Origin of the sequence: Mycolicibacterium neworleansense (assembly GCF_001245615.1) — a bacterium.
Classification (GTDB): Bacteria; Actinomycetota; Actinomycetes; order Mycobacteriales; family Mycobacteriaceae; genus Mycobacterium; species Mycobacterium neworleansense.
Map to the genome: position 1 here is coordinate 798,358 of NZ_CWKH01000001.1, position 457,274 is coordinate 1,255,631.

General features: G+C 67.0%; 441 protein-coding genes, 2 tRNA genes, 3 rRNA genes, 7 pseudogenes and 2 riboswitches (2 of these 455 only partly in view). Of the genes and pseudogenes, 249 read left to right on the forward strand and 204 right to left on the reverse strand.

All coding sequences use genetic code 11. From position 1 onward, the window contains the following. A protein-coding gene (locus tag BN2156_RS03745; RefSeq protein WP_090510352.1) for an adenylate/guanylate cyclase domain-containing protein crosses the window boundary here: on the forward strand, window positions 1-151 show its end. 1,394 nt of this gene lie to the left of the window's left edge; only the last 151 of its 1,545 coding nucleotides appear in the window; its start codon lies off the left edge, out of view; the stop codon is at window positions 149-151. 6 nt (window positions 152-157) lie between these two features. Here BN2156_RS03745 and BN2156_RS03750 read toward each other — a convergent pair whose 3' ends face one another. Genes BN2156_RS03750 through cobG form a run of 6 tightly spaced genes read right to left on the reverse strand, consistent with a single transcriptional unit; the run spans window position 158 to window position 7,148 of the window. Continuing rightward, window positions 158-1,213, reverse strand: coding sequence for a phosphotransferase family protein (locus tag BN2156_RS03750; protein ID WP_090515439.1), 1,056 nt, complete (start codon window positions 1,211-1,213; stop codon window positions 158-160). Window positions 1,214-1,227: 14 nt separating this feature from the next. Next, on the reverse strand, window positions 1,228-1,860 hold the full coding sequence (locus BN2156_RS03755) for a TetR/AcrR family transcriptional regulator (protein ID WP_090510355.1): 633 nt from the start codon (window positions 1,858-1,860) through the stop codon (window positions 1,228-1,230). A gap of 55 nt (window positions 1,861-1,915) precedes the next feature. Then, window positions 1,916-3,817 (reverse strand): hypothetical protein, encoded by a 1,902-nt coding sequence (locus BN2156_RS03760; protein ID WP_090510358.1) that lies wholly within the window; start codon window positions 3,815-3,817, stop codon window positions 1,916-1,918. A gap of 53 nt (window positions 3,818-3,870) precedes the next feature. Then, a complete protein-coding gene (locus tag BN2156_RS03765; RefSeq protein ID WP_090510362.1) occupies window positions 3,871-5,397 on the reverse strand; it encodes a precorrin-2 C(20)-methyltransferase in 1,527 nt (508 codons plus the stop codon). Next, a complete protein-coding gene (locus BN2156_RS03770; RefSeq protein WP_090515441.1) occupies window positions 5,394-6,020 on the reverse strand; it encodes a precorrin-8X methylmutase in 627 nt (208 codons plus the stop codon). The genes BN2156_RS03765 and BN2156_RS03770 overlap by 4 nt, the downstream gene beginning before the upstream one ends. 9 nt (window positions 6,021-6,029) lie before the next feature. Then, the gene (gene cobG / locus BN2156_RS03775; protein ID WP_090515443.1) at window positions 6,030-7,148 is read right to left on the reverse strand and encodes a precorrin-3B synthase; all 1,119 of its coding nucleotides are present in this window, start codon (window positions 7,146-7,148) and stop codon (window positions 6,030-6,032) included. A gap of 354 nt (window positions 7,149-7,502) precedes the next feature. Between cobG and cobN the strand changes: the two genes are divergently transcribed. Genes cobN through BN2156_RS03810 form a run of 7 tightly spaced genes read left to right on the forward strand, consistent with a single transcriptional unit; the run spans window position 7,503 to window position 16,728 of the window. Next, complete coding sequence (cobN, locus tag BN2156_RS03780; RefSeq protein WP_235625202.1) at window positions 7,503-11,090, forward strand: cobaltochelatase subunit CobN; 3,588 nt, start codon at window positions 7,503-7,505, stop codon at window positions 11,088-11,090. 20 nt (window positions 11,091-11,110) lie between these two features. After that, window positions 11,111-11,494 (forward strand): PPOX class F420-dependent oxidoreductase, encoded by a 384-nt coding sequence (locus tag BN2156_RS03785; RefSeq protein ID WP_090510367.1) that lies wholly within the window; start codon window positions 11,111-11,113, stop codon window positions 11,492-11,494. A gap of 5 nt (window positions 11,495-11,499) precedes the next feature. Next, a complete protein-coding gene (locus BN2156_RS03790; protein WP_090510370.1) occupies window positions 11,500-11,928 on the forward strand; it encodes a PPOX class F420-dependent oxidoreductase in 429 nt (142 codons plus the stop codon). Between the two features lie 6 nt (window positions 11,929-11,934). Then, the gene (locus tag BN2156_RS03795; RefSeq protein WP_090510373.1) at window positions 11,935-12,429 is read left to right on the forward strand and encodes an FxsA family protein; all 495 of its coding nucleotides are present in this window, start codon (window positions 11,935-11,937) and stop codon (window positions 12,427-12,429) included. A 17-nt stretch (window positions 12,430-12,446) separates the two neighbouring features. Further along, window positions 12,447-14,042, forward strand: coding sequence for an amidohydrolase (locus BN2156_RS03800; RefSeq protein ID WP_090510375.1), 1,596 nt, complete (start codon window positions 12,447-12,449; stop codon window positions 14,040-14,042). After that, window positions 14,032-15,912, forward strand: coding sequence for an apolipoprotein N-acyltransferase (gene lnt / locus BN2156_RS03805; RefSeq protein WP_090510378.1), 1,881 nt, complete (start codon window positions 14,032-14,034; stop codon window positions 15,910-15,912). Before BN2156_RS03800 ends, lnt begins: the two co-directional genes overlap by 11 nt. A 9-nt stretch (window positions 15,913-15,921) precedes the next feature. Beyond that, window positions 15,922-16,728: a polyprenol monophosphomannose synthase gene (locus BN2156_RS03810; RefSeq protein WP_090510380.1), complete on the forward strand. Its 807-nt coding sequence runs from the start codon at window positions 15,922-15,924 to the stop codon at window positions 16,726-16,728. Between the two features lie 60 nt (window positions 16,729-16,788). Here the strand turns inward: BN2156_RS03810 and rbpA are convergent, their stop codons facing one another. After that, window positions 16,789-17,127: an RNA polymerase-binding protein RbpA gene (gene rbpA / locus BN2156_RS03815; protein WP_003880369.1), complete on the reverse strand. Its 339-nt coding sequence runs from the start codon at window positions 17,125-17,127 to the stop codon at window positions 16,789-16,791. 124 nt (window positions 17,128-17,251) lie between these two features. Here rbpA and BN2156_RS03820 point away from each other — a divergent pair, with 124 nt between their 5' ends. After that, window positions 17,252-17,590, forward strand: a complete 339-nt coding sequence (locus BN2156_RS03820; protein WP_090510382.1) for a hypothetical protein — start codon at window positions 17,252-17,254, stop codon at window positions 17,588-17,590. Here BN2156_RS03820 and BN2156_RS03825 read toward each other — a convergent pair. Beyond that, window positions 17,587-18,303: a hypothetical protein gene (locus BN2156_RS03825; protein ID WP_090510383.1), complete on the reverse strand. Its 717-nt coding sequence runs from the start codon at window positions 18,301-18,303 to the stop codon at window positions 17,587-17,589. The genes BN2156_RS03820 and BN2156_RS03825 overlap by 4 nt on opposite strands. Before the next feature lie 76 nt (window positions 18,304-18,379). Between BN2156_RS03825 and BN2156_RS03830 the strand changes: the two genes are divergently transcribed. The 3 genes from BN2156_RS03830 (at window position 18,380) to BN2156_RS03840 (ending at window position 23,934) form a co-directional block, all read left to right on the forward strand. Beyond that, entirely contained in the window at window positions 18,380-19,891 is a 1,512-nt protein-coding gene (locus BN2156_RS03830) for a carboxylesterase/lipase family protein (protein WP_090510386.1), read from the forward strand. A gap of 65 nt (window positions 19,892-19,956) precedes the next feature. Continuing rightward, complete coding sequence (locus BN2156_RS03835) at window positions 19,957-21,894, forward strand: primary-amine oxidase (RefSeq protein ID WP_090510387.1); 1,938 nt, start codon at window positions 19,957-19,959, stop codon at window positions 21,892-21,894. Between the two features lie 45 nt (window positions 21,895-21,939). Continuing rightward, window positions 21,940-23,934 (forward strand): DUF7064 domain-containing protein, encoded by a 1,995-nt coding sequence (locus BN2156_RS03840; protein WP_090510390.1) that lies wholly within the window; start codon window positions 21,940-21,942, stop codon window positions 23,932-23,934. 85 nt (window positions 23,935-24,019) lie between these two features. Here the strand turns inward: BN2156_RS03840 and BN2156_RS03845 are convergent, their stop codons facing one another. From BN2156_RS03845 to BN2156_RS03855, 3 genes are all read right to left on the reverse strand, one after another. Beyond that, on the reverse strand, window positions 24,020-24,247 hold the full coding sequence (locus BN2156_RS03845) for a DUF167 domain-containing protein (protein ID WP_075919992.1): 228 nt from the start codon (window positions 24,245-24,247) through the stop codon (window positions 24,020-24,022). Window positions 24,248-24,335: 88 nt separating this feature from the next. Next, window positions 24,336-25,538: a lipid-transfer protein gene (locus tag BN2156_RS03850; protein WP_090510392.1), complete on the reverse strand. Its 1,203-nt coding sequence runs from the start codon at window positions 25,536-25,538 to the stop codon at window positions 24,336-24,338. Next, window positions 25,538-25,975 (reverse strand): Zn-ribbon domain-containing OB-fold protein, encoded by a 438-nt coding sequence (locus BN2156_RS03855; RefSeq protein WP_090510395.1) that lies wholly within the window; start codon window positions 25,973-25,975, stop codon window positions 25,538-25,540. The genes BN2156_RS03850 and BN2156_RS03855 overlap by 1 nt, the downstream gene beginning before the upstream one ends. 109 nt (window positions 25,976-26,084) lie before the next feature. Between BN2156_RS03855 and BN2156_RS03860 the strand changes: the two genes are divergently transcribed. Beyond that, on the forward strand, window positions 26,085-26,654 hold the full coding sequence (locus BN2156_RS03860) for a TetR/AcrR family transcriptional regulator (RefSeq protein WP_090510397.1): 570 nt from the start codon (window positions 26,085-26,087) through the stop codon (window positions 26,652-26,654). After that, a complete protein-coding gene (locus BN2156_RS03865; protein ID WP_090510400.1) occupies window positions 26,651-28,129 on the forward strand; it encodes an FAD-dependent monooxygenase in 1,479 nt (492 codons plus the stop codon). Before BN2156_RS03860 ends, BN2156_RS03865 begins: the two co-directional genes overlap by 4 nt. On the opposite strand, the gene BN2156_RS03870 is transcribed toward BN2156_RS03865, so the two are convergent. Then, window positions 28,038-28,739, reverse strand: coding sequence for an alpha/beta fold hydrolase (locus tag BN2156_RS03870; RefSeq protein ID WP_090510402.1), 702 nt, complete (start codon window positions 28,737-28,739; stop codon window positions 28,038-28,040). The two genes, BN2156_RS03865 and BN2156_RS03870, sit on opposite strands and share 92 nt — an antisense overlap. Further along, window positions 28,736-29,866, reverse strand: coding sequence for an FAD-dependent monooxygenase (locus tag BN2156_RS03875; RefSeq protein WP_090510405.1), 1,131 nt, complete (start codon window positions 29,864-29,866; stop codon window positions 28,736-28,738). The genes BN2156_RS03870 and BN2156_RS03875 overlap by 4 nt, the downstream gene beginning before the upstream one ends. Before the next feature lie 70 nt (window positions 29,867-29,936). On the opposite strand from BN2156_RS03875, the gene BN2156_RS03880 reads away from it, so the two are divergent. Beyond that, entirely contained in the window at window positions 29,937-30,830 is an 894-nt protein-coding gene (locus BN2156_RS03880) for a LysR family transcriptional regulator (protein ID WP_090510408.1), read from the forward strand. Window positions 30,831-30,832: 2 nt separating this feature from the next. Here BN2156_RS03880 and BN2156_RS03885 read toward each other — a convergent pair whose 3' ends face one another. The 4 genes from BN2156_RS03885 to BN2156_RS31415 all read right to left on the reverse strand — a co-directional run bounded on the left by BN2156_RS03885 (window position 30,833) and on the right by BN2156_RS31415 (window position 33,554). Next, a complete protein-coding gene (locus BN2156_RS03885) occupies window positions 30,833-31,666 on the reverse strand; it encodes a PDZ domain-containing protein (protein ID WP_131725124.1) in 834 nt (277 codons plus the stop codon). Continuing rightward, complete coding sequence (locus tag BN2156_RS30510) at window positions 31,653-32,546, reverse strand: DUF1269 domain-containing protein (RefSeq protein ID WP_131725125.1); 894 nt, start codon at window positions 32,544-32,546, stop codon at window positions 31,653-31,655. Before BN2156_RS30510 ends, BN2156_RS03885 begins: the two co-directional genes overlap by 14 nt. A gap of 178 nt (window positions 32,547-32,724) precedes the next feature. Beyond that, complete coding sequence (locus tag BN2156_RS30645; RefSeq protein ID WP_159402815.1) at window positions 32,725-33,009, reverse strand: hypothetical protein; 285 nt, start codon at window positions 33,007-33,009, stop codon at window positions 32,725-32,727. Continuing rightward, window positions 33,006-33,554, reverse strand: coding sequence for an SAV_915 family protein (locus BN2156_RS31415; protein ID WP_308208090.1), 549 nt, complete (start codon window positions 33,552-33,554; stop codon window positions 33,006-33,008). Before BN2156_RS31415 ends, BN2156_RS30645 begins: the two co-directional genes overlap by 4 nt. A 459-nt stretch (window positions 33,555-34,013) precedes the next feature. Between BN2156_RS31415 and polA the strand changes: the two genes are divergently transcribed. Beyond that, window positions 34,014-36,752, forward strand: coding sequence for a DNA polymerase I (polA, locus tag BN2156_RS03900; protein WP_090510417.1), 2,739 nt, complete (start codon window positions 34,014-34,016; stop codon window positions 36,750-36,752). A 22-nt stretch (window positions 36,753-36,774) separates the two neighbouring features. Here the strand turns inward: polA and BN2156_RS03905 are convergent, their stop codons facing one another. Together BN2156_RS03905 and BN2156_RS03910 are read right to left on the reverse strand one after the other, a co-directional pair. Then, on the reverse strand, window positions 36,775-37,410 hold the full coding sequence (locus BN2156_RS03905) for a LysE family translocator (RefSeq protein ID WP_090510420.1): 636 nt from the start codon (window positions 37,408-37,410) through the stop codon (window positions 36,775-36,777). A 66-nt stretch (window positions 37,411-37,476) separates the two neighbouring features. Beyond that, window positions 37,477-38,667, reverse strand: coding sequence for a PrsW family intramembrane metalloprotease (locus tag BN2156_RS03910; RefSeq protein WP_090510425.1), 1,191 nt, complete (start codon window positions 38,665-38,667; stop codon window positions 37,477-37,479). 236 nt (window positions 38,668-38,903) lie between these two features. On the opposite strand from BN2156_RS03910, the gene rpsA reads away from it, so the two are divergent. The 3 genes from rpsA (at window position 38,904) to BN2156_RS03925 (ending at window position 42,423) form a co-directional block, all read left to right on the forward strand. Continuing rightward, window positions 38,904-40,343 (forward strand): 30S ribosomal protein S1, encoded by a 1,440-nt coding sequence (gene rpsA, locus BN2156_RS03915; RefSeq protein WP_070187137.1) that lies wholly within the window; start codon window positions 38,904-38,906, stop codon window positions 40,341-40,343. A gap of 75 nt (window positions 40,344-40,418) precedes the next feature. Further along, a complete protein-coding gene (gene coaE, locus BN2156_RS03920; RefSeq protein ID WP_090510428.1) occupies window positions 40,419-41,582 on the forward strand; it encodes a dephospho-CoA kinase in 1,164 nt (387 codons plus the stop codon). Between the two features lie 106 nt (window positions 41,583-41,688). Beyond that, complete coding sequence (locus BN2156_RS03925) at window positions 41,689-42,423, forward strand: FadR/GntR family transcriptional regulator (protein ID WP_090515445.1); 735 nt, start codon at window positions 41,689-41,691, stop codon at window positions 42,421-42,423. Window positions 42,424-42,426: 3 nt separating this feature from the next. Here the strand turns inward: BN2156_RS03925 and BN2156_RS03930 are convergent, their stop codons facing one another. Then, window positions 42,427-43,002: a hypothetical protein gene (locus BN2156_RS03930; RefSeq protein ID WP_090510430.1), complete on the reverse strand. Its 576-nt coding sequence runs from the start codon at window positions 43,000-43,002 to the stop codon at window positions 42,427-42,429. A gap of 11 nt (window positions 43,003-43,013) precedes the next feature. Further along, window positions 43,014-43,520 (reverse strand): ribonuclease FAU-1 family protein, encoded by a 507-nt coding sequence (locus BN2156_RS03935; protein WP_210436629.1) that lies wholly within the window; start codon window positions 43,518-43,520, stop codon window positions 43,014-43,016. A gap of 67 nt (window positions 43,521-43,587) precedes the next feature. On the opposite strand from BN2156_RS03935, the gene uvrB reads away from it, so the two are divergent. The 4 genes from uvrB (at window position 43,588) to BN2156_RS03955 (ending at window position 48,203) form a co-directional block, all read left to right on the forward strand. After that, a complete protein-coding gene (uvrB, locus tag BN2156_RS03940) occupies window positions 43,588-45,747 on the forward strand; it encodes an excinuclease ABC subunit UvrB (protein WP_090510435.1) in 2,160 nt (719 codons plus the stop codon). A 46-nt stretch (window positions 45,748-45,793) separates the two neighbouring features. After that, the gene (locus BN2156_RS03945; protein ID WP_090510437.1) at window positions 45,794-47,212 is read left to right on the forward strand and encodes an MFS transporter; all 1,419 of its coding nucleotides are present in this window, start codon (window positions 45,794-45,796) and stop codon (window positions 47,210-47,212) included. 88 nt (window positions 47,213-47,300) lie between these two features. Beyond that, complete coding sequence (locus BN2156_RS03950) at window positions 47,301-48,071, forward strand: DUF899 domain-containing protein (RefSeq protein ID WP_090510440.1); 771 nt, start codon at window positions 47,301-47,303, stop codon at window positions 48,069-48,071. Window positions 48,072-48,132: 61 nt separating this feature from the next. Further along, window positions 48,133-48,203: transfer RNA gene (locus BN2156_RS03955), tRNA-Cys, on the forward strand. Between the two features lie 78 nt (window positions 48,204-48,281). Here BN2156_RS03955 and BN2156_RS03960 read toward each other — a convergent pair. Further along, window positions 48,282-50,870 carry an ATP-binding protein gene (locus BN2156_RS03960; RefSeq protein ID WP_235625330.1) on the reverse strand — a complete coding sequence of 863 codons (2,589 nt, stop codon included), beginning with the start codon at window positions 50,868-50,870 and terminating at the stop codon, window positions 48,282-48,284. A 224-nt stretch (window positions 50,871-51,094) separates the two neighbouring features. On the opposite strand from BN2156_RS03960, the gene BN2156_RS03965 reads away from it, so the two are divergent. Beyond that, a complete protein-coding gene (locus BN2156_RS03965; protein WP_235625203.1) occupies window positions 51,095-51,454 on the forward strand; it encodes a hypothetical protein in 360 nt (119 codons plus the stop codon). Window positions 51,455-51,544: 90 nt separating this feature from the next. After that, a complete protein-coding gene (locus BN2156_RS03970; protein ID WP_090510444.1) occupies window positions 51,545-52,390 on the forward strand; it encodes an acyl-CoA thioesterase in 846 nt (281 codons plus the stop codon). Between the two features lies 1 nt (window position 52,391). On the opposite strand, the gene BN2156_RS03975 is transcribed toward BN2156_RS03970, so the two are convergent. Further along, window positions 52,392-53,930, reverse strand: a complete 1,539-nt coding sequence (locus BN2156_RS03975) for a glycosyltransferase family 39 protein (protein WP_090510447.1) — start codon at window positions 53,928-53,930, stop codon at window positions 52,392-52,394. A 370-nt stretch (window positions 53,931-54,300) separates the two neighbouring features. Between BN2156_RS03975 and BN2156_RS03980 the strand changes: the two genes are divergently transcribed. Further along, complete coding sequence (locus BN2156_RS03980; protein ID WP_003884746.1) at window positions 54,301-54,744, forward strand: universal stress protein; 444 nt, start codon at window positions 54,301-54,303, stop codon at window positions 54,742-54,744. 7 nt (window positions 54,745-54,751) lie between these two features. Here BN2156_RS03980 and BN2156_RS03985 read toward each other — a convergent pair whose 3' ends face one another. Next, window positions 54,752-55,435 carry an MBL fold metallo-hydrolase gene (locus tag BN2156_RS03985; RefSeq protein WP_090510449.1) on the reverse strand — a complete coding sequence of 228 codons (684 nt, stop codon included), beginning with the start codon at window positions 55,433-55,435 and terminating at the stop codon, window positions 54,752-54,754. A gap of 73 nt (window positions 55,436-55,508) precedes the next feature. Here BN2156_RS03985 and uvrA point away from each other — a divergent pair, with 73 nt between their 5' ends. Further along, entirely contained in the window at window positions 55,509-58,403 is a 2,895-nt protein-coding gene (gene uvrA / locus BN2156_RS03990) for an excinuclease ABC subunit UvrA (RefSeq protein ID WP_090510452.1), read from the forward strand. Here uvrA and BN2156_RS03995 read toward each other — a convergent pair. Further along, a complete protein-coding gene (locus BN2156_RS03995; protein ID WP_090510455.1) occupies window positions 58,393-59,562 on the reverse strand; it encodes a winged helix DNA-binding domain-containing protein in 1,170 nt (389 codons plus the stop codon). The two genes, uvrA and BN2156_RS03995, sit on opposite strands and share 11 nt — an antisense overlap. A 3-nt stretch (window positions 59,563-59,565) precedes the next feature. Beyond that, window positions 59,566-59,931 carry a hypothetical protein gene (locus BN2156_RS30785; RefSeq protein WP_162490728.1) on the reverse strand — a complete coding sequence of 122 codons (366 nt, stop codon included), beginning with the start codon at window positions 59,929-59,931 and terminating at the stop codon, window positions 59,566-59,568. A gap of 92 nt (window positions 59,932-60,023) precedes the next feature. Here BN2156_RS30785 and BN2156_RS04005 point away from each other — a divergent pair, with 92 nt between their 5' ends. The 3 genes from BN2156_RS04005 (at window position 60,024) to BN2156_RS04015 (ending at window position 63,528) form a co-directional block, all read left to right on the forward strand. Next, window positions 60,024-60,518, forward strand: coding sequence for a lipoprotein LpqH (locus BN2156_RS04005; RefSeq protein WP_162490814.1), 495 nt, complete (start codon window positions 60,024-60,026; stop codon window positions 60,516-60,518). A gap of 71 nt (window positions 60,519-60,589) precedes the next feature. Beyond that, a complete protein-coding gene (locus BN2156_RS04010) occupies window positions 60,590-62,335 on the forward strand; it encodes a hypothetical protein (protein ID WP_090510460.1) in 1,746 nt (581 codons plus the stop codon). Beyond that, entirely contained in the window at window positions 62,317-63,528 is a 1,212-nt protein-coding gene (locus tag BN2156_RS04015; protein ID WP_090510462.1) for a CHAT domain-containing protein, read from the forward strand. The genes BN2156_RS04010 and BN2156_RS04015 overlap by 19 nt, the downstream gene beginning before the upstream one ends. A 1-nt stretch (window position 63,529) precedes the next feature. On the opposite strand, the gene BN2156_RS04020 is transcribed toward BN2156_RS04015, so the two are convergent. Then, complete coding sequence (locus tag BN2156_RS04020) at window positions 63,530-63,973, reverse strand: hypothetical protein (RefSeq protein WP_090510465.1); 444 nt, start codon at window positions 63,971-63,973, stop codon at window positions 63,530-63,532. 61 nt (window positions 63,974-64,034) lie between these two features. Here BN2156_RS04020 and BN2156_RS04025 point away from each other — a divergent pair, with 61 nt between their 5' ends. Then, window positions 64,035-65,375 carry a hypothetical protein gene (locus tag BN2156_RS04025; protein ID WP_407661609.1) on the forward strand — a complete coding sequence of 447 codons (1,341 nt, stop codon included), beginning with the start codon at window positions 64,035-64,037 and terminating at the stop codon, window positions 65,373-65,375. Next, complete coding sequence (locus BN2156_RS04030) at window positions 65,372-66,460, forward strand: hypothetical protein (RefSeq protein WP_090510467.1); 1,089 nt, start codon at window positions 65,372-65,374, stop codon at window positions 66,458-66,460. Before BN2156_RS04025 ends, BN2156_RS04030 begins: the two co-directional genes overlap by 4 nt. A 3-nt stretch (window positions 66,461-66,463) precedes the next feature. Here BN2156_RS04030 and BN2156_RS04035 read toward each other — a convergent pair whose 3' ends face one another. The 3 genes from BN2156_RS04035 to BN2156_RS04045 all read right to left on the reverse strand — a co-directional run bounded on the left by BN2156_RS04035 (window position 66,464) and on the right by BN2156_RS04045 (window position 71,627). After that, window positions 66,464-67,798, reverse strand: a complete 1,335-nt coding sequence (locus tag BN2156_RS04035; protein ID WP_235625331.1) for an alpha/beta hydrolase — start codon at window positions 67,796-67,798, stop codon at window positions 66,464-66,466. Between the two features lie 74 nt (window positions 67,799-67,872). Further along, on the reverse strand, window positions 67,873-71,199 hold the full coding sequence (gene lysX / locus BN2156_RS04040; RefSeq protein ID WP_090510472.1) for a bifunctional lysylphosphatidylglycerol synthetase/lysine--tRNA ligase LysX: 3,327 nt from the start codon (window positions 71,197-71,199) through the stop codon (window positions 67,873-67,875). Between the two features lie 68 nt (window positions 71,200-71,267). Beyond that, the gene (locus tag BN2156_RS04045; protein ID WP_090510475.1) at window positions 71,268-71,627 is read right to left on the reverse strand and encodes a DUF1844 domain-containing protein; all 360 of its coding nucleotides are present in this window, start codon (window positions 71,625-71,627) and stop codon (window positions 71,268-71,270) included. 227 nt (window positions 71,628-71,854) lie between these two features. On the opposite strand from BN2156_RS04045, the gene infC reads away from it, so the two are divergent. The 5 genes from infC (at window position 71,855) to BN2156_RS04070 (ending at window position 74,487) form a co-directional block, all read left to right on the forward strand. Then, on the forward strand, window positions 71,855-72,490 hold the full coding sequence (gene infC, locus BN2156_RS04050; RefSeq protein ID WP_090510478.1) for a translation initiation factor IF-3: 636 nt from the start codon (window positions 71,855-71,857) through the stop codon (window positions 72,488-72,490). A gap of 23 nt (window positions 72,491-72,513) precedes the next feature. Beyond that, window positions 72,514-72,708, forward strand: a complete 195-nt coding sequence (gene rpmI, locus BN2156_RS04055; RefSeq protein ID WP_036449598.1) for a 50S ribosomal protein L35 — start codon at window positions 72,514-72,516, stop codon at window positions 72,706-72,708. A 40-nt stretch (window positions 72,709-72,748) separates the two neighbouring features. Next, the gene (rplT, locus tag BN2156_RS04060) at window positions 72,749-73,147 is read left to right on the forward strand and encodes a 50S ribosomal protein L20 (protein WP_090510481.1); all 399 of its coding nucleotides are present in this window, start codon (window positions 72,749-72,751) and stop codon (window positions 73,145-73,147) included. 23 nt (window positions 73,148-73,170) lie between these two features. Continuing rightward, entirely contained in the window at window positions 73,171-73,914 is a 744-nt protein-coding gene (locus BN2156_RS04065) for a TrmH family RNA methyltransferase (RefSeq protein WP_090510483.1), read from the forward strand. Between the two features lie 123 nt (window positions 73,915-74,037). After that, complete coding sequence (locus tag BN2156_RS04070) at window positions 74,038-74,487, forward strand: hemerythrin domain-containing protein (protein ID WP_090510486.1); 450 nt, start codon at window positions 74,038-74,040, stop codon at window positions 74,485-74,487. Here BN2156_RS04070 and BN2156_RS04075 read toward each other — a convergent pair. Beyond that, entirely contained in the window at window positions 74,484-75,722 is a 1,239-nt protein-coding gene (locus tag BN2156_RS04075; protein ID WP_090510489.1) for an acyl-CoA dehydrogenase family protein, read from the reverse strand. The two genes, BN2156_RS04070 and BN2156_RS04075, sit on opposite strands and share 4 nt — an antisense overlap. 28 nt (window positions 75,723-75,750) lie before the next feature. Beyond that, the gene (locus tag BN2156_RS04080) at window positions 75,751-76,770 is read right to left on the reverse strand and encodes an oxygenase MpaB family protein (RefSeq protein ID WP_090510493.1); all 1,020 of its coding nucleotides are present in this window, start codon (window positions 76,768-76,770) and stop codon (window positions 75,751-75,753) included. Between the two features lie 227 nt (window positions 76,771-76,997). Here BN2156_RS04080 and BN2156_RS04085 point away from each other — a divergent pair, with 227 nt between their 5' ends. From BN2156_RS04085 to BN2156_RS04145, 13 genes are all read left to right on the forward strand, one after another. Then, window positions 76,998-77,885 carry an adenylate/guanylate cyclase domain-containing protein gene (locus tag BN2156_RS04085; protein WP_090510497.1) on the forward strand — a complete coding sequence of 296 codons (888 nt, stop codon included), beginning with the start codon at window positions 76,998-77,000 and terminating at the stop codon, window positions 77,883-77,885. 26 nt (window positions 77,886-77,911) lie between these two features. Further along, a complete protein-coding gene (locus BN2156_RS04090; RefSeq protein ID WP_090510499.1) occupies window positions 77,912-78,769 on the forward strand; it encodes a rhomboid-like protein in 858 nt (285 codons plus the stop codon). A 91-nt stretch (window positions 78,770-78,860) separates the two neighbouring features. Beyond that, on the forward strand, window positions 78,861-79,904 hold the full coding sequence (gene pheS, locus BN2156_RS04095) for a phenylalanine--tRNA ligase subunit alpha (RefSeq protein WP_090515453.1): 1,044 nt from the start codon (window positions 78,861-78,863) through the stop codon (window positions 79,902-79,904). Next, window positions 79,904-82,396, forward strand: coding sequence for a phenylalanine--tRNA ligase subunit beta (gene pheT / locus BN2156_RS04100; RefSeq protein ID WP_090510501.1), 2,493 nt, complete (start codon window positions 79,904-79,906; stop codon window positions 82,394-82,396). Before pheS ends, pheT begins: the two co-directional genes overlap by 1 nt. Window positions 82,397-82,521: 125 nt before the next feature. Continuing rightward, complete coding sequence (argC, locus tag BN2156_RS04105; protein WP_090510504.1) at window positions 82,522-83,556, forward strand: N-acetyl-gamma-glutamyl-phosphate reductase; 1,035 nt, start codon at window positions 82,522-82,524, stop codon at window positions 83,554-83,556. Further along, complete coding sequence (argJ, locus tag BN2156_RS04110) at window positions 83,553-84,779, forward strand: bifunctional glutamate N-acetyltransferase/amino-acid acetyltransferase ArgJ (RefSeq protein ID WP_090510506.1); 1,227 nt, start codon at window positions 83,553-83,555, stop codon at window positions 84,777-84,779. Before argC ends, argJ begins: the two co-directional genes overlap by 4 nt. Next, complete coding sequence (argB, locus tag BN2156_RS04115) at window positions 84,776-85,654, forward strand: acetylglutamate kinase (protein ID WP_090510509.1); 879 nt, start codon at window positions 84,776-84,778, stop codon at window positions 85,652-85,654. The genes argJ and argB overlap by 4 nt, the downstream gene beginning before the upstream one ends. Further along, window positions 85,651-86,826 carry an acetylornithine transaminase gene (locus BN2156_RS04120; protein ID WP_090510511.1) on the forward strand — a complete coding sequence of 392 codons (1,176 nt, stop codon included), beginning with the start codon at window positions 85,651-85,653 and terminating at the stop codon, window positions 86,824-86,826. The genes argB and BN2156_RS04120 overlap by 4 nt, the downstream gene beginning before the upstream one ends. Next, window positions 86,823-87,749, forward strand: coding sequence for an ornithine carbamoyltransferase (argF, locus tag BN2156_RS04125; RefSeq protein WP_090510514.1), 927 nt, complete (start codon window positions 86,823-86,825; stop codon window positions 87,747-87,749). Before BN2156_RS04120 ends, argF begins: the two co-directional genes overlap by 4 nt. Window positions 87,750-87,777: 28 nt before the next feature. Then, on the forward strand, window positions 87,778-88,254 hold the full coding sequence (locus BN2156_RS04130; protein ID WP_090510517.1) for an arginine repressor: 477 nt from the start codon (window positions 87,778-87,780) through the stop codon (window positions 88,252-88,254). Window positions 88,255-88,277: 23 nt separating this feature from the next. Then, entirely contained in the window at window positions 88,278-89,477 is a 1,200-nt protein-coding gene (locus BN2156_RS04135) for an argininosuccinate synthase (protein ID WP_064900311.1), read from the forward strand. Between the two features lie 31 nt (window positions 89,478-89,508). Then, a complete protein-coding gene (gene argH, locus BN2156_RS04140) occupies window positions 89,509-90,936 on the forward strand; it encodes an argininosuccinate lyase (RefSeq protein ID WP_090510520.1) in 1,428 nt (475 codons plus the stop codon). A gap of 33 nt (window positions 90,937-90,969) precedes the next feature. Beyond that, window positions 90,970-91,842 carry an alpha/beta hydrolase gene (locus tag BN2156_RS04145; RefSeq protein WP_090510522.1) on the forward strand — a complete coding sequence of 291 codons (873 nt, stop codon included), beginning with the start codon at window positions 90,970-90,972 and terminating at the stop codon, window positions 91,840-91,842. Between the two features lie 2 nt (window positions 91,843-91,844). Here the strand turns inward: BN2156_RS04145 and BN2156_RS04150 are convergent, their stop codons facing one another. Next, entirely contained in the window at window positions 91,845-93,638 is a 1,794-nt protein-coding gene (locus BN2156_RS04150; protein WP_090510525.1) for an ABC-F family ATP-binding cassette domain-containing protein, read from the reverse strand. Between the two features lie 151 nt (window positions 93,639-93,789). Between BN2156_RS04150 and BN2156_RS04155 the strand changes: the two genes are divergently transcribed. Genes BN2156_RS04155 through BN2156_RS04165 form a run of 3 tightly spaced genes read left to right on the forward strand, consistent with a single transcriptional unit; the run spans window position 93,790 to window position 97,283 of the window. Beyond that, a complete protein-coding gene (locus tag BN2156_RS04155; RefSeq protein ID WP_235625333.1) occupies window positions 93,790-96,690 on the forward strand; it encodes an acyl-CoA synthetase in 2,901 nt (966 codons plus the stop codon). Further along, window positions 96,687-97,055, forward strand: coding sequence for a hypothetical protein (locus BN2156_RS04160; protein ID WP_328287093.1), 369 nt, complete (start codon window positions 96,687-96,689; stop codon window positions 97,053-97,055). The genes BN2156_RS04155 and BN2156_RS04160 overlap by 4 nt, the downstream gene beginning before the upstream one ends. A 9-nt stretch (window positions 97,056-97,064) precedes the next feature. Continuing rightward, window positions 97,065-97,283 carry a Trm112 family protein gene (locus tag BN2156_RS04165; RefSeq protein WP_044524090.1) on the forward strand — a complete coding sequence of 73 codons (219 nt, stop codon included), beginning with the start codon at window positions 97,065-97,067 and terminating at the stop codon, window positions 97,281-97,283. Here the strand turns inward: BN2156_RS04165 and BN2156_RS04170 are convergent. From BN2156_RS04170 to BN2156_RS04180, 3 genes are read right to left on the reverse strand one after another with little or no spacing between them, the layout of a single operon-like run. Next, window positions 97,266-97,892, reverse strand: a complete 627-nt coding sequence (locus tag BN2156_RS04170; protein ID WP_407661617.1) for a TetR/AcrR family transcriptional regulator — start codon at window positions 97,890-97,892, stop codon at window positions 97,266-97,268. The two genes, BN2156_RS04165 and BN2156_RS04170, sit on opposite strands and share 18 nt — an antisense overlap. Window positions 97,893-97,898: 6 nt before the next feature. Further along, entirely contained in the window at window positions 97,899-98,726 is an 828-nt protein-coding gene (locus tag BN2156_RS04175; RefSeq protein ID WP_162490729.1) for an ABC transporter permease, read from the reverse strand. Further along, the gene (locus tag BN2156_RS04180) at window positions 98,651-99,436 is read right to left on the reverse strand and encodes an ABC transporter ATP-binding protein (protein WP_090510528.1); all 786 of its coding nucleotides are present in this window, start codon (window positions 99,434-99,436) and stop codon (window positions 98,651-98,653) included. Before BN2156_RS04180 ends, BN2156_RS04175 begins: the two co-directional genes overlap by 76 nt. 68 nt (window positions 99,437-99,504) lie before the next feature. Between BN2156_RS04180 and BN2156_RS04185 the strand changes: the two genes are divergently transcribed. From BN2156_RS04185 to recN, 11 genes are all read left to right on the forward strand, one after another. After that, on the forward strand, window positions 99,505-100,116 hold the full coding sequence (locus tag BN2156_RS04185; RefSeq protein WP_090510530.1) for a DNA-3-methyladenine glycosylase: 612 nt from the start codon (window positions 99,505-99,507) through the stop codon (window positions 100,114-100,116). A 27-nt stretch (window positions 100,117-100,143) separates the two neighbouring features. After that, the gene (tyrS, locus tag BN2156_RS04190) at window positions 100,144-101,430 is read left to right on the forward strand and encodes a tyrosine--tRNA ligase (RefSeq protein ID WP_276020878.1); all 1,287 of its coding nucleotides are present in this window, start codon (window positions 100,144-100,146) and stop codon (window positions 101,428-101,430) included. A 417-nt stretch (window positions 101,431-101,847) separates the two neighbouring features. Continuing rightward, a 16S ribosomal RNA gene (locus tag BN2156_RS04195) occupies window positions 101,848-103,365 on the forward strand. A 364-nt stretch (window positions 103,366-103,729) separates the two neighbouring features. After that, window positions 103,730-106,850, forward strand: a 23S ribosomal RNA gene (locus BN2156_RS04200). Between the two features lie 152 nt (window positions 106,851-107,002). Then, a 5S ribosomal RNA gene (gene rrf / locus BN2156_RS04205) occupies window positions 107,003-107,116 on the forward strand. Together the 16S, 23S and 5S rRNA genes form the textbook arrangement of a ribosomal RNA operon. Window positions 107,117-107,295: 179 nt before the next feature. Next, window positions 107,296-108,147 carry a tetratricopeptide repeat protein gene (locus BN2156_RS04210; protein ID WP_162490730.1) on the forward strand — a complete coding sequence of 284 codons (852 nt, stop codon included), beginning with the start codon at window positions 107,296-107,298 and terminating at the stop codon, window positions 108,145-108,147. 1 nt (window position 108,148) lies between these two features. Next, window positions 108,149-109,165 (forward strand): HAD-IIA family hydrolase, encoded by a 1,017-nt coding sequence (locus tag BN2156_RS04215; protein ID WP_090510538.1) that lies wholly within the window; start codon window positions 108,149-108,151, stop codon window positions 109,163-109,165. Between the two features lie 13 nt (window positions 109,166-109,178). After that, a complete protein-coding gene (locus BN2156_RS04220; RefSeq protein WP_090510541.1) occupies window positions 109,179-109,385 on the forward strand; it encodes a hypothetical protein in 207 nt (68 codons plus the stop codon). 6 nt (window positions 109,386-109,391) lie between these two features. Then, window positions 109,392-110,201 carry a TlyA family RNA methyltransferase gene (locus tag BN2156_RS04225; RefSeq protein WP_090510544.1) on the forward strand — a complete coding sequence of 270 codons (810 nt, stop codon included), beginning with the start codon at window positions 109,392-109,394 and terminating at the stop codon, window positions 110,199-110,201. Then, window positions 110,198-111,121, forward strand: a complete 924-nt coding sequence (locus BN2156_RS04230) for an NAD kinase (RefSeq protein WP_090510546.1) — start codon at window positions 110,198-110,200, stop codon at window positions 111,119-111,121. Before BN2156_RS04225 ends, BN2156_RS04230 begins: the two co-directional genes overlap by 4 nt. Window positions 111,122-111,127: 6 nt before the next feature. Next, entirely contained in the window at window positions 111,128-112,891 is a 1,764-nt protein-coding gene (gene recN / locus BN2156_RS04235) for a DNA repair protein RecN (RefSeq protein WP_090510548.1), read from the forward strand. Here recN and BN2156_RS04240 read toward each other — a convergent pair. Together BN2156_RS04240 and BN2156_RS04245 are read right to left on the reverse strand one after the other, a co-directional pair. After that, a complete protein-coding gene (locus BN2156_RS04240; protein ID WP_090515458.1) occupies window positions 112,888-113,790 on the reverse strand; it encodes a pyridoxamine 5'-phosphate oxidase family protein in 903 nt (300 codons plus the stop codon). The genes recN and BN2156_RS04240 overlap by 4 nt on opposite strands. A gap of 20 nt (window positions 113,791-113,810) precedes the next feature. Continuing rightward, window positions 113,811-114,272, reverse strand: a complete 462-nt coding sequence (locus tag BN2156_RS04245) for a VOC family protein (RefSeq protein ID WP_090510551.1) — start codon at window positions 114,270-114,272, stop codon at window positions 113,811-113,813. 143 nt (window positions 114,273-114,415) lie between these two features. Between BN2156_RS04245 and BN2156_RS04250 the strand changes: the two genes are divergently transcribed. The 6 genes from BN2156_RS04250 (at window position 114,416) to xerD (ending at window position 120,645) form a co-directional block, all read left to right on the forward strand. Further along, a complete protein-coding gene (locus BN2156_RS04250) occupies window positions 114,416-114,937 on the forward strand; it encodes a CGNR zinc finger domain-containing protein (RefSeq protein WP_090510553.1) in 522 nt (173 codons plus the stop codon). A 100-nt stretch (window positions 114,938-115,037) separates the two neighbouring features. Beyond that, window positions 115,038-116,222 (forward strand): putative cytokinetic ring protein SteA, encoded by a 1,185-nt coding sequence (steA, locus tag BN2156_RS04255; RefSeq protein ID WP_090510556.1) that lies wholly within the window; start codon window positions 115,038-115,040, stop codon window positions 116,220-116,222. A 15-nt stretch (window positions 116,223-116,237) separates the two neighbouring features. Further along, the gene (locus BN2156_RS04260; protein WP_090510558.1) at window positions 116,238-117,179 is read left to right on the forward strand and encodes a copper transporter; all 942 of its coding nucleotides are present in this window, start codon (window positions 116,238-116,240) and stop codon (window positions 117,177-117,179) included. A gap of 133 nt (window positions 117,180-117,312) precedes the next feature. Further along, entirely contained in the window at window positions 117,313-119,079 is a 1,767-nt protein-coding gene (locus BN2156_RS04265) for a CTP synthase (protein ID WP_090515460.1), read from the forward strand. Continuing rightward, complete coding sequence (locus BN2156_RS04270) at window positions 119,072-119,692, forward strand: NUDIX domain-containing protein (RefSeq protein WP_090510560.1); 621 nt, start codon at window positions 119,072-119,074, stop codon at window positions 119,690-119,692. Before BN2156_RS04265 ends, BN2156_RS04270 begins: the two co-directional genes overlap by 8 nt. Further along, entirely contained in the window at window positions 119,689-120,645 is a 957-nt protein-coding gene (xerD, locus tag BN2156_RS04275) for a site-specific tyrosine recombinase XerD (RefSeq protein ID WP_090510563.1), read from the forward strand. The genes BN2156_RS04270 and xerD overlap by 4 nt, the downstream gene beginning before the upstream one ends. Here xerD and BN2156_RS04280 read toward each other — a convergent pair. Further along, window positions 120,642-121,394 carry an O-methyltransferase gene (locus BN2156_RS04280; RefSeq protein WP_090510565.1) on the reverse strand — a complete coding sequence of 251 codons (753 nt, stop codon included), beginning with the start codon at window positions 121,392-121,394 and terminating at the stop codon, window positions 120,642-120,644. The two genes, xerD and BN2156_RS04280, sit on opposite strands and share 4 nt — an antisense overlap. A 118-nt stretch (window positions 121,395-121,512) precedes the next feature. Here BN2156_RS04280 and BN2156_RS04285 point away from each other — a divergent pair, with 118 nt between their 5' ends. The 8 genes from BN2156_RS04285 to BN2156_RS04325 all read left to right on the forward strand — a co-directional run bounded on the left by BN2156_RS04285 (window position 121,513) and on the right by BN2156_RS04325 (window position 128,864). Continuing rightward, window positions 121,513-122,397, forward strand: a complete 885-nt coding sequence (locus tag BN2156_RS04285; protein ID WP_090510567.1) for a ParA family protein — start codon at window positions 121,513-121,515, stop codon at window positions 122,395-122,397. Next, window positions 122,394-123,263, forward strand: a complete 870-nt coding sequence (locus BN2156_RS04290) for a segregation/condensation protein A (protein ID WP_090510570.1) — start codon at window positions 122,394-122,396, stop codon at window positions 123,261-123,263. The genes BN2156_RS04285 and BN2156_RS04290 overlap by 4 nt, the downstream gene beginning before the upstream one ends. Window positions 123,264-123,271: 8 nt before the next feature. Further along, window positions 123,272-124,009 carry an SMC-Scp complex subunit ScpB gene (gene scpB / locus BN2156_RS04295; RefSeq protein WP_090510573.1) on the forward strand — a complete coding sequence of 246 codons (738 nt, stop codon included), beginning with the start codon at window positions 123,272-123,274 and terminating at the stop codon, window positions 124,007-124,009. A gap of 1 nt (window position 124,010) precedes the next feature. Then, window positions 124,011-124,751 carry a pseudouridine synthase gene (locus tag BN2156_RS04300; protein ID WP_090510579.1) on the forward strand — a complete coding sequence of 247 codons (741 nt, stop codon included), beginning with the start codon at window positions 124,011-124,013 and terminating at the stop codon, window positions 124,749-124,751. Next, complete coding sequence (gene cmk, locus BN2156_RS04305; RefSeq protein ID WP_090510581.1) at window positions 124,748-125,434, forward strand: (d)CMP kinase; 687 nt, start codon at window positions 124,748-124,750, stop codon at window positions 125,432-125,434. The genes BN2156_RS04300 and cmk overlap by 4 nt, the downstream gene beginning before the upstream one ends. Next, entirely contained in the window at window positions 125,431-126,849 is a 1,419-nt protein-coding gene (gene der, locus BN2156_RS04310; RefSeq protein WP_090510585.1) for a ribosome biogenesis GTPase Der, read from the forward strand. Before cmk ends, der begins: the two co-directional genes overlap by 4 nt. 85 nt (window positions 126,850-126,934) lie before the next feature. Then, window positions 126,935-127,702, forward strand: coding sequence for a sulfite exporter TauE/SafE family protein (locus BN2156_RS04315; protein ID WP_276020623.1), 768 nt, complete (start codon window positions 126,935-126,937; stop codon window positions 127,700-127,702). A gap of 244 nt (window positions 127,703-127,946) precedes the next feature. Continuing rightward, window positions 127,947-128,864: a sulfite exporter TauE/SafE family protein gene (locus tag BN2156_RS04325; protein ID WP_090510596.1), complete on the forward strand. Its 918-nt coding sequence runs from the start codon at window positions 127,947-127,949 to the stop codon at window positions 128,862-128,864. On the opposite strand, the gene BN2156_RS04330 is transcribed toward BN2156_RS04325, so the two are convergent. After that, entirely contained in the window at window positions 128,861-129,622 is a 762-nt protein-coding gene (locus BN2156_RS04330; protein ID WP_090510599.1) for a FadR/GntR family transcriptional regulator, read from the reverse strand. The two genes, BN2156_RS04325 and BN2156_RS04330, sit on opposite strands and share 4 nt — an antisense overlap. 99 nt (window positions 129,623-129,721) lie before the next feature. Between BN2156_RS04330 and BN2156_RS04335 the strand changes: the two genes are divergently transcribed. The 3 genes from BN2156_RS04335 to BN2156_RS04345 all read left to right on the forward strand — a co-directional run bounded on the left by BN2156_RS04335 (window position 129,722) and on the right by BN2156_RS04345 (window position 132,165). Continuing rightward, complete coding sequence (locus tag BN2156_RS04335; protein WP_090510601.1) at window positions 129,722-130,612, forward strand: carbon-nitrogen hydrolase family protein; 891 nt, start codon at window positions 129,722-129,724, stop codon at window positions 130,610-130,612. Window positions 130,613-130,623: 11 nt separating this feature from the next. Continuing rightward, window positions 130,624-131,997 (forward strand): APC family permease, encoded by a 1,374-nt coding sequence (locus BN2156_RS04340; RefSeq protein WP_090510604.1) that lies wholly within the window; start codon window positions 130,624-130,626, stop codon window positions 131,995-131,997. 94 nt (window positions 131,998-132,091) lie between these two features. After that, window positions 132,092-132,165 (forward strand) — tRNA-Pro (locus BN2156_RS04345). A gap of 217 nt (window positions 132,166-132,382) precedes the next feature. Here BN2156_RS04345 and BN2156_RS04350 read toward each other — a convergent pair. Continuing rightward, a complete protein-coding gene (locus BN2156_RS04350) occupies window positions 132,383-133,039 on the reverse strand; it encodes a hypothetical protein (RefSeq protein ID WP_090510608.1) in 657 nt (218 codons plus the stop codon). A 123-nt stretch (window positions 133,040-133,162) separates the two neighbouring features. Between BN2156_RS04350 and BN2156_RS04355 the strand changes: the two genes are divergently transcribed. From BN2156_RS04355 to BN2156_RS04375, 5 genes are all read left to right on the forward strand, one after another. Beyond that, window positions 133,163-133,747: a TetR/AcrR family transcriptional regulator gene (locus BN2156_RS04355; protein WP_407661623.1), complete on the forward strand. Its 585-nt coding sequence runs from the start codon at window positions 133,163-133,165 to the stop codon at window positions 133,745-133,747. After that, on the forward strand, window positions 133,744-134,568 hold the full coding sequence (locus tag BN2156_RS04360; RefSeq protein WP_090510614.1) for an alpha/beta fold hydrolase: 825 nt from the start codon (window positions 133,744-133,746) through the stop codon (window positions 134,566-134,568). The genes BN2156_RS04355 and BN2156_RS04360 overlap by 4 nt, the downstream gene beginning before the upstream one ends. A 123-nt stretch (window positions 134,569-134,691) precedes the next feature. Beyond that, complete coding sequence (locus BN2156_RS04365; RefSeq protein ID WP_090510617.1) at window positions 134,692-135,390, forward strand: hypothetical protein; 699 nt, start codon at window positions 134,692-134,694, stop codon at window positions 135,388-135,390. Next, complete coding sequence (locus BN2156_RS04370; RefSeq protein ID WP_090510620.1) at window positions 135,387-135,881, forward strand: MarR family winged helix-turn-helix transcriptional regulator; 495 nt, start codon at window positions 135,387-135,389, stop codon at window positions 135,879-135,881. The genes BN2156_RS04365 and BN2156_RS04370 overlap by 4 nt, the downstream gene beginning before the upstream one ends. Beyond that, window positions 135,878-136,591, forward strand: a complete 714-nt coding sequence (locus tag BN2156_RS04375; RefSeq protein ID WP_159402816.1) for an NAD(P)-dependent oxidoreductase — start codon at window positions 135,878-135,880, stop codon at window positions 136,589-136,591. Before BN2156_RS04370 ends, BN2156_RS04375 begins: the two co-directional genes overlap by 4 nt. Before the next feature lie 38 nt (window positions 136,592-136,629). Here BN2156_RS04375 and BN2156_RS04380 read toward each other — a convergent pair whose 3' ends face one another. Both BN2156_RS04380 and BN2156_RS04385 read right to left on the reverse strand, forming a co-directional pair. Next, window positions 136,630-136,983, reverse strand: a complete 354-nt coding sequence (locus BN2156_RS04380) for a hypothetical protein (RefSeq protein ID WP_090510627.1) — start codon at window positions 136,981-136,983, stop codon at window positions 136,630-136,632. After that, window positions 136,980-137,678, reverse strand: coding sequence for a hypothetical protein (locus tag BN2156_RS04385; protein WP_235625204.1), 699 nt, complete (start codon window positions 137,676-137,678; stop codon window positions 136,980-136,982). Before BN2156_RS04385 ends, BN2156_RS04380 begins: the two co-directional genes overlap by 4 nt. Before the next feature lie 121 nt (window positions 137,679-137,799). Here BN2156_RS04385 and BN2156_RS31355 point away from each other — a divergent pair, with 121 nt between their 5' ends. Further along, the gene (locus BN2156_RS31355; protein ID WP_264035168.1) at window positions 137,800-137,928 is read left to right on the forward strand and encodes a hypothetical protein; all 129 of its coding nucleotides are present in this window, start codon (window positions 137,800-137,802) and stop codon (window positions 137,926-137,928) included. A 1-nt stretch (window position 137,929) separates the two neighbouring features. On the opposite strand, the gene BN2156_RS04390 is transcribed toward BN2156_RS31355, so the two are convergent. Beyond that, window positions 137,930-138,511 carry a VldE C-terminal domain-containing protein gene (locus tag BN2156_RS04390; protein WP_090510632.1) on the reverse strand — a complete coding sequence of 194 codons (582 nt, stop codon included), beginning with the start codon at window positions 138,509-138,511 and terminating at the stop codon, window positions 137,930-137,932. A 501-nt stretch (window positions 138,512-139,012) separates the two neighbouring features. On the opposite strand from BN2156_RS04390, the gene BN2156_RS04395 reads away from it, so the two are divergent. From BN2156_RS04395 to BN2156_RS04410, 4 genes are all read left to right on the forward strand, one after another. After that, window positions 139,013-140,320 carry a GlnX family signal transduction membrane protein gene (locus tag BN2156_RS04395; protein WP_090510635.1) on the forward strand — a complete coding sequence of 436 codons (1,308 nt, stop codon included), beginning with the start codon at window positions 139,013-139,015 and terminating at the stop codon, window positions 140,318-140,320. Next, complete coding sequence (locus BN2156_RS04400) at window positions 140,320-141,261, forward strand: glutamate ABC transporter substrate-binding protein (protein WP_090510638.1); 942 nt, start codon at window positions 140,320-140,322, stop codon at window positions 141,259-141,261. Before BN2156_RS04395 ends, BN2156_RS04400 begins: the two co-directional genes overlap by 1 nt. A 2-nt stretch (window positions 141,262-141,263) precedes the next feature. Beyond that, on the forward strand, window positions 141,264-143,234 hold the full coding sequence (locus BN2156_RS04405; protein WP_090510641.1) for a serine/threonine-protein kinase: 1,971 nt from the start codon (window positions 141,264-141,266) through the stop codon (window positions 143,232-143,234). 112 nt (window positions 143,235-143,346) lie between these two features. Continuing rightward, window positions 143,347-144,711: a flavin monoamine oxidase family protein gene (locus BN2156_RS04410; RefSeq protein ID WP_090510644.1), complete on the forward strand. Its 1,365-nt coding sequence runs from the start codon at window positions 143,347-143,349 to the stop codon at window positions 144,709-144,711. Window positions 144,712-144,716: 5 nt separating this feature from the next. On the opposite strand, the gene BN2156_RS30850 is transcribed toward BN2156_RS04410, so the two are convergent. The 4 genes from BN2156_RS30850 to BN2156_RS04430 all read right to left on the reverse strand — a co-directional run bounded on the left by BN2156_RS30850 (window position 144,717) and on the right by BN2156_RS04430 (window position 146,817). Beyond that, on the reverse strand, window positions 144,717-144,887 hold the full coding sequence (locus BN2156_RS30850; protein WP_090510647.1) for a hypothetical protein: 171 nt from the start codon (window positions 144,885-144,887) through the stop codon (window positions 144,717-144,719). A 79-nt stretch (window positions 144,888-144,966) separates the two neighbouring features. Further along, window positions 144,967-145,605: a TetR/AcrR family transcriptional regulator gene (locus tag BN2156_RS04420; RefSeq protein ID WP_090510650.1), complete on the reverse strand. Its 639-nt coding sequence runs from the start codon at window positions 145,603-145,605 to the stop codon at window positions 144,967-144,969. A 54-nt stretch (window positions 145,606-145,659) separates the two neighbouring features. Further along, window positions 145,660-146,064, reverse strand: coding sequence for a hypothetical protein (locus BN2156_RS30650; protein ID WP_090510653.1), 405 nt, complete (start codon window positions 146,062-146,064; stop codon window positions 145,660-145,662). Between the two features lie 102 nt (window positions 146,065-146,166). Then, on the reverse strand, window positions 146,167-146,817 hold the full coding sequence (locus tag BN2156_RS04430; RefSeq protein WP_210436631.1) for a VldE C-terminal domain-containing protein: 651 nt from the start codon (window positions 146,815-146,817) through the stop codon (window positions 146,167-146,169). A gap of 546 nt (window positions 146,818-147,363) precedes the next feature. On the opposite strand from BN2156_RS04430, the gene BN2156_RS04435 reads away from it, so the two are divergent. The 13 genes from BN2156_RS04435 (at window position 147,364) to BN2156_RS04495 (ending at window position 160,896) form a co-directional block, all read left to right on the forward strand. Continuing rightward, window positions 147,364-148,050: an MlaE family ABC transporter permease gene (locus tag BN2156_RS04435; protein ID WP_234815691.1), complete on the forward strand. Its 687-nt coding sequence runs from the start codon at window positions 147,364-147,366 to the stop codon at window positions 148,048-148,050. Then, window positions 148,047-148,889 (forward strand): ABC transporter permease, encoded by an 843-nt coding sequence (locus BN2156_RS04440; protein WP_090510661.1) that lies wholly within the window; start codon window positions 148,047-148,049, stop codon window positions 148,887-148,889. The genes BN2156_RS04435 and BN2156_RS04440 overlap by 4 nt, the downstream gene beginning before the upstream one ends. 5 nt (window positions 148,890-148,894) lie before the next feature. Further along, window positions 148,895-150,190, forward strand: coding sequence for an MCE family protein (locus BN2156_RS04445; RefSeq protein ID WP_090510664.1), 1,296 nt, complete (start codon window positions 148,895-148,897; stop codon window positions 150,188-150,190). Then, entirely contained in the window at window positions 150,187-151,215 is a 1,029-nt protein-coding gene (locus BN2156_RS04450; protein WP_090510666.1) for an MCE family protein, read from the forward strand. Before BN2156_RS04445 ends, BN2156_RS04450 begins: the two co-directional genes overlap by 4 nt. Next, window positions 151,212-152,537, forward strand: coding sequence for an MCE family protein (locus BN2156_RS04455; protein WP_210436571.1), 1,326 nt, complete (start codon window positions 151,212-151,214; stop codon window positions 152,535-152,537). The genes BN2156_RS04450 and BN2156_RS04455 overlap by 4 nt, the downstream gene beginning before the upstream one ends. Further along, window positions 152,534-153,814, forward strand: a complete 1,281-nt coding sequence (locus tag BN2156_RS04460) for an MCE family protein (protein WP_090510668.1) — start codon at window positions 152,534-152,536, stop codon at window positions 153,812-153,814. The genes BN2156_RS04455 and BN2156_RS04460 overlap by 4 nt, the downstream gene beginning before the upstream one ends. Beyond that, on the forward strand, window positions 153,811-154,932 hold the full coding sequence (locus BN2156_RS04465; protein WP_090510670.1) for an MCE family protein: 1,122 nt from the start codon (window positions 153,811-153,813) through the stop codon (window positions 154,930-154,932). Before BN2156_RS04460 ends, BN2156_RS04465 begins: the two co-directional genes overlap by 4 nt. Window position 154,933: 1 nt before the next feature. Continuing rightward, window positions 154,934-156,391 carry an MCE family protein gene (locus tag BN2156_RS04470; protein WP_090510671.1) on the forward strand — a complete coding sequence of 486 codons (1,458 nt, stop codon included), beginning with the start codon at window positions 154,934-154,936 and terminating at the stop codon, window positions 156,389-156,391. Next, complete coding sequence (locus tag BN2156_RS04475; RefSeq protein WP_131725126.1) at window positions 156,358-156,894, forward strand: Rv1363c family protein; 537 nt, start codon at window positions 156,358-156,360, stop codon at window positions 156,892-156,894. The genes BN2156_RS04470 and BN2156_RS04475 overlap by 34 nt, the downstream gene beginning before the upstream one ends. Then, window positions 156,891-157,502: a hypothetical protein gene (locus BN2156_RS04480; RefSeq protein WP_235625205.1), complete on the forward strand. Its 612-nt coding sequence runs from the start codon at window positions 156,891-156,893 to the stop codon at window positions 157,500-157,502. Before BN2156_RS04475 ends, BN2156_RS04480 begins: the two co-directional genes overlap by 4 nt. Further along, complete coding sequence (locus BN2156_RS04485) at window positions 157,472-157,957, forward strand: CAP domain-containing protein (RefSeq protein WP_090510677.1); 486 nt, start codon at window positions 157,472-157,474, stop codon at window positions 157,955-157,957. Before BN2156_RS04480 ends, BN2156_RS04485 begins: the two co-directional genes overlap by 31 nt. Before the next feature lie 166 nt (window positions 157,958-158,123). Continuing rightward, entirely contained in the window at window positions 158,124-159,425 is a 1,302-nt protein-coding gene (locus BN2156_RS04490; protein ID WP_090510680.1) for an acyltransferase family protein, read from the forward strand. Between the two features lie 85 nt (window positions 159,426-159,510). Continuing rightward, the gene (locus BN2156_RS04495) at window positions 159,511-160,896 is read left to right on the forward strand and encodes an HNH endonuclease signature motif containing protein (protein WP_090510683.1); all 1,386 of its coding nucleotides are present in this window, start codon (window positions 159,511-159,513) and stop codon (window positions 160,894-160,896) included. Between the two features lie 24 nt (window positions 160,897-160,920). On the opposite strand, the gene BN2156_RS04500 is transcribed toward BN2156_RS04495, so the two are convergent. After that, complete coding sequence (locus tag BN2156_RS04500; protein ID WP_090510686.1) at window positions 160,921-161,874, reverse strand: LysR family transcriptional regulator; 954 nt, start codon at window positions 161,872-161,874, stop codon at window positions 160,921-160,923. Window positions 161,875-161,995: 121 nt separating this feature from the next. On the opposite strand from BN2156_RS04500, the gene BN2156_RS04505 reads away from it, so the two are divergent. The 4 genes from BN2156_RS04505 to BN2156_RS04520 are packed head-to-tail and all read left to right on the forward strand — an operon-like array spanning window position 161,996 to window position 165,850. After that, complete coding sequence (locus tag BN2156_RS04505; RefSeq protein ID WP_090510688.1) at window positions 161,996-162,871, forward strand: SDR family NAD(P)-dependent oxidoreductase; 876 nt, start codon at window positions 161,996-161,998, stop codon at window positions 162,869-162,871. 1 nt (window position 162,872) lies between these two features. Next, window positions 162,873-164,030 (forward strand): sulfotransferase family protein, encoded by a 1,158-nt coding sequence (locus tag BN2156_RS04510; RefSeq protein WP_090510691.1) that lies wholly within the window; start codon window positions 162,873-162,875, stop codon window positions 164,028-164,030. Next, on the forward strand, window positions 164,020-165,093 hold the full coding sequence (locus BN2156_RS04515; protein ID WP_090510694.1) for a DUF7064 domain-containing protein: 1,074 nt from the start codon (window positions 164,020-164,022) through the stop codon (window positions 165,091-165,093). Before BN2156_RS04510 ends, BN2156_RS04515 begins: the two co-directional genes overlap by 11 nt. Next, a complete protein-coding gene (locus tag BN2156_RS04520) occupies window positions 165,080-165,850 on the forward strand; it encodes an SDR family NAD(P)-dependent oxidoreductase (protein ID WP_090510696.1) in 771 nt (256 codons plus the stop codon). The genes BN2156_RS04515 and BN2156_RS04520 overlap by 14 nt, the downstream gene beginning before the upstream one ends. Before the next feature lie 25 nt (window positions 165,851-165,875). Here BN2156_RS04520 and aceA read toward each other — a convergent pair whose 3' ends face one another. Next, complete coding sequence (aceA, locus tag BN2156_RS04525) at window positions 165,876-168,158, reverse strand: isocitrate lyase ICL2 (protein WP_090510700.1); 2,283 nt, start codon at window positions 168,156-168,158, stop codon at window positions 165,876-165,878. A 118-nt stretch (window positions 168,159-168,276) separates the two neighbouring features. Between aceA and BN2156_RS04530 the strand changes: the two genes are divergently transcribed. After that, window positions 168,277-168,672 carry a DUF4267 domain-containing protein gene (locus BN2156_RS04530; RefSeq protein WP_090510704.1) on the forward strand — a complete coding sequence of 132 codons (396 nt, stop codon included), beginning with the start codon at window positions 168,277-168,279 and terminating at the stop codon, window positions 168,670-168,672. Here the strand turns inward: BN2156_RS04530 and BN2156_RS04535 are convergent. Further along, window positions 168,669-169,979: a spinster family MFS transporter gene (locus BN2156_RS04535; RefSeq protein WP_090510706.1), complete on the reverse strand. Its 1,311-nt coding sequence runs from the start codon at window positions 169,977-169,979 to the stop codon at window positions 168,669-168,671. The genes BN2156_RS04530 and BN2156_RS04535 overlap by 4 nt on opposite strands. Continuing rightward, window positions 169,972-170,826 carry an SDR family oxidoreductase gene (locus BN2156_RS04540; RefSeq protein ID WP_210436633.1) on the reverse strand — a complete coding sequence of 285 codons (855 nt, stop codon included), beginning with the start codon at window positions 170,824-170,826 and terminating at the stop codon, window positions 169,972-169,974. The genes BN2156_RS04535 and BN2156_RS04540 overlap by 8 nt, the downstream gene beginning before the upstream one ends. A 60-nt stretch (window positions 170,827-170,886) precedes the next feature. Between BN2156_RS04540 and BN2156_RS04545 the strand changes: the two genes are divergently transcribed. The 3 genes from BN2156_RS04545 (at window position 170,887) to BN2156_RS04555 (ending at window position 173,371) form a co-directional block, all read left to right on the forward strand. Beyond that, window positions 170,887-171,687, forward strand: coding sequence for an SDR family NAD(P)-dependent oxidoreductase (locus BN2156_RS04545; protein WP_090515467.1), 801 nt, complete (start codon window positions 170,887-170,889; stop codon window positions 171,685-171,687). Then, window positions 171,684-172,184: a nuclear transport factor 2 family protein gene (locus tag BN2156_RS04550; protein WP_090510711.1), complete on the forward strand. Its 501-nt coding sequence runs from the start codon at window positions 171,684-171,686 to the stop codon at window positions 172,182-172,184. The genes BN2156_RS04545 and BN2156_RS04550 overlap by 4 nt, the downstream gene beginning before the upstream one ends. A 122-nt stretch (window positions 172,185-172,306) precedes the next feature. Beyond that, window positions 172,307-173,371 (forward strand): DUF7159 family protein, encoded by a 1,065-nt coding sequence (locus BN2156_RS04555; protein WP_090510713.1) that lies wholly within the window; start codon window positions 172,307-172,309, stop codon window positions 173,369-173,371. A gap of 11 nt (window positions 173,372-173,382) precedes the next feature. Here the strand turns inward: BN2156_RS04555 and BN2156_RS04560 are convergent, their stop codons facing one another. From BN2156_RS04560 to BN2156_RS04570, 3 genes are read right to left on the reverse strand one after another with little or no spacing between them, the layout of a single operon-like run. Beyond that, on the reverse strand, window positions 173,383-174,387 hold the full coding sequence (locus tag BN2156_RS04560) for a hypothetical protein (RefSeq protein ID WP_090510716.1): 1,005 nt from the start codon (window positions 174,385-174,387) through the stop codon (window positions 173,383-173,385). After that, the gene (locus tag BN2156_RS04565) at window positions 174,387-175,715 is read right to left on the reverse strand and encodes a Dyp-type peroxidase (protein WP_090510719.1); all 1,329 of its coding nucleotides are present in this window, start codon (window positions 175,713-175,715) and stop codon (window positions 174,387-174,389) included. The genes BN2156_RS04560 and BN2156_RS04565 overlap by 1 nt, the downstream gene beginning before the upstream one ends. Window positions 175,716-175,721: 6 nt before the next feature. Next, on the reverse strand, window positions 175,722-176,243 hold the full coding sequence (locus BN2156_RS04570) for a hypothetical protein (protein WP_090510722.1): 522 nt from the start codon (window positions 176,241-176,243) through the stop codon (window positions 175,722-175,724). 254 nt (window positions 176,244-176,497) lie between these two features. Here BN2156_RS04570 and BN2156_RS04575 point away from each other — a divergent pair, with 254 nt between their 5' ends. Then, entirely contained in the window at window positions 176,498-177,529 is a 1,032-nt protein-coding gene (locus tag BN2156_RS04575; RefSeq protein WP_090510724.1) for an esterase family protein, read from the forward strand. On the opposite strand, the gene BN2156_RS04580 is transcribed toward BN2156_RS04575, so the two are convergent. Both BN2156_RS04580 and BN2156_RS04585 read right to left on the reverse strand, forming a co-directional pair. Further along, window positions 177,437-178,957, reverse strand: a complete 1,521-nt coding sequence (locus BN2156_RS04580; RefSeq protein ID WP_090510727.1) for an AMP-binding protein — start codon at window positions 178,955-178,957, stop codon at window positions 177,437-177,439. The two genes, BN2156_RS04575 and BN2156_RS04580, sit on opposite strands and share 93 nt — an antisense overlap. Continuing rightward, a complete protein-coding gene (locus BN2156_RS04585) occupies window positions 178,954-179,547 on the reverse strand; it encodes a TetR/AcrR family transcriptional regulator (RefSeq protein WP_090510730.1) in 594 nt (197 codons plus the stop codon). The genes BN2156_RS04580 and BN2156_RS04585 overlap by 4 nt, the downstream gene beginning before the upstream one ends. Before the next feature lie 86 nt (window positions 179,548-179,633). On the opposite strand from BN2156_RS04585, the gene BN2156_RS04590 reads away from it, so the two are divergent. From BN2156_RS04590 to BN2156_RS04600, 3 genes are read left to right on the forward strand one after another with little or no spacing between them, the layout of a single operon-like run. Continuing rightward, the gene (locus BN2156_RS04590) at window positions 179,634-180,470 is read left to right on the forward strand and encodes a mycofactocin-coupled SDR family oxidoreductase (protein WP_090510733.1); all 837 of its coding nucleotides are present in this window, start codon (window positions 179,634-179,636) and stop codon (window positions 180,468-180,470) included. After that, window positions 180,467-181,651: a cytochrome P450 gene (locus BN2156_RS04595; RefSeq protein ID WP_090510735.1), complete on the forward strand. Its 1,185-nt coding sequence runs from the start codon at window positions 180,467-180,469 to the stop codon at window positions 181,649-181,651. The genes BN2156_RS04590 and BN2156_RS04595 overlap by 4 nt, the downstream gene beginning before the upstream one ends. A 5-nt stretch (window positions 181,652-181,656) precedes the next feature. Next, window positions 181,657-182,115, forward strand: a complete 459-nt coding sequence (locus BN2156_RS04600) for an SRPBCC family protein (protein ID WP_090510738.1) — start codon at window positions 181,657-181,659, stop codon at window positions 182,113-182,115. Between the two features lie 19 nt (window positions 182,116-182,134). On the opposite strand, the gene BN2156_RS04605 is transcribed toward BN2156_RS04600, so the two are convergent. The 3 genes from BN2156_RS04605 to BN2156_RS04615 form a co-directional block, all read right to left on the reverse strand. Continuing rightward, window positions 182,135-183,808 (reverse strand): acyl-CoA synthetase, encoded by a 1,674-nt coding sequence (locus tag BN2156_RS04605; RefSeq protein ID WP_090515469.1) that lies wholly within the window; start codon window positions 183,806-183,808, stop codon window positions 182,135-182,137. An 84-nt stretch (window positions 183,809-183,892) separates the two neighbouring features. Further along, complete coding sequence (locus BN2156_RS04610; RefSeq protein WP_090510740.1) at window positions 183,893-184,330, reverse strand: hypothetical protein; 438 nt, start codon at window positions 184,328-184,330, stop codon at window positions 183,893-183,895. Window positions 184,331-184,438: 108 nt separating this feature from the next. Further along, window positions 184,439-184,825, reverse strand: a complete 387-nt coding sequence (locus tag BN2156_RS04615; RefSeq protein WP_090515471.1) for an Rv0313 family protein — start codon at window positions 184,823-184,825, stop codon at window positions 184,439-184,441. A gap of 90 nt (window positions 184,826-184,915) precedes the next feature. Here BN2156_RS04615 and BN2156_RS04620 point away from each other — a divergent pair, with 90 nt between their 5' ends. The 3 genes from BN2156_RS04620 to BN2156_RS04630 are packed head-to-tail and all read left to right on the forward strand — an operon-like array spanning window position 184,916 to window position 186,789. Beyond that, window positions 184,916-185,713, forward strand: a complete 798-nt coding sequence (locus BN2156_RS04620; protein WP_090510742.1) for a ketosteroid isomerase family protein — start codon at window positions 184,916-184,918, stop codon at window positions 185,711-185,713. A gap of 60 nt (window positions 185,714-185,773) precedes the next feature. Further along, window positions 185,774-186,337, forward strand: a complete 564-nt coding sequence (locus tag BN2156_RS04625; protein ID WP_090510745.1) for a hypothetical protein — start codon at window positions 185,774-185,776, stop codon at window positions 186,335-186,337. Between the two features lie 50 nt (window positions 186,338-186,387). Then, entirely contained in the window at window positions 186,388-186,789 is a 402-nt protein-coding gene (locus BN2156_RS04630) for a DUF732 domain-containing protein (RefSeq protein WP_090515473.1), read from the forward strand. On the opposite strand, the gene BN2156_RS04635 is transcribed toward BN2156_RS04630, so the two are convergent. Both BN2156_RS04635 and BN2156_RS04640 read right to left on the reverse strand, forming a co-directional pair. Further along, complete coding sequence (locus BN2156_RS04635) at window positions 186,786-187,556, reverse strand: SGNH/GDSL hydrolase family protein (protein WP_090510747.1); 771 nt, start codon at window positions 187,554-187,556, stop codon at window positions 186,786-186,788. The two genes, BN2156_RS04630 and BN2156_RS04635, sit on opposite strands and share 4 nt — an antisense overlap. Before the next feature lie 102 nt (window positions 187,557-187,658). Beyond that, window positions 187,659-187,958 (reverse strand): hypothetical protein, encoded by a 300-nt coding sequence (locus tag BN2156_RS04640; protein WP_090510749.1) that lies wholly within the window; start codon window positions 187,956-187,958, stop codon window positions 187,659-187,661. A 301-nt stretch (window positions 187,959-188,259) separates the two neighbouring features. Here BN2156_RS04640 and BN2156_RS04645 point away from each other — a divergent pair, with 301 nt between their 5' ends. Continuing rightward, window positions 188,260-188,757, forward strand: coding sequence for an NUDIX hydrolase (locus BN2156_RS04645; protein ID WP_090515475.1), 498 nt, complete (start codon window positions 188,260-188,262; stop codon window positions 188,755-188,757). Window positions 188,758-188,761: 4 nt separating this feature from the next. Here BN2156_RS04645 and BN2156_RS04650 read toward each other — a convergent pair whose 3' ends face one another. The 5 genes from BN2156_RS04650 to lysA form a co-directional block, all read right to left on the reverse strand. Further along, window positions 188,762-189,880: a PDR/VanB family oxidoreductase gene (locus tag BN2156_RS04650; RefSeq protein WP_162839207.1), complete on the reverse strand. Its 1,119-nt coding sequence runs from the start codon at window positions 189,878-189,880 to the stop codon at window positions 188,762-188,764. 11 nt (window positions 189,881-189,891) lie between these two features. Next, window positions 189,892-190,791, reverse strand: a complete 900-nt coding sequence (locus BN2156_RS04655; protein ID WP_090510751.1) for a metal-dependent hydrolase — start codon at window positions 190,789-190,791, stop codon at window positions 189,892-189,894. Between the two features lie 99 nt (window positions 190,792-190,890). Then, window positions 190,891-191,301: a hypothetical protein gene (locus BN2156_RS04660; RefSeq protein WP_090510754.1), complete on the reverse strand. Its 411-nt coding sequence runs from the start codon at window positions 191,299-191,301 to the stop codon at window positions 190,891-190,893. A gap of 79 nt (window positions 191,302-191,380) precedes the next feature. After that, window positions 191,381-193,522: a 4-alpha-glucanotransferase gene (gene malQ / locus BN2156_RS04665; protein ID WP_090510756.1), complete on the reverse strand. Its 2,142-nt coding sequence runs from the start codon at window positions 193,520-193,522 to the stop codon at window positions 191,381-191,383. A 33-nt stretch (window positions 193,523-193,555) separates the two neighbouring features. Next, entirely contained in the window at window positions 193,556-194,833 is a 1,278-nt protein-coding gene (lysA, locus tag BN2156_RS04670; RefSeq protein ID WP_090510758.1) for a diaminopimelate decarboxylase, read from the reverse strand. Window positions 194,834-194,911: 78 nt separating this feature from the next. Here lysA and BN2156_RS04675 point away from each other — a divergent pair, with 78 nt between their 5' ends. The 3 genes and pseudogenes from BN2156_RS04675 to BN2156_RS04685 all read left to right on the forward strand — a co-directional run. Continuing rightward, the gene (locus BN2156_RS04675; RefSeq protein ID WP_090510760.1) at window positions 194,912-195,523 is read left to right on the forward strand and encodes a TetR/AcrR family transcriptional regulator; all 612 of its coding nucleotides are present in this window, start codon (window positions 194,912-194,914) and stop codon (window positions 195,521-195,523) included. Next, window positions 195,520-196,428, forward strand: coding sequence for an SDR family NAD(P)-dependent oxidoreductase (locus BN2156_RS04680; RefSeq protein ID WP_090510764.1), 909 nt, complete (start codon window positions 195,520-195,522; stop codon window positions 196,426-196,428). Before BN2156_RS04675 ends, BN2156_RS04680 begins: the two co-directional genes overlap by 4 nt. A 29-nt stretch (window positions 196,429-196,457) precedes the next feature. Next, window positions 196,458-197,132: pseudogene (locus BN2156_RS04685) on the forward strand (MFS transporter); the annotation flags it as partial. A gap of 21 nt (window positions 197,133-197,153) precedes the next feature. On the opposite strand, the gene BN2156_RS04690 reads toward BN2156_RS04685, so the two are convergent. Continuing rightward, the gene (locus tag BN2156_RS04690) at window positions 197,154-197,483 is read right to left on the reverse strand and encodes a DMT family transporter (protein ID WP_162490818.1); all 330 of its coding nucleotides are present in this window, start codon (window positions 197,481-197,483) and stop codon (window positions 197,154-197,156) included. Continuing rightward, entirely contained in the window at window positions 197,483-197,818 is a 336-nt protein-coding gene (locus tag BN2156_RS04695) for a DMT family transporter (RefSeq protein ID WP_090510768.1), read from the reverse strand. Before BN2156_RS04695 ends, BN2156_RS04690 begins: the two co-directional genes overlap by 1 nt. A 77-nt stretch (window positions 197,819-197,895) precedes the next feature. Between BN2156_RS04695 and BN2156_RS04700 the strand changes: the two genes are divergently transcribed. From BN2156_RS04700 to BN2156_RS04725, 6 genes and pseudogenes are all read left to right on the forward strand, one after another. After that, window positions 197,896-199,476, forward strand: coding sequence for a carboxylesterase/lipase family protein (locus tag BN2156_RS04700; protein ID WP_090510771.1), 1,581 nt, complete (start codon window positions 197,896-197,898; stop codon window positions 199,474-199,476). 14 nt (window positions 199,477-199,490) lie between these two features. After that, the gene (locus BN2156_RS04705) at window positions 199,491-200,402 is read left to right on the forward strand and encodes a sterol desaturase family protein (protein ID WP_090510774.1); all 912 of its coding nucleotides are present in this window, start codon (window positions 199,491-199,493) and stop codon (window positions 200,400-200,402) included. A 223-nt stretch (window positions 200,403-200,625) separates the two neighbouring features. Further along, window positions 200,626-201,205 (forward strand): annotated as a pseudogene (locus tag BN2156_RS04710) (LysM peptidoglycan-binding domain-containing protein). A 178-nt stretch (window positions 201,206-201,383) separates the two neighbouring features. Continuing rightward, the gene (locus BN2156_RS04715; RefSeq protein WP_090510776.1) at window positions 201,384-202,058 is read left to right on the forward strand and encodes an Rv1815 family serine proteinase; all 675 of its coding nucleotides are present in this window, start codon (window positions 201,384-201,386) and stop codon (window positions 202,056-202,058) included. A 104-nt stretch (window positions 202,059-202,162) separates the two neighbouring features. Beyond that, window positions 202,163-202,657 (forward strand): VOC family protein, encoded by a 495-nt coding sequence (locus tag BN2156_RS04720; protein WP_090515479.1) that lies wholly within the window; start codon window positions 202,163-202,165, stop codon window positions 202,655-202,657. Beyond that, entirely contained in the window at window positions 202,654-204,141 is a 1,488-nt protein-coding gene (locus BN2156_RS04725; protein WP_090510779.1) for an FAD-binding protein, read from the forward strand. Before BN2156_RS04720 ends, BN2156_RS04725 begins: the two co-directional genes overlap by 4 nt. Here BN2156_RS04725 and BN2156_RS04730 read toward each other — a convergent pair. Beyond that, window positions 204,138-206,042, reverse strand: a complete 1,905-nt coding sequence (locus BN2156_RS04730) for an ABC transporter ATP-binding protein/permease (RefSeq protein ID WP_090510781.1) — start codon at window positions 206,040-206,042, stop codon at window positions 204,138-204,140. The two genes, BN2156_RS04725 and BN2156_RS04730, sit on opposite strands and share 4 nt — an antisense overlap. 32 nt (window positions 206,043-206,074) lie before the next feature. Beyond that, window positions 206,075-208,000 (reverse strand): ABC transporter ATP-binding protein/permease, encoded by a 1,926-nt coding sequence (locus tag BN2156_RS04735; RefSeq protein ID WP_090510783.1) that lies wholly within the window; start codon window positions 207,998-208,000, stop codon window positions 206,075-206,077. A 120-nt stretch (window positions 208,001-208,120) separates the two neighbouring features. Here BN2156_RS04735 and secA2 point away from each other — a divergent pair, with 120 nt between their 5' ends. The 11 genes and pseudogenes from secA2 (at window position 208,121) to gcvP (ending at window position 219,747) form a co-directional block, all read left to right on the forward strand. Continuing rightward, window positions 208,121-210,478, forward strand: a complete 2,358-nt coding sequence (gene secA2, locus BN2156_RS04740; RefSeq protein WP_090510785.1) for an accessory Sec system translocase SecA2 — start codon at window positions 208,121-208,123, stop codon at window positions 210,476-210,478. Between the two features lie 9 nt (window positions 210,479-210,487). After that, complete coding sequence (locus tag BN2156_RS04745) at window positions 210,488-211,108, forward strand: CDP-alcohol phosphatidyltransferase family protein (RefSeq protein WP_090510788.1); 621 nt, start codon at window positions 210,488-210,490, stop codon at window positions 211,106-211,108. After that, window positions 211,105-211,934: pseudogene (locus BN2156_RS04750) on the forward strand (DUF881 domain-containing protein). The gene BN2156_RS04745 and the pseudogene BN2156_RS04750 overlap by 4 nt, the downstream one beginning before the upstream one ends. Window positions 211,935-211,962: 28 nt before the next feature. Next, the gene (locus BN2156_RS04755) at window positions 211,963-212,295 is read left to right on the forward strand and encodes a small basic family protein (protein ID WP_003882035.1); all 333 of its coding nucleotides are present in this window, start codon (window positions 211,963-211,965) and stop codon (window positions 212,293-212,295) included. A 166-nt stretch (window positions 212,296-212,461) separates the two neighbouring features. Further along, window positions 212,462-213,214, forward strand: coding sequence for a DUF881 domain-containing protein (locus tag BN2156_RS04760; protein ID WP_090515481.1), 753 nt, complete (start codon window positions 212,462-212,464; stop codon window positions 213,212-213,214). A 34-nt stretch (window positions 213,215-213,248) separates the two neighbouring features. After that, on the forward strand, window positions 213,249-213,644 hold the full coding sequence (gene gcvH / locus BN2156_RS04765; protein ID WP_090510791.1) for a glycine cleavage system protein GcvH: 396 nt from the start codon (window positions 213,249-213,251) through the stop codon (window positions 213,642-213,644). 188 nt (window positions 213,645-213,832) lie between these two features. After that, window positions 213,833-214,312, forward strand: coding sequence for a glycogen accumulation regulator GarA (gene garA / locus BN2156_RS04770; protein WP_090510794.1), 480 nt, complete (start codon window positions 213,833-213,835; stop codon window positions 214,310-214,312). Window positions 214,313-214,315: 3 nt separating this feature from the next. Then, complete coding sequence (gene ftsR / locus BN2156_RS04775) at window positions 214,316-215,074, forward strand: transcriptional regulator FtsR (protein ID WP_090510797.1); 759 nt, start codon at window positions 214,316-214,318, stop codon at window positions 215,072-215,074. Window positions 215,075-215,197: 123 nt separating this feature from the next. Beyond that, a complete protein-coding gene (locus tag BN2156_RS04780; RefSeq protein WP_003882030.1) occupies window positions 215,198-215,692 on the forward strand; it encodes a bifunctional nuclease family protein in 495 nt (164 codons plus the stop codon). A 246-nt stretch (window positions 215,693-215,938) separates the two neighbouring features. Continuing rightward, a complete protein-coding gene (locus BN2156_RS04785; protein ID WP_090510802.1) occupies window positions 215,939-216,559 on the forward strand; it encodes a MerR family transcriptional regulator in 621 nt (206 codons plus the stop codon). Between the two features lie 104 nt (window positions 216,560-216,663). Next, a riboswitch (glycine riboswitch) is annotated at window positions 216,664-216,762 on the forward strand. 153 nt (window positions 216,763-216,915) lie between these two features. Continuing rightward, entirely contained in the window at window positions 216,916-219,747 is a 2,832-nt protein-coding gene (gcvP, locus tag BN2156_RS04790; RefSeq protein WP_090510805.1) for an aminomethyl-transferring glycine dehydrogenase, read from the forward strand. Between the two features lie 45 nt (window positions 219,748-219,792). Here the strand turns inward: gcvP and BN2156_RS04795 are convergent. The 5 genes and pseudogenes from BN2156_RS04795 to BN2156_RS04815 all read right to left on the reverse strand — a co-directional run bounded on the left by BN2156_RS04795 (window position 219,793) and on the right by BN2156_RS04815 (window position 228,700). After that, window positions 219,793-222,049, reverse strand: a pseudogene (locus BN2156_RS04795) (substrate-binding domain-containing protein). A gap of 55 nt (window positions 222,050-222,104) precedes the next feature. Next, window positions 222,105-224,303, reverse strand: coding sequence for a malate synthase G (locus tag BN2156_RS04800; protein WP_090510806.1), 2,199 nt, complete (start codon window positions 224,301-224,303; stop codon window positions 222,105-222,107). Between the two features lie 78 nt (window positions 224,304-224,381). Continuing rightward, window positions 224,382-225,308, reverse strand: a complete 927-nt coding sequence (locus BN2156_RS04805; protein WP_110811017.1) for a 3-methyladenine DNA glycosylase — start codon at window positions 225,306-225,308, stop codon at window positions 224,382-224,384. A gap of 63 nt (window positions 225,309-225,371) precedes the next feature. Beyond that, the gene (locus tag BN2156_RS04810) at window positions 225,372-226,445 is read right to left on the reverse strand and encodes a zinc-binding dehydrogenase (protein WP_090510809.1); all 1,074 of its coding nucleotides are present in this window, start codon (window positions 226,443-226,445) and stop codon (window positions 225,372-225,374) included. Continuing rightward, window positions 226,442-228,700, reverse strand: a complete 2,259-nt coding sequence (locus tag BN2156_RS04815) for a molybdopterin-dependent oxidoreductase (RefSeq protein WP_264035180.1) — start codon at window positions 228,698-228,700, stop codon at window positions 226,442-226,444. The genes BN2156_RS04810 and BN2156_RS04815 overlap by 4 nt, the downstream gene beginning before the upstream one ends. Before the next feature lie 156 nt (window positions 228,701-228,856). Here BN2156_RS04815 and BN2156_RS04820 point away from each other — a divergent pair, with 156 nt between their 5' ends. After that, window positions 228,857-229,465, forward strand: coding sequence for a TetR/AcrR family transcriptional regulator (locus BN2156_RS04820; RefSeq protein WP_090510813.1), 609 nt, complete (start codon window positions 228,857-228,859; stop codon window positions 229,463-229,465). A gap of 9 nt (window positions 229,466-229,474) precedes the next feature. On the opposite strand, the gene BN2156_RS04825 is transcribed toward BN2156_RS04820, so the two are convergent. The 6 genes from BN2156_RS04825 to BN2156_RS04850 all read right to left on the reverse strand — a co-directional run bounded on the left by BN2156_RS04825 (window position 229,475) and on the right by BN2156_RS04850 (window position 236,496). After that, window positions 229,475-230,527, reverse strand: coding sequence for a hemolysin family protein (locus BN2156_RS04825; protein ID WP_090510816.1), 1,053 nt, complete (start codon window positions 230,525-230,527; stop codon window positions 229,475-229,477). Continuing rightward, entirely contained in the window at window positions 230,520-231,887 is a 1,368-nt protein-coding gene (locus BN2156_RS04830) for a hemolysin family protein (protein WP_090510819.1), read from the reverse strand. The genes BN2156_RS04825 and BN2156_RS04830 overlap by 8 nt, the downstream gene beginning before the upstream one ends. Window positions 231,888-232,125: 238 nt before the next feature. Next, window positions 232,126-233,562 (reverse strand): GuaB1 family IMP dehydrogenase-related protein, encoded by a 1,437-nt coding sequence (locus BN2156_RS04835; RefSeq protein ID WP_090510821.1) that lies wholly within the window; start codon window positions 233,560-233,562, stop codon window positions 232,126-232,128. A 25-nt stretch (window positions 233,563-233,587) separates the two neighbouring features. After that, on the reverse strand, window positions 233,588-235,042 hold the full coding sequence (gene gndA, locus BN2156_RS04840) for an NADP-dependent phosphogluconate dehydrogenase (RefSeq protein WP_090510823.1): 1,455 nt from the start codon (window positions 235,040-235,042) through the stop codon (window positions 233,588-233,590). A gap of 51 nt (window positions 235,043-235,093) precedes the next feature. Next, window positions 235,094-236,065, reverse strand: coding sequence for a M56 family metallopeptidase (locus tag BN2156_RS04845; RefSeq protein ID WP_090510825.1), 972 nt, complete (start codon window positions 236,063-236,065; stop codon window positions 235,094-235,096). 14 nt (window positions 236,066-236,079) lie between these two features. Continuing rightward, window positions 236,080-236,496, reverse strand: a complete 417-nt coding sequence (locus BN2156_RS04850; RefSeq protein WP_090510829.1) for a BlaI/MecI/CopY family transcriptional regulator — start codon at window positions 236,494-236,496, stop codon at window positions 236,080-236,082. A gap of 224 nt (window positions 236,497-236,720) precedes the next feature. Between BN2156_RS04850 and BN2156_RS04855 the strand changes: the two genes are divergently transcribed. The 8 genes and pseudogenes from BN2156_RS04855 (at window position 236,721) to BN2156_RS04890 (ending at window position 242,320) form a co-directional block, all read left to right on the forward strand. Continuing rightward, window positions 236,721-237,491, forward strand: a complete 771-nt coding sequence (locus tag BN2156_RS04855; protein ID WP_090510831.1) for an iron reductase — start codon at window positions 236,721-236,723, stop codon at window positions 237,489-237,491. 156 nt (window positions 237,492-237,647) lie between these two features. Continuing rightward, entirely contained in the window at window positions 237,648-238,049 is a 402-nt protein-coding gene (locus BN2156_RS04860; protein ID WP_162490732.1) for a PaaI family thioesterase, read from the forward strand. Between the two features lie 56 nt (window positions 238,050-238,105). Further along, the gene (locus BN2156_RS04865) at window positions 238,106-238,408 is read left to right on the forward strand and encodes an urease subunit gamma (protein WP_090510837.1); all 303 of its coding nucleotides are present in this window, start codon (window positions 238,106-238,108) and stop codon (window positions 238,406-238,408) included. A gap of 7 nt (window positions 238,409-238,415) precedes the next feature. Beyond that, complete coding sequence (locus BN2156_RS04870) at window positions 238,416-238,730, forward strand: urease subunit beta (protein WP_090510840.1); 315 nt, start codon at window positions 238,416-238,418, stop codon at window positions 238,728-238,730. Then, on the forward strand, window positions 238,727-240,448 hold the full coding sequence (locus tag BN2156_RS04875) for an urease subunit alpha (protein ID WP_090510841.1): 1,722 nt from the start codon (window positions 238,727-238,729) through the stop codon (window positions 240,446-240,448). The genes BN2156_RS04870 and BN2156_RS04875 overlap by 4 nt, the downstream gene beginning before the upstream one ends. After that, window positions 240,449-240,957 (forward strand): annotated as a pseudogene (locus BN2156_RS04880) (urease accessory protein UreF). Between the two features lie 29 nt (window positions 240,958-240,986). Then, entirely contained in the window at window positions 240,987-241,673 is a 687-nt protein-coding gene (ureG, locus tag BN2156_RS04885) for an urease accessory protein UreG (protein WP_090510843.1), read from the forward strand. Continuing rightward, complete coding sequence (locus BN2156_RS04890; RefSeq protein WP_090510846.1) at window positions 241,673-242,320, forward strand: urease accessory protein UreD; 648 nt, start codon at window positions 241,673-241,675, stop codon at window positions 242,318-242,320. Before ureG ends, BN2156_RS04890 begins: the two co-directional genes overlap by 1 nt. On the opposite strand, the gene BN2156_RS04895 is transcribed toward BN2156_RS04890, so the two are convergent. The 3 genes from BN2156_RS04895 to BN2156_RS04905 all read right to left on the reverse strand — a co-directional run bounded on the left by BN2156_RS04895 (window position 242,317) and on the right by BN2156_RS04905 (window position 245,408). Next, the gene (locus BN2156_RS04895; RefSeq protein ID WP_090510849.1) at window positions 242,317-243,690 is read right to left on the reverse strand and encodes a type II NADH:quinone oxidoreductase Ndh; all 1,374 of its coding nucleotides are present in this window, start codon (window positions 243,688-243,690) and stop codon (window positions 242,317-242,319) included. The two genes, BN2156_RS04890 and BN2156_RS04895, sit on opposite strands and share 4 nt — an antisense overlap. 98 nt (window positions 243,691-243,788) lie before the next feature. Further along, on the reverse strand, window positions 243,789-244,715 hold the full coding sequence (locus tag BN2156_RS04900; RefSeq protein ID WP_090510851.1) for an LLM class F420-dependent oxidoreductase: 927 nt from the start codon (window positions 244,713-244,715) through the stop codon (window positions 243,789-243,791). 18 nt (window positions 244,716-244,733) lie between these two features. Further along, the gene (locus BN2156_RS04905) at window positions 244,734-245,408 is read right to left on the reverse strand and encodes an SDR family oxidoreductase (RefSeq protein ID WP_090510853.1); all 675 of its coding nucleotides are present in this window, start codon (window positions 245,406-245,408) and stop codon (window positions 244,734-244,736) included. A 178-nt stretch (window positions 245,409-245,586) separates the two neighbouring features. Here BN2156_RS04905 and BN2156_RS04910 point away from each other — a divergent pair, with 178 nt between their 5' ends. The 5 genes and pseudogenes from BN2156_RS04910 to BN2156_RS04930 all read left to right on the forward strand — a co-directional run bounded on the left by BN2156_RS04910 (window position 245,587) and on the right by BN2156_RS04930 (window position 249,989). Continuing rightward, window positions 245,587-246,381: an ABC transporter permease gene (locus BN2156_RS04910; RefSeq protein WP_090510856.1), complete on the forward strand. Its 795-nt coding sequence runs from the start codon at window positions 245,587-245,589 to the stop codon at window positions 246,379-246,381. Continuing rightward, window positions 246,378-247,484 carry a sulfate/molybdate ABC transporter ATP-binding protein gene (locus tag BN2156_RS04915; protein WP_090510858.1) on the forward strand — a complete coding sequence of 369 codons (1,107 nt, stop codon included), beginning with the start codon at window positions 246,378-246,380 and terminating at the stop codon, window positions 247,482-247,484. The genes BN2156_RS04910 and BN2156_RS04915 overlap by 4 nt, the downstream gene beginning before the upstream one ends. A 221-nt stretch (window positions 247,485-247,705) precedes the next feature. After that, a pseudogene (locus tag BN2156_RS04920) lies at window positions 247,706-248,531 on the forward strand (APA family fibronectin-binding glycoprotein). A 117-nt stretch (window positions 248,532-248,648) separates the two neighbouring features. Next, window positions 248,649-248,951, forward strand: coding sequence for a GlsB/YeaQ/YmgE family stress response membrane protein (locus BN2156_RS04925; protein WP_090510861.1), 303 nt, complete (start codon window positions 248,649-248,651; stop codon window positions 248,949-248,951). A 36-nt stretch (window positions 248,952-248,987) separates the two neighbouring features. Continuing rightward, entirely contained in the window at window positions 248,988-249,989 is a 1,002-nt protein-coding gene (locus BN2156_RS04930; RefSeq protein ID WP_090515485.1) for a zinc-binding alcohol dehydrogenase family protein, read from the forward strand. A 1-nt stretch (window position 249,990) separates the two neighbouring features. Here the strand turns inward: BN2156_RS04930 and BN2156_RS04935 are convergent, their stop codons facing one another. Then, on the reverse strand, window positions 249,991-250,464 hold the full coding sequence (locus BN2156_RS04935) for a hypothetical protein (protein WP_090510867.1): 474 nt from the start codon (window positions 250,462-250,464) through the stop codon (window positions 249,991-249,993). Between the two features lie 118 nt (window positions 250,465-250,582). On the opposite strand from BN2156_RS04935, the gene BN2156_RS04940 reads away from it, so the two are divergent. Then, on the forward strand, window positions 250,583-251,161 hold the full coding sequence (locus BN2156_RS04940) for a CGNR zinc finger domain-containing protein (protein ID WP_090510870.1): 579 nt from the start codon (window positions 250,583-250,585) through the stop codon (window positions 251,159-251,161). Here BN2156_RS04940 and BN2156_RS04945 read toward each other — a convergent pair. Continuing rightward, window positions 251,158-251,922 (reverse strand): CPBP family intramembrane glutamic endopeptidase, encoded by a 765-nt coding sequence (locus BN2156_RS04945; protein WP_090510871.1) that lies wholly within the window; start codon window positions 251,920-251,922, stop codon window positions 251,158-251,160. The two genes, BN2156_RS04940 and BN2156_RS04945, sit on opposite strands and share 4 nt — an antisense overlap. A gap of 38 nt (window positions 251,923-251,960) precedes the next feature. After that, window positions 251,961-254,330, reverse strand: coding sequence for a phosphoketolase family protein (locus tag BN2156_RS04950; protein WP_090515487.1), 2,370 nt, complete (start codon window positions 254,328-254,330; stop codon window positions 251,961-251,963). Between the two features lie 118 nt (window positions 254,331-254,448). On the opposite strand from BN2156_RS04950, the gene BN2156_RS04955 reads away from it, so the two are divergent. Next, the gene (locus tag BN2156_RS04955) at window positions 254,449-255,936 is read left to right on the forward strand and encodes an acetyl-CoA acetyltransferase (protein ID WP_090510873.1); all 1,488 of its coding nucleotides are present in this window, start codon (window positions 254,449-254,451) and stop codon (window positions 255,934-255,936) included. Here BN2156_RS04955 and BN2156_RS04960 read toward each other — a convergent pair. The 5 genes from BN2156_RS04960 to BN2156_RS04980 all read right to left on the reverse strand — a co-directional run bounded on the left by BN2156_RS04960 (window position 255,933) and on the right by BN2156_RS04980 (window position 262,396). Further along, window positions 255,933-259,061: a helicase HerA domain-containing protein gene (locus tag BN2156_RS04960; protein WP_090510875.1), complete on the reverse strand. Its 3,129-nt coding sequence runs from the start codon at window positions 259,059-259,061 to the stop codon at window positions 255,933-255,935. The genes BN2156_RS04955 and BN2156_RS04960 overlap by 4 nt on opposite strands. Continuing rightward, window positions 259,061-259,699, reverse strand: a complete 639-nt coding sequence (locus tag BN2156_RS04965; RefSeq protein WP_090510878.1) for a hypothetical protein — start codon at window positions 259,697-259,699, stop codon at window positions 259,061-259,063. The genes BN2156_RS04960 and BN2156_RS04965 overlap by 1 nt, the downstream gene beginning before the upstream one ends. Window positions 259,700-259,850: 151 nt before the next feature. Then, a complete protein-coding gene (locus BN2156_RS04970; RefSeq protein ID WP_090510881.1) occupies window positions 259,851-261,068 on the reverse strand; it encodes an NAD(P)/FAD-dependent oxidoreductase in 1,218 nt (405 codons plus the stop codon). An 11-nt stretch (window positions 261,069-261,079) separates the two neighbouring features. After that, on the reverse strand, window positions 261,080-261,814 hold the full coding sequence (locus tag BN2156_RS04975; RefSeq protein ID WP_090510884.1) for a DUF72 domain-containing protein: 735 nt from the start codon (window positions 261,812-261,814) through the stop codon (window positions 261,080-261,082). A gap of 9 nt (window positions 261,815-261,823) precedes the next feature. Further along, entirely contained in the window at window positions 261,824-262,396 is a 573-nt protein-coding gene (locus BN2156_RS04980; protein ID WP_090510886.1) for a hypothetical protein, read from the reverse strand. Between the two features lie 55 nt (window positions 262,397-262,451). Between BN2156_RS04980 and BN2156_RS04985 the strand changes: the two genes are divergently transcribed. After that, window positions 262,452-263,150, forward strand: a complete 699-nt coding sequence (locus BN2156_RS04985; RefSeq protein ID WP_090510888.1) for a DUF998 domain-containing protein — start codon at window positions 262,452-262,454, stop codon at window positions 263,148-263,150. On the opposite strand, the gene BN2156_RS04990 is transcribed toward BN2156_RS04985, so the two are convergent. From BN2156_RS04990 to BN2156_RS05025, 8 genes are all read right to left on the reverse strand, one after another. After that, the gene (locus tag BN2156_RS04990; RefSeq protein ID WP_090510891.1) at window positions 263,118-263,369 is read right to left on the reverse strand and encodes a hypothetical protein; all 252 of its coding nucleotides are present in this window, start codon (window positions 263,367-263,369) and stop codon (window positions 263,118-263,120) included. The two genes, BN2156_RS04985 and BN2156_RS04990, sit on opposite strands and share 33 nt — an antisense overlap. Then, window positions 263,369-264,241 (reverse strand): oxygenase MpaB family protein, encoded by an 873-nt coding sequence (locus BN2156_RS04995; RefSeq protein WP_090510893.1) that lies wholly within the window; start codon window positions 264,239-264,241, stop codon window positions 263,369-263,371. Before BN2156_RS04995 ends, BN2156_RS04990 begins: the two co-directional genes overlap by 1 nt. A 12-nt stretch (window positions 264,242-264,253) precedes the next feature. After that, the gene (locus BN2156_RS05000) at window positions 264,254-264,478 is read right to left on the reverse strand and encodes a hypothetical protein (RefSeq protein WP_090510896.1); all 225 of its coding nucleotides are present in this window, start codon (window positions 264,476-264,478) and stop codon (window positions 264,254-264,256) included. Window positions 264,479-264,547: 69 nt separating this feature from the next. Then, window positions 264,548-264,880 (reverse strand): TfoX/Sxy family protein, encoded by a 333-nt coding sequence (locus tag BN2156_RS05005; RefSeq protein ID WP_090510899.1) that lies wholly within the window; start codon window positions 264,878-264,880, stop codon window positions 264,548-264,550. Between the two features lies 1 nt (window position 264,881). After that, complete coding sequence (locus BN2156_RS05010) at window positions 264,882-265,271, reverse strand: nitroreductase/quinone reductase family protein (protein ID WP_090510902.1); 390 nt, start codon at window positions 265,269-265,271, stop codon at window positions 264,882-264,884. Window positions 265,272-265,290: 19 nt separating this feature from the next. Next, window positions 265,291-266,757: a D-serine/D-alanine/glycine transporter gene (gene cycA / locus BN2156_RS05015; RefSeq protein WP_235625207.1), complete on the reverse strand. Its 1,467-nt coding sequence runs from the start codon at window positions 266,755-266,757 to the stop codon at window positions 265,291-265,293. A gap of 162 nt (window positions 266,758-266,919) precedes the next feature. Then, a riboswitch (glycine riboswitch) is annotated at window positions 266,920-267,018 on the reverse strand. Window positions 267,019-267,173: 155 nt separating this feature from the next. Next, a complete protein-coding gene (gene lon, locus BN2156_RS05020; RefSeq protein ID WP_090510904.1) occupies window positions 267,174-269,501 on the reverse strand; it encodes an endopeptidase La in 2,328 nt (775 codons plus the stop codon). 96 nt (window positions 269,502-269,597) lie between these two features. Continuing rightward, window positions 269,598-270,866, reverse strand: coding sequence for an HNH endonuclease (locus BN2156_RS05025; RefSeq protein ID WP_090510907.1), 1,269 nt, complete (start codon window positions 270,864-270,866; stop codon window positions 269,598-269,600). 69 nt (window positions 270,867-270,935) lie between these two features. Between BN2156_RS05025 and BN2156_RS05030 the strand changes: the two genes are divergently transcribed. Then, on the forward strand, window positions 270,936-271,862 hold the full coding sequence (locus tag BN2156_RS05030; RefSeq protein WP_090515491.1) for an NADP-dependent oxidoreductase: 927 nt from the start codon (window positions 270,936-270,938) through the stop codon (window positions 271,860-271,862). Window positions 271,863-271,893: 31 nt separating this feature from the next. Then, a complete protein-coding gene (locus BN2156_RS05035; protein ID WP_090510909.1) occupies window positions 271,894-272,094 on the forward strand; it encodes a hypothetical protein in 201 nt (66 codons plus the stop codon). On the opposite strand, the gene BN2156_RS05040 is transcribed toward BN2156_RS05035, so the two are convergent. The 4 genes from BN2156_RS05040 to BN2156_RS05055 form a co-directional block, all read right to left on the reverse strand. Continuing rightward, a complete protein-coding gene (locus BN2156_RS05040; protein ID WP_235625208.1) occupies window positions 272,081-273,634 on the reverse strand; it encodes a molybdopterin-dependent oxidoreductase in 1,554 nt (517 codons plus the stop codon). The two genes, BN2156_RS05035 and BN2156_RS05040, sit on opposite strands and share 14 nt — an antisense overlap. Before the next feature lie 78 nt (window positions 273,635-273,712). Then, complete coding sequence (locus BN2156_RS05045; RefSeq protein ID WP_090510914.1) at window positions 273,713-274,708, reverse strand: esterase family protein; 996 nt, start codon at window positions 274,706-274,708, stop codon at window positions 273,713-273,715. Between the two features lie 161 nt (window positions 274,709-274,869). After that, window positions 274,870-276,270 carry a mechanosensitive ion channel family protein gene (locus BN2156_RS05050; protein ID WP_090510917.1) on the reverse strand — a complete coding sequence of 467 codons (1,401 nt, stop codon included), beginning with the start codon at window positions 276,268-276,270 and terminating at the stop codon, window positions 274,870-274,872. Then, window positions 276,267-278,420 (reverse strand): adenylate/guanylate cyclase domain-containing protein, encoded by a 2,154-nt coding sequence (locus BN2156_RS05055; RefSeq protein ID WP_210436572.1) that lies wholly within the window; start codon window positions 278,418-278,420, stop codon window positions 276,267-276,269. The genes BN2156_RS05050 and BN2156_RS05055 overlap by 4 nt, the downstream gene beginning before the upstream one ends. A gap of 61 nt (window positions 278,421-278,481) precedes the next feature. Between BN2156_RS05055 and BN2156_RS05060 the strand changes: the two genes are divergently transcribed. Then, window positions 278,482-278,919 (forward strand): DUF1810 domain-containing protein, encoded by a 438-nt coding sequence (locus tag BN2156_RS05060; RefSeq protein WP_090510922.1) that lies wholly within the window; start codon window positions 278,482-278,484, stop codon window positions 278,917-278,919. Here BN2156_RS05060 and BN2156_RS05065 read toward each other — a convergent pair. From BN2156_RS05065 to BN2156_RS05075, 3 genes are read right to left on the reverse strand one after another with little or no spacing between them, the layout of a single operon-like run. Then, window positions 278,903-280,210: an alpha-amylase family protein gene (locus BN2156_RS05065; protein WP_090510925.1), complete on the reverse strand. Its 1,308-nt coding sequence runs from the start codon at window positions 280,208-280,210 to the stop codon at window positions 278,903-278,905. The genes BN2156_RS05060 and BN2156_RS05065 overlap by 17 nt on opposite strands. Beyond that, window positions 280,203-280,682, reverse strand: a complete 480-nt coding sequence (locus BN2156_RS05070; protein ID WP_090510928.1) for a nucleoside deaminase — start codon at window positions 280,680-280,682, stop codon at window positions 280,203-280,205. Before BN2156_RS05070 ends, BN2156_RS05065 begins: the two co-directional genes overlap by 8 nt. A gap of 36 nt (window positions 280,683-280,718) precedes the next feature. Next, on the reverse strand, window positions 280,719-282,470 hold the full coding sequence (locus BN2156_RS05075; protein WP_090510930.1) for a tetratricopeptide repeat protein: 1,752 nt from the start codon (window positions 282,468-282,470) through the stop codon (window positions 280,719-280,721). 14 nt (window positions 282,471-282,484) lie between these two features. On the opposite strand from BN2156_RS05075, the gene BN2156_RS05080 reads away from it, so the two are divergent. Beyond that, window positions 282,485-283,114, forward strand: coding sequence for a PaaI family thioesterase (locus BN2156_RS05080; RefSeq protein ID WP_090510933.1), 630 nt, complete (start codon window positions 282,485-282,487; stop codon window positions 283,112-283,114). Between the two features lies 1 nt (window position 283,115). Here the strand turns inward: BN2156_RS05080 and BN2156_RS05085 are convergent, their stop codons facing one another. Next, complete coding sequence (locus tag BN2156_RS05085) at window positions 283,116-285,143, reverse strand: FUSC family protein (RefSeq protein WP_090510934.1); 2,028 nt, start codon at window positions 285,141-285,143, stop codon at window positions 283,116-283,118. A gap of 84 nt (window positions 285,144-285,227) precedes the next feature. Here BN2156_RS05085 and BN2156_RS05090 point away from each other — a divergent pair, with 84 nt between their 5' ends. After that, window positions 285,228-285,941, forward strand: a complete 714-nt coding sequence (locus BN2156_RS05090; protein ID WP_090515493.1) for an EthD domain-containing protein — start codon at window positions 285,228-285,230, stop codon at window positions 285,939-285,941. Between the two features lie 56 nt (window positions 285,942-285,997). After that, window positions 285,998-286,753 (forward strand): enoyl-CoA hydratase/isomerase family protein, encoded by a 756-nt coding sequence (locus tag BN2156_RS05095; RefSeq protein ID WP_090510936.1) that lies wholly within the window; start codon window positions 285,998-286,000, stop codon window positions 286,751-286,753. Here the strand turns inward: BN2156_RS05095 and BN2156_RS05100 are convergent. Further along, window positions 286,750-286,965 carry a (2Fe-2S)-binding protein gene (locus tag BN2156_RS05100; protein ID WP_003881965.1) on the reverse strand — a complete coding sequence of 72 codons (216 nt, stop codon included), beginning with the start codon at window positions 286,963-286,965 and terminating at the stop codon, window positions 286,750-286,752. The two genes, BN2156_RS05095 and BN2156_RS05100, sit on opposite strands and share 4 nt — an antisense overlap. Next, window positions 286,965-287,600 carry a fatty-acid--CoA ligase gene (locus BN2156_RS05105; protein ID WP_090510938.1) on the reverse strand — a complete coding sequence of 212 codons (636 nt, stop codon included), beginning with the start codon at window positions 287,598-287,600 and terminating at the stop codon, window positions 286,965-286,967. The genes BN2156_RS05100 and BN2156_RS05105 overlap by 1 nt, the downstream gene beginning before the upstream one ends. A 241-nt stretch (window positions 287,601-287,841) precedes the next feature. Here BN2156_RS05105 and bfr point away from each other — a divergent pair, with 241 nt between their 5' ends. The 5 genes from bfr to BN2156_RS05130 all read left to right on the forward strand — a co-directional run bounded on the left by bfr (window position 287,842) and on the right by BN2156_RS05130 (window position 292,857). Beyond that, on the forward strand, window positions 287,842-288,321 hold the full coding sequence (gene bfr / locus BN2156_RS05110) for a bacterioferritin (protein WP_090515495.1): 480 nt from the start codon (window positions 287,842-287,844) through the stop codon (window positions 288,319-288,321). Between the two features lie 138 nt (window positions 288,322-288,459). Next, the gene (locus tag BN2156_RS05115) at window positions 288,460-290,517 is read left to right on the forward strand and encodes an MDR family MFS transporter (protein ID WP_090510941.1); all 2,058 of its coding nucleotides are present in this window, start codon (window positions 288,460-288,462) and stop codon (window positions 290,515-290,517) included. Between the two features lie 41 nt (window positions 290,518-290,558). Then, complete coding sequence (locus BN2156_RS05120) at window positions 290,559-291,041, forward strand: carboxymuconolactone decarboxylase family protein (RefSeq protein ID WP_090510943.1); 483 nt, start codon at window positions 290,559-290,561, stop codon at window positions 291,039-291,041. Window positions 291,042-291,070: 29 nt separating this feature from the next. Further along, entirely contained in the window at window positions 291,071-292,441 is a 1,371-nt protein-coding gene (locus tag BN2156_RS05125; RefSeq protein WP_090510945.1) for a type I glutamate--ammonia ligase, read from the forward strand. A gap of 50 nt (window positions 292,442-292,491) precedes the next feature. After that, window positions 292,492-292,857: a VOC family protein gene (locus BN2156_RS05130; RefSeq protein ID WP_090515497.1), complete on the forward strand. Its 366-nt coding sequence runs from the start codon at window positions 292,492-292,494 to the stop codon at window positions 292,855-292,857. 12 nt (window positions 292,858-292,869) lie between these two features. Here BN2156_RS05130 and BN2156_RS05135 read toward each other — a convergent pair whose 3' ends face one another. The 3 genes from BN2156_RS05135 to BN2156_RS05145 all read right to left on the reverse strand — a co-directional run bounded on the left by BN2156_RS05135 (window position 292,870) and on the right by BN2156_RS05145 (window position 296,134). After that, window positions 292,870-293,286, reverse strand: a complete 417-nt coding sequence (locus tag BN2156_RS05135) for a nuclear transport factor 2 family protein (RefSeq protein ID WP_090515499.1) — start codon at window positions 293,284-293,286, stop codon at window positions 292,870-292,872. Between the two features lie 31 nt (window positions 293,287-293,317). Beyond that, complete coding sequence (locus BN2156_RS05140) at window positions 293,318-295,108, reverse strand: N-acyl-D-amino-acid deacylase family protein (protein ID WP_090510948.1); 1,791 nt, start codon at window positions 295,106-295,108, stop codon at window positions 293,318-293,320. 99 nt (window positions 295,109-295,207) lie between these two features. Continuing rightward, window positions 295,208-296,134, reverse strand: a complete 927-nt coding sequence (locus BN2156_RS05145) for an SDR family oxidoreductase (RefSeq protein WP_090510950.1) — start codon at window positions 296,132-296,134, stop codon at window positions 295,208-295,210. Window positions 296,135-296,201: 67 nt separating this feature from the next. Here BN2156_RS05145 and BN2156_RS05150 point away from each other — a divergent pair, with 67 nt between their 5' ends. The 6 genes from BN2156_RS05150 (at window position 296,202) to BN2156_RS05175 (ending at window position 302,870) form a co-directional block, all read left to right on the forward strand. Continuing rightward, window positions 296,202-297,104 (forward strand): dienelactone hydrolase family protein, encoded by a 903-nt coding sequence (locus BN2156_RS05150; RefSeq protein WP_090510953.1) that lies wholly within the window; start codon window positions 296,202-296,204, stop codon window positions 297,102-297,104. Between the two features lie 89 nt (window positions 297,105-297,193). Continuing rightward, complete coding sequence (locus BN2156_RS05155) at window positions 297,194-298,300, forward strand: glycosyltransferase (RefSeq protein WP_090510956.1); 1,107 nt, start codon at window positions 297,194-297,196, stop codon at window positions 298,298-298,300. A gap of 107 nt (window positions 298,301-298,407) precedes the next feature. After that, on the forward strand, window positions 298,408-299,835 hold the full coding sequence (locus tag BN2156_RS05160) for an APC family permease (RefSeq protein WP_090510958.1): 1,428 nt from the start codon (window positions 298,408-298,410) through the stop codon (window positions 299,833-299,835). A gap of 2 nt (window positions 299,836-299,837) precedes the next feature. Next, window positions 299,838-301,175 carry a glutamine synthetase family protein gene (locus tag BN2156_RS05165; protein WP_407661719.1) on the forward strand — a complete coding sequence of 446 codons (1,338 nt, stop codon included), beginning with the start codon at window positions 299,838-299,840 and terminating at the stop codon, window positions 301,173-301,175. Beyond that, on the forward strand, window positions 301,172-302,398 hold the full coding sequence (locus tag BN2156_RS05170) for an acyl-CoA dehydrogenase family protein (protein WP_090510960.1): 1,227 nt from the start codon (window positions 301,172-301,174) through the stop codon (window positions 302,396-302,398). Before BN2156_RS05165 ends, BN2156_RS05170 begins: the two co-directional genes overlap by 4 nt. 85 nt (window positions 302,399-302,483) lie before the next feature. Beyond that, a complete protein-coding gene (locus BN2156_RS05175) occupies window positions 302,484-302,870 on the forward strand; it encodes a cupredoxin domain-containing protein (protein ID WP_235625209.1) in 387 nt (128 codons plus the stop codon). Here BN2156_RS05175 and BN2156_RS05180 read toward each other — a convergent pair. Next, window positions 302,863-304,155 carry a cytochrome P450 gene (locus tag BN2156_RS05180; RefSeq protein WP_090510962.1) on the reverse strand — a complete coding sequence of 431 codons (1,293 nt, stop codon included), beginning with the start codon at window positions 304,153-304,155 and terminating at the stop codon, window positions 302,863-302,865. The genes BN2156_RS05175 and BN2156_RS05180 overlap by 8 nt on opposite strands. A gap of 178 nt (window positions 304,156-304,333) precedes the next feature. Here BN2156_RS05180 and BN2156_RS05185 point away from each other — a divergent pair, with 178 nt between their 5' ends. Further along, window positions 304,334-304,801 (forward strand): hypothetical protein, encoded by a 468-nt coding sequence (locus BN2156_RS05185; protein ID WP_090510964.1) that lies wholly within the window; start codon window positions 304,334-304,336, stop codon window positions 304,799-304,801. Window positions 304,802-304,854: 53 nt separating this feature from the next. On the opposite strand, the gene BN2156_RS05190 is transcribed toward BN2156_RS05185, so the two are convergent. After that, window positions 304,855-305,271: a DUF6188 family protein gene (locus BN2156_RS05190; protein WP_090510966.1), complete on the reverse strand. Its 417-nt coding sequence runs from the start codon at window positions 305,269-305,271 to the stop codon at window positions 304,855-304,857. 86 nt (window positions 305,272-305,357) lie between these two features. Here BN2156_RS05190 and BN2156_RS05195 point away from each other — a divergent pair, with 86 nt between their 5' ends. From BN2156_RS05195 to BN2156_RS05205, 3 genes are all read left to right on the forward strand, one after another. Next, a complete protein-coding gene (locus BN2156_RS05195) occupies window positions 305,358-306,239 on the forward strand; it encodes a TIGR03854 family LLM class F420-dependent oxidoreductase (RefSeq protein ID WP_090510967.1) in 882 nt (293 codons plus the stop codon). 93 nt (window positions 306,240-306,332) lie between these two features. After that, entirely contained in the window at window positions 306,333-306,812 is a 480-nt protein-coding gene (locus BN2156_RS05200) for a protein disulfide oxidoreductase (protein WP_090510971.1), read from the forward strand. Window positions 306,813-306,821: 9 nt separating this feature from the next. After that, window positions 306,822-307,712, forward strand: a complete 891-nt coding sequence (locus BN2156_RS05205; RefSeq protein WP_090510973.1) for a cytochrome c biogenesis CcdA family protein — start codon at window positions 306,822-306,824, stop codon at window positions 307,710-307,712. Here the strand turns inward: BN2156_RS05205 and BN2156_RS05210 are convergent. The 3 genes from BN2156_RS05210 to BN2156_RS05220 form a co-directional block, all read right to left on the reverse strand. After that, on the reverse strand, window positions 307,654-307,986 hold the full coding sequence (locus tag BN2156_RS05210; RefSeq protein WP_090510975.1) for a hypothetical protein: 333 nt from the start codon (window positions 307,984-307,986) through the stop codon (window positions 307,654-307,656). The two genes, BN2156_RS05205 and BN2156_RS05210, sit on opposite strands and share 59 nt — an antisense overlap. 17 nt (window positions 307,987-308,003) lie before the next feature. Next, window positions 308,004-308,231, reverse strand: a complete 228-nt coding sequence (locus BN2156_RS05215; RefSeq protein ID WP_090510978.1) for an Rv3202a family protein — start codon at window positions 308,229-308,231, stop codon at window positions 308,004-308,006. Window positions 308,232-308,359: 128 nt separating this feature from the next. Continuing rightward, window positions 308,360-308,782, reverse strand: coding sequence for an acyl-CoA thioesterase (locus tag BN2156_RS05220; protein WP_090510981.1), 423 nt, complete (start codon window positions 308,780-308,782; stop codon window positions 308,360-308,362). 99 nt (window positions 308,783-308,881) lie between these two features. Here BN2156_RS05220 and BN2156_RS05225 point away from each other — a divergent pair, with 99 nt between their 5' ends. Next, window positions 308,882-309,835: a threonine ammonia-lyase gene (locus tag BN2156_RS05225; RefSeq protein ID WP_090510983.1), complete on the forward strand. Its 954-nt coding sequence runs from the start codon at window positions 308,882-308,884 to the stop codon at window positions 309,833-309,835. On the opposite strand, the gene BN2156_RS05230 is transcribed toward BN2156_RS05225, so the two are convergent. After that, window positions 309,829-311,286 (reverse strand): peptide MFS transporter, encoded by a 1,458-nt coding sequence (locus BN2156_RS05230; RefSeq protein ID WP_090510986.1) that lies wholly within the window; start codon window positions 311,284-311,286, stop codon window positions 309,829-309,831. The two genes, BN2156_RS05225 and BN2156_RS05230, sit on opposite strands and share 7 nt — an antisense overlap. A gap of 212 nt (window positions 311,287-311,498) precedes the next feature. On the opposite strand from BN2156_RS05230, the gene BN2156_RS05235 reads away from it, so the two are divergent. Next, window positions 311,499-312,920: a DUF7159 family protein gene (locus BN2156_RS05235; RefSeq protein WP_235625210.1), complete on the forward strand. Its 1,422-nt coding sequence runs from the start codon at window positions 311,499-311,501 to the stop codon at window positions 312,918-312,920. 175 nt (window positions 312,921-313,095) lie between these two features. After that, window positions 313,096-313,875 carry a L,D-transpeptidase gene (locus BN2156_RS05240; protein ID WP_090510991.1) on the forward strand — a complete coding sequence of 260 codons (780 nt, stop codon included), beginning with the start codon at window positions 313,096-313,098 and terminating at the stop codon, window positions 313,873-313,875. Here BN2156_RS05240 and BN2156_RS05245 read toward each other — a convergent pair. From BN2156_RS05245 to BN2156_RS05255, 3 genes are read right to left on the reverse strand one after another with little or no spacing between them, the layout of a single operon-like run. Continuing rightward, entirely contained in the window at window positions 313,856-314,512 is a 657-nt protein-coding gene (locus BN2156_RS05245) for a sterol desaturase family protein (protein WP_090510995.1), read from the reverse strand. The two genes, BN2156_RS05240 and BN2156_RS05245, sit on opposite strands and share 20 nt — an antisense overlap. Next, a complete protein-coding gene (locus tag BN2156_RS05250) occupies window positions 314,509-315,231 on the reverse strand; it encodes a FadR/GntR family transcriptional regulator (RefSeq protein WP_090510998.1) in 723 nt (240 codons plus the stop codon). Before BN2156_RS05250 ends, BN2156_RS05245 begins: the two co-directional genes overlap by 4 nt. Window positions 315,232-315,282: 51 nt before the next feature. Further along, on the reverse strand, window positions 315,283-316,017 hold the full coding sequence (locus BN2156_RS05255; RefSeq protein ID WP_090515506.1) for a helix-turn-helix domain-containing protein: 735 nt from the start codon (window positions 316,015-316,017) through the stop codon (window positions 315,283-315,285). Between the two features lie 146 nt (window positions 316,018-316,163). On the opposite strand from BN2156_RS05255, the gene BN2156_RS05260 reads away from it, so the two are divergent. After that, window positions 316,164-316,520 carry a hypothetical protein gene (locus BN2156_RS05260; RefSeq protein ID WP_090511000.1) on the forward strand — a complete coding sequence of 119 codons (357 nt, stop codon included), beginning with the start codon at window positions 316,164-316,166 and terminating at the stop codon, window positions 316,518-316,520. On the opposite strand, the gene BN2156_RS05265 is transcribed toward BN2156_RS05260, so the two are convergent. The 6 genes from BN2156_RS05265 to BN2156_RS05290 all read right to left on the reverse strand — a co-directional run bounded on the left by BN2156_RS05265 (window position 316,441) and on the right by BN2156_RS05290 (window position 323,120). Next, complete coding sequence (locus BN2156_RS05265) at window positions 316,441-317,721, reverse strand: cytochrome P450 (protein WP_090511003.1); 1,281 nt, start codon at window positions 317,719-317,721, stop codon at window positions 316,441-316,443. The genes BN2156_RS05260 and BN2156_RS05265 overlap by 80 nt on opposite strands. 374 nt (window positions 317,722-318,095) lie before the next feature. Continuing rightward, window positions 318,096-320,345, reverse strand: coding sequence for a molybdopterin-dependent oxidoreductase (locus BN2156_RS05270; protein WP_090511005.1), 2,250 nt, complete (start codon window positions 320,343-320,345; stop codon window positions 318,096-318,098). Window positions 320,346-320,383: 38 nt separating this feature from the next. Further along, window positions 320,384-320,950, reverse strand: a complete 567-nt coding sequence (locus tag BN2156_RS05275) for a TetR/AcrR family transcriptional regulator (protein ID WP_090511007.1) — start codon at window positions 320,948-320,950, stop codon at window positions 320,384-320,386. A gap of 165 nt (window positions 320,951-321,115) precedes the next feature. Beyond that, on the reverse strand, window positions 321,116-321,508 hold the full coding sequence (locus BN2156_RS05280; protein ID WP_308207910.1) for a hypothetical protein: 393 nt from the start codon (window positions 321,506-321,508) through the stop codon (window positions 321,116-321,118). After that, window positions 321,505-322,635, reverse strand: coding sequence for a nitronate monooxygenase (locus BN2156_RS05285; RefSeq protein WP_090511009.1), 1,131 nt, complete (start codon window positions 322,633-322,635; stop codon window positions 321,505-321,507). Before BN2156_RS05285 ends, BN2156_RS05280 begins: the two co-directional genes overlap by 4 nt. A gap of 119 nt (window positions 322,636-322,754) precedes the next feature. Then, window positions 322,755-323,120 carry a VOC family protein gene (locus BN2156_RS05290; protein WP_090511011.1) on the reverse strand — a complete coding sequence of 122 codons (366 nt, stop codon included), beginning with the start codon at window positions 323,118-323,120 and terminating at the stop codon, window positions 322,755-322,757. A gap of 56 nt (window positions 323,121-323,176) precedes the next feature. On the opposite strand from BN2156_RS05290, the gene BN2156_RS05295 reads away from it, so the two are divergent. Further along, entirely contained in the window at window positions 323,177-323,941 is a 765-nt protein-coding gene (locus tag BN2156_RS05295) for an HAD family hydrolase (RefSeq protein ID WP_162490734.1), read from the forward strand. On the opposite strand, the gene BN2156_RS05300 is transcribed toward BN2156_RS05295, so the two are convergent. Continuing rightward, window positions 323,938-325,014 (reverse strand): NAD(P)H-dependent amine dehydrogenase family protein, encoded by a 1,077-nt coding sequence (locus BN2156_RS05300; protein WP_090511013.1) that lies wholly within the window; start codon window positions 325,012-325,014, stop codon window positions 323,938-323,940. The genes BN2156_RS05295 and BN2156_RS05300 overlap by 4 nt on opposite strands. Window positions 325,015-325,132: 118 nt before the next feature. Between BN2156_RS05300 and BN2156_RS05305 the strand changes: the two genes are divergently transcribed. The 5 genes from BN2156_RS05305 (at window position 325,133) to BN2156_RS05325 (ending at window position 331,610) form a co-directional block, all read left to right on the forward strand. Beyond that, on the forward strand, window positions 325,133-325,870 hold the full coding sequence (locus BN2156_RS05305; RefSeq protein ID WP_090511015.1) for a glucose 1-dehydrogenase: 738 nt from the start codon (window positions 325,133-325,135) through the stop codon (window positions 325,868-325,870). A 173-nt stretch (window positions 325,871-326,043) separates the two neighbouring features. Next, window positions 326,044-328,770 (forward strand): glycoside hydrolase family 2 protein, encoded by a 2,727-nt coding sequence (locus BN2156_RS05310; RefSeq protein ID WP_090515510.1) that lies wholly within the window; start codon window positions 326,044-326,046, stop codon window positions 328,768-328,770. A 9-nt stretch (window positions 328,771-328,779) separates the two neighbouring features. Then, on the forward strand, window positions 328,780-329,004 hold the full coding sequence (locus BN2156_RS05315; protein WP_090511017.1) for a hypothetical protein: 225 nt from the start codon (window positions 328,780-328,782) through the stop codon (window positions 329,002-329,004). 75 nt (window positions 329,005-329,079) lie between these two features. Next, a complete protein-coding gene (locus BN2156_RS05320) occupies window positions 329,080-330,306 on the forward strand; it encodes an enhanced intracellular survival protein Eis (protein WP_264035062.1) in 1,227 nt (408 codons plus the stop codon). A 35-nt stretch (window positions 330,307-330,341) separates the two neighbouring features. Continuing rightward, window positions 330,342-331,610 (forward strand): competence/damage-inducible protein A, encoded by a 1,269-nt coding sequence (locus BN2156_RS05325; RefSeq protein WP_210436573.1) that lies wholly within the window; start codon window positions 330,342-330,344, stop codon window positions 331,608-331,610. 10 nt (window positions 331,611-331,620) lie between these two features. On the opposite strand, the gene BN2156_RS05330 is transcribed toward BN2156_RS05325, so the two are convergent. The 7 genes from BN2156_RS05330 to BN2156_RS05360 all read right to left on the reverse strand — a co-directional run bounded on the left by BN2156_RS05330 (window position 331,621) and on the right by BN2156_RS05360 (window position 338,098). Then, a complete protein-coding gene (locus BN2156_RS05330) occupies window positions 331,621-333,003 on the reverse strand; it encodes an FAD-dependent oxidoreductase (protein WP_090511026.1) in 1,383 nt (460 codons plus the stop codon). 90 nt (window positions 333,004-333,093) lie between these two features. Next, window positions 333,094-333,741 carry an MBL fold metallo-hydrolase gene (locus BN2156_RS05335; RefSeq protein ID WP_090511030.1) on the reverse strand — a complete coding sequence of 216 codons (648 nt, stop codon included), beginning with the start codon at window positions 333,739-333,741 and terminating at the stop codon, window positions 333,094-333,096. 50 nt (window positions 333,742-333,791) lie between these two features. Beyond that, the gene (locus BN2156_RS05340) at window positions 333,792-334,706 is read right to left on the reverse strand and encodes an alpha/beta fold hydrolase (protein ID WP_090511033.1); all 915 of its coding nucleotides are present in this window, start codon (window positions 334,704-334,706) and stop codon (window positions 333,792-333,794) included. A gap of 31 nt (window positions 334,707-334,737) precedes the next feature. Next, window positions 334,738-335,631 (reverse strand): fructose bisphosphate aldolase, encoded by an 894-nt coding sequence (locus BN2156_RS05345; protein ID WP_090515512.1) that lies wholly within the window; start codon window positions 335,629-335,631, stop codon window positions 334,738-334,740. Between the two features lie 97 nt (window positions 335,632-335,728). Continuing rightward, window positions 335,729-337,204 carry an amidase gene (locus tag BN2156_RS05350; protein ID WP_090511036.1) on the reverse strand — a complete coding sequence of 492 codons (1,476 nt, stop codon included), beginning with the start codon at window positions 337,202-337,204 and terminating at the stop codon, window positions 335,729-335,731. Window positions 337,205-337,210: 6 nt separating this feature from the next. Next, a complete protein-coding gene (locus tag BN2156_RS05355; protein WP_090511039.1) occupies window positions 337,211-337,426 on the reverse strand; it encodes a hypothetical protein in 216 nt (71 codons plus the stop codon). 42 nt (window positions 337,427-337,468) lie between these two features. After that, window positions 337,469-338,098 carry a hypothetical protein gene (locus BN2156_RS05360; RefSeq protein ID WP_235625211.1) on the reverse strand — a complete coding sequence of 210 codons (630 nt, stop codon included), beginning with the start codon at window positions 338,096-338,098 and terminating at the stop codon, window positions 337,469-337,471. Window positions 338,099-338,487: 389 nt separating this feature from the next. Between BN2156_RS05360 and BN2156_RS05365 the strand changes: the two genes are divergently transcribed. Genes BN2156_RS05365 through BN2156_RS05385 form a run of 5 tightly spaced genes read left to right on the forward strand, consistent with a single transcriptional unit; the run spans window position 338,488 to window position 343,052 of the window. Next, the gene (locus BN2156_RS05365; RefSeq protein WP_090511044.1) at window positions 338,488-339,432 is read left to right on the forward strand and encodes a TauD/TfdA dioxygenase family protein; all 945 of its coding nucleotides are present in this window, start codon (window positions 338,488-338,490) and stop codon (window positions 339,430-339,432) included. Between the two features lies 1 nt (window position 339,433). Then, on the forward strand, window positions 339,434-340,297 hold the full coding sequence (locus BN2156_RS05370; RefSeq protein ID WP_090511047.1) for an ABC transporter permease: 864 nt from the start codon (window positions 339,434-339,436) through the stop codon (window positions 340,295-340,297). Continuing rightward, window positions 340,284-341,027: an ABC transporter ATP-binding protein gene (locus BN2156_RS05375; protein ID WP_090511050.1), complete on the forward strand. Its 744-nt coding sequence runs from the start codon at window positions 340,284-340,286 to the stop codon at window positions 341,025-341,027. Before BN2156_RS05370 ends, BN2156_RS05375 begins: the two co-directional genes overlap by 14 nt. Before the next feature lie 4 nt (window positions 341,028-341,031). Further along, window positions 341,032-342,102 carry a PhnD/SsuA/transferrin family substrate-binding protein gene (locus BN2156_RS05380; protein WP_090511053.1) on the forward strand — a complete coding sequence of 357 codons (1,071 nt, stop codon included), beginning with the start codon at window positions 341,032-341,034 and terminating at the stop codon, window positions 342,100-342,102. Window positions 342,103-342,134: 32 nt separating this feature from the next. Further along, the gene (locus BN2156_RS05385; RefSeq protein ID WP_090511056.1) at window positions 342,135-343,052 is read left to right on the forward strand and encodes a TauD/TfdA dioxygenase family protein; all 918 of its coding nucleotides are present in this window, start codon (window positions 342,135-342,137) and stop codon (window positions 343,050-343,052) included. Between the two features lie 12 nt (window positions 343,053-343,064). Here BN2156_RS05385 and yaaA read toward each other — a convergent pair whose 3' ends face one another. Together yaaA and BN2156_RS05395 are read right to left on the reverse strand one after the other, a co-directional pair. Next, on the reverse strand, window positions 343,065-343,811 hold the full coding sequence (yaaA, locus tag BN2156_RS05390; protein WP_090511057.1) for a peroxide stress protein YaaA: 747 nt from the start codon (window positions 343,809-343,811) through the stop codon (window positions 343,065-343,067). A gap of 53 nt (window positions 343,812-343,864) precedes the next feature. Next, entirely contained in the window at window positions 343,865-344,509 is a 645-nt protein-coding gene (locus tag BN2156_RS05395) for a peptidoglycan endopeptidase (RefSeq protein ID WP_407661631.1), read from the reverse strand. 286 nt (window positions 344,510-344,795) lie between these two features. Here BN2156_RS05395 and BN2156_RS30515 point away from each other — a divergent pair, with 286 nt between their 5' ends. Both BN2156_RS30515 and BN2156_RS05400 read left to right on the forward strand, forming a co-directional pair. Beyond that, complete coding sequence (locus BN2156_RS30515) at window positions 344,796-344,999, forward strand: hypothetical protein (RefSeq protein ID WP_131725127.1); 204 nt, start codon at window positions 344,796-344,798, stop codon at window positions 344,997-344,999. Between the two features lie 80 nt (window positions 345,000-345,079). Further along, the gene (locus tag BN2156_RS05400) at window positions 345,080-345,847 is read left to right on the forward strand and encodes an ArsR/SmtB family transcription factor (RefSeq protein WP_090515514.1); all 768 of its coding nucleotides are present in this window, start codon (window positions 345,080-345,082) and stop codon (window positions 345,845-345,847) included. Here the strand turns inward: BN2156_RS05400 and BN2156_RS05405 are convergent. From BN2156_RS05405 to BN2156_RS05425, 5 genes are all read right to left on the reverse strand, one after another. Further along, window positions 345,844-348,741, reverse strand: coding sequence for an MMPL/RND family transporter (locus tag BN2156_RS05405; RefSeq protein WP_090511062.1), 2,898 nt, complete (start codon window positions 348,739-348,741; stop codon window positions 345,844-345,846). The genes BN2156_RS05400 and BN2156_RS05405 overlap by 4 nt on opposite strands. Further along, window positions 348,738-349,211 (reverse strand): MmpS family transport accessory protein, encoded by a 474-nt coding sequence (locus BN2156_RS05410; RefSeq protein WP_090511067.1) that lies wholly within the window; start codon window positions 349,209-349,211, stop codon window positions 348,738-348,740. Before BN2156_RS05410 ends, BN2156_RS05405 begins: the two co-directional genes overlap by 4 nt. A gap of 415 nt (window positions 349,212-349,626) precedes the next feature. Then, the gene (locus tag BN2156_RS05415; protein WP_090511069.1) at window positions 349,627-350,091 is read right to left on the reverse strand and encodes a DUF5078 domain-containing protein; all 465 of its coding nucleotides are present in this window, start codon (window positions 350,089-350,091) and stop codon (window positions 349,627-349,629) included. Between the two features lie 40 nt (window positions 350,092-350,131). Continuing rightward, window positions 350,132-350,464, reverse strand: coding sequence for a DUF732 domain-containing protein (locus BN2156_RS05420; protein ID WP_090511071.1), 333 nt, complete (start codon window positions 350,462-350,464; stop codon window positions 350,132-350,134). A 47-nt stretch (window positions 350,465-350,511) separates the two neighbouring features. Then, a complete protein-coding gene (locus tag BN2156_RS05425) occupies window positions 350,512-351,672 on the reverse strand; it encodes an alkaline phosphatase family protein (RefSeq protein ID WP_090515516.1) in 1,161 nt (386 codons plus the stop codon). 100 nt (window positions 351,673-351,772) lie between these two features. Here BN2156_RS05425 and BN2156_RS05430 point away from each other — a divergent pair, with 100 nt between their 5' ends. Further along, a complete protein-coding gene (locus BN2156_RS05430; RefSeq protein ID WP_090511074.1) occupies window positions 351,773-352,300 on the forward strand; it encodes an Rv1352/Rv1906c domain-containing protein in 528 nt (175 codons plus the stop codon). Window positions 352,301-352,317: 17 nt separating this feature from the next. Here BN2156_RS05430 and BN2156_RS05435 read toward each other — a convergent pair whose 3' ends face one another. Then, window positions 352,318-352,566, reverse strand: coding sequence for a hypothetical protein (locus BN2156_RS05435; protein WP_090515518.1), 249 nt, complete (start codon window positions 352,564-352,566; stop codon window positions 352,318-352,320). Between the two features lie 408 nt (window positions 352,567-352,974). On the opposite strand from BN2156_RS05435, the gene BN2156_RS05440 reads away from it, so the two are divergent. Both BN2156_RS05440 and BN2156_RS05445 read left to right on the forward strand, forming a co-directional pair. After that, the gene (locus tag BN2156_RS05440; RefSeq protein ID WP_090511076.1) at window positions 352,975-354,189 is read left to right on the forward strand and encodes an acyltransferase family protein; all 1,215 of its coding nucleotides are present in this window, start codon (window positions 352,975-352,977) and stop codon (window positions 354,187-354,189) included. Window positions 354,190-354,344: 155 nt separating this feature from the next. After that, on the forward strand, window positions 354,345-355,034 hold the full coding sequence (locus BN2156_RS05445) for an Rv0518 family GDSL lipase (RefSeq protein WP_090511079.1): 690 nt from the start codon (window positions 354,345-354,347) through the stop codon (window positions 355,032-355,034). Between the two features lie 8 nt (window positions 355,035-355,042). On the opposite strand, the gene BN2156_RS05450 is transcribed toward BN2156_RS05445, so the two are convergent. Continuing rightward, window positions 355,043-356,014, reverse strand: coding sequence for a GlxA family transcriptional regulator (locus tag BN2156_RS05450; protein ID WP_090511082.1), 972 nt, complete (start codon window positions 356,012-356,014; stop codon window positions 355,043-355,045). A gap of 142 nt (window positions 356,015-356,156) precedes the next feature. Here BN2156_RS05450 and BN2156_RS05455 point away from each other — a divergent pair, with 142 nt between their 5' ends. Next, the gene (locus tag BN2156_RS05455; protein WP_090511084.1) at window positions 356,157-356,810 is read left to right on the forward strand and encodes an HD domain-containing protein; all 654 of its coding nucleotides are present in this window, start codon (window positions 356,157-356,159) and stop codon (window positions 356,808-356,810) included. 25 nt (window positions 356,811-356,835) lie between these two features. Here the strand turns inward: BN2156_RS05455 and BN2156_RS05460 are convergent, their stop codons facing one another. Beyond that, entirely contained in the window at window positions 356,836-357,498 is a 663-nt protein-coding gene (locus BN2156_RS05460; protein ID WP_090511088.1) for an MOSC domain-containing protein, read from the reverse strand. 18 nt (window positions 357,499-357,516) lie between these two features. After that, complete coding sequence (locus BN2156_RS05465; protein WP_090511091.1) at window positions 357,517-357,768, reverse strand: hypothetical protein; 252 nt, start codon at window positions 357,766-357,768, stop codon at window positions 357,517-357,519. A gap of 129 nt (window positions 357,769-357,897) precedes the next feature. Between BN2156_RS05465 and BN2156_RS05470 the strand changes: the two genes are divergently transcribed. Together BN2156_RS05470 and BN2156_RS05475 are read left to right on the forward strand one after the other, a co-directional pair. Next, window positions 357,898-358,866, forward strand: coding sequence for an o-succinylbenzoate synthase (locus tag BN2156_RS05470; protein WP_090515520.1), 969 nt, complete (start codon window positions 357,898-357,900; stop codon window positions 358,864-358,866). Between the two features lie 160 nt (window positions 358,867-359,026). Further along, complete coding sequence (locus BN2156_RS05475; RefSeq protein ID WP_090511094.1) at window positions 359,027-359,350, forward strand: hypothetical protein; 324 nt, start codon at window positions 359,027-359,029, stop codon at window positions 359,348-359,350. A 6-nt stretch (window positions 359,351-359,356) separates the two neighbouring features. On the opposite strand, the gene BN2156_RS05480 is transcribed toward BN2156_RS05475, so the two are convergent. Then, window positions 359,357-360,250, reverse strand: a complete 894-nt coding sequence (locus tag BN2156_RS05480; RefSeq protein WP_090511096.1) for an aminoglycoside phosphotransferase family protein — start codon at window positions 360,248-360,250, stop codon at window positions 359,357-359,359. A 62-nt stretch (window positions 360,251-360,312) separates the two neighbouring features. Here BN2156_RS05480 and tpx point away from each other — a divergent pair, with 62 nt between their 5' ends. Next, a complete protein-coding gene (tpx, locus tag BN2156_RS05485) occupies window positions 360,313-360,807 on the forward strand; it encodes a thiol peroxidase (protein WP_090511098.1) in 495 nt (164 codons plus the stop codon). A 51-nt stretch (window positions 360,808-360,858) separates the two neighbouring features. Here tpx and tenA read toward each other — a convergent pair whose 3' ends face one another. Next, window positions 360,859-361,542, reverse strand: a complete 684-nt coding sequence (tenA, locus tag BN2156_RS05490; RefSeq protein ID WP_090515522.1) for a thiaminase II — start codon at window positions 361,540-361,542, stop codon at window positions 360,859-360,861. 346 nt (window positions 361,543-361,888) lie between these two features. On the opposite strand from tenA, the gene ripD reads away from it, so the two are divergent. The 3 genes from ripD (at window position 361,889) to BN2156_RS05505 (ending at window position 364,480) form a co-directional block, all read left to right on the forward strand. Then, complete coding sequence (gene ripD, locus BN2156_RS05495) at window positions 361,889-362,509, forward strand: NlpC/P60 family peptidoglycan-binding protein RipD (RefSeq protein ID WP_090511102.1); 621 nt, start codon at window positions 361,889-361,891, stop codon at window positions 362,507-362,509. Between the two features lie 77 nt (window positions 362,510-362,586). Then, on the forward strand, window positions 362,587-363,657 hold the full coding sequence (locus tag BN2156_RS05500; protein ID WP_090511105.1) for a M48 family metallopeptidase: 1,071 nt from the start codon (window positions 362,587-362,589) through the stop codon (window positions 363,655-363,657). A 40-nt stretch (window positions 363,658-363,697) separates the two neighbouring features. Then, window positions 363,698-364,480: a hypothetical protein gene (locus BN2156_RS05505; RefSeq protein WP_090511107.1), complete on the forward strand. Its 783-nt coding sequence runs from the start codon at window positions 363,698-363,700 to the stop codon at window positions 364,478-364,480. 4 nt (window positions 364,481-364,484) lie between these two features. On the opposite strand, the gene BN2156_RS05510 is transcribed toward BN2156_RS05505, so the two are convergent. From BN2156_RS05510 to BN2156_RS05525, 4 genes are read right to left on the reverse strand one after another with little or no spacing between them, the layout of a single operon-like run. Beyond that, window positions 364,485-365,174 carry a CPBP family intramembrane glutamic endopeptidase gene (locus BN2156_RS05510; RefSeq protein ID WP_090511110.1) on the reverse strand — a complete coding sequence of 230 codons (690 nt, stop codon included), beginning with the start codon at window positions 365,172-365,174 and terminating at the stop codon, window positions 364,485-364,487. Beyond that, window positions 365,171-365,800: a uracil phosphoribosyltransferase gene (upp, locus tag BN2156_RS05515; protein WP_090511113.1), complete on the reverse strand. Its 630-nt coding sequence runs from the start codon at window positions 365,798-365,800 to the stop codon at window positions 365,171-365,173. The genes BN2156_RS05510 and upp overlap by 4 nt, the downstream gene beginning before the upstream one ends. 8 nt (window positions 365,801-365,808) lie before the next feature. Next, a complete protein-coding gene (locus BN2156_RS05520) occupies window positions 365,809-367,026 on the reverse strand; it encodes a URC4/urg3 family protein (RefSeq protein WP_090511116.1) in 1,218 nt (405 codons plus the stop codon). Then, complete coding sequence (locus BN2156_RS05525) at window positions 367,023-368,297, reverse strand: GTP cyclohydrolase II (protein ID WP_090511119.1); 1,275 nt, start codon at window positions 368,295-368,297, stop codon at window positions 367,023-367,025. Before BN2156_RS05525 ends, BN2156_RS05520 begins: the two co-directional genes overlap by 4 nt. A 98-nt stretch (window positions 368,298-368,395) precedes the next feature. Between BN2156_RS05525 and BN2156_RS05530 the strand changes: the two genes are divergently transcribed. Both BN2156_RS05530 and BN2156_RS05535 read left to right on the forward strand, forming a co-directional pair. Beyond that, a complete protein-coding gene (locus BN2156_RS05530; protein WP_162490736.1) occupies window positions 368,396-368,770 on the forward strand; it encodes an NYN domain-containing protein in 375 nt (124 codons plus the stop codon). 34 nt (window positions 368,771-368,804) lie between these two features. Further along, window positions 368,805-370,019 carry a cytochrome P450 gene (locus BN2156_RS05535; RefSeq protein ID WP_090515526.1) on the forward strand — a complete coding sequence of 405 codons (1,215 nt, stop codon included), beginning with the start codon at window positions 368,805-368,807 and terminating at the stop codon, window positions 370,017-370,019. On the opposite strand, the gene BN2156_RS05540 is transcribed toward BN2156_RS05535, so the two are convergent. Both BN2156_RS05540 and BN2156_RS05545 read right to left on the reverse strand, forming a co-directional pair. After that, complete coding sequence (locus BN2156_RS05540) at window positions 370,020-371,597, reverse strand: class I adenylate-forming enzyme family protein (RefSeq protein WP_090511122.1); 1,578 nt, start codon at window positions 371,595-371,597, stop codon at window positions 370,020-370,022. A gap of 44 nt (window positions 371,598-371,641) precedes the next feature. Then, window positions 371,642-372,412, reverse strand: a complete 771-nt coding sequence (locus BN2156_RS05545) for a DUF899 domain-containing protein (RefSeq protein ID WP_090511125.1) — start codon at window positions 372,410-372,412, stop codon at window positions 371,642-371,644. Between the two features lie 104 nt (window positions 372,413-372,516). Between BN2156_RS05545 and BN2156_RS05550 the strand changes: the two genes are divergently transcribed. The 9 genes from BN2156_RS05550 (at window position 372,517) to BN2156_RS05590 (ending at window position 380,967) form a co-directional block, all read left to right on the forward strand. Continuing rightward, complete coding sequence (locus tag BN2156_RS05550; protein ID WP_090511128.1) at window positions 372,517-372,849, forward strand: ArsR/SmtB family transcription factor; 333 nt, start codon at window positions 372,517-372,519, stop codon at window positions 372,847-372,849. After that, window positions 372,846-373,289: an SRPBCC family protein gene (locus tag BN2156_RS05555; protein ID WP_090511130.1), complete on the forward strand. Its 444-nt coding sequence runs from the start codon at window positions 372,846-372,848 to the stop codon at window positions 373,287-373,289. The genes BN2156_RS05550 and BN2156_RS05555 overlap by 4 nt, the downstream gene beginning before the upstream one ends. Window positions 373,290-373,298: 9 nt before the next feature. Then, window positions 373,299-375,161 carry a fatty acyl-AMP ligase gene (locus tag BN2156_RS05560; RefSeq protein ID WP_090511133.1) on the forward strand — a complete coding sequence of 621 codons (1,863 nt, stop codon included), beginning with the start codon at window positions 373,299-373,301 and terminating at the stop codon, window positions 375,159-375,161. Between the two features lie 26 nt (window positions 375,162-375,187). Further along, the gene (gene cynS, locus BN2156_RS05565; RefSeq protein ID WP_090511139.1) at window positions 375,188-375,643 is read left to right on the forward strand and encodes a cyanase; all 456 of its coding nucleotides are present in this window, start codon (window positions 375,188-375,190) and stop codon (window positions 375,641-375,643) included. Window positions 375,644-375,665: 22 nt separating this feature from the next. Continuing rightward, window positions 375,666-376,322 carry a maleylpyruvate isomerase N-terminal domain-containing protein gene (locus tag BN2156_RS05570; protein WP_090511141.1) on the forward strand — a complete coding sequence of 219 codons (657 nt, stop codon included), beginning with the start codon at window positions 375,666-375,668 and terminating at the stop codon, window positions 376,320-376,322. A gap of 72 nt (window positions 376,323-376,394) precedes the next feature. Continuing rightward, complete coding sequence (locus tag BN2156_RS05575; protein ID WP_090511144.1) at window positions 376,395-377,408, forward strand: alcohol dehydrogenase catalytic domain-containing protein; 1,014 nt, start codon at window positions 376,395-376,397, stop codon at window positions 377,406-377,408. Window positions 377,409-377,640: 232 nt separating this feature from the next. Next, complete coding sequence (locus BN2156_RS05580) at window positions 377,641-378,510, forward strand: CE1 family esterase (protein ID WP_235625340.1); 870 nt, start codon at window positions 377,641-377,643, stop codon at window positions 378,508-378,510. A 175-nt stretch (window positions 378,511-378,685) separates the two neighbouring features. Next, complete coding sequence (locus BN2156_RS05585) at window positions 378,686-379,345, forward strand: class I SAM-dependent methyltransferase family protein (RefSeq protein WP_090511147.1); 660 nt, start codon at window positions 378,686-378,688, stop codon at window positions 379,343-379,345. A gap of 65 nt (window positions 379,346-379,410) precedes the next feature. After that, complete coding sequence (locus tag BN2156_RS05590; RefSeq protein WP_162490738.1) at window positions 379,411-380,967, forward strand: threonine/serine exporter family protein; 1,557 nt, start codon at window positions 379,411-379,413, stop codon at window positions 380,965-380,967. A gap of 9 nt (window positions 380,968-380,976) precedes the next feature. Here the strand turns inward: BN2156_RS05590 and BN2156_RS05595 are convergent, their stop codons facing one another. After that, window positions 380,977-381,825: an SMP-30/gluconolactonase/LRE family protein gene (locus tag BN2156_RS05595; RefSeq protein WP_090511150.1), complete on the reverse strand. Its 849-nt coding sequence runs from the start codon at window positions 381,823-381,825 to the stop codon at window positions 380,977-380,979. Window positions 381,826-381,852: 27 nt separating this feature from the next. Further along, window positions 381,853-382,089, reverse strand: coding sequence for a hypothetical protein (locus BN2156_RS05600; protein ID WP_090511152.1), 237 nt, complete (start codon window positions 382,087-382,089; stop codon window positions 381,853-381,855). A 237-nt stretch (window positions 382,090-382,326) separates the two neighbouring features. On the opposite strand from BN2156_RS05600, the gene BN2156_RS05605 reads away from it, so the two are divergent. Genes BN2156_RS05605 through BN2156_RS05615 form a run of 3 tightly spaced genes read left to right on the forward strand, consistent with a single transcriptional unit; the run spans window position 382,327 to window position 385,279 of the window. Next, window positions 382,327-382,734 (forward strand): YciI family protein, encoded by a 408-nt coding sequence (locus tag BN2156_RS05605; protein WP_090511155.1) that lies wholly within the window; start codon window positions 382,327-382,329, stop codon window positions 382,732-382,734. Continuing rightward, complete coding sequence (locus BN2156_RS05610; RefSeq protein ID WP_162490739.1) at window positions 382,735-383,901, forward strand: RNA polymerase sigma factor; 1,167 nt, start codon at window positions 382,735-382,737, stop codon at window positions 383,899-383,901. Window positions 383,902-383,926: 25 nt separating this feature from the next. After that, a complete protein-coding gene (locus BN2156_RS05615; RefSeq protein ID WP_090511157.1) occupies window positions 383,927-385,279 on the forward strand; it encodes an NAD(P)/FAD-dependent oxidoreductase in 1,353 nt (450 codons plus the stop codon). A 19-nt stretch (window positions 385,280-385,298) separates the two neighbouring features. On the opposite strand, the gene BN2156_RS05620 is transcribed toward BN2156_RS05615, so the two are convergent. After that, the gene (locus BN2156_RS05620; protein ID WP_090511160.1) at window positions 385,299-386,537 is read right to left on the reverse strand and encodes an NAD(P)/FAD-dependent oxidoreductase; all 1,239 of its coding nucleotides are present in this window, start codon (window positions 386,535-386,537) and stop codon (window positions 385,299-385,301) included. A 141-nt stretch (window positions 386,538-386,678) separates the two neighbouring features. On the opposite strand from BN2156_RS05620, the gene BN2156_RS05625 reads away from it, so the two are divergent. Further along, window positions 386,679-387,242 carry a hypothetical protein gene (locus BN2156_RS05625; protein WP_090511163.1) on the forward strand — a complete coding sequence of 188 codons (564 nt, stop codon included), beginning with the start codon at window positions 386,679-386,681 and terminating at the stop codon, window positions 387,240-387,242. Here BN2156_RS05625 and BN2156_RS05630 read toward each other — a convergent pair. Together BN2156_RS05630 and BN2156_RS31100 are read right to left on the reverse strand one after the other, a co-directional pair. Continuing rightward, window positions 387,232-388,593, reverse strand: coding sequence for a TIGR01777 family oxidoreductase (locus tag BN2156_RS05630; RefSeq protein WP_090511166.1), 1,362 nt, complete (start codon window positions 388,591-388,593; stop codon window positions 387,232-387,234). The genes BN2156_RS05625 and BN2156_RS05630 overlap by 11 nt on opposite strands. Window positions 388,594-388,602: 9 nt before the next feature. Beyond that, a complete protein-coding gene (locus BN2156_RS31100; RefSeq protein ID WP_235625212.1) occupies window positions 388,603-389,046 on the reverse strand; it encodes a hypothetical protein in 444 nt (147 codons plus the stop codon). A gap of 126 nt (window positions 389,047-389,172) precedes the next feature. Here BN2156_RS31100 and BN2156_RS05640 point away from each other — a divergent pair, with 126 nt between their 5' ends. Beyond that, complete coding sequence (locus BN2156_RS05640; protein ID WP_090511169.1) at window positions 389,173-389,646, forward strand: putative immunity protein; 474 nt, start codon at window positions 389,173-389,175, stop codon at window positions 389,644-389,646. Window positions 389,647-389,751: 105 nt separating this feature from the next. Continuing rightward, a complete protein-coding gene (locus BN2156_RS05645) occupies window positions 389,752-390,546 on the forward strand; it encodes a thioesterase family protein (protein ID WP_210436634.1) in 795 nt (264 codons plus the stop codon). Here the strand turns inward: BN2156_RS05645 and BN2156_RS05650 are convergent. Further along, window positions 390,543-391,148 (reverse strand): class I SAM-dependent methyltransferase, encoded by a 606-nt coding sequence (locus BN2156_RS05650; protein WP_090511175.1) that lies wholly within the window; start codon window positions 391,146-391,148, stop codon window positions 390,543-390,545. The genes BN2156_RS05645 and BN2156_RS05650 overlap by 4 nt on opposite strands. Window positions 391,149-391,195: 47 nt before the next feature. Continuing rightward, the gene (locus BN2156_RS05655) at window positions 391,196-391,774 is read right to left on the reverse strand and encodes an FKBP-type peptidyl-prolyl cis-trans isomerase (RefSeq protein WP_235625341.1); all 579 of its coding nucleotides are present in this window, start codon (window positions 391,772-391,774) and stop codon (window positions 391,196-391,198) included. Here BN2156_RS05655 and BN2156_RS31105 point away from each other — a divergent pair. The 3 genes from BN2156_RS31105 to katG all read left to right on the forward strand — a co-directional run bounded on the left by BN2156_RS31105 (window position 391,689) and on the right by katG (window position 394,735). Continuing rightward, window positions 391,689-391,937: a hypothetical protein gene (locus BN2156_RS31105; protein ID WP_235625366.1), complete on the forward strand. Its 249-nt coding sequence runs from the start codon at window positions 391,689-391,691 to the stop codon at window positions 391,935-391,937. The two genes, BN2156_RS05655 and BN2156_RS31105, sit on opposite strands and share 86 nt — an antisense overlap. Window positions 391,938-392,007: 70 nt before the next feature. After that, window positions 392,008-392,439 (forward strand): Fur family transcriptional regulator, encoded by a 432-nt coding sequence (locus BN2156_RS05660; protein WP_090511177.1) that lies wholly within the window; start codon window positions 392,008-392,010, stop codon window positions 392,437-392,439. A 37-nt stretch (window positions 392,440-392,476) separates the two neighbouring features. After that, window positions 392,477-394,735 (forward strand): catalase/peroxidase HPI, encoded by a 2,259-nt coding sequence (katG, locus tag BN2156_RS05665; RefSeq protein WP_090511179.1) that lies wholly within the window; start codon window positions 392,477-392,479, stop codon window positions 394,733-394,735. Window positions 394,736-394,750: 15 nt separating this feature from the next. Here the strand turns inward: katG and BN2156_RS05670 are convergent, their stop codons facing one another. The 3 genes from BN2156_RS05670 to BN2156_RS05680 all read right to left on the reverse strand — a co-directional run bounded on the left by BN2156_RS05670 (window position 394,751) and on the right by BN2156_RS05680 (window position 396,841). Beyond that, window positions 394,751-395,329: an ATPase gene (locus tag BN2156_RS05670; RefSeq protein ID WP_090511181.1), complete on the reverse strand. Its 579-nt coding sequence runs from the start codon at window positions 395,327-395,329 to the stop codon at window positions 394,751-394,753. Between the two features lie 37 nt (window positions 395,330-395,366). Then, on the reverse strand, window positions 395,367-395,756 hold the full coding sequence (locus BN2156_RS05675; RefSeq protein ID WP_090511183.1) for a TA system antitoxin ParD family protein: 390 nt from the start codon (window positions 395,754-395,756) through the stop codon (window positions 395,367-395,369). Window positions 395,757-395,824: 68 nt separating this feature from the next. Further along, window positions 395,825-396,841: a TIGR03617 family F420-dependent LLM class oxidoreductase gene (locus tag BN2156_RS05680; RefSeq protein ID WP_090515535.1), complete on the reverse strand. Its 1,017-nt coding sequence runs from the start codon at window positions 396,839-396,841 to the stop codon at window positions 395,825-395,827. A 139-nt stretch (window positions 396,842-396,980) separates the two neighbouring features. On the opposite strand from BN2156_RS05680, the gene BN2156_RS05685 reads away from it, so the two are divergent. From BN2156_RS05685 to BN2156_RS05705, 5 genes are all read left to right on the forward strand, one after another. Continuing rightward, the gene (locus BN2156_RS05685; RefSeq protein ID WP_090511186.1) at window positions 396,981-398,336 is read left to right on the forward strand and encodes an alpha/beta hydrolase-fold protein; all 1,356 of its coding nucleotides are present in this window, start codon (window positions 396,981-396,983) and stop codon (window positions 398,334-398,336) included. A gap of 375 nt (window positions 398,337-398,711) precedes the next feature. After that, a complete protein-coding gene (locus tag BN2156_RS05690; protein WP_090511188.1) occupies window positions 398,712-399,122 on the forward strand; it encodes a transglycosylase family protein in 411 nt (136 codons plus the stop codon). Between the two features lie 19 nt (window positions 399,123-399,141). Then, on the forward strand, window positions 399,142-399,690 hold the full coding sequence (locus BN2156_RS05695) for a GNAT family N-acetyltransferase (protein WP_090511189.1): 549 nt from the start codon (window positions 399,142-399,144) through the stop codon (window positions 399,688-399,690). Window positions 399,691-400,100: 410 nt separating this feature from the next. Continuing rightward, complete coding sequence (locus BN2156_RS05700; protein ID WP_235625342.1) at window positions 400,101-401,315, forward strand: S1C family serine protease; 1,215 nt, start codon at window positions 400,101-400,103, stop codon at window positions 401,313-401,315. Between the two features lie 56 nt (window positions 401,316-401,371). Beyond that, window positions 401,372-401,767: a tautomerase family protein gene (locus tag BN2156_RS05705; RefSeq protein ID WP_090515537.1), complete on the forward strand. Its 396-nt coding sequence runs from the start codon at window positions 401,372-401,374 to the stop codon at window positions 401,765-401,767. On the opposite strand, the gene BN2156_RS05710 is transcribed toward BN2156_RS05705, so the two are convergent. The 5 genes from BN2156_RS05710 to BN2156_RS05730 all read right to left on the reverse strand — a co-directional run bounded on the left by BN2156_RS05710 (window position 401,757) and on the right by BN2156_RS05730 (window position 405,090). Continuing rightward, entirely contained in the window at window positions 401,757-402,377 is a 621-nt protein-coding gene (locus BN2156_RS05710; RefSeq protein ID WP_090515538.1) for a methyltransferase family protein, read from the reverse strand. The genes BN2156_RS05705 and BN2156_RS05710 overlap by 11 nt on opposite strands. Before the next feature lie 21 nt (window positions 402,378-402,398). Next, window positions 402,399-403,091: a cation efflux transmembrane domain-containing protein gene (locus tag BN2156_RS05715; RefSeq protein WP_090515539.1), complete on the reverse strand. Its 693-nt coding sequence runs from the start codon at window positions 403,089-403,091 to the stop codon at window positions 402,399-402,401. Then, window positions 403,091-403,420 (reverse strand): ArsR/SmtB family transcription factor, encoded by a 330-nt coding sequence (locus tag BN2156_RS05720; RefSeq protein ID WP_090511192.1) that lies wholly within the window; start codon window positions 403,418-403,420, stop codon window positions 403,091-403,093. Before BN2156_RS05720 ends, BN2156_RS05715 begins: the two co-directional genes overlap by 1 nt. A gap of 177 nt (window positions 403,421-403,597) precedes the next feature. Continuing rightward, window positions 403,598-403,930, reverse strand: coding sequence for a hypothetical protein (locus BN2156_RS05725; RefSeq protein WP_131725128.1), 333 nt, complete (start codon window positions 403,928-403,930; stop codon window positions 403,598-403,600). A 245-nt stretch (window positions 403,931-404,175) separates the two neighbouring features. Further along, on the reverse strand, window positions 404,176-405,090 hold the full coding sequence (locus tag BN2156_RS05730; protein WP_090511200.1) for an MBL fold metallo-hydrolase: 915 nt from the start codon (window positions 405,088-405,090) through the stop codon (window positions 404,176-404,178). A gap of 229 nt (window positions 405,091-405,319) precedes the next feature. On the opposite strand from BN2156_RS05730, the gene BN2156_RS05735 reads away from it, so the two are divergent. Then, window positions 405,320-405,754, forward strand: coding sequence for a VOC family protein (locus tag BN2156_RS05735; RefSeq protein ID WP_090511203.1), 435 nt, complete (start codon window positions 405,320-405,322; stop codon window positions 405,752-405,754). Window positions 405,755-405,765: 11 nt separating this feature from the next. Here BN2156_RS05735 and BN2156_RS05740 read toward each other — a convergent pair whose 3' ends face one another. Further along, window positions 405,766-406,197, reverse strand: coding sequence for a nuclear transport factor 2 family protein (locus BN2156_RS05740; RefSeq protein ID WP_090511206.1), 432 nt, complete (start codon window positions 406,195-406,197; stop codon window positions 405,766-405,768). Window positions 406,198-406,230: 33 nt separating this feature from the next. Next, entirely contained in the window at window positions 406,231-406,737 is a 507-nt protein-coding gene (locus BN2156_RS05745; RefSeq protein ID WP_090511208.1) for a DinB family protein, read from the reverse strand. 359 nt (window positions 406,738-407,096) lie between these two features. Here BN2156_RS05745 and BN2156_RS05750 point away from each other — a divergent pair, with 359 nt between their 5' ends. Then, window positions 407,097-407,876, forward strand: a complete 780-nt coding sequence (locus BN2156_RS05750) for a dienelactone hydrolase family protein (RefSeq protein WP_090511211.1) — start codon at window positions 407,097-407,099, stop codon at window positions 407,874-407,876. Here the strand turns inward: BN2156_RS05750 and BN2156_RS05755 are convergent. The 13 genes from BN2156_RS05755 to BN2156_RS05815 form a co-directional block, all read right to left on the reverse strand. Next, window positions 407,851-408,327, reverse strand: coding sequence for an SRPBCC domain-containing protein (locus tag BN2156_RS05755; protein WP_090511214.1), 477 nt, complete (start codon window positions 408,325-408,327; stop codon window positions 407,851-407,853). The two genes, BN2156_RS05750 and BN2156_RS05755, sit on opposite strands and share 26 nt — an antisense overlap. Then, window positions 408,317-408,664: an ArsR/SmtB family transcription factor gene (locus tag BN2156_RS05760; RefSeq protein WP_090511216.1), complete on the reverse strand. Its 348-nt coding sequence runs from the start codon at window positions 408,662-408,664 to the stop codon at window positions 408,317-408,319. Before BN2156_RS05760 ends, BN2156_RS05755 begins: the two co-directional genes overlap by 11 nt. Window positions 408,665-408,745: 81 nt before the next feature. Beyond that, on the reverse strand, window positions 408,746-409,609 hold the full coding sequence (locus BN2156_RS05765) for a hypothetical protein (protein WP_090511219.1): 864 nt from the start codon (window positions 409,607-409,609) through the stop codon (window positions 408,746-408,748). A 79-nt stretch (window positions 409,610-409,688) separates the two neighbouring features. Continuing rightward, complete coding sequence (locus BN2156_RS05770; RefSeq protein ID WP_090511221.1) at window positions 409,689-410,141, reverse strand: DUF1942 domain-containing protein; 453 nt, start codon at window positions 410,139-410,141, stop codon at window positions 409,689-409,691. Window positions 410,142-410,221: 80 nt separating this feature from the next. Next, window positions 410,222-411,223 (reverse strand): FAD binding domain-containing protein, encoded by a 1,002-nt coding sequence (locus BN2156_RS05775; RefSeq protein ID WP_090511224.1) that lies wholly within the window; start codon window positions 411,221-411,223, stop codon window positions 410,222-410,224. Then, the gene (locus BN2156_RS05780; protein ID WP_090511226.1) at window positions 411,220-411,801 is read right to left on the reverse strand and encodes a (2Fe-2S)-binding protein; all 582 of its coding nucleotides are present in this window, start codon (window positions 411,799-411,801) and stop codon (window positions 411,220-411,222) included. Before BN2156_RS05780 ends, BN2156_RS05775 begins: the two co-directional genes overlap by 4 nt. Next, on the reverse strand, window positions 411,798-414,029 hold the full coding sequence (locus tag BN2156_RS05785) for a xanthine dehydrogenase family protein molybdopterin-binding subunit (protein WP_235625213.1): 2,232 nt from the start codon (window positions 414,027-414,029) through the stop codon (window positions 411,798-411,800). Before BN2156_RS05785 ends, BN2156_RS05780 begins: the two co-directional genes overlap by 4 nt. A 50-nt stretch (window positions 414,030-414,079) precedes the next feature. Further along, the gene (locus tag BN2156_RS05790; RefSeq protein ID WP_090511232.1) at window positions 414,080-415,168 is read right to left on the reverse strand and encodes an NADH:flavin oxidoreductase/NADH oxidase; all 1,089 of its coding nucleotides are present in this window, start codon (window positions 415,166-415,168) and stop codon (window positions 414,080-414,082) included. Continuing rightward, entirely contained in the window at window positions 415,168-416,145 is a 978-nt protein-coding gene (locus BN2156_RS05795) for an amidohydrolase family protein (protein ID WP_090511234.1), read from the reverse strand. The genes BN2156_RS05790 and BN2156_RS05795 overlap by 1 nt, the downstream gene beginning before the upstream one ends. Beyond that, window positions 416,142-416,579 (reverse strand): cupin domain-containing protein, encoded by a 438-nt coding sequence (locus tag BN2156_RS05800; protein ID WP_090515541.1) that lies wholly within the window; start codon window positions 416,577-416,579, stop codon window positions 416,142-416,144. The genes BN2156_RS05795 and BN2156_RS05800 overlap by 4 nt, the downstream gene beginning before the upstream one ends. Window positions 416,580-416,607: 28 nt before the next feature. Then, on the reverse strand, window positions 416,608-417,798 hold the full coding sequence (locus BN2156_RS05805) for an FAD binding domain-containing protein (RefSeq protein ID WP_090511236.1): 1,191 nt from the start codon (window positions 417,796-417,798) through the stop codon (window positions 416,608-416,610). Continuing rightward, window positions 417,795-419,150, reverse strand: a complete 1,356-nt coding sequence (locus tag BN2156_RS05810) for an MFS transporter (protein WP_090511238.1) — start codon at window positions 419,148-419,150, stop codon at window positions 417,795-417,797. The genes BN2156_RS05805 and BN2156_RS05810 overlap by 4 nt, the downstream gene beginning before the upstream one ends. 31 nt (window positions 419,151-419,181) lie before the next feature. Next, a complete protein-coding gene (locus BN2156_RS05815; protein WP_090511241.1) occupies window positions 419,182-420,681 on the reverse strand; it encodes an aldehyde dehydrogenase family protein in 1,500 nt (499 codons plus the stop codon). Between the two features lie 107 nt (window positions 420,682-420,788). Between BN2156_RS05815 and BN2156_RS05820 the strand changes: the two genes are divergently transcribed. Both BN2156_RS05820 and BN2156_RS05825 read left to right on the forward strand, forming a co-directional pair. Then, a complete protein-coding gene (locus tag BN2156_RS05820) occupies window positions 420,789-422,582 on the forward strand; it encodes a helix-turn-helix domain-containing protein (protein ID WP_235625214.1) in 1,794 nt (597 codons plus the stop codon). Between the two features lie 697 nt (window positions 422,583-423,279). Next, entirely contained in the window at window positions 423,280-423,750 is a 471-nt protein-coding gene (locus BN2156_RS05825; RefSeq protein WP_235625215.1) for a hypothetical protein, read from the forward strand. 33 nt (window positions 423,751-423,783) lie between these two features. Here the strand turns inward: BN2156_RS05825 and BN2156_RS05830 are convergent, their stop codons facing one another. Then, entirely contained in the window at window positions 423,784-424,434 is a 651-nt protein-coding gene (locus tag BN2156_RS05830) for a maleylpyruvate isomerase family mycothiol-dependent enzyme (protein WP_159402817.1), read from the reverse strand. A gap of 141 nt (window positions 424,435-424,575) precedes the next feature. Between BN2156_RS05830 and BN2156_RS05835 the strand changes: the two genes are divergently transcribed. The 4 genes from BN2156_RS05835 (at window position 424,576) to BN2156_RS05850 (ending at window position 427,981) form a co-directional block, all read left to right on the forward strand. Continuing rightward, window positions 424,576-425,004: a cellulose-binding domain-containing protein gene (locus BN2156_RS05835; protein ID WP_090511249.1), complete on the forward strand. Its 429-nt coding sequence runs from the start codon at window positions 424,576-424,578 to the stop codon at window positions 425,002-425,004. A gap of 174 nt (window positions 425,005-425,178) precedes the next feature. Further along, complete coding sequence (locus BN2156_RS05840) at window positions 425,179-425,784, forward strand: LGFP repeat-containing protein (protein WP_090511251.1); 606 nt, start codon at window positions 425,179-425,181, stop codon at window positions 425,782-425,784. Window positions 425,785-426,191: 407 nt separating this feature from the next. Next, window positions 426,192-427,343, forward strand: a complete 1,152-nt coding sequence (locus tag BN2156_RS05845; protein WP_090515543.1) for an MCE family protein — start codon at window positions 426,192-426,194, stop codon at window positions 427,341-427,343. Window positions 427,344-427,465: 122 nt separating this feature from the next. Next, the gene (locus BN2156_RS05850; RefSeq protein WP_090515546.1) at window positions 427,466-427,981 is read left to right on the forward strand and encodes a nuclear transport factor 2 family protein; all 516 of its coding nucleotides are present in this window, start codon (window positions 427,466-427,468) and stop codon (window positions 427,979-427,981) included. Between the two features lie 23 nt (window positions 427,982-428,004). Here the strand turns inward: BN2156_RS05850 and BN2156_RS05855 are convergent, their stop codons facing one another. The 3 genes from BN2156_RS05855 to BN2156_RS05865 all read right to left on the reverse strand — a co-directional run bounded on the left by BN2156_RS05855 (window position 428,005) and on the right by BN2156_RS05865 (window position 430,896). Beyond that, entirely contained in the window at window positions 428,005-429,690 is a 1,686-nt protein-coding gene (locus BN2156_RS05855) for a GMC family oxidoreductase (protein ID WP_090511254.1), read from the reverse strand. 145 nt (window positions 429,691-429,835) lie between these two features. Then, a complete protein-coding gene (locus BN2156_RS30855) occupies window positions 429,836-429,994 on the reverse strand; it encodes a hypothetical protein (protein WP_090511257.1) in 159 nt (52 codons plus the stop codon). Between the two features lie 47 nt (window positions 429,995-430,041). After that, entirely contained in the window at window positions 430,042-430,896 is an 855-nt protein-coding gene (locus tag BN2156_RS05865) for an alpha/beta hydrolase (protein ID WP_090511259.1), read from the reverse strand. Window positions 430,897-430,991: 95 nt separating this feature from the next. Between BN2156_RS05865 and BN2156_RS05870 the strand changes: the two genes are divergently transcribed. Continuing rightward, window positions 430,992-431,564: a TetR/AcrR family transcriptional regulator gene (locus BN2156_RS05870; protein ID WP_090511265.1), complete on the forward strand. Its 573-nt coding sequence runs from the start codon at window positions 430,992-430,994 to the stop codon at window positions 431,562-431,564. Between the two features lie 138 nt (window positions 431,565-431,702). Here BN2156_RS05870 and BN2156_RS05875 read toward each other — a convergent pair whose 3' ends face one another. The 3 genes from BN2156_RS05875 to BN2156_RS05885 form a co-directional block, all read right to left on the reverse strand. After that, window positions 431,703-432,512, reverse strand: a complete 810-nt coding sequence (locus tag BN2156_RS05875) for an LLM class F420-dependent oxidoreductase (RefSeq protein WP_090511268.1) — start codon at window positions 432,510-432,512, stop codon at window positions 431,703-431,705. A 163-nt stretch (window positions 432,513-432,675) separates the two neighbouring features. Further along, window positions 432,676-433,833, reverse strand: coding sequence for a serine hydrolase domain-containing protein (locus BN2156_RS05880; protein WP_090511270.1), 1,158 nt, complete (start codon window positions 433,831-433,833; stop codon window positions 432,676-432,678). A 59-nt stretch (window positions 433,834-433,892) separates the two neighbouring features. After that, window positions 433,893-434,654: an IclR family transcriptional regulator gene (locus BN2156_RS05885; RefSeq protein WP_090511273.1), complete on the reverse strand. Its 762-nt coding sequence runs from the start codon at window positions 434,652-434,654 to the stop codon at window positions 433,893-433,895. Window positions 434,655-434,829: 175 nt separating this feature from the next. On the opposite strand from BN2156_RS05885, the gene BN2156_RS05890 reads away from it, so the two are divergent. Both BN2156_RS05890 and BN2156_RS05895 read left to right on the forward strand, forming a co-directional pair. Then, window positions 434,830-436,107 (forward strand): DUF6986 family protein, encoded by a 1,278-nt coding sequence (locus BN2156_RS05890; protein ID WP_090511274.1) that lies wholly within the window; start codon window positions 434,830-434,832, stop codon window positions 436,105-436,107. Continuing rightward, window positions 436,104-436,919 carry a bifunctional allantoicase/(S)-ureidoglycine aminohydrolase gene (locus tag BN2156_RS05895; RefSeq protein ID WP_090511277.1) on the forward strand — a complete coding sequence of 272 codons (816 nt, stop codon included), beginning with the start codon at window positions 436,104-436,106 and terminating at the stop codon, window positions 436,917-436,919. Before BN2156_RS05890 ends, BN2156_RS05895 begins: the two co-directional genes overlap by 4 nt. Window positions 436,920-436,973: 54 nt before the next feature. On the opposite strand, the gene BN2156_RS05900 is transcribed toward BN2156_RS05895, so the two are convergent. Both BN2156_RS05900 and BN2156_RS05905 read right to left on the reverse strand, forming a co-directional pair. Further along, window positions 436,974-437,696, reverse strand: coding sequence for an aspartate/glutamate racemase family protein (locus tag BN2156_RS05900; RefSeq protein WP_090511280.1), 723 nt, complete (start codon window positions 437,694-437,696; stop codon window positions 436,974-436,976). A gap of 11 nt (window positions 437,697-437,707) precedes the next feature. Then, complete coding sequence (locus BN2156_RS05905; RefSeq protein WP_090511282.1) at window positions 437,708-439,213, reverse strand: NCS1 family nucleobase:cation symporter-1; 1,506 nt, start codon at window positions 439,211-439,213, stop codon at window positions 437,708-437,710. A gap of 224 nt (window positions 439,214-439,437) precedes the next feature. Here BN2156_RS05905 and allB point away from each other — a divergent pair, with 224 nt between their 5' ends. Further along, on the forward strand, window positions 439,438-440,805 hold the full coding sequence (gene allB / locus BN2156_RS05910; RefSeq protein WP_090515547.1) for an allantoinase AllB: 1,368 nt from the start codon (window positions 439,438-439,440) through the stop codon (window positions 440,803-440,805). A 202-nt stretch (window positions 440,806-441,007) separates the two neighbouring features. Continuing rightward, entirely contained in the window at window positions 441,008-441,811 is an 804-nt protein-coding gene (locus BN2156_RS05915) for a ParA family protein (RefSeq protein ID WP_090511285.1), read from the forward strand. Between the two features lie 172 nt (window positions 441,812-441,983). Here BN2156_RS05915 and BN2156_RS30355 read toward each other — a convergent pair. From BN2156_RS30355 to BN2156_RS05945, 4 genes and pseudogenes are all read right to left on the reverse strand, one after another. Next, a pseudogene (locus BN2156_RS30355) lies at window positions 441,984-442,091 on the reverse strand (decaprenyl-phosphate phosphoribosyltransferase); the annotation flags it as partial. Between the two features lie 450 nt (window positions 442,092-442,541). Continuing rightward, window positions 442,542-443,156: an SMI1/KNR4 family protein gene (locus BN2156_RS05930; RefSeq protein ID WP_131725129.1), complete on the reverse strand. Its 615-nt coding sequence runs from the start codon at window positions 443,154-443,156 to the stop codon at window positions 442,542-442,544. A gap of 31 nt (window positions 443,157-443,187) precedes the next feature. Next, on the reverse strand, window positions 443,188-443,739 hold the full coding sequence (locus BN2156_RS05935) for a YaeQ family protein (RefSeq protein ID WP_090511293.1): 552 nt from the start codon (window positions 443,737-443,739) through the stop codon (window positions 443,188-443,190). Between the two features lie 1,052 nt (window positions 443,740-444,791). Further along, on the reverse strand, window positions 444,792-445,715 hold the full coding sequence (locus BN2156_RS05945; RefSeq protein ID WP_090511295.1) for a protein kinase family protein: 924 nt from the start codon (window positions 445,713-445,715) through the stop codon (window positions 444,792-444,794). 482 nt (window positions 445,716-446,197) lie between these two features. Between BN2156_RS05945 and BN2156_RS05950 the strand changes: the two genes are divergently transcribed. The 3 genes from BN2156_RS05950 to BN2156_RS05960 all read left to right on the forward strand — a co-directional run bounded on the left by BN2156_RS05950 (window position 446,198) and on the right by BN2156_RS05960 (window position 449,313). Beyond that, a complete protein-coding gene (locus BN2156_RS05950; RefSeq protein WP_235625216.1) occupies window positions 446,198-446,569 on the forward strand; it encodes a VOC family protein in 372 nt (123 codons plus the stop codon). A gap of 100 nt (window positions 446,570-446,669) precedes the next feature. Continuing rightward, window positions 446,670-447,416: an alpha/beta fold hydrolase gene (locus BN2156_RS05955; RefSeq protein WP_090515550.1), complete on the forward strand. Its 747-nt coding sequence runs from the start codon at window positions 446,670-446,672 to the stop codon at window positions 447,414-447,416. Window positions 447,417-447,489: 73 nt separating this feature from the next. Continuing rightward, the gene (locus BN2156_RS05960; RefSeq protein WP_090511301.1) at window positions 447,490-449,313 is read left to right on the forward strand and encodes a serine/threonine-protein kinase; all 1,824 of its coding nucleotides are present in this window, start codon (window positions 447,490-447,492) and stop codon (window positions 449,311-449,313) included. A 301-nt stretch (window positions 449,314-449,614) separates the two neighbouring features. On the opposite strand, the gene BN2156_RS05965 is transcribed toward BN2156_RS05960, so the two are convergent. Beyond that, complete coding sequence (locus tag BN2156_RS05965; RefSeq protein WP_090511303.1) at window positions 449,615-450,025, reverse strand: FHA domain-containing protein; 411 nt, start codon at window positions 450,023-450,025, stop codon at window positions 449,615-449,617. Window positions 450,026-450,339: 314 nt separating this feature from the next. Between BN2156_RS05965 and ppk2 the strand changes: the two genes are divergently transcribed. Further along, on the forward strand, window positions 450,340-451,200 hold the full coding sequence (gene ppk2 / locus BN2156_RS05970) for a polyphosphate kinase 2 (protein ID WP_090511305.1): 861 nt from the start codon (window positions 450,340-450,342) through the stop codon (window positions 451,198-451,200). Window positions 451,201-451,308: 108 nt separating this feature from the next. On the opposite strand, the gene BN2156_RS30520 is transcribed toward ppk2, so the two are convergent. Further along, window positions 451,309-452,031, reverse strand: coding sequence for a GAF and ANTAR domain-containing protein (locus tag BN2156_RS30520; protein ID WP_131725130.1), 723 nt, complete (start codon window positions 452,029-452,031; stop codon window positions 451,309-451,311). A 288-nt stretch (window positions 452,032-452,319) separates the two neighbouring features. Between BN2156_RS30520 and BN2156_RS05980 the strand changes: the two genes are divergently transcribed. Continuing rightward, window positions 452,320-452,733 carry a CBS domain-containing protein gene (locus tag BN2156_RS05980; RefSeq protein ID WP_090511310.1) on the forward strand — a complete coding sequence of 138 codons (414 nt, stop codon included), beginning with the start codon at window positions 452,320-452,322 and terminating at the stop codon, window positions 452,731-452,733. A 71-nt stretch (window positions 452,734-452,804) separates the two neighbouring features. On the opposite strand, the gene BN2156_RS05985 is transcribed toward BN2156_RS05980, so the two are convergent. After that, a complete protein-coding gene (locus BN2156_RS05985) occupies window positions 452,805-453,608 on the reverse strand; it encodes a DUF5642 family protein (protein ID WP_131725131.1) in 804 nt (267 codons plus the stop codon). Between the two features lie 281 nt (window positions 453,609-453,889). Between BN2156_RS05985 and BN2156_RS05990 the strand changes: the two genes are divergently transcribed. Next, window positions 453,890-454,897, forward strand: coding sequence for an acyl-ACP desaturase (locus BN2156_RS05990; RefSeq protein ID WP_090511313.1), 1,008 nt, complete (start codon window positions 453,890-453,892; stop codon window positions 454,895-454,897). A gap of 123 nt (window positions 454,898-455,020) precedes the next feature. Here BN2156_RS05990 and BN2156_RS05995 read toward each other — a convergent pair whose 3' ends face one another. Together BN2156_RS05995 and BN2156_RS06000 are read right to left on the reverse strand one after the other, a co-directional pair. Next, window positions 455,021-456,691: an FAD-binding dehydrogenase gene (locus BN2156_RS05995; RefSeq protein ID WP_090511316.1), complete on the reverse strand. Its 1,671-nt coding sequence runs from the start codon at window positions 456,689-456,691 to the stop codon at window positions 455,021-455,023. Window positions 456,692-456,763: 72 nt separating this feature from the next. Continuing rightward, window positions 456,764-457,274, reverse strand: the 3' portion of a protein-coding gene (locus BN2156_RS06000; RefSeq protein ID WP_131725132.1) for an Rv1733c family protein. 83 nt of this gene lie beyond the right edge of the window; only the last 511 of its 594 coding nucleotides appear in the window; the start codon falls outside the window, past its right edge; it ends in the stop codon at window positions 456,764-456,766.

Below are 457,274 nucleotides of genomic sequence, written 5' to 3' on the forward strand. Positions count from 1 at the left end.
GACCGAGGCCGTACTCGCTTCTGTGCCGACTCCTGGGCCCAGGCCGACGATGCGCCGATCGGATCACGCCATGGCGATGATGGCAAAACGGATGCCCAGCCTCATGCGCGGGATGGCTCGGGTCACCCCGAGTGCCCGCTTCAGCAGGTGACCCCGGTCAGGTGTTGATCAGCTCGAGCGTGCCGAGCTCCCGGATCGCCTGGCAACCGCGCTGAGCCATCACCACCATCATGTCGTCACCGCGCTCGGTGGAACTGGCGAAGGCTGTTCCGAGCACCGTGATCAGTGGTGCCTGCAGCATGCCCAAACGATAGTCCTGCCAACAGGTTTCACGGTCGTATCCGGTGACGCCGTGGGACAGCACCCGTTCGTGGTACGCCTCGACGAGGTCGGCTTCGGCCGCCGCCCGCACGGCCGGGTCCAGGCTGGTCGCGGTGAAGTACGACAGGTCGCGGGACGGCAGGCCGGAACCGAGTGTCTGCCAGTCCACCACGGTGATCCGGGTGCGGTCGGGGTCGAACAGCATGTTGTCCAGGCGGTAGTCGCCGTGAAGGATGGCGAATCGTTCCGGTTCGGCCAGCAGCCACGGGGTGACCATCGACATGGCCGTGCGCATGGTGTCGTGATCTTCGGCGCTGAGCCGGTCGCCGAGTTTGTCCAGGGTGATGTCGGCCGCCATCTTGGCGACATCGCCGAATCCCTTGGCGGAGTCGGGTTCCGGCTTGGGCATCGCGATACCGGGGAAGTTCGCCCACCGCGGGTCCGCCCACGTCGGCCCGTGCAGATCCGCGAGCGCCAGGACGGCAAGGGTGGCCTCGGCCGGTGTGCAGCCGGCGATCTGATCGCCTTGTTCGGCCGGTGCCATGTCAGCCAGGAGTAGGACGAAATCAGCTCCCTCGCCGGCGATTTCGCAGTGGTGACAGCGGGGGACGGGGATCTGCACGTGGTCGGCCACGTTGGTGTAGAAGGCGTGTTCCGAGCGGTAGCCGATCGTGACGCGGTCACGCACCGTCTCGTCCTGCGACGGCAACTTGACCGCGAACGTGGCAGGCAGGCCGGCGTCGTCACGGTAGGTGACCGACACCCGGTAGGTGGCACCCGTCTGACCCGTACCGATCGGCGCGGTCTGCACCGAAGCCACCTCGGCGCCGAGCACCTGCGACAACCATGCGGCGGTCACCTCGGCGGGCGTGCCGGGAATCGACTTGGGGATCGGCCCCGCCGTGGTCACTGCACTGCTCCGAAAATCGAGCCCATCCACATCGCCTCCGCACCTTCCAGCAGTTGTTGTCGAGACAATGGCCCACCGACGATGAACCGTTCCAGCAGTCGGTCGTTGAATTCCATGAGCAGGGTCGCCAGCACCACGGGATCGACACCGCCGGGGGCGCGTCCTGCGGTCCGCTCGGCGGTGATGACCGCTGCGACGGTGGGGACGAAGGACTCGCGGGCGGCGTCCCACAGATCCCGGACTGCCCCGCTGGACCCGCGGGCCTCCAACATCGCCTGCACCAGGTATCGGTGATCCTCGGCGGTCCGCAGGACGGCCTCGATGGTGTCGTGGACGCGGTCACGCGGCGGTCGGGTGGTGTCGGCCAGGATGTGGTTGGCGGCGAACAACGCCTCGTACATGGGCTCGACCAGGGCCGCGACTGCCGTGGCCTTGTTCTCGAAATAGAAATAGAAGGCCGAGCGGCCGACTCCGGCCTGCCGGGCGACCTCGGCGATGTTGAGCGCGTCGAACCCGGTCTGCCTCAGATGGTCGTCGAGGGCGACAAGGATCGCGGTCCGCCGCTGGTCACTGCGTTGCGGTTGGCGCCGGTCGACCGGCGACCGTACACCTGCGCCCTGCTGTGCCACGCGTCTCCCATCCACATGATGTGACGCCGGACACTAATAGCGATTTTGACAAACGTCAATGTTCGTCGACAGAAGTCAGATCGTCGGCGATCAGCCGTCTCAGTTCCTCGGAGGCGGCCCGGCGGACCGTGTCGGCCTCCTCACGCAGACCACGGATCTGCGCCTCGATCGCGTTGACCCGATCTTGCAGTTGCGCGAGCTGCTCGACCTGGCGACGACGGAGTTCACCCTCCGGACCGTCGGAGCCGAGCACCTTGAGCTGTTCGGCGATCTGGCTCTGCGCGGCGTAGTCCTCGGCGCGGCCGGCGTCCAGGCGCTCACGTTCGGTGTCGAGGCGGTCGGCCTGCTCCCACCGCCGGAGTACACCGGAGAGTTCGTCGATGGTGGATGCGTCCAGCGACCGTCCGGCCAGCCATTGCTCCAGCTGGCGCGGGGACAGGTCGTGGTAGGCGATCTCGGAGTAGATCGGCCAGGTTTCCAAGACCGTGGCTTCGACGGTCTGGTGCCCAGGCACCGAAACCCGGACCCGGTGCCAGGTCCCGTCGTCCTCGGTATCGGCCACGCCGTCCAACGGGACAATCCGGTGGTCTGGAAGCCGGATCAATTCGAAGATGACGTCGACAGCCTCGTCATGGTCGTTCTGGGCCCGAAGCCGGTAGCGCTTCTCGACCCGCTGCTCCTCGACCACTGCGTCGTGGGCCAGACGTACCCGGGCGGTCACCCTGCCGGCCTTGCTCGTGGAACGACAGCGCACCGCAAGATCTTTCGCGAACGCCAGCCGCACCGTCGCGTCGCGCGCGGTGAACGGCATCATCGCCTCACCGGCGTAGCTGTCCTGCTCGTGTCCGTCGCGTTCATAGATGACGACGGGCCCTTCCTCCAGCACCACGCCGGTGTTGTTGGTGAAGGCCAGCACCACGTCGGGGGCCGGTGCACCGTCCCGCCAGACCAGCTCGCGGCGGACCCCGTCGACACGGGACACCGCCAACGGCACCATCGCGGCACCGCCACGCTTCAGTGACACCGGAGCCGTCAACCGGTACTCGAAATACTCGCCGCTGTCAGCGGTTTCGACCTCGGCCACGGCCTCCTCGTAGGCGCCGAAGGCGCCGTCGGCATCCGGCATCGCGGCCGGCGCCGCCATTGCGCTCGCGACGCCCCGGGTCTTCCGGCCGATGGCGACACGTTCCTGTTCCTCGACGACGGCACGGCGCACCTTCCTACCGTGGTACAGATCGATGTCGAACGAGATCGGTTGCCCGGTGGTCAAAGTCAACGCAACGTCGGTGAGATCCTCGTCGATCGGGTTGTGCACGATGCCCATGGCGGCCACGACCAGCGCATCACCGTCACGTACCAATCGATACGAGACCCGCCACATGGGTGCCGGAACGATGTAGGAGAGCCGAGCCTGCTCGGCCCGCCCCCGAATCTGTACGGTCACCTGGCAATCCTGGCCCGCGGTCGCGGCACGCGAACGGTCGATCAGATAGGCCAGGTCGGCACGGGACGGATCTTCGATCAAATCGACCCGCTCGGCGTCGGCCAGATCGACCAGGCTCACGGCACCGGCTTCGGTGCGCAGCACCAGCAGGCGGCGGTGCTCTGCGGAGTCGTCGAGACCGATAACCTCGCCGCGGTGACGACTGTCGCCGCAGCGGATCTCCACCGCGCGGCCACGCAGTGCCTCGATGAGTCCGAGCAGTGCTCCGCCCGGCTCCAGCAGCAGGTTGCGGTCGGCCAGTTCGGTGCGTGGATCGGTCGGGCTGTCGAATGCGACGGTGCCCATCGACGCCTGCCCGCCGGTGATCTCGACCGACAGCGACTTCAGCACGTCCTTCATGTCGTCCCGGCGAAACGTCAGCTCGAAATCGCCGTCGACGGGTCCGGAGCGGCTGACGTAGGCCACACCGTGCTTGTACATGACGAGACGATCCACCGCCGGGCGTGAGCTCATCCCGCGACCCTAGTCCGCACCGCGAAATTCGGTGGGGGAGGCGGGCGGACGGATCAGCTCGGGTAATGCCGCGGGGTGAACACCCGGTCCTCGGTGGTGTCGCCGGCGGCCGAACCGGTGTACCACTGCGTCTGCGACGAGCCGATGATCAGCATGGTGCGCATGTCCACCTGGGCCGGATCCAGATCGGCCAGCCGCACCACGGTCACCCGCTCACCCGGACCGGGCTGCGCACCGGAGACGGCCCGGGCGACGACCACCGGTGTGCTCGGATCCCGGTACTCCAGCAGCAGTTCGCGCATGGCGCCCACCTGCCAGGTGCGGGTCTTGGAGGCCGGGTTGTAGATCGCCAGCGCCAGATCGGCCTTGGCCGCGGCCCGCAGACGTTCGACGATCACGTCCCACGGCTTGAGCCGGTCGGACAGCGAGATCACCGCGTAGTCGTGGCCGAGCGGGGCGCCCACCCGGCTGGCGACCGCCTGCGCCGCCGTCATCGCCGGAATCACCCGGACCTCGACGCCGGGCCACTGCTTGGCCTCTTCGAGCACCGCGGTGGCCATCGCGAACACGCCGGGATCGCCGGAGGACACCACGGCGACGGTCCGGCCTTCCTGGGCCAGCTTGCAGGCCAGTTGCGCGCGGGCCGGCTCGTCGGTGTTGTCGCTGGGGTGGTGATGCTGCCCGGCGCGGGCCCCGACGCGATCGAGATAGGGGCCGTAACCGATCAGGTCGGTGGCGGCGGCGAGCTCGCGGCGGCTCTGCGGCGTCATCCAGTCCGAGTCGCCGGGTCCGAGGCCGACGACCACCACGCTGCCTTGCGGTGCGGTGGAGCGGGATCGGCCGGGAACCATGGCCAGTGAGAAGTACGGCACCTTGATATCCGCGCTGCCTTCGCTGCCCACCTCGCGGGCCGGCGAGACCCGTTGCCGGTCGGTGCTGGCCCGCTCGACGTAGTAGGCCTCGTCCAGCCGCCCGGACGACTCCAGGGCGTCCCGTACCCGGGTGTAGGAGCGGCCCAGCTTGAGCACGACCGCCGCATCGGTGTCGGCCAGGCGGCGCTCCAGTTCCGCGGTGGGCAGCGTGCCGGGCAGGATCGTCAGGACGTCATCACCCTGCACCAGCGGGGTTCCGGTGGCGGCCGAGGCCGCGCTCACCGAGGTGACGCCGGGAACGATGACGGCCTCGAACCGCTCGGTGAGCCGGGTGTGCATGTGCATGTAGGAGCTGTAGAACAGTGGATCGCCCTCGGCCAGCAGGGCCACGTCGCGGCCGGCCTCCAGGTGCGCGGCGATGCGCTCGGCCGCGGCGGCGTAGAAATCCTCCATCGCGCCGACATAGCCGCCGGGATGGTCGGTGGTTTCCGTGGTGACGGGATAGACCAGGTGTTCTTCGAGCTGACCGTCACGCAGGTAGGGCTGGGCGATGCCCCTGGCGATGCTGTGACCGTGCTTGGCGCTGTGGTAGGCCACCACGTCTGCCGCGCCGATAAGGCGGGCCGCCTTGACCGTCACGAGCTCGGGATCGCCCGGGCCCAGCCCGACGCCATACAGCGTTCCGCGTTTCGTCGTATCGGTGCTCACTCGTGCTCACTCGCAATCGCATTGACGGCGGCCGCAGCCATCGCGCTGCCGCCACGCCGGCCGGTCACCACCAGGTAGGACATTCCCCTCGGACGTTCGATCAGTTCATCCTTGGACTGCGCCGAGCCGACGAACCCCACCGGTCCGCCCAGCACCGCGGCGGGTACCGGCGCGCCCTCGTCGAGCAGTTCCAGCAGCCGGAACAGTGCCGTCGGCGCGTTGCCGATCGCGACCACCGCTCCGCCGAGGCGGTCGGCCCACAGATCGACCGCGGCCGCCGAGCGGGTGAATCCCAACTTCGCCGCCAACTCCGGGGCACGCGCATCGGCCACCAGGGAGACCACCTCGTTGTCGGCGGGCAGCCGCGAGCGCGTGATCCCGGCGGCGACCATCGACGAGTCGCACAGCACCGGCGCTCCTTCGGCCAGGGCAGCGTGCGCCCTGGTCACGACATCGTCGCTGTACGACACGTGATCGGCGACGTCGACCTGGCCGCAGGTGTGGATCAGCCGGACGACTACCCGCGACACATCGTCGGGGAAGCGCGACAGGTTCGCCTCGGCGCGGATCGTCGCGAACGACTGCCGGTAGATCTCGGCGGCGTCACGGATGTAGTCGAGCACCCGCATACCCTACGGGGGCGCGATACGCAGCCGGTATCCGTCCTCGGTGGCGATCAGGACCTCGCCGGTGGCCGGGCTGCCGCAGGCCCGCTCACAGCCCACGAAATGCCGGTGCGTCTGTGTGGGCGCGTCGACCGATTCGGCGGCGTCAGCCCGCACATCGGCGGCGGACTTGGCGCATCCGGGGCTCCCGGTGCACGCGCTGACCCGCAGCCACGGCGAATTCTCGTCGAACACCAGCCCCAGCGGCGCCAGCACCCGAAGTGACGCGTCCGCGACCCCTTCGCCGACATCGCACACCAGCACCGAACGCCACGGGGTGATCACCAGCGGGGCCTCGATCGCCGCGAGGAAATGGGCGACCCGGGCCTGCAGAACCCCCAGCGGCACCGCGGCGCCCAGCGCCACGCGCGAGTCGCGCTGCTCGATCCAGCCGACCGGCGGTGTCACCGTCGGCGGCCACGTGGCCCCGGCCGGAGCGCTGGGGGTGAAGCCGTCCAGCAGCGCCGCATGGTCGTCGAGTTCGGTTACCCGCCAAGCCTTTCCGCGGGTGGCGACGAATCTTCTGGCCATCTCGATCAATGTGGTCACGGCGTCGCCGGTGTCCAGTCGCACCCCGGTGTCGCGTCCGGCGAGCAGTAGCGCACAGCTGCCGTCGTCGCGGGCGTGCACCCCGGCATCGGCGTCGATCCCGGACACGTCGCCGCGGCCGTCGTCCAGGCTGAACCAGAACCTGCCCGGCAATCCGGCCAGCGCGGGGTCGGCCTGGATGGCGCGGTCGAGGTCCCGCACCATCGGGCGGACATCGATGATGCCGCCGGAGCGCCCGGACAATGGTGAGGCCACGATGTTGCGGGCCCGCTCGTGCGTCGCCGAGGGCAGCAGGCCGGCATCGGCCAGGGCGGTGGCGGCTGCGCCGGTATCGGTCACCGCGCGGATCTGGATGTTGCCGCGCGAGGTCAGTTCCATTGCGGGAGAACCGAACTGCTCGGCAGTCTCGGCCAGTGCGGTCAGTTGGGCCGCGGTGATCATCCCGCCGGGTAGCCGAATTCGCACCAGGGCACCGTCGGCGGCCTGGTGCACCGTCAGTGCACCGGGGCAGGCGTCCTGGTCGCGGGTCCTGGTCATGGTGCCCGCCATCTTACTTTCGGCAACATCTGTGACATCGGTCACAGGTTCGGAAACCTGTTCGGTCGCTTACAGATCGGCGATTTTTGCCCCTTCGGGACGTACCGTTTATGAGGGTTCCCGGGACCACCGGTACCGGGAAGTTGAAACGCAATACCCAAGGCTCTGACGAAAGGAGCGAACCATGCTTGCATTTGGTGCATTCACCGCATTCGTCCTGGTGCTTGTCATGGCGGCGGGCTCGCCGTATCGGCAGTCGTGGCACGACCGCTTCGGCGAGACCCAGCCCTGATCGTTGCCGGCCGTGCCGCACCGCCTGCCCTGACCGGGTAGCCGGTGCGGTACGAATGGGGGGTGTTAGCTCCCACTGTCCTGCTGCTGTCGACCTCGGACACCGATCTGATCACGGCCCGCGCGAGCGGGGCCCGGTATCGCTGGGCCAACCCGTCGCGGCTGGTCAGCGGTGAGCTCGAAGAACTTCTCGACGGCGCCGACATCGCGGTGATCCGCATTCTCGGCGGGTACCGGGCCTGGCAGGACGGCATCGACACCGTCGTGGCCAGCGGCCTGCCGACGGTCGTGGTCAGCGGCGAGCAGTCGCCCGACGCCGAACTGATGGGACATTCCACCGCCCCGCAGGGCGCGGCCCTGCAGACTCACATCTACCTAGCGCAGGGCGGTGTCGAGAATGTGGCAAATCTTCATTCCTTTTTGTCCGACACCCTGTTGATGACCGGGTTCGGCTTCTCGGCCCCGGTCACCACACCGAGCTGGGGTGTCCTGGAGCGTCCCGCCGCCGATGTCACCGAGGGCCCGACCGTTGCGGTGCTCTACTACCGCGCCCAGCAGCTGGCCGGGAACACAGCCTACGTCGAGGCGCTCTGTGACGCCGTCGAAGCGGCCGGCGGCCGCGCGTTGCCGGTGTTCTGCGCGTCCCTGCGCACCGCCGAACCGGAACTGCTCGAGTTGCTCGGCACCGCCGATGCGCTGATCACCACCGTGCTCGCGGCCGGCGGTGCCACTCCGGCGGCGGTCGGCGCCGGGGGCAACGATGATTCATGGAACGTCGCTCACCTTGCCGCACTGGACATCCCGATCCTTCAAGGCCTGTGCCTGACGAGTTCGAAGTCGGACTGGGCCGATAACGACGACGGGATGTCGCCGCTCGACGTCGCCACCCAGGTCGCGGTTCCCGAGTTCGACGGCCGCATCATCACCGTGCCGTTCTCGTTCAAGGAGATCGACGCCGAAGGGCTGATCTCCTATGTGGCCGATCCCGAGCGGTGCGCGCGGGTGGCCGGCCTGGCGGTGCGCCACGCCCGCTTGCGCGCCATCCCGGCCGCGGAAAAGCGGGTGGCCCTGGTGTTTTCGGCCTATCCCACGAAACACGCCCGGATCGGCAATGCCGTCGGCCTGGATACCCCGGCCAGCGCGGTCGCGCTGCTGCGCACGATGCGCGATGCCGGCTACGACATCGGTGACATCCCGGGCATCGACTCCGGCGATGGGGATGCCCTGATCCACTCCCTGATCGAACGCGGCGGACAGGACCCCGACTGGCTGACCGACGAGGCGCTGGCCGCCAATCCGATCCGGGTGCCGGCCAAGGACTACCGGACCTGGTTCGCGACGCTGCCCGCCGAGCTGGCCGATGCCGTGGTCGAGCACTGGGGCCCGCCACCGGGTGAGTTGTTCGTCGACCGCAGCCGCGACCCCGACGGCGAGATCGTCATCGCGGCCATCCAGGCCGGCAACGTGGTGCTGATCGTTCAGCCGCCCCGTGGCTTCGGCGAGAACCCCGTCGCCATCTATCACGACCCCGATCTGCCGCCCAGCCACCACTACCTGGCCGCCTACCGTTGGCTGGACTCGTCGTTCCCGGGATCTTTCCGGGCCGATGCCGTGGTGCACCTGGGCAAGCACGGCAACCTGGAATGGCTGCCCGGCAAGACCCTCGGCATGAGCGCGGCCTGCGGCACCGACGCCGCGCTCGGCGATCTGCCGCTGATCTACCCGTTCCTGGTCAACGACCCGGGGGAGGGCACCCAGGCCAAACGCCGGGCCCATGCCACCCTGATCGACCACCTCATCCCGCCGATGGCACGCGCCGAAACCTACGGCGACATCGCCAAACTAGAGCAGCTGCTCGACGAGCACGCCACCGTCTCGGCGCTGGACCCCGGCAAGCTGCCGGCCATCCGTCAGCAGATCTGGACGCTGATGCGCGCGGCCAAGATGGACCATGATCTGGGTCTGGAAGACCGCCCCGACGAAGAGTCCTTCGACGACATGTTGCTGCACGTCGACGGCTGGCTCTGCGAGATCAAGGATGTGCAGATCCGTGACGGTCTGCATGTGCTGGGGCAGAAGCCCACCGGCGAAGGCGAACTTGACCTGGTGCTGGCGATCCTTCGGGCCCGGCAGCTGTTCGGCGGCGAGCAGACCGTGCCCGGGCTGCGGCAGGCCCTGGGGCTGGTGGAAGACGGCACCGACGACCGCGTGGCCGTCGACGCCGCCGAGGCCGGTGCCCGCGAGTTGGTGGCCGCCCTGCAGGAATCCGGTTGGGACGCAGACGCTGTCGGCAGCATCACCGACAACCCCGAAGTCGCCCGCATCCTTAAGTTCGCCGCCACCGAGGTGGTGCCCCGGCTGGCGGGCACTGCCGGCGAGATCGAACAGGTGCTGCGCGCCCTGTCCGGCGGCTTCATCGTCTCGGGCCCGTCCGGATCGCCGCTGCGCGGTCTGGTCAACGTGCTGCCCACCGGGCGGAATTTCTACTCGGTGGACCCCAAGGCGGTACCGTCCCGGCTGGCCTGGGAAACCGGTGTGGCGATGGCCGATTCGCTGTTGGACCGTTACCGCACCGACTACGGCTGCTGGCCCCGGTCGGTCGGTCTGTCGGTGTGGGGCACGTCGGCCATGCGCACCGCCGGTGACGACATCGCCGAAGTTCTCGCCCTGCTGGGCGTGCGGCCGGTGTGGGATGACGCCTCGCGCCGGGTGGTGAACCTGGAGCCGATCGACCTGGCCGAACTCGGCCGGCCGCGCATCGACGTCACGGTGCGCATCTCCGGGTTCTTCCGCGACGCCTTCCCGCACGTGGTCACCATGCTCGACGACGCGGTGGCGCTGGTGGCCGGTCTCGACGAGTCGGCCGAGGACAACTACGTGCGCGCGCACTCCCAGGCCGACCTGGCCGAACACGGCGATCAACGACGCGCCACCACAAGGATCTTCGGCTCCAAGCCGGGAACCTACGGGGCCGGGCTGCTGCAGCTGATCGACAGCCGCAACTGGCGTGACGACGCCGACCTGGCCGAGGTGTACACCGCCTGGGGTGGTTTCGCCTACGGTCGCGGACTCGACGGAGCACCTGCCGCCGATGACATGAACCGGGCGTACCGGCGAATCGCGGTGGCCGCCAAGAACACCGACACCCGCGAACACGACATCGCGGACTCCGACGACTATTTCCAGTACCACGGCGGCATGGTCGCCACCGTGCGGGCGCTGACCGGGCAGGCCCCGGCGGCCTACATCGGCGACAACACCCGGCCCGACGCGGTCCGCACCCGCACGCTGTCGGAGGAGACCAACCGGGTCTTCCGGGCCCGGGTGGTCAACCCGCGCTGGATCACCGCGATGCGCAGGCACGGCTACAAGGGCGCATTCGAGATGGCAGCCACGGTCGATTACCTGTTCGGCTACGACGCTACCGCCCATGTGATGGCCGACTGGATGTACGAACGGCTCTCGGCTGAATACGTGCTCGACGACGAGAACCGCAAGTTCATGTCCGAATCCAACCCGTGGGCGCTGCACGGCATGGCCGAGCGGCTGCTGGAAGCGGCCGGCCGTGGAATGTGGGCCCAGCCCGAGCCGGCCACGCTGGACGGGCTGCGTCAGGTGCTGCTGGAAACCGAGGGCGAGCTGGAAGGGTGACGAGCCAGTAGATTCACGTCATGGCTCTCACCTTCGCCGATGTCGCCAAGGCCAACTACGTTCTGCTGACCACGTTCACCAAGGACGGCAGGCCCAAGCCGACCGCGATCTGGGCCGCGCCGTCGGCGGACGGGCTCGTCGTGATCACCCAGGAATCCTCCTGGAAGGTCAAACGGATCCGCAACACCCCGCGCGTCACCGTGGCGGTGTGCGATGTGCGCGGCAATCCCAAGAGCGAGGCGGTCGAGGCGCTCGCCGAGGTCCTGCCCAAATCCGCCAACGGCGCCACCTACGACGCGATCGGCAAGCGCTACGGGTTGCTGGGGAAGACGTTCAACCTCTTCTCCAAGTGGCGCGGTGGAATGCAGAACAATGTTTCCCTGCTTCTCAAACCGGTGAATTGAGTGGCATGACGCCCACCTTCGAGGATGTTTACCGCGAGAAGTACCTGCTGCTGACCACGTTCACCAAGGACGGCAAACCCAAGCCCACCGCGGTGTGGGGCGTACCCGACGGTGACCGGCTGCTCATCATCACCGATGACGGCTCGTGGAAGACCAAGCGCATCAACAACACTCCCCGCGTCACCATCCAGAAGTGCGGTGTGCTCGGAGCGCCCAAGGGTGACCCGGTGGAGGCGGTGGCCCGCAATCTGCCGAAGACCGAGACCCGGCGGGTGTTCGAGGCAATCGTCAAGCGGTATTGGAACCACGCCTGGTACTTCGTGCCGCAGGCGCTGTTACGCGGCGGCATCGACAAGGTGCACAGTGCGATCGAGGTGCGCGCCGTCGGCGCTTCGGCGAACGGTGAGGAACCGAAGCGCCCCGTCGATCGTTGAGCAGGCATGGCAAAGCGGCTGTTTCTGATCTATCTCCTCGTAGAGATGGCGGTGATGGTCGCCCTGGTGGCGACCATCGGGTTCGGCTACACCGTGCTGCTGCTTCTGGCCTCGTTCGTGATCGGGCTGGTGCTGGCCGGTTCACAGCTCAACCGGCAGGTCCGCCGGCTGCGGACCGGCCTGAACGGCGGCGTGTCCGATCCCGGTAATGCGATGTCGGACAGCCTGCTGGTGGCGCTGGGCACCGTGTTGGTGGTGATGCCTGGATTGGCCAGCTCGGTTCTGGGTGCGTTGTTGTTGCTGCCGCCCACGCGCGCGGCCGCGCGGCCGGTGCTCACGGGGCTGGTCGCCCGCCGGGTGCCGCTCATCGTCGCGGCGCCCGCCGGTTTCGGCGCGGCGACCGGTACCGCCGGTTATCGACACGGCAGAGGCGACTACATTGACGGCGAAGTAATCGACGTCAATGATGTCGATCCGTACCGCCTGCCTCCCAAGGCCTAACAGCCACCCGAAACAGCTTGACCACACTTCTGATCAACGGGCGCATCCACAGCCCCAGCTACCCCGACGCGACCGCATTCGCCGTGCGCGACGGGATAGTGGCGTGGCTGGGAACCGACGACGTCGGCCGGTCCCAATTTCCCGGTGCCGAGATCGTCGACCTGGACGGCGGCTTCGTCGCGCCCGCATTCGTCGACAGCCACGTGCATCTGACCGCCACCGGTCTCAATCTGGACGGCCTCGACCTACGTGGAGCCACCTCGCTGCGGCACTGCCTGCGCCTGGTGGACGAGTACGCGCGCCGGCATCCGGACGGTCTGGTGTGGGGACATGGCTGGGACGAGTCGGGATGGCCGGAACGCACCGGCCCGACCACCGAGGATCTCGACGCGGTGCTGGGGGAGCGGCCGGCCTATCTGGCCCGGGTCGACGTGCATTCGGCCGCGGCGACCACCGCACTGCGCCGGTTGGTGCCCGCCCTGGGCGAGGCCGCGGGGTTCGACCCGCAGCGTCCGCTGAGCGCCGAGGCGCATCACCTGGTGCGTGCGGCCGCGCGTGAGCAACTGACTCCTCAGCAGCGGCATGCCGCCCGCGTCGCGGCACTCGATCACGCCGCCGCGATGGGCATCGCGGCGGTCCACGAGTGCGCGGGCCCGCAGATCGGCGGATTGCTCGACTGGCAGGAGCTGCGCGACCTGGAGCACGGCGTGGAGGTCGTCGGTTACTGGGGCGAGCCGGCCCGTGACGCCGAGCACGCCCGCCACCTGATCGCCGAGACCGGGGCACGGGGCCTGGCCGGAGACCTTTTCGTCGATGGGGCCCTCGGCTCGCGCACCGCCTGGCTGCACGAGCCGTATCACGACGCCGCCGGCACCCGCGGCAACTGCTACCTCGACGTCGAGGTCATCACCCGGCATGTGCAGGCCTGCACCGAGGCCGGCATCCCAGCCGGGTTCCATGTCATCGGCGATGCCGCCGTCGCCGCGGTGACCGAGGGATTCGCCGCCGTGGTGCAGCGGCTGGGCGGCCCCGCGGTGGCTCGCTGCGGTCATCGCCTGGAACACCTGGAGATGGTCAACGCCGGCCAGGCCGCCAAGTTGGGGGCTTGGGGCGTGATGGCCAGCATGCAACCCAACTTCGATGCCCTGTGGGGCGGCGAAGACGGGATGTACGCCCAGCGTCTCGGGCTTGATCGAGTTCACCAGCTCAACCCGTTTGCGCTGTTAGCATCCGAAGGCGTGCCCCTCGCCTTCGGCTCCGACAGCCCGGTCACCAGCATGAATCCCTGGCAAACCGTGCGTGCCGCGGTCTCGCACCGGAGTGCAGGCAGCGCTGTTTCGGCTCGGGCGGCGTTCGCTGCGGCCACCCGTGGAGGTTGGCGGGCCGGCGGTGCGCGCGACGGCCTCACCGGAACACTCGCCCCCGGGGCCCCGGCCAGTTACGCGGTGTGGGAGGCAGACGAGCTGGAGGTCAGTGCGCCGGCCAACGCTGTGCAGCGATGGTCCACCGATCCGCGCTCACGGGTGCCCGCACTGCCGCGGCTGGCCGCCGATGCCGCGCTGCCGCGGTGCCGTCAGACCGTTCACCGGGGTGTCGCCATCCATGGGCAGTGACCGTCCTCGAGACCGTTTTGGCCGCCTGCGGCCGACGCCGAACGAGACCACCGAAGTGATTCCGGCCATCGTGGAAGACGAGCTCGCCGAGCTCGATGAACTCGATGACGAGGCCTTCGGGGAGTTGGACGAGGATGTCACCGGCGATCCGGTGGCCGACATCGATCCCGACGACGACGAACCAGAGGATCACGGATACCGCCTGACCGCGGCGGGTACCCCGGACCGCTGGTCGGTGGTGACCGTCCGGGCATCACGATTCGGACGGGCCGCGGCGGTGCGGTGGGCGCAGCTGAGCGCTGCGATCGGCGGCGGGCTCGCGTTGTGCCTGAGCTACCCGCCGACCGGTTGGTGGTGGGCGGCCTTCGTGGGGATGGCGTTGATCGGCTGGGTCCTGACCCTGCCGTCGACCACCCGGGCCGGCGGCTTCGGCTACGGATTCCTCTTCGGCCTGGCCTTCTACATTCCGCTGCTGCCGTGGATCAGTGGTCTGGTCGGGGCGGTGCCCTGGCTGGCGCTGGCCGCCATGGAGGCGTTGTTCTGCGGGCTCTTCGGTCTGTCGGCGGTCGTGGTCAGGCGATTGCCCGGCTGGCCGCTGTGGTTCGCCACCCTGTGGATCACCCAGGAATGGCTCAAATCGACCGTGCCGTTCGGTGGGTTCCCTTGGGGAGTAATCGGATTCGGCCAGACCAATGGGCCGCTGCTGCCGATTGCGCGGTTGGGCGGCGCACCACTGTTGTCGTTCGCGGTGGTCCTGGTGGGCTTCTGTGCGACGCTGCTGGTGCTGGAGATCGTGCAGTGGTGGCGGCATGGACACAAGCCGGGCTTCCCGGCGCCCGCGGTGATGCTGCCCGGGGTGTGCATCACGGTGGTGCTGCTGGCCACCGCGGTGCTGTGGCCGCAGGTCCGTCATTCCGGGACCGGCGCGGGCGACGAACAGACCGTCACCGTTGCCGCCGTGCAGGGCAACGTGCCCCGGCTCGGCCTTGAGTTCAATGCCCAGCGCCGTGCGGTGCTCGACAACCACGTGAAAGAGACGCAGCGGCTGGCCGGCGACGTCCGAGCCGGCCGGGCCCCACAACCCATGTTCGTGGTCTGGCCCGAAAACGCCTCCGACATCGATCCGCTGGCCAATGCCGACGCCGCCGCGCAGATCACCGCGGCGGCCGACGCGATCGGCGCACCGATCCTGGTGGGAACCGTCACCAAGGCCGACGGCTATACCGCGGACAACCCGGTGGCAACCAACACCGTGATCGTGTGGGATCCCGAACACGGGCCCGGCGAGCGCCATGACAAGAAGATCGTGCAGCCGTTCGGTGAGTACCTGCCGTGGCGTGGGTTCTTCAAGCACCTGTCGTCGTATGCCGACCGGGCGGGCTACTTCGTGCCGGGTGAGGGCAATGGTGTCGTGCACGCGGCCGGTGTGCCGATCGGGGTGACCACATGCTGGGAAGTGATCTTCGACCGGGCCGCACGGGAATCGGTACTCAGTGGGGCCCAGGTGCTGACCGTGCCGACCAACAACGCGACGTTCGACGAGAACATGAGTGCGCAGCAGTTGGCGTTCGGCAAACTGCGGGCCGTCGAGCACGACCGGTATCTCGTGGTCGCCGGGACCACCGGCATCAGTGCGGTGATCGCACCGGACGGTCGTGAGCTGGCCCGCACCGAGTTCTTCCAGCCTGCCTACCTGGACAGCCAGATCAGGTTGAAATCAGATGTGACACCCGCCACCGAATGGGGACCGGCCCTGCAGGTGGTGCTGGTCACGCTTGGTATTGGGGCACTGGTTGCCGCGATACTGCACAATGGAGGGTTCGTGCCAAGAATGTTGAGGCGTCGCACCGGCGAAGGCCCGCGACGATGAAGGAGCCACATGACAGTCCCTGGTGACGGAGCGCAGCGGCAGGGGGAATCCAGCCCTCGCCAGGACGGTGAACGCCCGAGTCAGCGCACCCTGGTGATCATTCCCACCTATAACGAGCGGGAGAACCTGCCGCTGATCGTGGGGCGCGTGCATCACTCCAGCCCCGAGGTGCACATCCTGGTCGTCGACGACGGCAGCCCTGACGGCACCGGCCAGCTGGCCGATGAGCTGGCCCTGGCCGATCCGGATCGGGTGCACGTGATGCACCGGACCAGCAAAGCCGGCCTCGGCGCGGCCTATCTGGCCGGCTTCGCGTGGGGGCTGGGCCGCGGATACTCGGTTCTGGTCGAGATGGACGCCGATGGCAGCCACGCCCCGGAGGAATTGAACCGGTTGCTCGACGCGGTCGACGCCGGGGCGGACCTGGCGATCGGCTCGCGGTATGTCCCCGGCGGAACGGTACGCAACTGGCCGGTGCGCCGTCTGGTGCTGTCCAAGACCGCCAACACCTACTCGCGGTTGCTGCTCGGTGTCGGCATCCACGACATCACCGCCGGGTACCGCGCCTACCGACGCGAGGTGCTGGAGAAGATCGACCTGTCCGCGGTGGATTCCAAGGGCTACTGCTTCCAGATCGACCTGACCTGGCGGGCGATCAACAACGGGTTCAAGGTCGTCGAGGTGCCCATCACGTTCACCGAACGTGAGCTCGGGGTCTCCAAGATGAGTGGCTCCAACATCCGCGAGGCCATGTTCAAGGTCGCGGAGTGGGGGATCCGTGGACGCCTGGACCGCGCCCGCGGCGTGGTGCGCTAGCCAGACACAAAAAAACCGCGATATGCCCATGACGGGCGTATCGCGGTTTTTTTATACGGCTCAGCTGCCGCGACGCTTGGTCTTGATCAGGTCGAGGCGCTCCTTGAGCAGCTCCTCGAGCTCCTCGACCGAGCGACGCTCCAGCAGCATGTCCCAGTGGGTACGCGGCGGCTTGACCTTCTTGGGCTCCGGCACATCGCCCTCGATCAGGGTGCCCTCGAGCCCGTTACGGCACAGCCAGGTGCCGGGGATCTCGGCGTCGTCGGCGAACGGGACGTCGAACTCTTCACCGTTTTCGGTGCGGTAGCGCGCGACCTGACGCGGCGCCAGGTCATGGTTGCGGTCGGTCTCGTAGCTCACGGCTCCGAGGCGACTGCCTCTCAGGACGCGATCAGCCATCGTCAACACTCCTTATTTGGCGTTTTTGTCCGGATGTATCAACGCTGAACGGCGTTGCCAAGTTCCCGACTCGACCATCGATGATACGCGGGTCGCGGCGTCGGGCAGTCTACAGTCGTGAGCCATGGCGCACCACCGCAGACAGGACCGTCCCCAGCCGTGCCGGTGGTGCGGACGCGAGGTCGCCGATGCACAGATGGGTCGCCGTCGCCAGTACTGCCGTCAGTCCTGCCGGCAGCGTGCCTACGAACAGCGCGCGATGGTCAAGGGCACCTCGCTGGCCCCGGATTCGGTGGTGCTCAGCGCCGACGAGGCGGCTCAGCTGTCCGACCGCGTGTACCAGGTCCGGTGTGCGGCCGAGGATGTGGCCACCGCGGTCGACGAGGGGGCCGACGCCGACGAACTGCGGCAGTTGTGTGACGCGCTGATGGAAGCCGCGAAAGCGGCGGACGGCTGGCGCTAGTCCGGCGGGCAGCTGAGCTGGCGTCCGACGCCCACCGGCGGAGGGACCGGCTTCAGACAGCCCAGCGGTTCGACGCCCGAGGAGCTCAGCAGCACGGCGGACTGGTGCGCGTAGTTGACGCACACCAGGCTGGATTTGTCGGCCCGGCACCGGTAGTCACCGAACGCCAGTGATTTGCCATCGGGCAGCTCGGCACCGTCGCCATAGCCGAACCGGCCCGGATCCCCGTGCAGCGAGCCGATATCCACTGTCTCGCCGGCGAAGTCCACCCAGCCGGGAATCCACTGCCCTTCGACGTCGGCTGGTTTCGACGGCAGATCGTCGGCTTTGATCAGGCACGCCAGTCGGCCCTCGACGGCCTTGTCGGTCGCGCAGCGGGCGTTGCCCGAAGGCACGACGAACGCGACGTCATCGCCGAGGTTCGTGGATTGGCCTTCGCGCGTAGCGGTGTGGAAACCGGATGGATCGGCGGGGGTACCTGCCTCGACCCACTTGATCACGCGGTTCATCGGGGTCCCTGGAGCCGGTGCCGTGGTGGGCAGCGGCGAGGTCGTCGTCGGGGTGGACGTGGGGGTCTTGGTGTGCGGGGCGCCGGCCGGCATCGACATCCGGGGCTGGGAGCTCGGCTGCGACTCGTGCCCTCCTCCCGGCGAGCAGGCGGCCACGAAACCGGCCAAAAGCACAGCAGCCCCAACAGTCACAACGGTGCGCATACCCGCAAGGCTAGCGGTCGCGTGTCGAGCCCACCGCCTCTCCGCCCCCACTCATGTAATTCGATACGGTCGGGTGATGCACGAGCGGACTGTCCGGGCAAAGATCGGCACCGGCATCGTCGAAGGGTTCACGCGCGACGGCGTACATCGTTGGCGTTCCATCCCTTACGCCAAGCCGCCGGTCGGGAGGCTGCGTCTACGCGCCCCCGAGCCGGCCGAGCCGTGGCCCGGTGTGCGCTACTGCCACGGGTTCGGTTATTGCGCGCCGCAGCAAAACCGCTACACCCTCGTCGGTGTCGGTAAGCACCAGCCGATGAGCGAGGACTGCCTGACGCTCAACGTGGTGGCACCGGAGAAACCGAACACCGACGGTCCGCTGCCGGTGATGTTCTTCGTGCACGGCGGCGGCTACATCCTAGGAAGCTCGGCAACGCCCATCTACGACGGTGCCGCGCTCGCCCGCCGCGGTTGCGTGTTCGTCTCGGTCAACTACCGGCTCGGCATGCTCGGGTGTGTCGAGCTGTCGTCGCTGTCGACGCCGGAACATCCGATCGATGACAACCTGTTCCTGCGCGACCTGGTGTTGGCGCTGCGTTGGGTGCGCGACAACATCGCGGTGTTCGGCGGGGACCCGGACAACGTGACGATCTTCGGCGAGAGCGCCGGTGCGCACGCGGTCGCGACGCTGCTCGCGGTGCCCGATGCCGAGGGCCTGTTCGCCCGGGTGATCTCGGAGAGCCCGGCCAGCGGAATGGTCAGCTCGGCTGACGCCGCCGCGCATATCGCGGACCAGATCGCCGAATTGGTCAGTCCCGGTGGGGGATCGGCGGCCGCGGCGCTGATGTCGGCTCGCCCGGCCGAGCTGGGCCGCGCCCTGGAGGCGATGATCATGCGCGGCCAGACCGATATGCCGGGCGCGTTTCCGGTCGGGCCGACGTTCGGTACCGACTATCTGCCCGTCGACCCCGTCACGGCAATGGCCGAGGGCAGTGCACAGCGGGTTCCGTTGATCGTCGGCAACAACGCCGACGAGGGACGGCTGTTCACCCGGTTCCTCCAGTTGCTGCCGACCAACGAGGCGATGATCGAGAAGCTGTTCGCCCGTACGGATCCGGAGGAGCGCCGCCGGATCGTCGCGGCATATCCGGACTATCCGAGCAGCGCGGCCTGCGTGCGCCTCGGCGGTGACTTCGCCTTCGCCTCGGCCACCTGGCAGATCGCCGAGGCACACAGCAGGCATGCACCCACGTACGTGTACCGCTATGACTACGCACCGCGCACCCTGCACTGGGCGGGGCTGGGTGCGACGCATGCGATGGAGCTGCTGGCCGTGTTCGACACGTACCACACGACATACGGTGCGCTGCTGACCGCGGTCGGTGACCGCACGTCGGCCCGGCGGGTCAGCCGTGATGTGCAGCGGCGCTGGCGTGAGTTCACCCGCACCGGTGACCCGGGGCCCGGCTGGCCGGCCTACGACAGCCGCGAACGGGCGGTGTTCGTCTTCGATCGCCGGCCGCGCGTCGAGTACGACCCCCGGTCGGTGCGCCGTAAGGCGTGGGAGGGATTCACGCTCGCCGAGCGCTGAGGTCGTCGTTCTGACTCTGGGCGATTTGCTGCAGGGAAATACCGGGATGTGGTTGCGTATTCGGTGTGGACTATCCCCTGGATCCGCTGTCGGCCGACGAGTTTCGCGCGGTAGCAGCGATATTGCGGCGTGAGCACGGGGTCGGGGAGGGCTGGCGGGTTGCCTCGGTGGAACTCCTCGAGCCGACCAAGACCGAATTGGCCGCCTTCGACGGCGGGGGTGCGACCCCGGCCCGCCGGGCCGCCGTCATCTGTCTGGACCGGTCGGCCAACGCCACCTACAAGGGGGTGGTGTCGCTGACCGGCGACCGCGTCGAGGACTTCGACCACATTCCGGGCGTGCAGGCCAATTTCACCGTCGATGAGTTCGTCGAATGCGACGAGGTGCTGCGCCGGCATCCCGACGTGATCGCCGCACTGGCCAAACGCGGCATCACCGACCTGGACAACGTGTTCATGGACACCTGGACCTACGGTGACGCGGTCGCGCCGCCCGAATACCGCGACCGTCGGATCGGCTGGTCGGACACCTGGTATAAGCAGGCGGCGGGAGCCAATCCCTACGCTCACCCGGTCAGCGGCCTGCACTGCGTCATCGACATCAACAGCATGGAGGTGCTGCGCGTCGAGGATGACGGCAGTTCCGAAATGCCGGATGTGATGGGCGAATACGTACCGCACCACATCCCCGAACGTATCCGGGCGGCTTCGCGGCGCGAGCCGCTCAAGCCGCTGGACATCACCCAGCCCGAGGGGCCGTCGTTCACGCTGGACGGCAACCTGCTGCAGTGGCAGAACTGGTCGTTGCGCATCGGTTTCAACCACCGCGAGGGGATGACACTGCACACCGTGCGGTACCGCGACGGTGAGGTGAATCGTTCAGTGGCCCACCGTTTGTCGTTCGCCGAGATGGTGGTGCCCTATCGGGATTCCTCGGTCGATCACTACCGGCGTACCGCGTTCGACATCGGTGAGTGGGGCCTGGGATTCATGACCACCTCGCTGGAGCTCGGCTGCGACTGCCTCGGTGAAATCCGTTATCTGGATGCGGTTCTGCACAACAGTGCGGGGGAGCCGTACACCATCACCAACGCGATCTGCATCCACGAGGAGGACAACGCCGTCCTGTGGAAGCATGTCGACCACGACGCCGGAGCCGAGGTGCGCCGGATGCGCAGGCTCACACTGTCATTCCACGTCACCGTCGCCAACTACGAATACCTCGTGTACTGGCGGCTCTACCAGGACGGCAACATCGAGTGTGAGGTCCGCGCCACCGGGATCATGGTCACCACCCCGTTCCCGGCCGGGGACACACCGAAGAACGGCACGCTCGTCGACGAGCGCACCTATGCGCCTTTCCATCAGCACTTCCTGATCGCCCGGCTGGACCTGGACATCGACGGCACCGACAACACGGTCTACATGACCGAGTCGTATGCCGAGCCGATCGGCCCCGACAATCCGTACGGGTTGTCACTGGTGGTGCGCAATCAGGCGCTGCGCACCGAACAGGAGGGCAAGCAGGACGTCAGCTTCGCCACCCAGCGGGCCTGGAAGGTGGTCAACACCAACGTCGTCAACGGTCTGGGTACCCACCCGTCCTACAAGCTGGTTCCCACCGGGGCCATCCCGGCGATGTTCGACGCGGCCTCCCCGGTGCTGCAACGCGCCAACGTCATCGGTCACACGCTGTGGGTGACCCCGAACCGGCCAGATGAACGCTGGCCGGCGGGGGAGTTCGTCAACCAGTCCGTGACCGACACCGGGCTGGGCGAGTGGACCAAGGCCGACCGCTCGATCGACAACACCGACGTGGTGCTCTGGTACGTCTTCGGCATCCACCACATCACCCGTCCCGAGGACTGGCCGGTGATGCCCGTGGACGTGGTGTCGTTCTGGCTCAAGCCTTTCGGGTTCTTCGACCGCAACCCGTCCCTGGACGTGGCGGCCACCCCGCCGGACGCCTGCACCCACGGTCACGCCAAGGCCGCACATCATTAGTTGACACCTGTCATGTGTGACGGGGAACACTGCTAGGTTGCCTGTGTGCACCCGACTCAGACCGCCGTACTCGACCGTCCAGAAGACCTGACCTGTGAATGGCTGACCTCCGCCCTTGGCGCCGGTCAGGTCAGCGGATTCAGTTTCGAGCGGATCGGAACCGGTCAGATGAGCGAGTGCTACCGCGTCTCGCTGAGCTATGCCGGCGAGAGCGACGGACCGGCGTCGGTGGTGCTCAAGGTGGCCGCCACCGATCCCAGCAGCCGCCAGACCGGGCTGGCTCTGGGCCTCTACGAGCGTGAGGTGCGGTTCTACGCCGACATCGCGCCCGCCCTGGCGCCGGGTCCGGTGGCGCCCTGCTACCACGCTGCGATCGATACGCAGACCGGCGCCTTCGACCTGTTGCTCGGCGATGCCGTGCCCGCTGTGGTCGGTGACGAGATCCGCGGTGCCACAGCCGAACAGGCCACCGTGGCGCTCACCGAGCTGGGCCGCATCCACGGATCGAAGGCCGGCGCCGAGGCCCTGGACCGGGCCGAATGGCTCAACCGCGAGGCGCCGGTCAATCAGGCCCTCATCGGCGGTCTGTACGCGGCGTTCGTCGACCGCTACGCGGGCCTGATCACCCCGGAGCAACGCCAGGTCTGTGAGCGCCTCGTCGAAAGCTTCGACGCCTACCTCGCCGACGAGGGCGCGCCTCAGCGGCCACACGGGCTCGTACACGGGGACTACCGGCTCGACAACATGCTGTTCGGCGCCGACGGGGCGGACCGGGCGCTGACCGTGGTCGACTGGCAGACCGTCACCAGGGGGCCGGCGTTCACCGACGTCGCGTACTTCATCGGCTGCGCCTTGCCCGTCGAGCAGCGCCGCGCCCACTACGACGAGTTACTGACGGCATATCACCAGGCCCTCGGACCGGACTCGGCGCTGACGCTCGGCCAGGTGCGCGAGGGGGTGCGGCGGCAGAGCTTCTTCGGCGTCATGATGGCGATCATCTCCTCGATGCTGGTGGAACGTACCGAACGCGGCGATGCGATGTTCATGACGATGCTCGACCGGCACTGCAGCCATGTCCTGGACACCAACGCGCTGGATGTGCTTGCGCCGGCGGCGATCCCGGAGCCGCTGGTGCCCGCCGCCGAGGACGATCTTGCCCACACGCCGACCGACGAAGAATTGTGGAACGAGAGCTGGTACTTCGACTTCGTCGACGCCGAGGCGGGCTTCGGCGGCTGGGTCCGGCTGGGCCTGATCCCCAATCAGGACACCGCGTGGGTCAACGTGCTGTTCTGCGGTCCGGGGATGCCGACCGTGGCGCTCAACGACTTTCACGCCCCGCTGGCCGAACCGTCGTCGGTCAAGGGGGAGGGCGTGGAGCTGAACCTGCACCCGGCCGAGCCGCTCGAGGTCTATCGCCTGACTGCCACGGGCACCGGCGAGGCATTCGACGACCCGTCGGCGTTGCTGCGCGGCGAGTCGGGGCAGCCCGTCTCGGTGACGCTTGACCTGACATGGCGCACCGCGGGAGTGCCGTACCAGTACCGGATCACCCCACGCTATGAAATTCCGTGCACGGTGTCGGGAACGGTGATCATCGGCGATCAGACCCACACGGTCGAAGCCGTCGTGGGCCAGCGCGACCATTCGTGGGGGGTGCGCGACTGGTGGTCGATGAACTGGGTGTGGAGCGCGATCCACCTCGACGACGGCACCCATCTGCACGGCGTCGACATCCGGATCCCGCAGATGCCGCCGATAGGTATCGGCTATTCGCAGCGCGCGGGTGAGCCGCTCGTCGAATTGCAGTCGGTGACTGCGCAATACGCGCTCGGCGATGATGAGCTGCCGGTGTCCACGACGCTGACGCTGCAGCCCGGCGACATCGAAGTGGAGGTCGACATCCAGGCCTACGCCCCGGTGCTGCTGGTGGCAGCCGACGAGCGGGTCAGCCAGTTCCCCCGAGCCTGGGCGAAGGTGCGCACGGCCGACGGGCGCAGCGGCATCGGCTGGCTGGAGTGGAACCGCAACCTCGGCTGACGCTGCCCCATTTACACCGCGAGCGTGCGTGTCTGTCGGCCGACACGCCGCCTTTGAGCAGCACTCTGTGCACGCTCGCCGGCGCTCAGGTGATGCGAAAACGCTTGAGCCGCGCAGTCGCTCCGGAGATCAACTCCACGCGGCTGCGCGGCACACCCAGATGCTGGGCCAGCAGCTTGGTGACGGCGTCATTGGCCTTGCCGTCGACGGCGCGCTCCTGCACATAGATGGTGAGCTCACCGTCGTCGGCGACCTCGACCAGCGGGCCTTTGCGGCTGCCGGGTTTGACGCGGACTGCGACGGTTTCGCTCACACCGCCATCGTGACGCGAACGTGCGCAAAATGCTGCCGCGCGGCGGCGTGTCGCGGAGCAGACACGCACGCTCGCGCGGCAACGGGGATCAGCGGGCGACGATCACCGAGGAACCGTGGCCGAAGAGGCCCTGGTTCGCGGTCACGCCGACCTTGGCGCCCTCGACCTGCCGGCCGGTGGCCTGACCCTTGAGCTGCCAGGTGAGCTCGCACACCTGCGCGATGGCCTGGGCCGGGATGGCCTCGCCGAAGCAGGCCAGACCGCCCGACGGGTTCACCGGGACGCGGCCGCCGATCGTCGTCGCGCCGGAGCGCAGCAACTGCTCGCCTTCGCCCTTGGCGCACAGACCCAGGTGCTCGTACCAGTCCAGCTCCAGCGCGGTGGACAGGTCGTACACCTCGGCCAGGCTGACGTCCTCGGGGCCGATCCCGGCCTCGGCGTAGGCCGCGTCGAGGATCTGATCTTTGAACACGCGTTCCGGTGCGGCCACCACGGCAGTGGAATCCGTTGCGATATCCGGCAATTCGGGCAGGTGTTGCGGGTAGCGCGGGGTCACGGTCGAGATGGCGCGCACCGACGGCACACCCTCCACCGAGCCCAAGTGCTTCTCCGCGAACGACTTGCTCGCCACGATCAGCGCGGCCGCGCCGTCGGAGGTGGCGCAGATGTCGAGCTGACGCAGCGGATCGGAAACCACCGGGCTGGCCAGCACATCCTCGATCGCGGATTCCTTGCGGTAGCGCGCATTCGGGTTCTGCAGGCCATGGCGGGAGTTCTTCACCTTCACCTGGGCGAAGTCCTCCGCGGTGGCCCCGTAGAGGTCCATCCGGCGGCGGGCCAGCAGGGCGAAGTACACCGGGTTCATCGCGCCGAGCAGGTGGAAGCGCTGCCAGTCCGGGTCGTTCTTGCGTTCTCCGCCGACGGGGGCGAACGCACCCTTGGGCGTCGTGTCGGCGCCGATCACCAGCGCGACATCGCAGAATCCGGCCAGGATCTGGGCGCGGGCGCTCTGCAGCGCCTGCGAGCCCGACGCGCAGGCCGCATAGCTCGACGACACCGGCACGCCGTTCCAGCCCAGCTTCTGGGCGAACGTCGACCCGGCGATGAAGCCCGGGTAGCCGTTGCGGATCGTGTCGGCTCCGGCGATGAACTGGATCTGCTGCGCGTCCAGGCCGGCTTCGGCCAGGGCGGCGCGGGCGGCGACGACGCCGTACTCGGTGAAGTCACGTCCCCATTTGCCCCACGGGTGCATACCCGCGCCGAGGATGTACAGCGGTTCGGGTGCGCTCATCAGGCGATCCTCCAGGCGTGGGTGGTGCGCTCGACGCCCTCGTCGTCGGTGTAGAGCGTCATGGTGGTCAGCTCCATCTCCATACCGACCTTGAGATCAGCGGCCAGCGTGCCCTCGACGACCTTGCCGAGCACGATGAGGCCTTCGTCGGCCAACTCGACCGCGGCGATCGCGAACGGCTCGAACGGATCGGTCTTGGGATACGGTGCGGGCGGAAGGTACCGGTTCTCCGTGTAGCTCCACACCTTTCCGCGGCGGGACAGCGGGACCAGATCAAGGGTGTCGCTGTCACAGGCCGGGTTGGGGCAGTTGTTCTCGCGCGGCGGGAACACGTAGGTGGCGCACTGGGTGCACTTGCCGCCGATCAGATGGGTGGCACCGGCGTCGTCGGTGGCGAACCATCCGTCGATCGCGGGTTGCGAAGATGCTGCTGGCACGCGGCCAGCCTAAACGATCAAGACCCCAGAACTGAAACGTGTTGCAGTTTTGTCCCGCGCATCAGGAAATTCCGTTGAAGAGTACGAAACAGTTTCGTACTCTTCGAGCATGGTTCGAGGTATGGAGCGTGAGCAGGCCGTGCTGGCCGCGACGGCCGAGCTGCTCGTGGAACGGGGATACCAGGCACTGACGATCGATGCGGTGGCCGCACGGGCCGGTGCCAGCAAGGCGACCATCTACCGCCGGTGGCCGAACAAGGCCCAGTTGGTTCGGGCCACGCTGGACGCCACCGATGCGGCCCGGAATGCGCAACTGCCCGATACCGGACAATTGCGCAGCGACCTGTTCGCCGTGATGGACGCCGTTGCCCAGGAGGTCGCCGACCCGCTGACGCGGGTGACCGCCGAACTCGCGACGCTCATGCGCCATGACACTCAGCTGGCTGAGGCCATCCGCGAACATCTCGCCAAGGAGGAGCTCTCGCCGTTTCACCATGCGTTGCAACGGGCGATCACCCGCGGGGACATCGCCGGGGACACCGACGTCGAACTCATCCATGACGTGGCCGAGGCGATGATCCTGCGGCAGGTGCACCTCGACTTACCGGTCGACGCGGCGTTCAGCGCACGGCTGATCGATGACATTCTGCTGATCCTGCTCGGGGCCGGTGGCCGATGACCATCGTGATCGCCGGCGCCGGCCCGACCGGACTCACCCTGGCCATCGAACTGGCCCGGCGCGGCGTGCCGTGCCGAGTGTTGGACCAGGCGACGACGCTGTTTCCCGGCTCACGCGGTAAGGGCTTGCAGCCACGCACGCTGGAGGTTTTCGACGACCTCGGCGTGATCGGCGCCGTGCTGGCTGCGGGTGAGCCGTTTCCGCCGATGCGGCTGTACCGCGGTACGGAGGTGGTGTGGGAGAAACCGGTCTACGAGCTGTTGGGGCTGCCCGAGCTGGAACCGTCCTCGGCGGTGCCGTACCCCTACACCTGGCTGATCCCGCAGTGGCGCACCGACCAGATCTTGGCGGCGCGATTTGCCGAACTCGGCGGCACCATCGAGTTCGGCACCCAGGTAACGGATTTCACGCAGGACGACGACGGCGTCACGGTAGAGACCGATCGCGGTGCGATTCGTGCCGACTACCTGGTCGGCGCCGATGGTGGCCGCAGCACGGTACGAAAGGCGTCCGGAGTCGCGTTCCTCGGCGGTGCGCTCACCGAGGAACGCATCATCGTGGGTGACGTACGGGCTGCCGGGCTCGACGGCCGCTTCTGCCACCTGCTGACCCGTGACGGAGACCAGTCGAGGCGGTTCTCGCTGTGGAATCTTCCCGGCAGTGAGCACTACCAGCTGGTGGTCACCATGGCCCCGGGCGAGGACCCGCCTGCGCTGACCCTCGACGGTATGCAGGCGGTGCTGGGCCAGCGGTCGGGCCGCCGGGACATCACGCTGTCGGACCTGCGATGGATCTCGCTCTACCGGGTTAATCTACTTATGGCGCAACACTTCCGGATGGGGAGAGTGCTCCTGGCGGGCGACGCGGCCCACGTGCATTCGCCGGCCGGGGGACAGGGCGTCAACACCGGGGTGCAGGATGCCTACAACCTCGGCTGGAAACTGGCCGCCGTTTGGGCCGGCGGGCCCGACGCCCTGCTGGACAGCTATGAGGCCGAACGCCTGCCTGTGGCTGCCGATGTGCTCCACCTCAGCGGCGCGTTGCACAGCCAGGGCTTCGCCGCGACCGGGCCCGCGCCTTCGTCGATCCACCAACTGGACATCAGCTACCGGGGAGGTCCGCTCGCCGCACCGGGTGGCAACCCGGCTGGGGAGTTGCAGGCCGGTGACCGGGCTCCCGACGCCCTGCTGCCCGACGGCCGCAGGCTGTTCGACGTGTTACGCGGACCACACTGGACCGTGCTGCAGTTCGGTCAGGGATCAGTCGATTTCGGGGTTCCGCTGGTGCGCATGGCGCCAAATGCCGACTACGACGTGCCCGCAGGCTGTTATGTGCTGGTCCGTCCTGACGGATACATCGGTGCGATCGACACACAGCCCGGGGTCATTCGTGATCAAGTTCGTCGAGGACGGGAGCCGATCCGCGGGCCGCGTCAAGCAGAATCCGGACCAGATCATTGTGGTTGTCGCGCATGAGGTTGTGCGCACCGTCGAGCGAATAGGTCCTCCAGGCGGGATCCATCCGCAGCCGCTCGTAGGTGGGGGCAAACGGCGACTCCGTCGGCCAGCGCTGCGCGTAGACGAAGGTCCGACGGATATCCGACGGCTCGGTGCCGAGCCGGATCGGTTGCAGCAGTGTCGCCAGCGGATGTGCGGTCGCGCGCTCGTCGAAGAACGGCAGCGGGGGCACGCCGTAGCCCGTCGTATCGACGTCGATGTACCACCGGCGTTGCTCGTCATTGGTCAGGGTCCAGCAGGATTCGCCGTCGCGCGGCACGAACGCGTCGAGGTAGACCAGTGAATCAACCTGCTCCGGAATCCGATCCGCGACAGCGGTGATGACCATGCCGCCGTAGCTGTGCCCAGCCAGAACCGCACCGGCCACCTGTTGGGCTTGCATCTCGGCGATCACATCGGCGATGTGGGTGTCCAGGTTGACTCCACCATTGGCCAGGTGGGCACGCTCGGCCACCCCGGTCAGTGTGGGCGTCAGCACCCGGTGCCCTTCGGTGCGCAAGGCCGCGGCGAGTTCGTCGAAGCACCACCCGCCGTGGCAGGCGCCCGGTACCAGAACGAACGTTGTCATCGGGAACTCCTGTCTGCGAAAGTGTTTCGCCGGTAGTCGGCGGTGACGCGCGCCAGCTCATCGGGACTTCCGGCGTGCATCTCACGATTGGCGTGCACCACTGCCGTCGTCTCGGGGATCCTGCGGGCCTCGTATCCGGCGACTCCGCGGCCGGCGGCCAGCTCGTCGGCGAGGGCGCGGGCGTCGAGGATGGCCTGCGAGCCGCCGTTGGCGCCGACGGGATACATCGGGTGTGCGGCGTCGCCCACCAACGTGACGCGTCGAGTACCCCAGTGCGGCAAAGGTTCCCGGTCGACCATGGGATACTCGAATACGGCTTCGGACCGGTGCACCAGTTCGGCCGGATCCAGCCAGTCCAGGCGCCAGCCCGACATATGGGCGGCCACGCACGCGGGATCGACGTGAGTGTTCCAGTTCGCGTCGCCGGGGAGTGGGCCGGGAGCGGCTTCGTCGACCTGCAAAACCCAGTTCACCAGATCACCGCCGATCGGATAGGTGACCAACTCGACGCCGTCGGCACCTTTGACGATGGCCATCGTGCGGCCGTCGAGAAACGGCCGTATCCGGCTCGCGCCCCGGAACATCCGAACCCCCGACCAGGCCAGCCCATCAGGGCCTGGATGCAGTCGGCGGCGTACCTTCGAGTGCACCCCGTCGGCGCCGACGAGAACTTCGGCGGTGAATTCCCCGGCGCGACTGGTCACCCGGACGTGGTGGTCGGTTTCCTCGAATGCGGTGACGGCGGCGCCGGTGCGAACGGCGTCGGCGCCCAAGCGGGTTCGAACCGCGTCGAGCAGCAGCATCTGCAACCGGCCGCGGTGTACCGAGCACTGCGGGTAGCCGTAGCCGCCCTCGACTCCGCGGGGCTCTCGGAACAGCAGCGTGCCGTCGGAACGGTAGAAATCGATGACTGCCGGGGTGGCCGAGATGTCCAGCAGGGCCTCGCCGACGCCGAGGTCGGTCAGTTCACGTACTGCGTGCGGCAGCAGGTTGATCCCCACGCCCAGCGCCCGCAGCTCGTGGGCGCTTTCCAGCACCGTAACCTGAAAACCCTTGGCGTGCAGGGTGAGTGCAGTGGTGAGGCCGCCGATGCCGGCCCCGGCGATGACGATCTGTTGGGTGGGCATGACTCCAGCCTCGTCAGTGCCCAATGATAAGTCCAATACATAGTCAGTCCAGAAACTATTGTGATTGCTTATGGAACTGCGTCAGTTCGAATACTTCGTCGCGGTGGCCGAGGAGGCCAACTTCACCCGCGCAGCCGAGCGAGTGCATGTTGCGCAACCGGCGGTCAGCGCGCAGATCCGCCACCTGGAGCGCGAACTCGGCCAGCAACTGTTCGATCGCAGCCGGCGTGCAGTCCGGTTGACCGCCGCCGGTGAAGCCGTGTTGCCGCACGCCCGGGCCGCCTTGGCTGCGGTGGCCGCTGCCCGCACCGCCGTCGAGGAGCTCGGGGAGTTGGTTCGCGGCGCAGTGGTGGTGGGCACCGTGACGGCCCACGACTTCGACATGGCGGGGCTGCTCGCGCAGTTCCACGCGGCCCACCCGCTCGTCGACATCACATTGACCACCGACGAGTCCGACGCACTGCTGGACGGTCTGCACTCAGGGCGGCTCGATGCGGCCATCGTGTCGGTGGGCGCCGCACTTCCCGCCGGGTTGGATGCCGAGGTGGTGACCGATCAGCGCATCGTCGCGGCGGTGGCCGGTGACCATCCGTGGCGCCGACGCCGCACCGTGGCGCTGCGCGATCTCGTCGACCATCCGGTGATTGCGCTACCGGCCGGGGCCGGGATCCGTCACCAGTTCGATCACGCGTGTCGTGCGGCCGGGGTGGCGGCGCGGGTCGCGTTCGAGGCGAGCACCCCGCACGCGCTGGCCGAACTCGCCGAGCGTGGGCTGGGAGTCGCGGTGTTGCCGGAATCGGTGGCCTTCACCCGGACCGCGCTGCACCCGCTTCCCATCACGCCGGAGCTGCGCGGCCGGTTGGTGTTCGCGTGGCGGACGCAGGGACCGATGAGCCCGGCTGCCAGGGTCCTGGTCGAGATGGCTCGTCGTCGTCTGCGCGTCGGTGGGCCCGCCGCCTCTTAGCGTTAGCGTGTGGGTTGTAGGGATCGAGCGCGGGCGAGAGCCACTTCTGTACCGAGTTCCGCACGTACCTCGGGGTTTTCGGCGTAGGTCCGCACGTAGCTGTACAGCAGGTAGGGGTCGACATCGAACTGTCGGCAGTCGAATTCGATCATCGGTACCGGTGGCAGGCGGTCGATGCGCCAGAGCCGCGTGGTGCACCGGCGGTTCCAATCCGCATTGGCATACCCGACTGCGAGGATGACCGGATAACCGTTGGTCGCCGCTTTGACGGCTGCGATGTCCGACCAGTTCAGTCGCGACTCGAAGCTCCATCCGCGTTGGGCAATGCCCTGGCTCGACAGTATGACGCCACCACGGCGGATACGCCCGCAGATCGCTGACGCGATGAACGACGCGAACACAATGCCGAGGGCGCTGGTTACCACCGCAAAGCCCGGAAACCCCTCATCCTGGTGGATGAGTATGTCGACCGAAGCCATGACACAAAAGACCATGCAGCACCCCATCAAGGCGACGAGGATCGTGAATTGGCTGGTCGAGTAGCGGATTTCAGTCCCCGGGGTGTTGTCTCGCTCGATCGCCGTCCGGACCGACGACGACAGTCCCCCTCGACGGTGTCGCACAACGAGGCCGTATGCGACACCGAGAACCAGCAACAGTGCGAACAATAGAAAGTACTTGAGCGCTATGAAATTGCCCGCCGCTGCGGCCACGATTCCGAAAAGGGCGGAGATGACGGCGAATGCGAGGAGTCCCGCGACCGAGAGGTAGTACCGCAAACCGTTATGTGTGTCCGTCCACCCATCGGGAGTGTCTCGATACTCAGAAGATCGCATCCCACGCACCTTTGACAAGTCCTCCAACTGCTCGCCCGGTATCGGCCACCGCTGAGGCGCCATCGCTGATGGCGGTGCCGAGGCTACCGATGCCGTTCTGGTAGAGAGAATCGACGGCACCGGAGGTGAATATCCCTACGCCTGCTCCGACCAACGCACCCACCGCAGTTCCCACGACTGGTACAGGGATCGCCGTACCGATGAGCGCGCCGGCGGCGACCGAAGCGCCGAAACCAGCGGCTCCGGATACGATGGCTTGGTCGACGTCTTTGCCGTTGGCGATGTCGTACACGACACCAGCCACTGCAAGACCCCCGCCGACTTTGAGGCCGATCCGACCAGCATTCGCCTTGGTGCTCTGTGCTCCCTTCGCTACATCGTCGGCTTGGTTAGCGAGGCTGCGAGCGTGATCAATGTCCCGATAGATCATGGCGGCCGGCGTGCCAGCGGGTGCTGATTTTGCTAATGCCAGAGTTCTTGCCGACTCATCGGCCAAGAACTTGGAATGTTTTGCCATTGTTGAGACGTTCAGGTCGACAAGTGTGGCGGCCCCGCCATTAATCAAATCAGCTACCACAAAGAACCATTTAGTCCTGAGGTCTGCCCAGGCATTCTTGAGGGTGTCTGCACCGAGCTTCTCAATGGTTCGAGCGGCCTCCGCGGCGTGGAATGCCGCATTGTACGCGTCAACTGTTGCGTCCTCAACGGAATCTTGAATGATGAAACCGTCTACGGATAACCCGGCATTCATTGCGACGTCGCGAATTGTTTGCATCTCAGTTTGGGCGCGTTCGAGTTCTGCCGCAAATTCATCGATTGTCTGAGCGCCGCTGGCGACGGCAGTTTTCAGTCCGTCAACCTTCGTTGCGCCACTTGCCATTCGTGCAGTGAAAGCGTCCCCGGCTTCACCGTGCCAGTCGGCAGTTGCCGTCGTCCGGGCAGCATGAATCTCGTCCGTTGTGTGCGAGACCTTGCTCTCCAGAGTCGACCGGAGCCAGTCAGCTGCCGAGCGGACGGAACTGGGATCCCCCTCAATCTCTGTGTCAATTGGCACTCATTCACCCCGTCTGCATGGCTTCATTTAGCGCCTCGGCGCCTGCTTCGTCCTGTCCGCGATAACTCGCGCTCGCTGAAGCGACCCCATTCGCTACTGCTTTGACAGCTATGACGAGTTGGCCAGCGTTGTCGGTTAGCTGTGCCAGAATCCCCAGAATCGCTGGTGTTCCCAATCCGCCGTCAACGGACGCTGGCGCCGAGGCGCTCGCGCTGTCGAGGTCGGAACTGGCGCTCGACAAAGACTGAGATATCTTGTCGAGCGATTCGTGATTGATATAAAGCGTCACTTTTGCCCCCGGCGTTGTTCGATGGGAATCTCAATATCGAGCATCAGCAATTGAAAAGGATGCAATTTCTGCAATTGGGAGAGGATGGCCGTCGGTACTACAATCCAGGCCTGATCCTCGCCACAGCATTCGTGAAGTCGGTCAAGTGCCGAATATGCAAGGAGTGCAGTCCTTCCGTCCCGCGTCTCACGCATGTCGATCCGCGCATCGTTTGGATCATCGACTGACTCTGCGCACGGTAGGTATACGACCGGCGGAAAGTCCCGTGGAATCGGTTTGGAGTCCGATCGCTTCTCGCAGGCACCGTCCGCGCCCTCGACATGGTGGTGAACCGGCGGCGTTTCCACTCGATCTCGCGTGGGGTGTGGGAAGGAATTCCTTGCTTGCTGGACCGGGACCGCCTGCGTGGATGTAACGCCAACCGGGGGGTCCCAGCGATTGTGGGTGGGGTTCGCCAGCTGTGAATCGACCGGAACGTGACCTGTAGGTCGTCCTCGCTCATTCGCAGATGCCGCGCCACGATTCGTTGGTTCCGAATCGTCCATCAGCTTGAATCCCCCTCGCGTAGGCGCCCGTCGCCGCTCGTGCCGGTGTCTAGCAAACCGACAGTCCGCGGTTTTCCTGTGCCAGGCTAGCAACGAGTCGATGCCCAGTCGTGCGGCAATTTTCGGCCCACGGTGCGAGCTCCCACCTCTCGCGGCACGTGTGGGGATGGTAGTTGTGGATCCCGAGCCGGCAACTGTGTCGGCCTCTCGTCCTGCCGGAACTGCGCATGCGCTGTGGAAGCGCAGCTGGATACAAAATCACCCTTCTTGCCGCTGGCAGGAGCCATGTGCGGGAGACACGCGATGACCTGTTTCGCTGGGCCGCGTGCAGTTGCGGCTGAGGTTTTCCTTGGCGATCGTGTGCGAGGTAATGATTGCCGCGGGCATCTCCGTTTGCGGTAGCCCGAATCTGAGCCTGCATAGGTGTCGTTGTCGGGACCGCTGCATAGAGTGAGGGCCGTGAGCCCCGCGAAGACCGAGACGAAGAACGCACCGAACCCGACCGCCGACGACAAGCCCACACTGATGCTGCTCGACGGCAATTCGCTGGCTTTCCGGGCGTTCTACGCGTTGCCGGCCGAGAATTTCAAGACCCAGGGCGGGCTGACCACCAACGCGGTCTACGGGTTCACCTCGATGCTGATCAACCTGCTGCGTGACGAGCAGCCCAGCCACGTGGCGGCCGCGTTCGACGTGTCACGGCAGACCTTCCGCAAGGACAAGTACCCCGAATACAAGGAAGGCCGGTCGGCGACACCCGACGAGTTCCGCGGCCAGATCGACATCACCAAAGAGGTACTCGGCGCACTGGGCATCACCGCACTGGCCGAGCCCGGCTTCGAGGCCGACGACATCATCGCCACGCTGGCCACCCAGGCCGAGCAGGAGGGCTACCGGGTGCTGGTGGTCACCGGTGACCGGGACTCGCTGCAGTTGGTCAGCGATGACGTCACCGTGCTCTACCCGCGCAAGGGCGTGAGTGAGCTGACGCGGTTCACCCCGGAGGCGGTGGTGGAGAAGTACGGGCTGACGCCGGCTCAATATCCGGATTTCGCGGCTCTGCGCGGGGACCCGAGCGACAACCTGCCCGGCATTCCCGGGGTCGGTGAGAAGACGGCGACCAAGTGGATCGTCGAATACGGCTCGCTGCAGGCGCTCGTCGACAACGTCGAGAAGGTCAAAGGCAAGGTCGGCGATTCGCTGCGGGCCAACTTGTCCAGCGTGGTGCTCAACCGTGAGCTCACCGATCTGGTCCGCGATGTGCCGCTGGCCCAGACGCCGGACACGCTGCGGATGCAACCCTGGAACCGCGATCAGATCCACCGGCTTTTCGACGATCTGGAATTCCGGGTCCTGCGCGATCGGCTGTTCGAGACGCTGGTGGCCTCCGAGCCCGAGGTCGAGCACGGGTTCGACGTGCGCGGCCGGGCGCTGGAGCCCGGTGAGCTGGCGGCATGGCTTGCCGAGCACAGCCTGGGCAACCGATTCGGGCTGGCCGTGGTCGGCACACATCTCGCGTTCGACGCCGACGCCACCGCGCTGGCCATCGTGGCGGCCGATGGCGACGGGCGCTACATCGACACCGCCACCCTGACCCCCGAGGACGAGGAGGCACTGGCGCGCTGGCTGGGCGACCCGGGTCCGCCCAAGGCGCTGCACGAGGCCAAGCTGGCCATGCACGACCTGGCCGGGCGCGGCTGGACACTGCGCGGCGTCACCTCTGACACCGCGCTGGCCGCCTATCTGGTGCGGCCGGGGCAGCGCAGCTTCGCCCTCGATGATCTGGCGGTGCGTTACCTGCGCCGCGAGTTGCGCGCCGAAAGTCCAGAGCAACAACAGCTTTCACTACTGGATGACTCCGACGGGGTGGACGAGCAGGCGGTGCAGACGCTCATCCTGCGGGCATGTGCGGTGTTGGATCTCGCCGACGCGCTCGACGAGGAACTCGCCCGCATCGACTCGTCGTCCCTGCTGGGCCGGATGGAGCTGCCGGTGCAGCGGGCGTTGGCCGAGATGGAGTCGACGGGCATCGCCGTCGACCTGGACAAGCTGCAGGAGCTGCAGAGCGAATTCGCCGACCAGATCCGCGACGCGGCCGAGGCCGCCTATGCGGTGATCGGCAAGCAGATCAACCTCGGGTCGCCCAAGCAGTTGCAGGCAGTGCTGTTCGACGAGCTCGAGATGCCGAAGACCAAGCGCACCAAGACCGGCTACACCACCGACGCCGACGCGTTGCAGTCATTGTTCGACAAGACCGGGCATCCGTTCCTGCAGCACCTGCTGGCACACCGCGATGCCACCCGGCTCAAGGTGACCGTCGACGGCCTGCTCAACGCGGTGGCTTCCGACGGACGGATCCACACCACGTTCAACCAGACGATCGCGGCGACCGGCCGGCTGTCTTCCACCGAACCGAACCTGCAGAACATCCCGATCCGCACCGAGGCGGGCCGGCGCATCCGCGACGCGTTCGTGGTCGGTAAGGGTCCCGACGGGCCGTACTCCGAGTTGATGACCGCCGACTACAGCCAGATCGAGATGCGGATCATGGCTCACCTGTCCCGGGACGAAGGCCTGATCGAGGCCTTTAATACCGGTGAGGACCTGCACTCCTTCGTGGCGTCACGGGCGTTCTCGGTGCCGATCGACGAGGTGACCCCGGAACTGCGCCGCCGGGTGAAGGCGATGTCCTACGGCCTGGCCTACGGGCTGAGCGCCTATGGGCTGGCCAGCCAGCTCAAGATCTCCACCGAGGAGGCCAAGGTGCAGATGGAGCAGTACTTCGACCGGTTCGGCGGGGTCCGCGACTATCTGCGCGATGTGGTCGACCAGGCGCGCAAGGACGGGTTCACCTCAACGGTGCTGGGCCGCCGCCGCTACCTGCCCGAGCTGGACAGCAGCAACCGCAATGTGCGGGAGGCGGCTGAGCGGGCTGCCCTCAACGCGCCGATCCAGGGCAGCGCCGCCGACATCATCAAGGTGGCGATGATCAATGTCGACGCCGCGATGAAGGAAGCCGGGCTCAAGTCACGGATGCTGCTGCAGGTCCACGACGAGTTGCTGTTCGAGGTGGCCGAGGGTGAGCGGGAGACCTTGGAGGCCCTGGTCCGCGAATACATGGGCAACGCGTACCCATTGGATGTGCCGTTGGAGGTGTCGGTCGGATACGGGCCCAGCTGGGACGCCGCCGCGCACTAGCGGCGCCGGTTGGGGCCGCGTGCTAGCGCGCGTCGGCCCCAAGGCCCAGGCCCAGCGCCACCAGTACGGCCGCCATCACTCGTTCGATTCGGCGGCGAATATGGGTGCGGTTGAGGATGTTTCGCGCACGGTCAGCGGCGAGCACGATGCCCACGCACCATGAGGTGTCGACAACCAGCTGGATCAAGGCGAGCACCAGCAACGTCGGCAGCACCGGCCCGGTCGCCGGCAGGAATTGTGGAAGCACCACGATGCCGAAGGCCGCCGCCTTCGGGTTGGCGGCGATGGACAGCAGTGCCGCACGGAAAGCCGCGGCCGGGGTCCGCCCCCGCGGCGGCAGGGCTACCTCCATGTCGGCCGGGTGACTCGCGCTTCGCCATGCGCTGATGCCGAGCCAGATCAGGATCGCGGCGCCGACGACATGCATGGTGAGGGACAACCACCGGTTGGCGGTCAGCAATATCGACAGCCCGCCACCGCCGGCCAGGGTCCAGCCGCAGATGCCGATCTCGTTGCCGACAACCGCCGCGAGCCCCGCCGACCGGCCGTCCCGCACCGAGCGGTGCAGGAACAGTGCCGTCGCCGGTCCGGGCAGTGCGGCCAGGATCACCGATGCGACCAGGAAGGCCGGCAGCACGTCGACAATATGGGCGAACATCCGCCAAGTATCGCTGACCAGCGCAAATCGATATTGTCGAGTGCCCGCTCGACGGCGTCGCCGCCGTCAGTAGCGGACGGGCGCTTGGTAGTTGGCCAGCCAGTGCAGGATCGGTGCGGCCGAGCGGGCCGCCGTCACCGCGTACACCTCTTCTTGCTGCAGCGCGTACACCTGTGCATCGCCGAACCCGCGGTCGATGCGGTCACGGACGAACGCCAACTCGACGACTGCGGCGGCGAACGCCGCGACAGCCTTGCCGGCCGGGCGCCCGCCGGCCATCGTCGCCTGCTTGACGGCGCCGTGCCGGGTTTTGAGTGACCCGAGCCAGGTGGCCTCGTTGGGAGTGATCAGCCCGGCGGCGACCATGCCGGGCAGCTTTTCGGCCACCACACGCTGTTCCCGGCGGCGGCTGGTGACGGCGACCACGATCATGATGACGAAGATCGGCACCATCCAGACCAGGTACACGATGAAGTACGTCCCGGCGCCCACCAGCGACGAACCGTTCCACAACCCGTGCATGAACACCGCGCCCAGGTAGCCGGCCAGGATGCACAGGACTTTGGCGCCGGTACTGCGTCGGTGCAGCGCGAAGTAGACGCCGATCGCGGTCATCGTGGTGAACAGGGAGTGCGCGAACGGAGCCATGATGAGGCGCATCGCGGCGGTGAGCAGTGATCCGGCGAGGGAATCGGCGCTGGCGATGTACATGATGTCTTCGAGCCAGGCGAAACCGAGGCCGACCAGGCCGGCGTACACCAGGCAGTCGGTCAGCGAGTTGAGCTCGTTGCGGCGCCGCCCGGTCATCATGATCAGCAGGAACAGGCCCTTGGCGGCTTCCTCGATGAGCGGTGCCCGGATCGCCACCGAGGCGAAGCTGTGCGCTGATTCCGCCGAGTCGACACCGGGTGCCAGCAGTGCGTCGGTGAACAGGCTCAGCACCAGGGACAGCACGATCGCGACGGCGGCGCCCCATCCGAAGGCCAGCAGCAGTAGTCGGGGCGGTTCCGGTTCCCAGCGGTCCAGCCACAGGTAGGCGAACACCGCCCCGGTCATCACGATGCTGGACAGGGTGAATCCGATGATCGCGCCGGCCGGGTTGAGCGCGGTGAACAGCAGCACCAGCGCGCCGATGACGACGCCGCAGGCGATGATCGCGGCGAGCGGGGCGCCGACCTTGCGGACCGGTCTGGGCAGGGGAGCGGTGACCGGAAACCACTGCCGATGGGCCGGACCGGGGGTCGGGTAGTACGCCACCGCAGAAGCGTAGCGGCGGGTCGGCAGGTTTCCGGGCACAAATTCCGCTGACGGCCCGGTGCTCCACTGGCGGCCCCGCCCGGGGAGGCGGTTTGTCCTGCGTGTGCCTGGTCGAGTACCCTCGTTACGTATCTGTGTGCACAGATTGTCGGCTCACAGATAAGTACGAACGCAATACAGCAATACCAGCAATATCACTGTCCCTACGAGTAAACCTGTCCGGAGCAACCCACCACATGCCCTCTCCCTCCGTCACCTCGCCGCAAGTAGCCGTCAACGACATCGGCTCGGCTGAGGACTTTCTCGCCGCCATCGACAAAACCATCAAATACTTCAACGATGGCGACATCGTCGAGGGAACCATCGTCAAGGTTGACCGTGACGAGGTCCTGCTCGACATCGGTTACAAGACCGAAGGTGTCATTCCTTCCCGCGAACTCTCCATCAAGCACGATGTCGACCCCAACGAGGTCGTTTCCGTGGGCGATGAGGTCGAGGCCCTCGTTCTCACCAAGGAGGACAAGGAAGGCCGTCTGATCCTGTCCAAGAAGCGCGCTCAGTACGAGCGTGCCTGGGGCACCATCGAAGAGCTCAAGGAGAAGGACGAGGCCGTCAAGGGCACCGTCATCGAGGTCGTCAAGGGCGGCCTGATCCTCGACATCGGCCTGCGCGGCTTCCTGCCCGCATCGCTGGTCGAGATGCGTCGTGTCCGCGATCTGCAGCCGTACATCGGCAAGGAGATCGAGGCCAAGATCATCGAGCTGGACAAGAACCGCAACAACGTGGTGCTGAGCCGCCGCGCCTGGCTGGAGCAGACCCAGTCCGAGGTGCGCAGCGAGTTCCTCAACCAGCTGCAGAAGGGCGCCATCCGCAAGGGTGTCGTCTCCTCGATCGTCAACTTCGGCGCCTTCGTCGATCTCGGCGGCGTCGACGGCCTGGTGCACGTCTCCGAGCTGTCCTGGAAGCACATCGATCACCCGTCCGAGGTGGTTCAGGTGGGCGACGAGGTCACCGTCGAGGTGCTCGACGTCGACATGGATCGCGAGCGGGTTTCGCTGTCGCTGAAGGCGACTCAGGAAGACCCGTGGCGTCACTTCGCCCGCACCCACGCGATCGGTCAGATCGTGCCGGGCAAGGTCACCAAGCTGGTGCCGTTCGGTGCGTTCGTCCGCGTCGAGGAGGGCATCGAGGGCCTGGTGCACATCTCGGAGCTGTCCGAGCGCCACGTCGAGGTCCCGGACCAGGTGGTCACCGTCGGCGACGACGCGATGGTCAAGGTCATCGACATCGACCTGGAGCGTCGGCGGATCTCGCTGAGCCTCAAGCAGGCCAACGAGGACTACACCGAGGAGTTCGACCCGTCGAAGTACGGCATGGCCGACAGCTACGACGAGCAGGGCAACTACATCTTCCCCGAGGGCTTCGACGCCGAGACCAACGAATGGCTCGAAGGCTTCGACAAGCAGCGGGAGGAGTGGGAGGCTCGCTACGCCGAGGCCGAGCGTCGCCACAAGATGCACACCACGCAGATGGAGAAGTTCGCCGCTGCGGAGGCCGAGGAGGCCGCGCGTCCGGTGTCCAACGGTTCCTCGCGGTCGGAGGAGTCCACCGGTGGCACGCTGGCCAGCGATGCACAGTTGGCCGCTCTGCGTGAGAAGCTCGCAGGCAACGCCTAACCAGTACGACAACGAACGCCCCGGCCCTTTGGGTCGGGGCGTTCGTCGTTCCCTGGGCCTGACACACTGTTGGGCGTGCTTCGCATCGGGTTAACCGGCGGTATCGGCGCCGGGAAGTCAACAGTGTCGGCCACATTCAGCGATCTCGGCGGAATCATCGTCGACGGTGACGTCATCGCACGTGAGGTGGTCGAGCCCGGAACCGAGGGCCTGGCCAAGTTGGTCGAGGCGTTCGGGGACGGGATCCTGCTGCCCGAGGGAGCGTTGAACCGTCCGGCGCTGGCGGCCGTCGCCTTCAGCGACGACGAGAAGCGCGCCACCCTGAACGGCATCGTGCATCCGCTGGTGGCGCACCGCCGTTCAGAGCTCATCGCGGCGGCGCACGAAGACGCCGTGATCGTCGAGGACATTCCCCTGCTGGTGGAATCCCAGATGGCGCCCATGTTCCCGTTGGTCATCGTGGTCAACGCCGACCCGGAACTGCGCGTCAAGCGGCTCATCGAGTACCGCGGATTCACCGAGTCGGACGCCCGCGCCCGTATCGCCGCGCAGGCGACCGAGGAGCAGCGCCGCGCGGTGGCCGATGTCTGGCTGGACAACTCGGGCAGCCCCGGCGCCGTCGTCGAGCAGGCTCGCGCGCTGTGGCACGAGCGGATCCTGCCGTTCGCGCACAATCTGACAATCCGGCGGCCGGCCCGGCGTGACCCTGTCGTGGTGCCCTATGACCCCACCTGGCCGGATCAGGCCCGCCGGATCGTGGCCCGGCTCAACACGGCCTGCGGGCACCGCGCGGTGCGTATCGACCACATCGGGTCGACGGCCGTGCCGGGGATGGACGCCAAGGACGTCATCGATGTGCAGGTGACCGTCAAGTCGCTGGATGTTGCCGACGAACTCGCCGAGGCACTGTTGACGGCGGGTTACCCGGTGGTGCCCGACATCACCGGCGATACGCCCCACGACGACGATCTGGCGTTGTGGCACAAGCGTTTCCACGCCTCGGCAGATCCGGGTCGCCCGACCAATGTGCACATCAGGGTGGACGGCTGGCCCAACCAGCGCTTTGCCCTGATGTTCGTCGACTGGTTGCGGGCCAATCCGGGCGTGCAGGCGGATTATCTGGCGGCCAAGCAAGCCGCACTGGCCACACCCGACTACGCCGTGGCCAAAGAGCCGTGGTTCCTCGACGCCTACCAGCGTGCCCGAAAATGGGCGGACGCTACGGACTGGCGGCCCTAGGTCGCTGGGCCGCAGCCGGTTTCGCGACGATCTACCCAACCGTCAAATGTTCGGGCCGCTGGAACTGACCGTGCGGTAGCGTTTGGTGCGTCCGAAGGGGGTGGGCATGTCCACAGCGAAGCCGACGTTGGTTCCGGTTCGCCAGATTGCCGCCCATGAGCTGGTGGTCGACCAGATGCGCCGGGCCCTGGAGCTGGGTCAGTTCCGGCCCGGGGACCGGCTGCCCACCGAGCGCGAACTCTCCGACATGCTCGACGTATCCCGCACCACGGTGCGCGCCGCCGTCTCGGTCCTGGAGGGGGAGGGCCTGATCACGGTGCGACGCGGCCGTGGCGGTGGGTTCACCGTCCAGGCGCCGCAGTACGACCCGGCCGAGATGCGCCGGGAGTTGCGCCGCAACAAGCGTGAGGTCCGCGATGCGTTCGACTACCGCGTCATCGTCGAGACCGGCGCCACCCGGCTGGCTGCCGAGCGCCGTCGCGCCACCGATGTGACCGAGCTTCGCAAGCTGCTCAAGGGCATGGAATCCGCGCTGCAGGTCGGGATGGACGAGCCGTCGGCCCGGCACACCACGGAGTTCCAGACCCTGGACTCGGCGTTTCATCTCGGCATCGCCCAGGCTGCTCAGAATGACCGCCTGCTGGAGGCGGTCGCCGACGCTCGTCGCAGGATGTGGCTGCCGGTCGGTGCGATCTTCGGTCGTCTGGAGCCCAACGCGAACGACTATCACGAGTCGATCCTGGAAGCGATCGAGAGCCGCGATCCGGACCTGGCGGCCGCGCAGATGGAAGCCCACATCAACGACACCAGGCGCACGGTCGAGTCCTGGCTGAAGCGCTGACGGCTACGCGGCCGGCGGCTCAGGTTCCGCGGGCGGCGCGACGGCGGGCTCGGCGGACGGCGGTAGGGCCGGATCGGTGCCGACCGGGGCGGTGTCGACGACGTTGCCCGGCACCGGGGTGCTCAGCGGGGCGCCGCAGGGCAGGCTGCCGTAGGTCGGATCGTCCTTGGGCCGGGTCAGCCGAGGGCCGACGAAGGTGTCGGCCTGGGCGATGATCTGGTCGTCCACCAGGATCTCGCAGTGCAGGTTGGCCGAGTACGGCCAATCGATGCGCACCGCCATGCCTGCGGTTTCCGGGTTGGACACCACGCCGGTGGCCTCGAAGACCCGGCCCGGCAGCATCGACGGGTCGGCGGTGTTGATGTTCTGGTCGTCGATCTTGTAGGCGATGGTCGCGTTGCGCGACACCCCGTCGATCCTGGCGCGGTAGGTGACGTTGTGGAGCTGCTGGTCGGGCAGTGGCTCGACCTGAGGCGGCGCCTCGGGGTCGGCGTGCGCCGGAATGGGAATCAACAGTGCGCCGGTGAGCAGTCCTGCCAGCGCGGGGAGGCCTCCCCAGGCGTACTTAGCTGAACTCATGAATCCCGACCTTACGCGCCTCTCCACGTCAGGGCCATTCCGTTGCCGGACAGCCACCGGTCGAGCTCATAGCCGCAGCTCGCCAGGCCCTCGATCGCGGTGGCCGCGGTTTGCACCGCCTGCTCACCGACCTCCGGGCTGAGCAGACCGTGCCGCACCGCGGTGAGCAACTCGTCGACATCGCACAGTTCGACGCCGCGCCCGGAGCGGAGCACCAGATCCAGGTAGTGGTCCTCGGAATGCCATGCGGTCGGCCCGGCGGCGTAGTGGCCGACGTCGAGGTAGAAGTCCTGGTCACGCTCGTGGCCGGGGTTGAAATGGAACACGCTGGCCCGCAGCCCGAGCTGAGGCAGCAGCCAGGATTCCAGGTAGTGGAACTGGGCTCGGCCGGGCGTCGGCCGGGCCATGTAGAGGCCCCAGGGTTCGACGGTGTAGACGTCGACCGCCCGCACGATGCCTTTGGGGTCGGTGTTCGTGCGGGCGACCAGGTCGAATGTCTCGTGCTTGGGCGGGTGGATGCGGCCAGCCTACGCGGGGAGCGAACGCGGGCGGAAGTTGTCGGTGCACAGTTCTACGCTGGTGAGCATGGCCTTCGCGACCGAACACCCCGTGCTCGCGCATTCGGAGTACCGGGCTGTCGATGAGATCGTCCGGACCGGTGCCCGGTTCGAGGTGGTCAGTGAGTACGACCCGGCCGGTGACCAGCCGGCCGCCATCGACGAGCTCGAGCGCCGGATCAAGGCCGGCGAGCGTGATGTCGTGCTGCTCGGCGCCACCGGTACCGGCAAGTCGGCCACCACGGCGTGGCTGATCGAGCGGCTGCAGCGGCCCACCCTGGTGATGGCGCCGAACAAGACGCTGGCTGCCCAGCTGGCCAACGAGTTGCGGGAGATGTTGCCGCACAACGCTGTTGAGTACTTCGTCTCGTACTACGACTACTACCAGCCCGAGGCATACATCGCCCAGACCGACACCTACATCGAGAAGGACAGCTCGATCAACGACGACGTCGAGCGGTTGCGGCACTCGGCCACCTCGAGCCTGCTGTCGCGGCGCGACGTGGTCGTGGTGGCCTCGGTGTCGTGCATCTACGGTCTGGGCACGCCGCAGTCCTACCTCGACCGGTCGGTGGAGCTCGCGGTCGGCCAGGAGGTGCCGCGCGACGGGCTGCTGCGGCTGTTGGTGGATGTGCAGTACAACCGCAACGACATGGCGTTCACCCGGGGCACGTTCCGGGTGCGCGGCGACACCGTGGAGATCATCCCGTCCTACGAGGAGCTCGCGGTGCGGATCGAGTTCTTCGGCGACGAGATCGAGGCGCTGTACTACCTGCACCCGCTCACCGGCGACATCGTCCGCCAGGTGGACTCGCTGCGGATCTTCCCGGCGACCCACTATGTGGCCGGGCCGGAGCGGATGGCGCATGCGATCTCGACCATCGAGGCCGAGCTCGAGGCGCGGCTGGCCGAGCTGGAGGGGCAGGGCAAGCTGCTGGAGGCCCAGCGGCTGCGGATGCGCACCAACTACGACGTCGAGATGATGAAGCAGGTCGGCTTCTGCTCGGGCATCGAGAATTACTCGCGCCACATCGATGGCCGTCCCGCCGGATCTGCGCCGGCTACGCTGCTGGACTATTTCCCGGAGGACTTCCTGCTCGTCATCGACGAATCCCACGTCACGGTGCCCCAGATCGGCGGCATGTACGAGGGGGACATGTCGCGCAAGCGCAATCTGGTCGACTTCGGTTTCCGGCTGCCTTCCGCCGTCGACAACCGGCCGCTGACCTGGGAGGAGTTCGCCGACCGGATCGGGCAGACGGTGTACCTCTCGGCCACCCCGGGTGCGTACGAGATCAGCCAGGCCGGTGGCGAGTTCGTCGAACAGGTGATCCGCCCGACCGGTCTGGTCGACCCGAAGGTGGTGGTGAAGCCGACCAAGGGCCAGATCGACGATCTGATCGGCGAGATCCGCACCCGCACCGAGCGCGACGAGCGGGTCCTGGTCACCACGCTGACCAAGAAGATGGCCGAGGACCTCACCGACTATCTGCTGGAGCTTGGCATCAAGGTCCGGTACCTGCATTCGGAGGTCGACACCCTGCGCCGCGTCGAGCTGCTGCGGCAGCTGCGCCTGGGCGAGTACGACGTCCTGGTCGGCATCAACCTGCTGCGTGAGGGTCTGGATCTGCCCGAGGTGTCGCTGGTGGCGATCCTCGACGCCGACAAGGAGGGCTTCCTGCGGTCCACCCGCAGCCTGATCCAGACCATCGGCCGTGCAGCCCGCAACGTATCCGGTGAAGTGCACATGTACGCCGACAAGATCACCGACTCGATGCGTGAGGCCATCGACGAGACCGAGCGCCGCCGGGCCAAGCAGATCGCCTACAACGAGGCCAACGGCATCGATCCGCAGCCGCTGCGCAAGAAGATCGCCGACATTCTGGACCAGGTGTACCGCGAGGCCGACGATACCGAATCGGTCGAGGTCGGAGGTTCGGGACGCAACGCTTCGCGAGGCCGGCGCGCCCAGGGTGAACCCGGCCGGTCGGTCAGTGCCGGCATCGTCGAGGGCCGCGACACCACGAACATGCCGCGGGCCGAATTGGCCGATCTGATCAAGGATCTGACCGAGCAGATGATGACCGCCGCACGCGATCTGCAGTTCGAGCTGGCGGCGCGGATCCGTGACGAGATCGCGGATCTGAAGAAGGAGCTGCGGGGGATGGACGCGGCCGGCCTGAAGTGACGCGGGTGTTGACCTCAACAGCGGTTCAGCTCCTAGCGTCATCGGTGTGACCGATACCGTGACGCCCGATACCGGGACCTGGCGGCAGTTGCTGGGCGGCCGGCATCTGGGCGCGTCCACCGTGTTGGCCGGTGGCGTGCTGCTGTATGCCACCAACGAATTCCTGACGATCAGCCTGTTGCCCAGCGCGGTGGCCGATATCGGCGGTCAGCGGTTCTACGCCTGGGTCACGACGCTGTACCTGGTGGCCTCGGTGATCGCCGCCACCACGGTCCACTCGATGCTGATGCGGCTGGGGCCGCGGCGGGCATATCTGTTGGGGCTCACGGTGTTCGGTGCCGGAAGCCTGGGCTGCGCGCTGGCCCCGAGCATGGAGGTACTGCTCGCCGGGCGCACCGTGCAGGGCTTCGCCGGTGGGCTGCTGGCCGGCCTCGGCTACGCCGTGATCAACACTGCGCTGCCGAATACGTTGTGGACCAAGGCCTCTGCACTGGTGTCGGCGATGTGGGGTGTCGGCACGGTGATCGGCCCGGCCTCTGGTGGGCTGTTCGCGCAGTTCGGGCACTGGCGCTGGGCCTTCGGCGTGCTGGTTGTCCTGACGGTCGCGATGGGTGCGTTGGTGCCGGTTGCGCTGCCGAGCCGTACCGGTGCGACCTCGGCGCCGACGCCCGGCATTCCGGTGTGGTCGCTGGCGTTGCTCGGTGCGGCGGCCATGGCGGTGAGCGTGGCGGGCATTCCGCACGATTGGCGGGCCACCCCCGCACTGCTCGGCGTGGGTGCGGCACTGGTGGCCGGGTTCCTGGCCGTGGACCGCCGCGCCGGTGCATCGGTCTTGCCGCCCAGCACATTCAAGCCCGGCCCGCTCAAGTGGATCTACCTGAGCCTCGGCGCGTTGATGGCCGCCACCATGGTCGACATGTATGTGCCGTTGTTCGGTCAACGGCTGGCACACCTGACACCGGTGGCGGCCGGGTTCTTCGCAGCGGTGTTGTCCGTCGGGTGGACCGTGGGGGAGATCGTCAGCGCATCGCTGCAGAACCGCCGGGTGATCGTGCGCACGGTGGCGTTCGCGCCGATCGTGATGGCGGCCGGTCTGGCCGCCGGCGCGGTGTTGATCCGAGACGGAATGGCGCCGTGGCTGGTGGTGATGTGGGGTGCGGCGCTCGCGGTCACCGGTGCCGGCATCGGTATCGCCTGGCCGCATCTGTCCGCATGGGCGATGGGCAGCGTTGACGATCCGGTCGAGGGGCCGGCCGCGGCGGCCGCGATCAACACCGTCCAGCTCATCTGCGGTGCGTTCGGCGCGGGCTTGGCCGGTGTCGTCGTCAACCTCAGCGAAACCGCGGACGCGGCTGCTGCCCGATGGCTCTTCGCCGCATTCGCGGTGCTCGCCCTGCTCGGGGCCTTTGCCTCGTTCCGTTCTGCACCGCGAGCGTGCGTGTCTGCCGCCCAACACGCCGCATAACGTCGACATTCTGCGCACCCTCGCGCGCGATGAATTTCGCCCGCGGCCCAGGTCTCTCTCGTATAGGACCGATACGAGGAGTGATTCGATGCCGCTGACACTCAACGCCTACCCAGACGTCGTCACCCGAGACGATTGGCTCGAGGCACGCAAGAAGCTACTGGCCGCCGAGCGTGAGGTGACGCACCTGCGCGACGCGGTCAACGCCCAACGGCGCCGGCTGCCGATGGTGAAGGTGGACAAGGACTACACCTTCGAGGGGCCTGACGGCGAGGCGCGACTGGTCGATCTGTTCGAGGGCCGCAGCCAGCTCTACGTCCACCACTTCATGTGGATCGACGCGATGGATGCCGGCTGCCCAAGTTGCACCGCCGCGGCCGACCTGACCTTCACCGACGAAGACCGAAAGCTTTTGCATGCCAAGGACGTCACGTTCGCGTGCGTGTCCCGGGCACCCTACGCCAGCATCGCCGCCTACCGGGATGCGCACGGTTGGACGTTCCCGTGGTACTCGTCGCGCGACGGTGACTTCACCTATGACTATCACGTGACACTCGACCCGGCCCGAGCCCCGATCGAGTACAACTACATGTCCGTCGACGAACTCCACGACGCGGGTTTCACCGACGACGACCTGCGGGGGGACTGGCCGGGGGCCAGCGTCTTTCTGCGTCGTGGTGACGACGTCTTCCACACCTATTCGACCTTCGCGCGCGGGCTCGATCACACGGCGGTGGGATACCCGTTCCTCGACCTCACCCCGTACGGGCGGCAGGAACCGTGGGAGGACTCGCCGGCCGGGTGGCCTCAGGGCGGGGCAGTGGTGGGCCGGCCGGTGGGAGATGCCGACGACAGTTAGCGATCATTGAGATCGAAACTATGGGCCCGCGTCGAAATGCCTGGCACAGTAGCCAATCGATGCGGGTGTGTCTGAGTGGCTAGGAACCGGCCTGCAAAGCCGTTTACACGGGTTCGAATCCCGTCACTCGCTCGATGGGAAGGCGCAGAGGGCGGCATTCTGACTTCGGTCCGAGTGCCGCTCTGCGCCCTAGGGGCGCATACGTGTTCGTCAGTCGATAATCCCGAGTTCGTGCGCCCGGTGCAGCGCATCGCGTCGCTTGGTCACTTGAAGTTTGGACAGGATCGCGGACACGTGGTGATCGACCGTCCTGACCGACAGGTGCAGCCGTTCGGCAAGTTCGGCATTGGTCGAGCCGCCGTCCATGTGGCGAAGCACCTCGATCTGGCGCGGGGTGAGGCCGGCCGGATTGGTCATGGTCGATGTGCGCCGGCGCGCCGGAACCTTCAGTCCCCGTGCACGCAAGTCACGACGGACCTTGGCCGCCGCCGCGTCGGCGCCCAACTCGTCGAGCGTGTCCAGGCCGCGCCGGGCGAGGCGGGCGTCACCGGAGTCGGTAAGCGCCAGGGCGACTTCGTAAGGCATTGACAGGCGGTCGAATTCGTCGGCAGCGGACTCGAACGCGCCGTCGATGACGAGCCGATACGGTTCGGCGACTTGCGGCAAAATCTCGCGGAGACCTAGGCGATGCAGCCACACTGCGAGCTCGCCGCGCGCCATGGTGAGGCCCTGAACTTGGCTGTCGTCCAGCAGCGTTCGGCATTCGGCCAGCCGGTCGTCGGCTACTCCGGTCAACCACGCCTGTTCGGCGATCGCTGACGCCGCGAACAGGCGCAGATGCTCTCCGAACCGGCACAGCAGTCGCCACGCCTCGTCGATGCCGTCGTCCCTCGTGCCGTCGCGCCGAAGGGAGACGAGGGCTCGCACGAGAATCGGAGTCATGCGGGCCAGCGGCGCGCTCGGGCTGCCGAGGACGGTCTCGGCATGGACCGCCGCAGTGTCCCAATCCCCGAGCAGCAGCTCAAGTTTGGTGCGCATGCCGAGCAACCATGTTTTTCCCAGAGGCACGTCGCGTTCGTCGCTCAGCGGAATGATGACATCGAGTAGCTCGGCCGCCTCGGAGAGCCGACGCTGTTCGATGTCCAGGTACACGAGGCTGGTGCAGCCGTTCGAGTAGATGTCGTCTTCAAGCAGTGCGGCAGCTGATCTGATGCTCGACAGCATCTTGTCGCGCGCGGCGTCCTCCCCGGCCAGCGCTCCCCGGTAGCCGTCGATGAGCGCAATGCGGGTGACGAGTGACGGATCGTCGACCTGCGCGGCGAAGGCCTTCGCCTGGCACAACAGCTCCGCCGCGCGTATGAGTTTGCTTGCCAGCACGGCGAAGTAGGCCAGTGTGGTGACGGCGTGCCCGAGTAGCGCGAATTCCGTGTCGCCACCCGACTCGTGACAGTCCTCCAACACGGCAACTGCCTGCGTTGCATGGTGTTCCGCGCGCGAGTGGTTCGCGTTGTTCGACTCATAAAGGGCCAACGCGTGGTGATTGGCGCTGACGGCCGCGGCGCCGATCAACTGCTCACGCAGAAGGAGTGCACGCTGCCGAGCCGCGATTGCGTCGTCCAACCGATCCGTGAGGAAGTACTCGTCCGCCAACAGCTCAAGCAGCTCGGCCTCTTCGTCAACCGGCACCGGGCCGCCCCGGTCGAGTGCGATCCGATAGAACTGCGCCGCCTGCTTGTGGGCGCCGGACCGTGCTGCCGCGTGGCCCGCCTCGGATGCGGCACGTCGGGTGCGAGCGTGGTCGCCGGCCCCGAGCGCATGATGGGTCAACACGGTGGAGTCGAGGACCTGCGATGGCGACGCTTCGTACGCGTGGATCATGCGGCGGTGCAATTCCACGTCGAGGCCCGGCGGGATCACACTGGTGATGGCCAGGCGACACAGGTCATGGCGGAAGGCGATACCGCGGGAGCTTCGCCGGATGAGATTGGCCTCGTCGAGGCTGCGCAGCGTCAACGCCGCGACGCCAAGGTCGGCGAGCAGCACATCCGGAATCGCCCCAGACGCGCACGCCAGGAGATGCAGCAGATCCCACGCATCCGTGTCCAGACCAGCCGTGCGGGATAGCACTACGTCGCGCACAGTCGTCGGCAGATCGTCTCCGGTGTGGTCGAGCATCTCGGTGACAAAGAACGCATTGCCGCCAGTCGTACGATGCAGCCAGATGGGGTCGACGCCGCGGTCGCCTACCAACGCGGCCACCGCATCAAGGCTCAACGGCGGCAATGACACTGAGATGGCGTCGCCGGAGCGAGCCACGTCGCCGAGTAGCAGGCGCAGCGGATGTGCGGCTCCGACCTCTTCGTCGCGAATGACTCCGACAATTAGGGAACGGGTGCGCCCAATTCGCCTCAGCATATAGCGCAACAAGTCAACCGTGCCTTGATCGGCCCAGTGCATGTCGTCGATGACGAGAATCGACGGGGTTACTCGGAGCTCCTCGAATACCGCGGCGAAGATCTCGTAGGCCCGATCGCTGTCACGGAGCAACCGCTGGGTGGCCGGCCCGTACTGGCATGCAAGGTCGTGGATCGGCCCCAAGGGACGCGGCGTCGACAACGGGTCACACGCGCCCCACAGCACGCGCTCACCGTCAGGCCAGCGGTCAACAAACGCCTCGACGAAAGATGTTTTTCCACAGCCGGATTCACCGCTGACGATGACGACACCGCCACGCCCGGCGCGCGCCGTGGCGGCACGTGCGGTGAGCTCTGCGAACTCGCGGTCGCGCTCGGTGAGCATCACGCTACGAATGCTACCGCCACGCTGACCAGCGGAAATACCCATGCGGTTCGATGGCCTCGGCTCCAAGATGGGCAATTTCTACCGATGTCTACCTGCCGTCGGTCAATCAGCCTTGAAACAGCCCGCGAGCACCTGTTACGGGCTAGCCACGCGCCGGGTTCGGCGCGCAACTCCGTATGGGTGGCGACACGGGTCGGGCCGGCAGAGAGCGAACCAACGAGATGAACGATCACAACTATCGACGCGGCGATTTCGGCGGCCGCAACGGCGAACTGGCCGGTCGGCCGGGGCACCGGCGACAATCGACACGGCATCGTCTACTCGCTGTTGCACTGACGGCCACCGTCCTCTTCGGTGCCGTCCCCGGTGTCGGCGTCATCGGCTTCGCGGGAGAAGCGTCCGCCAAGCCGATGCAACGCGATCACGCAAAATACTGCGCCAAGTTGAAGAGCGATGTCGAATACACCCGGAAGGCGTTTATCGCTGCCTATGACAAATACGGGCCACAGGACAGACTGACCATGCAAGCCGCCAGCAACTATGACCGTGCCGAGAGTCGGTTGGCCGGCGCCGGCTGTTAGGAACCACCGACCGGATAGGTCGAACGCGAGCCGTACAACGCACCCCGGGAAGATTCATGTTGAGCCGCCCCGAATAATGCTGCCGTGCCCATGCTGCCCCTTGCCGACGTCCTGTCCACGCTCGATCTGACGGAGTCGGGGGAGGGCACCTTCGTCGCCGAACAGCGGGACAACCCCACCCATCACATCGTCGGTGGACATCTCACTGCCCAGGCGCTGATCGCGGCCGCTCGCACCGTGCCTGGCCGGCTGCCGCACAGCCTGCACGTGTACCTGCTGCGGGCCGGCGATGCCCGGTATCCGGTGCAGATGGAGGTGAGCAACCTGCGCGACGGCGGCTCGCTGTCCACGCGCCAGGTCACCGCCCGCCAGGGTGGAGAGATATTGCTGGAGGCGATGATCTCGTTCAGCATCCCGATGGATGCGGCGGACTACCATCGACGCGCGCCCGAGGTGCCGGACCCCGAAATTCTTCCCCGGGTCGAGGACCAGTTGCAGGCGTTCGCCGACGAGGCCGACGGGTTCTGGGTGCGCCCACAGTGGATCGAGCGACGTTACATCGACCCGCCGCCACGGCTGGCCATCGAGATGGCAGAGCCGCCGGAGCGTACCCGGATGTGGTGGCGTCCTGCCGAACCCGTGACCGACGATCCGATCATCAACAGTGCTCTGCTGACCTACTTCGCTGGTACCGCACTGCTCGACACCACGGTGACCATGCGGCGTGCCACCCACGTGACCACGTTCTCGGCGTTGATCGACATGGCGATCTGGTTCCACCGCCCCGCGGATCTGACGGATTGGGTTTTGGCCGACCAGCTTTCACCGAGCGGCATCAACGGGCGCGGGCTGGCCAGCGCGACCCTGTACAACCGCGCGGGGCAACTCGTGTGCACGACGACGCAGGAGATGTACTTCGGCCGCCGCCGCGGCTGACTCACCGGGTGGATTTGACCACCTGTGCGAAGTTGAACTGCCAGCGTTCGACGATGTGGAAACCCATTCTTTCGGGAACCTGATAGGCCGGGGCGCGGTCCAGTCGCGGTCCGGGCGCCAGGCCTGCCCCGCTCTGTCGGGCCGGCACCGAGGGGTCACGTTCGGACACGGTCCACAACACCGTGCACCGGCGCACCTCGTCGGCGACACCCCATATCCCGAGGTGCGCGTCCCACAACCGATTTCGCTGCCAGGCGGGCTTGCCCCGCCCCGGGTCGACAAGGTGGGCGTAGGCGCCGGGACGGGCGGCGGTGATAGGGCGGATCGGGCCGGGCTTCCAGGAGGTGGTGTTGTCGAAGATGACGCAGTCGCCGGGGGACGAGTGCGCTGAGATGACGTCGGCGACCTGGCTGAAGTCCATGCCCTCCTTGGCGTATGGGCCGCGCTGCACGGTGATGTAGTTCGGTGTAGCGGCCAGGGCGAACACCGCCAGTGCCGCGGTGATCCATTCGCGGCTGCGGGCCAGTGCCACCACACCCACGGCGAGCAGCAGCGCCATCGCCGGCGTCGTGAAACAGAGGTAGCGCGGGTAGTAAAGCGGTTGGCCAACAGCCGAATACACCAGCAGCACGGCGGTCGGGGCAACCACCCACACCGCGGCCACCACGACCAACTGCCGCGTCCCCTCATCGTTGGGTCGCAACCGTTTGACCAGCAGGGGTGCGCTCAGCACCACGGCGGCCAGGAGCGCGAAGGCCACACTGTGGTCGAAGTACTGCTCCACGAGGACTTCCGTGACCGTGTGCAAGCCCAGCGACGAGATCCAGCCGACCTGGAAACTCTGCGAACGGCACCACAGGATGAAGGGAACGACGATCAGTACCGCAACCGCGGTAACCGCGGCCCATCTGGTACGGGTGCGACGACGGTCACCGAGCATCGCGAGGGCCACGGCGTGCGGAATGACCATCAACACCACGTAGATGTTCAGCACGGTGGAAAACACCAGCAGCGCACCGTAGGACAGCCACAGCGCGGTGCGGTCGCGCCGGATCGCGGCGATGAGCAGCACCGTCAGCCACACCGCGGCCAGCGTCGACCACGAATAGGACCGGGCCTCGATGCCTGCCCAGGTGACCCGCGGCAGCATCGCGAAAAGAACTCCCGCACAGACCGATACCGTCCGGCCGCTGAACTGCCGGCCGAGAACCACCACACCGCCGGCGGCGCCACCGATGGCCAGACAGCTCGAGAACCTCGACCAGAACTCCGTTGCCGGGAACACGGCAAACCATCCGTGCATGCCGAGGTAATACAGGCCGTGCACAGCGTCGATGTGGCCGATCAGGTCCCAGAGCTGGGAAACCGATCGGGTGGCCGCCGAAATGGTGGCGGCCTCGTCGAACCACAGCGAAGGCCGGGCGGCGCCCAAGGCGGACAGCACAATGGCAAATGCCGCCACCGCCAGGGCGTCGAATCGGGCGTCGCGATCAACGCGCCGGCCCGCGCCCTCGGCGCGCTCATTCAGCGATAGATCCACGTCAGCGACCGTGTCACCCCCTCAACCGATGGCAAAGATTAACCTGTGACCACCCGACTCGCTTTCTCCGACAGTGCTATTGCCCACAATCGCCGACCGGTAACAGCTAACGGCGATGTGGATGAGCTGGATCACTACGCGCGGTGAATGGTCCTGACGGCAACCCGGATTCGGTCGACGTCGACTACGTCACGGTCAGCACCGATTTTTCGGTTGCGAGGGTTAACATCAGTGCCGATTCGCCGATCGGGACGCCGATAATCGGGTCCAGTTGTCGGCTGTCCGTATGGGTGTCGTGATTCGCACCCCTGGTCAGCGGCAACAGGTTACTGTCTCGGGTGGCGTTGCAACTGACAGTGGGAGGGTATTGATGAGCGCGTATCGAACCGTGGTGGTCGGCACGGACGGATCTGATTCGTCGTTGCGTGCAGTCGACCGCGCCGGTCAGATTGCCGCCGGCTCGAATGCCAAGCTGATCGTGGCAACCGCGTACTTCCCCCAGAGCGAAGACCAGCGTGCCGCCGACGTGCTCAAGGACGAGGGCTACAAGATGGCCGGCAATGCGCCGATCTACGCCATCCTCCGCGAGGCGACCGATCGAGCCAAGGCCGCCGGTGCCACTGACATCGAGGAGCGGCCGGTCGTCGGCGCCCCGGTCGATGCACTCGTCGAGCTGGCCGAAGACGTCAAGGCGGATCTGCTGGTGGTCGGCAACGTGGGCCTGAGCACGATCGCGGGCCGGCTGCTGGGCTCGGTGCCCGCGAACGTGGCACGCCGGTCCAAGACCGACGTGCTCATCGTTCACACCAGCTGACGGGCGACTACCAACCGCGCTCGCGCCACTCTCCGAGATGGGGACGTTCGGCGCCGAGCGTGGTGTCGTCTCCATGGCCGGGGTAGACGACGGTGCGGTCGTCAAAGACGTCGAACACCTTGGCACTCACATCACCCAGTAGCCGTTCGAAGTCGCCGGGCTGCCAGGTTTTGCCGACACCGCCGGGAAACAGGCAGTCACCGGTGAACAGGTGGGTCACGCCGTCGCCGCCCTTGAGGGCCAGCGCGACGGATCCCTCGGTGTGGCCCTGTAGGTGGATCACGTCGAACGTGAGGTCGCCGATCGTGATGGTGTCGCCGTCGGCCAGGATCCGGTCGGGCTTCACCGGCAGCGGCTCAGCGTCCAGGGAATGTGCGGCAGTCGGTGCGCCGGTGACCTCTGCCACAGACTCCAGTGCCTGCCAGTGGTCGAAGTGCTGGTGGCTGGTGACGATCAGGGACAGCTTGGGCGTCTGCTGTTTGATCACGTCGAGGAGCACCTCGGCGTCGTTCGCCGCGTCGATGAGCAGGGTTTCACCGGTGGAATTGCAGGTCACGAGGTAGGCGTTGTTGTCCATGGGACCTACCGACACCTTGATGATCGAGGCATTCGGCAGGGTGCGCCGGGCGGCGGTCCCCGGTTCCTGGTGACCGGTGTACGTGTCGTCCACCGCGATGTGAGGGCTGGTCATAGCGCCACGGTATCGGGCTTGTCGGTGGCCGCACATAGCATGGGCGTGAAGTCTGTCGTAGGAAAGGAAACGCGTGGCTGACCGCCTGATCGTGAAGGGTGCGCGTGAGCACAATCTGCGGGGAGTCGACCTCGATCTGCCGCGTGATGCGCTGATCGTGTTCACCGGCCTGTCCGGGTCCGGCAAATCCTCGCTGGCCTTCGACACCATCTTCGCCGAGGGCCAGCGCCGCTATGTCGAGTCGCTGTCGGCGTACGCCCGCCAGTTCCTCGGACAGATGGACAAACCCGATGTCGACTTCATCGAGGGCCTGTCCCCGGCGGTGTCGATCGACCAGAAGTCGACCAACCGCAACCCCCGGTCGACCGTGGGCACCATCACCGAGGTCTACGACTACCTGCGTCTGCTGTACGCCCGCGCGGGCACCCCGCACTGCCCGGTGTGTGGTGAGCGCATCGCTCGGCAGACCCCTCAGCAGATCGTGGACCAGGTCCTGGCCATGGACGAGGGCCTGCGGTTCCAGGTGCTGGCGCCGGTGGTCCGCACCCGCAAGGGCGAGTTCGTCGACCTGTTCGAGAAGCTCAACACCCAGGGCTACAGCCGTGTGCGGGTGGACGGCGTGGTGCACTCGCTGACCGATCCGCCCAAGCTCAAGAAGCAGGAAAAGCACGACATCGAGGTGGTCGTCGACCGGTTGACGGTGAAGGCCAGCTCCAAGCAACGGCTCACGGACTCGGTGGAGACCGCGCTGAACCTGGCCGACGGCATCGTCGTGCTCGAGTTCGTCGATCGTGAGGACGACCATCCGCACCGCGAACAACGCTTCTCCGAGAAGCTGGCCTGCCCCAACGGCCACCCGCTGGCCGTGGATGATCTTGAACCCCGGTCGTTCTCGTTCAACTCGCCCTACGGCGCCTGCCCGGAATGCACGGGTCTGGGCATCCGCAAGGAGGTCGACCCCGAACTGGTCGTGCCCGACCCGGAGCTGACGCTGGCCGGCGGCGCGATCGCGCCGTGGGCCGTGGGACAGAGCGCCGAGTACTTCACCCGGATGCTGTCCGGCCTGGGCGACGCGTTGGGCTTCGACGTCGACACCCCATGGAAGAAGCTGCCGGCCAAGGCGCGCAAGGCGATCCTGGAGGGCTGCGACGAGCAGGTCCACGTTCGCTACAAGAACCGCTACGGCCGCACCCGGTCCTACTACGCCGATTTCGAGGGCGTGATGGCGTTCCTGCAACGCCGCATGGAGCAGACCGACTCGGAGCAGATGAAGGAACGCTACGAGGGCTTCATGCGCGACATCCCGTGCCCGGAGTGCAACGGCACGCGCCTGAAGCCCGAGATTCTCGCGGTCACGATGGCCGCGGGAGAGTTCGGCGCGAAGTCCATCGCCCAGGTGTCCGAGCTGTCCATCGCCGACTGCGCCGACTTCTTGAACGCGCTGACGCTGGGCCATCGCGAGCAGGCCATCGCCGGTCAGGTACTCAAGGAGATCCAGTCGCGGCTCGGGTTCCTGCTCGACGTCGGGCTGGACTACCTGTCGTTGTCGCGGGCCGCGGCGACACTGTCCGGTGGTGAGGCACAACGCATCCGGCTGGCCACCCAGATCGGCTCGGGGCTGGTCGGCGTGCTCTACGTGCTCGACGAGCCGTCCATCGGTCTGCATCAGCGTGACAATCGCCGGTTGATCGACACCCTGGTGCGCCTCCGCGACCTGGGCAACACGCTGATCGTCGTCGAACACGACCTGGACACCATCGCGCACGCCGACTGGGTGGTCGACATCGGCCCGGCAGCCGGTGAGCACGGCGGCCGGATCGTGCACAGCGGCACCTACCAGGATCTACTGGTCAACCCTGAATCCATCACGGGTGCTTACCTTTCCGGGAAGGAGAGCATCGAGGTTCCGGCCATCCGGCGGCCCACCGACAAGCGTCGGCAGGTCACCGTCGTCGGCGCGCGGGAGAACAACCTCAAGGAGATCGACGTCGCGTTCCCGCTCGGCGTGCTCACCTCCGTCACCGGCGTGTCCGGCTCGGGTAAGTCGACGCTGGTCAACGACATCCTGGCCTCGGTGATGGCCAACAAGCTCAACGGTGCCCGTCAGGTGCCCGGCAGGCACACCCGCGTCAACGGTCTCGATCAGCTGGACAAGCTGGTCCGCGTCGACCAGTCGCCGATCGGCCGCACCCCGCGGTCCAACCCGGCCACCTACACCGGGGTGTTCGACAAGATCCGGTCACTGTTCGCCGCCACCACCGAGGCCAAGGTCCGCGGTTACCAGCCCGGCCGGTTCTCGTTCAACGTCAAGGGCGGTCGCTGTGAGGCCTGCTCGGGTGACGGCACCATCAAGATCGAGATGAACTTCCTGCCCGACGTGTATGTGCCGTGCGAGGTGTGCCAGGGGGCCCGGTACAACCGGGAAACCCTTGAGGTGCACTACAAGGGCAAGACCATCGCCGAGGTGCTGGACCTGTCGATCGAGGAGGCCGCCGAGTTCTTCGAGCCGATCAGCTCGATCCACCGCTACCTCAAGACCCTGGTCGACGTCGGTCTGGGTTATGTGCGGTTGGGACAGCCGGCGCCGACGTTGTCCGGTGGTGAGGCGCAACGCGTCAAGCTGGCCGCCGAACTGCAGAAGCGCTCCACCGGGCGTACGGTCTACATCCTCGACGAGCCGACCACCGGCCTGCATTTCGAGGACATCCGCAAACTGCTCAAGGTGATCAACGGTCTTGTCGACAAGGGCAATACGGTGATCGTGATCGAGCACAACCTCGACGTCATCAAGACCTCGGACTGGATCGTGGACATGGGCCCCGAGGGCGGTGCCGGCGGCGGGACGGTCGTCGCGCAGGGAACCCCGGAGGACGTCGCGGCCAACCCGGCCAGCTACACCGGCCAGTTCCTCGCCGAGCTGATCGACGTGCCTGTGCCGAAACCCAAGCGGCGCAAGGTCAGCGCTTAGACAAGGGGGACGGGAAGCGGGGCTTGGTGCGTACCCCGGCCAGCCATTCGGTCAACGCGTCGGCGCGCTGCCGCAACGCCCGGGTTCCGTCGCGGCCGACCTCTTCCAGCAGGTGCAGCTGGATGTCGCCGTCGGCGTCCTGACCCCAGCCGCCCACGATCCGGCCGTTCCACCATGCGGTGGGACCGGCGTTGCCATTGGTGTCGAACACGTGGGGCCGATGCTCTCCGAGATACCAGTCACGGTCGAACCAGCCCATCGTGGTGACGTCCAGACCGGGCAGCAGCGCCGCCCAGGGTTCCGGGTCCGGCTCCACGTCGAGGTCGTCGGGAAGGACATACCCGACGGCACCGGGGGTATCCGCCAATTCCACCTCGACCGCTCCGATGTCGCGCAGCGCGTGACGAGCCCAGGTCAGGGTGTTGCCGAACCACCATTTGATGTCGGCGACGGTGGCCGGGCCGAACGTCTGCAGCCAGGCTCGCACCAGCTCGGCGCGGGCCTGGTCGTGCTCGGCCGGTGGCACCGAAGCCCCGAGCCAGTCGGATGTGACCGTCCACCGCGGCCGCGACGTGGTCCAGGTGCCGTCGTTGGGGCCGCGCACAATTTCACCGCGTACCCCGAGCACCGTCAAAACCCTTGGGGAAAGCGGAGTTTCACCGCCCCAGCGCTTACCTGGAGCCGGGTCGTAGCTGCCGGCGAGTTCGGGCAGTGCAGTGCGCAATTGCGCCGCCGGGGTCGGTCCATGCTCGCGCAGATGGGCCAGCACCGCCTGGCATGCAGCGTCCAGCCACCGGGCGCCGTCAGCGGCCACACCGCACTTCTCCACGTCACCGACGAGCTTGCGTTGCTCGTTGCCGGCCACCCGATCACTGGCCCCGGCTTGCACCAGCGGCAGGTCTGTGGCGCGCACGATCCACAGCGTGCGGCGCATCGCCAGGTGTTTGAGCACTGTGCGCCGCTCATACAACTCGGTGTCGAGATCGTCGACGGTGAAGCCGGGCAGGCGCGCCCACAGGGACAGGTACGGAGTCGAGGGGTCAGTCGCGTGTAGGCCGACGAAGGCGCCCGTGGCATCGCTGATCGAGGAAGCCTGCCGACTCAGGAAGTGACGCCGCGCCAGCCGGGCCCGGCGCTCGGCGAGGGTGAACGTCCGCACGGATCAGGCGTCGTCCTGCTTGTGCATGGACTCACGGATCTGCCGCAGGCGCTCGGCTGCTGCCTCCTGGCGCTTCTCGTACTGCTCCTCGATGGAGCGGCCCTCAGGGGTTTCCGCGGCCAGTTCAGACGCCCCGATCGCCGTGCCGTAGCGGGTCTCGATCTTCTCCCGCACCGCATCGAACGTCGGAACCCCGGCGGCGGTGTACCCGGTGTCGGGCACCTCGACCGGCGCACCCACCGGCCCTGGGGCCGGAGCTGCGGGAACGACCTCGCCCTCCACCACAGTGGCGTCCTGGGCTTCTTCTGGCTTGTCCGGCTGCTCTGGATCCTTCGTCACGAAACCCACGTTACCTGCGAGAACCGACATTTCTTGGGATCGGTAGCACGTGGCTCCGCCTTGACTGATGACACGACGGAGCCATCGGGGCAACGCGGAACGAAGGGGAAGACGCAATGACCATCAATCGAGTTATCGCAGGCGCCATGGGACTGCTCGCGACCGGTGCGGTGCTGGTGGGCTGCTCGAACGACAAGCCGGCCGACAAGCCCGCGGACAAGCCGGCCGCATCGGCGGCCGCGGCCAAGGTCAGCTCCGGGAGCAACGCCCAGGTCAAGGTCGACGGATCGGACTTGGCCGGCCTCGACCTGAACTCGGTCACCTGTGTGAAGCAGGGCGGCAAGGTCAACATCGGCAGCGCCGCGATCGGCGGCCAGCAGGGCCTGGGCGTGGTGATGACCGACGAGGCCACCCCGAAGGTCGAATCGCTGGGTCTGGTCTACGACGGCAGCGCGCTGGCCGTGAGTGAGGCCATGGGCGTCAAGGTCGGCTCTGCCGAGGTCAAGGTCGACGGCGACACCTACACCATCACCGGTGAGGCATCGGGCGCCGACATGAAGAACCCGATGGCCGGGATGATCAACAAGCCGTTCACCATCACGGTGTCCTGCAGCTGATCTCCCGACACGGCGGGTGCGCCCGGCACACCATGTGCCGGGCACACCCGCCACTTTTATATGGTGCAACGGTGACCATCGCCGGCGACCTGGAACGCGCCCGTCACCTGGCGCTGGCTGCCGACGAGCTCGCGGCCCGCGACCTGCTGGTCGCGCTGCTGCCGCAGATCGAGCTGGCCGACCGCGACGACTACGCGCTTGAAGTGTTCGCCCAACTCGGTGAGATCTACCTGGTGCGCACCGCGTATGAGGGTGTGGTGGAAAGTAATTCCCGCATCCGCGACTGTCTGGCGATCTACAGTGCCATCCGCTCGGGGCAGCGCCCCGACCTAGCCGCGCAGACCACCATGTCCGACCACGACATCGACCACATGGTCTGCCGGTACGCCCGCCGAGCCGAGTTCCTCGATGCCGGCCTGGCCGCGGCACGCGGCGACCACGACCGCGCCGCGACGCATCTGCAGGCGCTGATCGAGGTCGGCGGAGAATTCGACGACCTGCGGGCCGAGCATCGGAACCTGATCTGCCACACCAGAATTCTGATCGCGACCGGCCTGTGCGACGACGACCTGTATGCCGCATCGGCGCCAGTGTGGGCCGAGGTGCTCGACGCCCTGCAGGATGCGCAGCCCGGTGCTGACGACGCCGAGACCGATCACCTCTTCGTCACCGGCGCGCTGGGCTACGGCCGGTTCTGTATCGAGTCGGGCCGTCTGGACGAGGCCGAGCCCTGGCTGCGCCGGGCCGGTGCCCGCGCTCAGGCCCGGGACTGGAAACTCGCCACCGCGCGTGCCCAGCTCGAGCGCGGAGCGTCGGCGTGGTCGGCCGGCCGTTATGCCGAGACGCAAGAGCTGATCACCGCGGCCTACCCGGTGATCGCCGAACACGCTCGCGCTCATGACGTCTCTCGCAGCTGGCTGTATTTCGGACTGATCCGGGTGGGACTCGGTCGCTTGAAAGAAGCCGATGAATGCTGGGAACACGCCGAGCGCCATTGGCGCGAGCTGGGCAAACCCCTCCACATTCACCGGATCCTCTTGCAGCGCAGCTGGATCGCCATCTTCCGCGGTGCCTTCGACGAAGCTGTACAACTGGTGGAGCAGGCCCGCGAGTTCCTGGACGCTTCGCCGCGACACAGCTGGCTGCAATACGCCCGGCTCGATGCGCACCTGGGCAACATCTGGCGCGCCGATGCGCTCCGGGAGATGGGCTTCGACGGCCTGGGTGAACCCGGGCAGGACTGGAACCAGGTGGAGGCCCGGCACAAGGCCGGACTCGGTGTCGTCGACTGCGCCCCGGGCACACCGGAATACCGCCGGGCCATGGTCAAACTGGACCGGGCCGCCGACCTGAAAGTCCCGGCCGCCCTGGCTGTCGACTCGGTGCGCTACACGATCACCGACGCCGGCGCCAGGGCCAGGTGGGCCAACGGCGTCTCGGCTCCCCTGATGGCGGGTGCGTTCGCGGTCGCCTGGGAATCGGACAACACCGAGTTGACCTGTGAGCTGATCGAATACCACAGTGCACGAGGGACTTTCACCACCGACGAGACGACCGAACCGGGTCCGGCCGCTGACTGGACCGACATCGCCACGGCCGTCGTCCCCGTCGAAGCTGAACTCGCACCACAACTGGCGGTAGCGGCGGCCGCAGCCCCGGTCGGCGGCGAAGGTGCGCTGACCAGGCTCGGACCGCTGCCCGCGCTGCGGATGGATCCGAGCTCTGGTCCGATCATGAGCCATTACCGCGAGTTGGCACTGCAGCGCTACGGCCGCGATGTCACCGCCGCCGGTGCCGAATGGACGACCTGGCCGTGACCGAGACCCTGGTGATGCGGTTCGCCGACGTCGGCATCGCGACCTACGTCAGTCTCCGTGTGGTGGGGGCGCCGGAACGTTCGGTCACCTGGGTGATCGAGGAGCCGCACATGCAGGCGGTGGACGTCGCGCTCAACCCGTCGTTGCCGGATCCGATCGGTTCGGAGACACCCGCGGAAGCGGTGGAACGGGCCGTGACCACGGGAGCCTTCGCCACCGCGGAGACCGAACTGGAACTGGCCCGGCTGCTGGGCTCGCACCTGATCGGGATCGGTGGCTGGCAGCTGTTGGCCGACTGCGTCGCCGAGACGCGGCCGGTGCTCTTCGTGACGCCGAGCCCCCGATTGGGTCGGGTGCCGTGGGGCCAGCTGGCGATGCCGGGACCCGACGGTTTCCGGTTGATGGAGTTGGTGGACGTGCTGATGTCCGTGCCGCCCAACATTGTTCACGCACCACGCAGCCCCGTCCGCTGGCAAGACCGCCTGGGCCGCCCGCCGGTGCTGGTGCTGGATCCGCGGATTCCCGGGCAGCGGCCCGATTCGCCGCTGGGCTCGGTGCTGGGCCGGCCCGCACCGCAGGCGCCGCTGTCGGCACATTTCGGTGATCTGGTCGCCGCCCACGCCGTGCTACCCAAGGTTGCCGACGCCGTCGAGCTGTTCCGTCGTACCGATACCGACCGGCACTGGTTGGCGGACGTGTGCGCGCAGGACCCGAGCCGGCTGCTCTACGTCGGGCACGCCAGCGCGGCTGACGGTACCGCCGGGCACGCCGATCGCGCAGCGCTGCATCTGGCCGAGGGCCGGCCGCTGACCGCGGGGGAGATGATCGCGACGCGGTTGCCGGTTCCGCCCCGAGTGGCATTGCTGGCCTGCGCATCCGGCGGCGACTACCGGTTCGACGAGGCCGCCGGGCTGGTCGCCGCCATGATCCTGGGCGGGGCCCAGTTGGTCACCGCGACGCTGTGGTCGCTGCCGACGACAGCGGGCTTCCGGCAGTTCGGCACTGTTCCCGAGGCGGATCCCATGGCCGACACCATCGTCGGAGTCGATCTGGCTCACCGCGAGGACGACGCGGGGCTGGCGGTGAACCGCTGGCAGCGGGCCGTGATGCGCCGGTGGCGAGACGGTGACCGGACGGCCAGCCCACTGCACTGGGCCGCGCTGGCCACCTTCACCGTCGACGGCGTCCGCTGAATCAGGCCGGGCCCACGCAGACCGCGACGATGCTCTCGTCGCCGGGCCGGTAGTAGGTGTCGATCACGTTCCCCGGGGACAACTTGCCCAGTGCCGTCGCCGGAACCATCGCGCGCTGGCGCACCGGGAACTGCCCGCCGCCGTGCCGGCTCACCATCAGATCGAGTTCGACCTCGCGATAGTCCTCACGCATCGCCCCGGTGGCGCGCATGCCGGTGACGATCCCGCGCGATCGGGTGCCGGTCCGGATCAGCGCGACCTGTGCACCGGTCAGCAATCCCTTGCGAACCAGCATGTGGTCGAATTCGGCCACCAGCTCGCCCAGGGTGACCAGACGCTCGTCGGCCTCGTCGTTCGGCCGGGCGCACCCCGGCCGGCGGGTGGCGGACAGCGCGGCGCCGGCGCAGAACAGGCACAGGACGGTGAGGAGCACGGCGTCGGTCATGTCCTCAGCGTCCGGCCGGGGGAGCGCTACCGAACCCAACTTCGGCTCTATCCTGGTGCCGGTGAGCATCGGGTCCGACACGGCCGGGGCGGAGGCCGGCGCCAATTCAGGCGTGAATTCGGCCCAGCCGCGCCGCGCTGCGATCGACCGGGCCTGGCGCGCGCTCGGCCCCGGGGTCGAGGTCTTCAGCGGTGACGACGGAGGGCCGCTGCGCCGGACGGTGAAACGCATCATTGACCCTCTGGTGCTCAGGCTGCGCAGCAATACGCACTATTCGGCACCGGTGCTGGCTCCGGACGTGGCCGCCGCACTGCACGAGCAGATCGTGCACAGCGGCCCCCATCTGCGGGCCGCCGCAGCCTGGTTCGCCGAGCTCAAACAGCAGCGCCGGCGGTTGCGCATCACCACCGGCAATGCCCAGGAGCTCTATTTCCCGGTGTGTTTCGAACTCGCGGTGACGCGGGGTGCCCCTGCGGCCGACCGCGCGCAGGTGGCCGCAGACGTATTGGCCGACCTGCACGAAGGCCGTGACCGCACCGCGATCGAGGCGCTCAACGAGTACGTGGCCGATCCGCAGATCATCGACCGATTACGCCACCAACTCGAGCGCAGCTGGAGCGACGTCGTCGGGTCCGACGCCATCACCGGCCCGTTCTTCGCCGGGCTGATCACCGTGCTCGGCCCGGCCGACAGCCACCGCGCGGAAGCGGCCCGGCAGCGGGTGTGGGCGGCGCTGGTGGCCGATGCGACCCCGCACAACCTCGGTGCCGGGGTGCGCCACACCGACGCCGCACTGCCATGGTCGATCGCCGAGATCGGGCTGAGTTCGGTTGTGCCGCAACTGCCACCATCGATCAACGGTCAGGCCGACGGGGACCGTCCGCTGGACCGCAGTGTGGTGGACCGGGTACGGGCGACGTTGCGCCGGGCACTGGACCGCGATGAGCTGCCGGACATCCCGCTGCTGTGCGCCGAGGAAGTGGACCGCGCCTGTGCGCCATGGGGGCTGCTCGCCGAGGACAAGCAGGCCGCCCTGCTCACCGGCATCGAGGTGGCCACCGATCTGCACCCGCTCGACGCCGCGGTGCGGGGACGCTATCAACTGTCGGCCCGCATTCAGGCCCGGCTGGCCAAGGAGGCGTACGTGCTGCACGCCCGCCGCTATCTGGCCGCGGGCACGGCGGTGCACCCGCGCCAGCAACAGGTGATCGAGGATCTCGGCGCGTTCGCCCGCCCGTATCTGAGCCGGCTGTGGGCGCGACTGCACGGACGCGACGTGTGGCAGGAGCCCTGCACGGATGTCGACGAACTACGGTCCTTGCTGGAAGGGGTGGCCAGATCGGTCAGCCTCGACCACCGGCAACGCATCAAGTCAATGCTGGAAGTGCAGGTGTCACAGTGAGATTGACAGCTGACGGCGGCCTGTGGAGTACCGGCCGGGCGACCGGCGGCGCGCCGGTGACCGCGGTGCTCGAGGTCAGCGGCGCCGTGCTGTCGTGGGTGGTGGATGGGGGAGCCGACGAACCACCTTCCATCACCTTCACCGACCCCGAGCGCGCGGATTGGTTGTGGCGGGTGCTCGGCGAGGCCGGCCACGTTGCCGCCCTGGGAGCGCTGGCCGGTCGGCAGCCGGGGCAGCCGATCGAGCTGCCCGGGGTGCAGCTCCTGCCCGGCTCTACGGATGCATTGCGGCGGTTGGCGATCGGGCATTGGCTGCGTCGCTGGTGGCCCGCCAGTGACCGGGACGGCATCGGTGCGCTGGAGCGACCGGTGCTCGACGCGGAACTCGCCCTGCTGACGGCGGCCGCCGAGGACTTCTTCACCGACGACACCCTCGATTCCGACGCGGCAGCCTTGCTGGCGCCCCACCCGGAAACGTTGAACTCTCTTGCCGGTCAAGGTGATCCGAGGGTCACGGAATTGGTGGCGAAATGCCGGGAGCTGGCCGGTGACCTCGGGCTGGACTGGCCTGACCGCACCACCACGGTGCCCCGGCGGGACGACTACGCCCTGGCGGCCGGGCGCGGCGACGGATCGGGCGAGCCGGGGTTGATCGTGCGCGGGGCGGGGACCGTGGTCTGGTCGGCGGTGCCGCCCGGGGTGTTCGACGCGGCCGAGGACACCATCGAGTGGTCGGTGACGGGCACCGGTGAGGAGGCCGACGCGGTGGTGCAGGTGGCGCTCGCGGGCCCTGGTTCAGCGGGTATCGGCGTCGAACTGCGCGGCGCCGGCTGCGAAGGCTCCGGTGTCCTCGACGCCGCGGGCCGCGCCGTGCTGCCGTTGCGGGATCCGGAAGGGCAGCGGCTCAGCGAAACCCGGGCCTGGAACCTGGACTGGTCGCACACGACCGTGAGCGTCGGCGCCGAGGGGATCACCGAGTCCGCACCGGAGCGGGCCCGGGTGCGCGCCTTCGCGCGGGCCCGGTTGGCCGCACCCCCAGCCGACGCGTTCCTCGCCGAGATCCGCGCGGCCGAATCCGACTACTGACCGCTACTTGGCGGCGGTCTGGATGTAGGCCGGCGAGTTCGACGACTGCGGCAACCCGATGGCGGGCACCTGTGGGGTACCGATCGCACCGGCCAGCCAGGGCAGGGCCGAGGAGAACGCGTGGCTGGCGAACGGCCAGTCGTGGGTGCCCTGCTGGGTCACCACCGCACACGCGATGCCGTGTTGCGAGCCGAGCGCGCACAGCGCGTTGGCGGCCTTGGCCTGATCGTTGGCGCGGCCCGGAGGCTTGCCTGCCGTCGACGTGTCATTGACGTCGAACCACCCGGCGGTCTGCTCGTACTGGCCGTGCCGGGTGATCGCCGTGCTCGGGTCGAAGGCATCCCAGGCCGCGGCGTTCCCGCCGAACAGCCGGTCGATGGTCTGCGCCTTGGTGCCCGAGTTGGGGCCGATGTCACCGGCGATGTCCACGAACGCACTGAACAGTTCGGGGTGCATGACCGCCAGGTCCACCGCGCAGGTACCGCCCATGGACCAGCCGACGATGCCCCAACCCGCTGCGGCAGGTTTCACGCCGTAGTGGTTGTTCATATACGGCACAACGTCTTTGGTGAGGTGGTCGGCGGAGTTCCCGCGCTTGCCGTTGACGCATTCGGTGTCGTTGTTGAACGTGCCGCCCGGGTCCACGAACACCAGCACCGGCGCGTATCCGTGGTGGGCCGCGGCGAAGTCGTCCATCGTCTTGATCACGTTGCCCGCCCGCATCCAGTCGGCCGGGGTGTTGAACTCGCCACCGATCATCATCACCGTCGGCAACTGTGGCGGGGGATTGGCGGCGAACCACGCCGGCGGCAGATACACATATTCACCGCGATGCCGGAAACCCGAAGCGGTGTTGGGGATCTCGACCGGAACCACGCTGCCCTTGGCCGGGATGGTGCCCTGGCGTTGCATCGCCGTCACCGTCACCTGATCGGTCTGATCAGGCAGCGGGCCTGCGGTCAACTGGTTCCACGCGGTCTGCACCCAGGGGAAGTAGCCCACCCACAGGTTCAGCGCGAGCGCCGTGCACAACAGGGTCAGCGGCACCGCCATGACCGCGGTGCCGCGCCGCCACCGCCGGCTGCCGCGCCACCCGGCGGCCAGGACCACGACCGCCACACCGGTCAGCGCGATCCACACCCACAGCGACCGGGGTGCGGGGTTGCCGGCCAGCCCCTCGGACTCGATGTACCAGTTGGTGCCGGCGACCAGGATGCCGCCCACCGCGGCCGCCAGCGGTAGCCAGGTGAACGCCCAGCGGCGGGTACGCCAGCCGATTGCGGCGATCAGCACCACGGCGGTGATGACTTGGACACTGGTCGGAACCCAGCCGTGCATCAAGGACAGGTGGTGAGTGAACGTCACACCGATATCGTTGCCGCCGAATCTTGGGATCGGCTGTGAGGCACCTGCTAACGAGGTTTGGCCAGCGGAAAGGGCAGTGTCTCTCGGATGCTGCGTCCGGTGATCAGCATGACGACCCGATCCACGCCCATCCCGAGACCGCCCGTCGGCGGCATCGCGTACTCCATGGCCTGCAGGAAGTCCTCGTCGAGCTCCATGGCCTCGGGGTCACCGCCCGCGGCCAGCAAAGACTGTTCCTGGAGCCGGCGGCGCTGTTCGACAGGGTCGGTCAGTTCGCTGTAGGCGGTCCCGAGTTCCACGCCCCAGGCCACCAGGTCCCAGCGCTCGGCCACCCCGGGGATGCTGCGGTGCGGCCGGGTCAACGGCGAGACCGAGGTCGGGAAATCCTTGTAGAACGTGGGCTCTTCGGTGCGGTCCTCGACCAGGTGCTCGTACATTTCCAGCACCACGGCCCCGGCGTCCCAGTGCGTCAGGTAGGGGATGTTCGCCGCATCGCACAGCCGGCGCAGCGTGGCCAGATCCGTTTCGACGGTGACGTGCTCACCGAGGGCCTCCGACACCGCGTCGTGCACGGTCTTGACCGCCCACTCACCCGATATGTCCACGGGTTCGAGGACCCCGTCGGCGCGCGGCCGCTGGAAGACCTGGGCTCCGTTGGCCGCCTGGGCGGCGTTTTGGATCAACTCGCGGCAGCCGTCGATCCACACGTTGTAGTCGGCATGGGCCTGGTAGGCCTCCAGCAGCGTGAACTCCGGGTTGTGGCTGAAGTCCACGCCCTCGTTGCGAAACGCTCGGCCCAGTTCGAAGACGCGCTCGACCCCGCCCACGCACAACCGCTTGAGGTAGAGCTCGGGCGCGATCCGCAGATACAGGTCCAGGTCGTAGGCATTGATGTGGGTCAGGAACGGCCGGGCGTTGGCACCGCCGTGGATCTGCTGCAGGATCGGGGTTTCCACCTCGAGGAAACCCTTGGCGTACAACGTTTCCCGGATGGCGTGCAGGGCGCCGCTGCGGGCCCGGATCAACTCGCGCGCCTCGGTGTTGACCGCCAGGTCCACATAGCGGGCCCGCACCCGGGCCTCCTGGTCGGTCAAGCCCTTCCACTTGTCGGGCAGCGGGCGCAGGCATTTGCCGATCAGCCGCCAGCTGTCCACCAGCAGCGAGTGGGTGCCGTTGCGGCTGCGCCCCATCGAGCCAGTCACCTCGATCAGATCGCCGAGGTCGATGGTGGCGGTGAATTCCGCGGTGCCGGCCTGGGTCAGCCGGGCATTGTCGAGCAACAGCTGAACCTCGCCCGACCAATCGCGCAGTTGGGCGAACAGCACGCCGCCGTAATCCCGGACCCGCAGGATCCGTCCGGCCACGCTCACCGCGGCACCGTCGGCGGATTCCAGTGCGGCCGCGACGGTATGGCTGGGGGCCTGGCCCACCGGATAGGCGTCCACCCCGTTGGCCTGCAACTGGCGCAGTTTGTCCATCCGCACCCGCACCTGCTCGGGCAGCCGCTGCGGGTCCTCGTCGGCCAGCTCGGCTTGCAGCCCGTTGAGGTCCGGCGCGCTGCCGTCGTGGTGCAGCCGGCCCGAGTCCACCAGGTCGGCCGGGGCCGCGACGTGTTCGCCGGTGTGCTGCTTGTTGCGTCGGGAGAACGGCAGCACCAGGAAACCCTCGGCGATCACCGAGGCGACCCCGACGCGCGGGATCATCCGGGCATCCTCGTAGCAGGCGTACCGCGGAACCCACTGCGGTTGGTATTTCATGTTCGAGCGGTACAGCGTCTCCAGCTGCCACCAGCGGGAAAAGAACACCAGCAGCGCCCGCCAGAGCCGGGCCACCGGGCCCGCGCCCAGCTGCGCACCCTGCTGGAACGCCGATCGGAACATCGCGAAGTTCAGTGAAATCCGGCTGACCCCAATGCCTTCGGACTGCATGCACAGTTCGCTGACCATCAGCTCGATGGTGCCGTTGGGGGATTGCGGGGAGCGTCGCATGACGTCGAGCGAGACGCCGTTGGTGCCCCACGGCACCAGCGACAGCAACGCCACCACCTCAGGCTCTGAGGCGTCTTTACGCTGCTGGATCGCCTCGACGAGCAGGCAGTCACCGTCGGCCGGATCGCCGAGCCGGCCCAGCGCCATCGAGAAGCCGCGTTCGGTTTCGGTGTCCCGCCAGGCGTCGGCACGCTGGATCACCTCGGCCATCTCGGCCGGCTCCAGCTCGCGGTGGCGCCGGATACGCACCGACGTCCCAGCGCGCCGGGCCCGGGTGACGGCCTGACGCACCGCCCGCATGTCGGGTCCGGACAGCCGGAAGTTCTCCGGATGCAGGATGGCCTCGTCGCCGAGTTGCAGCGCGTTGAGCCCGGCCGCCCGGAACGCCTCGGCCGCCGCCGAACTGGCGCCCATCACGCCCGGGGCCCAGCCGTAGGTCTGGCACAACTGCAACCAGGCCGCGATCGCCTGCGGCCAGGCCTTGGGATCGCCGACCGGATCACCACCGGCCAGACACACGCCCACCTCCACGCGGTAGGCGATCGCGGCCCGGCCGTTGGGTGCGAACACCACGGACTTGTCGCGACGGGTGGCGAAATATCCCAGTGAGTCGTTCTTGCCATAGACCTCCAACAGACCCCGGATCGCCGACTCGTCCTCACCGGTCAGCGCGTTGGAGGCGCGTTGCGACTGGAACAACACGATCGCGGCCGCCATCAGGGCCAGTGCGCCGAACAAGCCGAAGATCGCGTTGAGGAACGGATGCGAATAGCCCTCGAACACCTCGGTCGGAACGGTGGCGAATCCGCTGACCCGGTTGACCGCGTACAGCAGCCGCCACTCCGGGTCCAGGGTGCCGGGGAACAACTCCAGCAGCGCCCACGCGGCCAGGATGCCGATCGCCATGCCGGCGACCAGCACGACGGCCGATTTGAGCAGGGCGCCGCGGCGCACCTTGGCCCAGAACTGGTTGCGTGCCAGCACCAGACAGACGATGGCGGTCACATGGAAGACCAGGCCGATTACCTCACCCACGTCCTCGGCGAGCGGGTCGCCGCCCGTGACGAGATCGCCGAGGTTCCAGCCGACGGCGCCCACCATGTAGAGCACCAGGATCCACCAGGCGATCCGCTTCCGCGCGGCAAGCGCCGCGGCCAGCAGCGCCAGCACAAACGCCCACGCGAAACTCGTGTCGGGGAAGTTGAAGATGTAGTCGTTGACGAATTCTCGCGGGACCTGGATCAACCAGCGCACCGTTTGAGACACGCTGGCGATCAGCGACAGGGTGGCGATGACCCCGACGGTCCAGCCGGCTGCAGCGGGAACCCAGGAGAACCTCGACGCGGGCTGGACCCCGGCGCGGTGGCCGCGGCTGATAACGGTCATACGCCCGGAGAATAGGCGCTCAACCCGTCAATTGGGTTGAGCGCGCGCACAGACTTCGCCGCGGCCGGCTACCAGACCGGGCCGGTGTACTTCTCGCCTGGGCCTTTGCCCGGTTCGTCGGGATGCGCACTGGCTTCGCGGAACGCCAGTTGCAGGCTCTTGAGCCCGTCGCGCACCGGACCCGCGTGCGGTCCCAGGTACTCGGCCGATGCGGTCACGAGACCGGCGAGTGCGGTGATGATCCGGCGAGCCTCGTCAAGATCGCGGTGCGGGCTGTCCTCGGGATCCTCGGCAGAAAGTCCGATCTTCTCGGCCGCGGCGCTCATCAACATCAGCGCCGCCCGGGTGATCACCTCCACGGCGGGGATGTCGGCCAGCTCCCGCACCTGCGGCGTCGCGCTGTCGGGCGTTTCGGTCGGATCGGTCATGCCTGCTAGACTGTCATGCGCGACCGTCCCGGCTCACGTCAGGGACAGCAAGTGGAGTCCCACTCCCACCGTTGACCACAAGGTACAACGGTCCGGTCGCCGGTGTCCTCGGACGCCGGTTCTGTGCTCCAGAACTGGACGTACAGGCGGCGCAAGCCGTGATCGGTCGGCATTGGGCCCTGCTTTGAGCAGGGCTTTTCTGTTCTTCGGGGCAGAAGTGCAGATGGGTGGGTCTCCTCGGCAGACCCAACATAGGAGGCCCCATCAGCACTGAGACCCGCGTCAACGAGCGCATTCGTGTACCAGAAGTCCGCCTGATCGGACCAGGTGGCGAGCAGGTAGGCATTGTGCGCATCGAAGACGCCCTCCGCGTCGCCGCGGATGCCGATCTCGACCTTGTCGAAGTTGCGCCAGGCGCCAAGCCGCCGGTTTGCAAAATCATGGACTACGGCAAGTTCAAGTACGAGACGGCACTCAAGGAGCGCGAGTCTCGCAAGAACCAGCAGCAGACCGTCGTCAAGGAACAGAAGCTGCGTCCCAAGATCGACGATCACGACTACGAGACGAAGAAGGGCCATGTGGTCCGCTTCCTCGAAGCCGGGTCCAAGGTCAAGGTGACCATCATGTTCCGCGGACGCGAGCAGTCCCGGCCCGAACTCGGGTACCGGTTGTTGCAGCGGTTGGGCGCAGATGTGGCCGAGTACGGCTTCGTCGAGACCTCAGCCAAGCAGGACGGCCGCAACATGACGATGGTGCTGGCACCGCACCGCGGCGCGAAGACTCGCGCCAAGGCAGCGGAGCAGGCCGAGCGCCCGGGCGGGCAGCAGGCCGCACCAGAAGAACCAGACGTCACGCAGAACTAGCTTCAACACAGAACTGAGGATTCATGCCCAAGGCGAAGACCCACAGCGGAGCATCCAAGCGCTTCCGCAAGACCGGGACCGGCAAGATCGTGCGTCAGAAGGCCGGCCGCCGCCACCTGCTGGAGCACAAGGCCACCAAGCGCACCCGCCGGCTTGACGGCCGCACCGTGGTCGCAGCCAACGACACCAAGCGTGTCAACAAGTTGCTCAACGGCTAGACCTGCCGCTCCCCGTACCGAACGAGAATAGGAACATCCCATGGCACGCGTGAAGCGCGCACTCAACGCCCAGAAGAAGCGGCGGACCGTACTCAAGGCCTCGAAGGGTTACCGGGGCCAGCGGTCCCGCCTGTACCGCAAGGCCAAGGAACAGCAGCTGCATTCGCTGACCTACGCCTACCGCGACCGTCGCGCCCGCAAGGGTGAGTTCCGCAAGCTGTGGATCTCGCGTATCAACGCCGCGGCCCGCGCCAACGACATCACCTACAACCGCCTGATCCAGGGCCTCAAGGCCGCTGGTGTCGAGGTGGACCGCAAGAACCTGGCCGAGATCGCCGTGAGCGACGCCGCCGCGTTCACCGCGCTGGTCGAGGTCGCCAAGGCCGCTCTGCCCAGCGATGTGAATGCGCCGTCAACGTCCTCTGACGAGGCCGCCTGACGCTCACCGAGCGTTCTGCCCGGGTGGCCGCTGCGGTCAAACTGCAGCGCCACATCGGGCGCCGCCGCGCCGCACGCTTCCTTGCCGAGGGTCCCAACCTCGTCGAGGCCGCGTTGCGGCGCGGACTCGTTTCCGAGGTGTTCGTGACCGAGGCCGCGCTCGACCGCTTCGGTGAGCTGCTCGCCGACGCGCCGGTGCAACTGGTCACCGAACGCGCGGCAAAAGCGTTGTCGGACACCGTCACCCCGGTAGGCCTCGTCGCGGTGTGCCGGCTGCCGGAGGTCTCCCTCGATGAGGTGCTGGCCGGCGCACCCCGGTTGATCGCGGTGCCCGTGCAGATCTCGGAGCCGGGCAACGCCGGCACGCTGATCCGGACCGCCGACGCGATGGGTGCCGACGCGGTGGTGCTCGCCGGCCACAGCGTGGACCCGTACAACAGCAAGTGCCTGCGGTCCTCGGCCGGCAGCATCTTCTCGCTGCCGGTGATCAGCGAGCCCGACGCGGCCGCCGTCGTGGCACGGCTGCAGGCGGCCGGGCTGCAGGTGCTGGCGACCACTATCGACGGCGAGGTCAGCCTCGACCATGTAGACCTCGCCGGACCCACGGCCTGGCTGTTCGGGCCCGAAGCCCACGGCCTGCCAACCGAATTGGCCGCGGCGGCCGATCACCGCGTGCACATTCCGATGCCCGGCCGATCCGAAAGCCTCAACGTCGCCTCGGCGGCGTCGATCTGTCTGTATCAGAGCGCCCGCGCGCACCGTCTCTAGCGCGAGCAGACAAAAAGCCCCAAGACTTCGGCGTGTCGGGTACATCTGCGTCTGCTCGCGCCGGCAAGCGGCGATCATGGGCGTCGGAGGTGGGCCATGTGCCAATACTGCGGATGCCGGGACATGCCGCTGATACGGGACTACATCGCAGAGCATGAGCGGGCGGTCGATCACGGCCGCGAAGCGGTGCGCGCCCTGGACCGAGGTGAGCTGGACGTCGCCCGGCAGCGGCTGGCGGCGATGTTCGAGGAGCTGCGTTCCCATTGGCAGGGTGAGGAGAACGGGCTGTTCGCGGTGATGCATCGTGAGGAGCTGTACGCCGAGCACATCGACCCGTTGGTGGCAGAGCACCGGGAGCTGGCGGCGTTCCTCGAAGTCGTCGACCTGTCCGATCCGGAGGATCAGAAACGGGTGCGCGCGGAGGTCGAGGAACTGTACGTCCACATCGCCAAGGAAGAGGACGGACTGTTCCCGGCCTCGCTCACCGCGCTCGACGGCGTCGACTGGGATGCCGCGATGGCCGGGTGGCGCGAGGCGCACCCGGGTCGCGAAATGATCCAGGGCCGGGGCTAGCTGAGCAAACCCCGTGCCACGTGGGTGATCTGCACCTCGTTGCTGCCGGCGTAGATCATCAACGACTTGGCATCGCGGGCCAACTGCTCCACCCGGTACTCGGTCATGTAGCCGTTGCCGCCGAACAGCTGGACTGCCTCCATCGCGACGTCGGTGGCGGCCTGCGAGCAGTACCACTTGATCGCCGAGGCCTCGGCCAGCGAGATCGGCACGCCCTTCTCTGCGGATTCGATGACGCGGAACAGCATGTTGCGCACGTTCATCCGGGCCACTTCCATGTTGGCCAGCTTGAGCTGGATCAGCTGGAACTGGCTGATCTCCTGGCCCCACAGGGTGCGGGTCTTGGCGTAGTCGACGCTCAACCGCAGGCATTCCTCGATGACGCCCAGGGCCATCGCTGCCACCCCGATGCGTTCGGCCGAGAAGTTCGACCGGGCGCTGGCGCGGCCCTCGTCGGCGCCGTCGTCGGATCCCTCGGTCTCGCCGAGCAGCCGGTCGCGGCCCAGCCGGACGTTGTTGAAGAACAGCTCGCCGGTGCGCGATGAGTGAATGCCCATCTTGCGGAACGGCTTCGACTGCACGAAGCCCTCCATGCCGCGGTCGAGGACGAAGGTCAGAACCTTCCGGTTGCGCTTGTCCGCACCATCACCTTCGTCGAGCTTGGCGTAGACGACCACCACATCGGCGTCGGGGCCGTTGGTGATGAAGGTCTTCTGGCCGTTGAGGATGTAATCGTCGCCGTCACGAGTGACGTAGGACTTCATGCCGCCGAACGCGTCGGAGCCCGAATCGGGTTCGGTGATCGCCCAGGCGCCGATCTTCTCGTAGGTCACCAGCCCGGGCAGCCACCGTTCCTGCTGGGCCAGGGTGCCTCGGCTCTGAATCGTCGACACGGTCAGGCCCAGGCTGACGCCGAGGCCGGTGACCAGGCCCATCGACACCCGGCACAGTTCGCTGATCAGGACGAAGCCCATACCCGGCGAGCCGCTGCCGCCGAACATGCCGCCGCGTGCACCCGAGGGCTTGGTGTCGCCGCTGCGCAGCTTCTCCAGCCGCTTGTCCAGCGACTCCTTGGCAAGGGCGTCGATGCCGAACGTGGCGAACAGCTTTCGCACGATCGGGTACGGCTCCATGTCGCCGCTCTCGAGCTCGTCGAGGTGCGGGCGAATCTCCTTGTCCACGAACTCACGAACCGCGTCACGCACGGCGATGTCGACATCAGACCAATCAAGCATTCCGACAGCTTAGACAGGTGTCAAAAAGTCAGGCCGCGGGGCGGCGGGCGGGGCGCAGCGCCGGCAGCGAGAACGTGGTGTGGACCAGCGCTCCGGCCCGGTCCAGCAGGGTCTTGCGCCGCGGCAGGTAATGCATCGGCAGGCCTCTGCGGTCGCGGGGCGGGTCCATGAAGCTCGGCGCTTCCACCAACGGTCCGTCGGCCGGTAGCTTCCCGGCCGCGCGGCGGTACGCCGACATGGCACGCGGGTGCAGCCTGATCTCGTCGGGGACGGCGACGAACGCCAACTCGACCATCTTGCCGAAGATCCGCAGCAACACTTCGTCACCGGGGGTCCAGCGCATTCCGGCCTTCTCGCGCACCGCCGGGTCGAAAACGCCCGCCGCGATCCAGCGCTGTGCTCCGACAAGAGGTTTGAACAGCTGGTCCCACACCGGCGTGGGCATCAGCACGAACCACGGCTTCGGGATCCGGATGGTGAAGATGTCGAGGGTGGCCCGGTTGATCTCCAGCTCGTCGCGGCACTTGGCGTCCCAGTACTCCTGAAACTCCTCCCAGGTGCTGGGAACCGGCCGCATGCTCATGCCGTACATGCGGTACCACTGCACGTGCTCGTCGAACAGCTGGCGCTTCTCGGCCTCGGTGAGCCCGCCGCAGAAATACTCCGCGGTCTTGATGATGAGCATGAAGAACGTGGCGTGCGCCCAGTAGAACGTCTCCGGGTTCAGCGCGTGGTAGCGCCGCCCCTGGCCGTCGACGCCCTTGATCGTGGTGTGGAACCCCTTGATCTGCGCGCCGGTATCCGCCGCGCGGTCGCCGTCGTAAACCACGCCCATGATCGGGTACACCGACCGGGCCACCCGCTGAAGGGGTTCGCGCAGCAGGATCGAATGTTCCTCGACGCCGGCGCCGAGTTCGGGATACATGTTCTGGATCGCGCCGATCCACACGCCCAATATCCCGGTGCGCAGATCGCCGAAGTATTTCCAGGTGAGCGAATCCGGGCCGAGTGGATCGTGCTTGCTGCCGGTGGCGACTCGTGTGGTCATCGCGTCCTCGTTGACTCGTCATGACATGGATCACAGCTGACCCAACGATAGTAGTGACAACGCATGTTGTCTACGACGCCACGGCGCGGCGTCGCGCACTGTTATTGGGTGGCTACCGTCGCGCCACAGCGTCGTGACCAGCCTGGTTTGCCGACGTCGGGAGAGTGTGGGCAAACCCGCACGTGGCGTGATTGCCGCCCGGTCCGCACGCCACTTAGTCTTGCGCTGTGGATGGCGAGCCGTTCGATGACCCGTCCGGACGAGTCGGGGATGTCGAGCAGGCGCCGCAGCAGCGCCAGGTGAGGGCACCCGGGCTGCCGGGTCCGCTGGGATGGCTGCAACGCACCAACCGCAGCCCGGCCGTCATCGATCTGGTCCGGCGGGTCCGCCGGGCGTTGCCGGGGGATCCGGATTTCGGTGACCGCCTGTCGGCGTCGGGTGAGGGCGGTCCCCGCGCCGCCGCGCGGGTGGCCGACCGTTTGCTGGACCGGGACGTAGCCTCACGCGAGGTGAGCCTCGGTGCGCTCCAGGTGTGGCAGGCGCTGACCGAACGCGTCTCGGGAACCCCGGCCAATCCTGAGGTGACGCTGGTGTTCACCGACCTGGTCGGTTTCTCGTCATGGTCGTTGCGTTCCGGTGATGACGCCACATTGCGTTTGCTGCGCCGGGTGGCGCAGGTGATCGAGCCCCCGGTGCTGGAGGCCGGCGGTCACATCGTCAAACGCATGGGTGACGGCATGATGGCGGTGTTCTCCGATCCGGGCACCGCCCTGTCGGCGATGCGCGTGGCGCTCGACGGGGTGAAGAGCATCGACATGGACGGCTACGCGCCGCGCATGCGCGTCGGGATCCACACCGGGCGCCCGCAGCGCATCGGCTCGGACTGGTTGGGTGTCGACGTCAACATCACCGCCCGGGTGATGGAGCGGGCCGCCAACGGTGGGCTCGTGGTGTCGGGCACCACGCTGGAGGGCATCTCCGAAGATCAGCTGGCCGAACTCGGGGTAACTGTCAAACGTCAACGGCGGCAGATGTTCTCGAACAAGCCCGAAGGTGTGCCCGACGATCTGGTGATGTACCGGGTGAAAACTCCCAGGCAGCTGCCAGCCACCTGAGAGGCGGCGGGCGGATAGTCGATCTGGTGCTCGGGCGCGCGTCGGCGATCCTGACCCAGCTGACCAGAATTCCGGTCACGCTGGCGTACGCGGCGATCCTGGCCGTGGTCACCACTGTGCTGCTGGCGATCGACCCTGGCACCCACGACAAGATCCTCGGACACGTCAGCACCAACCTGCACAATCTGCGGCACGGGCATTTCGGCACGCTGCTCAGCAGCGCCTTCGTCACCGACGCCGGCCCGGTCTACGCCTGGCTGCCGGGACTCGTGTGTCTGCTGGCGCTGGCCGAATTGCTCTGGCGCAGCAAGCGTCTCGTGCTCGCCTTTGCCGTCGGTCATGTGGGCGCCACCCTGCTGGTGGCAGCCGGCCTCACGGTCGCGGTGAGGGCGGGCTGGGCCCCGGCGTCGGTCAGCCGCGACGTCGACGTCGGGATGAGCTACGGGGCTGCGGCGGTCCTGGGGGCGCTCACTGCGGCGATCGCCGTGCGCTGGCGCCCGGCGTGGGTGGGCTTCTGGCTGGCGGTGGGCGTGGCGGTGGTCGCACAAGGGCCCGACTTCACCGGCATCGGCCACGTTGTCGCGCTGATACTCGGCATGGTGCTGTCCGCCTGGCTGGGCCGACCGCAGGGCTGGACCGCCGTCAGGTACCTGTTGTTGAGCGTGGCAGCCTTCTTCGGCCTGGCCTTGCTGGCCGGAGATCCGGCGCTGTTCCCCTTCGCCGCCGGCGCGGGCGTCCTCGGCGCGACGGTGGCCGGCGCACTCACCCCACACCGTGGCGGGATCCACGATCGGACGGACCCGGTCGCCGAGTCCGCCACCCGCTCCGACCTCCGGGATCCCGGTGGATCCCCGAGCAGCTCGGCGGACATGAGCCACTCATAGGTCTCGGCACGGTGCAGGATCGGCATGCCGGAGGAGTAGCCGGGGGCAAAGGGATTCGAGGCGCGACGTGCCGATCGCCTATGATCGCCGGGTGGCTGAGCAGCCCAGTGATCTCTCAGAAGAAGCCCTGACCAAAGCCGTCAGCGCGGCCCGGCATGCCTTTGAGCTGGCCGGTGACCTCGATGCGTTGGCGCGCGCCAAGACCGAGCACCTCGGTGATCGTGCCCCGATCGCCCTGGCCCGCCAGGCGTTGGCGACGCTCCCGAAGGCCGACCGCGCCGACGCCGGCAAACGGGTCAACGTGGCCCGCGGCGAGGCCCAGTGTGCCTACGACGAGCGGCTGGCCGCACTGCGCGCCGAGCGCGACGCCGAGGTGCTGGTCGCCGAACGTATCGATGTGACGCTGCCCTCGACGCGGCAGCCCGTCGGTGCCCGGCACCCGATCACAATCCTGGCCGAGAACGTCGCCGACACCTTCGTCGCGATGGGCTGGGAACTGGCCGAGGGGCCCGAGGTCGAGACCGAGCAGTTCAACTTCGACGCGTTGAACTTCCCGCCGGACCATCCGGCGCGCAGCGAGCAGGACACCTTCCAGATCGCCCCGGACGGGTCACGGCAGGTGCTGCGCACCCACACCTCGCCGGTGCAGGTCCGGGCACTGCTGGAGCGCGAGCTTCCGGTGTACATCGTCTCGATCGGTCGGACCTTCCGCACCGATGAATTGGATTCCACCCACACGCCGGTGTTCCACCAGGTGGAGGGGCTGGCGGTGGACAAGGGCCTGACCATGGCGCACCTGCGCGGCACGCTGGACGCGTTCGCGCGGGCCCAGTTCGGGCCGGAGGGGCGCACCCGGTTCCGCCCGCACTTCTTCCCGTTCACCGAGCCGTCGGCCGAGGTCGACATCTGGTTCCCCGGTAAGAAGGGCGGCCCCGGCTGGGTCGAATGGGGCGGCTGCGGCATGGTCAACCCGAATGTGTTGCGCGCCTGCGGAATCGACCCCGACGTGTACTCCGGATTTGCCTTCGGCATGGGATTGGAGCGAACCCTGCAGTTCCGCAACGGAATTCCTGACATGCGCGACATGGTCGAGGGTGACGTCCGGTTCTCGCTGCCGTTCGGGGTCGGTGCCTGATGCGGATTCCGTTCAGCTGGCTGCGTGAGGCCGTCCGTGCCGGTGCCCCTGATTGGGATGTGTCGGTCGAGGAACTCGAGCAGACGTTCATCCGGATCGGCCACGAGGTCGAGGAGATCATCCCGATCGGCCCGGTGACCGGTCCGTTGACCATCGGCCGGGTCGCCGAGATCGAGGAACTCACCGAGTTCAAGAAGCCGATCCGGGCCTGCAAGGTCGACGTCGGCGTCCAGAATGTGGACGGTGCGCCCCGCGACATCGTCTGTGGTGCAACGAATTTCGCGGTCGGTGACCTGGTTGTGGTGGCACTGCCCGGCACCGTGCTGCCCGGTGACTTCACCATCGCCACCCGCAAGACCTACGGGCGGGTCTCGGACGGCATGATCTGCTCGGCCTCGGAGATGAACCTGGGTGTCGAGGGTGCGGGCATCCTGGTCCTGCCGCCCGGCACCGCCGAACCGGGTACCCCGGCCGCCGAGGTTCTGGGCCTCGACGATGTGGTGTTCCACCTGGCGATCACGCCTGACCGCGGCTACTGCCTGTCGGTGCGCGGCCTGGCCCGCGAGATCGCGTGTGCCCACGATCTGGACTTCGTCGATCTGGCCGACGTGGCGCCGCTGCCCGCCGAGGGCGAGGCCTGGCCGCTGACCGTGGAGCCCGGAACCGGGGTGCAGCGCTTCGGTCTACGCCCGGTCACCGGCATCGATCCGGCGGCAGTGTCGCCGTGGTGGCTGCAGCGCCGGCTGATTCTCAGCGGCATCCGCGCCATCTCGCCTGCCGTCGACGTGACCAACTACGTCATGCTCGAGATCGGCCACCCGATGCACGCTCACGACAGCAGCCTGATCACCGGTGGTTTCGCCGTGCGGTTCGCCCGCGACGGTGAGAAGGTCGTGACGCTCGACGATGTCGAGCGCACCCTGAACTCGGCCGACGTACTGATCGTGGACGACGTCGCAACCGCCGCGATCGGCGGTGTGATGGGCGCGGGCACCACCGAGGTGCGCGATTCCACGACCGATGTGCTGCTGGAGGCCGCGGTGTGGGATCCGGCCGCGGTGTCGCGCACCCAGCGTCGGCTGCACCTGGCCAGTGAGGCCGGCCGCCGCTACGAACGCTCGGTGGATCCGGCCATTTCGGTTGCGGCCCTGGACCGTTGCGCGACCCTGCTGGCCGAGATCGCCGGCGGAACCGTCGAACCGAAGCTCACCGACTGGCGCGCCGACGGGCGCACCGACTGGTCCCAGCCGGCCGTCGAGATCCCCGCGGACCTGCCCGACCGCACCGCAGGCGTCGAATACCCCGCAGGTACGACGGCTCGTCGTCTCGCCCAGATCGGCGCTGACGTCACCGGCACCGATTTGCTCACCGTCATCCCGCCCAGCTGGCGGCCCGACATGCGTCAGCGCGCCGACCTCGTGGAGGAGGTGCTGCGGCTGGAGGGCCTGGAGTCCATCCCGTCGGTGCTGCCGACAGCGCCGGCCGGCCGCGGCCTGACCGCGGTGCAGAAGCGGCGCCGGGCGATCGGGAAGTCGCTGGCGCTGGCCGGATTCGTCGAGGTGCTGCCCACGCCGTTCCTGCCGGCCGGGGTGTTCGACGCCTGGGGCCTGGCCGCCGAGGATCCGCGCCGCAACGCCACCAAGGTGCTCAACCCGCTGGAGGCCGACCGGCCGCAGCTGGCCACCACGTTGCTGCCCGGTCTGTTGGAAGCCTTGGGCCGCAACGTATCCCGTGGTGCGGCCGATGTCGCGCTGTTCGCGATCCAGCAGGTGGTGCATCCCACGGCCGAGACCCGGTCCGTCGAGCGAATCCCGAACGACCGTAGGCCCACCGACGAGGAGATCGCCGGCCTCGATGCCTCGCTGCCGCGCCAGCCGCAGCACGTCGCGGCGGTGCTGACCGGGCTGCGTGAGCCCGCCGGTCCGTGGGGGCCGGGACGTCCGGTGGAGGCCGCCGACGCGTTCGAGGCGGTACGGGTGATCGGCCGGGCGTCCGGGGTGGAATTCACCCTGCGCGCCGCCCAGGAGCTGCCGTGGCATCCGGGCCGCTGCGCCGAGGTGCTCGTCGGCGACACCGTCGTCGGGTACGCCGGCCAGCTTCATCCGGCGGTCATCGAGCGGACCGGTCTGCCCAAGGGCTCCTGTGCGGTCGAACTCGACCTTGATTCCGTGCCGATCGTCGAGGTGCTGCCCGCGCCGTCGGTGTCACCGTTCCCGGCGGTGTTCCAGGACATCAGCGTGGTGGTCGGTGACGAGGTGGCCGCGGCCGCCGTTGTCGACGCTGTCCGTGACGGAGCCGGCGAGCTGCTGGAGGACGTCCGCTTGTTCGACGTCTACACCGGCCCGCAGATCGGGGAGGGGCGTAAGTCCCTGACCCTGGCGCTGCGGTTCCGGGCTGCCGATCGCACCCTGACCGAGGACGAGGCCAGCGCCGCCCGCGACGCTGCCGTCGCTGTCGCCGGCGAGCGCGTCGGCGCTGTGCTGCGCGGCTAGGTTCCCGCCGCGAACGTGACGCTGTTGTACGTATTTTTGCCGGTTGACGTGCACCAGTGACACAGTCGGCACCGGGCGTATTAATGAATTTGCATCTGCATGCATAAGAATGCAGAATTGCCCGCATGACTTCGATAGCGGTGGCCGGCGCCAGCGGCTACGCCGGCGGAGAGATCCTGCGATTGCTGCTCGGGCATCCGGCCTACGCTGACGGCCGGTTGACCATCGGGGCGTTGACCGCGGCCTCCAGTGCCGGGACCACGATCGCCGAGCATCACCCGCACCTGCTGCCGTTGGCCTCACGGGTGCTGGAGCCCACCGATGCCGAGGTGCTGGCCGGGCATGACGTGGTGTTCCTCGGGCTTCCGCACGGTCATTCCGCCGCGCTGGCCGAACAGCTCGGACCGGACACGCTGATCATCGATTGCGGGGCCGACTTCCGGCTGACCGACGCCGCGGACTGGGAGAAGTTCTACGGCTCGGCGCACGCGGGCAGCTGGCCCTACGGCCTGCCCGAGCTGCCCGGCGCCCGGGACCGGCTCAAGGACACCAAGCGCATCGCGGTGCCGGGCTGCTATCCGACCGCCGCACTGCTGGCGCTGCTGCCCGCGGTGGCCGCCGATCTCGTCGAACCCGCCGTCACCGTCGTCGCCGTCAGCGGCACCTCCGGCGCGGGCAAGTCCGCGAAGGTGGACCTGCTGGGCTCGGAGGTGATCGGCTCGGCGCGTGCCTACAACATCGCAGGCAAGCACCGGCACACCCCGGAGATTGCCCAGGGGCTGCGGTCGGTGACCGACAAGGACGTCACCGTCTCGTTCACCCCGGTGCTGATCCCCACCTCCCGGGGCATCCTGGCCACCTGCACCGCCCGCACCGGGGCGTCGGCGGCCGAGGTCCGGGCCGCGTACGAAAAGGCTTATGACGCAGAGCCGTTCATCCACCTGTTGCCCGAGGGGCAGCTGCCCAAGACCGGTTCGGTGATCGGCAGCAACGCCGCGCAGATCCAGGTCGGCGTCGATGAGCAGGCGAAGACACTGGTGGCCATCGCCGCCATCGACAACCTCACCAAGGGCACCGGCGGCGCCGCGGTGCAGTCGATGAACCTGGCGCTGGGCTGGCCCGAAACCGAAGGACTGTCGATCGTGGGAGTGGCACCGTGACTGAAGCGGCACAGACGGCCAAGCTGGTACGCACCCAGGGCGTCACCGCCCCGGCCGGTTTCCGCGCCGCCGGAATCGCCGCCGGTATCAAGGCATCCGGTGCGCCGGACCTGGCCCTGGTGTTCAACGAGGGCCCGGACTACGCCGCGGCGGGTGTCTTCACCCGCAACAAGATCAAGGCCGCACCCGTGAAGTGGTCGCAGCAGGTGCTGACCACCGGCCGCTTGCGCGCGGTGGTGCTGAACTCGGGCGGCGCCAACGCCTGCACCGGGCCGCTGGGCTTCCAGGACACCCACGCCACCGCCGAGGCCGTCGCCTCCGCGCTGAGCGACTGGGGCACCGAGACCGGCGCCATCGAGGTCGCGGTGTGCTCGACGGGGCTGATCGGTGATCGGTTGCCGATGGACAAGGTGCTGGCCGGTGTCACCGAGATCGTGCACGAGGTCGCCGGCGGTCTGACCGGTGGCGACGACGCGGCGCGGGCCATCATGACCACCGACACGGTGCCGAAACAGGTTGCGCTGCATCACTCGGTGGACTCGGGGGAGAACTGGACCGTCGGCGGGATGGCCAAGGGGGCCGGGATGCTGGCGCCGTCACTGGCCACCATGCTCGTGGTGCTGACCACCGATGCGGTCGCGGACGCCGCGGCGCTGGACACCGCGCTCAAGCGGGCCGCGGCGCTGACCTTCGACCGGCTCGACGTCGACGGCAGCTGCTCGACCAACGACACCGTGCTACTGCTGGCCTCCGGCGCCAGCGAGATCGCACCGAGCCAGGATGACCTCAACGACGCCGTGCTGCGGGTCTGCGACGACCTGTGCGCCCAGTTGCAGGCCGATGCCGAAGGCGTCACCAAGCGCGTCACCGTCACCGTCACCGGTGCTGACAGCGAGGACGACGCACTCGTCGCGGCCCGCGTCATCGCCCGCGACAGCCTGGTCAAGACCGCACTGTTCGGCTCCGACCCGAACTGGGGCCGGGTGCTGGCCGCGGTCGGCATCGCGCCGGTGAGGCTCGATGCGGATCGGATCAGCGTGTCGTTCAACGGTTCTCCGGTGTGCGTCGACGGCGCCGGCGCGCCGGGTGCCCGCGAGGTCGACCTGTCCGGTGAGGACATCGCCGTGGTGGTGAACCTGGCCGTGGGAGGCAGCAGTGCTTCCATCAGAACCACCGACCTGTCCCACGCCTACGTCGAAGAGAACTCGGCGTACAGCTCATGAGCGAAACGATCGAGCGCGGCGTCAAGGCCAAGGTGCTCGCCTCGGCATTGCCGTGGCTCAAGCAACTGCACGGCCAGATCGTCGTCGTCAAGTACGGCGGCAACGCGATGACCGACGACACCCTCAAGGCCGCCTTCGCCGCCGACATGGTGTTCCTGCGCAACTGCGGCATCAAACCCGTCGTGGTGCACGGAGGCGGCCCGCAGATCAGTGCCATGCTCAAAAGACTGGGCATCGCAGGCGATTTCAAGGGCGGCTTCCGGGTGACCACCCCGGAGGTCCTCGATGTGGCGCGGATGGTGTTGTTCGGCCAGGTTGGCCGCGAGCTGGTCAACCTGATCAACGCCCACGGGCCGTACGCGGTGGGCCTCACCGGTGAGGACGCGCACCTGTTCACCGCGGTGCGGCGCAGCGTCACCGTCGACGGTGTGGCCACCGACATCGGGCTGGTCGGAGACGTCGAGTATGTCAACGCCGAATCGCTGCTCGATCTCATTGACGCCGGCCGGATCCCGGTGGTCTCGACCATCGGGCCGGACGTCGACGGCGTGGTGCACAACATCAACGCCGACACCGCGGCCGCGGCCCTGGCCGAGGCGCTGGGGGCCGAGAAGCTGATCATGCTCACCGATGTGGAGGGCCTGTACACCGACTGGCCCGACCGCTCCTCACTGGTCAGCGAGATCGACACCGCGGCCCTCACCCAACTGCTGCCCAGGCTCGAATCGGGCATGGTGCCCAAGATCGAGGCCTGTCTGCGGGCGGTGGAAGGCGGCGTGCCGAGTGCCCATGTGATCGACGGCCGTGTCGAACACTGCGTGCTCGTCGAGCTTTTCACCGATGAAGGAACCGGAACCAAGGTGGTGAACGCGTGACGCTGCAGGACCGCTGGGAAGCGGTGATGATGAACAACTACGGCACCCCGCCGCTGGCGCTGGCCAGCGGTGACGGCGTCGTGGTCACCGACACCGACGGCAAGTCCTACCTGGACCTGCTCGGCGGTATCGCCGTCAACCTGCTCGGCCACCGCCACCCGGCCGTCATCGACGCCGTCACCAGCCAGTTGAACACCCTGGGCCACACCTCCAACCTGTACGCCACCGAGCCGGGCATCACATTGGCCGAGGCGCTGGTCGGGCACCTGGGAACCCAGGCGCGGGTGTTCTTCTGCAACTCGGGCACCGAGGCCAACGAGGTGGCCTTCAAGATCACCCGGCTCACCGGCAAGACGAATATCGTTGCCGCCCAAGGCGCATTCCACGGCCGCACGATGGGATCGCTGGCGCTGACCGGTCAGCCCGCCAAGCAGGCACCCTTCGAACCGTTGCCGGGCAACGTCACCCATGTGCCGTACGGCGACGTCGAAGCCCTTGCCGCCGCGGTCGATTCGGATACCGCCGCGGTGTTCCTGGAACCGATCATGGGGGAGGGCGGCGTCGTCGTCCCACCCGCCGGCTACCTGGCCGCCGCCCGCGACATCACCACGAAGAACGGCGCCCTCCTGGTTCTCGACGAGGTGCAGACCGGCGTCGGGCGCACCGGTGCGTTCTACGCCCACCAGCACGACGGCATCACCCCGGACGTGGTCACGCTGGCCAAGGGTCTGGGCGGCGGGTTGCCGATCGGAGCCTGCCTGGCCGTCGGCGCCGCGGGTGACCTGCTCACCCCCGGGCTGCACGGCAGCACTTTCGGCGGTAATCCGGTGTGCACCGCGGCCGCGCTGGGCGTGCTCAAGGCGCTGGCCGACGGGGACCTGATCGAACGTGCCGGGGTGCTCGGCAAGACCCTCAGCCACGGCATCGAGGAGCTGGGCCATCCGCTCGTCGACCATGTGCGCGGCAAGGGCCTGCTGCAGGGCGTGGTGCTGACCGCGCCCAGCGCCAAGGCCGTGGAGGCCGCGGCCCGCGACGCCGGCTTCCTGGTCAATGCGGCCGCCGCCGACGTGATCCGGCTGGCGCCGCCGCTGATCATCACCGAAGGCCAGATCGAGACGTTCCTGTCCGCTCTGCCCACCGTTCTCGATACCGCTGTGGAGGCTTCTCGATGACCATCCGGCATTTCCTGCGCGACGACGACTTGTCACCCGACGAGCAGGCCGAGGTGCTCGCCCTGGCCGCCGAGCTCAAGCAAGCACCGTTCTCCCGGCGCCCCCTCGAGGGGCCGCGCGGTGTCGCGGTGATCTTCGAGAAGAACTCGACCCGCACCCGGTTCTCGTTCGAGATGGGCATCGCCCAGCTCGGCGGGCATGCCGTCGTGGTCGACGGCCGCAGCACCCAGCTGGGCCGCGAGGAGACCCTCGAGGACACCGGGGCGGTGCTGTCCCGCTACGTCGACGCGATCGTGTGGCGGACCTTCGCCCAGGAGCGGCTGACCGCCATGGCGTCCGGGTCGAGCGTGCCGATCGTCAACGCGCTGTCCGACGAGTTCCACCCGTGCCAGGTGCTGGCCGATCTGCAGACGCTGGCCGAGCGCCGGGGCGACCTCAACGGGCTGCGGATGACGTATCTCGGCGACGGAGCCAACAACATGGCGCACTCGCTGATGCTGGGCGGGGTCACCGCTGGCGTCCACGTCACCATCGCCGCTCCCGCCGGTTTCGAGCCGGACCCGCACTTCGTCGACGCGGCCAAGCGTCGCGCCGCCGAGACCGGCGCGACGGTGACGCTCACCGACGATGCCCGGGCCGGGGCCGACGGAGCCGACGTGCTCGTCACCGACACCTGGACCTCGATGGGGCAGGAGAACGACGGACTCGACCGGGTGCGGCCGTTCCGTCCGTTCCAGGTCAATGCCGACCTGCTCAAGCTGGCTGACCCGGATGCCGTTGTGCTGCACTGCCTTCCGGCGCACCGGGGTCATGAGATCACCGACGAGGTGATCGACGGGCCACAGAGCGCGGTGTTCGACGAGGCAGAGAACCGGCTGCACGCGCAGAAGGCACTGCTGGTCTGGTTGCTGGAGAATCGATGAGCCGCTTGCGCGAAGAGCGAGGACCCAGGTGAGCGCGCCCACACGTGCCGGCCGTCAGGCCCGCATCATCGCCCTGCTGTCGTCGCGGCAGGTGAGCAGCCAGACCGAACTGGCGGCGCTGCTGGGCCAGGAGGGCATCGAGGTCACCCAGGCCACGCTGTCGCGTGACTTGGAGGAACTCGGCGCGGTGAAACTGCGCGGCGCCGACGGCGGCGTCGGCGTCTATGTGGTGCCCGAGGACGGCAGCCCGGTACGGGGTGTGTCCGGTGGCACCGAGCGGTTGACCCGCTTGTTGGGGGAGTTGCTGGTATCGACGGATGCCAGCGCTAACCTTGCCGTGCTGCGCACCCCTCCCGGGGCGGCGCATTACCTGGCCAGCGCGATCGATCGTGCCGCCCTGCCGTATGTGGTCGGCACCATCGCCGGTGACGACACCATCCTGATGGTGGCGCGCGACCCGATGACCGGGGCCGAACTTGCCCACACCATCGAGAACTTGAAGTAGAGCTCAAAACAAGGAGATTGCTCATGTCCGAACGCGTCATCCTGGCGTACTCCGGAGGTCTGGACACCTCCGTCGCGATCAGCTGGATCGGCAAGGAGACCGGCAAAGAGGTCGTCGCCGTCGCCATCGATCTCGGTCAGGGCGGCGAGGACATGGACGTCGTGCGCCAGCGCGCCCTGGACTGCGGTGCGGTCGAGGCGGTCGTGGTCGATGCCCGTGACGAATTCGCCGACGAATACTGCCTGCCGACCATCAAGGCCAACGCGCTCTACATGGACCGCTACCCGCTGGTGTCGGCCATCAGCCGCCCGCTGATCGTCAAGCACCTGGTGGATGCGGCGCGCAGCCATGGCGGCACCGTCGTCGCGCACGGCTGCACCGGCAAGGGCAACGACCAGGTGCGCTTCGAGGTCGGGTTCGCCTCACTGGCACCGGAACTGGACGTCATCGCGCCGGTTCGCGACTACGCCTGGACCCGTGAGAAGGCCATCGCGTTCGCCGAAGAGAACGCGATCCCGATCAACGTCACCAAGCGCTCGCCGTTCTCGATCGACCAGAACGTGTGGGGCCGCGCCGTGGAGACCGGGTTCCTCGAGGATCTGTGGAACGCGCCGACCAAGGACGTCTACGACTACACCCAGGACCCGACGGTCAACTTCAACGCTCCCGACGAGCTGATCATCAGCTTCGACAAGGGCCGCCCGATCGCGATCGACGGTCGTCCGCTGAGCGTGCTTGAGATCATCCAGGAGCTCAACACCCGGGCCGGCGCCCAGGGCGTGGGCCGTCTCGACGTGGTCGAGGACCGGCTGGTCGGCATCAAGAGCCGCGAGATCTACGAGGCACCGGGCGCGATGGTGCTGATCACCGCGCACACCGAGCTCGAGCACGTGACGCTGGAACGTGAGCTGGGCCGGTACAAGCGCGGCGTCGACCAGAAGTGGGGCGAGCTCACCTACGACGGCCTCTGGTTCAGCCCGCTGAAGCGGTCGCTGGAGGCGTTCGTCGAGCACACGCAGCAGCATGTCTCCGGCGACATCCGGCTGGTGCTGCACGCCGGCGCCATCATCGTCAACGGCCGGCGGTCGGGTGAGTCGCTGTACGACTTCAACCTCGCCACCTACGACGAGGGCGACAGCTTCGACCAGAGCGCGGCCAAGGGCTTCGTGCAGCTGCACGGCCTGAGCTCCAAGATCTCGGCCAAGCGCGACCTGGGTCTGTAAGCAGCAAGCACCGCCGAGCAGTGAGGGTGACATGAGCACCAACGACGGAACCACCAACGAGGGCTCGCTGTGGGGCGGCCGGTTCGCCGACGGCCCCTCGGCTGCCCTTGCCGCCCTGAGCAAGTCGACCCACTTCGACTGGGTGCTGGCGCCGTACGACGTCACCGCCTCCAAGGCCCACGCCCGGGTGTTGCACCGGGCCGGGCTGCTCACCGATGAACAGCGCGACGGTCTGCTCGCCGGTCTGGACAGCCTGGGTTCCGATGTCGCCGACGGCAGTTTCGAGCCGCTCGTCACCGACGAGGACGTGCACGGTGCGCTGGAGCGCGGCCTGATCGACCGGGTCGGGCCGGATCTGGGCGGCCGGTTGCGCGCCGGACGGTCCCGCAACGACCAGGTGGCCACGCTGTTCCGGATGTGGTTGCGCGACGCCGTGCGCCGCGTGGCCGACGGTGTGCTCGAGGTGGTCAACGCGCTGGCGGTGCAGGCCGCGGCGCATCCGACGGCGATCATGCCGGGCAAGACCCATCTGCAGGCCGCCCAGCCGATCCTGCTCGCGCACCATCTGCTGGCGCACGCGCATCCGCTGTTGCGCAACGTCGACCGGATCGCCGATTTCGACGATCGCACCGCGGTCTCGCCGTACGGCTCGGGCGCGCTGGCCGGCTCCTCGCTCGGCCTGGATCCCGACGCGATTGCCGAGGATCTCGGATTCGCCTCGGCGGCGGACAATTCCGTCGACGCCACCGCGGCGCGGGATTTCGCCGCCGAGGCGGCGTTCATCTTCGCCCAGATCGGGGTGGACCTGTCCCGGCTCGCCGAGGACATCATCCTCTGGAGCACAACCGAATTCGGGTACGTCACGCTGCACGACTCCTGGTCGACCGGCAGCTCGATCATGCCGCAGAAGAAGAACCCCGACATCGCCGAGCTGGCCCGCGGCAAATCCGGGCGGCTGATCGGCAACCTCACCGGCCTGCTGGCCACTCTCAAGGCGCAGCCGCTGGCCTACAACCGGGACCTGCAGGAGGACAAGGAGCCGGTCTTCGACTCGGTGGCGCAGCTGGAGCTGCTGCTGCCGGCGATGGCCGGTCTGGTCGGCACGCTGACCTTCGACGAGGCCCGGATGGCCGAGTTGGCGCCGGCCGGCTACACGCTGGCCACCGACATCGCCGAATGGTTGGTCCGCCAAGGGGTTCCGTTCCGCATCGCCCATGAGGCGGCCGGTGCCGCGGTGCAGACCGCCGAGGGGCGCGGAGTCGGGCTCGACGAGCTCACCGACGCCGAGTTTGCCTCGATCGATCCCGCCCTCACGCCGCAGGTGCGCGAGGTGCTGACCGTGGAGGGCTCGGTCAATGCGCGCAGCGCACGCGGCGGCACCGCACCGGTCCAGGTCGCCAAGCAGCTCGGGACGGTGCGAAACGCCATGGAAGAGCTGCGGATCCGGTTGAGCCGGTAGCCCTCCGAAGCGGCCCTGCGTACCGTCGTAGGCGTGGCCGAACAAGTCGTCTTCGATGTGGGTGGTGACCGCTGCATCGGTTATCTGCGGAGGTCGGGCCGGCACCCTGCTCCGTGCGTCGTGTTGTGCACGGGCTTCGGTGGCACCCAGGACACCCCGGCTGTGCTGGCCGCCGCGGAGGCCTTCGCCGCCGCCGGGTTACACACGCTCACCTTCGATTACCGCAGCTTCGGCGAGAGCGGTGGCCGGCCCCGGCAGGTCGTCAGCATCCAGGGGCAGCTGGCCGACATCACGGCCGCGGTGGCCTGCGCCCGCGGCCTCGACGGCGTCGATCCGGCCCGGATCGTGTTGTGGGGCACCTCGCTCGGCGGTGGCCATGTGGTGACCGCGGCCGCGCGCGACCCCGAGATCGCCGCAGTGATCGCCCAGATCCCGTTCAACGGTTTTCCCCGCCGCGTCGAGGGGCGTTCGACGCGGTCGACGCTGCGCCTGCTCGCGGTCATGGCCGAGGACTGGTGGCGCGGCGCGCTGCACCGGACGCCGCGCTACATCGCGGCCGTGGGCGCCCCGGGCGAGTTGGCGGTGATGACGGGTGCGGGTGCGCAGCGAGCGGTGACCGGCATGGCCAGCCCCACGTGGCGCAATGAGGTGGCTCCCCGCGCTCTCATCGAGATGATGCGCTACCGCCCAATCGATTTCGCGCGTCAGGTGACATGTCCGGTGCTGGTCTGCATGGGCACCGAGGACGCCGAGACCACGCCGGACAAGGTCGGCGCGCTGGCCGCCGCCGCACCGCGGGGGGAGTTGCTCGAATACCCCGTGAGCCACTTCGACTTCTACGCCGACGAGGTCCGTACCCGGGTCATCGCAGACCAACTGGCCTTCCTGAACCGTGTCCTCGGATGACGCTATTCCAGGAGCTCGGACAGCTCCATCCAACGTGTCTCCAACCCGGCCACCTGTGACTCCAGCTCACGCAGCTCACCGGTGAGCTTTCCCAGCCCGACATGGTCGGACTGGTCGTGGGCGGCGAGCTCGTCGTGCTTGGCCGAGATGCGGCCGGCCAGCTTGGCCAGCGACCGGTCGATCGAGGAGATCTCCTTCTCGACGGCGCGTAGCTCGGCTCCCGACCTCGCCTGTACCGATGCGGTTTCGGCGCGCGCGGCCGGGGCGGCCGAACCGGCCGAGGCGGCACGCTGCTCGGTCAACCGCAGATACTCGTCGACCCCGCCCGGCAGATGCCGCAGCCGGCCGTCCAGGATGGCGTACTGCTGATCGGTGACGCGCTCGAGCAGATACCGGTCGTGTGACACCACGATCAGCGTGCCCGGCCAGGAATCGAGCAGATCCTCGGTGGCGGTGAGCATGTCGGTGTCCACGTCGTTGGTGGGCTCGTCGAGCACCAGCACGTTCGGCTCCGACAGGACCACCAGCATGAGCTGCAGCCGGCGGCGTTGCCCGCCCGACAGCTCGCCGACGCGAGTCGACAGCTGGTCGCGCGCGAAGCCCAACCGCTCCAGCAGCTGCGCCGGGGTGAGGTCTTTCCCGTCGATCTGATAGCTGGTCTGCAGCCGGCCGATCACCTCGCGGACCATGTCTCCGGCCACCGCGTCGAGTTCGCTGGACTGCTGATCGAGGATCGAAAGTCGCACGGTCTTACCGTGTTTGACCCGGCCCGACGTCGGGGTCACGGTCCCGGCGATCAGGCCCAGCAGGGTGGACTTGCCGGCGCCGTTGGCCCCGACGATGCCGGTGCGCTCGCCCGGCCCGATGCGCCACTCGATGTCGCGCAACACTTCCCGCTCAGCACCCGGAAAGCGCACCGACACGTCGAGCAGGTCGATGACATCCTTGCCGAGCCGCGCGGTGGCCAGCCGGGACAACTCGACGTTGTTGCGCAGCGGCGGCACATCGGCGATCAGGGCGTTGGCCGCGTCGATGCGGAACTTGGGCTTGGACGTGCGGGCCGGTGCGCCGCGGCGCAGCCAGGCCAGCTCCTTGCGCATCAGGTTCTGCCGCTTGGCCTCGATCGAGGCGGCCTGGCGGTCACGTTCCACCCGCTGCAGGACATAGGCCGCGTAGCCGCCCTCGAACGGCTCAACGATCCGGTCGTGCACCTCCCAGGTGGTGGTGGCGACCTCGTCGAGGAACCAACGGTCGTGGGTGATCAAGAGCAACCCGCCGGCGCCCCGGGCCCACCGTTGCTTGATATGGGCGGCAAGCCACGTGATGCCCTGGATGTCGAGGTGGTTGGTGGGCTCGTCGAGTGCGATGACATCCCAGTCGTCGATCAGCAGCGCCGCCAATTGCACCCGGCGGCGCTGGCCGCCGGACAGCGTCGACACCGGTGCGTCGAACGCGATGTCGGAGACCAGACCCTCGATCACGTCCCGGATCCGGGCGTCGCCGGCCCACTCGTGCTCGGGGCGGTCGCCGACCAGTGACCAGCCCACCGTGTGGTCGGGATCGAGCGTGTCGGTCTGGTCCAGGGATCCCACCCGTAGCCCGCTGCGCCGCGTCACCCGACCACCGTGCGGGGTGATACGGCCGGTGAGCATGCCCAGCAGGGTTGATTTTCCGTCGCCGTTGCGCCCGACGATGCCGATGCGGTCGCCTTCGCTGACGCCGACGGTGACCGAGTCGAACACCACCCCGGTGGGGTACTCCAGATGCAGGGTTTCGCCCCCGAGCAGGTGAGCCATCGCCGCCGACCCTATCGTTCGGCGGCTCCGGCAACCGCACCGCATGGGGCCGCCGTCGGCGTCAGGGTGATCAAGTCGGTGATCGGTTGCTGTTGTGCCATGATGACCTCGTCAATCGGGGGTCGGGGTCAGTTGTCATGTGGGGAGCAAGCTGGTGGATTTCTCGGCAGTGACCAAACCGGTCGAGCGGTTGCTGGCGACCGCGCAGAACGGTTTGGAGGTGCTGCGCTACGGAGGCCTGGAGACCGGTTCGGTCCCATCGCCCTTCCAGATCATCCAGAGCGTGCCGATGTACCGGTTGCGGCGGTACTTCCCGCCCGACGTCCGCCCCGGGGTTCAGAATCCGCGTCCGCCGGTGCTGATGGTGCACCCGATGATGATGTCGGCCGACATGTGGGACGTGACGCGTGACGACGGAGCGGTCGGCATCCTCCATGCCGCGGGTATCGACCCGTGGGTGATCGACTTCGGCTCCCCGGACAAGGTCGAGGGCGGCATGCAGCGCAACCTCGCCGACCATGTGGTGGCGTTGTCCGAGGCGATCGACATCGTCAAGGAGGTCACCGGGCTCGACGTGCACCTGGCGGGTTACTCACAGGGCGGGATGTTCGCCTACCAGGCCGCGGCCTACCGCAGGTCCAAGGATCTGGCGAGCATCATCGCGTTCGGCTCACCGGTGGACACCCTGGCCGCGTTGCCGATGAACCTGCCGGCGGGGGTCGCCGCGGGCGCGGCAGATTTCATGGCCGACCATGTGTTCAGCCGCATCGATATCCCGGGTTGGTTGGCGCGTACCGGTTTTCAGATGCTCGACCCGATCAAGACTGCTCAGTCGCGCCTGGAGTTCTTGCGCCAGCTGCACGACCGCGAGGCCCTGCTGCCACGTGAACAGCAGCGCCGGTTCCTGTCGTCGGAAGGCTGGATCGCCTGGTCGGGGCCGGCGATCTCCGAACTGCTCAAGCAGTTCATCGCGCACAACCGGATGATCACCGGCGGCTTCTCCGTCCACGGCGACCTGGTCACGCTCTCCGACATCGATTGCCCGATCCTCGCGGTGGTCGGCGAGGTCGACGACATCGGTCAGCCGGCCGCCGTGCGGGGCATCAAGCGGGCCGCACCCGATGCCGATGTCTACGAATATCTCATCCGGGCAGGACATTTCGGCCTGGTGGTGGGTTCCAAGGCCTCCACCCAGACCTGGCCGACAGTCGCCCAGTGGGTGAAATGGCTTGGCGGAGAGCAGATGCCGGAAGGCGTCGTCCCCATGGAATCTCAGCCCGCCGATCACCCCGAGGGTGGGGTGTCGTTCTCCACCCGCATCACCCACGGCGCCACCGCCGCCACCGAGATGGCGTTCGGGGTGGCCCGCTCGGCCGCCGACGCGTTGGTGACGGCGAACAAGAACGCGCGGACCCTGGTGATCGAGACGGCCCGCACATTGCCGCGCCTGGCCCGGCTGGGCCAGGTCAACGACCACACCCGAATCTCGCTCGGGCGCATCATGAGCGAGCAGGCGCGCAGCGCGCCCAACGGCGAGGCGCTGCTGTTCGACGGCCGGGTACACACCTACGAGGCGGTGGACCGCCGGATCAACAATGTGGTGCGCGGCCTGATCGACGTCGGCGTGCGCCAGGGCGCCCGGGTGGGTGTGTTGATGGACACGCGGCCCAGCGCGCTCGTCGCGATCGCCGCGCTGTCCCGGTTGGGCGCCGTGGCAGTGCTGCTGCCCGAGGCGGATCTGGCCGAGGCTGCCCGTCTCGGCGGGGTCACCGAGATCATCGCCGACCCGAGCCATCTCGCCGTGGCGCGTGAGCTGGACTCGCGGGTCCTGGTGCTGGGCGGCGGCGAGAGCCGTGATCTGCATCTGGAGCAATACGACGACGTCGATTCGATCGTCGACATGGAGAAGATCGACCCCGATGTCGTAGAACTTCCCGGCTGGTACCGGCCCAACCCGGGTCTTGCCCGCGACCTGGCCTTCGTCGCCTTCAGCGAGGTCGGCGGTGAGCTGGTGGCCCGTCAGATCACCAACTTCCGCTGGGCACTGTCGGCGTTCGGCACCGCGTCGGCGGCCAATCTCGGTCGCGGCGACACGGTCTACTGCCTGACCCCGCTGCACCATCAGTCGGGGTTGCTGGTCAGCCTGGGCGGTGCGGTGGTCGGCGGCTCACGCATCGCGCTGTCTCGCGGGCTGCAGCCCGACCGCTTCCTGCAGGAGATCCGGCAGTACGGCGTCACGGTCGTGTCCTACACCTGGGCCATGCTGCGCGAGGTCATCGACGATCCGTCGTTCTCGCTCACCGGAAGCCATCCGGTGCGGCTGTTCATCGGCTCGGGTATGCCGGCCGGGTTGTGGAAGCGCGTGGTCGACGTGTTCGAGCCGGCCCAGGTCGTCGAGTTCTTCGCGACCACCGACGGCCAGGCTGTGCTGGCCAACGTCTCCGGCGCCAAGATCGGCAGCAAGGGACGTCCGCTGCCCGGCAGCGGCACGGTCGAATTGGCCGCTTACGACGCCGACGACGATTTGATCCTGGAGGACGAGCAGGGCTTCGTCCGCAAGGCCGAGGCCAACGAGGTCGGGGTGCTGCTGGCACATCCGCGCGGCCCGGTCGATCCGACCGCGGTGGTCAAGCGGGGCGTCTTCGCACCTGCCGACACCTGGGTGTCCACCGAATTCCTGTTCCGCCGTGACGAGGACGGCGACTACTGGCTGGTGGACAACCGTGGTGCGGTGATCCGAACCGAGCGGGGGCCGGTGTTCGCGACGAGCGTCAACGACGCGGTCGGTCGCCTGGATGCGGTCGACATGTCGGTGACCTACGGCGTCGAGGCCTCGGGCCGGCAGCTGGCGGTGACGGCTCTGGCGCTGCGTCCGGGGGGCAGTGTCCCGACCGCCGATCTCACCCATGCGCTGGAGGATCTGGCTGCGGGCTGCCCACCCGATGTGGTGCACGTGGTGGCCGATATGGAGCTCGGCGCGTCATATCGCCCGCACAGCCGACGCCGGCGGCTGATGCCCCCGCGGCCGATGCGCCGGCGGCCCCGCAGATGACCGCCGACGAAGCGCTGGCCATCATCGCCAGGGACTATGACACCGGCGAGGGCGGTGGCCAGGTCTCGACGTTGATCCACGACATCCTGAAGCTGCGTCAGCAGGGCTACAAGCCCTCCAACGCCAACCGGCAAGCCATCACCGAGGCCCTCGACAAGCGGCCCAATCAGGTTCCGCTGATCAACGCGCTCAAGAGCACCCTGTCTTATCAGCGCAAATTGCAGGCCCAGGCCAACGCGCAGGTTACGCAGCCGGGTGTGATCAACCCCGGGGGCGGCCAGTTCCCGGGAGGCATCGCGCCCTTCCCTGGCGGGGCGGGCACGCAGCCCGGCCCTAGTGGCGGCATCCAGATCCCGCTGGGCTAACTTCACCTGGTGGTCGACGACAAGCTTCTGAGCATCCTGGTCTGCCCGCAGGACCGCGGGCCGCTGCTGCTGGCCGGAACGGACTGGCTCTACAACCCGCGGTTGCGCCGGGCCTACCGGATCGAGGACGGCATCCCGGTGCTACTCGTCGACGAGGCCGTGGCCATCGAGGACGACGCCGAGCATCGCCGCTTGCTGGACCTGGCCGGATCAGGAGAGTCCGGGTAGGTCACCCGTGAGGTACCGCTGCAGAGTGGGTGCGATGGTCTCGACGATCTGTTCCGCCGGCAGCGTGGCGAAGGGTTCGAGTTCCAGGATGTAGCGCGCCATCGCGACCCCGACCAGTTGTGAGGCGACGAACTGGATGCGGATTCGAGAACTGCCGGGTGGGTTGTCCACCCGCGGTCCGATTTCGCCGATGATGATTTCCTGGAGGAACGACCGCACCAGCGATACGTCGTTGCCGGCCAGAATCGACCGCAGGGTCGCGACGAACCCCTTTCCGATCTCGGAATCCCACAGCGGCAACAAGATTGACGGCAGGGTGTGCCCGATCTGCTCGACCGGCACCTCTTTCAGCTTGCCGATCACCGTCATCGGGTCGATGGGAATGTGGATAGCGGCGGCGAACAGCTGGGTTTTGGTGCCGAAGTAGTGATGCACCAGGGCGGCGTCCACGCCGGCACCGGCCGCGATGGCGCGGATCGACGTTTTGTCGATTCCATTGCGCGCGAACAGCTCCCGTGCACTGGCCAAGATCCGCTCGCGTCTGTCCGAGGGGCCGGCGGGGCGGCCCGGGCGTTTGCGTTCGTGTTCGGAATCGATGTCGGTGCTCACGGCTTCCTAAGGAGTTCGGCGGCGCAAGGTGGCGGCAGCCAGGCACAGTGCCACGATGGCAAACCCCACGACGACCGCGATGTCACGCGCCGCGACGGCGGTCAGCTCGGGATGGGCGCCGACCTGCTGCAGGGCTTCGAGCGCATAGCTGGCGGGGAGCACATTACTGATCCACTGCAGCCACTCCGGCAGCGCGGCGCGCGGCACGATGATGCCGCACAACAGCAGCTGCGGCACGATCACCACCGGCATGAACTGGACCGCCTGGAACTCGGTCCGGGCGAACGCGCTGCACAGCAGGCCGAGGCCGACGCCGAGAACGGCGTTGATGATCGCGATCAGGAACACCAGTACGGGGCTGCCCGCGGTGTCGAAGCCCAGGAACCAGAACGCGACGATGCAGGCCAGCGTCGCTTGGGCCGCCGCAGCGATGGAGAAGGCCGTGCCGTAGGCGGCCAGCAGGTCGAAACGTCGCAGGGGCGTGGTGAGGATCCGCTCGAGCGTCCCCGAGACCCGCTCGCGCTGCATGGTGATCGAGGTGATCAGGAACATCACCACGAGGGGGAAGACTCCGAGCATGATCAGGCACGCTGTGTTGAACGGGCTGGGGTGACCTGGCGAGTGCGGCGCGTTCTGGAACATGAAGTACATCAGCGTGATGATCAGGCTGGGCACCACCAGGATCATGGCGACGCTGCGATGGTCGGCGGCCAGTTGTCGCAGGATCCGCCCGGTCGTGGCCAGGTATGCGGCGGGGCTCAGTCGGCTCGGTTGGTCGCGCCCGAGGCGCTGCGTCGGATGACGGTGAGAAACGCTTCCTCCAGGGACGTGCATGCCGTGTCCTTCCGTAGCAGGTCTGGGGTTGTGTGGGCGAGCAGTCGGCCTTCGCGCATCAGCAGCAGGTCGCCGCAGTGGTCGGCCTCGTCCATGACGTGGCTGGAAACCAGCAGCGTCGTACCTCGCGCCGCGAGCCGCCGGAACTGCTCCCACAGGTCGACCCGCAGGACGGGGTCGAGGCCGACTGTCGGTTCGTCGAGCACCAGCAGTTCGGGCTCGGACACCAGTGCACAGGCCAGCGAGACTCGGGTGCGCTGACCACCGGAGAGGTTGCCGCAGTACGCGGTTCGGTGGTCGTCGAGGCCCACCGAACGGATGGCATTGGCGGCCGAGTCCGCCGATGTGCCGTACAGCGCGGCGAAATACCGCACGTTGTCGATCACTCGCAGGTCGTCGTAGATCGTCGGGTCCTGGGTGACGTAGCCGACCCGGTGACGCAGCGGGGCCGACCCGGCAGGGTGTCCGAGCACCGTGACGGTGCCGGCCGCGACGATCTGGGTGCCGACGATGCTGCGCATCAGGGTCGACTTTCCGCAGCCCGATGGACCGAGCAGGCCGGTGATGGCGCCGCCGGCGATCCGCACGCTGAGATCGCGGATCGCCGCCCGGCCACCCCGGTTGACCTGCAGTCCAGCGATGTCGATGGCCGGTGGAGCCGCCCCGGTCGGGATTCCCGCAGAGAATTCATCAATCGATGAAGTCATCATGTGATGAATACTGCGCTCCGGTGCGGCCGGTGTCAACGGTGGTAGTTGAGAAGTGCAGAATCGCTCGGGTGGGCGCTGAGCTACTGGCCGGAGATCCGTTGCTTGCGGCCCGCCGTCTGTTGGGAGCCGAGCTGACCGGACGCGGCGTGAGTGCCGTCGTCGTCGAGGTCGAGGCGTACGGCGGCCCCGCTGACGGACCCTGGCCCGACGCCGCCTCGCATTCGTTCCGGGGTGCGGGCGGGCGCAATCTGGTGATGTTCGGCCCGCCCGGGCACCTGTACACCTACCGCAGTCACGGCATTCACGTATGCGCGAATGTGGTCTGCGGATTCGACGGTGTTGCGGGCGCGGTACTGCTGCGAGCGGCTTCGGTGTCTGCCGGCGCTGACCTCGCCGCCCGGCGCCGCGGACCGGCGATTTTGCCTTCCGCGCTCGCGCGGGGGCCGGGCAACCTCTGTTCGGCCTTGGGAATCACCATGGAAGACAACGGAATTGACATGTTCGACGGCGACAGTCCGGTGCGGCTGGCGCTGCGTGACGAGGTTCCGTCGGTGGAGGGGCCCCGGGTCGGCGTGAGCAAGGCCGCCGACCGCAGGTGGCGGTTCTGGCTGGCCGGCAGTGCAGAGGTGTCGGCGTATCGGCGCAGCCCGCGCGCCCCGGCGCCCGGTGCCAGTGACTGATGTCGACGATGCGGCATGATCGTCGTCATGAGCATGGGAATCCTCGATGAGCTGGACTGGCGTGGGCTGATCGCGCAGTCAACCGACCGCGACGCGCTGGCGAATGACCTGGCCAAGGGACCCATGACCGTGTATTCCGGCTTCGACCCGACCGCGCCGAGCCTGCACGCGGGACACCTGGTGCCGCTGCTCACTCTGCGGCGGTTCCAACGCGCCGGGCACCGGCCGATCGTGCTCGCCGGCGGGGCAACCGGGATGATCGGCGATCCCCGCGATACGGGGGAGCGCACGCTGAACACGGCCGACACCGTCGCCGACTGGGCCGGGCGCATCCGCGGCCAGCTGGAACGGTTCGTCGAGTTCGACGACACCCCGACCGGCGCAATCGTCGAGAACAACCTGAACTGGACCGGGCAGCTGTCGGCCATCGAGTTCCTGCGTGACCTGGGAAAATACTTCTCGGTCAACGTGATGCTGGACCGGGAGACGGTGCGGCGCCGGCTGGAGGGCGACGGCATCTCCTACACCGAATTCAGCTACATGCTGCTGCAGGCCAACGACTTCGTCGAGCTGCATCAGCGGCACGGCTGCGCGTTGCAGATCGGCGGTTCCGACCAGTGGGGCAACATCGTGGCGGGCGCCCGCCTGGTGCGCCAGAAGCTGGGCGCCACCGTGCACGCCATGACAACTCCGCTGGTCACCGACTCCGAGGGCAAGAAGTTCGGCAAGTCGACCGGCGGTGGCAACCTGTGGCTGGATCCCGAGATGACCAGCCCGTACGCCTGGTACCAGTACTTCGTGAACACCGCCGATGCCGACGTGGTCGGTTACCTGCGCTGGTTCACCTTCCTGTCGTCGGACGAGATCGCCGAACTCGAGGACTCCACCCAAAACCGGGCACATGAACGGGCCGCACAGAAACGGCTGGCCAGGGAACTGACCACGTTGGTGCACGGCGAAGCCGCGACGACGGCGGTCGAGCTGGCCAGTCAGGCACTGTTCGGCCGGGCCGAGCTGACCGACCTCGACGAATCGACCCTCGGCGCCGCACTGCGCGAGGCCAGCAATGGGCAGGTCGCCGAGCTGAAGCCGGGCGGCCCGGATTCGGTCATCGATTTGTTGGTCGGCACGGGATTGGCGGCCAGCAAGGGAGCCGCACGCCGCAACGTCGCCGAGGGCGGGGTGTACGTGAACAACATTCGGATTGAAAGTGACGAGTGGGTACCACAGCATTCCGATTTTCTGCATGAGCGGTGGCTCGTGTTGCGACGTGGCAAGCGGCACATTGCCGGGGTCGAGCGCGTGGGCGCCTAGGCCTGCCGACGTCCCGGCTCTGACCTGGGGAAACGTCAGACTGACCAGGCGATTTGACTCGCTGTTAGCGCTCACGTAACTTATTCCAGGTCAGAGCGACACGGACAAGCGCCGGAGAGCGAAGACGAAATCCGAGAGAGACACCCATTACGGTGGGTCTTCTCACTGCCCGCAGTAAAGTTCAGCGGCTTTTAGCCGCGGGATTTCTGCGCGACAAACTCGGGCGTGTTGTTTGAGAACTCAATAGTGTGTTTGGTGGTTTTTGTTTGTTGTTTTTGCCACTCATCTTGGGGGACTCCCCGTCTTCCGATCTTGGTGGGTGGTTTTGTTTTTTTGATGCCAGTTTGTTTGGTGTCTTTTGTTTAGGTCAGATTGTTCTGAACTTGAAATTCTGCCCTGTCTTTGATGGGGAGTTTTTGTTTGGAGAGTTTGATCCTGGCTCAGGACGAACGCTGGCGGCGTGCTTAACACATGCAAGTCGAACGGAAAGGCCCTTCGGGGTACTCGAGTGGCGAACGGGTGAGTAACACGTGGGTGATCTGCCCTGCACTTTGGGATAAGCCTGGGAAACTGGGTCTAATACCGAATAGGACCGCGCTCTTCATGGGGTGTGGTGGAAAGCTTTTGCGGTGTGGGATGGGCCCGCGGCCTATCAGCTTGTTGGTGGGGTAATGGCCTACCAAGGCGACGACGGGTAGCCGGCCTGAGAGGGTGACCGGCCACACTGGGACTGAGATACGGCCCAGACTCCTACGGGAGGCAGCAGTGGGGAATATTGCACAATGGGCGCAAGCCTGATGCAGCGACGCCGCGTGAGGGATGACGGCCTTCGGGTTGTAAACCTCTTTCAATAGGGACGAAGCGCAAGTGACGGTACCTATAGAAGAAGGACCGGCCAACTACGTGCCAGCAGCCGCGGTAATACGTAGGGTCCGAGCGTTGTCCGGAATTACTGGGCGTAAAGAGCTCGTAGGTGGTTTGTCGCGTTGTTCGTGAAAACTCACAGCTTAACTGTGGGCGTGCGGGCGATACGGGCAGACTAGAGTACTGCAGGGGAGACTGGAATTCCTGGTGTAGCGGTGGAATGCGCAGATATCAGGAGGAACACCGGTGGCGAAGGCGGGTCTCTGGGCAGTAACTGACGCTGAGGAGCGAAAGCGTGGGGAGCGAACAGGATTAGATACCCTGGTAGTCCACGCCGTAAACGGTGGGTACTAGGTGTGGGTTTCCTTCCTTGGGATCCGTGCCGTAGCTAACGCATTAAGTACCCCGCCTGGGGAGTACGGCCGCAAGGCTAAAACTCAAAGGAATTGACGGGGGCCCGCACAAGCGGCGGAGCATGTGGATTAATTCGATGCAACGCGAAGAACCTTACCTGGGTTTGACATGCACAGGACGCCAGTAGAGATATTGGTTCCCTTGTGGCCTGTGTGCAGGTGGTGCATGGCTGTCGTCAGCTCGTGTCGTGAGATGTTGGGTTAAGTCCCGCAACGAGCGCAACCCTTGTCTCATGTTGCCAGCACGTAATGGTGGGGACTCGTGAGAGACTGCCGGGGTCAACTCGGAGGAAGGTGGGGATGACGTCAAGTCATCATGCCCCTTATGTCCAGGGCTTCACACATGCTACAATGGCCGGTACAAAGGGCTGCGATGCCGTGAGGTGGAGCGAATCCTTTCAAAGCCGGTCTCAGTTCGGATCGGGGTCTGCAACTCGACCCCGTGAAGTCGGAGTCGCTAGTAATCGCAGATCAGCAACGCTGCGGTGAATACGTTCCCGGGCCTTGTACACACCGCCCGTCACGTCATGAAAGTCGGTAACACCCGAAGCCGGTGGCCTAACCCTTGTGGAGGGAGCCGTCGAAGGTGGGATCGGCGATTGGGACGAAGTCGTAACAAGGTAGCCGTACCGGAAGGTGCGGCTGGATCACCTCCTTTCTAAGGAGCACCACGAGACCTGGGCCGGCCCCGTAAATCGCGGGATCAGCTGAGCTTTCAGGCGATTCGTTGGATGGCCTCACACCTGTAGTGGGTGGGGGTCTGGTGCAACAACAAACTTGTGGAACTGCCAGACACACTATTGGGCTTTGAGACAACAGGCCCGTGCCCCTGTTGGGGGTGGCATCCGGTTGCGGGTGTCGGCGTGTTGTTGCCTCACTTTGGTGGTGGGGTGTGGTGTTTGATTTGTGGATAGTGGTTGCGAGCATCTAGCACGCATATGTTGGGTCTCACTCCTTGTGGGTGGGGCCTGGTTTGTGTGTTGATGTGCAATTTCTTTTGAAACTCATTTTTGGTTTTTGTGTTGTAAGTGTTTAAGGGCGCATGGTGGATGCCTTGGCACTGGGAGCCGATGAAGGACGTTGGAGGCTGCGATATGCCTCGGGGAGCTGCCAACCGAGCGTTGATCCGAGGATGTCCGAATGGGGAAACCCGGCACGAGTGATGTCGTGTCACCCTGCACTGAATACATAGGTGTAGGGAGGGAACGCGGGGAAGTGAAACATCTCAGTACCCGTAGGAAGAGAAAACAAAATGTGATTCCGTGAGTAGTGGCGAGCGAAAGCGGAGGATGGCTAAACCGTATGCATGTGATACCGGGTAGGGGTTGTGTGTGCGGGGTTGTGGGACCTGTTTTTCCAGCTCTACCTGGCTGGAGGGTAGTGAGAAAATGTCGTGGTTAGCGGAAGTGGTTTGGGATGACCTGCCGTAGACGGTGAGAGCCCGGTACGTGAAAACCTGACATCTACCTTGAACGGTGTTCCCGAGTAGCAGCGGGCCCGTGAAATCTGCTGTGAATCTGCCGGGACCACCCGGTAAGCCTGAATACTTCCCAGTGACCGATAGCGGATTAGTACCGTGAGGGAATGGTGAAAAGTACCCCGGGAGGGGAGTGAAATAGTACCTGAAACCGTGCGCTTACAATCCGTCAGAGCCCTCGACTTGTCGTGGGGTGATGGCGTGCCTTTTGAAGAATGAGCCTGCGAGTCAGGGACATGTCGCGAGGTTAACCCGTGTGGGGTAGCCGCAGCGAAAGCGAGTCTGAATAGGGCGTATCCACACAACAGTGTGTGGTGTAGTGGTGTGTTCTGGACCCGAAGCGGAGTGATCTACCCATGGCCAGGGTGAAGCGCGGGTAAGACCGCGTGGAGGCCCGAACCCACTTAGGTTGAAGACTGAGGGGATGAGCTGTGGGTAGGGGTGAAAGGCCAATCAAACTCCGTGATAGCTGGTTCTCCCCGAAATGCATTTAGGTGCAGCGTCACATGTTTCTTGTTGGAGGTAGAGCTACTGGATGGCCGATGGGCCCCACAGGGTTACTGACGTCAGCCAAACTCCGAATGCCGACAAGTCCAAGAGTGTGGCAGTGAGACGGCGGGGGATAAGCTCCGTGCGTCGAGAGGGAAACAGCCCAGATCGCCGGCTAAGGCCCCTAAGCGTGTGCTAAGTGGAAAAGGATGTGCAGTCGCGAAGACAACCAGGAGGTTGGCTTAGAAGCAGCCACCCTTGAAAGAGTGCGTAATAGCTCACTGGTCAAGTGATTGTGCGCCGATAATGTAGCGGGGCTCAAGCACACCGCCGAAGCCGCGGCAACGTATTTATACGTTGGGTAGGGGAGCGTCCTGCATCCGGTGAAGCAGCAGAGTGATCTAGCTGTGGAGGGTGTGGGAGTGAGAATGCAGGCATGAGTAGCGAATAGGCAAGTGAGAACCTTGCCCGCCGAAAGACCAAGGGTTCCTGGGCCAGGCCAGTCCTCCCAGGGTGAGTCGGGACCTAAGGCGAGGCCGACAGGCGTAGTCGATGGACAACGGGTTGATATTCCCGTACCCGTGTATGTGCGTCCCTGATGAATCCATTGTGCTAACCATCCAAAACCGTCGTGACCGATCCCTTCGGGGTGAGGCGTTGACGGGGCTGCGTGGGACCCCGGTGGGTAGTAGTCAAGCGATGGGGTGACGCAGGAAGGTAGCCGTACCAGTCAGTGGTTGTACTGGGGTAAGCCTGTAGGGAGAAACGTAGGCAAATCCGCGTTTCACATATCCTGAGAGGTGATGCATAGCCGTTTGAGGCGAATTCGGTGATCCTATGCTGCCAAGAAAAGCCTCTAGCGAGGACATACACGGCCCGTACCCCAAACCAACACAGGTGGTCAGGTAGAGAATACTAAGGCGTACGAGTGACTTGGAGGAACTCGGCAAAATGCCCCCGTAACTTCGGGAGAAGGGGGACCCCCATATCGTCAAGGCTCTTGCGGCCGGCAGCGGGAGGGGGTGGCACAAACCAGTGAGAAGCGACTGTTTACTAAAAACACAGGTCCGTGCGAAGTCGCAAGACGATGTATACGGACTGACGCCTGCCCGGTGCTGGAAGGTTAAGAGGACCTGTTAACCCTTCGGGGTGAAGCAGAGAATTTAAGCCCCAGTAAACGGCGGTGGTAACTATAACCATCCTAAGGTAGCGAAATTCCTTGTCGGGTAAGTTCCGACCTGCACGAATGGCGTAACGACTTCTCAACTGTCTCAACCATAGACTCGGCGAAATTGCACTACGAGTAAAGATGCTCGTTACGCGCGGCAGGACGAAAAGACCCCGGGACCTTCACTACAACTTGGTATTGGTGCTCGATACGGTTTGTGTAGGATAGGTGGGAGACTGTGAAGCTCACACGCCAGTGTGGGTGGAGTCATTGTTGAAATACCACTCTGATCGTATTGGGCCTCTAACCTCGGACCGTATATCCGGTTCAGGGACAGTGCCTGGTGGGTAGTTTAACTGGGGCGGTTGCCTCCCAAAATGTAACGGAGGCGCCCAAAGGTTCCCTCAACCTGGACGGCAATCAGGTGTTGAGTGTAAGTGCACAAGGGAGCTTGACTGCGAGACGTACATGTCGAGCAGGGACGAAAGTCGGGACTAGTGATCCGGCACCTCTGAGTGGAAGGGGTGTCGCTCAACGGATAAAAGGTACCCCGGGGATAACAGGCTGATCTTCCCCAAGAGTCCATATCGACGGGATGGTTTGGCACCTCGATGTCGGCTCGTCGCATCCTGGGGCTGGAGCAGGTCCCAAGGGTTGGGCTGTTCGCCCATTAAAGCGGCACGCGAGCTGGGTTTAGAACGTCGTGAGACAGTTCGGTCTCTATCCGCCGCGCGCGTCAGAAGCTTGAGGAAATCTGTCCCTAGTACGAGAGGACCGGGACGGACGAACCTCTGGTATACCAGTTGTTCCACCAGGAGCACCGCTGGATAGCCACGTTCGGACAGGATAACCGCTGAAAGCATCTAAGCGGGAAACCCCCTCCAAGACCAGGCTTCTCACCCTTTTAGAGGGATAAGGCCCCCCGCAGACCACGGGATTGATAGACCAGACCTGGAAGCCTAGCAATAGGTGCAGGGAACTGGCACTAACCGGCCGAAAACTTACAACAACCAACAAACACCAAAGTTTGATGAGTTTCAGTAAGACACACATCTGACCTCGCAACCACACCACAAACACCCACACCTCGTGTGACCGGAGTGCACACCGCACCCCACCACCAAAACACAAGGTTCACACCCAGAAACGGGTGAATAAAGTTACGGCGGTCCATAGCGGCAGGGAAACGCCCGGTCCCATCCCGAACCCGGAAGCTAAGCCTGCCAGCGCCGATGATACTACCCTCCCGGGTGGAAAAGTAGGACACCGCCGAACACAAATTAAGAATCGCCCCCCACGTTTATCGTGGGGGGCGATTCGCTTTTGATTTCCATTTCATTCGTCGAATTCAATTGACATTCGAGCGATTACCCGCTGCGTTGGCGCTCACATAATTATGTCGGCCGTGGCCGCTGCCAGTATCCTTTGCGGGAAGGGCGGGTAGAAAGGCACACGTGGTCGAGGACAGACAAGGCGGCGCGGAGCGTCGTCCGCGGCGTGCATCGAACGATCGCACATCGAACAATTCGGGTCACCACCGTTCCCGCGACCAGCGGGGACGCGATCAACGTTCTGGTGCGCCCCGCCACTCCGGGCCCGGACGGGCCCGTCAGGCTCAGCCCACCGAGGACGCGGAGCCAAGGAACGACGGCCCGAAGTTGCCGGCCGATGTCGAAGCCAAGGAGCTGGCTCCCGACGTGCGCCGGGAGCTGGTCACCCTGGACAAGGCCACTGCCGATTTCGTGGCCCGCCATCTCGTCATGGCCGGCAAGTTGCTCGACGAGGACCCCGACGCTGCGCTCGCCCATGCCCGGGCCGCCCGAAACCGGGCCGGCCGCATAGCGGTGGTGCGTGAGGCCGTCGGCATCGCGGCCTATCACAGCGGCGACTGGGCGCAAGCTCTTGCCGAGTTGCGCGCTGCCCGGCGGATGGGCAGCAAGTCAGCGTTGCTGGCGATGATCGCCGATTGCGAACGCGGTGTGGGACGGCCCGAACGGGCCCTGGAGTTGGCCCGTAGCGACGAGGCTGCCGCGCTCACCGGTGAGGACGCCGACGAGCTGCGCATCGTCACAGCCGGTGCACGTTCGGATCTCGGGCAGTTCGAGCAGGCGTTGGCCATCCTGTCGACGCCTCAGCTGGACCCCACCACGGTGGGGTCGACCGCTGCCCGGCTGTTCTACGTCTACGCGGATACCCTGCTGGCACTCGGCCGCAATGACGAGGCGCTCCAGTGGTTCGTTCATGCCGAGCAGGCCGACATCGAGGGCATCACCGACGCGGAAGACCGGATCACGGAGCTTTCCTGACGTGACCACGCTTGCGCGGCAACATGATTGCCTGCTGCTCGATCTCGATGGCACGGTGTTTCGGGGCCACGAGCCGACCGTGGGAGCTCTCGAGAGCCTGGCCGGCCTCGATGCGCGGGTGCTCTATGTCACCAACAACGCGTCACGCGCGCCCGAGCAGGTCGCCGAGCATCTGCGTGAACTCGGATTCAGTGCAGCACCCGATGATGTGGTGACCAGTGCCCAGAGCGCGGCGCACCTGCTGGCCGCCCATTTGTCGCCGGGCTCAGCGGTTCTCGTCGTCGGAACGGATGCGCTTGCCGGTGAGGTGAGCAATGTCGGGCTACGTCCGGTTCGGACGTTCGGCGAGGGCCCGGTCGCCGTGGTGCAGGGGCATTCACCGGATACCGCCTGGCCGAACTTGGCCGAGGCCGCGCTTGCCATCCGTTCTGGAGCGTTGTGGGTGGCCGCCAACGTGGATCTGACGTTGCCATCGGAGCGCGGCCTGCTGCCGGGCAACGGCTCGATGGTGGCGGCGTTGCGGGTGGCGACCGGACAGGACCCGCTCGTGGCCGGCAAGCCGCAGCCGACCCTGATGAACGATGCGTTGAGCCGTGGCACCTACACGGCCCCGCTCGTGGTGGGCGATCGGCTCGACACCGACATCGCCGGCGCCGTCGCCGCCGGGCTGCCGAGCCTGATGGTCCTCACCGGCGTCAGCACGGCGATCGAGGCAGTGCGCGCGATGCCCGCCGAGCGCCCCGGATACCTCGCCGCGGACCTGCGGGGACTGCACGCCGACGCCGACACGCTGCGCATCGGACCCGATGGGGCCTGGCAGGTGGACGTCGACACGAACGCGGTCACGGTGCGTGCCTCCGGGCAGGAGCCCAAAGACGACCTCTCCGTGGTGCGCGCCACCGCGCACGCGGTGTGGGCCGCGGACCTCGACCACACCGGTTTCACGGTGCTGGCCGGTGACGACACAGCGCGCCGGGCGCTGCAACATTGGTCGTTGCTGTCGGTTCCCATCGACTAGCGTGAGTGTCGTTATGACTACCGATCCCGACCATTTGCGTGCGCAGGTCGCAGAAGTACTGGCAGGCGTGCCGGATCCGGCGGTGGACCCGTCCGCGCTCGAAGGTGTGGACATCGATGTGGTGGCTGCTCGGCTTGAGCAGGCCCACGACCTGCTCGTACAGGCTCTCGAATCCGTCGACAGGGGGCAACCCGGCGGACCGCAGGCGACCGGAAGGTGAGCGCCGGTGGCGCGGCGCGCCCGCGTTGATGCCGAGCTGGTGCGGCGGGGCCTGGCCCGGTCACGCCAGCAGGCGGCTGAACTGATCGAGGCAGGCAGGGTCCGGATCGACGGCATGCCGGCGGCCAAACCGGCCACCGCGGTGGCGCCGGACACCAACATCACGGTGATCGCCTCGGAGGAACGCACCTGGGTTTCCCGGGGTGCGCACAAGCTGATCGGTGCCCTCGACGCGTTCGACGTCACCGTCGAGGGACGGCGCTGCCTCGATGCCGGGGCGTCGACCGGGGGATTCACCGAAGTCCTACTCGACCGCGGCGCGGCCGAGGTGGTGGCCGCCGACGTCGGGTATGGCCAGCTGGCCTGGCCGCTGCGGTCAGACGAGCGGGTCCACGTGCTGGAACGCACGAATGTGCGGGAGTTGACCCCCGAGGCGATCGGCGGACCGGTGCAGTTGATCGTGGCCGACCTGTCGTTCATCTCGCTGGCCACCGTTCTTCCCGCGCTGACGGCCTGCGCGGCGGCCGACGCCGATATCGTTCCGATGGTGAAACCGCAGTTCGAGGTCGGAAAGGACCGGGTGGGCGCGGGCGGCGTGGTGTCGGATCCCGAGTTGCGCATCGACGCGGTGTGCACGGTCGCCCGTAAGGCAGCCGCACTGCAGTGGCATGCTGTCGATGTGACGGCAAGCCCGCTTCCAGGCCCCTCGGGCAATGTCGAATACTTCCTGCACCTGCGTGCCCAGAGCGAGCGTCGGCTGGACGGCGAGTTGCTCGACCAGGCAGTGCGGCGGGCAGTCGAGGAGGGCCCGCAATGACGTCTGAACGCACGATCCTGCTGGTGGTACACACCGGCCGGGACGAGGCGACCGAAGTCGCCCGCCGGGTGGAAAAGGTGCTCGGCGACAACGGCATTGGTTTGAAGGTGCTGTCAGCGGAGGCCGTGGACCGCGGCCCGCTGCATCTGGCACCCGACGACATGCGCGCCCTCGGGGTGGACATCGAGGTGGTCGACGCCGACGAACGCGCCGCCGAGGGGTGCGAACTCGTGCTGGTGCTCGGCGGGGACGGGACGTTCCTGCGGGCCGCCGAGCTCGCCCGCAATGTCGAGATCCCCGTGGTGGGCGTCAATCTGGGCCGGATCGGATTTCTGGCCGAGGCGGAGGCCGAGGCGATCGACCATGTCCTCGAGCGCGTGATCGAGCGCGATTACCGCATCGAGGAACGGATGACCCTCGACATCGTCGTGCGCGTCGGGACCGATGTGGTGAACCGGGGTTGGGCGCTCAACGAGGCCAGCCTGGAGAAGGGGCCGCGGCTCGGGGTGCTCGGTGTGGTCCTGGAGGTCGACGGCCGACCGGTCTCGTCCTTCGGCTGCGACGGGGTGCTCGTGTCGACGCCGACAGGGTCCACCGCCTACGCGTTCTCGGCCGGCGGCCCGGTGCTGTGGCCGGACCTGGAGGCGATTCTGGTGGTGCCCAACAATGCTCACGCGCTGTTCGCCCGGCCGATGGTGACCAGCCCGCTGGCCAGTATCGCCATCGAGATCGAAGCGAGCGGCAATGATGCCCTGGTGTTCTGCGACGGTCGCCGCGAGATGGTGGTGCCGGCCGGTGGCCGGCTCGAGGTGACCCGCTGCGGCACACCGCTGAAATGGGTGCGGCTGGATTCGGCACCGTTCACCGATCGGTTGGTCCGCAAGTTCCGGTTGCCGGTCACCGGATGGCGGGGACAGTAGATACCTGTGCTGTCAGAGATTCGTATCGAGTCATTGGGCGCGATCAGTTCGGCCACCGCGGAGTTCGACCGCGGGCTGACGGTGCTGACCGGTGAAACCGGTACCGGCAAGACGATGGTGGTGACCAGCCTGCACCTGCTCGGCGGGGCGCGGGCGGACGCGACCAGGGTGCGTTCGGGCTCGGATCGCGCCGTGGTGGAAGGCCGTTTCAGCACAATCGAACTCGGTGAGGACGTATCGGGGCGGGTCGAGGAGATCCTGGATTCCTCCGGCGCCGAGCGCGATGACGACGGCAGCGTGATCGCGGCCCGTTCGGTCAGCCGGGCCGGGCCTTCGCGGGCCTTTCTCGGCGGGCGCAGTGTGCCGGCCAAATCATTGAGCAGCTTCACCGCCCAGGTGCTGACCCTGCACGGCCAGAACGATCAGTTGCGGCTGATGCGGCCCGATGAGCAGCGTGCGGCATTGGACCGGTTCGCCGAGGTGGACAAGCCGTTGACCCGTTACCGGCGCATCCGCGATGAATGGCTGGCTGCACGTCGTGATCTGACCGACCGGCGTCACCGGGCCCGGGAACTGGCCCAGGAAGCCGACCGGCTCAGCTTCGGAATCCAGGAGATCGACGCGGTCGCACCGCAACCCGGTGAGGACGAGGCGATCATCGCCGACATCCGCCGGCTGTCGGAACTCGATGCGCTGCGCGAAGCCGCGCAGACCGCCCGCTTCGCCTTGGCCGGCGAGCTCGACGAGCCGACCCCAGAGTCCACCTCGGCGTCGGACGGTGTGGGCCGGGCGCAGGCGGCGCTGGAGTCCACCGACGACTCGGCGCTGCAGGCACTGGCCGTCCGCCTGGCCGAGGCGATGGCGGTGATCGGTGACGTATCGGGCGAGCTGGGTGACTACCTGTCCGAATTGCCTAGCGATGCCAGCACTTTGGAGTCCAAGCTGGCACGGCAGGCCGAACTGCGCACGCTCACCCGCAAGTACGCCGCCGATGTCGACGGCGTGCTGGAGTGGGCGCGGGATGCCGCCGAGCGGTTGGCGCAGCTCGATGTGTCCGAGGAGAGCCTGGCCGCCCTCGACCGCAAGGTCGCCGAGCTCGAGGCTCAGTTGGTCGTGGCGGCAGGGGAGCTCACCAAGGCCCGGTCCAAGGCCGCCAAAGGGTTGGCCAAGGCGGTGACCGCGGAATTGGCCGGACTGGCCATGGCCAACGCGGTGTTCACCATCGGCGTCGCCTCGATGCCGGCGCGGGCCGACGATTCCGCGCCGGTGACCATGCCCGACGGTGAGGTTCTGCACGCCGGCCACGACGGTGTCGACGCGGTCGAGTTCGGGTTCACCGCACATCGTGGCGCGGACGTGCTGCCGCTGGCCAAGAGTGCCTCCGGCGGTGAGCTGTCCCGCGTCATGTTGGCCCTCGAGGTGGTTCTTTCGGCGTCGACGGCGGGTACGACGATGGTGTTCGACGAGGTCGATGCCGGGGTCGGCGGCCGGGCCGCGGTGCAGATCGGCCGCAGGCTGGCCCGGCTGGCGCGCACCCACCAGGTGATCGTGGTGACGCACCTGCCTCAGGTGGCGGCGTTCGCCGATGCCCACCTGGTGGTCGACAGCGGCAATGGCCGCGCCAAGTCCAGCGGTGTACGCCGCATCGAGGACGAGGACCGCGTCGCCGAATTGGCCCGGATGCTGGCCGGTTTGGGGGAGTCCGACAGCGGCCGGGCCCATGCCCGGGAGCTGTTGGACGCGGCTCAGCAGGAGCGCAGCGCGCCCTAGCCGCGTCCGGTGCTCAGCCCCGGATTGGCCGGTGACAGCTCGCCGGAGCTCCATCGCAGTGGACTGACATGGGTCAGCTCGACCGCCTCGTCGATGGTGAAGTCGACGGCGCACTGCGTGCCGGCACTGGAATCGGCTTCCGCCCAGTTGATTGCGGCGGTTCCGGTGAGCTGGAGCGTCGAGCCGGAAGACCAGTCGATCACCAACAGCCCGCACCGCGGGTTGGCCTCGATGTTGCCCAGCGTCATGAACATTGAATTCCCGCGGTAGTCCGGCCAGCGCAGCAACCGGGGTGAGAGTGCCTGCAGGAAGCCGGGATTGCCGCCCCGGTGGGACGCGTCGGCATTGCCGACGGCATCCGCCGAACCGATGAAGAAGGCGTCCGCGGTCGCGATGAGGTCGAGTTGTCGATCGGTGAGTGAATCGCCGCGGCTCAGCTCGGGCTGTTCGCTCGCCGACCGCACGCCGACGATGTCCCTGCGCGAGATGTACTTGGGACAGTTCGAATACACCTGGTCGGTGTGGATCCGCAGGCCGGTGCCGGACGGCTCGGCGGTGCCGTTGACCCGCATCCGGCGGCGGGTCTGCGGCTCGATGGCGATCATTCCGACCTGCTGTCCGCTCCGCAGTATGTCGCGTAGCGGATCGCCCGGTGCCGGCCGCGCATCGATCACGATCGTGCGAGGCTCGTCGGCGTGGACGAAGCCGGGCGGACCAGTGATCAAGCTGGTCCACACCCGGCCTTCGTCGTCGGCCGCGGTGAGCACGATCATCGGCTGTTCGGCGAGAAACGCGGCGGCGGCTTCGGGAATCTCGGTGCGGATCATCCGGCCGACGCGGGTGGCGATCGCCTCCTGGCCCATCCGCCGCTGCACCGTCAGCTCACCCGAGTGATACATGTTCACCTACTCTGCTCTGCTCAGAAGAATCCGCAGGTCGGCGCGGAGCCGTGGGGTGCGGGAGCGGTCTGTGCGCCGTTCGGGGCGTACACCTCGAGCCGGGTTCCGTCCGGGTCGGTGAAGAAAATGCCCCCGGACGCGGCTCCCTCACCGTGGGCGACTACGCCGTCGTGCGCGAACTCCGTGCCAAGGGCCTTCAGTGCCGCCTCGACGGTCCGCACCTCGTCGATGCTGGCCGCCTCGAACGAAAGGTGATGCAGGCCTGGTGTTTCCGCGGAGAACCGGCCGTTGCTCTGCTGCCAGAGGGTCAGCCGCAGTGTCCCGCCCGTGCCGAGGAAGGCATAGCGGTGCTCGCCTTCGCCGTTGACGGCCAGGGGTTCGAACCCCAGGGCGCTGCGGTAGAAGGCGACCGAGCGCTCCAGGTCGGTGACGTTGATGCCGACGTGTCCGGTGGCGAGCTGGGGCGTGGTGGTTCCGGGCATGCAGTCCTCCTGAATGACTAACCAATGTAATTACGTATGTAGGTTAGAACGGGAGCCGGAAGTCCGTCAACCATCTAATTCTATTTCGATGGTTAGGGCGACGGGTGACCCCTGGCGACGGCCACGCGTGGTTACCCTCAGGTATGCGTGATCCGCGCCCGCATGTCGGCGAACCTCTTGCGCTGGATCTGTTGAACACCCGGTGGATGTCGGCAGATGGGCCGCAGGACCTTCTCGCGGACGTCGAGGGGCTGCAGTGCTGGTTGCTGGCCAACGGGTTGATCGACCGCTGCGAGGCCGACGAGAAATCGCGGACCGCGCTCATCTCGGCCCGGGAGGCGATCCTGCAGGCCCTGCAGTCAGACTCCGTCGGCGCTCTGAACGAGGTGCTCGACCGGGGCCGTATCCGCCTCACGCTCACGCCGACTGGTCCCGCCGAGGCGGCCGAGGTGGCCAAGCCGGAATGGCTCGCCGGCTGGCTGGCCGCGGGGGATTTGCTGCGGCTGCTGGGGGAGGCGCCCGATCGGATCAAGCAGTGCGCGCATCCGCACTGCATCCTCTGGTTCCACGACACCTCGAAGAACGGGGCCCGGCGCTGGCATTCGATGGCCACCTGTGGCAACCGGGCCAAGGCGGCGCGGCACTACGCGGCGAAGCGGGAATGAGACCGAACCGCTGTTACAGATGTGACTAAAGCCAACTTGTGGGGCTGGTGTTACGGCGCGCCTCCGCCGCCGGACCGACGACTCCCGACAGAATCGGCCCATGAAGATGTCCACGCTGCTCACCCGCAATGCCAGCTCGCGTCCGGGAGTGACCGGCACTGCTCGAGTGGACCGCGATATCGACCGGCTGCTGCGGCGCGTCGGCCCCGGCGACATCGTCGTCCTCGATGCCCAGGACCTGGATCGGATCACAGCTGACGCGCTGGTCGAGGCGAATATTGCCGGTGTCGTCAACGCTTCGCCGTCGATCTCCGGCCGCTATCCGAACCTGGGACCCGAGGTGCTCGTCGCCAACGGCGTCGTGCTGATCGACGAGGCCGGGCCGGAGGTGTTCAAGAAGATCAAGGACGGGGCGCGGATCCGTCTGAACAACGGCGGCGTCTACTCCGGTGACCGGCGCATCGCGGTCGGCACCGAGCGCAACGACCAAGAGATCCACGAGTTGATGCACGACGCCAAGAGCGGTCTGGTGGCGCACCTCGAGGCTTTCGCAGGCAACACCATCGAGTTCATCCGCAGCGAGAGCCCGCTGCTCATCGACGGCATCGGCATCCCGAACATCGACGTGGACCTGCATCGCAGGCACGTGGTGATCGTGGCCGAGGAGCCCGATGCTGCCGCGGACCTCAAGGCGCTCAAACCGTTCATCAAGGAGTACCAGCCGGTGCTGGTCGGTGTCGGGGCCGGTGCGGACGTGCTGCGCAAGGCCGGGTACCGGCCGGCGCTGATCGTCGGGGACCCGGACAAGATGAGTGTCGAGGTGTTGCGGTCCGGTGCCCAGGTGGTGCTGCCCGCCGACGCCGACGGGCATGCCGCCGGCCTGGAGCGCATCCAAGATCTCGGTGTCGGCGCGATGACCTTCCCGGCCGCCGGATCGGCCGCCGACCTGGCGCTGCTGCTGTGCGACCACCACGGTGCGTCGCTGATCGTCACGGCCGGTCACACCGCCTCGATCGAGGAGTTCTTCGACCGCACGCGCCAGCGCAGCAACCCGTCCACGTTCCTGACCCGGTTGAAGGTCGGGGAGAAGCTCGTCGACGCCAAGGCGGTGGCGACCCTGTACCGCAGCCGGGTGTCCGGTGGCGCGATCGCGCTGCTGGTGCTGGCCATGCTGGTGGCGGTGGTTGTCGCGCTGTGGGTGTCACGGGCCGACGGCGCGGTCCTGGACTGGGTCGTCGACTGCTGGAACCGCTTCACGCTGTGGGTCCAGAACCTCGTCAGCTGAATGGAGCGGTGAGCTGTGATCACGTTGCGTGCGCACGCGATTTCCCTGGCGGCGGTGTTCCTGGCGCTGGCCATCGGGGTGGCGCTGGGCTCGGGGCTGCTGTCCAACACCGTCTTGTCGGGCCTTCGTGACGACAAGTTGGAACTGCAGCACCAGATCGACACCCTGACCGACGGCAAGAACGCGCTGAACGAAAAGCTCAATGCGGCGGGTGAATTCGATGCCCAGATGGCACCGCGCATGGTGCGCGACGCCTTGAAGGACAAGTCGGTGGTGGTGTTCCGCACGCCCGACGCGGTCGACGGCGACGTCGACGCCGTGTCTCGGTTCATCCGCGACGCGGGCGGCACGGTGACCGGGAAGATCACGCTCACGCAGGAGTTCGTTGAAGCGAATTCGGCAGACAAGCTGCTGTCGGTGGTCAACTCGCCGATCGTGCCGGCCGGCAAGCAGCTGAGCACCGCGGCGGTTGACCAGGGGTCCCAGGCGGGCGACCTGCTGGGCATCACGCTGCTGATCGACAAGAACCCGGCCGCCGCCCCCGTTGACGACACCCAGCGCCAGACCGTGCTCACCGCGCTGCGCGACACCGGCTTCCTGACGTATGACGATCCGCACATCGGGGCGGCCAACACGGCGCTGATCATCACCGGCGGAGGGCTCGGCGAGGACGGCGGCAACCGCGGCGCAACCATGGCCCGGTTCGCCGCGGGGCTGGCGCCGCACGGCACCGGGACTGTGCTCGCCGGCCGCTCGGGGTCGGCCTCTGGAACCGGTCCGGTGGCGGTGACCAGGTCGGATGCTGGTTTGACCGCTGTCGTCAGCACGGTCGACGACGCCGATTCCAGCGCCGGGCAGATCACCGCCGTTCTGGCGCTGAGCGACCTCGTCAGTGGCGGCAAGCCCGGCAAGTACGGCACCGGGCAGGGTGCGACGTCGGTGACCATCCCGCAATAGCCGGGTATTTGCCGCCGATGCGGGCGGCGCGCCAGCGACGGCTTGTCGGTGTCGGTGTTAAGGTGAACTTCCGTGGGTCGGCAGGCCACAGCTAGTTTTCACGATTCCCTGCCCGTCGTCACGGAGGATGCTTTTGCCCGCCTTACGCAAGCACCCGCACACCGCCACCAAACACCTCTTCGTCACCGGTGGTGTGGTGTCTTCACTGGGTAAGGGGCTGACCGCCTCAAGCCTCGGTCAGCTGCTCACCGCGCGGGGGCTGCAGGTGACGATGCAGAAACTCGATCCCTACCTGAACGTCGATCCGGGCACCATGAACCCGTTCCAGCACGGCGAGGTGTTCGTCACCGAGGACGGCGCGGAGACGGACCTCGACGTCGGCCACTACGAGCGGTTCCTGGACCGCGACCTGTCGCAGTCGGCCAACGTGACCACCGGCCAGGTCTACTCCTCGGTGATCGCCAAGGAACGCCGCGGCGAGTACCTGGGCGACACCGTGCAGGTGATTCCCCACATCACCGACGAGATCAAGAGCCGGATCCTGGCGATGGCCGAGCCCGATGCGGCCGGCCACCGGCCCGATGTCGTGATCACCGAGATCGGCGGCACGGTCGGCGATATCGAGTCGCTGCCGTTCCTGGAGGCGGCCCGCCAGGTGCGCCACGAGGTCGGCCGGGAGAACTGCTTCTTCCTGCACGTGTCGCTGGTGCCGTATCTGGCTCCCTCCGGTGAACTCAAGACCAAGCCGACCCAGCACTCGGTGGCTGCGCTGCGCAGCATCGGTATCACTCCCGATGCGCTGATCCTGCGGTGTGACCGTGACGTTCCCGAACCGCTCAAGAACAAGATCGCGCTGATGTGCGACGTCGACGTCGACGGCGTGATCTCCACCCCCGACGCGCCGTCCATCTACGACATCCCCAAGGTGCTGCACCGCGAGGAACTCGATGCGTACGTGGTGCGCCGGCTGAACCTGCCGTTCCGCGACGTGGATTGGTCGGAGTGGGACGACCTGCTGCGCCGGGTACACGAGCCGCAGGAAACCGTCCGGATCGCGTTGGTGGGCAAGTACATCGACCTGTCCGACGCCTACCTGTCGGTGGCCGAGGCGCTGCGCGCCGGCGGCTTCAAACACCGGGCCAAGGTGGAGATCCGCTGGGTGGCCTCCGATGACTGCGAGACCGACGCCGGCGCGGCGGCCGCACTGTCCGATGTCGACGGGGTCCTCATCCCCGGCGGGTTCGGCATCCGCGGTATCGAGGGCAAGCTGGGGGCCATCGGCTTCGCCCGCAAGCGCAGCCTGCCGGTGCTCGGGTTGTGTCTGGGCCTGCAGTGCATCGTGATCGAAGCGGCTCGCTCCGTCGGCATCACCGGTGCCAACTCGGCCGAGTTCGACCCGAAGACACCGGATCCGGTGATCTCCACGATGGCCGACCAGCAGGACGCGGTGGCCGGCGAGGCCGATCTGGGCGGCACCATGCGGCTGGGCGCGTACCCCGCCGTGCTGGAAGCGGGATCGATTGTGGCGCAGGCCTACCAGGCCACCGAGGTGTCCGAACGGCACCGGCATCGCTACGAGGTCAACAACGCCTACCGCGATCGGATCGCCAAGAGCGGACTGAAGTTCAGCGGCACCTCGCCCGACGGACACCTGGTGGAGTTCGTCGAGTACGACTCGAAGATCCATCCGTTCCTCGTCGGAACCCAGGCTCACCCCGAGCTCAAGAGCCGGCCGACTCGGCCGCATCCACTGTTCGCCGCGTTCATCGGGGCGGCACTGGACTACAAGGCCGAGGAGCGGTTGCCCGGCATGGACCTTCCCGAACATTTCGACGAGGAGGCCGAGAACGGCGACAGCCCGGCGGAGGAAAGCCTGGAGAAGTCCGACGTCCGTGGCTGAACACGACTTCGAGACCCTGGCCAGCGAAACCGTCTACGTCGGAAAAATTTTCGCGTTGCGCGCTGACGAGGTCAGCATGCCCGGCGGTGGGTCGGCCCGGCGCGAGGTCGTAGAGCACTACGGTGCGGTGGCCGTGGTGGCACTCGACGACGACGGCAACCTGGTACTGGTGTACCAGTACCGTCATCCGCTGGGCCGTCGGCTGTGGGAACTGCCGGCCGGCCTGCTCGACCTCGGCGGGGAACGTCCGGAGGTGACCGCGGCCCGCGAACTCGCCGAGGAAGTGGGTCTGGCCGCCGCGCACTGGCACGTGCTGGTGGACCTCGACTCGACGCCCGGGTTCTCCGACGAGAGCGTGCGAATCTTCCTGGCCACCGGGCTGACCGAGGTCGATCGTCCCGAGGCCGAGCACGAGGAAGCCGACATGGTGGTCGAGCGGATACCGCTCAAGGAAGCCGTTCGGCAGGTGTTCACCGGCGAGATCGTGAACGGGATTGCGGTGGCAGGCATTCTGGCGGCCCACGCGATGACCGATGCGGGCGTGCTACGGCCGGTCGAGGCCGAGTGGATCGACCAGCCGACAGCGTTCAGGCGGAGAAAAGGTCTGTCATGACGACGCCGGCCCCTCTCCGATCGGCCCTCGACGACCAGTTCCAGGGCTACCTCGATCACCTGACGATCGAGCGGGGCGTGGCGGCCAACACCTTGAGCTCGTACCGGCGCGACCTACGCCGTTACGCCGAACACCTGACGCAGCGCGGAATCGACGATCTGGCCAAGGTGGCCGAGTCCGATGTCAGCGACTTCCTGATCGCCCTGCGCCGGGGTGATCCCGACTCGGGAGTAGTTGCACTGTCTGCAGTTTCGGCGGCAAGGGCGGTGGTCGCGGTCCGTGGCCTGCACCGGTTCGCCACTGCCGAGGGCATCACCGCCGTCAACGTCGCCCGCGGGGTGAAACCACCCACGCCCAGCCGGCGGCTGCCCAAGAGCCTCACCCTCGACGAGGTGCTCGCGTTGCTCGAGGCCGCCGGCGGGGACAGCGAGGCCGACGGCCCACTGACACTGCGGAACCGGGCGCTGCTGGAACTGCTGTACTCCACCGGTGCCCGAATCTCGGAGGCCGTGGGACTCGACGTCGACGACATCGATACCCATGCGCGCTCAGTGCTGCTGCGCGGCAAGGGTGGCAAGCAGCGGCTCGTGCCCATCGGCCGTCCCGCCGTCAGCGCCCTCGACGCCTACCTGGTGCGGGGACGTCCGGACCTGGCCCGGCGCGGACGTGGGACCCCGGGGATCTTCCTCAACGCCCGTGGCGGGCGGCTGTCCCGGCAGAGCGCCTGGCAGGTGCTGCAGGACGCGGCCTCGCGGGCCGGGATCACCTCGGCGGTGTCGCCGCACACGCTGCGGCACTCGTTCGCGACCCACCTGCTCGACGGCGGGGCCGACGTACGCGTCGTACAGGAACTGCTGGGCCACGCCTCGGTGACCACCACGCAGATCTACACCATGGTCACCGTGCACACGCTGCGCGAGGTCTGGGCCGGCGCGCACCCGCGGGCGCGTTAGCCGCCCAGGTACTCCGACTCCAACACCAGATCGGGCAGCAGGGTCTGGTACTCGGCATGCGTCTTGTGATGCCTGGTATCCCAGAGCTCGCCCTGGTGCTCGTTCATGTAGGCCAGGTACTTCGGCGCCCCCGGCAGCTTCACGTTGTCGGCGACCACGATCGAGCCGCGGCGCAGCCAGCCTCGGTCCAGCAGACTCTGCAGGTCGGTCAGGTAGGCGTTCTTGTCGTGGTCGAGGAAGACGAAATCCAGCACACCGGTGTCGAAGCCGGCGGCCGCGAGCGCGTCGAGCGTGCGTCCGCCGTCGCCGATGGTCCCGACCACGCAGGTGATCCGGTCGGCCACCCCGGCATGGACCCAGATGCGTCGTGCGATATCGGCGTTGGTGGGGGAGAACTCGACCGAGAACACCCGGGCGGCCGGTGCGGCGCGCGCGATGCGCATCGCCCCGTAACCGCAATAGGTGCCCAGTTCCAGGGCCAGCCGCGGGTTGGCGCGCACCACCGCGGCGTCGAGCAGCGCACCCTTCTCGTCGCCGACGTTGATCAGGAACGACTTCTCGTAGGCGAACTTGTCGATGGTGGCGATGGCATCGTCGAGGTCGCCCGCGCGGGCGTTGGCCGCCACGTAATCGGCGGCCGCGGCCTCCCGGCCATCGCCCCACTGCCCGGTTCGGGCGAAGTGTCTGGCGCCGATTCCCATCCGGATGAACGACCACCGCAACAGCGGCAACCGCTGTTTGAGACTCATGACGCACACCATATGCGCCTGATTGCCCGCGGGTCTGCCCGTCCAGGCTGCACAGCGACGTTAAACTTGCCGGGATGTGCGCCATGACTGCGGGATGCCTGACCAGCGGTGGTCGGGCATGAACGACGACGGCGCACACGACGGACTCTTCGAGCACAGCTCACCCGAGCTCGGTCTGACCGGGCGGCCGCCGCGAGACATTCCCGAACCGCAGCCCCGTTCGACACATGGCCCGGCCAAGGTCATCGCGATGTGCAACCAGAAGGGCGGGGTCGGCAAGACCACCTCGACCATCAACCTTGGCGCGAGTTTGGCCGAGTACGGCCGCCGGGTCCTGCTGGTCGACCTGGATCCGCAGGGCGCGCTGTCGGCGGGCCTCGGGGTGCCGCATTACGAACTCGAACACACCGTGCACAACCTGCTGGTCGAGCCGCGGGTGTCGATCGACGACGTGGTGATCAAGACCCGGGTCAGCGGCATGGATCTGGTGCCCAGCAACATCGACCTGTCGGCCGCCGAGATCCAGCTGGTCAACGAGGTCGGCCGCGAGCAGTCCCTGGCCCGGGCCCTCTACCCGGTGCTCGACCGCTACGACTACGTGTTGATCGACTGCCAGCCGTCACTGGGCCTGCTCACGGTCAACGGACTGGCGTGCGCCGACGGTGTGATCATCCCCACCGAGTGCGAATACTTCTCGCTTCGCGGACTCGCGTTGCTGACCGACACCGTGGACAAGGTGCATGACCGGCTCAACCCGAAGCTGTCGATCAGCGGCATCCTGGTGACCCGCTACGACCCGCGCACGGTCAACGCGCGCGAGGTGATGGCCCGCGTGGTGGAGCGGTTCGGTGACCTGGTGTTCGACACCGTGATCACGCGGACGGTGCGGTTCCCCGAGACCAGCGTGGCGGGCGAGCCGATCACCACCTGGGCACCCAAGTCCGGTGGCGCCGTGGCCTACCGATCGCTGGCACGCGAAGTCATCGACCGGTTCGGCGCGTGAACGATGTCCTGAACACCCCGACCACCGATGGTGCCGAAGCGGAGACCGCGGTCGGGGATGAGCCGACTGCCGGTGATCAGCAGAACCGCTTCCAGGTCCGCCTCACCAACTTCGAGGGGCCATTTGACCTGCTGTTGCACCTGATCTTCGCGCACCGCCTCGACGTCACCGAAGTGGCATTGCACCAGGTCACCGATGATTTCATCGCCTACACCAAGGAGATCGGCGCCCGGCTCGAGCTGGACGAGACCACCACGTTCCTGGTGATCGCGGCGACCCTGCTGGACCTGAAGGCAGCCCGGCTGCTGCCCGCGGGTGAGGTGCACGACGAGGAGGACCTCGCCCTGCTCGAGGTCCGCGACCTGTTGTTCGCGCGGCTCCTGCAGTACCGCGCGTTCAAGCACGTCGCGTTGATGTTCGCCGAACTGGAGGCCGCGGCGCTGCGCAGCTACCCGCGTGCGGTGTCGCTGGAGGACCGTTTCTCCGACCTGCTGCCCGAGGTGATGCTGGGCGTCGACGCCCCCAAGTTCGCCGAGATCGCGGCCGCCGCATTCACCCCGCGGCCGGTGCCGACGGTCGGAATCGACCACATCCACGCACCCAAGGTGTCGGTGCCCGAACAGGCCCACCGGATCATCGCCCTGCTCGAAGAGCGCGGGATCGGCGAATGGGCCACATTCTCCGAATTGGTGGCCGAGTGCACGGACGGTCTGCAGATCGTGGGGCGCTTCCTGGCGCTGCTCGAACTGTTCCGGGCCAGGGCGGTAGCATTCGAGCAGCCAGAACCGCTTGGAGTGCTCCAGGTTTCATGGACCGGCGATCGGCCGACCAGCGAACATCTGGCAACCGCTGATGCGGAAGAATAGCGAGAACAATGACTGACGAGATCTCCGGTTCCGGAGAGCGGTCCGATGATGCCCCGGGTGATGTGAGCCCGGTCGGAGATGACCTGGGCATCGATGTGGCGACGGTTCCCGAGCTCGAAGACGGTGAACTGGGCGCGGTGCTCGAAGCGTTGCTGCTGGTAGTGGACACGCCGGTGACCGTCGATGCACTGGCCTCGGCGACCGAACAGCCCGCCTACCGGGTGATGGCCAAGCTGCGCCTGATGGCCGAGGACTTCGCGGCTCGGGACAGTGGCATCGACCTGCGTGAGGCCGCGGGCGGCTGGCGGATGTACACCCGGGCGCGCTACGCCCCGTACGTGGAGCGGCTGCTGCTCGACGGCGCCAGGTCCAAACTGACCCGGGCCGCATTGGAGACCTTGGCCGTGGTGGCCTACCGGCAACCGGTGACCCGGGCCCGGGTGAGTGCGGTGCGCGGCGTCAACGTGGACGCGGTGATGCGCACGCTCGTGGCGCGCGGACTGATCACGGAGGCGGGTGCCGATTCCGACACCGGCGCGGCGACGTTCGCCACCACCGAGTTGTTCCTGGAACGGCTGGGCCTGACCTCGCTGTCCGATCTGCCCGACATCGCGCCGCTGCTGCCCGATGTCGACGTGATCGACGACCTGAGCGAATCACTCGGTGACGAGCCGCGTTTCGCCAAACTCAACGGTGGCTCAACCGGCGGCGATCAGCCGATGGCCTTCGACGTGGACAAGGACTGACATGGCTGAAGAAGGCGTACGGCTACAGAAAGTGTTGTCCCAAGCGGGAATTGCGTCCCGTCGGGTGGCAGAACGGATGATCACCGACGGCCGCGTCGAGGTGGACGGCCGGCTGGTGACCGAGCTCGGTGCCCGAGTCGACCCGTCGGTCGCCGACATCCGGGTGGACGGTTCGCGGGTCATTCTCGACGACACCCTGGTGTACCTGGCGATCAACAAGCCGCGTGGCATGCTGTCCACGATGTCCGACGAGCGCGGCCGCCCGTGCGTGGGAGATCTGGTCGAGCATCGGGTTCGGGGCAACAAGAAGCTGTTCCACGTCGGCCGGCTCGACGCCGACACCGAGGGGCTGTTGCTGCTCACCAACGACGGGGAGCTCGCCCACCGGCTGATGCACCCGTCGTACGAGATTCCCAAAACCTATGTGGCGACGGTGATCGGCACGGTACCGCGCGGACTCGGCAAGAAGCTGCGCGCCGGTGTCGAACTGGACGACGGCCCGGCGCATGTCGACGATTTCGCGGTGGTGGACACGGTGCCGGGCAAGACGCTGGTGAAGGTCACGCTGCACGAGGGCCGCAACCGCATCGTGCGGCGGATGCTGGCCGCAGTGGATTTCCCGGTGCAGGAACTGGTCCGCACCGACATCGGTTCGGTGGCGCTCGGCGACCAGCGGCCGGGCAGTATCAGGGCGCTCAGCCGCAAGGAAGTCGGCGAGCTTTATCAGGCGGTGGGAATGTGAGCGGATCTCTGGTGGTGTCGGTCGACGGACCGGCGGGGACCGGAAAGTCTTCGGTTTCAAGAGGTTTGGCGCAGGCCCTGGGGGCCAACTACCTGGACACCGGTGCCATGTACCGCCTCGTCACGCTGGCGGTGTTGCGGGCCGGGGTCGACCTGGACGATCCCGAGGCCATCGACGCGGTGGCGTCGGAGGCGGTGATCGGCGTCGGCTCTGATCCGGGCGAGGACCGTGCCTACCTGGGCGGCGAAGACGTCTCCGCCGAGATCCGTGGCGACGAGGTGACCCGCGCGGTGTCCGCCGTGTCCGCGGTCCCGGGCGTGCGCGCCCGGTTGGTCGAATTGCAGCGCGAATTGGCGTCCTCGGGTGGGCGTGTGGTGGTCGAGGGTCGTGACATCGGCACCGTGGTGCTGCCCAAGGCCGACGTCAAGATCTTCCTGACCGCGTCCGCGGAGGAGCGGGCCCGGCGCCGCAACGCCCAGAACATCGCGAGCGGGCTGCCCGACGACTACGCGACGGTGCTGGCGGACGTGCAGCGTCGTGACCACCTGGACTCCACCCGGGCCGTGTCGCCGCTGCGGGCGGCCGACGATGCGCTGGTCGTCGACACCAGCGACATGGACCAAACACAGGTTGTGGCACACCTTCTCGACCTGGTGACCCAGCATGCGGGGGTGCGGCGATGAGCGACTCTGACGGGGACGGCACCTGGTCGGACGAAAGCGACTGGGAACTCAGCGACGAGGTCGCCGAGGTTCTGGAGGAGGCCGCCGCGCCGCCGCCGGTGGTGGCTGTCGTCGGCCGGCCCAACGTCGGGAAATCCACTCTGGTGAACCGGATCCTGGGTCGCCGCGAAGCCGTCGTCCAGGACATCCCCGGGGTCACCCGTGATCGGGTTTCCTATGACGCGAACTGGCTCGGTCGTCGGTTCATGGTGCAGGACACCGGGGGATGGGAACCCGACGCCAAAGGCCTGCAGCAGCTGGTGGCCGATCAGGCCCTCGTGGCGATGCGCACCGCCGATGCGATCATCCTCGTCGTCGACGCCGTCGTCGGTGCCACCTCGGCAGATGAGGCCGCGGCCCGGATGCTGCGCAAGTCGGGCAAACCGGTGTTCCTGGCGGCCAACAAGGTTGACACGCAACGTGGTGAGTCCGATGCGGCGGCATTGTGGTCGCTGGGTATCGGTGAGCCGCACTCGATCAGTGCCATGCACGGCCGCGGCGTCGCCGATCTGCTCGACACCGTGATGGAGAAGCTGCCCGAGGTCTCGGAGGTGGCCGGCGCCGGCGGTGGCGGTCCGCGTCGCGTGGCGCTGGTGGGCAAGCCGAACGTCGGCAAGAGCTCACTGCTGAACCGGCTGGCCGGCGACGAGCGCTCGGTGGTGCACGACGTCGCGGGCACCACGGTCGATCCCGTCGACTCGCTGATCGAATTGGGCGGTAAGACTTGGCGTTTCGTCGACACAGCGGGTCTACGCCGCAAGGTCGGCCAGGCCAGCGGGCACGAGTTCTACGCCTCGGTACGCACCCACGGCGCGATCGACGCGGCCGAGGTGGCGATCATGCTGATCGACGCCTCGCAGCCGCTGACCGAGCAGGACCTGCGGGTGCTGTCGATGGTGATCGAGGCCGGGCGGGCACTGGTCATCGCGTTCAACAAATGGGACCTGGTCGACGAGGACCGGCGCTACCTGCTGGACAAAGAGATCGACCGGGAACTGGTGCAGGTCCAGTGGGCGCCGCGGGTCAACATCTCGGCCATGACCGGCCGGGCGGTGCAGAAGCTGGTGCCGGCCCTGGAAACGTCACTGGCGTCCTGGGACAAGCGGATCTCGACCGGCCAGCTCAACAACTTCCTCAAAGAGGTGGTGGCCGCGACGCCGCCGCCGGTGCGGGGCGGCAAGCAACCCAAGATCCTGTTCGCCACCCAGGCCGCCACCCGGCCGCCGACCTTCGTGCTGTTCACCTCCGGGTTCCTGGAGGCCGGCTACCGCCGGTTCCTGGAGCGCCGCCTGCGTGAGCAGTTCGGGTTCGACGGCAGCCCGGTGCGCATCAATGTCCGGGTCCGCGAGAAGAGGGGCGCGCCCAAGCGGCGCTAGCGATTTGTGGAGTTTCAGCCGGGGTGAGTGCGGCGGAAACTCCACAAACCGGGCCGATAGGCTGGCCCGGGTGTCCGTCACCCACATGATCCTGATCGCTCTGGCCGGTGTCGGTGCGGGAGCGATCAACGCCATCGTCGGATCCGGCACGCTGATCACCTTCCCGACGTTGGTGGCGCTGGGGATTCCGCCTGTCACGTCGACGATGTCCAACGCCGTCGGTCTGGTTGCCGGCGGGGTGTCGGGCACCTGGGGATACCGGCGAGAACTGCGCGGCCAGTGGAAGCGGCTGCGGTGGCAGATCCCCGGATCGGTGATCGGTGCCGGGCTGGGCTCGTGGCTGCTGCTGCACCTGCCGGAGAAGGTCTTCGTCACGGTGGTGCCGGTCTTGTTGATCCTGGCGCTGATCCTGGTGGTCGTCGGCCCGCGGATACAAACCTGGGCGCGGCAGCGCGCCGAGGCCTCCGGCCAGTCGGCCGACCACGTGAGCAGGCAACGCATGGCAGTGCTGGTGATCGGCACGTTCGCCGTCGGTGTCTACGGCGGCTACTTCACCGCCGCGCAGGGCATCCTGCTGATCGCCGTGATGGGAGCGCTGCTGCCCGAGTCGATGCAGCGCATGAACGCCGCCAAGAACCTGCTGTCGCTGTTGGTCAACATCGTGGCGGCCCTGGCCTACACGATCGTGGCTTTCGACCGGATCAGCTGGGAAGCGGCAGGCCTGATCGCGGTGGGTTCCCTGATCGGCGGATTCCTCGGTGCCCACTACGGCCGGCGCCTCTCGCCCAACGCGCTGCGGGCCGTGATCGTGGTGGTGGGGCTGATCGGGCTGTACCGGTTGCTCACTGTGTGAGCCCTTCGGCGGGATTACACGTGGGATCTTGTAGGCTTGCTCAGTCTGTCTAACGACAAGGGAGAGGGGGCGACCGGTGGCCGAACGTGCATACCGCACCGCACCGTCGACCCTTGCTGCTCTCGAGCCGTTCTGGCCGTCGCGCCGGTTGATGGCTTTCGATGAATGGTGTCGCGCGCGCATCTGATCCGCGCCCGTCAGTCATCAGGTCGCCAGTCGGCCACAATCGAAAGCAGCCGAACCCATGCGTTCGCTTCTGATCTTCACGCTCGTCGGCCTCGGGGCCCAGTTGGTCGACGGTGCCCTCGGGATGGCCTTCGGTGTGACCGCCTCGACCCTGCTGGTGCTCAGCGGGGTCGCGTCGGCACAGGCCAGCGCCGCGGTACATCTGGCTGAGGTGGGAACAACGCTGGCCTCGGCGGTGTCGCACTGGCGTTTCAAGAACATCGATTGGCCGATGGTGGCCAAGCTCGGACTTCCCGGTGCGGCAGGTGCGTTCACCGGCGCCACGGTGCTGTCGTCGCTGTCGACCGAATCCGCCGCGCCGCTCATGGCCGCGATCCTGCTGGGCATCGGGCTCTACGTGCTGTTGCGGTTCTCGCTGGGCACCCCGCTGAGCCTCGGGGAGCACGGTACGAGCCACAGCGTGAAGTTCCTGGCCCCGCTGGGCGTGTTCGGCGGTTTCATCGACGCATCCGGTGGCGGCGGCTGGGGTCCGGTGACCACCAGCACCCTGCTGTCGCAGGGCAAGACGGCGCCACGGACCGTGATCGGTTCGGTGAGCGCCTCGGAGTTCCTGGTCGCGGTGTCGGCGTCGATCGGCTTCCTGGTCGGGCTGCGCCAGGAGTTTTTGGAGAACTGGCCCGTGGTGCTCGGCCTCATGGTCGGCGGGGTGATCGCCGCGCCCGTTGCCGCCTGGCTGGTCAGCCGGGTCAACCCGGCACTGCTCGGTACCGCCGTCGGCGGGGTCATCCTGCTGACCAACAGTCAGAAACTGGTGCACTACTTCGGAGTGCACTGGCCGTGGTCGACCGGCATCTACACTCTGATCGTGGCGGGCTGGGCAGGCCTGGTGGTTCGCGCTTGGCAGACGTCGCGGGCGCCGCGCGATGTCGACGATTCGGTCGTCACCGCCGTCGAAGAGCCTGCGGCACGCGGCTAGTCCGACCCGTTCCCGGGCTGCGGCAGCCCGACGTACATGGTCTGGTGCAACGACAGGACGTGATTGCGGGCGATCTCGGCGGCCGCCCGGCTGTCGCGCCGGCGGAGCGCCTCCACCAGCTGAGCGTGCTCGCGGTTGGACTGGTGCAGGTAGTCGATCGGGTACGGAATGAAGTACCGGTACAGCCCGTGCAGCACATCGCAGTAGGTGTGCACCGCCCAGTCGAGACCGCTTGCCGCGGCGACTGATTCGTGGAAGCGCTGATCGGCGCTGCGGAATCCGGCCCAGTCGGTGGTCGCGGCGGCTTCGGCGACGATGGCCGTGAGTGCGTCGAGTTCCTCATCGGTGGCGGCGTGCGCAGCGGCGGCACTGAGAGCATCCTCGGCCAGCGCGCGCAGGTCGATCAGGCGGCGCACCTCTGCGGCATCGGCGCGAAACGCGGCCGACGCATGGTCGGTTCCGGGCGTGACCCGGACACCACTGCGCGCGACGAATGTCCCGCCGGCCCGGCCACGGCGGCGGACCAGCAGGCCCTCGTCGGCCATGGACTGCAGCGCCCTGCGGACGGTGGCGACGCTGACGTCGAGAGCTTCGGCGATGTCCGGTTCGGCGGGCAGTCGTTCCCCGCCCTTCATGAGCCCCAGCTCGATGGCCAGTTCGAGGCGGGCCCGCACCGTGTCCGCCGCGCTGAGCCGGGTGATGCCCGCGACGGCGGGCGCGCTCAGCGCCGGATGCGCGTCACCGACCTGCAACGTCATGGGCCTCAGGGTACGTGAGCTATTGCCCTATTTGTTCATGCTGAACTAATATCTCGATCTAAATTCGCTCATTCTGGGTTATTAAGTTGCGGAGGTCCTGTGTCCGGATCGATCACGGTAGCCGCGGTCCAGGCGGCACCGCTGGACGTGGCCGGCCTGCCGGTATTCGGTCGAGAAGACACCGTCACGCAGTTCGCGGCCGACGTGCTTCGGGTGCGGTCGACGGTGGCCGGCCCGGCGCTGATCGTCTATCCCGAGATTCACCTGTTCGGTACCGACGACGCCGACATGCTGGCTGCCGCGGCCGAACCACTGGACGGACCATTGATCGCGGCCCTGGGTGAGGTGGCCCGCGCCGCCGACGCCTGGCTGATTCCCGGCTCGGTGTGCGAGCGGGGGGAGAACGGCGAATTGTTCAACACCGCACCGGTTCTCGCTCCCGATGGCCGGCTCGTCGCGTCCTACCGCAAGATCTTCCCCTGGCGGCCGTTCGAGAAGTACACGCCGGGCGACCGTTTCGTCACCGTCGACATTCCCGACGTCGGCCGGCTCGGGTTGTCCATCTGCTATGACGCCTGGTTCCCTGAGGTGAGCCGCCATCTCGCCTGGATGGGTGCCGAGGTGATCGTGAACGTCGTCAAGACCACCACCGAGGACCGCGGTCAGGAACTGGTGCTTGCCCGCGCCAATTCGATTGTGAACCAGGTGTTCACGGTGAGTGTCAACTGCGCGGGACCGGTCGGCAAGGGCCGCAGCATCATCGTCGACCCCGAAGGCGCTGTGCTCCAAGAGGACTCGGATGATGCCCCGGGCGTGCTCTGCCAGCGCATCGACTTCGGTGCGGTTGCCGCGGTACGCGAGCGGGGAACCGCCGGTACCAACCGGATGTGGGCTCAGTTCGGGCCGTCGGACCGCCCGATCGCGCTGCCGCTGTACGACGGCAGCATCGATCCGCAGCGCTGGTCACCGTCGAACCGTCACGCCAACTGAAAGGCACCGCCATGACACCACCATCCGCAGGGCAACCGACTTTGGTGCGCGCCCTCGGTTTGCGTTCGTTGGTGCTCTTCGGTCTGGCCTACATGACGCCGCTGATCGTGCTCGGTATCTTCGGCGTCGTCGCGTCCACCACCGCCGGGGCATCGGCGTCGGCCTACCTGATCGCCATGGCGGCCATGCTGTTTACCGCGTCCAGTTACGGTCGGATGGCGGCCGCATACCCGGTGTCGGGATCGGCCTACACCTACGTGCGCCGCACCATCGACCCTCGCGTCGGATTCCTCACCGGCTGGGCGGTATTGCTGGACTACCTGTTCTTGCCGATGGTCATCTGGCTGATCGGCGCGGCGTACCTGGACGCCCAGTTCCCGGGAGTTCCCGGCTGGCTGTGGGTGCTGGCGTTCATCCTGATCACCACCGTGCTCAACGTCATCGGTATCAAGGTCGCAGACAAGGCCAACTACCTGCTGATGGCATTCCAGCTACTGGTCATCGGGTTGTTCGTGGCGCTGTCGGTCGCCTCCGTCGTCCGCAGTAGCGGTGCCGGCGGGCTGATCAGCGCGAGCCCGTTCACCGGGATCGGCGCGAGCATCGGGGGAGTGACGGCCGGCGCGGCCATCGCGGCGTACTCCTTCCTGGGGTTCGACGCCGTCACCACCTTCACCGAGGAAGCCGTCGAGCCGCGCAAGAACATGCCGCGCGCCATCATGCTGATCGCGTTGATCGGCGGTTCCATCTTCCTGGTCATCGCATACACCACCCAATTGGTGCATCCCGGTGGGGAATTCGCCGACTCGTCGTCGGCTGCCCTTGAGATCGCCAAGCAGATCGGCGGCAACCTGTTCTCGGCGGTGTTCCTCGCGGGCTTGATCCTTGCCCAGTTCGCGTCCGGCATCGCCGCACAGGCCTCCGCGTCGCGGCTGCTGTTCGCGATGGGGCGCGACGGCACCCTGCCCCGCTCGGTGTTCGGCACCCTGAGCGCCAAATTCCGCACCCCGGCAGCCAACCTGGTGATGGTCGGCGTCGTGGGTCTGCTGGCGATGTTCCTCGACGTGGCGACCTCCACCTCATTCATCAACTTCGGGGCGTTCGTCGCGTTCACCCTCGTGAACGTGTCGGTCATCGTCTACTACTTCCGCCACCGCGGGGCCGGCGAGGCGCGAAACCCGGTGCTCTATGTCGTGGCGCCGGCGATCGGTGCGGTCATCACGTCGTATCTGCTGCTGCAGCTCGATACCCGGGCGATCGTCCTCGGACTGTGCTGGCTGGGCCTCGGCATCCTCGTCCTGGCCGTGACGAGTCGCGGTTTCAAGAAGCTGCCGCCGGAGATCGCCGTCGACGCGCCCGAGGCCTCCGTCGCCGAAACCGCGGTGTAGCGAGCGCCGACCTGTGACCGGTGGGGCGGATTAGAACAACGGCGGGAGGCTACGGTAAGCTTTCGACTCGCTGCCGGTGCAAGCCGGAAGCAAGCGGGCTGTGGCGCAGCTTGGTAGCGCACTTGACTGGGGGTCAAGTGGTCGCAGGTTCAAATCCTGTCAGCCCGACGCAAAAAGCAAAGGTCAGGACGGCGTAAGCCGGCCTGACCTTTTGTGTTGCCCGCGACGGCGAGGATGCCGGTTCCGTACTGGCCACGCCCGCCGATGCACTCCGAGGTCGGCCGCGATGAGCCGGTAACCCAGGTTCGGTTCGGTGCGGGTGGTGAGGTCTCGATCCGGGTGCGGCTGTAGGTCCGCCCGGTCTGGTCGTATCGAGGGGTGGCGCTCACCTGGTCACCATCACCACGCAGTGGCCGGCTATCCAGATCATCCAGCCCAGCCAGCCGATCAACCCGAGCAGGGCGGTGCGGCTTGCGCCGCGGGCGTTGAACGGGCTGGCCGAGGCGGCGATGAAAAGGGCTGCGGCGCTGAGGTAGCCCACAATGGCCAGCCATTCCGGGGCGATCGACGCCGATGCCGCGGTGAACCCGATCAGCGCGGTCGCGAGGAACAGCTGGTTGAAGCCGAACAGCACGTTACTGAACGCCCACAGCCCGGCCACGGCTGAAGGCTCAAGGCGTGCTGCAGCGGCCAGGCCGAATCGCAGCGCCTCGACGATGGCGAAGCTCGCGTTCTGCAGCATGACACCGGCGAAGCCGACCAGCGCCCACATCCGGCTGTCGACAGCGGCGTCCCAGGCTATCGACGTCATACCCGCGGCGAACACCGTGATACCGAGCCAGCCGGTCGGCACCACCACTGACGGCCAAGGCAGGCGATCACCGGCTGAGTCGAAGTCGGTGATGACGGCCGCCAGGGGCTTACCCGCCACGGGCAGCGGCAGTCTGGCGCGCACATAGATGACATTGACGACCACCGCCACGGCGACGAAAACCAAGCCACCGACTGCGGCCCATGTCGTGAAGATCTGGCTACCTCCCACGATCGCCTCCCTGAACTCGAAAGAATTGGCACACAGAGCACGGACTCTCAGATGGCAGGACGGAACCACTGGAGCCAGCCCGGCCAAAACAGAGTAATCCTCGGTTATGTTAGAGTGATGCTCGTGCCGCCGTCTCGGATCGACGCTCGTAGCAGACTTGTCAGCACCGCCCGGCGTCGTTTCGCGGTCGACGGTCCATTGATTCCCACACTCGATGAGGTTCGACGGGAAGCCGACGTCAGCGTCGGGGCGCTCTACCACCACTTCTCCGACAAGCAGTCGCTGCTTGCCGCCGTCTACGCCGAGCTCATGGGTGAGTACCAGCAGGGCTTCATCGACACGCTCTCACGCCACGACACGGCGCGCGAGGGGATCTGTGCTGCCGTGGCCTATCACCTGCGCTGGATCGCCGAACACCGGGCCGAGGCGAGGCTGCTGCTGGGCGATCGCATCGACAGCCCGCAGCTGCAGGATCTGAATCGGCGATTCTTCGACGCGGTGCAGACGTGGTGGAAGCCGCACAGCACCTACGGAGTCCTGCGCCCTATGAATATCGGTGTGACCGCGTCGCTTTGGCTCGGCCCGGCGCAGGAATACAGCCGCTACTGGATTACCGGATCGCAGACCCGGGTATCGCCTGCGATCGTCAAAACGTTCTCCGAGGCTGCCTGGGCCACCCTGCGAATCGACGATGGAGATAGAGCATGAGGACGGTTGACGTGGCGGCCGGACCGATCGCGTACGACGATACCGGCGGCGACGGGCCGATACTCGTGTTCGGCCACGGATTGCTCATGGACGGCCGTCAATGGCGCAAGGTGATCCCATTGCTGTCCGAATACCGTTGCATCACACCAACCCTGCCCTTGGGTGCCCACACCTCACCGATGAAGGCCGATGCTGATCTCACCGAGACCGGCGTAGCCCACATCCTCGCGGACTTCATCGACGCGCTCGACCTCAAGGATGTGACGCTGGTCTTGAATGATTGGGGCGGCGGGCAATTCATGATCTCCGAAGGCCGAGACGCGCGCATCGCAAAGCTGGTGCTGGCGTCCGTCACGGCGTTCGACAATTACCCTCCCAAGCCCGCCCGGCCGGCATCGCTGCTGTGCCGGCTGCCCGGCGGCGGGTGGATCCTCAGCAGGATGCTCAACACCGCGTTCTTCCGGCACAGCACGCGGGCCTACGGCGCACTGAGCAAGGCGCGGATACCCGATGCACTCTTCGATGACTGGTTTCGACCCGCTCGCGAAAACCCCTCCGTACGACGCGACTTGGTCAAGTTCGCGATCGGTGCACCGCCGCCTAACCGCCTGCTCGAGATGTCGTCCCGCATGAGCTCTTTCGACCGGCCGGTGCTGGTGATCTGGGCCAGGGATGACCAGATGATGCCCCTGGAACATGCCGACCGTCTCGTCGATCTCTACCCGCGGGCGTCGAAGCAGATCGTCGAAGATTCCTGGACGCTCATCCCCGAAGATCAACCCCACGTCATCGCCGAGGCGCTGCGCGCCTTCGTGGGTTGATCTTTCGTTCCCAAAGCCGCGAACGGGCTCCCGGCGCGCATTGCAGCGGTCTGACACCCGCTGTATCGTACGAGTTACGTAATATTCGAGTTGCGTAGTAAATCGCGATCAAGGGAGCGCACGGTGCGTGACGGTTATCCATCCCCACCATTCGGTCCCGTCATCGACGGGGTATTCATCTACGCGGGCTGGCGCATCGACCCGGTGCGGGTAGGTCCGTTCCTGCGGGTGAGCACCGCGCGCGCCGATGCCGTGGATCGACTGCGCGAGGTGGCCCACGACCTGGCTGTGCGCCCAGAAGTCATGGGCATGAATCTCTTTGAAACCACCGCCATCGTGCCCGTTCCTGGAGCGCCGGCATATGACATCGTCATGTTGATCCGTGTGCGCGACGTGCCGGCGTCCACAGCGCTGCTTCACGATGCCGCTTTCACCGGTACCCACCCTTCGATGACGTTCACCGCCCGCAACGGCGCGCGGTTCGGTATCACCGACAACGGGACATCCGGGTCGAACATCCTGCTGAACCACTTCAGCGGTGCCGTCGAGGAGAGTTGTGCCGTCAACACCTGGCGAACATTGTCGGCCTGGTTTGCCGCCAAAACTGGCATCGACAACTCGACGCTCCTGGTTCCCGACCTCTCCGCACCGTATGTGTTGGTGAACTACGCCCGCATCCCGGGCACCGTTCCGGCGTTCATGGCCCGGCAGTTGCTGCGGCCCAGCTTCTACCGATATGTCCGCCCACTGCTGGCCCGACACCACCTCACCTCACTGCCCATCTTCGTGCGGGCGATCGATCTGCATGGACAGCCACGATGAACCAACGCCGCGATCCTGCCGACGCCGCCCGGTTGCGAACCGCGGTGCAGGACTTGCGTATCGCGCTCGCGTTGAGCACACGCAAAGTGGCCGCGATCGCCGGCTTGAAAGAGTCCGATCTGGAGGTCCTCGACGTTCTGACGCGTGGGGGACCGCAGTCGCCGACGGCGTTGGCGCGCAGGCTCTCGATGCAACCAGCCACCATGACCGGGGTGCTGCGTCGGCTGGAAGACGCCGGCTGGGTCATCCGCCGCCACCACGACCACGACCGCCGCAGCGTGGAGATCGAATCGGTCGGACACGCCCGACTCGCCGACATCTATCGCGACGGCAGCGGTCGCATGGACGCGCTACAAGCCGGCATGACCCCCGCACAGATCGCCACTGTGCTCGAATATCTCACCGCCGCCTGCGAAGCGGTCACCGAAGCCACAGCAGCACTGGATGTTTGGCGACCCGCGGGATCCGCTGCGGAAGGGGGAGCATCGTGAAAGTCACCCTGCTCGGCGCCGGCGGCCCCACTGGCCGCCTGCTTCTGGACAAGCTGCTCTCCGACGGACACGACGTCACCGCCTTGGTGCGGCGGCCTCCCGGCTTCCCCGCATCAGCGCCGCGGCTACGCGTGCTCCACGGAGACGCCACCACTCCGGCCGACGTCTGCGCAGCTGTCGCCGATGCCGACGCCGTGGTATCCGTCCTGGGCACCGGATTCAGCAGGCAACCCATCCACCTGTATTCCGCATCAGCGCAGGCCATTTGCTCGGCTCTGGCCCAGGCCGGAATCCGGCGGCTGATCGTCACCAGCTCAGCAGCCCTCAGTGATTGGACCGACCCGGGCTGGAACTGGGGCGAACGAGTCGTCGGTCGGCGCATCCTCGGATATCTGGGTCGCACCTTGTATGCCGACATGGCCGGCATGGAAGCGATCGTGAGCGCCAGCAGCCTGGACTGGACAATCATGCGTCCGCTTGGGCTGGCCACCATGGACGCACCGACCACCTACCGCATCGCCGAGGATCACATCCCGGGCCGCCAGACCGCTCGCCGTGACCTGGCCGCCGCCATCGCCGACCAGTTGAGCCGAACTGACTACCACGGCAAGACCGTGGCCGTGGCGACCGCCGACAAGCATCAATCCCTGGCCCGCACCCTGTGGCGCGAAGGCATCAAGCCCAACCTGGCCTGCACCAGCCAACGCTGACAATGGCGTTCGACCACAGATCGCCGAGCCGGCCCGACCTATCCCGACGCCGCCCGACGAGCCCCGGATTCTGCCGGCACCAGTTCGAGGTTGTCGCCGACATCTATCGTGACCACGGCCGTCGCCTGGAACAGGCCGTAGAAGTCGTCGGTCCTGGCGAAGGTGTGCGCGCGGGAGAACAGCGGTTGCACATCGAACACCCGCACCCGAAGCTTCTCGCGCGTGAGTCTGCCTAATTCCCGGCCGGATTCGGGATCGGTGATCACCTGATCCGAGTCGGAGTGCACGGCGAAAACCATGCCGGGCACGACACCTGCCTCAGCGCCACGATTGATGACCAGTGTGTAGTCATCCTCGATGAGCGCGACCTGGCCGGTGAGGCGGTCGGTCATGACGCCGCCAGAGAATTGCTGTCTCTCAACGATTTCGGCGCCGAGCCGGCCCGGATTCGCGGCCGCATGTCATGGCCATCCGCGGCCAGCAGTGCGTCGATGTGGCTCGTCGTGTCCTGCTCGGTTCCGAGGGTGAGTTCGACGGCGGTCTTGGCCTGGAAGAGAGCGATCATCGCGTGCTGCTGACGTTCGGCACCGAATGCGTTGAGGGCGAGGGTGAGCTTCTTGTCGACATATTCGACCGAACGCTGAAGCTCCGGCGTCGAGGGTCCGGCCGCCGGGCCTGCCGCGCGCACGGGCTCAACACCGAGTCCGCTGTACCAACGGTGTCCGAGCGCACCTAGGACGAAAGAGCACACCGGGACCACGACGACGATGCAGGCCAGGCCGATTGAGTTCCGCAGTGCGAGCGCGCCGACGATGCCGAGCAGCACCGTCACGCCCGCCACGGTCCCCAGGCGCACGGTCGGCGGTACCGCCCCGATCGCGTGAGACAACTGCCTCAAGCCGCTGGCACCAGATCGAGCGACGTCGGTGACGAATCCGATGGCGGCCGTGCCGGCCTTGAGCGCGACCCGTCCGATCTCGTCGGCCTTCTTGCGCGTCACCTCGGGCTTGGGCATCGACCACACGCGCTGTTGAGACTGCTCAGCTTGCGGACCGGACGTCTCGGGCGCCGGCGCACCGTTTGTCACATTCGCATCATCAACCACATCTGCATCATCGCTCTGGTTGGGCTCGATGCAGACCCGGCGCGCCGATGTCTCAGCAATTCCACGGCCCGGGGTTTGCCACACGGGCGTCAGGGGGCGGCCCGTGTCGAGGCTGAGGGCTGCCCGCGGCGCCGCCCAACCGGCCAACGAAAAGCGTGGCGAGAAGGTGGCTGTCTTCGACGAGGGGCTGGCTCGGGTGAGCCGGCGCCTGGAAGAGGTTGATACCGCCTGAATTACGTCAGGTACGTTTCGTGCCCGGTCGGGAATCCGCCGCCGTTGGTGGCGATGTGCACGTGGTCGTAATGGTTGGCGGTGTCCCCACCGCGGTCCGACATCCTTCGCGGAGGCTTGCCGTGGGAGTAGATCTGCTGCCTGAAGATCACATGGTTCACGCCGAACCGATCGGCGTTGTCGAGGACGTAGGCGACGATCCGCTCGCCGAGGGCTTTCCCGCCCGGGCTGCCGTAGTTGGGGATCATCACGTCGATCGCCTGCCCGTTGGGGTGCCACTTCATCGAATCGGCCCGGACCCCGCCGATGTTGAGGATCTCGGGGAACCGCGCGCTGACCGCGCGCGCGGCCAGGATGGTCTCGACCTGGAGGCCCTTCTCCGATGCCCGGCCTGCGGGCAGGGGGAACCGCATGTTCCGGCGTACGGCGCGCTCAGCCGGTACCGGAGGCATGCCGGCCGGTGCGGCCGCCGGCAGGACCGCCGGCGCTGTCACAACCTCGGCATGTGCGTCGCTGTTGGTAGCCGGCGCGGCGTCTGCGCCGACCACGATGAGTGCGGCGGCAGGCGCGAGCACCGCAGCCATGGCTGCAGACCGGCGGCGCCGGTCAGTTGTCAACTGGTGTCTACCCACGAGGACCGGACCTTACCGACGGCTCGAGCGATCTCCGGCATCGCGAAGTTCTCTGGTTGCGCTGGTGGCAACCAGATGGACACCTGGCGTCAACCTTGGTTTGACGCGGTAGAGTGACCTGGCCACCGCGCGTGTGACCACTGGCCTTGCAAGTGAACCAGCAGGTCAACGACGATATGCAGGGGTGCCTACGGCCTGGATTCGAGGCCCCCCGGGGGCGTGCGCCGGTGTGACTCATCCGACGCGTTCGTTGTGATCTGGGACCGTCACGGCAAAATCTATGCCGTTTACCACAAAATGCATACTTCGCGCCGCTGATGGTCACTCCGGCGAGTCGGCGCGGTTGTGCGCCAACCACCCGCGGAACGCCTTCGCAAGGGCTACCGTGCGAACTATCCGCACGAGGTGATGTGCGGTATCGCTGGGCCCCAGCCTGCGGCGAGGAGATGTCGAGTGCACAGCGGTGAGTTGGAGCGTCGGCAGACGCGCACTCTCGACGAGGCCATGCTCGTCGATCTCGATGAACCGGACCGCCCCGTCGTCGACTTCCTGCGAGCCACACCCGGCCGGATCGCGGTGATGGCCGTCGTTCTGATCATGGCGGTACTGGCCGTGGGTGTGGCGGCGTCGGCGACTGTGTCCGACCGGCAGCAGCGGCTGGAGACCCTGCGGTCGCACACGGAACCGCTGGCAGATGCCGCGCAACGGATCTACAGCGCGCTGTCCGCGGCCAATACGACCGCGGCCAGCGCGTTCCTCGCCGGCGGTGCCGAGCCGCGGACTCTGCGCGATCGCTACGACGCCGCCATCGGGCAGGCCTCGGCCGGGCTGGTCACCGCGTCGAACGGGGTGGCGTCCAACGATATTCACTCACTGACGCTACTCACCGATCTGTCCAATCAGCTCGCGGTCTACACCGGGATGATGGCGACGGCCCGTACGAGCAACCGGGACGGCCGCCCGATCGGGGTCGCCTACCTCAGCGGATCGTCCACGCTGCTGCAGCAATCCGTGCTGCCGGACGCCGAGCAGCTGTACCGGAACCAGGCCGACGCCGTGACGGCGTCTGAACGTTCGGTGAGTCCGTCTCGCGTGGTGATCGGGGGAGCCGTGCTCTCGCTGGGATTGTTGGTGCTCGCACAGGTCTACCTCGCCCGGCGCAGTCATCGCCGGCTCAACCCGGGACTGGTACCGGCCTCGTTGTTGATGGCGGTGCTGGCCGTCTGGCTGACCGTCGCCGGGGTGGTGTCGACGCATGCCGCCAACGGGGCCCGCATCGAGGGCGGCGAGCCGATGGGTGTGGCGGTGGCTGCGCGGATCCTCGTCCAGCAGGCCCGCGCCGACGAGATCCTCGGCTTGCTCAATCGGGGGTCCGACACCGCATCCGAGGTCAGGTTCCAGGAGCGGACCGCACAGGTCGGCTCGCTTCTCGACGCGCACCCGGTTGACGGAGCCCGGGATGCACTGCGCGGCTGGATGCTTGCCCACGACGGGATCCAGGACAAGCTGGGCACCGGTGACTATACCGGCGCGGTGGCGATCGCGAGAGACGATGGGGCACAGCGCTCGACGGCCCAATTCGCCCGGTTGGAGCGGGCTTTGGGGGAGGACATCGCACGCCTGCGTGACCGGCAGCGCGCCGGGATCACGCGCGCGTACGTGGCATTGAGCGCGCTACCCGCCGGTGCGGCGGCTCTCAGCGTGCTGGCGGCGCTCGCGGTCGCGGCCGGCGTCGCGCCCAGGCTGAACGAGTACCACTGATGCGCGCCGTGGCCGCAGGTCTCGTCCTCGCCGCGGTCCTGGTGGCGGGATGCTCCACGGCACAACCGCTTGTCGACGTGCCGGCGTCGCTCACCACGCTGCCGCTGCCCAGCGGGGCGGCCGTGGTGTCGAACGTTCCCGGCACTGCCGTCGAGAGTTGTGATGCCACAGCGAGTTTGCGTCCCTCGGCCGAACCGGGTCCGACAGTGCAGAAGATTCGCAAGCGCGGCAGGCTGGTGGCGGGGATCGACCAGAGCACCAACCTGTTCAGTTTTCGTGATCCGGTGTCGGGCGAATTGCAGGGCTTCGACGTCGATATCGCGCGCGAGGTGGCGCGTGAGGTGCTCGGCAACCCGGACGCCGTCGAGTTTCGCCTGCTGACATCACCCGAGCGCATCAGTGCTCTACAGGACGGGACGGTCGACATCGTCATCAAGGCGATGACGATCACCTGCGCCCGCGCCGAGCAGATCGCGTTTTCCACCGTGTATTTCGATGCGAGCCAGCGGTTGCTGGTGCCCAGGGATTCGCCGATCCAGGGACCGGGCGACCTGGCCGGGAAACGGGTGTGCTCGCAGGTGGACACCACCTCGTTGGCCACGGTTTCCCGGGTGGCGCCGAAAGCCACCCTGCTCGCCGTGCGGAATTGGGACGATTGTCTGGTGGCACTGCAGCAGGGACAGGCCGAGGCGGTGAGTACCGACAATTCGATACTCGCCGGGATGGCCGTCCAGGACCCCAGCCTGCACCTGGTGGGCCCCAGCCTGGAGGCCGAACCGTACGGCATCGGCGTCAACAAGTCTCAGGACGATCTGGTCCGGGCCGTCAACGCGGCCCTCGAACGGATCCGCCGCGACGGGACGTGGTCATCGCTGTACCTGAAGTGGCTCACCGTCCTCGGGCCGCCGCCGAGTCCGCCGCAAGCGAAGTACCGGGACTGATCATGGCCCGCGACGAGGGAACACGGGCCGTCCTGGTCACCGAGTCCGCCCCGGTCAAGGTCGAGGGCACCCGCCCGCGGCTGCGGACCGGACACCGGCGGATCGGCGACGGCCTGGTCGAGATCCCGATCCGGGAGGACATCGAGCCGGCCAGTGCGATCCTCACCAATCCCGTTGTCGCCGAGTCGAAACGGGAATGCGGCGGCTGCGGGCGACCGGTGGGGCGGGGGACCGCCGGCGAGCCCGGACCCAGCGAAGGTGTGTGTCCGCACTGCGGCACGTTGTTCTCGTTCTCACCGCAGCTGGAGACCGGCGAGCTGGTGGCGGGCCAGTACGAAGTCCAGGGCTGCATCGCCCACGGCGGTGTCGGCTGGATCTATCTGGCGATCGATCGCAACGTCAGCGACCGGTGGGTGGTGCTCAAAGGGCTGCTGCAGCCCGGAGCGCAGCAGGCGCAGGCGATCGTCGTCGCCGAACGCCAGTTCCTGGCAATGGTCAACCATCCCGGCATCGTCAAGATCTATAACTTCGTCGAACACCCGGGGTTCGACGGACGCCCGGTCGGCTACATCGTGATGGAGTACATCGGCGGAACCACGTTGGAAGCGATCCTGGCGACGCAGCAGGGGATGATGCCCGTCGAACAGGCACTCGGCTATCTACTCGACGTCATGCCCGCCCTGTCCTATCTACACTCGCTCGGACTGGTCTACAACGACCTCAAGCCGGACAACATCATGCTCACCGAGGACAACATCGAGCTGATCGACATGGGAGCGGTGTCCGGCATCGGTGACTTCGGATATATCTACGGCACCAAGGGGTTTCAGGCGCCCGAGATCGTGCGGACCGGGCCGACGGTGGCCAGCGACGTCTACACGGTGGGCCGTACCTTGGCCAAGCTCACCGTCGACCTGGCCGGTGACCGCCATGCCGAATCGCTTCCCGCCCGCGATGAGGTACCGCTTTTCGAACGGTATGAGTCATTTTATCGACTCCTGGTCCGGGCCACGAACCCCCGCCCAGCGCAACGGTTCTCGTCAATCGATGAGTTGGCCGGCCAGTGCCGCGGGGTGCTGCACGAGATCCTGGCCGAGCAGACCGGTGCGCCGAGTCCCTGGACGTCGACGCTGTTCGGTACGACACGTTCCACCTGTGGTGCCGATCTGGCGCTGCAGCGCACCGATCTGCTCGTCGACGGGCGACGGCGCACCGTCCGCCTGGACCCACGCGACGTCGCTCGCGCCCTGCCGAAACCGGTAACGGCAGAGGAGTCGGACGACGACTGGCGCGAAGACTGGGACGAGGGGATGACGGCTCTGGAGGGCGGTGATCCCGGGTCCGCGCTGATCTGTTTCGAGCGGGTTGTCGGTCTGCTCCCCGGAGAAGCAGCCCCCAAGCTTGCCGCCGCCGCCTCGGCCGAACTCCAACTCGACGCAGGCGGGGCTCCGGACGCGGAACGCTTGCGGGCATCGGCCGAACGGTACTACCGAACGTTGTGGCGCACCGACCCGTCGATGGTGAACGCGGCGTTCGGTCTGGCGCGGTTACTGGCCGGCCGTGGCGACCGGGCGGGTGCGATCGCGGTACTCGACCAGGTCCCGGTGACCTCGCGGCATTACGGCGAAGCGCATCTGACGTCAGTGGTGATGATGCTCGACGGGAGGGCGTGCGCCGAGATCACCGAAGCGGACCTGCGCGACGCGGCGCGACGGGTCGGACGCTTGGCGGAGACCGAGCCGAGAGGCCTCCAGATACGCGCCTTGGTGCTCGGCACAGCGCTGGACTGGCTGCGGGCGGGAGGTGAGGCCTCGAGCGATGATCCGATTTTCGGCTATCCATTCGATCAGTGGGGTCTTCGCCGGGGCATCGAAGAGGCGCTTCGGGAACTGGCCCGGCGCTCGCCGCGGCGGCGGCATCGCTACACCCTGGTCGACGTCGCCAATGCGATTCGGCCGCCCAGCTGGCTCTGAAGGCAGCCAGGGGCGGGCTGACTGACTCGTCATTATTTGCTGAAGCGGATCGTTGGGGGCCGGATCGGCGTAGCTTTAGCGCATGTGACCCGTCGAAACGGGGAGGGCGACCATGACAGATGTCGACTGCTGTGTGGTAGGTGCGGGGTTTGCCGGCCTGACCGCGGCATTGAGGCTCAAGCAGGCGGGCCACTCCGTGGCCCTGCTCGAGGCGCGCGATCGGGTGGGGGGTCGCACCTTCACCGAGGTGCTGGATGACGGTACCTGGATCGATCGGGGCGGGGCCTGGGTAGGACCGGGACAGGACCGCATCAAGGCCCTGATGGCCGAATTCGGCGTCGCCGAATACAAGCAGTACGTCGACGGCGACGCCATGATGATCGTCGACGGTAAACAGCACCGCTACTCCGGGACGATTCCCTGGGCGATGAGTCCGTGGGCCATCGCCAATCTCGGCGCCGGCCTGCTCGAGGTGGAACTCATGTGCAGGTCGATCCCCTTCGAGGCGCCGTGGGAGGCCAAGAAGGCAATCGAATGGGATCGGATCACCTTGGGGGAGTGGATCAATCGTCACATGCGCTCCAAGCAGGCACGCGAGATGCTGGACATGGCGCTCGCCGGCATCTACACCTCGGCGGCCTCGGAGGTGTCCTTGCTGTGGGCGCTGCACCAGATGGGGTCCGGCGGTGGGCCGGTCTTCGTCATCTCCAACAAGGACGGGGCGCAGGATGCCAGGGTGAAAGGCGGAATGGGCGCGATCTATCGGCCGATGGCCGCCGAACTCGGTGACGCACTGCATCTCTCACAGCCGGTACATCTCGTCGAGCACGACGACTGCGGCGTGACCGTCCACGTCAAGGGTATGACCGTGCGGGCGCGCCAGGCGATCGTCGCCGTCCCGTTGGCCGTGGCGAGCCAGATCGCCTATGAGCCGCAGCTCCCTGTGGACCGGATGTTCCTGCACCAGCGCATGCCCAGCGGTGCCGTCTTCAAGATCTCGATCGTCTACGACACCGCCTTCTGGCGCGCCGATGGGCTGTGCGGGCAGTCTGCCGCGCCCGGTAGCCCTGCCACGCTGACCATCGACGCCTGCACCGACACCGGAACTCCCGGCATCATGTGCGTCATCACCGAAGGGCCGGCGGCCCGACGGCTCGGACAACTCGACGCGCCCGAGCGCAAGGCCGTTGTGCTCGATGAGCTGATCGACCGGTTCGGCCCGAAATCGGCATCGCCGATCGGTTACCACGAGCAGAACTGGACGGTGGAGCGGTATTCGGGTGGCGGGATGATCAGCCATGCGCCGCCTGGGGTGCTGACCGAGTTCGGGCACGCGTTGCGGACGCCGTGTGGCCGGATCCACTGGGCTGGCACGGAGAGTTCGGCCATCATGTGCGGCTGGATCGACGGCGCGGTCCGGTCCGGTGAACGCGCCGCCGCGGAGGTGATGGCGGCCGAGAGTGTGGTGGCGGCCTGACGCGCTCAGCCGTCTGAGCTACGCGCCTCGGCCCCGGTCTGCCCGCTGTCGAAATCGTCGTCGGCTGAGGTGCGTCCCACGTAGCTGCCGTCGGAATCGCGGCCGGCGCGCGATGCGGCCACATGGGTGTCCCGCTCGACGTCCGCCTCGCCCTTGTCCGAATCCGGATGGCTCATGAGGGAGCCTCTCTGTTGGGGGATATGTGATCACCCTCAGGGTTGCCGCCACCGTTCGGGCTAAACACCGTAGGCGGCGCTAGTCGCTCGACCGGGTTACCCCGCGCACCACGGCGACGCAGAGGCCGGCGCATTCGGCCGCGAGTTCCTCTGTGGTTTCGGTCGGATCGGCCAGCCAGGATTCGATGATCTGGTTCACCCCGCCGACCATGAACTGTGCGCCGCGGCGCAACTCGGCAGGACTCGGCGGCGAGGACGGCAGAACATCCGGCGCGTGCCGAACGATCAGGCCGGTGATCATCTCCAGGATGTGGGTCCGGTGCTCTGTCAGCCCGGCCACGCTGCTCACATCGCCGGTGGCGATGCGATGGATGTGTGGATCGGCCGCGATGATGTCCAGGAATGCGGTGAGCGCCGACCGTAGTTTGTCGGTCAGCGTGCCGGGATCCCCGACACCGGCGTTCACGAGGGCAGTGAGCAACTGGTCCCGCACATCGTCGGAAATGGCGAACAGCAAGGCATCTCGGCTCGGGAACTGCTCGTAGAAGTAGCGCGACGTCAGTCCGGCAGAAGTGCAGACGGCGCGCACGGTCACCTCGGTGATGCCGGACTCGCCCCAGATCTGGCGTCCGGCGGCGAGCAGCTTGCTCCGTCGTTCGGTACGGCGATCGGCCGCACTGATGCCGCCGTATCCGCGCACCACCTCTACGCGCTTCATTGACAGCACCCTACCGGGCGTCAATATTCTGACTACGGACGTAGTCGGGCCCCGCTAGATGCGGACGAATACACCCGCCGGTGCGTCCCACACACCCCAGGCACCGAGATCGGGATTCCAGAACATCGGCAGACCAGCCGCCCAATCGGGCAGTGGTGGCGCCGGCGGCGTACCCATCGGTGGTGTCACCGGCACCAGGACCCACGGCGGCGGCGCCGCGAACGAGATGCGGTCCTGCGGCATGATGCCGCCGTGACCCGGAGGAGGTAGATAGTTCTGCCCCGGCGGCAGCGGGTTGCCCGGCACACCGGCGTTCACGCCAGGGCCGGGGATGGGCGGCATCGGTGGCGGAAACGGCCCGGGCGGATCGGCTTGTGCCAGGCCCGCACCGGCCCCTGCGCCGGCGAGTAGCAATGCGGCCGCTGTGGCGGCTTTGGCCGCGGCATTCTTGAGGGTCATTGGCGGACTCCTTGCCTTGTGCGCGTTCGCGGTCCTCACGACCCCCCGTGCTGCGGGGCATACCCGCTCGCCCCGCCCCGAAACGCGCCCGCCGGCCGCGGCCTACTTCGACATCGAGCCCAGGAAATACGATTCGTGGCCCGTGGGGTAGCCGCCGCCGTCGGTGGCTATGTGTACATGGTCGAAGTGGTTGAGGGTCTCGTTGCCGTAGTCGGCGGTCCAGCTCGGGGCGCCGATCCCCGGATAGAACCCCTGACGCCAGATCACATGGAGCACGCCCCAGCGCTTGGCGTTGGCCAGGGCGAAACCGGCGATCTGGTTACCGAGCTCGATGCCCTTCTCGGAGTGATAGTTGGGGATCATCACGTCGATCGCCAAGCCGTTGGGATGCCACTTCAGTGCATCCTGCCGGTACCCGCCGATGGTGGTGATCTCGGGGAACATGACGGCGATGGCACGGGCCACCCAGATGGTCTTGACCTGTAGCCCACCCTCGGGCGCCGGGCCCTTGGGCAGGGAGAACTGGAAGTCACGGGCCACGACGGGCGCGCTGGCGGCCACCAACTCGGCTTGTGCGGGTGCCGGTGCCGGCTGGTGCTGACTGGTGGGCGGCGTGGCCGCGGGGGCTTGCGCGCAGCAGTCCGATTCCGTGTTCTGCACGTAGACCATGCCTGCGGCCACGGCAACCGAGACGCCGAGTGCCAGCAACCGGCCCCTGCCGTCGGCGAACAGTCTTTTCCCCACGGCAGCAATTTACTGCGCGCGGGCGGCCGGCGGGACAGGAACCGTCGTTGGCCAGTAGCCGGCCCGCACGCGACGCGGGCAGGTCTCGGGGAATCTGCCGCATTCGCGGAGCGGCGCGAGCGGAACTCATTAGTCCCGTCGTCGGGGTCTAGGCGCCCGGATTCAGACCATCCGCCTGGCCACGACGTTTCGCAATGGGGCTCGGATCGTCCTGATTCGATCGAGCTGAGCCGAACCCGTGCAAACGTCGCAGCCAGCGAATATGGGTAATTGACGGCGGCGTTTCCCGCTGGCATGCGTTGACAGCTAATCCGCCCACTCCTAACCTCCCGCGCAGGTTCGGCGACGATGGGAATGAATGTGGGATCCGCACAACAGTGCTCGCGCAGCGCGACAACGACGCCGTTGTCGTCGTCCTGCGTCGACGTCCCACGGCGATCGGGGTAGGGCCGTGCCTGTCTTCCTCGGCGGTCGGTCGTGACGGGGATCGCCTGGGCCAAACCGGCTTTCGCGGTAGGCGATTTCGTCGTCCTGGCCGGTGAGACCTTCGCCGCGATGGTTCGTCCGCCGTTCGCGTGGCGTGAGCTGCTTGATCAGATCTGGTTCGTGGCTCGGGTCTCGATCGTGCCCACTGTGGTGCTGTCCATCCCGTACACGGTGCTGATCGTGTTCACGCTCAACATCGTTCTGCTCGAGGTCGGCGCCGGTGACCTGTCCGGTGCCGGGGCCGCCCTGGCTTCGGTGACCCAGGTCGGTCCGGTGGTGACGGCCATCGTCGTCTCCGGCGCGGCCGCCACCGCGATGTGCGCCGACCTGGGCGCGCGGACCATCCGCGAGGAGATCGACGCGATGAAGGTGATCGGGGTCAACCCGGTCCAGGCGCTGGTGGTACCGCGGGTGATCGCGGCGACTTTCGTTGCGCTGATGCTGTATTCGGTGGTCGCAGTGGTCGGGCTCACCGGCAGCTACGTGTTCGTGGTGTATGTCCAGCATGTGACACCGGGGGCCTTCGTCGCCGGGCTGACCCTGCTGACCGGCCTGCCGCAGGTCGTGGTGTCTTTGGTCAAGGCGCTGCTGTTCGGACTTTCGGCCGGCCTGATCGCCTGCTACAAGGGCCTGTCGGTGGGCGGTGGCCCGACCGCTGTCGGCAACGCGGTCAACGAGACCGTGGTGTTCGCGTTCATGGCGCTGTTCTTCATCAACATCCTGGCCACGGCCTTCGGCGTCAAGGTGGCGCCGTGACAACCACTTCCGAGGACCGCGGACCAGCGATCCTGAACCGGACCGTCGACGGGTCCCGCCGCGTGGGCGAGCAGACCGCCTTCTACGGCCAGGCGCTGTTGTCCACCGGTGAAGCGTTGCGACGCTATCCGGGCGAAGTCCTGCGGCTGATCGCGACGATGGGCATGGGCACTGGAGCGCTCGCGGTGATCGGCGGCACTGTCGTGATCGTCGGGTTCCTGACCCTGACCACCGGTGCGCTGATCGCCGTCCAGGGCTACAACACGCTGTCCAACGTCGGAATCGAGGCTCTCACCGGTTTTTTGGGGGCCTTTCTCAACGTCCGGTTCATCGCCCCGGCGACCGCGGGGGTGGCGCTGGCGGCCACCATCGGCGCCGGTGCCACCGCGCAATTGGGCGCCATGCGGATCAACGAGGAGATCGACGCACTGGAGGTAATGGGTATCCGGGCGATCACCTACCTGGCGTCCACGCGCATCGTGGCGGGCGTGATGGCGGTGGTGCCGATCTACACCGTCGCGGTGCTGATGTCTTTTCTGGCCACCAGATTCGGCACCACGATCATCTACGGCCAATCACGTGGCGTCTACGACCATTACTTCACCACATTCCTGCATCCAACCGACCTGCTGTGGTCGTTCACCGAGGCGCTCGCGATGGCGGCGGCGGTGATGGCGATCCATACCTACTACGGCTACACCGCCACCGGTGGACCCGCCGGGGTCGGAGAAGCCGTCGGCCGTGCGGTCCGCACCTCGATCACCGCCGGCGTGTTCATCTTGTTGACCATCACACTGTCCGTGTACGGGCAGTCCGGAAACTTCCACCTGTCGGGGTAGCGGCGATGACCAACTCACCCCGGCGAGAAAAGATCGACCCCATCTGGTGGGCCCCGGTGCTGGTCCTGGTGGTCGTGGCCGTGACCGCGCTGACCGCCCTGTTGTTCACCGGCACATTGCGGCGCAGCGTCCCACTCACCCTGGTCTCCGATCGGGCCGGTCTGGTGATGGAGGACGGCGCCAAGGTCAAGCTGCGGGGTGTCCAGATCGGTGAAGTGTCCTCCATCGCCGCCGAATCCGGGGCCGCAGGGGATACAGGAGCGAGGCTCCGGCTCAAGATCGATCCCGACGATTTCGCCTACCTTCCCGGCGACGTCGAGGCGGAGATCAAATCCAGCACCGCCTTCGGCGCGAAATACGTCGACCTCATCGTCCCGGAGACCGGTGCGAGTCGTGAGCCGCTGCGACCCGGCGCGGTGCTGCACTCGCGCAACGTCACCGTCGAGGTCAACACCGTATTCGAGAACCTGCAATCCATCGTCACCGCGATCGACCCGGCGAAACTCAACTCAGTTCTCGCCGCCGTCGGCGAATCCCTGCGCGGCAAGGGGGAAGTCATCGGCCAGGCCATCACCGGCGCCAACCAGGTGCTGCTCGCGGTGAATCCCCGAATGGACACCATCCGCAAGGACTGGCAACTGTTCGGTCAGACGTCCCAGGCATATTCCGCCGCTGCACAAGACATCCTGTCGATCCTGGACTCGTTCTCGACGACTTCGAACACGATCGGCAACCAAGCCCAGGCGCTCGACGAGTTGCTGCTGTCGGCGGTCGGCTTCTCCCATTCGGGCATCGACACCCTCGGCGCGAACCAACCGAACCTGGTGCGGGCGCTGAACCTGCTCGACCCGACCACCGCCCTGTTCATGAAGTACTCGCCGACCTACACGTGCCTGTTCCAGGGGGCGGTCTGGTTTCTCGAGCATGGTGGTCGGGATGCATTGGGCGGCAACGGGAAATCAGTGATCATGGACGCGGCCTTGCTGGCCGGCGACGATCCCTACCGATATCCGGACAACCTGCCGGTCGTCAACGCCAAGGGCGGCCCCGGCGGCAGGCCGAGCTGCGGGTCGCTGCCGGACGTCAGCAAGAACTTCCCGGTCAAGTATCTGGTGACCGACACGGGATTCGGTACCGGACTGGATGTCCGGCCGAACCCGGGCATCGGATTCCCCGGCTGGGCCAACTACTTCCCGGTCACCCGTGCGATCCCCGAACCGCCGAGCATCCGCTATCCGGGCGGCCCGGCGCCGGGTCCGTTGCCGCCGGCCCCGCCCGCACCATCGGAAGGACAGCCATGAGAGGCGCAACGGTCCGCGTAGCCACTCGGGTGGTGTTGTTCACCGCGCTGAGCCTGGTCTTCACCTTCATCCTGGTGACGGTTTTCGGCCAGTTCCGGTTCGACTCGCGGGTCTCCTACAGCGCCGTGTTCACCAATGTCTCGGGGCTCAAGGGCGGCAATTTCGTCCGTATCGCCGGCGTCGAGGTCGGCAAGGTCACGAATCTCACCCTGCACAAGGACGGGACCGTCACCGTGGACTTCGCGATCGACAAGACACTGACGCTGACCGAGGGCACCCGAGCCGCGGTCCGTTACGAAAATCTGATCGGCGATCGTTACCTTTCGCTGGACGAAGGGCCCGGATCGGTACGCAAACTTCAGCCGGGACAGGAGATCCCGCCGGAGCGCACGGCCCCCGCACTGGATGTGGACGCGCTGATCGGCGGATTCCGGCCGTTGTTCCGCGCACTCGATCCAGACCAGGTCAATGCGCTGTCCGGGGAGTTGCTCAAGGTGTTCCAGGGACAGGGCGGCACCATCTCTTCGGTACTTACCCAGACCTCGGCGTTGACGACCACACTGGCCGGCCGCGATCAGCTGATCGGCCAGGTGATCACCAATCTCAACACCGTGCTCGCCACATTCGCCAAGCGCGACGAACAGTTCGCCGAAGGGCTGGACAAACTGTCCGAACTGGTCGCCGGACTGGCCGAGCGCAAATCCGACATCGCCACCGGGACGGCCTACATCAACGCCGCGGCCGGCTCGGTGGCCGACCTGCTGACGACCGCCCGGGAGCCGATCAAAGAGGCCGTGACCCAGACAGATCGGTTCGCCGGACAGATCATGGCAGACCGAGACTATGTCGACGACCTGGTCAAGACCCTGCCCGATGCCTATCAGGTGCTGGCCCGAAACGGGCTCTACGGAGACTATTTCGGCTTCTACCTGTGCGACGCGATTCTCAAGCTAAACGGCAAAGGTGGCCAGCCCGTGTATGTCAAACTCGCCGGCCAGGATTCGGGACGGTGCACGCCGAAATGACTTCACTCACGCTCAAGCGATTCAGCTTCAAGCGCCCCACGATCAAGCCCCTGGCAGAGCGCAGTCGGCCGGCTGTCGGCGCGGTGGCCATCCTCCTGCTCGGTGCCGCGGTGGCCGCGGCCTTCTCCTACGACAAGATTCCGTTCATCAAGGGCACGTCCGATTACTCCGCGTATTTCGCCGAGGCCGGTGGGATCAAAACCGGAAGCGATGTACGGGTTTCGGGGTTGAGCGTGGGCCGGGTGTCGGAGATCAGACTCCAGGGGGCCCGGGTACTGGTGGGCTTCACCGTCCGCGATGGTGTCGAGCTGGGCGAGCGCACCGAAGCGGCGATCAAGACCGAAACCGTGCTCGGCACCAAGGTGCTCGAGCTGACGCCCCGCGGCGACGGCAACCTGACCGGACCCATACCCATCGAACGGACCACCTCGCCGTATGACCTGCCCTCGGCGCTGGGCGATCTCACCACCACCATCAGCGGGCTCGACACCACGCAATTGTCCTCGGCACTCGCCACGTTGGCACAGACGTTCCGCGACACCCCGCCGGATCTGAAACTCGCGCTGGAAGGCGTGGCCCGGTTCTCGGACACCCTCACCGCCCGGGACACCCAGTTGCGCAACCTGCTGGCCAACGCCAACAAGGTCACCGGAGTGCTCGCCAAGCGCAGTGACCAGATCGCCAACCTGGTGGTGACCACCAACGCACTCTTGGCCGAGCTGCTGTCCCAGCGCGACTCGGTCGACGCATTGATGAACAACCTGACCGCGGTGTCACACCAGATCTCCGGCCTGGTCGCCGACAACCGCACGCAACTCAAGCCCGCGGTCGACAAGCTCAACGGGGTGCTGGAGATCCTGGACCACCGCAAGGGTGAACTGCAGCGCACGCTGTACCTGCTGCGCCGCTACGCCATGTCGTTCGGCGAGGTACTCGGAGCCGGACCCTTCTTCAAGGCCTCGCTGGTCAACCTGTTGCCCGGGCAGTTCGCCCAGCCCTTCGTCGATTCCGCGTTCTCCGACCTGGGCCTGGATCCCAATGTGCTGTTGCCCTCGCAACTGGTCGACCCCGGTACCGGACAGCCGGGCACCCCGCCGTTGCCGACGCCGTTCCCACGTACCGGACAGGGTGGCGAACCACACCTGTACCTGCCTGACGCGATCACCGGCAACCCCGGCGACCCGCGTTACCCCTACCGTGAGCCACTGCCCGCCCCACCGCCCGGCGGTCCACCACCCGGGCCGCCCGCACTGGCACCCGCGCCAGGCGAGCTGCCACCGCCGAGTTTAGGACCGCCGGTGCCGGCCGAGGGCGGGCGGTGACCGTGTCGACACGCGTACTACGGATCGGTATCGCCTCGGCGCTGAGCGTGATCTTGGTCGTCGCGCTCACGGTGGTGGCCACGCCGTGGTGGGATCGGGTCAGCGACAACACCTTCACCGCCTACTTCGACAACACCAACGGCCTCTACACCGGGGACGAGGTACGCATCCTCGGCGTGGCGGTGGGAACTGTGGAGAGCATCGAACCGCAGCCCGACTCGGCCAAGGTGACTTTCACCGTCGACAAGCAATACCCGGTGCCTGCCGACGTCCAGGCGGCGATTCTGTCACCGTCACTGGTCAGCGCCCGCGCACTCCAGCTTGTGCCTGCGTACGAGAGCGGGCCGCAACTGGCCGACGGGGCGGAAATCCCGCGGGACCGTACCGCGGTGCCCGTCGAATGGGACGACCTGCGACAGCAGTTGGAGAAACTCAGCGACTCCCTGCAGCCCACCACTCCCGGCGGCCCCAGTGCGGTGGGCGAGTTCGTCAACACCGCTGCGGACAATCTGCGTGGCCAGGGCGATACCGCTCGCGACACGGTGATCAAACTGTCCCAGGCGGTTTCGGCGCTCGGCGATCACAGCACCGACATCTTCAGTACCGTGCGCAATCTGCAGCTGCTGATGTCGGCGTTGTCCTCCAGCAGTGATCTGCTGGCCTCGTTCAACACCAACCTGGCCGACGTCAGCACCGTGCTGAGCAATACCCCCGATGAGGTGGCCGCTGCCACCCAAGGTTTGGATACCGCGGTCAACGACCTGCGCGGGTTCGTCGCCGAGAACCGCGAAGGGCTCGGCGTGACGTTCGACCACCTCAACGAGATCACCACCGCGCTCAACGACAGCCGGGCCGACGTCAAGCAGGTCCTGCACATTGCGCCGACGGTCTTCCAGAACTTCATGAACATCTACCAACCCGCGCAGAGTGCGGTGACCGGGATCCTGGCGCCGGTCAACTTCGCCAACACCGTCCAGTTCATCTGCAGCGCAATACAAGCGGCCTCCCGCAAGGACTTCGAGCAATCAGCGAAGTTGTGCGTGCAGTACCTCGCGCCGATCATCAAGAACCGCCAGTACAACTTTCCGCCGCTCGGGATCAACCCGTTCGTCGGGGCGTCGGCGCGGCCCAACGAGATCACCTACAGCGAAGACCGGCTGAATCCACACCTGCCGCCACCGGCGGCGGCACCTGCGCCGGTACCATCGCCGGCGCCGATCCAGACCGATCCCGCACTGGGACTGTCCGGGATGATGCTCCCGGGAGGGACCCCTTGAGGCGGCTGGTGGTGGCGACCCTCGTCACCGTGTGCCTCTGGGCGATTCCCGGATGCCAGTGGCGTGGGCTGAATTCACTGAGCCTGCCTGGCACCGAAGGCAACGGCGACGGCTCCTACACCATCGCGGCGCAGCTGCCCGATGTGGTGGTGATCCAGCAGAACACCCGCGTGCGCGTCGGCGATGTCAACGTCGGCAATGTCACCAAGATCGAAGTCCAGGACTGGCACGCGCTGGTGACCATGCGCATCGACGGCGGCGTGCATCTGCCGGCGAACAGCACCGCCAAGCTCGGACAGACCAGCTTGCTGGGCTCGATGCACATCGAGCTCGCACCGCCGCTGGGCGAAGCGCCACGCGGCGAACTCGCCGACGGTTCGGTGATCCCGCTATCGGCCGCCGCCACATATCCGACCACCGAGCAGACGTTGGCATCAGTGTCGGTGTTGCTCAACGGCGGCGGGCTGGCCCAGCTCCAGGAGATCAACCAGACCTTCGCCAAGGCGCTCGCCGGCCGGGAGGACGAGATGCGCAGCCTTCTCGGTCAATTGGACACCTTCATCGCCGGGCTCAATGCCCAGACCGATGACATCATCACCGCCACCGAGCGACTCGACGCGCTCGCCGGCCAAGTGGCGGCCCGAGACGACACCGTCGACACCGCGCTCACCACCGTCCCACGAGCACTGGCGGTGCTGTCCGAGCAGCGCACCAAGATCGCCGACGCCGTCGACGCACTCGGAAAGTTCAGTGCCATCGCCACATCGACTGTCGCCCAGACCAAGGAGTCGCTCGTCAACAACCTGCGCAACATCGCGCCGACACTGCGGGAACTCGCCGACGCCGGGCCCGCACTGACTCGCGGTCTCGACTTCCTGTCGACATACCCGTGGGTGAAGAGCACGCTGGCCAACTGGTTCCGCGGGGACTTCGCAAATATCAGCCTGGTGGTCGATCTGACCCTGAGCCGGATCGACAGCAGTCTGTTCACCGGGACCAGGTGGGAAGGCAACCTCACCGAGCTCGAGATGCAGTGGGGCCGCACGATCGGCCAGATGCCCAGCCCCTACACGGCCGGCAACCCGTTGATCGCTCCTTACCGGTGGGGGGCGTACTGACATGATCCGGCTATCCCGTTCGGTTTGGATTCAGCTTGCGATCCTCTCCACGATCACCATCGTCGCGGTCGGCGTCATGGCATTCGGCTTCGTCAAGGTCCCGGCACTGTTCGGCTTCGGCCGGTACACCGTCACGGCCCAGCTTCCCGCCGCCGGCGGGCTGTACCCGACATCGGTGGTCACCTACCGCGGCACCGAGATCGGCAGAGTCAAGTCGATCCGGGTCACCCACACCGGAGTCGATGCCGTGCTGACCCTGGACTCGGATTTCCCGGTGCCGTCACCGGTTTCGGCCGCTGTCCACAGCCGGTCGGCTGTCGGGGAGCAGTTCCTCGAACTGACCCCGGACGCAGGTGCGGCGGCCACATTGCGCGACGGCGACGTGATCGGCGTCGACAAAGTCCGTATCCCGGCGGATATCGGCAATCTGCTCGATGCGACCAACAAAGCCCTGCAGGCCATTCCGCCCGACAACCTGCGGACGGTGGTCGACGAGTCCGCCAAAGCCGTCGGTGGACTGGGTCCCGAACTGTCCCGCATCGTCGATGGATCGACTGCTCTGGCCATCGAAGGGGCGAAGAGCGTCGACCAACTGGGTCAGTTGATCGATCAGTCCCCGGCAGTGCTCGATTCCCAAGTGCAGACCTCAGATTCGATCGCGACGTGGGCGCAGCGGATGGCCGCGATCACGGGCCAGTTCAAGGAGCAGGACAACGCTTTCGCGGATCTGCTGGTGAAAGGAGCGCCGGCGCTGGGGGAGGGCAAGGCGTTGTTCGACCGGGTGGCTCCCACGCTGCCGGTGCTGCTGGCCAACATGGTGAGCCTGGGTGACATCGCGGTGACCTACCGCAACGACCTGGAGCAGTTGCTGGTCCTGTATCCGCAGGGGACGGCCGTCATGTCGGCGATCACGCTGGCCAACGCCGACACCAAACAGGCCTATCGGGGCATCTACCTCGACTTCAATCTGAACCTCAACCTGCCGCCGCCGTGCAACACAGGATTTCTTCCGGTCCGCCAACAGCGTTCGCCGTCCGACGAGGATTACCCCGAGCGGCCCGCAGGCGAACTGTACTGCCGCGTCCCTCAAGACTCGGATCTCAATGTCCGTGGGGTGCGGAACATCCCGTGCGAGTCCAAGCCCTGGAAGCGGGCACCGACCGTCGAGCTGTGCGAGAGCGACGAGGAGTACGTTCCGCTCAACGACGGCCTGAATTGGAAGGGCGATCCCAACGCGACCCTGTCCGGCCAGGGAGTGCCGCAGTACGCACCGGGCACCGACCCGCGACTGCCGGCGCCGCAGGGCCCCGGCACCGCACCACCGGTGGCCTTCGTCCCCTACGACCCGGCGACCGGCAGTTATCTGGCGCCAGACGGCCGGACGTACACCGATTCCGACCTCGCCGACAGCACGAAAGGCAAGACATGGCAGAGCATGTTGACACCACCGAACCGATAGCGGGGCCGGTGACCGATGCCGGCCCCGGATACCGCGTTCCGATCACGGTCGGGCTGGTCGTGGTGGCAGCCCTGGCGGCCGTCACCGGTTGGCTGGGTTACCGCGATCGGCAGTCCCACACCGCCGAGGAGCAGCGCAGCCTGTACGTGCAGGTGGCCCGCCAGGCGGCGGTGAACCTGACCTCGATCAGCCACGACGAAGCCGATGCGGACATCCAGCGGATTCTGGATTCGGCGACCGGAACGTTCCGCGACGATTTCGAGAAGCGGTCAGGCCCGTTCGTGGAGATCGTCAAACGGACCCAGTCGGCATCGCACGGGACGGTCGCCGAGGCGGGCCTGGAATCCGAGGCGGACGGCGAGGCGCGGGTACTGGTCGCTGTCTCGGTCAAGACCACCACCAGTATTTCCCCCCAACAGGATCCGCGTCGATGGCGGATGCGGATCAGCGTCGAGCAGGTCGGCGAGGGCGTCAAGGTGTCCAACGTGGAGTTCGTGCCATGACCACAGGTACCGCAGCGCAGCTCTCCGATCCGACCGTCGACGAGCCGGCGCCCGACGACGTGGTCGTCGACGATCACATTGACGACGCGGAACCCACGGAGCGGGACGAACCCGCCCGCCGGGCGGTGTCCTGGAGGCGCCTCTTGGCCGTTGGTGTGCTGCCGGCCGCGGCATTGATCCTGGCGATCGGCGCGGGTTTCCTGAAATGGCAGGACAGCGCCGTCCGGTCGGCGCAGGCGGCCGGCGTGGAGGCGGTCCGTGCCGCGAGCGACAACACCGTGGCGATCCTGTCCTACCAGCCTGACACCGTGGACACCGCGTTGCCGTCGGCGGCGGCCCGGCTCACCGGCGAGTTCCGGGATCAGTACACGCAATTGATCGACGACGTCGTCATCCCCGGGGCCAAACAGCAGGTGATCTCGGCGGTGGCATCGGTGCCGGCTGCCGCTGTGGTGTCGGCGTCTGCCGGGCATGCGGTGGTCCTGGTGTTGGTGGACCAGACCACCACTATCGGCACCGACCCGCCGACCAAGTCCACCTCCAGTGTGCGTGTCACCCTCGACAAGATCGAAAACCGATGGCTCATTTCGCAGTTCGAACCGGTCTAGTCATCGTCACGGCACTCACCGCGGCGGCCTGGTATCCGACGGCCGCCCACGCCGACAACCAGCGACTGAACAACAGCGTGATCGCGAACGTGTACACGATCCAGCGCCAGGCGGGTTGCACCGGTGACGTGAAGCCCGACCCGAGACTGAGGTTGGCGGCCGAATGGCACACCAACGACCTGCTCGGCAATCGCGAGCTCGCCGACCACATCGGCTCTGACGGGTCCACGCCGCAGTCGCGTGCCGAGGCCGCCGGATTCCGTGGCCGGGTGGCCGAAACCGTGGCGGTCAATCCGGCACTCGCGATCAACGGAGTCGAGATCCTCAACCAGTGGTACTACGACCCGGTCGATTTCGCGATCCTGTCCGACTGCGCCAACAGCGCCATCGGCGTGTGGTCGGCGAACTCGTTCGACCGCAGCGTGGTGGTGGCGGTTGTCGGGCGCCCCAGCTGACCGAGGGCTCTTAAACTGGTCTGGCCGAGGCCCAGGTCGCGGCGGTGTTGGAGCGCTCGCCGATGCGATCTCGCTGCTCGGTCTGCCGTGGCGTTGTGGCTACGAACCCGAAAACAAGGTAGGACTACGCATCCCTGGCCGGCCCATCGCCCGGCAGACTGAAACCATGCCAAGTCCCGATGTGGTGCCGTCGCAGGACGCCGTCACGCACGACTCGAAACCCGACCGCGACCGTGCGGTGGACGTCGCACGCCTGGGTGCTCTGCTGGTGGTGATTTTCGGACACTGCGCGCTGCTGCTGGCCACCATCGATTCCGGGGGCGTGCGGGTCGGCAACATTCTGGGCGCGCTGCCCGAGCTGGCCCCGATCACCTGGGTACTGCAGGTGATGCCACTGTTCTTCATGGCAGGCGGGGCCGCGGGGGCCTACAGCTGGCACGTCGGCCGGTCGTGGGGTGGCTGGTTGTTCGCCCGCGCCCAACGGCTGTTCCGGCCGGTGTTTTGGTACCTGGCGGTGTGGTCGGTGGCCCTGATCGCGGTGCGTGCGACCATGGGCGCCGCGTCTGCGTCAGCACTCGGGCGTGAATGCGTGGCGCTGTTGTGGTTTTTGGGCGTCTACCTGGTGACACTGGCCTTCGTCCCGGCGCTGATGCGGCTGCGCAGCGGCCCGGTGCTGGCATGGGTGGTCGTGGGCCTGATCGTGGCGTCCGGGGTGGTGGATGCCATTCGTTTCGCGGTGGGCACGCCGGAGGCGGGGACTGCCAACCTGATCATCGTGTGGCTGATCCCGGTGGTGATCGGGGTGGCCTACGCGCGCCACCTGCTCTGCGCGCGCCGAGCGCTGGGCATCGCGGTGATCGCCTTCACCGCGCAGGTGATCCTGGCGTTCACCGGCGTCTACGACCTGTCCCTCGTGGTCACCGGAACCGAGCGGGTATCGAACGTCTCACCGCCGACGCTGCTGCTGGCCCTGCACTGCACCTGGATGCCGTGCCTGTTCATCGCCGCAGCGAACCCGATCCGGCGCTGGGCCTCCCGTCCGCGGGTCTGGTACGTGGTCGCGACGGGCAACGGGGGAGCGATGACGCTGTACCTGTGGCACATTCCGGTGATCGCGGTCGCCGCATTCAGCCTGCACGCGCTCGGCCTCGACGCGTTCGATCCGCACGCCCCCGGGTTCTGGGCCCATTTGGCCCTGCGTGCAGCGGTTTTCGCCGTCCTCATGGCGGTCGCCTTCCGGCTGCTGTCCCCACTGGAGCACCGACCGCTGCCATGGTGGGACGACCGGGTCGAGATCAGCGGCCTCCGTTCGGAACTCACCGGCGTGCTGTTGTGCGTGGCCGGCGCCGCGCTGACCCTGATGGCCAAGAACGGCCTCGACGGGGTGCTGGGCTGGTCGGCGCTCGGCGGGTTCCTGATCGCGACGGCGGCGGCGCGGGCGGGTGCAGGCTCGGCTGTCAAGGTCTAGTTCCCTTGTGGGACAAGATCTGTGGATAAATCGTGCGCTGTGGATAACTTACTCGGCCGTCGGTTGACGGCGGTAGAATTCGAACATGCTTGCGAACACCGTTTCCGATCGGGAGGCGGTGCTGGCTGTCTACGACGAGTACGACGCGGTGTGCGCGCAGATGGCCGCTCTCGAATACCGAGGGCTGAGCCTGCCTGAACTGCTGGAGCTGCAGTCCCGCCGCGAACGCCAAGTCCGGCGAGCGCCCGCGGTGGACCATGCCCTGTTGGCCGAAATCCAAACCCGTGCCACCCCGGTCGAGATCGGGGCGAAAAGTTGGGCCGATGTGCTGGCCATCCGGCTGCGCATCAGTACCAAGGAAGCCAAACGCCGGATCGACGAAGCCGCCGTCCTGGGCCCGCGCACCACTGTCACCGGGGAGTCGCTGGCGCCGGCATTGCCGGCTACCTCTGGCGCCCAGGCTGCCGGTGAGGTCAACGCCGAGCACGTGGCGGTGATCAGGAAGTTTTTCGCCAAGCCGCCTGTGCCGCTCGACGCGGCTACCCACGCCCAGATCGAGGCGGATCTGGCCCGCATCGCCGGTGGCAACAGCCCGGAAATCCTGAAACAGTGCGCCGGCCGGATCGCGTTCCTGCTCAACCAGGACGGTGACGAACCCGTCGACGACGAAAGCCCTTGCCAAGGTGAGATCTTCATCGGTCCTCAAAAGGCCGACGGCACCACTGAAATCCGCGGCCGGCTCACCCCCGAAGCCCGCGCCACCATCCTCCCGATCCTGTCGCGCTACGGTGCTCCCGGCATGTGCAATCCCGCCGACGAACACCCCTGCACCACCGGCACTCCCAGCGCCGAGGCGATCACATCCGATACCCGCACCACCGCTGAACGCAACCACGACGCGCTGGTCGCGATGGGCCGCAGCGTGCTGTCTTCAGGGGAGCTGGGTGAGCACAACGGATTACCGGTGTCCATCGTGGTATCCACCACGCTGCGAGAACTGGAATCCAGGACCGGCACCGGACTGACCACCAGCGGCACCGAATTGCCGATCGGCGACGTCATCCGGATGGCCGCCCACGCCCACCACTACCTCGTGGTCTACGAGAATCACCGGCAGGTCCCGCTGTATCTGGGTCGCGCCAAGCGCGTCGCCACCCCCGGGCAGCGGATCGTGCTGCACAACCGCGACCGCGGTTGCACCCGGCCCGGCTGCACATGCTCGACCGACCGGTGCCAAACGCACCACGCCAAGGCTGATTTCCGCGACGGCGGGCTCACCGACATCACCGACCTCGCCCTGGCCTGCCCCAAGAGCAACCGCCTCGTCCATGACAAAGGCTGGCGCACTCGCATCCGCGAGGACGGGCGCGTCGAATGGATCCCACCACCGTTGTTGGACACCGGCCAAGACCGCACCAACCACTACTGGCACCCCGAAGACCTGTTCCAGCCACCCGGCGACGACCCCTAGTCGCGGGTTCGGGGGTTCAACCCATCACCCGTGCATCGGATTCCACGGCCGGGTGGCGATCAACTCTGCGTTCCAGGTGCCGGTTCTGACCAGCGCGGCCACTTCCTCACGGATGGTGTCGCCGATCTTCACACTGAGTTCGCGGGGCAGGTCGAGTTGCTCGGTGGCGGCCACACCGAGACGCTGGCTGAGGGCGGAACCCGCGATGGCCGCGAATCGTAAACGCCCATCATCGATTTCACGACGACAGGCGGACAGGGGGAGGACGCCATAGGCGATTCCCGCCTCGATGATGCTCTTCATTGCGGCGACGGAATCGGTGGTCGCCCGGTGGCTGAACGTGACCTTGGTGCGCAACGCGGCGTTCTGCAGCGACATGCCGATGCCCGACGAGGATCGCGGCACCACCAGCGGTAATCCGACGACATCAGTGAACCCGACAGCGCGAGCGGGGTCGAGTTCCGTCTCGGGTCCACCGATCAGAAACAGCTGTTCGGTCAACAACTCTCGGTAGAAGACCCGTTCATCGGGCACCGGGTTGATGAGTGCCACATCGACCGCGCCTTTGAGCATGGCCTCCACGAGGTGGTCGGTGCTGCCGACGGTCACCGAAAATGTCGCCTCTGGGAAGACCGTGGACAGGCTGGCCACCAGTGGCGCGGCCAGCACGTCGACCGTCGTATCCGGCAATCCCAGTCGCAGCGTGCGGTCGAGCCGGGCCAACGGCGTGCCGGCGTATTGGACGGCCAGTTCCAGTTGCCGCAGAGGTCCGGCCGTCGAGGCCCGCAATCGCTCGCCGGCCTCGGTGAGCTCGACACCGCGACGGGTACGGGTGAACAGCGTGACGCCGAGATCCTCTTCGAGCAGTTGGAGCTGGCGGCTCAACGCCGGTTGGGCGATACCCAGTAGACCGGCCGCGCGCGTGATGGAGCGCTCCTCGGCGATGCGCAGAAAGTACTTGAGCCGGTGGGTGTCCATCACTTCGAGATATACCAGCCATCGAATATCGGCATGACTGGATCCCGAAATCGGTATTACCTCACCTCCGAGCCCCGGCCATAGCGTTTTCCACCGAAGCCATGGTGAGAGGAGACACCCCATGACGGTCCACGATGACGCCGAGGCCATCGCGGCCTTGAATCTCGACAGCCTGCCGCGCCACATCATCGACAAACGTGTCACCGAGTTGATGGATCTGTCGGGCCAGAAAGCCTTCGTCACCGGAGCCGGCGGCGACGGCCTTGGTCAGGCGATCGCCAACCGATTGGCCGGTCTGGGAGCCGATGTCGCGTTGATCGGGCGCACATTCGAGAAGGTCGAGCGCCGTGCCGCCGAGATCGAACAGCGGTGGGGCGTCAAAGCCCACCCGGTGAAGGCCGACATGTCGGACTGGGACCAGGTGCATGATGCGGTACAGATGGCACACGAACAGTTGGGCGGTCTGGACATCATGGTCAACAACCCCGTCATGGTGGTGGGAGGGCCGTTCGAGAAACACACCAAGGCCGACATCGACCACACCGTGCTGGGCAGCCTGACCATGATGATGTACGGCGCTCATGCCGCGCTGGAATTCCTGCTGCCGCAAGGGTCGGGGAAGATCATCAACATCGGGTCGGTCGGCGGTCGCATCCAGCAGCGCGGCCTGGTGGTGTACAACGCGTGCAAGTCGGGTGTCGTGGGCTTCACCCGGAATCTCGCCCACGAAGTCGCCCCGCGCGGAGTGAACGTGCTCGGCGTCGCGCCGGGCATCATGATCAAACCGGAGATGATGGAGTATCTGCTCGACCCGAAGACGCCGGCCCATCTCGCGGGCCGGGGCGCGATCCTGGAGGCGATCACCACTCAGGTGCAGCTCGGCCGGGCTTCGCTGCCGGAGGAAGCGGCCAACATGGTCGCGTTCCTGGCTTCGGAGGCAGCAGATTACCTGTGCGGGCAGACAATCGATGTCGCCGGCGGGCAATGGATGAACTGAGATGCCGACCGTCACGGACATCAAAACCCTCGCCGTCGAGCAGACCGGCCTGACGGACTTCGGCGACGACTCGTTCGAAGAGGGGCTGGCCATCCTGCTGTCCGCTCTGGATACCGAGGCGCGACTCAACCAGCGAGGTCAGGCATTCCTCTACCCGCGCATCATCGGATATCTGGCCCAGCGATTGCAGGTCGAGGACTGGTACCGGCGTCACCCGGAGATCGATGAGTTCCCGATCGTGGCACCCGTTATCGGCCTGGGCCTGCCGCGCACCGGCTCCACGGCGCTGTCGATGCTGCTGGCCCAAGACCCGGATGTGCGGTACCTGCGGCGATGGGAATCGTCGCAGCCGTGCCCACCGCCGTCGACCGTCGTGGGCGTGGATCCGCGGGTCCCTCCTGACAAAGGGGAGATGGTGGGCACCCGATACCACGTGCCCGCGGACGCGCATGGTCCCATGGAATGCCATGAGCTGATGGCTCTGGACTTCAAGTCGCACCTGTTCCAGTCCTTCGCCCAGGTGCCGGCCTACTCCACCTGGCTGGTGGAAAAGGCCGACCTGACAATGACTTTGGCATACCAGCGGCGGGTGATGAAGCTGCTGCAATGGGGTGAGCCCACCCGGCCGTGGCGGTTGAAGTGCCCGTCACACGTGCTGTGGCTCGACGCGGTCAGCCAGGTGTTTCCCGACGCGAGATTTGTCATGACTCATCGGGATCCGACTGATGTCATCCTGTCGGTGGCAGACCTGTATGCCGACATCATCGGTACGTTCACCGACCATGTCGACCGGCCATACATCGGCAGGCTCAACGTCGAACACTGGTCGCTGGGCATGGACCGGGCACTGCGGTTCCGGGAGGATGCCGCTGAGGACCGCTTCTACGACATCGATTTCCGGGCCATGCAGGCCGATCCGATCGGCGAGGTCACCGGTCTCTACAGCTGGCTCGGTCAGCCCGTGACAGACGAGTTCGCCGCCCGGATGGGCAGTTGGTGGACCTACGCCGCCGCCGAACGCGAAGCCAGTTCGCACGCCGACCCGGAGGCATTCGACATCGACCTGGACCAGGTTCGTCCCCGATTCGCCCGCTACACCGATCGCGCCGACCGCTGGACCACCCGGCCGGCCAGAACAGGAGTCCCACATGGCGATTGACCTCACCGGCGGCATCGACCCGTCCCGCGAATACGTGTTCGCCCAGCGCCCCGACAATCCGGAGATGCGGGACTCGGTGAGCTTTTGGACCGTGGATGACCGAGGCCGGATCGGGTTGCCCCGCATCGGCATCGAAGCGGTCGCCGCGAATTGGGACAACCACGAGATGCAGATCAACCTCGCGTTCCCCGACGGTCGGGTGTACCGCCTGCGCGACGGCGCGCCGTCCCTGCCGCCCGAGGGGCCCGAGGGCAGGCCGACAGTTCTGGGTGCGGGCGGGCTGACCTTCCGCTGCGTCGAGCCATTCCAGACCTGGACGATGACGTACGAAGGTAAGGCCGTCGAGACGTCGTCGGCCGATCTGGTCGCAGGCACGTCCGACGGCCCCCTGGTCGACGTCGCATTCCACGTCGAGGCGAACATGGCCGTCCCACCGTGGATCCAGGGGGCACTGCAGAAAGATGCTCGCGACCGTATCGACAACTCCGTGGAAGGCGACCTGATGGGTGGCCCCCGATACGAACAACTGTTCCGCGCGCGCGGGTCGGCGACGATCAACGGGGACAGCCAGGACTTCACCGGCAGCGGCCTGCGGATCCGCAGGCAAGGGGTGCGCAAACTGGGCAGCTTCTGGGGCCATGCCTGGCAATCGGCGATCTTCCCCAGCGGCAAGGCATTCGGCTACATCGCCTACCCGCCGCGCGACGATGGCCAGCCCACCTTCAACGAGGGTTACCTCTTCACCGGGGACGGCGACCTGATCCCGGCCCGGGCGGTGCAGGCGCCGTGGCTGACCAAACTGCAAGCACTGGGTGAGGACGTATCCGTCGTGCTGGAAACCGCCGACGGCACGGTGCACATCGAGGGGGAGACGTTGTACTCGACCCACGACATCCACCACAACGACAACACCTTCTCAGTGCGGGAGATGAAGAAGGAGAACCCGGACTTCCCGGCCCTCCAGCAGGCCGGTGTGCGCTACCGCTGGGACGGCGAGGAGACCTACGGCATGCTCGAGCGCTCGAATCCGATCGACAAGATCGACATCGATGCTCGGGCTTGAGGGCAAGACGTTCATCATCGCCGGGGGAGCGACGGGTATCGGAGCCGGCACCGCCAAACGACTGGCCGCCGAGGGCGCATCGGTGGTCGTGGGTGACGTCAACATGCCGGGTGCCAAAGCCACCGTCGAGACCATCACCACTTCCGGTGGTGCCGCCATCGCAGTCGAGTTCGACTTGGCCGATGACGATTCCGTTCGGCACCTCGTCGACACCGCGATCACGGAATTCGGTGCGGTCCACGGACTGGACAACGTCGGGGCCGACCTGTCGGACAACACGCTGGGACGTGACACCACGATCCTGGACACCCCGTTCGAGGTGTGGCACCGCACCCTCGACGTCAATCTGCTCGGCTTCGTCCGCACCATCCGTGCGGTGCTGCCGCACCTGCTGGACCACGGTGGCGGCAGTATCGTCAACACGTCGTCGGGCGGGTCACTCGGGACCGACCCGATGCACGTCGCCTACAACACCTCCAAGGCCGCGGTCAATCAGCTCACCCGGCACGTGGCGAACAACTACGGTGCCAAAGGCATTCGAAGCAATGCCGTGATGCCCGGGCTGGTCATGGGGGAGACCCAGGAACGGCAGAACGACCAGCAGATCCAGCAGATGTTCCTGATGGCGGCCAAGGTCACCCGCCTCGGTAGGCCCGCGGACCTGGCAGCAGTCACCGCGTTCCTGCTGTCCGACGACGCCGAATGGATCAACGGACAGACCTGGTACATCGGCGGCGCGTCACACATGCGTCAGTGACGCGGCACGAAAATCCGCGAGAGCCTCAGTCCTCCTTGCGGATCAACCGTCCCAGCGCCTCACGATCGGGTGCCAGCAGCTCGTCGATACGAGCCTGGTTCACGTCGGCGACGATGATCTCGCCGACCTCCTGATACACGTCGCTGAAGAGGCCGTGCGCCTTCATCTTCTCGGTCTGGTAGACGTTGTCCTCCGTCGGTGTCACGTAGTAGACGATCTCCGGCTTGAAGCGGTGGATCAGCCACACGTGGATCAGGTCCATCAAGCGCTTCTTGCGCAGTTTCTCGGCGAAGGTGTTCTGGTCGCGCACCGTCAGGATGTTGCGGCCGTGCCGGTCCTTGATCGGGTCGACGACGACATTGGCCAGCGGGTCTTCACCATCACCGTAGATCCCGAGGTCCAGCACGTCGGACCCGGCGCGACGTGGCCGTAGCTGCACGCGCAGCTTCTCGCCGATCTTGTAGTGGTCACCCCATATCGCCAGCCACTCTTCGAGCAGCTTCTTGGGCACCTCGGTCTGCACCAGATGCTGGTGCTGGGTGGAGCCGGCCCCCATGGCCTTGGTGGTGGCGGTACGGCCCGAGGAGGCGGCCAGGGCGGCGTCGCTGCGCGGCCCGCCGACCAGTGTTTGCGGTGTGCGGTAAGGAGATTCGACCAGCCGCATCTTGCGTTGCAGCCGGGCCAGGGCGAGCATGCCCTCCTGCTGCAGGGAGGTCGCGAACTCCTCGCACGCCACGCCGTCGACCTGGTGGCCGCCATAGGTGATGAAGTTGAAGACGAACCCCATCTTGCCGAGCTCGGCAGGGAAGGCCCGCATCTCGTCATCGCTCATGCCGGTGGTGTCCCAGTTGAACGACGGTGACAGGTTGTAGGCCAGCATCTGGTCGGGGAACTCGGCGTGGATCGCGTCGGCGAACTGTTTGGCATCGGCCAGATCCGCGGTCTTGGTCTCCATCCACAGGATGTCGGCGAACGGCGCGGCCGCCAGTGACTTCGCGATCGCGTACGGGATGCCGCCACGGACCTGGTAGTAACCCTCGGGAGTCTTGACGCGCTCGCAGTCCCAGGCCACATCGGCGCCCAGTTCGTGTGCCTTCTGCTGAGCGGTGTACAGCGATGCCCGCGCGGCGAAGGTGCGCCAGTCGGCGGCACTCATCGCCGCCGGCTCACCTTCGCGTTCCCGGAACTCCAGCAGTTCGGCGACCGCCTCGCCATAGGTGTTCAGGCCCGCATCGCTCTGCCACGCCTCGACGAACGCCGACTCCACCTTGTCGAACAGACCATCCACCGAATCTCCTGCGGTGTGGCCCTCGACGGCCTCGGCGATGGTGTCCGTGATGCCCTTGCGTTCCAGCCAGGCCTCGGCGGTCGCATACTCACCGGCGGGCAGCGCGTAGAGCAGATGTCCGTTGAGCTCGGTGAGACCGAGGTCGTAGAACCGGCGCACCATCGCCAGGAAACACGACTTGTACGTCGGGACCGACAGGTTCGTCGCGCCCAGCAGGAACGGCTGATCGCGTTCGTCGGCGCGGCTGTCGATCAGGTTCGCGGCCTCGGCGTCGGTGCGCGCGACGATGATCCCGGGCACCCGCATGACGTCCAACTGGAACCGGGCGGTGTTGAGCCGCTTGATCTGCTCATCCGAGGGCACCAGCACCTTGCCGCCCTGATGGCCGCACTTCTTGGTGCCGGGCCGCTGATCCTCGATGTGATAGCCCGGCACCCCGGACTCGACGAACCGGCGGATCAGGTTGCGCACATGCGGATCACCACCGTGACCGGTGTCGGCGTCGGCGATGATGAACGGCCGGTAGTCGACGGGTGGTTGCGCGCCGCGTTGCTCGGGAGTCATCCGCAGCCGCAGGTACTGCTGGTTGCGGTCGGCGGTCAGCAGCGCGCGCACCAGCCCGGCGGCTTCGTCGGGCACCTGGCTCAGCGGGTAACTGGCGAGGTCGGGCCCGGGGTCCTCACTGATCGACCCCTTGGCCGAGGTGGCCCACCCACCCAGATAGATCCCCCCGATGCCCATCCGTTTCATCACCACGGCCTGGCCCGGTGAATACGGTCCGAAGGTGGTGATGCTCTTCTTCTGGGCGAACAGCTCGCGAAGGTACGGATAGAACGCGGTGGCGGCCTCGCGGGCCACCGGATAGTCGGATGGAATCGTGCCGCGTTGCTCGGCGACCTGGCGGGCCGAGTACAGCCGGATGATGCCCTCGAACCGGGGGCTGTCGATGTAGGCCTGGGTGGCTGCGACATCGCTCTCGAAAGACGAGTCGGTCTGTGCGTTGGCTTCGATGGTGGCCATGTGTGCGCTCCTGAACTCGGGTACCCCAATCATTGCTGGCAAGTCGCGACACCGGAGCCGGTTGGGAGATTTCTCAGGACTGCCATCTGCGGCCGGCGCAGGATCTAGGCTGCACCGCATGTCGATCGACCGGGCCGCGCTGGCCGCCGGTGCCATCCGATTCGCGTCGGGCGTCTCGTTTCTCGTCGACCCGCAGCGGGCCGACCGGTTATGGGGCGGACGGGAAACCCCTGACGCCACCGCGCAGCTGATGTGGCGGTCGATGGGCTATCGCGATGCCCTGATCGGCGGGCTGTTGCTCGCGGCGGGATTGCGCGGCAGGGACACCCGCGGGTGGTTCCTGGCCTCCGGCGGCGCCGACGCCGCCGACCTGCTCGGCGGCCTCGCGGTTCACGACCAGCTGCCCCGCTCTCAGCAGGTCATCGGCCTCGGCGGCGCGGTGGTCGGTATCGCGGTGGGGTTATGGGGCGCGACCCGCCGCCGGGAGCGCGCGGCGGGCCGGCCCGCGGGCTAGTCCGAATCCCCAACCTGCTCGACGATGTCGCCTCGGTACCAGCGGGTGGCCATGAGATAGCAGCCCATCGCCAGCAGTTGCAGCACCGGCACCAAGATCAGGAGGGCCCGGCCCAGCGCGTGCGCGCCGAGATCCGGGGTCAGGGCGTCACTGATCAGGCCGGTGACGAACGGTCCGACCGCGCCGAGGGTGGCATTGAAGAACAAGAAGATCGCCGATGCCGTGGCGCGCTGCTCGGGCAGCACCAGGCGGTGGATGGCCGCGATCGACGGCGCCATGTACGCGGTACCGATGACGTAGCTGAGCGCCAGGAACCACACGCACGCCAGGCGACTCTCAACGGTGAACGCCAAGACCGACGCCGGCAACAGCAGGGCCGTGGTCAGCACCACGATCCACAGCAGCCAGCGCGGGTCGCGCACGGCCAGCCGGTCGGCCAGCCGGCCCACGATCAGCAGTCCGAGAACCCCGGAGAGCGCGGTGGCCAGGCCGTATTCCAGTCCGACCTCGCCGAGCGACATCGAGCGGGTCCGCATCAGGAAGGCCGGGGAGAAGGTGGTCAGCGAGTAGCCGGCCGCCGCGATGAACGCCGTACCGCCGACCAGTGACAGGAAGCTGCGTTTGCGCAGCAGATCCCACCATCGGACCGTCGCGACCCGCTCTGAACGGGGCACCACCGGTAGCGCCTGACGTGACCCGACGACCAGCAGGACCAGCGGGGCGAACGCCACGCTGATCCCGCCCATCACCACGAATGCGGTTCGCCAGCCGAGATTTTCGGCCAACAAGCCGCCGCCGATGAGGCTGGCACCACTGGCCAGCGGGATCGCCAGGGTGATGACCGCCAGCGGTGCGGCGCGGCGGTGCTGGGCGAAATTGCGGGCCACGTACGCGTGTGCGGCCGGTGTGCTGCCGGCTTCACCCACCGCAACACCCACCCTGGTGAGCGCGAGCTGAAATCCGGACTGGACGGCGCCACCGAGCATGGTCATGCTGCCCCACAGCGTCAGGCAGGCGGAGATCACCGCGCCGTACGTTCCGCGGTCGGCGATCCGGGCCACCGCGATGCCGAGCACTGCGTACACGATGAGGAAGCCGAACCCGTTGATCACCCCGATCGCGGTATCGGACAGCGCGAGATCGTGTTTGATGGGCTCGGCCAGCACCGCCGGCAAGAACCGGTCGACGTAGTTGAGGGTTCCGACCAGGGTCAGCAGCGCGACCGCGGCCCACGCCCGCCGCGGCCCGTGCACGTCGACCGGCCCGGGCGACACGGTGGCCAGCGGCGCCGGTCCGACCTCACCCATGTCGTACGCCGCGCTTGAACTGCCACAGGTATCGCGGCAGACGCCGCAACGGCACTGCCTTGGGCCAATCCCGCGGCCGGAAGAAGGCATCCGTCCCGCCGTCGACGAACACCACACTGCCGCAGAGGAAATCAGCTGAATCCGACAGCATGAAGCAGATCCAGTCGGCGAGCTGACCGGCGTCGCCGAAGCCGCCGATCGGCACCGGGAACGACCGCACGGCGCGACCCTCGCGGGGATCGGCCAGTTGGGCCTTTAGCAACGGGGTCAGGATCGCACCGGGAGCCAGCGCGTTGAGCCGGATACCGGCACCGGCCCACGCCGCCGAGACCGCATTGATCCGTACCCAGCGGCTCACCGCGATCTTGGACGCCGCATACATGAGGGCCGACCCGTTGCGGCCCAGCAGGCGTAGCGAACGCACCGCCCTGTCGGTGTCACGCGCCAGCAGCGCCCGAATCGTCCGGCGGGGGACGACGGGCACCGTCGTCGTCGAATTACTGGAAATCACCACCACTTTGGCGCGATCCGCGGCGGCCAGGGCGGGACGCCAGGCATCGAGGAGCTCCACCACACCGAGGAAGTTGACCTCGGCGATCAGCCGGTTCCGCTCAGCGCCCGGTCCGGGGCCCAGGCCGGCGGCCAGCACCGCCCCGTCGAGCACCCCGTCGCATGCCGCCAACACCGCGTCGGCCGCGGCGCGGCGCCCCAGCGGGGTGGACAGATCGGCAACGACCTCGGCTTCTTTGAGGTCCACACCGATCACGGTGTGTCCGAGGTTTCGCAGCCGCTGGGCAGCCTGCAGTCCCATCCCGGATGCGGACCCGGTAACCGCGTATGTGCTGATGATCGCCTCCTTACCGCCCGATCGCGGGGCGGTATGGCGGCCAAAGATAGCATCCGGGGAATGACCGACCTTGCCAAATACGGCCCATGGGCCGTGATCGCCGGCGGCTCCGAGGGGGTCGGCGCCGAATTCGCCCGCATGCTCGCCGAAGACGGGTTCAACCTGGTCCTGCTGGCGCGCAAGGCCGGTCCGCTGGAAGCCACCGCGCAGCGCTGCCGGGATGCGGGCGTGCAGGTGCGCACGGTGGCGGTGGACCTGGTGGACCGTGGGTCGGCCGCGCACATCGCCGAAGCGACCGCCGACCTGGAGGTCGGGCTGCTGATCTACAACGCCGGCGCCAATACCTGCAGTGAACGGTTCCTGGACGCGCCGTTGGCCGATTTCCAGAAGGTCGTCGACCTCAACGTCACCAGGATGATGGAGCTCGTACAGCACTTCGGCAGGCCGATGGCCGCACGGGGCCGGGGCGGCATCCTGCTGGTGGGATCGCTGGCCGGATATGCCGGATCGATGCGGCACACCGTCTACGGCGGGGTGAAGGCCTATGGCCGGCTGTTCGCCGAGAGCCTGTGGCTGGAGCTGCGCGAGTACAACGTCGACGTGCTGGAGTTGGTGCTCGGGGTGACCCGCACACCGGCGATGGAACGGGCCGGCCTGAACTTCGAGGCGCCGGGCATGCGGATCAACGACCCGGCCGAAGTCGCCCGGGAAGGGTTGGACCACCTCGGCGCCGGGCCGGTCCACGTGGCCGGCGGCAACGCCCGACGCGCCGAGTTGAACAGTGCACCGGACCGCGCACAGGTGGTGCTCAGGTCCGACGCCGCCATCCGCAACCTGATCAATCAACGGGCGCCGCAATGACATCCGAGTTGGCGGCCCTCGAGGCACGGCTGCGCCGGCTCGAGGACGAACGCGACATCGCCCGGTTGATCGCGTCCTACGGCCCCCGCGTGGACACCGCCGACGCCGACGGCACGGCCGCGTTGTGGGCGACCGACGGTCGCTACGAGGTCGAGGGCTGGACGATGGCCAGCCGCGCAGATGTCCACGCGATGGTCAGCTCGACGTCCCACCGTGCCCTGGTGGATTCGGGCTGCAGTCACTTTCTCGGCCCCGCGGTGGTGACGGTGGACGGCGACACCGCCGTGGCGGTGTGCGAATCGCTGGTGCTGGTCCGCCGCGACACCGCGGACGGCTCCGGTGAATACGTGGTGTGGCGGGCGACGGCCAATCATTTCGAACTGGTCCGCGCACAAGGGCATTGGCAGATCAGCCGGCGGTCCAGCCGCCTGCTCAACGGCGATCCGGCAGCGCACCGGCTGCTGCTCGCCGGTGTGGCCGGACAGCCTGCACCCTGACGAAGGTGAATTCTCGGTGCCCAAGCGGTTACCGATCCCTCCTACGAGATGCCGATGCCCACCGGGCGACTTACGCTCTTGGCGGTCGGGGTCGATCGCACGAGGGGAATCGAGGACGCAGGGTGAAGACAGTGCTCGGGCTGTCGGTGACTTCGCACGGCATCGCCTGGGCCCTCGTCGGCGGTGGTGACCGTCCGGCGGATGTCACCCCGCTCGACGACGACGCCTTCGATGTCGACGCCGCCGACCAGTTGACCGCCCGGGCCGCCGCCGCTGCCCGGAGTGCGCGGGCCATCGCGACCTCCAGCGGCCAGGACGTGGCCGCGATCGGTGTGACCTGGCACGGGCCCGACCCTGACGACTTCGGCGACCGGCTGGCCGAACTCCTCGATCTCCTGGCCGAAGCGGGGTTCGACGATGTCCGCGTGGTGGCCGAGGAGGCTGCCGCCGACGACCTCCACGAGGCGGACGCGCAGGTGCGCGACGCCCAGGATGCCGCACGAGCCGTCGCGACCAACGCGGTGGCCGCCAGATCCAGACCGGTCCGCCACCGCCCGCCCGCCCCGTGCAAGCACCGAGCGGTACGCGTCGTGGCCGCCGCGGCGGCCACGGTTGCGGCCGGGATGCTCACGGTCAGCTCACAGTTCACCGAACCCGCACCGATCCCAGCCGGCGACGAGGCGGACGTCACCGCGGCGGCGGCGCCGGCGCCACGGCTGGTCACCGTCGCCGCCCCGCGTCTGTCGGAGCGCGCGGTGACGATGTTGCCCACCGAGGAGCCCACCCCGGTGCAGTTCGTCGAGGCTGCACCGATAGTTGCCGAGGAGCCGGCGGAACCAGTCGTGGCCGCACATGTGACGCCCGTTGAACCGGTTGCCCCCGTGCAACGCACCCAGCCGGTTGCCGTGGTGCAAACCGTTGTGCCCCAAGCAGTTCCGGTGGTTCAGATGGCAGTTCCGGCGCAGCTGCCGGGCGGCGTCCCCGCGGCAACCCTGCCCGCTGCCCAGCCACACCTGCCCGCCGCCGAGGCCCACATCGCGACCGATCCGTCACCGGGCCCCGCGCTCGCACCGTCCGGCCCCGCGCCCGCCGCCGCCCCCGTGCCTGCATCGGTGCCGGTGTCAGCGCCGGTGCCGGCAACCCCGGCTGATCCCATCAGCGGGTGGCTGCTCGCCGCAATGCCGTAGGGCGGGCCGAGCTACGGCATCGTCGCCAGGTTGTTCCAGAAGTGCCGGAGGCTGTCGGTGCCGCCGAACAGCGTCGTGAAATTGGTGGAATCGACCAGGACGATGTCGCCGGCCCGGTCTGCCTGCGGAGGCATCCAGATCAGCGCGTTGAACGCGGCGTTACCCGCCTCGGTGAACGGGTGCGGCCGGGTGGGATCGACCAACTGGCGTCCGAGCACCCGCAGCGCATCGCTTTCTGGCGCGGTCAGTTGGTAGTGCGGCAGGTGCGGGTGGAAATTGAAGGTGGTGACACCGGCGAGCAGTCCGGGGGAGTCCAGATCGCGCAGCGCGGTCAACGGCGCGATCTCGGTGGTGCCCTCCACGACCGCCGGACGCAGTCCCCAGATGTTGTGCACGGGGACGTCGAGTGCGGCCATCAGCGACCGGGTGTACTGCCCGAAGCGCTGTTGGCGGGGCACCAGCGGATCGCCGTGATGCAGGTACTCGACCTGACGGCGGGCGAAGTCGTCGGTGTCGCCGACATCGTGATGCGGTGCCAGCAGCAGACACGTCCCCTCACGCTGTAGCCAACGGCGGATCGCCTCGATCTCGGCGGGGTCGGCCTCCTGCTCGGACAAGATGTGGTCGAGGCCGAACACCATCAGGGTGTCGCAGTCGTCGAGCACTCGTTCGTCGATCGGAAGCCGATAGCCGGCCTGATCGATCCGCTGGAACACCGCCACCGGGTGCCCCGTGGCCTCTCCGGCCAATTCCTGGAAGGCCAGCGTCGAACGGTGGAACAGCTCCAGCGTTCCGGCGATGCCCTGCAGGAAGGAGGCGGCGTCGTATTCCGGGGTCTCGTACGCCGGCCACAGCACGTTGCGGACCTCGGTCATGGTGGAGAACCGATTCTCCATCGCGGCCGGGCTGCGTTGCGCCTCCCAGGGGTAGCTCCACGTCCAGTAGATGCTGACCCGGCGGCGCCCATTGCGGGGACGCGGTATGTGGGCCTGGTTGTAGGTGCGGGCGCCGGTCATCAGATTCCCTCCTTGCCGCCACTGGCCAGGTAACGTAGCGCCGACATGCCCGGCAGGAAGAAGTAGGCTCCGCCGCGCAGCGTGGTGAACGCCGGAATTCCCTTGTGCACCTTGCGTATCGGGCGTTTGGGGACGGTGAAGTCCAGGGTTCCGTCCTGGGTTCCGCAGATGGGGTCGTGCTCGTTGCCCAGTTCATGGAACGTCTTGTCGTTGATCCAGACATTCTGCGCGAACTCGAATTGGCGTACCAGGTCGGCGCAGATGATGAACGCCGCGATGCCGCGATCCACGCCGTCATCGGGGGCACCTTCGGGCAGCGCCGGGCCGTAGGTGGCGCCGCGCCGGATCATCCGGCGTCGGTTCATGTAGTGCGCGGTATCGCGTGGGTTGAGCCGGCGCGCATGCGACCCCAGCGGGCACGCGTATCCGAAAGGGTCCATCTCCTTGTAGTTGAAATCGTTGTTGCGCATGGGATCTGCGCCGAGTTCGGGATCGTCGTGGTCGGGCGCCAGCACCAGGGGAGCGCCGCTGCGCCAGCGGCCCATGAACTTCGCGGCCAGCAGTTCCTCGGCCTCCGGCGAATCCGACCGCTCGCGGAGGTACTCACGGAACAGCGCGACGTGTTCGGAGAGCCGGCGGTACGCCATGTAGCTGCCGTTGCGTGAAAGGACCTCGGGTTGTGGCAAATTGGCGACCGGACCGTCCTCATCGGGGTAACCGAGGATGAACTCACCGGGCTCCAGCGGATCGCCCGAACCCGGTGTCGGCTCCTCCCCGGACCCCTTCATCACCGGCTGGGACAACCGGTCGCGGAACCCGAAGTGGTCGTGGGCGTAGTTGAACGGTGGGGTCGCGTTGAGGTCCAGATAGGACAGGCTGCGCACGCCGTCGGTACGGTCCAGCAACTTGTCGTGTTCCTCGATGGAGCGCCGGCACTGTTCGTCGGTGCGCGAGAAGAGGATCGCGATCGCATGCAGATCCTCACCGGCGAGGCCACCCAACCAGTGCTCGGGGGCGGCCGCACCGGTGTCGCCCAGGATCGAGGCACGGTGGGCCATCCCTTCCCGGAATGCCGCGGGGAAGGTCGCCAACGACTTCTCGTCGACGCCGAGCGCCCGCAACCCGGTCCAGGTGAACGCCAGCGTGACCCACCGGTCGGATTCCTCCATGGCGGCCATCGCGTCCGAGGCCGAGGACACCTTGTCCAGCAGCTCGGTCAGCCAGGCCCGGCCACCTTCAGGGGTGTCGAACGTCAGGAACTCATAGCGACCGGTGATCGCCGGCGTGCGAGTCAGCAGGATGTGCTGAATCTCGTCGAACTCGAGCACGGCTGCCTACTGCATCTGATCGAGCATGGTCGAGAAGGCCGCCTTCAGTCGCAGGGCCTTCTTGATCTCGTCGGCCGTGACGTACGGGTACTCACCGTATTCCAGGAAGCTCGGCACCTGATGCGCCCGGACGAACTCGATGAACGCGGCCGGGTTCTCCTTCCAATCCTCGGGGAATCCCTCCAGGTTGGTGAACACCGTGGTGATACCGGTGCTGCTGAACAATTGCACCGCGTCCTCGGTGTACTTGTCGAAGTCGGTGTCGAAGATGCCCTGGTACTGGAAATGCAGCCCCGAACCGACATCGAATAGCTGCCAACGCAAATAGTGCAGCCGCAGCGGCGCAAGCACTTCCGGACTGGCGGCGACGGCTTCCTCGATTTGTTTTCCATAGGCCCGGACCGCCTCCTCGCGCCCCTCCTTCACCTTGGCGATGATGGAAAAGCCGTGGCAGGCAGGAGTTCTGGGGTACGTGGGCCCGTACCGGCCCTGTTGGAGCTCGAAGTAGCCTTCCGGCGGGATGGCCATGGCGGCCGGCTTGGTCCAGTCAGGATCTTTTGCAGTCAATTTGGAACCCCCTATGCGCTCTCAGGTAACGCGGAACGCTAGCACTGCATGGGTTACGGCAACGGCAATTATGTTGACGGGTCATCAAATTTGCCGGGCCATTTGGCGGAAAACGCGGAAAACATGCATACCGGGCGTATCGTCCGCTGTGTCGGGGCCGTTCGAGGGGTAGGCCACGGCCGTCCCAGTGACGATGCGCCGGGGATGAGGCAGTGATGACGATCGTGGCGAGCCCGAGACGACTCCTCGCCATAGCGGCGGTTGCGCTGTCGCCGGCCCTCATCGGTGCGGTCGGGCCTCCGGCGGCCCAGGCTTATTCCGCCGTGCCGATCGAGATCCTCACCGTGCCGTCGGCCGCGATGGCGCGCGACGTGCGGGTCGAGTTTCTCGGCGGCGGAGCGGGTTCGCATGCGCTCTATCTGCTCGACAGCATGGAGGCCGGTGATGATCGCAACGGCTGGGACATCAACACCGCGGCGTTCGACTGGTATGCCGGAAGCGGAGTCTCGGTGGTCATGCCGGTCGGTGGCAAGTCCAGTTTCTACAGCGACTGGTACGCGCCCGCGGTCGGGAACGGCGGCACCTGGACCTACCACTGGGAGACGTTCCTGACCCAGGAACTGCCTGCCTGGCTGGCCGCCGATCGCCAAGTCGCGCAAAGCGGTAACGCCGTGGTGGGGCTGTCGATGGGCGGATCGTCGGCCCTCGTGCTGGCCGCCTATCACCCGCAGCAGTTCGTCTACGCCGGTGCGCTCTCGGGCTTCCTGAATCTGTCGGCCGCGCAGTGGCCGGGCCTGGTCCGGGTCGCCATGAACTGGAACGGCGGGTTCGATCCCGACGCGATGTGGGGCCCGCCTTCAGACCCGGCGTGGGCCCGCAACGACCCGACGGTCAACGTGGGCCGGCTCGTCGCCAACGGCACCCGGCTGTGGATCTACTGCGGCAACGGCACCGCGCGCGATCCGTCCCTGGCCAGTCCGGATGCGCCCATCGGCGGCCTGGGCTTCCTGGAAGGTTTCGCGATCGACTCCAACCGGGCGTTCGCGGACGCCTACCGCGCGGCCGGCGGCACCAACGCGGTGTTCAACTTTCCGGACGGTATCCACAGCTGGGGGTACTGGGGCGAGGAACTACGCCGGATGAAACCCGACCTGTTACACGTCCTCGGCGCTGCTCCGGTCGACGGCAGCGCGAGCGAAGGCACGAACGCGGTCCTTGGCAACCTTCCCGTTGCCGGTCAGCGGTAGCGCCTCGGTGAACAGGACCACCCGCGGGCGCTTGAAACCCGCGATCTGGCCACGGACGTGGTCGATGAGCTCGTCAGCGGACGGCCGGTGCGCCGGTGCCGGGACGATGACCGCGCAGACCGCCTCACCCCAGTAGTCGTCGGGCACGGCGACCACGGCGACCTGATCCACCCCGGGGTGGCCGGACAACACATCCTCCACCTCCCGGGAGGACACGTTCTCGCCGCCGGTGACGATGATGTCCTTGAGCCGGTCGACCACGAACAGCCTGCCGTCGGCATCCGTGCGGCCCATGTCGCCGGTGTGCAGCCAACCGTCCCCGGTGCCGGCGCCGCCGGGCTGGTACCCGGGTGTCACCTGCGCGCCGCGCACCACGATCTCACCCACCTGACCGGGCGGCAGCAACTCGCCGGCCGGGCCGGCGATCCCGATCTCGACCTGCCGGTGCGGAAAGCCGGCGCTCGTGAGCAGATCGGGCCGGCCCGCGGCCCCGGCCCGATGGTCGTCGGGGCCGAGAAACGTGACGTTCCCACCAGTTTCGGTCATCCCGTAGCCCTGGTGGAAGTCGACGCCGAGCACCTCGATCGCGCGGCGCAGCAGTTCCAGCGGCATCGCGGCCGAACCGTAGGCGATCGCGGTCAGACTGGGCAGGCCGGTCCCGGTGCGGTCCAGGTGGCCGAGCAGTGCGTGCAGCATCGTCGGCGCCAGCGAACACGAGGTGACTGTGTGCGTGCGGACGAGCTGTGCGAAACCGTCGGGGCGGAACTGCCTGCACAGCACGACGGTGGCCGCCACCGCGTGTTGGACCAGCATGTTGTACCCCGCGATGTGGCACATCGGGAACGGCAGCAGGTACACCCCGCCGGGCTGCACACAGCGGCCCTCTACCGATCCTCGCACCGCGGTCAGGATCGAACGATGGCTGTGCACAACGGCTTTCGGAACGCCGGTGGATCCGCTGGTGAACAGCAACCAGGCCGGAGCGTCAGGATTGCCGACATCGGGACACGGGAGATCAGCGGCGGGCGCGGCGGCCCACCGCTCGTCTTCAAATGCGATCGCCTGCTCGATGGGTGCACCGGTGCCGGCCAGGGCCGACAGATACCGCTCGTCGCCGAGCAACAGGGCGGGTGCGGCGGTGGCCAGCTGTGCGGCCTGTTCGGCCGGGCTGAGGCGCTGGTTGATCAGCGTCAGCACCCGTCCACTGCGCGGCACACCGTAGTACAGCTGTGCGTACGCGGCGCCGTTGTCGGCGACCACCGCCACCCGGTCGCCCGGCGCGGTCCGGGCCGCCACCCACCCCGCGACACCACGGATCTGGCGGTCGAACTCGGCGAAGGTCGCGGCGGTGCCGTCGTCGGTCACCACGGCCCGGCGCTGTGGGTCCGCCGCGGCGGCCGCCGAAACGAGCTCGTGCAGCAGGCTCATGCCGGAGCTCCCGGCGGCAGTTCGAACCGGTCCAGGTAGCGCCGCACGAAATCCTGGGCCTGCTGATGGCCCCGGCTGATCCCCAGACCCTGCTCCAGCACCAGGATGCGGGCCAGGCTCGCCACGATCATCGACATCACCACCGGCGGGAACTCGTCGGTGTCGACGCCGTGGGCCCGCAGGGCCGACGTCATCGCCGCCTCCTCGAGATCGCGGAACCGGTCGGCATACCCGGCGATCTCGCTGCGGATGGCCTTGCGGTGATTGGCAAGGGCCATGAACTCCATCCACAAGGCCGCGCCCTGGGCGCTGTTGAGCTCCCACAGCGCGTGCAGCGGGGCATCCTCGGCGAAGGCTTCCCGCTGGGTGCTCAGGTTCGTTTCGGCGCCGGCCTGCAGCACCGCCACGAACAGGTCGTCCATGCTGGGGAAGTAATAGTGCACGAGTGCGGGTTTGACCCCGGCCTGTGCGGCCACCCGCCGCGACGTCGCCGCGGCGTATCCCTCCTCGAGCATGACCTGCGCAGTGGCCCGGATCAGTGCTCGCCGGGTGGTCGAATCGCGTCCGGTAGGGGCTTTTTGCGTACTCATAGCACCCTTGACCACGCGTGGCAGCGACTGCTAGACATTGCCTGAGTGTAATTATTGGGCGATCGCCCAAAGTCGGAAGGTGGGCGATGACGGGACGGGTCGAGGGCAAGGTCGCACTGATCACCGGGGCGGCACGCGGACAGGGACGCAGCCATGCGGTACGGCTGGCCACCGAGGGCGCCGACATCATCGCCGTGGACATCTGTGCGACGTTCGACCGGTCACCGGCATCGGGTGCGACGGCCGAGGACCTCGCCGAAACCGCGAACCTGGTCAAGAACCTCGGGCGACGCATCGTCACCGCCGAGGTCGACGTGCGCGATTTCGGCGCGCTCAAGGCCGCGGTCGACAGCGGTGTCGAGCAGCTGGGCCGGCTCGACATCATCGCCGCCAATGCGGGCATCGGCACCACCGGGGTGAAGCTGGACCGGATGGACGAGGACCTCTGGCAGGAGATGATCGACGTCAACCTCAGTGGGGTGTGGAAGACAGTGAAAGCCGGTGCGCCCCATGTGATCGCGGGCGGGCGCGGCGGCTCGATCATCCTGACCAGCTCGGTCGCCGGGTCGAAGGCCTACCCGTTCACCGGGCACTACGTCGCGGCCAAACACGGCGTCGTGGGCCTGATGCGCAGCTTCGCCGTCGAGCTGGGCCAGCATTCGATCCGGGTGAACTCGGTGCATCCCACCCACGTGAACAGCCCGATGCTGATGAACGAGACGACCTATCGCATGTTCCGTCCGGATCTGGAGAATCCCGGACCGGACGATCTCGCGCCGATCTGTCAGACGTTCCACATGCTGCCGATCCCGTGGGTCACCCCCGAGGACATCAGCAATGCCGTCCTGTTCCTGGCGTCCGACGAAGCGCGCTACATCACCGGGGTCACCCTGCCCGTCGACGCCGGCAGCTGCCTGAAATGACCGTCTATTACGACCCGTACGACGTCGGCATCGTCGCCGACCCGTATCCGGTCTATGCCCGGCTACGCGACGAAGCCCCGCTCTACTACAACGAGCGCTACGACTTCTGGGCGCTGTCCCGTCACGCAGACGTCGAAAAGTCGTTGTCTGACTGGGAAACCTTCTCCAACAGCCGAAGCGACATCCTCGAACTGGTCAAGTCCGACTTCGACATGCCGCCGGGCGTGATGATGTTCGAGGACCCGCCCATGCACACCCTGCTGCGCGGGTTGATGTCGCGGGTGTTCACGCCGCGACGGATGGCCGAGATCGAGGATCAGATCCGGCAGTTCTGCGTGCGCTGCCTGGATCCGCTGGTCGGGTCGGGCGGGTTCGACATCATCGCCGAACTGGCAGCGATGATGCCGATGCGGGTGATCGGAATGCTGCTCGGCATACCGGAATCCGAGCAGATCGGAGTGCGCGACGCCAATGATGCGAACCTGCGCACCAAGCCGGGAGCGCCGATGAAGGTGTTGCAGGCCGACCGCATCGCCGACGGCCGGATCTACGCCGACTACGTCGAATGGCGGGCCAACAATCCCTCGGACGACCTGATGACGGCCTTGCTCAACGTCGAGTTCAACGACGAGTTCGGTGTCACGCGCAAGCTCAATCGCAAAGAGGTGCTGCACTACACCCAGGTGGTGGCCGGCGCGGGCAACGAGACCACCGGCCGGCTCATCGGCTGGCTGGCGAAAGTGCTGGCCGAGCACCCGGACCAGCGTCGGGAGGTCGAGCAGGATCGGTCGCTGCTGACCCGCGCGGTCGACGAGACGCTGCGGTTCGAACCCACCGGTCCGCACGTGGCACGCTGGGTGGCACGGGATTTCGAGTACGACGGGACGACGGTACCGGCAGGCAGCGCGATGCTGCTGTTGTTCGGTGCGGCCAACCGCGATCCGCGGCGCTACCGCGACCCCGACAGCTTCGACATCCACCGCGACAATGTCAGCCACCTGACCTTCGGCAAGGGGCTGCACTACTGCCTGGGCGCCAACCTGGCCCGTCTGGAGGGCCGGGTCGCGCTCGACGAACTGCTCAACCGGTTCCCCGAATGGGAGATCGACTACGACAGTGCACAACTGGCGCCGACCTCGACCGTTCGCGGCTGGGAGAAACTGCGCCTTGTGGTGAACTGAGCACCGTGGACATCTGGATCGGGCAGGCCCGAAGAAGCGTCAGCGGTGAGGTGCCCGCGCCGCCGGAGCAGGTGCGGGCGTTCTACGTCGACCTGGACAACATCTCGCAGGTGCACCCGCTCGTGCAATGGGTGCGCAGTACCTCGCGGGTGACCCTGGCCGACGGATACCGGCAGGACTATCAGGTGGCCGACCGAATCCCGTTGGGGCCGTTCTCCCTTCCGATCACCTACCGGGCCACGCTGACCGTCCCCACCGCGGGAACGGTGACGGCCCAGGCTCGCCAGTTCCCGCAGGTGCGGCTCGACAGCCGGGTGGACTTCACGGCCGGCGGAACCGGAACCCTGATCACCGAGGACCTGACCATCGCCGCACCCAGGCCGTTGTTGGCGATCACCGTGGAGCAGGCGGTTGCCGCCCACACCACGATGCTCGCCGCGATCGGGAAGCTGTTCGCGGCGTGAGCCGTTGGCGAGCCGTGGATTACGCGCTGCTGACCGCTTCGGCGTGCTCGGTGGCCACCGACTTGGCCCAGCGGTAATCGGCCTTGCCGGCGGGGGAGCGCACGATCTGGGGGGACCGGACGAACGCCTTCGGGATCTTGTAGCGCGCGATCGAGCGTTCACACACCGCCGCGAGTTCCTCGTCGGTGGCCGACGCGCCTTCGGCGAACTGCACGACCGCCACGACCTCGTTGCCCCAACGCTCCGACGGACGGCCGACCACCACCACGTCGTAGACCGAGGGGTGCGCGGCGATGGCCCGCTCGACCTCCTCGACGAAGATCTTCTCCCCGCCGGAGTTGATGGTGACCGAATCCCGGCCCAGCAGCTGAATCCGCCCGTCCTCCAAGACGTTTGCCCGGTCGCCCGGGACGGCCCAGCGGACTCCGTCGATGGTGGGGAAGGTGCGCGCGGTCTTGGCCTCGTCGCCCAGATAGCCCAGCGGGATCAGGTCTCGCCGAGCCAGCCAGCCGCCGCCCTCGCCCGGCGCGAGCACGCGCGACATATCCTCGGCCACCACAGCGGTGTCGGACTGAGGACTGAAGGTGGCGGCCTCGGAATCGGTGCCCGCGGTGGAGGCGGTGCTCATCTGAGTGCCCGACTCCGAGGAACCCACGGCATCGAGCAGCATCAGATGCGGCAGCGCGGCCAGGATGCGCTCGCGCACGGTCGGGGACAGCGGCGCGCCACCATTGGTGATCGTGAACAGGCCGGACAGGTCGTAGTCGCCCTTCTCGATCTCGTCGATCAGCGGCCGGGCGATCGCATCGCCGACCACCGGGATGCTCAGCACCCGCTCGCGCGCGGCCAGTGTCAGGACGTTGTCGGGGCGCATCCGCACCACATCGTCGGGGATGACGAGCTTGCCGCCCATGGTGATCGCGTTGTAGGCGGCCCACTGCGCGGCGCCGTGCATGAACGGCGGGATCATCAGCAGTGACAGTCCACCGCCGGCGGTGCGGGCCCGCTCGGCGAGTTCCTCGTACGAGGCGATGAAGGTGTCGCTGCCGAACGGCCGGCCACCCATCGAGGACAAGAAGATGTCGTGCTGGCGCCACAGCACACCCTTGGGCATGCCGGTGGTGCCTCCGGTGTAGAGGACGTACAGGTCGTCGCCCGACGGGGTGGGCATCCCGGCCTGTGGCGCAGGGGTTTTCAGGATCGTCTCGTAGTCGACAGCGCCCGGCAGGAGGTCATTACCAGACTCGTCGGCGACCTGGATGAGCACCTGCAGGTTCGGCAGCTGGTCGCGGATCGCGGCCACCCGGGGCGCGAACTCCGCGTTGTAGATCACCGCGCGGGCATTCGAGTCCTTCAGCAGGTAGAGGAGTTCCTCTTCGACATAGCGGTAGCTGACGTTGAAGGGCGCCACCCGTGCGCGGTAGCTGCCGATCATCGACTCGAGGTACTCGTTGCCGTTGCGCAGATAGATGCCGAGGTGATCCTGCCCAGACTCGTGCCCGGCCAGGCCGTCGCGCTCGGTATGTGTGCCCAGGCCGGCGGACACCAGATAGTGCGCGAAACCGTCGACGCGCGCGTCGAACTCGGCGTAGCTCAATCGGCGGTCCCGCCACACCAGGAAGGTCTGATCGGGCACGGCTTCGGCCACCGTGGAGAACACTGTGGACAGATCGAACTTCACGTCGGCGCTCATGGCACTCCTGATGTGCGCGGATTCGGGCTCCACGACCATACATGGATCACTTGGCTGTATGGCCGCGGGGATGTGACCCGCGCCTCAGGCCGGGAAGAACCCGTCGCCGGTCAGCACACCGGGCTGCCAGCCCTGCGCCCCGAGGCACAACATCGGGCGGCCATCGGGGGATTGCGCGGCGGCCTGCGGGCCCGGGCACGGCGACCCGATCTCCTGCACACCGTGCAGCGGATAGGCGTAGGTCCAGAACCCGGTGTAGACCGGAGGCCACTGGTTGGGAATCCACCGGCACTGCATCGCCGTGCCGCCCGGGCCACGGCCGAACACATTGCGCTCCCAGCTGTAGCACGGCGCGCCGTTGGATGCCTCGTAGCTCATCCCGGGAACATCGGTGGAGTAGCGGCCCGGATTGTCCGGATACATGTTGCTGTTGTCGTCGGCGAGGGCGCTCGGCGCCACCGAGATCGCAGTTGCGAGTGCCGCCGCAGCGACAGCCGTCGTGGCGAAGAGTTCGCGAATCATGTCCCACCCTCAGCAATGCCGGCCGTCAGTCGCGCCGGGCAGTTCGTTGACTTTGGGTCAGAAGCCTAGCCGGTCGCCACGCCGAGCAGTCGGCATTTGGTGCCGTAGTTACTCGCCGGTATCGGTGTCGAGCACACTGACCGCGATCCCGTAGGGCAGGAACCGCACCCGGCGCACCGGATCGGTGTTGCTCGCGTTGGCCCGCAGGGCCTCGAGCTCATTCGGATAGACCTGCTCGATGTGGGCACCGCCGGCCTCGTCGACGGTGTAGATGGCCCATACGCCGTCGCCCTTCTCGCCGGTGGTCTCCGGTTCGGTCCGGGGCCGGGAGAACCGGGTCATCTCATCCAGCAGCCCGGCCCAGCCGACGCCCTGGCCGGGATTGCCCAGGAACTTGCCCAGGCCGTCGAGCGCATCACGCAATCCTTCGCCGGCCTCACGGGCGACGCGGTCGAAGTCCTCGGGATCGAACCCGAACGGTCCACTGCCACTCATTGCGCACTCCTCGGTGGTGGTGGGGTATCCCCACGTCTCAAACACCAGTGTGCGCGCACGCAGCGCCGGGCGGGATGGTAAACGATCCATATGGTCTTCACACGGGACGAGCTGTTAGCCACCGCCGAACTGTCGCCGCAGGCAGCCGGTGCACACGACCGGCAGGCATGGGTGGGTCTGTTCGCTGCGGGCGGACAGGTCGAGGACCCGGTGGGCTCGCGGCCACATCGCGGAACCGCCGAGATCGAGCGCTTCTACGACACCTTCATCGGCCCCCGCGACATCACCTTCCACCGCGACGTCGACATCGTCGCCGGCTCCACGGTGGTCCGTGACCTCGAGCTCGAGGTGGAGATGAGCCGGTCGGTCACCATGCGGATCCCGGCGTACCTGCGCTACGCCGTCGTCGCCGACCCGGCCGGGCCGCGTATCGCCGAACTGCAGGCGTACTGGGAGCTGCCGACCATGATCGGGCAGTTCGCCGGAGCCGGTGTCGGCGCGGTGCCCGTCGGGCTGCGTCTGGCCGGGGCCCTGCTGCGCAACCAGGGCCCGTCGGGCGCCCTCGGTTTCGCCAAAGGCATGAGCGGCGCGGGCCGGGAGGGCAGACGTCTGGTCACCGGCCTGCTCGACGATCTGTGCGCGGGCGACGAGGTGGCGGTGCAACGGAGGCTGGGCGGCGCCGTCGTCCGCTCCGGTGACGACGCACCGCTGACCACGTCCGGGTTACTGGAACGCACCTCGGGCGCATCCTGGCGCAAGCTGATCGTGTCCGGATCGAGCGTCGTCGCCGGGCTGGACCGCGACGGCCGCCGGGCCGTGCTGATCGCCGACCTGAGCACCGGGCCGCGGGCGGTCACCCGGTTGCGTCACTTCACCGACGCGACGTGACCGGGCAAACCGGCCCGGCTTCACCATCCCGGCACTGCGGCGTGAGACCGTAGAAGGATCATGGCTGATCACGCTTACATCACCTACGAGGAATTCGGCCGCCGGTTCTTCGAGGTGGCCGTATCCGAGGACCGGGTCGGCGACGCCATCGGGGCGATCGCCGGCGACGAGTTCGAGATGGGTCCGATTGCCCAGGGCCCCGGCAAGATCGCCAAGGTCACCGCGCGGGTCAAGATCCAAAAGCCCCGGGTCAGCCGCATCGTGGGCGAGACCATCACGTTCTCCATCCGGATCCCGCTGGAGATCGACATGGTGATCGATCTGCGCATCGACCGGCCCAAGTTCATGGTGTTCGGCGAGATCGCCTTGCGGGCCTCGGCATTGGCGGCCGAGCCGCTGTTGCTGATCCTCGACGTCAAGAAGCCGCGTCCGTCCGACATCTCGATCCACGTCACCTCCAAGTCATTGCGCGCCGAGGTGCTGCGCATCCTGGCCGGAGTGGACGCGGAGATCAAACGGTTCATCGCCGCACATGTGGCCGGCGAGATCGACAGCCCGGCATCGGAGCAGGCGAAGGTGATCGACGTCGCCAAGGAGCTCGACTCGGCCTGGGGCGGTGTCTGACACCACCTCCGATGCATGAGCGCGCCACACCGGCCCGTACGATTCCGGCCATGCAGCGCAACATGATCCGGTTCAGTCGAGTGCTCGTCGCCACCGGGGCTTCCGTGGTGACCGGGCTGGCGGCGTTGGTGATCGCCGCGCCGGCCCAGGCTGATCCGATCGACCAGACCTTCGTCGACGCACTGAGTCAGGCGGGGGTGGGCGCTGCCGATCCCGCCCAGGCTGTGGCACTCGGACAGTCGGTGTGCCCCATGCTGGCGGAGCCGGGCCAGACCGCGGCCGATGTGGCCGCCAAGGTCGCCGACACCGGCGGTATGTCGCTGGGGCCGGCGACGATGTTCACCGGGGTCGCTATCTCCACGTTCTGCCCCGCGATGGTGGCCAAAGCCGGCGAGGGCAACCTGACCGGCGGCCCGGCCGACCTGGCGTGGTCGATCCTCGGACTCAGCTAGGCGCTCAGGTGCATCAGGGCGGGCCGCCGGGGCGAACGGCCGGTTCCACCGGACTGGCCGCGAAGGTGACGCCACAGCCAAGGCATGAGCATGTTCTGCGTCCACAGCATCTGTGAGTAGGCCCGGGACCGGAACGACTGCGTCTCGTCCGGTCCGCTGGCCAGGGCCCAATCATGGTTGCTGCCAGGCAATCCGAGCGCCTCGGCGGCTGCGGCGGCGAACAGGCCGTGTCCCTTCGCCGAGCCGTGTACCCGATCGGGACTCCAGGTTTCCGGTTCGCGCATCGAGGGGGCCGAATACAAATCCACGAGCCGGAACCCGTACCGGTCGGCGGCCTCGTTGATCGCGTCGTTGATCTGGACCACCCGCTTCCCGAGCAGCCGGCCCACCGGCAGGATCTGGGTGATATCCGGGAAGGTGGTGGTGACGACGGTGGCACCGGAATCCGCGAGGTCTCGGTAGACGCGCTCGAGATCACCCAGCGCGCGGGTGAACGAGCGGCCCGGCCGGGTCACGTCGTTCATCCCGATGCACACCGTGACCAGATCGGGCTGCATGGACAATGCGGTGGGCAGCTGAGCATGGAGTACATCGCCGATGCGGTGGCCGCGAATGGCGAGATTGGCATAGCCCAACCCCGGATAGAGCCCGTCGAGGCGCACCGCGAGCCGGTCGGCGAATCCCATCAGGCCCACGGTGTCGTCGCCGTCCCAGAGTCCTTCGGTCTGGCTGTCGCCGAGGGCGACATATCGGGTGAAGCGTCGCACCCTGGGGACTCTAGCGCGCACCGGATCGGGCACTGCCCCCGGACACGTCGAAGGGGCGCCCGAAAAGGGCGCCCCTCCTTGATGTTTCACGAAGTTTTGGGCTTACTTCACATCCACGTAAACCGTCTTGTTGACGACGTTGGTCTGAAAGTTGTCACCCGGGTTACCGGAATCTGTCCGGGTGTAGGTCTGCCCCGGACGTACAGCCACCACCGACGCCTTGTCCAGCGGGGTGGAGCCGATGTGGTTGACCACGACCTTGTAACCCTGAGCCTGCAGCTCGCTGATGGTCTGCTGCGCATTGCCCGGGCCGGTGGGTGCGGCCTGGGCCGGTGCGGCCAAACCGATCACGGCGGCCGCTGCAGCGCCTACCAGTGCCGTAGCAAATCCGAGTCTCATCATCTTTGGTGCCTTCTTTCCTGTTCTGTTGTGTCGCACACGGTGCGCCCGGGGTCGACGTTCGTCGGGGCGCCGTAGCTAGTTCGTTTAAGTGTTACCTAACGATTAACCGGCAGTTCACAATTAAAATTCCGGCTGCGCGAAACTATGGGAGAGTGCTGCGTCACAGTTGGGAACCGGGAAGGAACAGAGGGTCCTCGGTAGGTTTCCGCGAGCCTTGGGGTGACTGGACTTACGTAGGGTCAGCAAAGTGGGCTACATCACCTATGCGGCCCTGACGGCGTGGCCGCGTAGCCTGCAAGCCGTGGCAAAGCTGAGTGCCGGGGTGCTGCTGTACCGATTCGCCGGGACCGACGTGGAGGTATTGCTCGCCCATCCCGGCGGGCCGTTCTGGGCCCGCAAGGACGTCGGGGCGTGGTCGGTGCCCAAGGGGGAGTACGTCGAAGGGGAGGACCCTTGGCTTGCGGCGCAACGCGAGTTCACCGAAGAACTCGGCTCCCCGCCACCTGTGGGCCCGCGCATCGACCTCGACCCGGTACGCCAGGCGGGAGGCAAGGTGGTCACCGCGTTCGCGGTACAGGCCGACTTCGACCCCGTGGCAGCCGTCAGCAACACGTTCACCCTCGAATTGCCCAAGGGTTCGGGGCGATTCGTCGAATTCCCCGAAATCGACCGTGTCGCTTGGGTTTCGGTGGCGGTGGCGCGCACCAAGCTGCTGAGCGGGCAACGTCCGCTGCTGGATCAGCTGATGGCCGCACCCGAGCTGGCCGGATACGGAGAAGGCTGCGCGGACACCGGGTGAGGGCTCAGAGATCCAGCGTCAACCGCTGCCCGGCCTCGGCCCGCGACACGCAGGTGAGTAGATAGCCCGCGTCGCGCTCGGGATCGGTCAACAGCGTATCCCGGTGCTGCACAGCTCCTTCGGCTCCGGGCACGGTCCGTATCCGGCAGGTGCCGCAGAAACCCTGCTGGCATGAGTACGGCGCGCTGACCCCGGCCCGGCCCAATGCGGCCAGCAGGGTCTCGTCGGCCCCGACGGTGATCTCGGCGCCGGTGGAGGCGATCGTCACCGAGAACTCCGCGCCGTCGACAACCGGTGGCGCCGCGAACCTTTCGAAATGCAGCTCGACGTCGTCCCGGCCGGTCAGCGCGGTCCGGATTCCGGTCAACATCGGGGCCGGCCCGCAGGCATACACCGTGGTGCCGTCGGGGCAGGCACCGAGAAGATCGCCGGCACTGGGCAAGCCGTCGACATCATCGGTGCGGATCTCGATGCGATCGCCGAACGGGGCGAGCTCGTCGAGGAACGGCAGGCTGTCGCGACTGCGTCCGGCGTACACCATCGACCAGTCGACACCCAACCGGGCGGCCAACCCGAGCATCGGCAGGATCGGGGTGATCCCGATGCCGCCGGCGATGAACCGGAACCGCTGGGTCGGCGACCCGTAACCGGGCACGGTGAGGGCGAAGGCGTTGCGCGGGCCATGGGTGCTGACCTGGCTACCGACCTGCAGGCTGTCGTGCACCTCTACCGAACCGCCGCCGCCATCGGGGATACGCCGCACCGCGATTCGATAACGGTCGGTGACCGCCGGATCGCCGCACAGCGAGTACTGCCGGACCCGTCCGCTGGCCAGGTGAAGGTCGATGTGGGCACCCGGATACCACTGCGGCAGCGTGCCGCCGTCCGCGGCGGCCAGGGTCAGTGCGATGACGTCCTGATCGTGCGCCACCACCTGCCGGTCGGTCACGGTCAACACGATCGTGCGGTCCAGCTCGGGTGGTGGAGTGGACCGCCGCACGAGGCGACCCACGGTCCAGATGGAGGCGATGGCCGCGCCGGCGGCGCCGAGCATGGGATCGTGCCGGAAACGGCCCGACATGCTCGGTGGCAGCCGACGGTAGCGCGACAACAGGCTCGGCATACCGGGGCCCGTCACAGGTGAGCGGCCCGCGCCGCGGGCGAGCTGGCCAGATAGGCGACGGCCTGGGCCGTCGACCCCATCTCCTCCGGTGAGAAGCCCGGCCGGCAGTAGGCCAGCGTGTTGGAGCCGAACATCCGGGAGAACTTCGGCAGCAGCCCGAGCTTGGAGTCACGGATCCGCATCCGGTTCATCCGCCACCAGCCGATGTCGAGGGTCGGGTCGCTCTTGACCATCGCCCAGCACCCGCGCTGGAAGAACAGGTAGACCGCTGTCGCGGCGATCGACATCGCCCGGACCCGGCTGAAATAGCTGTCCTGGAAGTACACCGCCACGTCGTGGGCGACACTGCGGTGCTCGACCTCCTCGGCGCCGTGCCAGCGGAACAGGTCGGTCATCGTCGGGTCGGCGTCATGGTCCTCCCACGTGCAGTTCAGCACGAAGTCGCCGAGCACCGCGGTGTAGTGCTCGATGGCCGCGATGAGCCACAGCCGGTCGCACAGATTGGCCAGCCGGCGGCGCGGGTCGGGGGAGTCCGACGGCGCCAGCGTCTTGGTGAACACGTGCTCGACGAGGGACAGGACCGGCTGATAGTCGACGCCGTGGTTCGTCAGGAACTCGTCGAGCACCTGATCGTGTGTCTCGGCGTGGGTGGCTTCCTGGCCGATGAAGCCGCGCATGTCATCGGCGAGCTTGGGATCGCGCACATACGGCAGGGCTTCGTTGAACGTCGCGACGAACCAGTGCTCGGCAACGGGCAGCACCACGTTGAACAGGTTCACCATCGACGAAGCCACGGGGTGGCCGGGGATCCAGTGCAACGGGATGTCGTCGAGATCGAAATGCACTTTGCGGGCCTGGATTTGTACCGGGCCCGGGTCGATCTCATTGTCGAACCGCAACGGACGCAGCATCGAGAGCCTCCCTGGGATGAGTGGACTCTCAGCAGTGTACGGATTTAGGTGGGAACGGTGGTACCGGGTTACCCCATTCGGGTCCGGAACCGACTCCGATCAGGCCGGCGGCGGGGTACCCGCGCCAGGCGCGCCGGCGATCGGGACCACCGGGGTCGGCGTCACCGTCGTCACGCCGTTGCTACCGACCCGCGGGCCGCCCGGAACGGCCGCATCGGCGCCCTGCTCGGCCGCGGCCTCGCTGCAATCCAGCATCAGGATCATCTTGCCGCTGGAGTTGACCTTCTGGGAGTCGACCAGGCACTCGGCCTGCGGAAGGGCGCTGCCGAAGGACCCGCCGAACGTGGCCTTGATGCCCTGGCTCTTGAGGATCGCCAGCGCCTTCATATAGGGCTCTCCGACGACGTTGACCGAGGCCGCGCTCGGCTGTGAGGTGGCGGTGCCGGCGGCCAACACGGCGATCGAACCGGCGGCAAGCAGACCGCCGCCGAGCGCAACAAGCTTCTTCACGTGAACTCCGTCAGTCGGGTGCGGTTGCGAACATATCGCAGCAGTGACGAATGTGAAACCGGAGCAGAGGCCCGGCGCGTTACATTCCGGCACGACCGACGTGGGTGGTGATCGCCGCCATCACATCGCACAACGCCGCCGCCCGGGGGTCGACGAACACCTCTTCGAGCAGCAGCCGCCGACCGTCGGGTCCGGCCAGCGGAATCCGCCAGTTGGGGTACTCGTCGGTGGTTCCCGGCTGATTCTGGGTGCGCACCTCGCCGACCGCATCGGCCAGGGACAGCGCCAGCAGTCTCGACGGCGTGCGGCCCAAGTACCGGTACAGCGCCGATACGACCTGATCGGTGTCCGGATCGGACCCCAGCAGGCCGACCCGGCGCAACTCCTCCAACCAGGCCGCCTGCGCGGCACGGTCGGAGGCCAACTCCTGCTCTGCGGGCCGGGTCAGCAGCCCGAGTTGCTCCCGTAACCGGACATGCTCACCGGCCAGGTATCCGGATGTCGGCGGCAGGTCGTGCGTCGTCACCGAGGACAGGCAGTACTCCCGCCACCGTTCGGCCGGCAGCGGGCCGCCTGCCTCGTCGGACTCGAACCACAGGATCGAGGTGCCGAACAGCCCCCGTTCGTGCAGATAGTCACGCACCCACGGTTCGACCGTGCCCAGATCCTCGCCGACCACCAGCGCGCCGGCGCGGTGCGCCTCCAGCGCGATGATCCCGATCATCGCCTCGTGGTCGTAGCGCACATAGGTGCCCTCGGTCGGTGCGGCGCCCTTCGGGATCCACCACAGCCGGAACATCCCGATGATGTGGTCGATACGCACCCCGCCGGCATGCCGCAGCGCCATGTTGACCACTGCCCGGAACGGCTCGTACGCCTGCTCGGCGAGACGATCCGGCCGCCACGGCGGCTGTGACCAGTCCTGCCCGAGCTGGTTGAACTCGTCCGGCGGCGCACCGGCTGAGACCCCGAGCGCCAGCACGTCCTGCAGCGACCAGGCGTCGGCGCCGTCGGGATCGACCCCGACCGCCAGGTCGCTCATGACGCCGAGCGCCATCCCGGCCTGAACGGCCGTGGCCTGCGCCGCGGTGAGCTGGTCGTCGAGCACCCACTGCAGCCAGCGATGGAAGTCGACGGCGTGCGCGTTTGCCGTGGCGAACGCGGCAACCTCCGGAGCATCCGGATGCCGCAGCGCGTGGGGCCAGTCGTGCCAGTCGGCGCCGTATTGCTCGGCCAGCGCACACCAGATCGCGAAATCCTCCAGGCTGCGCCCCTGCCGGGCGCGGTAGGCGGCGTAGGCCACCTCGCGTCCCGTCGAGCGCTCGACCCGGTACACCTCTTCCAGCGCGGCGCGTTTGGCCAGCCAGGCCGCATCGCGGTCGATGGTCGCGTGGCGGTCGGCGCGCTTGTTGAGCGCCAGGCGTGACCCACGGAGCCGGCCGCGGTGACGGACCGCGGCGAACTCCGGGATCGCCTCGACCCGAAGGTAGAGCGGATTGCCGAAGCGCCGGGAGGTGGGCAGATACGGCGAGGGTTCCATCGGGGCGGTGGGGGCAGCCGCATGCAGCGGGTTGACCAGGACAAAGCCCGCGCCATGCGCGGCCGCCGACCACACGGCGAGATCGGTCAGGTCGGTGAGATCGCCTGTGCCCCAAGAATTTTGCGAACGGATGCTGTAGAGCTGGACGGCCAGGCCCCAGGCTCGCCGCCGGCCCAGCCGCGACGGCGGTTCCAGGGTGGCCGGCGAGATCACCACCGGGGTCTCGGTATGAGACCCGTCGACCCGCAGCCGCAGCCGGTGATAGCCCAGCGGGAGGTCGGCGGGCAGCTCGAACGTGGCCTCACCGATCAGGCGGTCCCCGAGGTCGTACGGGGGCCGGTTGTTCTCGAGCTGCCGCAGGCCGCTGCGTTCGGTGCCGTCCTCGAGCAGCAGCGTGAGCTCCACCGGATCGCCGTGCGTGACGTGCACCCAGAAACTCGACGCCACCGTCGCGCGGCCCAGCACGATGGGCGGCAGGCTGCGCTGCCAGTACTGCCGGTCGTGGGCGGTCAGGGAATCGATGCGATCGGCTTCTGTACCGGCCGCAACGCCGAGGGCTTCCAGCACGGCCACCAGCGTCGATTCCGCGACGCTGGTGCGCCGGCCGGTCCAGTCGTCGAACTCAGGGGCCACGCCGTAGCGGCGGGCCAGCTCCAGCAGGGCCGATGACGGAGAGGTCATGCGGTCAATCTTGGTGCCACGGACGCGATCGTGTCAGTCGACATCGCGGGCCAGCAGGTCCTGCCAAGTGTCACGGCGCACCACCAGCCGGGCAGTTCCGTTGTGCGCGAATACAACCGGAACCCGTCGGGCACCGTTGTACTGATTGGACATGGTGTAGCAGTACGCCCCGGTGACCGGGACCGCGAGCAGATCGCCGACCTTCGGCTCCCGCAGGGCCACGGCGTCGACCAGCTGATCGCCGGACTCACAGTGCCTCCCGACGACGCTGACCGTCTCGCCGCCGCCCACCCGGTCGGCGATGGTGGCCTCGAAGCGCTGCCCAGTCAGTGACACCTCGAGGTTGTCACCCATCCCGCCATCCACCGCCACGTGGGTGATCACCCCGCGCTTGACGGTGGTCACGCGGTACAGCGTGCAGGCGTTGGTCGCCACCATGCTGCGACCGGGCTCGACGATGATCCGGCTCTCCGATGGCAGCAGCGCGCGGGCCTGGGCCACCATCGCCTCGGCGTAGTCGTCCAGGCCGGGCGGATGCTCGTCGTAGGTGTAGCGCGCCCCGAGCCCGCCACCGAGGTCGTAGACCTCGAACGTGCCGAGCGCCGCGATCGGTGCCACCGCCGCGGCCAACTGTTCGACATTGAGCAACTGCGATCCGACGTGGGTGTGCACCCCGTCCAGGCGCAGCCGCGGGCTGGCTTCGATGCGGGCGATCGCGGCCCGTGCGTCCTCGGGCATCAGGCCGAACTTTGCGCCCGCATGGCCGGTGGCCTGCGAGGCATGGGTGGCGGCCGCGACGCCCGGGATCACCCGGACCAGACACGGTTGGCGGCGCCCGGCGGGCACGATGCGCTCGAGCCGGTCGATGTCGTCGAAATTGTCGACGACCACCAGGCCCACGCCATGCCCGACGGCCAGCGTGAGCTCCTCGTCGGTCTTGGCGTTGCCATGCAGCACCAGCCGGCCCGGGTCAGCGCCGGCCTTGATCGCCGACAGGATTTCGCCTCCGCCAGCGACATCGAGGTGTAGTCCCTCCTGCGCCATGACGCGTTGAACGGCGGTGCACGGGAAGGCCTTCGAGGCGAATGCCACATCGCTGCGCGGCCAGCGGCCACGGAACGCGGAGAGGTAGTCGCGGGCCCGCTGCCGCAGCGCGCCCTCGTCCACCACGATCGCCGGTGTGCCGAACTCCTCGGCGATGGCGTCCAGCCGGCAACCGCCGACGATCAAGGTGCCATCGGCGTCCTGCTGCGTTCCGGGCGGGAAGAGCCGGACCAGATCCTCGGTGGCGGTGTCGCGGTGGATCGTCACCGGTTCAGCGTGCCACTGGCGAGAGGAGTACGAGCCTGGTTACTCTGTCTGTAACGATCCTTACAGACGGGATTTCGCATGACGACCCCAGCCACGAAACGACAACAACAGGGCGCGGACTCGCGGGAGCAGATCCTCGATGCCACCGAGCGGCTGATGGCCACCCGCGGCTACGCCGCGACGTCGATCAGCGAGATCCGCAACGCCTGTGGACTGCCGGCCAGCTCCATCTACTGGCATTTCGGATCCAAGGACGGTGTCCTGGCCGCGGTGATGGCGCGCGGGGCCGAACGCTTCTTCGCGGCGATACCGAGCGACGGCAGTATCGACGAACAACTGGGCGTCCTGGCCGAACTGCAGGCACAACACCCCGAGTTCCTGCGGATCCTCTACCTGCTGTCCCTGGAGCGCAGCGACGATCCGACGGTCACACAGGTGGTGCGCCAGGTGCGCGACACCGCGCTCACCCGGTTCTCCGGTGCCGTCCGGCAGCTGCTGCCCACCGGCCTCCCTCCACGCCGCGCCGATCGGATGGTCGCCGAACTCACCGCATTCGCCGTCGCGCAATCCGACGGCGTGTTCTTCGCCAACCACCTCGAGCCCGACGACACCGACGTGGCGCGCATGTACCGAAGGCTGTGGCAAGCCGTCACCGCCCTGGTCCCGATACTCCTGGAGGAGGAGCAGTGACCGACAAGACCGCGATCATCACGGGCGCCAACACCGGGCTGGGATTCGAAACCGCACGGGCACTCCTGGCGTCCGATCCCGCGTGGCATGTGGTGCTGGCCGTACGCGATGCCGCACGTGGAGACGACGCCGTGGCGCGCCTCGGCCACCCCGGACGCGTCACGGTCAGTGCCCTGGACCTGGCGTCGCTGGCCTCGGTGCGCGACTTCGCCGACCGGCTGCCGACGCTGGATGTACCGCCGGTGAAAGCCGTGGTGTGCAACGCCGGGTTGCAGTTGGTCGCCGGTTCTCAGACGACGGCCGACGGCTACGAAATGACGTTCGGCGTCAACCATCTCGGGCATTTCGCCCTGGTGCGGCAGCTGCGCGAACACCTGACCACGCCGGCGCGCATCGTCGTGGTCAGCAGCGGCACCCACGATCCCGACAAGTTCACCGGGATGCCTGCGCCGCGCTACACCTCGGCCGAGGCACTGCTGCGCCCCCCGCCGGGCGGTCTGACCGGCGAGGAGGGCCGTCGTCGCTACACGACTTCCAAGCTGTGCAACGTGCTGTTCTGCCATGAACTGGACCGGCGGCTGGAACAGGGTGCTCGCGGGGTCACCGTCAATGCGTTCGACCCGGGCCTGATGCCCGGTTCGGGGCTCGCCCGGGACTACTCACGCGCTCAACGATTGGCGTGGCGCCTGCTGATGCCGGCCCTGCGGCTGTTGCCGAACGTGAACAGCACGCAGCGCTCGGGAGCCCATCTCGCCAAGCTGGTCACCGATCCGGCCCTCGACGGCGTCACCGGGGCGTACTTCGAAGGGCGCCGCCAGATCCGGTCCTCCCACGATTCGTACGACATGGCCAAGGCTGCCGACCTGTGGCAGGTCAGCGAACGGCTGGTGTCGGCGGTCCGTTAGTCCGCCAGGCGCGCAGTAGTGTCGGCTCAGTGGTATCCGGACCGGCCTCACCCGCGCGCGACACCGTCGCGTTGCGCCGGGCCCGCATCGCGGTCGGGGCGCTGTTCCTGACCAACGGCGCGATCTTCGCCAATCTGCTGCCGCGCTATCCCGAGATCAAAACCGACCTGCACCTGAGCAATGCGATGTACGGAGCTGCCGTGGCCTCGTTCTCCGGCGGGGCGCTGGTTGCGGGATTGACCGCGGCCACATTGATCCGACGGTTCCGCAGCGCGCGCGTCGCGGTGATCGGGACGGTCGCCCTGGCCTCGTTCGTCATCGTGGCCGGTGTCGCGGGCACACCCTTGTTGCTCGCCGCGGCCCTGTTTCTGGCCGGGTCCTGCGACGCGGTGGTCGACGTCGCACAGAACGCACACGGGCTGCGGCTGCAGCGCGCACTCGGCCGCTCGATCATCAACTCGTTGCACGCGGTGTGGGCCGCGGGCGCGATCCTCGGCGGACTCACCGGTGCCGCCGCGATCGCGCTGGGCATCCCGCGCGGACTCCACCTCTCGGTGGTCGGAGTGGCATTGAGTGTGGTGGCGCTGGGCGCCTACCGCTACCTACTGCCCGGCCCTGACCATGACGACCACCCGGCAGCACGCGCAGCGGCGGGGACCCGGGCCGGACCGCGGGTGGTGGCCCTCGTGCTGGCCGGGGTGCTGCCGCGGCGGCCGGTCCCCGATTCAGTGCGCCGGTGTGACGCCGGCGAGCTCGATCGTGAACACACCTGACACGATCAACGCGATGCCGAGCAGCATCACCGGGGTCAGCGGCTCCTTGAACAGAAACCTCGCGATCACGGCGACCAGGGCGACGCCGCACGCGGTCCAGATGCCGTAGGCGATTCCGACCGGCACCCCCAACGACAGGGCCAGCCACAGCAGGTAGAACGACATCACATAACCCGCGACCACCGGTACCACCCACACCTTGCGGCGGAAACCGTCCGATGCCCGCAGGGCGAGCGTGGCGAGCACCTCGACCAGGATCGCCCCGGCCAGCGCCAGCCACATCATGATTCGGCCCTACGCGGGTGGGACCCGAGCTCGACCAGCAGCACACCCGCGATGATCAAACCGATGCCGGCCACGATCGGCCAGGTGAACGGGTCACCGAACAACACCGCGGCCAGCACCGCCGTCGCCGCCGTACCCAGCGCACCCCAGATGCCGTAGGCCACGCCGACCGGCATCCCTGCGCGCAGCACCAGGGTCAACAACGCGAAAGCGGCCAGGTAGCCGGACACCACCAGCACGAGCCAGCCCGCATGGTCCTGGGACGCGCGAAGCGACAGTGTCGCGGTGACTTCGGTGGCGACGGCCGCAATCAACAACGCCCACGTCCGCACCCGACAAACCTATCCGAGCGCCGTGCGGCGGGTGAGTACCGTGGGGGAGTTCGCCCCGCATCCCCCGAGGAGCCCGCATGACCGACCCGACACCCGCCCCGGCCAGGGGCGGGCCGGTCGTCGACACCGCGTACGGCCCGGTCCGTGGAACCGACGACGGGGCCGTCAAACAGTGGCTGGGAATCCGCTACGCCGCCGCGCCGGTCGGGGAATTGCGGTGGAGGTCACCGCAACCGCCTGTGCACCGGCAGGAGATCGCCGACGCGACCGGAGCCGGACCGGTGTGCCCGCAGATCACCGATCCCCGGCTACCGCTCGATCTCGGCGGCCGCCAAGGAGAGGACAGCCTGGTCCTCAACGTCTGGGCGCCGAGTGGAACCGAAGCGGGCGACGCCAAACCGGTCATGGTGTGGGTGCACGGCGGCGCCTATGTCCTGGGCTCGGGAAGCCAGCCGCTCTACGACGGGGCAGTCCTGGCCGCCGACGGTGATGTCCTGGTGGTCACCATCAACTACCGGCTCGGCCCGTTCGGCTTCCTGGACCTGTCCGAGTTCAACGGGCGCCCCGGCGCGAAGGGACTGCGATTCGACACCAACCTGGGGCTGCGCGACGTGCTGGCGGCATTGCACTGGGTACGCGACAACATCGCCGGATTCGGCGGCGACCCGCAGCGGGTGACCCTGTTCGGCGAGTCGGCCGGCGGCGGGATCGTCACCACCCTGCTGGCCAGCCCGGCCGCCGAGGGGTTGTTCAGCGCGGCGATCGCGCAGAGCTCCCCGGCGACATCGGTCTACGACGCCGAACGGTCCCGGGGCGTGGCCGCCCAGTTCCTCGAGCGCCTGGGCGTCGAACGCGACGACATCGGGCGCCTCTCCGCTGCGCCGGTGCCCAGCATCCTGGCGGCGGCCAAGGGGGTGTTCGACGCGGTTCCGAGCCAGAGCCCGGGCCTGCTGGCCTTTGCGCCGATCGTCGACGGCGATGTGGTCCCGGACTATCCGGTGGCCGCAGCGCGGGACGGGCGCACCCATCCGGTGCCGCTGATCATCGGGACCAACGAACACGAGGCCACGGTGTTTCGCTGGATGAAGTCACCGCTGATGCCGATCACCCCTGGCGCGCTGCGGTCCATGTTCGCCGCGATCGTGGCCGAGCAGCCTGGTCTGCAACTGCCGACCGAGGCCCAGATCACCTCGGCCTACGCGGGTCTGCGGCCCAAGGCGATCGGGTTGGGCATGGCGCGCGACATCGGATTCCGCATGCCGACACTGTGGTTCGCCGAGGGGCACAGCGCCGTCGCCCCGGTGCACCTGTACCGCTTCGACTTCACCACCCCGATGCTGCGGCTGCTGCGGCTCGGCGCCGCCCACGCCACTGAGCTGCCGTACGTATGGGGCAATCTCGTTGCGGGGCCGAAAGATCCGACCTTCAAGCTCGGTGGGCTCAAGCACGGGCGCGCGGTGTCGGAGCGGGTGCGCCGCCGGTGGGCCAACTTCGCCACCACCGGTCAACCCTCGGGTGCGCTCGGAGAGCCGGTGTGGCGGCCGTACCGTCGCGAAGACCGGGCCACCCTGGTGATCGACAAACAGGACAAGACCGTCGCCGACCTGGACCGCGATCTGCACGCGGCCTGGGGAAGCCAGATCCTCAACTTCCGCTGACCCGGAGAAGTGACATGGACATGATCAGGTCCGTTCTGGACTTCCTGCCGCCGCCTATGCGGGACCCGGTGTTCTTCGCGATCCCGTTCTTCCTGGTGCTGTTGACCGTTGAATGGGTTGCTGCCAGGCGCCTGGAGCACGTCGAATCCCAACGGGCGCCCGCGGGCGCATTCAACACGCGCGATGCCTGGGCGAGTATCTCGATGGGGTTGGTGTCGATCCTCACCACCGCAGGCTGGAAGCTTCTGGCGCTGTTCGGTTACGCCGCCATCTACGCGTACCTGGCGCCGTGGCATCTGCCCGGAAATCGCTGGTACACCTGGGTGATCGCGATCGTCGGGGTGGATCTGCTGTTCTACGCCTACCACCGGGTGGCGCACCGGGTGCGGTTGATCTGGGCGACGCATCAGGCCCATCACTCCAGCGAGTACTACAACTTCGCCACCGCGCTGCGGCAGAAATGGAACAACAGCGGCGAGATCCTGGCCTGGATTCCGTTGCCGCTGCTCGGCGTCCCGCCATGGCTGGTGTTCGCCAGCTTCTCGCTGAACCTGGTCTATCAATTCTGGGTGCACACCGAACGTGTTGGAAAACTTTGGCGGCCAATCGAATTCATCTTCAACACACCGTCGCATCACCGTGTGCACCACGGGCGCGACCAGCTGTACCTCGACCGCAACTACGGCGGCATCCTGATCATCTGGGACCGGCTGTTCGGCACGTTCCAGCCCGAGGTGTTCCGGCCGCACTACGGGCTGACCAAGCCGGTGAACACGTTCAACATCTGGAAGTTGCAGACCCACGAATATGTGGCGATCGCTCGCGACGTGCGACGGGCCGCCCGGCTGCGTGACCGGCTTGGCTACATCTTCGGCCCGCCGGGTTGGCAACCCGCGGCGGTTCCCGAATCGCAACCGGTCGGCTAGCCGCTTTTGCCCGAGGGGCGACAATTATTGGCCGCCATGGGAATTGACGCGCCTCACTATTCGAACCGGGCCGATTTGCGACACGCCGAATCCCGGTGTTTCCCAGTGTTTGCGTGACGTTTGAATTCGGGCCGAGCCGAATAGCACCAAAGCAAACGCCGAATCAGTAAGGTCGTCTGAACCGGGTGCACAACCCGGATCATGGTTCAGAAAGGGGCAATGCGTGGGAGACACACTGACCGAAGGACAGAAGCTGGAGAAGGGCGGGTCGCTCACCTCCAACAACGGCGCGTACACGCTGACGTTGCAGGATGACGGCAACCTCGTGTTGGAGGCACGCGGCCAAGCGGTCTGGTCGACTTCCACCAACGGCCAGGACGTCGTGCGGGCGGAGGTGCAGACCGACGGCAACTTCGTCCTGTACACGTCCGAGAAGCCGGTGTGGCACACCGACACCAAGGGCAAGAAGGACGTCAAGCTCGTTCTCCAGGACGACCGCAACCTGGTGCTCTACGCCGCGGACGGGCCCGCGTGGTCCTCCAAGACCGAGACCTCCGAGCCGCCGCCACCGGCACCCGAGGCTGCCGCGCCCGAGCCCGAGGTGGCGCCGGCCGCTGTGGAAGAGCCCGCCCCCCCCGCCGGCACCTGAGCCGCGGACCTACACCGTGGTCTCCGGTGACACCCTGTGGGCGATCGCCGAGCGGTTCTACGGCGACGGCAACAAGTACCAGCAGATCGCCGATGCCAGCGGCATCGCCAATCCTGACCTGATTCACCCTGGCCAGGTCTTGACGATTCCCTGACCTGATCAGATGTACGGCCCGGACCGCCATGGTCCGGGCCGTCGTCGTTTTCTGGCATCGATCTGGGTACTCCCGGTAACGAAGTAGCCGTGTGATCGATATTGATGTCAGTAGAGTGACGTTTAACACGTCCGTGTAACGAGGGAGGCCGGCCGTGCAGAGGTGGCTTGGTGGGGTGATGCGGACGCTGGCCGGGGTTCCCGTGGTCGGGCTGTTGGTGTGTCAGGCACCGGTGGCCGCCGCGGCGGGTTCGCTGGTGTATCCCGGCATGGAGATCCGGCAGGGCACCAACCTGTGCACGCTGGGCTTCGTGGACACGGTGAGCCGGGTGGCGTTCACCGCCGGGCATTGTCGCGGTGCCGGGCCGGTCGGCGACCGGGACGGCAATTTCATCGGGCACCTGGGGTCTTTCCGGGACAACACTCCCGACGGTGCCACCGTCGACACCAACCACATGATCTCCGATTGGGAGACCATCCAATTGGCCGGCGACGTCGTGGTGAACAACATCCTGCCGGGCGGGCGGATGCTGGTGGACGACCCCGCGGTGTTGCCGACACCGGGCGCGCCCGTCTGCCACTTCGGTGTGGTCACCGGCGAGAGCTGCGGCACGATCGAGGCGGTCAACAACGGCTGGTTCACCATGGCCAACGGTGTGGTCAGCCAGAAGGGCGATTCCGGTGGCCCGGTCTACGTGATCACGCCCGACGGACGCGCTGCCATCGTCGGAATGTTCAACAGCACATGGGGTAACTTTCCGGCCGCCGTATCCTGGCAGAACACCAGTGGGCAGGCCCGCGGTGCTGCCGGCCCGTTCGCCGGCGAGGTGTCCAATCTGGTAGGGCAGCCCTGACCGATCTGAACCGGACGCCCGAGGACAGGTACCACGGCATCGGTGAATCGCAGAACTAGAACACGTTCTAGCTTTCCCGTCTGGCGGGCGATATTCTCATGGCGATGTTTGATCAGACACCTGTCCAGATCGCCTGGGTGACCACCGACCTGGACGCCACCGAACAGGCGCTCACCAGCCTGTTGGGGGCCCGCAAGTGGGTGCGGATGCCCGCGGTCCACTTCAGCCCCGAGACCTGCAGCTATCGCGGCCGGCCCGCCGATTTCGTGGCCGACATTTCGCTGAGCTACGCGGGTGACACCCAACTCGAGCTCATCGCACCCGTGAGCGGCGAGAGCGTCTACACCGAGTTCCTGGACCGGCACGGGGCGGGCCTGCACCACATCTGCATCGAGGCGGCCGACCGAGAGGCGTTCGACGCGAAACTGCGCGACGCCGAAAGCGAGGGGACACCGGCCGTCTGTCATGGCGAGATGCCGGGAGGCATGAAATTCGCCTACCTGTCGGCCGCCGCGGCCGGGGTGCCGTATCTGGAGATCGCTTACATTCCGCCCGAGATCCGGGCGTTCTTCGAGTATGTGAAACAGGAGCAGCAGTGAAGGAAATCCCCGAGGTCGTCGAGGCTGCGGACGTCGAATCCTGGTCCGACGAATTCGACGTCGTGGTGATCGGGTTCGGCATCGCCGGCGGCTGCGCAGCGGTCAGCGCCGCGGCACAGGGCGCCCGCGTCCTGGTGTTGGAGAAGGCCGCGGCGGCCGGCGGCACCACCGCGATGGCCGGCGGGCACTTCTACCTCGGCGGCGGCACCGCCGTGCAGGAGGCGACCGGACACCCCGATACGCCCGACGAGATGTACAAGTACCTCGTCGCCGTCTCCCGCGAACCCGACCTGGACAAGATCCGGGCCTACTGCGACGGCAGCGTCGAGCACTTCAATTGGCTTGAGGCACTGGGCTTCGAGTTCGAGCGCAGCTTCTACCCGGGCAAGGTCGTGGTGCCGCCCGGCACCGAGGGGCTGTCCTACACGGGCAACGAGAAAGTGTGGCCGTTCACCGAGAAGGCCAAGCCGGCTCCGCGCGGGCACTCGGTGCCGGTGCCGGGGGAGCTCGGCGGCGCCGCGATGGTGATCGATCTCCTGCTGAAACGCGCTGAGACGCTGGGCGTCACGATCCGCTACGAGGTCGGGGCCACCAACCTGATCGTCGAGGGCGGTGACGACGCCCGCACGGTGGTCGGGGTGAAGTGGAAGCACTTCGGCGAAACCGGTTGTATCAAGGCGAAATCCGTCATCATCACCGCCGGTGGCTTCGCGATGAACCCTGAGATGGTCGCCGAATACACCCCGGCGCTGGGGAAGAAGCGCCGGACCAAGCACCACGGCGAAGTCGAGCCATACATCCTGGGCAACCCCAACGACGACGGCCTCGGCATCCGGATGGGGGTGGCAGCCGGCGGCGTGGCCAACGGCATGGATCAGCTGTTCATCACCGCCGCGGCCTACCCCCCGGAGATCCTGTTGACCGGGGTCATCGTCAACAACCAGGGGCAACGCTTCGTCACCGAGGACTCCTACCACTCACGCACCTCGGCGTTCGTGCTGCAGCAGCCGGATCAGCAGGCATACCTCATCGTGGACGAGGCGCACATGGAGATGCCCGCCATGCCGCTGATCCAGTTCATCGACGGCTACGAGACCATCGCCGAAGCCGAAGAGGCACTGGGCATTCCGGCCGGAAACCTGGCGGCCACCCTCGACCGCTACAACAAGAACGCGGCCAACGGCGAGGATCCCGACTTCCACAAGCAACCCGAGTACATCGCCGCGCAGGACACGGGTCCCTATGCGGCCTTCGACCTGTCGCTCGGCGTCGCCATGTACTCGGGCTTCACCATGGGCGGGCTGACCGTGTCGATAGACGGCGAGGTACTGCGGGCGGACGGCAGCGTCATCACCGGCCTCTATGCAGCGGGTGCCTGTGCGTCCAACATCGCCCAGGACGGCCAGGGATATGCCAGCGGCGTGCAGCTCGGCGAAGGGTCCTTCTTCGGGCGCCGTGCCGGAACCCACGCGGCGGCGCGCTAGCCGACGGGCGTGAGCTCCCAACGACCGTCGCCGAGCAGTTCCAGGCGACGGTCGTGGAGCCGGTTGACGCTGTCGCGGTGGCTGATGCTGACCACGATGCAGTCAGGCAGCTGCGTGCGCAGCGTCGTGTACAACGCGTGCTGCTGACCGGCGTCGAGTGCCGAGGTGGCCTCGTCGAGGAACACCGCCGACGGTTTGGCCAGCAGCACCCGGGCGAACGCGATCCGCTGTTGCTCGCCGGGGGACAACACCTTTCCCCAATCGGCTTCCTCGTCCAGCCGGGAGGCCAGATTCCCCAGTGCGACAGCATCGAGCGTGGACCGGATCTCGTCGTCGCCGTAGGCGCCCGACGGTGATGGGTAGCAGACCACCGTCCGCAGATCGCCCAGTGGGGCGTAGGGCAGCTGGGACAGGAACATCACCCCGCCCTGCTCGGGATAACGCACCGTGCCCGATCCGTACGGCCAGAGCCGCGCCAGGCTGCGCAGCAGCGTCGTCTTCCCGGTACCGGACGGCCCGGTGATGACCAACGAATCCCCGGGCGCCAGCTGCATGTCCAGGTCGTGCAGAAGAAGCATGCCCTCGGGAGAGCGCACTTCGACGTCCTCGAGTTCGACGCCGCCGTTGGTGCTCACCCCGGTGTCCAATCGCGGTAGCGCCCTTGCCTGTTCGTTCGCCGTGACAAGACCGTCGAGGCGGATGACGGCGGCCCGGTACCCGGCGAACGCGTCGTACACCGAGCGGAAGAAACTCAACGAGCTCTGCACCCGACTGAACGCGCTCGCCGACTGCAGGACGTCGCCGTACGTCAGCTGGCCCGCGAACAACCGCGGCGCCTGGATGACCAGCGGAAGCGGCTCGATGATCTGATTGATGGACCGGTTCCAACCGAGGAACGCCACGCCGCGCAGGACGAGCCTGCGGTAGTTCGCGATCACCTTGGCGAATCGATCTGCCAGCGTGGCGCGTTCGGTGCGTTCGCCGTGATAGAAGCCGACCGCTTCGGCGCCGTCCCGGACCCGCACGAGTGCGTACCGGAATGCGGCGTTGGTGAGCGAGTTCCGGAATGTCAGGCGGATGATCGGCCGGCCGATCCAGATCGCCACGATCGTCGTGATCAACACCCACAGCAGCGCGATCCAGAACAACGCCTTCGGCACCGTGATTCCCAGAAACGTCAAGGGACCGGCCAGATTCCACAGGATCGGCGTGAACGCGACGACCGAGACGATCGAATACACCGATCCGAACAGCAGTGTCTGTGCGGTGGCCACGGTCGGCGTATTGGTCTCCGGGCCGGTGCCGGTGGTGAACACGTCGATGTCCTGCTGGATGCGCTGATCCGGGTTGTCGATCGGGATACCGCCGAACCCGCCGATGAACCGGCCGCGATAGTAGGCCCGTTGATCGAGCCAGTCACCGGTCAGCCGGTTGGTGAGCCACACCCGCCAGCGAACGATGAAGTACTGCATCAGATACAGGTCGAGCAAGGTGCGGGTGATGTCGGCCGCCATCAACATCGCGAAGATCAGGATCGACTGCCAGAAACCCTCGATCCCGGAGCGGCGCACCGCTTCATTGCCCGACCCCGCGCCGGAGAACGCCACCTGCAGCGCCGTGGTCTGGTCGTTGAGGTAGTAGCTGAACAACACGTCCATGCGCACCGAGAGCATCACGGAGAACAGCAGCACACCGAGCAGTGCCCACACCGGAATACTCTGGCGCCCAATGAAATAACCACTGGTGACGCGCCAGAACTGACGACCCCACGTGGTGAGACGGGCCAGCACGGCCCCCACCGCCACCAGCGCCACCGCGCCGATCGCCCACGCCTTGAGGACCCAGAAGATCGACGCCAGGATCTCGTTGCCCCAGTCCAGTGACTGGGTGAACATCTCCATACCCCCGGAAGTTACCGGGAATCACCGCCTGATCAGCGTTGCTTGACGAGGTCGGCCGCGTCGTCCTCGACCTCGCCGAGCGACCAGCGTCCCTCGCCGTGCAGCTGCAGATGCTTCTCGTGGTGCTGGCCCACGGTGCTGCGGTGGGTGACGCTGACCAAGATGGTCTCCGGCAGCTCGGCCCGCACCAGCGCGTACATCGAGTACTCCAGACCCTCGTCGAGCGCGGAGGTGGACTCGTCGAAGAACACCGCGCGCGGCCGGGTCAGCAGGATTCGCGCGAACGCGATCCGCTGTTGCTCACCGGGGGAGAGCACCTTGGCCCAGTCGGCCACCTCGGACAGCCGCTGCGAGCACTGCGGCAGGGACACCTTCTGCAGTGCCGCGTGCAGTTCCTCGTCCGGGATGCTGCCCGGCTCGGCGGGGTAGGAGACCACGGCGCGCAGATCGCCGAGCGGCACGTACGGCATCTGCGACAGGAACATCGTCTCGTTGGCGTCCACCGGATAACGGAAGGTCCCGGTGGCGTACGGCCACAGCTGCGCCAGGCTGCGTAGCAGCGTGGTCTTTCCGGCGCCGGACCTGCCGGTCACGATCAGGGTGTCGCCACAGTCCAGTCGCAGGTCCAGGTTGTTCACCAGCGGCTCGCCGGCCGGGGTACGCACCTCGACCGCCTCGAGCTCGACCAGGCAGTCCTTGCTCGGCTCGACCGTCAGCTCGGGCAGGTCGCGGGCCTGCTCGTTGGCCACCACCAAGCCGTGCAGACGCAGGATCGACGCCCGCCACCCGGCGAAGGCGTCGTAGGAGTTACGGAAGAAGGACAGGGAGTTCTGGATGCTCGTGAACGCCGACGACGTCTGCGTCACCGCGCCGAGCTTGATCTCACCGGCGAACAACCGCGGCGCCTGCAGCAGCCAGGGGAGCGGGACGATGATCTGGCTGATCGACAGGTTCCAGCCGTAGAACTTGACCGAGCGGTTGATGAAGCGGCGGTAGTTGGACACCACCGGTTCGAAACGCTGCCGCAGCTGCAGCCGCTCGGCGATCTCGCCGCGGTAGAACGCCACCGCCTCGGCGGCGTCACGCAACCGCACCAGGGCATAACGGAACGCGGCGTTGTACTTCTCGTTGTCGAACGTGAGCCGGATCAACGGATGACCGATCCAGAACGCCACGATGCTGGCGATCAGCACGTAGAGGATCCCGATCCAGAACATGGCCCGGGGCATCGTGATTCCGAACAGCGTGAGGTTGCCGGACAGGTTCCACAGGATCACGGTGAACGAAACGACCGACGCCACCGCATCGATCGCGCCGAACAACAGCGTGCTCTTGCTGAGATTGTTCGGATTGTTCGGCAACGGCCCCACACCGGCGGTGAAGATGTCGATGTCGGACTGGATACGTTGATCGGGGTTGTCGATCGTGTCGTCGATGAACCGGGTGCGGTAGTAGGCCTTGCCGTCGAGCCAGTCCCCGGTGAGCCGATCGGTCAGCCAGGCGCGCCAGGCCAGCATGAACCGCTGCATGATGAACAGGTCGAGCATGACCCGGACCACATGCAGCACGGCCAGGAAACAGAAGATGGCCAGCGCCGTCCAGAAGCCGGTGACGCCGGACTGCTTGACCTGCTCATTGCCGGCGGCCAAACCCTGACTGGCCACCTGGACACCGGTCATCATGTCGCTGCCCTGATAGCTGAAGAGCACGTCGAGCCGCACACCGACGATGACCGACAGCAGGATCGTGCCCAGCCACAGCCAGACCTTGCCGCAGCCCGGGCCCACGAAATAGGCGCCGGTGATACGCCAGAACTGTCGTCCCCACTGGGTCACCAGACCGACCACCGTGAGTACGGCCAGCGTGCCGACCGCGGCGATACCCCAGGCGATACCGATCCACCTGAGCGAGGCGATCAGCTCATCGCCCCAGTCGAGTGTCGGGCTGAACATGTCCATGCGGGCAAAGTACCCCCAACAACCGGTGCCAGCCTCGTGGGACGTCTCCAGGCGTGGCCCCGCCGATCCCGTCCGGGGTCACACTCAAAGGCATCCGCCGCGTCCGCGTACCGTGAACATGTGCCGAAGACGTCCAACGCCAAACCGGGCCGTGTGAGCAGCAAGTTCTGGAAGCTATTGGGGGCCAGCACCGAGCGGAACGAGGCCCGGTCGCTCTCAGAGGTCAAGGGTGCGGCCGGATTCGAGGACAAGGCTGCCAAACTCGATGACGAGCAGCTCACCAAAGCCGCCAAGCTGCTCGAACTGAAGGATTTGGCCGCGTCCGCGGACATGCCTCAGTTCCTGGCGCTGGCCCGGGAAGCCGCCGACCGGACGACCGGTCTGCGGCCCTTTGATGTGCAGCTGCTCGCCGCCCTGCGCATGCTCGCCGGCGATGTCGTCGAGATGGCCACCGGCGAGGGCAAGACCCTGGCCGGGGCGATCGCGGCGGCGGGCTACGCGATCGGCGGCCGGCACGTCCACGTCATCACGATCAACGACTACCTGGCCCGTCGTGACGCCGAGTGGATGACCCCGCTGCTGGAGGCGATGGGGCTCTCGGTCGGCTGGATCACCGCCGACTCCACCGCCGAACAGCGTCGCACGGCCTACGAGTGCGATGTCACCTACGCCTCGGTCAACGAGATCGGGTTCGACGTCTTGCGTGACCAGCTGGTCACCGATGTCGCCGACCTGGTCTCACCGAACCCCGACGTGGCACTCATCGACGAGGCCGACTCGGTGCTCGTGGACGAGGCGCTGGTCCCGCTGGTCCTGGCCGGCACCAGCCATCGCGAACAGCCGCGCGTCGAGATCATCCGGATGGTCGGCGACCTCATCAGCGGACCCGGTTCCGACGAGAATTTCGCGACCGACGACGACAACCGCAACGTGCACCTCACCGAGGCCGGAGCCCGCAAGCTGGAATCGCGCCTTGGCAACATCGACCTGTACTCCGAGGAGCACGTCGCCACCACCCTCACCGAGGTCAACGTGGCGCTGCACGCGCATGTGCTGCTGCAGCGCGACGTGCACTACATCGTGCGTGACGGTGCGGTCCACCTGATCAACGCGTCGCGCGGGCGCATCGCCTCGCTGCAGCGATGGCCGGACGGCCTGCAGGCCGCGGTGGAGGCCAAAGAGGGCATCGAGACCACCGAGACCGGCGAGGTGCTCGACACGATCACGGTCCAGGCGCTGGTCAACCGGTATCCGACGGTGTGTGGCATGACCGGCACCGCGCTGGCCGCCGGCGAGCAGCTGCGCCAGTTCTACAAGCTCGGGGTGTCGCCGATCCCGCCGAACAAGCCGAACATCCGCGAGGACGAGACGGACCGGGTGTACCTCACCGAGGCGGCCAAGAACCACGCCATCGTCGAGCACATCGCCGACGTGCACGCGACCGGCCAGCCGGTGCTGGTCGGCACCCACGACGTCGCCGAGTCCGAAGACCTGCACCGCAGGCTGGTCAAGGCCGGGGTTCCCGCCGTCGTGCTCAACGCCAAGAACGACGCCGAAGAAGCGGCCGTGATCGCCGAGGCGGGCAAGCTGGGCTCGGTGACGGTGTCCACCCAGATGGCCGGCCGTGGCACCGACATCCGGCTGGGCGGATCCGAGGTCGGCGACGACTCGCCGGAGAAGGAGAAGGTGGCCGAGCTCGGCGGGCTGCATGTCGTGGGCACCGGACGGCACCACACCGAACGACTGGACAACCAGCTGCGCGGGCGCGCCGGGCGTCAGGGCGACCCCGGCTCGACGGTGTTCTTCTCCAGCTGGGAGGACGAGGTGGTGGCGTCGCACCTCGACGACACCAAACTGCCCACCGAAACCGACGACGACGGCCGGATCATCGCGCCCAAGGCGGCGGGTCTGCTCGACCACGCCCAGCGCGTCGCCGAGGGCAGGCTGCTCGACGTGCACGCCAACACCTGGCGCTACAACCAGCTGATCGCCCAGCAGCGCGCCATCATCGTGGACCGCCGCGAGACACTGCTGCGTACCGATACCGCCCGCCAGGAGCTTCAGGCCCGGTCCCCGGAGCGCTACGCCAAACTGGCCGAGGAGCTGGGTGAGGACGGCGAGGAGAAGCTGGAGAAGATCTGCCGGCTGATCATGCTGTACCACCTGGACCGGGGCTGGTGTGACCACCTGGCCTTCCTCGCCGACATCCGGGAGAGCATCCACCTGCGGGCCCTGGGCCGCCAGAACCCGCTCGACGAGTTCCACCGGATGGCCGTGGACGCGTTCGCCTCGCTGGCTGCCGATGCCATCGAGGCCGCCCAGCAGACCTTCGACACGGCGGACTCGATCGAGGACGAGCCGGGAATCGACCTGTCCAAGCTCGCGCGGCCGACGTCGACGTGGACGTACATGGTTCACGACAACCCGCTCAACGACGACACCATGTCGGCGCTGAGCCTGCCGGGTGTGTTCCGCTAAGTTTTAGGCATGGACCACGCGCCTGCTCCCGAGGGCAGGAGCGCACCGGCGCCGACTGCCCGCGATCGGGTGCTGACCGTGCCCAACGCGCTCAGTGTGTTGCGCCTGGTGTTGGTGCCGGTGTTCCTGTGGCTGCTGTTCGGGCTGCACGCCAACGGCTGGGCCGTCGCGGTGCTGATGTTCAGCGGCTTCTCCGACTGGGCCGACGGCAAGATCGCGCGCCTGGTGGACAATCAGTCGTCGCGGCTCGGCGAACTGCTCGATCCACTCGTGGACCGCATCTACATGGTCACCGTGCCGGTCGCCCTGGCGTTGTACGGCGTGGTGCCGTGGTGGCTGGTGCTGACCCTGCTCGGCCGCGATGCGCTGCTCGCCGCCACGCTGCCGCTGCTGCGCAGCCGGGGATTGACCGCGCTACCGGTGACGTATCTGGGTAAGGCCGCCACCTTCGCGCTGATGTCGGGCTTCCCGTGGGTACTGCTCGGCCAGTGGGACGCGACGTGGAGCCGGGTGGCGCTGGCCTGCGGATGGGCCTTCCTGCTGTGGGGCGTGGCGCTGTACCTGTGGTCAGCGGTGCTGTACCTGATCCAGGTGACGATGGTGGTGCGACAACTCCCGCCGCGGTCATGAGCACCCTGGGCGGCTACGAGTCGGGGGCCGGCCTCAACGACCACGAGGCCCACGCACCCAAGCGCATTCCGCTGCCCTCGCTCCTGAGGTCGTTGTTGTCAGAGCATCTCGACCCCGGATATGCCGCGGCCGCCGCGGCACGCGAGGCCGGTGACCGGCCGCGCCCGGTCAGGCCCAGACGGCCGCCCCGGCCGCCCGGGAAGCCCAGCACACCCTGTCCGGGCGGGTGCGTGCGGCTCAGATCGGCGCGGACAAGGCCAGTTCCGAGCGCGACGCGCTGGTGGACCAGGTGGACGCCGAGCGGCGGAGCCGGCTCGGTATGGACGAGAACGGTCAGCAGCTGCTGGGCAGTCTGGATACGGCCAACATCGAGGCCGCGGCGGTTCCGATGATCGGTCCCGGGCTCACCGTCACGGTCACCGATCCCGGCCTGTCCAAAGATCTGAGCGATGTGTCCAAACAGCGGGTGGCCGGGGGTCAGCAGATCATCCTCGACCGGGATCTGCAGCTGGTGGTGAATTCGCTGTGGGCCAGTGGGGCAGAGGCGGTTTCGGTGGGTGGCGTGCGGGTCGGCTCCGGTGTCACCATCCGTCAGGCCGGCGGCGGAATTCTGGTGGACAACCAGCCGATCACGAGTCCGTATGTCATTGTGGCGATCGGACCGCCGAAGGGGATGGCCGACACGTTCGATCGCACTCCGGGTCTGCAGCGGCTGCGGCTGTTGGAGACGTCGTACGGGGTCGGGGTGAATGTGAGCGCGGGCGACGGTCTGACCGTGCCCGCGGTGTCGGTACGAGATGTCAACTTCGCCAAACAGATTGGATAGGCCTGACGTGCACAGGATTGACCGTTAGATGATCGGGATCGTCGCACTGGTCGTCGGGATCGTACTCGGGTTGGTGTTCCACCCGAGCGTCCCCGAGTTCGTCGAGCCCTACCTTCCGATCGCCGTGGTGGCGGCACTCGATGCGGTCTTCGGCGGGTTGCGGGCCTATCTGGAGCGGATATTCGACGCCAAGGTGTTCGTGGTGTCGTTCGTGTTCAACGTGTTGGTGGCCGCCTTGATCGTCTACGTCGGCGATCAGCTGGGCGTCGGTACCCAGTTGTCGACGGCGATCATCGTGGTCCTCGGTATCCGCATCTTCGGTAACGCCGCCGCGTTGCGGCGCAGGTTGTTCGGCGCCTGACATGAGCGAACCCGAGTCCAAATCCCAGGCCGAGCCGGACGAACCCGCCGGTGCTGCCGAGCCGGACCAGTCCGAGGCCCCACCGGCAGCCGAGCCCGAGACTCGGCCCGAGGCCGAACCCGAACACCAGCCCGACCACCACGGCGAGCACCACGGCCGCCACGAGATGCCGGCGGATGTCTCGCCGCGCCGGTTCCGGAATCTGCGGATCGTCCAGCGCAGCCGATCGCAGCTCGTGTTCGGCGGTCTGGGGGTGCTGTTGTGCATTCTGCTGGGTATGGCGATCGTCACGCAGGTTCGCCAGAACGAGTCAGGAGATTCGCTGGAGACCGCGCGGCCGGCAGACCTGCTGGTGCTCCTGGATTCCCTGCAGCAACGTGAAGGCTCGCTCAATACCGAGGTGGCCGACCTGCAGCGGACCCTGCAGCAGCTGCAGGCCTCGGGCAGCAGCGATCAGGCCGCGATCGAGAATGCCCAGTCGCGGCTGGAAGCGCTGTCCATCCAGATCGGGACCGTGGCCGCGACGGGTCCCGGAGTGACGCTCACCATAGAAGACAACGCGCCCGGGGTGCCCGCCGAGACGATGCTCGATGTGATCAACGAGTTGCGGGCGGCCGGGGCCGAGGCCATTGAGATTCGCGGCGGCGATCAGGCGTCCGCGGTACGGGTGGGCCTCGACACCTGGATCATCGGTGCACCAGGCGCACTCACGGTCGACGACGTGACCCTGCGGCCGCCGTATTCGGTTCTGGCGATTGGGGATCCGCCGACACTGGCCGCCGCGATGAACATTCCCGGCGGGGCAATGGACAGTGTCAAGCGCGTCGGCGGCACGATGGTGGTACAACAAGCCGAGCGTGTCGACGTCACCGCCTTGCGGCAACCGAAACCACGCCAATACGCTCAGCCCGTCAAGTGAGCAGCAACCAACACCTCCAGACCAAAGGAGCGCCGTGAGCGAGATCCCAGCCGACCTCTACTACACCTCGGAACACGAGTGGGTATTGCGTACCGGTGACGACACGGTGCGCGTCGGCATCACCGATTACGCGCAGTCCGCGCTGGGCGACGTGGTGTTCGTCCAACTGCCCGACGTCGGGGCCCAGCTGGCCGCAGGCGATGCGTTCGGCGAGGTCGAGTCGACCAAGTCGGTGTCGGACCTGTACGCCCCGGTCGCAGCGAAAGTCGTTGCGGTCAACGGTGATCTGGACGGCAGCCCGCAGCTGGTCAATTCCGACCCCTACGGCGAAGGCTGGCTGGTCGATCTGCGCCTCGAGGAGGGCACCCTGGAGGACGCCCTGGGCGGTTTGCTCGACGCGGACGGCTACCGCGCCGCCGTAACCGAGTAACGAGTTGTTAGGGTTTCGAGGGCCGGTCGCCGAGACCGGTTGGGCCGTGCCCGGCGCGCAGATATCTCCCCATCGGATCCGGCGGTGGTGGACCCAATGATGCCTGATGCGCGGTACGGTCGACGTGAGACCGACGATGGGCTGGGGCCACGCCGGGCAACGCCACAGCAGCCAGTGAGGAGCAGCGGGTGACGGACAAGGACAGCAATTTGGGGGCCGACCAGTCGGAAGACGTGACGGTGGAGACCACATCGGTTTTCCGCGCGGATTTCTTGAACGAACTGGATGCGCCCGCAACGGCCGGTACCGAAGGCGCCGTTTCCGGTGTCGAGGGCCTGCCCGCGGGTTCGGCATTGCTCGTCGTCAAGCGCGGACCGAACGCCGGATCGCGTTTCCTGCTCGATCAGCCGACCACGTCGGCGGGGCGTCACCCGGACAGCGATATCTTCCTCGATGACGTCACGGTGAGCCGCCGGCACGCCGAGTTCCGGTTGGAGAGCGGCGAGTTCCAGGTTGTCGACGTCGGCAGCCTCAACGGCACGTACGTGAACCGCGAGCCGGTCGATTCGGCCGTACTCGCCAACGGTGACGAGGTGCAGATCGGGAAGTTCCGCCTGGTGTTCCTCACCGGACCTCGGTCTGACGACGACAGCGGCTCCGCCAGCTAGCCGATGACTGCCCCCGACACACCTGCGCTGGCCGGGATGTCGATCGGCGCAGTGCTCGACCTGCTGCGGGGCGACTTTCCGGATGTCAGCATCTCCAAGATCCGGTTCCTCGAGGCAGAGGGGCTGATCACGCCGCAGCGCACCGCGTCGGGGTACCGGCGGTTCACTGCCTACGACTGTGCGCGGCTGCGGTTCATCCTGACCGCGCAGCGTGACCAGTACCTGCCGTTGAAAGTGATCAAGGCTCAGCTGGACGCCCAACCCGACGGAGAGTTGCCACAGGCAGGATCCGCGTACGGGGTGCCGCGTTTGGTGCCGGTATCCGAGCGTGGTGACCACGGAGGCGACGTGGCGGACGGTGCCGCTGGTATTTCGGGGGTGGCACCGACCCAGGTCCGGCTGTCCCGCGAAGACCTGCTGTCCCGGTCGGGGATCGACGAGGAGATGCTGGGAGCTCTGCTCCGCAACGGCATCATCACCGCCGGGCCCGCCGGGTTTTTCGACGAACATTCCGTGGTGATCGCCCAGTGTGCGCGCGCCCTGGGTGACTACGGTGTCGAGCCCCGGCATCTGCGGGCGTTCCGCTCCGCGGCGGACCGGCAATCCGACCTGATCGCCCAGATCGCGGGCCCAGTCGGCAAGGCGGGCAAGGCCGGAGCCCGCGACCGTGCTGATGACCTGGCCCGTGAAGTGGCGGCCTTGGCGATCACGTTGCACACGTCACTGATCAAGTCCGCCGTACGCGACGTTCTGGATCGCTGAGGACTAGACTCGTTTTGACGGCCAGTTCGTCTAAGTCGGGACCCCTGGCGATCAGGTATTGGCGGACTGCGCGACGGACGAAGATTCGACGAAACGGCACGGCGGTGCGGAGGGCAGGCACAGATGGCTGAGGTTCGCGTGGTCGGCATTCGGGTGGAACAGCCGCAGAACCAGCCCGTGTTGCTTTTGCGGGAGTCCAACGGTGACCGCTACCTGCCGATCTGGATCGGGCAGTCGGAGGCGGCTGCGATCGCACTGGAACAGCAGGGCGTCGAACCGGCCCGGCCTCTCACCCATGACCTCATCCGAGATGTCATTGCCGCCCTTGGGCATTCCCTCAAAGAGGTGCGGATCGTCGACCTGCAGGAAGGCACCTTCTACGCCGACCTGATCTTCGACCGCGACATCAAGGTGTCGGCCAGGCCTTCGGATTCGGTGGCGATCGCGCTGCGCGTCGGCGTGCCGATCTACGTGGAGGAGGCGGTGCTGGCCGAGGCCGGCCTGCTGATTCCAGACGAGAACGACGAAGAGGCGGCCGGCACCGTCCGTGAGGACGAGGTGGAGAAGTTCAAGGAGTTCCTGGACAGCGTCTCCCCGGACGACTTCAAGGCCACATGATCGTCGCCCGCGCCCTGCAGATCACGGATGCGTCTCAAGTAGGCATACCGGGGTCAACACGCGGCGCGGGAGTCAATCGGGCGCGAATTCGGGCGCCATACTTTCTCTGCAGCGGGCAATCAGGGCCCGGTGGGAAGCGTATGCTCGACACATTCGAGCTCACAGCAAACCGCCGCGGCAGAAATTGCTGCGGTGCAGGACATAGCAGTACGGTGCGGGCGAGTTCGATCGGCGAGAGGATTCACAGTGGGTGACACGCCACGGCAGGAAGAGTTGGATCTGACCACCGGGAGCGGCGCGGAGCCGCCTGTCAGGCCCGTTGGCGAACCCGTGCAGGGCGGGCTGTTCCCCGACGATTCCGTGCCGGACGAACTGGTCGGCTACCGCGGTCCCAGTGCCTGCCAGATCGCCGGCATCACCTACCGGCAGCTCGATTACTGGGCCCGTACGTCACTGGTGGTTCCCTCCATCCGCGGCGCGGCCGGTTCGGGTAGCCAGCGCCTCTACTCGTTCAAGGACGTGCTGGTCCTCAAGATCGTCAAGCGCCTGCTGGACACCGGTATCTCGCTGCACAACATCCGGGTCGCCGTCGACCACCTGCGCCAGCGCGGGGTACAGGATCTGGCCAACATCACCCTGTTCTCCGACGGCACCACGGTCTACGAGTGCACCTCGGCCGAAGAGGTCGTCGACCTGCTGCAGGGCGGTCAGGGCGTGTTCGGCATCGCGGTATCCGGCGCGATGCGCGAGCTGACCGGCACCATCGCCGACTTCCCGGGCGAGCGCGCCGACGGCGGCGAGTCGATCGCATCACCCGAGGACGAGCTCGCCTCCCGTCGCAAAAGCCGCGACCGCAAGATCGGCTGAATCGCTCTCACCAACAGACACCTAGGTACCCCACATCAGGCGATGTGGGGTATCTGCGCGTCTGTTCGCGAACCGGTTGAAGCCCGGTAAGATGACGGACGCATCGCCCTCGTGCGGGAGAGTTTCGTGACAGCCAGCCACGGACGCCGAAGGAGCAATACCTCTCCGTCAACCTCTCAGGCACCCAGGACCGCGCCAGGCCCCGATGCCTCTGGAAAGTGGTGCCCGATGGGCACCCGCCCATGGGGAAAAGCCCTGTACCGGGGCTGAATCTCTCAGGCGCCCGGACCGGGTCGACGACAGAGGGAGAGGGACGCCTACGACGTCTGAGCACGTCTGCGCCTCAGGAGAGTGTCGTGTCCGACCAGCATCAATCGCGTTTCGCCGATCGTCACATCGGCCCGGACGCCACCGCCGTGAGCACCATGCTCGAGGTGATCGGCGTGACCTCCCTCGACGAGCTCGCCGCCAAGGCGCTGCCGGCAGGCATTCTCGACGCGCTGTCCTGCGACGGGGTCGCCCCCGGCCTTGAGGGCCTGCCCGCGCCGGCCACCGAGGAGGAGTCCCTGGCCGAGCTGCGGGCGTTGGCCGACTCCAATACGACCGCGGTCTCGATGATCGGTCAGGGCTACTTCGACACGTTCACCCCCGCCGTCTTGCGGCGCAACATCCTTGAGAACCCGGCCTGGTACACCGCGTACACGCCTTATCAGCCAGAGATCAGCCAGGGCCGCCTGGAGGTCCTGCTGAACTTCCAGACCATGGTGTCGGACCTGACCGGCCTCGAAGTGGCCAACGCCTCGATGCTCGACGAGGGCACCGCCGCGGCCGAGGCGATGACGTTGATGCACCGCGCCACCAAGTCCAAGTCCGATCGGCTGCTGGTCGACACCGACGTGTACGCGCAGACGGCGGCCGTGCTGGCCACCCGTGCAGAGCCGCTCGGTATCGAGATCGTCACGGCGGATCTGAGTCAGGGACTTCCTGGCGGCGAATTCTTCGGCGTCATCGTGCAGCTGCCCGGAGCCAGTGGGCGGGTCGTGGATTGGACGGGCCTGATCACCGAGTCCCACGAGCATGGTGCGCTCGTCGCCGTCGGCGCCGACCTGCTGGCACTGACCGTGATCACCCCGCCGGGCGAGATCGGGGCCGACGTGGCCTTCGGAACCAGCCAACGGTTCGGTGTGCCAATGGGATTCGGAGGTCCGCACGCCGGTTACCTGGCCGTGCACGCCAAGCACGCCCGGCAACTGCCGGGCCGGCTGGTGGGTGTCTCCGTCGATGCCGACGGGGCGCCGGCCTACCGCCTGGCGCTGCAGACCCGCGAGCAGCACATCCGTCGCGACAAGGCGACCAGCAACATTTGCACCGCGCAGGTGCTGCTGGCGGTGATGGCCGCGATGTACGCCAGTTACCACGGCTCCGCAGGACTGACCGCCATCGCGCGACGCGTGCACGGCCATGCCTCGGCGATCGCGGGCGCGCTCCGCGACGCGCTGGTGCACGACAAGTACTTCGACACCGTGCTGGCCCGGGTTCCCGGGCGTGCCGACGCGGTGGTCGCCGCGGCCAAGGCCAAGGGGATCAACCTGTGGCGGGTCGACGCCGACCACGTGTCGGTGTCATGTGACGAGGCGACCACGGATGAGCATGTGGCCGCGGTCCTGGAGGCGTTCGGGGTCGCCGCCGGCGCGCCGGCGACGGCGGGCATCGAGACGCGAACCTCTGAGTTCCTCACGCACCCCGCGTTCAACGCCTACCGCACCGAGACCGAGATGATGCGTTACCTCCGGTCGCTGGCCGACAAAGACATCGCCTTGGACCGCAGCATGATTCCGCTGGGCTCCTGCACGATGAAGCTCAACGCGGCCGCCGAGATGGAGCCGATCACCTGGCCGGAGTTCGGCCGTCAGCACCCCTTCGCGCCGGCATCGGACAACCCCGGACTGCGCAAACTGATCGCCGATCTGCAGGACTGGCTCACCGGGATCACCGGCTACGACCAGATCTCCTTGCAGCCCAACGCCGGTTCACAAGGTGAATACGCCGGATTGCTGGCCATCAAGGCCTATCACGTGTCCCGCGGTGACACCGAGCGCGACCTGTGCCTGATCCCGTCGAGCGCGCACGGCACCAACGCGGCATCGGCGGCGCTGGCCGGCATGCGTGTTGTGGTGGTGGCCTGCCGTGAGAACGGTGACGTCGACCTCGACGACCTGCGCGCGAAGATCGCCGAACACGCGGATCGGGTTGCGGCGCTGATGATCACCTACCCGTCGACGCACGGGGTGTACGAGCACGACGTCGCCGATATCTGCGCGGCGGTGCACGACGTGGGCGGCCAGGTCTACGTGGACGGTGCGAACCTCAATGCACTGGTCGGATTGGCCCGGCCGGGCCGCTTCGGCGGCGATGTCAGCCATCTGAACCTGCACAAGACGTTCTGCATCCCGCACGGCGGCGGTGGCCCCGGCGTCGGGCCGGTCGCGGTGCGGTCGCACCTGGCTCCGTTCCTGCCCGGTCATCCGCTGGCCGACGAACTGCCCGATGAGCACACCGTCTCGGCGGCACCGTACGGATCGGCTTCGATCCTGCCGATCACGTGGGCCTACATCCGGATGATGGGTGCCGAGGGCCTGCGCGAGGCGACGCTGACCGCGATCGCCTCGGCCAACTATGTGGCCCGCCGGCTCGACGAGTACTACCCGGTGCTCTACACCGGCGAGAACGGCATGGTCGCCCACGAGTGCATCCTGGATCTGCGGGGGATCACCAAGGCCACCGGCGTCACCGTCGACGACGTGGCAAAGCGCTTGGCGGACTACGGGTTCCACGCACCGACCATGAGCTTCCCGGTGGCCGGCACATTGATGGTCGAGCCGACCGAGAGCGAGAGCCTGGCCGAGGTCGACGCGTTCTGCGACGCGATGATCGCGATTCGCGCCGAGATCGACAAAGTCGGAGCCGGTGTCTGGACTGTCGAGGACAACCCCTTGCGCCACGCGCCCCACACCGCCGAGTGCCTGTTGGTGGCCGACTGGGATCACCCGTACACCCGCGAACAGGCTGCCTACCCGTTGGGCAAGGGGTTCCGTCCCAAGGTCTGGCCGCCGGTGCGTCGCATCGACGGCGCGTACGGCGACCGGAACCTGGTGTGTTCCTGCCCGCCGGTCGAGGCCTTCGCCTGAGCCGACACCCGCGGCCGGTGTGTGCCGGCCGCGGGAGGCCGCGGATCAGCCCAGCAGGGTATTGACGGCGGTGGTCAGCTCGGGTGAGGCCGAGCTGGAGACATGCTGGTAGGTGCCGCTGCTCGCCTGTGCGACGGCCTCCCACGTGGCCCGGTCCGAGCCACTGCCGAAGTCGATCACGTTGACCGCGACCGGCTTGGCGGGGTCGTACGCGCCGCGGATGAACTCCTGCAGCCCCGGCCCGTCCAGGCTCTGATCGGTGTGCGGTCCGGTGGTGATCACCAGGATCGAATTGGTCTGGCCCTCGCGGTATTTGGACAGTGCCTCGTTGTAGATCATCCGCAGCGTGGTGAACGACACCGCCCCGCCACCGGAGGCGGACTGTTCGTCGAGCGTCGAGGTCAGCGCATCCGAGCGGCGTTGACCGCTCACCGGTTCGGCCAGCGGCCCCGTGGAGACCTCCGAGCGGCCCTCGGTGCCGTCGAAGGTCCACAGGCCCACCGAGGCGGTGTCGGGTAGTGCCTTGAGCCGGCCGTTGATCGCGGCCACGACGTTGGCCAACCGGGATTTACCGCCCTCTTCGGTCGGCATCGACTGGTCGAGCATGATGGTGACCGCAGGGCTCCCCGTCGGCGCGGCCGTGGCGTTCGCCACGGTCACCCGCATGGTGTTGTCGCCGATCGACAATGGCGCGGCCAGCTGGCTGAAAGAGGTGACATCGCTGCTCGGCGGTGTCGTCCCCTCGGCACGGAAGCCGGCTTTCGCGAGCTCGGCGAGTTGTTCGGGCTTGCGCAGATACCGGGCGAATTCGCTGGCGGCGGTGACCTGTTCCTTCTCCAGCCAGTCCCCGGAGAGCAGCACCGTCGGGTAGTCGGCGGTGGCGGTCGGGCCGGGCGGCAGCCAGCCGGCCAACGAGGACTTGGCGTCATCGAGCGAGGTGCCCCGCTGGAAGATCTGTTGCTCGGTCGTGGCCACGGCGTGCACCGGCGCGGTCGCCGGATCGGAGGCATTGAGCAGCGCGTCCATGGCGGTTCCCAGCTCGGCATCGTCGAGTTTGGGCTGCCCGCGGAGCAGGCTGTTGACACCGCTCATGCCCGAGGTGGCAGGCGCGCCAGAGGGGGCAGCTGCCGCCGCGACCGCCTCGGCGGCCAGGGAGGCGGCGTCGCCGTTGCTGTGGGTCGGCAGAGCGAGTTTGAGGGTGCCCCAACCGGGCAGCTTGAGCGCGTTCATCGCGGCCGGGCTGCTCTGCAGCTGCGGCAGGGTGGCCCAGGTCTGTTGCGCCAACGCGTCTTTGAGCTGCGGACGGACCGCGAGCAGAACCGGCGAGGTGACCAGTGAGCGGCTGTCGCTGACGGTCTTGGCGCCCGCGGTCGCCTCCAGCCGGGCCTCGGCGATGCTGCTGGCCGGAATCCACAGTGCCGGCCGGTCGCCGAGCTCGCTCGGCCAGGCGTTGGCGAAGCCGCCGACCACACGGTCGGAGTCGGCGGACTGCACACGTACCTTGACGCAGCGGTCACCGACCGGGCTGACCGACTCGTTATAGGTGTTGGCCAGTCCCTCGATGTGTGAGGAGATCGTGGGGTCGGCGATCACCGCGACGCCGAGTTCGCCGTCGACGCAGCGCGCGGCCGCCGCGTCGCTGCAGGGCGTCGCCGAAGAACTTCCACAGGATCATCGCGCCGACCACGCCGACCACGGTGACCAGCGCGACTATCACCCCGACGCTGACGCCGCGGCGGCCGGACTCGACAGCGCGATGGCTGCCGGTCCACTCACCGCCGTCCCAGTCGCCGCGCTGGCGACTGGTCGGGGTGGTCGGGGGTGGCGGCTCGGAGACCGCCCCGAACTGCGCGGTCGGCTGATCGTCGGCGTAATCGTCGTCGGCCGCATACTCGTCGGAGTACTCCGTGTCGTACTCGTCGGAATACTTACCGCGGTAGCCGTCGACGTATTCGTCCTCGTAACCGTCGTCCTCGGCGAAGTCCGCTTCGTCGTAGTCGGCATACGGCTCGGGGTAGTCCGATTCGTACTCGTCGTCACCGTCGGCGTACTGGGGTGCGCGGTAATCGGGCTGGGCCCGGTACCCGCGGTCGTCCCGGTAATCGGGCTCCTGGCGGTAGGCAGGCGCGTCCCGGTAACCGTGGTCGGGCGGAGGCCCGGGCTGATCGAAATCGTCTCCGGCGCGCCGTGACTGGTCGCCGCGGGGGCGCTCGTATTCGTCGGAGTACCCGGAGTCGCCGACGTGCCCGTGGTCGGGCTCGTCGGGAGCATCCTCAGGGTCGGGAATGCTGTGCCTGCCCATTCCTAACCCCTGTACGTCTCGCGCCGACTAGTCATCCGGACCCGCCGAAGTCTAATCACTTCCCGGCGGTGCTCGCTTTGAACTCGCGGCGGCGCCGGTGCAGGATCGGCTCGGTGTAACCGTTGGGCTGCGCCGCGCCAGACAGGATCAGCTCCTGTGCCGCACCGAACGCGATGCTGGCATCCGGGTTGGGTGCCATCGCCAGGTACTCGGGATCACCGGCGTTCTGCTCGTCGACCACAGCGGCCATCCGGCGCAGGCTGGCCTTGACATCTTCTTCGGTGATGATGCCGTGACGCAGCCAGTTGGCCAGCAGCTGGCTGGAGATCCGCAGGGTGGCACGGTCTTCCATCAGCGCGACGTCGTGGATGTCGGGCACCTTCGAGCAGCCGACACCGGCGTCGATCCAGCGCACCACGTAGCCCAGGATCGACTGGCAGTTGTTGTCGACCTCTTCGTGGATCTCCTCGGGCGACCAGCTCAACGATGAGTCCGCGAGCGGGATCGTCAGCAGCTCCTCGATCGTGCCGCGCTTCTTGCCGGCGAGCTCCTTCTGCACGGCCTCGACGTCCACCTGGTGGTAGTGCATCGCGTGCAGGGTGGCCGCGGTCGGCGAAGGGACCCACGCGGTGGTGGCGCCGGCCTTCGGCTGACCGATCTTCTGCTCGACCATGTCGGCCATCAGATCGGTCATGGCCCACATGCCCTTGCCGATCTGGGCCTTGCCGGCCAGGCCCGTGGCCAGGCCGACGTCGACGTTGTTGTCCTCGTAGGCCTTGATCCACGGCTGCGACTTCATGGCGCCCTTACGGATCATCGGGCCGGCTTCCATCGAGGTGTGGATCTCGTCGCCGGTGCGGTCCAGGAAGCCGGTGTTGATGAACACCACGCGGTCGGCCGCGGCCTTGATGCAGGCCTTCAGGTTGACCGTGGTACGACGCTCCTCGTCCATGATGCCGACCTTGAGCGTGCCGCCCGGCAGGCCGAGCACGTCTTCGACGCGGCCGAACAGCTCGCAGGTGAAGGCGACCTCGTCGGGGCCGTGCATCTTGGGCTTGACGATGTAGACCGAACCGGTGCGGCTGTTGGTCAGCTCGCCGTTGTCGGCGGAGGACTTCAGGCCGTGCATGGCGATCAGACCGGTGAACAGCGCATCCTGGATGCCCTCGGGGATCTCGTTGCCGTCGGAGTCGACGATGGCGTCGTTGGTCATCAGGTGACCGACGTTGCGCACGAACAGCAGGCTGCGCCCGGGCAGGGTCAGTTCGCCCTCGCCGTCCGGGGTGGTGAAGGTGCGGTCGGCATTGAGGACACGCGTGAAGGTCTTGCCGCCCTTGCTGACCTCTTCGGCCAGGTCACCCTTGTTCAGGCCGAGCCAGTTGCGGTAGCCCAGGACCTTGTCGTCGGCGTCGACGGCGGCCACCGAGTCCTCGAAGTCCATGATCGTGGTGATCGCGGATTCCAGCACGACATCCTTGATGCCCGCGGCGTCGGTCGAACCGACGGGGGAATCGGGGTCGATCAGGATCTCGATGTGCAGGCCGTGGTTGCGCAGCAGCACCGACCACTGTGGCTGGCCCAGCTCGCCGGTGTAGCCGACGAACTGTTCGGGGGCGGCCAGGCCGGAGGACAGACCGTCGCCGTACTCGACGAGCAACTGGCCCTCGTCGATCTTCAGACCGGTGGCCTCGGCCCACGAGCCGGCGGCCAGTGGCACGGCCTGGTTCAGGAAGTTGCGGGCGTAGGCGATCACCTTGTCGCCACGGAGCTTGTTGTAGCCGCTGCCCTTCTCGGCGCCGTCTTCTTCGCTGATGACGTCGGTGCCGTACAGCGCGTCGTACAGCGAGCCCCACCGGGCGTTGGCGGCGTTCAGCGCGAAGCGGGCGTTGAGGATCGGGACCACGAGCTGCGGGCCGGAGGTCGAGGTGATCTCGTCGTCGACGCCGGAGGTGGTGATGGTGAAGTCGGCGGGCTCGGGCAGCAGGTAGCCGATGTCGGTGAGGAACTGCTTGTAGGCCTCGGGGTCGACGGGCTCCAGCACGTGGGCGCGGTGCCACTTGTCGATCTGCGCCTGCAGATCGTCGCGACGGGCCAGCAGGTCCTGGTTCTTCGGGGTGAGGTCGGCGACGACCTTGTCCACGCCGGACCAGAAGCTGTCCGGGTCGACGCCGGTGCCCGGCAGTGCCTCATTCGTGATGAAGTCGTGCAGCACCTGCGCGACACGCAGGTTTCCGACAGTCACGCGATTGGTCATGCGCGTTTCCTCCCTCGGCTCCAGGCACCGTGCGATGCCTGCCGTTTATCCAGCTTACCCATTGGTAACGTCGGCCTTTCAGCCGTCCAGCCTGGTGAGCAACAGCTCACACCGGTTTGCCAGCCTGGCCCGCAACGGAGCCGCCCGCTCGGCGATGCGCTGTTGAGCCCTGACGTATTCGGCACGCCCGGCCGGTGTTTCGATGGCGATCGGCTCGAAACCATACTGCTTCAGGTCGTATGGGCTGGCACACATGTCCAGTGCCCGCGCGTCGGCCGCCAGATCGAGCGCATCCATCACCAACTCCGACGGCACCAGGGGGCCGAGCTTGTAGGCCCACTTGTAGGTGTCCATGGCGGCGTGGATGCAGCCCGGCTGCTCGGTGTCGACCTGTTGCTCGCGGCTCAGTTGCCGGTCGTTGCGGGGGACGGCAGCGTCGGTGAAGAAGCGGAACGCGTCGAAGTGACTGCACCGCAAGGGCATTGACTCGACGACGGCGTCGGTTCCGGCGGTGCCGAGGCGCAGCGGAACTTGATTGTGCCGTAGCTCGGGTGCCCGGTACACCATGGCCCACTCATGCAGGCCGAAGCAGTTCATCCGGGGTGCCCGCGCCGCGGTGGCGCGCATCAACCGGGCGACGAACCGGACCGTGTCGGTGCGGGCGCGCAGGTAATCGTGCCGCACGGTGACACCGTCCGGATGCGGGCCGTACCCGGTCCGCCTCAGGTACTCCCCGGCGCCCTCTCCGGCGAGTACCACCCCGAATCCCGGATGCCATCGCCGCAGCTGACGGGGACGCAGGCTGTAATAGGTGAACAGGAAATCCCACACCGGATGCGGTTGGCCGGCGTGTTGGCGGCGCAGGTGCGGTGTGAGGAACTCGTCGGCGCGTCGCCGGTGTGATTCTGCTCGTTGCGCCCAGTCCGGGGCCGCCAAAACCTCGTCGGCTTCGGCGACGCCCGGCAGGGTCAGTCCAGCCGCGCCAGATCCAGCGCGTCCTTCCATGTCTCCTCCACTAGGTGGCCCGCCGCCGCCGTGCGGCTCGAGCCTACCTGCGGAGTTGCGGCCTCAGTCGTGCGCGCCGGTGCTGACCACCAGTCGGCCCGTGGTCTGCCGGGCCTGCATCCGCTCCAGTTGTGCCGGCAGGTCCGACCACGCCACCTCGGCGCCGATGACGGTGTTGATCGCGCCGGTGCGCAGCATTTCGAGCAGCTTGACGTGGGCGTCGAGACCCTCGGAACGGGCGGGCCAGTTGAACCCGAGGGTGCGGCGGACGGCGACCGGGTCGGTCACGTAGACCAGGCAGACCCCACACACGTCGAAGTTGCCGTAGGCGATGGGACGAGGCGACAGGTAGTCGCCGTCCTCCAGGGCGATGTCCTCGGCGAATCCGGCCATCAGGTGACGCCCGTTCAGGCCCATGCACTTGAACGTGTCGGTGGTGACGCTGCCGCCGACCGCGTCGAAGGCCACGTCGACGCCGCGGCCGTAGGTCAGATCCATGACCTGCTCGACCCAGTCGCCGTTGCGATAATTGATGGCGTGGTCGGCGCCCAGCTGACGACAGAACTCGGCCTTCTCGTCACTTCCCGCGGTGGCGATCACGCGGGCGCCGAGCGCCTTGCCGAGCACGAGCGCGCCCGACCCGGTGCCACCGGCCGCCGCGTGCACCAGCAGCGTCTCGCCGGGCTTGAGCCGGCCGCGCTCGTGTAGCGCGAACCAGCCCAGGTGGAAGGGGTAGTGCAGGGCGGCACCGTCGGCGTCGCTGATCCAGGCCGGCAGTTCGAGGGCGGTCGCGGCATCGACGATGGCGTAGGAGGCGTACCCGCCGAAGGCCATCGACGGGATCCCGACGATGCGCCGGCCCACCAGGTGCTCGGCGCCGAGCCCGGCGCTCTCGACGACACCGACGGCCTCCATGCCGGGGATGAACGGCGGCTGCAGGGGCATGGTGGTGTAGCGGCCCTGGATCACGTCGATGTCGTTGAAGTTCAGGCAGAACGCCCGCACCGCGACCCGCACCTCGCCGGGTCCGGGTGCACGCACCTCGACGGTCTGGCGTTCGAGGACCTTCGCCGGGTCGCCGAGGGCTGTGGCCACCCAGGCTTCAGCTGAAATCGGTTTGGCTGCAGTATCGTTCACTGTTTCTCCATTTCATGGTTGCGGTGCAGGGCGGTCGCTGCACTGACGGTCACGGGGATGCCGTTGAGCGCACCGTTGCCCGACGGCTCATCGACGAATGCCGGCGGCGACAAGATGTTGGTGTTGACGCCGGGGGAGGCGTTGGCCACGCGCAGGCGGGTTCCGGCCTTGGCGTGTCCCCACCCGTGCGGCATCGACACCACGCCCGGTTTGATGTCGTCGGTGATCTCGACGGGAACGTCGATGCTGCCGCTTTCCGAGGTGACGGTCACGACGTCGCCGCTACGGAGTCCGCGGCGGTCGGCATCGGCGGAATGGATCTGCAACGTGCAGCGGCTCTTGCCCTTCATCAGCGGCGGCATGTTGTGCAGCCACGAATTGTTCGACCGCAGATGTCGGCGGCTGACCAGCACGAGGTCGTCGGGGGCCCGGGTGATCCGTGCCGCCAACCGTGGCAGGTCGTCGATCAGGTACTCGGGGGCGAGGCGGATCTTGGCATCGGCCGTCCGCAGCACCTCGGCGATCCGGGGCACCATGGGGCCGAAGTTGATGCCGTCGGGCTGCGCCTTGAGCGCCTCCAGGGTCACCCCGCCGGGGTTCTCGCCGTACCGGTCGCCGAACGGTCCGGTCCGCAGGGTCAGGTCGAGCATCCGTTCCGGCCCGCCCGTGTCGTACTGCTCGCGCAGCGCGGCGCCGTCGAGGCCGCGGGTGAAGGCCATGTAGTCGAAGAAGCCGTCGTCGATCGCCGCCACGTCGACGTCCTCGGCCGGGGTTCCGGTGCACAGCCCGGTCAGGCGGATCAGGATCTCCCATTCCTCGGGCCGGTCGGGATCCTCGGGATAGAACACCGGTGCCGAGTAGTTCGCGAAGCTGTTGATCGCGAAGCCCAGCAGCAGGTCGTCGTGATGGGGCTGCTCCAGCGGAGACAGGCCCGGCAGGATCACGTCGGCGTGCCGCGTGGTCTCGTTGAGGAAGATGTCCACCGCGATCATCGCTTCGAGACCGGGCAGCACCTCGTCGAGCTTGTGCCCGCCTGGGGTGGACAGCACCGGATTGCCCGCCACCGTGATCAGGGCCTTGATCTGGCCCTCTCCGGGTGTGGCGATCTCCTCGGCGAGACAGGACACCGGCGCTTGGCCCAGGACTTCCTTTGCCCCGCGGACCCTGGTGTGCCATCGCCCGAAACCGGCCGCGCCGTCCTCCAGCCCGGGCAGCGTCTCGGTGGTCAGCGTCCAGACCGCCGGACGCGGGAACATCGCGCCGCCGGGCGTGTCGAAGTGTCCGGTCAGGATGTTCACCACGTCGACCAGCCAGCTGGCGAGGCTGCCGAATTCCTGATTGCACAACCCGATTCGGCCGTAGACGACGGCGCGGGGCGCCGCCGCGAGCTCGCGGGCCAGTTCCCGGATGCGGCTCGCGTCGATACCGCACGTGTCCGCGACGCGTTCGGGGGACCAGTCGCCGGCGAGCGCACGGAGCCGGTCCAGGCCGTCGAGGTGGGGTGCGAGGTGGCCGGTACGGACCAGATCCTCGTCGAACAGGACATGCGTCACCGCCAGCAGCAGCGCCGCGTCGGTGCCCGGGGTGATCGGCAGCCATTCGTCGGCCCGGGCTGCGGTCGCGGTGCGGACCGGATCGATCACGATGACCTTGCCCCGCTTGCGGATGTCGTCGATCAGTCCGACGACGTTGGGTGCCGACATCATGGACCCCTGCGAGGCGGCGGGGTTGGCGCCCATGATGACGAACATGTCGGTGCGCTCGAGATCGGGGATGGGGAAGCTCCACCAGCTGCCGTACATCAGGTGTGACGACAGGTTTTTCGGCCACTGGTCGATGGTCCCGGGCGAATAGGTGGACGGGATGCCGGACATGCCCATCAGCACCCCGGCATAGCGGCTCAGGGAAAATGTGTGTCCCAGCGGGTTGCCCGTGTAGGCCGACACCGCGCCGATGCCGTACTTCTCGATGACGGGGGCGAGCAGTTCGGTGCAGCGGCGGAACGCCTCGTCCCAGCTCACCTCGCGCCAGGTTCCGCCGGTCTTGATCATCGGGCGCCGGATCCGGTCGGGGTCGTCGTGGAGCGCTGCCAGCGAGGCGCCCTTCGGGCAGATGTGACCGCGGCTCCACGCATCGTCGGGATTGCCCTTGATGCGGGTGACCCGGCCGTTCTCGACGTGAACTTCCAAGCCGCACATGGCTTCACACAGCGGACAGCCGTGCAGATGGCGGCCGTCTCGGCCCCGCGCCGCCAGCGGCAGCTGTGATCCCAATGCCTTCGCACCTCCCCGAGAGATTTGTTGTTACACGATGTAACAACAAATGCGGCATCATGGCAACAGTGAGTTCCGCCCCGGGCGGCGCCCGTGTGCCAGACTCGGCTGACCCGCCCGGCGACGTGAGGAGACAACGTGGCGACGCGTTCGGCGGGCACCCGCCACCGACGGCAGGGCTCACGTCCCGACCCGTCCATCGACCAGGCCGTGCTGAGCACGACCCGACGGCTGCTGGTCGAGCGCGGGTATGCGGCGACGTCCATCGATCTGATCGCCAGCACCGCAGGGGTCAGTCGGCCGACCATCTACCGCAGGTGGAAGTCCAAGGCGCTCCTCGTGCACGAGGCGGTGTTCCCGGATCTGGACCCGGCCGCGCCGAGCGACGACATCGCCACCGAGATCACCCGGCTGTGCCGCGGGGCGTTTTTGATGTTCTGCGATCCCGCTGTGCGGGAATCGATTCCGGGCCTGCTGACCGACCTGCGGGCAGACTCCGACATCCGCAGGCTCATGACCGAGCGGCTCGACGCCGCCGCCCGCACCCAGCTCGCGTCACTCGTGGCAGACGCCGCCACACATGGACGGGCCCGCCGGCAGGTCAACGTCGACACCATCATGGATGCGATCGGCGGCGCGGCCCTGTACGCGGTGTGCGTGCGCGGGATCGGCGATACCGAGCAGGACATCGAACGCGCCGCCGCCGACCTGGCCGAGCTGATCCTGCGCGGACTGCTCGATCAATAGCCTTGCGGCTCAGATGCGGTGCGTGCCGTCGCGCACCGTTCCGACGAGGTCTTCGACCAGATCCTCCAGCGCGACCATCGCGATCACGACGTCGTCGGCCCCGGTCACCAGGGCGAGGTGACTGTTGCTGCGCCGCATCCTCGACAACGCATCGGGCAGCGGCGTCGACGCCGGGATCCGCGGCAGCGGGCGCACCATCGTCACGTCCAGCACCGCATCGGGATCGTTGATGTGCGGCAGCACATCTTTGATGTGCAGATACCCGATGAACTCTCCGAACAGGTCCGCCACCGGAAAGCGCGAGTAGCCGGTGTCGGTGAGGGCGCGCTCCACGTCGCCCACGGTCGGCCCGGAACCCGGTGCGGCGACCCGGATGGCGTGAATCTCGTCCAACGGCATCGCCACATCGCTGACCGTGCGGCTGCGGGTCTGAAGGGCCCGGGTCAACCGGCCGTGCTCCTCGGTGTCGAGCAGACCCTCCGAGACCGATTCGGCGATCATCTCCGACAACTCGACGGTCGACACGGCCGATTCCAGCTCGTCCTTGGGCTCGACCCGGAACGCCCGCAGGGTCGCGTTGGCGCACCAGTTGTAGAACGCGATGAACGGGCGCGCCGCCCGGATGTAGACCAGGTACGGCGGGACCAGCAGCATCGCGGCGGTCTCGGGGCCCGCGATGGCGATGTTCTTCGGCACCATTTCGCCGAGCAGGACGTGCAGGATCACCACGATGGCCAGCGCGACGAAGAACGAGACCGTGTGCAGCACGGTGTCGGACACCCCGATCAACGCGAACGGCTTCTCCAGCAGGTGCGCCACGGCGGGCTCGCCGACCCGGCCCAGCAGGATCGAACAGATCGTGATGCCCAGCTGAGAGCCGGCCAGCATCAACGACAGGTGCTCGCCGGCCCGGATGACCGTGACGGCGCTGCGCTTACCCTGTTCGGCCAGCGCCTGCAGCCGGTCCCGGCGGGCCGAGATCAACGCGAATTCCGCGGCCACGAAGAACGCGTTCGCTGCCAGCAGCAACACGGTCAACAGCACACCGAGAATGTCACCCATGGCTGTTCTCCCGGTGTCCGAGGCTGGTCAGCTCGAGCAGGTCGATCCGGCGGCCGTCCATCCTCACCACGGTGGCCAGCCATCGCGTGGGTTTGTCCGGATCCCCGTCGGGATCGAAAGCGGTCAGTTCCACGGACTCGCCGTTCTCCGGTATGTGCCCGAGCTCCTGTAGCACCAGCCCGCCGATGGTTTCGTATTCGCCCTCGGATGCCCGGAATCCGGTGCCGGCCGCCACTTCGTCGATGCGCAGCAGCCCCGACACCTGCCAGCCCTCGCCGGCGGGCACGACATCAGGGGTGGCGTCGTCGTGCTCGTCGCGCACGTCGCCGACGATCTCCTCGATCAGGTCCTCGACCGTCACCATGCCCGCGGTGCCGCCGTACTCGTCCACCACGAGCGCGGTCTGCAATCCATTGGCCCGGATCTGGGTCATCACGGCGTCGCCGTCGAGGGTCGAGGGCACGGTCGCCACCGGCAGCGCCAACGCCGCCAGCCGGGTCCGGTCTCGGTCCTCGCGGGGGATCGTGAACACCTGCTTGATGTGGACGACGCCGATGGTCTCGTCGAGGTCGCCCTCGACGATGGGGAATCGGGAGTAGCCGGTGCGGATCGCCGCGGCCATCAGGTCGGCGACCGAATCTCCGGCGTCGAGGACCTCGATCTTCGACCGCGGGGTCATCAGCTCCTCGGCGGAGCGCTCACCGAACTGCAGCGAGCGGTGCACCAACAACGCGGTCGACGGGTCGAGTGACCCGCTGCGGGCGGAGTTGCGCACCAGCGACGCCAGTTCCTGGGCCGAGCGTGCCGACCGCAGCTCCTCGGCCGGCTCGATGCCCAGCCGGCGCAGGATCCAGTTGGCGGTGCCGTTGGTCAGCCGGATCACCGGGGTGAACAGCATCGAGAACAGCAATTGGAGCGGTGCGGCCGCGCGCGCGGTCGGGACCGGGCGGGCCACCGCCAGGTTCTTGGGGACCAGCTCACCGAACACCATCGACAGTGATGTGGCGATGAGCACCGCCAGGAACAACGACAGGCCCCCGGCGAACCTGGCCGGGATGCCGAGGGCGTCCAATCCCGGGCGGATCAGTTCCCCGACGACGGGTTCGGCCAGGTAACCGGTGGCCAGGGTGGTGATCGAGATACCTACCTGGGCCCCGGAGAGCTGAAAGGACAGTGTGCGGTGCGCCCGGCGGACCATGTGGTCGCGCCGGTCGCCGGTGCGGGCGTTGGCCTCGACGGTGCTGCGTTCCAGCGCGGTCAGCGAGAACTCGGCGGCCACGAACACCGCGGTGCCGAGGGTGAGCAGGACGATCGCCAGGATCGACAGCAATGAGAAGACCACGTCCGTCGAGCCGCCCATCAGATCCTCACCAGGGGTACGCCGGGCCCGGGGCCCGGCCGACTAGGAGAGGGGTCGTCAGCTTCGGCGCTCAGAAGTGACTGGTGTTCCACCCGGAAGGCCGGTTCAGAACCGGAGGCCTCGGTGGGTGCCTGCGGCACGTGAACCCTTTCGTTCGAACTGACCGAGTGGACGAAAGGGCGGTGTCCCACCGCCCGCTCGGTATACAGGAACCCCAATAGTATCGCGACTCGGCGAATTACCAGCCCGTCGGCAGCGGGTGACCTTCGGCGAACCCGGCTGCCGACTGAACACCGAGCACCACGTTGTCGTGCAGCTCGGCGAGGTTGGTGGCGCCCACGTACGTGCAGGTGCTGCGCACGCCAGAGGTGATGTGGTCGAGCAGGTCCTCGACCCCGCCGCGGCCCGGGTCCAGGTTCATCCGCGAAGACGAGATGCCCTCCTCGAACAGGGCCTTGCGGGCCCGGTCGAACTGGCTGTCCCCGGCGGTACGGGCCGCCACCGCACGCTTGGAGGCCATGCCGTAGCTCTCCTTGTACGGCCGTTCCTCGCGGTCATGCATGAGGTCGCCCGGAGACTCGTAGGTTCCGGCGAACCAGGAGCCGATCATCACGTTGGACGCCCCTGCGGCCAGCGCCAGCGCCACGTCGCGCGGGTGCCGCACGCCGCCGTCGGCCCACACGTGGCCACCGAGTTCCTTTGCGGCCGCGGCACATTCGACGACCGCGGAGAACTGCGGCCGGCCCACGCCGGTCATCATCCGGGTGGTGCACATCGCGCCGGGGCCCACGCCGACCTTGACGATCGAGGCGCCGGCCTCGATGAGGTCGCGGGTGCCCTCGGCCGAGACGACGTTGCCCGCCGCAAGCGGCAGACCGAGATTCAGGGATGCCACCGACTTGATGGCGTCGAGCATCTTGACCTGATGACCGTGGGCGGTGTCGATCACCAGCAGGTCGACTCCGGCCTCGGCCAGCGCGCGCGCCTTCGCTCCGACATCGCCGTTGATGCCGACGGCGGCGGCGATGCGCAGGCGTCCGGCCGCGTCGACGGCCGGGGTGTAGATGCCGGCCCGCACCGTGGCGGTGCGGGTCAGCACACCGGCCAGCGAGCCGTCCGCCTCGGTCAGCACCGCGATATCGATCGGCGCATGTTCGAGGAGGTCGAAGACCTTTCGCGGGTCGGTGCCCACCGGCGCGGTGACGAAATCCGTCATCGCGACGTCACGGATCCGGGCGAACCGGTCCACGCCGACGCAATTGGACTCGGTGACCAGCCCGATGGGGCGTCCCTCGAACACCACCACCGCGGCGCCGTGCGCACGCTTGTGCAGCAGCGCTGCGGCGTCGGACACCGAGTCGTCGGGGCTCAGTGTCACCGGCGTGTCCACGACCAGGTCGCGGCTCTTGACGAACTGCACGGTGTCGGCGACCACGGTGCTCGGGAGATCCTGCGGCAGCACCACGATGCCGCCGCGCCGGGCGATGGTCTCGGCCATACGCCGTCCCGCCACCGCGGTCATGTTCGCCACCACCACGGGGATTGTGGTGCCGGATCCATCGGCGGTGGACAGGTCGACGTCGAACCGCGACGCCACATCGGACCGGCCCGGGATGATGAAGACGTCGTTGTAGGTCAGGTCGTACGGCGGGATGTGTCCGTTCAGGAATTTCACTGCAACCTCACCCAACCGAGCCTACTCAGGCAGGCACCTCGCTGCGGTCGCCGCTCCAGAGCGTGTGGAATTTCTGGCCGGGCTCGGCGTCGGTGCGGCCGTAGGTGTGGGCACCGAAGAAGTCACGCAACCCCTGGGTCAGTGCCGCGGGCAGCCGGTCGGTGCGCAGCGCGTCGTAGTAGGACAGCGACGACGAGAAACCGGGGATCGGGATGCCCAACTCGGTGGCGGTGACCACCACGCGGCGCCAGCTGTCGATCGCCGATTCCACCGCGCTGCGGAAGTACGGGGCGGCGAGCAGTGTGGCCAGCTCCGGTTCCGCGTCGAAGGCCTCCTTGATCCGGTTGAGGAACTTGGCCCGGATGATGCAGCCGCCGCGCCAGATGGTGGCCATGTCGCCGGGGGTGATGTTCCAGTCGTACTCGATGCTGCCTGCCTGGATCTGGTTGAACCCCTGCGCGTAGGCGACGATCTTGGAGGCGTACAGCGCCTGGCGCACGTCCTCGATGAATTGCGCTGCGTCGGAAGGAGTTTCGCCGAGGTGACCGGAGGTCAGGCCGGTGGTGGCCCGGCGCTGGGCGACCGAACCCGACAGTGCGCGCGCGAACACGGCTTCGGCGATGCCGGTGACCGGAACCCCGAGATCCAGAGCGGACTTCACGGTCCAGCGCCCGGTGCCTTTCTGCTCGGCCTCGTCCACGATCACGTCGACCAGCGGCTTGCCGGTCTTGGCGTCGACCTGGCGCAGCACCTCGGCGGTGATCTCGACCAGGTAGCTGTCCAGGTCGCCCTTGTTCCACTCGGCGAACACGTCGGCGATCTCGGGTGCGGACTTGCCCAGCCCGTCGCGTAGCAACTGGTAGGCCTCGCCGATCAGCTGCATGTCGGAGTACTCGATGCCGTTGTGCACCATCTTGACGAAGTGTCCGGCGCCGTCGGGGCCGATGTGGGTGCAGCACGGTACCCCGTCAACGTGGGCGGAGATCTCTTCCAGCAGCGGACCCAGGGACTTGTAGGACTCGGCGGGGCCACCGGGCATGATCGACGGGCCGTTGAGCGCCCCTTCCTCGCCGCCGGAGATGCCCGCGCCGACGAAGTGCAGGCCGCGCTCGCGGATCGCCTTCTCGCGGCGGATGGTGTCGGTGTAGAGAGCGTTGCCGCCGTCGATGATGATGTCGCCGGGTTCCATGGCGTCGGCCAGCTCGTTGATCACCGCATCGGTCGGGTCGCCGGCCTTGACCATGATGATCACCCGGCGTGGTTTCTCCAGGGCGTCAAGGAATTCCGCGATCGTCTCGCTGCGCACGAACTTGCCCTCGGAGCCGTGCTCGGCCAGCAGCGCATCGGTTTTGGCGATCGACCGGTTGTGCAGCGCGACGGTGTAGCCGTGGTGGGCGAAGTTACGAGCGAGGTTGGAACCCATCACCGCCAGGCCGGTGACTCCGATCTGTGCCGTGCCGGTAGTGCTCGTCTTGCTCATGCAGCAGCCTTTCGTTGTTTTGTTGTAGCAGAACGCCTGTCGTGCAGAGCTTTATCCGAGTCCGGAGAACAGGCGGTGAAGCTCGGTGAGCCAGGGGACGGCCACGGCGACGGTGGGTACCACCAGAACAGCGGCCGCGGCCAGGTAGGCGGTGACCGCCATGGCCACGCTGTTGGGTTTGCCGCCGAGGCGCCGTACCCGGATCACGGTGGTCGGTCCGCCGGCGGCCAGCGCACCCGACGGGGTGCGGCCGCTGGCGCAGGCCACCAGTGCCCGGGCCAGGGGAGTGGGACCGGCGGTCCGTACCGCGGCGTCGTCGGCCAGCAGCTCGATCAACAACCGGACCGCGTCCAGGGCGTTGGCGCTGCGGACGAACCGCGGGAAGGCCGCATGGACGGCGGTGAACATCTCCAGCACCAGATCGTGGCGGGCGCGAAGATGGGCCCGTTCATGGGTGAGGATCGCGGCGACCTCGTCGTCGGACAACGTGGTCAGCGTTCCCTCGCTGACCACGACGCGACTGCGGACGCCGGGTAGGCAGTAGGCGAGCGGCTGTTCGACGTCGAGGATGCGCAGGCCGTCGCCGGCGAGCGGCCGGTGCGCCGTACAGAGGTGGGCCGGCACGGCGTCGCGCGACTTGCTGAGCAGATCCACCATCATGCGGTGATGTGCGCGGCGACGCCGGGTGGCCACCGCCACCTGGATCACGGCCACGCAGAGCCGGCCGCCGATGAACAGGGTCAGGCTGAACACCACCACGTACAGCAGCCACAACGGCCAACCGAGGGCGTTGATCTCGCTCGTGATGGTGGCCGTGGGCCGGCCATCGGGTCCGGGGACGAACAGCCGGCTGGCGATTGCGATACCGGCGGAGAAGGCTGAGAGCACGGCGGCCAGCGCCACCGACTGCCAGAGCACGATCGCCGCGCGAGGTGCGCGTAACGGCCACGCCGCACGGGCCAACACCGCCGGCACTGGTCCTACCAGGGCCAGCGCGACGAGAGTGAAGGCCAGCGCGGACACGCCGTAAGTCTCTCTCAGGCGGTGCCCGAATTGCCAGCCGGTGGGCCCAGCTGGTGCTTGCTCTCCAGTTCGGCGAGCGCCCGGCGCAGTGCCCGGGCTTCGTCGACGCCGACTCGCTCGACGAAATGGACGAGCGCGGCCTGGCGGCTACCCGAGTCCGCGGCCTGGTCGAGGGCGTCGACCATCAGGCCGGCGACCAGCTCGTCGCGGCCGTTCGTGGGCGCATAGCGGTGCGCGCGGTCATCGCGGTGCTGTACGACCAGGTTCTTCTTCGCCAGTCGTTGCAGCACGGTCATGATCGTGGTGTAGGCCAAGTCGCGGCGGGCGGCCAGCGCCTCATGGACTTGGCGCACTGTTTGGGGTTCGGGTGCCGACCACAAGTGGTCCATCACCTCGCGCTCAAGCTCCCCGAGACGCGTCATTTTGGCCATGTTCCGTTCACTCTCCTGAGCAGTAAAGCCAGCGTACTACGGGTTTACTACCGCGCGTCGTATGCGTTTGGCGACGGCGCTCCGACTGCCTTCCGTAGCGGTTTAGGTCAAGGTCAGCGCCATATATGGGGTCCGTTGTGAATCGAGTCACAGGGGGTAGCTCTCATCCTTCACGTGACTATAGTAAGGCTAACCTAAGTCAAACTGGAGCCTTCGGAGGTGACATGACGGTCTTGATCGAAGATCCGCTGATCGCGGGTATGGCCATCGAGCGGACGCTGCCCTTGCACGAGTCGAGCCGGCGTTTACGTGAGCTGTATCCGGAGTGTCCGCGGGTCTACGGCGTGGCCGTCGTGGGAGATCTGTCGCGCCGCCGGTGGTGGCCGCTGGCCGAGGCGCTGTCCGCCGATCGGCTGCAGGGCATGTTCGACGCCGCGATGGCCGAGACCGGCAACCGGGCCGCGGTCGCCCAGCAGTTGGCCGCGACGTTCATCCACGTGGTGATCGGCCGCGTCGTGCCGCTGCTGGCGCTGGAAGGGCGTGCCTGGGATACCGGCCTGGAGAACCTGTGGGTCCACGTCGATTCCGAGGGCGCGATCGACTGGGTCGGCGTCGTCGATCCCACCCTGCGCGGTCTGCCCGAGGATCCCTATTACTCGGACCGCGGCGCCTGCGTTGCCAATGCCTCCCATGACGGAATCGTCGCGCTGCCCAGCGAGGCGGCATTGACCACGTGGGTGGCGCATCGCAGTCACCGCGCGTTGGAGCCGCTCTTCGCCCGGTTGGTGGAGGTCAGTGACGGCGCCATGTCGCTGGCCGCCATGTGGCACATGGTGGGCGCGGCGGTGGTCGGCGCGGCCACCCAGGTCCCGCTGCTCGCCGGTTCCAGTGAAGTGGTGAGCATGCGGCGCGGCCAGGCGGTGCTCGATGCCCTGGTCGGGTTCGGTCTGCCGGTCCGCGGCTGCGGACGCGCGGGGAAGGTCTTGTTAAATTAGGGCAGCCTTGCCTACTATGTAGATACGAGGCTAACGGACCGAGCCGGAGTCCTGAGGGCTGCAGAGACCCCCGGTCCACTCGAGGGCGGGTCCCGCGTATTACACGCGGGACCCGCCCGCATCTTTATGGCGAGACGGCGTGTAGACACGAGGACTGTGACCACTGATTCCACCGAACGTCTGGGCCAGGGATTCGACTCCGAACTGGGCCTGACCTACCTCGAGCTCACCCCCGACGGCGGCCGCGCGCAGCTGACGATCCACGACAAGCTCCTGCAGCCGTGGGGCATCGTGCACGGCGGCGTGTACTGCTCGATCGTGGAAAGCCTGGCCAGCGTGTCCGGCCACATCTGGCTGTCGGAGAACGGCGGCGGCACCGTGGTCGGGGTCAACAACAACACAGACTTCCTGCGCGCTATCGGGAAAGGGACGGTTACTGCGATCTCTCAGCCGATTCACCGGGGCCGCCGCCAGCAGCTGTGGCTGATCACCATCACCGACGAGAACGACAAGCTCGTCGCGCGCGGTCAGGTGCGGCTGCAGAACATCCCCGAATAGCGCCCCGGCGAAGCGAGCGCTGCCGAACCCCGCTCGCCGTGGCAGGATCGCGCACTATGCGTTTGACCCCGCATGAGCAGGATCGACTGCTCATCTCGTATGCCGCAGAGCTGGCGCGGCGCAGGCAGGCCCGCGGTCTGCTGCTCAACCATCCCGAGGCCGTCGCGGTGATCACCGATCATCTGTTGGAAGGCGCTCGTGACGGCCGGACCGTCGCCGAGTTGATGGTGAGCGGACGCGACGTGCTGACCCGCGAGCAGGTCATGGAGGGAGTGCCCGAGATGCTGCACGACGTGCAGGTGGAGGCCACTTTTCCCGACGGCACCAAGCTGGTGACCGTCCACAACCCGATCTCGTGAGGTCGGCATGATCCCCGGGGAGATCGTCTTCGGTGAGGGCGACGTCGCGCTCAATGCCGGTGCGCCACGCCTGATCCTCGATGTCGTCAACACCGGTGACCGGCCGGTGCAGGTCGGCAGTCACGTCCACCTGCCGCAGGCCAACTCCGCGTTGGACTTCGACCGGGCCGCCGCCCGCGGGCACCGCCTCGACATCCCGGCCGGGACCGCCGTTCGCTTCGAACCCGGTGTGGCCCAGCGTGTCTCACTGGTACCTCTCGGCGGCACCCGGGAAGTTCACGGCATCAGTCTCGACCCGCCCGGCCGATTGGGAACCGCATGACCGAATTGACCAGGGCCCGCTACGCGGCGCTGTTCGGCCCCACCACCGGTGACCGGATCCGATTGGCCGACACCGACCTGTTCATCGAGATCACCGAGGACCGCAGCGGCGGCCCGGGGCTGGCCGGTGACGAGGCGGTGTTCGGCGGCGGCAAGGTGTTGCGCGAGTCGATGGGGCAGTCCAGGGCCACCCGCGCCGAGGGCGCCCCTGACACCGTCATCACCGGCGCGGTGATCATCGATCACTGGGGAATCATCAAGGCCGACATCGGGATCCGCGACGGCCGCATCGTGGCCATCGGCAAGGCGGGTAATCCCGACATCATGACCGGCGTGCACCCGGACCTGGTGGTCGGTCCGTCGACCGAGATCATCGCCGGCAACGGTCGGATCCTGACCGCCGGTGCGATCGACTGCCACGTGCACCTGATCTGTCCGCAGATCATGGAGGAGGCGCTCGGCGGCGGCATCACCACGATCGTGGCCGGGGGCACCGGCCCGGCAGAGGGAAGCAAGGCCACCACGGTCACGCCCGGTGCCTGGCATCTGGCCAGGATGCTGGAATCGCTGGATTCCTGGCCACTCAACATCGCGCTGCTCGGCAAGGGAAACACCGTCAGTTCCGAGGCGATGTGGGAGCAGTTGCGCGGCGGCGCAGCGGGATTCAAACTGCACGAGGACTGGGGCACCACGCCCGCGGCGATCGATGCCTGTCTCACGGTCGCCGAAGCCGCCGGCGTGCAGGTCAACATCCACACCGACACGCTCAATGAGGCCGGTTTCGTCGAGGACACCCTGGCCGCCATCAAGGGCCGCGGTATCCACGCCTATCACACCGAAGGGGCCGGCGGCGGGCACGCACCCGACATCATCACCGTCGCCTCGCATCCGAATGTGCTTCCCAGCTCGACCAATCCGACCCGTCCCCACACGGTGAACACCCTCGACGAGCATCTCGACATGCTCATGGTGTGCCATCACCTGAATCCGAGCGTGCCCGAGGATCTGGCGTTCGCCGAGAGCCGGATCCGCCCGTCGACGATCGCGGCCGAGGACTTGCTGCACGACATCGGCGCCATCTCGATGATCGGCAGCGACTCGCAGGCCATGGGCCGGGTCGGTGAGGTGGTGCTGCGGACCTGGCAGACGGCGCACGTGATGAAGCGCAGGCGCGGCGCCCTGGACGGCGACGGCGCGGCCGACAACCACCGCGTCCGAAGGTATGTCGCGAAATACACCATCTGCCCGGCCATCGCGCACGGCCTCGACGACGAGGTCGGTTCGGTCGAGGTCGGCAAGCTCGCGGACCTCGTGCTGTGGGAACCCGCGTTCTTCGGAGTGCGGCCCCACGCGGTGCTCAAGGGCGGCATGATCACCTGGGCCGCGATGGGCGATGCCAACGCCTCCATTCCCACCCCGCAGCCGGTACTGCCACGGCCGATGTTCGGCGCGGCCCCGGCTGCCGCAGCCGCCACGTCGGTGCATTTCGTCGCGCCGCAGGCGATCGAGGACGGCCTTGCCGATCGCCTCGACGTTCGCCGAAAGTTGACCGCGGTCAAGAACGTTCGCCAGGTCGGCAAGGCGCAGATGCCGCTCAACGATGCACTGCCCCGCATCGAGGTCGAGCCGGACACCTTCACCGTGCGGATCGACGGGCAGGTGTGGCAGGAACAGCCCGCGGTCGAACTGCCCATGGCCCAGCGATATTTCCTGTTCTAGATGAGCAGCCTGGCAACACTGCTGATCCTGGCCGACTCGCGGTTGCCGACCGGCGGTCACGTGCACTCCGGCGGCGTCGAGGAGGCGGTCACCAGCGGCCTGCTCACCGACGTCGCCACATTGCGCGCGTATCTGGTCCGCCGGGTCCGGACCAGCGCAGTGGTGGCGGCCTCGCTAGCGGTGGCGGTACACACCGGGGCCCTGGGGCCCGGGGCTGCCGACGCCGAAACCGACGCCCGCACACCGGCTCCGGCGCGGCCGCCGCGCTGGATCCCGGCCAGACCGCGTTGTCGGTGGTGTACACCACCATGACGGGTTCGGCCACGGCCGCGCAGCGGTTGCTCGCACTGGACCCGGCCGATGTCGCGGCGCTGACTTTCGAGCTGTCGGATTTGTGCGATGCGGTGGCGGCCGAGGCGGTTACCGGGCTGGCCGATCTGTCCGACCCCTTGCTCGACGTGCTGGCACAGCGGCATACCCAGCGCGACCGGCCGTTGTTCGTATCGTAAATCTCTGTACAGCTCTCGAAAGGCCCACCATGCCACCGCATTTGCTCGACGGCGAGCCCCACACCCACATCGACCGGCCCAAGCGGGTACGCCGGCCGGACGAGCCGCTGCGCATCGGCGTCGGCGGCCCCGTCGGATCCGGAAAGACCGCACTGGTGGCCGCGTTGTGCCGGCAGCTGCGCGACGACCTGTCACTGGCGGTGCTGACCAACGACATCTACACCACCGAGGACGCCGACTTCCTGCGCCGGCACGCGGTGCTTCCGGACGAGCGGATCGCGGCGGTGCAGACCGGGGGATGCCCGCACACCGCGATCCGTGACGACATCACCGCCAACCTCGATGCGATCGACGATCTGATCGAGGCCAATCCGGGACTCGACCTGATCCTCGTGGAATCCGGTGGCGACAACCTCACCGCGACGTTCTCGTCGGGCCTGGTGGATGTGCAGATCTTCGTCGTGGACGTGGCCGGGGGAGACAAGGTGCCCCGCAAGGGCGGGCCGGGCGTGACGTACTCGGATCTGTTGGTGGTCAACAAGACCGATCTGGCTCCGTTGGTGGGAGCCGATCTGGAGGTGATGCGCCGCGACGCGGCCAAGGTGCGCGCGGATCGCCCGACGGCGCTGATCTCTCTGACCGAGGATCCGGCGGCCGGTCCGGTGCTGGCCTGGGTGCGTGAGCAGTTGAAGGTCGCGCAGGCCCCGTCGGCGTGATGCATTCCGAAGTCGTCATCGTGGCCTCGCCGGGGCGGTTGCCGCGGATCGAGGCGCGTGGCGGGCTGGCCGGGCGCTGCACCGAACCCGATACAGTGCATCTCATCTCGACGGCCGCCACCCCGCTCGGTGGCGACACCCTGACGGTGCGACTGGTGGTGGAAGCCGGTGCACGGCTGCGGATTCGGACTGCGGCGGCGACGATGGTGCTCCCCGGGGCCCGGACACCGCAGTCGTCGGCGCGATGGGAGCTCGAGGTGGCCGGCCAGGTAGATCTCGACCCGCAGCCGACCGTGGTCGCCGGCGGTTCGGTGCATCATGCCGTGACTTGCCTGGGAATCGCCGACACCGCACAGGTGCGCATCCGGGAACGGGTACAGATCGGCAGATCCGGTGAGCGGGAGGGTTTCTGGTCCTCGGCGCTGCGCGCCGACGTCGGTTCGACGCCACTGTTGCGTCATCGCATCGAACTCGGCTGCGGGGCCGTGGGCGACGACGTGCTGGCCACCCCGCGAGCGTGCATCAGTGAACTACGTTATCCCGCAACTTCGTTCGATGCGCCCGGAACTGTCCTGGAACTGGCTCGAGGTGGCAGCCTGGCCACCTGGCAAGGGGACCGGCTGCCACCCGAGGCCGCAGAAGGCTAGGACGCCGCTTTCTCGGTTTCCTGCACCGATGCCGCGATCTCTTCGAGTTCTTCGATCCTGGTGCGGGCGTAGGCCTGCTGCTCGGTGATGGTGAGCTGCCCGCGCTTGGTGCTCAGGAACGTCACGCCCCACGACAGCACCGTCACCAGCCGGCTCTTGAACCCGACGATGTACACCAGGTGCAGTACCAGCCAGCACACCCAGGCGAAGAACCCGGAGAACTCGACCGGACCGACCTTGGCGACCGCGGAGAACCGCGACACCGTCGCCATCGAGCCCTTGTCGAAATACTCGAACGGGGCCCGGATCTTCGGGCTGGTGCCGGCGACCTCACGCTTGATCAGCTTGGCCGCGTAGCGGCCGCCCTGGATCGCGCCCTGGGCGACGCCGGGCACCCCGTCGACGGCGGCCATGTCGCCGACCACGAAGACGTTGGGATGACCGGGGATCGTCAGGTCGGGATCCACCTTGACCCGGCCGGCGCGGTCCAGTTCGACCCCGGACTGCTCGGCGAGATCTTTGCCCAGCGGGCTGGCGGAGACGCCGGCCGACCACACCTTGCACGCCGATTCGATGCGCCGCAGCGTGCCGTCGGAATCCTTGACGGTCAGGCCGTTGCGGTCGACGTCGGTCACCATGGCGCCGAGCTGAACCTCGACCCCCATCTTCTCCAGCCGCGCCTGGGCCCGTTTGCCCAGCTTTTCGCCCATCGGCGGCAACACGGCCGGTGCGGCGTCGAGCAGGATCACCCGAGCCTCGGTGGGATCGATGTGGCGGAAGCTGCCGCGCAGGGTCTGATCGGCCAATTCGGCGATCTGCCCGGCCATTTCGACACCGGTCGGGCCGGCGCCCACCACGGTGAAGGTCAGCAGCTTGGCGCGGCGCACCGGATCGCTGGAACGCTCGGCCTGTTCGAACGCACCGAGGATGCGGCCTCGGAGCTCGAGTGCATCGTCGATCGACTTCATACCGGGTGCGAACTCGGCGAAATGGTCGTTGCCGAAGTAGGACTGCCCGGCGCCGGCGGCGATGATGAGGCTGTCGTACGGAGTGGAGTAGGTGTGCCCGAGCAGCACCGAATCCACCGTCTGCTTCTCCAGATCGATGTGGGTGACATCACCCAACAGCACCTGGGCGTTCTTCTGCTTGCGCAGGATCACTCGGGTGGCCGGGGCGATCTCGCCCTCGGAGATGATGCCGGTGGCCACCTGGTACAGCAGCGGCTGGAACAGGTGGTGCGTGGTGCGGGCGATCAGCTTGACGTCGACGTCGGCACGTTTGAGGGTCTTGGCGGCGGTCAGGCCGCCGAAACCCGATCCGATGATGACTACCTTATGCCGATCCGATGCCGTAGCTCCGGGATGGCTCATTGCTGCTCCTCGCGAACGTGTTTGCCACTCGTAATAACCGTTAGGTTAGTCGGCGCCATTCCAGCCTGTGCGGTGAGATGGCCAACCGAACCGAATGTTTACCCGGATATCAGTGGTTTCAATGCCTCGGCAGCGGCCGTGATGCCGCCGGGCACGTAGCCGCCGAGGGTCACCGGGCTGAGGATCACCCCGTTCACCCCGGCATCGAAGAGCTTGGTCTTGAGCTGTTCGGCGATCTGCTCTGCACTGCCGAACACGGCACGGTTCTGGAAGTCGGGCGGGATCGCGTCAGCGGTGAACTGCTCGCCGATCAGAGCGATCACCAGCATGCTGGTCTCCAGAGTGGCCGGATCCCGGTCGATCCGCTCGCACTCCTGCCGGATCACGTCGAGCTTGCGGGGCAGTTCGTCGAAGTTCGCGATGATGTTGAGGTGGTCGAAGTACCGGGCCGCCAGCGGGATGGTCTTCTTCTCGCCGCTGCCGCCGATCATCAGCGGAATGTGGTCCCGGAAGCGGGGATTGGCCATTGCTTCGACCGTGCGGTAGTACTTGCCGCTGAACGTCGGCCGCTCGCCGGCGAGCATCGGCAGGATGATCTGCAGCGCCTCGCCGAGCTTGTTGAAGCGGTCGGTGAAGGTGCCGAACTCGTAGCCGAGCTGGTCGTGTTCGAGCTCGAACCAGCCGGTGCCGATGCCCAGGATGGCGCGGCCCTGACTGATCACGTCGAGCGTGGTGATGGCCTTGGCCAGCAGCGTCGGGTTCCGGTAGGTGTTGCCGGTGACCAGGGTGCCCAGCTGTACCCGTTCGGTCGCGGTCGCCAACGCGCCCAGCGCGGTGTAGGCCTCCAGCATCGGCTGGTCGGGAGTGCCGAGACCAGGCAGCTGATAGAAGTGGTCCATCACGAAGACGGAGTCGAAACCGGCGGTCTCGGCTTCCTGAGCTTGGGCGATGACGGTCGGGAAGAGTTCGGAAACGCCGGTGCCGTAGGAGAAGTTGGGGATCTGGAGTCCGAGTCGGATTGTCACTTCTCCGACCTTAGCGCGCTATCCCAGGGTGGCGAGCGTACCGCGGCTGACGTGCATCGTCTGCCCGGTGATGTGGCGAGCCGCCGGCGTACTCAAAAACAGTGCGAGACGGGCAAATTCGTCGGCAACCGACGGCGGCGTGCTGCCCAGCCCGTCGTAGCCGGGCTCGGCCGACAGGCCGGGGGCGATGGCGTTGACGGTGATTCCGCGGGTACCGAAGTACGCGGCCTGGCCGGCGGTCCAATCGGCCAGGGCGGCCTTGACGGCGGCCTCGGCACTGCCCTCACGCGGGCTCGCGGGCACGACGTTGACGATGGAACCGCCCGAGCGCAGGTGGTCCCCGACGATCTGCACGGTCAGCACCGCGGAGATCACGGTGGCGTCGAGCGCGTTGCGCCACGCGGTGGCCAGGTCGTTCAGCGTGAAGGTGCGGGGGTCCTTGGACTCGAACAGCGGCGCCGGGACGTTGACCAGCGTGTCGAGGTGGTGGGGGAACAGCGAGCGGGCGCTTTCGAGGCTGGCGGGATCGGTGTTGTCGAACACGATCGACGCGACGTCGAGCTGCTTGGCGGTCAGCTCCAGGTCTTCGCGACGGGCGCCGGCGATGACCACGTTGTGGCCCGCGTCGAGGAAACCTGCCGCGATCGTGCGGCCCAGTTCGGTGTCGCCGCCGGTGACCAGCACCTCCGCCATGATGTACCTCCATGTACCCGGGGATCGCCGCGCCGGACGGGGGCGACCAACGGCCAATGTTACTGGACAGTAGCTAGGACACGAAACTCGGCGCGCCAAATGTCGGCTCGCATATGGTTGCGGTGATGATCCGACCCAGCGCTCTCACCTGCGTCGACGTGGTCGGCGAGGCCGCATCGTGACGAATCCGCCACGGCTTCCGCGGTGGATATTTTTTCCCGCCGCAGTGGGCGCCATATTCGTCGTACTGCCCCTGGTGGCGATGGTGGCAAAGGTGGACTGGCCGCGGTTCGGGTCGCTGATCACCAGTCCGTCGTCGACCGCGGCGTTGAAGCTCAGCCTGGAAACCTCGCTGGCCAGCACGGTGCTGTGCGTGCTGTTCGGGGTTCCGCTGGCGCTGGTGCTGGCTCGCACCGACGGGCCCGTCACCAGGACCGTTCGGCCGTTGATCCTGCTGCCGCTGGTGCTTCCACCGGTGGTCGGCGGCATCGCGCTGCTGTATGCCTTCGGACGGCTCGGCCTGGTAGGCCGTCATCTGGAGGGCGCCGGGATTCAGATCGCCTTCACCACGATGGCGGTGGTGCTGGCGCAGACCTTCGTGTCATTGCCGTTCCTGGTCATCTCGCTGGAAGGGGCCGCCCGCACCGCGGGCGCCGATTTCGAGATCGTGGCGGCGACGCTGGGTGCCTCGCCGGCGACCGTGTGGTGGCGGGTGACCTTGCCGTTGTTGGGCCCAGGCCTGATGTCCGGAGCGGTGCTGGCCTTCGCGCGCTCCCTTGGCGAGTTCGGTGCCACGCTGACGTTCGCGGGGTCGCGCCAGGGCGTCACGCGCACCCTTCCGCTGGAGATCTACCTGCAGCGTGAGAGCGACGCCGACGCCGCGGTGGCGCTGTCGGTGCTGCTGGTCGTGGTGGCTGCCGTGGTGGTCGTCGGGCTCGGTAGCCGCCGGTTGCGGGCGGGTGGTTGGACATGACCCTGCAAGTGCGTGCCGTGGTCGAGAAGCGCGGCCTGGACCTGGAATTCGATGTACCGGCCGGGGAGGTGCTGGCGATACTGGGCCCCAACGGCGCCGGTAAATCGACCACGCTGCATTCGATCGCCGGGCTGGTCGGACTGGATGCCGGGCACGTCCGGGTGGGGGATCGGGTGCTGACCGATGCGGCTGCCGGGGTGCAGGTGCCGACCCATGCCCGCCGGGTGGGCCTGTTGTTGCAGGAGTCTCTGCTGTTTCCGCACCTGAGCGTGCTGGCCAACGTCGTGTTCGGGGTGCGCAGTGGGCGTCGGCTGGGTGGCCGGGCCGCGGACGAGAGTGCTCACCGGTGGCTGGCCGAGGTCGACGCCACCGATCTGGCCGAACGGCGGCCCCGGCGGCTGTCGGGCGGACAGGCTCAGCGGGTGGCGCTGGCGCGGGCGCTGGCCGCCGACCCCGAGGTGCTGTTGCTCGACGAGCCGCTGGCCGGTTTGGACGTCGCCGTGGCGGCGTCGATGCGCAAGGTGCTGCGGCGGGTACTGGGCAGCGGTGGCAGGCCGGCGGTGCTGATCACCCATGACCTGCTGGACGTGCTCACGCTGGCCGATCGCGTGATCGTGGTGGACGACGGGCGAATCGTCGAAAGTGGTTCTGCCGCGGAGGTATTGGCGACGCCGAAGAGTCACTTCGGGGCCCGGTTCGCCGGGGTGAACCTGATCGGCGGCACGCTGGCCGCCGATGGCATCCTGACCACGTCATGGGGCGCGCACTGGCACGGCACGCCTGCGGCCGAGGTCCTGCCCGGCGCGCCGGTGGTGGCGGTGTTCTCACCCGCGTCGGTCTCGGTGTATCGGGAGGAGCCGCACGGCAGCCCGCGCAACACCGTCGCGGTGATCGTCGGCGAGCTCGACAGTCGAGGGCCCGGCATCCGGGTGCGGGCCGATGAACAGCCTGACGGCGCCCCCGGTCTGGCCGCGGACATCACCGCGGAGTCGGCCGCCGAGCTGCGGCTGGCCCCGGGGGACACGGTGTACTTCTCGGTGAAGGCGCAGGAGGTTGCCGTGCACCCCGCAGGTATCGGGAGTTGCTCACCCGGCCCGGCGTAACGAAGGCGCGCAGCGGCCCGAATCACGTGTTGAGGGTCCTGTCGCCGCGGGTGACGGGGGTGGGTTGCCAGGCCCGGCGTGGCGCCCGACACACCCGTGTGTCAGCAACTTTGCGTACTGCTTTTCAGCTGGCGATATCTCATCTGTCGCAACCGCACTTTTTGGCACTCTAAGAGCAACTCACACTTGCGTCACGGCCGTAACACGGTAGTTTCTTCCCCATGGACGAGTCGGATGCGATGTCACATCGGCGCAGAGGTCTGTCGAAGAAGCTGACGCTGGTCGCGGTCACCGGCGCGACCGCCGCGGCCGTTGCGCTGCCGGCGGTGGCGTATGCGGATCCCGTGCCGGCGCCCGGCCCCGGCTCCTGCCGCTCCCGCACCCGAGCCCGGCCGGGTGGACAACGCCGCGGGCGGATTCAGCTACGTCGTGCCCGGCGGCTGGAAGGTGTCCGACGCCACCCAGTTGTCTTACGGGCAGGCGTTGTTGACCAAGATTCCGCCGGAAGGCACGCCGGAACCGCCGAACGACACCAGCGTGCTGCTCGGACGCTTGGACCTGAAGCTGTTCGCCGGCGCCGAGGCCGACAACGCCAAGGCGGCTGTCCGCCTGGCCTCCGACATGGGCGAGTTCTTCATGCCGTTCCCCGGGACCCGGGTGAATCAGGAGACCGTGCCGCTCGACGCCAACGGCCTGACCGGCGTCGCGTCGTTCTACGAGGTGAAGTTCACCGACGCCAACAAGCCCAACGGACAGATCTGGGCCGGTGTGGTCGGTGCGCCGCCGCCGCCGGGAACGCCGCGTGGGCAGCGCGCACCGGAACGCTGGTTCGTGGTGTGGCTCGGATCGGCCAACCATCCGGTGGACAAGGCCGCCGCCGCGACCCTGGCCAACTCCATCCGTCCGTGGACTCCGCCGGCACCCCCGGCAGGGGACCCCAATGCGGCGCCGCCGCCGGTTGATCCGAACGCCCCGCCCGCCCGTCCGGGTGTCGGGGTTCCGGTGCCGGTCACCAACGCACCGCCGGAGATGCAGCCCCCGGCCTGACACGCTGAGCGCTGATCGTTCCCAATTGACCAACCGAATTGTTACGTTCGGGAGGTACACCTGGGTGTGGCTCAGCGAGCCCGCTGGGCAAAGCCAGTGACAGGCAGGAGACCTGCAATGGACGTATTGGCGGCTACCGAAATCCTGGCTCGTTCCTCCACGCTGACCAGTGTCGGCTGGATCGGCTACATCATCATCGGTGCGATCGCCGGGTGGATTGCGGGCAAGATCGTCAAGGGTGGTGGCGAGGGCATCCTGATGAACATCGTGATCGGCATCATCGGCGCGCTCATCGGTGGATTCCTTCTCAGCTTCTTCGTCGACACCGCTTCCGGCGGCTGGTGGTTCACCCTCTTCACCGCGATTCTCGGATCGGTGATCCTGCTCTGGATCGTCGGCCTGGTCCGCAGGGGCAGCTGACCGGCGCGGGACATGGTCACCGGGACCGCAGGGGCCATGACGGCCTGGCAGGTCGTCACCCCTGGCCCGGTGAGTTCCCATCCGCTGCAACGGGTCAGCGTGCCCATGCCCCAGCCGGGTCCCGACGAGTTGCTCGTAGCGGTCCTGGCGTGCGGCGTGTGTCGCACTGACCTGCATGTGACAGAAGGCGATCTGGACGTACACCGCCCCCGTGTCATTCCCGGGCACGAGGTGGTGGGCGAGGTGGTCGCGGTCGGTGCCGACGCCGCCGGCGGGTATGCGCCCGGTGACCGCGTCGGGGTGGCCTGGCTGCGGCACACCTGCGGTCGGTGCGCCTATTGTCTGCGCGGGCGCGAGAATCTCTGCCCGTCGTCGCGCTACACGGGCTGGGACGCCGACGGCGGCTACGCCCAATTCACCACTGTTCCGGCCGCATTCGCGCTCCGGCTGCCTTCCGGCTACTCCGACGTCGAGCTCGCGCCGCTGCTGTGTGCGGGGATCATCGGCTATCGGGCACTGTTGCGTACCGACCTACCGCCGGGTGGACGGCTCGGACTCTACGGTTTCGGCGGCAGCGCACACCTGACGGCGCAGGTGGCGTTGGCGCAGGGAGCCCGCGTGCATGTGATGACCCGCGGCGAACGCGCCCGCGAACTGGCACTGGCGCTGGGCGCCTCGTCGGTGCAGGGCAGCGCGGACATGCCGCCCGAGCCGCTGGATGCCGCGATCCTGTTTGCCCCGGTGGGGGATCTGGTGTTGCCCGCGCTGGAGGCACTGGACTCCGGCGGTGTGCTGGCGATCGCGGGCATCCACCTCAGCGACATCCCGGTCTTGAACTATCAGCGGCACCTGTTCCAGGAGCGGGAGGTCCGGTCGGTGACCGCCAACACCCGTGCCGACGCCCGCGATTTCCTGGCGTTCGCCGATGAACATCGACTGGCGGTCAGCACGCCCGTATACGGCCTCGACCGCGCCGATGAGGCGCTGGCCGATCTGAGCGCGGGCCGCATCGCGGGTGCGGCCGTGCTGCAGGTTTAGCTCACAGCGCGGCCAGCGCGGCGCCCAACCTGCCGGCGAGGTCGCCGTGCCCGAAGGCGTACAGCGGGCCGAGCCCGTCATTGATCACCCGGGTCAGCCGGGCCATGCCGCGGGCGTCCACCGGCAGTGGTGCATGCAGCCGCAGGGTGAGCGCGTCGATCATCGCCTCTGCAGCGGCAATATTCTTCCGGTGCAACGGGATTCGTGATGACCACAGGATGGTGTCGGTAGTGGCTTCGTGCGCGCAGCGGCGCAGTACGCGGGCGATCGCTGCGCGTTCCGAGTCCGACGTCAACCGGGCGGCGCGGGCGGCGAGCGCACTGCCCGGGGGAATCGGGGCGCCCACGGCGAGCATGGCGTCAAGCCGGCCCGATCGCATCCGTGCGGTCAGGCGGGCTCGGATCGACGGGCGGCAGGGGACAGGTGCACGGCGGACTGTGGTGGCTGGTATCGCAGAAATTCGGTTGTCGTTCATGGCGAGACCTCGTAGTTTTCGGTGTGCCCAGTCCGGAGTTCGTGACTACCTATGACCGTACGCCGGTCACGAATGACTAGTCAATCCGATTTAGTGGTCACGGCGGTACGCTGGAGCGATGACTACGACGTGGGCCGGCGACTCCGAGACCAAACCCGCGCCCGACCCCCTGGCCCGGATTCAGGCCCTGGTCAACACGATCGAGTTGCCGGCCGGAGCCGACCGCCTCGCCGATCCCGCCGACGCGGCGCCCTGGTTGGCGGCCCACGGCCTGCTCGCAGCGGGGGCGACTCCGACCGCAGCCGAGTTGGACCTGGTGCGCCGAGTACGCGAGGCGTTGCGCGCGCTGCTGATTCACAACACCGGCGGCCCGCCGCCGCGCGCCGATCACCTCGCCGTACTGCAGGGGCTCGCCGATGCGTCCACCGCACGGGTCGGTCTGGATGACGATGGGCAGGTGTGGTTGTCGGCCGCCGGGCAGGGCGTGCGTGAGCGCCTGCTGGAGCTGCTGCTGGTAATGCGCGACGCGCAGCTCGACGGCACGTGGGGACGCCTCAAGGCATGCGCGAACGACGAGTGCGCGTGGGCGTTCTACGACCGGTCGCGCAACCATGGCGGGACCTGGTGCGTGATGTCCGAGTGCGGAAACAAGTTGAAGAACCGCGAGTTCCGGGCTCGAAGACGCGCCGGCGGCTAGGTCGACAGGTGCCAGACCAGGGCGGCTGCCAGCGCGCCGACCCCGTTGAGCGACCAGTGCAGGGCGATCGGCGCGATCAGGCTGCCGCTGCGTCGCCGCAGCCAGGTGAACACGAAGCCGGCCGCCCCGGTGGCGACCACGGCCAGCACCACCCCGGCGATCATGCCGAAGATGCCGCCGCCGAACAGTCGGGTGAAGCCGACATTCTCGCTCGTCAGCCCGAGTGAACTGGCGATGTGCCAGAGACCGAACAGCAGTGAACCGCCCGCGGCGACACCGCGAAAACCCCAGGCCCGGTTCAGCGCTCCGTGCAGCACACCACGAAACGCCAGCTCCTCGGGGATCACGGTCTGCAGCGGGATGATCACCATCGAGGCGAGCAGCGCCCCCGAGATGGTCGCGTAGTTGTCGTTCATGAACATCGGCCGGGTCCACGGCAGCGCCGCCCCGATCGCGATCACCGACACCACGAGTGCGACGGCGCCCAGCGCGTAGCCGACGCCGGAGCGCCAGTGTTCGCGGCCCAGCCCCAGTTCGGTCCAACCCAGGCCGCGGGCGCGCACCAGGACCAGCAGGCCGACCGCGGCGGCCGGGACCGTGGCGATGCTGGCCCACGGGGTGGTGAAATGCGCGATCAGGTTGGTCAGCGTGAGGATGACGACGACGATGCCGATGTCGGCGTAGATCCGGAAGTGGTGCAATGCCGAGAGCTGGGCCACCAGTGGATGTGGATGCGCGGCCACGGCGCTCTGATCAGACATAACTCGCTAATCGTACCGGCGCGGCGCAATTACCCAGGTCACAGATCTTCCCAGGTCCAGTTGGTGATGGCTGGATCGTCCTCGCCGTGTTCGCGGGTGTAGCTGCGGGCGGCGAGCCGGGCATCGACCATCTCCTGCCGCAGCCCGGCGGCGCTGACCGCCAGCCCTTCGACCCGGTCGATCACGTCCATGACCAGGTGGAACCGGTCGAGGTCGTTGAGCATCACCATGTCGAATGGTGTGGTCGTCGTGCCGCGCTCTTTGAACCCGCGTACGTGCAGCTGGTCATGGTTGGCGTGCCGGTAGGCCAGCCGGTGGATCAGCCACGGGTAGCCGTGATAGGCGAAGATGACCGGTTTGTCCGTGGTGAAGGTCGAATCGAACTCGCTCTCGGACAGCCCGTGCGGGTGTTCGGACTCGGGCTGCAGCCGCATGATGTCGACGACGTTGACCACCCGGACTTTCACGTCGGGTAGCCGGCGGCGCAGGATGTCGGCCGCCGCCAGCGTCTCCAGCGTCGGGATGTCGCCTGCGCAGGCAAGCACGACGTCCGGCTCGCCGGTGGTGTTGCTCGCCCACTCCCAGATCCCCAACCCGCGGGTGCAGTGCGCGATGGCCTCGTCCATCGTCAGGTAGGTCAAGGCCGGTTGCTTACCCGCCACGATGACGTTGACGTACTGGCGGCTGCGCAGGCAGTGGTCGGCCACCGACAGCAGGGTGTTGGCATCCGGCGGCAGGTACACGCGCACCACCTCGGGGCGCTTGTTGGCGACGTGGTCGATGAAGCCAGGATCCTGATGTGACGCGCCGTTGTGGTCCTGCCGCCACACGTGCGACGTCAGCAGATAGTTCAGGGAAGCGATCGGCCGGCGCCACGTCAGGTGCGAGCTGCTGAACAGCCATTTGGCGTGCTGGTTCATCATGGAGTCGACGATGTGGACGAACGCCTCGTAGCAGCTGAACAACCCGTGCCGTCCGGTCAGCAGATAGCCCTCCAGCCAGCCCTGGCACAGGTGCTCGGAGAGCACTTCCATCACCCGGCCGTCGGGTCCCAGGTTCTCGTCGACGGGCAGGATCTCGGCCTGCCACGCCTTGTCGGTCTTCTCGAACACTGCGGACAGGCGGTTCGAGGCGGTCTCGTCTGGCCCCATCAACCGGAAGCGGTCGGGATTGTCGGCGATGACATCCCGCAGGTACGTGCCGAGCACCCTGGTCGCTTCGGCGGTTCCCGTGGCGGGGCGCTCGACGGTGACCGCGTAGTCGGTGAAGTCCGGCAGGTCGAGGTCACGCAGCAGTAATCCGCCGTTGGCATGGGGATTGGCGCTCATCCGCCGGGGCCCTGAGGGTGCCAGCGCGCGCAGGTCGGGCCGCAGCGCCCCGGTGGCGTCGAACAGTTCCTCGGGCCGGTAGCTGCGCAGCCATGCCTCGAGCTGGGCCATGTGCGACGGGTTGGTCCGGGTCTCCGACAGCGGCACCTGATGCGAGCGCCAGGTGCCTTCCACAGGCTTTCCGTCGACCTCGTGCGGGCCGGTCCAGCCTTTCGGGGTGCGCAGGATGATCATCGGCCACAGCGGACGGCCCGGTTCACCGTCGAGGCGGGCCGCCCGCTGGATCGCCGCGATCTGGTCGAACGCCTCGTCCATGGCCGCGGCCAGTTGCTGGTGCACGTTGGCCGGATCGTCACCTGCCACGGTGATGGGGCGGTACCCGTAGCCGTACAGCAGCGATTCGAGCTCTTCTTGCGGAATACGGGACAGGACCGTGGGATTGGCGATCTTGTAGCCGTTGAGGTGCAGGATCGGCAGCACCGCACCGTCGACCACCGGGTTGAGGAACTTGTTGGAGTGCCAGCTGGCGGCCAGCGGACCGGTTTCGGCCTCTCCGTCGCCGACCACACAGGCCACCACGAGGTCCGGATTGTCGAACGCCGCGCCGTAGGCGTGCACCAGGGCGTAACCGAGCTCACCACCTTCATGGATGGAGCCGGGGGTCTCGGCGGCCACGTGGCTGGGAATGCCGCCGGGAAACGAGAACTGGCGGAACAGTTTCCGCAGGCCGTCGGTGTCCTGCCCGATACCGGTGTAGACCTCGCTGTAGGTGCCTTCCAGGTAGGCGTTGGCCACCAGGCCCGGACCGCCGTGGCCCGGGCCGGTGACGTAGATGATGTTCGCGTCTCGCTCGCGGATGATCCGGTTCAGGTGGGCGTACAGCAGATTCAATCCCGGGGTGGTGCCCCAGTGGCCCAGCAGTCGCGGTTTGACGTGCTCGGCGGCCAGGGGCTCGGCGAGCAATGGGTTGTCCAGGAGATAGATCTGGCCGACCGACAGGTAGTTCGCCGCCCGCCAGTAGGCGTTGAGCTGCTCGAGCTCCGTGTCGGTCAGGGCCGGGGATACGGTCGCGTCGGTCATGTTCTCCATAGTGGCCGGTGTCGGTGAATGGCGCCCGCGATCCGGGTACCCGAATCGATACCGGTCTACCAACGCCACGCGAAGTGTTGCGCCTACCGCGTCGGCTAGGTTCGTGGGCATGACCGCCCCGAGAACTCTCGACCCGCGAACTCCGGTACTGGTCGGCTACGGCCAGGTCAACCAGCGGGAGGAGAGGCCCGACGTCGAACCGGTCGATCTCATGGTCGCCGCGGCGCGGGCCGCCGCGGATCCGCGGGTGCTGGAGGCCGTCGACTCGGTACGGATCGTCAATCTGCTGTCCTGGCATTACCGGGACCCGGGTTTGCTTTTGGCGCAACGTATCCGGGCGGCCGAGGCCACGACGCGTTACACCGGGGTGGGCGGCAACGTGCCCCAGACGCTCGTCAACGAGGCCTGCCTCGATCTGCAGGGCGGCCGAGCCGAGGTGGTGCTCATCGCCGGCGCCGAGACGTGGCGCACCCGCAGCCGGCTGCGCGCGGCCGGGAACAAACCGGACTGGACCCGGCAGGACGACTCCGTGCCGGAGGCCCCGGGTGCCCATGACGGTGTTCCGATGGCCGGTGAGGCCGAGATCCGGATCAAACTGGACCGCCCGGCCTACGTGTATCCGATGTTCGAACAGGCATTGCGGATCGCCGCCGGCGAGGCCAGCGAGGACCACCGCAAGCGGATCGGCGAATTGTGGTCGCGGTTCAGCGAGGTGGCGGTCGGCAACCCGCACGCCTGGAGCCGGGAGGCCGTTGCGGCCGATCAGATCTGGCAGCCCGGCCCCGACAACCGGATGATCAGTTGGCCCTACACGAAGTTGATGAACTCCAACAACATGGTGGATCAGGGCGCGGTGCTGATCCTGACCACCGTCGAGAAGGCAACGTATCTGCAGATTCCCTCTGACCGTTGGGTTTTCCCGTATGCCGGGACGGATTCGCACGATACCTACGCGATCGGTGAGCGGGCCGAGTTCTACCGTTCGCCGGCGATCCGGATCGCCGGGCGCCGGGTCCTGGAACTGGCGGGTGTGGGCGCGGACGAGGTCGACTTCGTCGACGTGTACTCCTGCTTCCCGTCGGCGGTGCAGGTGGCGGCGGCCGAGATCGGTCTGCCGCCGGCCGATCCGTCACGACCGTTGACGGTGACCGGCGGGCTGACGTTCGCGGGTGGGCCGTGGAACAATTACGTGTCCCACTCGATCGCCACCATGGCCGAGCAACTCGTGGCCCATCCCGGGACCCGCGGGCTGATCACCGCCAATGGCGGATACCTCACCAAGCACAGTTTCGGGGTGTACGGCACCGAGCCGCCGCCCCATGAATTCCGTTGGCAGGATGTGCAACCCGAGGTCGATGCTGAGCCGACGCGGGCGCTGCAGGTGGATTTCACGGGCACCGGCACCGTGGAGTCGTGGACCACGCCGGTCGGTCGCGACGGCACCGCCGAGCGGGCCTTCCTGGCTGTGCGCACCCCCCAGGACGGCCGGACGCTGGCCCGGATCGTGGATGAGTCACAGGCCGCGGCGACCATGTCCGAAGACATCGCCGGGGCGAAGGTGCAGGTGCACGCCGACGGCAGCGCGTCCCTGCTCTAGCGCGCCGCCAACTCCCGCTGTGCCAGTGCGAGAACCTCGTCGGTCGTGGGTGGGCTGGGCGGATGGTGTGACAGGCACCAAGGCGTCTGGATCTTGTGAAAGGCGTTGCCCTCCAAGGCCAGGTAGAACTGCCCTGAACGCAGCTTGCTGATGTCGGGTACGTGGCCGCCCTTCACCCGGGCCATCTCGCGGGCCACCGCGATCTGGGCGGGAGAGTTGAGCAGGCCGTAGAACTGCGTGGTGGCATTGCCCGGGATGTGGTTGTGCAGTCCGCGCGGGGATTGCGTGGCGAAAACCAGTCCCAGCCCGTACTTCCGGGCCTGCGAGGACAGCGCCAGCGTGCTGTGCGTGCACGCAGTCGTGTGGCTGGACGGGGCGAAGTTCTGCGCCTCGTCCATCACGAGCAGCCCGCCCAGTGGCCGGTCGCCGGCCGGGTTGCGCTTGATCCAGGCGAACAGCGCCATCTGGAGCTGGTTGACGAACCCTTCGCGCTGCTGATCGCTGGTCAGACCGACCATGCTGATCACCGACACCCGGGCCCGGTAGCCCGGTGACGGTGTCAGCAGCATCCCGGGATCGGCGGCGGTACCGCTGCCGCCGAACAGTGGATCGTTGACGGTTGCGGCGCGCAGGTTCTGGGCCAGTTCGGCGGCCAGTTTCTGTGCCCCGCCCAGTGCGCTGACCTCGTTGGGCAGGTTGCTGAGCAGGTCGATGAAGCCGCCGAGGGTGGCTTGGGAGGTGGCGCCGTAGAACCGCAGCGCCTCGCGCAGCACCGCGCGGGACCGCTCGGCCTTGGCGGTGTTTCCGGCGATCAGGGCGCGCGGTTCCAGTGCGGCGACGGCGGATTCGACCGCGTCGGCGAACTCGTCGTCGTCATCGATGACACTGGCGAAGTCGGGGAGCGGCTGGAAGGACAGCGGCCGGCCGGTCGACCGGCGCGGGGTCCACACCACGACCTCGGTGTTGTCGGAGTACTCCTCGGCGCGGTCATTGTCGGCGAGGTGCCATCCCGGGGGATTCTCGGGCCAGCGGGCACCGAGCCGGGACAGGTCGTTGTTGGGGTCCAGCACGATCGACGACACGCCCCGCAGTGCGCACTCCTCGATCAGCCGCCGGATGAGCACGGTTTTTCCGGACCCCGAGCCGGCGAAGATCGCGGTGTGCTTGCGCAGCGCGGCCAGGTCGACCGATACGGGGCGCCCGCCGGGGTTGTCCAGGCCGAGGGTTATCGCGGTGGGCGAGTGCTCGATCGCCGGCTCGGGCTTCTGGACACGTATCGGTCCGGTCGCGAGCTCGGCGTCCACATCGATCTGGGCCGGGGGCGGGGGATCGCCGGCGATGTCGCCGAGTGCGGCACGCAGCCAGCCGATCCCGTGGGCGGGGCGGCGCCGGCGCAGCCACTCGGGCAGGTCGGGGTGGTTGTCGTCGATGAGATCGCGCAACGCCGTCATCGTGCGCACGTCGTCCTCGCTCATCGGCAGCACCCGGCCGCCGGCCGCCTCGAACTCGGCGATCATCAGGGCGGTTTTGGCGCCCTTCGGCCACGCGGTGTTGCGCAGCAGGAACAGCCGGCGCCGGTCCGGGTTGAAACCCGTTGCTTCCCAGGCTTTCCGGATCCTGTTCTGCACGGCGACGGCATTGCCGGACGAGATGGCGCGGAAGGCCCAGTGCCGCTCGTCGTCGGTGGCGGCATCGAGGGTCTGGCGAAGCCGCCCGTGCAGCACCACCCGTTGACCGGGCAGCGGATCGGGGCGAAACGCCTGCCCGGCCTCGCCGAGCTCGGTGATCCACGCGTCCAGCGCTGCCGACAGCAGCCCGGGCATCGTGGTGTCCTCGCCGTCGGGGTCGAGCGCGGCGACCGTCACCGCGCGGCGCCGGTATTCGCCGAAGCGGCGGTCCAGTTCGCCGGTGTCTCCCGGGGCGGCGCCTCCGGTGGCGGTGTCGTGCGTATCGGCGACCTCGCCGGTGAGCTGGGAGAGCTCCTCGATCGTGTCGCGTTCCAGGCAGCGTCGCACGTGGGTGTCGGCGCGTTTGAGCAGCTGGCGCGGCGTGTACTGGGTCGCCTCGTCGAACGCCGAGGGCAGGATCGGCCAGCTCGGGTACGGCGCGGTGAATCCGATGGATGCGTAGCTCGCGGTGAACCGTCGTTCCAGGATCGCGCGGCCGATCTCCGGCGTCGGCAGGCCCTGCAGCAGCGCGGTGGTGCGGAAGCGGTCCTGGACGGTGGCCGTGGCCCGGTCCTGGATCGCCTCCCAGGCCGCGGGCAGGCAGGCCACCACGCCCACGGTGCGGCGCATGGTCTGCCGGATCGACATCAGCCCGTGCGCGATGTGCTCGAGGTCGCGGTTGCCGGGGTCGGTGCCCGCCGTGTCGGTGCGCTCGGTGGATTGGGCCAGCAGTGTGTCGATCTGGTCGAGGGCCAGGATCGATGGCCCGGCCAGCGCGATCAGCCTGGAGATGTCGCGCACCGACTCCTGTGGTGTCAGTACCGGCGCGGGCAGGCCCCACGCCTCGCGTTCGCCGCTGCCGGTCAGAAATGCCTCGCCGATGTCCTGCAGTTCGAGGTCACCGGCACCGAGCAGCACGAGGGCGCGCAGGGTGTGGTGCGCGCGCTTGACGGTGTGACGGTGGACCTTGTGCAGCGCGTTGACGAAGTCGTTGAGGATCTCGGGTGTCAGGTCGTCGTCGCCGATCACGGCCCGGCGACTGGCCCGGGAGATGTGAGCCACCGAGGACAGTTCCCACAGCAGGTCTTTGAGCTGGGTTTCGCGCTCGGTGCCAGGCCGGCCCAGGCTCTCCAGGATGCCGGCGCGGGCGGATTGCCAGAAGCTGGCCGCATCGAGCAGTTCGACGAGGAAGAAAAAACCGCCGCCGGTCTGGACCTGCTCGCGCACCTGGCCGAGCAGGTGGGTCTTGCCGGATCCGGCCGGGCCGCGCACCACCACGCCCAGTGGGCTGGAATCGGTTTCCCGTTCGGCATCGCCGAAGGCGGCCATCACGTCGGCCATCGGCCGGTCGTGCAGCCCCCGCACGTGCAGCGCGCCCTGTGAGTGCCACAGGTCGTCGGCGGTCGGCGCCCAGGTCAGGCGAAGCGCGCTGAGCGCTTCGCGATGCTGTAACTCCATCAGGACTCGATCGCGATCAGATGTTTGTCCTGATTGCCTATCTCCACCGCGGCTTCGCGGTCGGCGTGGGTGAGCACCTTCTGGTTCTCCTCGGGGATCAGGCTGACGCCGGGTTGCTGGTAGAGGCTGATCAGCGCGGCGTCGACGGTGGGTCGGGGCAGCCCGGGTACGGCTTGGCGCAGCCGCAGCAGACTCACCCAGCCGCCGGGCCGGGTTGTCAGCCCGGCATAGGCGGTACGCAATTGGGCTTCGGGAGCCGCCTCGGCGGCCGGCGCCGGGGCGGCCTGGTCGGCAGGCAGGAACACGTCGGCGGGAACAAGGTCGGCATGATCGAAGTAGCGGTGCAGCGCGCGCAGCACCGTGTAGAGGGCCTTGCCCTGTCCCGTGGACCGGGCCGGCGCGTCGGCACCGAACAGGGACCGGCACAGCGCCCAGCCCGCGTCGGTGAGTTCATGGACGAGGGGCCGGGTACCGCTGGACTCGATCAGGCCCAGCCGGTTGAGCCGGTCGCGCTTCGGCTTGTCGAGCTTGGGCCCGAGCCGCTCCAGTTCGGCGTTGGGCACCGGGCGGGACTCGGCCATCAGGACCAGCAGGACCGCCTGCTCGGTGCCGGTCAGCTCGTCGGGCGCGACATTCACCGGATGCTCACCTTCCTGCCGTCGTGGGTATGGCACGCGGGCGGGTTGGTACCGGCACGTGTCTCATGCACGTTAGCGTGTGCCCCTGACCGCGCGAGAATGTTGTTGCGCCGCACGGTTTTCGCCACCAGGGCGGATGTAGGGCCCGCAGCTACCCGGTCGGCAGCGGCCGCGCCGGGTCGGCGATGCCGTCCGGATCGACCGGGGCGGCCGATCGGATAAGCGCTTTGACGTCGTCAAGGACATCCCACACGTTGACGTTCATGCCCGCCAGAACCCGGTTGGAGGCATCGAGCCAGAACGCGACGAACTCGCGCCCAGCAACGTCACCGCGGAACACCACCCGCTGATATTCGGGCGCATGTCCGACGTATTCCATGCCGAGGTCGTACTGATCGGTGAAGAAATAGGGCAGTTCGTCGTATTCGGCGCTCTTGCCCAGCATCCCCAGAGCCGCCACCGCGGGCTGTTTGAGCGCGTTGGCCCAGTGTTCGGTGCGGATCCGCACCCCCAAGGAGGGGTGCTGGGCGGCGGCGATGTCGCCGACGGCGAAGATGTCGGGGTCGCTCGTGCGCAGCGAGGCGTCGACGAGCACGCCGCCGTCTCCGATGGCCAGCCCGGCCTGTTCGGCCAGCGCGATGTTCGGTGCCGCGCTCAGCACGGCGTCGGCAGCGACGGCCGAGCCGTCGCCGAGGCGCAGTCCGGTGGCGGTGCCGTTCTCGGCGGTGACCTCTTGCACCGACTGGTCCAGCCGCAGATCGACGCCATGCTCACGGTGCAGTTGCGCGAATACCTCACCGACTTCGGCGCCCAGTGCGGCCAGCAGCGGTAGGCGTGCGGCCTCGACGACCGTCACGTTCACGTCACGGCCGCGCGCACCGGCGGCGACCTCCATCCCGATCCATCCGGCGCCCACGATGGCCAGGGTGGAGCCGGGCGTCAGCGCCGCGCTCAGCGCCGCGGCGTCGTCGATCGTGCGCAGATAATGCACCCCCGCGGCGTCGGAGCCGGGGATCGGCGGACGGCGCGCGGCGGATCCGGTGGCCAGCAGTAGCTTGTCGTAACCGACGGTGGTGCCGTCGGGCAGGGCGAGCGTGTGTTCGGCGGCGTTGACTGCGGTGACTTCGGTTCCCAGCCGCAGGTCGACGTTGTGGTCGCGGTACCAGGGCGACGGATCGACGGTGAAGTCGTCGAGCTTCTTCTTGCCGGCCAGGTACTCCTTGGACAGCGGCGGACGCTCGTAGGGGAGCTGGTCTTCGGCGGCGAAAAGCACGACATGACCGTCAAAGTCGTTGTCCCGCAGAGCTTCAGCGGCTTTGGCTCCGGCCAGGCCGCCGCCGACGATCGCGAATGTGGACGACGTAGTCATGCCAACTCAGCCTACTCGTCCAATACCAGCTGCTTCAGTTTTCGGCCGTTGCGTACCGCATGACCACCGAGATCGTTGTTGAAGTAGACGATGACGCGGTGGCCGTCGCGGTCCCAGTTCCGGATCTGTCGTGCCCACTCGCCAAGCTCGTCGTCGGTGTAGGAGCCGCTGTACATCCGGTGGCGGTCGTCGCCCGGGCCGTGCATGCGGACATACACCAGATCGCTGGTGGCCACCGGGTCACAGGTCAGTCCCGGCCCGCTCATCACGACATACGCGGCGTTGTGGCGCCGCAGCACCTCATACACCGCTTGCTCGTGCCAGGACGGGTGGCGCAGCTCCATCGCCACCCGGATCTGGCGGGGGAGTTGGGACAGGAAGCCGGCGAGCAGGTCGTCGTCGCGCTCGAGGGCCGGATGCAGCTGGACCAGGAGCGCCTCGTTGTGCGCGCCGAGCAGTTTCCAGTACTCCTCGAACCGCGGTGTCCAGCTCTCCGGTGAGCGCAGCCGACGGTAGTGGGTCAGACCCCGGTGTGCCTTGACCGACATGGTGAAACCGTCGGGCATCTGGTCGCGCCACCCGGTGAACGTGGTGTCAGCGGGCCACCGGTAGAAGCTGCCGTTGAGTTCGACGGTGTCGAATTCGCCGACGTAGTGGGACAGCCTCTGTCTGGCCGGGGTGCCACGAGGGTAGAGCACGCCGGTCCAGTGGTCGTACGACCAGCCCGAGGTGCCGATCCTGATCATGTTCCATCGCTAGGGGACGTCTGTGTAGTGCAGGGTGTAGCCCTCGGCCGAGAAGGTGAAACCTCGGCCTGTCAGCTCCCGCACACACGACACCCCGGACTGCTCCTGCACGTTGCAGCGGAATCCGGCTACTGCCAGCACCTTCCCGAACGGCAGCGCGACGGCGGCCGGGTTCGCGAATTCGGGCTGGGCCAGGTTGGCGAAGTGCGCGTCGGTGTCGCGGTCGAGCACAAGGGCATTCGGTGCCGCGGTCCCGCCGGTCGCGTCGGGCACCTCCTCGGGGGCTCCCGTCACAGCCATCGCCGAGGCGCCGCCTGCCGGTTGGCAGCCGGCGCGATCACGGGGCAGGATCGCGCACTGCCAGCGTCCACTCGGGGTGCTGAAGTAGTAGCCCTTCCGGCCGTTGACCTCCAGCAGGTAGTCGGCGGCGTTGACCAGGTGCGCGGTGCCGAACACCGGTGGCGGCGCAGTGGTGCTCGTGGGCGGCGGCGATGCGGCGTCGTCGGTGTTGACGACGGTTCCCGACGCGCATCCGGCAAGTGCCGCAGCTGCGGCGGCGACGACGACGAGGCAAGCCTTCACGAGGCAAGACCCTAGCCAATCGTCGTGGTCGCCCGGACGGTAGCGTCGGGTTTCCGTGACACCCGACGCACGCCCAGCTGCTACCCGGCTCACCAACGCATTGCTGGCCGCCGGGGTGTTGGGCGGCCTGTTGATCACCACGGTTTCTATCGCGCTGGCCCTCACCCGTCCCGGATTCGACCCGGCCCGGCATGCCAACTCCCTTCTGGTTCTGGGTGATTGGGGCTGGGTTCAGACGACGAACTTCATCGTCTGCGGGCTGTTGCTGATCGCCTTAGGGGCCGGGGTGTGGCGCGCGGCCTCAGGCGTGTGGTCCGGGCGGGTCGCCGGGGTCTGTGTGGTGCTCTACGGGCTCCTGGCCGGTGTGGTGGTGGGACTCAACCCGACCGATCCCGGATTCGGCTTCCCGCCGGGTGCGCCCCAGGGTTATCCGGGGGTCGACGGGCTCAGTGCCTCGGCGAGGATCCACGGCGCCGCCGGCGGGCTCGGTTTCCTCGCCGCGACCTGCGGATGTTTCGCGCTGGCAAGATATTTCACCCGCTGCGACGATCGGGTCTGGGCGGTGTTGTCGGTGGCGGTCGGCGTCGCCGTGGCGTCGGTTGGCGCGTATATGGGTCTCAACGCCGGTGCGCAGACCGAGGCGTTCAACTATGTGCCGACGTGGATCAGTGGTGGGGTGCTGTGGCTGTTCATCGCTGCCGTGGCCGCACGGCTGTGGCGCTCACATCGCCACGCACACGTCGGCGCCCAGTAGCAGCACGGGCCACAGCAGCATCACCTGACCGAAAGCCACCAGGTTGGCACCCGCCGGGAACTTGGTCAGCAGACTGGTCTCGATGAGCTGCACCTGCTCGGGATGGAAGAACGTCCAGACCAGGCCGATCACCAGGTACGGCAGGGACAGCCACATCAGGGTCTCGATCATCTGCTCGACGCTGAGCTTGTAGCTCAAGGTCCGGCGGATCCGGTCCATCAGATCAGCGCCTTGTCGGCCGCCACGCGCCGGCGCACGTCGGCCAGCAGCAGGTAGCTGCCACCCTGGCGGACGAACACGGGCAGGAAACGGTTGCCGAAAGCCACGGCCAGGAACAGCCATTCGAACAACCGCTGCCGGCCGCGGCCCCAGCCGAAACCGACGGCGTCACGGAACACCGGGGCCAGGAATCCAGCGGTCAGGAATTTCAGCAGCGGCCGAAACGGTATGCGTAGCAACGGGTTGATCATCCGCAGGTCGACCAGATCGTGCAGATACCGTCTGACGACGTCGTCCATCTGGACTTGCCGGCACGCGGCGTCCCAGTATGTGTCGAAGTCGGCTCGCGTCGCCGGCCACTGCTCGGGGTCGACCTGCAGTGTGGTGCCCAGGGTGGCCGCGGACTGGTAGAACTGCTCGGCCTGGGTTTCGGTCATCTCGCCACGCAGCAGTTGGTAGACGTCCTCGAGTCCGACGAACAGGCAGGCCGCCACCCACAGTTGCAGGTCACGGTCGAAGGCGTTGTACTGCACGGGACTTCCCGGCCCGGACCGGACCTGCCGGTGAGCGGTGTCGACGGCATCGCGGAACGCCGCCCGGTCCTCGGGTTTTCCGAGGATGGCCACGGCCAGGTAGCTGAGGGTGGTGCGGGCCCGCTTCCACGGGTGCTTGAGCAGGTTGCCGGAATCCACGGTGCTCTCGACGACTCCGTAGCCGACGCCCGGCGAGGACAGCTGCATGATCACGTTGGCCGCGCCGGCGGCGAAGCCCCACAGGTCCATCGCATCGGCGATGGTGACGTCCTCGTCGGACCAGCGGGCGGTGCGTCGGGTGATCGTGATCCGGTTGGGGGTGGTGCCGCCCAGAGACATTCGCCGGCCTCCTCAGCTCATGCACACGTTGGTGAACAGCAGGACCGGCCAGGACACGATGGATCCCAGGAAGGAGACCACGGCGTCGGCACCGTGCATTCCGGCCAGGTGACCGGTGTGGGTGAGTGACCAGATCAGGCCGATGAGCAGGTAGGGCACCGCCAGGATGATCGCGGTGCCGATCCACTCGGCGATGGTCATCTGGAAGCCGAGAATCTTGCGTACTGCGGTCAACATGTGAGCGGGCCCCCGTCATTGTCAGGCGGGCTCTATGTTAACGGTCATTCTATCCGGCCGTCCCGAAAACTACTTGGGTGGCAGCCCCTTGGCGAAATCGATACCGCGGAGGACCCAGGTCTGGAGTTGCCGCTTGGTCTTGATGCCGGGGCCGGCGATCCGCAGCCAGCCGCGCATCTCCCGGCCGCCCATCACCATCGGCTCGACATGGTCGCGCCCCATCAGCCTCTCGCCGTCGTCGCGGGAGACTCGCACCATCAGGCCGCCCTCCCGGGTCGCCGCGATGGCCATGTTTCCGTTGATCAGGAAGGCCAGCCCGCCGAACATGCGTTTCTCGTCGAGTCCGGCCTCGGTTGCCGTCAACTCGCGGATGCGGTCGGCGAGGTGCGGGTCGAAGGCCATGTCAGTCGAGGTCGACGCGGAGGGTGAGCAGGTCGCTGCCCACGGCACGGACCACCGCGCTGTTGAGTGTGGGCAGCTCCTTGAGCCGTGCGACCGGGTCGTCGTCGGGCAGCAGGTGCGCGGTGCCGGTCCGCCACTGACCGTTGATCCGCACCCGCACAGCAGGATTGGCCTTGATGTTGAGCACGTAGTGGGATCGGTCGCCGTGCTCGGAGACCATCCAGAACTGATCGCCGACCACCCGGCCGCCGACGGCGGTGTGCCGTGGTTGGCCGGACTTGCGGCCGACGGTCTCCAGCATGGTGACGGGCAGCTGGCGCCCGACCGGGTTGACGATGCGGCGTTGGGCGCCATGGACGATGCGTCGCTTCAGATCACGAAGATCCACCATGGCGCCACACTACCGAGCGTCAGTCGGAATCCGTCGACTCGAGTTCGGCGCGGAACGAGGCTTCCCGGGCCAGATGCTGCGGGCGACGGCGCAGCACCAGCCAGGCGATTCCCAGTACCAGGAACCAGACCGGAGTCACCAGCTCGGCCTGCAGGGTGTCTTCCTTCAACGCGAACGCCACGATCAGGAAGGCGAAGAAGGCCAGCACGACGTAACACATCACCACGCCGCCGGGCATCTTGAACTTCGACGCCTCGTGCAGTTCCGGCCTGCGCTTCCGGTACACGAGGTAGCTGATCAGGATGATCGTCCAGACGAAGATGAAGCACAGCGACGAAATCGTGGTGACCAGGGTGAAGGCCGCGACGATCGAGTCGCCCGCGGCCACCATGACCACACCCGACAGCAGGAACACGCCGGACAGGAACAACGCGTTGGCGGGCACGCGCCGTGACGTGAGCCGGCTGAACAGGCTCGGGGCGTCACCTTCGGTCGCCAGCCCGTAGACCATCCGGGACGTCGAATAGATTCCGGAGTTGGCCGACGACGTCGCCGAGGTCAGCACCACGAAGTTGACCACCGACGCGGCGATTCCCAGGCCGGCGAGGCTGAACATCGCCACGAACGGGCTGAGCTTGGGGTCGATCTCGCGCCACGGCGTGACCGCGATGATGATGGTGAGGGCGGCGACGTAGAAGAGCATGACGCGCACGGGGATCGAGTTGATCGCCTTGGGCAGGTTGCGCTCGGGGTCCTTGGCTTCGGCCGCGGTCGTGCCCACCAGTTCGATGCCCACGAACGCGAAGGTGGCGATCTGGAAGCCCGCCACGAATCCCATTGGGCCGGTGGGGAAGAACCCGCCGTCGTTCCACAGGTTGGCGAAGGAGGCCTGGGCGCCGCTGGGCGCTTCGAAGCTGGTGAAGATCATGACGAGGCCGATCACGATCAGCGTCACGATCGCGATGATCTTGATGAGGGCGAACCAGAACTCGGTCTCACCGAAGGCCCGCACGGTGGGCAGATTGAGCCCGATCAGCACCACGACCGTGGCGAGCGCCGGGATCCACAGCGGAAGGTCGGGCCACCAGAAGGCCACATAGCCGGCGATCACCACCACGTCGGCGACGCCCGTGACGATCCAGCAGAACCAGTACGTCCAGCCGGTGAAGAACCCCGCCCACGGCCCGAGCAGGTCGGCGGCGAAATCGGCGAAAGACTTGTAATGCAGGTTGGACAGCAGCAGCTCGCCCATCGCCCGCATCACGAAAAAGAGCATGAAGCCGATGATCATGTAGACGAACAGCACTGACGGGCCGGCCAGCGAGATGGTCTTGCCGGAGCCCATGAACAGGCCGGTTCCGATCGCACCGCCGATCGCGATCAGCTGGATGTGCCGGTTGGACAGCTGGCGGGAGAGGTGCTGCGGCTGATCGGACGTTGCGGGCGATTCCGCTGATTCAGCGGACAGATCACTGGATTGGGACATAACAGCCTCAAGGATCTCAGGCGCCATGGGGAGCGCGGACGGCGGGCGCCTCCCCGCTCTGTCGCTTTCAACCTGAGAGTTTTCACGAACCGCCGTGCTCGGCGCTTCACCTGCCCCTTCGGTGAGCCGGTCCTGGTGTGGCCGACTGCTTTCCAGAGGTGCCTAGTCGCGGCGATACCGGGGCCTGAGAGATTCCTGGGGAGGATTTGCTCCTGCGGCGCCCGCCGGCTGGATGGGGCGGGACTCTCCCGCCGCGACTCAACGGCGTCTTAAGTTGTGAGCCACTCCGAACCCCGGAATGTGCCGCGCGTCACGTTAGCAGCCGAGTGCGGATTGCGCACCCCCATAGTCGGCCCCGCATGCCGAGCGGCCGTGCCTGTACGTGTGAGTGAGTACAGACACGGCCGCTCGCGATGTCAGGCGGCAGCGGTGGCCGCCGTGGCGACCGGCTCCAGCGCCTGCGCGATGATGTCGGCCACGTCGGTCATCGGCTTGACCTCCAAAGCCTCCAGCACCTCGGCCGGGACCTCATCCAGGTCGGGCTCGTTACGCGCCGGGATGAACACGGTCTTGAGCCCGGCCCGCTGTGCGGCCAGCAACTTCTGCTTGACGCCGCCGATAGGCAGCACCCGACCGTTCAGCGTGACCTCACCGGTCATGCCGACATCGCCGCGCACCTGTCGTCCGGTGGCCATCGACACCAGTGCCGTCACCATCGTGACGCCGGCCGAAGGACCGTCCTTGGGCACTGCGCCCGCGGGCACGTGGACGTGGATCTGGCGGTCCAGTGCCGTGGGGTCGACGCCCAGCTGTTCGGCGTGGGCCCGCACGTAGGACAGCGCGATCTGCGCCGACTCCTTCATGACGTCGCCCAGCTGACCGGTCAGCTTCAACCCGGACTCGCCGTCGTTCGAGTTGGCCTCGATGTACAGCACGTCGCCGCCCAGGCCTGTGACGGCCAGGCCGGTCGCCACACCCGGCACCGCGGTGCGCTCGGTGGATTCCGGGGTGAACCGCGGACGGCCGAGGTACTCAACCAGATTCGGCTCGTCAATCGTGATGGGAGACTCTGTCGAGTCCAGCTTCGTCGTCACCTTGCGCAACGCCTTGGCCAGCAACCGTTCGAACTGCCGGACGCCCGGCTCGCGGGTGTAGTCCGCGGCGATCTTGCGCAACGCCGCATCGGTCACCGCCACCTCGGACTCGGTCAGTGCCGCCCGCTCGGCCTGCCGGGGCAGCAGGTAGTCCCGCGCGATCGCGACCTTGTCGTCCTCGGTGTACCCGTCGAGCTGGATCAGCTCCATCCGGTCCAGCAGCGCCGACGGGATGTTCTCGATGACGTTGGCCGTCGCCAGGAACACCACATCGGACAGGTCCAGGTCCAGCTCCAGGTAGTGGTCGCGGAACGTGTGGTTCTGCGCCGGGTCCAGCACCTCCAGCAGCGCGGCCGACGGGTCGCCACGGTAGTCCGAGCCCACCTTGTCGATCTCGTCAAGCAGCACAACGGGATTCATCGAACCTGCCTCGCCTATGGCCCGCACGACTCGGCCCGGCAGTGCGCCGACGTAGGTACGCCGGTGGCCACGGATCTCGGCTTCGTCGCGCACGCCGCCCAGGGCGACCCGCACGAACTTGCGGCCCAGCGCACGTGCGACGGACTCACCCAGCGAGGTCTTGCCGACCCCGGGCGGCCCGGCCAGCACCATCACCGCACCCGACCCGCGGCCGCCGACGACCGCCATGCCGCGCTGGGCGCGACGGGCCCGGACGGCCAGGTATTCGACGATGCGGTCCTTGACGTCGTCCAGCCCGTGGTGGTCGGCATCCAGAATGTCGCGAGCGCCCTTGAGGTCGGTCGAGTCCTCGGTCCGCACGTTCCACGGCAGGTCCAGCACGGTGTCCAGCCAGGTCCGGATCCAGCCGCCCTCAGGGCTCTGGTCGCTGGAGCGTTCCAGCTTGCCGACCTCGCGCAGCGCCGCCTCCCGGACCTTTTCGGGCAGATCGGCCGCTTCGACCCGGGCCCGGTAGTCGTCGGAGCCCTCGGGTTCGCCTTCGCCGAGTTCCTTACGGATGGCGGCCAACTGCTGGCGCAGCAGGAATTCCTTCTGCTGCTTGTCCATGCCGGCCCGGACATCCTCGGCGATCTTGTCGTTGACCTCGACCTCGGCCAGGTGCTCGCCCGTCCAGTCGATCAGCACGCGCAGCCGTTCGGCCGCGTCCTCGGTCTCCAGGAGCTGACGCTTCTGCACGTCGGTCAGATACGAGGCGTACCCGGCGGTGTCGGCCAGGGCGGACGGGTCGGTGATCTTGTTGACCACGTCGACGATCTGCCAGGCCTCACGCCGCTGCAGCATGGCCAGCAGCAGCTTCTTGTATTCGGCCGCCAAGGCCTTGGTCTCGTCGGTCGTGGAATCTGTGGTCTCGGCGGCTTCTTGCACCTCGACCCATAGGGCCGCACCCGGTCCGGTGGTTCCGGAGCCGATGTGTGCGCGGCGTTCACCGCGGACGACGGCGGCTTCGGCACCGCCGGGCATGCGTCCGACCTGCACGATCGATGCGATCACCCCGTGGGTGGGGTAGCGATCGTCCAGGCGGGGCGCGATCAGCAGCTTGCCGGAATCGCTGGCCTGAGCGGCATCGACGGCCGTGCGGGCAGCGTCGTCGAGTTCGACGGGCACCACCATTCCCGGCAGGACGATCGGCTCACTCAAGAACAGAATGGGCACTGCAATTGGTTCAGGCATCAAACCTCCAAAGTTCAGTCTGATGCGCTCAACCTTGGCCGGCCCGTGTTTGTTCCCCGGCGCTGTGGCGTCTGAGTTCGCCGTGAGTGAACGGGGCTAGGCGGCGGCCCTGTTCGTCACGATATGGATTTCCCGGGTCAGTACCCGCAGGCCTCCCGGCAGTGGCGGCGCGGTGGAGCGGTACACCGCGCCGGTGGGCGTGATGTGTTCGGTGGTGTGGCGACCCGACCTGTCGGTGCGGGTGCGGACTTTCCACCCGGGGTGTTCTTTGACGTAGTTGCAGTGCTCGCACAATCCCTCGCCATTGGCCGCGGAGGTCGGTCCCTTCCGGTGATGGGACCGCACGTGGTCGATGTGCCGGATCGGGGCGTTGCAGTAGGGGGTGCGGCAGGTTTGGTCGCGGGTGGCGATGAACCGGGCGAGGCCTTTGGGGAAGCGCCGGGAGCGCGATTCCATCGCGACGAGTGCTCCGGTGTCGGGAGTGGCGTAGAGGCGTCGCAGGGTGGCCCAGGAGTTCTTATCGGCCAGTGCGTCGCCGATCATGCGTCGGGCTGCGGCGGCCGGGATGGGGCCGAGGCCCTCGAGGTGGGCGGGTTGGGTGCTGCCGCCGAGCAGGGTGTCGTCGGAAAGGACGAGGTTGACCGCGACGGGGACCGGTGTGGTGATATCGCCACCGGAGACGCGGGCGGTCAAGGTGTCGGCCATGGTCTGACCGCGGCTGCGGCCGTCGGTGCAGCGATCGGCGGCTTCGGTGAGCGCGTAGCGCACGGACGCGGCATCGGTCGCGGGCAGCAGGGCGGTGACGATGGCCATGTTGTCGGCGGCCGGCCGGAACGTCACGTTGCGATCCGCGGGAGCTCTGGTGACCCGCTCGATCACGGCCACTGGATCGATTTGGTAGGCAATGGTTTTGGCGCCACTGGTGAGGCGGGTATCGCCGAGGCCGATCAGCTCGGTCAGGTCCGCACAGAGCTGTTCATCGAGGCCCCGCCGGTCGGCGGGGGACAGGCAGGCCGCCTCACGCGCGATCAGCCGGGCGCGGGATTCGGTGAGCACCCCCGATTCCAGCGCGGCCAGGGTGTAGGGCAGGTCGTGCACGAGGATGCGGGCGTGGGCAAGGTAGCGGTTGCCCTGGACGGGCGAGTCCATGCGGGCCAGTCCGATCTCCGAACCGAGTCCGCGGCCACGGCGCGCGGCGGGTACCCCGGCGGCGGCTTCTTTGGCGCGGCGGGCGCGGTCGAGGGCTGCGGTGGCGCGGGCTTGTCCGGCTGCGGCCGCCGACTTGAGGCGTTCGAGTTCGGCGATGCGATCCCGTAGGGCCGCCTCACCGGCGTCGGGATCAACGCTCGCGAACAATTCGAACATATGTGCGATACTACACGGTGGATGTGACACATGCGGAATGTTTCTGCCGACGGGATCGTCGTACGGGACATGAGCAAGGCAGTGCAATTCGATGAATACGGCGCGATCGACGTCCTGCAGGTGCGCGATGTGCCGCGGCCCGTCCCGGCCTCGGGCGAGGTACTGGTCGAAGTCAGGGCCGCGGCGATCAATCCGGGTGAGGCGATGATCCGTCGTGGCGCGCTGCACGACCGGTTCCCGGCCACCTTTCCCTCGGGGCAGGGAAGCGACCTCGCGGGTGTGGTGGCCGAGATCGGACCCGGTGTGAGCGGGTTCGAGGTCGGTGACGAGGTGCTCGGATACACCGATGCACGCGCCAGCCACGCCGAATACGTGACGGTGCCGGCCACCCAGCTGGCTGCCAAGCCGCCCACCCTGTCATGGGAGGTGGCGGGATCGCTGTATGTCGCCGGTACCACCGCCTATGCGGCCGTCCGCGCCGTCAAGCTGGAACCGGGCGACACCGTCGCCATCGCCGGAGCCGCGGGTGGTGTCGGCACGATCGCGGTGCAGCTGGCCAAGCGGGCCGGCGCCACGGTGCTCGGTATCGCCGGGCCGGCGAACGACGAATGGCTGACCGGGCACGGCGTGCCGCCGGTGAACTACGGTGACGACCTGGCGGCCCGGCTGCGCGTCGCGTCCGCGTCGGGCCGCATCGACGCGTTCCTCGACTTCTTCGGCGGTGGCTACGTGAAGCTGGCCGTCGAGGAGTTGGGTGTCGCACCCGAACGGGTCGACACCATCATCGATTTCGCTGCCATCGAGGAATTCGGTGTGCAGGGCGCCGGCAACGCCGAGGGGGCCGATATCGCGATCATCGGCGAGTTGGCGGATCTGGCCGCCGCCGGTGAACTGGAGGTGCCGATCGCGAAAGTGTTCGCCCTCGATGATGTCCAGGCGGCCTATGCCGAGTTGGAAAAGCGCCACACCAGAGGGAAATTGGTGCTTCGCCCCTGACCTCGCCGTCGGTGCCACGTAGCATCCAACTATGAACAGGGGATTCGTCGTAACCTTCGCGGTCGGTGTGATCGTGGCGCTGTTCGGTCTGATCTGGGCGCTGCAGGGATTCGGTGTGCTGCAGGGCAGCCCGATGAGCAACACCACCACCTGGTCGATCATCGGCCCGATCACCGCGGTGATCGGCGTGGCGGTCGCGGCCGTGAGTTGGCGCAAACTCAAGTCACGGTGAAATTCACCGAATGCCACCCGGTGGCACCGTCGGGAACCGTCGGCGTCTCGTCCGACGTCTGGACGGCCCCGGTGTTGTCGGTCGCCCGCACCGTGATGGTGTGCCCGCCCGGGCTGCTCGCCTGCCAGGGAAAGCTCCACAACCGCCAGGTCTGGTCGGAGTAGGCATCACCGAGCTGGGCGGGTTGCCATGGGCCGTCGTCGATTCGGACCTCGACACCGCGCACGCCGCGATTCTGTGCCCAGGCGACGCCACCGAACGTCGTTGCCCCCGCCGGCACCTTCTGGCCGCGCTTCGGCACGTCGATGCGTGACTCGGTCTTGATCGGCCCGCGTGGCGCCCAACCCTGTCTGGTCCAATACGCCTGTGCCCGGTCGAAGCGGGTCAGTTCGAGGTCGGTGACCCACTTGGTGGCCGACACGTAGCCGTAGAGTCCGGCCATCACCAGCCTGGCCGGATAGCCGTGTTCGACGGGTAGCGGTTGCCCGTTGAGGCCGATGGCCAACATCGCGTCGCGCCCGTCACCGAGCGCCTCCATCGGGGTCCCGACGGTGAATCCGTCGACAGACTTCGACAACAGCATGTCGGCATCGGGGGACACCCCAGCCGCCCGCAGTAGGTCATGCAGTCGATACCCGGTCCACATTCCCGTCGATATGTATTCGCCACCAACGGGATTGGACACGCAGGTGAGCGTCACCGCCTTTTCGACCACTTCGAATCGATCCAGGTCGGCGAAGCTGTAGGTGATCTCGCGGTCCACCATGCCGTGAATGCGAAGGCGCCATTCGTCGCGGCTCAACTGGGGGACACTCAGGGCGATGTCGACCCGGTAGAAGTCCGCGGCATCGGTGATGAAACTGGGCAGCGCAACGCCTTTGGGCTGCACGCCGGCCGGTATCGGCGGGGCGGGCACGCGCGGCGGGGGGATCACCGAGGTGTCGCGCTCTGCCGCTACGGAACTGGTCACCCGGTGGGCCACGACGCCGAGAAGCCCGCTGGCCACCCCGAGACCGAGCAGACCGGCGGTGGTCAGCCACATCCTTCTGGTGGCGTCGATTTCGTCGCGCCCCTCGGCCTGCCCGGTGTCGGGGCCCCTCCACAGCCGCAGCGCGAGCAGGCGCAGCACCGCAACGCCGCACGCGGTGCCGGCCACCGTGGGGACCACATCGAGCAGTGTCGCGCCCGGCCGGGTGAGCACGGCGGCGCAGCCGAGCAGGCCCGCGGCGACGAAGATCGCGCTGCCGACCGGACGGCGCCGGGTTTCGTAGGTAGCGGCGATGGCGGCCATGGCGGCGATCGCCACCAGGACGACCACCGCGAGGAAGAGCTTGTCCAGGTTGCCCAGGGCTTGAATGACAAACTCTTTGACCGCACCCGGGGTGTGGTCGACGATCGCGGAGCCGATCGCGTCGCGGGGATCGGCGTGCGGCGGGAACGGGATGCCCACGATCGCGGCCACGCCGAGCGAGACCGCGGCGGCAGCAACTCCGCCGAGCATCCGGGCATTCGGCGAGGACCCCGCCGACGACTGAGCCATCGTCACCAACCTACTACCGGTACAGAGCAGGGAGCCTGCCGTCGGGGGTGACGGCAGGCTCCCTGATTGAGTGGATCTCTAGGTGGCGGACTGTGCGCCGAGCACCCGCTGGATGTCGGGTTTCATCTGCTGCAGCTGCTGTCCCCAGTAGCCCCAGGCGTGGGTGCCGTTGGCCGGGAAGTTGAACACGCCGTTGGTGCCACCGGCGGCGATGTAGTTGTCCCGGAAGGTGACGTTGGTGCGCAGCGTCAGTCCTTCGAGGAACTGGGCCGCCATCAGGTTTCCACCGTTGGTTCCGGCATCCAGGTCCGACGGGGTTCCGGTGCCGCAGTAGATCCAGATGCGGGTGTTGTTGGCGACCAGCTGGTTGATGTTGACCATCGGGTCATTGCGCTTCCACGCCGGGTCGGTCGACGGACCCCACATGCTCTCGGCGTTGTATCCGCCGGCGTCGTTCATCGCCAGCCCGATCAGCATCGGCCACCAGCCCTCGGACGGGTTCAGGAAGCCCGAAAGCGTTCCGGCGTAGATGAACTGCTGGGGGTGATGGATCGCGTAGGTCAGCGCCGCGCTGCCCGCCATCGAGATGCCGACGACGGCGTTGCCGGTCTGCGACACGCCCCGGTTGGCGGCCAGCCAGGTCGGCAGCTCGCTGGTCAGGAAGGTCTCCCACTTGTAGGTGTAGTCCTGCCCGTTGCCCTTCGACGGCTGGTACCAGTCGGTGTAGAAGCTGGACTGGCCGCCGACCGGCATGACCACCGACAGGCCCGACCCGTTGTACCACTCGAATGCCGGGGTGTTGATGTCCCAGCCGTTGAAGTCGTCCTGCGCCCGCAGCCCGTCGAGCAGATAGACCGCGTGCGGTCCGCCGCCCTGGAACTGGACGCGGATGTTGCGGTTCATCGACGGGGAGAACACGTCCAGGTATTCGACCGGCAGCCCCGGACGGGAGAATGCGCCAGCGGTCGCCGAACCTCCTGCGAGACCGATCAGCGCGGGCAGGGTGGCGGCTGCCATTGCCCCCGCCGCCAGTCGGCGCGTCCACGCTCCGCGAATCTTGTTGAGGAACTTCATAACGGCAACCAACCGTCCTTTCTGCACGTATCCCAAGCAGTTTGCCGCTTGCCTCGGTAGTGAAACACGCGTCCCATCAGTCACACGCGTAACAACACCGCACATGCAGATCGCGGTTTACTAACGGTTGGAACTCGGCGCCGAGACCCTCGGCGTGGACCTCAGCGTCCGACCGCGGTGAGCGCCTGCTTGACGTTGGCCCGGCGCTCCTCGATCGCCCGGCCGATGTCCTGCAGCAGCACCGGCTTGCGCGCCACCAGGTCCTCGATGCACTCGCGGTCGAATTGCGCGACGGTGACCTCGGTCAACGCGTAGGCCGTGGTGATGATCGGTTCGCGAGTCAGTGTCGTCTGGCCGAGGACATCGCCCCGCTCCAAGGTGAGCACTGGGACGACCAGATCGTCTGCGCCCGGGGCGGCCAGTTGCACCGTGCCGGCGACGATGAACGTCATCTTCTTGGGAACTTGACCGACGACCTGGAGCACCTCGTCGGTGCCGTACCGGGTGAGGCGAGCGTGCGGCAGCAACTCCCGCTGGTCCTCCGGGCTCAGGCGCAGCGTTGGTGCGATCAGCCGAAGCGTCTGCTCGACGCGTTCGGTGGTCGCGAACTCGTCCTCGGCCTCGTCCAGATGCAGGCCCGCACGCCGCGAGGCGTACCACGTCCAGCGCAGGAACGTGGAGCGGGCGGCGAAATCGTCGGCGGGCGAATGCAGCGGGATCATGGTCTTGTACTGCAACGAGCCGGCCGCCACGGTGGAAACCTTGCCGTCGCTTCGTAATTGGGGCAGTCGGCGGGCGACGTCGTTGAGTACGCGGCTGACTTCGTCGGGGGCATCGTCGACGGCGAACACGGTGATCACCGAGATGGTGTGCGCGCCCTGCGGGCGGCTCAAGTTGGTGAACGATCCTCCGGCCAGCACGGAGTTCGGGATCACCTGCAGGCCGCTGCCGGTGTCGATGTGCGTCGCGCGCCAGTTCACCTCCACCACGCGCCCGCGCGCCGACGGCGCATCGACCCAGTCGCCGAGCTGGAACGGCTGCTCGAACAGCACCAGCAGACCGGAGATGATCTGGCCGACCGAATTCTGCAGGGCAAGGCCCAGCACGATCGAGGACACGCCCAGGGCGGTGAACAGCCCGCCGATGTTGGCACCCCAGATGTAGGCGAAGATCAAACCGATGCCGATCGCGATGAGCGCGAACCGGGCGACATCGAGGAAGATCGACGGAATTCGTTTGCGCCAGCTGCCTTCCGGGGCGCTCTGGAACAGGGTGGCGTTGAGTCCGGACAGCAACAGCACCAGCACGACGAAACCGAACACCGTCGACACGATCCGCACCGGCGTGGTTTCCCCGGAGATCTGCATCGCCTGGATCAGCAGGATCAGCAGCGCGCCCAGCGGCAGGATGTAGGTGCGGACCAGGTGCACCGGCCCGGCCAGGAAACTGCCCCGGCGGCGCAGTGCGCTGTGCAGTTCGGTGAGCAGGACCAGACAGAGCGGAAATCCGACCGCGACACCGATCGCCCAGAAGAACCAGGGTGCGTCGAGCACGCCGGTCATCGTCGGTCCTGCAGTTTCCAGATCGGCTCGTCGGCGCCGTCGACCAGCACCGTGCCCGCCGGTTCGAGATCGCGGGTATCGCCCATCACATCGAACACCCGCTCGGTGACGTACACCCCCGGTTGCGGCGAGCCCCGCTGCACCCGGTAGGCGAGGTTGACCGCCGAGCCCCACATGTCGTAGGCCAGGTTGGAACGCCCGACCAGGCCGCTGCTCACCGCGCCGGTGTCGATGCCCGCACGCAGCTTCAGTGCGGTGCCCGCCTCGGTATTGAACCGCTCGATGATGCGCTGCATCTCCAGCGCGAAGTCGACGGTACGGCGGACATTGTCGAGGCGAGGAACGCTCAGCCCGGAGCTGGCCCAGTAGCCGTTGCGCAGCGTGCGGACCCGTTCAACGCCCAGATCGTCTGCGGCGGCGTCGAATTGGTGAACCAACCGGTTGACGATCGCCAGCGCTTCCTCCGACGGCATGCCGGATGTCAGCTCGTCCAGCCCGACCGTGTCGGCGAACAGGACCGTCACGTTGTGGTGGTCCTGCGCGATCGTCTCTTCGCCGTCCCGGTAGCGCTGCACCACCGATTCCGGCATGAGCGTGCGCAGCAGGCGGTCGTTCTCCCGGCGTTGCTCGGCGAGCAGATCTTCCTTGATCGCCAGGTTGCGGCTCATGTCGTTGAAGGCTGTTGTCAGATCACCGAACTCGTCCCTCGACTGCACGGGCAGCGAGATGTCGTAATCACCCGCGCCGATCTGCTGGGCGCCGGCTTCGAGCCGGCGCAGCGGACGGACGAACAACCGGGCCAACATCATCGCGGCCAGACACACGATGAACGTGATGACGACGGTCGACAACACCAGCGTGCGGGTGAACGTCGCGACCGGGGCGAACGCCTCGGCCGTGTCGATCTTGGCGATGATCGACCAGTTCAGCCCGTGCAGATTGACCGGGGCGTAGGCCTGCAGCGTCTCGTTACCGAGATAGTCGTCCTCGATCACGGTGCCGGTCTGACCGCGCAGGGCTGACCGGGTGGCGGTCGTCTCCACCGGCTGCACCAGCGTGGTTCCGTGTTGACGGAGCGATTTCGCCGCCACCGCCGGCGGGGTTCCGGCATCGACGACGTCCCGTTCGAACCTCTGCGGGTTCTCCAGGAACAACCGCGAATCCGACCGCATCAGACCGTCGGGGCCGACCACGAACGTCTCGCCGGTCGAACCCATCCCGGCGGTTTCCCATTGTTTGTCGGCAGTCATGAGCCGGTTGATCTTGGAGATCGGGAACTGCAGGGCCAGCACGCCCTCGACCCGGCCGGGCGGACCGACGGGTGCCAGCATCCAGGCGGTGGGCTCGTCGGCGGGCTGGTAGTCACCGAAGTCCGTGACCCCGACGTAGTCGACGGCGTTCGACGCCAGCGTCTTCTCGTACGCGTCCGACAGCAGGCTCTGCCGGTAGGGGCCGGTGACGATGTTGGTGCCGAGGTCGATGCCCTTGTATGCGGTGTAGACGACATTGCCTGCGGTGTCGAGCAGGAGCGCGTCCTCGAACTGGAAGCGTTCGACGATCTCCCGGAAGAAGTCGTTGAACCGGGCGTTGGCGGCCGACCACGCACTGCCGTCACGGGCATCGTCGACCTGGATCGCTTTCTCCGGGTCGGCGACCGGTGCCGTGTAGTACGCCTGCAGGTACTTCTGCGCATTGGAGGTGGGCAGCAGCCGTGACACGTCCACGGTGTCGCCCGTCTGCTTCTGTTCGTTCGGTTTGAACTGGTCGTCGTAGTAGTCGACTATCGACTGCCACTGCTGCGGGTTGATCGTCGAGTTGTTGAGCTGACCGAACGCGCCGGAGAACGCCTCGACGGCCTCGATGGTCGTCGTCCCCCGGGTATAGACGATCAGGGAATCCTCGAGGTCGGCGAATTTCGACTCCAGCTGCCGCGTTTGCGACTCCCGGACCTCGGTCAGCCGGTCGAACACCGACTGGCGCAGGGACGACCGGCCGGACTGGTAGCCGATGGCGCCGACGACGGCAGCCGACAGAATGCTGGTCACCAGCAGCATCACCAGCAGCTTTGACTGAATGCTGATTCGCGAGAGGACGCGCCGACGCGCGCTTCTGGCCGGAGCGACGCGCTCGACGTCGACAGTTGTACTCATTGAATCCCGAAGATTAGCTTGTCGCGATGTCTTGCGTGAGGTTGCGCGACAAACTTGAGGTATGAACGATCCGTTCGACCTGCGAAGGTTCGTCGACGCCCAGGCCGGGGTGTACGCCGAGGTGTGCAACGAGTTGCGCGACGGCCGCAAGCGCAGCCACTGGATCTGGTTCATCTTTCCGCAGCTGCGCGGGTTGGGTCACAGTACGACCGCCGATCACTTCGGCATCGCGTCGCGCCGGGAGGCGCGCGCCTACCTGGCCCACCCCACGCTGCGGCAGCGGCTGCGGGAATGCGCGCGGTTGGTGGCCCAGATCGAGGGACGGACGGCCGAGCAGATCTTCGGATGGCCCGACTGCCTCAAGGTGCGCTCGTCGATGACACTGTTCGCCGCCGTCGCCGATCCTGCCGAGCAAGCCGAATTCCAAGCCGTGCTGGACAAGCTCTACGACGGGCAGCCCGATCCGCGGACCCTGGAAATGCTCAGTGCGGCAGGATGATCAACCATCCGTGCGGAGGAACCACCGTTCGGCTGATGTTGTCTTGGGGCGGTGCGCCCGATCCGGCGACCACCTGTCCCGAGGGCACCCCGAGATCGGCCAACGACACCGGCAGCGGGGCGTCGTCGATGTTGAGCGCGACGATCAGCGACTCGGCACCGGCGCCGGTCCGGTAGACGTACTGCGTGTTGGTCAGCAGCAGCGGTGAGGTCCTCGCGGTGTGCAGCCACGGATGCCGGCGGCGCAGCCCGATCAGATATTGATGCAGTCGCAGGGCATCGGAATCTTCTGGCGCAGTGTTGAATTCCGGCCGCACCGCGTCGTCGCCGCCGCGGCGTTCCTCTTTGACCCCGAGGTAGGCCGACTCGTCGCCGGCATAGATGCTCGGGGTGCCACCGGTGGTCAGCAGCAGAACCAGCGCGTGCTCGAGGTGGGCGAGATTGCGCAGCTGGCTCGCGATGCGGGTGACATCGTGGTTGCCCACGAAGGTCAGCGGTACGAATGTCTCGAGAAAGTCGTTGTGCCGCTTGAGCGCCCAGTCCAGCTCGTGGAAGTTGCCGTCGTTGAGGCTGCTCCAGATCGCCTTCCACAGCTCGTACTGGGTCACCGAGTCGAAGGTGGCGGCGCGGACCGTCGCGGTGTAGTCGCCGTGGATCACCTCGCCGACGAACCAGGCGTCGGGGAACTCCTGACGTATCGACGGCAGCACCTGTGCCCAGAACCGGTCGGGCACGGCGTAGGCGGCGTCGAGGCGCCACCCGTCGGCGCCACGGCTCAACCAGTGCCGCAGCACCGTGGCGGTGTAATCCACGACGGCTGGCTCGTCGTGGTTGAGCGCGATGAGCTCACCGTGCCCTTCGAACGTGTCGAATTGAGATGCGTTGCCGCGCCGCCGAAACCACTTCGAGGCGGGGTGGTCAGGCCCGCCGTCGAGCGCCTGCCGGTACTCGGAGAAGTCGGTGCCCACATGGTTGAACACGCCGTCGAGCAGGATGCGTAGCCCGCGTCGGCGGGCCTCGGTGACCAGGTGGTCGAAGTCGTCGTCGTCACCGAGGCGCGGGTCGATGCGGAAGTGGTCGGTGGTGTCGTAGCCGTGGGTGCGTGACGCGAAGATCGGGCCGAGGGCGATGCCGGAGGCCCCGAGTTGCACAGCGTGATCGAGCCAGCCGACGACCCGGCGCAGCCGGTGTTCGTCGGTGGTCGGTGGCCGGTCGGCGGGAAAGGCGCCGACGAAACCCAGTGGATAGATCTGCCACCAGATGGCATGTGCCACCCAGCCGGGCTCAGACACGAAACTTCGCCGCGTACAGGTCTTTCATGGTCTCGGCCAGCTCCTGCGCCGGTCCGTCCACGTCGACGCCGGGGGCCACCGTGGTAATCGGCAGGGGAGCCACCGGCGGGGCCGGCACGCCCCACTCAGACAACCAGCCACTGAGCTGCGCCGAGGAGGTGGCGTAGACGATCCGGCCCAGACCCACCCAGGCGTGCGCGGCAGAGCACATCGGACAGTGCTCGCCGGAGGTGTACACCGTGGCGCGGGCCCGGTCCTGCGGGCTCAGGTGCTCGACGGCCCAACGGGCGATGGCGAATTCGGGATGCTGGGTGGCGTCCCCGTCCTTGACCCTGTTGCGGTCGCTGAACACCGTCGTACCGGCCTGGTCGACGAGTATCGATCCGAACGGTTCGTCGCCGCCGTCAAGAGCTTCGCGGGCCAACTCGACACATTTGCGCAGCTGATCGAGGTCGTCTTCGGTGATGGCCACGGAGGCGAGTTTACGCCCGTGCCGGCCTCGGCAGGTTCAGTCGCCGCTGCAACAGGGATGTGCCGCCACGTCGAGGCGGCAGGCGCAGGAGGCCTGGACCGCGACGTCGGCGCGGGCCAGCGCCAACTCGAGTTGCTGCCCGATGATGACCGCTTCGGCGTCGCGGCCCAATCGGCGAAGGCACTCGTGGTAGCCGTGCAGGCTCCACACGTTGTTCGGATGGTGGCTCGACCGGCTCAGCGTGGGGTCCAGGCCCAGATCGGCGGCATACACCCGGGCGGCCTCCTCGACATGACCCTGTTCGAGCAGCAGTGCGCCGTAGGCATGCCGGGTCGGCTGCATCCACCCCCAGGGTTCGTCGTAGGGCAGCGCGTCATCGAGTTCGATGGCCCGGCGCAGATGAGCGAATGCCGTGTCGTAATCGCCTTCCCGGTAGGCGATCTCACCGTTCAGCATCTGTTCGGCGATGGCCAGGATGTCCAGGCTGGTGTTGTTGAACAGGTAGCGCGTCTCGGGGATGCGCCGGTAGGCGGCCAGGAACTTCTCCTGCTCGGCGCGGGCGTGCGCCACCTGCCCCGTGGCGGCGTATGCGACACCTCGGCCGTAGTGGATCGTCGCGGTGGTGGTGCAGTACAGCTCGGGATCGGCGGGCAGCTCCTCGGCGATCAGGTCGTCCCAGCGGCCGAACCGCACCAGCACGTGCACCCGCAGCGGAACGAACGCCTCCAGCCAGTCGGCCATCGGCGGTGAGGGGACCGAGAGCACCTCGGGGGTCAGTTGGGCGGCCAGCTCCTCGGCGGCGGCCAGCGCGATCTGCGAACTGCCCTCGAACATCGCCGAATACACGACGAAATGCAGGTCATGCGCCCGGTAGAGCGAATAGAAGTTGAGTGCGCCCTCGCGCTCGACGAACTTCCGGTCAGCATGTACCGCAGCTAGATTGGCCGTCACCGAGTTGCGGTAATCGCCGCACAGGACGTCGATGTGGCTGGCCATGTGCTGCAGGTGCCCGGCGTCTGGGACCAGTCCGCGCAACAGATCGGCAGCGGGCAGTGCCGCCTGCGGCGTCGTCGACATCTCCATCGCGTGGATGTACAGGTGCAGGACCCCGGGGTGCTGCCGGCCGGCAACGGTGGCCAGGGCCGCGTCGAGGATCCGTTTCGCTTCGACCACACGCGATCCCGGCGCGGGCTCCCCGGTGCGGCCGTCCCACAACGCCCACGCGGTCACGTTGAGCAGGGCATCGGCGGCCAGGGTCTGCACGTCGATGTCGTCGGGGTAGGCCGCCGCCAGCGCCGTCATCGCGTCGGCGTAGGCGGCGTGCCCGGCGGTCAGGGATTCGGCGTCCTCGGGGTCGGCGGTCGGAAAACGCTTGCGCAGAGCGGATATCAGGTCGCGTTCCACTGTCGAGGCACGGCCTGCGGTGGCACGTTCGAGCTCGGTCCGGGCCCGGGCCAGCGACGTGCTCAGATCGGCCGGGTCGAATGCGTCCCACGCCTTGTTGTAATTCGGGCCGACGGCGTAGGCGACACCCCAGCGGGCCAGCGCGAAATCGGGGTCGAGCTCCAGCGCACGCTCGAAGCACCGGACCGCCTCCTCGTGGTTGAACGCATATGACCAGACCATGCCGCGGTCGAACCAGGTCTGCGCCGGCGGTGAGGGGGTGTCCGTCGGCCGGTGGTAGCTCCCGAGCTGGTAATAGGGTTCGGCCTGAGCGGGATCGGTCACGGTGCTGACGTTAGTGGCTGAACCGCACTCGGGGTAGCTCGACAGCGGTGCACACAACATGTTCTAGTGCTGGCATGGCGGGTTACACCTATGTCGAGGGTCTCAGCTCTGCAGATGTGCAGCGTCTGCGGGAGGTGTGGTCGCCGCTGGCCGACTCGGTGCGGGAGCTGATCGAAGCGAGCATTCGTTCGGAGGTCGACGCGGACGAGGTCGCCGCGGTGCGGGCCCAGATCGACGACGCGACAGCGCGGTTGCGGGCCAAGCAGATCGACGGCCCGTTCGGGGTGCGCTTCACCTCTGACGGGGACCGGATGCCGTGGGGCAACCCGGCGATCGGTATCCGCAATCCGATCGCGCCGCCGCTGGTGATGGTGAAGGACGCGGACGGCGGCGTCCACACCGACTTTCACCTGGGCGCCCCGTACGAGGGGCCGCCCGGCCACGTGCACGGCGGCATGGTCGCCATGGTGCTGGATCACGTGTTGGGGGAGGTGGCTGCCAGCGACTCGGATCGCCCGCGGTTCACCGGCACCCTGACCATTCGCTACCTGCGGGCGACGCCGCTGGGTGACCTGCATGCCGAGGGGCGTATCACCCGCACCGACGGAATCAAAGCGTTTGCCTCTGGCCACGTTTCAGATGCCGATGGAATCACCGCCGAGGCCGAAGGGGTCTTCATCCTGCCGAAATGGGCGCGCGCCTGAGCTAGCGCGAGTCGCCTGCCGGCTCCACCCGATCGATCGCGATCTCTTCCAGGCTGCGGGTGATCGTGGTCAGTTCGCCGATCAGGATGCGGGCCGCACCGTTGTCGGCGGACAGAGTCGAGGCGACGTTGTGCACGCGGCGCAGCGCGGTCGACAGCTCGGCGGTGTCGAGACTCCACGGAACGGCCGGACTTGGCGGCGCCCCACGCAGCGCCTCCACGTAATCGTCCACCGCGGCGATGAACTCGCCGTGCAGGGCCGAGGACGGATGGGTCGGCAGGCTGTTCTCCAGCGTGGTGCAGGCACTGGTCACCGAGTTCAGCGCGGTGCGGTAGGACCGTAGCCACCGCCGCAGGACAGGGGGGTCCAGGCTGGTGGCGCCCCAGGCGGCCTCGAACGCGGCCCGCGCGCGGAACGCCCGCTGCCAGGCCGCCGACAGGATCTCGGCCGGGTGGTCGACCTCGTGCACGAATGCCTTGATCACCAGCGCGGCGTAGTCGATCTCGGTCATCAGCAGCTCCCCGGCGCGCTGGCGCAGCCGGATCATCGCGTGGTCGGGCAGCGCCACGTGGGCCATCACGGCCAGGGCGCCGCCGATCATCACGGCGAACAGCCGGTCGGCGTTGCCGGACCAGGGCTCCGACGCGCTCACCCCGACGGCGAACATGACGATCGTGCCCACCGCCGCGCCGATCGCGAGGTACCCGAATTGCGCGACGCCGTAGGCCAGTCCGACGAACACCAGCGCGCACACCGCGGAGCCGATCGGTCCGGGCTGCCAGACCAGCGTGATGATCGAGCCGACGACGATGCCCGCCCCCAGGCCGGCCATGCGCCCGGCGCAACGGGTGTAGGTGTGTGCCGTTTCCGGCCGGAGCACCACCACGACGGCCAGCGGCATCCAGTAGCCGTGCTCAAGTCCGCTGTAGCGGGCGGCCGCGACGGCCAGTGCTGTCGTCACCGAGAGCCGGATCGCGTGGCGCAGGATCGGCGAGGTCCAGGTCAGGTGGGAGCGGACCACGGCCGGTGCCGAGGACAGCGAGCCGATCAGGTCGGGCCGGTGCAGCTGACCGAACCGCAGGACCGCGGCCTCGCGCAGTTGTTCGCAGAATCGTTGTGCCAGCGCCGCTTCGGGCCCGGTCACGGCGGCCGCGGCAGTGTGGACGCGCACCAGGGCATGTTCGGCGTCCCGGCGCGCGGTGTGCCCGTGATCGGCGATGGCGTCGAGCAGTACCGCCGCGGCGGTCAGCAATTGCGGCAGCCCGTCGGCAGCCCCGTCCGCGGCGGATTCGTCGGCGGACTTCTCGCGGTCGGCGGTGGCATGCAGTGAGGCCAGGGTGCCGGCGAGGCGTTCGGGCAGCCGGTATCCACCGTGGTAGGCCCGCGGCCGCTGGCTCACCTGGCTGTCGGCGAACACTTCACGCAGCCAGGTCAGCGGTGCGTCGTCGACATCGGCAGCGCTGTTGGCCGCGACGTTGCGGGAATCGGTGGCCAGGGAGCGGTAGGCCCGGGTGAGTCCGTCACGCTGGGCACGCCAGCGCCGCGGTGGCCAGACCGCGATGAGCACCGCCTGCACCACACCGGCGATGACGACCAGGGTCGGGGCCAGCAGGGTCTGGCCGAGGGTCGGTGCGACCGGTGGTGCCAGCACCAGCAGGGCACTGGCAGCCGAGGCGACCAGGCCGGCGTTGGCCCCCAGCGACCACTGCATGCCCGCGGCGAAGCACCACAACGCCACCGCGGCGATGAATACCGGGCTGTGCCCGCCGGCGAGAGTTCCGAGCAGCACGGCGATGGCCAGTTCGACGGAGCCGGTGACCACCAGGGGGACCCGTCCGCCGGGGCTGCGCTGCAGCGCGATCGCGCCGGCGATGACGCCGCCGCCCAGTGTCCACATCGCGGTCGCGCCGGAGCCGAACGCCAGGGCGATGGCCGTCACCGCCAGGACGCCGATCAGGCTGCGGGTCACCGCGCCGGCGTCGGGGGTGCTCAGCCGAAGCGCGTCGGCTGCCTGTCCGCCCGTGTGCACCCCACCATTCTCACTCGGAGCGGGCCGCATGTGTGCCAACCGTCCCGCGTGGCGCGGATCGGTGCGCCGGTAGGTTCTTCGACCGTGGAGAAAGTCATCGTTCTACTGCGCGCCCCGCAATCGGACCAGCAGTGGTGTGAGCGGCTGCGCACCCGCATCGCCGACGAGTTGCTGGCGCTCGGGCTGCCGGGCCTGACGGTCAATGTCCGTGACGATGAGGTGCGCGAGTCGTTGATGACGTTGACGACGCTGGACCCGCCGGTGGTCGCCGTCGTCAGCCTGTGGGTGCAGCAATATTACGGCGAACAGGTTAGGCAGGCGTTGGAAGTGCTTGCCGCCGAATGTGATTCGCTTGCCGCATATCTAGTGACCGAATCGGTTCCGTTGCCCGGGCCGCAGGCCGGGCCGGGGGAGCGGACCGACGGCCTGGCCAACATCGCGCTGCTGCGTCGGCCCGCCGATCTCGACGAGGCCACCTGGCTGCACCGCTGGCACCTCGACCACACCTCGGTGGCGATCGAAACCCAGGACACGTTCGGCTACACCCAGAACACCGTCGTCCGTGCCCTGACCGAGGGTGCGCCGCAGATCGACGGGATCGTGGAGGAGTTGTTCCGCCAGGCGGCGGTGTCGGATCTGCATGCGTTCTTCGGTGCGGCCGATGATGACGATCTGGCCGATCGCATGCGCCGAATGGTCGCCAGTACCGACGCGTTCGGCGCCAGCAGCAACATCGACACCGTGCCGACCAGTCGCTACGTCTACTCGAGTCCGTTCGGTGCACCCGGGCGGGGATAGTGGAACGTGTTCTAGTTAGGCTGCAGCGGTCACGGCGCGCACGCGAGGAGTGAGAGATGACCCTGCTGATCGAGGACAACAACCGGGTTCGCACGCTGACCCTCAACCGTCCGGACGCGCTGAACGCGTTCAACGAGGCGTTGTACGACGCGACGACCGTCGCCCTGCGTGCGGCCGCCGAGGATCCCGACGTCGCAGTGGTGCTGTTGACCGGGGCCGGCCGGGGATTCAGCGCGGGCAACGACCTCGTCGAGATGCAGGAGCGCATCACCAACCCGGAATCCACCCCGGGTGAGCACGGGTTCTACGGGATGCTCGAAGTGCTCGCGGATTTCCCGAAGCCGTTGATCTGTGCGGTCAACGGGGTCGGCGTGGGCATCGGTGCGACCATCCTCGGCTTCGCAGACCTGGCGTTCATGTCGTCCTCGGCGCGCTTGAAGTGTCCGTTCACCAGCCTGGGCGTGGCGCCCGAGGCGGCCTCGTCCTACCTGATGCCCCGGCTGCTGGGTAGGCAGAATGCCGCCTGGCTGCTGATGTCCTCGGAGTGGGTGGACGCGACCGAGGCCCAACAGATGGGTCTGGTGTGGAAGGTCTGCGAGCCCGATGATCTGCTGGCCGAGGCTCGCCGGCATGCCGAAATCCTGGCGGCCAAGCCGATTTCGAGCCTCGTCGCCGTCAAGCAGGCCATGGTGGCCCCGATCCGCGATGCGATCTCGGCGGCCGTGGAGCGGGAGAAGGCGCTGTTCGTCGAACTGGTGGGTGCGGCGGCCAATGTCGACGCGCTGGCCCAGTTCGCCGACCGCAAGCGCTAGCGGGTGGCCCGGGACGGGCAACCGTTGAACTGGGTTGGGCAGCCCTCAGCTGCCTGGTGGGCGGCGATGATGGCGCGGATCGTGCGCCGGCAACGTCCACAATCGGCACCCGCCCCGCAGGCCTCGGCCACCTCTTTGGAGGTGGTGGCGCCGGACTCGACGATCTCGTTGACGACCTGACTGGTCGCCCCGGTACACAGGCAGACGAACATCAGTCGTCCTGCTCGTCGACGTTCATGATGTGGGCCAACTTGCCGACGAACAGGCTGGGGTACGCGCCGAATCCGGCCGTGGCCATCCACTCGGCGGCCGCGTCGGGGTGGTCGATCCACTGCCGGGCGCTGACCTCGTCGGAGACCTCCTGCAGGATCATCACTTCCTGGCCGTCGTCGAGCGCCTGATAGACCCAGATCTTGCGGATGCCGCTCTGCTCGAAGCGGTCGAGACCGTCGTGCACCTTGCGCATCAGGGTCGGCACGTCGTCGACGGTGGCCACGGCGCCCACGACCACCCCGGCCACATGCCCCTCCGGGGACGGCTCGGTCAGATCGATCTTCTCCACCACTTCGCCACCGAATATCGGTGGAATATCTTCGACGCCGGAAATATCGAACCATTCGAAAATCGCCGGCGACCGCAGCACGTCGCGGATGGACCGGGCGTGCCGGATACCGATCGTCACCAATACGCGGCCGGGTTCCCAAATTGATTTATACAGCACCACATGATGGGCGCCGATCGACAATAGGCCGGACCGGTGTTTCTTCATCCATTTCCACATTTGATCGACATCGTCGACGCGGAAATCGCAAGAAAGGATGAGCGAGTGCAAATCGTACTCACTCATTTGTTACCGGCCTTTCTTTCGCGGTGCGGCAAGAGATTAGCGCAGTCTAACCTTAGTTAGGACAGCCAGTCCACTCTTCGTGGCCACGCCTCGGTCCGGTTGGGTCGGCCGGTCCGACAAGTCCCAAGAACACGCCGAATTGGCTGAGAACCATTGCGCCGCGGCGTGCTTTCTGGACTAGATTGGATGTGCACGGCAAACGGCAACACTTGACCAGCCCTCAAGGTGCTTAGGAGTGACGATGCAAGGCGATCCCGATGTGCTGAAATTGCTCAACGAGCAATTGACCAGCGAACTCACCGCAATTAACCAATATTTCCTGCACTCGAAAATGCAGGACAATTGGGGATTCACCGAATTGGCGGAACACACCCGCGCCGAGTCTTTCGAGGAGATGCGGCACGCGGAGACCATCACCGACCGAATCCTGCTCTTGGACGGTCTGCCCAACTATCAGCGGCTTTTCTCGCTGCGCGTCGGCCAGACGCTGCGTGAACAGTTCGAGGCCGACCTGGCGATCGAGTACGAGGTGGTGGCCCGGCTCAAGCCCGGCATCATCATGTGCCGGGAAAAGCAGGACGCGACTTCCGCGGGGATCCTGGAGACCATCCTGGCCGACGAGGAAGGCCACATCGACTACCTGGAGACCCAGCTCGAGCTCATGGAGAAGCTCGGCGACGCGCTCTACGCCGCGCAGTGCGTCTCTCGGCCGCCGCAATAAGCACCTGCCGTTTCGGTTCGAACCGCCCTGGGTAGCCGGTGATCGCCGGTCGCCCGGGGCGGTTTCGTTTGCGCTGTAACTTTCATAGCTTGTCTAACGATACTCATGGTTGAACTGGCAGGCAGGTGAAAGGAAGTCATGTCGAGCCCATCAACCACCGTCGAGCAGCCGTCGGGCGGGGCGCTGTTGAGCGTGCGCAGGCGCAACCTGGTGTTCGTCGCAGTCCTGCTCGGCATGCTGCTCGCATCGCTCAACCAGACCATCGTCGCCACCGCCCTTCCGACTGTCGTGGCCGACCTCGGTGGTGCCGGGCATCAGGCATGGGTGGTCACCAGTTACCTGCTCGCCTCGACCGTCGTCACCGCCGTCGTCGGCAAGGTCGGCGACATCTTCGGCCGCAAAGCCGTGTACCAGGCAGCGGTCCTGTGTTTTCTCGCCGGATCGGTGCTCAGCGGCTTGTCCGGGTCCATGGCCATGCTGGTGGCCGCGCGCGCACTTCAGGGGATCGGCGGCGGCGCGATCATGGTCACCTCGTCCGCACTGATCGCCGAGGTGATCCCGCTGCGCGACCGCGGGCGCTATCAGGGGGCGCTCGGCGCGGTATTCGGTGTCACGACCGTGGCCGGCCCGCTGCTCGGTGGTTTCGTCACCGACCACCTCGGTTGGCGGTGGGCGTTCTGGCTCAGCATTCCGGTGGGCGTCGTCGTTCTTCTGGTCTCGGCCGCCACGATTCCGGCGCTGACTTCTCGTGCGGCCCGCCCGGTGATCGACTACGCGGGCATCTTCTGGGTCGGGATCGGCGCGTCCGGTCTCACGCTGGCCACCAGCCTCGGCGGCGAGTTGGCCTGGACCTCGCCGACCATCGTCGGACTGGTGATCGCGTCGGTCCTGGCGCTGGCGATGTTCGTCCGGGCCGAAACCCGGGCGGCCGAACCGATTCTGCCGATGCGCCTGTTCCGGAATCCGGTCTTCACCATGTGCTGTGTGCTGTCGCTGGTGGTCGGGTTCGCCATGCTCGGCGCGCTGACCTTCATGCCCACCTTCATGCAGTTCGTCGACGGTGTGTCGCCGTCCGAATCCGGATTGCGCACGATGCCGATGGTGATCGGTCTGCTGATCACCTCGACCGTGAGCGGCAGTCTGGTGGGTCGCACCGGTCGCTACAAGATCTATCCGGTCGCCGGTACGGCGATCATGCTCGTCGGCTTCTTGCTGCTGTCGCGGATGAATGCCGCCACCCCGATCCCGCTTCAGTCGCTCTATCTGCTGATCCTGGGCGCCGGCATCGGAATGTGCATGCAGGTGCTCGTGCTCATCGTGCAGAACACCTCGGATTTCACCGATCTCGGTGTGGCGACGTCCGGCGTGACGTTCTTCCGGACCATCGGCAGTTCGTTCGGCGCCGCCATTTTCGGTTCGCTGTTCGCCGGCTTCCTGTCGGACCGGCTGCCGGGTGCGCTCGCAGCCAGCGGTGCCCCGCCGGTGGCCGGGGACTCACCCAAGGCGTTGCACGAGCTCACGCCCGAGGTCGCCGCACCGATCGTCAACGCCTACGCCGATGCGCTGGATCTGGTGTTCCTGTGTGCCGCACCGGTGGCACTGGCCGGCTTGATCGTGGCGTTGTTCCTCAAGGAGGTCCCGCTGGTCGAGGCTGAGGCGACGCTGGCGGCCGACCTCGGCGAAGGCTTCGGCATGCCGAGCGCGGAATCCTCGGATCAGGTTCTGGAGACGGTGGTCAGCCGGCTGATGCGCAGCTCACCGGAGATCCGGCTGCGCAGCGTTGCCGGGAAACCGGGATGCGAGCTGGATGTGGCGGGGCTGTGGGCGCTGCTCAAGATCTACCGGCACGGCCAGATCTTCGGCTCGGCACGGCTGACCGAGATCGCCGACCGGCTCGTCGTGCCGTTCGAAGTGCTCGAGCCGACGTTCAACCGGTTGGTGCAGGACGGCTACGTGTTGCGTACCGGGGACAGTCTGTGGCTGACCCAGAAGGGGGCACGGCAGGTCGACGGCGTGTCCGCGGCGCTGGTGGAGAGGATCGTCGACAAGCTCGGTGAATCGCCGTCCTTCGAGGGCCGCCCGGACCGTGCCCAGGTCGAGGCCGCGCTCGAGCGCATCGCCCACCGGGTGGTGGTGCAACGTGACTGGGGTGACGACGATGCGTCGCAGCTCAGCGCCGCGGGAACGAAAAACTAGAACTTGTTCCAGAATCGTCTCGCGTTGCGTACGATTCGGCCATGAGCCGTATCGGAGAGTTTCCCGACGACGACGTGGCCGGCTGGATCCTCAGGTCCCCTGACATCGGCACCGCCATGGCCAACTACACCAACGCGGTGTACACGAAAGGGCGGCTGCCGCTTCGGGTGCGCGAGCTGGCTCGCATGGTGATCGCGCTCGACAACGAATGCGCGGTGTGCCAGAACACCCGCGACTCCGACGGCGCCGCGGCGGGGGTGGACGAGGATCTCTACGATCACGCCGCCGAGTGGCAGACCTGGCCGGGCTACAGCGCGCAGGAGCGAATCGCCGCCGAGTTCGCCCACCGTTTCGCCACCGGTCACACCGAGCTGCGGGACGACGAGGACTTCTGGGAGCGGGCCGGCGAGCACTTCGATGCCGAGTTGCTCACCGACCTGGCGCTGTCGTGCGCGATGTGGCTGGGGATGGGCCGGATGCTGCGGACGCTCGACATCGGCCAAACCTGCAAGATCACGCTGTAGCGCAGGGCGCCTCGGCGCACAATGAGGTTGTGACAGCTGGATCATCAGGACCGGCGAAACCGCTGGCCGCGGCGGCCATCGCCCAACTGGAATCCGATGGGGTCGCGACGCTGATCGGTACGGTGGTCGGTCCGGCCGGGTTGACGCACGCGAAAACCGTTCCGCTGCGCCGGATGGGGATCTTCGCCGATCCCGGTTTGGGCGCCAGCCCGGTGTTCCACGCGTTCACCATCGACCGGACCGGCATCGCGATGAGTGAGTCCATCGGCGTCGTCGGTGATCAGCGGATCCGTATCGATCTCGGGGCGCTGCGGATACTGGGAGACGGATTCGCCTGGGCCCCAGCAGCTTTCTACAACCAGGACGGGTCCGCGGATCCGTACTGCAGCCGGGGCGTGCTGCAGCGGGTCCAGGACCGGCTCGACGGTGCCGACCTGACCGCACTCGTCGGCCACGAGGTGGAGTTCGTTCTCGTCGGGCCCGACGGGAGCCGGCTGCCTTCGCTGATGTGGGCGCAGTACGGGTTGGCCGGGGTGCTCGAGTTCGAGGGGTTCGTCCGCGATGTCACTGACGCGGCCAACGGATCGGGGGTGGCGATCGAGCAGTTCCACCCCGAATACGGCTCCAACCAGTTCGAGATCTCGCTGGCCCCGTTGCCCCCGGTGGCCGCCGCCGACCAACTGGTGCTCATGCGGATCATCGTGGCCCGGGTGGCCCGGCGACACGGATTGCGGGTGAGCCTGTCTCCGTTGCCGTTTGCCTCCGGGGTCGGTTCGGGTGCCCACCAGCACTTCTCACTGAACCTGGCCGGGGCGCCGACGTTCTCCGGCGGGTCGGGGGCACAGGGAATGACGAAAGAGGGCGAATCGGCTCTGGCCGGTCTGCTCGCGGGGTTGCCTGCCGCCCAGGGCGTACTGTGCGGATCGGTGCTGTCCGGGTTGCGCATGCGACCTGGCTACTGGTCGGGCGCCTACAACTGCTGGGGCACCGAAAACCGGGAAGCCGCCGTACGTTTCCTGATCGGCGGCCCCAGCAACCCGTACGGCGCCAACGTCGAGGTCAAGGTCATCGACCCGTCGGCCAACCCGTACCTGGCCACCGCGACCATTCTCGGACTGGCCGAGTACGGGATCAGTGCGGGGCTGACGCTGGGGCCGGAGGTGCGGGTCGACCCGGACTCGTTGAGCGACGCCCAACGCGCCGAGGACGGGATCGTACTCCTGCCGAACCGGCAGGCCGACAACCTTGCCGCACTGCGCTCCTCGGCGCTGATCCGCGGAATCCTCGGCGATGCGGCGGTGGATGCGGTGCTCGCCGTCCGAGACTATGAGCAGGAGCATTTCGCCGGGCTCGATGCCGAGCAGCTCACCGAGCGGTTCCGGATGGCCTGGAGTTTGTGAGTCCGGTCCGGGCCGGTTTGTCCGTCGTGGCGTTCGGCAATACCGGTGAGATGATCGGAACACTTCGCTCCATCGTCCTGGACTGCCGGGACCCCGCTGCGCTGGCCGCCTTCTACGCCGAGCTCCTCGGCGGAGACGTCACCACCGAGGACGACACCTGGGTGGTCGTGACAGATCCGGCTGGTCGACGGGTGGCGTGCCAGTACTCGCCGGAACACGAGCCCCCGGACTTCCCTGATCCGCAGGGGTCCCAGCAGATCCACCTAGATGTCGAGGTCGACGATCCGGACGCGGCCCAGCGTCGCGTTCTCGCGCTGGGCGCCACGCGCGTGCCCGGTGCCGTCGAGGACAAGGACTTCCGGGTGTTCCGGGATCCGGCCGGCCACCCGTTCTGCCTGGTGTGGGGAATCGACTGAGCGGCTACGCCGTCAGACCAGCCCGGTGGCGTCGAAAACCCACGACATGTCGGCGGTGGCGAAGTTCTCCAACCAGTCCGGTGGGGCGTGGTTGGCCAGGGCGCCCATGTCCCAGTAGTCCTTCCACAGGGTGACCTTGCCGTTCTCGACCCGGTGCACGGTGACGAACTTCAGGACCGCGGATTCGCCGCTGGCCCAATGCCATTCCTCGTGATGTTCGTACATGGCATCGCGGCCGTTGTCCACCAGCAGGCCGGGGAAGTTCTGATAGGAAGCCAGCGGTTCGAGACCGATCTTGAGGCGCTTGACGATGTCCTCGGGTCCCTTGGCGGCCGCGGCCGGGCCCACCGGCATGTCCAGGTAGATGCAGTCGTCCGACAGGAACGTCTTGAGCAGTTCCCAGTCGCGTTCCGACAGCGCCTTCCACATGCCGTGGACGGTTTCTTCGATCGAGACGTCTTCAACGGACACTGGTCAACTCACCATCCTGGGCGGAGATCGAAGGGGTCTGATGTGCGGCCCGCAGGAACTGGCCGGTGCGCTGCTTGCCCACCAGGTCGGTCAGCCGGCCGTCGGCGAACACCGTGCGGCCACCGACGAGCACCGCGGTGACGGTGTCGTCGTTGCGGTTCACCATCCGGGAGAGTCCGCCGTACTGGTCCACGGTCTCCTCGGCGTAGGAGTCGAGGGAGTCGTCGAGACGCTCCGGGTCGATGACCACGACGTCGGCACGGTCGCCGATACGCAGGTGGCCGGCGTCGATCCGGTACCAGTCGGCGAGTTCACCGGTGAGGCGGTGCACGGCCTGCTCGACCGACATGAACGGCGTGCCGGCCCGTTCGGCGTCGCGGACGTGGCGCAGCAGCCGCAGCCCCATGTTGTAGAAGGCCATGTTTCGCAGGTGTGCGCCGGCGTCGGAGAACCCGAGCTGGATACCGGGGTCGCGGGCCAGCTTCTTGAGTACCTCGGGCCGGTGGTTGGAGATGGTGGTGCGCCACCGCAGTGCGGTGCCGTGCTCGAGCACCAGGTCCAAGAAGGCGTCGACCGGGTGTAGCTCACCCCGGTCCTGGCCGACCTCGCCGAACGATTTGCCCACCACGGATGCGTCAGGGCAGGCGACGATCTCGGCGTCGAAGAAGTCCCGGTGCCAGACCCGCACCCCGAACTTGCTGTCGTAGTCCTTGCGGAACTTGCGCCGGTATTCCTCGTCGCGCAGCAGCTCGTTGCGCTCGACCTCCTCGCGCAGGTGCAGAGCTGCTGCGCCGGAACCGAATTCCTCGAACACCACCAGGTCGATACCGTCGGCGTACACCTCGAAGGGCACCGGCAGATGCTGCCACCGGAAGTTCCCGCCGAGCTTGTTCACCAGCCGGGCCACGGGCCCCATGATCATGATCGAGTACGGGTTGGCCTTGATGTCGGCGGCAGAGAGCAGGCTGGTCTTCAGGTTGTTGCGGAACAGCCCGAGTGATTGCGCCAGCTGGGAGACCAGGTTGAGCGGATTCTGGATGTCGGGTCCGGACTGCAGCACTCGGCCGGAGCGGCGCAGCAGCGATTTGAGCCGGCGCAGCTCGTGCGGTTTGGCGTAGGTGGACGGCAGGGTGCGCGACCGGCAGGTGTCCCCGTCGATCTTGTCGAAAAGCAGCTGTTGCGAAGACATTCCGACGAAACCGGCATCCAGGGCCTCCTTGAGCATCTGCTCCATACGGGCCTGCTCGGCAGGGGTCGGCCGCTCGTCGTTGCGGGTGGCGCGGTCGAGCCCCATCACGGCGGTCCGCATGTCGGAATGCCCGATGAAGGCCGCCAGATTGGGGCCAAGGGGCAGCGACTCGAGTGCCGTCACGTATCCGTTGCAGTCGGTCCAGGTCTTGTTGTCGTCCACCGCGCCGATGACGTACTCGCGGGGGATCGCCTCGACCCGGCCGAACAGGTCACCGGCATCGACGCCGCCGACGTGCACGGTGGACAGCGAGCACGAGCCGAGCATCGCGGTGGTGACTCCGTGGCGCAGTGACTCCGACAGTGACGGGCCGCCCAGCACCTCGACGTCGTAGTGCGTGTGGATGTCCAGCATTCCGGGCAGCACCCACTTGCCTGCGGCGTCGATGACCTGGGGGCAACCCGCCTCGTCGAGAGGGTCGGGGGAGATGGAGACCACGTGCCCGTGGCGAATGCCGATGTTGCGCACTGCCGACGGGGCGCCGGTGCCGTCGAACCAGCGGCCGTTGCGGATGATCGTGTCGAAGCTCACTCAGCCATAGAACAGGCCGGTAACGGCAGTGTCAATGAAAATGGTGAACAGATTTGAAAAAATGTCTACTGGGTGGGCGGCGGACGCATTCACCTGGGGTTATAGCGGTGCCCACGCGTCTGGCACACGCCCGTCGAGGTCGGTGAACCCGTAGTGGCGGGCCAGCGCGGCCGAGCTCACGGACTGCTGATTCCATTGGGCCCGATCGGGGTCGGCGGCCAGCGCGGCGACGCCGCGACCGACGAACCGGGGCGACTCGGACTCGGCGAAACCGGGCGGTGCCGCCGGGTAGCCGTCCGTGCGGGCCAGATCCAGCGCACGCCGCCAGTCGGCTTCGCTGACGCCGTAGTTGTCGAGCATCATCTCCGAGCGCAACCATCCCGGGGTGACCGCAACGGCGGAGGCGCCGAACGGGGCGAGTTCGTGGCCGTGGCTGAAGGCCAGGCGATTCACCGCGGACTTGACCAGGTCGTAAAAGACCGACAGCCGGGGGTTCTCGGCATTGAATTCGTTTGTCCCATCGGTGATCTCGACCAGCAACCCACCGGGCCGATCGGCTAGCAGCGGCAACAGACAGTGCGAGGTGATCAGATGCGTGTCGAGTCCCAGCCGGAGCATCCGTAACCCGTCATCGAGGTCGTGCTGCCACATCGGCCGGCCCCAGCTGTCGGGCGGCCCCTTGAGAACCTCTGCTCCCCAGATGTCGTTGACCAGGATGTCGATGTGGCCGTAACCGGCCTTGAGCCGCCCGGCCAGTTTGCGGACCTGCGCGACATCGAGGTGGTCGACCTGCATCGCGATGCCGGATCCGCCGAGCCGCGTTACCAATTCGGCTGTTTCTTCGATGGTTTCGGGCCGGTTGTAGTCGGAATCGCGGTTTCCGCATCTGCTGCTGCGGCCGGTGCACACGACCGTGGCACCGCGCTCCCCGAGGCCGGCGGCGATGCCACGCCCCGCACCGCGCGTGGCACCGGCGACCACGGCGATGCGCCCCCGCAGCGCGTAAGGGTCCGGTGTCCAGCCCATCCGATGAGTATCCCGCCGCGGGCAGTTCTATAGCTGCGGTTCGCAATTTCGGCGCATACTTTCGGAGGTGACTCCACTGCAGCGTTACATCGCCGAGGAAATCGCGACCGATCATCTCGACGGGCTGTTGACGCGCCGTGAGGCGCTGCGACGACTGGGATTGCTCGGCATCGGTGCCACCGCGGCGGCCGCGTTGATCGCCGCATGCGGTGAGGCTCAGCAGTCGGGACCCGCCGCATCACCCAGTGCGGCAGCGGAAACGGCCCCGCCGCCGGGGGCCGATGGCGCGCTGCCCACCACTGCGGTCAGTTGGCCGGGCCCCGGCGGCGAGCTGCGGGGCGCCTGGTCCGCCGCGCCGGAGCCCAGGGGCGCGGTTCTGGTGATCCACGAGAACAAGGGCCTGACCGACCACATCAGGTCGGTGGCCGGCCGGTTCGCCGGCATCGGATATTCAGCCCTGGCGATAGACCTGCTGTCCGCGCAAGGCGGCACCCCCGCGTTCGCCGACCAAGCGGCCGCCACCGCCGCGTTGAGCAAGATCGAACCGTCACAATTCGTCGCCGACCTGCGCTCGGGAATCGAGGAACTGCAGCGGCGTGTTCCTGGCCGCAAGGTCGCCGCCGTCGGTTTCTGCATGGGCGGTGGGTTGGTCTGGCGGCTCCTGGCAGCAGGCACTCCCGAGCTGGCCGCCGCGGTGCCGTTCTACGGGCCGGCTCCCGACGCTCCGGACTTCGGTGGCTCCCGCAACGTCGCGGTGCTGGCCTTCTACGGAGCCTTGGACCAGCGGGTGAACGCGAGCGAACCGGTGGCGCGGGCGGCGCTGGAGCGGGCCGGCATGGTGCACGAATTGATCACCGAACCCGATGCCAACCATGCGTTCTTCAACGACACCGGCGATCGGTACCACGCCGCGGCAGCCGCCGACGCCTGGCGGCGCATCCAGGACTGGTTCGCGACACATCTGGCCTGAGCCCGCGGCCGGGCTTGTTCAGCGGCTGTTCAGATGTCGGTTGCGGCCCCGTTGTTGACCGCACACGCAGCCCGGTTCTGATCGTGGGCATGCGGGTGGTCCAGGTCGCCAACTTCTACGGCCCGCGATCGGGTGGTCTGCGCACCGCGGTCGACCGGCTGGGCGCCGAGTATTGCGCCCTGGGTCATGAGGTGTACCTGATCGTCCCGGGTCCACATCCCGAGCAGCATGAGCTCGCCAGTGGTGTCGTGCGAATCTCCCTGCCCGCCAAGCTGATCCCGTTCACCGGAGGTTACCGCGCGGTGCTGCCGGGCCCGGTGACGGCGTTGTTGCAGCAGTTGGAGCCGGACGCCATCGAAGTGTCAGACCGGTTGACCCTGAGGTCGCTGGGTCCGTGGGGCCGCAAACACGGGGTGGCCACCGTGATGATCTCCCACGAACGCCTGGACCGGCTCGTCGGCCAGGTATTGCCGCGGTCGGCCGCGGTCATGGTGGCGGACTTCGCCAATCGCCGCACCGCGGCCAACTACGACGCCGTGGTGTGCACAACGGGGTTCGCCCGGGAGGAATTCGACCGCATCGGCGCGGCCAACGTCGCAACCGTGCCGCTCGGGGTGGACCTCGAGCAGTTCCATCCGCGCCGCCGGTGTGCCGAGATGCGCAGCCGCTGGGCCGCACCGCAGCAGACCCTCCTGGTGCACTGCGGCAGGCTCTCGGTGGAGAAGCACGCGCACCGGAGCATCGATACCGTTGCGGCCCTGCGCGATTCAGGCGTGGACGCCCGGTTGGTGGTGGTCGGGGAGGGCCCGTTGCGGGCCCGGCTGGAACGGCAGGCCAGTGGACTTCCGGTGTCGTTCACCGGGTACATCGGCTGCCGCGACACCGTCGCCACCATCCTGGCGTCGGCAGATGTCGCGCTGGCGCCGGGCCCGCACGAGACCTTCGGGCTGGCCGCGCTCGAAGCGCTGGCCTGTGGAACTCCGGCGGTCGTGTCCCGCACCTCGGCGCTGGCCGAGATCCTCACCTGTGACAGCGGGGCGACCGCCGACAACGATGCGCATGCGATCGCCCGCGCGGTGACCGCGGTGATCGGACGGCCCGAGCCCCAACGGCGCAGCAGCGCCCGGCAACGCGCCGAGGAGTTCACCTGGCCACGATCCGCGGCCGGGATGCTCGATGTCCTGGGAGCCCGGTAGCCACCGAGTTTTGCGCACGATGACGCCAGATCTGGTGCGCGGGCATGCGCCGGCCCTATGTTCCGCGGGTCATATTTACGCGCCCGCTGCCTGAAGGACGGTCGAGCATGTCCGAAACCACCACAGCCCCAGAATCGTTGGGCCTCCAGCCGCCTCCGGCCGGCCGGCAGCTGCGCGGCAACCTCGGGGTGGCCTCGATCGTTTTCATGGTGATGGCCGCGGCCGCGCCGCTCGGCGTGATCGGCGGTGTGGTGCCCTTGGGCATCGCGTCGGGCAACGGCACCGGCTTTCCCGCCACGTTCATCGCCGCCACCTTGGTGCTGTTGCTGTTCGCGGTCGGGTTCACCGCGATGACGCCCTATGTCGACGAGGCGGGCGCCTTCTTCTCCTATGTGCGCCAGTCGCTCGGATTGCCCACCGGCATCGGCATCGCGTTCGTGGCGCTGGTGAGCTATGTGGCGCTGGAGGCGGGCGTATACGGACTGCTGGGCCCGGCCGGCGCGAGTGTCGTCGAGCTGGCCGGCGGGCCGGCGCTGCCGTGGTGGGTGTTCGCCGCGGTCGCCTTCGCCGTCACCACCTACCTCGGATACCGCAACATCGAGCTGTCCAGCCGCGTGCTGGGGGTACTGCTGACAGCGGAGATCGCCATCGTGCTGGTGCTCGATCTGGTGATCGTGGTCAACGGCGGTGAGCACGGACTGTCCTCGGGCATCGTGAGTCCGAGCGCCATCTTCTCCGGCTCACTGGGCATCGGACTTCTGTTCGCGATCATCAGCTACGTCGGATTCGAGGCGACCGCGATCTTCCGCGACGAGGCCCGCACCCCCGAGCGGACGATTCCCCGGGCCACCTACCTGGCCCTGATCCTGATCGGAGTGTTCTACGCGGTCACCAGCTGGGCGTTGATCTCGGGCTGGGGCGATGAGCAGGCCCTCGCGCGCGCCACCGATTCTGGCTCCACCTTCCTCGGGGACACCGCTCACCGGTACATCGGTGCCGTGGGCGCCGACCTCATCACGGTGCTCTATTTCACCAGTCTCTTCGCCTGCATCCTGGCCTTCCACAATGTGGCGTCGCGCTATGTGTTCGCGCTGTCGCAGCGCGACGTGCTGCCGGAGCGGCTGAGCCGGCCGCACGATCGCCACGGCTCGCCGCATCAGGCCTCGTTGTGGATCTCCGGTGTCGTGGCCGTCAGCGTGCTGTCGGCGGTGGTGTTCGGGTTGGACCCGGCCGCGCAGTTCTACACCTGGTTCGCCGGCGCGACGACAGTCGGTGTGGTGCTGCTGATGATCGCCACCAGCGTGGCGGTGCTGGTCTTCTTCGCTCGGGACCGGCACGGGCATTCCCTGTGGCGGGTGCGCATCGCCCCGGCGCTGGGCCTGGCCGGTCTGCTGGGCGCACTGGTGCTGATCCTGACCAACCTCAACGGCCTGGTCGGTGGTTCCAGTGTGCTGGCCTGGGTGATCATCGGTGTGCTCGTGACCGCGTTCGCGGCCGGTGTGGTGGTCGGTCGCCGGGTCGGTGCTTCCTCGTGACGGTGAACGGCGCGGTGAGCGTGACGGCGCGCACCGCCGAGGATGCCCTGGTGCACGGCATCGAGGACGGCTCGATCACCGAGATCGAGGTCGCCTGGAGTGACCCCTTCGGCCATGCACAAGGTAAGCGGATTCCGGCCGCCGGCTTCCTGAACCGGGCCCGCGGCAGCGGATTCGCTTTCTGCGAAGCATCTTTGGGATGGAACACCGACGCCACAGTGGTCGACGGATTGCGCCTGACCAATTGGGACGGCGGCTATCCGGACGTGTACGCGGTGCCGGATCTGGCCACCTTCCGGGCCCTGCCGTGGCGCCCGGACACCGGGCACGTGGTCTCTGACATCGTGACCCATGATCGCGGCCCGTCGCAGCTGGACCCTCGCGCGGTACTCCGGCGCGTGCTCGCCGCGCTGGCCGAACTCGGCTACACCGCCAAGGTCGGTGTCGAGCTGGAGTTCTACCTGCTCGATCTGGACGGTTCGGCATTCCAACCCGACATCCACGCCTACTCACTGGAGAACGCCAACGCCCTCGATCCGCTACTCACCGACCTGCAGCAGACTCTTGCGGCGTTCACCCGGCTGGAGGGAATCGAGACCGAGTACGGCCCAGGACAGGTCGAGGCGAACCTGATCTACGCCGATGCCCTGGACGCCGCCGACGATGCCGCCCGGCTCAAGTACGCGGCCAAAGAGGTGGCGCGTCGGCACGGCAAGATCGCCAGCTTCATGCCCAAGCCGTTCACCGAGCACTCGGGAAGCTCAGCGCACCTGCACATCTCGCTGTGGCGCGACGGTGAACCGGCGTTCGCGCCGCAGGACGGTGCGGAGAACGAGCTGGCGCTGTGGTCGATCGCCGGACTGCTCGAGCACCTGCCGTCGATCTCGCTGTTCGGCGCGCACTCGGTCAACGCTTACCGGCGGTTCGTGCCGGATTCGTTCGCCCCGGCCACGGTGACCTGGAGCCGGGACAACCGCAGCGCGGCGGTGCGGTCCCTGGTGGACGCCGACCCGGCCGCAACCCGAATCGAATTACGCAGCGGTGCATCTGATTCCAACCCATACTGGTTGGTCGCGTCGGCCCTGGCCGCCGTGATCGCCGGCATCCGCGCCCAGCGCACGCCCCCGGCCGCCGAGGGTGGCAACCTCTACTCCAAGGGGACCGCCCTTCCGGAGTCCCTCGGCGTGGCGGTCGCGCTGGCCACCCAGGACGACACCGTGGCCGACATACTCGGGCACGACTCGGTGCAGGATTTCGCTGCCATCGCCCACAGTGAATGGCTGGAATACCGCCGCCACGTGAGCGACTGGGAACGTCGACGTTACCTGGCCGGCTCATGACCGCGACAGTGAACGGATCCGGCACCAAACACGAACAGCCGCTGGGCGGTTCGGTGGCCGACCGGCTGGGCCGCCTGCCGGAGATCGTCGACGAACTGCGCCGGGGCGATGTGGCCGCCGAACGGGATCGGGTCCTGCAGCATGACGCCGTACACCGTCTTCGGGCCGCCGGGGTGCTCGCCTTGCGGGTCCCGGTCCGTTACGGCGGCCCAGGAGGCAGTGTCCGTGACGTGCTCGGTGCCGTGATCGACGTCGCGCGCGCCAGTTCCAATGTCGCGCAGGCGCTGCGGGCTCACTTCGGATATGCCGAACGCCTGCTGAGCAACCGTGGCTCCGAGCAGGAGCGGTCGCGCTGGTTCGCCCGGATCAACGACGGGCTGGTGTTCGGCAACGCGATCACCGACGGGGCCGGCCGGTCACCGTCGAGTGCGGGCACCACCTTGCTGGCCGGCGACGACGGCGTGCTGCGGCTCAACGGATACAAGTTCTATTCGACCGGTTCCTTGTTCGCCGACGTCATCGCGGTGTCGGCGGTAGACGCCGAGGGGCGCGATCTCCAGGCGATCGTTCCGACCGACCGCACCGGAGTCGAACTGTTCGACGACTGGGATGGATTCGGCCAGCGGCTGACCGCCAGCGGGGGCACGAGATTCACCGATGTGGTGGTGCGGCCCGACGAGGTGACCACGGTGTCCGACGGAAATCATCTGGGTCACAGCACCACGTTCCTACAGCTGTACCTGGCCGCGGTGGCGGCCGGCATCGCCTACGGCGTTCTGGACGACGCCGTGCACTATGTGCGCACCCGAGCCCGTCCCGCGGCACACTCCCTGTCCGACACCGCGGCGGCCGACCCGTTCGTCCTGCAGGCGGTGGGCGACATCGCAGCCGACGCGGACGCGGCGGGCACACTGGTGCTCACCGCGGCCGACGCGATCGACGCAGTCGTGGACGGCGGACGCCAGCAGGACGGGCAGGCGCTCGCCGAGCTGGCGATCGCGGTCGCCCGCGCGCAATTGGTGGCTGAACGGCTGACGCTGTCGGCCGCCCAGCGGTTGTTCGACACCGGCGGCGCCTCGGCCACGGCCCGGACTCTCAACCTGGATCGGCACTGGCGCAATGCCCGCACCGTGGCGAGCCACAATCCGCTGGCGTACAAGTCATATGCCGCGGGAAACTTCGCGGTCAACGGGGCCTGGCCGCCTGCCAACGGTTACTTCTGAGGGTCCGGATCGGCAGAATCAGGCACATCGTGGCGCGGTGGGGCCGATAATTGGCTGCGGTCACGACGAACCTCAGGGGGCTCACGTGTTTCGATTCGCAGCGGTGATCGCATCGATGTTCCTGCTTGCCGGAGCGAGTGTGGCTTGCGGGCAAGCCAATTCGCCGGGCGAACACGCCCAGCACTCCGAGACCGTCACGGCCAGCCCCGCCACGCCGGTACCGAGCGGGCCGGTGATCGCGATCGAGGGCATGGGATTCGGCTCCCTCGGCCCGGTCGCGCCGGGCACCGAGATCACGATCGTCAACAACGACGAGGTCGAGCATTCGGTGACATCGAGGACCAAGGGCCTGTTCGACGTCCACGTCGACGGCAAGGGCCGTGCGACCCTGAAGGCGCCGCAGGAGCCGGGGGAGTACGCGTTCTATTGCCTCTATCACCCAGCGATGCTGGGCACGCTGACAGTCAAGTAGTCGCTGAGCGGGTGGACCAGGCCACCGGCATGCGCTTGATGCCGTGAATGAACTGTGACTGCAGCCGGTCGGGCTCCTCGGTCACGAAGATGTCGGGCAGTTGACGTTGCAGTTCCTCGAACGCCACCGTGATCTCGCGACGCGCCAGGTTTGCTCCGAGGCAGAAATGAGCACCGCCACCGCCGAATCCGAGGTGTGGGTTGGGATGACGGGTGACGTCGAACATCCACGGATCGGCAAACTTCGACTCGTCGCGGTTCGCCGATCCGTACCACAGCGTCACCTTGGCCCCGGCCGGCAGCTCGGTTCCGCCGAGCACCGTGTCCCGGGTGACCGTGCGCCGCATATAGCTCACCGGCGATGCCCAGCGCACGATCTCCTCCACTGCGGTGGGCGCCAGCTCCGCGTACCGTGACCACCACATCTGGCGCTGCTCGGGAAACCGGGTGAGGGCCAGCACGCCGTGGCTGATGGCGTTGCGGGTGGTCTCGTTTCCCGCGACCACCAACAGGATGAAGAACGACGCGACCTCCGCCGAGGTCAGCCTTTCGCCGTCGACCTCGGCCTGCACCAGGCTCGTCGTGAGGTCCTCGGTGGGCACTGCGCGGCGCTCGTCGGCCAGCGCTGTGGCATACGCGCCGATGTCCATCGCCACCCGCAGGAACTCGTCGAAGTCGGTGGTCAGATCCGGATCGCCGAACCCCAGGATCACGTTGGTCCAGTGGAAGATCTGCTGATGGTCGGGCTCGGGGATGCCCATCATGTCGCAGATGATCTGCAACGGTAACGGGCCGGCGAGCTCGGTGACGAGCTCGGCGGTTCCGTCGGGATTTCTGGCCACCATATCGGCGACCAGCCGCCGTGCCCGATCCCGGACGGAGTCCTCGATCAAGGCCACCACCCGAGGCGTGAACGCGCTGCGCACGATGTTGCGCAGGCGGGTGTGACGGGGATCGTCCATCACGATCATCGAGCCGAAATACTCGGCCAATTCCGCGGTTTGGTCGCCGATGGTGATGCCGGAGGCCGAACTGAAGATCTCCGGGTGGCGGCTGGCGTGGAAGACGTCGTCGTACCTGGTCACTGCCCAGTGACCGGGGCTCTCCGGGAATCCCTCGAGGACGCAGGCCGGGTGGTAGGAGATCGGGTCGTCGCGGCGCAGTGCGGCGAACGCGCCGTCCCGAATGTCGTCGTCTTCGCGCCAGAACTGCCAGGATCCGAGATCGATCTCGGAGAGTGGTACCTCGGGAGGAGGTGCGCCATTGACCCGCGGTGCGATACCCACCCCGCCAGGGTAGGGTCCGGAGCCGCCGGGACGACGGGTAACGCTCGGATCCGTCGCGGCGATACCCCTCAGGGGTGCACGTTTCGCCGCTCGCTCCACGGTGAGTTGCATAGGCGTTGCGGCGCCGGGCCATTGGGGGATGGCCGGCGCCGGGGTCACGACTGTAGGAGGTGCAGGTATGAAACTGACCAAGTTCGTCGCGGCTGCGTTGGCAGCCGGTGCGTTGGGACTGGGCGCTGCGGGGTTGGGGACTCCGGTGGCGTCGGCCTCGCCCGCTGTGCCGGCTCCGCTCAAGCCGGGGCACGGTAACGACGACTGCTTCCCGTTCTGCAACGGGGGGCCGCCCGGCCACGACCGCGATTTCGACAGCCGCGGTCCCGGGCGCGATTTCGACAATCGCGGTCACTGGGATGACAAGGGCCCCTGGTGGGCGAACAACCGGCACGACTGGTGGGACGACCGCAATGGCCCGCCGCCGTGGGGCTGGGGCCCGCCGCCTCCGTACCAATGGCGGGGAGGCCCGCTTCCGCCGACCATCAACTACTGGGGCTACAACCTGAACCCGGTGTGGGACAACGGGTTCCGGCAGTGGGGCGTGTGGCTGTTCGGCGTCTGGATCCCGATCCTCGGAGTTGGTGTGGGCTGAGCCGGTAGGTACCAACGGCCGCGCCGCATGCCGGTCAGCCGCTCGCGCGGGCCCTATTCGCCGTCCTGATCGGACTCTTCCTGATCGTGGCGGACGACTCGGACCCGACCATGCGGTAGGCATGCGGCGTAGCCGTGGTACTTCCCGTACAGCTCCCACGAGGTCTGGCTCTCGTCGGGCCGGACATCGATCCGGTGACCGTCGGAAAAGCACAGGTGGAGGCTGCCGTCGTCCTCCCAATCGGCATGTGTGCAGCGCTGGCCGGCGAAATCGAACAGCGGGCGGACTTCGTTGCGCAGTCCGCGCGGGTCGAGCGATATCACTTCGGAATCGTCGGTACCGATCGCCGGAAGAGTCAGTTCCAGCGGAACCGAGATGACCAGTTCGTTGTAGTCGTCGAGGTTGAGCACCAGGCCATCACGAAACATGATCCGCTGGACCAAGCACCCTTGAATCCATTGTTCGCTCATTGTTTTACTCTGAACCGCCGGACGACCGGGCACAAGGGGCGCCGTCCCGTTGTTACGCCAGGCATGGATGGCATGGGACACCGCTCGTGAAGGTCCGATTCGGGGTGGGGCTCGGCGCCGAGACGTCCCCCGATGAACTGGGCGGCATCATCGATCACCTGGAGAATTCCGGGATCGATTCGCTGTGGTTCTCCGAACTGGTCTACACACCGGCAGTGGATCCGTTCGTCGGCATGGCCTATGCGCTGGCTCGTACCAGGCGGCTCAAGGTCGGAACCTCTGTCGCGATCCTGCCCGGACGCCATCCTGTGCTGGTGGCCAAACAATTGGCGTCGCTGGCGTCTCTGGCACCCAAGCGGGTGCTGCCGGTGTTCGGTCTCCATTCGGCCCTGCCCGCCGAGCGAGACGTCTTCGTCGTTCCCGACGGACGTCGGGCCGCTGTCTTCGACGAATCGCTGCACCTGCTGCGCTCGGCCCTCGGCGGCGCCGACGTGTCGTTCGAGGGTGAGTACTTCAGTGTCCGCTCCGCGCAGGTACAGCCGCTGCCGGCCAACCCGATCGACATCTGGCTGGGCGGGTCGGCCCCGGCGGCGCTGACCCGCATCGGCAAATACGGCGACGGGTGGCTGGGCAGTTTCCTCACTCCCGACGAGGCGGCTGCGGCCCGCCGGCGCATCGAAGCCGAAGCGTTTGCCGCAGGCCGGATCATCGAGCCCGACCACTACGGCATCAGCCTGGCCGTCGGAGACGGCGCGGTTCCCGCCGAGGTGCTCGCCGCGGTCCGCCGCCGCAGACCCGACGTCGACCCGGAGCAGTTGGTCGCCGCCGACTGGCCCGAACTGCACCGCCAGATCGACGGCTATCTGGCCGCGGGCCTGACCAAGTTCGTGATCAGGGCGGCCGGTCGGACCGACCGCGGTGCCTTTCTCGACCGGTTCACCGCTGAACTGCTGCCCCGGCAGACCTGAAGCTGCCGCTTTTGAACTCCGACGTGTCATCCGCCGTGATAGGGGGTATGCGCAGGCCACGCTTGTGCCGCGCCTGGAGCGAAGGAGACCGTCATGAGGATGAGAGGCCTGTTTTGTGCGCTCGCGATCGTATTCGCACTGGTCGCGGCGCCGACGGCGGCCGCCGACGATCGGCTGCAGTTCACCGGCACCACACTGTCCGGCGCCCCGTTCAACGGGGCGGGTCTGGCGGGTCGGCCTGCCGTGCTCTGGTTCTGGACGCCGTGGTGCCCGTTCTGCAATGCCGAGGCACCTTCGGTGAGCCAGGTCGCCGCGGCCAATCCACAGGTCAGCTTCGTCGGCGTGGCGGCACACTCCGATGTCGGGGCCATGCAGGGGTTCGTCGACAAGTACAACCTCAATTTCCCCAACCTCAATGACGCCGACGGGTCGATCTGGGCCCGGTACAACGTGCCCTGGCAACCGGCCTATGTCTTCTACCGGGCCGACGGGTCGTCCACGTTCGTCAACAACCCGACGTCGGCGATGTCACAGCAGGAGCTGGCCGATCGGGTTGCGGCCCTGAAGAGCTAGTCACCCGGCGTGCCAGACAACCTGGTGGGGTTGGCGTTCGGCGCCGGGCTCGTCGCGGCACTCAACCCCTGCGGTTTCGCGTTGCTGCCCGGGTACCTTGCGCTGGTGGTGCGGGGTGCCTCGCCGCGCGGCCCGCTGAGCGCGGTGGGGCGGGCGCTGCTGGCCACCGCGGTGATGACCGCCGGGTTCGTCGCGGTGTTCGGAACCTTCGGGTTGCTGACCGTCGCCGCGGCGAGCACCGTCCAGCGCTATTTGCCTTATGTCACGCTGATCATCGGCGGTGTTCTGATCGTTCTCGGCGTCTGGCTACTGGCAGGGCGCCGGCTCGCGTTGTTGCTCCCCGGCGCCGTGACCGGCCGCACCGGCTGGGCGCCGACCGCGCGGCTGGGGTCGATGGCCGGCTACGGCGTGGGGTACGCGATCGCGTCACTGTCGTGCACGGTGGGACCGTTCCTGGCCGTCACCGGGGCGACGCTGGGATCGAACACGACGCTGCACCGGCTGGCCGTTTTCGCCGCATACACCGCGGGTTTCGCGCTCATCGTCGGCGTGCTGGCGGTCGCCACGGCCCTGGCGGGCTCGGTGGTGGTCGACCGATTGCGCCGCGTCGTGCCCTACATCAGCCGCATCAGCGGAGCCCTGCTGATCGCTGTCGGCGCCTATGTCGCCTACTATGGCTGGTACGAGATTCAATTGTTCAGCGCCGCAGGCGATCCCAGTGACCCCGTGATCGCGGCTGCCGGGCGCGTGCAGGGTGCGGTTGCCGGATGGGTGCACCGGCACGGGGCCTGGCCCTGGGTGCTCGCCCTGCTGGTACTGGTGGCGCTCGGTGTGTGGCGGGTCAGATTCGCCGCGAGAACTCGCCACGCACATCGGGCCACGGTGGACGACGCACCATAGCGGCCGTGGCCAATGTCGCAGCCACCAAACCGATGAGTTCACCCATCAGCGCGATCCGGGTGTTGTCCACGGCCGGAACCCACGTGGGTTTGCCGTCCTTGATGACGAAAATCCCCAGCGGTCTGGAAGTGGACCGCCCGCTGTCAGCCCGGTGCCGGACCTTGCTGACGGGTATCACCGTCGCCCCGTCGGGCGTCACGTACGGGTCACCGAACACCCGTGAGGTCGTCGCGATGTCAGCGGTGACGCTGTCGAGCGCATCGGGCAGGCGCATGCCGGTCGTCCTTTCTTTCAGCGATCGAAATCCGATTCGTCGTCCAGCGGCACCACGATTGCCTGATCGATCAGATCGGCTTCGGTGGCTTCGACGTCGGTCGAGATCCGCACCCGCCGCAGGACCGACATCGCGTCGTCCTCGTCATCGACACCGACGGGTATCAGTTGTTCGACCACATCGGCCTCGGGCGCATCGTCACCGAGTCCGGCATCATCGAATCCGCCACGGCTGGCGTGCGTCATATTGCCCCCTCAGTCGACCGGCGTCACCGTCCATACCGATTGTGCTACGCGAGAACTGGGGTTTCAACGCGAAATTGCCAGCTGTTCGGCGCGCCAGCGGGCGCATCGGCACGGCGAGCTGGGGAGGTTCATTGACCGGCAACGGTATTGAGCGCATCGCGGACAGCGTCGGGAACGGGGCGCTTGGCCCAGTCGCTGGTCGACACCACGACGTAGACGTTGCTCCCGCACACCCTTGGCTGCTCGTCGCCGGCGCTGTCGGTGCCCAGGACGGTGAAACCCAGCGTGAAGCTGGTGGTACCGATGCGCTCGCACCCCACCGCGATCCGCACCTTCTCCCGCCAGCGAACCGGTGCCCGAAAATCGATCTCGGTATGTACCACCTGCATATCGAGTTCACCGGCGATCAGATCCGGATAGCTCACCCCGAGGTGGTCGAACAGCCCGGTGCAGGCCTCGTCGAACCAGGTGAGGTAGTGCCCGTTGAACACCACGCCCTGCTGGTCGATTTCGGCGTAACGCGGAACGATTCCGAAGCTGTACTGGGTCACGTGAACACTCCAAGGCCGGCGGGTCTGCGGCTCCACGCTAGTAGGCGACACGGCGCCCCGGGCTTTCACCGGTCCCGTCCGCAGGAGAGACTGGGAGTCGTGAAGCTGGTGACCATCGACGACATCGAGGCCGCCGCCCGGCGGATCGAGTCAGACATCGTGCGGACCCCGCTGCTGGCGGCCGGGTGGGGAGAGCCTGATCGCCCGTTGTGGCTCAAGCCCGAGAACCTGCAACCCATCGGAGCCTTCAAGATCCGCGGTGCTTTCAATGCGCTGGGCCGGCTCGGTCCCGAGGTCCGGGCCAGGGGAGTGGTGGCCTATTCCAGTGGCAATCACGCTCAGGCGGTGGCGTATGCGGCCGCCGCCTTCGGCGTGCCGGCCCACATCGTCATGCCCGAGGAAACTCCGAAGGTGAAGGTTCAGGCCACCCGCGGCCACGGAGCCCAGGTGGTGCTGTGTGGAGCCGGGCAGCGCGAATCGGTCGCCGCTGAGCTGGTCGAGAGCACCGGTGGTGTGCTCATACCACCCTTCGACCACCCCGACGTGATTGCCGGCCAAGGCACCATCGGAGTGGAGATCGCAACGGATCTGCCCGATGTGGCCTCCGTGTTCATCCCGATCAGCGGTGGTGGGCTGGCCTCGGGAGTGGGCACCGCGATCCGTGCGTTGTGCCCGCAGGCCAGGATCTTCGGCGTCGAGCCAGAACTCGCCGCGGACACCGCCGAGGGGCTGGCGGCCGGCCACCGCGTGGACTGGTCTGTGGCGCAACGCAACCGGACCATCGCCGACGGGTTGCGTTCCACTCCGTCAGCGTTGACGTTCGCCCACCTGCAGCGGGTGATCGACGATGTCATCACGGTAACCGAAGACCAGATCCGTTCGGCGGTAGCCGAACTCGCCCACCGTGCACACCTGGTCGCCGAACCCAGCGGCGCGGTGGCGTTGGCGGGCTACCGCAAGGCGGCGACACCGCCCGGGCCGGCCGTGGTGATCGTCTCAGGCGGCAACATCGAGCCGCCGGTGCTGGCCGAGATCCTGTCCGAACGTCAGTGAACCCCTTCCATCAGCCGGCTGATCCGCGGTGACATCAGCAGGACGACGACACCGACGAGGATCGCCACCGCGCCGAGTATCCCGAAGTATGCGAACTCGTGCGCCGCATCGTAGCGTTGCGCGAGCACTCCCGACATCGCCGTGCCGAGGCCGACCGAGAAGAAGAAGAGCGCCATCATCTGGGCTCGGAATACCTCTGGCGCAAGCTTTGTCGTCACCGAGAGGCCGATCGGCGACAGCAGGAGCTCGGACACCGCGAACACCACCATGATGCCGGCCACCAGTAGTGCGGGCACCACCCTGCCGGTGGTCGGTGCCATCGGCAGGAACAGCAGGAATGCCACGCCCATGCCGATCACCCCGTAGGCGAATTTGCGCGGAGTGGTCGGGGCGCGGTTGCCCAGCCGGGTCCACATGAGCGCGAACAACGGTGAGAGCAGGATGATCCATACGGGTTCGATCGACCCGATCCAGTTCGACGGTGCCCTCCAGCCGAACACCGACCAGTTGACCCGCTCGTCGGAATAGACCGCCAGCACCGTGAAGGTCTGCTGGAACAGTGACCAGAACACCGCGTTGGCGATGAACAGCGGGATGAATGCGCGCACCCGGATACGTTCGATGTCGGACACTTTGGCGCTGGTCAGCATCACCGCGAAGTACAGCACCGACGCCACGACGATCACGCCGGTGGTGAACTGCGACAGGTTGGCCAGGTTGACCAGGTGCGTCATGAACAGTGCGGCCACGGCCACCACCAGTGCGACGACGATGCCGAAGACCTTGCCGATTGCTCGGCGCGGCAACGGGTTTGCCACGACGCGTCCGTGGTTCCCGAGATTGCGCCGGAACAGCACGTACTGCGTCAGCCCCAGCGCCATGCCGACGGCCGCGGTGCCGAACCCGTAGTGGAAGCCGACGTGGCTCTGCAGCAATCCGGTCGCCAGCGGTCCGATGAAGGCACCCAGGTTGATTCCCAGGTAGAACAGGGTGAAGCCACCGTCGGCGCGCGGGTCGTCCTGGGCGTAGAGCGTGCCCAGCAGGGACGACGCGTTGGCCTTGAGCGCACCGGATCCCAGGGCGATCAGGACGAGGCCGAACCCGACGCCGGCCAGCCCCGGAACGGCGGCCAGTGCGATGTGGCCGGCCATCACGCCCCCCCCGCCGTAGAACACCGTGCGTTCCATGCCCAGCAGCCGATCGGCGACCCAGCCGCCCAGGACGGTGGACAGGTACACGAGTCCGCCGTAGGCGCCGACGATGCCGGTTGCGGTGCTCTTCGGTAACCCCAGGCCTCCGTCGGCGGCCGTGTAGTACAGGTAGTAGCCCAGGATGGTGAGCATCCCGTAGAACGAGAAGCGCTCCCACAACTCCACCCCGAACAGGTTGGCCAGCCCGATGGGATGGCCGAAGAACGCGCGGTGGCGTGGAGAATCTCGCACTTGCTGCATGGGCCGTAACCTTGCCACGCAAACAGCCCGCGGGCCGGATTTCGCCTTCGGCGATGGCAAACCGATACGTCGTTGTGTACTGGGTGTTCTGCGGCACAGCACATTTCGTACCCCTTGGGTGCCGGCGCATCGGCGGTGCAGGGGAGAGAAGCGATACTGCCACCCGGTAATGTCACCGTGAAACGTAAGGACGACGGCCACACTTTTCGGGGGTGCATGTGGACGCGGTGCTCGGTGTTTCGTTGACACCGTCCACCGTCGGTCTGGTCCTGGTCGAGGGCAGCGAGGCCGACGGGGCGACCGTCGACCATGACGCCTTCGACATCCGCGGCCTGGCGCCCGCGCGAACCGATGACATCTGCGCCGACGTGGTCAAGGCGGTTGGTCGTGCCGAAAGGGTTGCGGCAGAACGTGGTCTGCGGCTGACGACGATCGGTGTCACCTGGAGTTCGGGGGCGGCTGCCGAGGCCGCGGTGTTGCTGAAGAAATTCGAAGAAGCCGGATTCGGCCAGGTGGTGCCACTGCGGTTGCCCCAAGCGACCGACGCATTGGCGCGACGGGTCGCCGGCATCGTCGGTTTCGACACCACGGCGGTATGCGTCCTGGAACCCGATGTCGTGCAGGCGATGACGGTGGGCGGAAGCGATCCGGTGCAGACCTCGGTGAGCCGGGGCATCGAGACGGTGGCCGGCCTGACCGCCTGGTTGTCCGACATCTTCGAGGCGGCTGATCCGCGGCCGGATGCGCTGGTGGTCGTGGGATCCGCCGTTGACCTGGACTCCGTGCTGCCGAAATTGGAGCAGGCACTGCAGGTGCCGGTTTTCACACCTGCTGAACCCGGACTGCCGTTGGCCAGAGGCGCCGCGCTGGCCTCGGCGCGACGGGGCCGCCGCGCAGCCGAGGACGGCGTGGCCCCGACTGGTTGGCGCTGGCCCGCTACACAATTGACGCCGTTGGCGATATTGGTCGGCGGAGTCCTGGCTTTCGGCGTCTCGCTGGCGCTGGCCATCGGGCAGCAGTTGCTGCCCGGTTCAGAGCCGACTCCACACCGGAGCACGCGTCCGGTGGTGAGTACGTCGGGTGACTCGGCCTCGGTGCAACAGACCTCCGCGGTCCCGCTACCGTCTGCCCCGGCGGCCGAAGTCCCGCCCGTTCTCGAACCCGTGGTTCAGGACGCCGGACCGGGACACACCGGCGATCAGGGTGTTCCAGCCGCACCCGAGCCCGTACCGGTGCCGGGCGAGCAACTCGTGCCTCCTGGCCCTGAGCAGTTGGGTGTCCCACCGGAACTGTCAGCGCCGGTGCCCGAGCAGATTCCCGGTGCACCACCGCCCGAGGCGGGACTACAGCCGCCGGGAGAGCCTGCGGTGTCTGCGGCGCCGTCTCCGACAGCGGAAACGCCGCCGCCTCCGGCCCCCGAGGTTGCGCCCCCACCGCCTGCACCGCCTCCACCGAGTGCGGCGCAAGAGGCGGCACCGATACAGCAGACGGCCGCGCAGGCTCCAGCACCCGAGGCGGTGCCGCCCGCACCGGAGCCGGTCGCACCCGCACCCGTACCCGAGCCGGTGCCGCCCGCACCGGAGGTGGTCGCGCCCGCGCCCGAATCGCAGGCACCGATTCCCCCCACTCCCTGAGCTCTGTGACGTTGCTGAGGCGGGCGTAGGGCACCGATGCTTGCGGTGAAACGTTCTGACATGCCGTGTCGATGTGTTCACCATGGGCAACTGTTCGCGCTACCGCCGCCACCGTTCTTCCGCCGTCACGCTGCGCCTAAAAGGTGCAGTCCCGGTGAGCACCTACACTGGTGGAATGCTGAGCGCCCCATCGACGTCCTCCGGAACCATTCGAGCGTCGATACTGAAAGTGTTTGCGGCGATTGGTGTGGCCACCTTGGCCGCTGCGAGCACGGTCAACGTCGCATCGGCCGCAGTGAGCACGCCGGAGCCGGCAGCGACGATCGAGCCTGCCGCGGGTTCGGTGGTCGGTGTCGCGATGCCGCTGACGGTGACTTTCGACAGCCCGGTGACCGATCGGGGCGCGGCGCAGCGCAGTCTGCGGATCAGCTCACCGGACACCCCGACGGGCAAGTTCACCTGGCTCAGTGACGATGTGATGCAGTGGAAGCCGGACCAGTTGTGGCCCGCTCATTCAAAGATCTCGGTCACCGCGGGCGGTGCGAAGACCAGCTTTGAGACCGGGGCCGAGGTGCTCGGGGTCGCCGACATCAGTGCCCACACCTTCACCGTCAGCATCGATGGTGTGGTCGCTCGCACGATGCCCGCGTCGATGGGCAAGCCCAAGTTCCCGACTCCGATCGGTACCTTCAGCGCACTGGGCAAAGAGCCTGTCGTGGTGATGGATTCACGCACGATCGGAATTCCGCTGAGCGACCCCGAGGGCTACAAGCTGACCGTCTACGACGCGGTCCGCGTGACCTGGGGAGGGGTCTATGTGCACGGAGCGCCCTGGTCGGTGGGATCGCAGGGATACTCCAACGTCAGCCACGGCTGCATCAATTTGAGCCCCGACAATGCCGATTGGTACTTCAACACGGTGAGCGTGGGCGATCCTATTGTGGTGCAGGCATAGCCGCGTGCAGGTTCTTCGACGTCGGTGAGGTCGGTACCGTCGCCGGGTCGGGGTAGGTGCCCAGGGCCCGGTCGGCGGTTCCGGCGGTGGTGACCGTGAACCAGTAGTGCTCGTTCTTGTAGTGGTGCTGCCGGTGGTTGCGCCAAACTGCCCGGTAAATACGGGTTTTCGGCTTGTAGTCGCTGTGGATCAGGTAGTGGCACCACTCGTAGGACAGACCCAGCACGGTCAGCACCGACAGGAACGTCAGCCCCAGGCCCAGTCGGGGGAACGCCAGCAGACCGACGGCCGTTGCGACGGGCAGGATCCACAGCAGCGCCCGCCACGGTATGAAGATCAGCGGGATGTCACGCGGGTCGATGTGGTGCAGGCGGTGGTCGCGTGCCAGCAGTGAATCCAGGGTGATGGGCCCCAACCGCCTTGGCTTCCAGTGCAGTACGAACACATGAACCAGCCATTCGAAGAACGGGAACGCCGCGAGCATCACCGCGGGCACCAGCGCGTCGGTGAGTTGCCAGTCCCCGACGGCGCCCCGGGCCACGACGCTGACGATCAGTGCGGTGCCGATCATCCAGGGGGAGGGGTGCCTGAGGAATTCTCGTGCGGCGTCGCCCAATGTGAATGCGTTGCGCGTCATCGGGTTTCCTCCAGGGCATCCAGGGCGCCCATCAGCGCGACTGTGGCGGGCTCCAGCAGGTCTCGGGCGGCGTGGCGGGCAGCTGCCGGGTCACCAGCTCCGATGGCCGCGACGATCCGCCGATAGGCGTCGGGACGGCCGACCTCGGCGGCCATCATGGTCGCCAGCGCCGGGAGTGCGGGCTCATAGGTCTGCCGAAGGGTGTTGTACATCAAGCGGAATGCGATGGAATCGGCGCCGTCGACGATCAGGTCCCAGAACGCGAGTGCCTGGCGTTGCTGCTCCACCGGATCCGGTTCGGCGGCCAGCGCGTCCACGGTGTGGCCGAGTTGTGTGATCAGTTCCGCCGGGGCGCGCTCGGCGGCGAGTTCGGCAACCTTGGGGCCGTTGTGCAGTCGGGTTTCCAGGATACTGCGGACCACGCTCACGTCGAGTTCCCCTGCGCGCAAAAGCAATCGGGGGAGAAGGTCCAGGCCGGCGTGCTTGCGGAAGTCCCGGACGGTGGTCGAGTCACCTTGCCGGACCTCGACCAGGCCGGCCTCGGTGAGCCGCTTGATCGCCTCACGCACGGCCGGGCGGGACACCCCGAGTACCTCGGCCAGGCGGCGTTCGCTGGGCAGCGGTTCGCCGGGCTGCATCTGGCCGCTGAGCACTTCGGAGACGATCTGCTCGAAGACGTCCTCGGGTACGGATCGGCGATTCACCGGTTGTAGGGCCATACCCCCATGGTGCCCATCTGGCGGTCAGAGGTCAAGTGGTAAGACCAGTGTTCAGTGCAAGGCTGCTGCGGTCGGTGCGTCCGCGGGCAGAAACGCCTCGATGCTCAGTTCGGCTGCGGTCAGGTCGAGCGCGGTGCCGAAGGTGGTGACGGTGCTCAGGAAGGTCAGCAAGGTGCCGTCGGGTGCGGTCATCTCCAGTGGCACGACCACGCCGCCGAGATCGCGGACCGGTTCCATGCCTCCCGGGTAGGCCTCGACCTCGGTGAGAAGATCGGTCAGTTCGGCCGAGCCGCTCACGGTGACCTCGCGGCGCAGCCGGCTGATCAGGTGGTGGCGCCATTCCGCCAGGTTCCGGATGCGCGGCGCCATGCCCTCGGGATGCAGGGTGATCCGCAGTGCATTGGGCTGCGTCAGCAGGTGGGGCGCAACGCCGTCCAGCATGACGGCGGTTCCGGCATTGGCCTGCAGCAGGTTCCAGGTGCGATCGACGACCACGCAGGGAAATGGATTGTAGGCGTCCAGCACTCGGGTCACGCCGTCGCGTACGGCCGTCATCTCCGGATCTTCCAGCGTTCGTTCGGCGTAGACCGGCGCCAGTCCGGCCGCCAGCAGCAGTTGGTTCTGGTCGCGCAGCGGCACCTCCAGCGCCTCGGCGAGGCGCAGCACCATGGCGCGGCTGGGCACCGACCGCCCGGTCTCGATGAAGCTGAGGTGGCGTGCCGAAACGTCGGCCTCGATGGCCAGATCGAGTTGGCTGATGCGACGGCGTAACCGCCAGTCGCGCATCAGTGAGCCGATCGGTGTCTGGGTCGTCGCACTCGTCACCACCCGAGTCTCACCCAGCTGGGGCGAGATAACCACTACTTCAGGGGTAATTGCGACCGTTACCCCTGCCGGGCCACCGTGGAGGGGACCCCGTTAAGGAGGCAGAAATGAAAGAGCCGTTTCAGTCGTCCCCGTCGATTCCACGTTGGCTGCATTTCGTGATGGCCGCCGACCGTGCCGGGTCGGCGGCCTACGTCGGGTTCGGTTTCTTCTTCGCTCCGGTGCTCGCGTGGGCATCGCCGTGGCCGGTGGTGACAGCGGTGCTGTGGATCGTGATCGCGGTCGCCGGACTGTGGCTCGGGCTGCTGGGCATTGCGATGGCAACCGGTCTGGCGATCGTGCTGCGGTCCAATAGCGAGATCCCGGAAGACTATTGGCGGTCCATCATCGATTATCCGAAACCCGATGCGGCACGGAAGACTTCCCCTCAGCGCCGGTGCGGTAATCAACCTGCCAGTGTTTGATGCCGTTGAGCCAGCCCGACCTGAGCCGTTCCGGTGCCGATATCGGCGTCAGGTCGGGCATCCCGTCGGCGATCGCGTTGAAGATGAGGTCGATGGTCATCCTGGCCAGGTTGGCCCCGATGCAGTAATGCGCGCCCGTTCCGCCGAACCCCACGTGCGGGTTGGGATCACGCAGGATGTTGAAGGTGTACGGGTCGTCGAAGACTTCCTCGTCGAAGTTCGCCGAGCGGTAGAACATCACCACCCGTTGCCCCTTCTTGATCGGTACGCCGGCCAATTCGGTGTCCTGCAACGCGGTGCGTTGAAATGACGTCACCGGGGTGGCCCACCGGACGATCTCGTCGGCGGCGGTGCCCGGGCGCTCCCGCTTGAACAACTCCCACTGGTCGGGGTGATCGGCGAACGCCATCATTCCCTGGGTGATCGAATTCCGGGTGGTCTCATTGCCTGCCACGGCGAGCAGGATCACGAAGAATCCGAACTCGTCGTCGGAGAGCTTGTGCCCCTCCACGTCGGCCTCCAGCAGTTTGGACACCAGATCGTCGCCGGGATTCTTCGTCCGCTGGGCCGCCATCTGCATCCCGTACATGATCAGTTCGACCGAGGCGCTGATGGCATCGTTCGAGGCGAACTCCGGGTCCTGGTCGCCGACCATCTGGTTGGACCAGTCGAACAGCTTCTTGCGGTCCTCCTGCGGCACGCCCATCAGACCCGCGATCGCCTGGAGCGGCAGTTCGCACGACACCTGCTCGACGAAGTCGCCCGATCCTTCGGCTGCCGCCGTCTCGACGATCTTGCGGGCCCGCTCGGCCAGGTCTGCGCGCAGGCGTTCGACCGCACGTGGGGTGAAAGCGCGCGAGATGATCTTGCGCAGATGGGTGTGGTGAGGGGCGTCCATGTTGAGCATCACGAACTTGCCCTGGTCGATCTGCTGTTGGACGGTGCCCTCCCGATAGCGGGGCAGGGCGGTCTTCTCCTGGCTGGAGAACACGTCGCTGCGCAGTGACACCTCTTTGACGTCCTTGTGCTTGGTGACGACCCAGAATCCGCCGTCGTCGAAGCCGCCTTGGCCGACCGGCTGTTCGTTCCACCAGATCGGGGCCAGCTTGCGCATCTCCGCGAGTTCCTCGACCGGCAGGCGTTCGGCGTAGATGTCAGGATCTGTGAAATCGAAACCAGGGGGAAGGTTCAGAGTCGGCATGGCGTGGCGCTCCTCGCGACGACGTTGTGTAGTGGCGTAAGCCCATTGCTACACCACAGGTGGGGCCCCATGGAGCGGGTTTCGGAAACTCCTACATCGTTGGTATTGGAACGTGTTCCGATACGTGCGCTGTAACGGTTGGACGAGCACAACGATGCGCTCAGCGTTACCATCTGTCCCTGAAGCAACAGCAGGAGGCCACCGAGTATGCGAGTCGATATCCGAAGGTTCGGGACCGTGTTGGCGGGTTGTGTATCGGGACCCGTCATTGCGTTGACTGTGGCCGGCGCCGCAGCCGCGGATCCCGGCACTCCGGGTGTGCCGCCCGCGCCCGCCCCGGCGGCGCCGCTGCCCTGACGGGCCGGGCCAGCTGATCAGGCCGGCAGGCTGTCGACCGGAATGCGGTCGACCCGGGCCGGCACATGCTTGTGCCATGGGGTGCCCGCGTACTCGTCGCGCCATTGTGATGACGTGAGCTCATTGGGTGCGACGCCGGGGACGACGGCCTGTCCGTCGCTGTCGGTGTAGTCGAGGCCGAACCCGTTGGGCAGCGAGATGTGCCCGGGCAGCATCGCGTCGCTGATCTCCACGGTGGCCTCCGCGCTGCCCGACGCCGTGGTGATCCTGGCCCGGTCGCCGTCACCCAGCCCGATCGCCTCGGCGTCGTGGGCGCTGATCCGCAAGGCGCCGTTGGCGTCTCGCTTGCGCCAGCCGGGGTCCCGGATGATGTCATTGGCGGTGTAGGCGCGCCGCTCCCCGGCCGAGAGCACCATCGGGAACTCAGCCGTGGTCAGCGCCGACGGCTTGGCCGGCAGCGCCCGCACAGCCTCGAGCATCTCGGGCATGTCCAACGCGATCTTGTGGTCGGCGTGGCCGATCAGGGCGAAGTCGTCCGCATACTCGTGCACCGTGAACGTCAGCCCGGACCGGCCGGCCAGGACCGCCTCGAACAAGGCGTTGCCGTCGTCGTGCCCGGCGCGGCGCATCGCCTCGGGATAGGTCATCGCAGTCTTCTGGGCCAGGCCCCACAGTGCGGCCGCCCCCGCCAGGCCGTCCGGCAAGACCGGCCCGAGCGTCTCGTAGAGCACGTAGGGCAACACCCGGCCCAACGCCGGGTTGGCGCCCACCGCGGCCAGGAACGCCGCGGCATAGGCATCCAGTCCTTCGCGGGCCGCGCGTCGCAGCGGCTGCAGCTCGGCATCGTCGACCGCACCGATGGCACGCACCAGGCGAGCCCAGATCTCCGGCTCGGGCAGGGTTCCGGGCAGCGGATCGAACAACGGGTGGCGCAGGTGAAAGTTGTTGTGCGGGAATTCCAGGTTGAAGAACGTCGCCTCGGGCTTCTCGAACTGGTTGGCCGCGGGCAGCACATAGTGCGCCAAGCGTGCGGTCTCGGTCATCGCGACGTCGATCACCACCAGGAGCTCCAGCGATTCGAGTGCGGTACGCACCGCCGACGAATCGGCCACCGAGTGGGCCGGGTTGCTGCTCTCGACGATCATCGCCCGGAACCGGTCGGGATGGTCGGTGAGGATTTCCTGCGGCACGACGTTCGACGGCACGAGACCCGCGATCACCGGAGCGCCCGTCACGGGGCTGCGGCCCACCCCGCCCGAGCCGAACAGCGGTGCGAACGACGAATGAAGGTGCTGCCCACCGCGTTTGGCGAAGTTCCCGGTGAGGATCCACAGCATCTTGTTCAGATACGAACACAGTGTGCTGTTGGGGGCCTGCTGGATGCCGAGGTCTTCGAACACCGCCACGCTGCCGGCCGCGGCGATGCGGCGCACGGCCTGGCGCAGCAGGGTTTCGTCGACGCCGCACCGCTCGGCGTAGTCGCTGATCGGCACCTGCCGAAGCACTTCCCGGACCGGCTCCACACCGTTGACGTGGGCGGCCAGAAATCCCTCGTCGCAGAGGTTTTCCTGCACGAGCACCGCGGCCATCGCCGCCAGGCACCAGGCATCGGTGCCCGGCCGGACGCGCAGATGGAAGTCGGCGAGCTTGGCGGTGTCGGTGACCACGGGGTCGATGACGACCATCGCGCGGTCCGGATCCTTGGCGATTTCGTTGAGGACCACCCGGGCCCGGGGGAAACTCTGCGACATCCACGGGTTCTTGCCCACGAACACCGAGACCTCGGCGTACTCGAACTCGCCGCGGGTGTGGCCGCCGTAGAGGTGCGCGTCGACCCACGCCTCACCGGTCTTCTCCTGCGCCAGGGCATTTGACCGGTACCGCGACCCGATCGCCTTGAGGAACGCACCGCTGTAGGCACCGCCCAGATGGTTGCCCTGGCCACCGCCGCCGTAGTAGAAGATCTTGTCTCCGCCGTGACTGTCCCTGATGGCCATGAATCCCGCCGCGATCTCGGAAATGGCAGTATCCCAGTCGATCTCCTCGTAGCTGCCGTCGGCGCGACGCCGCAGCGGCGAGGTCAGGCGGTTCGCGTTGCTCTGATAGTGGTCGAGCCGCAGTGCCTTGTTGCACGTGTAGCCCTGCGATGCCGGGTGATCCTTGTCGCCGCGGATCTTGGTGATCGACCGGCCCTCGGTCTGGACCACGATGCCGCAGTTGCACTCGCACAGGATGCAGGCGGTGGGCTGCCACTGGTCGACCGTCATGGCGGAATCCTTTCGGTGGGCTTCCGGGCCCGGAAGGGTCAGGAGGTTTCGGACGTCAGTTGCGCACGCAGCTGACGGTGGATCAGGTCGAGCGGTTTGACGTCGCGGGTCGCCCGGGCCACCACCACCGCGCCTTCGATCGCGGTCATGATCAGCATCGCCAGTTCCTCGGCGCGCTCGGCGGGAATCCCGTCGTCCTGCAACCGTCGGGTGATCTGCCCGGTCCAGCGGGTGAAGGCCGCCCCGGCGCGGTCGAGCGCCCCGGTTTCGGTCGCACCGGATTCTCCCGCTTCGACGGCAACCGCAACGATCGGGCAGCCGGCCCGGAAGCCGGTGGCGGACAGTTGTTTACGAAAACCGGCCACCATGGCGTCGAGCAAGGTCATGGCACTGTCGGCCTTGTCGATCCGGGCGGCCACCTGGTCACTCGCATAGTCGATGGCTTCGCAGAGCAGCTGGGTGCGTCCGCCGGGGAAATAGTGATACGCCGAACCGCGGGGTGCGCCGCTGTGGGCCAGTACGTCGGCGATCGCGGTCGGGTGCGCGCCGCGCTCCCGGATCAGCAGCGCGGCGGAGGCCACCATGCGCTCGCGGGGACTGGTCACGATCGAACCCTTCGTCGGTTATGTATGTAACCATACATAACCGTTGGGCATGGGTCTATCCCGGTGGGCGACGCTGGGTTGTCGGGGTTTCAGCGCTTGAGCGACGGCCCCGTCAGGCGCTCACCAGCCACAGGGTGAGGAACGCGGACATGCTTGTCAGGCACATCAGGTGGTCGCGGCACACGGAACGGGCCAACCGGGTCTGGTCGGCCGGGCTGTCCCGGCGCGAGCCCAGGGCCACCGCGTTGGGCAGGGTGCGCAGCAGGGCAGCAGCACCGGGCCGGCGGCGAGCACCGCGAACACGGCCGTGAGCCATGCCGGGTCGGAGCCCTCGACTGCGTGAAAGGTCAATGCCGCCAACAGGATCACCATGACGGCGGCGATCAGCAGGCTCATCGGGCGCGACGTGGTGGTCGCGCGGCGGTAGTAGCCCGCGATGGACGCCAGCGCGGGTTCCGGTATCTCGGCCGACCTGCGGTGCGGTAGGACCTGGACGTCGAAGATCAGGTCCATCCAGAGGACGGCGATCAGGAACCCGCTGCCGGCGGCCTCAATCACACGCCGGCGGCCTCATTGAGTGAGTTCAGCGTGCCGGTCGCCTCCAGATATTCCTGGACCCAGCGTTCGATCACCGCGGAGGTCTTCTCGACCTTCTTGAACTGACCGACAACCTGACCCACCGGGTTGAACGCGACGTCGACGCTCTCGTTGGGGTACTTGTGCGTCGCCGCGACGGCCATGCCCGACACCATGTACTGCAACGGCATGCCGAGCGGCTTCGGGTTGTCCGGGTTCTCCCAGGCTTCGGTCCAGTCGTTACGCAGCATGCGGGCCGGCTTGCCGGTGAACGAGCGACTGCGCACGGTGTCCTTGCTGGTGGCCCTGGCATACGCGGCGTGCTGCTGCTCGGTGTGCTCGCTCTCCTCGACCATCACCCACTGCGATCCGGTCCAGGCGCCCTGGGCGCCGAGCGCCAGTGCCGCGGCGATCTGCTGGCCGCTGCCGATACCGCCGGCCGCCAGCACCGGAACCGGGGCCACCTCCTTGACCACCTGGGGCCACAGCACGATCGAACCGATCTCGCCGCTGTGGCCGCCGGCTTCGCCGCCCTGGGCGATGATGATGTCCACGCCGGCATCGGCGTGCTTGCGGGCCTGCGAGGGGGATCCGCACAGCGCCGCGACCTTGCGCCCTTCGGCGTGGATGCGGTCGATCATGTCTTTCGGCGGGGTGCCCAGTGCGTTGGCGATGAGCGTCATCTTGGGGTGCTTCAGCGCGATCTCGACCTGAGGCGTGGCGGTGGCCTCGGTCCAGCCCAGCAGTTGCAGAGCGTCGTCGTCGCTGTGGTCGACCGGCACTCCGTGGTCGGCGAGGATCTTCTTGGCGAAGTCCAGGTGCTCCTGAGGCACCAGGGACTGCAGCATGCCCTTGAGTTCGTCGGCGGACATGTTGGTGTCCATGCCCTCGTACTTGTTCGGGATCACGATGTCGACGCCGTAGGGGTGGTCACCGATGTGCTCGTCGATCCAGTTGAGCTCGATCTCGAGCTGCTCGGGGGTGAACCCGACGGCGCCGAGCACGCCGAAACCGCCGGCCTTGCTGACGGCGACCACGACGTCGCGGCAGTGGGTGAACGCGAAGATCGGGACGTCGATCCCGAGCTCGTCGCACAGTGCGGTATGCATCTTGAGCTCCTTAGTGGCGGTGCGCTTTGGGAGTCCTCGGTCGGTGCGACCCGGACAGAAGTGAAACGTGTTCTAGTTTAGTACCACGCCCGGTCGGTTTGGGACGCGACCCGGCAGATTCATCCGAGTTCGGCGACGAAGGAAACTTCATTTCCATCGGGATCGGTGACGTCGATGACGGCGACCATGTCGGCGATCACCTGTGGTTTTCCGGTCGGCACCCCATCCTCGTGCAAGCGGGCGACGGTGCTGTCCAGATCATCGACGCCGAAGCGCACTGCCGAGCGCCCGGCCCGGGCCGGGTCGGTGACGACCTGTAACCATGCGGTCGCGGTCAACTGCCATTCGGCCACCCCGATAACAGGTTCCAGATCAGGTTCGCGGCCGAGTAGGCGGCTGTACCAGGCCTTCGCCACCGCGAATCCGGAGGTGGCGATGACGGCCGCGACGTCCTTGATCGCGGTCGGATCCGCGGTATCGGGCATCTCTCATTTGTAGCCTCGACTGGCCGACCGTGGTGGCGTCTTGATGTACTGGCCTCATGGGCCGCACGTTGTCGCCACCCGAGTCACTCGAGGAAATCGGGTCCGGTCCGGGCGGCGCGCGGGTGGGCGCCTTCTTCGACCTCGACGGCACCCTGGTCGACGGTTTCACCGCGACGGCGCACGCCGGGCATCGCATCCGCCGGCGGCAGGCCGCGGCCGGGGAGATTCTCGGAATCGTCGAAGCCTCGGTGCGTTACCGGATCGGCCGGATGCCGTTCGAGCGGCTCCTGGTGCGGGCGGCCGGCTACCTACGCGGCGAATCGCTGCGCGAACTCGATGAGCTGGGGGAGTACCTCTTCGCGAACCGGATCGCGCAGCGGGTCTATCCGCACATGCGCGAGGTGGTGCGCCGGCACCAGGATCGCGGCCATACCGTCGTGTTGAGCTCGTCGGCACTGACCATTCACGCCGAGCCGGTCGCGCGGCACCTGGAGATCGACCACGTGCTGTGCAACCACTTCCTGACCGACAGCCAGGGCCGGCTCACCGGCGGAATCGTCGAACCGATCATCTGGGGACCCCGCAAAGCCAGTGCAGTGCAAGACTTTTGCCGGACCGAGCGGGTCGACCTGGCACACAGCTATTTCTACGCCGACGGTGACGAGGACGGGGCGCTGATGCGGTTGGTGGGCCATCCGCGGCCGGTGAACCCGCGACCAGGTCTGGCCTCGGCCGCGACCGACCACGGTTGGCCGGTGCTCACCGTGCCCCGACCGGGTGGCCGGCGCCGAGTCGACCGCCGGCTGCGGCCCGGCGCCTAGCTCAGCTTGTAGAGGCCCTTGCCGGTGACCAGCGGTAGGTCCAGGGTGGTGCGGATGCCAGGCGCGGCCGCCACCACATCGGGAATGGCGTTGACGATGCGCCCGGCCGCCGCCACGATCGCGGCGTGGTTGTGGTCGCCCTTGCGGCTGGTGGGGCAGATGTCGACGGCGTACGACGGCTCGCCGACGATCTCGACCCGGTAGGAGCCGCCCGGCTGGGCCGGCTGGGCCCAGTCGGGCCGCAGATCCCCGCGCAGCCGCGTGACGTGCTCGATGACGATCACCGGCTCACCGTCGACCATGCCGCGGATCTCGAATCGCAACGCGGCCACGGTGCCCTCGGCGACATGCCCGGCGGCGATGTCGAACGCCTCCGGCGCGGGCTCCTTCTCGCAGACCTCGGTGATGTCGTCGATCTCGATACCCAGGCCGGCCGCCAACTGCCGGATCGAGGTGCCCCACGCGATGCTCAGCACACCCGGCTGGAACAGGATCGGCGTCTCGTCCAGCGGCTTGCCGAAACCCATCACGTCGAACATCACCGTGGCGCCGTCATAGGTCGCATAGTCGGCGATCTCCATGCAGCGGACCTGCTCGATGCTCTGGCAGGTGCCGGCCAGGGCGAACGGGATCAGGTCATTGGCGAACCCGGGGTCGACCCCGGTGATGAACAGGCTTGCGCCGCCCGCCGCGGCGGCCTCCTCGATTCCGTCGATGTACTTGCGCGGCATCAGTTTCCACGGGAACTGCAGGATCACCGGCGCCGATCCGACGACGTTGATCCCGGCCGCCAGCAACCGCACCACGTCGGCGATGGCTTCGGGTCCGCGGGTGTCGCCCATCGCGCAATAGACGGCACAGTCCGGCTTGGCCGCGATCACCGCATCCAGGTCGGCGACGGCGGTGATCCCGGTCGAGATGTCCAGTCCGGCAAGCTCTCCGGCGTCCTTGCCCACCTTGGATTCCGCGGAGACGCACAAGGTGGTGAGTTCGTAGGCCGGGTTGGTCAGCAATCCGGTCAGGGCCAGCCGGCCGACATTTCCGGTACCGATGTGGGCGACACGGATGGCCATTGACATCTCCTCATCGAGTTGTAACGCGTCAGTTGTACTGCACGCCGAAGTATGCCTATTCAGCTGATGAATTGGAACAGGTTCTAATTTGGCGCCGCGGACGGTAGCCTCAGCCGTCATGGGACGGGTAGACGGAAAAGTGGCACTCATCAGTGGCGGTGCCCGGGGCATGGGCGCCGAGCACGCCCGGGCACTGGTCGCCGAGGGCGGCAAGGTCGTGATCGGGGACATCCTTGACGACGAGGGCAAGGCACTGGCGGCCGAACTGGGCGACTCGGTGCGCTATGTGCACCTCGATGTCACGCAGGAAGACCAGTGGGCCGCCGCGGTGGACACCGCCACCACCGAGTTCGGCCTGCTCAACGTCCTGGTGAACAACGCCGGGATCGTCGCGCTGGGCCAGATCGGCAAGTTCGATATGGCCCAGTGGCAGAAGGTGATCGACGTCAACCTGACCGGCACCTTCCTCGGCATGCAGGCATGCGTCAAGGCGATGAAAGCCGCGGGCGGCGGGTCGATCATCAACGTCTCCTCGATCGAGGGACTGCGCGGTGCGGCCATGGTGCATCCGTATGTCGCCTCCAAGTGGGCGGTGCGCGGCCTGACCAAGTCCGCGGCCCTGGAGCTGGGCTCCAAGCAGATCCGGGTCAACTCGATCCACCCCGGGTTCATCCGCACCCCGATGACCGAGCATTTCCCCGAGGACATGCTGACGATTCCGCTGGGCCGGCCCGGGCAGCCCGACGAGGTGTCCAGCTTCGTGGTGTTCCTGGCCAGCGATGAATCCCGCTACGCCACCGGTGCCGAGTTCGTCATGGACGGTGGTCTGGTCAACGACGTCCCGCACAAGCTCTGATTGCGCACCGCCCGCACGCGGCGGTACGGGCCACGGCAGAATGACCCGGCAGGGCATCGACTCACGGACACGGTGCCGCACCGGTCTTTGAGGAGCTGCCCATTTCCGCCCGGGATCACCGCGCCGGCCTGAGCCTCGCGGGTTTCGTCGTCGTCACACTGCTGGTGTTGTCGCTGTGTGCCGCCGACTTCCCGCCGTTCGCCAAGCCGGAGCCGCCGTCCGGGCGGATGGAACTGGCACAGGGCTGGAAGCTGGCCTCGGCGCGCACGGTGACGGCCGACGGCGCCACCTTGTCGACGCCCGGCGAGGTGAACGCCGACTGGCATGACGTCAAGAACATGCCGTCCACCGTGCTGGGGGCGCTACAGGAGGACGGCACCTATCCCGACCTGTATGTCGGGGACAACCTCGCCGGTGTGCCCGACGACCTGTTCCGGCAGGACTGGTGGTACCGCACGACGTTCACCGCGCCACGGGGCAGCTCCAGCTACCGGCTCGATTTCCCCGGTATCAACTACCGCGCCGAGGTGTGGCTCAACGGCACGATGATTGCCGGCAACTCCCTGCTGGTGGGCATGCACACGATCCACGAGATCGACGCCACCCGGTGGATCAACCCCGGGGGCGCCAATACCCTGGCGGTCAAGGTGACCCCTGAGCAGGCGCTGCAGGACATCGACGGTGTGGAGCTGGCCGACAGCTGGTGGGACTGGCTGAACTGGAACCGGATCGGCTACCAGGGGCCGGACAAGAACCCGTTGCGCGGCAATTCCTATGTGGCCGACCGCAATGCGGGCATCTTCAAACCGGTCTATCTCAGCTTCTCGGGTCAAGTGGTGCTAAGCGACCCGCTCGTCACCTCCGAGCTGCCCCTGCCCGCGACCGACGCCGCCCGGCTCACCGTCTATTCCGACATCCGCAACACCGCCGATGTGCCGATGCGCGGGGTGGTGCGGGCCCGCATAAGCCGGCCCGGCAAGCCGGAGATCTCGGTGGATCAACCGGTCAGCCTGGCGCCGGGGGAGAGTCGCGAAATCCGTTTCGAACCGGACACTTTCGCGGCATTGCAGGTGAGCAACCCAGACCTGTGGTGGCCCTACACCATGGGCAGGCCCGATCTGTACGACCTGCGGCTGGAGTTCCTCCGGTACGGCCGGGCCACCGACACACTGGATTCCCGCTTCGGCATCCGCACGGTGCAACAGCACCGTGACAACGACGAACAGTTCCCCGACCTCGGTCGCGGCGGCAGCTTCTATCTGACGGTCAACGGCCGCGATTTCCTCGTCCGAGGTGCGGCGTACACGCCTGACCTGTTGTTCCAGTACGACCCTCAACGTGAGGACGCCATCCTCGGATACGTTCGCGACCTGGGGCTCAACATGCTGCGCCTGGAGGGAAAGTTCCCGGGCGACAACATCATCGAGCGGGCCGATGAACTGGGCATCCCGCTGATGTACGGCTGGATGTGCTGTAACCAGTGGGAGAAGTGGTGGCAGTGGGACGACGAGGATCGGCGGGTGGCCGACGAGAGCATGCGCTCGCAGATCCTTTCGCTGCGCGGGCACGCGTCGGCGTTCCTGTGGGCCAACGGCAGTGACGGCAAGCCCCCGGCGCCGGTGCTGGAGGGCTATCACGGAATCCTGCGTGACCTGCACTGGCCCAACACGGTCGTCGACACCGTGTCGTCGCTGGCCCGCGACGCCAACGGCGAACCCGTCTGGGACGGCATCCACATGGCCGGCCCGTACACCTGGCGCCCGCCGAGCTACTGGTTCAGCGGCAGGTACCAGGCGACCCGCGGCTCCAACGCCGAACAGGGCGACAACGAACATGTCCCGCCGTTCGCCAGCCTGCGGAAGTTCATCCCGCCGGACAAACTGTGGCCCATCAACGAAGCCTGGTATTTCCATGCCGGGGCCAACCCCAGCAACGCCGCCCTGGAGAGCATCCGCACCGCGGTGATGCAACGCTACGGAACATCGCGCGGTGCAGAGGAATTCGCCCGCAAAGCGCAGTTGGCCCACTACGAGTCGACGCGGGCACAGTTCGAGGCGTTCGCCGCCGGCGGCTGGGACAACCACAAGATGACCATCTACTGGATGCTCAACAATCACTGGCCGTCGTTCTTCGGGCATCTCTTCGACTACTACCTGCGGCCCGGCGGCGCCTACTACGGAGCCAAGAAAGGCCTGCGACCGCTGTCGGTGGTGTTCGACTCGTATGCCACCGGCGATCACGACACCGCCAATGTGAGCGTGGTCAACCAGTCGCCGCAGGAGCGGACGGGTCTGCGGGTGCGGGTCCGCACCTACGACCTGACCGGCCGGATGCGCGATGACCGGAGCGCGGATGTACCGGCGGTGCCCTCGAACGGTGTGGTGCCCGGGCTGACGCTGCCCCGGCCGGCCGCCGACTCACCCGTGGTGTTTGTCCGCTGCGAATTGCTCGACGAGAGTGGCGCCGTCGTCGCCGACAACACCTACTGGCAGTCCCAACAACTCGACGATGTCGGACCGCCGGTCAACGACCAGGCGTTCGACCTCGTGCAGAGCACCTGGGCCGATATGACCCCGCTCAACACGATGGCGCCGGCGCCGCTGCAGGTGACCGCCCACCGGACCGAGTCGGCCGGCGGCGGAGCCAGCGTGCTGATCCGGCTGCACAACCCCGGCCGCCAGATCGCCTTCTTCGAACGGGCCGAGATCACCACGACCCGCGACGGTGACGAGATCCTGCCGATCGAGTACTCCGACAACTACGTCACGGTCTACCCGGGGGAGACCGTCGAGGTCACCGGCACGGTGACGGGATCGGAGCCCGCGGCCAACTGGGTCCGGGTGGGCGGCTACAACAGCGCACCGACGGTGGTGCCGATCGACCAGCGGGCACGGCGATAGGATCGGCTGATGACCACAACCGATGAGCGCCATGAGGTCGGCCAACTGGCCGAAAGCGGCGGATGGCTGCACCGTGACCTCGACCGGGTGGACGTCTACCAGCGCGGTGCGAACCGGATCAGGGTGGTGTGGCAGGGACCGACCACGCTCAGCGGCGCGACGCTGTACCAGGACGACATCATGACCACCTACACCCGCGAGTTGGCGACGCTGAACACGTGGCTCAAGCGCTGAGTCGCTAGTCCGCGAACCGCGCGCACCGAAAATTCGGTCGCGTTTGCCGGTGCCGTTGTGGCACCGTCGGATTCCGTGATCGACACATCGGCTTCCCCGGCTACAACCCTCACCCTTCACAGCATCACCGATGCCGACTGGGCAGGCATGGCGCTGCTCGGCAACACCGCGTTCGGTGAGATCAACCACCCCGATTCGATGGCGGCGTGGCAGGAGATGGTGCCGCCCGGCGGGGGCGTGGTGATGCGCGCCGGTGGCAGCGACGGGGACATCGTCGGGCAGTCGATCTACCTCGACCTCAGCCTTACCGTGCCGGGTGGGGCCGTGCTGCCCGCCGCGGGTATCAGCTACGTGGCCGTGGCGCCCACTCACCGGCGTCGGGGGATCCTGCGTTCGATGTACACCGAGCTGCACCAGCGGATCGCCGATGCGCAGTACCCGATCGCCGCTCTGACCGCGAGTGAAGGCGGGATCTACGGCCGGTTCGGGTACGGCCCGGCCACCACGGTGCACCTGATGACGATCGACCGCAGGTTTGCCCAGTTCCAAACCTCCGTCCCCGACCCGGGCGGGGTACGACTGGTCAATCCCGCCGACCATCGTGACACCTTCGCCGAGATCTACGAGCGCTGGCGGCTGCGGACCCCGGGCGGCCTGGCCTGCCCGACAGCCCTGTGGGACGACGTCCTGGCCGACCGGGAGAACGCCCGCGACGGCGGTTCGGAGTTGTTCGCGTTCCTGCATCCCGACGGCTATGCGCTATACCGCGTGCACGGCGAGGAATCCAGGTCGCTGCGGGTACGCGAGGTCACCGCGGTGACCACCGACGCCTACATCGCGCTGTGGCGCGCACTGCTGGGGATGGACCTGATGGAGAAGGTGAGTACCTGGACGCATCCCGGCGACGTCCTGCCCTACCTGCTGACCAACCCGCGACTGGCCCGGGTGACCTCCAGCAGCGACGACCTGTGGGTGCGGATCATGAACATCCCGGCCGCGCTCGAGGCCCGCGAGTATCAGGCCGACCTCGACACCGTGCTGGACGTCACCGACGATTTCCGTGGTGACGGCGGACGATTTGCCCTGCAGATCCGCGGCGGGCGGGCGCGGTGTACCCCGACCGATGCGCCGGCCGACGTCGAACTCGACCTCGACGTCCTCGGCAGCCTGTATCTGGGCAGCCACCGCCCCGAAGCCTTCGTGGCGGCAAACCGGTTGCGCGGCAAGGATTCACAGGTGGTGCGGCGCCTCGGTGTGGCCTTCGCGAGCGACGTTCCGGCCGAACTGGGGTACAGCTTCTAGGCCGGCGTGAGGGGCCGCTGCGTAGTGTGCATCTGGTGAGCGCACGTGCAGGCATCGTCGTAACCGGAACCGAAGTACTCACCGGAAGGGTTCAGGACCGCAACGGTCCGTGGCTGGCCGACCAGCTTCTGGAGCTCGGGGTGGAACTGGCCCACATCACCATCTGCGGTGACCGTCCTCGCGACATCGACGCGCAGTTGCGGTTCCTGGCCGCCGAGGGGGTGGACCTCATCGTGACGAGCGGGGGGCTCGGGCCGACCGCCGACGATCTCACCGTGGCGACGGTCGCCGGGTTCTGCGGTCGTGAACTCGTCCTCGATGAGTCCATGGAGGAGCGGATCGCGGCCATCCTGCGCAAGTTGATCGGCGACCGTCCCGGCGTGGATTTCGACGCGGTGCGCGCGGCCAACCGCAAGCAGGCGATGGTGCCCGTCGGTGCGGAGGTCCTCGCACCGGTCGGCACCGCCCCCGGTGTGGTCGTGCCGGGCAGCCCGACGGTCGTGGTATTGCCCGGTCCGCCGCGGGAACTGCAGCCGATGTGGCACGCCGCGGTCGCGACCGAGGCTGTGCAACAGGCTATTTCGGGCCGGACGCAGTACCGGCAGGAAACGCTGCGGATGTTCGGCCTGGCCGAATCCGGGCTGGCCGAGACCTTGCGCGATGCCGAGGGCACGATCGCGGGTTTCGAGGCACTGGAGATCACCACCTGCCTGCGCCGTGGCGAACTCGAGATGGTCACCCGCTACGAGCCCGCCGCCGCCGGGGCCTACCAGGAGCTGGTGGCCCTGTTGCGTGATCGGCACGGTCCCGCGTTGTACTCCGAGGACGGCACAACCGTGGACGAGCAGGTGGCTGGGCTGCTGGCCGGGCACCGGATCGCCACCGCGGAATCCTGCACCGCCGGGCTGCTGGCGGCCCGGCTGGCCGACATCCCCGGCTGCTCGGCCTACTTCGCCGGCGGCGTGGTCAGTTATTCGAACGAGGCGAAAGCCGAACTGCTGAACGTGGATCCGGTCCTGATCACCGAGTACGGCGCGGTATCGGAGCCGGTGGTGGAATCGATGGTCACCGGTGCGTTGTACCACTTCGGTGCCGACACCGCGGTGGCGATCAGCGGTATCGCGGGCCCGGACGGCGGCAGCCCGGACAAGCCCGTCGGCACCGTGTGCTTCTCGGTCCGGTCCGGATCGACGGCCATCACCCGCACCCTCCGTCTTCCCGGCAACCGATCCGATATCCGGGAGCGGGCCACCACGGTGGCGATGCATCTGCTGCGCCGGGCACTCAACGGAATCAGCGAGTAGCCGCGCGACCTCAGGTTCGCGCCACGGCGGGTTCGGCGGGTGCCTGCTGTCGCGTGCGCCGTCGCCGGGTGGAGCCGGTCGCCACCCGCCGCACGATGGACGGGTGGAACAGCCGGCTTGGCGGATCGACCAGGTTCATCACCCGGAAGAACGCCTCGGTGACCACCGGGTCGTCCTCGGCGGCGGTGAGGACCCGCTCGGTGTACCAGTTGGTCAGCCGCACCGAGGCGGGGCGGGGGCCGGGTATCTGCGGTAGGGCCAGATCGGCGCCGCAAGCCATCTGCCATGCGGTGTTGACGCACCCGGCGGCGGCGCGCAGGAATCTGCGGCCCAGGTCCTCGCCGCCGCGGGCCAGGCAGTCGCGCAACGCGAGCGCCTCGAGCGCGGCGACCGACATTCCTTGCCCGTACACCGGATTGAAACTGCAGATCGCGTCGCCGAAGACCAGCAGACCCTCGGGGAAGCGGGGCATGCGTTCATACCGCCTGCGCACGCTGGCCGGGTAGCGGAAGGTGGCCACCGACCCTACTGGCTGGGCGTTGCGCAGGGCCGCGATGGTCTCGGTGGGGAACAGGTCCGCGACGAAGTCGATCATCCCGGCCAGATCGGCCGGCGGTTCCTGCCCGGTCATCCCGGCCGTGGTCAGCAGCCAGGTGTTGTCCTCGTAGGCGAACAAGGAACCGCCACAGGGTCTTTCCGGGACGGTGCCGACAAGGGTCAGCCGGTCGCGCGGTGCGTCGTCGCCGAAACGCAACAGTTGGCTGGAGTAGGCCACCTGGACGGCGATCCGGTCCTCGGGCGGACGACCGAATCCGGCGCTCTCCAGGAAGGCCGGTGTCCGTCCGGCCCGTCCCATCGCGTCGACGATCAGATCGGCGGCGATCGCCTGCCCGACCTCACCGCCTCGGGCGGCGACCAGGACGCTGGTCACCCGCCGGGCGTCGTCCATCAGCAACTCGACCGCGTCGTGACCGTCGAGGATGCGGATGTTGTCGATGGCGCGCACCCGGTCGCGGACATGAGCTTCCAGGAACGGTCTGCTCGCCAGATACGACGCGATGGGTCGGGCGGGTTCACGGTTGAGATTGAGCGTGTGCCCGCCCAGCGTCATGGAGATGAGGGACAGATTCGCCGCGTCGAGCACCGTGGCACCGTCGGCGGCCAGTTCCTCGGGCAGCCCGGGAAACAGTTGGGCCAGCGCCTGCAGCCCGCCGCTGAGCAGTCCGTGCGCGTGCCGGCCCTGTGGGACGCCGCGGCGCTGGACCGGTCCGTCGGGTAGCACGTCGCGCTCCACGAGCGTGACGGTGTCGAAGAATTCGGCCAGGACCCGGCCGGCCAGCAGGCCGCCCATGCTCGCGCCCAGTACCACTGCGTGTTTACCGATCGTTGCCATTGCCGACCTCCGGACCGCTGGCACATCGCCAGTTGTTCGAAGTATCGGAGCAGGCCGCAGCCGGGCCTAGAGTAGTGCGCTACTCGAACGTCACCGGGCCACCGGTATCGACCGCAGAGCCTGCTCGATGCAGGCGGGCCAGTCGCCCGCGTCCACGATCGTGACCGCCCGGGCCCCGAAGGCACTCGAGATGACGACATCGGGTTGCAGGCTCGCCAGCAGGTGCAGGCTGGTGGCCATGGCCGCGGCGTCGCCGATGCCGGGGATCACGAACGTCGACCATCGACCGTCGGCGGCGACGAACATGGTGTCCCCGGTGAACAGATAGCGACCCTCGGCCCCCTCGACCAGATACGAGGTGCTTCCCGGCGAATGACCAGGGGTCGGGATCACCTCGACGCCGCGGTCATCGACATGGCGGGTGGACAGCGGCACGTCGATGGAGTGGTGCCGCCCGATCGTCTCGCGCTCGGCGGCGGGTGCGTGCAACCGGGAGCCGAACCGTTCTGCGACGCGGGCCAGCATCGGGCCGGCCTCGTCCTGATGTGACAGATAGTGGTCGTCGACTCCGCCGAGTGCATCCAGCGCGGCGAAGTCGGCGTCACTGGCCGGGCAATAGAACAGCGCGTTGTGCCCGCCCGGCGTCCACAGATAGGCGTGGGTGGTCAAACCCGGAAACGGTGCGTCAGTACGCGTCTCCCACAGGTCGGCCCGGATCCGGTTCAGTGAGGTTGTCATGACCCCAGCCTCGACCCTGAACAATGGTTGAGGTCAATGGCCGGCTGAGATCAGTCGCTCTTCCCTTTGTCCCAGGTCGAGAGCATGGTGCCCATGATCTCCTCGGCACAGCCCAGCCCACCGAGGTGGCTTTCGTAGGGCAGCTCGGTCATCACCGCATCGGGCAGCCGCGAGACCACATGCTGACCGTGCGCGAACGGCACGATGTGGTCATGGTCGCCGTGCCACCAGTGCACCGGAACCTTGACCTCGTCGAGGCGGAAGCCCCAGTCACGCTCGAACACGACGATGTCGTAGAACGGGGCGGCCAGCTGCTTGCGGCTGCCGTTGAGCAGATCGTCGAGGAACATGGCCTTGAACTCGGGCCGGCCCAGCATGCGCCGGTCGCCCTCGGGGGAGATGCGCGCATAGATCTCCAAGGCGGGGGAGGCGACCGGACGGATCAGCCGGATCAGTCCGGATGCGGCCAACCGGATCGGCGCCCCGGCCACCTCGAGAATCGGCGCGACGGCCGCACCCAGCTGCATCAGCGGACTGCTGATCGCGTCGGGCCCGATCATCGGCGCCACCCCGCCGAGCACCCCGGCCGCCATCACCCGGTCGGGCATGGCGGCCGCGGTGGCCAGCGTGTAGGGGCCGCCGCCGGACAACCCGATGACGGCCATCTTCTCGATACCCAGCGTGTCGGCGATGGTGCGCAGATCCTCACCGAAATCCAGCACCCGGTCGTACTGGTGCGGTGTGGAGGAACCGATGCCGGGACGGTCCACCCCGATCAACCGGATGTGGTTGTGCTCGGCGTACATCCGGGCCTCGGTCGGGATCTGCCTGCGGGCGCCCGGGGTGCCGTGCAGCCAGAACACCGCACGGCCCTGCGGGTCACCGAACTCGGCGAACCCGAGTTGCCGGCCGTCGCCGACGGCGACATTGCCCTCCAGTTTGGGGCGATCGATCGGGATGACCATCTGCGTGTGCCTCGCCTAGCCGGGTTCGCGGTCAGCCCGCGACGGAGGCGTCGTAGATCGACTGGATGGACTTGTCCAACGTCGCGTTGAACTCCTCGTCGCTCTGCTGGGCCGACAGACCCTCGGTGAGCGCGCGGCTGAAGCTGGCGATCACGCCGGTGTTCCCGGCCAGCAGCTTGTTGGCCTCGTCGCGCGAGTAGCCGCCCGACAGCGCCACGACCCGCATCACCTTGGGGTGCTCGACCAGCGACTGGTAGTGGTTGGCATGGGTCGGCAGGGTCAGCTTGAGCATGACCTTCTGGTCGGCCGGCAGCGCGTCGAGGTTCTTGGTGATCTCGTCGCGGAGCAGGTCCTCGGCCTCGGCCTTGTCGGAGATCGAGATGGTGACCTCGGGCTCGATGATCGGAACCAGGCCGTGCGAGAGCACCTGCTTGGCCACCTCGAACTGCTGAGCGACCACCGCGGCGATGCCGTCGGGATTGGCCGCGCCGATCACCGAACGCTCCTTGGTGCCGAAGATGCCGTTCTTCGCCGCGCGGGCCAGCAGGTCGTCCAGACCGGGCATCGGCTTCATCACCTGCACGCCGTCGGAGACCTCGGCCAGGCCCTTGTCGATCTTGAGCAGCGGCACCACGCCCTTGTCCTCCCAGAGGTAGGTCGCGGTGGGCTTGCCGTCGATGGAGCGGTCCATGGTCTGCTCGAACAGGATCGCGGCCAGCACCCGGTCGCCGTTGAACACCGGGGAGGTGATGATGCGCGAGCGCATCTGGTGGATCAGGTCGAACATCTCCTCTTCGGAGGAGTAGGCGCTCTCCTCGACACCGTAGAGGCGCAGTGCCTTGGGGGTGGAACCACCGCTCTGGTCGAGCGCGGCGATGAAGCCGTTGCCCGTGGTCATCTTGTCGGCCTGCTGCTGGTTCACCATGGCGTTGTCCACTCCTTTGAAGACGGCGTCCTGCTGTTGTTCTGCTGTTGTGGCGCACACCACAGGTGGCGCACAGTTCGACTCAGAGGATAGGCGGCTACGTCACGGCGGTAGCGCCCACCCATCGGGGTGGTGTGCGGGCGGCCCACGGGGCGGCCTGTTCGAGCTGACCGGCCAGGCTGAGCAGGACAGTCTCGTCGCGGGCCATCAACTGCACGCCGATGGGAAGACCGTCGGAGCTCTGGCCGAGGGGCAGGGAAATCGCCGCCCAGCCGGTCACGTTCGCCAAGGCGGTCCAGCCGGTGGTGGCGAACTCGACGTCGAAGAATGCCCGGGTGGTGCCGCGGGGCTGGTTCAGCAGTCCGTACGGCGGAGGGCCGGTCAGCAGGGTCGGCACCAGCAGCGCGTCGTGGCCGTTCATTCCCGCGGCGAAACGGCGGGTCTGGGCATGGATGGCCGAGATCGCGTCGGCGTACGCCAGACCCGTGGTGGTGAAGCCCTCGCGGATCATCACCCAGGAGCTCGGTTCGAACTCGTCCTCCCGCGGTGCCCGCCCCAGGTGTTCGCGGGCCAGCTCATGCAGCGCCGCGTTGCTCACGGTGTGCAGCACCGCGACGGCGTCGGCGACCGCATCGGGATCGATCGTGGGCGCTCCGGGAGCGACGTGATGCCCGAGGCTTTCCAGTAACCGGCCGGTTGCCTCCACCGCCGACACCACCTCAGGGTGGATCCGGTCGGTGGGAAACGGCGACGTGGTGGCGATCAGGATGCGCTGTGCCGCCGGAGTCTGGGTGGCGGCATCGAGAAACGGAAGGGTCGGCGGCGCCGCACTGTAGGGGTCCCCGGGAGCGCTGCCGGTGATGACATCGAGAAGCGCCGCGCAGTCGCGCACAGTGCGGGTGAGTGCGTGGTTGTTCACCAGGCCTTCGAGTCCGTGGCCGCCGTCGGGGGCGAAGGAGGACCGTGCGCGTCGTGGTTTGAGGCCGACGACGCCACAGCATGAGGCCGGCACCCGGATCGAGCCGGTTCCGTCCCCACCCGAGGCCGCGGGCACCACTCCGGCGGCCACGGCGGCCGCCGACCCCCCGCTGGACCCACCCGGGGTGACGTTCGAGGACCACGGGTTCACGGTGGGGCCGGACAACAGCGGCTCGGTGGTGCAGTGGTTGCCCCATTCCGGGGTGTTGGTCTTGCCGAACACGACCAGCCCGGCATCGAGGTAGCGGTCCACGGTCCAGGCGGATTCGGTTGCCACATGGCCGCGTAATGCGCGTGAGCCCATGGCTTCCGGGGCACCTGCCAGCGCGGCGCCGAGATCCTTGAGCAGGAACGGCACTCCGGCCAGCGGCCCGCGCTGCCCTGTGCGCAGCTCGCCGGACGCGTCGAGTGCTTCGGCCTGCGTGCGGGCTCGATCGAAGAGATCGGTGATCACGGCGTTGAGACCGCGGGTGGCCTCGACCCGGATGATCGCGGCGTCGAGCAGCTCGACGGCGGTCAGCTCACCGGCGGCGGCCAGGGCCGCCTGGCCGATCGCATCGGTGGCGGCAAGTTCGAATGCGGACGACGAATCCATCTACCCTCACTCCTCGCTGCTGTTGTCGGCCGGCGCGCTGATGCGGGTCAACTCGAGAGCGATGAGAACCTCGAGCGCGGTCAGCGTCAGCCCGATGAAGTACATCCACCTGAGTGTCGGATCCGGTTGCGCGGCAAAGTAAATGACCAGGAATATCGGCCCGACGATGCCGACGACGAACACCATGCCCTGGATGCGGACGTACCGCCAGAATGTGGACATGATCTCCCGCCGCGTGGCCGATGAGCGGCCAGCTTAGCGCGGTTAACGCGGTGCGAGGACGACCGGCGTGGACAGGATCTCCCGGTATTCGACCATCGGTTCGCGCTTGAGCACCGCGCTGCCCGAGGTGACGAGCAACTCCGTCGGGGAGACCGCGTAGTTCACCTGGTAGTTGCGGGCGACGAACCGGCGGCCCACTGTGGCGTCGGCCGATGCCGCCAGTGCGGCCTGATCGGAGAGCCGGACACCGTGATACTCCAGCCGGCCGGTGCGGTCCAGGCAGATCACGACTAGTGAGCCGGCGGTCCGGCCGATGGCCCTGGCCGTCTGGATGTCACGGCACCGCGCCTGGGAATCCACGAAGCCGGATCCGTCGGAGGCGAACGCCGCGACGGCCGGAGCGGCGGCACGCTCGGTGACGCTGGGTTGCGGCAACCGGTTCGGTTTCACGTCATAGGTCCTGGCGCCGACGGCGTACACCGAATCCCTGGACGAGAACTTGGAGGCAAGCGTGGTGAGGATGACGAATGCGGTGAGCATGGAGCTGACCACGGCCGCGGCCGCCACCCCGATGCCGACGGGCAGCCATCGTCGTTGCGGCGCCTTACGGTGCCGTCCACGGCGAGCCGGCTGATACGGCGGTTGCGGTGTGGAAACTAGGCAGGTGACCAAGCTTGCTCCCGGTGAACGGCGGTGTGATTGGCGTGGCAGGCGGCGACGGCGCTGACGCGAGCTCATATTGTGCACGACGGGACAGGGCGCTGTGGGCGACACCCGGGAATTCGCCGAAACCCGCTTTGAATCCCGGGCGGTCACATCGTTGCGATGAAATTAGCTCGGCAACAGTGAGATTCGCACTCATGTCGCGGCGGTGGGTCAGTATTGCGCAGGCAGAAGCGATTTGGGTCAGCTGCGGTGACCGCGGCCGGCAACCTCACTTCGGTATCGCGAGCGCCGAGAGCCATTCACGTCACGCCGATTCAAACCGGTAAGCGTCCGGGTGAATCTCGTTAGCGTCGAATCGCCGATATAACCAGCCGCTTTCGAGGGGAAGTGTGGCGATGTCCACCACCGAACTGTCTTCTGCCGAACTCACGATCAGTCCGTTGTCGGGATTCACCGGAGCCCTGATCGAGGGAGTCGATCTGTCTGCGCCGCTGTCAGCCGAACAGCTCGCGGCGATCCGCGCGGCACTACACCGGTGGAAGGTGGTGTTCTTCCGCGCACAGGATCTTGACCACGCCTCACAGATCGCGTTCGGCGCCCAGTTCGGTGAGGTGACGCCCGGCCATCCTTATGAGGGCGATTCCGCCCCAGCCGGATTCCCGCAGATTCACACGGTGTCGCCGGCCGCGTACGACCACCGGTACGGCACCAGGTACCGCAAGAGGCAAAGCCCGAACGGTCCCGGTTGGCATGCCGATGTCACCCCGCTGATCAATCCACCGTCGCATTCGATCCTGCGCGCCGAGCATGTGCCCGAGTACGGCGGCGACACGCAGTTCACCAATGTCGCTGCCGTATACGCGGGTCTGTCACCGGCGGTGCAGGCGTTGATCGGCGAACTGCGTGCCGAGCACCGCTTCGGTGCCACGACGTTGGCCGAACGCAGCGCCGAGAAAATCGGAGATCTGGTGCGCAGCAACCCTCTGGCGACCATTCATCCGGTGGTCCGGGTGCATCCGGAAACCGGGGAGAGGGTGCTGTATGTGAACCCGTCTTTCACCCGCGAGATCGTCAACCTGTCGCCACGGGAGAGCAGGCACCTGCTGGATCTGCTGTTCGAGGAGATCGCGCGGCCCGAGTACTCGGTGCGGTTCAAGTGGGAGCCGGGCAGTGTGGCGTTCTGGGACAACCGGGCCGCACTGCACCTGGCCCCGCGGGATTTCGAGCATGTCGAAGGCGATCGGGTACTGCACCGCATCACCCTGGTGGGCGACATTCCGGTGGGCCCCGATGGTGTTGCATCGGAGTCGATTTCGGGCGACTACTTCGGGGCCGCCTGAGATGGCCATCCTGTTGTCGCGGCCGCCCGGAGTCACCGGCACCGATACCGCGATCGGGCTCGTCGACCCCCGTGCGGCAGTGCGGCGGGTGCAGCGCAAACCGGTGGTGCCGCGCCCTGTGCAACGCCTGCTCGGCCCGGTCCTGCTGGTCGGGCTGTGGCAACTACTGTCCACTGTCGGCATCTTCGACGAGCGCACGGTGCCGCCACCGACCCGGGTGCTCAGCGCCGCGTGGACGCTGATCGCCGACGGAACCTTCCAGGAGCATCTGACCGCCAGCCTGTTGCGCGTCGGATACGGCCTCGTTTTCGGCATCGTGCTGGGACTCGGGCTGGCACTCATCTCGGGGCTGTCCCGCATCGGGGAGAACTTCGTCGACGCCAACATGGAGGTGCTGCGCGCGGTTCCGAACTTCGCACTGGTGCCGCTGCTGATCGTCTGGTTCGGCATCAGCGAGGTGCCGAAGATCTTGTTGATCACGCTGGCCGTGGCCGTCGCGATCTACATCAACACCTTCAGCGCGATCCGCAGTGTCGATGCCGCACTGGTGGAAGCGGCGCGATCCTTCGGCGCCGGCCGGGCCGAGATGATCTACCGCGTCATCATTCCCGGATCGCTGCCCGGGTTTCTGGTCGGCCTGCGCCTGGCACTGACGGCGTCCTGGTTGTCCCTGATCTTCGCCGAGACGATCAACGCCAAGAAGGGCCTCGGCCGGATGATGACCGACGCCCGCGAGTACTTCCAGATCGACATCGTCTTCGTGCTGATCGCGGTGTATGCGATCCTCGGGCTGATCTCGATCCTGGTGGTCCGGTTCCTCGAGGGGCGCCTGCTGACCTGGAGGCGGGCCTATGACGGGGACTGACACGCTGGCAAGCACCGTCGGCACGTCGTCGGTGGTGATCGCCCGCGACATCCGGAAGCGGTTCGGGGACAACGTCATCATCGACGGCCTCGATCTGGAGATCAGAGCCGGCGAGTTCGTCGCACTGTTGGGCCGCAGTGGTTCGGGCAAGAGCACGTTCCTGCGGGCGCTGGGTGCACTCGACAGTGACGTCGACGGTTATCTCCGCGTACCCGAACGGCGCGCGATCGTGTTCCAGGATTCGCGATTGCTGCCGTGGCAGCGTGTGCTCGCCAACGTCACGATCGGATTGCCCGCCACGGGCGTAGTGCAACAGCGCGCGCTCGCAGCGCTGGGCGAGGTGAACCTGGCGGACAAGGCCAAGGCGTGGCCGCGCACGTTGTCCGGCGGAGAGGCGCAACGCGTCGCCCTGGCCCGGGCCCTGGTCCGCGAACCGCAACTGCTGTTGCTCGACGAACCCTTCGGCGCCCTCGATGCACTCACCAGGATCAAGATGCACGGGCTGCTGATGGACCTGTATCGCCGGCACACTCCGGCGGTCTTGTTGGTGACCCACGACGTCGACGAGGCGATCCTGCTCGCCGACCGGGTGATCGTCCTGACCGACGGCGTCATCTCCCTCGATGTCGACGTCACCGTGCCGAAACCCAGGGCCCGGGACACCCACGAATTCGCCGCGCTGCGAAAGCGATTGCTGTCCGAACTCGGTGTATCCGAAGACAAGGAATAGACATATGCCATTTGGTGGTCGAGCGTTGCGGGGTTCCGCGGCACTGTTGCTCATCCCTCTGTTGCTGAGCGCATGTGGGCTGTCCGACGACGAGGCCGGCGGCGCCATCGACACCGTCGAGATCGCGGCCAAGACCGAGGTTCCGGCCGGGACGAAACTCGTCATCGCCGAGCAGAACGGTACGCAGTCGCTGCCCTGGAACCTGGCCAACGCCGGCCAGGGCACACCCTACGAGGTCGATTTCGCCGATTTCAGTGGCGGTGCGGCGGTCATCGAGGCGCTGCGCTCAGGTGCGGCCGACGTCGGATCGATCGGCGAGGCGCCGGTGCCCATCGCGGTGGACAGTGGCGTCACCGACCTGGTGACCATCGGGCTGCAGGCAAACCCGGGTACCAGCGGCGGCTACTACCTGGTGGCGCGCCCCGACAGCGGGGTGAAGACGATCGGGGATCTTCGTGGCAAGCGAGTGGCCTACCCGCCGGGGTCGGGCCGTCACATGGTGACCGCGGGGCTGCTCAAGCGTCATGGCCTGGATCTGAGGACGGATGTGCAGCCCGTGGAACTGGCTGGGGCAGAGGTGGTTCCGACGTTTGCCGCCGGTGCGGTCGATGCTGCCATCGTGCTGGGCAATCAGTACTACCAGTTGGGAGAGCCGCCGATCCTCGGCGACGGCAAGGGCATCAACACCGGTATTCAGACGCTGATCGTGCGCCGCGACGTGCTCGACGACCCGGCCAAGGCTGCGGCGATCGGCGACTACGTCGGGCGGGCCGTGGCGGCCAACAACTGGAAGGACACCCACGCCGACCAGTGGATCGACGAGTACTACGTCAAGGTGCAGGGCATCACGTTCGATCAGGGCAAGAAGCTGTACGACGAGGACGGGATCGCCTCGTACTACCCGATCGACGCGGATTCCACGGCGCTGTTCCAGACCGTCGCCGACGGCCTGCACGAGACCGGGACCATCAAGGGCCGTGTCGACGTCACACCGTATGTAGACGGCCGCTACAACGACATCGTCACCGCACAGAACGAACTCGACAGCGTCACACCGAAATCGCTGAAGTCGTGAGAAGTCCAGTCGCAGAACAGAGGGGAACACAGATGACTCAATTGGCGTCGGCGCTGAGCATCCGGCCGCAGTCCGGATGGATCGGTGCCGAGATCGGCGGAATCGACCTCACCGCACCACTGCTCGACGAGCAGGTGGCCGAGATCCGTGCCGCGCTGCTCAAGTGGAAGGTGGTGTTCTTCCGCGATCAGTTCATCGGTCACGACGATCACCTGCGGCTGGCCCGTGCGTTCGGCTCGCCGACCCCGGCGCACCCACTGTTCGATTCGATTCCGGACCCGGACTACCCGACGATCTATCCGATCTTCGCCGACCGGTTCAAATCCCGGTACGGCAGCAGCCGCGGATACGACAAGGCGAACTGGCATGCCGACGTGACCGCGGCGGTGAATCCTCCTGCCGCCTCGCTACTTCGGGCCGAGGTGATCCCTCCCTACGGTGGCGACACCCAGTGGGCGAATACCGTTGCGGCGTACGCCGGATTGTCGGCACCGCTGCAGCGACTCGCGGACGGGCTGCGGGCGGTGCACCGATTCTCACCGCCCGAGGGCACGACGGCGACCGCGGACTATGAGCGCCGGGTGAACCGGCGTCCACTGCTGACCGAGCATCCCGTGGTGCGGGTGCATCCGGAGACGGGGGAGCGGGCGGTCTACGTCAATCCGGGGTTCACCAGCCATATCGTCGACGTGTCACCGCACGAGAGTCGCCGCCTGCTTGGCCTGTTCTACGACGAGCTGGTGCGGCCCGAGTACACCGTGCGGTTCAAGTGGGAGCCGGGCAGCATCGCGTTCTGGGACAACCGCGCGACCGTCCATTTCGCCCCGTCGGATCTCACCGGATCCCACGACCGCCGGTTGTATCGCGTGACGCTGGTGGGTGATGTGCCGAAGGGGCCGGACGGGCGGCTTTCGGTGGCATTGGAAGGCGAGCCGTTCGAGGCGGCCTGAGGCGGCGATCCGTCAGGCCGGCACCACGACGGTCAACTCAGCGCCGTCACGCTCCACCTGCATACCGGCTCGACGGGCGACCGCTGCCACGGCGGCGGCATCGTCCGGTTCGCTTCGGGAGCTGACGAGCGCACGGGCCAGGTGGCCCTTGTGGGCCTTGTTGAAGTGGCTGACCACGGTGCGGTGACCGTCGGTGTGTTCGGCCAGGACCTGCACCCTGACGGCACCGGGGATACGGCCCAACCCGGCATACGAACCGGAGCGTAGGTCCACGATCAGTTCGCCGGCGGCGATGTCGGCCAACACCGGCTCCAACAACGGACGCCAGCGTCTGGCCAGGCCGGGCTGTCCGGGCAGCTTCGATGAGGCCGAGAGCCGGTAGGCCGGTACGGGATCGTCGGCCCGAAGCAGGCCGAACAACGCCGATCCGACGGCCAGTCTGGCGCGGGCCCGTGTCGCAGCCGCGCCGCGAAGGGATCCGACGTCGAGGGCGTCGTACAGCACGCCGGTGTAGCGCTCGATGGCGGGCATGGTGGGCGCCTGCCGCAGTGCGGCGTTGCGCTCGATCTCGACATCCTGGCCGGCGGAGATACCCAGGGCCTTCCGGCACGCCGGCGGGTCGGCAGCAAGGTCGACGAGTTCGTCGATCAGCGCCCGGCGAAGCGGGGTGAGTTGCGGCGAGCTCAGAATATCCAAACGCACCGGCGGGCCGTCCCCGCCGGTGCGTTTGGTCTCCGACGGTGGCAAGAGCACGATCACATCCAGACGTTATCCGAACGATCGTGGCCCGCTGACCACCGACAGGTGTGATGTCAGATGGCGACCGGAGCCGGTTCCTCGGGTGCCGGGGGCGCCGGAGGGGGCGGAACGTCGAGCATGATCGGTGCCGGGGCGTCCATCGGGGCGACGGGCGGGACGGCATCGGCCGGGGGCGGCGGTGCGAAGGGGTCCATCGGGGCCGGAGCGGCCATGGGGTCGGCCGGGGGCGGCGGTGCGAAGGGATCGATCGGGGCCGGAGCGGCCATCGGGTCGATCGGGGCCGGGGGCGGCGGGGGTGCGCCGAAGGGCAGGGGCGCGTCCACAGGCGCATCCTGCGGCGCTGCTACCTCCATGGGCAGGTACATGTGGTGGGTGAACTGGCGCTGGTAGGCGCCGCCGCCACCGACCCGCACGCCGTGGCCGCCCTCACCCGAGGACACCGGCGTGCCGTCCGGGAGGGTCACGGCGGTGTGGCCGCTGTTCCAGCCGATCACCAGGGCGCCGGGCTGACTGCCGTACTTGAACCCACGGGCCAGAAGTGCCCGCTCCTGGTTGCCCGTGTTGAAGCGGTCCCCGTAGACCGGTCGACCGGTGGCCATGTTGCTGACCCAGGAAGCCAGGCCGGAGCAGTCAGTACCGGCCGGGGAATCTCCACCGGAGATGTACGGCGTGCCCGAAACCTGCTGGACAAGCGCCATAAGCGTCGCGATAGCAAACATGCGGCGGGACGCTAGCAGAGCCGATTTTGGGCGGGCAAAATATGTGACTCCGTTCACAAGGGGTCCTCGATATGGACTGTTTCACCCCTTTCGGATCGACTGCGCTTGTCTGTGCGGGCAATTCGGTTGCCAGTGGCGCTCGTTTGCTCGCGCATCGACGGACGTATCTGGCAATCACCAATAGTGCTGTGGCACTGGACTTGTGCTGCGAAATGAGGCGCCGCATTTTCACTTGCGTGATGCAACGGAATGCTGAATTACATTGATGTCAAGGATATTTCGGGCAGCGGTCGTCGATGTATCGGCTGCGGTGGGGCCATGGGCCTCGGTGGTGGGCCGCCCGGGGGCGTCCCGGACGGTCCGGGTGGGCGAGGCGGTCATTCCGCAACTTCGGCGCCCGTTCGATGGTGGCTGGCGGGGCCTGATCCGCCGCGTCGATTCACGGCGCCGGGGCCCGGTGCCCGCGTAAGCCCGCCTTGACATGCAGCCCAATGGCTGCATGATTGGGATTTGGCAGCCGAACGGTTGCGCGTAAGGGGAGTGGAGCGGGTGGACGAAGTCTTCAAAGCGCTGTCGGACCCGAATCGGCGGCTACTGCTCGACAGCCTCAACGACCGCGACGGGCAGTCTCTGCGGGAACTCTGCAGCGGCCTGTCGATGGCCCGACAATCGGTCAGCAAGCATCTGGCAGTCCTGGAGGCGGCCAACCTCGTCACCACCGTCCGCCAGGGACGGGAGAAGCTGCACTACCTCAACGCCGAGCCCATCAATGCCATCGCGGAGCGCTGGATCGATCATTACGACTCCACCAGGGGTCAGACCCTCACCGACCTCAAGACGGTGTTGGAGAGCCCCACCGCGGAGTTCGTGTACACCACCTATATCCGCACCACTCCGGAACGGCTGTGGCAGGCGATCACCAATCCGGCGTTTTCCCACGGCTACCTGGGTCACGCGATCGAATCCGAGTGGCAGAAGGGGTCGACCTACGTCTGGGTCGAGGACGTCGTTCGCATCGAGGACCCCGAGCAGGTGATCGTCGAGTCCGATCCCTACCAGCGGCTGGCTTTCACGTTCCACACGTTCACGCCCGAACTGCGGCAGGTCGCCCCGCAGCTGAGCGAGGACACCATCGCCGGGGCCGCGGCCGAACGCCGGTCACGAGTGTCGTTCGACATCGAATCCGTCGGGGACCACGTGAAGCTCACTGTGATCCACGACGGATTCGACCCGGGCAGCGCCGTGCGGGACATGATCTCGCAGAGCTGGCCGCTCAAGCTGTCCAGCCTCAAGTCCGGGCTGGAACAGGCCGATTAGACCAGGGAGTCCTGCGGGTCGCGCTGGACCGGAGTGGGCCACGGTGCCGGCAGCGGACGCTGACGCACCCGCTGGGGCCACCAGAACCACTTGCCCATCAAGGCCGCGATGGACGGGGTCATGAAGGACCGGATGACCAGGGTGTCGAACAGCAGACCCAGGCCGATCGTGGTGCCCACCTGGCCGATCACCGCCAGCTCGCTGACCGCCATCGACATCATGGTGAAGGCGAACACCAGGCCCGCGGAGGTGACCACCGAGCCGGTGCCGCCCATGGCGCGGATGATGCCGGTGTTCAAGCCCGCATGTATCTCCTCTTTGAACCGGGAGACCAGTAGCAGGTTGTAGTCCGCACCCACGGCCAGCAGCACGATGACCGCCATCGCGATCACCATCCAGTGCAGTTCCAGGCCGATCAGGTGCTGCCAGATCAGCACCGACAGACCGAAGGACGCGCCGAGGGACAGCACCACGGTGCCCACGATCACCGCCGCGGCCACCACGCTGCGCGTGAGGATCAGCATGATGATGAAAATCAGGCACAGTGCCGCGATGCCGGCGATCAGCAGGTCGTAGTTGGCGCCTTCCTGCATGTCCTTGAAGGTGGAGGCGGTGCCGCCGAGATAGATCTTGGAGCCCTCCAGCGGGGTGCCCTTGATCGCCTCCTTGGCGGCATTCTGAATCGCCGCGATATGCGAGATTCCCTCAGGGCTCATCGGGTCGCCCTCGTGGCTGATGATGAACCGCACCGCGTGCCCGTCGGGGGACAGGAACATCTTCATGCCGCGCTTGAAGTCCGGATTCTCGAAGGTCTCCGGTGGCAGATAGAACGAGTCGTCGTTCTTGGAAGCGTCGAACGCCTGGCCCATGGCCGTCTGGTTCTCCATCATCGCTTCCATCTGATCCTGAAGGCCGCCCATCGTGGCCTGCATGGTCAGCATCATGTTCTTCATGTTCTTCATCGTCGCGATCATCGGCGGCATGATCGTGAGCATCTGCGGCATCAGCTGATCGAGACGATCCATGTCCGGCATCATCTTCTGGATGTCGTCGGTCATGGTGTCGATGCCGTCAAGGGTGTCGAAGATCGACCGGATCGACCAGCACAGCGGGATGTTGAAGCACTTCGGTTCCCAGTACAGGTAATTGCGGATCGGACGGAAGAAATCGTCGAAATCGGCGATGTGGTCCCGCATTTCGGCCACGTCGTCGACCATGGTGTGCATCTTGGACACCATGCTGTGAGTGGTGTCGGACATCTCCTTCACCAGCACCAGCATCTGCTGCATGGTGTCGACGGTCGTCTGCATCTCGTCGGCCATCTTCAACATGTCCTTCATGCGGTCTTGCATGTATTTCATGTTCATCATCTGGGTCGTGCCCTGCATGCTGATCTGGAACGGGATCGAGGTGTGCTCGATCGGCGTTCCCTGCGGGCGCGTGATGGCCTGGACCCGAGAAATACCGGGCACCTGGAAGATTCGCTTGGCGATGCGGTCGACGACGAGGAAGTCCGCTGAGTTGCGCAGATCGTGATCGCTCTCGATCAAGAGCAGCTCGGGGTTCATGCGGGCCTGGGAGAAGTGCCGGTCGGATGCGGCGTATCCGGTGTTGGCCGGCAGATCGGCGGGCAGGTACTTGCGGTCGTTGTAGTTGGTCCGGTACCCCGGCAGCGTCAGCAGACCGATGAGTGACAAGGCGATGGTGGCGATCAGGATCGGACCGGGCCAGCGCACCACGGCCGCACCAACCTTGCGCCACCCGCGGGTGCGCATGGCCCGCCGGGGTTCCAGCGTCTTGCCGAACTTGCTGGCCACCGTGATGATCGCCGAGCCGAGGGTCAGGGCGGCGACGACCACCGTGACCATGCCGATGGCCAGCGGGATACCCAGTGACTGGAAGTAGGGCAGGTTGGTGAAGTGCAGGCACAGCGTGGCGCCGGCGATGGTCAGACCCGAGCCCATCACCACGTGCGCCGTTCCGTGGAACATCGTGTAGTAGGCCTGTTCCCGGTCTTCGCCGACACTTCGGGCCTCTTGATATCGGCCGATCAGGAAGATCGCGTAGTCGGTGGCCGCCGCGATGGCCAGCGTCACCAACAGGTTCGTGGCGAAGGTCGAGAGCCCGATGACGTCGTAGTAGCCCAGGAATGCGATCAGGCCGCGGGCCGCGGACAGGGACAGCACCACCATGACCAGGGTGAGCACCACCGTGATGATGGAGCGGTAGACCAACAGCAGCATGATGATGATCACGGTGAAGGTGAGCGCCTCGATGATCTTCACGCTTCGGTCACCGGCGATGTGCTGGTCGGCGGCCAGTGCGGCGGGTCCGGTCACGTAGGCCTTGACCCCTGGAGGGGCCTGCACACTCTCGACGATCTCCTGGACCGCTTCGACGGATTCGTTGGCCAGCGCCTCGCCCTGGTTACCGGCGGTGTAGACCTGCACGTAGGCGGCATGCCCGTCGGCGCTCTGGGCGCCCGAGGCAGTGAGCGGATCGCCCCAGAAATCCTGGACATGCTCGACGTGCTTCTTGTCGGCCTCGAGCTTGTCGACGATCTCGTCGTAGTAATCGTGCGCCTTGATGTCGAGCGGCTCGTCGCCCTCGAGCACGACCATCACCGAGCTGTTGGACTTGAACTCCTGGAACACCTCGCCGACACGCTTCATCGCGATCATCGACGGAGCCTGGTCGGGGCTCATCGACACCGAGCGCATCTTGCCCACCTCTTCGAGCTGGGGCACAACGGTATTCAGGATGCCGATGAGGACGATCCAGCCGATGATGATCGGCACTGCCAAACGACGGATCCACTTGGCGATCCCGCCGTGCTGGGCATGCTTCGGCCCGGTGACCGGGAAAGCGTCGGTCTGGGCGTCGTGAGCGCTCATGCAGATTTCACCAAGCAGAAGGTCTGGGCGTTCACGCCGTTGGAGGTTCTCTCGTCCTTGAGTTCGTCATCGACGGTGATGCGGCAGCTGATCGTGCTGCCGTTGCCCTGGGCCACGATGTTGGGGAACACCGACGGGGCGGTGGATTCCAGCCGCAGCGTCCACGGCAGGGTCACCCCGTCGATGCGCTGGGGCTGGGCGTCCAGATCGAGGTAGTTCACGTCGGCGGTGGCGCCGGGCTCGCCGTAGATCTCGTAGACCACGACCTTGGGGTCGAACGGTTTGGTGTCATCGACTTTGGCGCTGGCGATACCGGTTCCGTCGCCGGCGCCGAAGAACGTGCGGACCCGCATCACCGTGAATCCGCCGACCAACACCACCGCGATGATGATCAACGGAATCCAGAACTTCTTGGCCAGGCCTGAAATCGAGAACTGCTTCCGGCGAGAGGTTTTCGTCGCGTTGGTCATCGTGAAAGGGCACCGGTCCGTCGGTAGTGGGCGATATGGGCGATGGGGAGGCGAGGCGGGGTCAACATACCGGCGGCGCGGCAGTCGATGGGGTAGTACCTGTGCACCATGGTCACCTCGATCCCGCCTCGCTGTCTAGCCGAATGGCTAACTAAAGTTAGCGAGATATTAGCCTATTTAAATGAGTGGCAAAACGGTGACACAGCTGTGATGCCGCGCCCGCGGGGCTGTCTGGTGATCGATGGCGGCCCAGCCGCGGCACCTGGAGCGCCGTCGCAGGTCAGGGCACTTTTACGGCACCGTCAGGGCGGCGTGTGCCGGGGCGCGGGGCACCGATTGTGATGGAGCTAACGAAATCGGGCTGGGCCCGGCTGCCGTGTCGGCGGCCAGACCCAGCCCTGGGCGAAATCTTGAACTAACGCCAGTTCCACACGGACATGTCGTTGGGCGGGTAGTTCATGCAGATGTCGGTGGTGTTGGCCGCGACGCCCTTGTTGTTGAAGAACAGCTTGGCCCAGTTCGGCCAGCGCCAGGACATGTTCTCGAAGAACGCGTTGGTGGCCATGTTCTCGGAGTACTGGCGGCGGCCCGCGTAGTCCATCGAGAAGAACCAGTGGATCCGGTCTTGCGCGCCCTGCTGATCGGCGACCGGCTTGTTGTTGTAGTCGATCATGTAGCGCTCGTAGTACACCGGCTCGACGTCGCGGGCGGCGGCCATGATCTGCTCGGCCGTGCACGGCGTCCGCAGGATCCGGTTGGGGATCGGATAGTCGTCGGTGGCGTCGGCGGAGGCGATGCCGGCCCCGGCCAGGCTGCCGGCCACTGCGCATGCAGCCACGCCGGTTCGGATCAGGTTCGTGACACTCTTGCGGTTCAACATCTCGCTCCAAAAGTCTCCAGATCGGCGTCCGGGAATCAGACTACGACTGCGTAGCGGCCTGTTCGTAGATAAAGCGCTGATCCGGGCAGTAGTAATTGATGGCGGTACCCAGGAACTGCCACGACTGTGCGTCGGTGCTGTCCTTGGCCAATTGCTTCTTCACGAAACCGACCGAGTCCTGGGCATTGTGGTCGACGCCGTTGTGCAATCGCTTGCACATGATCTTGCCGATCCAGGCGTTGTAGTCCTTCTGCCCATAGATCCCGAAGGTGTGGAGCTCGTTCGCGAAATCGGTGTCCGGATCGGCATATGCGGGAGCGGCGAAAGCGATAGCCGCCGCGGCGCCGATTACTGCCAGCCCTGCAAGCTTCATGCGGTGAATCTTAGCCCATCTAAGCCTGTTCCGGGTGTGGCGTTTGCTCATTCGATTGCAGAAAGCAGCGGGACATACTGCTCTGCGCTCGTCAGTGAACCGTGGTGACCGATCAATGCCGACTCCATGGGCTCGACCGATCGCCGCAGCAATGCGGCCGAGTCGCGTGCCGCCGCCACGACATCTCCGATGCGAGATCGCACATCGTCACGGACCCGGGGACCGAACCAGCCGGCCGCGATCGCCTCGTCCTGCGACATCACCCACGCGGAATCGCCGAGCGTGGCACGCCATGCCGCAAGAACGTCATCGGCGGCTCCCTCGGCGGTGTAGACGTGACGGGCACGCGCTTCGCCACCGACGGCGACCACCCCGTCGCGCAGGGGTTCGCATTCGTCGATGTCGATCGCCGCGGCCCGGTCCACCGCCACCATGCCGTGGTCGGCCACCACGGTGAGCAGGCACTCGGACGGCAGGGCCGCCCACACCGACTCCACCAGGCGGTCGACCTGGCGCAACTGCATGCGCCACGCCGCCGACCCGGGGCCGTGCAGGTGGCCGACCAGATCGAGGTCGGCGTGGTAGCCGTAGCAGAAGCCGTTGCCGGCGACGGCCGCAATGACCTCGGCGGCGAGGTCGCCGAGAGCGTGCACCCCGACGTAGCGCGCGCCGCGCAGGATGGCCCGGGTGAGGCCCGAATGGGCGTGCTCGGCGCCCGAGACCACCGAGACCTCGAACCCCGCCGCCCCGGCGCGCTCGAACGTGGTGGGCGACGGCTGGACCACCTCGGGGATCACCCGGTCGCGCAGGTCGGGGCCCCACGGATGGGGACGCCACCGCAGCGCGTTGATGACGTCGAATTCCGGACCGGCTTCGGGGACTCGAAAGGAGTAGCCGACGAATCCGTGCTCACCCGAACGGCAGCCCGTGCCGATCGCCGCCAAACCGGCAGCCGTGGTGGACGGAAAACCGACGTGCAGCGTCCGGTTGGCCGACTGGTCGGCCAGGGCCGTCAGAACGGGCGCGTCGGCGGCGTGGGTGGCGAGCAGTTCGGCGCCGAGTCCGTCGATCAGCAGAACGCACGCGCCGCGGACCGGGCCGGGCCAGGAGATCCGGGCGTCGAATCCGGGGGCACCCATCGCGGCGAGTACCGATGGGACGACATCGGCGAGGTGCGGTGCATCGGGATCGGGACGCGGGGGCTCCACATCGCGAGCGTGCCACAGATCACGTCGGCGGGTTTCGGCAACGCAGAGCTCGCCGCAAGTGTGCTCGACCACTCTGCCGTACCCGGTACGCTGGGTTTTCATGAAGCCGATGAAAGCCGTGATCTTCGCCGCCGCTCTGGCGGTGTCCGCAGGTGGGGCGTTCAGTGGCATCGCCAGCGCCGATCCGGAGACGCCGGCACCCATCCCGGCCCCGGGCCCTCCGCCGGGGCCCGTTGCGGCGGCCCCCGCCGCGCCCGCTGCCGCGGCAGCGACGATCGACCACGACGGACTCTTTATGGTCGGCACCGACATCCAACCGGGCAATTACGCCTCGGCCGGACCGGTCGAAGGCGGCACCTGCTACTGGAAGCGGATGGCCGATCTGCACGGCGGCGACATCATCGACAATGCGTTCACCAAGAAGCCTCAGGTCATCACGATCGAGGCCACCGACAAGGCATTCAAGACCAGCGGGTGCCAGCCGTGGCAGTTGACCGACGCCGTACCCGATACGCCGGCCAGCGGTCCCATCCCGGCCCTGGTCGGCCAGGCCAAGCTGCGGGCATGGATGGACTCGCTGAACAACAACGCCCGCAATTACGACGGTTCCTCGGTGCCGATGCCCTGATGCGCCGGGCTGAGTGATCAGCCGGGAATCAGGGGAGGACGGCAGGCATTGCCGACCGGGTCCCACCACCAACCGTTGTCGCACATCGGCGGTGGCGGCACCACCGGCGGACGGCAGGTGTTGGCCACCGGGTCCCACCAGGCGCCGTTCTCACATGCCAACGGCACGACCGGGGGCCGGCACACGCTCGCCACCGGGTCCCACCACTCACCGGCCGCGCAGTCGGCCCAGCTGACGGCCGGCGCGGCGACAGTGACCACCGCCATCAGACCGAGCGGGGCCAGCGCCGAGCCGATGACCGCGGCGCAGCGGCCGAGGATGCTGGTCATCTCAAACCTCCCCGAGAGATCACACCTCGACCCTAACCGGCCACAAGGGCAACGGCCAGCAATCGGACACGCCGCGCCCGTGCTGACCACCCGTGCGCCCGGAGCCGGCATCGGCTCCGCAATTCCTTTGCTGCACAAGGCCACCCGATGCCGTCCAGGCCGGCCGACGAACGTCGCGCAGGAGGTGCGCACCGCGCGCTGAACGTGTCGCGCCACCGTACGCTGCTAGTCTGCGAGGGCTGCCGGTTGCGCGAATCGCGGGCCGATCCGCCCGGCCAGCCGCGGCTATGACATGACAAAACAGCGAAGTGACGAATCAGCTGAGTGGATACGGAAAAGGGTGTCGTGCGCGGCGCAGAGATCAAGGCCCTGACGGGACTGCGCATCGTTGCAGCGGTGTGGGTGGTGCTGTTCCACTTCCGTCCCCTGCTCTACCAGGTGGCACCCGATTTCACCGAGGCGCTGGCCCCCGTGCTCGACCGGGGTGCCCAGGGCGTGGACCTCTTCTTCATCCTCAGCGGATTCGTCCTGACCTGGAACTACATCGACCGGATGGGACCGACCTGGTCCACCCGGGCCACGTTGCACTTCTTGTGGCTGCGTTTGTCGCGGGTATGGCCGGTGTACCTCGTCACGCTGCACCTGGCCGCGCTGTGGCTGATATTCACGCTCAACGTCGGGCACATCCCGCCCGAAGACACCAGCGGCTACAACGCCGTCAGCTATGTGCGCCAGTTGTTCCTGGTTCAGCTGTGGTTTGAGCCCTACTTCGACGGTTCCAGCTGGGACGGTCCCGCCTGGTCGATCAGTGCCGAATGGTTGGCCTACCTGCTATTCGGGGCGCTGATCATGGTCGTCTTCCGGATCGCGCGGGCCACCCGGGCGCGGAGCCTGGTGCTGCTGGCCATCGCCGCCGCCGTGCCACCTGTGGTGCTCCTGATGGCCACCGGCCACTTCTACACACCGTGGAGCTGGCTGCCCCGGATCGTCATGCAGTTCACCGCCGGTGCGCTGGCCTGCGCCGCGGTACGCAAACTGCACCTGACGGAGCGGACCCAGAAGCGGGCGGGCTACCTGTCGATCGTGTTGGGCGCCGTCATCGTCGGCGGACTGTACTTCTTCGACAAGCACCCGATGAACACCGTCGGCGACGCCGGCGGCATCGTCGACATCCTGTTCGTCCCGCAGGTGGTCGCCATGGCGGTCGGAGTCGGCAGTCTGCCGGCGTTGCTGTCCACCAGGCTGCTGGTCTACGGCGGACAGATCTCGTTCGGCCTGTACATGGTGCACGAGTTGGTCCATACCGCTTGGATCTGGACCACTCGTCAGTTCGAGGTGACGCTGACGCCCACACTCTCAGGCAAGGCGACACTGCTGGGCCTGTTCGCGATCAGCCTGGTCGGCGCCATCGCGCTCTATCACCTCGTCGAGGAGCCGGCCAGGCGGTGGATGCGCAGGATGGTCGACATCCGGCCCGTCGAGCAGGCCAATACCAGGCTGCACCGGATCGACACCGAGACCCCGGACCGGTCCGACGAGGTTCCGGCACGCGCGGGCTGACGGTTGTAACCATCCAAACCCGCTGTGCGACAGGTTGTTATGCCCTTGTTATCGCTGTGTCACCGGCCGCCTATCTACGGCCGAGGTTCACACCATAGGCTGTTCGGCGTACGCGGTCCGGGACGAACTGAGTCTCGCTGGGAGTGGAGGTTGCAGTGAGTCGTCTGACCACTTTCATTGTTTCGCTCGCCCTCCTGGTGGGGCTGTTCGCGCAGGCCCCTCAACGGCGTTATGTCAACTCGGGCCTGGATCCGCAGATCAACCACATCGCGGTGATCGGGGACTCCTACACCACCGGCATGCTCGCCGAGGGCGGTATGGGGCCGAGGAACTGGGCTCCGCTGGCCTGGCAGGAGTTGGCGCAACGCGGCGTCCAGGTGGATGCCGATGTGGTTGCCGAGGGTGGCGCCGGCTATGAGGCTCGCGGCAACCGCGGCAGCGTGTTCGCCGACCTGACCGCCAGGGCCGTGCAACCCGACGACGCGTTGATCGTCTTCTTCGGGTCGCGCAACGACAAGGACTCTGATCTTGGCGCCGTCACCCGGTTGAGCCACGATGCCCTGACCCGAGCCCGGCAATCCGCGCCCACCGCCCGGATGCTGGTGATCGGTCCGCCGTGGGTGAATGCCGATGTGCCGCCGAATCTGCTGGGTGTTCGCGACATCTTGCGGGACCAAGCTCGGCAGGTGGGTGCGACGTTCGTCGATCCGATCGCCGAGCGGTGGTTCTTCGACCGTCCCGAGTTGATCGGCGCCGACGGAATCCACCCGACCGACGCCGGTCACGCCTACATGGCCGACAAGATCGCACCGCTGATCGGCAAGGAACTTCCGCGCTGGGTGTGACGGCACACTCAGCCGCTGGATGTGCTGCGGAAGCGGTCCCGGTAGGCCCTTGGTGACACCCCGAGGTTGCCGACGAATACTCGTCGTAGGGTTTCGGCGCTGCCGAACCCGGCCAGCCGGGCCGCTTCACCCACCGGGCGCCCCGCGTCGAGGGCTGCTCGTGCGGCATCGATCCGCACCGTTTCGACGTAGCGCGCCGGGGTGGTGTCCAGCTCGGCCTGAAACAGCCGGGTCAACTGTCGGGTACTCAACGAGGCCAGTGCCGCAAGGTTTTTCACGCTGTGGTCGGCAGTCGGGTCAGCCGCGATCGCCTCGGTGACCCGACGCAACGCCGACTCGGCCGGTGCGTCCGACTCGACCAGTGTGGAGAACTGGGACTGGCCGCCGGCACGTTTGAGGTAGACGACCAGTGACCGCGCGACGTCGCGCACCAGGTCGGTTCCGTAGTCCGATTCCACCAGTGCCAAGGCCAGGTCGATGCCCGCCGACACACCTGCTGAGGTATAGACGTCTCCGTCCCGGACGAAAATCGCATCGGGCTCGACCGAGATGCCGGGGTAGGCACGCGCCAGTAGCCGCGTGTGCCGCCAGTGCGTGGTGGCCCGGCGACCGTCGAGCAGACCGGCCTCGGCCAGGATGAAGGAGCCGGTGCAGATCGACGCCAGCCGATGCGTCCGGGCGGGCAGGTCCCGCAGCGACGCCACCAGTCCGGGGTCGATCGGGCGGCCCACGAGATTGTCCCCGCCGGAGACCAATACGGTGTCCACGCCGTCGATTTCCGAGATTCGGTCCGTCACCGTGAACGTCGTGCCGATCGAGGTGGTGACGTCGGCGCCGTCGGCCGAGGCGATCCGGATCCGGTAGTCGGCGCCGAACCGGTTGGCCTCGGCGAAAACCTCGGCGGGTCCCGCGGCGTCGAGCAGTTTCATCCCGTCGAACACCACGATCACGATCTCACGTGGTCCCGCACCCTGTGCCATGTCTCCATTGTGTCGCTTTTTGTGGGAAACATGGCGCATGGGACATGGGCCCGATCGGCGGTGGCGGCACAGACTGATGTCAGCAACGCGAACCCGTTGTTCTGCTCCGAATCAAAATCACTGCGCGGCAAGGAGATTGGACATGACGACTTCACTGACCAACAACATCGCCGGGATCGAGCTCCCCGACACCGCCTTGGTGCGGGACACCACCGAGTACATCCGCGACGTCGAGGATGACCTGCTGTTCCACCACTCGCGCCGGGTGTTCTACTTCGGTGCGCTACAGGGTGTGCGCCGCGGGTTGAAGCCCGATCTGGAGTTGCTCTACGTCGGCGCGATGTTCCACGACATCGGGCTGACCGAGCGGTACCGCACGGCGTCCCAGCTGCGTTTCGAGGTAGACGGTGCCGATGCCGCGCGCGACTTCCTGTTGCAGCGCGGGGTGGACGAGGTCGCCGCGCGCAAGGTGTGGCTGGGTATCGCGCTGCACACCACTCCGGGGATTCCCGAGTTTCTCGATCCCGAGATCGCTCTGGTGACAGCGGGAGTCGAAACAGATGTGCTCGGGATCGGCCGGGACAAGCTGACGCCGGACGATCTGGTTGCGGTCACCGCGGTCCATCCGCGGCCCGATTTCAAGAACCGGATCCTGCGGGCGTTCACCGATGGGGTACGGCAGCGGCCCGGGTCGACGTTCGGCACGGTCAACGCCGATGTGCTTGCTCACTTCGACGAGTCGTTCGTACGACAGGACTTCGTCGAGGTGATCCTCGCCAACGAGTGGCCGGAATAGGCTGTCCGGCAAAGAATGCGGTTGCTCAGCCCGCGTTGGTGCGGCGTTCGGCGAGCTCCCGCAGTGGCTCGGGCAGGGCAGCCGCCCGCAGGATCGCCGGCAGATGCTGCGGCTCGAGGGTCAGCGCGCGGAACACGAATCCGACGGTGATGTCGTGATCGGGCCGGTCGGTCACCACGATCTCGTCGCCGGCGGCCACTGATCCTGGCCTCACCAGCCGCAGATAGGCACCCGGGATCGCCGTTCTGGTAAAGGTTTTGACCCATCCGTTGATCTGCAGCCAGTTCGCGAACGTCCGGCACGGGATGCGGGGCCGGGAGACTTCGAGTTCGAGCCCGTCGGATCCCACCCGCCACCGTTCCCCGATGACGGCGTTGGTGACATCGATACCGGCGGTGGTGAAGTTCTCGCCGAACACGCCGTTGGCGATCTCGCGGTCCAGTTCCGTCTGCCAGGCGTCGAGGTCTTCGCGGGCATAGGCATACACCGCCTGATCGTCTCCGCCGTGGAACTGTTGGTCACCGATCGTGTCGCCGACCAGACCGCTACCGAGCCCACCGTGCATCGGACCCGGAGCGCGCACCGCGACCGCCCCGTCAACCGGGCGCTTGTCGATGCCGGTAACGGCGCGCCCCTCCGCGGTGTTGGGTCGTGGGTGGGCCACGTTGACCGTCAGTACCTGCGCCATGACGGACAGCGTAATGAATTAGAAAGTCGGCGTCGCAACACCATTCGGAGCGGCCGGCGGGGGCGGTACCGGCAGGCACAGTCCGGTCGCGAGGTCGAGCTGGCGCCCCGGCACGCAGAAGGGGGAACAGCCGTTGGTGACGCCCGTCTCTCCGGGCGGGCACGCCGAGCTCGGAGCCGGGGCCACCATGGTGGCTACCGCCATCGACCCGGCCGACAGCACCACGGCCGCCACCATGGTGAATACCCCGCGCCACACTGCGCTCGTCATCGGCTGTCTCCTCGTGAGCTGCACCCGTATCCGATCTCTGGGCGCAGTCTAGGCCGCCCATGCCGGTGGCACCGGCACTTGCCCCGTTGTCCGCCCGGGGCCGGGCGGGTCCGCTAGCGTCACGTGGTTGTGCAGACCCTGATCGACTTCGACCGCGCGCCCGTTTTCGCCATTCCGACCATCGAGCCGGTCGGCGGGCTCACTGTTCGCGAGGGCATGCTGCTCGAGGGCCCACAGGGATGGGGCGAGTTCAGCCCGTTGCCGCACGAGCGAGCGTTGGTCCGCTGGCTCACGGCGGCGACCGAACCGGGAACGGTCGGTTGGCCCGATCCGGCGCGCGGGCGAGTGCCCATCGCGGTGACGATTCCTGCCGCCGTCGAGGCCGCACGGGCTCAGCAGATCGCCGAAGCGTCAGGCTGCCGGACCGCTGCGGTCGAGGTCGGTGCGGGAGATCTGGCACAGGACGTCGAGCGGGTGCAGGCGGTGCGCGACGCACTCGGCGCGGACGGCGTACTGAGGTGCGACGCCAAGGGGCGGTGGGACCCGGATACCGCGGTCACCGCGATCACGGCGCTCGATCGTGCCGCAGGCGGACTGGAGTTCGTCACGCAGCCGTGCCGGACGATCGACGAGCTGGTGCAGGTCCGGCGCCGGGTCGAGGTGCGCATCGCGGTCGCGGAGGCGCTCCGCGACGCCGACGACCCGACGAGCTTGCGCCTCGGCGAGGCAGCGGACATCGCCGTGCTCGCCAGCGGACCGCTGGGCGGGGCTCGGCGCGCGTTGCGGGTCGCGGAGTCCTGCGGGCTGCCGTGTGTGGTGGCCTCGACGCTGGAGACGACCATCGGCCTGGCGGCGGGGCTCGCGCTGGCCGGGGCGTTACCCGAGTTGATGTTTGCCTGTGAGTTGGGGACGAGGGGATTCCTCGCCGGTGACGTGGTGGCGGATTCGCGTTCCCTGGCGGCGGTCGGTGGCTACCTTCCGGTGGCGCCGATGCCGCCGGCTCCGCAGCCGGACCGGCTCGAGCGGTACGCCGTCACCGATCCGGCGCGCCTGACCTGGTGGCGCGAACGCCTGCAGCGTGCCATATCGGCATCGTGAACTGCGCCGATGTGATTTCGTACCGCCCGTCGCGGGCCGGTACTCACGACCGGTGGCCGTAGAGATTCAAGTAGCGCACTACGCATGTGTGCGACCGCCCGGCAACTCGAGAATCGATGTCGTCAGCTACCGCTGGCGGGGAGATCCAACGGAGGATGCCATGTCGTTGTTCGCCAAGCTGTCGGAACTCAGGGCCGTAAAGACCCAGGACTCCGGTGGAACCGACGAGCTCAGTATCAGCAGAGCTGATGGATTCCAGTTCAAGGCTGTGTCGATGTGTCAGGGGGACGTGGTGGATCTGGACCGGCTGCTGCCGTTCGACGGCCACCTCGAGATCGTGCTGAGGGAGGTGGACGCGCGTACCGACGAGATGCGAGACGTGGGGTCGATCTTCATCCGCTCGGACGAGCTGGGACAGGGAGAACTCACTCAGCAGTTCAGCGGTGCGGGCGCGCTGTACGACCTCACCTACAAGGTGATCTGAGAATTCTCAGTCCTGTACCGCCTTGGCGATCGCCACACAGGTGGTCAACCAGTCGGCGTCTGGTTCGGCCGTCTCGGTGAGCTCCCACATCGCGTTGTGGATCATTCGGACGATCACCCAGGCCCTGGCTCGGTCCGGATCCAGGCCGGCCGCGTCGACCAGGGCCGACAACCGGCGCCGGACCCCGTCTCGGACATACCCGGCCAGCTCATCCCACCGATTCCACAGCATCGGCGCGAGCTCGTAGTGCGGGTCCCCGTTCATCGGCTTGGGATCGATCGCCAGCCACGCCTCGCGGTCGGCGGCGAGCACGTTCTCGTAGTGCAGATCGCCGTGGATCAGCGTGCCCGTGACACCCGGGCCGGCGACAAGGTCCCGGCCGAGGGTGATCGCCTGTTCCACCAGCCGGCGCGGCACCGGGGCATTGCGGGGGAGTCGGATCAGGTCAGCGGTCCACTGCTCGGTGCACACGGCGAGCGATCGCAGCTGCGGCAGGGCGGTTACATGAATTCGGCCGTAGATCCCGGCGATGATCTCGCACGCCTCGATGTCCCAGAGCTCGTTGAGATTTCGCTGTCGCAGTCGTTCAAGCAACATCACCCGGCGGTGTGGATCCGCGCGCAGCAACCGGACCGCGCCCGCGCCCGCCCACCGGCGCAGCGCCAGGTGCTCGTGTTCGGACTCGTGGTCGGGGAAGGCGGCCTTGAGCACCGCGGGCACACCCTCGGCGGTCCGAGCCGGCAGCACGATCGAGCAATACCCGTGATGGGCAGGCCCGTCGGCGTGCAGCTCCCATTCGTCGAACTGGGTTCGGATCAGCCGGGGCAGGTCGTCGACCCACGCTTGCCACTGCGGCCCCCGGGTGCCCATCGCGCGCACGGCCTCGGGCAGATCGATCATCGGAATACATCGTCGCACCCCGGGCGGCCCGCGCGGCACCCGGTTTTGACAGACTGTGCCCCATGGCACAGATAACCTTGCGCGGAAACCCCATCAACACGGTCGGTGACCTGCCGGCAGTCGGCAGCCCGGCCCCCGGCTTCTCGCTCACCGGTACCGACCTCGGCGCCGTCACCAACGATCAGTTCGCGGGCAAGTCGGTGCTGCTGAACATCTTCCCGTCGGTCGACACCCCGGTGTGCGCCACCAGCGTGCGCACGTTCAACCAGCGTGCCGCCGAGTCCGGTGCCACGGTCCTGTGCGTGTCGAACGACTTGCCATTCGCGCAGAAGCGTTTCTGCGGCGCGGAGGGCATCGAGAACGTGACCACCGCATCGGCGTTCCGCGACAGCTTCGGCGAGGATTTCGGCATCGCCCTGGCTGACGGCCCGATGGCCGGCCTGCTGGCCCGGGCGGTCGTCGTCATCGGCGCCGACGGCAACGTCGTCTACTCCGAGCTGGTGCCCGAGATCGCCCAGGAACCGAACTACGACGCAGCGCTGGCCGCCCTCCAGTAGACGTGTCTGTTCCTCACCGGCGTCGGGCGCCGGTGAGGAACGGGCCGGTTGTCAGACCGGCCACTGCTCGCGGCGGTAAGCCGCGTCGAAGAACATCCACTCGTATTTCGCCGTGACGACGAAATGGGCCCTGGCGGCGGCCTCGTCCGCCTCGCTCAGCGTCGGCCCGAGCCGGTCCGTCAGCTCGAGCACCTCGGCGACTGTGGCCGCAAAATCCTCACCGCCGTAGCTGTCGATCCAGCGTCGGTAGCGCCGGTCCGGCGACCCGCGTTCCAATAGCGCGGTCCCGACCCGGGCATAGATCCAGTAACACGGCAGGACCGCTGCCAACCCCTCGGCGAAAGTGCCGCCGTAGGCGGTGGCCAGCAGGTAACTCGTGTAGGCGCGTGTGGTCGGCGTTATCGGCGTCGCGTTCAGTGCCGCGATATCCAGCCCCAGCTCGGGCAGCAATTCTCCGTGCAGCGCCAATTCGACATCGAAGACCTCGGCGGCATGCCGCGAGAACATCGCGGTATCGGCGAGGGCGGGCGCCTTGGCGGCGACAATTGCCAGTGCGCGGGCATAGTCACGCAGGTAGTGGACATCCTGGGCCACATAGTGGGCGAACGCTCCGTCGTCCAGGCTGCCGTCGGTGAGGCCGGTCAGGAACGGGTGCGTCAGGATCGCGGTGTACGTCGGATCGATCGCCTCCCAGAGCCGGGCCGACCAAGACTGCGGATTCGCATCGGGGTGCATGTCACCATGGTCGCAGGTGGCCCGCAAACGTTGTTAGGCACCTCGGCAGGCCATGTACCGCAACGATTTTCGCCGGCGCGGGGCCAAAATGCGCCTGCCTGGGGCAGTTTGCCCCGACGGGCCCTGCCACGGCGGCGCGGCAGCGCCGGCGACGTTGTCGACGCCGGCCGGACAACGATCGCCAGAAGCCTGCCCGGTAACCTTTCGGTCACGGTAGTGCATCTGATCGTGCTTGTGCCCCATACGGATTGGGCAAACCGCTCGGCGAGCGGTACAAATGGTTGACTCGACTGACGACGACCAGCAGTCGAGGTCGCCTTCTGGTGGTCGAGAGAGTTGATGTTCGATGAGACGTACCTTTGCCCTTCTGTTCGGTCTGGCATTTCTGGTAGCGGCTCCCGGACTGGCCGGCGCCGCACCGATCGAACGCCCGACCGGCAATCAGCGCTATGTCGATCTCGTGATCGCCCGCGCGCTGTCACAGCGCGGCGTGCCCTTCAGCTACGGGGGCGGTGACGTCAATGGGCCGACCCGCGGCGTCGCCCGCAGCCTTCCCGCTCCCGGACTGACGCCGGTGACCCCGCCGCTCGCCGGCGGCGGTCTGACTCCGGGCCTGTCCACCCCGGCCGTGCAGGCGCCGGTGCTGTCCACCCCGGGCATCGCAGCGGTGCCCGACCCGTCGGCGAATGTGGTGGGATTCGACGCCTCCGGGCTGATCGTCTACGCCTTTGCCGGAGCCGGGGTGAAGATGCCACGGTCCTCGGGCGAGCAGTACAAGGTGGGCCAGAAGGTGCTGCCCGCTCAGGCGTTACCCGGCGACCTGATCTTCTACGGACCCGAGGGCACCCAGAGCGTGGCGCTCTACCTCGGCAACAACCAGATGATCCAGGGCACCGAGCCCGCTGTTGCGGTCACCCCGGTGCGTACTCAAGGCATGACACCGTACCTGGTCCGGATCATCGCCTGACCGAAGATTTGTGCGCCTCAGGCGGCTCGACTCTCCGTAGGCTTTGAGCTGTCGACGAGGAAGGGCGCACGCTACCGATGGAACAGACACCCGCAACCACACGAACCGTTTTTCCCGACATCAGTTCGCGGGCGTGGGAGCATCCAGCGGACCGGACCGCGCTGACCGCGCTGCGCCGGCTCAAGGGGTTCGACCAGGTTCTCAAGGTGCTGTCGGGAATGCTGCGTGAACGCAAGCACCGGCTGCTGTACCTGGCCAGTTCGGCCCGGGTGGGTCCGCGTCAGTTCGCCGACCTCGATGCGCTGCTCGACGAGTGCGTGCGGGTGCTCGACGCTCCCGTGCGTCCGGAGATGTTCATCATCCAGTCGCCGGAAGCCAACGCGTACTGCATCGGCATGGAGGACCCGTTCATCGTCATCACGTCGGGGATGTACGAGCTGATGACGCATGACGAGATGCGCTTTGTCATCGGCCATGAGCTCGGTCATGCGCTCAGCGGCCATGCCGTCTACCGGACGATGCTGCATCATCTGCTTCGGTTGGCCTCATCGTTCGGCTTCATCCCGATCGGGGGCTGGGCACTGCGCGCGATCGTGGCCGCATTGCAGGAATGGCAACGCAAATCCGAACTTTCGGGGGACCGCGCGGGTCTGCTGTGCGGACAGGACTTCGACACGGCGATCCGGGTCGAGCTGAAACTGGCGGCGGGAAGCCATCTGGAGAAGCTCGACTCGCAGGCGTTCCTCGCCCAGGCGCGTGACTATGACGCGACCGGGGACATGCGCGACGGGGTGCTCAAACTGCTCAACCTTGAGTTGCGCACGCACCCCTTCTCGGTGCTCCGGGCGGCTGCACTGACCAAGTGGGTGGATACCGGTGGCTACGGGGCGATCATGGCCGGCAACTATCCGCTGCGGGCCGACGATGCGACGGCGAGCTGGACCGATGACGTCAGCGAGGCGGCGCGCCATTACAAGGACGGCTTCGACCAGTCCGACGACCCGTTGATCCGGGGCATCCGGGACGGTTTGGGCGGTGTCGTCGACGGAGTGGGCCAGGCTGCGACGAATGCGGCCGACTCCGTGGGCCGCAAGATCTCAGAGTGGCGCCGCAACAACAAGCCGAACGAGGAACAGCGGGACGGGTAGTTGCCGTCGGCGCAACGGTAAGCCCCTAGACTAGGCGGTCGTGGGCATCCTGTTTGGCTTCGCGCCGTGGATCATCTATTGGGTTCTCGTCGGCAACGTGCCGTTCCTGGTCGCCGTGCTGGTGGCACTGGCGACGGCCGTCGCGACGTTCGTGATCAGCCGGATCTCCGGTTCACCCGGGCGCACCCTGGAGATCGGAGCACTGGCCACCTTCGTCGTGCTGACGGTCCTGACGCTGGTGCTGAGCCAGGACGTCATGGAACGCTGGATCCAGCCGCTCAGCACCGCAGGCATCTTCCTGGTCGCGCTGATCGGCCTGCTGATCGGCAAGCCGTTCGTGCTGGAGTTCGCCGCCGCGGGCCAACCGCCTGGGGTGGTGGAAAGCGATCTGTTCCAACGGATCGTGAAGATCCTGACCTGGATCTGGGTGGGCGTCTTCGCCGGGATGACGATCTCCGCGGCGATCCCGCCGATCGTGCAGGGCGACGCCACGATTCTGGACACCAAGACACCACTGTCGTTCATCTGCTACTGGGTCATCCCTTTCACCTTGCTTGGCGTGGCCGCGCTGGCATCCCGCGTCCTGCCTGACCGGATGACCGCGGGCATCAACGACATCGTCCGCAAGACCACGTTCGTGGCGTTCTCCGAGGCCGAGATCGACCAGCTCTATTACCTGGCCCAGGAGCACGCCAACCGCGAGGTCGGTGCCGGGCAGGAGGCGTACGACGTCCGGGTCGGCGGATCGGGAACCCCGTTGGTGGGCGACGAATCTCGCATGTCGTGGCCCTCGACGTACAAGGTGCGCGACCGCAAGAGGTAGCACCTCAACCCGCCGGCAGCATCCCCAGCAGTCCGAACATCATCACCATGCCCGGCAGCAGGTTGGTCACCTGGTGTGCGATGATGCCGCCCCACAAATTCTCGGAATACAGCCGGGCCAGCGCAATTGGGATTGCCACCACCAGTAGCAGCGGTGCGCGCGCAGGCTCCAGATGGGCCAGGGCGAACACCAGTGTGGACACCGTCACGGCGACGATCCGGCCCCAGCGCTGTTCGAGCGCTCCCCACAGGAGCCCGCGGTACACCACCTCTTCGCAGATCGGGCCGAGCACAGCCACCAGGAGCAGGACGGCCACCGCCACCGGCCAGACTGTCCGCACACCTTCGTAGACGCCACCCACGGCCGACGTCGCGTCCGGCCCGGCGATCGACTGGTAGAGCAACGCCGCGGGCAGGGTGACGAAGAGTCCGCCGATTCCGAAGGCCAGCCCGAGCCCGAAGGCGCGCCAGGACCAATGCCACCGAAAGTCGATGCGCGGACCGTTGCCCCGCCAGGTCGCGATCGCGATGGCCAGTGCCGCGGCCACCACGGTCGGCACTCCGATCGCCAGGGTGATCAACCAGGCCGGCGGTGGGCCGGCGGGAGCAAATATGCCGAACGATGCCGAGGCGAGCAGATACACGGCCTCGACGATGACGAAGGCCCCGAGGCCCCAGCGGTGACGAGTGGTCACTTGGTGCCGAAGATGCGGTCACCGGCGTCGCCGACACCGGGAACGATGTAGCCCTGCTCGTCGAGCTCCCGGTCCAGTGCCGCGGCGTAGATGGGCACCTCCGGGTGCGCCTGGTTCATCGCCTCGACACCTTCCGGACACGTCAGCAGGCAGACGAACTTGATGGACCGGGGCTGGTATTCCTTGATGCGGTCGATGGCCGCGACCGCCGAGTTGCCGGTGGCCAGCATCGGATCGACCACCACCACGTCGCGTTCATGCAGGTCGCTCGGGAGCTTGAAGTAATACTCCACTGCCACCCGGGTCTTGGGGTCGCGGTACAGGCCGATGTGGCCGACCCGGGCATTCGGCATCACGCTGAGCATGCCCTCCAGGATGCCGCTGCCGGCCCGCAGAATGGACACGAACACCAGTTTCTTGCCGTCGATCACGGCGCCGGTGGTTGACTCCAGCGGCGTCTCGATATCGATGTCGTGGACCGGGATGTCACGCAGCACCTCGTAGCTCATCAGCATCGAGATCTCGTTGAGCAACTGACGAAAACCTTTGGTGGACAGGTCCTTCTGTCGCATCAGGGTCAGCTTGTGCTGTACCAGCGGATGGTCGATGATGTGCAGGTTGCCCATGGCGCCTCCTAGAAGACCGTGCCGTCGCTGACGATGGACAACGGAGGGCGGCCGTCGCGCAGACGCGCGGCGAGCGCGCGCCCGGTCGCCCAGGTCCCACCCTCCAGTACGCAGGCCAGTGGCAGCTGCGGGGCCTTCAGATGATCGCGGATCAGGGGGGCCAGCTCATCGAGCAGTGCCACGGTCAGCGCCCGCCATTCGACCACGAGCTCGTCGCCCACCGCCCAGTCCCGCTCGGCCAGTGTGAGATCGCGTAACCGCAGCGCGCCGGTATCCAGCAGCAGACCGCCGTTGCGATACTCGGGCAGCCCGGTCAGTCCATCGAGGTCGGTGACCGCGACGCCGGCCCACTCGAACGGCTCGAGGAGGGAGTAGGTCAGCCACTGAGACAGCTTGTGAAACGGCATCCACCCGTGCGACAGGCCGGGACCGGGAACTGCCCGGTGCCGCCAGCAGTCACCGAGCGGTTGACCACCGATGGCGTTGTCGGCGGGCCACACTCCCGACAGTGTGCCCAACAGTACGGAGAGCAGATCATGGGCGGCGATCGACGGACCGTTCACCGTGTCGAACAATCCGCCGGGGCGGCCGTGCGAGCCGAACACGTCCGGATGCGCGGCCAGGTGCGCGCCGAGTCGGTGCAGCAGCTCGACCCGGCCGGCCAGCCCCACCAACGGATTTCCGGGGTCCACCTGAAAGGCGCCGGCCAGTTTCTCGGCATCAAGGCAGCGCAACGCGTCCGCATCGGCCCGCAGTGGATCGGCGGGATCGCTGGAGAACAAGCCGCTGCAGAAGGCGTGCCAGCTGGCCACCCCCAGGCCCTCCGATCGGGCCAGGCGCAGGCCGGTACCGGGTTCGGTGTAGTGCCATTCGGTCCCGGCGCCGGCGTCCAGCAACACGCTCACCACGGTCAGGTCGATCATCGACCGGGCCCGGTCTGCCGTAGTCACATCTGCGGTGCGCGTGCGTAACTCAGCTCGGCGATCCACACCGCCGGCCTCGAAATGCCGCCACCGGCTGTGGTAGGGGATGGCGAGGGTGGGGTAGCGGCCGCGCGTGACGTCGGCGACCTCAACGGCCGCATGACCCAGACCGTCGTCATCGACCAGGAACCAGGGCGAGTCGCCGTCCCGGGCGCGCTGCAGAAGATGTTGGGCGCGTTGGCGGATCGCGGAGGTGGTACGCAGGGCGGCGACGGCCGCCGAGCCGTCCGGGGCCGTGGTCATGGGTTGAGTCCGCGGCCCTTGGCGATCTTGAGCTCGTCGGCACCCGGCACCGGTCCGGGGGTGAAGTAGCCGGCGGCCATCTTGGCGTCGATCTCGACCCGGGCGTCGGCGGGGATCAGATCGTCGGGGATGTTGACGCGCTCGCCGACCTCGATGCCGGAGCCGGTGATGGCGTCGTACTTCATGTTGCTCATCGACACCAGGCGGTGGATCTTGCGGATCCCCAGCCAGTGCAGGACGTCGGGCATGAGCTCCTGGAATCGCATGTCCTGTACGCCGGCAACGCATTCGGTGCGGGCGAAGTACTGATCTGCGGTGTCTCCGCCGTGCTGGCGCTTGCGAGCGTTGTAGACCAGGAACTTGGTCACCTCGCCCAGCGCCCGGCCTTCCTTGCGTGAATACGCGACCAGCCCGACCCCACCGCGCTGGGCGCCGGCGACGCATTCCTCGATGGCGTGCGTGAGATAGGGCCGGCACGTGCAGATGTCGGAGCCGAAGACGTCCGAGCCGTTGCATTCGTCGTGTACCCGCGCGGTCAGTTCCACGGTCGGATCGGCCAGATCGCGTGGTGCGCCGAAGATGTAGATGGTCTGCCCGCCGATCGGAGGCAGGAACACCTCAAGATCCCCGCGGGTGACGAGTTCGGGGTACATGCCCCCGGTCTCCTCGAACAGCACCCGGCGCAGCGCGGTCTCGGTGCAGCTGAACCGGGCCGCTACCCCGGGCAGGAACCACACCGGTTCGATGGCCGCCTTCGTCACCAGCGCCGCACCGTTTTCCAGGAGCACCCGGCCATCGGGATGCAGCCGGCCGGCGGCGATGGCCGTGGCGATCTCCGGCACCATCACGTGCGCCTTGGTCACGGCAATGGTCGGCCGGATGTCGTAGCCGGCCGCCAGTTCGGCGGTGAAGGCATCGGCGACCATCGCGCCCCAGGGGTCGAGGCTGACGATCGCCTCGGGCCGGCTCCACTGCGGGTACGGACCGATCACATCGGTAGGGGCAGTGTTGGTCAGATCGGCGCGGTGAGCCGGTGAGAGTGCCCCGGCCGCGACAGCAAGTGCCCGGTACACGCTGTATGAGCCGCTGTGGGTGCCGATCACGTTGCGGTGCGCGCGGGTGGTGGTGGTCCCGATCACCGGGCCGCGCTCGGCGGCGCTCGGTGCGCCCCAACGGATCGTCGGGGTACCCGCGGCGGCGCTGTGGGAGGTCAACCGGATGTGCCGGGCCTTCGCCGGCTCCGCGGACGCACCCGGTGATTCGGCGACCATGTCGGTGCTCCTTCCTCCGCGCGTGCGCCCGGTTGAGACAGTCCAGTCAACCCCGAATCGGGGAGTTCTGCATACGGTGTGCCCGTACCGTCGATGAGGTGCGGTGGATCGTGGACGCCATGAACGTGATCGGAACCCGACCCGACGGCTGGTGGAAGAACCGCCGAGGTGCGATGGCACGTCTGGTCGAGCGACTCGAGCGCTGGGCCGAGGCCGAGGACCGGCGGGTGACGGTGGTGTTCGAAGGGCCGGCCACGCCACCGATCGAGTCTGCGGTCGTAGACATACGCCACGCCCCGCGGGCGACCGCGAATTCGGCCGACGACGAGATCGTGCGGATGGTTCAGGCGGATTCGCGGCCCGGCGAGATCACGGTCGTGACATCGGACGGCGGGCTGGCCGCCAGGGTCCGCGCCGCCGGCGCGTACGTGCAGGCGGCCGCCGGGTTCCGCGATCTGATCGACCGATTCTGACTATGCCGGCGCTGCGGTGCACTACCGTCACGACATGCTCGACGATGCGGTCAGCATCAGCGGTGTTGACCTGACCGATCCGGCGGTCTACGAGGCCGGTGTGCCGCTGGCGGCATTCCGGGAACTTAGGCGGCGGGCGCCGGTCGCATGGCATCCGTACCAGGATGGGGCGGGGTTCTGGGCGCTCACGGGATATGACGAGGTCCTCGCGGTGTCGCGGGACAGCGCGACGTGGTCCTCGGCGCGGACCGGGGTACTCTTCGACGTTCCGCTGCCGGAGAATTCGTATCAGCTCGAGCTCATGATGCTGACGATGGATCCACCGCGGCACAGCGCTCTCCGGACGCTGGTCAGCAAGGGCTTCACCCCTCGGCATGTCGCCCAGTTGCGCGAGCGGCTGGGATTCCTGGCCACCGAGATCGTGGACGGGGTGCTCGATCGCGGCGAGTGTGAATTCGTGTCCGACGTCGCCGGTGCCCTGCCGTCGTACGTGATCGCCGAACTCCTCGGCATCTCGCATGAGGACGGGCGCCGTCTGTATTACCTGACCGAGGCCATGAATTCGGAGCATGTGGGCGAAGCCACGGACCTCGTCCTTCAGGCGCAGCTGGAGATGTTCGAGTACGCGTCGGCACTGGCGCAACGCAAGCGCGCCGACCCAGGCGACGACATCGCGACCGCTCTGCTCAATGCCGAGGTGGATGGCCGGCACCTCACCGACCTCGAGTTCAACATGTTCTTCCTGTTGATGATCAACGCCGGGGGAGACACCACCCGCAACCTGGTTTCGGCGGGCACCTTGACCCTGCTCGAGCACCCGGAGGAACTCGCCCGGCTGACGGCCGACCCCGGGCTGCTGTCCAGCGCGGTCGAAGAGATGCTCCGCTACGTCAGCCCGGTGACCGCCTTCACCCGCACGGCAACGAAAGATACTGAACTGCACGGTGTTCGCATCGCCGAAGGGCAGCGGGTGGCGATGTTCTTCCCGTCGGCCAATCGCGACGAATCGCAATTCTGCGACCCCGACCGTTTCGACATCGGCCGAAACCCGAACCCACACCTGGCTTTCGGCGGTGGGGGGACACACTTCTGCCTCGGCGCGAACCTGGCCCGCGTCGAGGCCAGGGCCATCTTCCCCGAAATCCTGAACCGGATGAAGGATCTCGAGGTCGCCGGGCCCGTAGAGCGGGTGCGCTCGAATCTGATGAACGGCATCCACTCGATGCCGGTGCGCTTCACCGCGGCGTGATCACCCGTCGGACCGCCGTGCGGACTGAAGCCGGGCCGTCTCCAGCTCTCCGTCGATGATCAACTGCCGCAGGGTCTTCCGGTCGAACTTTCCGCTCGGCAGGGTCGGGATCCGGTCACTGGCGACCAATGCCCATCGCGTCGGCACCTTGTAGGCCGACAGTTGTTCCCGGGCGTAGGCGGCCAGGGCTGCCAGGTCGAGTTCCGCGGTGGGCACCACGACCGCACAGACTTCCTCACCGCGCTGCGGGTCGTCGATACCGACGACCACACACTGGGCCACAGAGGCGGATTCGGCGATGACGGCCTCGACTTCCAACGGCGAGACGTTGGCCCCGGCGGCCTTGATCAGGTCGGTGGTCCGTCCGACGTAGAACAGTCGGGGATCGCCGTCGCGGCGGTACACCTTGTCGCCGGTGTGGTACCAGCCGTCGGCGTCGAACGTGTCCGACCGCTCCCGCTTGTTGTACCCGGCCATCACGCCGATACCGCGGACGAGTAGTTCGCCGGTTTCTCCGGGCGCAACGGGGGATCCGTGTTCGTCGACGATGGCCATGTCGGTGAAGACGAATCCACCCGCGGTCTCAGACATGGTGCGGTGCACCGGGAATCCGTCGGGCACATCCGTCATGGCGATGTCCAGCGGGCCGTCGCGCAGCATCGGTGCACTGCTCAGGTCACGTTCGGCGAACGACGGATGCTCACGCAGCTTCTGGGTGAACGCGGGCCAGCCCACGATGCCGGTGATCCGTTCCCGCTCAGCGAGATCCAGTGCGGTTTCCGGATCGAGTTTGGGCATGACCACCAGCGTGACGGGCTCGTGCAGGGCGCCGGTGACCGCGAGCAGTCCGCCGATCCAGAAGAACGGCATGGCGCACAGGATGCGGGACCGGTCCTGTGTGCCGGTGATCGCCCGGATGGCTGCCGGCCAGGTCGAGGTCTGGCGTACCAGCGTCCCGTGGGTGTGCAGGACCCCCTTGGGGTCGGCAGTGGACCCGGACGTGTGCACCATGATGGCGAGGTCGGCGGCCGACACCTCGGCTTCCGCGGCGGTAAGCACCTCGACCGGCACGACGTCGGCGGTGTCATCGCACCCGAGCGATGCCCACGGCCGGGTGACGGTGCCGGTCAGGGCGATGCGACGCAGGTAGGGTGCGGCGCGCAGGGCCAGTCGGCTGGTGGACTGGCCGGCCAGTTCGGGCAGCGCCGCCTCCAACCGGTCGGCGACATCGATGTTCAGCACCGCGCTGGGGGCGATGAGTAGTCCGATGTCGGCCAGGCGCAACACCTTTGCGATCTCGGCGGGTGTATACAGCGTGCTCAGCGGAACTGCGACCGCCCCGATCCGCGACACCGCCAGCCACCATGTCACCCACTCGGCGCCGTTCGGGAACAACAGGCCGACGCGCGTGCCCTTGCCGACCCCTTCGTGCAGCAGCCACCGCGCCAGGTGCGCGGACCGTTGCTCGGCCTCGCGGTAGGTGAGCCGATCGGTGGGAGTGATGAGGTAGACGGACTCACCGAACTCGGCGATGCCGCGGTGCAGCAGCGCGGGAATGGTCAGCGGGGGTTGCGTCACCCGCTCATCTTCTCCAATGGGCGATACCGCCCCGCCCGGGGTGGTCAGTGACCGCCGCAGGCGGGACAGTCGTCACGCGGTGGGCGTGGATCGCGCGGATTGTCGGGGTCGGGATCGCCGAACCACCGAGAGGGCTCATGCTCGGGGTAGGTGTCGTGCCAGGACCACCACTCGTAGGCCTTGGTCTGCGGGTATCCCGGCGGTGAATCCTCCCAGGTCTCCTGCCGGCCGAGCGCGGTCATGTCCAGGAAGTTCCACGTGTTGACGAAGGCCTCGTCGCCCCGGTTGTCGATGAAATAGGTACGGAAGATCCGGTCCCCGTCGCGGATGAACGCGTTGGTGCCGTGCCATTGGTCGACGTCGAAGTCCACGTCGAACTCCGCGCCAGGTCGCGGAACCATGGTGTACCAGGGATGGTTCCATCCCATGCGCGTCTTGATCCGTTCGATATCGGCCTGCGACCCGCGAGAGGCGTAGACCAGCGTGGTGGCGCGGGCGTTGAGGTGGGCCAGGTTGCCGATGTGGTCGGCCATCAACGAACAGCCGACGCAACCGTGCTCTGGCCAGTCGTCCACACCCGGATCGAGAAAGGCGCGGTACACGATCAGCTGACGACGCCCGGCGAACAGGTCGAGCAGGGTGGCACTGCCTTCGGGGCCTTCGAATTCGTAGTCCTTTTCCACCGGCGTCCATGGCATCCGCCGGCGCTGTGCTGCGAGCTTGTCCCGTGCGCGGGTGAATTCCTTCTCCTTGACCAGCATTTCTTTCAGTGCGGCTTGCCATTCCGTCGGCGGCACGATCGGTGGATTCTTCACAGTTGCTCCCGTCGTCAAGGCTGTCGGCGCCTGTTCAAACATTCAACACTTCAGTTGAATGATATGTCTTCAGCACACCACGGTCCGCGGCTATAGTCAACAAGGTGGTTGAAGATCAAGTCCTGGACCGCGCGTACTCAGCCCTGGCCGATTCGACCCGTCGCCGCCTTCTGGAGGCTCTGCGTCAGGGCGATGCCCGCATCAGCGACCTCGCCGCCCCGTTGCCGATGACCTTCGCCGGCGTCTCGCGGCACATCGGGGTGTTGGAGGCCGCCGGTCTGGTGCAGCGCGAGGTCCGTGGCCGCGAACACTGGGTTTCGCTCAAGCAGGACGGTTTGACGATGGCTCAGCAGTGGATGACCGAGCAGACGGAGTTCTGGTCGACCCGCGCGGATGCCCTGGCCGCACGGTTGCGCCGTAAGGCGGAACCCCGATGACCGAGGCGCCGACGGTCCGCGTGCGCCGCCTCATGCCCGCAACCCCCGATGTGGTGTTCGACGAATGGCTCGATCCTGAATCGCTGCGCGAGTGGATGTGCCCGCGGCCGGTGTACTGCGTCGAGGTGGCGGTCGAACCTCGGGAGGGTGGGCTCGTGCGGTTCGACATCGACGATTCCGGTTCGAGCGTGCTGATCACCGGACAGTTCCTGATGATCGACCGGCCCCGTGTGTTGCGGTTCACCTGGAGCAACTCGGACTGGGCCGACCCGACCGTGGTCAGCATCGTCAACGTCGAGTTCGAGCCGGTCGGCGACGGGCAAACCATGATGTCGATCGAGCATTCCCTTTTGCCGCCAGAGGAATTCGACAACTTCCACAGCGGGTGGACCCTCACGTTCGAGCAGCTGGCGGCCCGCCTCGAAGGCGCCTCGACCTAGACTGCGGGCATGGAAAGCGGCGCTCAGATTCAGTACGAAGCCCCGGCCGGCCTGCTCCGCATCGAGGACTGCCTGGACGAGAACGGCGGCATCGTGCTGCCCCCGGGCACCACCCTGATATCGCTGATCGACCGCAACATCGCTCACGTCGGAGACTTGGTCGCCTACCGCTATCTGGATTTCAGCCATGCCACCGAAGAGGTCATCGAGCTGACCTGGACGCAGCTGGGGGTCCGGCTCCGAGCTGTCGCGGCGCGGCTGCAGCAGGTCGCCGCCCGCGGTGACCGCGTCGCCATCCTGGCGCCCCAGGGTCTGGACTATGTAGTGGGCTTCTTCGCCGCGATCAAGGCGGGCAACATCGCCGTGCCGCTGTTCGCCCCGGAATTGCAGGGCCACGCCGAACGCCTCGAGACCGCGTTGCTCGATTCCCGCCCCACGACGGTGCTCACCACCACCGCCGCGGCCGTGGCCGTGCGGGAATTCCTGGCCAAGATGCCGGACTCCGCCCGCCCCCGGGTCGAGCTCATCGATGAGATACCCGATTCGGTGGGCGACGATTTCACCCCGATCCCGGTCGATCCGGACGACATCTCCCACCTGCAGTACACCTCGGGTTCGACGCGGCCGCCGGTGGGAGTGGAGATCACTCACCGTGCGGTCGGCACCAACCTGTTGCAGATGATCCTGTCCATCGACCTGCTGAACCGAAACACCCACGGCCTCAGTTGGTTACCGCTCTATCACGACATGGGCCTGTCGATGATCGGGTTTCCCGCGGTCTACGGCGGGCATTCGACGCTGATGTCACCGACGGCGTTCATCCGGCGTCCCCAAAGGTGGATCCGTGCGATGTCCGACGCCTCGAAGCACGGGCGCGTGATCACTGCCGCACCGAACTTCGCTTACGAGTGGACGGCCCAGCGCGGCGTGCCCGCTGCGGGGGAGGACATCGACCTGAGCAACGTGGTGCTAATCATCGGGTCGGAGCCGGTGATCCCCGAGGTGATAACGGCCTTCAACGAGGCGTTCGCGCCGCATGGGCTACCGCCGACCGCGTTCAAACCGTCGTACGGTATCGCCGAGGCGACGCTGCTGATCTCGACCATCGCACCGGCCGAGCAGGCTTCCGTGGTCTATTTCGACCGCGAGCAGCTTGCCCTCGGGCGGGCTGTCCGCGTCAGCGCACATGCCGAGGGCGCCGTCGCGCATGTGTCGTGTGGCCACCCGGCCCGCAGCCTGTGGGCGGTTATCGTCGACCCCACCACGGCCGATGGGCTCGCCGCGGAACTGCCTGACGGCGAAGTGGGCGAAATCTGGTTGCACGGCAACAACATCGGGCGTGGCTACTGGGGACGGCCTGAGGAGACTCAGAAGACATTCGGGGTGTCACTGCATTCGCGCCTTGCCTCAGATAGCCACGCCGAGGGGCTGCCGGAGCACGCCACCTGGCTGCGTACCGGCGATCTCGGCGTCTATTTCGAGGGGCAGTTCTACGTGACCGGGCGGATGGCGGACCTGGTTCGGATGGGCGGTCGCAGCCACTACCCACAGGACATCGAGGCGACCGTGGCGGAAGCCTCGCCGCTGGTCCGGCGCGGCTACGTCACGGCGTTCACCGTGACCCCGGATGCCGGCGCGGACGGTGACGGCGCCGCGCTGGTGGTCATCGCCGAACGGGCAGCCGGCACCGGTCGCGCCGACCCGCAGGAGGCGAGCGAGGCCATCCGGGCGGCGGTGGCCCACCGGCACGGATTGACCGTCGCTGATCTGCAGTTCCTGCCGGCGGGGGCGATTCCGCGGACCACGAGCGGCAAGCTGGCCCGGGTGGCCTGTCGCGCCGAATATCTGGAGGGCACATTGGGCGTGCGGTGACCGTTCACCGCAGGCATGCTGCTGGTATGAGCAGAGACGAGATCACCGCCGCGATTGTGGAAGCCCGCCTGACCAAGGGTTTGACGTGGCAGCAGTTGGCCGATGCCATCGACAAGCCGGTGGTGTGGACGGTGTCCGCCCTGCTCGGGCAGCATCCGATCCCGGCCGAATCGGGGAGGATCATCGTGGACCTGCTGGGGCTGGACGAGTCGGTGATTCCGGTGCTGGCCGCGGTACCGATGCGCGGTGGATTGCCGACGGCGGTGCCCACCGATCCGACGATCTACCGGTTCTATGAGGCTCTCCAGGTCTACGGTGGCGCACTCAAGGAACTCATCCACGAGCAGTTCGGGGACGGGATCATGAGCGCCATCAACTTCAGCCTCGACGTGCAGCGCAAGCCGCACCCCGCCGGCGACCGCGTGGTGGTGACATTCGACGGTAAGTTCCTTCCGTACGACTGGACTGCCGCGGAGAAGTAGAACTCGCTGCTAGCTTGCAGGCGTGAGCCAGTTTTCGGATTCGTGGACGGCACTGCGGCTGGCGGTGGCCGGGCTGGCACCACAGGATTTCGCCCAGCCCTCCGGTTGTGCCGGATGGCTGATCCGAGATTTGGTGTGCCACCTCATCATTGATGCCCAGGACGTGTTGATCACACTGGCCACGCCCGTCGGTGCCGAACCGACCCGCAGTGCACTGACCTACTGGGAGGTGTCCGGCACACCTCCCGACGGTGCGGATCCCTTGGCCGCGCTGACCGTCCGGCTGGCCGCCGCATACGAGGATCCGGCGCTGCTCAAATTCCATCTCGACGACGTGGGTTCGGCTGCCGGCCGGGCGGCTGACCTGGCCGACCCGGCAGGGCGGGTGGCCACGCAGGGGCAGGTGCTCACCGTGGCCGACTACCTCGATGCCTACGTCCTGGAATGGACGCTGCATCACCTGGATCTGGTGGCACAGCTGCCGACGGTGGCCGGCCCGCCCACGGCGGGGCTGGCCCGGTCACGGGCGATGTTCGAGGCCATCACCGGTGTCCGGTTCCCGGCGACGCTCGCGGATGCGGACGCGTTGTCGGTCGGCACGGGCCGACGGGACCCCACGGCTTCGGAGATGGCCGGTCTCGGAGAGGCGGCCGCGCGGCTGCCGTTCGTCCTGGGCTGATGCGAGCCCTGGCCAAGTGGGCCGCCGACGGTCGATGATTACCTGACATCAGACGGCGACGGTAAGGATCCCATGTCTACTCATCGAGCTGTACACGTTCAGTCCTCCGGCGGCGCCCTGGAACTCGTTGACGCGCAGACCGTCTCACCGGATCGGGGCCAGGTCCGGGTGGCCGTCGCCGCGTGCGGGGTCTGCGGTACCGATCAGGCCATCGTCAACGGTGGGTTCCCGGGTATGTCCTGGCCGGTGACCCCTGGCCACGAGATCGCGGGCACGATCGCCGAAGTCGGCGCCGGTGTCACCGATTTCGCGGTAGGGGACCGGGTCGCGATCGGCTGGTTCGGCGGACACTGCGGGCTCTGCATTCCGTGTCGCAAGGGCTTGTTCATCCACTGCGAGGTGGGTCAGATTCCCAGCCTGCATTACCCGGGCGGCTATGCGGAATCGGTGACGGTGCCGGCCAATGCGCTCGCCCGGATTCCCGATGAACTCTCTTTCGCCGAGGCCGCTCCGATGGGATGCGCGGGGGTGACGACCTACAACGCGCTTCGCCACACGCGAGCTCTTCCGGGAGACGTGGTTGCGGTGCTCGGCGTCGGCGGCCTGGGTCACCTCGGGCTGCAGTTCGCCGCCGCGATGGGCTTCGAGACGGTGGCGATCGCCCGAGGCCCCGGCAAGGAGGCGGACGCCCGTTCGCTGGGTGCCAGGCACTACATCGACTCGACCGCCGGCGATGTCAGCGCGGCGCTGCGTGACATGGGCGGCGCGGCCGTGGTCCTGGCCACCGTGGGCAACTCGCAGGCGATGGCGGAGACGATCGGCGGGCTCGCGCCGCGGGGCGAGCTGGTGGCAATCGGTGTCTCGGCCGATCCGCTGCCGATCAGTCCTGTGCAACTGATCCAGCCGGCGCTCACCATCTCCGGCCACCCGTCCGGAACGGCTCGCGACGTCGAGGAGACCATGCATTTCGCGGTGCTGTCGGGGGTCCGCGCCCGGATCGAGGAGCGTCCGCTGGCCGAGGCGGCGAGCGCCTACGCGGCGATGGCGCAGGGGCAGGCGCGCTACCGCATGGTCTTGACGAACTGAGGTATCTCACCCCGCCGGTCGCCGCGAGCAGGTAGCGTCGGTACTTCGTTTGCTGGACGACGAATCGGTGGGGGCCGGGATGGCGTGGAAGCGGATGGCGACGGGTGCCCGCGGGGTTTTCTCCCGGAGGTCACGTGGTGTTGTTCGAATGTTCGCTCGTGATATCTACTCTGCCCCGGTGCTTTTCACACCGGGGCGTCTCAGAACAGTGCTGTCCGCCGCGCTCGTCGTCCTGTCCTGGGGCGCAGTCGGCGCCGCGCCCGCGTCGGCTGCACCCCTGCCATCGGCGCAGATCGACTTCGGCGGGATGATGCGCACGTACCGGCTGCACCTGCCGGCCGGTGGCCCGCCTTCGGGGCTGGTCGTCAATCTGCACGCCGCCGGTTCCACCGGGGGCGAGCAGGCGGCGCTCACCCACTACGACGGGGTCGCCGACGCGTACGGGTTCGCCGTCGTCTACCCCGACGGCATCGACTACAGCTGGGCCGACGGGCGCGGCGCCTCGGTGCCCGACCGGCAGGGGGTCGATGACGTGGGGTTCATCTCGGCCCTGGTCGACCGGCTCGTCGCTGAGAACGGCATTCCCCGGGGTCGGGTGTATGCCACAGGTCTGTCTGCCGGCGGATTCATGGCCAACCGGCTGGCGTGTGATCGTGCCGACCTGTTCGCGGCCATCGCCCCCGTCGCCGGCACGCTCGGCACAAACGTGGGCTGCAACCCCTCGAGGCCCGTGTCGGTTCTCGCCTCGTACGGCACGGCGGACCCCATCGTGCCGTTCAACGGTGGGCCGATGACCGGGCGCGGTGGAGGCAGCACGGTGCTGTCCGGTCCGGCAATGGTGGACCGGTGGCGCCAGATCAACGGCTGCCCGGCCCCGTCCGACGAGGCGCTGCCCAGCACCGGCGACGGCACCGAGACCCACCGCATCGCCTCCGATGGCTGCGCCGCGGGCACCTCGGTGGTGTTCATGCGGGTCGACGGTGGCGGGCACACCTGGCCGGGCGTGCCCGAGCTGCTTCCCGCGCAGGCTGTTGGCGCAGCCAGCCGGGCCTTCGACGCCTCGGATGCCTCGGCGCAGTTCTTCGCCTCGCACGGCCGGTAGCCGCCAATATTCATCACGCCGGTGTTAACTCCCGACGAGGCCGGCGCCTGATCTCTGGGTGGACCGAATAACGTTGTCTACCAAGCAGATTCATGGTGCAGCCCCGGCTCGGTACGGTCAAGTGGGCAGCCCGCACGCTCCGGTGCCAAAGGGACCGTGGCGATAGGGTTTTCCTGTGGTGGATTGGCACAGCTGGCATGACGACTATGACCGACCCGATTCGGCCCTGGCGCACCGTCTTCGCGCCGTGCAGGCGTTGATCCGCCAGGCGCTCGACGAGGCTCCGGCGGGTCCGCTGCATATCGTGAGCTTGTGCGCCGGTCAGGGCCGCGACCTGCTCGAGGTGCTCGCCGAGCATCCGCGGCGCGATGACGTCCGGGCGCGTCTGGTCGAGCTGGATCCCCGCAACGCGGCGGTTGCCGCCGAGGCGGTGGCCGAACACCGGTTGTCCGGAATCGAAGTGGTGACCGGCAACGCCGCGCTCACCGATCATTACCTCGACTTGGTTCCCGCCGACATCGTGGTCGCCTGCGGCATCTTCGGCAACATCACCGATGCTGACATCGAGCGGACCATCGGCTTCTTCCCTCAGCTGGCGAAAACCGGCGCCACCGTGCTGTGGACTCGCGGGCGTACCGTCCCGGATCGGGTTCCGTTTATTCTCAACTGGTTTGACGAACTTGGATTCGACCTCATCTGGGTGTCGCCACCGGATGTGAGCTACGGGGTCGGCGCTCATCGCTTCACGGGGCGACCGGAACCATTGGCCGCCGGGGTGCAGATCTTCGACTTCGTCGGCTCAGATGTGATCCGCGCCGCCGACCGCGCCGGCTGACGACACCACGGACCGGGGACCGACTTCCACCGGCACCCGATCGTTCATCAGTACGCTTTTCAACGATGACTGAGGAAGGACTGAACGGTAAGGCCCGCTTGCGCGGGGGACTGCGCATGGCCCTGCGCGGGCGCCGTGATCCGGCGCCGGTCGCCGGTCGCCGCAGCCGTACGTCGGCTGGGATGGGTGATGTCCATACCCGCAAGGTCCTCGACCTGACGATCCGGCTCGCCGAGGTCATGCTGTCCTCAGGGTCGGGTACTGCCGATGTCGTCGCCACCACCCAGGACGTGGCTCAGGCGTACCGGCTGACCGATTGCGTCGTCGACATCACCGTCGCCACGATCATCGTGTCGGCGTTACCGACCGCCGACAGCCCGCCGGTCACGATCATGCGGGCGGTACGGGCCCGGTCCACGGATTACACCCGGCTCGCCGAACTCGACCGATTGGTGCGGCGCATCACTTCCGGCGGTATCAGCGTCGACGAGGCGCACGAGGCCATGGATGAGCTGACCGAGAGTCCGCACCCGTTCCCTCGGTGGCTGGCAACGGTCGGCTGGGCGGGCTTCGCGCTGGGCATCGCGATGCTGCTGGGCGGCAACTGGTTGACCTGTCTGCTGGCCAGCCTCACCGCCGCGCTGATCGACCGGGTCGGCAGGCTGCTGAACCGGGTCGGCACGCCGTTCTTCTTCCAGCATGCGGTCGGGGCGGCCATCGCGACGTTGATCGCGTTGGCCGCCTACCGATACACCGGTCAGGGTCTCAGTGCCCTGGTCGCCACGGGGATCGTGTTGTTGCTCTCCGGCATGACCTTGGTCGGTGCGGTGCAGGACGCGTTGACCGGCTACATGGTCACCGCGGTGGCGCGGCTCGGCGACGCGGTCTTTCTCACCGCGGGAATCGTCGTAGGCATCACCGGCGCCCTGCAGGCCGCCACGCTGCTGGGGGTGCAGATCGAACTGCATGTCAACGCGGCCGGCACGTTCATCACGCCGAGAGGACCGCTGCCGATCGTGCTGGCGGTTCTGGGTGCCGCGCTGGCCGGGATCTGCCTGACCATGGCCAGCTATGCGCCGCTTCGCTCATTGCCCACGGCCGGGCTGGCGGCCGGGCTGGCCGAGCTGACGTTGATCGGACTGGGGACCGCCGGGTTCGGCCAGTGGGCGGCGACCGGGGTGGCCGCGGTCGGGGTGGGCCTTCTGGCCACGCTGATCTCCATTCGCAGGCAGTCTCCGGCGCTGGTCACCGCCACGGCCGGGATCATGCCGATGCTGCCGGGCCTCGCGGTGTTCTGGGCGGTGTTCGCCTTCGCCGTGGACGAGAAATTCGGTGAGGGCCTGGCCCACCTGTTGACCGCGGCGGCCACGGCCTTGGCTCTCGGCAGCGGCGTGGTGATGGGCGAGTTGCTCGGCTCGCCACTGCGTTACCGCGCCGGACGGATCGGCGATTTCTTCCGAATCGAAGGTCCACCCGGGCTGCGGCGTGCCGTGGGCCGGGTGGTGCAGCTGCAACCGACCGAGAACAGTCCGGCAGTCGGCGTGCAACGCGAAAGCGTCCCGCTGGAGGCTGCGCCGGCCGACGACTCCGAGGACGAGGACAGCGAAGAGCCCGGCCACTGACTCAGGCGGTCAGGGCGACCCCACGCCCGGAATGTCGACGCGCGCCTGCAGGATGCGGCCCATCGAACTACCGGCCAGCAGATTTTCGTGTGTGGTGTCATCGACGACGAGATACAGCGTCCGTCCGTCGTGGCCACCGAGAGCCGGTGCCACCGCCCAACCATGGTCGATCTCGATGCGGTGGGTGATCTCACCGCCGGTGACCACGCGCAGGAACTCTCCGGTGTCGTAACAGCCGACCCAGACCCCGCCCGCGGTGTCGACGCACAACCCGTCGGGATGCCGGTCGGGGCCGAGATCGGCGAACACGGTTGGAGTGCCCAGGTTGCCGTCGGCGGTGGCGGTGAAGGCCAGCAGCCGTGAGCCGTTCGTCTCGCTGACCACCAGGGTCGACTCGTCGGGAAGGAGTCCGATCCCGTTGGGCATCGACAGTCCGGTGGCGACGATCCGCACGGTCCCGTCCGCCGCAACAAGGCCGATCCCCCCGGTCAAGCCGCGGCCGTCGGCGATGTAGAGGTCGACGTAGGTCCGGCCATCTGGGGCGACCAGCAGATCGTTGGTGGACCATGCGACGTCGCTGACGTCGTAGGTGGCCGTCACGCTGCCGTGCGCGTCGACGTGGTGCAGTTCCGCGGCGAAGAGCGTCGACACCACAAGCGTTCCGTCGGGAAGCCAGCCGAGCCCGGAAGCACGCCGAAGTTCGACCTCGACGGCGAGGTCACCGGCTTGGCCCGCCGAGTACACGCGGCCGGCCAAGCCGTCGGTGAACCACAGGCGGTCACCGTGCCAACGAGGACCCTCGCCATAGACGATCCCGTCCACGAACGGGACAGCCGCGATGGCTTGCATCGATGTCATCGGGCCCTGAAGGTCCGGTTCAGACGATCAGGTGAACGGAAGGAAGTCGCCGTTGATCCAGACGCCCCAGTGGCCACCCGCCGGCAGGTTCCACCAGACCATCGGGTGACCCTGCCACGTCTCAGCCGGCTTCTTCGGCGCGTTCGGCGGCGGCGGGAGGCTGGGGTCCGGTTCGGCGCCGGCGGCGGCCGTGCCCAGGCCGACGGCGGCCCCGAACACGCCCGCGGCCGCGATGGTCGCCAGGGTTGCCTTTCTCAGGAACATGAATGCCCACCTCGGTGCTCGACTCTAGAAGAACTCGGATACCCGAAGCTTAGCCAATCGAAGTGATTGGTTGTGCACTTGAGGTCTGCGACGGGCTCATAGGTCATCCTGAACCCGCACGACGTGGCGTGACAACGAGATGAGAAATATTTCGGTCTTCGATGTCGAAACCGGCGCGACGGCTCCGTCCCAGAGGTGAGCGACCAACTAGGGTCGCGAATCTGAAGGGAGAATCCCATGGCCAAGTACCTGTTTCTCAAGCACTACCGAGGCGCGCCGGCCTCTGTCAACGACATCCCGATGGGCCAGTGGACACCGGCCGAGATCCAGGCCCACATCCAGTACATGAATGATTTCGCGGATCGTCTGAAGGACACCGGCGAGTACGTCGACAGCCAGGCACTGGCCCCGGAAGGCGCCTGGGTCCGCTATGACGGCGAGGGCAGACCAGCCGTTACCGACGGCCCGTTCGCCGAGACCAAGGACCTGATCGCGGGCTGGATGATCGTCGACGTCGACTCCTACGAGCGCGCCGTCGCGTTGGCCGGCGAGCTGTCCGCGGCACCGGGCGCCGGCGGCCGGCCCATCCATGAGTGGCTCGAAGTGCGTCCATTCCTGACCGCGCCGCCGACCGTCACCGAGTAGATGGCCCCCGGTGTGGACGAGGCACGAATACGGGACCTGATCCCCGGGGTCCTGGCCGCACTCGTCCACCGCGGGGCCGATTTCACCTCGGCCGAGGACGCGGTGCAGGAAGCGTTGGTCCGGGCCTGGGAAACCTGGCCCACCGAGCCGCCCGAGGATCCCAAGGGCTGGCTGATCACCACGGCATGGCGGCGTTTCCTGGACCTCACTCGATCCGAGGTGGCGCGGCGCAACCGCGAGGCGCAGTTCGCGGCGGAGCCGGCCGCCGGGCCCGCTACGGCGGCCGACGACACATTGCAGCTCTACTTCCTGTGCGCACACCCGAGCCTGACGCCGTCGTCGGCCGTCGCATTGACGCTGCGCGCGGTCGGTGGCCTGACCACACGCCAGATCGCACAGGCCTATCTCGTGCCGGAATCGACCATGGCGCAACGGATCAGCCGGGCCAAGCGCACCGTGAGCACCGTCCGGCTGGATCGTCCTGGTGACCTGCGCACCGTCCTGCGGGTGCTGTATCTGGTGTTCAACGAGGGCTACGGCGGCGATGTCGACCTGGCGGCGGAGGCCATCCGACTGGCCCGCCAGCTGGCCAGGAGCACCGACGATCCGGAAGTCGCAGGCTTGCTCGCGTTGTTCCTGCTGCACCATGCGAGACGCTCGGCGCGTATCCGTGCCGACGGGACCCTGATCCCGCTGGCGGAGCAGGATCGCACGCTGTGGCGGCGGGACCTCATCACCGAGGGCGTGTGGGTGCTGCAAGCGGCACTGGCTCGCGACCAGCTGGGGGAGTACCAGGCGCAGGCCGCGATCGCGGCCCTGCATGCCGACGCACCGTCCACCGAGGAGACCGACTGGGTGCAGATCGTGGAGTGGTACGACGAACTCGTCGCGCTCACCGACAGCCCGGTGGTGCGCTTGAACCGCGCCGTCGCCGTGGGAGAAGCCGACGGGCCCCAGAAAGGGTTGGCCGCGTTGGCCGAAGTCGACCCGGCACTGCCACGGCACACCGCCGCGCGGGCCTACCTGCACGAGCGGGCGGGAGACATCGCGACGGCGGCACAGCTGTATGTGCAGGCCGCCGCCGAGGCGCCCTCGCTGGCCGAGCGCAACCACCTCACCCTGTGCGCGGCCGTTCTGCACCGTCGCATTTCCACCGAAGGCGGCTAACCTGCTAAAGGTGGGCAACAGTCGGATGAGAGTGTTGATCATCGGTGGGGGATTCGGCGGTCTGTTCTGCGCCCGGCGACTCGGAGGGACCGACGTCGACGTGACGCTGCTCGACCGGGCGGCCGGTCACCTGTTCCAGCCGCTGCTCTACCAATGCGCCACCGGGACATTGAGCCTCGGTCAGATCAGCCGTCCACTGCGCGAGGAATTCGCGCGACATCGCAACGTGACCACCCTGCTCGGTGAAGCGATCGACATCCACCCGCAGTCACGTCAGTTGACCGCGCGGCGGCCGGATGAAACCACCTTCACGCTCGACTATGACGTGCTGGTCGTGGCGGCGGGGATGCAGCAGTCGTACTTCGGCAAAGAGCACTTCGCGCAGTGGGCGCCGGGAATGAAGACGCTCGACGATGCGCTCCACATCCGGCAGCGGGTGTTCACCGCCTTCGAGATCGCGGAGACGCTGCCACCGGGGCCCGAGCGTGACGGCTGGCTCACCTTCGCGGTTGCCGGTGGCGGGCCCACGGGGGTCGAACTGGCCGGCCAGATCCGGGAAATGGCCACGCGCACTTTGGCCCACGAGTTCCACAGCATCGAACCCAAAGACGCCAGGGTGTTGTTGTTCGACGGCGGCGAGCGCGTGCTCAAGGCCTTCGCGCCGGAGCTGGGGGAGAAGGCGACGAAGTCGCTGCAGAAGCTCGGCGTGGAGTTGCACATGGGGGTCCACGTCACCGATGTCGGCCGGGAAGGCGTGACCATCAGTCCGAAGGCCGGTGGTCCGGACGAGCAGTACACGGCACGGACCGTGCTGTGGACCGCCGGCGTCGAGGCGGTGCCCTTCGCCCGGCACATCGCGAAGGTACTCGGCGCGGAATCCGATCGCAGCGGGAGAATCGCTGTGGAGAAAGACCTTTCGGTCGCGGGCTATCCCGAGATCTTCGTGATCGGTGACTTGGCCGGCCGTGACAATCTGCCTGGGGTCGCGGAGAACGCGATGCAGGGCGGGCTCCACGTGGCCTCGTGCATCCGTCGGGAACTTGCCGGTAAACCCCGTCGCCCGTTCCGCTATCGCGACCTCGGTTCCGCGGCGTACATCGCTCGCAGGCAGGCGCTTCTGCAGGTCGGACCGATCAAGGTTGCCGGCTTCTTCGGTTGGCTGGCTTGGGGTTTCGTCCACATCGCATTTCTCACCGGCGTCCGCAACCGGTTCAGCACGGTGACAACCTGGATGACCACCATCGCCCGGGAAAGCCGGTCACACCGCGCGTTCATGCTCGGCGCCACCGGTCTGCCCGATCAGCACTACACCTGGACGGTGTGGGATGCGCTGACCCCGGCTCCGTCCGAAGCTCCGGTGGACCGAGACGACGGCTGACCCCATTTCGGGTGGCCGGCTACTCATGCCCACGACATGCCGGGTCGGCGCGGGCCGGGCGGGCCGCAAGCTCCGGGGCCGCCGCTGCGAGCAGCGCCTGCCGGTCTCCGGTCAACGGCGGGTAGATCCGTTCGGTGTTGATGGTCCGTTTCGTGGCCTTGGCCACCGATCCGGTCGCCACGACTTGACGATCCCAGCCCTCGGTGTACACCGCACCGGCCGGGCCGAGATCGAGAACGGTGACATACCAAGGGATTCGCAGCGGAAGCATCGGTTGGCCGAGGAGGTCGCCGATCACGTTGTACCCGGCGTAGCGGCCCATCGGCCTGCCGTGCTGGCACGACATCACCGACAGGTGGTCGTCGTCCACCCGCATGGCGGCGACATCGCCGGCCGCGAACACCGCGGGTACCCCCTCGACGCGGAGGTAGTCGTCGACCGGCAACCGGCCGAACCGATCGAGCGGCACCGGGAGCTGTGCTGTCAGCGGGTTGGCCCGCATGCCCGCGCACCACACCACCGTCGCGGCGGGCAGGATGTCTCCGGAGGACAGGGTCACCGCACCGCTGTCGACGGAGATCACTCTGACGCCGGTCATGATCTGAACTCCGTTGTCGGACAATGCGGTTTCGATCACCGGCCGCGCCGCGTCGCCCATGTCCGAGCCCACCTGCGGATTGTGGTCGACGAGCAGGACTTTCGGTTCGACGGTGCTGTCGAAGATCGCGGCCAGCCGCGTGGGCAATTCGCAGGCGGTCTCGATGCCGGTCAGTCCGGCCCCGACCACCACCACAGTGCCGGCACCCGATTTCGGGGGATCGGCGGCCATGGTCTGCAGATGAGCGCCGAGGCGGCTCGCCCCGCCGTATGTGTCGACGTCGAAACCGAACTCGGCCAGCCCCGGAACGTCCGGCCTCGCGACCCGGCTGCCGGCGGCCAGCACGAGGCGGTCATAGCCGAGGACCAGGGGGCGTCCGCCCTGCTGCGCCGTGATGGTCTGCGCCTCGACATCGATCGTGGTGACCTCGGCGACGATGTGACCGACGCCCACGGGATCGAGCAGCTTCTCCAACGGGATGCGGCAGCCGGTCAGATCGGTTTCGTAGTTGCGCACCCGGATGTCATGGAACGGCCGGTCGCTGATCACCGTGATCTCTACTGTGTCGGCTGCGGCGCCGATTTCGTCCACCCGTCTGGCCGCCGCGAGCGCTGCCCACAACCCGGCGAAACCCGATCCGACGATCAGAACGCGACCCACGGATTCAGCGTGCCACGGGTGAGGCGTGGCTGCTGCGGTGTCGAGGATCGGCGATGTGTGCGACGATGCTCGGACGCCCGGCCCTCCCCGCGCTTTCCGAGCGGGCCTGCGGCGGGCGTGACAGAAGGGACCGCCGGATTGATGACCGAAGCGCACCGTGCCAGGAACTCCCACAGTGGGGTGAGGCTCGCGGTCGCGGGGTTGGCAGTTGCCGGAGCGATGCTGGCGACGGCCGGTCAGGCGCTGGCAGATCCTGCCGTGCCCGACCCGGCGCCTGCGCCCGCCGATCCCGCGCTGGCTGCGCCACCGCCGCCGGCTCCCGCCGGTCCACCGCAGGTACCCGAGATCGCCAACCCCGTGTACGGCTCGGGCCAGTACGGCTCGGGCCCGGTCGGAACACTCCGCGACCTTTGGCACCAGGCTCACGATCCCTACGGGTTCCAGGGTGGGACTGCACCCGAGGGCATGGTCGCGCCCCCGCCGGGCGCTGGTGTGGCGCCGCCGCTGCCGCCCGGTTATGTGTCGATCAACGCCCCTGGCTCGGAAACACCGGTCACCGCCCCGGCACCGGGGACCGGGCCGGCCGGCCCGGCGTTGCCACCGGGTTATTACTCGCTCAACGGCCCGCCGCCGCCCGGGTACGAGTACAACTCGCCGGGCCGGCAGCCGGCGGCCCCCGCGCCCGCGGCGCCCCCTACGCCGTGACCTGGCGTCCCAAAACGTGGCGCAGCGCCTGATCCAGGCGGGGATGGCGGAAATGGTGACCGGCGGCGCCGAGTCGCGCCGGGATCGCGCGCTGGCTGGCGCAGGCCAGTTCCTGGGCACCCTGATCGCCCAGCAGTAGCCGAGGTCCCAGCGCCGGTACCGGCAGGATCGTGGGGCGGTGCAGGACCTGGCCGAGCGTGTCGGTGTATTCGGCATTGCGGACCGGCTCGGGTGCCACGGCGTTCACCGGACCGGTCAGCTCGGTGTCCCACAATGCACGGTGATAGACCTCGACCAGGTCGTCGATCCCTATCCACGGCAACCACTGCTGCCCGTCGCCGATCTGCCCGCCCAATCCCGTGGCGAACAACGGCCGCAGCAGGCGCAGGGTGCCACCGCGCGGGGACTGCACGATCCCGGTGCGGACCCGCACCACACGGACACCGGATCGTTCGGCTGGTGCCAGCGCGTCTTCCCAGTCGGCCACGACGTCGGCCAGAAATCCATCGCCGCGCTCGCTGGCTTCGGTGAGCAGTTCGTCGCCCCGGTCGTAACCGTAGAAGCCGACCGCCGAGGCGCTGATCAGTACCTCGGGCCCCGCGCCGGGGCGGGCGGCGAGTTCGGCGAACCGCCGGGTCGGCTCGATGCGGCTGTCCCGGATGGCGCGGCGGTGCCGGTCGGTGAACCGGCCGGCGATCGACGCGCCGGCCAGGTGGATGACCGCGTCGACGCCGTCCAGCAGATCAGGGTCCGGATCGTTCGGGTTCCATTGCCGTTCATCCGGTTTCGTCGGTTCATGGCGCACCAGCCGGATCACGCGATGGCCTCCGGTGCCCAAGAACGCGGTCAGCGCCGACCCGACCAGCCCCGAGGCTCCCGTGACGGCCACCGTCAGCGGCGCCAGCCCATGTGCCCGGGCGCGCTGATGTGCGGCGAGATCATCGGCGAGTTGGCGATGGCGGTAGGCGAACATCGGGCGCAGGAAATGGCCGGGCACCGGGGTCTCGACCCGGTCGGTCATCCGGGTCCGTGTGGTGTCGACGGCGTCGAATTCATGAATATGCTTCCAGCGCACCGCCAGTGCCGCAGGCAGTGACGCCAGACCGCCACGGCCGATGTGGTCGACGAATCGCCGCGGTGGGTCGTACTCATCGGGTTGGTGTTCGGCCACCCACCGCAGCCCGCCCGGCAGCGCGAGTTCGGCACGGCCGTCGCGCAGTGAGGCCGCCTCAGATATCAGCTGCAGGGGCTGCCACGGCGGCGACAACCTGGCGAACGCGCCGGGTCTGCCGTGCCAGGCGAAGACTTCTTCCTGCGGGGCGTCGATGACGCTGGAGTGCACCAGTCCCATCGACCGACGTTACCCGGAAGTCGTCGGCTCTGCCGATGTCTGGCGCGCGGTCCTCGCTCGCAGTCCGGCGTAGGCGAACAGCAGTCCGGTGCCGATCTCGGAAAGTGCTGTCACCCAGGAGAACCAGGTGACGTTGATGCGGGGACCGCTGAGATAGCTGTCTTGGAAATCCGGCCAGAAATTGGGCAGCAGATGCGCATAGGTGAACAGCACCGCGCTGGCGACACCGGTGAAGATCGCAGCCTCGGGCGCTCGGGGATGGTCACGCACGGCCATGGTGATCGCGATGATGACGACCACACCCTGAATCATGCCGCCGGCCATGACGAACATCGGCGACGCCGACATTCCCCGGAGCAGATGGTCGATCACGTGCAGTCCCCAGCCGGCTAGGAACGTCCAGGCGGTCAGGCGCAGAAAGCGTTGTGTCTGAACGATTGTCGGTGCCGTCATAGTGCCCCCCCATTGGCCTACTACAGGCGATAGTAGAGCGATGGGGCGGCCGTGGCAATAGCCGCAGTCAAATCCGTGGCACCCTTGGCGCATGGCGATTGGGCGCTCTGATCGGATGGGCCGGCGATGATTCTTCCGAAGATCCGCGACCCTCGCTTCATCACGATTCGTCGCGGCGGAACTCTCACCGATTCGGATCACCACCTCCTGGCCCTGTGGGCGGCCTCGTGCGCCGAGCACGTCCTCGGCCTGTTCGAGTCGGTTCAACCCGGTGACCCCCGTCCGCGCCAAGCCATCGAACACGCCAGGGCATGGGTTGGCGGCGAGGTCAAGATGATGCAGGCGCGCGCCGCCGGCGGCCACGCCATGGGCGCAGCGCGCGACCTGCGGGCCGTCGCCCACGTGGCGGCACACGAACTCGGTGCGGCGGCGTATGCGATCAAGGCCGTGCGGGCCGCGGCACGCGACGGTGATGGCTTGGCCGCAGGCAGACGGGAATGCCAGTGGCAGCGTGATCAGCTCCCGGAGGCGATCCGCGAGCTGGTCCTCGATGACCAGCGCCTGCGCAATGGCATCTGTTGGTCGGTGTTCGATCTCTGACGGCGCGTCCGAAACTATCGTTGTGTCAACTGTAGGTAACTCTGTAATAAAGTCCGTATTTGCCTGAAGTGCCGGACGAGAGGGGTGCCTGTGGAGCGCGCTGCGATGACGCCGTTCTTTGTGAGCAGTGACGACGGGTTCGTGCCGAACGAGATCGCACACGGAGGGTGGGGCCCTACCTTGGGCGGTCAGGTGGTCGGCGGTCTGCTGGCGCGGGCGGTCGAGGGACTCGTCACCGACGAGGGGCTGCAGCCGGCCCGGTTCACCGTGGAAATCCAGCGCCGGGTCGCCAGTGCACCGGTTCGGGTTTCTGCCTCTGTGGTTCGGTCCGGCTCACGCATGCAGGCGGTCGATGCGGCCATGACCCAGGACGGCGAGTTGGTGGCCCGCGCCTCGGCGCTGTATCTGCGGCGCGGCACCCAGCCCGACGGTGAATTCTGGTCCACCTCGATCGACCTGCCGCCGCTACCGGAGGAACCGGAGGTCTTCGACGACACGGTGCCGATGTTCATCCGGGCCTATGGGCCGGATCCGGAATGGAGCGGCGAGGGTTTCCCGTGGCAGCAGTGCGGTCCGCGCTATGCGTGGTTGCGTGAGGTGCGTGATCTGGTCGCCGGTGAAGAACTCTCACCGTTCGTGCGGGCGGCGCTGGCGGTCGACGTGACGAGTTCGATGACCAATTTCAGCTCGGCCGGCCTGGCTTTCATCAACGCGGACTACACACTGGCGCTGAGCAGACTCCCGGTCGGCCCCTATATCGGGATGGCGGCGGTGACCCATACCAGCGCCGACGGCGTGGCGACCGGCAGCGCCTGCCTGTATGACACCTGCGGGCCGATCGGCACCGGACTATCCACCGCCGCAGCCAATTTCAACTTCAGTCCGAACGGATCGGGCTAGGCCGGCCGCAGGATCGCGACGAGGAAGTCCGAGTCTTCGGTGAACGGCCGCAGATCCCACGTCGACAGCAACAGATCCGGGGTGAATCCGCCCGTGGCCGCGTCGTCGAGGAACTGGTCGAACTCGTACTCGCGGCCGGCTCCGAATCCGATCACGGCACGGCCGCCGTCGGCGAGATGCGCACGCAGCCGCGTCAGCACCTGAACCCGGGTGCTCGGGGCGAGGAAGGTCATCACGTTGCCCGCCGACACGATGATGTCGAATGGGTCGGAGATGCCGCGCGCCGGCAGGTCGAGCTCGGCGAGGTCGCCGACGAGCCACCGCGGACCGGGATGGTCCTTCTTCGCCGCCTCGATCAGAACCGGGTCGACGTCGACGCCCACCACCTGGTGCCCGGCCCCGGCCAGATATCCGCCCACGCGCCCGGGACCGCAGCCGGCATCCAGGATGCGGGCGTGGCGGGATGCCATGGCATCCACCAGGCGAGCTTCACCGGCCAGGTCCTGACCGGCGCGTGCCATGGCACGAAATCGTTCGATGTACCAGTTCGAATGCCCAGGATCGGCCGCGACCTTTTGCATCCAGATGCTCCGCTCGACCATGTGAGCATTCTTGCAAGCGCAGGCCGGGGCCGGGCCGGGCGGTTCGCTCAGCCTTGGGCGTCGAGGATCTTGATCGCGAAGACCAGTGAGTCGCCCGGCTGGATACCCGCAGCGGGCTGCCCCTCGGGATAACCGTCGGCAGAGGTCATCGCCACGGCCACGGTGGACCCGACCTTCTGTCCCGAAATGGCTTTCTGGAAGCCCGGCACGACGCCGTTGAGCGGGAAGTCGACCGGCTCACCACGTTCGTAGCTGCTGTCGAACACCGATCCGTCGCGTCCGTTGACGCCCATGTAGCAGACCGTGACGTTCGCGGACGGGGCCACGACCGGCCCGTCGCCGGCCTTGAGGGTCTGTACCTGGGTCTGGGCCACGCTGAACGGTCCGTCGACCTTGACCACCGGTGCCGCGGTGTCGGTGGAGCCGGTGACCGCAACGCTGCCGGTCGCCCCGGGCAGCGTCCATTCGGGGGCGCCCGCGTTCTGCGGCGCCGCGGTCGGGCACGTGCTGGCCTCGGTCGCGGTCTCGGCGATCGAGGGGGTGAGCACCTCGGCGACCGACGGCGTGCTCGGCGAGGAGGTGGCCGAGGAGGTTTCCGTGTCCGAGCCGCACGCGGCGAGCGCCATGGTCAACGACGCGGCACAGGCCACGAGCGCAACGGAGGAGGGCACGCGAAAGGAATTCATGCACGTCACGCTACAGCCGGGCTTCCCGGTGCTCGCCGACGGCTGGGGGCGATATCGGCCGATCGTCACCCTGATCCCCGAGTGGCGCCAATTGCGCCGATGAGAGGTGTTGTACTGCAACGAGTTCGGCCAGAACCTTGATACCTTCCAGGCTAGCCGCCACACTCGAGGTAATGGCTGATGGCCTCGACTTCACAGGCATGCTGCGCTCGGCCGGGCTCCGGATCACTCGCCCCCGGCTGGCGGTACTCAATGCGGTGAAGGAGCATCCGCACGCCGAAACAGATCGGGTCATTCGCGCCGTGCGCGTGCAATTGCCCGACGTTTCCCATCAGACCGTCTACGACGCGCTCAACGCGTTGACCGCGGCCGGGCTGGTACGCCGGATCCAGCCGACCGGGTCGGTTGCCCGCTACGAGACCCGGGTAAATGACAACCACCACCACGTCGTATGCCGGTCGTGCGGCGTGATCGCCGATGTGGATTGCGCGGTCGGCGATGCGCCATGCCTGACCGCATCGGACGACAACGGTTTCGCCATCGATGAAGCCGAGGTCATCTATTGGGGCCTATGCCCTGACTGCTCACGATCTGCAAGTTCTTGACGGCAGCCCCGTCGCTCAACCGATGAAAGGGAATGCAATGCCCCCGAACACCCCCGACACCTCCGACGCCCGCCCGCCAGAGGCCGACACCGAAACCCACAGCCGCAGCGAGTCCGAGAACCCGGTCATCGAGTCGCCCAAGCCCAAGGCTCACGCACCGCTGACCAATCAGGACTGGTGGCCCGATCAGGTCGACGTCTCGAGGTTGCACAAGCAGCCCGCCGAGGGAAACCCCCTTGGCGCCGACTTCAACTACGCCCAGGAGTTCCAGAAGCTCGACGTCGAGGCGCTGCGGGCCGACATGCTGGAGCTGATGACGTCATCGCAGGACTGGTGGCCGGCCGACTACGGCAGTTATGCCGGGCTCTTCATCAGGATGAGTTGGCACGCCGCCGGGACCTACCGCATCTTCGACGGTCGGGGCGGCGGTGGCCAGGGCGCGCAGCGGTTCGCCCCGATCAACAGCTGGCCGGACAATGTGAGCCTGGACAAGGCCCGCCGGCTGCTCTGGCCGGTGAAACAGAAGTACGGCAACAAGATCTCCTGGGCCGACCTGATCATCTTCGCCGGAAACGTGGCCCTGGAGTCCGCCGGCTTCAAGACCTTCGGCTTCGCGTTCGGGCGCCAGGACATCTGGGAGCCCGAGGAGATCCTGTGGGGCCAGGAGGACACCTGGCTGGGCACCGACAAGCGCTACGGCGGCACCAACGACACCAGCAACCGCGAGCTGGCCAACCCGTACGGCGCCACCACAATGGGTCTGATCTACGTGAATCCCGAAGGCCCCGAAGGCAAGCCCGATCCCTTGGCCGCGGCTCACGACATCCGTGAGACGTTCGGCCGGATGGCGATGAACGACGAGGAGACCGCCGCGCTGATCGTCGGTGGGCACACGCTGGGTAAGACGCATGGCGCCGGCCCGGGTGACCTGGTCGGGCCCGAACCGGAAGCCGCGCCCATCGAACAGCAGGGCCTGGGCTGGAAGTGCGCGTTCGGCTCGGGCAAGGCCGGCGACACCATCACCAGCGGGCTGGAAGTCGTGTGGACCACGACGCCGACGAAGTGGAGCAACAGCTACCTGGAGATCCTCTATGGCCACGAGTGGGAGCTGACCAAGAGTCCCGGCGACGCATGGCAATTCGAGGCGAAAGACGCCGAGGCGATCATTCCGGATCCGTTCGGTGGGCCACCACGCAAGCCGACGATGCTCGTGACCGACATATCGATGCGCGTGGATCCGATCTACGGGCCGATCACCCGGCGCTGGCTCGAGCACCCCGAGGAGCTCAACGAGGCCTTCGCCAAAGCCTGGTACAAGTTGCTGCACCGTGACATGGGACCGATCAGCCGCTACCTCGGCCCGTGGATTCCGGAGCCGCAACTGTGGCAGGACCCGGTACCCGAGGTGGACCATCCGCTGGTTGACGAGCAGGACATCGAGACGTTGAAGGGCAAGCTTCTCGACGCGGGCCTGTCGGTTCAGCAGCTGGTGAAGGTGGCCTGGTCGGCGGCGGCGAGCTTCCGCGGCACCGACAAACGCGGCGGTGCCAACGGCGGGCGGCTGCGCCTGGAGCCGCAACGCAATTGGGAGGTCAACGAACCGTCCGAGTTGGACAAGGTGCTGCCGGTGCTGGAGCGGATCCAGCAGGACTTCAATGGTTCTGCCTCCGGCGGCAAGAAGATCTCCTTGGCGGACCTCATCGTGCTGGCCGGCTCCGCAGCCATCGAGAAGGCGGCTCGGGACGGCGGTTACGAGGTCAAGGTGCACTTCGTGCCGGGGCGCACCGATGCGTCGCAGGAGTCCACGGATGTGGACTCGTTCGCGGTACTCGAACCGCGCGCCGACGGCTTCCGCAATTTCGTGCGGCCGGGCGAGAAGGCGCCGCTCGAGCAGCTGCTGGTGGACAAGGCTTACTTCCTGAATCTGACCGCGCCGGAGCTGACCGTGCTCGTCGGTGGACTTCGCGCGCTTGGGGCCAACCACGGCGGCAGCAAGCACGGTGTATTCACCCAGAACCCCGGTGCGTTGTCCAATGATTTCTTCGTGAATCTGCTCGACATGAGTACCGAGTGGAAGCCATCGGAAACCACGGAGAACGTGTACGAGGGACGGGATCGCACCACCGGCCAGACCAGGTGGACGGCTACCGCCAATGACCTGGTGTTCGGTTCGAATTCGGTACTGCGTGCCGTTGCCGAGGTCTATGCGCAGGAGGACAACAAGATCAAGTTCGTCGACGATTTCGTCGCGGCCTGGGTGAAGGTGATGAACAACGATCGGTTCGACCTGGACTGAGCCGGGCGGCGGCCACTAGACCCACAGGCGGGAATTCAGCTCCGCTGGTGTCCATTTCGGCCAAGTGGGCGACCCGACGACGAATCCGCCTGCGATCTGCGCGACGATCCGTGGACCGCTGACGGTGCTGTTGTCGTAGAAGGTCGCCGAGTCCGCTCGTGCCGCGGCTCTCGCGACGAGATCCCAAAGTCGTTGGTAGCGTTCACGGATCTTGGTCTCGGGGACGTCATGGCCGCCGGCTTGGACCCGGTGCAGGACCCGCAGCACGGCCAGGTCCTCGGGGATCAGGATGCAGTGGACGATGACGGTGTACCCCGCTGCGTGCGCATCGTCGATGAGCTCGAGCTTGGAGGGGTGGGAGAACACCGTCTCGGCGATGAACGATTCACCGAGCTCGATGAGCTTTGCCCGGGTTTCGGCGGCGACGAGCGCGGCCTCGTAGGAGTGCGGGGCCGGGTCTTCGGGCCAGCGGCGTTTGGCGATTTCGTCGGCGTTGACGAAGGGGCTGCCCGGGAGCAGGGGCGAGAGGGTGAGTTCGACGAAGGTGGACTTGCCGGCGCCGTTGCAGCCGACGACGAGATCGAGACGCTTCACCGCGTGGCAGAAAGGTCCGTGTCAGCGCATGCCGCGGTCATCGCCGGCTCGCCAGCACCGCAGTGCTGCCGTCCGGGCGGTACTGCACGATCTCGCCGTCGTCGTCGAGCGCCACGGTGGTGATCCCGCGTGCGGCCAGCGTCTTGCCGTAGTCGGCCCGCGCCAGGCTCTCCTCGATGGAGGCGGCGATCTCGGCGTCGAACACCGCACCTTCTTCGGTGGTCAATTCGCGCAGGGGAGTCTCGCCCGCCAGGGCGGATTCGACCTTGCGGCGTGCGGCACTGTGCCGGCTCGACACGGCCCGGCCCACCCGGGCCCAGTGATCGAGCTGCTGTTTGGCCGACCGGCTCTGACGTGCGCCTTCGGCGGCGGCACTGTCCATCAGGTCGGCGGCGAACCGGGTCACCCGATCTGCGGTCTCGGTCATGTCGGACCTCCGTTGTAGCAGTCTGAAACAAGCGTAGCAGAATGCTACGTAGACGGCTCGATCTGGTGTTACGCCGCCGACAATCGCCTCGCGATCTCGCCGTACCGTTCGAAGCGGTCGGCCCCGCCGAGCGCGTTGTACAGGACGATGCGGGTGGCGATTCCGCCGTACTTGGCGATCAACGCATCCGCCAGTCCGTCCCAGGTCGATTCGGTGGCGAAGGCGGCGATGTGCTCGTCGGTGATCTGCGCTGCCATGCCGGCGATGTCACCGGCCTTCTGCTTTTCCCGCAGGCGTGCGGTGGTGCCGTCGAAGCCGGCCTCGTCCCAGATGAACGCGTAGTTCGGGGTGCTGCCGTAGAAGCTCATGCTGGCCCGGACGAACTCGCGCTCGTTGGCGCGTTCCTGGTCGCTGTCGCCGACGATCGTCATCACCGGGATGATCTTGGCGATATCGGCGGGGGAGCGTCCTGCCTTTGCCGCCCCCGCTGCGATGTTGGGCAACACGTGCCGGGCGATGTAGCCGGGTTCACCGATCGGGTGGACGTGCACGCCATCGGCGACTTCACCAGCCATGCGCAGCATCCACGGATTGACGGCGGCGATGTCCACCTTGGGATCGGGTGCGTCGATCGGTCCCGGGTTCCACTGGGGAGTGATGAAGTCCAGGTCATAGAAGTCGCCGTGATGATCGAGCTTGCCGGTCCGGAATGCGGCGAAGCAGGACTTGACGGTCAGCACATAGTCGCGCAGGCGCGGACCCGGGTGCTCGAAAGGCATCCCGTAGCGCCGGACCACGTGCGTGCGGACCTGGGTGCCGATACCGAGCCGGAACCGGCCGCCCGTTGCCTCCTGCAGTTCCCAGGCCGAGGCCGCTGTCACGAACGGACTGCGCGGAAAGGCAACGGCGACACCGGTCGAGAGCTCCAGGCCGGGAGCGGACTGCGATGCGACAGCTGCGTTGAGATAGGCCGTGCGGCCCGTTTCGGTGAGTAGTAGTCCAGAGAATCCGGCGGCCTGGGTGCGGCGGGCAAGGTCGCCGATTTTTGCCAGCGGCTGCGGAACGGTCATCACGTCGACGTACACGTGGGGAGCGTACGTCCCGCGCATCCGTAATGCCTTGAAAGTCAACTGTTTCACGGCACCGGGCGCCTAGACTTGTCGGCATCAGGGCAACGGGCGCCGTCACCAACCAGAGCTTGTTGCGACTGCAGGAGGGGGACCCATGATCAGGATTCACACGGTGGTGGCGGGGGAGACGCTGTCAGCCTTGGCCTTGCGCTTCTACGGAGACGCGGACCTGTATCGGCTGATCGCGGCGGCCAGCGCAATTCCCGATCCCGACGTCGTCAAGGTCGGGCAGAAACTCGTCTTTCCCGACTACGCGCGGTACACCGTGGTGGCCGGAGACTCGTTGTCGGCCGTGGCATCACGCTTCTACGGTCATGCCGAGTTGGCCCGGTTGATCGCGGCCGCCAGCGGGATCGCCGAGGGCGCGGCCATCGATCCGGGTCAACGGCTGATCGTTCCCGAACTCAAGCGGTACACGGTCGCGCCGGGGGATACGTTGTCGGCGTTGGCATCACGGTTTTACGGCGACGCCTCGTTCTACCCGCCGATCGCCGGTGTCAACGGCATTCCCGACCCCGGTCACGTCAACCCCGGCCAGGCGCTGATCATCTTCAGCGGCCGCAGCGACGGGTTCGGCCTGCGGATCGTGGACCGCAATGAAAACGATCCCCGCTTGTGGTACTACCGATTCCAGACCGCCGCCATCGGGTGGAACCCCGGCGTCAACGTTCTGCTCCCCAACGACTACCACACCAGCGGTCGCACCTACCCGGTGCTGTACATGTATCACGGCGGCAACGACGACTTCCGTTCGTTCGACTTCATGGGTATCCGGGACTGGACGGCCGGGAAACCGATCATCGTGGTGATGCCCGACGGCGGGCACGCCGGCTGGCATTCCAACCCGGTCACCTCATTTGTCGGCCCGCGCAACTGGGAGACGTTCCACATCGCCCAGCTGCTGCCCTGGATCGAGGCGAACTTCCGGACGTACGCCGAGTACGACGGGCGTGCGGTCGGCGGGTTCTCGATGGGCGGTTTCGGGGCGCTGAAATATGCGGCCAAGTACTACGGCCACTTCGCCTCGGTCAGTGCCCACTCCGGTCCGGCGAGCCTGCGCCGCGATTTCGGCCTTGTCGTGCACTGGGCGAACATCACGTCGGCGGTGCTGGATCTGGGCGGCGGAACGGTCTACGGCGCCCCCTTCTGGGACCAGGCCAGGGTCAGCGCCGACAACCCGGTCGAACGGATCGAGAGCTACCGCAACAAACGGGTTTTCCTCGTCGCCGGCACCAGCCCCGATCCGCTCAACTGGTTCGACAGCGTGAACGAGACGCAGGTGCTCGCGGGTCAACGCGAGTTCCGTGAGCTGCTCACCCGCGCCGGTATCCCGCATGAGGCACACGAGGTGCCCGGCGGCCACGTCTTCCGTCCCGACATGTTCCTGCGCGACCTCGACGGCATCATCGCCCGGCTGCGCCCCGCGAACGTCGTCAGTAGCGCCCTGTAACAGGAATAACAGGAACCACAGCTATCCCTGCTGTCACATTTGCAACAGAATTCATTTCTTTCACTGCTAGCGCATTGGAAACGCAATTCACAGTAGTTTGCAATTGTCACAGTATCCGCTTGCCGAATTTATGAAAGCGGCGCGCACGGTTCCGAGCTGTGCCGCTCGCCAGACGCTCCGCCTGAGCTGGCCTTTTATGGTCCATCCGCACCGGCTTGCCATCCTCATTGGTCACATCAGACGCATAACTATTAAATAAACTCATAGAAGATAATTAGACTCTCTAGCACGGGTATTTTACTTTCACCTCATCGGTAAACTCGTGTATCACGATGGGCTGCAAATAGTCTTTCGCCCCGCGATGAAGGGATCGACATGCGCGTGCGCAAGGTCGTCACCGTGTTCGCATTCATCGGTGCGATCGCCCTGGCTCACTCCCTGCTGGCAGTCCCGAACGCCGGCGCCGAACCGAACTGGGACGCGATGGCCCAGTGCGAATCCGGTGGCAACTGGTCAGCCGATACCGGCAACGGCTTCTACGGCGGACTGCAGTTCACTCCCGCCACCTGGACTTCTCACGGCGGAACGGGTTCGCCGGCCGCGGCCAGTCGCGAGGAACAGATCCGGGTGGCGCGCAACGTGCTGCAGACGCAAGGCCTCGGCGCGTGGCCGGTGTGCGGCGGGCCGATCGGTCAGGCTTCGGGAACCTGCCGCCAGGTGATGGTCTGGATCCCATTGAGAAACCTGCCCCGGCTGTGCACGCTGGTACTCAATCCGCTGTCCTGACGGACATATCGACCGTTCGATGCTGACCGCCAACCGTATTGATGCCGAACGGGTGCGCCTGCGCCGAGGTCGGGACGACGACGCCGAGGGGCTCATCGAGACGCAGACCGATGAGCGGGTGCGCCGATTCCTCGGTGGGCCCCGCGCCGAGGTGGATGTCCGGGCAGCCGTGGTCTCGGTGGGGGCGGCGAATCTGTTGGCCGCCGACGGCTGTTACGTCGTGGCAGACCGGGAATCCGACGACATGTTGGGCATGGTGACGCTCAGCCGACGTGATCCGGAATTGCCCGGTCACGTGCGCGCCGGAGGCGGTGAGTTGGAACTCAGCTATGTCTTTCGCGCACGCGCATGGGGCAGCGGTTATGCGAGTGAGGCCGCGCATGCGTTACTGCGCTGCGCCGCAGAGCAACTCGCTGACCAACCCATCCTGATCGTCACCCAGGCGGCCAATCTGGCGGCGCTTCGACTCGCCGGACGGCTCGGATTCACACAGGTCGGCACGTTCGAGCAATTCAACGCCCTGCAAGTTCTGGCGACAGCTGAGCTGGGGACATTCCTGTCGCAGTAGCTCTTTCGAGGCCGGCACTACTGCTGTGACGGCGCCCACGTAGGCGCGGTCAAAAGTCTTGGGCGGCACCGAGCCCACTCTCAGCAAACCCTCAGTACGGGCCTGCAGCATCTACGTAGGCGCCGGCACGGCGCATATATGTCGGTGTCGCAGGGGAAGAAGCAATCACAATGAACCAGTGGTCGGGGATGTCGTCGCAAGATGGCAACCGTGAGTGGGACGCGAAACAGGCGGCGGATCAACACAATCCGAGCCCATGGAGCCGAAAGGGCTATCAGCAGCCGTTTCCGCCTTATGGGCTGCATCCGGAGATGACTCAGAAGTTCGATGCGCCTCTGGCACAGGAGACTTCGCAGCCCAAGAAGAAGACGCGCGTCGGCGTGCTGGTGGCCGGCACCGCCGCGGTGGCCATGGCAACCGGTGCGGTCGCCGCCGTCGCGGTGGTCGATCATTCGGGAGCGCCGACGCCCGTCGCGCAGGCACCGGCCGCCGACCGCGTCGGCAAACCATCGCCGATCACCGGAGCCGCCCCGGCTCAGCCGAAGGGTTCGGCACCGGCCGGATCGGTCGAACAGGTCTCTGCCAAGGTGTTGCCCAGCGTGGTGAAGCTGGAAGTCGAGACCGGGCAGGGGCGTGAGGAAGGCTCTGGCATCGTCCTCAGCGAGGACGGCCTGATCCTGACCAACAACCATGTCGTGGCCTCCGCCGCCCGAGGCGCCGGCGGTCAGGGGCCGATGGCCGCCGAGGCGTCACCGGATGGGCAGTTCCCCGGTTTGCCGCGTGGGCTGTTCCCCGGTGGTGACCAGTACTCGCCCGACGGGCCGTCGGCCAACAATTCCGGCCGCACCAGCGGCGCCATGCGTGCGACCGTGACCATGTCTGACGGGCGAACCGTGCCGTTCTCCGTGGTCGGCACCGACCCAGATGACGACATCGCCGTGGTGAAGGCCCAGAACATCTCTGGGCTCACACCCATCACGATCGGATCGTCGAAGGACCTCAAGGTCGGGCAGAACGTCGTTGCGGTCGGCTCACCCTTGGGTCTTCAGGGGACCGTGACGACCGGCATCATCAGCGCACTGGATCGCCCGGTTGCCACGGGCGACGGACAGAGCGGCCAGCAGTCGGTGATGAGCGCCATTCAGACTGACGCGGCAATCAACCCGGGCAACTCCGGAGGCGCGCTGGTCGACATGAACGGCGACCTCATCGGGGTGAACTCGGCGATCGCATCGTTGGGTGGTGGTCAGGGCTCACAAGGTGGCGGGCAGGCCGGTTCGATCGGTCTGGGCTTCGCCATCCCGGTGGATCAGGCCAAACGTCTTGCCGATGAACTGGTTTCGACCGGAACTGTCCAGCATGCCTCGCTCGGTGTTCAGCTCTCCTGCAATGACGGAAGCGGCGCAGCGGTCGCCGGCGTCGTCGACGGCGGCCCGGCAGCGGCCGCCGGCCTGCCGAACGGCGCGGTGATCACCAAGCTCGACAACAAGGTGATCGACGGTCCCGATGCCTTGGTCGCTGCCGTGCGGGCCCAGGCGCCGGGGGACACCGTGACGCTGACCTTTGAGGACCCGTCCGGGGCTTCGCACACCGTGGATGTCACGCTGGGGCAGGTGCAGGCCTGACGACTCCGCTGAGAAATCGGATGACGGCGGATCGCCGGGTGTGTGACGATTCCTCGATGCCCAGCACGGTCATTGAGGTCAGGCACCGGTACACCGAACCTGAAGAGGTGGCGATCATCGACGCGGTGCACGATGCGCTGGTGGCCGCGTTCCAGATACCGCCCGGGGACAAGCATGTCCGGCTGGTGTGCCATGAGCCTCACCGGTTCTCACATTCGCCGGGTCTGGCGAGGCCTGAACTGTACACGTTCGTAGCGGTCGACTGCTTTGCCGGGCGCACTGTGGGGGCCAAGCGCACTCTCTACCGAGAGGTCGTCAATCGCCTAGAGGGACTTGGCATCCCGCCTGATCACGTCACGATCGTCTTGCGGGAAAGCGCTGTCGAGAACTGGGGAATTCGTGGTGGGCAGGCGGCCTGCGATGTCGATCTGGGCTTCGACGTCAACGTGTGACCGGATTCTCGGTGCGTCCGATGCCGGGTACGAACCGCCCGACGGTAGCGCAATAGTCCCCGTAGGCCTCGCCATGGGTGCGCCGCAGGTAGGGCTCTTCGACGGCCCGGACCTGCAATTCGATCGTGGCCCACAGCACGATGAAGGCAGACAACGCGATCGGATTGGGCGTCATGACGGTGATGCCACCGGCGAAGACGACCATGGCGGTGAAGATCGGGTTGCGCACCGTTCCGAACACCCCGTGGCGCACCAATGCGGTCGTCTCGCCGGGATCGACTCCGATTCGCCAGGATTCACCCATGTCCAGCTGGGCATACAGGGTGGCGGCGATTCCGGTGACGGCCAGGACCGTCCCAAGCGCCTGAATCCAGGGATTCTGTAGGGCGGCAACCGGGGTCAGGAATCCGAGCAGCTGTGCCGCCGGCGCGGCGACCCCGACGATGATCGCCATGATGAATCCGACGCCGGCCCACCATTCCAGCGATCCGGGCTTTCCATGAATGCCCCGGAATCCGGTCGATCCACTCCGGCGGTACCGAATCCAGCTGCGCCAGCCGAATGCCAGCACCCCGAATATCAGGTAGAGAATCAGTGCGGTCACGGCCATGGTCACCATCTCCTCAACGGGTCAGTCACTGCAGCAAGGGTGAGAGCTTTCGCCTCCGGCGTCGGTATCGGGGCGGGCAGGACCGCAGCAGGTTTGGCCCCGCCACGCTTGGCGCCCTTCCTTGATGGCCACACCGGCGAGGATCAGCGCGGCGACCGGGTCGGCCCAACTCCAGCCGAACAGGCTGTTGAGGACCAGGCCGGCGAGCACCACGGCGGATAGGTAGGTGCACAGCAGCGTCTGTTTGGAATCGGCCACCGCTGACCGGGATCCGAGCTCACGGCCGGCACGGCGTTGCGCCCACGACAATAACGGCATGACGATCAGGCTGGCCGCGGTCAGTGCGATGCCGATTGATGAGTGCCGTGCCTCGGCTGCTCCGGTGAGCGCTCGGATTGATTCGACGGTGACGTAGCCGGCCAGGGCGAAAAACGACATCGCGATGATCCGCAATGCGGTCTTTTCGCGGGCATCCGGGTTCGGTCCCGAGAACTGCCAAGCGACGGCGGCGGCCGAGGACACCTCGATCACAGAATCGAGTCCGAAGCCGATCAACGCGGTCGAGGACACCCTGGCACCTTCGGCGATTGCGATGATCGCCTCGACCACGTTGTAGGTGATGGTGCCCGCGACGAACAGTTGGATCCGCCGATGCAGCACTGCGCGTCGCGCCTGGGTCAGCGCAACGGTGGGATGCCGGAGGCCAGAGGCCATCAGCAGCACCCCTGGGCCGCGGCATCTGGGCAGTGCTCAGATTCGGCGGCGAGCACCACATTCAGGAGGTCGTTCAAAGCATGGGCGAGCTTGGCGTCGGCGAGCTCGTAGCGGGTGCGCCGTCCTTCTGGAACAGCCACGACCAATCCGCAACCACGCAGGCAAGCAAGGTGATTGGACATGCTCTGCCGGGATACCCCTGCTGCGGCGGCCAGGTCGGCCGGGTATGCGGGGGAGTCTTTCAGGGCAATCAGGATCTTCGATCGGGTCTGATCCGACAGGGCGTGACCGAACCGCGCGAGTACCGCTACCTGCGTGAGAGTCTCCACTCGACCGACAGTACATCGATTCGTGTATTCACAAAAGACTGAACTGTCATGTGCATTGTCCACCGGTCCTCGTCTGATGACCGGCCAGATTTCTTCACCGACGCCGCGGGGCCATAAGGGGTATGTCCGCCGACGAACTCATCGGCATGGGCCTTACGACGGTCGTGAGGATCGCGACTAGATCGCCCCTGGCGTGCCGGGCGGGCTCATCGACCCGTCGACATTCGGCACCATCGCCGGGGCCGGTATCCCGCCTTCTGCCGCGTTGTCCCCGGGTATTCCGTCATCCGGAACCTGGTCGTACATGCCGCCGAAGCAGGACGGATTCCACCCTTCGGTCGCGCACGCCGGATCATCCGGACTCATCGGCTCAAGGGCCGCGGCTGCGCCGGGGACTGCCGAGGCAACGGACACCACTGCCGCTGGAAGGCCCGCCCCCAACAGGGACACTCCAGCGATTGCCCCCACCATGGCTCTGCTCAGCACGTTTCGCATCTCGAAAGCCGTCATCTGCCGCTCCTTCACACGAGACTCACACGAGTCGGCTCAGCGTTTGCCGTTACCGAACCGATACCGCCCATGCTCGCAGTTCGGCGGGTATTGCGGAGCGAAAACGGTACTTCGCTGACAGAAACTTCGATGCCGCCTGAAGTTTGACGTGCAGGTCAAAAACGAAGGCGTACCAGTGATCTTGTTCCAGCGACGCGGGACAGGCCGGCGGCCTCCACGGAGGCCGCCGGCCGACCACTACGGCCTCAGTAATCCCAGACCGCCGGCACGCACCGGAAGACGTCACCGGCGGTGGCCACGTGGCACACGGACGGGAACGGCAGGTGGGTGGCCACCAGCGACTCGCCGGTCGCCGCCAGCTCACGCAAGAGCTGGATACGGACCCGAGCGGCCTCCTCGGGGTCGTGTTCGAATCCGTTCTGCCACTCCGGATTATCGAATCCGGGTGCGAATACGGCGTCGCCGGCGAACGTCAGCTTCTCGCCGCGCGATTCCAGACGGACCACGCTGTGGCCGGGGGTGTGACCGCCGGTGCGCGAGATGAGCACGCCCGGTGCCACCTCGTACTCGGTCTCGAATGTCTTCAGCTGGCCCCGGTATTCGTCGAGGAACTGCGTCGCGACCCGGCGAAGCACATCCGGAATCGGCTGCGGCATGACGGTGTGGGAGAAATCGGGCGCCTCCCAGAACTCTGCCTCGGCGGTCGCGGCGTGAACCCGCAGGTCCGGACAGAGGCGTTCCTTGAGCCCCGTGGTGATCAACCCGCCGACGTGGTCCATGTGCATGTGGGTGAGCACCACGTCTGTCACGGAAGCCAGATCCACACCGGCCGCCTCGAGTCGCTGGACCGTGTTGCCGGCCCGTGGGAAGTCTGGGAACTCCAGCCCCAACCCGGCGTCGACGAGGATGGTCCGATCGCCGCTGCGCACGACGACCACGTTCAGTGGCCAATCGACCACCTCGGGCGGCAGGAAATTGTCGCCCAACCAGCCTGCCAGTTCGGCCGGTTCTACATTCGTGGCCAACGTCGAGGCGGTGATGGGCAAGACTCCGTCGCTGATCACCAGCACCTCGATGTCGCCCACCTGCTGCGCGTAGCGCGACGGAACCAACTCGTCGACAGCCTGGCTGCCAAGATGGGAAATGCTGTCCAAGCTCATGTGTTCTCCTCCTGAGGGCTGGGGAAATTAACCTGTCGTTCCGCAGAACGCCCTCGGGTCGCCGGAACTATCCAGCGTGACGATTTTCCGAGCTGATGGCCGGCCGCCTGCTCCGGATACGCATGTTCAGCAGCGATTTTGGTGCATCGCCGGGTTATCCGGGCAGTGGGAGCCGGAGAACATCGGGACGGTAGGGTCCGGACTAGATCGTCCGAGATAGGGTCGGCCGATGACCTCGGTCAGGCAGTTCCAAGTCACGTTCGACTGCGCAGATCCGGAGCGTGTCGCACGCTTCTGGTGCGAAACGTTGGGATATATCGTGCCGCCGCCACCGCCCGGGTTTGACACATGGGCGGATTTCGATGCAACCCTGCCGCCGGACCGGCAAGGGTCGATGTTCGCGTGCGTGGATCCCTCAGGCGTCGGCCCGCGATTGTTCTTCCAACGCGTTCCCGAAGGGAAGGCGGTCAAGAACCGGGTCCACCTCGATGTGCGGGTGGGTACCGGACTGTTCGGTGAAGAACGCCTGGAGGCCCTCGAGGCCGAGTGCCGGCGACTGGTCGCCCTCGGCGCGGTGCGTGTGCGATTGCTGCCTGCCGACGACATCAACGAGTCGTGCATTGTTATGCAGGACGTCGAGGGCAACGAGTTCTGTCTGGACTGACCGCCACGCAGTCATTGCGGAGCCACGATCGGTGGGAGGGCATCGACGACCGGCGTGTTCTGCGCTGCGGCCACCCACCACTTGTCGCCGTGCTGCACCAAGACATACATCGCCATCTCACTGAAACCGCCGTCCAGCGCACTGCGGCGAATCTGGGCCACCACCAGGCCTGGTGCGGGACAGGTGACCTGCGCAAGCTCGAAGCGCGATGCCGGCACGACGGGGGGACCGCTCATCATCCGCCGATGGATCGGGTTGAGATTCGAATAGTCCTTGAGCACCATGCCTTTTGGTGTTCCCCATAGGATGTCGGCTGCGAACATGCTGTCGTACACGTCGGCGTCTCCGGTGTCGCCGCCGCGCTGGAGATGATCGATCAGATCTCGCACCGCCTGGGTGCCGGCCGCGATGGGGTTGTTCAGATGTGGCCGTGGGGTCGTCATATCCCGACCGTAAGATCCCAAGCGCACTTGAGGTCAAGGCGTTTCCTCGGTGCGACGCTCAGGCTGGTCGATCTGTTCGCGGAGGATGTCGCCGTGGCCCGCATGCCTGGCGAATTCCTGGATCATGGCGAGCAGGGTCCATCGCATGCTGACCACCCCTTCGCGGGGCATCTCGGTGGTGTCGTCGAGGCCGAAGCGGGAGGCGATCTCACGGGATCGCTGGCTGGCGCGCTCGAACTCGGTGATGACATCGGCCAGTGACTCGTCGTCGGCGACGGCGAAGGTGCCCTCGTCACGGTTGGAGTAGCCGTCGCATTCGGATTCATCGAGTCCCGCCCAAAGGCGTTGGAACCAGATGCGTTCCGCCGCCGCGGCGTGCTTGATCAAAGAGATCGGTGTGGTCAACGACGTGACGAGCCGGCGGCGGGCATCGGCCTCAGACAGGCCTTGTGCGGTGTCGATGAGTGCCGCGCGGTTGTGGTCGAGCATGTTCTCGATGATCGAACGTTCTGTGCCGGTAGTAATTCGGTCGATACTCATGGTTGTTCGCTCCGTTCTGGGCTAGGGGTGCGCCGATGAACACCGGGGCGGGAATGGAGGCGTCCGGTGCGTCAGAAAACGACCGGGTAACGGGGGAGACGCCCGCCGGACAGAGGGCGGTCGGAGAGAGGACCTGGCGTCTCACGTAAGTATGGCGCAGATCTTGATTTCAGACCGAAAAACGTTTGGACAGCATTCGGCTGAGGTTGATAGCGTGCGACAGGCCGTGACATCACGCGAGGAGGTGAGACCCATGATCGCAGCAACCATGTGGGTGCTCCCACTCGTGCTCACGGTCGGGCATTGACGTAGGTGTCGCCGGGAGCGCCTGAAACACGGCACTTCTGAGAGGCAACACCATGTACTTCACCTCTGAGACATCGGCGAGCGGTGTCACTGAACGCAGTTTCATTCTGGATGAGATCACCGGCGTGCTCTGGTCGCCGACAGTCGGAACGGTCGGCTCGCCGCTACTGCTGTTGGGGCACTCGGGCGGCATGCACAAGAAGGCGCCGGGGTTGGTGGCCACTGCACTGCACAGCGTGACCCGCCATGGGTTCGCCGTCGTGGCCATCGACGCTCCAGGTCATGGAGACCGGGCGCGCAATCCTGAGGATCAACGGTGGAACGCGGCGATCCATCGGGCTCGGGAGGCCCGCCGGCCGATCGCCCCGATTGTCACCGAATACAGCATGTCGCTGGCCGAGCGTGCGGTACCGGAATGGAAGGCAACGCTGGACGCCCTGCAGGCATTGCCCGATGTTGGCGCCGGAGTTCCGATCGGCTACGGCGGTGTCTCGCTGGGCGTCGTGACCGGATTGCTGTTGACGGCGGTCGAAGCCCGGATCGCTGCCGTCAGCTTCGGCGCAGCCTTCGTGGACGACGACGCACTTCTCGAGGCGGCTCGAAAGATCACCGTTCCGGTCGAGTACCGGATACCGTGGGAAGCCGAGGAATTCGACCGGACCTCTGGGCTCGCATTGTTCGACGCCTTTGCTTCCAAAGAGAAAGCCCTCCACGCCCGTTCAGGCAGGCATCACCCGACGCCGGACTACGAGCGTGACAGTTCGGCGCAGTTCTTCGCCCGCCATCTGCTCCGCGCCGCCGACACGTTCAGCTCCGGAGCGGACCCTGGGTGAAACGGGCGAGTTGATCGGCGACGGTGCCCCAACCCTCGGCGAAGCCGAGTTCGACATGGCGGTTCTTGGCGGCCGGGTCACCGTGGCGCGCCACGATGCGGTAGTCGGTTCCGTCCGCGTGGTCCCGCAAGGTGATTTCGGCCGTCATCGCGATGGGCGCGGGGTTCGCTGGGCGCCACCGGCTGTCGACGGCGTTGGTGAACACCAAGCGCTCGAACTCGTCGACAAGCAGGAAGCACGCATCCAGATGCGGCACGAATTCGCCGCCGTCCTCACTCATCCGCGTGACAAACGCGCCACCTGGCCGGACCTCCAACCGCTCCACGCGGCACAGCATCGGCGCCGGGATCCACCACTGCGCCAAGCTGTCCGGATCGGTCCATGCGTTCCACACTGCCTTGCGTGGCGCGCGGATGATGCGCTCGATGCTGAGGTCGAGATCAGGATTCATGTGATGTGCCTTTCGTGGGCTTGGTGACGAACTGTTCCAGGCGGTCGGTGCGTTCCTCCCAAACGCTCCGCTGCTCGGTCAGCCAGTCTTCGACGACCGCGAGCCGTTCCCGGTTGAGCTTGCAGGTGCGCACGCGGCCGACCTTCGCCGTGTGGATCAGGCCGGTCGATTCGAGCATCCGCACGTGCTTCATGAAGGACGGGAGCGTCATGGTGGCTTCAACGGCCAGATCGCCGACACTCGCCGGCCCGCGCCCGAGCTGGTGGATCACCGCCCTCCTGGTCGGGTCTGCAAGTGCCAGGAAGACGTCGTCGAGGTCGACCGCATACTGTGCCACAAGGCTAAGTATCTATCAGGACGATACTTAGCGCAAGGGCTAAGTATCTATCGCAGTCGCACGCGCGTGCTGCACGTGCTATCACTCACCGGCGAGTCGGTTCAACCGCGAATCTGCTTGCTTCAGGGCCGCTTCGGTGGTGTGCAATCGTCGCTGCAGCGCACGGGCCGACTGCTCCGCATCATTCAGTTGCGTGGCGGCGGTCTCGATGTCGCGCTCGGCGGCGGCGAGGGTCTCGAGCAGTTTCTCGTAGCGCCTGCGTGCGGTGTTTACCTCGCGCCGGCGTTCGGCCACGGCGGCGAGCGCATCGTCATGTGCGGCCCGCGCGGCGTCGACTTCGGCCGCGGCAGTTTCGCGTCCGCGCCGGGCCTCATCGATCGCGCCGGTGTCCGGAGGCGTCGGCTTCTTCTTCGACGGCGGTGACGAAGTCCGCGGCACCGACCCGTTGGCCGACCGGGCGCGTGCGCCCACCGCGGACGACGCTCCGAAGTCACCGAAGCCCGACCACTCTTCCGGCTTGGAAAGTCGGCCCAAGCGGGTGGCGACGTCGGGATCGGCGACCGCGGCCTGCAGCGTGGCGGTGACGTCGTCGCGCATCGCCGGCGTCGGATCCTGGCGGGCCGCGGCGAACCCGGCGCGGGCCAGTTCCTGCACCAGCCGACGCTGCACCGCGGACAACTCGCGGATCCGCTGTCCGTCCATGGCGGCATGCGCGTCGCGCAACTCGTCATGCAGCTCTGTCAATCGCTGCCGCATCGTCTCGTCGGTCAGCGCGAGGAGGTTCACCACCCACGCGGCCGTCGTCGGACGTCGTGCAGCGGCGATCACCTTGGCTGCGTCCGCGTCACCACGCTTCCTCGCGGCCGCCACGAACTCATTGCGGCGGGCGGTGAATTCATCCGGACGCACGCGGTAGAGCGCGTCGAGGTCGTCTTCGACGGTCATCGCTGCGACCGCTTGACGAGGTAAGCCACCCGCTGATATTCGCAGATCACGGAGCTATGTGAGGTGCAACGCGACGAGGTTAGTCCGTCCAGACCACCTTGTCGGTGCCACCGGCATCCCGATAGACAACGCTGTCGGGCGCTGTGCCGCTCCGTACGTCGAAGTACACCCGCCCGGATGTCTGGGTGCCCATGGCGATCGGCTGGTTGGGCAGACCGTCTGTCTGGTTGCCCTTCATGTTCGCGTAGGTGGAACTGTTGACTGCCCGCGCGTTGAAATCTGCGATGTTGGGCGTGGGAAAGCCACTCACAGCTCGGGCCGTGACATCCGAGTACCAGATGCCGTCGTTGTGGCCACTGGGTTGCAAGTTACTCACGGTGTAGTCGATGGCGCCACCGGGACTGGGAACCTCTGCGGTCTGGCCGAACTGCAGGGCTTCCGGATCGGCGAATGCCGTCGGCGCCAACACTCCGGCTGCTGCGATGCCCGCGGCCGCCACCGTCGATTTCAATGCGATCTTCGTGAATGCCACGTCAAACTCCCTTCGCCATGTCCTGACTCGCAGGAGTGGCTACTTTCTTGCATTCGACGGGTTAGCCATCCTCGGCGATCTCAAACCTGCTGGTCGATTCCTCGGTCGACGGTCGCCAAGGTGAGGGCTCGAACAATGCTGTGGCGGCCGAGGTCGACCTTGAAGGCGTTTTGCGTGAGCGGTTGGGCATCATCCATCGCGATGGTTGCGGCGGTGTGGAACGCCTGTGCGTCGGGCCGTTGCCCGATCAGGCTTGATTCGGACGCATACAGTCGCCAGGGTTTGGCCGCTACACCACCCAGGGCGAGGGCAGCGCCGATGATCACACCGTCCTCGATGCGCAGGCCTGCGGCGGCGGAGACGAGCGCGAAGGCATAGCTGTGCCGGTCACGAACCTTCAAGTACCAACAGTGATCGTTGAAATCCGACGGCGGCAGTTCGATCCCGAGGATCAGCTCGTGCGGTTGCAGCGTGTTGTCGATCTCGGGCGTCTGGCCTGGGAGCGCGAAGAACTGGCCGATCGGAATGCGGCGTCGTCCCGTCGAGTCCTGCACGTGCACGACCGCGTCCAGCATGGCGAAGGCCACCGCCATGTCAGACGGGTGGATCGCCACGCAGTGGTCACTGGCGCCGAAAATGGCGTGCTCACGGTGAAACCCGTTGATTGCGGCGCAACCGCTTCCTGGTTTGCGCTTGTTGCACTCGGAGAAGGCAGTCTGCATGAAGTAGGGGCATCGGGTGCGCTGCAACAGATTTCCACCTGTCGTGGCCATGTTGCGCAATTGTGTGGTGGCTCCGCTGAGGATGGCGTGCGACACCACCGGGTAGTGCGTGCGGATGAGGTGGTGGTTGGCCAGCGCGCTGTTGGTCACGCCGGCTTCGATGAACACCCCGCCGGTGTCGGTGGTGGTGATCGACGTCATCGCGAGTCGGCGAAGGTCGATCAACGCGGTGGGTTGCTCGACGCCGGTCTTCATTAGATCGAAGAGGTTCGTTCCGCCGGCAAAGTACGTGGCGCCGTCCGTGGCCGCGTCGATGGCGTCGTCGACGGATTCGGCATGCCGAAAGTCGAAAGCCTTCATGCCGACTCGCCGTGGGCGGCGCTTTCGATAGCGTCGACGATGTTGGCGTACGCACCGCACCGGCAGATGTTTCCTGCCATGCGTTCCCGGATTTCGTCCTTGGTCAACCGCGAGCAGCCGGCCAGAACGTCGTTCCTGGTGCCATCGAAGGTCACCATACTGAGATCGCCGCGCCGGTGCTCGGCCAGCATTGCGTGGGCTGACGATATCTGACCGGGAGTGCAGTAGCCGCACTGAAATCCGTCGCACTCAAGGAACGCTTGTTGCAGCGGGTGCAGGTCGTCGCCGTCAGCGATTCCTTCGATGGTCAGGACGTCGGATCCGTCGACAGATGCGGCCAGTGTCAGGCAGCTGACCACGCGTTCGCCGTTGACCGAAACCGTGCAGGCTCCGCACAAGCCTTGGTCGCACCCCTTTTTGGTGCCGGTCAGATACAGCCGCTCCCGCAGCAGGTCGAGCAGGCTGGAGCGCACGTCGACGGTGATGCTGTGGATTGTTCCGTTGATGCGCAGACGCAGATCGTATTGGTTGGTCACGCTGGGTTCCGTTTCAGCAATACAGATCTCGCCGTTGTTCACGACCCGACCTTCGGTGGCTGATAGGGCGCCATGAGATCCTCCAGGATGATGGGCAGGTCGCGTATCCGCTTGCCTGTGGCGTGGTGGATGGCATTGGCGATGGCGGCCGGCACGCCGCAGGTGCCGATCTCACCGATGCCGCGCACACCGATCGGATCCAGCGCGTAGTCGGGATGCTCGAGGAAGGAGATGTCGAATTCGGGGCGGTCGGCATGCGTGGGCAGGTAATACTCGCCGATCGGCAGTGCGGACGCCTCGTCGTAGGGAACGTGTTCCATCAGTGCCATGCCGAGGCCAAACGTGATGCCGCCCATCACCTGGCTGCGAGCCAGCTTCGGGTTGAGCACCCGACCGCAATCCATCACGGCGACCCAGCGGACGACGCTGGCCCGTCCGATGTCTTCGTCGACCTCGACCTCGCAGAAATGCGCGCCGAACGACTGGACCGTGTGTGTTTCCTGACCACCGGCATCACTGCTGGTCGAAAAGCTCAACTGGTCGCGGTAAGCCGCTGCGGCGGCGGGGCTCAGGGCGGTGATGTCCACGGTCGCGGGGTCGGTGCCGAAGTATGGCGAACCACGGTCGGCAGTCAGGGCGGCGATGAACCGGTGCTTCCATTCGCCGCCGGCGGCGAACACCGCGGAGCCCACCGTGGCAGTCGTCTGGGATGCGCCGCTGTAGGGCGCTGAAGGGAACGACGAATCACCCGACATGAAGCTCACGCGGTCCATGGCGAGGCCGGTCGCGTCGGCGGCCACCTGCGTCATCACGGTGCGCACACCAGTACCGATTTCATGGGTAGCCGACGAGAAGTGCACGAATCCATCCGCGTCGGTGTCGACCCGGCATCCGGCCGGCATTCGGCGCCCGGGATAGGTCGCCGTGGCCATTCCCCAACCGATTTGGACTCCCCGGCGCCGCATCGCCCGCGGCGCGGCCGCGCGATCGTGCCACCCGAATCGTTGTGCACCCGCCTCGTAGCACTGCAACAGATGCTTGCCCGACCAGGGCTTCCCACTGGCCTGGTCGATGTCGGCGTGATTGCGGATCCGGAGTTCCAGAGGATCGACTCCGCTACGTTCGGCAAGTTCGTCAATGGCCACTTCGAGGGCGAACAAACCCGGCGCCTCACCTGGGCCACGCATGAAACACGGAGTGGGGGCATTGATCCGGGCCGCGCGGTGCGACACCACCAGATGCGGTGAGGTGTAGAGGAACCTAGTGGAAATGCCTGCGGGCTCGCAGAAGTGGGCCACCGTGGACGTCTCGGTCACGGTGTGATGTTCGGTGCTGAGAATCTGGGCGTTCTGATCGGCGATGAGGGTGACGTCTTGCTCGGTGCGCGGGCGATGTCCGGTGGAGGTGAACATCTGGTCGCGGGTGAGCACCAGCTTGACGGGCCGGCCGACGGCCCGGCTGGCGACAGCGCAAAGGACGACGTGCATCCACAGGAAGCTCTTGGACCCGAATGCGCCCCCCACCAATGGCGAAAGGATGCGGATCCGGTCCTCGGCAATGCCCAGATACGCTGCCAGCGTCGCCTGTTCGCCCGCGATCCATCGGGTGCTGTCGTGCACGGTCAGGTGATCACCGTCCCACTGCGCGATGGTCGACGACAGCTCGATCGGGTAATGCGCATTCATCGGTGTCGTGTAGCGAGCATCGACGCGATTGGCCGCCGCGCCCTCGCGAGGTGTCTCGCCCCGATGGTCCTGCAGTTTCTCTTCTTCCAGTTTCACGAAGTGATCCGGAAGATAGCTGCCATGGCGGATCTGGCCGTCCTTCCTGTCCGGGATGGTCGGCTGCTCGAGCACTGCGCGGGCCGTCATCTGCGCCGGAAGCACCTCGTAGTCCACGGCGAACTGAGAGGCCGCCTCCATGGCGTTCTCCAGTGAGTCGGCGACCAACAACGCCAGGTGCTGACCGACGTACTGCACGGTCAGATCGGAAAGCGGCGGCCGTCGCTCCAACGGTAGATCAAAGGTGAGCTCGCGCGGCAATTGCTGTAGCACAGGGCAATTCAGCGGCGTGAGGACGTGCAGAACACCAGGTGCCCGATTGACTCGGTCCGTGGTGTGGCGCAGCGATTGCTCGATGACGTGCCCGTGCGGGATCTGCGTCTGCACCAGGACCGCATGCACCAAGCCGGGGATGACAACGTCGGCGGCGTAGCGAGCCTGCCCGGTCACCTTGTCGACTCCTTCGACACGGCTCACCGGCTCTCCCATGGTGCCTCCATCATGTCTCATCGCTCGTTGTCGCGCATGCCACGCAGGGCTCATGTGAAGGCACGGCTGTATTGGGGCGGGTAGGGCAGGACCACGCCGGTACGCCGGGCCGCGTCGCGGACCCAGTTCGGGTTGCGCAACAGGGCTCGCGCCACGAAGATGGCATCGGCTTCGCCACCGGAGATGATCGCTTCAGCCTGTTCGGCTTCGGTGATCAACCCAACCGATGTCGTCGCGATGTCCGCCTCGGCCCGCACCCGCTTGGCGAACGGCACCTGGTAGCCCGGAAACACCGGGATCCTGGCGTCGGGAACGGCTCCCCCGGAGGAGACATCGACCAGGTCGACACCTGCCGTCTTCAACTCGGCGGCCAGCACGACGGTGTCCTCGACAGTCCATCCGGGACGCGGGTCGTCGGTGTCACCGGCAAGCCAGTCGGTCGCCGACACTCGGAAGAACAGCGGCAGGTGGTCGGGCCAGGCCTCCCGTACCGCGGCGGCCACCTCCAGGGCAAATCGCATCCGATTACCGAGCGTCCCGCCGTACTCGTCGGTGCGCACGTTCGCTTGCGGTGACAGAAACTGGTGGATGAGATAGCCATGCGCCCCGTGGATTTCGAGGACCCGGAACCCCGCGGCGACCGCCCTGCGGGCAGCGTCGGCGAAGGCCGTCACGATGCGTCCGATCTCAGCGCGGCTCAGTTCGCCGGGGACAGGGTGGCGGCCGAAGGCTATCGGACTGGGACCCACTGTCGTCCAGGGCTCGGGTTGGCGGGCCGGGTCGGGCCATGGGCGGCCGGTGGATCCCTTCCGGCCGGCGTGCACGATCTGGATTCCGGGGACGGCGCCGTGGCCGGAGATGAACCCGGTCAATCGCCGAAATCCGGGCACCTGTGCGTCGTTCCACAATCCGAGGTCATAGATGCTACTGCGGCCGACCGGGTTGACGGCGGTGGCCTCGACCATCGCCAGCGCGACCCCGCCGATCGCGCGGGCACCGAAATGTTGCAGATGCCAATCGGTGGGAGTGCCGGCCTCGGGTCCGTCGACGACCGCCGCGAACTGCATCATCGGCGACATCCACGCCCGGTGGGCGAACGTGACATCGCGCAGGGTCAGGGGACTGAAGAGACCGGGCATCAGTTCATCCCCAGAAACGCTCGCGCCGCTCGCGCCAATGCGTTCTCGTCGGGGCCGTGTTTGACCGCGAACCGTACGGGTTCGGCCTCGGCCATGTCGAACGGGTAGTCACTGCCGCACACGACCTTGTCTTTCCCGGCAATCTCGCAGAGCAGCTCGAGCTGGGGTGCGTCATGGGTGACCGTGTCGAAGTAGAGGTCCCGGATCACCGCGGAGGGCAGCCGGGTGCATCCCGCTCGCACGTCGGCGCGGGCGCGCCAGCCGTGATCCCAGCGGCCGAGCAATCCCGGGGCGCAGCCACCGCCGTGCAGGAAGCAGATGCGCAGGGCCGGCAGCTCATCCTTGAGTCCGCTGAGGATCAGATTCGCGACGGCGGTGGCGGTTTCGACGGGGTTCCCGATGAGATTGGCCAGGTAGTAGTCCGCCCATTCCGGTCGCCCGATCTGCATTGGGTGGACCAGTACGGAAAGGTCGAGGCGGGCCGCCTCGGAAACGATGTGCCGCAGTATCCCGTGGTGCAGCGATCCACCGTCGACCACCGGAGGGATGGCGACCCCGGCGATGCCGTCAGCGTCACGCAGGGCGGTGAGCTGGGTGGTCACCAGTTCCGGTGTGCCCAGGCTGACGATACCCAGGCCCAGCAGCTTTCCGTCCGCGCGGCTCACGACATCGGCCAGCGACGTGTTGAAGGCCCGGGCGTAGTCGGTGCCTGCCGCGTCGTCGGTGAGCGGAAAGGCGAACGGTGGCGCTGAGAGCACCCGCACCGCGACCCCGGCACGTGCCATGTCCTCGATGATGGCGGCCTCGTCGCTCATCGCCTCGGTGGCGATCGACAACGGCAGGTCACCAAGATACAGCTGGCCTTCGCGATCGTTCATCGGTCCGTACGGTGCGCCGGCCGGCAACCCGAACAGATCGCGCGGGAGCCAATGGGCGTGGACGTCGATGACGCCCTGCGGGTGTGTGCCGGCGCTCATCGTGCGATGTCCAACACGGTGTTGTCGCTGTCCAGGTGCTCGACAGTGGTGAAGACCAGCTCGGAGTCCCCGATGTTCTCGATGTCGTGCAAAAGGAATTCGCCTGCTCCGAAATGGAAGTGGCGGGTCTCGCCGGCCTGATAGGAGACCTCACGGATGGAACCGTCGTGGGTGTGCTGGCGGCTGCGGCCGGCATTGATCGCGGTCCAGAAGTAATCGAGAACGTGGCGGTGCGCATGCCAGCGCTCACCGGGCGCCAACCGGATTTCCCACACCCGCACGCGCGAATCCTCGCTGAGCAGACGGGATCCGACGTGGCCGTCGAATGCGTGATCGGTGAACTCCGTCTTGAGCCAATCGGGCCAGCTTTCGAAGTCGGTGGCCACCAATTCACCGGCCAGCGGCAGGTCGGTCAGGTAGTTGTCTTCGTTCATCGTCGAGTTCCTCTCGTAGTGAAGGGTTTCAGTGCCCGGGCCCATACAGGCCGAATCGCAGATCCGGATCGCCGGGCGTCCAGGTGTTGCGGAACTGGGAGCGTTCGCCCATGTCGACGACTCGGCGTAGGAGCGTGTCGCTGAGCTGCAGCTGAGCCGGCTCCCACTTCGACAGAGCTGAGGTGATGTCGCCCGGTGAAGTGGACAAGGCGTCGGCCAGGGCCCAGGCGTCAGCGGTGGCCTTGGCGGTTCCCGCCGCGGCGTGTGGCCGCGATGCACACGCGGCATCTCCGATCAGCGCGGCCCGGCCGAGCGCCATCCGCGAGGACCGCACGTCCGACAACACCTGCAGATAGGGCTGGGCGGTGGCGGCGACCACCTCGGCCACCGCGGGGGCCAGCTGACGGCCGGCCGCCGCGCGCAGTTCGGTGACGAAGCGGTCCTGCACCTGTCCGGGGTGCACGGACACCGATCCGGTGAATCCCCGCTTGTCGGTGAGCAGTTCAGTGAGCTCGGGGCCGGCCGAAGCGTTGCGGTACCAGACGTAGTTCATCAGACGGTCGGCTTCGTCGAGGCTGTCCTCGCCGGGTATCGGGTACATGGTGATGTGGGAATTCGGGATAACGGTGTAGGTGATGGCGTCGCTGAGGGTTTCGCGTGTCTGCGCACTGAGTTCTGACAGCGCAACAGTGCCCCGCCAGCCGACATATCCCGAATACGCGAGTTTGGCGTCAGGGTCGAACGATTCGCGTGCCGGCGAGCTGATGCCGTCGGCGAACACCACGAGGTCGGCGCGGGCTTTTGTTCCGCTGACGAACCGCACGGTCACCGTGTCGGCATCCTGGTCGAAGCCGCAGGCGAACTCGCCGTAGTGGTAGTGCTCGGTGCCGAAGTCGGCAAGCAGAGCCCGGTAGAACGTGCCCCACGAAGTGTAGGTCCATACCGCGCGTTCGCGGTGGATGACCGCTCCGCTGGGGTCGAGGTACTGCACGTAGTCGGTGGCGGTGTGCAGGTCGGCCAGTTTCTGGTGGCTGCGTTCGGCGAACCAGCGCACGGTATCGGGTTGTAGGACGATGCCGCTGCCGCGGCCGTCCAGGGGAACCGGCGTGCGTTCGTAGACGTCGACGTGGAATCCCAGGTCGCGCAACAGCAGGGCCGTCGTCAGCCCTCCGATGGATCCTCCGACAACGATCGCCGACGCATTGGCGTATTCGGTCATGACGCGCTCTTCTCGCTCAATGGAATGTCTTGGACGGCGTTGTGGTCGACCGGCATTGGTTCCCCGCGGGTTTCGCGCGCGAAAGCAAGACCGATGACGGCGATCAGACCGATCGCAGACACCGATGCCGTGGCGATGCCGAGGTTTCCGCCGAACCACGAGGCGGCGATTACCCCTGCGGTGAAAGGCCCCAGCGCGGTGATGTAGCGGCCCACGCTGTTGCAGATCGCCAGTGCGGTGGCGCGCACACTGGGCGGGAAGAGTTCTGGGCCGTAGATGAAGGTGCCCGACAGTGCGCCGAACAAGCCGAAGCCCAGAAGAGGCATCGCCACGAGCATTTCGGTGTAGCTGCGGTCGAACGGGAACGCCCAGGCGATCGCGGCGGCCGAGACTACGAAGCTGATCAGGAAGGCTTTCTTCCGTCCGATGGCGTCAGCCACGAAACCCCATGCGGCATAACCGATGATGCCGCCGGCATTGAACAGCATGGCCGCCGCCGCGACCCGGTGGTCGGCTACCGCCCGGTCAAGGCTGGCGGCGGTGGTCATCTGCCGGATGATCTGCGGGTACCAGGTCGATACGCTCCAGAACGAGATGAGCGCTCCGGTAGCCAGCGCGGTGCACACCAGCATGGGGTGCAGCAGCGGGGGAGTGAACAGGCGCCGCAGCACGAATCGATCGTGGTCATGGTTTCGGCCGAGCGCTTTCCGTTCCTTTCTGGCTTGCAGATGGGCGCCGATCTCGGGCGGCTCGGGTACGTAGCGGCGGATGAACCAGACCACCAGGGCCGGGATGCCTGCCAGCAGCATCATGGCGCGCCAGCCGTGGTCGCCGAGCAGCGCGTACGCGGCGGCTGCCATGAAGAACCCGGCCGCGTACCCGGCCATCATGACTCCACCCGCACGGGCCCGGAAGCGGTTGCGCCAGGATTCGGCGATCAGTGCCGCGCCTACGGGTGCCTCGACGCCCGAGCCGAGGCCCGCGATAAAGCGCAGAATGCCGAGTTGCCACCAGGTTTCGGCGAACACCGCCAGAGCGCTGAAGACGGCGTAGGTAAGGATGCCGACCGACAGCACCCGAGTGCGACCGAAGTAGTCGGCGAGCATGCCGAACAGGATGCCTCCGGTGGCCCAGCCGGTGAGGAACAGCGCCACGGTCAGCCCACCGTAGAAGCCGATTGCCGCTCCGTCGGTGCCGATCCCGCTGTTGGGAAGCAGTTCGTTCATGGCCGGACCGAGTACGAGCACGTAGAGGCTGCCTGCAAAGCCGTCGAGTCCCCACCCCAAGGTGGTGCCCGCCAGAACGAGCCATTGTGTCCGGGTGATGTCCTGATGCCAACGTCCTGTGGACATGGATGTGCCTTTCGAGGGTTCGGGGGATGGGTCAGTTGAGGCGGCTCTGCGGCTGGTCGCCGTACCAGTCGACGTGGTCGGCCGCGGTGCGCACCACGATGGTCTTGACCCAGGAGAAATCCTCGAATGATTCTGTGCCGGCGTCTTTTCCGGATCCGGACTCCTTGATGCCGCCCCAGGGCAGCGACGGTTCGAGGCGGTGGTGGTCATTGACCCACACCATGCCCGCGTTGATCTGGGCTGCGACCCGGTGTGCCCGACTCACGTCGGTGGTCCACAAGCCGGCGCCGAGCCCGTAGGGGTTGTCGTTGGCCATGCGGACGGCGTCGCGCTCGTCATCGAAGGGTATGACCACCGCCACCGGGCCGAAGATCTCTTCACGCGCGACGATCATGGTCATGGTGGCTTCCGCGAGCACGGTGGGAGACAAGAAGTATCCGTGGTCGAACGGGCTTGGCAGAGAAGGTGTCCGGCCACCGGCCTTGAGGGTGGCGCCCTCATCGAGCCCGGTCTGGATCAGGGCCGCCACCTTGTCCCGCTGGCGGGCGCTGATGAGTGGTCCCATCTGCGTGGCGGGCAATGCCGGATCACCGAGCCTGATCGCCTGTGCACGGGCTGCGAGGGCATCGACGAATTCGTCATAGATGCCGCGCTGCACCAGGAATCGGGAACCGGCCACGCACGACTGGCCGGCCGCGACGAACGCCGCGAATGCCGCGCCCTCCGCGGCGATGGCGGGGTCGATGTCGTCGAACAGCAGCACCGGCGTCTTGCCGCCGAGTTCGGCCGTGATGCGGGCGAATCGCGACGCCGTCGCGACCGCCGCCGAGCGGCCGGCCTCGGTGCCACCGGTGAGGGTGATCTTGGCGATATCAGGATGATGGGTCAGGCGCTGCCCGGCCGCGCGGGCACCTGTGACGACGTTCAGCACACCGTCGGGCAATCCCGCCTCGGCGAGGATGTCGGCGAGGGCCAGGGTGGTCAGCGGGGTCAGCTCGGATGGCTTGACCACCACGGTGTTTCCGTTGGCCAGCGCCGCTGACAGGCTGCGGGCCAGGATGAGCATCGGATGGTTGAACGGGGTGACGATGCCACACACGCCGAGTGGCAGCCGTTGCTGATAGGAGAGGTAAGGGCCATCCCCGGGAAGAACGGCCTGGCGCTGAGCCGCCAACAGCCCGGCGTTGTACCGAAACCATTCCGGTACCCGGGACAACTGGGCCCGGGTCTCGGTGATCGGTCGGCCATTGTTGCGGGTTTCGAGGCTGTAGAGCGTCTCACTGGAGTTCTCGATGGCATCGGCGATGCGCAGCAGGAGTCTGGCGCGGTCGCTGCGGACCATGCTCGGCCACGGCCCGGCCTCGAATGCCCTTCGCGCGGCGGCAACTGCGGCGTCCACTTCGCGCTCGCCCTGTTCTGGGAGCGTGGCGATGACCTCGCCGGTGGCGGGGTTGAGAATGTCCCGGAACTGACCGGGCTGAACGGCCGAAGCCGGGGCGGGCGATGTGCTCTCCAGTGAGACGTGGGTCATGGAACATGAGTGTCGTCACACCGGCGCAGGCGTTCAATGTTTGGCAAGACATATTTGTTCGATATTTATGTCTCGCTTGACACCTCCGTGTGCGGCACACTGATCGTGTGGCTTCCCCGACGGACAATCAACGGCCCGGTGCGGAACTGGTGACGTGGCTGGCAGCGCTACGGACCCTCAGTGCTCAGGCCTGTGCCGATACCGATCTGCGGGAGGTGCTCTGTCTGGTTGCCGACACAGCGCGGACTCTGCTGGGTTTCGACTTCTGCGGCGTCCTCATCCCCGATGCGAATGGTGATCGGCTGATGGTGCAGGGATTTAGCGGCTTGTCGGAGGAGTACGTCGAACGGGTCAATTCCGACAGGCCGATCCGGCTCGACAGCGGATCGCCCTCGAGCCGGGCATTCCATCGCGGCGAACCCGTGTCCATCCGGGACGTCCGAGGCGAGCCTGAGTTCGCGCTCTGGGCCGGCGTCGCGCAAGAACAGGGATACCGTGCCATCGTCGCGGTACCGCTGGTGGCCGGCGCTGGCGTGCTGGGAACCCTCAACGGCTACTACGCCTCAGTGCACACGTTCACCCGGTATGAGATCGAGCGGCTGATCCTGTTGGCCAACCATGCCGCGATCGCAGTCACTTCCGCTCGCCGTCTCGACGAGTTGCGCACGCTCACGGGCTCATTGCGTGAACAACGCGACGCGTTGGCACGATCAGAACAGATCCACGAGCGCCTGTTGACGGTTACATTGCGTTCCGGCGGGATCACTGGGATCGCTGCCGCGCTGAGTGATCTCATCGGCCGGCCGGTGCTGATCGATGACGGGCGCCAAGCTGAGCTGGCCCGCGCCGGGGAGGGTATCGAATTTCCCACTCCCGCAGCACGTTCGGCATCGGCCGAATGCATGTCCACGGAGGCCTCGGCGACCGTCGAGGCGGTTGCCGCGGCCGACGGCGGTTCCAGCGGGTGGCTTTTTGCACCCGTGCGGTTGGGTACTGAGGTGGCCGCGCGGATCTGGTTCCCCGGCGAAGTCGAAACGCTTGACCCACTCCAGATTCGGGCCGTCGAACACGCGTCCATCGTGGTGTCGGTCGAGCTGCTGCGGGAACAGACGGCCTCCGAGGTGGAAAGTCGGCTTCGTGGGGAGTTGCTGACCGATGTGTTGTCCAGCAGCGGGTCCCTGTCCGATGCATTGTTGACCCGTGCCCGGCGGCTGGGGCACGACCTCAGCGTGTCTCACGTCGCGATCGTGGCAACACTGGCCGGGCCCACAGAAGTGGCCACCCGCCGTGCGTGGCAGCGTGCGCTGACGGCCGTGACAGAGTTGAGCTCGTCGTACCGGCCGAAGCCATTGGTGGCGATGCACGGCGGCATGCTTGTCGCGCTGTGGCCACGGGTGGCCGACACGAGCGAACCGCCCGGCGTCATCGTCCAGCGAGCGATCGCCCAAGTGTCACAAGAGATCACGGCCACTGCCGCCGCCGCTGCTTCCTGCGCCGACAACGTCGGCGAGGCCTACCGCATTGCCAAGGGAGCGTTGGATATTGCGCTGCAGGGCGGCAGATCCGGCGCCACGGTCACCCTCGAGGATCTCGGTATCGTCGGTCTGCTGCTCCAACTGAACGATCCGGCCAAACTCGCGGCGTTCGCTGCTCGCACGCTCAAACCGGTCATCGACTATGACGCGAACCATCGCACCGAGCTGATGACGACATTGCGGAGCTACTTCGCGAACAGACAGGACCGCAACGCGACCGCCACGACGCTGCTGATCCATTCCAACACCGTCGCGCAACGGCTGCGACGCATCGAGCAGTTGTGCGAGGTCAACCTTGCCGATCCGGTGACCACCATGGAGTTTTCGTCTGCGCTGATGGTCCACGACGTCGCCACGCGAAACTGATCGACGAGAAGCCACCCCTTTTCGTCGGGGCTGGATTCGCGGCAGAGGACCCATTCTTCGCACCCATTCCGATTGTCGCTGGCAAACAGAGCATCAGGCATCGGTCATGCCTGTACGGGCTCGCGGAAATCGCGGACTTACCGCGGGTTTTGCGTGATTCCGAATGTTCCAATACAGTTCTCGGCTAATTACTACGGTGACGTAGTAGCAGGCAAGGTGGCACAGCTCACATTCCGGCAACTGGGGTGGTAGTTGCCACGAATACGACGTGTTTGCGGCCGGATGCTTCCAGCATCGCCGAGGCTGTAATTGATGCAGCAAACTCTTGCTCGCGCGCATCTGGTCGAGTGGTGCTTGTCTCCGCGTAGTGACCAATGCGCAGTTCAACCCTGTTTTTCGCGCCGGCAGGCGGGGCTGGAGGGGGCTTCCGTGCCCGGCACACGGACCCACAAGTTCAAATCCCCCCACAGAGGAGAGCAAGACCATGCCGAAAGCCGACCGATCATTGGGGACGTTCGGAAAACCGAGACACGTAAAGAAGATCACCGTCACGCTTCTCGTCGCTACGGGCCTGGGAGGTGGCGTCACGCTGCTTTCTCAGCCCGTGGACCCGCATCCAGCGGTCGCAATCGAGCAACGGCCCGCGGCAGACACAATCCCCAAAAACGTCGCGGCCGTTGTGCCCACGCCGGTCCTCGTGACCAAAGACTCCAACGCCCAGGACATCGTCAAGGCCATCGTGAGCCAAGGCCGGGCCGCCAGGTTGAGCGAAGACCAGATCAAGACCGTCATCGCCACGGCGAAAATCGAATCCAGCTTCCGCCCGACCGCGTCCGGCGGAGTCCAGGCCTACGGCAGTCGGGGGACCGCAGCCGATGAGGTCATCGGCCTGTTCCAGGAGAAGGCCAGCTTCGGTTCCGTGGCCGACCGTCAAGACCCCAACAAGGCGATTTCCCGGTTCATTACGCGATTCTCCGAGGCGTACAAAAAATACGGCATCACCGGCGACACCGTGCTGGCGGCCACGCTCGCGCAGAACCCGCAACTGCTCAAGTACCACGGCGGGGTAGGTACCCACTACTACAACACCGTCAAGGCGGCGATGAGCGCCGCTGCCGACTTGTACCGTCGCGCCGCCGGCGCACCGCTGCCACCACCGATGACCTGATACGAGCCGGTTGGGGACTCGGCTCACCAGAGTTCAGACACGGCCTGTGAACGCACGGAGTGTCTGCACGGTGGCATCGGGTCCGGTCATCGTTATTTCGCCTGCTGCCGGACGCCCCGACAGCCATCGGATCAGGTCCGGGGGAGAACCGCCGAGCATGACCTTGGGACCCCGCTTCGGCCCGGCCGACCAGTGGCAGTGGCCGTCGTTGGTGCCGACAGTTACCCGCACCCCGGCGGGCAGTTTCTTGAGTTGATATCGCAACACCAAGGGGACGGCCTCGGCCAGTGCCGCCGGTACGGAGTGGACTCCGTTGTGGCAGCGGATGAGATCGTCGTGATGCGTCCAGTACTCGAACAGGGTCAGTGGGGCCACGAGCGGCCGTAGCAGCAGCGGCGGCACGGGCTGACGCAGCCGGTTGACCAGCGCGGTAAACCCGTGGCGTCGCTCCATACGCATTGCCTTGTCGACGAGTCTCGGCGTAGCCGGGACCGAAAGCCCACCTGCGACGAGGGACCGAGCGACAAAGGTCGTCACACCGCCGAAGCGTTCCTCACCGACGAGGTGGGCCGCCAGGTCCAGCGCAGTCCACTCACCGCATCCGGTTGGGGCAGACGGCCCCACCTTGATCAGCAGATCCGCGAATGTCGCCCGTTCGGCTCTGACGTCCTCAGCGATCGTCACGTCCACAGTGTGACCGCAGGATCACCTCCTTCACGTCGTCGAGGCGAAAATCTCGCGACGGTTTCAGTTGGGCATAGGTACCGCAGCTTTGCCGGCGATGCGAGGGTCGTTGTCGATGGCGTGGCCTTAGTGTTTGCTGCTGTGGCCAGACTGGACAATCACGTGAAGCGCTGGAGCGCAGCGCTTCACGTAGCTCTGGCGGCGTTGGTCGTTGCTGCCTCCGGAATCGCCGGCATCCCGGCCGCTCATGCCGCCGCGGCCGCCGCGAGGCTGTCGGTGTCATCGACATGGCAGACCGGCTTCATCGCGCACTTCACCATCGTCAACGCGAGCACCGTGCCGATGACGGATTGGCGGCTCGAATTCGATTTGCCGGCAGGCGAATCTATCTCGCATACCTGGAGTAGCAACTTCACCCGCTACGGCACGCATTATGTTCTCACTCCAGCGAATTGGAACCGCATCATTGCGCCGGGTGGTTCGGCCACCGGCGGCATGAGAGGCGTGCTGTCCGGCTTCTACTCACCGCCCGCGAATTGCGTACTCAACGGGCAATATCCCTGCACCTAGGGCGAATGTGCGCCGAAGCCCGGCGGTTCCGGGACCTGCAGCGACGGCGTGTCGCATAGGTGAGGGGACCTCGGTCACCTCACGCTGCCGTTGTGATTCGGTTATAGTCCGGGCCGTGATAGGGGCCTCGATCACAAATTGGCCCACACCACAGAAAGACGCGAGAGGAAACCCATGAGGACGATCGCACGCCAAACCGCAGCTGTCGGCCTGTCCGCCGTCGTGCTGGTCGCCGTGGGCTGCAGCAATGGCAACAATGTCGACACCTCGATGCAGCCTCAAGTGGGGTTGATCGCCACCACCACGGCAGTAGCCCCGGCGCAGCCCGCCGAAGTGAAGCTCACCGGGGAGCGAGACGTCGAGGTCACGTTGACCGGCCCGATCGCCGCCAAGTACTCGTCGGCAACCGAAAATCAGAAGGCCGCCCTCGGCAAGCCGCTCACGGGTGATCGCAACGCCGGAGCACGGGAGAGTGGCGTGCTGTTCCAACAGTTCCAGGGCGGCGTGATCACCGCCAAGAACGCCGAGGCGGGAACGCCTGGATACATCACCTGGGGCAAGATCCGGGAGGCCTGGAACATCCCGCGCGACCCGGAAGGCGTCCCGGCGATCACCGGTGAGAACGGCTCGGTGGGGCCACTTGGCGCACCCACCAGCGATGAGACCGCCGACGGTGATTTGCTTGTCGAGACGTTCGAGCACGGCAAGGTTTCGTACAACACGAAGACCCACCAGGTCGAGGTGACGGTCAATGACAAGGTCGTACCGTCGGGGCTGTAGTCAGCCCGGACGGTAATGCGCCTCCGGGCCTTGCCCGGTGGCGTCGATTCCCCAATCTCTTTGTGACACCACTGACTTTGCACCGCAGTCGTGCCATGCGCATCTGCGGCTGAACGCGCGCGACGTTACGCCGGTTACTTCGATCTGCATGATGTGATGCGGGTCTCGTGACGGTGGCGATTTGATGTTTGCCGCACTGGGCGCCATCCAGTTGCAGTCGTCTCTGATTGTTTGCGAGAGTTCTGCTCGCTCACTCGCTGGCTGCTCTGTGCTCACCAACTGGCCGGCCGCGTCAACAAGTCGGAGGTTTGTGCGTGGCCTCATCCACCGCGGTATTGCGGACCCAGCCCGATCGGCGGTTCAAGCACTGGCGGTACGACCCGCCGTACAAGACGGCGTGCGTGGGGATGATCATCCTTCTGGTTGCGGTGCTGACGTTGACGTGGATGCAGTTCCGGGGCGCTTTCGAGGAGAAGACGCAGCTGACGGTGTTGTCCGGGCGGGCCGGTCTGTCGATGGATCCAGGGTCGAAGGTCACCTTCAACGGTGTGCCGATCGGCCGGCTGGCATCGGTGGACGTCATCACCGTCGACGACAGCCCGCAGGCCGAGCTGACCGTGGACGTCAAGCCGCAGTACCTGAAGCTGATCCCGCAGAACGTGACCGCCGAGCTGAAGGCCACCACGGTGTTCGGCAACAAATACATCTCGTTCGTGTCGCCGCCCAACCCGTCACCGCAGCGGATCTCGCCCGATACGCCGATCCGCGCCCAGGGTGTGACGACGGAGTTCAACACATTGTTCGAGACGATCACCGCGATCTCCGAGCAGATCGACCCGATCAAGCTGAACCAGACGCTGACGGCCACCGCCCAGGCGCTCGACGGCCTGGGCGACAAGTTCGGCCAGTCCATCGTCAACGGCAACGACATCCTGGCCGACCTGAACCCGCGGATGCCCGAGATCCGCCGCGACACAGCGGGTCTGGCCGACCTCGGCGAGGTGTATGCGAATGCGGGCCCGGACCTGTTCGACGGCCTGACCAACGCCGTCACCACCGCCCGCACGCTCAATGACCAGCGGGGCAATCTGGACCAGGCCCTGGTGGCCGCGGTCGGATTCGGCAACACCGGCGGCGACATCTTCGAGCGCGGCGGGCCGTACCTGGTCCGCGGTGCGCAGGATCTGGTGCCGGTCAGCGAAATGCTCGATCGCAACAGCCCGGCACTGGCGTGTTCGGTCCGCAACTATGCGCAGGCCGCGCCGAAGTTCGCCGACCAGACCCGCAACGGCTACGCACTTGAGCTGCACGACTTCCTGATCGGCGTGGGCAACCCGTACGTCTATCCCGACAACCTGCCGCGGGTCAACGCCAAGGGCGGGCCGGAAGGCCGGCCCGGCTGCTGGCAGCCGGTGACCAAGGACCTGTGGCCGGCCCCGTATCTGGTGATGGACACCGGCGCCTCGATCGCGCCCTATAACCACCTCGAACTCGGCCAGCCGCTGGTGACCGAATACGTGTGGGGCCGTCAGATCGGCGAAAACACCATCAACCCGTAGACGTCTGGACACAGGGGGTGGGACGCCTCTACCCCGGTAGGGAATTTTGACCGTGAGCCGTCAGGTCCGTCGACTAGTTTGACAGGGTGTCGTCCCCTACCTCAGATCCGCAAGTGCAGGAAATGCTCGATGAATTCGCACTGCGCAAGCTCGTGCACGGGTACTGCCGGGCGGTCGATCGCGGGGACATCGTCACGCTGCGGAGTCTGTATCACCAGGACGCGCAAGACGACCACGGTGCCTTCTCTTCGGGGTCAGTGGACGCTTTCCTGAAGACGCTCATCGATACCCGTCCGTATTTGAGGTCGATGCAACACCACATCACCACTACGAACTTCGCGATCAGTGGCGACCGCGCCGAGGGGGAGATCTACAGCATCGCCACCCACGCGTTCGTTGTCGGCGACGGCGAGACCGAGCTCGTCATCGGCGGTCGATATCTGGACAAGTACGAGAAGCGCAGGGGTGTATGGAAATTCACCGCCCGACAGATCGTCACCGATTGGGCACACGTACACAACCCATCGACCGTCGACATGAGCCATCCGATGACACGTGCCACGCCACTGGGTAGTCCGGGACCCGATGATCCGTCGTACGAGTTCTTCTCGATGCTCGGGCAGAACGCCCAACGGTAGCTCGCTTTTTGTCGCGGGCCGACCTATCCCAGGATCGCCCGCGCTGCGCGCTCTGCGATCAACATGACCGGCGCGTTGGTGTTGCCGGAAGTGATCGTGGGCATCGCCGAGGCATCGACCACGCGAAGGCCGGCGACGCGATACACGCGACAGTCGGTGTCGAGCACCGTGGAACCTGACCGCGGGAGACCTTGTGTGTCAAAGGCTCCCATCGTGCAGGTACCCACCGGGTGGAAGATCGTCGTGCCGAGTTCACCAGCGGCCTGCTGCAGGTCTTCGTCGCTCACCAGTTGCGGGCCGGGCAGCAACTCTTGCGGGCCATAGGGAGCCAGCGCCGGCGCAGCCATGATCTGCCGGGTCATCCGCAGGCCCTTCACAGCGATTTGACGGTCGGCGTCGGTGGACAGGTAATTGCACGAGATCTTCGGGTCGGTCAGCGGATCGGCACTGGCCAGGCGCACATGGCCACGCGAGCTGGGGCGCAGATTGCAGACGGAGGGGGTGATGGCTGCGTAACGGTGTAGCGGTTCGCCGAACTTGGGTAACGACAAGGGCTGCACATGCCACTCCAGATCGGGACTGGCCAGCGAGGGGTCGCTTTTCGCGAACGCCCCCAGCGTGGAGGGCGGCATGGTCATCGGTCCTGATCGCAGCGTCAGGTATTGAAGTCCCATGCCGCCACGGGTGATCCAGTTCCGGTACAGCGTGTTGACGGTGCGGGCGCCCTGGACCCGGTAGACCGTTCGCAGCTGCAAGTGGTCCTGGAGGTTTTCACCCACTCCAGGCAGATCGACGGCCACCGGCACCTGATGCTGGGCAAGCAGCCCTGCGGGGCCGAGTCCCGAGGCCTGCATCAGATGCGGCGAGCCAATCGCCCCAGCGCTGAGGATCACCTCCCGGCGGGCTCGGACCTCGACAATCTGGCCATCCTTGAGCAGCCGCAGGCCGGTGACCCGGTGCCGGGCCGTGGTCCACGCACCGCGCCGCTGATCGTCGCGGACCTGACTGTCCATCAGCAGTCCCAAAGCCTGGGTCTGGGTGTAGACGGTGAGGTTGGGGCGGTGGGCGATGGGGTGCAGGAAGGCATCGGCCATCGACCAGCGGCGGCCACGTCGCTGGTTCACGTGAAAGTAGGCGCTGCCGGAGTTGTCGCCCCGGTTGAATTCCTCGATCGGGGCGATGCCCATCTGGGCAGCGGCGGCCTGCCAGGCGTCCAAGATCTTCCAGCGCACTCGCGGCCGCTCGACGCGGATCTCTCCACCGGTGCCGTGCCAGGCGTCGGCTCCGCCGAAGTAGTCCTCCAACTCCTTGTAGATGGCGAGCGTCTCACCGGGACCGTCCGAGCCGCCCCACAACCAGCGGTCGTCACCGGTGGCCTGCGCCCACAGGGCGTAATCGCTTGCCTGACCGCGCATGTGGATCATGGCGTTGATCGATGAGCAGCCACCGATCACGCGACCGCGCGCATAGTGAATGCTGCGGCCGGCCAGTCCTGGATCGGCCTCGGTCGTGAAGCACCAGTCAGTGCGGGGGTTGGCGATTGTGTACAAATAGCCCACCGGCACCTTGATCCAGAACCAGTTGTCTTTGCCGCCGGCCTCGATCAAGAGCACACGGTGATCAGGGTTCGCGCTCAGCCGATTGGCGAGCAGGCAACCCGCACTGCCTGCTCCCACGATGATGAAATCGAATTCGGCGTCGGGGCTCATTCCGGAATCGTTCCTCCATGGCGTCGGGTGCGTGTCCTAGTGTGGCTGACCGTCGGGCGCCCACACGTTCCCATGCTGAACCCAGCTGAGAACAAAGTTGATTCGTTGTGAGTTCCCGGCGAGTAACCGTCCTGATCCAGATATGTCAATCGGGGGAGCGATCGCCCTGCTCATTGCGACGGCGCGCGGCCTCGATGATCTCGGGTGGGGCCGGCCGCTGCAACCAGGCCCGTATCCGCAACAAGCCACCGGCGATGATGCCGACGGCAAGGACCGCGACCAGGATCCAGAGCGCAGTGGACATATGGCCATTGTCCGCCTAGGCCCGCCGTGTTTGGGCCGATATCGCACTCACAGAGGCCGACACGTCCTGAGGTAACTGAGGAACGAGGCCTGCACGCCAGTCACGTGCGTTTCGCGCAGGATCTCGCTGGTGACCGCTTCGTTGCGGGACTTGAGGCGATGGAGGACGGTGGCCGTGTTCTTCGCGAGGCTTTGGTAGACGGCCAGATCTCCGAGAAGCTCTCTGTCGTTGACAGTTACGTGAAGTCTGGTGCCACGCCGGCTGTCGCCCAACTCATCGAGCTGGGCGAAGATCTGACTGTCTTCGGAGATGATGCCGGGGCTGCCCGCTGCGATGCTCTCGAAGACGGCGCTGCCGGTGAGCCAGGTGTAGAGACTGAAAAGTCCGCCGTAGGAGTAGCCGAAAAGACCGTGACCGCTTGCGGCTGTGTGATAGTCGTGTTCGATCCGCGGATGCAGCTCGGAAGTGAGGAAGCTCAGGAACACGTCGGCATGAGTGTCGCGTAATTCGGCCAGGTAGGCGTCGGATTCCTCTCGGGTCCTCGCGCCGGTCTCCAACCCCATCTCCACGGCATCGATGAGTTCCTTGGCGATGGGCTCGCCCGGTGGCACGAAGTCTCGGTTGCGCAGACGATCCCAGTCTTGTGCTTGCTCGCCCGCGTAGCCGACGCTGACTTGGATGTAGGGCTGGATCCGCTGCATCGGGTCCATCTGGGTGACGATGAGCGGAGCCGTCAGGCCCACAGCCCAGTTCCCGTCGAGCACGTACACAACAGGCACTCGCGCCACGGCGCGGTTGTAGCCGGGCGGCGTGGTCACCCACACGCCGTAGTCCTGCCCACCGCTGGATCGCATCTCGAAATAGTCGGTGTCGGCGAGACAGCCGTGCCACATGGAGCTCATCAAAGGTCCTTCGCAACTCAGCGGGCCTCGCAGCACGGCGCCCTCAGTGATGTTTATCCATTGGATAACCCTTATCCAATGGATAAACTGCGGGAGTGGCCCTGTCAAGCACGGAACTCAACGGCGGCGCACGCGACCGGCTCCTGGCTCGGCTTCTCGACGCCTTCGAGGGGGATCTTCCCTCGCCGGAGGTGTCGCTGCGGGAGGTCGCCACTCGAGCTGGGACCAGCCACGCCCTGCTGCGGTACCACTTCGGGTCACTCTCGGGCGTTTTGGCGGCCATGCTCACGGTGCAGCGATCTCGTGACAACGAGGCGCTTTTCAAGACCGCTGAGCAGGGCACCTTTGACGACCTCGTCGTGGCAATCTGGCGGACCTACACGCGCCCCGAGCAGCTGTCACGCATCCGCGGCTTCTTTCACGTCGCGGGGCTCGCCGCCTACAGTCCAGAAGACTTTCGTGAGTTCATCGTTTCGCTCGACGACCTGACCGCGACGCTGGCCTCACTCGCGGAACGCGACGGGCATGACACCAAGAAAGCGCAGGACATGGCCACCGTCGCCACTGCCGCGATTCGTGGCCTGCTCTTGCAGAAAGTTCTGACTCCGGCACTGCATTCCGAGGACACGATCAACTTGATCCTGCGTATGAGCCGAGCCGACGACTGAGCGCATCACAGAAGGTGATGTCCTCGACCGAGACCGAACGGGTTCGCACGCTTTTCGTTACTGACATACCGATGCCGCAAGATCGATGTGCACTTCGTCGCGCCACACCCGGCGAAGCGCGCACACGATCGGCCGCCGTCATCCGTTGTCCCGCCATATGAGCACCTGCTTGAGGGACGTGAGGTCGTAACCGTCATCTGCGGTGAGTTCTGTCTGGAACAACGTGACGCCGGCCTCGCGGAAAGCATCGGCGCTGTGGGCGTTCTGCCACAGCGTCGAGCGCTCGATGTCGGCGCCGTTGCGGCCGTACGTCGCTGCCAGCTCGTCGACTCGGTCGCTGGACTTGCGGAACGCGTCGAGGTCTTGGAATGCGTGCCAGATGTCGGCGTGCCGGGCAACGGCGGGCAGCGAGCGCTTGGGTCCCGTGCCACCGATGAGGATCGGCAACTTGCGCACGGGTGGCGGAATCAATGCAGCCAGCCGCTTCTCGATGCGGATCAGGCTCTCGTCGAACAGGTCGAAGCGGGAACCGAACGTGCCGAAGTCGTAACCGTAGGTGGTGTAGTCCTTTTCGTACCACCCCGCGCCGAGGCCGAGGATCAGGCGACCTCCGCTGATGTGGTCGACGGTGCGCGCCATGTCAGCGAGCAGGTCTGCGTTGCGGTAGCCGACGCCGGTGACGAGGAGCCCGATCTCGGCGTGTGAGGTGATCTCGCCCCACGATGCGAGCGCGGTCCAGCCCTCAAAGTTGGCGACGTCGGGCTGCTCGTCTGACAGGACGGGCTTGCCGTCGACGATGGCTTCCAGCGCCGGGCGGTGGAAGTGGTCGTAGCCGAAGATCACGTCGACGCCGAGGTCGTCGGCGGCCAGGACAGCGTCGCGCCATGTGCGGTAGTCGGGAGCTCCACCCGGCTGGATCTGTACGGCGACGCGGACGGGACGGGTCATGGATGCTCCTGAGTCAGGGAAAGGGCGACCCTTGAGCCAAGTTCACCGGGTGCGGTGTTTATTCCGGGACGGCACCTCAACGCGGTCTGTCGGTTGGGACCGCTCCGTATCGGCCCACTCATCCCAGGATCGCCCCGCGCCGCGCGTGTCAGTTGCGTCGGTGTCAGAGTGCGTCGTACACGGCGGCGATGAGCCGATAGGCACGGCGATCGCCGGCCAGCCAGTCGCGGCGCAGATTGGGCACGAAGGCGAAAGCGACCTTGTGTTCGGGATCTGCCAGTCCCACCGAGCCCCCGGCGCCCGGGTGACCGAAAACTGTCCGTTGCGCAGGTTCGGGCACCACGAAGTTCTGCGACGGCAGCATGTAGCCGAGCCCGAATGCACTTTCCAAACGCAGTACCCGGTCCTGGCCGCGCACGCGTTCTGTGATCGCCTCCCGCAGAGGACCCGGTGCGACCAGGGTTCCGCTGATCAGGTCGGCATAGAATTTGGCCAGATCACGAGCGGTGGTGACCAGGCCGGCCGCGGGCCAGCCGGCCGCCAATACTTCGGGATCGTTATAAGAGGCAACGGGATTCGATGATGCCCGGAGGAACAGCGATTCTGAATCGGCGAACGCGGCCACCATCTCGGCTACTGTGCCCTCCGGTATCGGCGGCGCGTTCTCGGCGCTCCAGACACGCTGCTCGCGCGGTGGTGAACTGATCCGGGCAGCCTCGCCCACCTCCGCACCGGAAGCGCCGATGAGCAGTCGATCGCCCAAGTGGCGCCGCGTGAACTCGCCGACTGTCATACCGGTGTGGCGGCGCACGAATTCGCCGACCAGCCAGCCGAAAGTCAAAGCGTGATAACCATGTTCGGTCCCGGGTTGCCAGAGGGGGGATTGGCGTGCCAACAGGTCGGCCATCGCCGCGGGATCCGCGGCTTCGGCCACCGAAACGGGGCGCTCCAAGACGGGCAACCCGGCCCGGTGGGCCATCAGGTCGCTCAGGGTGGTCTCGTGCTTGTCGTGTTGTGCGAATTCCGGCCACCAGGCACTCACCGGTTCGTCGGCGCCGTGGCCGCACTGCTGGGCGACCACGAGGGCCGCGGTCGCCGTTACTCCCTTGGTGCAGGAAAAGGCCGGACATGTGGTGTCGCGCGTCCATGGACGTCCCGTCCGTCTGTCGGCGATGCCTCCCCACAGATCGACCACCGCACGACCGTCGACGAATACCGCCACCGCGGCGCCGAGGTCGTCGCCATTGGCCAAGCCTGCGTCGAAGACGTCTTTCACTTCCGCAAACGCGGGGTCAACGTGCCCCGCTGCCGAGCTGGACATGCCCCGAATTAGAACACGTTCTAGTGCGGGCCGAGTGCGGATCCCGGAAGACCGAAGGTTTACTGCTCCCTGGCCCCGATCAGGGCTTCGGAGATCACGCCGGTCGCCTTCTTCAGTGCGGGAACGGCTCGAGCGACCAAGTCCTCACTGAAATGAGCCGACGGCCCGGAGATGCCGATTGCCATCGGAGTCGGAGCGCCGGGCACCGCCATCGCGACGGAGCGAACGCCAATCTCGAACTCCTCGTCGTCGATCGCATAGCCGTCCGCGCGCACGCGTTCGACGTTCGCGAACATCGCCGACAGGGTCGACGCACTGTTCTCCGTTGGTGCGGAAAGTCCAGACTGCGTGACCAGTTTCAGAATGCGCGCATCATCGAGTTCGCCCAAGACGGCCTTGCCCACGCCGGACGTGTGCAGCCCGACGCGCTTGCCGACCTCACTGTTCGTCTGCGTCAGCTTCGAGGGCACAACCTGCCCGGTGTAGATCACCATGTCGCCGTCGAGCACGGCGAGACTCGCCGTCTCCGACAGTTCGTCGACCAACGACTGCAGCACCGGAGCGGCGACCGCGCCCAACTGGCGGTTCGCCACTTCACCAAGCCGAATCAATCTCGGCCCCAGGGCGTAGCGGCGATTGGGCAGTTGGCGCACGTAGCCGATTCTGACCAGCGTGCGCAGGAGGCGGTGAATCGTCGGCGGTGGCAAGGGGGACTCCGCCGACAACTCCGTCAGCGAGCATTCGCCGCCCGCACGGCCGATCAATTCCATCAACTCGAACGCCCGCTCCACCGACTGCACGCCACCCGACTTGTCAGCCATACAGTCCACTCCCGGTCGATGATTTTCGTTCCATCCAACATGCACAGGATGATTTCCGCAATATGGAAAAAGTGTTTCGACGAGGAAACGCACATCGGGCGCCGATTACACTCGCGTTAAACTCCACAATGTGGAATTCTGGCCTTGAGGAACTTCCAAACAGGGAGGCACATCTGTGATACGTCGCCTCGACGATGCCGTGCTGGCCGACGTCGACCGCCACCTCTCGGCCGCCGATGCACAACTGGTGGACCGATACCCCGGTGACGACGGCCGTCGGCAGCCGGTCCACACGGTTTACATCCCGGGAAACCGGTACACGGCGACGATGCCCGCCGACTGGGGCTCCACCGCTCTGGCAGCCGCGAAGGACGCCGGAGGGCTCGACGCGGTGGCCGTACTCGTCGGTGCGAGCAGCGAGACCGGCTGCGACCCCGAGACTCTCGCCGCCCTCGTCGAGCACAAGCTCACCACAGAGCCGATCGAAGACCTCCGGATCGACTTCGAGGACGGCTACGGCACCTTCGACGACGCGACCGAGGACGCCGATGTCGCACAGGCGGTCTCTGCGCTGCGGAGCGCACTCGACGCCGGCACCTCGACGCCGTTCGTCGGCACCCGCTTCAAGTGCTTCGAAGCAGGCACCCGTGCGCGCGGACTGCGCACGCTCGACATGTTCGTGAGCGGACTCGTCGAGTCCGGCGGGCTGCCCGACGGCCTCACCCTCACCCTCCCCAAGGTGACGTCCGTCGACCAGGTCGAGGCGATGGTCGTGGTCGCGGGGGCACTCGAAGGTGCGAACGGACTTCCCGGCGGCCGCATCCGCTTCGAAGTGCAGGTCGAAACACCGCAGGCGATCCTCGGCGCCGATGGCCGCGCACCCGTCGCCCAGTTCATCCACGCCGGCCAGGGCCGCGTCAGCTCGCTGCACTACGGGACCTACGACTACTCGGCGTCCCTCGGTGTCGCCGCCGCGTATCAGTCGATGGAGCATCCGGCCGCGGACCACGCCAAGAACGTCATGCAGCTCGCTGTCGCAGGTACCGGGGTGCACTTGTCCGACGGCTCGACCAACATCCTCCCGGTCGGTGACCCCGTCAACGTCGCCATGGCGTGGAAGCTGCACGCGCGCCTGGTTCGGCGCCACCTGGAACGCGGCATCTACCAGGGCTGGGACATGCACCCCGCCCAACTCGTCACCCGATACCTCGCGACCTACGCGTTCTACCGTGGCGCCTTCGCGCCCGCTGCGTCGCGCCTGCGCAACTACGTCCACCGACTCGACTCGACCGTCATGGACGAGCCGGCCACCGCCCGCGCACTCGCCAACGTGATCCATCGTGGCAGCGTGTGCGGCGCCCTCACCGCCGACGAGATCGAGACCGCCACCGACCTACCCACGTCCACCGTGCGCGACATCGCGCTCGGCCGCACAACCAGGAGCAATCAGTGACCACTGCGTCGTACTACACGCCCCGCGGCGGCCTGCCCCCGCAGACCGATCTGCTGACCGACCGCGCCATCGTCACCGAGGCCTACACGGTGATCCCGCGCGGCGTCCTCTCGGACATCGTCACCTCGGTGTTGCCGGAGTGGACCGATACCCGCGCATGGATCATCAACCGGCCGGTCGCGGGGGGCGCGACGACGTATTACCAGGCGATCGTCGAGGTCAAGCCCGGCGGCGGGGCGCAGCGACCCGAGCCGCAACCCGAGGTGCAGAGCTTCCTGTTCGTCACCTCCGGTGCGCTCACCGTCGACGCGGCAGGTCAGTCGCAGACGCTCACCGAGGGTGGCTTTGCCTACCTTCCGGCAGGCACCGACTGGTCGGCGCACAACAACGGCGATGCCGACGCGACGTTCGTGTGGATACGCAAGCGCTATGAGGCCATCGAGGGCCACCCGGTGTCGGTCAAGTTCGGCAACGAGCAGGACATCGAACCGTCAGCCATGCCGGGGACCGACGGCAAATGGCGCACGACGCGCATGCTCGACCCGCAGGACCTCGGGTACGACATGCACGTCAACATCGTCACCTTCGAGCCCGGCGCGACCATTCCGTTTGCCGAGACCCACGTCATGGAACACGGCCTGCTGATGCTCGAAGGCAAGGCCGTCTATCACCTCAACGGAGACTGGGTGGAAGTTCAGGAAGGCGACTTCCTCTCGCTGCGCGCCTTCTGCCCGCAGGCGTGCTACGCGGGCGGGCCGTCCAACTTCCGGTACTTGCTGTACAAGGACGTCAACCGCCAGATCATGCTCTGACACGTCGAACCGGGCGCCTCTTCCGAGGCGCCCGGTCTCGTCTATGTCGTTGGCCTACAGCTCAAAAGGCCAGCCGATGACCTTTTTCTCGCGGGGAGTCGCGTAGGTGCGCACCTTCGACGTGGACAGCCCCATCCGGACCAGACCTTCGGCGATGGTGACCGCCGAGCGGACTCCGTCGACGATCGGGACGCCCGTTGCGGCCCTCACCTTCTCCTCGAGTTCGGCCATGCCGCCGCAGCCGAGGCAGATCACTTCGGCGTGGTCGTTCTCGACTGCCTCTCGCGCCTGGCGGACGATCGCCTCGACCGCACGGTCGGGATCCGACTCGAGTTCCAGCACACCGAGGCCGGATGCCCGCACCGACGCGCATCGTGCGTCGAGTCCCGCGAGTTTGAGACGGTCTTCGATCAGCGGAACGGTGCGGTCGAGCGTGGTGACGACCGAGTACTTGTGTCCCAGGTACATGGCTGTCGATGCGGCCGCTTCGGTGATGTCGACCACCGGGACGTCGAGCAGCTCCTGCAATCCTTCCCGGCCGTGCTCGCCGTAGCCGGCCTGGATCACCGCGTCGAACGGCTCGGGGTACGACGTGATCGCGTCCATGACCGCGATGGCCGCGAGATAGCTCTCGAAGTTTCCTTCGCACGAGTCCGCACCGAAACGTGGTGTGATTCCGACGATCTCGGTACCCGGCGATGCGACGCCACGCGCCGACTCGGCGATCGCATCGGTCATCGACACCGTGGTGTTGACGTTGGCTACGAGGATTCTCATGGTGGTCCCTACTAGTGCGTGCTGGCCACGGCGATCGGCTCGCCCGAGACATCGTTGAACGGCCCCCGGCGGTCTGCGACCACCAGGTACACGATCGCACCGAGTCCGGCGCCGATGAACCAGGAGAACTCCGAGACGACCTTGAACGCCGGAACGAACGCCAGCAGGAGGGCTACCACCGCCGTGATGACGAGGGCGATCACGGCACGCACGTTGACGCCCTTTGCGTAGTGGTACTCACCCTTGGCGTCGGTCGTGAACAGAGCTAAAACGTTGATGTTGGAACGACGCACCAGCCAGTAGTCGGCCATGATGATGCCGAACAGCGGCCCCAGAATGGCACCGAGGCCGCCGAGGAAGTAGTTGATGACGGCAGGGGAGTTGTACAGGTTCCACGGCAGGATCACCAGGCCGATGACGGCCGAGATGAATGCTGCGCGCCGGAAGTTCAGGTGCGATGGGAACAGGTTGTTGAGGGCATAGATGGGTGCGACGAAGTTGGCCATCATGTTCACGGCGACGGTCAGGATCAGCAGTGCGAGAGCCGCGAGCACCAACAGCATGGTGTTCGGGACTTCCTTGACGATGTCGGCGGGCGCGTCGATGATGCGTCCGTCGATGCGGAACTGAGCGCCGGCCAGGGTGATGACGATGCCGCCGAACACCAGCATGTTGAGCGGGATGCCCCAGAAGTTGCCTTTCACGATCGCCCGCTTCGACGTCGCGTTACGGGTGAAGTCGCAGAAGTTGAGGACGAAGGTGCCGTAGATCGCGACCCACAAGCTGGCGCCGCCGACGATCTTCAGCCACATGTCGGCACCGGTCAGCGAGTCGGGCGTCGTCCACGCGATGGACCAGTCGGCGTTGTTGAGCATCCAGACCGCGAGCGCGACCATGGTGATCAGGATGACCGGACCGGCGAACGCCTCGTACTTGCGGATCATTTCCATGCCGTAGCTGACGATTACCACCTGGATCACCCACAGCGCGACGAACGAGATCCAGCCGAGCGTCGACAACCCCAGGAAGCTGTTCGAGTCGAGGGTCTGTGCCGACGGGGCGAGCGCGATGATCAAGATGCGCAGCACCACGGACGCGAGGTAGGTCTGGATGCCGAACCATGCGATCGCCACTGCGCCACGGATGATGGCGGGGATCTGCGCGCCGCGGATGCCGAAGGCGATGCGGCTCATCACCGGGAACGGGACGCCGGTCTTTTCTCCCATGAACCCGGAAAGGCTCAGCAGCAAGAACAGGAAGGCGCCGCCAAGTCCGAGCGCCACCAGGATCTGCCACCCACCGAGGCCGAGGGCGAACAGCCCGATGGCGAACGAATAGTTGCCCAGGCTGTGCACGTCGTTGGCCCACAGCGTGAAGATGTTGTAGGCGCCCCACCGTCGGCCTTCGCGCTTGGTGGGCGCGAGGTCGGCGTTGTACAGATGCGGGCTCACGTCGGCGAACGGGGTTGCATCGGCGCGGTCGGAGTCGCCGATAAGCCCGGTGGACTCTGTGGTCATGGATACGCCTGTCACGGTCGGAGCGACGACGCTCAGCGTCGCCGCAAATATTCCACTATGTGGAAGTAATATTCCACGGGTTCAGTAAGTAAGTCGCATCCGCATACCACCTGTCAAGCTTTTGGCACGATTGACTGTGTCAACGCTCACATCTAGAGTCCACCGCAGTATGGAGTTTCGTTTCCACGATGAGGAATTATGCTCGTAGCATGGAAGAGCTGCCGATGACCGCCGACGCAGGGGAGCGGTCCAACCAACCCGATTTCGACCTGGTGGTCCGCGGCGAGCGCACGCTGACGACGGCGGGAATCGTCGCCCGCGAGATCGGTATCCGCGACGGTCGCGTCGTCGCGATCGAGCCGCTGGGGAGCGGCCTCACAGGCGCGGAGATCGTCGAACTCACCGACGAGCAGGTCATGATTCCCGGCTTGGTCGATACGCATGTGCACGTCAACGAACCGGGCCGCACCGAGTGGGAAGGGTTCGACTCCGCCACCCGCGCAGCGGCGGCCGGCGGTGTGACCACGCTGATCGACATGCCGCTGAACTCGATTCCGCCGACGGTCAACGTCGAAGCGCTGAATGCCAAGCGCGCGGCCGCATCGGGCAAGACCCACATCGACGTCGGTTTCTGGGGCGGTGCGATTCCGGGCAACACCGACGATCTGCGCGGGCTGCACGACGAAGGCGTGTTCGGCTTCAAATGCTTCCTGCTGCACTCCGGCGTCGACGAGTTCCCGCATCTCGACGCCGATGAGATGGAGAAGGACATGGCCGTACTGGTCGGCTTCGACTCCATGATGATCGTGCACGCCGAGGATTCCCGCGCGATCGATCATGCGCCGTCGGCCGAGGGGGACCGGTACGAACGCTTCCTGGCGTCACGGCCGCGCGGTGCCGAGAACGTGGCGATCGCCGAGGTGATCGAGCGAGCCCGGTGGACCGGGGCACGCGCGCACATTCTGCACCTGTCGTCCTCGGACGCCCTGCCGATGCTCGCGACGGCCAAACGCGATGGCGTCAGGATCTCTGTTGAGACGTGCCCGCACTACTTGACGCTGCTCGCCGAGGAGATCCCGAACGGCGCAACCGCATTCAAGTGCTGTCCGCCAATCCGCGAGGCGTCGAATCGGGAACTGCTGTGGCAGGGCTTGCTCGACGGCACGATCGACTGCATCGTCTCTGACCACTCGCCGTCGACGGTCGACCTCAAGGACGTCGAGAACGGCGACTTCGGTGTTGCCTGGGGCGGCGTCGCGTCACTGCAGCTGGGTCTGTCGTTGATCTGGACCGAGGCCAAGCGTCGCGGGATAGCCCTCACGCAGGTGATCGAGTGGATGGCGGCCAAACCCGCCGCGCTCGCCGGCCTGAACAACAAGGGCAAGATCGCGCTTGGCTACGACGCCGACTTCGCGATCTTCGAGCCTGAGTCTGCGCAGGTTGTCGACGTGCACAAGCTGCACCACAAGAACCCGATCAGCCCGTACGACGGACGTGCGCTCGCCGGTGTCGTGACGAGTACCTGGTTGCGCGGCAAGAAGATTGACTTCAAGACCGCACAGGGGCGGATGCTGCGCCGCGGCGGCGTGTAGCGCAAGGCAAAGTGAAACCGGGGCTCGGCAAGGGAAGGGCGACGGTTCCTCGGATGCAACATGCCGTGGTTCCACTGACGGTGCGCCGGGCGAGGGGATATCCGCTGTTCGACATATAAGCTGAGAGCGCGCGGTGTCTGGCAACAGCGCGAACACGATGGAGAATGCAGCGAGGTGAGTCGGCATTGCATAGAGGCTCGCAATGGTAGCTGTTTCGGCGCTGGTGCTTTCGGGTAAGGGCGGAACAGCGAAAACGCTATGGCAGATGATGCTGGCGGGGGAGGCCTCGCGGGCCGGGATCTCCGCGTTGTTGGTCGACGCAGACCCAGAACGAAATCTGTCTAATCACTTTGGAGTGTCGCAGCATTCGACCGGCTTGGGTTCAGTGCTTGAGGATGCTGATATCAGTTTTTGGGGGAATCCCGACAAGGGTGCGAAGCGACTCGATGAGGAGATCATTGAAACAAGATGGCCCGGCATCGATTTGCTACCCGCAGGGGCTTCCTTAGGCCGTGTTGCAGGCTTCGGCGCACCGGACACCGGATTGTTGCGGGCCATCTTTGACGCTGCCGGCATCTTTGGCCGCTATGAGGTGGTCTTGATCGACACCGGCGGCCGCACTGGCTCTCTGGAAGCCCTGGCAATGCATCTAGGTGATGTTGCGTACGCGCCGATCACTCCGACCCTTGATGCGGTACGCAAAGCCCGCGAGGCCCGCGACAGAGTTGAGCGTATCCAACGAACACATCCACTCAGGTGGTGCGGTGTAGTTCTATCCGGTTTCGACCGTAGAAACGGCATCGACCAGTCGATCAGGGAACGGGTACAGACGGAATTCGGCGACGAGGTCCGTGCTGAGCTGCCACGTCGGGCCGTTGTCAATGAGGCCTTTCAACTCGGAAACCGACTCGGTGATTGCTCCGACCCAATCGCGACGAATCTCGCGCGAATCTTCCGAGATTTCCTGGAACGCGACCTGCTGGGTCGAAACACGAGCGACCGGTGACTCCAGCGAAATAGGGTGGGGAACAACGGGATAACGAGTGTCGTGTGCCGTGTATGACTGATGACCCTTCGGTGGCGACTCAAGCCGAAACGATTGCGGCGCAGATGATCGCCATCCACGCTACGCCCAGTACCTGCAATACGCGGTCTTGCAGAACGATGTCTTCGGGCTCGCCGGCAATCGCTCTCATTAGGTAGGCCGACGAGATGATACAAATATCAACTACGGCTTGATGTTTGAGGCCGACGCAGTAGCCGAGCTGGATCGCCAGATAGACCACATTGGACATATCGCTCGCGATCGCGACGTGAACACCGAGGCCGACCGCATTCTTGCGCTGACCGGCCTGACGCCCCTTCTCGACCTGGAGGTCATCAATCCGGGGCAGGCCCTCGCCGCAATCGATCAGCATCTCGACGAACTCTTCACATCGTAGGGTTGTCGCCCGCTCGAGCTAGGCCAGGAACTTGATGGGCTCGGAGACCTGAGATGGCATATTCGGCTGGTACGGGCGCGAGTCGCGGAAACTCCCGGTATCCACGACCCGATCGCCCGTCTTTGCAGCACCGGGATTGCAGCCAACGTCAAGTCTAGAGAACAAGAAAGGAGGACGCATCGGAGTATTGCTCGGCAATGGAAAGGGGGATGTGGGACGGAAGAGGCGAATGCTCAGGTGGATGCGCAGAAGGTGGAATCGGCGCGGACTTCATCAGCACCGTTCGTCGCGGTGTCAGATGGTGTCGCGCTGTTGCGACAACAGTTCTTCCCAGTAAGGGATGCCGGGGTTGAGCCTGGCCGCGATCTCGTACACGTGCTGCTGGTCGCCCTCGTAATAGCCAGGAACTCGGCCATGCCCAGCTGGTAGCGCCCCAGAGGACAACCATTCGGTGAAGGTGTCGAACATCGTGGCCAGGTTCGAGAACGTTGCGGTGGGGATGTCGCCCAAGAAGTCGTTGATCACCCGGTGGTTGCCGTTCTCGTCGGCCTCGGTCTCAACCAGGAAGACGTTGCCGTCCTCTTGAAGAAATGGAAACGCGTCCTGCCACGGCGGTTCCGCGTAGTCATTCGATCGCCGGTAATCCCACTCTGCCAGCGCGTCTTCGAAGCTCAACAACCAGTAGATGCCGTAGAACGAGGGCTGGTCGAGCTCGTACTGGTATCCCGGGACCAGGTTGAACGCTCCGTAGAACTCGCATACATCCGGTGGTGGCTGGGGCAGACCGGCCCGGCCGAGCAGGTCTTCCATTCGTTGCGTCGAAAGGCCCGGACGAAGGTACCGGGTGAATTCGTCACCGCCCGCCGATAACAGCTCGAACAGCCGGGCGGCCGACTCAATTACTGCCACCGATTCAGGTTACGGGTCCGTGCTATGGCGTTCACTGCAATGGTTCGGGCGTGAAGGTGACGTCGACTCCGCCTACGGTCATCGTCACTTGACCTTCGATCACCATCACCTGCGCCGAGATCCGTCGATCGACAGTCTGGGCCAGTTGTTGCACCGGTGCGTGCGGTATCCGCACGACCGACAGGTTTGCCAGCCCCGCCACTTTGGGGCCGACGGTGCGCCACCAGGTGGTCACGCCGGCGGCGAACGGAAACAGCAGCACCTGGTCGGCCTGGCTCGCCGCCTTGCCCAACACGCGTTCGTCGGGCTGGCCGACATTGATCCACTCCACGATCCGGCCCGTGTAGTCGGCGAGCCGCAAGTCCGGTACGCCAGGGGTGGATAGGCCCGCGCCGAACGCCAACTCGGCGTCGACGTCGCTGAGTCGGTGTGCGCGTAGCCCAAACGCCAACAACCGCACCACCATCCGCTCATCGGTCTCACTGGGGTGACGGGCCACGGTCAGGATGTGATCGGCGTAGTAGCCGTGATCGACATCGGAGACGCCAAGTTCGACTTTGAACACTGTTGCAGAAAGAGCCACGTCATAGTGTCCACCCTGGTGGTGTTCCCCGGACAGTCGGGGGCGTCGGGGGATAAGTGCGCGCGCAGGTAGGAGATCGCCGCGATCAGGCGGCTTGGATCATCGCCGAACGCTGCCGCATAACGGATCGGGATTTACCCGCACGATCTGTTTTCGCGGTTTCAGCTCGCCGCACCCGTCGAGCGGCGAGCACCGGATCAACCCTCCGTCGAATGGGGCAGTGGCGCGAGGGGTGTCCGTAGTCTGGCAGGCAGTACCAACAAGTTAACATAATGTAGCTTATCGGTACATTACCGACCTGGTGATGATCGACTGTCGCTGGCGTACCGTCGATCTCTTCGCCTTGCCTGCGGAGTCGTTCCCGGCAAGGATCCGGTCGCGACGCGTCGACGCCTCGGATACGTACGCCGGTACTCACGTCGGTCTATCGGCGGTGACGGCCACTGACGCCCCTCGGCGCACTCCGGGTACGCCTCGAGTATTACGTCACAGTGACGATTATCCGCCTGATGCCTGTGTGTCATATTCAATTGCTGTGCAGGCACTTTGGGCTCGCGTCGGCCCGGAGTGAGGCTTCAGTGGCGGTCTCAAGTGCTTGCCCGGTGATAACGTCGTCAGTGACTGCAAGGGGCTGACGAGATGGCTGTTGGGGCGAGACGGGCTCGGTGGCGAGCTGCGCCACTCGTGGCGCTGATGGCTGCGGCGACGCTCGCGGCCGGCTGCTCGGCTGATCCAGGTCGACCGAGCGCGTCGGATGATCCTGTGACAACGCTGCCGATCCCGGCCAACATGCCACCGTTCCCATATCCGAGCGATATTCCACCGGTGCCGTTACCCGGCGCCGTGCCCACTGTCGAACTGCCCAGCGACATTCCGCGGGCTCAACTTCCGGCTGATGTACCCCAGGTCGAGTTGCCTTCTGCGATCCCCCGGGTCCAGTTGCCTTCTGCGATCCCTCCTATCCCCTTTCCGTGAAGGCGGCGAGAAGGGCGATATTCGTCACTGTGACGTATTGTGTTGTGGTGGAACGGATTTGGTGGGCGGCGTAGCTTCTACTCCGAGTCTGCAGCCAATTCTTCGTACAACCCTTCCAGGGCGGTGCGGTCGTCTTCGGAGCCGATATGCGCAGCAGTGAACCATCTTGTGTACTCGGCGATTTCGGAGAGCCGCCAGTCCAGTGCGAACAGCTCTAGCATCGCGGGGTCGGGTCGCAAGAGGTGGTGTGCCGCAGCGGGTAGGTCGGCATAGTCCCGTTCGGGCGGTGCAAGAGCCAGCGACTCCCAATCGACCAGCTGGACACCGTCGGCGGTCACCACCTGGTTGTCGTTGTGTGGCTCGCCATGTGTCGGCACCCATGCGTCGCGTCGGGAGCATGCTGTCTCCGCCAGCTCTAGGTAGCGCTCGGTCCAGCCCTGGATCGGTTCAATGTGCGAGGTAAGGGCCAGCCGCGCCTTCTCTGCCAGCGGGCCGCTCGTCCAGGGTTCGGCGGTGCGAGTTCGCAACTCTTCGGCGAACGAAAACCCGACCTGCGGGGTCCATGGCCGCAGCCCCTCAGGTGGAAGGGCGCTGTGCAGCGCATCCAGGGCCAGAACCACTTCGCGGACATGCTGGGGTTCGCGGGCCTGCACCTCGGTCGGGCTGCTGCCCTGCAGCCACGGCGTCACGCTGAGTGCACCACCCCTGACATCGACGGTGAACCGTCCAGACCGGGACGGCAGCGGTGCACACACCATGTTCAAACCAGCGGCGGCCAGGGCGGCGGCCCCGGCATAGGCAGCCTCAAGGGACGATCCGGTGTGTCGGGGTTCCAACTGGTCCAACGTCACGAACAACGTGGTGGCGCCGCCGATCACCCGCCAGTGGTGCGCACCGAAACCCCATGGCAAATAACGGATATCGGTGATCTCGGGCAACCAGTGTGCAGCGACCACATTGGCGATCGTCTCATCACCAATGGACTCGGGGCGGGATAGCACGGGCCGAATCCTAAGAGATTTGCGCCCGAACAAGAAAGGGAATTTGCGCTACCCGCACGGCCCGGGCCGGTCACGGGTCAGACACCAGAGTTCCCCGATACGGGGCAACCTCAGGCGCTCGGCCACACGCTGTGAGGACAGGTTGTCCGCGGAAGTGCTGTAGTACAGGTGCGGGACCCGGCCCGTGCAATGGGAGGCCCAGGCACTGACCACTGCTGCAGCCAAACCCCGGCCACGCGCACCCATCCATGTCCACACACCACCTCGATCTCGGCAGCGAGCGCATCCAGTGCAGCGGGCCCGAGTGACATGGCCGCAAGGTATCCAGGGATCCGATGGAATGTCGAGAGAATATTCTTGGCCAAAGAGCTTGCAGCCCGTGCATCTGTCAGGTAACTGAACCCGCCCAAGGCCGAGAAATCCGCGACAACAGCGGTGCCGCGATGAGTCTCGCTGCGCGGCAGAGTCTTACTAACATGACGATGACGACGAGAGTGTTGAGTGTGTCGGTTCCGGTGTCCGACCAGGACACCGCGCTGAAGTTCTACACCGAGGTGCTGGGGTGCGAACTCCGCACCGATATCGAGGTCTGGCCGGGTGCGCGCATGATCGAGGTCGTGCCGCCGGGCTCGGACGTCTCCCTGGTGCTCCTGCCGCACGACAGCCAGATCCCGATCGCGATCCGCCTGGGCACCACTGATGCTCAACAAGCCCACGACAGGGTCCGTGAGGCCGGGGTGACGCTGCACAACGAGGAGCTGGTCCGGATGGAGGGCATACCGGCGATGTTTTCCTTCACCGACCCCGACGGCAACGGCTTGGTCTACCTCGAGGACACAGGACCGACTCGCTGAACTGCCCGGAGGACCGCGATGGCGGACGCGCGATCCGTGCCCGGCAGCCGGATCCAGCGTTCAGGTACCCCGGGGCGACGCCGGTGCAAGGATGGCATTCATGACTGTGGTTCTCGTGCACGGTAATCCGGAGACGGACGCGATCTGGGGTCCACTTCTCGATGCGCTCGGTCGCGATGACGTGGTGCGGCTGTCGCCGCCGGGATTCGGTGCTCCACTCGCGGACGGCTTTTCGGCAACCTTTCTTGCCTACCGTGATTGGCTCGAAGGTGAGTTGGAGAACATCGACGAACCAGTCGATGTCGTCGGGCATGACTGGGGCGGCGGCCATGTGATGAGCGTCGTCATGCACCGGCCTGAACTGGTGCGCAGCTGGGCCACCGATGTCATCGGCGTCCTGGATCCCGACTACGTTTGGCACGACATGGCCCAGGTCTGGCAGACACCTGGAGAAGGCGAGGAGCTCGTCGACACCATGCTGGGCGGAACCATCGAGGATCGCGCCGCCCAGATGTCCGCGCTGGGCATACCGATCGACATCGCCACCTCGATTGCCGCTGAGCAAGGACCGGACATGGGGCGCGCGATCCTCTCGCTGTACCGCTCGGCCCGCCAACCCGCGATGGCGGAGGCCGGCCGAGCGCTGGAGAATGCTCGGGCCCGGCCGGGCCTTTCCCTGCTCGCCACCGACGATCCCTACATCGGCTCCGACGACATTCGACAGCGTGCGGCGACGCGGGCCGGTGCACGCACGGAGGTACTCGACGGACTGGGACATTGGTGGATGGTGCAGGACCCGGCTCGGGGCGCGGCAGCCCTCACCCGTTTCTGGGACAGTCTCGACTGATGCTGTTCGGGACGTCGCGGTCCTGACGAACATCTGTTCGCGCTCGAGTTGCCGTCCTTTGTAGGCTGCGAACATGCCGTTCAATGCCGGTGACGTCTTTGCCGGGTACACCATTCAGCGGCTCCTGGGCGCCGGTGGCATGGGCGAGGTCTACCTAGCCCAGCATCCTCGCCTTCCCCGTCTGGATGCACTCAAGATTCTTTCGGTGAGCACCACGCGCGATGACGAGTTCCGCGCACGGTTCAACCGGGAGGCGGAGTTGGCCGCATCGTTGTGGCATCCGCATATCGTCGGGGTGCACGACCGGGGCGAGTTCGGCGGCCGGCTGTGGATCTCGATGGACTACGTCGAAGGCACCGACGCCAAGCACTTGATCGAGCAGCACCCGTCTGGGATGCCCTTGCAGGATGTGGTGGAGATCGTCACGGCAGTCGCCGAAGCCCTCGACGTCGCGCATGAACGGAACCTGCTGCACCGCGACGTCAAACCGGCGAACATCCTGGTCACCACCCCGTCGGGAAGTGCCCGCCGACGCATATTGCTCACCGATTTCGGTATCGCCCGCGAAGCCGACGACGCAAATGGCCTCACGGAGACCGACGTGGCGATCGGTACCGTCGCGTACGTAGCGCCCGAGCAGCTCACTGGGAAGTCGCTCGATGGTCGGGCAGACCAGTACGCCCTGGCGGCGACCGCCTTCCATCTGTTGACCGGCTCGCCGCTCTTCGACGACACCAATCGCATCGTCCAGGCCGGCAACCACCTCTATACGCCGCCGCCCCGGCTGTCCGAGCGCCGTCGCGACCTCGCCCATCTGGACGCGGTGATGGCGAAGGCGCTGGCCAAGCAACCCGATAAGCGCTACGCGCGGTGCCTGGACTTCGCCCGGGCACTGGGCGGGAGCACGAATGTCTCGACCGCGCCCCAGCCGGTGCTGCCTGGTTCTGGTGTCCACACCGCCCCGCTGCAGATCCCCGACGTCCACGAGCCGAGCAGCTCACCGGAAACCAAGCGGTTGGCCATGCTGACGATCCTGGGCACCGCCCGCGGCGTACAGAAGACGCCGACCGGGCCTGACGGCGAGGAAGAGGTCTGGACGTTCCGCGTGGAGCGATACGAGTCGACCGGTGAAGCGCACACCGTCGTGCCGGTCGAGCTCCGCGGCAACTCCATTACGGGCGAACTCTCCGACGGGGACGTGGTGGAGGTCAGCGGCCCGTGGGACGACCGAACGCTGTTCGCCGACTCGGTGGTCAATCATTCGGCCGGCACCCGCGGACGCCGCCGGCGCAACTCGTTCGAAGTGAAGCCAGGCAACCGCCGCCGGGCTTTGACGTCCCGTCCGGTGCGCATCGTGCTGGTTTTGGCCGTGATCGCGGCGGTCGTTGCAACGTCTGTCCTTCTCATCCGCGGTTTGGGCTCGTCCGACCACAGCGCGCAGGGGCCGATCGTGAAGCCCGAGAGTGCGACGGTGTTCTCCCCCGGCGGCTCACCAGACCATCCGGATCAGGCGAGTCTGGCCATCGACGGCAACCCGGATACGTCGTGGTCTACCGACATCTATCAGGATGCCGCGCCGTTCCCGGCCTTCAAACAAGGCGTCGGCCTACTACTTCAGCTCCCCTCGCCGACCGCGCTGAACGAGGTGACGATCGATGTGCCCAGCACCGGAACAGAAGTCCAGATTCGTGCGGCAGACAGCGCCCACCCGAACAGCCTGTCCGAGACCACCGAGCTGACGCCGAACGTGGTGTTGCAGCCGGGCGACAACACCATCAGCGTCGACAACCAGACGGAAACATCCAATGTGCTGGTGTGGATTTCGAAGTTGGGCACCCTCGACGGGCAGAGCCGTACGAACATCTCGGAGATCACGCTACGGGCCGCTGGCGATTGATCCGCGGGCCGCGCGGATCCGATCGTCGGCGCCACCGAGCCCCGGCCCTTCCCCTCGTCGAAATGAATCGCGATCTAACGCTGGTACAACGGCGTAATGCGCGGGCTAACCACCTCTGAGCGAGTGGGCGCACCCTCCAGCGTCGAAAATTCGGCACAATCAGTTAATGTGAGGCTTATCGACGGGGGAAAACACGCAGCGCAGCATGCGTTTTCATCGGCGGGTTGGTGATCGGACTCCCCCCGTCCAGGTATCGCATCGCGTGCGCCTATCGGGCCGTACTCGCGGACCGATCGATCGTTCAAGTAGCGTCGAGTTCACGGCAGGTAAATACGAGGTCGAACTTGCCTATCCAGATCTCGTCACCATTGTTCAGGGGCGCAGACTCAACCCGGATCTGGTTGACGTAGACACCGTTGAGGCTTCCGGTGTCGATGACCCAGTAATGGCCGTCAACCCATCGGAACTCGGCGTGCCGGCGGCTGACAGTGACGTGATCGAGAAGGACTGTGCTGTCGGGATATCGGCCGGCAGTGGTGTATGGATGGGCGAGCGCGAATTTGGCACCAGAAGCCGCGCCGCGGACGATGGAGAGCACACCGGATCCGAGTTCGGCGTTGGTTGGCGCACAGTAGTGTGCGGTGGTTTGTGCAGCCGGGTCTTGTGGTGCGCGGCGCACGGCGACGGTGCGGGCGTTGTCGCCGTCATCCATGAGCGGTGGAGGAACTGTGACTGGCGGGCTCACTCAGGTTGTCCCCTAGCTGGTTTCACCCTCCAAGGGCGGAAGGCTGCCGCTGCAGCGAGGCACATGACGTGTGCCGCGACCTCCTTCTATACATATCGTTTGTGGGCCAGTTGGTTCCAGGGCCGAATGTCACTTCATCGGAAGTTCCAACACAACACGACCACCGTCCACAGTCCATGGGGAGATCTACCGCATGACACCTGCCGTAGGAGCACCGGGCGCAGTGTCGGTCCTCTGCCGTACCGCTGAACAGCCCCATGCTGTGGTCCTAGAATTTGAGTATGGGTGCAGCATCCAAAGACGGACCGGTCAAGAAGAAGTCGTCGCTCAGCGGCCAGAAGAAGCTCTCGAACAAGGTGTATGAGGCTGAATTGTTCCGCCTGCAAACTGAATTCGTGAAGGTCCAGGAGTGGGTCAGACATACCGGTGCGCGCATCGTGGTGATATTCGAAGGCCGCGACGCCGCGGGTAAAGGCGGCACCATCAAGCGGATCACCGAGTACCTCAGTCCGCGGATCGCGCGGGTGGCCGCGCTCCCGGCACCAACCGAGCGCGAACGGGGCGAGTGGTACTTCCAGCGATACATCGCGCACCTGCCCGCGAAGGGTGAGATCGTGCTGTTCGACCGCTCCTGGTACAACCGAGCAGGCGTCGAACAGGTCATGGGCTTTTGCACGCCGCAAGAGCATCAACTCTTCCTGCGCCAGACACCGATCTTTGAACAGATGCTGGTCGAAGACGGCATTCTGCTGCGCAAGTACTGGTTCTCGGTATCCAACGAAGAACAATTGCGACGGTTCAAGTCGAGACGGAACGACCCCGTCCGGCAGTGGAAGCTCTCGCCAATGGATCTGGAATCGGTGTACCGCTGGGAGGACTACTCGCGAGCCAAGGACCAGATGATGGTTCACACCGATACACCTCAAAGCCCGTGGTACATAGTCGAATCCGATATCAAGAAGCATGCGCGGCTCAATATGATGGCCCATCTGCTGTCCACCATCGATCATCATGACGTGGAGCGGTCGACAGTGACGCTCCCGGAACAGCCTGTGCAAGCAGCCGACTACCGACGGCCGTCTCGCGATTTGTCCCGATACGTCGACGATTACGTGGCGACTCTGACCGGGGACCGCGAGTAGCGCGGGCACACTACCGTCACGTGCACGTCGCTCGATGGCCGGTTCGACGTGGAGCCGCCTCCGACCCAGCAGACAGGCAGCACGCAATCACGGGACTTCTCACCGGCCTCAGGATGGTCCGGGGGCTACCCGGTCGAGACGGATTGTGAATCGTCGTTCAACCACAGCCCGGCCGGCATCCGCCAGGGTGAGATCGTGGCCGAAGGCGTATGCGCGCAAGCGCACCAAGGCATCCACGACCGTGATGCCCAACTGATTGGCAGTCAGTGCGATCGCCTGATGGACTTCCGAACGCCACAGAGCCGGCTCTTCTCCAGGATCGATGCCCACACCCAGCGGCGGAGTAATCCCGCTACGGATGTCGATCGCCAGTGCCAGCGCTGTGTCAGCGTACAGCAGGGCGTCGAGCAACTGCTGGTGCCCCAGATCGACCGGACTGTCATGGACGAGGTCAAAGACACCCAATGGAACTGCCCCCAATGCCAGCGGAAGGCTGAACATGGCCTGCACTCCCCGACCAACCGCCTCAGCGGCAAAAACCGGCCAGCGGTGCCTGCTTCTGAGGGAACTCAGATCCTCGGCGAGAATAGGCCATCCCGATTCCAGCGCATCAATGCCAGGCCCCTCGCCGACCTTGGCTTGCAGCTCTTCTAACTCACGAACTTGCTGACTGGTGGTAGACGCCAGCTCGAGCGTGGACCGGCCCGTAGTGAGCAGCAGGCTGGCACCGCTGACGCCGAGTTCACCGGCACAGACCGAACATGCCAGATGTGGCGACAGCGAGCCGGCCTCTTCCCGCGCACGACTTGTGAGCGATGTCCAAATCCGCACAACGTTAACTTTATGCATCGCAGCCCATTCCGATGTCGATACGTGGCCCGCACTAGACACCCTGGCCTGGTCCCAGCGGCCGAGGCGATGATTGACACTCCCACATCGGGGGTGTTCGCGACGTCGATTACGAAGGCGAGAGGACTTAAGTCCCCTCTAAAGTTTCGAACGTCCCGTATCACTGCAACGGGACGGTGTGCGTTTGATGCCCCGCCGCGGCACAGGAAATGGCCGACTAGAAGACTTAAGTCCCTATCCGCGGCCGCTGCGGGATGCCACCATCGTGCCATGGTCAATGTTCTCTCAGCCGGCTTGATCTCTGTCGCGGATCTCATCGGTGATTCAGTGGTTCGGGTGCCCTCCGACGCGACAGTCGCGACGGCAGCGGAGACCATGGCCGAGGCCGGAATCGGCGCGGTGGTGGTCGGCGACCAGGACCGGCCCGTGGCACTGGTGAGCGAACGTGACGCGATACGCGTCATCGCCGCCCATCGGGATCCAGCTTCGGTTCCCGCAATCGACGTGGCGAGCACGAATCTGGTCTGGTGCGAGGCTACCGATACCGTCGAACAAGTGGCCGTTCGGATGACCGACCGTCACATCCGGCACATCCTGGTAGAACGTGCTGGTGTGTTGGTGGGTATCGTCTCCGCCCGTGACCTGCTCGGTGTCTATGCGGCGGAGGCCAACCCCGTGGTGTGAGCTCGTCGGCTGAGTGGCGCATCGGTGCACGGCGTTGGATCTGGAACCGCCACTTTGCCTTTCGCACGCGGTCAGGTTGTTCTCAGCGTTGCCAGTGCGTGTATGAACAGATCGTTGGCCGGAGTCGGGTCGATGTCACGGAGTGGCTCGGCATTGATCTGGCCGGTGAGAGTGACGGTGACCGAGTGCAGATCGTCGAGCAGCGCTCGATAGACGTAGCGGACAGAGTCGATGCTGGGTCCGGTGCCGTCAGTGATGGTGTAGCGGACCCGCACGGCCTGGCTCGATTTCACTGCTACTCCCTCCGGGATCGGGGGTAATGCAACCGAGCCGGTGAAGCCCTGGATGAGGCCCGCCTTGTAGAACACCACCGCGTCGCAGTGTGCGGGCAAGTCTCGGACGGGTATCGGCTTCGGCGAGACCAAGGCGGTTACTTCCAGCAGGCGGTCCTGCGTTCTTCCGGTAAGGCTGTCGACGACAGCCCCTGTGGGTGGTGATTCGCCGCCGTTCCACTCGGCCGGGTTGGCGCAGTTTGCCGGGATGACGGTGGCGCCGTCCGTCAAGTTCTCCTGCCTACGAAAAGGCTGTTCGGTCACGTCAGTGGCATCGGCAAAGCCCAGCTGGAACCCAGAGGGGAACTGGGCAGCGAGATCCACCAACTTGATCAGCCACTGCCTGTCAATTGCCACGGACGTACCGCTGTTTTTGACATGGCTGTTCAGCTCCCAGCCCGCAAGTCCTGACAGCGGCGGGACGAGGATAGTCGCGGTGGCGAGCAGAACCCAACCTCTCCGAGACAAACGTGGCCGTTTCTCAGAGGCGGTATCGTCGCCTTCTGAACGGAGCGCGGAGTCGGAATCCGCTGTGTCAGACAATGTTTGTTCAGCCTCCTGTGGATATCTCGGCGGGTCTGAGGGCGTCCTTCATGGTGGATAGGACCGCGCGTGCCGGAGCGGTGGAACTGTCAACTGCGCCCGCACCGCTTGCCGCATGCCTTCTGACTACCCTCAGTGCGCGTAGGGGCGCCAGGGCCGAAAGTCCTGATCTGGCAATCACATACTGGAACGAAGCGCGGACGTCTCTGTTAGGAACAGGCCTCCCCGCAAAACCGAGCGATGACAAAAGTCCCTACCCGCGCCCCAACAGGACCCGTTAAATGAAACTGCAAGTAACAGGTACGGGCTCAGGAGGGACTTTGCCGAAGGACTCGAACGATCTGCGATTGCTGAAAGAACTGGAACCGGTGGCAGAGCGCCTGCTCAACAGGCATCTGTCGATGATGAAGGAATGGAGTCCGCACGACTACATTCCGTGGTCGGACGGCAAGAACTACTACGCCCTGGGTGGTCAGGATTGGCACCCGGACCAGTCTCAGTTGTCGGAGGTCGCCAGGCTCGCGATGGTGGTAAACCTGCTCACCGAAGACAACCTGCCCTCCTATCACCGCGAGATTGCGATGAATATGGGCATGGACGGCGCCTGGGGCCAGTGGGTCAACCGCTGGACGGCTGAAGAGAACCGGCACAGCATGGCGCTGCGCGACTACCTCGTGGTGACGCGAAACAGCGACCCGATCGAACTCGAAGAACTTCGCGTCGAGCAGATCACCCGCGGCTTCTCCCCCGGTCAGAACCAGCAGGGAAACCTGTTCGCCGACAGCCTCTTCGATTCCGTCCTATACGTGAGCTTCCAGGAACTGGCCACCCGGGTGTCACACCGCAACACCGGCAAGGCCTGCAATGACCCGATTGCCGATCAACTGCTGCAACGAGTTTCGGCCGACGAGAATCTGCACATGCTGTTCTACCGCGACGTCTCCGCGGCGGGGTTCGAACTCGCACCGAATCAGGCCATCGCTTCGGTGTACCGGATTCTCAACAACTTCACGATGCCGGGTTACACCATTCCAGCGTTTCGCCGCAAGGCTGTGACCATTGCGGTTGGTGGCATCTACGATCCGCGCGTCCACCTGGAGGAGATCGTGATGCCTCAGCTCAGGAAGTGGCGCATCTTCGAACGCGAGGATTTCACCGGCGACGGAGCGCGGGCGCGGGACGATCTGGGTGTCTTGGTCGAGAAGCTCGAAGAATCCTGCGTGAAGTTCGATGCGGCCAAGGAGCGCCGGCTCAGCCGTGCAGCTCGCCATGCCGAAAGACCGGCTTGACCGACGGTAGCGGGACAAGCATTGTGCAGGTTGGCTTGTGGGTGGGCCGGATCACCGGCAGTCGTCATTCCGGGTCACGGCGTCGACAGGGAACCGCCCCACGGCGTTCCCTGTGGCCGAACCTCAGAGTGAGTCTGCCGCGGCCCGCCCAGCCGTACGACCAGTGAACAGACAGCCACCGAGGAACGTCCCCTCCAGCGCGTTGTACCCGTGTAGCCCTCCGCCTCCGAAGCCGGCGACTTCACCGGCCGCATAGAGCCCGTCAATAGGTTGCCCGTCCAGTCCGAGCGCGCGTGAGCGAAGATCGGTTTGGATGCCGCCCAGCGTCTTTCGCGTCATGGTGTGCAGTTGCACGCCGATCAACGGCCCGGCCTTTGGGTCCAGGATCCGGTGCGGGACGGCGGTGCGGGTCAAACGATCTCCGGCATAACGTCGCGAATTGCGGATGCCTTGGACTTGTGCGTCTTTGCTGAACGGGTTGGCCACCTGCAGATCGCGCGCCTCGATTTGTGCCCGAACCAGAGAGGGGTCGATCAGGGGCTCATCGGTCATTCGGTTCATGGCCGCCACGAGCTGGTCGAGTGTCCTGGCCACCACGAAGTCTGGGCCATGACGCTTGAATGCCTCGACAGCCCTGGGTGCCCTGGTGTTGAGCAGGCGGTCTCGGACCACTGCCCCGACGCTCTTCTTGGTGATGTCGAGGTTCTGTTCGGAACCAGACAGCGCGAACTCTTCCTCGATGATCTTCTGGTTGAGTATGAACCACGAATGGTCGTAGGCGGCGATATCGGGATCCGTGCGCAGATGGCGCAGGGTGCCGAGGGTGTCGTAGCCCGGCAGATACGGTTCGGGCAGTCGTCGCCCCAGGGCATCGAACCACATCGACGACGGCCCGGGCAGAATGCGGATCGCGTGATGGGGCCAGACCGGACTCCAGTCGCGTACCCCTTCGGTGTAGTGCCACATGCGGTCGCGGTTGACCAGTCGCGCACCGGAATCGGCGGCAATGGTGAGCATGCGACCATCGACGTGGGCGGGAACACCGGTGATCATGTTCTTCGGTGGACTGCCAAGGGATTTTGGCCAGAACTGACGCACCATCTCCTGGTTCCCGCCGATACCGCCGGCCGCGAGGATGACCGCCGCGGCGGTGAGTTCGAACTCGCCATGCGGATCCCGATTTGTCGAGACGCCTCGAGGGGACGTGTCGGGCGCCAGCACTGTGCCACGCACGCCGACAACCGCTCCCGAGTTGACGAGTAGCTCATCGACACGGTGCCGGTGGTAAAACCTTACGTGTCTGTCGATCTCGGCCTGTCTGGCCAAGTTGACGAACGGTGCCACCAAACCAGGGCCGGCGCCCCAGACGATGTGAAATCGAGGCACCGAGTTGCCATGTCCACTGGCACACAGGTCGCCACGCTCCGCCCATCCCACGCTTGGCAGGAATCTCACACCGTGACTGGCCAGCCACGGCCGCAATTCCCCCGCGGCGAATTCCACATAGGCTCGGGCCCATCTGTTCGCCCAAAGATCCTGGTCGTCAAGACGATCGAACTGGGCACTGCCCTGCCAGTCCGCCCAGGCAAGCGCAACCGTGTCCCTCACTCTGAGACGCCGTTGCTCAGGACTGTCGACCAGAAAGATTCCACCCAGCGACCAGAAGGCTTGTCCACCCAAGTTGGCGGGTCCTTCCTGATCGACCAGGGCAACCTTCTTGCCCCGCCTGGTCAGTTCGTGGACAGCGGCCAGACCTGCTAAGCCAGCACCGATGACAATAACGTCTGCATCCACCGGACGTACCTTCCACACATCAATGCCACATAGGCCAAAAGGCGTTGGGACGGTGTTATTTTCGATCAGGTCTCAACGTTGCTTCCCGCTGAGCCCTCCGGTATCGCTTTTCAGCAACCGCAACTCGTCGTCCCACTTTCGATAACGCAGCCGCACCAACCACTGCTGCGTTAAGGACGCTGCCAGCCCAATCACGCCAATAGAAATCAGCCACACCGCAACTCCGATGGAAGCCGCGTCCACGCCGGCTTGCCAAGAAGGTGGTGGTGGGGGCACTTGCCGACCGGTGGAATCGACCAAGATATCGACCTGACTGCCCGCTTCCGCCGCGTGGCTCAGAAAGACTGAGCCAGAACGCTCTCCGAACGGGGTCGGCCAGCGAGCCGGTGTTTCGAACTGCCTTCCGGTCCTCCCGATCGCCTCCTTACTCGGGGCCGTCACGCGGGCCTGCACGGTGTGGCGAGACGCCGCCTGTTGGGCATACAGATGTGATCGGCTGTCATGGGCCGCGGTGCTGATCGCGCCAGTGATTGCCGTCGCAGTCAGAATCAGAATGATGACCACGACGGCGCCGACCGCCTCC

Bases quoted from the DNA above. Each gene is read 5' to 3' on its own strand.
- BN2156_RS03760 (WP_090510358.1), bottom strand. From the start codon at position 3,817: ATGAGCTCACGCCCGGCGGTGGATCGTCTCGTCATGTACAAGCACGGT.
- cobG (WP_090515443.1), bottom strand. From the start codon at position 7,148: ATGACCAGGACCCGCGACCAGGACGCCTGCCCCGGTGCACTGACGGTG.
- BN2156_RS03785 (WP_090510367.1), top strand. From the start codon at position 11,111: ATGGCTCTCACCTTCGCCGATGTCGCCAAGGCCAACTACGTTCTGCTG.
- BN2156_RS03790 (WP_090510370.1), top strand. From the start codon at position 11,500: ATGACGCCCACCTTCGAGGATGTTTACCGCGAGAAGTACCTGCTGCTG.
- BN2156_RS03795 (WP_090510373.1), top strand. From the start codon at position 11,935: ATGGCAAAGCGGCTGTTTCTGATCTATCTCCTCGTAGAGATGGCGGTG.
- lnt (WP_090510378.1), top strand. From the start codon at position 14,032: ATGGGCAGTGACCGTCCTCGAGACCGTTTTGGCCGCCTGCGGCCGACG.
- BN2156_RS03810 (WP_090510380.1), top strand. From the start codon at position 15,922: ATGACAGTCCCTGGTGACGGAGCGCAGCGGCAGGGGGAATCCAGCCCT.
- rbpA (WP_003880369.1), bottom strand. From the start codon at position 17,127: ATGGCTGATCGCGTCCTGAGAGGCAGTCGCCTCGGAGCCGTGAGCTAC.
- BN2156_RS03820 (WP_090510382.1), top strand. From the start codon at position 17,252: ATGGCGCACCACCGCAGACAGGACCGTCCCCAGCCGTGCCGGTGGTGC.
- BN2156_RS03825 (WP_090510383.1), bottom strand. From the start codon at position 18,303: ATGCGCACCGTTGTGACTGTTGGGGCTGCTGTGCTTTTGGCCGGTTTC.
- BN2156_RS03830 (WP_090510386.1), top strand. From the start codon at position 18,380: ATGCACGAGCGGACTGTCCGGGCAAAGATCGGCACCGGCATCGTCGAA.
- BN2156_RS03850 (WP_090510392.1), bottom strand. From the start codon at position 25,538: ATGAGCGCACCCGAACCGCTGTACATCCTCGGCGCGGGTATGCACCCG.
- BN2156_RS03860 (WP_090510397.1), top strand. From the start codon at position 26,085: ATGGTTCGAGGTATGGAGCGTGAGCAGGCCGTGCTGGCCGCGACGGCC.
- BN2156_RS03865 (WP_090510400.1), top strand. From the start codon at position 26,651: ATGACCATCGTGATCGCCGGCGCCGGCCCGACCGGACTCACCCTGGCC.
- BN2156_RS03870 (WP_090510402.1), bottom strand. From the start codon at position 28,739: ATGACAACGTTCGTTCTGGTACCGGGCGCCTGCCACGGCGGGTGGTGC.
- BN2156_RS03875 (WP_090510405.1), bottom strand. From the start codon at position 29,866: ATGCCCACCCAACAGATCGTCATCGCCGGGGCCGGCATCGGCGGCCTC.
- BN2156_RS03880 (WP_090510408.1), top strand. From the start codon at position 29,937: ATGGAACTGCGTCAGTTCGAATACTTCGTCGCGGTGGCCGAGGAGGCC.
- BN2156_RS03885 (WP_131725124.1), bottom strand. From the start codon at position 31,666: ATGCGATCTTCTGAGTATCGAGACACTCCCGATGGGTGGACGGACACA.
- BN2156_RS30510 (WP_131725125.1), bottom strand. From the start codon at position 32,546: ATGGCAAGTGGCGCAACGAAGGTTGACGGACTGAAAACTGCCGTCGCC.
- BN2156_RS31415 (WP_308208090.1), bottom strand. From the start codon at position 33,554: ATGGACGATTCGGAACCAACGAATCGTGGCGCGGCATCTGCGAATGAG.
- BN2156_RS03905 (WP_090510420.1), bottom strand. From the start codon at position 37,410: ATGTTCGCCCATATTGTCGACGTGCTGCCGGCCTTCCTGGTCGCATCG.
- rpsA (WP_070187137.1), top strand. From the start codon at position 38,904: ATGCCCTCTCCCTCCGTCACCTCGCCGCAAGTAGCCGTCAACGACATC.
- BN2156_RS03925 (WP_090515445.1), top strand. From the start codon at position 41,689: ATGTCCACAGCGAAGCCGACGTTGGTTCCGGTTCGCCAGATTGCCGCC.
- BN2156_RS03930 (WP_090510430.1), bottom strand. From the start codon at position 43,002: ATGAGTTCAGCTAAGTACGCCTGGGGAGGCCTCCCCGCGCTGGCAGGA.
- uvrB (WP_090510435.1), top strand. From the start codon at position 43,588: ATGGCCTTCGCGACCGAACACCCCGTGCTCGCGCATTCGGAGTACCGG.
- BN2156_RS03950 (WP_090510440.1), top strand. From the start codon at position 47,301: ATGCCGCTGACACTCAACGCCTACCCAGACGTCGTCACCCGAGACGAT.
- BN2156_RS03960 (WP_235625330.1), bottom strand. From the start codon at position 50,870: ATGCTCACCGAGCGCGACCGCGAGTTCGCAGAGCTCACCGCACGTGCC.
- BN2156_RS03965 (WP_235625203.1), top strand. From the start codon at position 51,095: ATGAACGATCACAACTATCGACGCGGCGATTTCGGCGGCCGCAACGGC.
- BN2156_RS03970 (WP_090510444.1), top strand. From the start codon at position 51,545: ATGCTGCCCCTTGCCGACGTCCTGTCCACGCTCGATCTGACGGAGTCG.
- BN2156_RS03980 (WP_003884746.1), top strand. From the start codon at position 54,301: ATGAGCGCGTATCGAACCGTGGTGGTCGGCACGGACGGATCTGATTCG.
- BN2156_RS03985 (WP_090510449.1), bottom strand. From the start codon at position 55,435: ATGACCAGCCCTCACATCGCGGTGGACGACACGTACACCGGTCACCAG.
- BN2156_RS30785 (WP_162490728.1), bottom strand. From the start codon at position 59,931: ATGTCGGTTCTCGCAGGTAACGTGGGTTTCGTGACGAAGGATCCAGAG.
- BN2156_RS04015 (WP_090510462.1), top strand. From the start codon at position 62,317: ATGGACGACCTGGCCGTGACCGAGACCCTGGTGATGCGGTTCGCCGAC.
- BN2156_RS04020 (WP_090510465.1), bottom strand. From the start codon at position 63,973: ATGACCGACGCCGTGCTCCTCACCGTCCTGTGCCTGTTCTGCGCCGGC.
- BN2156_RS04035 (WP_235625331.1), bottom strand. From the start codon at position 67,798: ATGCACGGCTGGGTTCCGACCAGTGTCCAAGTCATCACCGCCGTGGTG.
- lysX (WP_090510472.1), bottom strand. From the start codon at position 71,199: ATGACCGTTATCAGCCGCGGCCACCGCGCCGGGGTCCAGCCCGCGTCG.
- BN2156_RS04045 (WP_090510475.1), bottom strand. From the start codon at position 71,627: ATGACCGATCCGACCGAAACGCCCGACAGCGCGACGCCGCAGGTGCGG.
- rpmI (WP_036449598.1), top strand. From the start codon at position 72,514: ATGCCCAAGGCGAAGACCCACAGCGGAGCATCCAAGCGCTTCCGCAAG.
- rplT (WP_090510481.1), top strand. From the start codon at position 72,749: ATGGCACGCGTGAAGCGCGCACTCAACGCCCAGAAGAAGCGGCGGACC.
- BN2156_RS04070 (WP_090510486.1), top strand. From the start codon at position 74,038: ATGCCGCTGATACGGGACTACATCGCAGAGCATGAGCGGGCGGTCGAT.
- BN2156_RS04075 (WP_090510489.1), bottom strand. From the start codon at position 75,722: ATGCTTGATTGGTCTGATGTCGACATCGCCGTGCGTGACGCGGTTCGT.
- BN2156_RS04080 (WP_090510493.1), bottom strand. From the start codon at position 76,770: ATGACCACACGAGTCGCCACCGGCAGCAAGCACGATCCACTCGGCCCG.
- pheT (WP_090510501.1), top strand. From the start codon at position 79,904: ATGCGGATTCCGTTCAGCTGGCTGCGTGAGGCCGTCCGTGCCGGTGCC.
- argC (WP_090510504.1), top strand. From the start codon at position 82,522: ATGACTTCGATAGCGGTGGCCGGCGCCAGCGGCTACGCCGGCGGAGAG.
- argB (WP_090510509.1), top strand. From the start codon at position 84,776: ATGAGCGAAACGATCGAGCGCGGCGTCAAGGCCAAGGTGCTCGCCTCG.
- argF (WP_090510514.1), top strand. From the start codon at position 86,823: ATGACCATCCGGCATTTCCTGCGCGACGACGACTTGTCACCCGACGAG.
- BN2156_RS04135 (WP_064900311.1), top strand. From the start codon at position 88,278: ATGTCCGAACGCGTCATCCTGGCGTACTCCGGAGGTCTGGACACCTCC.
- argH (WP_090510520.1), top strand. From the start codon at position 89,509: ATGAGCACCAACGACGGAACCACCAACGAGGGCTCGCTGTGGGGCGGC.
- BN2156_RS04150 (WP_090510525.1), bottom strand. From the start codon at position 93,638: ATGGCTCACCTGCTCGGGGGCGAAACCCTGCATCTGGAGTACCCCACC.
- BN2156_RS04160 (WP_328287093.1), top strand. From the start codon at position 96,687: ATGACCGCCGACGAAGCGCTGGCCATCATCGCCAGGGACTATGACACC.
- BN2156_RS04175 (WP_162490729.1), bottom strand. From the start codon at position 98,726: ATGCACGTCCCTGGAGGAAGCGTTTCTCACCGTCATCCGACGCAGCGC.
- BN2156_RS04180 (WP_090510528.1), bottom strand. From the start codon at position 99,436: ATGATGACTTCATCGATTGATGAATTCTCTGCGGGAATCCCGACCGGG.
- tyrS (WP_276020878.1), top strand. From the start codon at position 100,144: ATGAGCATGGGAATCCTCGATGAGCTGGACTGGCGTGGGCTGATCGCG.
- BN2156_RS04220 (WP_090510541.1), top strand. From the start codon at position 109,179: ATGACTACCGATCCCGACCATTTGCGTGCGCAGGTCGCAGAAGTACTG.
- BN2156_RS04230 (WP_090510546.1), top strand. From the start codon at position 110,198: ATGACGTCTGAACGCACGATCCTGCTGGTGGTACACACCGGCCGGGAC.
- BN2156_RS04240 (WP_090515458.1), bottom strand. From the start codon at position 113,790: ATGTATCACTCGGGTGAGCTGACGGTGCAGCGGCGGATGGGCCAGGAG.
- BN2156_RS04245 (WP_090510551.1), bottom strand. From the start codon at position 114,272: ATGCCCGGAACCACCACGCCCCAGCTCGCCACCGGACACGTCGGCATC.
- BN2156_RS04250 (WP_090510553.1), top strand. From the start codon at position 114,416: ATGCGTGATCCGCGCCCGCATGTCGGCGAACCTCTTGCGCTGGATCTG.
- steA (WP_090510556.1), top strand. From the start codon at position 115,038: ATGAAGATGTCCACGCTGCTCACCCGCAATGCCAGCTCGCGTCCGGGA.
- xerD (WP_090510563.1), top strand. From the start codon at position 119,689: ATGACGACGCCGGCCCCTCTCCGATCGGCCCTCGACGACCAGTTCCAG.
- BN2156_RS04280 (WP_090510565.1), bottom strand. From the start codon at position 121,394: ATGAGTCTCAAACAGCGGTTGCCGCTGTTGCGGTGGTCGTTCATCCGG.
- BN2156_RS04285 (WP_090510567.1), top strand. From the start codon at position 121,513: ATGAACGACGACGGCGCACACGACGGACTCTTCGAGCACAGCTCACCC.
- scpB (WP_090510573.1), top strand. From the start codon at position 123,272: ATGACTGACGAGATCTCCGGTTCCGGAGAGCGGTCCGATGATGCCCCG.
- BN2156_RS04300 (WP_090510579.1), top strand. From the start codon at position 124,011: ATGGCTGAAGAAGGCGTACGGCTACAGAAAGTGTTGTCCCAAGCGGGA.
- der (WP_090510585.1), top strand. From the start codon at position 125,431: ATGAGCGACTCTGACGGGGACGGCACCTGGTCGGACGAAAGCGACTGG.
- BN2156_RS04315 (WP_276020623.1), top strand. From the start codon at position 126,935: ATGATCCTGATCGCTCTGGCCGGTGTCGGTGCGGGAGCGATCAACGCC.
- BN2156_RS04325 (WP_090510596.1), top strand. From the start codon at position 127,947: ATGCGTTCGCTTCTGATCTTCACGCTCGTCGGCCTCGGGGCCCAGTTG.
- BN2156_RS04330 (WP_090510599.1), bottom strand. From the start codon at position 129,622: ATGACGTTGCAGGTCGGTGACGCGCATCCGGCGCTGAGCGCGCCCGCC.
- BN2156_RS04340 (WP_090510604.1), top strand. From the start codon at position 130,624: ATGACACCACCATCCGCAGGGCAACCGACTTTGGTGCGCGCCCTCGGT.
- BN2156_RS04360 (WP_090510614.1), top strand. From the start codon at position 133,744: ATGAGGACGGTTGACGTGGCGGCCGGACCGATCGCGTACGACGATACC.
- BN2156_RS04370 (WP_090510620.1), top strand. From the start codon at position 135,387: ATGAACCAACGCCGCGATCCTGCCGACGCCGCCCGGTTGCGAACCGCG.
- BN2156_RS04380 (WP_090510627.1), bottom strand. From the start codon at position 136,983: ATGACCGACCGCCTCACCGGCCAGGTCGCGCTCATCGAGGATGACTAC.
- BN2156_RS04390 (WP_090510632.1), bottom strand. From the start codon at position 138,511: ATGGCTGCGGTGCTCGCGCCTGCCGCCGCACTCATCGTGGTCGGCGCA.
- BN2156_RS04400 (WP_090510638.1), top strand. From the start codon at position 140,320: ATGCGCGCCGTGGCCGCAGGTCTCGTCCTCGCCGCGGTCCTGGTGGCG.
- BN2156_RS04405 (WP_090510641.1), top strand. From the start codon at position 141,264: ATGGCCCGCGACGAGGGAACACGGGCCGTCCTGGTCACCGAGTCCGCC.
- BN2156_RS04410 (WP_090510644.1), top strand. From the start codon at position 143,347: ATGACAGATGTCGACTGCTGTGTGGTAGGTGCGGGGTTTGCCGGCCTG.
- BN2156_RS30850 (WP_090510647.1), bottom strand. From the start codon at position 144,887: ATGAGCCATCCGGATTCGGACAAGGGCGAGGCGGACGTCGAGCGGGAC.
- BN2156_RS04420 (WP_090510650.1), bottom strand. From the start codon at position 145,605: ATGAAGCGCGTAGAGGTGGTGCGCGGATACGGCGGCATCAGTGCGGCC.
- BN2156_RS30650 (WP_090510653.1), bottom strand. From the start codon at position 146,064: ATGACCCTCAAGAATGCCGCGGCCAAAGCCGCCACAGCGGCCGCATTG.
- BN2156_RS04435 (WP_234815691.1), top strand. From the start codon at position 147,364: ATGGTTCGTCCGCCGTTCGCGTGGCGTGAGCTGCTTGATCAGATCTGG.
- BN2156_RS04445 (WP_090510664.1), top strand. From the start codon at position 148,895: ATGACCAACTCACCCCGGCGAGAAAAGATCGACCCCATCTGGTGGGCC.
- BN2156_RS04450 (WP_090510666.1), top strand. From the start codon at position 150,187: ATGAGAGGCGCAACGGTCCGCGTAGCCACTCGGGTGGTGTTGTTCACC.
- BN2156_RS04455 (WP_210436571.1), top strand. From the start codon at position 151,212: ATGACTTCACTCACGCTCAAGCGATTCAGCTTCAAGCGCCCCACGATC.
- BN2156_RS04470 (WP_090510671.1), top strand. From the start codon at position 154,934: ATGATCCGGCTATCCCGTTCGGTTTGGATTCAGCTTGCGATCCTCTCC.
- BN2156_RS04475 (WP_131725126.1), top strand. From the start codon at position 156,358: ATGGCAGAGCATGTTGACACCACCGAACCGATAGCGGGGCCGGTGACC.
- BN2156_RS04480 (WP_235625205.1), top strand. From the start codon at position 156,891: ATGACCACAGGTACCGCAGCGCAGCTCTCCGATCCGACCGTCGACGAG.
- BN2156_RS04485 (WP_090510677.1), top strand. From the start codon at position 157,472: ATGGCTCATTTCGCAGTTCGAACCGGTCTAGTCATCGTCACGGCACTC.
- BN2156_RS04490 (WP_090510680.1), top strand. From the start codon at position 158,124: ATGCCAAGTCCCGATGTGGTGCCGTCGCAGGACGCCGTCACGCACGAC.
- BN2156_RS04495 (WP_090510683.1), top strand. From the start codon at position 159,511: ATGCTTGCGAACACCGTTTCCGATCGGGAGGCGGTGCTGGCTGTCTAC.
- BN2156_RS04500 (WP_090510686.1), bottom strand. From the start codon at position 161,874: ATGGACACCCACCGGCTCAAGTACTTTCTGCGCATCGCCGAGGAGCGC.
- BN2156_RS04505 (WP_090510688.1), top strand. From the start codon at position 161,996: ATGACGGTCCACGATGACGCCGAGGCCATCGCGGCCTTGAATCTCGAC.
- BN2156_RS04510 (WP_090510691.1), top strand. From the start codon at position 162,873: ATGCCGACCGTCACGGACATCAAAACCCTCGCCGTCGAGCAGACCGGC.
- BN2156_RS04515 (WP_090510694.1), top strand. From the start codon at position 164,020: ATGGCGATTGACCTCACCGGCGGCATCGACCCGTCCCGCGAATACGTG.
- BN2156_RS04520 (WP_090510696.1), top strand. From the start codon at position 165,080: ATGCTCGGGCTTGAGGGCAAGACGTTCATCATCGCCGGGGGAGCGACG.
- aceA (WP_090510700.1), bottom strand. From the start codon at position 168,158: ATGGCCACCATCGAAGCCAACGCACAGACCGACTCGTCTTTCGAGAGC.
- BN2156_RS04530 (WP_090510704.1), top strand. From the start codon at position 168,277: ATGTCGATCGACCGGGCCGCGCTGGCCGCCGGTGCCATCCGATTCGCG.
- BN2156_RS04535 (WP_090510706.1), bottom strand. From the start codon at position 169,979: ATGGGTGAGGTCGGACCGGCGCCGCTGGCCACCGTGTCGCCCGGGCCG.
- BN2156_RS04545 (WP_090515467.1), top strand. From the start codon at position 170,887: ATGACCGACCTTGCCAAATACGGCCCATGGGCCGTGATCGCCGGCGGC.
- BN2156_RS04550 (WP_090510711.1), top strand. From the start codon at position 171,684: ATGACATCCGAGTTGGCGGCCCTCGAGGCACGGCTGCGCCGGCTCGAG.
- BN2156_RS04560 (WP_090510716.1), bottom strand. From the start codon at position 174,387: ATGACCGGCGCCCGCACCTACAACCAGGCCCACATACCGCGTCCCCGC.
- BN2156_RS04570 (WP_090510722.1), bottom strand. From the start codon at position 176,243: ATGGCCATCCCGCCGGAAGGCTACTTCGAGCTCCAACAGGGCCGGTAC.
- BN2156_RS04575 (WP_090510724.1), top strand. From the start codon at position 176,498: ATGACGATCGTGGCGAGCCCGAGACGACTCCTCGCCATAGCGGCGGTT.
- BN2156_RS04580 (WP_090510727.1), bottom strand. From the start codon at position 178,957: ATGAGCCTGCTGCACGAGCTCGTTTCGGCGGCCGCCGCGGCGGACCCA.
- BN2156_RS04585 (WP_090510730.1), bottom strand. From the start codon at position 179,547: ATGAGTACGCAAAAAGCCCCTACCGGACGCGATTCGACCACCCGGCGA.
- BN2156_RS04590 (WP_090510733.1), top strand. From the start codon at position 179,634: ATGACGGGACGGGTCGAGGGCAAGGTCGCACTGATCACCGGGGCGGCA.
- BN2156_RS04595 (WP_090510735.1), top strand. From the start codon at position 180,467: ATGACCGTCTATTACGACCCGTACGACGTCGGCATCGTCGCCGACCCG.
- BN2156_RS04605 (WP_090515469.1), bottom strand. From the start codon at position 183,808: ATGAGCGCCGACGTGAAGTTCGATCTGTCCACAGTGTTCTCCACGGTG.
- BN2156_RS04610 (WP_090510740.1), bottom strand. From the start codon at position 184,330: ATGATTCGCGAACTCTTCGCCACGACGGCTGTCGCTGCGGCGGCACTC.
- BN2156_RS04615 (WP_090515471.1), bottom strand. From the start codon at position 184,825: ATGAGTGGCAGTGGACCGTTCGGGTTCGATCCCGAGGACTTCGACCGC.
- BN2156_RS04620 (WP_090510742.1), top strand. From the start codon at position 184,916: ATGGTCTTCACACGGGACGAGCTGTTAGCCACCGCCGAACTGTCGCCG.
- BN2156_RS04625 (WP_090510745.1), top strand. From the start codon at position 185,774: ATGGCTGATCACGCTTACATCACCTACGAGGAATTCGGCCGCCGGTTC.
- BN2156_RS04630 (WP_090515473.1), top strand. From the start codon at position 186,388: ATGCAGCGCAACATGATCCGGTTCAGTCGAGTGCTCGTCGCCACCGGG.
- BN2156_RS04640 (WP_090510749.1), bottom strand. From the start codon at position 187,958: ATGATGAGACTCGGATTTGCTACGGCACTGGTAGGCGCTGCAGCGGCC.
- BN2156_RS04650 (WP_162839207.1), bottom strand. From the start codon at position 189,880: ATGCCGAGCCTGTTGTCGCGCTACCGTCGGCTGCCACCGAGCATGTCG.
- BN2156_RS04655 (WP_090510751.1), bottom strand. From the start codon at position 190,791: ATGCTGCGTCCGTTGCGGTTCGACAATGAGATCGACCCGGGCCCGGTA.
- malQ (WP_090510756.1), bottom strand. From the start codon at position 193,522: ATGACCTCTCCGTCATCGGCCCTGCTGGAGCTGGCCCGCCGCTACGGC.
- BN2156_RS04675 (WP_090510760.1), top strand. From the start codon at position 194,912: ATGACGACCCCAGCCACGAAACGACAACAACAGGGCGCGGACTCGCGG.
- BN2156_RS04690 (WP_162490818.1), bottom strand. From the start codon at position 197,483: ATGTGGCTGGCGCTGGCCGGGGCGATCCTGGTCGAGGTGCTCGCCACG.
- BN2156_RS04700 (WP_090510771.1), top strand. From the start codon at position 197,896: ATGACCGACCCGACACCCGCCCCGGCCAGGGGCGGGCCGGTCGTCGAC.
- BN2156_RS04705 (WP_090510774.1), top strand. From the start codon at position 199,491: ATGGACATGATCAGGTCCGTTCTGGACTTCCTGCCGCCGCCTATGCGG.
- BN2156_RS04715 (WP_090510776.1), top strand. From the start codon at position 201,384: ATGCGGACGCTGGCCGGGGTTCCCGTGGTCGGGCTGTTGGTGTGTCAG.
- BN2156_RS04720 (WP_090515479.1), top strand. From the start codon at position 202,163: ATGTTTGATCAGACACCTGTCCAGATCGCCTGGGTGACCACCGACCTG.
- BN2156_RS04730 (WP_090510781.1), bottom strand. From the start codon at position 206,042: ATGGAGATGTTCACCCAGTCACTGGACTGGGGCAACGAGATCCTGGCG.
- BN2156_RS04735 (WP_090510783.1), bottom strand. From the start codon at position 208,000: ATGGACATGTTCAGCCCGACACTCGACTGGGGCGATGAGCTGATCGCC.
- BN2156_RS04745 (WP_090510788.1), top strand. From the start codon at position 210,488: ATGGACCACGCGCCTGCTCCCGAGGGCAGGAGCGCACCGGCGCCGACT.
- BN2156_RS04755 (WP_003882035.1), top strand. From the start codon at position 211,963: ATGATCGGGATCGTCGCACTGGTCGTCGGGATCGTACTCGGGTTGGTG.
- BN2156_RS04760 (WP_090515481.1), top strand. From the start codon at position 212,462: ATGCCGGCGGATGTCTCGCCGCGCCGGTTCCGGAATCTGCGGATCGTC.
- ftsR (WP_090510797.1), top strand. From the start codon at position 214,316: ATGACTGCCCCCGACACACCTGCGCTGGCCGGGATGTCGATCGGCGCA.
- BN2156_RS04780 (WP_003882030.1), top strand. From the start codon at position 215,198: ATGGCTGAGGTTCGCGTGGTCGGCATTCGGGTGGAACAGCCGCAGAAC.
- BN2156_RS04800 (WP_090510806.1), bottom strand. From the start codon at position 224,303: ATGACCAATCGCGTGACTGTCGGAAACCTGCGTGTCGCGCAGGTGCTG.
- BN2156_RS04805 (WP_110811017.1), bottom strand. From the start codon at position 225,308: ATGGAAGGACGCGCTGGATCTGGCGCGGCTGGACTGACCCTGCCGGGC.
- BN2156_RS04825 (WP_090510816.1), bottom strand. From the start codon at position 230,527: ATGGGTGACATTCTCGGTGTGCTGTTGACCGTGTTGCTGCTGGCAGCG.
- BN2156_RS04830 (WP_090510819.1), bottom strand. From the start codon at position 231,887: ATGGGCGGCTCGACGGACGTGGTCTTCTCATTGCTGTCGATCCTGGCG.
- gndA (WP_090510823.1), bottom strand. From the start codon at position 235,042: ATGAGCAAGACGAGCACTACCGGCACGGCACAGATCGGAGTCACCGGC.
- BN2156_RS04850 (WP_090510829.1), bottom strand. From the start codon at position 236,496: ATGGCCAAAATGACGCGTCTCGGGGAGCTTGAGCGCGAGGTGATGGAC.
- BN2156_RS04855 (WP_090510831.1), top strand. From the start codon at position 236,721: ATGACGGTCTTGATCGAAGATCCGCTGATCGCGGGTATGGCCATCGAG.
- BN2156_RS04865 (WP_090510837.1), top strand. From the start codon at position 238,106: ATGCGTTTGACCCCGCATGAGCAGGATCGACTGCTCATCTCGTATGCC.
- BN2156_RS04870 (WP_090510840.1), top strand. From the start codon at position 238,416: ATGATCCCCGGGGAGATCGTCTTCGGTGAGGGCGACGTCGCGCTCAAT.
- BN2156_RS04875 (WP_090510841.1), top strand. From the start codon at position 238,727: ATGACCGAATTGACCAGGGCCCGCTACGCGGCGCTGTTCGGCCCCACC.
- ureG (WP_090510843.1), top strand. From the start codon at position 240,987: ATGCCACCGCATTTGCTCGACGGCGAGCCCCACACCCACATCGACCGG.
- BN2156_RS04890 (WP_090510846.1), top strand. From the start codon at position 241,673: ATGCATTCCGAAGTCGTCATCGTGGCCTCGCCGGGGCGGTTGCCGCGG.
- BN2156_RS04895 (WP_090510849.1), bottom strand. From the start codon at position 243,690: ATGAGCCATCCCGGAGCTACGGCATCGGATCGGCATAAGGTAGTCATC.
- BN2156_RS04905 (WP_090510853.1), bottom strand. From the start codon at position 245,408: ATGGCGGAGGTGCTGGTCACCGGCGGCGACACCGAACTGGGCCGCACG.
- BN2156_RS04915 (WP_090510858.1), top strand. From the start codon at position 246,378: ATGACCCTGCAAGTGCGTGCCGTGGTCGAGAAGCGCGGCCTGGACCTG.
- BN2156_RS04925 (WP_090510861.1), top strand. From the start codon at position 248,649: ATGGACGTATTGGCGGCTACCGAAATCCTGGCTCGTTCCTCCACGCTG.
- BN2156_RS04930 (WP_090515485.1), top strand. From the start codon at position 248,988: ATGACGGCCTGGCAGGTCGTCACCCCTGGCCCGGTGAGTTCCCATCCG.
- BN2156_RS04935 (WP_090510867.1), bottom strand. From the start codon at position 250,464: ATGAACGACAACCGAATTTCTGCGATACCAGCCACCACAGTCCGCCGT.
- BN2156_RS04940 (WP_090510870.1), top strand. From the start codon at position 250,583: ATGACTACGACGTGGGCCGGCGACTCCGAGACCAAACCCGCGCCCGAC.
- BN2156_RS04945 (WP_090510871.1), bottom strand. From the start codon at position 251,922: ATGTCTGATCAGAGCGCCGTGGCCGCGCATCCACATCCACTGGTGGCC.
- BN2156_RS04950 (WP_090515487.1), bottom strand. From the start codon at position 254,330: ATGACCGACGCGACCGTATCCCCGGCCCTGACCGACACGGAGCTCGAG.
- BN2156_RS04955 (WP_090510873.1), top strand. From the start codon at position 254,449: ATGACCGCCCCGAGAACTCTCGACCCGCGAACTCCGGTACTGGTCGGC.
- BN2156_RS04960 (WP_090510875.1), bottom strand. From the start codon at position 259,061: ATGGAGTTACAGCATCGCGAAGCGCTCAGCGCGCTTCGCCTGACCTGG.
- BN2156_RS04970 (WP_090510881.1), bottom strand. From the start codon at position 261,068: ATGACTACGTCGTCCACATTCGCGATCGTCGGCGGCGGCCTGGCCGGA.
- BN2156_RS04975 (WP_090510884.1), bottom strand. From the start codon at position 261,814: ATGATCAGGATCGGCACCTCGGGCTGGTCGTACGACCACTGGACCGGC.
- BN2156_RS04990 (WP_090510891.1), bottom strand. From the start codon at position 263,369: ATGGACCGGATCCGCCGGACCTTGAGCTACAAGCTCAGCGTCGAGCAG.
- BN2156_RS04995 (WP_090510893.1), bottom strand. From the start codon at position 264,241: ATGTCTCTGGGCGGCACCACCCCCAACCGGATCACGATCACCCGACGC.
- BN2156_RS05000 (WP_090510896.1), bottom strand. From the start codon at position 264,478: ATGTTGACCGCAGTACGCAAGATTCTCGGCTTCCAGATGACCATCGCC.
- BN2156_RS05005 (WP_090510899.1), bottom strand. From the start codon at position 264,880: ATGGCCTTCGACCCGCACCTCGCCGACCGCATCCGCGAGTTGACGGCA.
- BN2156_RS05010 (WP_090510902.1), bottom strand. From the start codon at position 265,271: ATGGTGGATCTTCGTGATCTGAAGCGACGCATCGTCCATGGCGCCCAA.
- cycA (WP_235625207.1), bottom strand. From the start codon at position 266,757: ATGTCCCAATCCAGTGATCTGTCCGCTGAATCAGCGGAATCGCCCGCA.
- lon (WP_090510904.1), bottom strand. From the start codon at position 269,501: ATGCCTGAACCAATTGCAGTGCCCATTCTGTTCTTGAGTGAGCCGATC.
- BN2156_RS05025 (WP_090510907.1), bottom strand. From the start codon at position 270,866: ATGTTCGAATTGTTCGCGAGCGTTGATCCCGACGCCGGTGAGGCGGCC.
- BN2156_RS05030 (WP_090515491.1), top strand. From the start codon at position 270,936: ATGAGCAAGGCAGTGCAATTCGATGAATACGGCGCGATCGACGTCCTG.
- BN2156_RS05035 (WP_090510909.1), top strand. From the start codon at position 271,894: ATGAACAGGGGATTCGTCGTAACCTTCGCGGTCGGTGTGATCGTGGCG.
- BN2156_RS05040 (WP_235625208.1), bottom strand. From the start codon at position 273,634: ATGGCTCAGTCGTCGGCGGGGTCCTCGCCGAATGCCCGGATGCTCGGC.
- BN2156_RS05045 (WP_090510914.1), bottom strand. From the start codon at position 274,708: ATGAAGTTCCTCAACAAGATTCGCGGAGCGTGGACGCGCCGACTGGCG.
- BN2156_RS05050 (WP_090510917.1), bottom strand. From the start codon at position 276,270: ATGACCGGCGTGCTCGACGCACCCTGGTTCTTCTGGGCGATCGGTGTC.
- BN2156_RS05055 (WP_210436572.1), bottom strand. From the start codon at position 278,420: ATGAGTACAACTGTCGACGTCGAGCGCGTCGCTCCGGCCAGAAGCGCG.
- BN2156_RS05060 (WP_090510922.1), top strand. From the start codon at position 278,482: ATGAACGATCCGTTCGACCTGCGAAGGTTCGTCGACGCCCAGGCCGGG.
- BN2156_RS05075 (WP_090510930.1), bottom strand. From the start codon at position 282,470: ATGTTGTGTGCACCGCTGTCGAGCTACCCCGAGTGCGGTTCAGCCACT.
- BN2156_RS05080 (WP_090510933.1), top strand. From the start codon at position 282,485: ATGGCGGGTTACACCTATGTCGAGGGTCTCAGCTCTGCAGATGTGCAG.
- BN2156_RS05095 (WP_090510936.1), top strand. From the start codon at position 285,998: ATGACCCTGCTGATCGAGGACAACAACCGGGTTCGCACGCTGACCCTC.
- BN2156_RS05100 (WP_003881965.1), bottom strand. From the start codon at position 286,965: ATGTTCGTCTGCCTGTGTACCGGGGCGACCAGTCAGGTCGTCAACGAG.
- BN2156_RS05105 (WP_090510938.1), bottom strand. From the start codon at position 287,600: ATGAGTGAGTACGATTTGCACTCGCTCATCCTTTCTTGCGATTTCCGC.
- bfr (WP_090515495.1), top strand. From the start codon at position 287,842: ATGCAAGGCGATCCCGATGTGCTGAAATTGCTCAACGAGCAATTGACC.
- BN2156_RS05115 (WP_090510941.1), top strand. From the start codon at position 288,460: ATGTCGAGCCCATCAACCACCGTCGAGCAGCCGTCGGGCGGGGCGCTG.
- BN2156_RS05120 (WP_090510943.1), top strand. From the start codon at position 290,559: ATGAGCCGTATCGGAGAGTTTCCCGACGACGACGTGGCCGGCTGGATC.
- BN2156_RS05130 (WP_090515497.1), top strand. From the start codon at position 292,492: ATGATCGGAACACTTCGCTCCATCGTCCTGGACTGCCGGGACCCCGCT.
- BN2156_RS05135 (WP_090515499.1), bottom strand. From the start codon at position 293,286: ATGTGGAAGGCGCTGTCGGAACGCGACTGGGAACTGCTCAAGACGTTC.
- BN2156_RS05145 (WP_090510950.1), bottom strand. From the start codon at position 296,134: ATGGGCTGGACACCGGACCCTTACGCGCTGCGGGGGCGCATCGCCGTG.
- BN2156_RS05155 (WP_090510956.1), top strand. From the start codon at position 297,194: ATGCGGGTGGTCCAGGTCGCCAACTTCTACGGCCCGCGATCGGGTGGT.
- BN2156_RS05160 (WP_090510958.1), top strand. From the start codon at position 298,408: ATGTCCGAAACCACCACAGCCCCAGAATCGTTGGGCCTCCAGCCGCCT.
- BN2156_RS05170 (WP_090510960.1), top strand. From the start codon at position 301,172: ATGACCGCGACAGTGAACGGATCCGGCACCAAACACGAACAGCCGCTG.
- BN2156_RS05185 (WP_090510964.1), top strand. From the start codon at position 304,334: ATGAAACTGACCAAGTTCGTCGCGGCTGCGTTGGCAGCCGGTGCGTTG.
- BN2156_RS05190 (WP_090510966.1), bottom strand. From the start codon at position 305,271: ATGAGCGAACAATGGATTCAAGGGTGCTTGGTCCAGCGGATCATGTTT.
- BN2156_RS05200 (WP_090510971.1), top strand. From the start codon at position 306,333: ATGAGGATGAGAGGCCTGTTTTGTGCGCTCGCGATCGTATTCGCACTG.
- BN2156_RS05210 (WP_090510975.1), bottom strand. From the start codon at position 307,986: ATGCGCCTGCCCGATGCGCTCGACAGCGTCACCGCTGACATCGCGACG.
- BN2156_RS05215 (WP_090510978.1), bottom strand. From the start codon at position 308,231: ATGACGCACGCCAGCCGTGGCGGATTCGATGATGCCGGACTCGGTGAC.
- BN2156_RS05230 (WP_090510986.1), bottom strand. From the start codon at position 311,286: ATGCAGCAAGTGCGAGATTCTCCACGCCACCGCGCGTTCTTCGGCCAT.
- BN2156_RS05240 (WP_090510991.1), top strand. From the start codon at position 313,096: ATGCTGAGCGCCCCATCGACGTCCTCCGGAACCATTCGAGCGTCGATA.
- BN2156_RS05245 (WP_090510995.1), bottom strand. From the start codon at position 314,512: ATGACGCGCAACGCATTCACATTGGGCGACGCCGCACGAGAATTCCTC.
- BN2156_RS05250 (WP_090510998.1), bottom strand. From the start codon at position 315,231: ATGGCCCTACAACCGGTGAATCGCCGATCCGTACCCGAGGACGTCTTC.
- BN2156_RS05255 (WP_090515506.1), bottom strand. From the start codon at position 316,017: ATGCGCGACTGGCGGTTACGCCGTCGCATCAGCCAACTCGATCTGGCC.
- BN2156_RS05260 (WP_090511000.1), top strand. From the start codon at position 316,164: ATGAAAGAGCCGTTTCAGTCGTCCCCGTCGATTCCACGTTGGCTGCAT.
- BN2156_RS05265 (WP_090511003.1), bottom strand. From the start codon at position 317,721: ATGCCGACTCTGAACCTTCCCCCTGGTTTCGATTTCACAGATCCTGAC.
- BN2156_RS05270 (WP_090511005.1), bottom strand. From the start codon at position 320,345: ATGACGGTCGACCAGTGGCAGCCCACCGCCTGCATCCTGTGCGAGTGC.
- BN2156_RS05285 (WP_090511009.1), bottom strand. From the start codon at position 322,635: ATGCATACCGCACTGTGCGACGAGCTCGGGATCGACGTCCCGATCTTC.
- BN2156_RS05290 (WP_090511011.1), bottom strand. From the start codon at position 323,120: ATGCCCGATACCGCGGATCCGACCGCGATCAAGGACGTCGCGGCCGTC.
- BN2156_RS05295 (WP_162490734.1), top strand. From the start codon at position 323,177: ATGGGCCGCACGTTGTCGCCACCCGAGTCACTCGAGGAAATCGGGTCC.
- BN2156_RS05300 (WP_090511013.1), bottom strand. From the start codon at position 325,014: ATGGCCATCCGTGTCGCCCACATCGGTACCGGAAATGTCGGCCGGCTG.
- BN2156_RS05305 (WP_090511015.1), top strand. From the start codon at position 325,133: ATGGGACGGGTAGACGGAAAAGTGGCACTCATCAGTGGCGGTGCCCGG.
- BN2156_RS05315 (WP_090511017.1), top strand. From the start codon at position 328,780: ATGACCACAACCGATGAGCGCCATGAGGTCGGCCAACTGGCCGAAAGC.
- BN2156_RS05330 (WP_090511026.1), bottom strand. From the start codon at position 333,003: ATGGCAACGATCGGTAAACACGCAGTGGTACTGGGCGCGAGCATGGGC.
- BN2156_RS05335 (WP_090511030.1), bottom strand. From the start codon at position 333,741: ATGACAACCTCACTGAACCGGATCCGGGCCGACCTGTGGGAGACGCGT.
- BN2156_RS05340 (WP_090511033.1), bottom strand. From the start codon at position 334,706: ATGGTCATCCCGATCGATCGCCCCAAACTGGAGGGCAATGTCGCCGTC.
- BN2156_RS05345 (WP_090515512.1), bottom strand. From the start codon at position 335,631: ATGGTGAACCAGCAGCAGGCCGACAAGATGACCACGGGCAACGGCTTC.
- BN2156_RS05350 (WP_090511036.1), bottom strand. From the start codon at position 337,204: ATGGATTCGTCGTCCGCATTCGAACTTGCCGCCACCGATGCGATCGGC.
- BN2156_RS05355 (WP_090511039.1), bottom strand. From the start codon at position 337,426: ATGTCCACATTCTGGCGGTACGTCCGCATCCAGGGCATGGTGTTCGTC.
- BN2156_RS05365 (WP_090511044.1), top strand. From the start codon at position 338,488: ATGTCCACCACCGAACTGTCTTCTGCCGAACTCACGATCAGTCCGTTG.
- BN2156_RS05370 (WP_090511047.1), top strand. From the start codon at position 339,434: ATGGCCATCCTGTTGTCGCGGCCGCCCGGAGTCACCGGCACCGATACC.
- BN2156_RS05375 (WP_090511050.1), top strand. From the start codon at position 340,284: ATGACGGGGACTGACACGCTGGCAAGCACCGTCGGCACGTCGTCGGTG.
- BN2156_RS05380 (WP_090511053.1), top strand. From the start codon at position 341,032: ATGCCATTTGGTGGTCGAGCGTTGCGGGGTTCCGCGGCACTGTTGCTC.
- BN2156_RS05385 (WP_090511056.1), top strand. From the start codon at position 342,135: ATGACTCAATTGGCGTCGGCGCTGAGCATCCGGCCGCAGTCCGGATGG.
- BN2156_RS05395 (WP_407661631.1), bottom strand. From the start codon at position 344,509: ATGGCGCTTGTCCAGCAGGTTTCGGGCACGCCGTACATCTCCGGTGGA.
- BN2156_RS30515 (WP_131725127.1), top strand. From the start codon at position 344,796: ATGTCAAGGATATTTCGGGCAGCGGTCGTCGATGTATCGGCTGCGGTG.
- BN2156_RS05405 (WP_090511062.1), bottom strand. From the start codon at position 348,741: ATGAGCGCTCACGACGCCCAGACCGACGCTTTCCCGGTCACCGGGCCG.
- BN2156_RS05410 (WP_090511067.1), bottom strand. From the start codon at position 349,211: ATGACCAACGCGACGAAAACCTCTCGCCGGAAGCAGTTCTCGATTTCA.
- BN2156_RS05415 (WP_090511069.1), bottom strand. From the start codon at position 350,091: ATGTTGAACCGCAAGAGTGTCACGAACCTGATCCGAACCGGCGTGGCT.
- BN2156_RS05420 (WP_090511071.1), bottom strand. From the start codon at position 350,464: ATGAAGCTTGCAGGGCTGGCAGTAATCGGCGCCGCGGCGGCTATCGCT.
- BN2156_RS05430 (WP_090511074.1), top strand. From the start codon at position 351,773: ATGAAGCCGATGAAAGCCGTGATCTTCGCCGCCGCTCTGGCGGTGTCC.
- BN2156_RS05435 (WP_090515518.1), bottom strand. From the start codon at position 352,566: ATGGCGGTGGTCACTGTCGCCGCGCCGGCCGTCAGCTGGGCCGACTGC.
- BN2156_RS05450 (WP_090511082.1), bottom strand. From the start codon at position 356,014: ATGGCACAGGGTGCGGGACCACGTGAGATCGTGATCGTGGTGTTCGAC.
- BN2156_RS05455 (WP_090511084.1), top strand. From the start codon at position 356,157: ATGACGACTTCACTGACCAACAACATCGCCGGGATCGAGCTCCCCGAC.
- BN2156_RS05460 (WP_090511088.1), bottom strand. From the start codon at position 357,498: ATGGCGCAGGTACTGACGGTCAACGTGGCCCACCCACGACCCAACACC.
- BN2156_RS05465 (WP_090511091.1), bottom strand. From the start codon at position 357,768: ATGACGAGCGCAGTGTGGCGCGGGGTATTCACCATGGTGGCGGCCGTG.
- BN2156_RS05475 (WP_090511094.1), top strand. From the start codon at position 359,027: ATGTCGTTGTTCGCCAAGCTGTCGGAACTCAGGGCCGTAAAGACCCAG.
- BN2156_RS05480 (WP_090511096.1), bottom strand. From the start codon at position 360,250: ATGATCGATCTGCCCGAGGCCGTGCGCGCGATGGGCACCCGGGGGCCG.
- tpx (WP_090511098.1), top strand. From the start codon at position 360,313: ATGGCACAGATAACCTTGCGCGGAAACCCCATCAACACGGTCGGTGAC.
- tenA (WP_090515522.1), bottom strand. From the start codon at position 361,542: ATGCACCCCGATGCGAATCCGCAGTCTTGGTCGGCCCGGCTCTGGGAG.
- ripD (WP_090511102.1), top strand. From the start codon at position 361,889: ATGAGACGTACCTTTGCCCTTCTGTTCGGTCTGGCATTTCTGGTAGCG.
- BN2156_RS05500 (WP_090511105.1), top strand. From the start codon at position 362,587: ATGGAACAGACACCCGCAACCACACGAACCGTTTTTCCCGACATCAGT.
- upp (WP_090511113.1), bottom strand. From the start codon at position 365,800: ATGGGCAACCTGCACATCATCGACCATCCGCTGGTACAGCACAAGCTG.
- BN2156_RS05520 (WP_090511116.1), bottom strand. From the start codon at position 367,026: ATGACCACGGCCCCGGACGGCTCGGCGGCCGTCGCCGCCCTGCGTACC.
- BN2156_RS05525 (WP_090511119.1), bottom strand. From the start codon at position 368,297: ATGGTCGCCGAATCACCGGGTGCGTCCGCGGAGCCGGCGAAGGCCCGG.
- BN2156_RS05535 (WP_090515526.1), top strand. From the start codon at position 368,805: ATGCTCGACGATGCGGTCAGCATCAGCGGTGTTGACCTGACCGATCCG.
- BN2156_RS05555 (WP_090511130.1), top strand. From the start codon at position 372,846: ATGACCGAGGCGCCGACGGTCCGCGTGCGCCGCCTCATGCCCGCAACC.
- BN2156_RS05560 (WP_090511133.1), top strand. From the start codon at position 373,299: ATGGAAAGCGGCGCTCAGATTCAGTACGAAGCCCCGGCCGGCCTGCTC.
- cynS (WP_090511139.1), top strand. From the start codon at position 375,188: ATGAGCAGAGACGAGATCACCGCCGCGATTGTGGAAGCCCGCCTGACC.
- BN2156_RS05575 (WP_090511144.1), top strand. From the start codon at position 376,395: ATGTCTACTCATCGAGCTGTACACGTTCAGTCCTCCGGCGGCGCCCTG.
- BN2156_RS05590 (WP_162490738.1), top strand. From the start codon at position 379,411: ATGACTGAGGAAGGACTGAACGGTAAGGCCCGCTTGCGCGGGGGACTG.
- BN2156_RS05595 (WP_090511150.1), bottom strand. From the start codon at position 381,825: ATGACATCGATGCAAGCCATCGCGGCTGTCCCGTTCGTGGACGGGATC.
- BN2156_RS05600 (WP_090511152.1), bottom strand. From the start codon at position 382,089: ATGTTCCTGAGAAAGGCAACCCTGGCGACCATCGCGGCCGCGGGCGTG.
- BN2156_RS05605 (WP_090511155.1), top strand. From the start codon at position 382,327: ATGGCCAAGTACCTGTTTCTCAAGCACTACCGAGGCGCGCCGGCCTCT.
- BN2156_RS05610 (WP_162490739.1), top strand. From the start codon at position 382,735: ATGGCCCCCGGTGTGGACGAGGCACGAATACGGGACCTGATCCCCGGG.
- BN2156_RS05615 (WP_090511157.1), top strand. From the start codon at position 383,927: ATGAGAGTGTTGATCATCGGTGGGGGATTCGGCGGTCTGTTCTGCGCC.
- BN2156_RS05625 (WP_090511163.1), top strand. From the start codon at position 386,679: ATGACCGAAGCGCACCGTGCCAGGAACTCCCACAGTGGGGTGAGGCTC.
- BN2156_RS05630 (WP_090511166.1), bottom strand. From the start codon at position 388,593: ATGGGACTGGTGCACTCCAGCGTCATCGACGCCCCGCAGGAAGAAGTC.
- BN2156_RS31100 (WP_235625212.1), bottom strand. From the start codon at position 389,046: ATGACGGCACCGACAATCGTTCAGACACAACGCTTTCTGCGCCTGACC.
- BN2156_RS05640 (WP_090511169.1), top strand. From the start codon at position 389,173: ATGATTCTTCCGAAGATCCGCGACCCTCGCTTCATCACGATTCGTCGC.
- BN2156_RS05645 (WP_210436634.1), top strand. From the start codon at position 389,752: ATGACGCCGTTCTTTGTGAGCAGTGACGACGGGTTCGTGCCGAACGAG.
- BN2156_RS05650 (WP_090511175.1), bottom strand. From the start codon at position 391,148: ATGGTCGAGCGGAGCATCTGGATGCAAAAGGTCGCGGCCGATCCTGGG.
- BN2156_RS05655 (WP_235625341.1), bottom strand. From the start codon at position 391,774: ATGGCGCTCGCCGCGTGCGGCTCGGACACGGAAACCTCCTCGGCCACC.
- BN2156_RS05660 (WP_090511177.1), top strand. From the start codon at position 392,008: ATGGCTGATGGCCTCGACTTCACAGGCATGCTGCGCTCGGCCGGGCTC.
- katG (WP_090511179.1), top strand. From the start codon at position 392,477: ATGCCCCCGAACACCCCCGACACCTCCGACGCCCGCCCGCCAGAGGCC.
- BN2156_RS05675 (WP_090511183.1), bottom strand. From the start codon at position 395,756: ATGACCGAGACCGCAGATCGGGTGACCCGGTTCGCCGCCGACCTGATG.
- BN2156_RS05685 (WP_090511186.1), top strand. From the start codon at position 396,981: ATGATCAGGATTCACACGGTGGTGGCGGGGGAGACGCTGTCAGCCTTG.
- BN2156_RS05690 (WP_090511188.1), top strand. From the start codon at position 398,712: ATGCGCGTGCGCAAGGTCGTCACCGTGTTCGCATTCATCGGTGCGATC.
- BN2156_RS05695 (WP_090511189.1), top strand. From the start codon at position 399,142: ATGCTGACCGCCAACCGTATTGATGCCGAACGGGTGCGCCTGCGCCGA.
- BN2156_RS05700 (WP_235625342.1), top strand. From the start codon at position 400,101: ATGGCAACCGGTGCGGTCGCCGCCGTCGCGGTGGTCGATCATTCGGGA.
- BN2156_RS05705 (WP_090515537.1), top strand. From the start codon at position 401,372: ATGCCCAGCACGGTCATTGAGGTCAGGCACCGGTACACCGAACCTGAA.
- BN2156_RS05710 (WP_090515538.1), bottom strand. From the start codon at position 402,377: ATGGCCGTGACCGCACTGATTCTCTACCTGATATTCGGGGTGCTGGCA.
- BN2156_RS05715 (WP_090515539.1), bottom strand. From the start codon at position 403,091: ATGGCCTCTGGCCTCCGGCATCCCACCGTTGCGCTGACCCAGGCGCGA.
- BN2156_RS05725 (WP_131725128.1), bottom strand. From the start codon at position 403,930: ATGACGGCTTTCGAGATGCGAAACGTGCTGAGCAGAGCCATGGTGGGG.
- BN2156_RS05730 (WP_090511200.1), bottom strand. From the start codon at position 405,090: ATGAGCTTGGACAGCATTTCCCATCTTGGCAGCCAGGCTGTCGACGAG.
- BN2156_RS05735 (WP_090511203.1), top strand. From the start codon at position 405,320: ATGACCTCGGTCAGGCAGTTCCAAGTCACGTTCGACTGCGCAGATCCG.
- BN2156_RS05740 (WP_090511206.1), bottom strand. From the start codon at position 406,197: ATGACGACCCCACGGCCACATCTGAACAACCCCATCGCGGCCGGCACC.
- BN2156_RS05745 (WP_090511208.1), bottom strand. From the start codon at position 406,737: ATGAGTATCGACCGAATTACTACCGGCACAGAACGTTCGATCATCGAG.
- BN2156_RS05750 (WP_090511211.1), top strand. From the start codon at position 407,097: ATGTACTTCACCTCTGAGACATCGGCGAGCGGTGTCACTGAACGCAGT.
- BN2156_RS05755 (WP_090511214.1), bottom strand. From the start codon at position 408,327: ATGAATCCTGATCTCGACCTCAGCATCGAGCGCATCATCCGCGCGCCA.
- BN2156_RS05765 (WP_090511219.1), bottom strand. From the start codon at position 409,609: ATGACCGTCGAAGACGACCTCGACGCGCTCTACCGCGTGCGTCCGGAT.
- BN2156_RS05775 (WP_090511224.1), bottom strand. From the start codon at position 411,223: ATGAAGGCTTTCGACTTTCGGCATGCCGAATCCGTCGACGACGCCATC.
- BN2156_RS05785 (WP_235625213.1), bottom strand. From the start codon at position 414,029: ATGGGAGAGCCGGTGAGCCGTGTCGAAGGAGTCGACAAGGTGACCGGG.
- BN2156_RS05790 (WP_090511232.1), bottom strand. From the start codon at position 415,168: ATGCCCGGTCTCTTCAGTCCCCTGACCCTGCGCGATGTCACGTTCGCC.
- BN2156_RS05795 (WP_090511234.1), bottom strand. From the start codon at position 416,145: ATGAGCGCCGGCACACACCCGCAGGGCGTCATCGACGTCCACGCCCAT.
- BN2156_RS05800 (WP_090515541.1), bottom strand. From the start codon at position 416,579: ATGAACGAAGACAACTACCTGACCGACCTGCCGCTGGCCGGTGAATTG.
- BN2156_RS05805 (WP_090511236.1), bottom strand. From the start codon at position 417,798: ATGACCGAATACGCCAATGCGTCGGCGATCGTTGTCGGAGGATCCATC.
- BN2156_RS05810 (WP_090511238.1), bottom strand. From the start codon at position 419,150: ATGTCCACAGGACGTTGGCATCAGGACATCACCCGGACACAATGGCTC.
- BN2156_RS05815 (WP_090511241.1), bottom strand. From the start codon at position 420,681: ATGACCCACGTCTCACTGGAGAGCACATCGCCCGCCCCGGCTTCGGCC.
- BN2156_RS05840 (WP_090511251.1), top strand. From the start codon at position 425,179: ATGAGGACGATCGCACGCCAAACCGCAGCTGTCGGCCTGTCCGCCGTC.
- BN2156_RS05845 (WP_090515543.1), top strand. From the start codon at position 426,192: ATGATCATCCTTCTGGTTGCGGTGCTGACGTTGACGTGGATGCAGTTC.
- BN2156_RS05850 (WP_090515546.1), top strand. From the start codon at position 427,466: ATGCTCGATGAATTCGCACTGCGCAAGCTCGTGCACGGGTACTGCCGG.
- BN2156_RS05855 (WP_090511254.1), bottom strand. From the start codon at position 429,690: ATGAGCCCCGACGCCGAATTCGATTTCATCATCGTGGGAGCAGGCAGT.
- BN2156_RS30855 (WP_090511257.1), bottom strand. From the start codon at position 429,994: ATGTCCACTGCGCTCTGGATCCTGGTCGCGGTCCTTGCCGTCGGCATC.
- BN2156_RS05865 (WP_090511259.1), bottom strand. From the start codon at position 430,896: ATGAGCTCCATGTGGCACGGCTGTCTCGCCGACACCGACTATTTCGAG.
- BN2156_RS05875 (WP_090511268.1), bottom strand. From the start codon at position 432,512: ATGACCCGTCCCGTCCGCGTCGCCGTACAGATCCAGCCGGGTGGAGCT.
- BN2156_RS05880 (WP_090511270.1), bottom strand. From the start codon at position 433,833: ATGTCCAGCTCGGCAGCGGGGCACGTTGACCCCGCGTTTGCGGAAGTG.
- BN2156_RS05885 (WP_090511273.1), bottom strand. From the start codon at position 434,654: ATGGCTGACAAGTCGGGTGGCGTGCAGTCGGTGGAGCGGGCGTTCGAG.
- BN2156_RS05900 (WP_090511280.1), bottom strand. From the start codon at position 437,696: ATGAGAATCCTCGTAGCCAACGTCAACACCACGGTGTCGATGACCGAT.
- BN2156_RS05905 (WP_090511282.1), bottom strand. From the start codon at position 439,213: ATGACCACAGAGTCCACCGGGCTTATCGGCGACTCCGACCGCGCCGAT.
- allB (WP_090515547.1), top strand. From the start codon at position 439,438: ATGACCGCCGACGCAGGGGAGCGGTCCAACCAACCCGATTTCGACCTG.
- BN2156_RS05915 (WP_090511285.1), top strand. From the start codon at position 441,008: ATGGTAGCTGTTTCGGCGCTGGTGCTTTCGGGTAAGGGCGGAACAGCG.
- BN2156_RS05950 (WP_235625216.1), top strand. From the start codon at position 446,198: ATGACGACGAGAGTGTTGAGTGTGTCGGTTCCGGTGTCCGACCAGGAC.
- BN2156_RS05955 (WP_090515550.1), top strand. From the start codon at position 446,670: ATGACTGTGGTTCTCGTGCACGGTAATCCGGAGACGGACGCGATCTGG.
- BN2156_RS05960 (WP_090511301.1), top strand. From the start codon at position 447,490: ATGCCGTTCAATGCCGGTGACGTCTTTGCCGGGTACACCATTCAGCGG.
- BN2156_RS05965 (WP_090511303.1), bottom strand. From the start codon at position 450,025: ATGGATGACGGCGACAACGCCCGCACCGTCGCCGTGCGCCGCGCACCA.
- ppk2 (WP_090511305.1), top strand. From the start codon at position 450,340: ATGGGTGCAGCATCCAAAGACGGACCGGTCAAGAAGAAGTCGTCGCTC.
- BN2156_RS05980 (WP_090511310.1), top strand. From the start codon at position 452,320: ATGGTCAATGTTCTCTCAGCCGGCTTGATCTCTGTCGCGGATCTCATC.
- BN2156_RS05990 (WP_090511313.1), top strand. From the start codon at position 453,890: ATGAAACTGCAAGTAACAGGTACGGGCTCAGGAGGGACTTTGCCGAAG.